406 protein-coding genes, 1 tRNA gene, 1 other RNA gene, 2 pseudogenes and 1 riboswitch (2 of these 411 cut by a window edge) are annotated in these 456,872 nt (G+C 57.9%); of the genes and pseudogenes, 195 read left to right on the top strand and 215 right to left on the bottom strand.

Features of this window, described 5'->3' with window-relative positions; translation table 11 throughout:
- From PMYSY11_RS20930 to PMYSY11_RS20910, 5 genes are all read right to left on the bottom strand, one after another.
- Positions 1–2,023, bottom strand: partial view of a heavy metal translocating P-type ATPase gene (locus tag PMYSY11_RS20930; RefSeq protein WP_079235564.1) — the 5' portion only. Its footprint begins 344 nt before the window's first position; 2,023 of the gene's 2,367 nt are visible here — the first part of the coding sequence; the start codon lies at positions 2,021–2,023; its stop codon lies beyond the left edge, outside the window.
- A 5-nt stretch (positions 2,024–2,028) separates the two neighbouring features.
- Entirely contained in the window at positions 2,029–2,274 is a 246-nt protein-coding gene (locus PMYSY11_RS20925) for a DUF2933 domain-containing protein (protein WP_069899903.1), read from the bottom strand.
- A gap of 93 nt (positions 2,275–2,367) precedes the next feature.
- The gene (locus tag PMYSY11_RS20920; RefSeq protein ID WP_010489142.1) at positions 2,368–2,901 is read right to left on the bottom strand and encodes a cupredoxin domain-containing protein; all 534 of its coding nucleotides are present in this window, start codon (positions 2,899–2,901) and stop codon (positions 2,368–2,370) included.
- Between the two features lie 147 nt (positions 2,902–3,048).
- The gene (locus tag PMYSY11_RS20915; RefSeq protein WP_010489144.1) at positions 3,049–3,606 is read right to left on the bottom strand and encodes a cupredoxin domain-containing protein; all 558 of its coding nucleotides are present in this window, start codon (positions 3,604–3,606) and stop codon (positions 3,049–3,051) included.
- A 163-nt stretch (positions 3,607–3,769) separates the two neighbouring features.
- Complete coding sequence (locus tag PMYSY11_RS20910; protein ID WP_010489146.1) at positions 3,770–4,129, bottom strand: co-regulatory protein PtrA N-terminal domain-containing protein; 360 nt, start codon at positions 4,127–4,129, stop codon at positions 3,770–3,772.
- A gap of 207 nt (positions 4,130–4,336) precedes the next feature.
- Here PMYSY11_RS20910 and PMYSY11_RS20905 point away from each other — a divergent pair, with 207 nt between their 5' ends.
- A complete protein-coding gene (locus PMYSY11_RS20905) occupies positions 4,337–5,020 on the top strand; it encodes a heavy metal response regulator transcription factor (protein ID WP_069899902.1) in 684 nt (227 codons plus the stop codon).
- Positions 5,017–6,396, top strand: coding sequence for a heavy metal sensor histidine kinase (locus PMYSY11_RS20900; protein WP_069899901.1), 1,380 nt, complete (start codon positions 5,017–5,019; stop codon positions 6,394–6,396). The genes PMYSY11_RS20905 and PMYSY11_RS20900 overlap by 4 nt, the downstream gene beginning before the upstream one ends.
- Positions 6,397–6,981: 585 nt before the next feature.
- Here PMYSY11_RS20900 and PMYSY11_RS20895 read toward each other — a convergent pair.
- Positions 6,982–7,215 (bottom strand): helix-turn-helix domain-containing protein, encoded by a 234-nt coding sequence (locus tag PMYSY11_RS20895; RefSeq protein ID WP_029529631.1) that lies wholly within the window; start codon positions 7,213–7,215, stop codon positions 6,982–6,984.
- A gap of 101 nt (positions 7,216–7,316) precedes the next feature.
- Here PMYSY11_RS20895 and PMYSY11_RS20890 point away from each other — a divergent pair, with 101 nt between their 5' ends.
- From PMYSY11_RS20890 to PMYSY11_RS20880, 3 genes are all read left to right on the top strand, one after another.
- Positions 7,317–7,907 (top strand): hypothetical protein, encoded by a 591-nt coding sequence (locus PMYSY11_RS20890; RefSeq protein ID WP_090509922.1) that lies wholly within the window; start codon positions 7,317–7,319, stop codon positions 7,905–7,907.
- Positions 7,904–9,304, top strand: a complete 1,401-nt coding sequence (locus tag PMYSY11_RS20885) for a DEAD/DEAH box helicase (RefSeq protein ID WP_069899900.1) — start codon at positions 7,904–7,906, stop codon at positions 9,302–9,304. The genes PMYSY11_RS20890 and PMYSY11_RS20885 overlap by 4 nt, the downstream gene beginning before the upstream one ends.
- 120 nt (positions 9,305–9,424) lie before the next feature.
- Positions 9,425–9,829, top strand: coding sequence for a DUF6957 family protein (locus PMYSY11_RS20880; protein WP_010489158.1), 405 nt, complete (start codon positions 9,425–9,427; stop codon positions 9,827–9,829).
- A 402-nt stretch (positions 9,830–10,231) separates the two neighbouring features.
- Here the strand turns inward: PMYSY11_RS20880 and PMYSY11_RS20875 are convergent, their stop codons facing one another.
- Positions 10,232–10,963, bottom strand: a complete 732-nt coding sequence (locus PMYSY11_RS20875; RefSeq protein ID WP_010489160.1) for a response regulator transcription factor — start codon at positions 10,961–10,963, stop codon at positions 10,232–10,234.
- 474 nt (positions 10,964–11,437) lie between these two features.
- Here PMYSY11_RS20875 and PMYSY11_RS20870 point away from each other — a divergent pair, with 474 nt between their 5' ends.
- Both PMYSY11_RS20870 and PMYSY11_RS20865 read left to right on the top strand, forming a co-directional pair.
- On the top strand, positions 11,438–11,830 hold the full coding sequence (locus tag PMYSY11_RS20870) for a helicase (protein WP_069899899.1): 393 nt from the start codon (positions 11,438–11,440) through the stop codon (positions 11,828–11,830).
- 51 nt (positions 11,831–11,881) lie between these two features.
- Positions 11,882–12,610 carry a hypothetical protein gene (locus tag PMYSY11_RS20865; protein WP_150547908.1) on the top strand — a complete coding sequence of 243 codons (729 nt, stop codon included), beginning with the start codon at positions 11,882–11,884 and terminating at the stop codon, positions 12,608–12,610.
- A 5-nt stretch (positions 12,611–12,615) separates the two neighbouring features.
- On the opposite strand, the gene PMYSY11_RS20860 is transcribed toward PMYSY11_RS20865, so the two are convergent.
- The 3 genes from PMYSY11_RS20860 to PMYSY11_RS20850 all read right to left on the bottom strand — a co-directional run bounded on the left by PMYSY11_RS20860 (position 12,616) and on the right by PMYSY11_RS20850 (position 17,227).
- Positions 12,616–14,022 carry an HDOD domain-containing protein gene (locus PMYSY11_RS20860; protein ID WP_150547907.1) on the bottom strand — a complete coding sequence of 469 codons (1,407 nt, stop codon included), beginning with the start codon at positions 14,020–14,022 and terminating at the stop codon, positions 12,616–12,618.
- 199 nt (positions 14,023–14,221) lie between these two features.
- Positions 14,222–16,297: an ATP-dependent DNA helicase RecG gene (gene recG, locus PMYSY11_RS20855; RefSeq protein WP_069899896.1), complete on the bottom strand. Its 2,076-nt coding sequence runs from the start codon at positions 16,295–16,297 to the stop codon at positions 14,222–14,224.
- A gap of 3 nt (positions 16,298–16,300) precedes the next feature.
- Positions 16,301–17,227: a hydrogen peroxide-inducible genes activator gene (locus PMYSY11_RS20850; RefSeq protein ID WP_090509935.1), complete on the bottom strand. Its 927-nt coding sequence runs from the start codon at positions 17,225–17,227 to the stop codon at positions 16,301–16,303.
- Between the two features lie 96 nt (positions 17,228–17,323).
- Between PMYSY11_RS20850 and PMYSY11_RS20845 the strand changes: the two genes are divergently transcribed.
- The gene (locus tag PMYSY11_RS20845; RefSeq protein WP_150547906.1) at positions 17,324–18,187 is read left to right on the top strand and encodes an SDR family oxidoreductase; all 864 of its coding nucleotides are present in this window, start codon (positions 17,324–17,326) and stop codon (positions 18,185–18,187) included.
- Positions 18,188–18,230: 43 nt separating this feature from the next.
- Here PMYSY11_RS20845 and PMYSY11_RS20840 read toward each other — a convergent pair whose 3' ends face one another.
- From PMYSY11_RS20840 to PMYSY11_RS20810, 7 genes are all read right to left on the bottom strand, one after another.
- The gene (locus PMYSY11_RS20840) at positions 18,231–18,611 is read right to left on the bottom strand and encodes a RidA family protein (RefSeq protein ID WP_069899893.1); all 381 of its coding nucleotides are present in this window, start codon (positions 18,609–18,611) and stop codon (positions 18,231–18,233) included.
- 100 nt (positions 18,612–18,711) lie between these two features.
- Positions 18,712–20,820: a bifunctional GTP diphosphokinase/guanosine-3',5'-bis pyrophosphate 3'-pyrophosphohydrolase gene (spoT, locus tag PMYSY11_RS20835; protein ID WP_069899892.1), complete on the bottom strand. Its 2,109-nt coding sequence runs from the start codon at positions 20,818–20,820 to the stop codon at positions 18,712–18,714.
- A gap of 60 nt (positions 20,821–20,880) precedes the next feature.
- Positions 20,881–21,144: a DNA-directed RNA polymerase subunit omega gene (gene rpoZ, locus PMYSY11_RS20830; protein WP_069899891.1), complete on the bottom strand. Its 264-nt coding sequence runs from the start codon at positions 21,142–21,144 to the stop codon at positions 20,881–20,883.
- A gap of 116 nt (positions 21,145–21,260) precedes the next feature.
- Positions 21,261–21,881, bottom strand: coding sequence for a guanylate kinase (gene gmk / locus PMYSY11_RS20825; RefSeq protein ID WP_069899890.1), 621 nt, complete (start codon positions 21,879–21,881; stop codon positions 21,261–21,263).
- Positions 21,882–22,064: 183 nt separating this feature from the next.
- Complete coding sequence (locus PMYSY11_RS20820; protein WP_150547905.1) at positions 22,065–23,345, bottom strand: lactonase family protein; 1,281 nt, start codon at positions 23,343–23,345, stop codon at positions 22,065–22,067.
- Between the two features lie 340 nt (positions 23,346–23,685).
- On the bottom strand, positions 23,686–24,303 hold the full coding sequence (locus PMYSY11_RS20815; protein ID WP_090509943.1) for a cytochrome P460 family protein: 618 nt from the start codon (positions 24,301–24,303) through the stop codon (positions 23,686–23,688).
- Positions 24,304–24,791: 488 nt separating this feature from the next.
- Positions 24,792–25,655: a YicC/YloC family endoribonuclease gene (locus PMYSY11_RS20810; RefSeq protein WP_069898530.1), complete on the bottom strand. Its 864-nt coding sequence runs from the start codon at positions 25,653–25,655 to the stop codon at positions 24,792–24,794.
- A gap of 140 nt (positions 25,656–25,795) precedes the next feature.
- Between PMYSY11_RS20810 and rph the strand changes: the two genes are divergently transcribed.
- Both rph and PMYSY11_RS20800 read left to right on the top strand, forming a co-directional pair.
- Entirely contained in the window at positions 25,796–26,518 is a 723-nt protein-coding gene (gene rph, locus PMYSY11_RS20805) for a ribonuclease PH (protein WP_069898529.1), read from the top strand.
- Between the two features lie 24 nt (positions 26,519–26,542).
- On the top strand, positions 26,543–26,917 hold the full coding sequence (locus PMYSY11_RS20800) for a DUF4870 domain-containing protein (protein ID WP_150547904.1): 375 nt from the start codon (positions 26,543–26,545) through the stop codon (positions 26,915–26,917).
- A 44-nt stretch (positions 26,918–26,961) separates the two neighbouring features.
- Here the strand turns inward: PMYSY11_RS20800 and PMYSY11_RS20795 are convergent, their stop codons facing one another.
- Entirely contained in the window at positions 26,962–27,741 is a 780-nt protein-coding gene (locus PMYSY11_RS20795) for an exodeoxyribonuclease III (protein WP_069898527.1), read from the bottom strand.
- Between the two features lie 92 nt (positions 27,742–27,833).
- Between PMYSY11_RS20795 and pyrE the strand changes: the two genes are divergently transcribed.
- Together pyrE and PMYSY11_RS20785 are read left to right on the top strand one after the other, a co-directional pair.
- Positions 27,834–28,475, top strand: coding sequence for an orotate phosphoribosyltransferase (pyrE, locus tag PMYSY11_RS20790; protein ID WP_069898526.1), 642 nt, complete (start codon positions 27,834–27,836; stop codon positions 28,473–28,475).
- Positions 28,476–28,498: 23 nt separating this feature from the next.
- Entirely contained in the window at positions 28,499–29,086 is a 588-nt protein-coding gene (locus PMYSY11_RS20785; protein ID WP_069898525.1) for a DUF4124 domain-containing protein, read from the top strand.
- Between the two features lie 52 nt (positions 29,087–29,138).
- Here PMYSY11_RS20785 and argB read toward each other — a convergent pair whose 3' ends face one another.
- The 4 genes from argB to coaBC form a co-directional block, all read right to left on the bottom strand.
- Entirely contained in the window at positions 29,139–30,035 is an 897-nt protein-coding gene (argB, locus tag PMYSY11_RS20780) for an acetylglutamate kinase (protein ID WP_069898574.1), read from the bottom strand.
- A 26-nt stretch (positions 30,036–30,061) separates the two neighbouring features.
- Positions 30,062–31,456, bottom strand: coding sequence for a phosphomannomutase/phosphoglucomutase (gene algC / locus PMYSY11_RS20775; protein ID WP_197737983.1), 1,395 nt, complete (start codon positions 31,454–31,456; stop codon positions 30,062–30,064).
- 1,185 nt (positions 31,457–32,641) lie between these two features.
- The gene (gene dut / locus PMYSY11_RS20770) at positions 32,642–33,097 is read right to left on the bottom strand and encodes a dUTP diphosphatase (RefSeq protein ID WP_069898523.1); all 456 of its coding nucleotides are present in this window, start codon (positions 33,095–33,097) and stop codon (positions 32,642–32,644) included.
- 43 nt (positions 33,098–33,140) lie between these two features.
- Positions 33,141–34,352, bottom strand: a complete 1,212-nt coding sequence (gene coaBC, locus PMYSY11_RS20765) for a bifunctional phosphopantothenoylcysteine decarboxylase/phosphopantothenate--cysteine ligase CoaBC (protein ID WP_069898522.1) — start codon at positions 34,350–34,352, stop codon at positions 33,141–33,143.
- Between the two features lie 177 nt (positions 34,353–34,529).
- Here coaBC and radC point away from each other — a divergent pair, with 177 nt between their 5' ends.
- Positions 34,530–35,204, top strand: coding sequence for a RadC family protein (radC, locus tag PMYSY11_RS20760; protein ID WP_150547902.1), 675 nt, complete (start codon positions 34,530–34,532; stop codon positions 35,202–35,204).
- A 39-nt stretch (positions 35,205–35,243) separates the two neighbouring features.
- Here radC and PMYSY11_RS20755 read toward each other — a convergent pair whose 3' ends face one another.
- Positions 35,244–36,836: an ABC transporter substrate-binding protein gene (locus tag PMYSY11_RS20755; protein WP_150547901.1), complete on the bottom strand. Its 1,593-nt coding sequence runs from the start codon at positions 36,834–36,836 to the stop codon at positions 35,244–35,246.
- A gap of 388 nt (positions 36,837–37,224) precedes the next feature.
- On the opposite strand from PMYSY11_RS20755, the gene rpmB reads away from it, so the two are divergent.
- Together rpmB and rpmG are read left to right on the top strand one after the other, a co-directional pair.
- Entirely contained in the window at positions 37,225–37,461 is a 237-nt protein-coding gene (gene rpmB / locus PMYSY11_RS20750) for a 50S ribosomal protein L28 (protein WP_010489195.1), read from the top strand.
- An 11-nt stretch (positions 37,462–37,472) separates the two neighbouring features.
- Positions 37,473–37,628 carry a 50S ribosomal protein L33 gene (rpmG, locus tag PMYSY11_RS20745; protein WP_002551515.1) on the top strand — a complete coding sequence of 52 codons (156 nt, stop codon included), beginning with the start codon at positions 37,473–37,475 and terminating at the stop codon, positions 37,626–37,628.
- Between the two features lie 146 nt (positions 37,629–37,774).
- On the opposite strand, the gene PMYSY11_RS20740 is transcribed toward rpmG, so the two are convergent.
- Positions 37,775–38,140, bottom strand: a complete 366-nt coding sequence (locus tag PMYSY11_RS20740; RefSeq protein ID WP_150547900.1) for a cupin domain-containing protein — start codon at positions 38,138–38,140, stop codon at positions 37,775–37,777.
- Between the two features lie 251 nt (positions 38,141–38,391).
- Here PMYSY11_RS20740 and PMYSY11_RS20735 point away from each other — a divergent pair, with 251 nt between their 5' ends.
- Both PMYSY11_RS20735 and PMYSY11_RS20730 read left to right on the top strand, forming a co-directional pair.
- Positions 38,392–39,885: an aldehyde dehydrogenase gene (locus PMYSY11_RS20735; RefSeq protein ID WP_090509960.1), complete on the top strand. Its 1,494-nt coding sequence runs from the start codon at positions 38,392–38,394 to the stop codon at positions 39,883–39,885.
- 161 nt (positions 39,886–40,046) lie between these two features.
- Positions 40,047–41,192, top strand: a complete 1,146-nt coding sequence (locus PMYSY11_RS20730) for an MFS transporter (RefSeq protein WP_090509962.1) — start codon at positions 40,047–40,049, stop codon at positions 41,190–41,192.
- Between the two features lie 5 nt (positions 41,193–41,197).
- Here the strand turns inward: PMYSY11_RS20730 and PMYSY11_RS20725 are convergent, their stop codons facing one another.
- Positions 41,198–42,622 carry an aminotransferase-like domain-containing protein gene (locus PMYSY11_RS20725; RefSeq protein ID WP_150547899.1) on the bottom strand — a complete coding sequence of 475 codons (1,425 nt, stop codon included), beginning with the start codon at positions 42,620–42,622 and terminating at the stop codon, positions 41,198–41,200.
- 185 nt (positions 42,623–42,807) lie between these two features.
- Between PMYSY11_RS20725 and PMYSY11_RS20720 the strand changes: the two genes are divergently transcribed.
- Together PMYSY11_RS20720 and PMYSY11_RS20715 are read left to right on the top strand one after the other, a co-directional pair.
- Positions 42,808–43,047, top strand: a complete 240-nt coding sequence (locus tag PMYSY11_RS20720) for a DUF1127 domain-containing protein (protein ID WP_150547898.1) — start codon at positions 42,808–42,810, stop codon at positions 43,045–43,047.
- A 59-nt stretch (positions 43,048–43,106) separates the two neighbouring features.
- Positions 43,107–43,703, top strand: coding sequence for a DJ-1/PfpI family protein (locus tag PMYSY11_RS20715; RefSeq protein ID WP_150547897.1), 597 nt, complete (start codon positions 43,107–43,109; stop codon positions 43,701–43,703).
- 49 nt (positions 43,704–43,752) lie between these two features.
- Here PMYSY11_RS20715 and PMYSY11_RS20710 read toward each other — a convergent pair whose 3' ends face one another.
- On the bottom strand, positions 43,753–45,066 hold the full coding sequence (locus tag PMYSY11_RS20710) for an NAD(P)/FAD-dependent oxidoreductase (protein WP_150547896.1): 1,314 nt from the start codon (positions 45,064–45,066) through the stop codon (positions 43,753–43,755).
- A gap of 160 nt (positions 45,067–45,226) precedes the next feature.
- Between PMYSY11_RS20710 and PMYSY11_RS20705 the strand changes: the two genes are divergently transcribed.
- Positions 45,227–45,580, top strand: coding sequence for a YkgJ family cysteine cluster protein (locus PMYSY11_RS20705; protein WP_069898512.1), 354 nt, complete (start codon positions 45,227–45,229; stop codon positions 45,578–45,580).
- Between the two features lie 24 nt (positions 45,581–45,604).
- On the opposite strand, the gene PMYSY11_RS20700 is transcribed toward PMYSY11_RS20705, so the two are convergent.
- Entirely contained in the window at positions 45,605–46,474 is an 870-nt protein-coding gene (locus tag PMYSY11_RS20700) for a LysR family transcriptional regulator (protein ID WP_150547895.1), read from the bottom strand.
- A 96-nt stretch (positions 46,475–46,570) separates the two neighbouring features.
- Between PMYSY11_RS20700 and PMYSY11_RS20695 the strand changes: the two genes are divergently transcribed.
- Complete coding sequence (locus tag PMYSY11_RS20695) at positions 46,571–47,071, top strand: lactoylglutathione lyase family protein (protein WP_069898573.1); 501 nt, start codon at positions 46,571–46,573, stop codon at positions 47,069–47,071.
- A gap of 129 nt (positions 47,072–47,200) precedes the next feature.
- Here the strand turns inward: PMYSY11_RS20695 and dadR are convergent, their stop codons facing one another.
- Positions 47,201–47,689 (bottom strand): transcriptional regulator DadR, encoded by a 489-nt coding sequence (dadR, locus tag PMYSY11_RS20690; protein WP_025163949.1) that lies wholly within the window; start codon positions 47,687–47,689, stop codon positions 47,201–47,203.
- A 155-nt stretch (positions 47,690–47,844) separates the two neighbouring features.
- Here dadR and dadA point away from each other — a divergent pair, with 155 nt between their 5' ends.
- The 6 genes from dadA (at position 47,845) to PMYSY11_RS20660 (ending at position 54,219) form a co-directional block, all read left to right on the top strand.
- Complete coding sequence (dadA, locus tag PMYSY11_RS20685) at positions 47,845–49,143, top strand: D-amino acid dehydrogenase (RefSeq protein WP_069898510.1); 1,299 nt, start codon at positions 47,845–47,847, stop codon at positions 49,141–49,143.
- Entirely contained in the window at positions 49,118–49,474 is a 357-nt protein-coding gene (locus tag PMYSY11_RS20680; RefSeq protein ID WP_069898509.1) for a RidA family protein, read from the top strand. Before dadA ends, PMYSY11_RS20680 begins: the two co-directional genes overlap by 26 nt.
- Positions 49,475–49,542: 68 nt before the next feature.
- Positions 49,543–50,616, top strand: a complete 1,074-nt coding sequence (gene alr / locus PMYSY11_RS20675; RefSeq protein WP_150547894.1) for an alanine racemase — start codon at positions 49,543–49,545, stop codon at positions 50,614–50,616.
- Between the two features lie 104 nt (positions 50,617–50,720).
- On the top strand, positions 50,721–51,269 hold the full coding sequence (locus PMYSY11_RS20670; RefSeq protein ID WP_069898507.1) for a cupin domain-containing protein: 549 nt from the start codon (positions 50,721–50,723) through the stop codon (positions 51,267–51,269).
- Between the two features lie 187 nt (positions 51,270–51,456).
- Positions 51,457–51,879: a c-type cytochrome gene (locus tag PMYSY11_RS20665; protein ID WP_069898572.1), complete on the top strand. Its 423-nt coding sequence runs from the start codon at positions 51,457–51,459 to the stop codon at positions 51,877–51,879.
- Between the two features lie 204 nt (positions 51,880–52,083).
- Positions 52,084–54,219 (top strand): acetyl-CoA hydrolase/transferase C-terminal domain-containing protein, encoded by a 2,136-nt coding sequence (locus tag PMYSY11_RS20660; protein ID WP_239655510.1) that lies wholly within the window; start codon positions 52,084–52,086, stop codon positions 54,217–54,219.
- Between the two features lie 46 nt (positions 54,220–54,265).
- Here PMYSY11_RS20660 and PMYSY11_RS20655 read toward each other — a convergent pair whose 3' ends face one another.
- Together PMYSY11_RS20655 and rep are read right to left on the bottom strand one after the other, a co-directional pair.
- On the bottom strand, positions 54,266–54,838 hold the full coding sequence (locus PMYSY11_RS20655) for a xanthine phosphoribosyltransferase (RefSeq protein ID WP_069898505.1): 573 nt from the start codon (positions 54,836–54,838) through the stop codon (positions 54,266–54,268).
- 86 nt (positions 54,839–54,924) lie between these two features.
- The gene (rep, locus tag PMYSY11_RS20650) at positions 54,925–56,934 is read right to left on the bottom strand and encodes a DNA helicase Rep (protein ID WP_069898504.1); all 2,010 of its coding nucleotides are present in this window, start codon (positions 56,932–56,934) and stop codon (positions 54,925–54,927) included.
- A 265-nt stretch (positions 56,935–57,199) separates the two neighbouring features.
- Between rep and PMYSY11_RS20645 the strand changes: the two genes are divergently transcribed.
- Positions 57,200–58,873, top strand: a complete 1,674-nt coding sequence (locus PMYSY11_RS20645) for a putative bifunctional diguanylate cyclase/phosphodiesterase (RefSeq protein ID WP_150547893.1) — start codon at positions 57,200–57,202, stop codon at positions 58,871–58,873.
- Positions 58,874–58,917: 44 nt separating this feature from the next.
- Here PMYSY11_RS20645 and PMYSY11_RS20640 read toward each other — a convergent pair whose 3' ends face one another.
- A complete protein-coding gene (locus tag PMYSY11_RS20640) occupies positions 58,918–60,318 on the bottom strand; it encodes a NorM family multidrug efflux MATE transporter (protein ID WP_150547892.1) in 1,401 nt (466 codons plus the stop codon).
- A gap of 18 nt (positions 60,319–60,336) precedes the next feature.
- Positions 60,337–61,665 (bottom strand): NAD(P)/FAD-dependent oxidoreductase, encoded by a 1,329-nt coding sequence (locus PMYSY11_RS20635; RefSeq protein WP_150547891.1) that lies wholly within the window; start codon positions 61,663–61,665, stop codon positions 60,337–60,339.
- Between the two features lie 100 nt (positions 61,666–61,765).
- Here PMYSY11_RS20635 and PMYSY11_RS20630 point away from each other — a divergent pair, with 100 nt between their 5' ends.
- Complete coding sequence (locus tag PMYSY11_RS20630; RefSeq protein WP_090509986.1) at positions 61,766–62,683, top strand: LysR substrate-binding domain-containing protein; 918 nt, start codon at positions 61,766–61,768, stop codon at positions 62,681–62,683.
- Positions 62,684–63,059: 376 nt separating this feature from the next.
- Positions 63,060–63,860 (top strand): gamma-glutamyl-gamma-aminobutyrate hydrolase family protein, encoded by an 801-nt coding sequence (locus tag PMYSY11_RS20625; protein WP_150547890.1) that lies wholly within the window; start codon positions 63,060–63,062, stop codon positions 63,858–63,860.
- Between the two features lie 130 nt (positions 63,861–63,990).
- Here PMYSY11_RS20625 and PMYSY11_RS20620 read toward each other — a convergent pair whose 3' ends face one another.
- Genes PMYSY11_RS20620 through PMYSY11_RS20610 form a run of 3 tightly spaced genes read right to left on the bottom strand, consistent with a single transcriptional unit; the run spans position 63,991 to position 66,450 of the window.
- Complete coding sequence (locus PMYSY11_RS20620) at positions 63,991–64,578, bottom strand: DUF427 domain-containing protein (protein WP_150547889.1); 588 nt, start codon at positions 64,576–64,578, stop codon at positions 63,991–63,993.
- 51 nt (positions 64,579–64,629) lie between these two features.
- Entirely contained in the window at positions 64,630–66,138 is a 1,509-nt protein-coding gene (locus tag PMYSY11_RS20615) for a YifB family Mg chelatase-like AAA ATPase (protein WP_150547888.1), read from the bottom strand.
- A gap of 39 nt (positions 66,139–66,177) precedes the next feature.
- Positions 66,178–66,450, bottom strand: a complete 273-nt coding sequence (locus PMYSY11_RS20610) for an accessory factor UbiK family protein (RefSeq protein WP_069898497.1) — start codon at positions 66,448–66,450, stop codon at positions 66,178–66,180.
- Between the two features lie 426 nt (positions 66,451–66,876).
- On the opposite strand from PMYSY11_RS20610, the gene glnK reads away from it, so the two are divergent.
- The 4 genes from glnK to sutA all read left to right on the top strand — a co-directional run bounded on the left by glnK (position 66,877) and on the right by sutA (position 70,461).
- Entirely contained in the window at positions 66,877–67,215 is a 339-nt protein-coding gene (glnK, locus tag PMYSY11_RS20605; protein WP_003096476.1) for a P-II family nitrogen regulator, read from the top strand.
- A 36-nt stretch (positions 67,216–67,251) separates the two neighbouring features.
- Entirely contained in the window at positions 67,252–68,565 is a 1,314-nt protein-coding gene (locus tag PMYSY11_RS20600; RefSeq protein WP_069898496.1) for an ammonium transporter, read from the top strand.
- Positions 68,566–68,646: 81 nt separating this feature from the next.
- Positions 68,647–69,897: an ammonium transporter gene (locus PMYSY11_RS20595; protein WP_150547887.1), complete on the top strand. Its 1,251-nt coding sequence runs from the start codon at positions 68,647–68,649 to the stop codon at positions 69,895–69,897.
- Positions 69,898–70,131: 234 nt separating this feature from the next.
- On the top strand, positions 70,132–70,461 hold the full coding sequence (gene sutA / locus PMYSY11_RS20590; protein ID WP_090509995.1) for a transcriptional regulator SutA: 330 nt from the start codon (positions 70,132–70,134) through the stop codon (positions 70,459–70,461).
- Between the two features lie 125 nt (positions 70,462–70,586).
- On the opposite strand, the gene PMYSY11_RS20585 is transcribed toward sutA, so the two are convergent.
- The 6 genes from PMYSY11_RS20585 to lptM are packed head-to-tail and all read right to left on the bottom strand — an operon-like array spanning position 70,587 to position 75,127.
- Entirely contained in the window at positions 70,587–71,282 is a 696-nt protein-coding gene (locus PMYSY11_RS20585) for an HAD family hydrolase (protein ID WP_069898493.1), read from the bottom strand.
- Positions 71,279–72,175, bottom strand: coding sequence for a tyrosine recombinase XerC (gene xerC / locus PMYSY11_RS20580; RefSeq protein WP_150547886.1), 897 nt, complete (start codon positions 72,173–72,175; stop codon positions 71,279–71,281). The genes PMYSY11_RS20585 and xerC overlap by 4 nt, the downstream gene beginning before the upstream one ends.
- Before the next feature lie 38 nt (positions 72,176–72,213).
- A complete protein-coding gene (locus PMYSY11_RS20575; RefSeq protein ID WP_069898491.1) occupies positions 72,214–72,912 on the bottom strand; it encodes a DUF484 family protein in 699 nt (232 codons plus the stop codon).
- The gene (gene dapF / locus PMYSY11_RS20570; protein WP_150547885.1) at positions 72,909–73,739 is read right to left on the bottom strand and encodes a diaminopimelate epimerase; all 831 of its coding nucleotides are present in this window, start codon (positions 73,737–73,739) and stop codon (positions 72,909–72,911) included. The genes PMYSY11_RS20575 and dapF overlap by 4 nt, the downstream gene beginning before the upstream one ends.
- Positions 73,740–73,744: 5 nt before the next feature.
- Positions 73,745–74,992 carry a diaminopimelate decarboxylase gene (gene lysA, locus PMYSY11_RS20565; protein WP_150547884.1) on the bottom strand — a complete coding sequence of 416 codons (1,248 nt, stop codon included), beginning with the start codon at positions 74,990–74,992 and terminating at the stop codon, positions 73,745–73,747.
- A 9-nt stretch (positions 74,993–75,001) separates the two neighbouring features.
- Positions 75,002–75,127: an LPS translocon maturation chaperone LptM gene (lptM, locus tag PMYSY11_RS20560; protein ID WP_075723223.1), complete on the bottom strand. Its 126-nt coding sequence runs from the start codon at positions 75,125–75,127 to the stop codon at positions 75,002–75,004.
- Positions 75,128–75,517: 390 nt separating this feature from the next.
- Between lptM and cyaY the strand changes: the two genes are divergently transcribed.
- Both cyaY and rnk read left to right on the top strand, forming a co-directional pair.
- The gene (gene cyaY, locus PMYSY11_RS20555; protein WP_069898488.1) at positions 75,518–75,850 is read left to right on the top strand and encodes an iron donor protein CyaY; all 333 of its coding nucleotides are present in this window, start codon (positions 75,518–75,520) and stop codon (positions 75,848–75,850) included.
- Between the two features lie 216 nt (positions 75,851–76,066).
- Positions 76,067–76,477, top strand: coding sequence for a nucleoside diphosphate kinase regulator (gene rnk / locus PMYSY11_RS20550; RefSeq protein WP_069898487.1), 411 nt, complete (start codon positions 76,067–76,069; stop codon positions 76,475–76,477).
- 8 nt (positions 76,478–76,485) lie between these two features.
- Here rnk and PMYSY11_RS20545 read toward each other — a convergent pair whose 3' ends face one another.
- From PMYSY11_RS20545 to PMYSY11_RS20530, 4 genes are all read right to left on the bottom strand, one after another.
- Positions 76,486–79,362 carry a class I adenylate cyclase gene (locus PMYSY11_RS20545; protein WP_150547883.1) on the bottom strand — a complete coding sequence of 959 codons (2,877 nt, stop codon included), beginning with the start codon at positions 79,360–79,362 and terminating at the stop codon, positions 76,486–76,488.
- Positions 79,363–79,479: 117 nt separating this feature from the next.
- A complete protein-coding gene (locus PMYSY11_RS20540; RefSeq protein ID WP_069898485.1) occupies positions 79,480–79,725 on the bottom strand; it encodes a TIGR02647 family protein in 246 nt (81 codons plus the stop codon).
- Between the two features lie 188 nt (positions 79,726–79,913).
- Positions 79,914–80,711, bottom strand: coding sequence for a substrate-binding periplasmic protein (locus PMYSY11_RS20535; RefSeq protein WP_150547882.1), 798 nt, complete (start codon positions 80,709–80,711; stop codon positions 79,914–79,916).
- Positions 80,712–80,782: 71 nt separating this feature from the next.
- On the bottom strand, positions 80,783–81,064 hold the full coding sequence (locus PMYSY11_RS20530; protein WP_069898483.1) for a hypothetical protein: 282 nt from the start codon (positions 81,062–81,064) through the stop codon (positions 80,783–80,785).
- Positions 81,065–81,206: 142 nt separating this feature from the next.
- Here PMYSY11_RS20530 and PMYSY11_RS20525 point away from each other — a divergent pair, with 142 nt between their 5' ends.
- Positions 81,207–81,872 carry a glutathione S-transferase family protein gene (locus PMYSY11_RS20525; protein ID WP_150547881.1) on the top strand — a complete coding sequence of 222 codons (666 nt, stop codon included), beginning with the start codon at positions 81,207–81,209 and terminating at the stop codon, positions 81,870–81,872.
- Positions 81,873–81,927: 55 nt separating this feature from the next.
- Here PMYSY11_RS20525 and argH read toward each other — a convergent pair whose 3' ends face one another.
- Positions 81,928–83,322, bottom strand: a complete 1,395-nt coding sequence (argH, locus tag PMYSY11_RS20520) for an argininosuccinate lyase (RefSeq protein WP_090510009.1) — start codon at positions 83,320–83,322, stop codon at positions 81,928–81,930.
- Positions 83,323–83,731: 409 nt separating this feature from the next.
- Between argH and PMYSY11_RS20515 the strand changes: the two genes are divergently transcribed.
- The 9 genes from PMYSY11_RS20515 (at position 83,732) to PMYSY11_RS20475 (ending at position 92,455) form a co-directional block, all read left to right on the top strand.
- The gene (locus PMYSY11_RS20515; protein WP_150547880.1) at positions 83,732–84,808 is read left to right on the top strand and encodes a sensor histidine kinase; all 1,077 of its coding nucleotides are present in this window, start codon (positions 83,732–83,734) and stop codon (positions 84,806–84,808) included.
- A complete protein-coding gene (locus PMYSY11_RS20510) occupies positions 84,805–85,551 on the top strand; it encodes a LytR/AlgR family response regulator transcription factor (protein WP_069898479.1) in 747 nt (248 codons plus the stop codon). Before PMYSY11_RS20515 ends, PMYSY11_RS20510 begins: the two co-directional genes overlap by 4 nt.
- A gap of 118 nt (positions 85,552–85,669) precedes the next feature.
- Positions 85,670–86,608: a hydroxymethylbilane synthase gene (hemC, locus tag PMYSY11_RS20505; RefSeq protein ID WP_150547879.1), complete on the top strand. Its 939-nt coding sequence runs from the start codon at positions 85,670–85,672 to the stop codon at positions 86,606–86,608.
- A complete protein-coding gene (locus PMYSY11_RS20500; RefSeq protein WP_150547878.1) occupies positions 86,605–87,378 on the top strand; it encodes a uroporphyrinogen-III synthase in 774 nt (257 codons plus the stop codon). Before hemC ends, PMYSY11_RS20500 begins: the two co-directional genes overlap by 4 nt.
- A 17-nt stretch (positions 87,379–87,395) precedes the next feature.
- The gene (locus PMYSY11_RS20495; protein ID WP_069898476.1) at positions 87,396–88,538 is read left to right on the top strand and encodes a uroporphyrinogen-III C-methyltransferase; all 1,143 of its coding nucleotides are present in this window, start codon (positions 87,396–87,398) and stop codon (positions 88,536–88,538) included.
- On the top strand, positions 88,535–89,782 hold the full coding sequence (locus PMYSY11_RS20490) for a heme biosynthesis HemY N-terminal domain-containing protein (RefSeq protein WP_150547877.1): 1,248 nt from the start codon (positions 88,535–88,537) through the stop codon (positions 89,780–89,782). The genes PMYSY11_RS20495 and PMYSY11_RS20490 overlap by 4 nt, the downstream gene beginning before the upstream one ends.
- Positions 89,783–89,936: 154 nt before the next feature.
- Positions 89,937–90,428, top strand: coding sequence for a disulfide bond formation protein B (locus PMYSY11_RS20485; protein WP_150547876.1), 492 nt, complete (start codon positions 89,937–89,939; stop codon positions 90,426–90,428).
- Between the two features lie 279 nt (positions 90,429–90,707).
- Positions 90,708–91,181, top strand: coding sequence for an Rsd/AlgQ family anti-sigma factor (locus tag PMYSY11_RS20480; RefSeq protein WP_069898473.1), 474 nt, complete (start codon positions 90,708–90,710; stop codon positions 91,179–91,181).
- A gap of 260 nt (positions 91,182–91,441) precedes the next feature.
- Positions 91,442–92,455, top strand: coding sequence for an AlgP family protein (locus tag PMYSY11_RS20475; RefSeq protein ID WP_172970644.1), 1,014 nt, complete (start codon positions 91,442–91,444; stop codon positions 92,453–92,455).
- Here PMYSY11_RS20475 and PMYSY11_RS20470 read toward each other — a convergent pair.
- Positions 92,450–92,923, bottom strand: coding sequence for a TIGR02444 family protein (locus PMYSY11_RS20470; RefSeq protein ID WP_090510028.1), 474 nt, complete (start codon positions 92,921–92,923; stop codon positions 92,450–92,452). The two genes, PMYSY11_RS20475 and PMYSY11_RS20470, sit on opposite strands and share 6 nt — an antisense overlap.
- A gap of 50 nt (positions 92,924–92,973) precedes the next feature.
- Here PMYSY11_RS20470 and PMYSY11_RS20465 point away from each other — a divergent pair, with 50 nt between their 5' ends.
- From PMYSY11_RS20465 to PMYSY11_RS20455, 3 genes are all read left to right on the top strand, one after another.
- On the top strand, positions 92,974–94,890 hold the full coding sequence (locus PMYSY11_RS20465) for an ATP-binding cassette domain-containing protein (RefSeq protein ID WP_150547875.1): 1,917 nt from the start codon (positions 92,974–92,976) through the stop codon (positions 94,888–94,890).
- 181 nt (positions 94,891–95,071) lie between these two features.
- Entirely contained in the window at positions 95,072–95,830 is a 759-nt protein-coding gene (locus tag PMYSY11_RS20460; protein WP_090510033.1) for a TerC family protein, read from the top strand.
- A 108-nt stretch (positions 95,831–95,938) separates the two neighbouring features.
- On the top strand, positions 95,939–96,553 hold the full coding sequence (locus PMYSY11_RS20455; RefSeq protein ID WP_420830085.1) for a LysE family transporter: 615 nt from the start codon (positions 95,939–95,941) through the stop codon (positions 96,551–96,553).
- Between the two features lie 12 nt (positions 96,554–96,565).
- On the opposite strand, the gene PMYSY11_RS20450 is transcribed toward PMYSY11_RS20455, so the two are convergent.
- A complete protein-coding gene (locus PMYSY11_RS20450) occupies positions 96,566–97,339 on the bottom strand; it encodes an SDR family NAD(P)-dependent oxidoreductase (protein ID WP_150547873.1) in 774 nt (257 codons plus the stop codon).
- A gap of 122 nt (positions 97,340–97,461) precedes the next feature.
- Here PMYSY11_RS20450 and PMYSY11_RS20445 point away from each other — a divergent pair, with 122 nt between their 5' ends.
- Complete coding sequence (locus PMYSY11_RS20445) at positions 97,462–99,360, top strand: FTR1 family protein (RefSeq protein WP_150547872.1); 1,899 nt, start codon at positions 97,462–97,464, stop codon at positions 99,358–99,360.
- An 83-nt stretch (positions 99,361–99,443) separates the two neighbouring features.
- Positions 99,444–99,896 carry a YaiI/YqxD family protein gene (locus PMYSY11_RS20440; RefSeq protein WP_150547871.1) on the top strand — a complete coding sequence of 151 codons (453 nt, stop codon included), beginning with the start codon at positions 99,444–99,446 and terminating at the stop codon, positions 99,894–99,896.
- A gap of 668 nt (positions 99,897–100,564) precedes the next feature.
- On the opposite strand, the gene PMYSY11_RS20435 is transcribed toward PMYSY11_RS20440, so the two are convergent.
- Positions 100,565–101,035 (bottom strand): thioesterase family protein, encoded by a 471-nt coding sequence (locus PMYSY11_RS20435; protein ID WP_069898464.1) that lies wholly within the window; start codon positions 101,033–101,035, stop codon positions 100,565–100,567.
- Between the two features lie 111 nt (positions 101,036–101,146).
- Positions 101,147–101,806 (bottom strand): isoprenoid biosynthesis glyoxalase ElbB, encoded by a 660-nt coding sequence (gene elbB / locus PMYSY11_RS20430; protein ID WP_069898463.1) that lies wholly within the window; start codon positions 101,804–101,806, stop codon positions 101,147–101,149.
- A 239-nt stretch (positions 101,807–102,045) separates the two neighbouring features.
- On the opposite strand from elbB, the gene PMYSY11_RS20425 reads away from it, so the two are divergent.
- The 4 genes from PMYSY11_RS20425 to ppk1 all read left to right on the top strand — a co-directional run bounded on the left by PMYSY11_RS20425 (position 102,046) and on the right by ppk1 (position 107,253).
- Positions 102,046–102,453 (top strand): acyl-CoA thioesterase, encoded by a 408-nt coding sequence (locus PMYSY11_RS20425; protein ID WP_150547870.1) that lies wholly within the window; start codon positions 102,046–102,048, stop codon positions 102,451–102,453.
- A 135-nt stretch (positions 102,454–102,588) separates the two neighbouring features.
- Positions 102,589–103,824 (top strand): sterol desaturase family protein, encoded by a 1,236-nt coding sequence (locus PMYSY11_RS20420; RefSeq protein ID WP_150547869.1) that lies wholly within the window; start codon positions 102,589–102,591, stop codon positions 103,822–103,824.
- 190 nt (positions 103,825–104,014) lie between these two features.
- Entirely contained in the window at positions 104,015–105,028 is a 1,014-nt protein-coding gene (gene hemB / locus PMYSY11_RS20415; RefSeq protein WP_069898460.1) for a porphobilinogen synthase, read from the top strand.
- Positions 105,029–105,045: 17 nt separating this feature from the next.
- The gene (gene ppk1, locus PMYSY11_RS20410) at positions 105,046–107,253 is read left to right on the top strand and encodes a polyphosphate kinase 1 (RefSeq protein WP_069898459.1); all 2,208 of its coding nucleotides are present in this window, start codon (positions 105,046–105,048) and stop codon (positions 107,251–107,253) included.
- Here ppk1 and ppx read toward each other — a convergent pair.
- On the bottom strand, positions 107,240–108,742 hold the full coding sequence (gene ppx, locus PMYSY11_RS20405) for an exopolyphosphatase (RefSeq protein WP_150547868.1): 1,503 nt from the start codon (positions 108,740–108,742) through the stop codon (positions 107,240–107,242). The two genes, ppk1 and ppx, sit on opposite strands and share 14 nt — an antisense overlap.
- A 282-nt stretch (positions 108,743–109,024) precedes the next feature.
- On the opposite strand from ppx, the gene trxA reads away from it, so the two are divergent.
- The 4 genes from trxA to PMYSY11_RS20385 all read left to right on the top strand — a co-directional run bounded on the left by trxA (position 109,025) and on the right by PMYSY11_RS20385 (position 113,644).
- Positions 109,025–109,351, top strand: coding sequence for a thioredoxin TrxA (trxA, locus tag PMYSY11_RS20400; RefSeq protein ID WP_069898457.1), 327 nt, complete (start codon positions 109,025–109,027; stop codon positions 109,349–109,351).
- Between the two features lie 233 nt (positions 109,352–109,584).
- Positions 109,585–110,844 (top strand): transcription termination factor Rho, encoded by a 1,260-nt coding sequence (rho, locus tag PMYSY11_RS20395; RefSeq protein WP_069898456.1) that lies wholly within the window; start codon positions 109,585–109,587, stop codon positions 110,842–110,844.
- A 324-nt stretch (positions 110,845–111,168) separates the two neighbouring features.
- On the top strand, positions 111,169–112,635 hold the full coding sequence (gene ubiD / locus PMYSY11_RS20390) for a 4-hydroxy-3-polyprenylbenzoate decarboxylase (protein ID WP_150547867.1): 1,467 nt from the start codon (positions 111,169–111,171) through the stop codon (positions 112,633–112,635).
- A 40-nt stretch (positions 112,636–112,675) separates the two neighbouring features.
- The gene (locus tag PMYSY11_RS20385) at positions 112,676–113,644 is read left to right on the top strand and encodes a CDP-6-deoxy-delta-3,4-glucoseen reductase (protein ID WP_069898454.1); all 969 of its coding nucleotides are present in this window, start codon (positions 112,676–112,678) and stop codon (positions 113,642–113,644) included.
- A gap of 40 nt (positions 113,645–113,684) precedes the next feature.
- Here PMYSY11_RS20385 and PMYSY11_RS20380 read toward each other — a convergent pair whose 3' ends face one another.
- Entirely contained in the window at positions 113,685–114,662 is a 978-nt protein-coding gene (locus PMYSY11_RS20380; protein WP_150547866.1) for an NADPH:quinone oxidoreductase family protein, read from the bottom strand.
- A 177-nt stretch (positions 114,663–114,839) separates the two neighbouring features.
- Here PMYSY11_RS20380 and PMYSY11_RS20375 point away from each other — a divergent pair, with 177 nt between their 5' ends.
- Positions 114,840–115,253 carry a flagellar basal body-associated protein FliL gene (locus tag PMYSY11_RS20375; protein ID WP_069898449.1) on the top strand — a complete coding sequence of 138 codons (414 nt, stop codon included), beginning with the start codon at positions 114,840–114,842 and terminating at the stop codon, positions 115,251–115,253.
- A gap of 13 nt (positions 115,254–115,266) precedes the next feature.
- On the opposite strand, the gene PMYSY11_RS20370 is transcribed toward PMYSY11_RS20375, so the two are convergent.
- On the bottom strand, positions 115,267–117,108 hold the full coding sequence (locus PMYSY11_RS20370) for a sensor domain-containing diguanylate cyclase (RefSeq protein WP_150547865.1): 1,842 nt from the start codon (positions 117,106–117,108) through the stop codon (positions 115,267–115,269).
- 51 nt (positions 117,109–117,159) lie between these two features.
- The gene (locus tag PMYSY11_RS20365; RefSeq protein ID WP_069898448.1) at positions 117,160–117,609 is read right to left on the bottom strand and encodes an EVE domain-containing protein; all 450 of its coding nucleotides are present in this window, start codon (positions 117,607–117,609) and stop codon (positions 117,160–117,162) included.
- 192 nt (positions 117,610–117,801) lie between these two features.
- On the opposite strand from PMYSY11_RS20365, the gene PMYSY11_RS22005 reads away from it, so the two are divergent.
- Complete coding sequence (locus PMYSY11_RS22005) at positions 117,802–117,930, top strand: hypothetical protein (RefSeq protein ID WP_256547012.1); 129 nt, start codon at positions 117,802–117,804, stop codon at positions 117,928–117,930.
- Between the two features lie 95 nt (positions 117,931–118,025).
- Here the strand turns inward: PMYSY11_RS22005 and PMYSY11_RS20360 are convergent, their stop codons facing one another.
- The 4 genes from PMYSY11_RS20360 to PMYSY11_RS20345 all read right to left on the bottom strand — a co-directional run bounded on the left by PMYSY11_RS20360 (position 118,026) and on the right by PMYSY11_RS20345 (position 119,409).
- Positions 118,026–118,622, bottom strand: coding sequence for a 5-formyltetrahydrofolate cyclo-ligase (locus tag PMYSY11_RS20360; RefSeq protein ID WP_150547864.1), 597 nt, complete (start codon positions 118,620–118,622; stop codon positions 118,026–118,028).
- A 57-nt stretch (positions 118,623–118,679) separates the two neighbouring features.
- A non-coding RNA gene (gene ssrS / locus PMYSY11_RS20355) (6S RNA) lies at positions 118,680–118,858 on the bottom strand.
- A 30-nt stretch (positions 118,859–118,888) separates the two neighbouring features.
- Positions 118,889–119,203 carry a cell division protein ZapA gene (locus tag PMYSY11_RS20350; protein ID WP_069898446.1) on the bottom strand — a complete coding sequence of 105 codons (315 nt, stop codon included), beginning with the start codon at positions 119,201–119,203 and terminating at the stop codon, positions 118,889–118,891.
- A complete protein-coding gene (locus tag PMYSY11_RS20345) occupies positions 119,200–119,409 on the bottom strand; it encodes a TIGR02449 family protein (RefSeq protein WP_069898445.1) in 210 nt (69 codons plus the stop codon). Before PMYSY11_RS20345 ends, PMYSY11_RS20350 begins: the two co-directional genes overlap by 4 nt.
- Positions 119,410–119,673: 264 nt before the next feature.
- Between PMYSY11_RS20345 and PMYSY11_RS20340 the strand changes: the two genes are divergently transcribed.
- The 9 genes from PMYSY11_RS20340 to gcvH all read left to right on the top strand — a co-directional run bounded on the left by PMYSY11_RS20340 (position 119,674) and on the right by gcvH (position 129,303).
- On the top strand, positions 119,674–120,228 hold the full coding sequence (locus PMYSY11_RS20340) for a YecA/YgfB family protein (RefSeq protein WP_150547863.1): 555 nt from the start codon (positions 119,674–119,676) through the stop codon (positions 120,226–120,228).
- Between the two features lie 149 nt (positions 120,229–120,377).
- Positions 120,378–121,712, top strand: a complete 1,335-nt coding sequence (gene pepP / locus PMYSY11_RS20335) for a Xaa-Pro aminopeptidase (protein WP_150547862.1) — start codon at positions 120,378–120,380, stop codon at positions 121,710–121,712.
- Positions 121,713–121,716: 4 nt separating this feature from the next.
- Positions 121,717–122,901, top strand: coding sequence for a 2-octaprenyl-6-methoxyphenyl hydroxylase (gene ubiH, locus PMYSY11_RS20330; protein ID WP_150547861.1), 1,185 nt, complete (start codon positions 121,717–121,719; stop codon positions 122,899–122,901).
- An 11-nt stretch (positions 122,902–122,912) separates the two neighbouring features.
- A complete protein-coding gene (locus PMYSY11_RS20325; protein ID WP_069898441.1) occupies positions 122,913–123,395 on the top strand; it encodes a DUF4442 domain-containing protein in 483 nt (160 codons plus the stop codon).
- Between the two features lie 9 nt (positions 123,396–123,404).
- Positions 123,405–124,637, top strand: coding sequence for a 2-octaprenyl-3-methyl-6-methoxy-1,4-benzoquinol hydroxylase (locus tag PMYSY11_RS20320; protein ID WP_172970643.1), 1,233 nt, complete (start codon positions 123,405–123,407; stop codon positions 124,635–124,637).
- Between the two features lie 124 nt (positions 124,638–124,761).
- Positions 124,762–125,763, top strand: a complete 1,002-nt coding sequence (locus PMYSY11_RS20315) for an extracellular solute-binding protein (protein WP_090510080.1) — start codon at positions 124,762–124,764, stop codon at positions 125,761–125,763.
- Positions 125,764–125,838: 75 nt separating this feature from the next.
- Positions 125,839–127,458 carry an ABC transporter permease gene (locus PMYSY11_RS20310; protein ID WP_150547859.1) on the top strand — a complete coding sequence of 540 codons (1,620 nt, stop codon included), beginning with the start codon at positions 125,839–125,841 and terminating at the stop codon, positions 127,456–127,458.
- Positions 127,459–127,656: 198 nt separating this feature from the next.
- Positions 127,657–128,739 (top strand): glycine cleavage system aminomethyltransferase GcvT, encoded by a 1,083-nt coding sequence (gcvT, locus tag PMYSY11_RS20305; protein WP_150547858.1) that lies wholly within the window; start codon positions 127,657–127,659, stop codon positions 128,737–128,739.
- Between the two features lie 180 nt (positions 128,740–128,919).
- Positions 128,920–129,303: a glycine cleavage system protein GcvH gene (gene gcvH / locus PMYSY11_RS20300; protein ID WP_069898436.1), complete on the top strand. Its 384-nt coding sequence runs from the start codon at positions 128,920–128,922 to the stop codon at positions 129,301–129,303.
- Positions 129,304–129,383: 80 nt separating this feature from the next.
- Here gcvH and PMYSY11_RS20295 read toward each other — a convergent pair whose 3' ends face one another.
- The 4 genes from PMYSY11_RS20295 to PMYSY11_RS20280 form a co-directional block, all read right to left on the bottom strand.
- The gene (locus tag PMYSY11_RS20295; protein WP_090510366.1) at positions 129,384–129,836 is read right to left on the bottom strand and encodes an NfeD family protein; all 453 of its coding nucleotides are present in this window, start codon (positions 129,834–129,836) and stop codon (positions 129,384–129,386) included.
- A gap of 2 nt (positions 129,837–129,838) precedes the next feature.
- Positions 129,839–130,759: an SPFH domain-containing protein gene (locus PMYSY11_RS20290; RefSeq protein WP_150547857.1), complete on the bottom strand. Its 921-nt coding sequence runs from the start codon at positions 130,757–130,759 to the stop codon at positions 129,839–129,841.
- Positions 130,760–130,912: 153 nt separating this feature from the next.
- Positions 130,913–132,697 carry a type IV pilus assembly ATPase TfpB gene (tfpB, locus tag PMYSY11_RS20285; RefSeq protein ID WP_069898434.1) on the bottom strand — a complete coding sequence of 595 codons (1,785 nt, stop codon included), beginning with the start codon at positions 132,695–132,697 and terminating at the stop codon, positions 130,913–130,915.
- A gap of 178 nt (positions 132,698–132,875) precedes the next feature.
- Positions 132,876–134,240, bottom strand: a complete 1,365-nt coding sequence (locus PMYSY11_RS20280) for a CYTH domain-containing protein (RefSeq protein WP_150547856.1) — start codon at positions 134,238–134,240, stop codon at positions 132,876–132,878.
- Positions 134,241–134,351: 111 nt separating this feature from the next.
- On the opposite strand from PMYSY11_RS20280, the gene PMYSY11_RS20275 reads away from it, so the two are divergent.
- The 4 genes from PMYSY11_RS20275 (at position 134,352) to argA (ending at position 139,026) form a co-directional block, all read left to right on the top strand.
- Complete coding sequence (locus tag PMYSY11_RS20275; protein WP_150547855.1) at positions 134,352–135,029, top strand: TIGR00153 family protein; 678 nt, start codon at positions 134,352–134,354, stop codon at positions 135,027–135,029.
- Between the two features lie 36 nt (positions 135,030–135,065).
- Positions 135,066–136,334 (top strand): inorganic phosphate transporter, encoded by a 1,269-nt coding sequence (locus PMYSY11_RS20270; protein WP_090510094.1) that lies wholly within the window; start codon positions 135,066–135,068, stop codon positions 136,332–136,334.
- A 127-nt stretch (positions 136,335–136,461) separates the two neighbouring features.
- Positions 136,462–137,616, top strand: coding sequence for an acetylornithine deacetylase (gene argE / locus PMYSY11_RS20265; protein WP_150547854.1), 1,155 nt, complete (start codon positions 136,462–136,464; stop codon positions 137,614–137,616).
- 111 nt (positions 137,617–137,727) lie between these two features.
- Positions 137,728–139,026 carry an amino-acid N-acetyltransferase gene (argA, locus tag PMYSY11_RS20260; protein WP_069898429.1) on the top strand — a complete coding sequence of 433 codons (1,299 nt, stop codon included), beginning with the start codon at positions 137,728–137,730 and terminating at the stop codon, positions 139,024–139,026.
- A 10-nt stretch (positions 139,027–139,036) separates the two neighbouring features.
- On the opposite strand, the gene trmL is transcribed toward argA, so the two are convergent.
- A complete protein-coding gene (gene trmL, locus PMYSY11_RS20255) occupies positions 139,037–139,519 on the bottom strand; it encodes a tRNA (uridine(34)/cytosine(34)/5-carboxymethylaminomethyluridine(34)-2'-O)-methyltransferase TrmL (RefSeq protein WP_069898428.1) in 483 nt (160 codons plus the stop codon).
- Here trmL and PMYSY11_RS20250 point away from each other — a divergent pair.
- Complete coding sequence (locus PMYSY11_RS20250) at positions 139,518–139,958, top strand: hypothetical protein (protein WP_150547853.1); 441 nt, start codon at positions 139,518–139,520, stop codon at positions 139,956–139,958. The two genes, trmL and PMYSY11_RS20250, sit on opposite strands and share 2 nt — an antisense overlap.
- Before the next feature lie 264 nt (positions 139,959–140,222).
- Here the strand turns inward: PMYSY11_RS20250 and PMYSY11_RS20245 are convergent, their stop codons facing one another.
- From PMYSY11_RS20245 to glnA, 6 genes are all read right to left on the bottom strand, one after another.
- Entirely contained in the window at positions 140,223–140,678 is a 456-nt protein-coding gene (locus PMYSY11_RS20245; RefSeq protein WP_150547852.1) for an SRPBCC family protein, read from the bottom strand.
- A 324-nt stretch (positions 140,679–141,002) separates the two neighbouring features.
- Positions 141,003–142,439, bottom strand: coding sequence for a nitrogen regulation protein NR(I) (ntrC, locus tag PMYSY11_RS20240; protein ID WP_069898425.1), 1,437 nt, complete (start codon positions 142,437–142,439; stop codon positions 141,003–141,005).
- On the bottom strand, positions 142,436–143,521 hold the full coding sequence (gene glnL, locus PMYSY11_RS20235; protein WP_069898424.1) for a nitrogen regulation protein NR(II): 1,086 nt from the start codon (positions 143,519–143,521) through the stop codon (positions 142,436–142,438). The genes ntrC and glnL overlap by 4 nt, the downstream gene beginning before the upstream one ends.
- Before the next feature lie 196 nt (positions 143,522–143,717).
- The gene (locus tag PMYSY11_RS20230) at positions 143,718–144,335 is read right to left on the bottom strand and encodes a DUF4124 domain-containing protein (RefSeq protein WP_069898423.1); all 618 of its coding nucleotides are present in this window, start codon (positions 144,333–144,335) and stop codon (positions 143,718–143,720) included.
- Positions 144,336–144,344: 9 nt separating this feature from the next.
- Complete coding sequence (locus PMYSY11_RS20225) at positions 144,345–144,896, bottom strand: DUF4124 domain-containing protein (RefSeq protein WP_090510103.1); 552 nt, start codon at positions 144,894–144,896, stop codon at positions 144,345–144,347.
- A 199-nt stretch (positions 144,897–145,095) separates the two neighbouring features.
- Complete coding sequence (gene glnA / locus PMYSY11_RS20220) at positions 145,096–146,502, bottom strand: glutamate--ammonia ligase (protein WP_069898421.1); 1,407 nt, start codon at positions 146,500–146,502, stop codon at positions 145,096–145,098.
- A gap of 326 nt (positions 146,503–146,828) precedes the next feature.
- Between glnA and thiI the strand changes: the two genes are divergently transcribed.
- The 3 genes from thiI to cptA all read left to right on the top strand — a co-directional run bounded on the left by thiI (position 146,829) and on the right by cptA (position 152,204).
- Positions 146,829–148,283, top strand: a complete 1,455-nt coding sequence (thiI, locus tag PMYSY11_RS20215) for a tRNA uracil 4-sulfurtransferase ThiI (RefSeq protein WP_090510106.1) — start codon at positions 146,829–146,831, stop codon at positions 148,281–148,283.
- Between the two features lie 162 nt (positions 148,284–148,445).
- Positions 148,446–150,257, top strand: a complete 1,812-nt coding sequence (gene typA, locus PMYSY11_RS20210; RefSeq protein WP_069898419.1) for a translational GTPase TypA — start codon at positions 148,446–148,448, stop codon at positions 150,255–150,257.
- Positions 150,258–150,443: 186 nt separating this feature from the next.
- A complete protein-coding gene (gene cptA / locus PMYSY11_RS20205) occupies positions 150,444–152,204 on the top strand; it encodes a phosphoethanolamine transferase CptA (RefSeq protein ID WP_150547851.1) in 1,761 nt (586 codons plus the stop codon).
- A gap of 67 nt (positions 152,205–152,271) precedes the next feature.
- Here cptA and PMYSY11_RS20200 read toward each other — a convergent pair whose 3' ends face one another.
- On the bottom strand, positions 152,272–152,673 hold the full coding sequence (locus PMYSY11_RS20200; protein WP_069898417.1) for a YkgJ family cysteine cluster protein: 402 nt from the start codon (positions 152,671–152,673) through the stop codon (positions 152,272–152,274).
- Positions 152,674–152,971: 298 nt separating this feature from the next.
- Here PMYSY11_RS20200 and estP point away from each other — a divergent pair, with 298 nt between their 5' ends.
- The 5 genes from estP (at position 152,972) to PMYSY11_RS20175 (ending at position 157,513) form a co-directional block, all read left to right on the top strand.
- Entirely contained in the window at positions 152,972–154,873 is a 1,902-nt protein-coding gene (gene estP / locus PMYSY11_RS20195; RefSeq protein WP_197737962.1) for an esterase EstP, read from the top strand.
- An 80-nt stretch (positions 154,874–154,953) separates the two neighbouring features.
- The gene (locus PMYSY11_RS20190; protein ID WP_069898415.1) at positions 154,954–155,958 is read left to right on the top strand and encodes a class 1 fructose-bisphosphatase; all 1,005 of its coding nucleotides are present in this window, start codon (positions 154,954–154,956) and stop codon (positions 155,956–155,958) included.
- A 3-nt stretch (positions 155,959–155,961) separates the two neighbouring features.
- Positions 155,962–156,570, top strand: coding sequence for a DUF924 family protein (locus PMYSY11_RS20185; protein ID WP_150547850.1), 609 nt, complete (start codon positions 155,962–155,964; stop codon positions 156,568–156,570).
- Positions 156,571–156,684: 114 nt separating this feature from the next.
- A complete protein-coding gene (locus PMYSY11_RS20180) occupies positions 156,685–156,939 on the top strand; it encodes a hypothetical protein (RefSeq protein ID WP_069898413.1) in 255 nt (84 codons plus the stop codon).
- Positions 156,940–156,949: 10 nt separating this feature from the next.
- The gene (locus PMYSY11_RS20175; protein WP_170827719.1) at positions 156,950–157,513 is read left to right on the top strand and encodes a lipocalin family protein; all 564 of its coding nucleotides are present in this window, start codon (positions 156,950–156,952) and stop codon (positions 157,511–157,513) included.
- A 28-nt stretch (positions 157,514–157,541) separates the two neighbouring features.
- On the opposite strand, the gene PMYSY11_RS20170 is transcribed toward PMYSY11_RS20175, so the two are convergent.
- On the bottom strand, positions 157,542–157,976 hold the full coding sequence (locus PMYSY11_RS20170; RefSeq protein ID WP_150547849.1) for a hypothetical protein: 435 nt from the start codon (positions 157,974–157,976) through the stop codon (positions 157,542–157,544).
- A 116-nt stretch (positions 157,977–158,092) separates the two neighbouring features.
- On the opposite strand from PMYSY11_RS20170, the gene pip reads away from it, so the two are divergent.
- Together pip and dtd are read left to right on the top strand one after the other, a co-directional pair.
- A complete protein-coding gene (gene pip / locus PMYSY11_RS20165; RefSeq protein ID WP_150547848.1) occupies positions 158,093–159,064 on the top strand; it encodes a prolyl aminopeptidase in 972 nt (323 codons plus the stop codon).
- Positions 159,061–159,498 carry a D-aminoacyl-tRNA deacylase gene (gene dtd, locus PMYSY11_RS20160; RefSeq protein ID WP_090510118.1) on the top strand — a complete coding sequence of 146 codons (438 nt, stop codon included), beginning with the start codon at positions 159,061–159,063 and terminating at the stop codon, positions 159,496–159,498. Before pip ends, dtd begins: the two co-directional genes overlap by 4 nt.
- Positions 159,499–159,569: 71 nt before the next feature.
- On the opposite strand, the gene PMYSY11_RS20155 is transcribed toward dtd, so the two are convergent.
- Positions 159,570–160,160, bottom strand: coding sequence for a 2-hydroxychromene-2-carboxylate isomerase (locus PMYSY11_RS20155; protein ID WP_150547847.1), 591 nt, complete (start codon positions 160,158–160,160; stop codon positions 159,570–159,572).
- 45 nt (positions 160,161–160,205) lie between these two features.
- Positions 160,206–160,934 (bottom strand): SDR family oxidoreductase, encoded by a 729-nt coding sequence (locus PMYSY11_RS20150; RefSeq protein WP_090510123.1) that lies wholly within the window; start codon positions 160,932–160,934, stop codon positions 160,206–160,208.
- A 100-nt stretch (positions 160,935–161,034) separates the two neighbouring features.
- On the opposite strand from PMYSY11_RS20150, the gene PMYSY11_RS20145 reads away from it, so the two are divergent.
- On the top strand, positions 161,035–161,529 hold the full coding sequence (locus PMYSY11_RS20145; RefSeq protein ID WP_150547846.1) for a winged helix-turn-helix transcriptional regulator: 495 nt from the start codon (positions 161,035–161,037) through the stop codon (positions 161,527–161,529).
- Between the two features lie 6 nt (positions 161,530–161,535).
- Here the strand turns inward: PMYSY11_RS20145 and PMYSY11_RS20140 are convergent, their stop codons facing one another.
- From PMYSY11_RS20140 to ubiE, 9 genes are all read right to left on the bottom strand, one after another.
- Positions 161,536–162,243 carry a 16S rRNA (uracil(1498)-N(3))-methyltransferase gene (locus PMYSY11_RS20140; RefSeq protein ID WP_150547845.1) on the bottom strand — a complete coding sequence of 236 codons (708 nt, stop codon included), beginning with the start codon at positions 162,241–162,243 and terminating at the stop codon, positions 161,536–161,538.
- A complete protein-coding gene (gene tatC, locus PMYSY11_RS20135; RefSeq protein ID WP_069898404.1) occupies positions 162,240–163,076 on the bottom strand; it encodes a twin-arginine translocase subunit TatC in 837 nt (278 codons plus the stop codon). The genes PMYSY11_RS20140 and tatC overlap by 4 nt, the downstream gene beginning before the upstream one ends.
- Positions 163,073–163,462, bottom strand: coding sequence for a Sec-independent protein translocase protein TatB (gene tatB / locus PMYSY11_RS20130; protein ID WP_150547844.1), 390 nt, complete (start codon positions 163,460–163,462; stop codon positions 163,073–163,075). The genes tatC and tatB overlap by 4 nt, the downstream gene beginning before the upstream one ends.
- Before the next feature lie 115 nt (positions 163,463–163,577).
- The gene (gene tatA / locus PMYSY11_RS20125) at positions 163,578–163,811 is read right to left on the bottom strand and encodes a twin-arginine translocase TatA/TatE family subunit (protein ID WP_069898402.1); all 234 of its coding nucleotides are present in this window, start codon (positions 163,809–163,811) and stop codon (positions 163,578–163,580) included.
- Between the two features lie 27 nt (positions 163,812–163,838).
- The gene (locus PMYSY11_RS20120; protein WP_069898401.1) at positions 163,839–164,171 is read right to left on the bottom strand and encodes a phosphoribosyl-ATP diphosphatase; all 333 of its coding nucleotides are present in this window, start codon (positions 164,169–164,171) and stop codon (positions 163,839–163,841) included.
- A complete protein-coding gene (gene hisI / locus PMYSY11_RS20115) occupies positions 164,164–164,565 on the bottom strand; it encodes a phosphoribosyl-AMP cyclohydrolase (RefSeq protein WP_090510135.1) in 402 nt (133 codons plus the stop codon). The genes PMYSY11_RS20120 and hisI overlap by 8 nt, the downstream gene beginning before the upstream one ends.
- Positions 164,566–164,675: 110 nt before the next feature.
- On the bottom strand, positions 164,676–166,265 hold the full coding sequence (gene ubiB, locus PMYSY11_RS20110) for a ubiquinone biosynthesis regulatory protein kinase UbiB (RefSeq protein ID WP_150547843.1): 1,590 nt from the start codon (positions 166,263–166,265) through the stop codon (positions 164,676–164,678).
- Positions 166,262–166,879 carry a ubiquinone biosynthesis accessory factor UbiJ gene (locus PMYSY11_RS20105; RefSeq protein ID WP_150547842.1) on the bottom strand — a complete coding sequence of 206 codons (618 nt, stop codon included), beginning with the start codon at positions 166,877–166,879 and terminating at the stop codon, positions 166,262–166,264. The genes ubiB and PMYSY11_RS20105 overlap by 4 nt, the downstream gene beginning before the upstream one ends.
- The gene (ubiE, locus tag PMYSY11_RS20100; protein ID WP_069898397.1) at positions 166,879–167,649 is read right to left on the bottom strand and encodes a bifunctional demethylmenaquinone methyltransferase/2-methoxy-6-polyprenyl-1,4-benzoquinol methylase UbiE; all 771 of its coding nucleotides are present in this window, start codon (positions 167,647–167,649) and stop codon (positions 166,879–166,881) included. The genes PMYSY11_RS20105 and ubiE overlap by 1 nt, the downstream gene beginning before the upstream one ends.
- A 143-nt stretch (positions 167,650–167,792) precedes the next feature.
- Between ubiE and PMYSY11_RS20095 the strand changes: the two genes are divergently transcribed.
- The 3 genes from PMYSY11_RS20095 to PMYSY11_RS20085 all read left to right on the top strand — a co-directional run bounded on the left by PMYSY11_RS20095 (position 167,793) and on the right by PMYSY11_RS20085 (position 169,428).
- On the top strand, positions 167,793–168,071 hold the full coding sequence (locus PMYSY11_RS20095; RefSeq protein WP_069898396.1) for a polyhydroxyalkanoic acid system family protein: 279 nt from the start codon (positions 167,793–167,795) through the stop codon (positions 168,069–168,071).
- A 117-nt stretch (positions 168,072–168,188) separates the two neighbouring features.
- Positions 168,189–168,623, top strand: coding sequence for a phasin family protein (locus tag PMYSY11_RS20090; RefSeq protein ID WP_069898395.1), 435 nt, complete (start codon positions 168,189–168,191; stop codon positions 168,621–168,623).
- Positions 168,624–168,633: 10 nt separating this feature from the next.
- Positions 168,634–169,428 (top strand): phasin family protein, encoded by a 795-nt coding sequence (locus PMYSY11_RS20085; RefSeq protein ID WP_150547841.1) that lies wholly within the window; start codon positions 168,634–168,636, stop codon positions 169,426–169,428.
- 64 nt (positions 169,429–169,492) lie between these two features.
- Here the strand turns inward: PMYSY11_RS20085 and PMYSY11_RS20080 are convergent, their stop codons facing one another.
- From PMYSY11_RS20080 to PMYSY11_RS20035, 10 genes are all read right to left on the bottom strand, one after another.
- Positions 169,493–170,107 carry a TetR/AcrR family transcriptional regulator gene (locus PMYSY11_RS20080; RefSeq protein WP_069898393.1) on the bottom strand — a complete coding sequence of 205 codons (615 nt, stop codon included), beginning with the start codon at positions 170,105–170,107 and terminating at the stop codon, positions 169,493–169,495.
- A 147-nt stretch (positions 170,108–170,254) separates the two neighbouring features.
- Complete coding sequence (phaC, locus tag PMYSY11_RS20075) at positions 170,255–171,937, bottom strand: class II poly(R)-hydroxyalkanoic acid synthase (RefSeq protein WP_069898392.1); 1,683 nt, start codon at positions 171,935–171,937, stop codon at positions 170,255–170,257.
- Between the two features lie 189 nt (positions 171,938–172,126).
- Complete coding sequence (gene phaZ, locus PMYSY11_RS20070; RefSeq protein WP_069898391.1) at positions 172,127–172,984, bottom strand: poly(3-hydroxyalkanoate) depolymerase; 858 nt, start codon at positions 172,982–172,984, stop codon at positions 172,127–172,129.
- 138 nt (positions 172,985–173,122) lie between these two features.
- Positions 173,123–174,802 carry a class II poly(R)-hydroxyalkanoic acid synthase gene (gene phaC, locus PMYSY11_RS20065; protein WP_150547840.1) on the bottom strand — a complete coding sequence of 560 codons (1,680 nt, stop codon included), beginning with the start codon at positions 174,800–174,802 and terminating at the stop codon, positions 173,123–173,125.
- 341 nt (positions 174,803–175,143) lie between these two features.
- Positions 175,144–175,515, bottom strand: coding sequence for a gamma-butyrobetaine hydroxylase family protein (locus tag PMYSY11_RS20060; protein WP_150547839.1), 372 nt, complete (start codon positions 175,513–175,515; stop codon positions 175,144–175,146).
- 78 nt (positions 175,516–175,593) lie between these two features.
- Positions 175,594–176,931 (bottom strand): ATP-dependent protease ATPase subunit HslU, encoded by a 1,338-nt coding sequence (hslU, locus tag PMYSY11_RS20055; protein WP_069898388.1) that lies wholly within the window; start codon positions 176,929–176,931, stop codon positions 175,594–175,596.
- Between the two features lie 25 nt (positions 176,932–176,956).
- Complete coding sequence (gene hslV, locus PMYSY11_RS20050) at positions 176,957–177,490, bottom strand: ATP-dependent protease subunit HslV (RefSeq protein ID WP_069898387.1); 534 nt, start codon at positions 177,488–177,490, stop codon at positions 176,957–176,959.
- Between the two features lie 214 nt (positions 177,491–177,704).
- Positions 177,705–178,382, bottom strand: a complete 678-nt coding sequence (locus PMYSY11_RS20045; protein ID WP_069898386.1) for an SPOR domain-containing protein — start codon at positions 178,380–178,382, stop codon at positions 177,705–177,707.
- On the bottom strand, positions 178,383–180,122 hold the full coding sequence (argS, locus tag PMYSY11_RS20040) for an arginine--tRNA ligase (RefSeq protein ID WP_069898385.1): 1,740 nt from the start codon (positions 180,120–180,122) through the stop codon (positions 178,383–178,385). It abuts the gene before it with no gap.
- A gap of 147 nt (positions 180,123–180,269) precedes the next feature.
- Positions 180,270–182,489, bottom strand: a complete 2,220-nt coding sequence (locus tag PMYSY11_RS20035; RefSeq protein WP_150547838.1) for a primosomal protein N' — start codon at positions 182,487–182,489, stop codon at positions 180,270–180,272.
- A gap of 165 nt (positions 182,490–182,654) precedes the next feature.
- Here PMYSY11_RS20035 and rpmE point away from each other — a divergent pair, with 165 nt between their 5' ends.
- The 3 genes from rpmE (at position 182,655) to PMYSY11_RS20020 (ending at position 185,190) form a co-directional block, all read left to right on the top strand.
- Positions 182,655–182,870, top strand: a complete 216-nt coding sequence (gene rpmE, locus PMYSY11_RS20030; protein ID WP_069898383.1) for a 50S ribosomal protein L31 — start codon at positions 182,655–182,657, stop codon at positions 182,868–182,870.
- Between the two features lie 77 nt (positions 182,871–182,947).
- Positions 182,948–183,730, top strand: a complete 783-nt coding sequence (locus tag PMYSY11_RS20025) for a thermonuclease family protein (protein ID WP_239655509.1) — start codon at positions 182,948–182,950, stop codon at positions 183,728–183,730.
- Positions 183,731–183,921: 191 nt separating this feature from the next.
- Positions 183,922–185,190: a malic enzyme-like NAD(P)-binding protein gene (locus tag PMYSY11_RS20020; RefSeq protein ID WP_069898381.1), complete on the top strand. Its 1,269-nt coding sequence runs from the start codon at positions 183,922–183,924 to the stop codon at positions 185,188–185,190.
- A gap of 130 nt (positions 185,191–185,320) precedes the next feature.
- On the opposite strand, the gene PMYSY11_RS20015 is transcribed toward PMYSY11_RS20020, so the two are convergent.
- From PMYSY11_RS20015 to PMYSY11_RS19990, 6 genes are all read right to left on the bottom strand, one after another.
- The gene (locus tag PMYSY11_RS20015) at positions 185,321–186,238 is read right to left on the bottom strand and encodes a fimbrial protein (protein ID WP_172970642.1); all 918 of its coding nucleotides are present in this window, start codon (positions 186,236–186,238) and stop codon (positions 185,321–185,323) included.
- A gap of 167 nt (positions 186,239–186,405) precedes the next feature.
- Positions 186,406–187,038, bottom strand: coding sequence for a fimbrial biogenesis chaperone (locus PMYSY11_RS20010; RefSeq protein ID WP_172970641.1), 633 nt, complete (start codon positions 187,036–187,038; stop codon positions 186,406–186,408).
- A 91-nt stretch (positions 187,039–187,129) separates the two neighbouring features.
- On the bottom strand, positions 187,130–187,771 hold the full coding sequence (locus tag PMYSY11_RS20005) for a fimbrial biogenesis chaperone (protein ID WP_069898378.1): 642 nt from the start codon (positions 187,769–187,771) through the stop codon (positions 187,130–187,132).
- 17 nt (positions 187,772–187,788) lie between these two features.
- Positions 187,789–190,242, bottom strand: coding sequence for a fimbria/pilus outer membrane usher protein (locus PMYSY11_RS20000; protein WP_150547834.1), 2,454 nt, complete (start codon positions 190,240–190,242; stop codon positions 187,789–187,791).
- A gap of 94 nt (positions 190,243–190,336) precedes the next feature.
- A complete protein-coding gene (locus PMYSY11_RS19995; RefSeq protein ID WP_150547833.1) occupies positions 190,337–190,912 on the bottom strand; it encodes a fimbrial protein in 576 nt (191 codons plus the stop codon).
- A 524-nt stretch (positions 190,913–191,436) separates the two neighbouring features.
- A complete protein-coding gene (locus PMYSY11_RS19990; RefSeq protein WP_090510174.1) occupies positions 191,437–193,929 on the bottom strand; it encodes a penicillin-binding protein 1A in 2,493 nt (830 codons plus the stop codon).
- 180 nt (positions 193,930–194,109) lie between these two features.
- On the opposite strand from PMYSY11_RS19990, the gene PMYSY11_RS19985 reads away from it, so the two are divergent.
- From PMYSY11_RS19985 to hemE, 11 genes are all read left to right on the top strand, one after another.
- Positions 194,110–195,174 carry a pilus assembly protein PilM gene (locus tag PMYSY11_RS19985; protein ID WP_069898373.1) on the top strand — a complete coding sequence of 355 codons (1,065 nt, stop codon included), beginning with the start codon at positions 194,110–194,112 and terminating at the stop codon, positions 195,172–195,174.
- A complete protein-coding gene (locus PMYSY11_RS19980; protein ID WP_069898372.1) occupies positions 195,174–195,767 on the top strand; it encodes a PilN domain-containing protein in 594 nt (197 codons plus the stop codon). The genes PMYSY11_RS19985 and PMYSY11_RS19980 overlap by 1 nt, the downstream gene beginning before the upstream one ends.
- Positions 195,764–196,387: a type 4a pilus biogenesis protein PilO gene (gene pilO / locus PMYSY11_RS19975; RefSeq protein WP_069898371.1), complete on the top strand. Its 624-nt coding sequence runs from the start codon at positions 195,764–195,766 to the stop codon at positions 196,385–196,387. Before PMYSY11_RS19980 ends, pilO begins: the two co-directional genes overlap by 4 nt.
- Positions 196,384–196,908 (top strand): type 4a pilus biogenesis lipoprotein PilP, encoded by a 525-nt coding sequence (pilP, locus tag PMYSY11_RS19970; RefSeq protein WP_069898370.1) that lies wholly within the window; start codon positions 196,384–196,386, stop codon positions 196,906–196,908. The genes pilO and pilP overlap by 4 nt, the downstream gene beginning before the upstream one ends.
- Positions 196,909–196,962: 54 nt before the next feature.
- Positions 196,963–199,065, top strand: a complete 2,103-nt coding sequence (locus PMYSY11_RS19965; protein WP_069898568.1) for a type IV pilus secretin PilQ — start codon at positions 196,963–196,965, stop codon at positions 199,063–199,065.
- Positions 199,066–199,069: 4 nt separating this feature from the next.
- Positions 199,070–199,588, top strand: coding sequence for a shikimate kinase AroK (gene aroK, locus PMYSY11_RS19960; RefSeq protein ID WP_150547832.1), 519 nt, complete (start codon positions 199,070–199,072; stop codon positions 199,586–199,588).
- 151 nt (positions 199,589–199,739) lie between these two features.
- A complete protein-coding gene (aroB, locus tag PMYSY11_RS19955; protein WP_069898368.1) occupies positions 199,740–200,843 on the top strand; it encodes a 3-dehydroquinate synthase in 1,104 nt (367 codons plus the stop codon).
- Between the two features lie 10 nt (positions 200,844–200,853).
- Positions 200,854–202,401 (top strand): SPOR domain-containing protein, encoded by a 1,548-nt coding sequence (locus PMYSY11_RS19950; protein ID WP_150547831.1) that lies wholly within the window; start codon positions 200,854–200,856, stop codon positions 202,399–202,401.
- 245 nt (positions 202,402–202,646) lie between these two features.
- Positions 202,647–207,095, top strand: a complete 4,449-nt coding sequence (gene gltB, locus PMYSY11_RS19945) for a glutamate synthase large subunit (protein ID WP_090510182.1) — start codon at positions 202,647–202,649, stop codon at positions 207,093–207,095.
- A 103-nt stretch (positions 207,096–207,198) separates the two neighbouring features.
- Positions 207,199–208,617: an FAD-dependent oxidoreductase gene (locus PMYSY11_RS19940; protein WP_069898365.1), complete on the top strand. Its 1,419-nt coding sequence runs from the start codon at positions 207,199–207,201 to the stop codon at positions 208,615–208,617.
- Positions 208,618–208,808: 191 nt separating this feature from the next.
- Positions 208,809–209,876: a uroporphyrinogen decarboxylase gene (hemE, locus tag PMYSY11_RS19935; RefSeq protein WP_069898364.1), complete on the top strand. Its 1,068-nt coding sequence runs from the start codon at positions 208,809–208,811 to the stop codon at positions 209,874–209,876.
- A 63-nt stretch (positions 209,877–209,939) separates the two neighbouring features.
- Here hemE and PMYSY11_RS19930 read toward each other — a convergent pair whose 3' ends face one another.
- The 19 genes from PMYSY11_RS19930 to PMYSY11_RS19840 form a co-directional block, all read right to left on the bottom strand.
- Positions 209,940–211,175: a dienelactone hydrolase family protein gene (locus tag PMYSY11_RS19930; protein ID WP_150547830.1), complete on the bottom strand. Its 1,236-nt coding sequence runs from the start codon at positions 211,173–211,175 to the stop codon at positions 209,940–209,942.
- A 79-nt stretch (positions 211,176–211,254) separates the two neighbouring features.
- Complete coding sequence (locus PMYSY11_RS19925; protein WP_150547829.1) at positions 211,255–212,490, bottom strand: beta-ketoacyl-ACP synthase; 1,236 nt, start codon at positions 212,488–212,490, stop codon at positions 211,255–211,257.
- The gene (gene fabG, locus PMYSY11_RS19920) at positions 212,490–213,218 is read right to left on the bottom strand and encodes a 3-oxoacyl-ACP reductase FabG (RefSeq protein WP_150547828.1); all 729 of its coding nucleotides are present in this window, start codon (positions 213,216–213,218) and stop codon (positions 212,490–212,492) included. The genes PMYSY11_RS19925 and fabG overlap by 1 nt, the downstream gene beginning before the upstream one ends.
- Positions 213,211–213,678: a hotdog family protein gene (locus PMYSY11_RS19915; protein WP_150547827.1), complete on the bottom strand. Its 468-nt coding sequence runs from the start codon at positions 213,676–213,678 to the stop codon at positions 213,211–213,213. The genes fabG and PMYSY11_RS19915 overlap by 8 nt, the downstream gene beginning before the upstream one ends.
- Positions 213,678–214,874: a beta-ketoacyl-[acyl-carrier-protein] synthase family protein gene (locus PMYSY11_RS19910; protein ID WP_150547826.1), complete on the bottom strand. Its 1,197-nt coding sequence runs from the start codon at positions 214,872–214,874 to the stop codon at positions 213,678–213,680. The genes PMYSY11_RS19915 and PMYSY11_RS19910 overlap by 1 nt, the downstream gene beginning before the upstream one ends.
- Positions 214,874–215,374 (bottom strand): hypothetical protein, encoded by a 501-nt coding sequence (locus PMYSY11_RS19905; protein WP_239655508.1) that lies wholly within the window; start codon positions 215,372–215,374, stop codon positions 214,874–214,876. The genes PMYSY11_RS19910 and PMYSY11_RS19905 overlap by 1 nt, the downstream gene beginning before the upstream one ends.
- 76 nt (positions 215,375–215,450) lie before the next feature.
- Complete coding sequence (locus PMYSY11_RS19900; RefSeq protein ID WP_150547825.1) at positions 215,451–216,707, bottom strand: NAD(P)/FAD-dependent oxidoreductase; 1,257 nt, start codon at positions 216,705–216,707, stop codon at positions 215,451–215,453.
- Complete coding sequence (locus PMYSY11_RS19895) at positions 216,694–219,054, bottom strand: MMPL family transporter (protein ID WP_150547824.1); 2,361 nt, start codon at positions 219,052–219,054, stop codon at positions 216,694–216,696. Before PMYSY11_RS19895 ends, PMYSY11_RS19900 begins: the two co-directional genes overlap by 14 nt.
- On the bottom strand, positions 219,044–219,649 hold the full coding sequence (locus PMYSY11_RS19890; protein ID WP_150547823.1) for an outer membrane lipoprotein carrier protein LolA: 606 nt from the start codon (positions 219,647–219,649) through the stop codon (positions 219,044–219,046). The genes PMYSY11_RS19895 and PMYSY11_RS19890 overlap by 11 nt, the downstream gene beginning before the upstream one ends.
- Positions 219,646–220,071 carry an acyl-CoA thioesterase gene (locus tag PMYSY11_RS19885; protein WP_150547822.1) on the bottom strand — a complete coding sequence of 142 codons (426 nt, stop codon included), beginning with the start codon at positions 220,069–220,071 and terminating at the stop codon, positions 219,646–219,648. The genes PMYSY11_RS19890 and PMYSY11_RS19885 overlap by 4 nt, the downstream gene beginning before the upstream one ends.
- Positions 220,061–221,605 carry an HAL/PAL/TAL family ammonia-lyase gene (locus tag PMYSY11_RS19880; RefSeq protein WP_150547821.1) on the bottom strand — a complete coding sequence of 515 codons (1,545 nt, stop codon included), beginning with the start codon at positions 221,603–221,605 and terminating at the stop codon, positions 220,061–220,063. The genes PMYSY11_RS19885 and PMYSY11_RS19880 overlap by 11 nt, the downstream gene beginning before the upstream one ends.
- Positions 221,586–222,527, bottom strand: coding sequence for an LpxL/LpxP family acyltransferase (locus PMYSY11_RS19875; protein ID WP_150547820.1), 942 nt, complete (start codon positions 222,525–222,527; stop codon positions 221,586–221,588). Before PMYSY11_RS19875 ends, PMYSY11_RS19880 begins: the two co-directional genes overlap by 20 nt.
- On the bottom strand, positions 222,524–223,258 hold the full coding sequence (locus tag PMYSY11_RS19870) for a glycosyltransferase family 2 protein (RefSeq protein ID WP_150547819.1): 735 nt from the start codon (positions 223,256–223,258) through the stop codon (positions 222,524–222,526). Before PMYSY11_RS19870 ends, PMYSY11_RS19875 begins: the two co-directional genes overlap by 4 nt.
- On the bottom strand, positions 223,251–224,915 hold the full coding sequence (locus PMYSY11_RS19865) for an ApeI family dehydratase (protein WP_150547818.1): 1,665 nt from the start codon (positions 224,913–224,915) through the stop codon (positions 223,251–223,253). The genes PMYSY11_RS19870 and PMYSY11_RS19865 overlap by 8 nt, the downstream gene beginning before the upstream one ends.
- Entirely contained in the window at positions 224,912–225,457 is a 546-nt protein-coding gene (locus tag PMYSY11_RS19860; RefSeq protein WP_150547817.1) for a COG4648 family protein, read from the bottom strand. The genes PMYSY11_RS19865 and PMYSY11_RS19860 overlap by 4 nt, the downstream gene beginning before the upstream one ends.
- A complete protein-coding gene (locus tag PMYSY11_RS19855; protein WP_069898349.1) occupies positions 225,454–225,711 on the bottom strand; it encodes an acyl carrier protein in 258 nt (85 codons plus the stop codon). Before PMYSY11_RS19855 ends, PMYSY11_RS19860 begins: the two co-directional genes overlap by 4 nt.
- 12 nt (positions 225,712–225,723) lie before the next feature.
- On the bottom strand, positions 225,724–225,984 hold the full coding sequence (locus tag PMYSY11_RS19850) for a phosphopantetheine-binding protein (protein ID WP_069898348.1): 261 nt from the start codon (positions 225,982–225,984) through the stop codon (positions 225,724–225,726).
- A complete protein-coding gene (locus PMYSY11_RS19845; protein WP_150547816.1) occupies positions 225,959–226,774 on the bottom strand; it encodes a lysophospholipid acyltransferase family protein in 816 nt (271 codons plus the stop codon). Before PMYSY11_RS19845 ends, PMYSY11_RS19850 begins: the two co-directional genes overlap by 26 nt.
- Positions 226,747–227,463: a beta-ketoacyl synthase chain length factor gene (locus PMYSY11_RS19840; protein WP_150547815.1), complete on the bottom strand. Its 717-nt coding sequence runs from the start codon at positions 227,461–227,463 to the stop codon at positions 226,747–226,749. The genes PMYSY11_RS19845 and PMYSY11_RS19840 overlap by 28 nt, the downstream gene beginning before the upstream one ends.
- A gap of 279 nt (positions 227,464–227,742) precedes the next feature.
- Between PMYSY11_RS19840 and PMYSY11_RS19835 the strand changes: the two genes are divergently transcribed.
- A complete protein-coding gene (locus tag PMYSY11_RS19835) occupies positions 227,743–228,510 on the top strand; it encodes a ParA family protein (protein ID WP_069898345.1) in 768 nt (255 codons plus the stop codon).
- A gap of 58 nt (positions 228,511–228,568) precedes the next feature.
- On the opposite strand, the gene PMYSY11_RS19830 is transcribed toward PMYSY11_RS19835, so the two are convergent.
- From PMYSY11_RS19830 to PMYSY11_RS19815, 4 genes are all read right to left on the bottom strand, one after another.
- On the bottom strand, positions 228,569–229,366 hold the full coding sequence (locus PMYSY11_RS19830) for a universal stress protein (protein WP_150547814.1): 798 nt from the start codon (positions 229,364–229,366) through the stop codon (positions 228,569–228,571).
- Between the two features lie 85 nt (positions 229,367–229,451).
- Complete coding sequence (locus PMYSY11_RS19825; RefSeq protein ID WP_069898343.1) at positions 229,452–229,895, bottom strand: YiiD C-terminal domain-containing protein; 444 nt, start codon at positions 229,893–229,895, stop codon at positions 229,452–229,454.
- 123 nt (positions 229,896–230,018) lie between these two features.
- Positions 230,019–230,453, bottom strand: coding sequence for a thioredoxin TrxC (trxC, locus tag PMYSY11_RS19820; protein WP_069898342.1), 435 nt, complete (start codon positions 230,451–230,453; stop codon positions 230,019–230,021).
- A 60-nt stretch (positions 230,454–230,513) separates the two neighbouring features.
- Positions 230,514–232,304 (bottom strand): SLC13 family permease, encoded by a 1,791-nt coding sequence (locus PMYSY11_RS19815; protein ID WP_069898341.1) that lies wholly within the window; start codon positions 232,302–232,304, stop codon positions 230,514–230,516.
- 223 nt (positions 232,305–232,527) lie between these two features.
- On the opposite strand from PMYSY11_RS19815, the gene PMYSY11_RS19810 reads away from it, so the two are divergent.
- Positions 232,528–233,226 carry an aspartate/glutamate racemase family protein gene (locus tag PMYSY11_RS19810; protein ID WP_150547813.1) on the top strand — a complete coding sequence of 233 codons (699 nt, stop codon included), beginning with the start codon at positions 232,528–232,530 and terminating at the stop codon, positions 233,224–233,226.
- Between the two features lie 32 nt (positions 233,227–233,258).
- Here the strand turns inward: PMYSY11_RS19810 and selO are convergent, their stop codons facing one another.
- The 6 genes from selO to PMYSY11_RS19780 all read right to left on the bottom strand — a co-directional run bounded on the left by selO (position 233,259) and on the right by PMYSY11_RS19780 (position 244,226).
- On the bottom strand, positions 233,259–234,719 hold the full coding sequence (gene selO, locus PMYSY11_RS19805) for a protein adenylyltransferase SelO (protein ID WP_150547812.1): 1,461 nt from the start codon (positions 234,717–234,719) through the stop codon (positions 233,259–233,261).
- 72 nt (positions 234,720–234,791) lie between these two features.
- On the bottom strand, positions 234,792–238,148 hold the full coding sequence (gene mscK, locus PMYSY11_RS19800; protein ID WP_150547811.1) for a mechanosensitive channel MscK: 3,357 nt from the start codon (positions 238,146–238,148) through the stop codon (positions 234,792–234,794).
- Positions 238,149–238,181: 33 nt separating this feature from the next.
- Entirely contained in the window at positions 238,182–239,927 is a 1,746-nt protein-coding gene (locus tag PMYSY11_RS19795) for a potassium/proton antiporter (RefSeq protein WP_069898337.1), read from the bottom strand.
- Positions 239,928–240,111: 184 nt separating this feature from the next.
- Positions 240,112–241,914 (bottom strand): acyl-CoA dehydrogenase, encoded by a 1,803-nt coding sequence (locus PMYSY11_RS19790; protein WP_150547810.1) that lies wholly within the window; start codon positions 241,912–241,914, stop codon positions 240,112–240,114.
- Positions 241,915–241,995: 81 nt separating this feature from the next.
- Positions 241,996–243,039 carry an NAD(P)H-dependent flavin oxidoreductase gene (locus PMYSY11_RS19785; RefSeq protein ID WP_150547809.1) on the bottom strand — a complete coding sequence of 348 codons (1,044 nt, stop codon included), beginning with the start codon at positions 243,037–243,039 and terminating at the stop codon, positions 241,996–241,998.
- Positions 243,039–244,226, bottom strand: coding sequence for a YbfB/YjiJ family MFS transporter (locus PMYSY11_RS19780; RefSeq protein ID WP_150547808.1), 1,188 nt, complete (start codon positions 244,224–244,226; stop codon positions 243,039–243,041). Before PMYSY11_RS19780 ends, PMYSY11_RS19785 begins: the two co-directional genes overlap by 1 nt.
- Before the next feature lie 192 nt (positions 244,227–244,418).
- On the opposite strand from PMYSY11_RS19780, the gene PMYSY11_RS19775 reads away from it, so the two are divergent.
- Positions 244,419–245,255, top strand: coding sequence for a 23S rRNA (adenine(2030)-N(6))-methyltransferase RlmJ (locus tag PMYSY11_RS19775; protein WP_069898334.1), 837 nt, complete (start codon positions 244,419–244,421; stop codon positions 245,253–245,255).
- 89 nt (positions 245,256–245,344) lie between these two features.
- Here PMYSY11_RS19775 and msrA read toward each other — a convergent pair whose 3' ends face one another.
- The 4 genes from msrA to aceE form a co-directional block, all read right to left on the bottom strand.
- Positions 245,345–245,992 (bottom strand): peptide-methionine (S)-S-oxide reductase MsrA, encoded by a 648-nt coding sequence (gene msrA, locus PMYSY11_RS19770; protein ID WP_150547807.1) that lies wholly within the window; start codon positions 245,990–245,992, stop codon positions 245,345–245,347.
- Positions 245,993–246,114: 122 nt separating this feature from the next.
- Positions 246,115–248,208: a putative bifunctional diguanylate cyclase/phosphodiesterase gene (locus PMYSY11_RS19765; RefSeq protein ID WP_420830066.1), complete on the bottom strand. Its 2,094-nt coding sequence runs from the start codon at positions 248,206–248,208 to the stop codon at positions 246,115–246,117.
- A 413-nt stretch (positions 248,209–248,621) separates the two neighbouring features.
- On the bottom strand, positions 248,622–250,577 hold the full coding sequence (aceF, locus tag PMYSY11_RS19760) for a dihydrolipoyllysine-residue acetyltransferase (protein WP_150547805.1): 1,956 nt from the start codon (positions 250,575–250,577) through the stop codon (positions 248,622–248,624).
- 11 nt (positions 250,578–250,588) lie between these two features.
- The gene (aceE, locus tag PMYSY11_RS19755; protein WP_150547804.1) at positions 250,589–253,234 is read right to left on the bottom strand and encodes a pyruvate dehydrogenase (acetyl-transferring), homodimeric type; all 2,646 of its coding nucleotides are present in this window, start codon (positions 253,232–253,234) and stop codon (positions 250,589–250,591) included.
- A 268-nt stretch (positions 253,235–253,502) separates the two neighbouring features.
- Between aceE and glnE the strand changes: the two genes are divergently transcribed.
- The 12 genes from glnE to PMYSY11_RS19695 all read left to right on the top strand — a co-directional run bounded on the left by glnE (position 253,503) and on the right by PMYSY11_RS19695 (position 268,615).
- Positions 253,503–256,448 (top strand): bifunctional [glutamate--ammonia ligase]-adenylyl-L-tyrosine phosphorylase/[glutamate--ammonia-ligase] adenylyltransferase, encoded by a 2,946-nt coding sequence (gene glnE / locus PMYSY11_RS19750; protein WP_150547803.1) that lies wholly within the window; start codon positions 253,503–253,505, stop codon positions 256,446–256,448.
- Between the two features lie 92 nt (positions 256,449–256,540).
- On the top strand, positions 256,541–257,467 hold the full coding sequence (gene ilvE / locus PMYSY11_RS19745; protein ID WP_069898329.1) for a branched-chain-amino-acid transaminase: 927 nt from the start codon (positions 256,541–256,543) through the stop codon (positions 257,465–257,467).
- Positions 257,468–257,601: 134 nt separating this feature from the next.
- Positions 257,602–258,636, top strand: a complete 1,035-nt coding sequence (waaF, locus tag PMYSY11_RS19740) for a lipopolysaccharide heptosyltransferase II (protein ID WP_069898328.1) — start codon at positions 257,602–257,604, stop codon at positions 258,634–258,636.
- Positions 258,636–259,637, top strand: coding sequence for a lipopolysaccharide heptosyltransferase I (waaC, locus tag PMYSY11_RS19735; protein WP_150547802.1), 1,002 nt, complete (start codon positions 258,636–258,638; stop codon positions 259,635–259,637). The genes waaF and waaC overlap by 1 nt, the downstream gene beginning before the upstream one ends.
- Entirely contained in the window at positions 259,637–260,758 is a 1,122-nt protein-coding gene (locus tag PMYSY11_RS19730; protein WP_150547801.1) for a glycosyltransferase family 4 protein, read from the top strand. The genes waaC and PMYSY11_RS19730 overlap by 1 nt, the downstream gene beginning before the upstream one ends.
- On the top strand, positions 260,755–261,588 hold the full coding sequence (gene rfaP / locus PMYSY11_RS19725) for a lipopolysaccharide core heptose(I) kinase RfaP (RefSeq protein WP_150547800.1): 834 nt from the start codon (positions 260,755–260,757) through the stop codon (positions 261,586–261,588). Before PMYSY11_RS19730 ends, rfaP begins: the two co-directional genes overlap by 4 nt.
- Positions 261,581–262,318, top strand: a complete 738-nt coding sequence (locus PMYSY11_RS19720) for a lipopolysaccharide kinase InaA family protein (RefSeq protein WP_150547799.1) — start codon at positions 261,581–261,583, stop codon at positions 262,316–262,318. The genes rfaP and PMYSY11_RS19720 overlap by 8 nt, the downstream gene beginning before the upstream one ends.
- Positions 262,319–262,403: 85 nt before the next feature.
- Positions 262,404–263,861, top strand: coding sequence for a lipopolysaccharide kinase InaA family protein (locus PMYSY11_RS19715; RefSeq protein WP_150547798.1), 1,458 nt, complete (start codon positions 262,404–262,406; stop codon positions 263,859–263,861).
- Between the two features lie 88 nt (positions 263,862–263,949).
- Positions 263,950–265,704: a carbamoyltransferase family protein gene (locus tag PMYSY11_RS19710; RefSeq protein ID WP_069898563.1), complete on the top strand. Its 1,755-nt coding sequence runs from the start codon at positions 263,950–263,952 to the stop codon at positions 265,702–265,704.
- Positions 265,691–266,608, top strand: a complete 918-nt coding sequence (locus PMYSY11_RS19705) for a glycosyltransferase family 2 protein (protein ID WP_172970639.1) — start codon at positions 265,691–265,693, stop codon at positions 266,606–266,608. The genes PMYSY11_RS19710 and PMYSY11_RS19705 overlap by 14 nt, the downstream gene beginning before the upstream one ends.
- Entirely contained in the window at positions 266,608–267,753 is a 1,146-nt protein-coding gene (locus PMYSY11_RS19700) for a glycosyltransferase (RefSeq protein ID WP_150547796.1), read from the top strand. Before PMYSY11_RS19705 ends, PMYSY11_RS19700 begins: the two co-directional genes overlap by 1 nt.
- Complete coding sequence (locus PMYSY11_RS19695; protein ID WP_150547795.1) at positions 267,746–268,615, top strand: glycosyltransferase; 870 nt, start codon at positions 267,746–267,748, stop codon at positions 268,613–268,615. Before PMYSY11_RS19700 ends, PMYSY11_RS19695 begins: the two co-directional genes overlap by 8 nt.
- Positions 268,616–268,649: 34 nt before the next feature.
- Here the strand turns inward: PMYSY11_RS19695 and PMYSY11_RS19690 are convergent, their stop codons facing one another.
- Entirely contained in the window at positions 268,650–269,315 is a 666-nt protein-coding gene (locus tag PMYSY11_RS19690) for a BUD32 family EKC/KEOPS complex subunit (RefSeq protein WP_150547794.1), read from the bottom strand.
- Positions 269,312–270,442 (bottom strand): O-antigen ligase family protein, encoded by a 1,131-nt coding sequence (locus PMYSY11_RS19685; protein WP_239655507.1) that lies wholly within the window; start codon positions 270,440–270,442, stop codon positions 269,312–269,314. Before PMYSY11_RS19685 ends, PMYSY11_RS19690 begins: the two co-directional genes overlap by 4 nt.
- A 225-nt stretch (positions 270,443–270,667) precedes the next feature.
- Here PMYSY11_RS19685 and msbA point away from each other — a divergent pair, with 225 nt between their 5' ends.
- Positions 270,668–272,464, top strand: coding sequence for a lipid A export permease/ATP-binding protein MsbA (msbA, locus tag PMYSY11_RS19680; RefSeq protein WP_069898319.1), 1,797 nt, complete (start codon positions 270,668–270,670; stop codon positions 272,462–272,464).
- A 136-nt stretch (positions 272,465–272,600) separates the two neighbouring features.
- Positions 272,601–274,022 (top strand): bifunctional D-glycero-beta-D-manno-heptose-7-phosphate kinase/D-glycero-beta-D-manno-heptose 1-phosphate adenylyltransferase HldE, encoded by a 1,422-nt coding sequence (hldE, locus tag PMYSY11_RS19675; RefSeq protein WP_150547792.1) that lies wholly within the window; start codon positions 272,601–272,603, stop codon positions 274,020–274,022.
- Positions 274,023–274,069: 47 nt separating this feature from the next.
- Here the strand turns inward: hldE and PMYSY11_RS19670 are convergent, their stop codons facing one another.
- From PMYSY11_RS19670 to PMYSY11_RS19655, 4 genes are all read right to left on the bottom strand, one after another.
- Positions 274,070–275,026, bottom strand: a complete 957-nt coding sequence (locus tag PMYSY11_RS19670; protein ID WP_069898317.1) for a metal ABC transporter ATPase — start codon at positions 275,024–275,026, stop codon at positions 274,070–274,072.
- Between the two features lie 85 nt (positions 275,027–275,111).
- Complete coding sequence (locus tag PMYSY11_RS19665) at positions 275,112–275,921, bottom strand: aldo/keto reductase (RefSeq protein WP_150547791.1); 810 nt, start codon at positions 275,919–275,921, stop codon at positions 275,112–275,114.
- The gene (locus tag PMYSY11_RS19660) at positions 275,918–277,093 is read right to left on the bottom strand and encodes an NAD(P)/FAD-dependent oxidoreductase (RefSeq protein WP_150547790.1); all 1,176 of its coding nucleotides are present in this window, start codon (positions 277,091–277,093) and stop codon (positions 275,918–275,920) included. The genes PMYSY11_RS19665 and PMYSY11_RS19660 overlap by 4 nt, the downstream gene beginning before the upstream one ends.
- 64 nt (positions 277,094–277,157) lie before the next feature.
- A complete protein-coding gene (locus PMYSY11_RS19655) occupies positions 277,158–277,490 on the bottom strand; it encodes a DMT family transporter (RefSeq protein WP_150547789.1) in 333 nt (110 codons plus the stop codon).
- Between the two features lie 82 nt (positions 277,491–277,572).
- On the opposite strand from PMYSY11_RS19655, the gene PMYSY11_RS19650 reads away from it, so the two are divergent.
- Together PMYSY11_RS19650 and waaA are read left to right on the top strand one after the other, a co-directional pair.
- The gene (locus PMYSY11_RS19650; protein ID WP_069898313.1) at positions 277,573–278,457 is read left to right on the top strand and encodes a LysR family transcriptional regulator; all 885 of its coding nucleotides are present in this window, start codon (positions 277,573–277,575) and stop codon (positions 278,455–278,457) included.
- Between the two features lie 33 nt (positions 278,458–278,490).
- Positions 278,491–279,777, top strand: a complete 1,287-nt coding sequence (gene waaA / locus PMYSY11_RS19645) for a lipid IV(A) 3-deoxy-D-manno-octulosonic acid transferase (protein ID WP_150547788.1) — start codon at positions 278,491–278,493, stop codon at positions 279,775–279,777.
- Between the two features lie 62 nt (positions 279,778–279,839).
- Here waaA and PMYSY11_RS19640 read toward each other — a convergent pair whose 3' ends face one another.
- Positions 279,840–281,291, bottom strand: coding sequence for a TolC family outer membrane protein (locus PMYSY11_RS19640; protein WP_069898311.1), 1,452 nt, complete (start codon positions 281,289–281,291; stop codon positions 279,840–279,842).
- A 207-nt stretch (positions 281,292–281,498) separates the two neighbouring features.
- Positions 281,499–281,606: riboswitch (TPP riboswitch) on the top strand.
- 99 nt (positions 281,607–281,705) lie between these two features.
- On the opposite strand from PMYSY11_RS19640, the gene thiC reads away from it, so the two are divergent.
- Positions 281,706–283,598, top strand: a complete 1,893-nt coding sequence (thiC, locus tag PMYSY11_RS19635) for a phosphomethylpyrimidine synthase ThiC (protein ID WP_069898310.1) — start codon at positions 281,706–281,708, stop codon at positions 283,596–283,598.
- 111 nt (positions 283,599–283,709) lie between these two features.
- Positions 283,710–285,008, top strand: a complete 1,299-nt coding sequence (gene cytX, locus PMYSY11_RS19630) for a putative hydroxymethylpyrimidine transporter CytX (protein ID WP_150547787.1) — start codon at positions 283,710–283,712, stop codon at positions 285,006–285,008.
- On the opposite strand, the gene PMYSY11_RS19625 is transcribed toward cytX, so the two are convergent.
- The gene (locus PMYSY11_RS19625; protein WP_150547786.1) at positions 284,968–285,705 is read right to left on the bottom strand and encodes an RsiV family protein; all 738 of its coding nucleotides are present in this window, start codon (positions 285,703–285,705) and stop codon (positions 284,968–284,970) included. The two genes, cytX and PMYSY11_RS19625, sit on opposite strands and share 41 nt — an antisense overlap.
- Before the next feature lie 278 nt (positions 285,706–285,983).
- On the opposite strand from PMYSY11_RS19625, the gene nudF reads away from it, so the two are divergent.
- From nudF to PMYSY11_RS19580, 9 genes are all read left to right on the top strand, one after another.
- Positions 285,984–286,601, top strand: coding sequence for an ADP-ribose diphosphatase (nudF, locus tag PMYSY11_RS19620; protein WP_069898307.1), 618 nt, complete (start codon positions 285,984–285,986; stop codon positions 286,599–286,601).
- Positions 286,592–287,056, top strand: coding sequence for a DUF1249 domain-containing protein (locus tag PMYSY11_RS19615; protein WP_069898306.1), 465 nt, complete (start codon positions 286,592–286,594; stop codon positions 287,054–287,056). The genes nudF and PMYSY11_RS19615 overlap by 10 nt, the downstream gene beginning before the upstream one ends.
- Before the next feature lie 132 nt (positions 287,057–287,188).
- A complete protein-coding gene (gene cpdA / locus PMYSY11_RS19610) occupies positions 287,189–287,989 on the top strand; it encodes a 3',5'-cyclic-AMP phosphodiesterase (RefSeq protein WP_418889768.1) in 801 nt (266 codons plus the stop codon).
- A 158-nt stretch (positions 287,990–288,147) separates the two neighbouring features.
- A complete protein-coding gene (locus PMYSY11_RS19605; RefSeq protein WP_069898304.1) occupies positions 288,148–288,774 on the top strand; it encodes a YqiA/YcfP family alpha/beta fold hydrolase in 627 nt (208 codons plus the stop codon).
- 80 nt (positions 288,775–288,854) lie between these two features.
- Positions 288,855–290,744 carry a DNA topoisomerase IV subunit B gene (gene parE / locus PMYSY11_RS19600; protein WP_150547784.1) on the top strand — a complete coding sequence of 630 codons (1,890 nt, stop codon included), beginning with the start codon at positions 288,855–288,857 and terminating at the stop codon, positions 290,742–290,744.
- The gene (locus PMYSY11_RS19595) at positions 290,741–291,724 is read left to right on the top strand and encodes an esterase-like activity of phytase family protein (RefSeq protein WP_150547783.1); all 984 of its coding nucleotides are present in this window, start codon (positions 290,741–290,743) and stop codon (positions 291,722–291,724) included. The genes parE and PMYSY11_RS19595 overlap by 4 nt, the downstream gene beginning before the upstream one ends.
- Complete coding sequence (locus PMYSY11_RS19590) at positions 291,721–292,245, top strand: retropepsin-like aspartic protease family protein (RefSeq protein ID WP_069898301.1); 525 nt, start codon at positions 291,721–291,723, stop codon at positions 292,243–292,245. The genes PMYSY11_RS19595 and PMYSY11_RS19590 overlap by 4 nt, the downstream gene beginning before the upstream one ends.
- A 7-nt stretch (positions 292,246–292,252) precedes the next feature.
- Positions 292,253–294,520, top strand: a complete 2,268-nt coding sequence (gene parC, locus PMYSY11_RS19585) for a DNA topoisomerase IV subunit A (protein ID WP_069898300.1) — start codon at positions 292,253–292,255, stop codon at positions 294,518–294,520.
- Positions 294,521–294,785: 265 nt separating this feature from the next.
- On the top strand, positions 294,786–295,493 hold the full coding sequence (locus tag PMYSY11_RS19580) for a PqiC family protein (RefSeq protein ID WP_069898299.1): 708 nt from the start codon (positions 294,786–294,788) through the stop codon (positions 295,491–295,493).
- Positions 295,494–295,555: 62 nt separating this feature from the next.
- On the opposite strand, the gene PMYSY11_RS19575 is transcribed toward PMYSY11_RS19580, so the two are convergent.
- A complete protein-coding gene (locus PMYSY11_RS19575; protein WP_069898298.1) occupies positions 295,556–297,127 on the bottom strand; it encodes a histidine kinase in 1,572 nt (523 codons plus the stop codon).
- 304 nt (positions 297,128–297,431) lie between these two features.
- Between PMYSY11_RS19575 and serB the strand changes: the two genes are divergently transcribed.
- Positions 297,432–298,646 (top strand): phosphoserine phosphatase SerB, encoded by a 1,215-nt coding sequence (gene serB, locus PMYSY11_RS19570; RefSeq protein WP_069898297.1) that lies wholly within the window; start codon positions 297,432–297,434, stop codon positions 298,644–298,646.
- A gap of 79 nt (positions 298,647–298,725) precedes the next feature.
- Here serB and PMYSY11_RS19565 read toward each other — a convergent pair whose 3' ends face one another.
- The 5 genes from PMYSY11_RS19565 to PMYSY11_RS19545 all read right to left on the bottom strand — a co-directional run bounded on the left by PMYSY11_RS19565 (position 298,726) and on the right by PMYSY11_RS19545 (position 306,108).
- Positions 298,726–300,795 carry an EAL domain-containing response regulator gene (locus PMYSY11_RS19565; protein WP_150547782.1) on the bottom strand — a complete coding sequence of 690 codons (2,070 nt, stop codon included), beginning with the start codon at positions 300,793–300,795 and terminating at the stop codon, positions 298,726–298,728.
- A 61-nt stretch (positions 300,796–300,856) separates the two neighbouring features.
- A complete protein-coding gene (locus PMYSY11_RS19560; RefSeq protein ID WP_150549619.1) occupies positions 300,857–302,650 on the bottom strand; it encodes a molecular chaperone in 1,794 nt (597 codons plus the stop codon).
- Between the two features lie 171 nt (positions 302,651–302,821).
- Complete coding sequence (asd, locus tag PMYSY11_RS19555) at positions 302,822–303,673, bottom strand: archaetidylserine decarboxylase (RefSeq protein ID WP_069898295.1); 852 nt, start codon at positions 303,671–303,673, stop codon at positions 302,822–302,824.
- A 62-nt stretch (positions 303,674–303,735) separates the two neighbouring features.
- Positions 303,736–304,551 (bottom strand): rhodanese-like domain-containing protein, encoded by an 816-nt coding sequence (locus PMYSY11_RS19550; RefSeq protein ID WP_150547781.1) that lies wholly within the window; start codon positions 304,549–304,551, stop codon positions 303,736–303,738.
- Between the two features lie 45 nt (positions 304,552–304,596).
- Positions 304,597–306,108, bottom strand: a complete 1,512-nt coding sequence (locus PMYSY11_RS19545) for an HDOD domain-containing protein (protein ID WP_150547780.1) — start codon at positions 306,106–306,108, stop codon at positions 304,597–304,599.
- 270 nt (positions 306,109–306,378) lie between these two features.
- On the opposite strand from PMYSY11_RS19545, the gene motA reads away from it, so the two are divergent.
- Together motA and motB are read left to right on the top strand one after the other, a co-directional pair.
- Positions 306,379–307,230, top strand: coding sequence for a flagellar motor stator protein MotA (gene motA / locus PMYSY11_RS19540; RefSeq protein WP_069898292.1), 852 nt, complete (start codon positions 306,379–306,381; stop codon positions 307,228–307,230).
- A gap of 10 nt (positions 307,231–307,240) precedes the next feature.
- A complete protein-coding gene (gene motB, locus PMYSY11_RS19535; protein WP_150547779.1) occupies positions 307,241–308,254 on the top strand; it encodes a flagellar motor protein MotB in 1,014 nt (337 codons plus the stop codon).
- Positions 308,255–308,283: 29 nt separating this feature from the next.
- On the opposite strand, the gene rsgA is transcribed toward motB, so the two are convergent.
- Entirely contained in the window at positions 308,284–309,315 is a 1,032-nt protein-coding gene (rsgA, locus tag PMYSY11_RS19530; RefSeq protein ID WP_150547778.1) for a small ribosomal subunit biogenesis GTPase RsgA, read from the bottom strand.
- Between the two features lie 115 nt (positions 309,316–309,430).
- Between rsgA and PMYSY11_RS19525 the strand changes: the two genes are divergently transcribed.
- The gene (locus PMYSY11_RS19525) at positions 309,431–310,234 is read left to right on the top strand and encodes a class I SAM-dependent methyltransferase (RefSeq protein ID WP_150547777.1); all 804 of its coding nucleotides are present in this window, start codon (positions 309,431–309,433) and stop codon (positions 310,232–310,234) included.
- A 28-nt stretch (positions 310,235–310,262) separates the two neighbouring features.
- A complete protein-coding gene (gene orn, locus PMYSY11_RS19520) occupies positions 310,263–310,805 on the top strand; it encodes an oligoribonuclease (RefSeq protein WP_069898288.1) in 543 nt (180 codons plus the stop codon).
- Here orn and queG read toward each other — a convergent pair.
- Entirely contained in the window at positions 310,795–311,874 is a 1,080-nt protein-coding gene (queG, locus tag PMYSY11_RS19515) for a tRNA epoxyqueuosine(34) reductase QueG (protein ID WP_069898287.1), read from the bottom strand. The genes orn and queG overlap by 11 nt on opposite strands.
- 198 nt (positions 311,875–312,072) lie before the next feature.
- Between queG and PMYSY11_RS19510 the strand changes: the two genes are divergently transcribed.
- The 14 genes and pseudogenes from PMYSY11_RS19510 to PMYSY11_RS22170 form a co-directional block, all read left to right on the top strand.
- Positions 312,073–313,566, top strand: a complete 1,494-nt coding sequence (locus PMYSY11_RS19510) for an NAD(P)H-hydrate dehydratase (protein ID WP_150547776.1) — start codon at positions 312,073–312,075, stop codon at positions 313,564–313,566.
- Positions 313,559–314,032 (top strand): tRNA (adenosine(37)-N6)-threonylcarbamoyltransferase complex ATPase subunit type 1 TsaE, encoded by a 474-nt coding sequence (tsaE, locus tag PMYSY11_RS19505; protein ID WP_069898285.1) that lies wholly within the window; start codon positions 313,559–313,561, stop codon positions 314,030–314,032. The genes PMYSY11_RS19510 and tsaE overlap by 8 nt, the downstream gene beginning before the upstream one ends.
- A 13-nt stretch (positions 314,033–314,045) precedes the next feature.
- Positions 314,046–315,464: an N-acetylmuramoyl-L-alanine amidase gene (locus PMYSY11_RS19500; protein ID WP_090510379.1), complete on the top strand. Its 1,419-nt coding sequence runs from the start codon at positions 314,046–314,048 to the stop codon at positions 315,462–315,464.
- On the top strand, positions 315,461–317,344 hold the full coding sequence (gene mutL, locus PMYSY11_RS19495) for a DNA mismatch repair endonuclease MutL (protein WP_150547775.1): 1,884 nt from the start codon (positions 315,461–315,463) through the stop codon (positions 317,342–317,344). The genes PMYSY11_RS19500 and mutL overlap by 4 nt, the downstream gene beginning before the upstream one ends.
- A 42-nt stretch (positions 317,345–317,386) precedes the next feature.
- Complete coding sequence (gene miaA, locus PMYSY11_RS19490) at positions 317,387–318,361, top strand: tRNA (adenosine(37)-N6)-dimethylallyltransferase MiaA (protein WP_150547774.1); 975 nt, start codon at positions 317,387–317,389, stop codon at positions 318,359–318,361.
- Between the two features lie 98 nt (positions 318,362–318,459).
- On the top strand, positions 318,460–318,720 hold the full coding sequence (hfq, locus tag PMYSY11_RS19485; protein ID WP_069898282.1) for an RNA chaperone Hfq: 261 nt from the start codon (positions 318,460–318,462) through the stop codon (positions 318,718–318,720).
- A gap of 14 nt (positions 318,721–318,734) precedes the next feature.
- Entirely contained in the window at positions 318,735–320,036 is a 1,302-nt protein-coding gene (gene hflX / locus PMYSY11_RS19480) for a ribosome rescue GTPase HflX (protein ID WP_069898281.1), read from the top strand.
- 97 nt (positions 320,037–320,133) lie between these two features.
- Positions 320,134–321,300: an FtsH protease activity modulator HflK gene (hflK, locus tag PMYSY11_RS19475; RefSeq protein ID WP_069898280.1), complete on the top strand. Its 1,167-nt coding sequence runs from the start codon at positions 320,134–320,136 to the stop codon at positions 321,298–321,300.
- The gene (gene hflC / locus PMYSY11_RS19470; protein ID WP_069898279.1) at positions 321,300–322,169 is read left to right on the top strand and encodes a protease modulator HflC; all 870 of its coding nucleotides are present in this window, start codon (positions 321,300–321,302) and stop codon (positions 322,167–322,169) included. The genes hflK and hflC overlap by 1 nt, the downstream gene beginning before the upstream one ends.
- Before the next feature lie 107 nt (positions 322,170–322,276).
- Positions 322,277–322,462 (top strand): DUF2065 domain-containing protein, encoded by a 186-nt coding sequence (locus PMYSY11_RS19465; protein ID WP_069898278.1) that lies wholly within the window; start codon positions 322,277–322,279, stop codon positions 322,460–322,462.
- 37 nt (positions 322,463–322,499) lie between these two features.
- The gene (locus PMYSY11_RS19460; RefSeq protein ID WP_150547773.1) at positions 322,500–323,687 is read left to right on the top strand and encodes an ATP phosphoribosyltransferase regulatory subunit; all 1,188 of its coding nucleotides are present in this window, start codon (positions 322,500–322,502) and stop codon (positions 323,685–323,687) included.
- A 91-nt stretch (positions 323,688–323,778) separates the two neighbouring features.
- Positions 323,779–325,074: an adenylosuccinate synthase gene (locus PMYSY11_RS19455; RefSeq protein WP_150547772.1), complete on the top strand. Its 1,296-nt coding sequence runs from the start codon at positions 323,779–323,781 to the stop codon at positions 325,072–325,074.
- A 700-nt stretch (positions 325,075–325,774) separates the two neighbouring features.
- Positions 325,775–326,437, top strand: a pseudogene (locus tag PMYSY11_RS22175) (HAMP domain-containing protein); the annotation flags it as partial.
- Between the two features lie 363 nt (positions 326,438–326,800).
- Positions 326,801–327,295, top strand: a pseudogene (locus tag PMYSY11_RS22170) (methyl-accepting chemotaxis protein); the annotation flags it as partial.
- A 172-nt stretch (positions 327,296–327,467) separates the two neighbouring features.
- Here PMYSY11_RS22170 and PMYSY11_RS19445 read toward each other — a convergent pair.
- Positions 327,468–327,554: transfer RNA gene (locus PMYSY11_RS19445), tRNA-Leu, on the bottom strand.
- 207 nt (positions 327,555–327,761) lie between these two features.
- On the opposite strand from PMYSY11_RS19445, the gene rnr reads away from it, so the two are divergent.
- From rnr to PMYSY11_RS19400, 9 genes are all read left to right on the top strand, one after another.
- Positions 327,762–330,311 carry a ribonuclease R gene (gene rnr / locus PMYSY11_RS19440; RefSeq protein WP_069898274.1) on the top strand — a complete coding sequence of 850 codons (2,550 nt, stop codon included), beginning with the start codon at positions 327,762–327,764 and terminating at the stop codon, positions 330,309–330,311.
- Positions 330,308–331,054 (top strand): 23S rRNA (guanosine(2251)-2'-O)-methyltransferase RlmB, encoded by a 747-nt coding sequence (gene rlmB, locus PMYSY11_RS19435; RefSeq protein ID WP_069898273.1) that lies wholly within the window; start codon positions 330,308–330,310, stop codon positions 331,052–331,054. Before rnr ends, rlmB begins: the two co-directional genes overlap by 4 nt.
- Before the next feature lie 335 nt (positions 331,055–331,389).
- Entirely contained in the window at positions 331,390–331,812 is a 423-nt protein-coding gene (gene rpsF / locus PMYSY11_RS19430) for a 30S ribosomal protein S6 (RefSeq protein WP_069898272.1), read from the top strand.
- Positions 331,813–331,840: 28 nt separating this feature from the next.
- The gene (gene rpsR / locus PMYSY11_RS19425; protein ID WP_003246847.1) at positions 331,841–332,071 is read left to right on the top strand and encodes a 30S ribosomal protein S18; all 231 of its coding nucleotides are present in this window, start codon (positions 331,841–331,843) and stop codon (positions 332,069–332,071) included.
- A 35-nt stretch (positions 332,072–332,106) separates the two neighbouring features.
- Entirely contained in the window at positions 332,107–333,000 is an 894-nt protein-coding gene (locus PMYSY11_RS19420) for a YybS family protein (RefSeq protein ID WP_069898271.1), read from the top strand.
- 21 nt (positions 333,001–333,021) lie between these two features.
- The gene (gene rplI, locus PMYSY11_RS19415) at positions 333,022–333,468 is read left to right on the top strand and encodes a 50S ribosomal protein L9 (RefSeq protein ID WP_069898270.1); all 447 of its coding nucleotides are present in this window, start codon (positions 333,022–333,024) and stop codon (positions 333,466–333,468) included.
- Positions 333,469–333,587: 119 nt separating this feature from the next.
- Positions 333,588–334,982: a replicative DNA helicase gene (dnaB, locus tag PMYSY11_RS19410; protein ID WP_069898269.1), complete on the top strand. Its 1,395-nt coding sequence runs from the start codon at positions 333,588–333,590 to the stop codon at positions 334,980–334,982.
- A gap of 98 nt (positions 334,983–335,080) precedes the next feature.
- Positions 335,081–336,163 (top strand): alanine racemase, encoded by a 1,083-nt coding sequence (gene alr, locus PMYSY11_RS19405; RefSeq protein ID WP_150547771.1) that lies wholly within the window; start codon positions 335,081–335,083, stop codon positions 336,161–336,163.
- A gap of 1,343 nt (positions 336,164–337,506) precedes the next feature.
- Positions 337,507–339,798 carry a YgiQ family radical SAM protein gene (locus PMYSY11_RS19400; protein ID WP_069898558.1) on the top strand — a complete coding sequence of 764 codons (2,292 nt, stop codon included), beginning with the start codon at positions 337,507–337,509 and terminating at the stop codon, positions 339,796–339,798.
- A 107-nt stretch (positions 339,799–339,905) separates the two neighbouring features.
- Here PMYSY11_RS19400 and PMYSY11_RS19395 read toward each other — a convergent pair whose 3' ends face one another.
- From PMYSY11_RS19395 to PMYSY11_RS19385, 3 genes are all read right to left on the bottom strand, one after another.
- A complete protein-coding gene (locus PMYSY11_RS19395) occupies positions 339,906–341,171 on the bottom strand; it encodes an Hsp70 family protein (RefSeq protein ID WP_069898268.1) in 1,266 nt (421 codons plus the stop codon).
- Between the two features lie 91 nt (positions 341,172–341,262).
- Positions 341,263–341,706: a YqaA family protein gene (locus PMYSY11_RS19390; protein WP_420830065.1), complete on the bottom strand. Its 444-nt coding sequence runs from the start codon at positions 341,704–341,706 to the stop codon at positions 341,263–341,265.
- A gap of 52 nt (positions 341,707–341,758) precedes the next feature.
- Positions 341,759–342,481, bottom strand: a complete 723-nt coding sequence (locus tag PMYSY11_RS19385) for a VC0807 family protein (RefSeq protein WP_069898266.1) — start codon at positions 342,479–342,481, stop codon at positions 341,759–341,761.
- Between the two features lie 261 nt (positions 342,482–342,742).
- On the opposite strand from PMYSY11_RS19385, the gene PMYSY11_RS19380 reads away from it, so the two are divergent.
- The 3 genes from PMYSY11_RS19380 (at position 342,743) to PMYSY11_RS19370 (ending at position 344,808) form a co-directional block, all read left to right on the top strand.
- Positions 342,743–343,468, top strand: a complete 726-nt coding sequence (locus PMYSY11_RS19380; RefSeq protein ID WP_239655506.1) for a substrate-binding periplasmic protein — start codon at positions 342,743–342,745, stop codon at positions 343,466–343,468.
- A 124-nt stretch (positions 343,469–343,592) separates the two neighbouring features.
- Entirely contained in the window at positions 343,593–344,456 is an 864-nt protein-coding gene (locus tag PMYSY11_RS19375; protein ID WP_069898557.1) for an isocitrate lyase/PEP mutase family protein, read from the top strand.
- A gap of 85 nt (positions 344,457–344,541) precedes the next feature.
- A complete protein-coding gene (locus PMYSY11_RS19370) occupies positions 344,542–344,808 on the top strand; it encodes a DksA/TraR family C4-type zinc finger protein (protein WP_150547770.1) in 267 nt (88 codons plus the stop codon).
- A gap of 133 nt (positions 344,809–344,941) precedes the next feature.
- On the opposite strand, the gene ureC is transcribed toward PMYSY11_RS19370, so the two are convergent.
- From ureC to PMYSY11_RS22165, 23 genes are all read right to left on the bottom strand, one after another.
- On the bottom strand, positions 344,942–346,642 hold the full coding sequence (gene ureC / locus PMYSY11_RS19365) for an urease subunit alpha (protein ID WP_069898263.1): 1,701 nt from the start codon (positions 346,640–346,642) through the stop codon (positions 344,942–344,944).
- An 85-nt stretch (positions 346,643–346,727) separates the two neighbouring features.
- On the bottom strand, positions 346,728–347,033 hold the full coding sequence (locus PMYSY11_RS19360) for an urease subunit beta (protein WP_069898262.1): 306 nt from the start codon (positions 347,031–347,033) through the stop codon (positions 346,728–346,730).
- Between the two features lie 5 nt (positions 347,034–347,038).
- Positions 347,039–347,536, bottom strand: coding sequence for a GNAT family N-acetyltransferase (locus PMYSY11_RS19355; protein ID WP_075723230.1), 498 nt, complete (start codon positions 347,534–347,536; stop codon positions 347,039–347,041).
- A gap of 11 nt (positions 347,537–347,547) precedes the next feature.
- Positions 347,548–347,850: an urease subunit gamma gene (ureA, locus tag PMYSY11_RS19350; RefSeq protein ID WP_069898261.1), complete on the bottom strand. Its 303-nt coding sequence runs from the start codon at positions 347,848–347,850 to the stop codon at positions 347,548–347,550.
- Between the two features lie 48 nt (positions 347,851–347,898).
- Positions 347,899–348,750 (bottom strand): urease accessory protein UreD, encoded by an 852-nt coding sequence (locus PMYSY11_RS19345; RefSeq protein ID WP_150547769.1) that lies wholly within the window; start codon positions 348,748–348,750, stop codon positions 347,899–347,901.
- A 135-nt stretch (positions 348,751–348,885) separates the two neighbouring features.
- The gene (gene urtE, locus PMYSY11_RS19340) at positions 348,886–349,584 is read right to left on the bottom strand and encodes an urea ABC transporter ATP-binding subunit UrtE (RefSeq protein ID WP_150547768.1); all 699 of its coding nucleotides are present in this window, start codon (positions 349,582–349,584) and stop codon (positions 348,886–348,888) included.
- A gap of 37 nt (positions 349,585–349,621) precedes the next feature.
- Positions 349,622–350,473, bottom strand: coding sequence for an urea ABC transporter ATP-binding protein UrtD (urtD, locus tag PMYSY11_RS19335; protein WP_150547767.1), 852 nt, complete (start codon positions 350,471–350,473; stop codon positions 349,622–349,624).
- Positions 350,470–351,561 carry an urea ABC transporter permease subunit UrtC gene (gene urtC / locus PMYSY11_RS19330; protein ID WP_069898257.1) on the bottom strand — a complete coding sequence of 364 codons (1,092 nt, stop codon included), beginning with the start codon at positions 351,559–351,561 and terminating at the stop codon, positions 350,470–350,472. The genes urtD and urtC overlap by 4 nt, the downstream gene beginning before the upstream one ends.
- Positions 351,561–353,135 (bottom strand): urea ABC transporter permease subunit UrtB, encoded by a 1,575-nt coding sequence (gene urtB, locus PMYSY11_RS19325; protein WP_069898256.1) that lies wholly within the window; start codon positions 353,133–353,135, stop codon positions 351,561–351,563. Before urtB ends, urtC begins: the two co-directional genes overlap by 1 nt.
- 146 nt (positions 353,136–353,281) lie before the next feature.
- Positions 353,282–354,550 carry an urea ABC transporter substrate-binding protein gene (urtA, locus tag PMYSY11_RS19320; RefSeq protein WP_069898255.1) on the bottom strand — a complete coding sequence of 423 codons (1,269 nt, stop codon included), beginning with the start codon at positions 354,548–354,550 and terminating at the stop codon, positions 353,282–353,284.
- A gap of 221 nt (positions 354,551–354,771) precedes the next feature.
- Positions 354,772–355,368, bottom strand: a complete 597-nt coding sequence (locus PMYSY11_RS19315) for a MarC family protein (RefSeq protein WP_069898254.1) — start codon at positions 355,366–355,368, stop codon at positions 354,772–354,774.
- 110 nt (positions 355,369–355,478) lie between these two features.
- Complete coding sequence (locus PMYSY11_RS19310) at positions 355,479–358,232, bottom strand: hybrid sensor histidine kinase/response regulator (protein WP_069898253.1); 2,754 nt, start codon at positions 358,230–358,232, stop codon at positions 355,479–355,481.
- Positions 358,233–358,342: 110 nt separating this feature from the next.
- Entirely contained in the window at positions 358,343–359,632 is a 1,290-nt protein-coding gene (gene purD, locus PMYSY11_RS19305; protein WP_069898252.1) for a phosphoribosylamine--glycine ligase, read from the bottom strand.
- A gap of 215 nt (positions 359,633–359,847) precedes the next feature.
- Positions 359,848–361,455, bottom strand: a complete 1,608-nt coding sequence (gene purH, locus PMYSY11_RS19300) for a bifunctional phosphoribosylaminoimidazolecarboxamide formyltransferase/IMP cyclohydrolase (protein ID WP_069898251.1) — start codon at positions 361,453–361,455, stop codon at positions 359,848–359,850.
- Positions 361,456–361,526: 71 nt separating this feature from the next.
- On the bottom strand, positions 361,527–361,847 hold the full coding sequence (fis, locus tag PMYSY11_RS19295) for a DNA-binding transcriptional regulator Fis (RefSeq protein ID WP_069898250.1): 321 nt from the start codon (positions 361,845–361,847) through the stop codon (positions 361,527–361,529).
- Positions 361,844–362,842 (bottom strand): tRNA dihydrouridine synthase DusB, encoded by a 999-nt coding sequence (gene dusB, locus PMYSY11_RS19290; protein WP_069898249.1) that lies wholly within the window; start codon positions 362,840–362,842, stop codon positions 361,844–361,846. The genes fis and dusB overlap by 4 nt, the downstream gene beginning before the upstream one ends.
- A gap of 179 nt (positions 362,843–363,021) precedes the next feature.
- The gene (locus PMYSY11_RS19285; protein ID WP_150547766.1) at positions 363,022–364,296 is read right to left on the bottom strand and encodes a DUF3426 domain-containing protein; all 1,275 of its coding nucleotides are present in this window, start codon (positions 364,294–364,296) and stop codon (positions 363,022–363,024) included.
- Between the two features lie 67 nt (positions 364,297–364,363).
- Entirely contained in the window at positions 364,364–365,242 is an 879-nt protein-coding gene (gene prmA / locus PMYSY11_RS19280; protein ID WP_150547765.1) for a 50S ribosomal protein L11 methyltransferase, read from the bottom strand.
- 152 nt (positions 365,243–365,394) lie between these two features.
- Entirely contained in the window at positions 365,395–366,744 is a 1,350-nt protein-coding gene (accC, locus tag PMYSY11_RS19275) for an acetyl-CoA carboxylase biotin carboxylase subunit (protein WP_069898246.1), read from the bottom strand.
- Positions 366,745–366,761: 17 nt separating this feature from the next.
- Positions 366,762–367,226 (bottom strand): acetyl-CoA carboxylase biotin carboxyl carrier protein, encoded by a 465-nt coding sequence (gene accB / locus PMYSY11_RS19270; protein WP_069898245.1) that lies wholly within the window; start codon positions 367,224–367,226, stop codon positions 366,762–366,764.
- A gap of 21 nt (positions 367,227–367,247) precedes the next feature.
- The gene (gene aroQ, locus PMYSY11_RS19265) at positions 367,248–367,697 is read right to left on the bottom strand and encodes a type II 3-dehydroquinate dehydratase (protein WP_069898244.1); all 450 of its coding nucleotides are present in this window, start codon (positions 367,695–367,697) and stop codon (positions 367,248–367,250) included.
- A 125-nt stretch (positions 367,698–367,822) separates the two neighbouring features.
- Positions 367,823–369,604, bottom strand: a complete 1,782-nt coding sequence (locus PMYSY11_RS19260) for a protein-disulfide reductase DsbD (protein ID WP_150547764.1) — start codon at positions 369,602–369,604, stop codon at positions 367,823–367,825.
- Between the two features lie 223 nt (positions 369,605–369,827).
- Positions 369,828–370,937 (bottom strand): methyl-accepting chemotaxis protein, encoded by a 1,110-nt coding sequence (locus PMYSY11_RS22165; protein ID WP_420830084.1) that lies wholly within the window; start codon positions 370,935–370,937, stop codon positions 369,828–369,830.
- A gap of 1,236 nt (positions 370,938–372,173) precedes the next feature.
- Between PMYSY11_RS22165 and PMYSY11_RS19250 the strand changes: the two genes are divergently transcribed.
- The 7 genes from PMYSY11_RS19250 to PMYSY11_RS19220 all read left to right on the top strand — a co-directional run bounded on the left by PMYSY11_RS19250 (position 372,174) and on the right by PMYSY11_RS19220 (position 378,851).
- A complete protein-coding gene (locus tag PMYSY11_RS19250; protein WP_069898555.1) occupies positions 372,174–373,247 on the top strand; it encodes a DUF2333 family protein in 1,074 nt (357 codons plus the stop codon).
- Positions 373,248–373,250: 3 nt separating this feature from the next.
- Positions 373,251–373,790: an NUDIX hydrolase gene (locus tag PMYSY11_RS19245; protein ID WP_150547762.1), complete on the top strand. Its 540-nt coding sequence runs from the start codon at positions 373,251–373,253 to the stop codon at positions 373,788–373,790.
- Positions 373,791–374,163: 373 nt separating this feature from the next.
- Entirely contained in the window at positions 374,164–374,535 is a 372-nt protein-coding gene (locus PMYSY11_RS19240; protein ID WP_150547761.1) for a translation initiation factor Sui1, read from the top strand.
- A 139-nt stretch (positions 374,536–374,674) separates the two neighbouring features.
- The gene (gene speA / locus PMYSY11_RS19235; RefSeq protein ID WP_069898239.1) at positions 374,675–376,588 is read left to right on the top strand and encodes an arginine decarboxylase; all 1,914 of its coding nucleotides are present in this window, start codon (positions 374,675–374,677) and stop codon (positions 376,586–376,588) included.
- 146 nt (positions 376,589–376,734) lie between these two features.
- Complete coding sequence (locus PMYSY11_RS19230) at positions 376,735–377,214, top strand: hypothetical protein (protein WP_069898238.1); 480 nt, start codon at positions 376,735–376,737, stop codon at positions 377,212–377,214.
- Positions 377,198–378,298 carry a PQQ-dependent sugar dehydrogenase gene (locus tag PMYSY11_RS19225; RefSeq protein WP_172970638.1) on the top strand — a complete coding sequence of 367 codons (1,101 nt, stop codon included), beginning with the start codon at positions 377,198–377,200 and terminating at the stop codon, positions 378,296–378,298. The genes PMYSY11_RS19230 and PMYSY11_RS19225 overlap by 17 nt, the downstream gene beginning before the upstream one ends.
- Before the next feature lie 46 nt (positions 378,299–378,344).
- Positions 378,345–378,851, top strand: a complete 507-nt coding sequence (locus PMYSY11_RS19220; RefSeq protein ID WP_150547760.1) for a M48 family metallopeptidase — start codon at positions 378,345–378,347, stop codon at positions 378,849–378,851.
- A gap of 56 nt (positions 378,852–378,907) precedes the next feature.
- Here the strand turns inward: PMYSY11_RS19220 and PMYSY11_RS19215 are convergent, their stop codons facing one another.
- The 4 genes from PMYSY11_RS19215 to PMYSY11_RS19200 all read right to left on the bottom strand — a co-directional run bounded on the left by PMYSY11_RS19215 (position 378,908) and on the right by PMYSY11_RS19200 (position 381,178).
- Positions 378,908–379,486: a hypothetical protein gene (locus PMYSY11_RS19215; protein ID WP_150547759.1), complete on the bottom strand. Its 579-nt coding sequence runs from the start codon at positions 379,484–379,486 to the stop codon at positions 378,908–378,910.
- Positions 379,483–380,262 carry a DUF2092 domain-containing protein gene (locus PMYSY11_RS19210; protein ID WP_069898234.1) on the bottom strand — a complete coding sequence of 260 codons (780 nt, stop codon included), beginning with the start codon at positions 380,260–380,262 and terminating at the stop codon, positions 379,483–379,485. Before PMYSY11_RS19210 ends, PMYSY11_RS19215 begins: the two co-directional genes overlap by 4 nt.
- A gap of 107 nt (positions 380,263–380,369) precedes the next feature.
- The gene (locus PMYSY11_RS19205) at positions 380,370–380,603 is read right to left on the bottom strand and encodes a DUF2789 domain-containing protein (protein ID WP_069898233.1); all 234 of its coding nucleotides are present in this window, start codon (positions 380,601–380,603) and stop codon (positions 380,370–380,372) included.
- Positions 380,604–380,689: 86 nt separating this feature from the next.
- Entirely contained in the window at positions 380,690–381,178 is a 489-nt protein-coding gene (locus PMYSY11_RS19200; protein ID WP_150547758.1) for a GreA/GreB family elongation factor, read from the bottom strand.
- A 144-nt stretch (positions 381,179–381,322) separates the two neighbouring features.
- On the opposite strand from PMYSY11_RS19200, the gene PMYSY11_RS19195 reads away from it, so the two are divergent.
- On the top strand, positions 381,323–381,553 hold the full coding sequence (locus PMYSY11_RS19195) for a hypothetical protein (RefSeq protein WP_069898231.1): 231 nt from the start codon (positions 381,323–381,325) through the stop codon (positions 381,551–381,553).
- A 10-nt stretch (positions 381,554–381,563) separates the two neighbouring features.
- Here PMYSY11_RS19195 and yccS read toward each other — a convergent pair whose 3' ends face one another.
- Complete coding sequence (yccS, locus tag PMYSY11_RS19190) at positions 381,564–383,753, bottom strand: YccS family putative transporter (RefSeq protein ID WP_069898230.1); 2,190 nt, start codon at positions 383,751–383,753, stop codon at positions 381,564–381,566.
- Between the two features lie 206 nt (positions 383,754–383,959).
- On the opposite strand from yccS, the gene PMYSY11_RS19185 reads away from it, so the two are divergent.
- The 5 genes from PMYSY11_RS19185 (at position 383,960) to PMYSY11_RS19165 (ending at position 387,924) form a co-directional block, all read left to right on the top strand.
- Positions 383,960–384,493 (top strand): TetR/AcrR family transcriptional regulator, encoded by a 534-nt coding sequence (locus PMYSY11_RS19185; RefSeq protein WP_170827714.1) that lies wholly within the window; start codon positions 383,960–383,962, stop codon positions 384,491–384,493.
- Between the two features lie 30 nt (positions 384,494–384,523).
- Complete coding sequence (locus PMYSY11_RS19180) at positions 384,524–385,204, top strand: glutathione S-transferase family protein (RefSeq protein WP_150547757.1); 681 nt, start codon at positions 384,524–384,526, stop codon at positions 385,202–385,204.
- A 17-nt stretch (positions 385,205–385,221) separates the two neighbouring features.
- Complete coding sequence (locus PMYSY11_RS19175) at positions 385,222–385,911, top strand: glutathione S-transferase N-terminal domain-containing protein (protein WP_150547756.1); 690 nt, start codon at positions 385,222–385,224, stop codon at positions 385,909–385,911.
- Between the two features lie 188 nt (positions 385,912–386,099).
- Positions 386,100–387,221 (top strand): alanine dehydrogenase, encoded by a 1,122-nt coding sequence (ald, locus tag PMYSY11_RS19170; protein ID WP_150547755.1) that lies wholly within the window; start codon positions 386,100–386,102, stop codon positions 387,219–387,221.
- Positions 387,222–387,264: 43 nt separating this feature from the next.
- Positions 387,265–387,924 carry a dioxygenase family protein gene (locus tag PMYSY11_RS19165; protein ID WP_150547754.1) on the top strand — a complete coding sequence of 220 codons (660 nt, stop codon included), beginning with the start codon at positions 387,265–387,267 and terminating at the stop codon, positions 387,922–387,924.
- Positions 387,925–387,942: 18 nt separating this feature from the next.
- Here PMYSY11_RS19165 and PMYSY11_RS19160 read toward each other — a convergent pair whose 3' ends face one another.
- From PMYSY11_RS19160 to PMYSY11_RS19120, 9 genes are all read right to left on the bottom strand, one after another.
- Positions 387,943–389,790: an SLC13 family permease gene (locus PMYSY11_RS19160; RefSeq protein WP_150547753.1), complete on the bottom strand. Its 1,848-nt coding sequence runs from the start codon at positions 389,788–389,790 to the stop codon at positions 387,943–387,945.
- A gap of 97 nt (positions 389,791–389,887) precedes the next feature.
- Positions 389,888–391,072, bottom strand: a complete 1,185-nt coding sequence (locus PMYSY11_RS19155; protein ID WP_150547752.1) for a BaiN/RdsA family NAD(P)/FAD-dependent oxidoreductase — start codon at positions 391,070–391,072, stop codon at positions 389,888–389,890.
- Positions 391,073–391,196: 124 nt separating this feature from the next.
- Entirely contained in the window at positions 391,197–391,649 is a 453-nt protein-coding gene (locus PMYSY11_RS19150) for a DUF302 domain-containing protein (protein WP_197737961.1), read from the bottom strand.
- Between the two features lie 111 nt (positions 391,650–391,760).
- Positions 391,761–393,140 (bottom strand): ATP-dependent RNA helicase DbpA, encoded by a 1,380-nt coding sequence (dbpA, locus tag PMYSY11_RS19145; RefSeq protein ID WP_150547751.1) that lies wholly within the window; start codon positions 393,138–393,140, stop codon positions 391,761–391,763.
- Between the two features lie 130 nt (positions 393,141–393,270).
- Positions 393,271–394,680 carry a multidrug transporter subunit MdtD gene (gene mdtD / locus PMYSY11_RS19140; protein ID WP_150547750.1) on the bottom strand — a complete coding sequence of 470 codons (1,410 nt, stop codon included), beginning with the start codon at positions 394,678–394,680 and terminating at the stop codon, positions 393,271–393,273.
- A 245-nt stretch (positions 394,681–394,925) separates the two neighbouring features.
- Positions 394,926–396,608 (bottom strand): choline dehydrogenase, encoded by a 1,683-nt coding sequence (gene betA, locus PMYSY11_RS19135; protein WP_150547749.1) that lies wholly within the window; start codon positions 396,606–396,608, stop codon positions 394,926–394,928.
- Positions 396,609–396,778: 170 nt separating this feature from the next.
- The gene (gene betB / locus PMYSY11_RS19130) at positions 396,779–398,251 is read right to left on the bottom strand and encodes a betaine-aldehyde dehydrogenase (protein ID WP_150547748.1); all 1,473 of its coding nucleotides are present in this window, start codon (positions 398,249–398,251) and stop codon (positions 396,779–396,781) included.
- A 207-nt stretch (positions 398,252–398,458) separates the two neighbouring features.
- The gene (gene betI, locus PMYSY11_RS19125) at positions 398,459–399,061 is read right to left on the bottom strand and encodes a transcriptional regulator BetI (RefSeq protein WP_069898218.1); all 603 of its coding nucleotides are present in this window, start codon (positions 399,059–399,061) and stop codon (positions 398,459–398,461) included.
- A 136-nt stretch (positions 399,062–399,197) separates the two neighbouring features.
- Positions 399,198–399,497: a putative quinol monooxygenase gene (locus PMYSY11_RS19120; protein WP_069898217.1), complete on the bottom strand. Its 300-nt coding sequence runs from the start codon at positions 399,495–399,497 to the stop codon at positions 399,198–399,200.
- A gap of 158 nt (positions 399,498–399,655) precedes the next feature.
- Between PMYSY11_RS19120 and mdaB the strand changes: the two genes are divergently transcribed.
- The gene (mdaB, locus tag PMYSY11_RS19115) at positions 399,656–400,246 is read left to right on the top strand and encodes an NADPH:quinone oxidoreductase MdaB (protein WP_150547747.1); all 591 of its coding nucleotides are present in this window, start codon (positions 399,656–399,658) and stop codon (positions 400,244–400,246) included.
- Positions 400,247–400,302: 56 nt separating this feature from the next.
- Here the strand turns inward: mdaB and adeC are convergent, their stop codons facing one another.
- From adeC to PMYSY11_RS19070, 9 genes are all read right to left on the bottom strand, one after another.
- Entirely contained in the window at positions 400,303–401,739 is a 1,437-nt protein-coding gene (adeC, locus tag PMYSY11_RS19110; protein WP_150547746.1) for an AdeC/AdeK/OprM family multidrug efflux complex outer membrane factor, read from the bottom strand.
- A complete protein-coding gene (locus tag PMYSY11_RS19105; protein WP_090509298.1) occupies positions 401,736–404,870 on the bottom strand; it encodes an efflux RND transporter permease subunit in 3,135 nt (1,044 codons plus the stop codon). The genes adeC and PMYSY11_RS19105 overlap by 4 nt, the downstream gene beginning before the upstream one ends.
- A 12-nt stretch (positions 404,871–404,882) precedes the next feature.
- Positions 404,883–406,061, bottom strand: coding sequence for an efflux RND transporter periplasmic adaptor subunit (locus PMYSY11_RS19100; RefSeq protein WP_150547745.1), 1,179 nt, complete (start codon positions 406,059–406,061; stop codon positions 404,883–404,885).
- Positions 406,062–406,444: 383 nt separating this feature from the next.
- Complete coding sequence (locus PMYSY11_RS19095) at positions 406,445–408,115, bottom strand: arylsulfatase (RefSeq protein ID WP_239655505.1); 1,671 nt, start codon at positions 408,113–408,115, stop codon at positions 406,445–406,447.
- A 128-nt stretch (positions 408,116–408,243) separates the two neighbouring features.
- Complete coding sequence (locus tag PMYSY11_RS19090) at positions 408,244–409,242, bottom strand: HAD family hydrolase (RefSeq protein ID WP_150547744.1); 999 nt, start codon at positions 409,240–409,242, stop codon at positions 408,244–408,246.
- Positions 409,243–409,725: 483 nt separating this feature from the next.
- Entirely contained in the window at positions 409,726–410,589 is an 864-nt protein-coding gene (locus PMYSY11_RS19085) for a glycine betaine ABC transporter substrate-binding protein (RefSeq protein WP_069898211.1), read from the bottom strand.
- A 186-nt stretch (positions 410,590–410,775) separates the two neighbouring features.
- Positions 410,776–411,720 carry a choline ABC transporter substrate-binding protein gene (locus PMYSY11_RS19080; RefSeq protein WP_069898210.1) on the bottom strand — a complete coding sequence of 315 codons (945 nt, stop codon included), beginning with the start codon at positions 411,718–411,720 and terminating at the stop codon, positions 410,776–410,778.
- A gap of 29 nt (positions 411,721–411,749) precedes the next feature.
- Positions 411,750–412,631 carry an ABC transporter permease gene (locus tag PMYSY11_RS19075; protein ID WP_069898209.1) on the bottom strand — a complete coding sequence of 294 codons (882 nt, stop codon included), beginning with the start codon at positions 412,629–412,631 and terminating at the stop codon, positions 411,750–411,752.
- 1 nt (position 412,632) lies between these two features.
- Positions 412,633–413,829, bottom strand: coding sequence for a quaternary amine ABC transporter ATP-binding protein (locus PMYSY11_RS19070; RefSeq protein WP_150547743.1), 1,197 nt, complete (start codon positions 413,827–413,829; stop codon positions 412,633–412,635).
- A gap of 1,048 nt (positions 413,830–414,877) precedes the next feature.
- Between PMYSY11_RS19070 and PMYSY11_RS19065 the strand changes: the two genes are divergently transcribed.
- Positions 414,878–415,564, top strand: a complete 687-nt coding sequence (locus PMYSY11_RS19065; RefSeq protein ID WP_197737960.1) for a hypothetical protein — start codon at positions 414,878–414,880, stop codon at positions 415,562–415,564.
- A 143-nt stretch (positions 415,565–415,707) separates the two neighbouring features.
- Here PMYSY11_RS19065 and PMYSY11_RS19060 read toward each other — a convergent pair whose 3' ends face one another.
- From PMYSY11_RS19060 to PMYSY11_RS19045, 4 genes are all read right to left on the bottom strand, one after another.
- On the bottom strand, positions 415,708–416,565 hold the full coding sequence (locus tag PMYSY11_RS19060) for a glycine betaine ABC transporter substrate-binding protein (RefSeq protein WP_150547742.1): 858 nt from the start codon (positions 416,563–416,565) through the stop codon (positions 415,708–415,710).
- A gap of 157 nt (positions 416,566–416,722) precedes the next feature.
- Positions 416,723–417,667 carry a choline ABC transporter substrate-binding protein gene (locus PMYSY11_RS19055; RefSeq protein WP_150547741.1) on the bottom strand — a complete coding sequence of 315 codons (945 nt, stop codon included), beginning with the start codon at positions 417,665–417,667 and terminating at the stop codon, positions 416,723–416,725.
- Between the two features lie 32 nt (positions 417,668–417,699).
- Positions 417,700–418,584, bottom strand: coding sequence for a choline ABC transporter permease subunit (choW, locus tag PMYSY11_RS19050; RefSeq protein WP_069898204.1), 885 nt, complete (start codon positions 418,582–418,584; stop codon positions 417,700–417,702).
- Between the two features lies 1 nt (position 418,585).
- Complete coding sequence (locus tag PMYSY11_RS19045) at positions 418,586–419,782, bottom strand: quaternary amine ABC transporter ATP-binding protein (protein WP_150547740.1); 1,197 nt, start codon at positions 419,780–419,782, stop codon at positions 418,586–418,588.
- Positions 419,783–420,717: 935 nt separating this feature from the next.
- On the opposite strand from PMYSY11_RS19045, the gene PMYSY11_RS19040 reads away from it, so the two are divergent.
- On the top strand, positions 420,718–422,097 hold the full coding sequence (locus PMYSY11_RS19040) for an L-serine ammonia-lyase (RefSeq protein ID WP_069898552.1): 1,380 nt from the start codon (positions 420,718–420,720) through the stop codon (positions 422,095–422,097).
- A 497-nt stretch (positions 422,098–422,594) separates the two neighbouring features.
- Positions 422,595–423,698, top strand: coding sequence for a choline metabolism transcriptional regulator GbdR (gene gbdR / locus PMYSY11_RS19035; RefSeq protein ID WP_069898202.1), 1,104 nt, complete (start codon positions 422,595–422,597; stop codon positions 423,696–423,698).
- A gap of 73 nt (positions 423,699–423,771) precedes the next feature.
- Here the strand turns inward: gbdR and PMYSY11_RS19030 are convergent, their stop codons facing one another.
- The 8 genes from PMYSY11_RS19030 to PMYSY11_RS18995 form a co-directional block, all read right to left on the bottom strand.
- A complete protein-coding gene (locus tag PMYSY11_RS19030; RefSeq protein WP_069898201.1) occupies positions 423,772–424,023 on the bottom strand; it encodes a hypothetical protein in 252 nt (83 codons plus the stop codon).
- 24 nt (positions 424,024–424,047) lie between these two features.
- Positions 424,048–424,845, bottom strand: coding sequence for an electron transfer flavoprotein subunit beta (etfB, locus tag PMYSY11_RS19025; protein ID WP_150549614.1), 798 nt, complete (start codon positions 424,843–424,845; stop codon positions 424,048–424,050).
- Positions 424,835–426,058: an electron transfer flavoprotein subunit alpha gene (gene etfA / locus PMYSY11_RS19020; RefSeq protein WP_150547739.1), complete on the bottom strand. Its 1,224-nt coding sequence runs from the start codon at positions 426,056–426,058 to the stop codon at positions 424,835–424,837. Before etfA ends, etfB begins: the two co-directional genes overlap by 11 nt.
- Complete coding sequence (gene dgcB / locus PMYSY11_RS19015) at positions 426,055–428,007, bottom strand: dimethylglycine demethylation protein DgcB (RefSeq protein WP_150547738.1); 1,953 nt, start codon at positions 428,005–428,007, stop codon at positions 426,055–426,057. Before dgcB ends, etfA begins: the two co-directional genes overlap by 4 nt.
- A gap of 262 nt (positions 428,008–428,269) precedes the next feature.
- A complete protein-coding gene (gene dgcA / locus PMYSY11_RS19010; RefSeq protein WP_150547737.1) occupies positions 428,270–430,330 on the bottom strand; it encodes a dimethylglycine demethylation protein DgcA in 2,061 nt (686 codons plus the stop codon).
- A 109-nt stretch (positions 430,331–430,439) separates the two neighbouring features.
- Positions 430,440–430,970, bottom strand: coding sequence for a 4-vinyl reductase (locus PMYSY11_RS19005; RefSeq protein WP_069898197.1), 531 nt, complete (start codon positions 430,968–430,970; stop codon positions 430,440–430,442).
- Positions 430,971–431,067: 97 nt separating this feature from the next.
- Positions 431,068–432,048 carry a dipeptidase gene (locus tag PMYSY11_RS19000; RefSeq protein WP_090509334.1) on the bottom strand — a complete coding sequence of 327 codons (981 nt, stop codon included), beginning with the start codon at positions 432,046–432,048 and terminating at the stop codon, positions 431,068–431,070.
- Between the two features lie 216 nt (positions 432,049–432,264).
- Positions 432,265–433,221: a GlxA family transcriptional regulator gene (locus PMYSY11_RS18995; protein WP_150547736.1), complete on the bottom strand. Its 957-nt coding sequence runs from the start codon at positions 433,219–433,221 to the stop codon at positions 432,265–432,267.
- A gap of 266 nt (positions 433,222–433,487) precedes the next feature.
- Here PMYSY11_RS18995 and choX point away from each other — a divergent pair, with 266 nt between their 5' ends.
- The 4 genes from choX (at position 433,488) to PMYSY11_RS18975 (ending at position 436,942) form a co-directional block, all read left to right on the top strand.
- A complete protein-coding gene (gene choX, locus PMYSY11_RS18990; RefSeq protein WP_150547735.1) occupies positions 433,488–434,423 on the top strand; it encodes a choline ABC transporter substrate-binding protein in 936 nt (311 codons plus the stop codon).
- Between the two features lie 73 nt (positions 434,424–434,496).
- Positions 434,497–435,384 (top strand): 3-dehydrocarnitine:acetyl-CoA trimethylamine transferase CdhC, encoded by an 888-nt coding sequence (gene cdhC, locus PMYSY11_RS18985; protein ID WP_090509342.1) that lies wholly within the window; start codon positions 434,497–434,499, stop codon positions 435,382–435,384.
- Positions 435,385–435,427: 43 nt separating this feature from the next.
- Complete coding sequence (locus PMYSY11_RS18980; RefSeq protein ID WP_069898192.1) at positions 435,428–436,405, top strand: L-carnitine dehydrogenase; 978 nt, start codon at positions 435,428–435,430, stop codon at positions 436,403–436,405.
- A gap of 63 nt (positions 436,406–436,468) precedes the next feature.
- Entirely contained in the window at positions 436,469–436,942 is a 474-nt protein-coding gene (locus tag PMYSY11_RS18975) for a thioesterase family protein (protein ID WP_150547734.1), read from the top strand.
- Positions 436,943–437,136: 194 nt separating this feature from the next.
- Here PMYSY11_RS18975 and gbcA read toward each other — a convergent pair whose 3' ends face one another.
- The gene (gbcA, locus tag PMYSY11_RS18970) at positions 437,137–438,429 is read right to left on the bottom strand and encodes a glycine-betaine demethylase subunit GbcA (RefSeq protein WP_150547733.1); all 1,293 of its coding nucleotides are present in this window, start codon (positions 438,427–438,429) and stop codon (positions 437,137–437,139) included.
- 370 nt (positions 438,430–438,799) lie between these two features.
- Between gbcA and gbcB the strand changes: the two genes are divergently transcribed.
- Positions 438,800–439,903 (top strand): glycine-betaine demethylase subunit GbcB, encoded by a 1,104-nt coding sequence (gbcB, locus tag PMYSY11_RS18965; RefSeq protein ID WP_069898189.1) that lies wholly within the window; start codon positions 438,800–438,802, stop codon positions 439,901–439,903.
- Positions 439,904–440,041: 138 nt separating this feature from the next.
- On the opposite strand, the gene nhaC is transcribed toward gbcB, so the two are convergent.
- Both nhaC and PMYSY11_RS18955 read right to left on the bottom strand, forming a co-directional pair.
- The gene (gene nhaC / locus PMYSY11_RS18960) at positions 440,042–441,571 is read right to left on the bottom strand and encodes a Na+/H+ antiporter NhaC (RefSeq protein ID WP_150547732.1); all 1,530 of its coding nucleotides are present in this window, start codon (positions 441,569–441,571) and stop codon (positions 440,042–440,044) included.
- Positions 441,572–442,110: 539 nt separating this feature from the next.
- Complete coding sequence (locus PMYSY11_RS18955) at positions 442,111–442,740, bottom strand: hypothetical protein (protein WP_150547731.1); 630 nt, start codon at positions 442,738–442,740, stop codon at positions 442,111–442,113.
- A 416-nt stretch (positions 442,741–443,156) separates the two neighbouring features.
- Between PMYSY11_RS18955 and PMYSY11_RS18950 the strand changes: the two genes are divergently transcribed.
- Positions 443,157–443,648, top strand: coding sequence for a hypothetical protein (locus tag PMYSY11_RS18950; protein WP_150547730.1), 492 nt, complete (start codon positions 443,157–443,159; stop codon positions 443,646–443,648).
- A gap of 47 nt (positions 443,649–443,695) precedes the next feature.
- Here the strand turns inward: PMYSY11_RS18950 and PMYSY11_RS18945 are convergent, their stop codons facing one another.
- On the bottom strand, positions 443,696–444,478 hold the full coding sequence (locus tag PMYSY11_RS18945) for a 3-hydroxybutyrate dehydrogenase (protein ID WP_090509370.1): 783 nt from the start codon (positions 444,476–444,478) through the stop codon (positions 443,696–443,698).
- An 82-nt stretch (positions 444,479–444,560) separates the two neighbouring features.
- On the bottom strand, positions 444,561–445,604 hold the full coding sequence (locus PMYSY11_RS18940; protein ID WP_150547729.1) for a threonine aldolase family protein: 1,044 nt from the start codon (positions 445,602–445,604) through the stop codon (positions 444,561–444,563).
- A 453-nt stretch (positions 445,605–446,057) separates the two neighbouring features.
- Between PMYSY11_RS18940 and glyA the strand changes: the two genes are divergently transcribed.
- From glyA to fdhA, 7 genes are all read left to right on the top strand, one after another.
- A complete protein-coding gene (gene glyA, locus PMYSY11_RS18935) occupies positions 446,058–447,311 on the top strand; it encodes a serine hydroxymethyltransferase (protein WP_150547728.1) in 1,254 nt (417 codons plus the stop codon).
- A 64-nt stretch (positions 447,312–447,375) separates the two neighbouring features.
- Entirely contained in the window at positions 447,376–448,626 is a 1,251-nt protein-coding gene (locus PMYSY11_RS18930; protein WP_150547727.1) for a sarcosine oxidase subunit beta family protein, read from the top strand.
- A gap of 13 nt (positions 448,627–448,639) precedes the next feature.
- The gene (locus tag PMYSY11_RS18925; protein ID WP_150547726.1) at positions 448,640–448,966 is read left to right on the top strand and encodes a sarcosine oxidase subunit delta; all 327 of its coding nucleotides are present in this window, start codon (positions 448,640–448,642) and stop codon (positions 448,964–448,966) included.
- The gene (locus PMYSY11_RS18920; protein WP_150547725.1) at positions 448,963–451,980 is read left to right on the top strand and encodes a sarcosine oxidase subunit alpha; all 3,018 of its coding nucleotides are present in this window, start codon (positions 448,963–448,965) and stop codon (positions 451,978–451,980) included. Before PMYSY11_RS18925 ends, PMYSY11_RS18920 begins: the two co-directional genes overlap by 4 nt.
- On the top strand, positions 451,973–452,602 hold the full coding sequence (locus tag PMYSY11_RS18915) for a sarcosine oxidase subunit gamma (protein WP_150547724.1): 630 nt from the start codon (positions 451,973–451,975) through the stop codon (positions 452,600–452,602). The genes PMYSY11_RS18920 and PMYSY11_RS18915 overlap by 8 nt, the downstream gene beginning before the upstream one ends.
- Positions 452,603–452,699: 97 nt before the next feature.
- Positions 452,700–453,557, top strand: a complete 858-nt coding sequence (gene purU / locus PMYSY11_RS18910; RefSeq protein ID WP_150547723.1) for a formyltetrahydrofolate deformylase — start codon at positions 452,700–452,702, stop codon at positions 453,555–453,557.
- Positions 453,558–453,820: 263 nt separating this feature from the next.
- Positions 453,821–455,020: a formaldehyde dehydrogenase, glutathione-independent gene (gene fdhA, locus PMYSY11_RS18905; protein WP_069898178.1), complete on the top strand. Its 1,200-nt coding sequence runs from the start codon at positions 453,821–453,823 to the stop codon at positions 455,018–455,020.
- Positions 455,021–455,088: 68 nt separating this feature from the next.
- Here the strand turns inward: fdhA and PMYSY11_RS18900 are convergent, their stop codons facing one another.
- Positions 455,089–455,985, bottom strand: coding sequence for an acyltransferase (locus PMYSY11_RS18900; RefSeq protein WP_150547722.1), 897 nt, complete (start codon positions 455,983–455,985; stop codon positions 455,089–455,091).
- 163 nt (positions 455,986–456,148) lie between these two features.
- On the opposite strand from PMYSY11_RS18900, the gene PMYSY11_RS18895 reads away from it, so the two are divergent.
- On the top strand, positions 456,149–456,872 hold the 5' portion of the coding sequence (locus PMYSY11_RS18895; RefSeq protein ID WP_150547721.1) for a cyclic di-GMP phosphodiesterase. 533 nt of this gene lie beyond the right edge of the window; 724 of the gene's 1,257 nt are visible here — the first part of the coding sequence; the start codon lies at positions 456,149–456,151; its stop codon lies beyond the right edge, outside the window.

Below are 456,872 nucleotides of genomic sequence, written 5' to 3'. Positions count from 1 at the left end.
CGCCAGCCATGGCTACTCGGCGGCCATAGCTCTGCAGATCGGCAACCAACTTTTCCTTGTCCTGAGGTTTAACCTCGCCATGGACTTCTTCGATACCCAACTCCCTGGCAACAGCCCTTGCGGTTGTAAGCCCATCGCCAGTGGCCATGATGACTTTCACATCGAGCTCTTGAAGCCTGGTGACTGCTTGTTTGGAGGTCGGCTTGATCGGATCGGAGACAGCCAGAAGTCCTGCCAGGACACCATCCACCGCTAAGTAGACAATGCTGATGCCCTCCAGGCGGAGCTGCTCTGCACGGTTGCTCAGAGGGGTGGCATCTACTCCGGCGTCTTCCATCAACGCTGTATTACCCAATTGCAGCTGCCGACCTTCTACTTGGCCGCGCACACCGATGCCTGAGCCCGACTCGAAAGAGTCCGGCTTGGCCAACTCAATGCCCTGAGCGCGGGCGTAATCAACGATTGCATGGGCCAGCGGATGCTCACTGCCTTGATCAAGGCTTGCAGCCAATCGCAGCACCTCGTTCGGTTCGAACGGGCCGACACCTTCTGCGCTATGGAATACAGGCCGTCCCTCGGTCAGCGTGCCGGTCTTGTCGACGATCAGCGTATCGATCTTGCACAGGTTCTCTATGGCACTGGCATCGCGGAACAAGACGCCACTGGTGGCAGCCTTGCCGGTCGATACCATCACCGACATGGGGGTCGCCAGGCCCAGTGCACAGGGGCAGGCAATGATCAGTACTGCAACCGCGTTGATCAGGCCGAATACCCAGCCCGACTCCGGACCGAACAAGCCCCAGCCGAAGAACGTGAGGATCGCGGTAGCGATCACGCCAAGCACGAAGTAACCCGCTACCGCATCGGCCATACGCTGCATGGGTGCCTTGGAGCGCTGTGCTCTGGCGACCATTTGCACGATCTGGGACAACATGGTGTCGGCCCCTACCTTTTGCGCCTGCATGACCAGACTACCGTGGGTATTCATGGTTGCGCCGATCAGGGTATCGCCAACGCGCTTGGTCACCGGAAGCGGCTCGCCGGTCAGCATGGCCTCGTCAACGGCGCTTTCGCCTTCGAGAACGCTGCCGTCCACTGGGACTTTCTCGCCGGGGCGTACTCGCAGATGGTCGCCTAGGTGCACATGGGTCAACGGAATATCTTCTTCCTGGCCGTCAGGCTTGATGCGCCGCGCGGTTTTGGGAGCCAGACCCAATAGCGATTTGATAGCGGCTGAGGTTTGTGAGCGAGCCTTGAGTTCGAGCATCTGGCCCAATAATGTCAGGGAAATGATTACTGCCGCAGCTTCGAAGTAGACACCAATGCGCCCGTCTTGGAAGAAGGCTTGAGGGAATAGCTGTGGGGCCAGGGTCGCGGCAACGCTGTAGAGGTAGGCTGCCGAGGTACCCAGGCCAATGAGTGTCCACATATTTGGGCTGCGATGGCGGATCGAGTCGATGCCACGGGCAAAGAATACCCAGCCGCCCCAGAGGGTCACAGGCGTCGCCAAGGCAAGCTCAACCCAGTTCTGTGTTGCACCATGAAACAGCGTTAATGAGTGGCCGGCCATCGCCAAGACTGTCACGATGATCGTGAGAGGGAGCGTCCACCAGAAGCGCCGGGAGAAATCCTTGAGTTCTGAATTCTCCTCTTCCTCTAATTCCGGGATCACTGCCTCCAGGGTCATGCCGCAGATGGGGCAATTGCCAGGTTGTGGCTGACGTATTTCCGGATGCATCGGGCAGGTGTACTCCGCAGACCCAGAGGCTCTATGTGCGGTAAGCGGTGTTTCATGATGTATATGCTCATCATGCTGGGGACGGTTCACGTAGCGGGTAGGGTCTGCGCGAAACTTCTCCTGGCATTTCGCGCTGCAGAAGCGGTATGTCTGACCTTCGTGGCTGTCATTGAATGGGCTGTCTGGTTTGATGGCCATGCCGCACACCGGATCATGCTGACTCCCGTGTTGGTCTTCATGATGCTTGGAGTGCTGATGGTCGAGATGGTCCGGATTGGTGTGCATAAGGTTCACTTCCTGTTGTCATCCTTGGGGGTATCAGCATCACCTCGATGGGAGTGATCACCGTGGTTGTGACCGAATATGTGCATCAGCGGGCACAGCAACAGAATCAAATAAAGCAATACTTGAGGGAGGTGGTCAACGTGCTCGCGGGCCACATAAAACACGCCGATGACTGCCAACATAATTATCGCAATGCCAGTTTTTTCTTTCCAGAAAAACAGTTTTGAGTCTGAGTAGTGGGTGTGGTCCATGGCGCGATCCTCACGAAATTGAATCATAAGTGAGTTGACAGTAGTCGCTATTGCACTCACCTAGATTTATGCACATCAATCCGAACTTAACGCTTAGCGTACGTTCACTTTGCCGACCATCCCCGATTGGTAATGGCCTGGTATGTTGCAAGCGAACTCAAGGCCCGTTGTCTTGGTAAAGGTCCACACCAGTTCTTCAGTGGCGCCCGGCTTGATCAAAACACTGTTTGGATCATCGTGTTTCATATCGACCATCTTCATCCCGCCCATGGCATGACCCATCTTGCTCATATTCTGCGCGCCCGTTGGAGACAGCGTGCCGTTCTGAAACATTGCGGCCATTTCTTTTTGATGTGCGGCATGTGCAGCTGCTATGCCCAAGTTGAACTCATGCAGCAGCGAGCCATCATTTTTGAGTACGAAGCGGATGGTTTCTCCTGCTTTGATATCAATACTCTTCGGCTCGAAAAAGATATCGCCCATCTTGATCTCAATGGTGCGGTCGGCTTTCTTGACGTTTTCTGGTTGGCCAATCTCACTTTTGCTATGGCTCGGGCTGCCCATGACAGCAGAGGCGGAAAAAATTAGGGCTGTGGCGAGAAAAAATGAAGTTAGTTTGGTTTTCATAATGAATCTCTGAAATGGCGTTGTTGGGCACAGTATTGATGCTAACTAGGCAATGCTGTCAGTTGGCTTACGCGAAAACTACATATCTGAAATATGTACTGAAATCGGGTGCAGCGTGGCTTTGGCAGGGAGAACCTGATTTTTCTCTCAGCGCATTGCGAACTTACCGACCATCCTCGCTTGATCCTGTCTAGGCAGGGTGCAGGAGAAGTTGAGATTGGCCGTGTCGTGGAAGGTCCAGACGAATTCCTTGGTAGTGCTAGGCTCAACAAGGATGGCGTTAGGATCATCATGTATTTCTTCTACGACTTCAGGTATACCCGGTGGGTCGGAGTCTTCTAGGCCCGATCTTTCATGCCAGACGATGGACTTTGCTTTGCCTGTTGGCGTCAGCGTGCCGTTTTTGAACAAAGCAGCCATTTCGCGTTGATGTATCAGTTGCGCTATGGCTTTACCGGTATTGAATACATGCATCAGCGCTCCTTTATTCTTCAACACGAAGCGAACAGTTTCGCCAGGCCTTACATTGATAGATTCCTGGCCGTAGCTGATGTCATCCATCTTGATGAAACCGGCGCGCGTAGATGGGGGCGCTTGGGTCTGCTGGACAATGTTGGGTGCACTGCTGGACGTTTGCGCAGAGGCTTGAGCTACAGCTGCGAAGAGAAGTGCTGTGCCCAAGGGTTGTGAAGGTGAACGTTTCATGATGAGACCTCATTGAGGTGGTTAGAAGTCTCATGCTATTCCCAGCATTCTGCCGGGGACTAACCCCCGAAACTACAAAATGGTCAGCTTGAAAAAAATGCGGCACCGTCGAGGTACCGCTAGGCCAAAGGAGCAATCATGAAGGCCTTGAAGATGGGGATTTTTAAGGGTGGCACTCTTTATCAGCCATCATCAGTTTGTGCTCACGGATCATTTGCGTGAGGACGTCATCAACCAGTTTGTCGTGTCGCTCCATCCATGCGAGATGTTCTTCAGTGGTAATACCCGGATCTGGGTGCTGACTGTGTAGCTGACTCATCATGTCGCCTAGCATCCCCATATGCTCTTTCATGTGCACATGGCGCTCACTGGCAGGAGCTTTTTCAGCCTGAATCAGCACCGCTTCGGCTTTGTCTCGCATGTTTTCGATGCGTTCTAGGGTGCGTGCAGCACCTCCTTCGGCCCAAACGGCTGAAGTCAAAAGGAGCGAGCTAACTAGGATTAAAGATTTAAGCAGTTTCATCGAGCAGTCTCCTAAATTGAAGATGGGACTGGCTCCTCTTTACTGTTTGTCATTCGAGGGCCAAGAGCACAACCTAGTACTCATGCCTGCACCCTAGACAAGTCATCCTTGCAGATGCCTGAGGCTAGGATTACATTTTCGTCAGTTTGTGGTTGGATTAAGGTTTTGACTGCACACTCAGGCTATTCAAATTTGGGAACAGCCCGCATGAAACTTTTGGTCGCTGAAGACGAGCCAAAAACAGGCACTTACCTGCAACAGGGCCTCACAGAGGCTGGATTCAATGTCGACCGTGTTATGACGGGAACTGATGCGCTTCAGCATGCACTGAGCGAAGCTTATGACCTGTTAATTCTGGACGTGATGATGCCGGGCCTAGATGGCTGGGAAGTCCTGCGGAAGATTCGTGCTGCAGGCAAGGATGTGCCGGTACTATTTCTGACGGCCCGTGACGGTATTGAAGATCGTGTAAAAGGCTTAGAGCTGGGGGCGGACGACTACCTAGTCAAACCATTCGCCTTCTCTGAGTTGTTAGCTCGCGTCAGGACATTGCTCCGCCGCGGTAATAATTCGCCGACGCAAACCACCATGAATATAGCCGACCTTGAAGTTGATTTGCTTAAGCGGCGTGCCGTGCGCAGTGGCAAGCGAATTGATCTGACCGCGAAGGAGTTCGCGTTGCTTGAACTACTGCTGCGCCGTCGCGGCGAAGTCCTTCCCAAGTCTTTGATAGCTTCTCAGGTATGGGACATGAATTTTGACAGCGACACCAATGTGATCGAGGTGGCTATCCGACGCTTGCGGGCGAAAATTGACGATGATTTTGAATTGAAGCTGATTCATACCTCACGTGGTATGGGTTATATGCTTGATGCGCCGGAGTCTCAATGACGTATCTGTCGCTGACCGCACGCATGAGTTTGATGTTTATGCTTGCGGTTATTGCAGTCCTCACGGTGGCCGGCCTGAGTTTCAATCAGTTCAGTCGGCATCACTTCATGATGCTCGACCAGCAGACGCTGAGCGAGAAGCTCGATTCGACCCAGGAAATCCTTAGCAATACGCGTAGCCATGCAGATATTAAAGAGGTGCTGCCTCAGCTAAAAGCGCTGCTAGGAGCTCACCACGATTTAGCGGCAATCATCCTGGCAAACGACGGTACGGTACTTTTTGCCGAGCCACAGCTGTTCAATGTTCCCGAGAAGTACCGCTTCATCCGTGACCACGGTATGTGGGAGTGGGAGCAAAATGGGCACAAGTACCGAGGTATGACTGCGCCGGTATCAACAGCGGATGAACCCGCGCTTCTAACGGTCTTGCTGATTCTCGATGTGACTAACCATGTGCATTTCTTTGAAACGCTGCAGCGCTGGTTCTGGATTGGCTTGGTCATTAGCGCACTGGTCAGCGCTGTGTTGGGCTGGGTGGTCGCGCGTAGTGGATTGAGACCCCTGCGACACGTGACTCAGGTTGCAACGTCTATGTCGGCACGCTCACTGAAAGAGCGTATTCCATTGGAGCCCGTGCCTCTTGAACTTCAGCAACTGGTGACTTCGTTCAATGCGATGCTTGCCAGGCTCGACGACGCATTTGTTCGGCTCTCAAATTTTTCTGCCGATATCGCTCATGAGTTACGCACACCTCTCAGTAATTTGATGACGCACACCGAGGTGGTACTCACCCAAAAACGCGACCTTGAAGCCTACGAGGAGAACCTCTACTCAAATTTAGATGATCTGAAACGCATGTCGCGCATGATCGATGACATGCTGTTCTTGGCTAAATCGGACAACGGGTTGATTATTCCCGAGCAGACGCGCATAGAGTTCAGCGAGGTGGTCGCCAAGCTGTTTGAGTACTACCACCTGTTAGCAGACGAGCAAGGCATCCAGTTGGTTGTGACCGGCACTGGCAGCGTGCTGGGTGACAAACTGATGCTGGATCGGGCGGTCTCGAACTTGTTGTCCAATGCGCTGCGCTATACACCTGCCGGGAAGTCAATATTGGTAACGATCAAGTCGACCGTAAGTGCTGTGACGCTTACCATCGAGAACCCAGGTGAAACCATCAGGCCGGAGCACCTGGATAAACTTTTTGACCGTTTCTATCGGGTAGACCCAGCACGACGTGAAGGCAACCCAAGCAATGCGGGGCTTGGCTTGGCCATTACTCAATCCATCGTTGAGTCTCACAAAGGAAAGATCTGGTGCACCTCTGGCAATGGCACCACAGCCTTCCACATGGAATTTCCCCAGCAATCATCATAGGGGCGTCATGATCAAAGACGAGTTAAGAGCGAACTTGAGCGATAAGCACAAAGCTTTGTCGCTACCACGGGCGGTGGAGTTGTGTTGCACGCCCCCCCCAGCGCAAGCCTGATCGCCAGCCATGGCGCAAGGGCCATGTCTTCTTGATGAGGCTTTCAGGCCGAAATCTGCAAAATTGAATAGCCGCGCATCACAAAAGCCAGAGGCGTTCAATGACCATTCCCTGGGGTGTTTGCTGGCGTGGATACCCTGGGTATCGCCAGGGCTGGGGATCTTCTTGGGGCATGCTAGCAGCCATGACCTGCACAGCCATATGGCGCACCAAGTGATTATTGGCCTTGGCGACTAAGTGACGATGCGAGGGCCGAGCAGGTGCTTACTGGACCGGCCATCTGCATAAAGGCTGCACATTGCATCAGATTAAAGGCACTGAAGCGCTATTGATATACCTTGGTTCGCTGTCGGAACCCGAATAACCCAGAAACTATGCGGGTGTAAAAATTCATGTGTGAGTGGGCCAGGCCGGCACTCTGGGCCCGAAAAGCAAATCCAAGCAGTCAGTACAAACGCCAGGCGCCACCAGTATCAATCAGGCGATTGCAGCTCGGACACCGGAGGCAAAAGACAGTATGGATCGCAGGCCAGCTCACCAGCGATGCGATACAGCTTCTCGATGGTGATGTTTACTTCGCCACGCTCGATCCGACCCATGTAGCTACGGTCGATACTGCAGGCCAATGCCAGTACATCCTGAGACATGTGGCGAATCTTCCTTTGTGTTCGGATGCGCTCCCCTAACACTTTCGCCAATTTATCCATGATCGCCTCAATTTCTCTGAGGCGGCACTATCGTGGGTTTGCGGACGCACGAGCCACGGACTATAATCCGTATTTTTCGCGTTAACTCTTCTGGTGCCTCAATGAAATCGGCCTCGTTTATCCTCGACAGGCGTCTGTATGAGCTGCTTCAGCAAGAAGGGAGTACAAGTTTCACGACCCGTGAACTGCGTGATGCGTATGCCAAGCGCCTAGATGGTACGACTTTTCGTGTCGCCGATGTACGCCGTTATGTGTATGAGCAAATTCGACGTTTACTGCGTATAGGCTGGCTTGAGCTCGATGAAGAGCGTCGTCCAAGGGGACAGGTCTACCACCTGAAGCCGATTCCGGCACATCTGCAATTGCAGTTGATCGACAAGGGTTTTGAGAACAGCCTAAAAACTGCTTCTGAGCCCGAACCGGAACCTGCAGAGCTTCAAGTTGAGGCTGTCCCGCTTGAGTCGTCAGCCAGCGCGGATCAGCATTTGGAAACGCTCCACAAAGAAATCCGCTTGGACTTTCTGTGCTCGATGGGGGAGGCGGAGCGATTCAAGCTGCTCCTAGAAGATATGCCGCATTTGCGGGACAAGGTTGAGGACGAGTACCTAGAGGCCAGAGATCGCAGTTCACGTCTGCTAGGACATCTTCGCGCTATCGAAAAGACTATCAAGACGCTTGACTCTGCACGATGACCACATCGCTGCGGGGCTGGCAACTCAGCTGCATAGACACGGCGTTGGAACACTTTACCAGCACACCGCACTTCTTCTGCCAGGCGACGCCGGGAGCCGGGAAGACACGCATGGCGGCAGAGCTAGCCAGCAGAATGCTTAAGCAGGACAGAATCGATCTGGTGATGTGCTTCGCGCCATCCTGTCAGGTTGTCGAAGGCTTCCGCTCAACCTTTGCTGACGTACTTGGCAGGCGACTGGATGGCCAAATAGGCGCTGTGGGGACGGCATTCACCTACCAAGCCATGGAGTACCGAGACGAGGGGTTCTGGCAGCTTCTTGATGATTACCGTGTGCTTGTTGTCTTCGATGAAATACACCATTGCGCTGGCCATGATCCGCTTCTCAGTAACGCCTGGGGGCAGCAGATATTACATCGGATACAAGACCGTGCAGCCTTCACCTTGGCTCTCTCCGGTACGCCATGGCGCTCGGATGATCGGGCTATTGTTTTAGCCCGCTACTCGACGCCAGAAGGACACTTGATCTGTGATTACCGATACGGACTGAAAGAGGCCATTGCCGATGCGGTATGCCGTTCTCCTCGTATTGTCTTGCTAGACAATCAGAAGGTAAAGCTGACCGAGGAAATGGGCCCTGAGAGTACAGTCAGAATGTTCCCCAGTATTGCCAAGCTATTGGGGGAGTCACCTGTCACCTATGAAGAACTGCTGCGCCATGATGATGTGATCAACCGGCTACTCGATCTTGGCTGTAGCAAGCTCAATGAGCTTCGCCAAATCAAGCCGGATGCTGCTGGTTTAGTTGTTGCCACTGACATTGAGCACGCCCATCAAATTGCTCAGGCTCTGGAATTGAGGGGTGGGGGGTGCTGCATTGTGACCAACAAAACCCCGGATGCGCAGCAGGTGATCAATGCGTTTCGGCAGAGCTCCTCTCGCTGGATTGTCGCCGTCGGAATGATTAGCGAAGGAACGGACATCCCCCGCCTCCAGGTGTGCTGCTATCTCAGCCGCATCCGCACCGAGTTGCATTACCGGCAAGTGCTTGGACGAGTGCTTCGGCGTACAGGTGAGTCCGATGGTCAAGCTTGGCTGTTTATGTTGGCAGAGCCGACGCTGCAGTGTATGGCTGAGAGAGTTGCGGATGATTTGCCGGAAGACCTGGCGGTGTTGAACGAGGTGCAGATGCCTGCTTCCACTTCAGGCTCAACGCCCAGTTCGATAGAGGCAGCGGACAATATCAATAATCTGGATGACAGTATTGGATATGGCAAAGAGCAACCTATTGAGGCTGCAACTACGAACATAATTTCACTAGAGGACTTTGCAGTCGAACCAGGTTATCAGGTGAGTTTTTCCCAGTATTACAGGCAGCAGCTTTTGGCTTGTTTTTGATGCTGTGACTCCATAGGCAATGTAGTAGCCGTGCGCGGGGTTAATATGGCCGTCCGCGACATTGGCTCGATAAATAGTCGAAGTAAATAGTAATCATGGATAGGGGCAAAAGATAATTAAATGGCAGGCACTAAACTTGAGAAGTTTAATGATTTTTTATTAACTGAAGGCGAGGTAATAGATAGTACCTGTGACGACGAGGCCGCTAGCATCGCGCTGGCTCAAGAGCTGTGCCCTGGGAAGCCATATTGTTCTGTAAGGCAATGGGTTTTAGTTGATCTCGATATTTCAGATGACAAAAAGGCATTGCTTAAAAACCAAGGTCTCCAGCCGATCCTTCTCTATGCTCACTCCGTAGTAACTGATAGTGCTCGTCGATTTGCACCAGGCGACTGGGTTAGGAGTACGCTATTGGTCAATCTAAAAAGTGATTTTCTTTTTGAAACCAAAAATAGTGTCTACATCCTCTTGGGCGCAGGAAGCCGAAAGACAGCAGAGCCAACTGTCGTTACCAGTATATTTTAATCAGCGGCGGTGAGTTTCCAGATGATTAGGATTCAAGAGCGTTCGCGTGTAATCGTGCAAATTTAAGAGTTTCTGGAACAGCTTTCAAGAGATGCTTCTCTACGCGAAGATGTACGGGAAGCGGATACACGCCTTCTCCCGCAATATCCAAGCAGAGGTGAATTTTGAAGGGGCTTGCGGTTAAATATGGGCTCCCTCCGTTTCTCGGCTGACTCAGTTCATTTGGTTTTTTCAGTGCCTCGTGATTGTCGCGTCAGAAAATAACGGCCCTGAGCTGCAGTTCGCCACTTTCTGTGCTATCTGCTACTGAAGCTGCCTGGCAGCTTTAAGAAGTTTAACCAGAAAATATGCCGAATAGAGTGGCGTTTTCATAGGCTGCGGGATGTTTAGTATTTCCGTAGGTTAAGGTTTCTGAATTTGCGATTTCGCTATTACATTAATAGATGCTCTATACCCAACGCCTCGGACAGATTTTATCTTCACATTGGAATTTTCGTCGCGTAGCTTTTGACGTAAGCGAGCTACTAATGACTCTAAAGCGTTATAAGTTTTTGATTCCTGGTTATTATGTGAATAAAGGGCGTCTGCGAAATAAGCTTTGCTTACAACTCGGGGAGAGTTACTGATTAAAATTTGAAGCAAAATCATTTGTTTAGGGGGAAGTTTGAGTTTTTTTAGATTAACTCCTTCTGCCCCTGGCAATGCATAGGTTGCGGAATCTCTAAGCCTTAAATGCTCTCTCCCACCAGAGGCCTTTAGTACGCCATGCACATGCTTGATGAGAACGCACGGCCTGAAAGGCTTGTACAAGTAATCATCTAGCGCTGAGTTGAAATCCTTTACCTGCTTTCGATTGATTCGACTTGTGGCAAGTACTAAACACGGGGTCTTAGAGTTCACAGTAATGCTACGAGCCGAAAGGGGAGATGCTGACTCATAATCCTCCATGTCGTTATCGACAATTATCCCTTCGAAGCAGTGTGTATGCATGATGGCGATAGCCTCTTTACAGTTACCAGCTTCAACCACCGTGTATCCCGATGACTCCAGATGCTTGCGAACACGTGCGCGGAGGGCGGGATGTTCGTGTATGACAAGCAGCTTGGATGGCACCGGTTTTTTAAAACGTATCATTTTCTGGCAGCTCATAGATCGTATGGGGGAGGGTCGCCTAGCGATCGATGTTTCAAAATCACTGCGATCCAGATCACTTCCCCAAAGAATTCAGGGAGTTAATGGCTTTAATTGAAACGAATTGACTAATATCACATAGGAGTTACCTCTAAGTGATTAATTTTAAATGAATAAATAGAAAATTGTGAATTTTGAAACGTTTTTATGATGGTTATTGAAAGACGCTGTTAACTGAGTGCGGCTTCCCGGGGCGTGGCATGTCTCGGGGCAAGAGCCTGTTCACGACTGCGCGCTGCTGGATGCTTTTAGCGTTTAAAGCTGTGCGGTAAAGATACGACGTCAGACTTTAGCGTTGCTGGTTGTGATCAGGCCCTTATTTGCGCGGTTTCGCGGCGCTCGCAACGACCGCTGTAGCTCATTAGGGCAAATCGCTACAATGCACCGCCGATCCATTTTCGCTTCGAGGCTGTGTGCATGAAATTCCGTTTTCTGTTGTGGATGCTTGGTCGTCTGATGGCCAAGGCTAGTCGCGAAAATCCTGCGTTTCAGGAGCAGCTGTTGAACCGCGACATGGTCTTTCAGTTGCATACACTCGACGGCAAAATCGCCCGTCACTTCATCGTCAAAGACCAACGTATTACCAGCAAGCGCGGCCCGGTCAGCGAGCCTGCATTTGCTCTGGGGTTCAAAGACGGTGCCTACGGTTTCGCCACCATGAATGCCAAGAACAAGCAGTTGGCGTTTATGCAGGGCATTCAGAATAAAGACATTCAGATTCAGGGCAATCCGGCGCTGGTCATCTGGTTCCAGGGGCTGACCAAGTACCTTGTACCCAGGAAGCCCAAAAGCGAGAAACGCGCCGCGTGAGTGGCCGCTAAGCTTGATATGAAATTCGCCTCAACTTCAGGGAGATAAACGATGCGACTGCTGCTGGCGCTGCCATTTCTGCTGGGGGTAACCCTGGTTCAAGCCGAACCGGCGAGCCCTCAACACTACGAGCAGGTATTTGGTTTATCCGGTATCAGCCTGTTGTGCGAGCAAGCCGCGCCTTTGATCCAGCGTGGGCAGCCCGAGCAGCCGCAACTCGATCAGCTGTTTGCTGCCAAGCCGCTCTGTGCAGAGCTCGCCGAGAAGATGTCTGGCGAGTTCCAGCAAGCTGAGCTCGAGCGCATAGAGCTGGCCTTGCAGAGCCCGCTGGCGCTGCAGTTCACTCAAGCTGAACGGGCGGTGGGCGAGGGCGGCGGAGAGGCGCTGGAAGCGTATCGTCAGCAGCTCAAGGCGAAGCCGCCGCGCGGTTCACGTGTTGAGTTGGTGCACCGTCTTGATGCGGCGGCGCGTACTTCCGATATGGCCACGTTACTGCGCTATGAAGTCGCCAAGACGCAGGCGCTGATGGCCCTCAAGGCGCAGAGCAAGAACGCCGATGAAGCCCAGCTGGCCGAACAGACTGCCGCGCAAATGCCGGTATTGCGCGAGTCGAGCAGCTCGGCCGTTGAGTCCTTCATGCTGTTCGCGTACCGCCAGCAGCCGAGTGACAAGGTTGCTGAGTATGCCGCGCTTTATGAGCAGCCTGAGTTGAGCCGCCTGTTGCAGCGCAGCATCGAGCTGATGCCGCAACTGTTCGCTGAGCGCCGCGCCAAGCTCTGATCCGGTTAGTGGATGGGCTGAAACTGCAACGCCAGTTCGCGTAGCGTGGCCTCGGCCTCAAGCACTTTGTCTACCGCCTGATTGGCTTTGTCACGGCTCAGTCCCAACCTGTCAAACAGCTCCTGCGGAACTTCGCGGTCGGGACCATGGCCGATGCCGCGATTACGCAGCAGCCCGACTGCAACGTTAATCAGGTTGGCGTATTGCGCGTGCTCGCCTCTGTAGTCGCTGTCGTGTTGAAAACGCAGCGCGTTGGCGAGCTCTTCCGGCATGTCCCAGTAACGCATCAGCCACGCGCTGATCTGCTCCCGGCTGATGCCCAGAAAATGCTGCTCAATATAGCTGTGCGGCACGTGCGGATTGGCCTCGATATGCCGGCAAATCAGCGAGAAGTGTGGCGGGAATACATGCGCCAGCAGCAAATATCCGAAGTTGTGCAAAAGCCCGCCGAGATAGGTCAGGCCCGGCTCCGGGCGCTGCTCACGAGGGATGGCGCGGGTCAGCCCCTCAATGACGGCGGCGGTATAAATGGCTTGCTGCCAATAGGGCGTGGCTTGCTGCGGATGATCTTTGGGCAGGCCCAGTGTTTTGCCTAACGCCAGCCCCAAGGCCAGATTGATGACCAGTTCAAAGCCCAGCACGCGGACAATTGCATCTTCTACCGAGCGAATTTTCCCCGGCGCGGCGTAGTAGGGTGAAGCCGCCCAGCTGACTACCTGCGCCGCCAGCGCGGGATCAGTTTCGACCACGCCGGTAATGTCGTCGATGGTTGCATCCGGCTCGGTGCGCAGCTTGGTGATTTTCCGGGCGGTGGCGGACAGCGGCGGAATTTCGATGGTTTCTTCAAGGCGTTGTTGAATACGGCGCGCGGTGAATGCCTTTACTGCCTGATTGATTTCTGCCGGATCATCGTTGGGGCGATCAAGGTTGATGCGGATTCGCTCCAGCGGCTCGGCAAATCGTGCACAGCTGGCCTTGGTCAGCAGGGTTTTGAAGTCGGCACTGGAGAGTTCGAGCAAAACCCCGGGCTTGCCCGACTCAACCCACACGCTTGGCTCCTGCAGGATCGATTCGTCGTAAGTGCAGGGCGAGTTGGTCAGCGGCGGCAAACCGGGCAGCGTGTTCAGGTTATGCGGGCTGAGCATGCGTGCCAGGCGCTCGGGCTTGAGCACCGTGAGCTTGCGGCCGGTAAGTTCTTCGAGCCGGTTGAGGTCAAGGAGTTGGTCGTGGCGAAACAGCAGCAACATGGCGCCAATGCTGTCTTCCAGCATGATCGCTTGCAGGCGCTGGGCTGCAGGGATACCGGCTTTCTCCGAGTGAGCCTGATAACTGAGGCCGAGCTTGTCGAGCAGTTGTGTGATGATGAGCGGCGCAGTAGCAGAGTCGACAGCTGGATTGAGAGCTTGAGGCATTGTATATCCGGTTCTGGGCGATAACAGATCGAAATAATGGCTGACTAATAGACGATAACAGTCTGACGGTGCACGAGGGTAGCGTCAAAATTCTGATTAATCGATGACAATATCAGCAAATTTTCGCCGACGCTGCCACTGGCTGCCAATTTGTCGACATTCTGCCACATCAGAGTCGGCCATAAGGCCGCTCCAGAACTCAGACTTGACCGTATTGCTGGCCGTGTCGCAGCCAGCGATCCAGCAGCGGGCTGACATGCTGCGGCCACTGCTGCAGCAAGCTCATTGACGCATCCCGAACCGCGGGCAAAAGATCGGCGTCGCGCATCAGGTCGGCCACCTTGAATTGCAGCAGGCCAGTTTGACGGGTGCCGAGCATTTCACCGGGGCCGCGAATTTCCAGGTCTTTCTCGGCAATTAAAAAGCCGTCGCAGGTTTCACGCATGATGCCCAGTCGCTCACGGCCGAGTTGCGACAGCGGCGGGTGATAGAGCAGTACGCAATGGCTGGCAGCGCTGCCGCGCCCGACCCGGCCACGCAGCTGATGCAGTTGCGCCAGCCCTAGTCGCTCGGGATTTTCGATAATCATCAGGCTGGCATTCGGCACGTCCACACCGACTTCGATCACGGTGGTGGCGACCAACAGTTGCAGGGCGCCTTGTTTGAACTGATCCATGATCGCCGCCTTCTCGGCGGGTTTCATGCGGCCGTGAATCAGGCCCACATTGAGCCCGCCCAGCGCGGCAGCCAGGTCTTCAAAGGTGGTTTCGGCGGCCTGACACGTCAGCTCTTCAGACTCTTCAATCAGCGTGCACACCCAATACGCTTGGCGGCCCTCGTTGCAGGCAGTGCGCACGCGCTCGATCACTTCGATGCGGCGGCTGTCGGCAATCAGGACGGTATTGACCGGCGTACGTCCGGGCGGCAATTCGTCGAGAATCGAGGTGTCGAGATCGGCGTAAGCGCTCATGGCCAGCGTGCGCGGAATCGGCGTCGCGGTCATGATCAACTGGTGCGGGCAGAGTCGCGCATCGACCCCTTTTTTGCGCAGAGCCAGACGCTGCTGGACGCCGAAACGGTGTTGCTCGTCGATGATCACCAGCGCCAGTTTGTGGAACTTCACTTCATCCTGAAACAGCGCGTGGGTGCCAACCACCATCGGCGCGCCACTGGCGATTTGTTCGAGCGCTGCTGCGCGCGCCTTGCCCTTGAGCTTGCCCGCCAGCCAGGCAACTTCCAGCCCCAGTGGCTGCAACCATTTGCTGAAGTTGATGAAGTGCTGCTCGGCGAGAATCTCGGTCGGGGCCATCAGCGCCACCTGATACCCGGCTTCCAGCGCTTGCAGGGCAGCAAAGGCGGCGACCACGGTCTTGCCGGAGCCGACGTCACCCTGAACCAGGCGCAGCATGGGTTCATCCTGTGCCAGATCGTAAGCAATCTCGGCGCCCACGCGCTTCTGGGCTCCGGTGGGTTCAAAACCCAGATTGTGCAAAAACTGCGCAGGCAGCTTGCTGGCGACTGGAAGTTGCGGCGCTTGTTGCGCGCGGACACTCTCGCGCAGGCGCTGCAGCGACAGTTGATGGGTAAGCAGTTCTTCAAAAGCCAGGCGGTGTTGCGCCCAGTGTCGGCCCTCGGCAAGTTCTTCAATGTCAGCATCGGCGGGCGGTCGGTGCAGATAGCGAATAGCTTCGGCCAGCGGGCCTAATTGGTATTCCTTGGCCAGCTCTTCCGGCAACCAGTCTGGCAAGCTGTGCGGGCCAAGGCGGGCCAGCGCCAGTTCACTGAGCTGACGCAGGCGCTGTTGGGTCAGGCCTTCGGTGGTCGGGTAGATCGGCGTCAGGGTTTGTTCGACGGCAATTTGCGTCTCGCCGCTGAGCGCGCGGTATTCCGGGTGGTAAATCTCCAGCCCTGATGAGCCGGGGCGGACTTCGCCGTAGCAGCGCAGATGAGTGCCGCGTTTGAGGCCTTCCTTCTGTGCATTACTGAAGTGATAGAAGCGCAGGCTGAGCGTGCCGGTGCCATCGTTGAGGCGCACCAACAGGCTGCGGCGTTTGCCCATGGCAATGTCGGCGCCGGTAACCGTGCCTTCAACCACGGCATCCTGACCGGGGCGCAGCGAGCCGATTGGCACGATGCGCGTGCGATCCTGATAACGCAGCGGCAAGTGAAACAGCACATCCTGAAGGTTTTCCAGACCGACCTTGGTGAGCTTCTCCTGCATGGCCGCGCCAACACCTTTAAGTGCAGTTACGGGAACCGCTGCCAACTCGGTCATTGCTTATACGCTTTGCGGTTGTGCGCGTGAGACCGAGCACAGGCGGATCGAGTCCGCGAGAATTTCAATCGCCTTGGGCCGTGGAAAGCTCGCGCGCCAGGCAATGGCCACGGTACGAAAGGGCACGGGCGCACTCAGCGGACGCACTTCGATAATCCCAGGCGCGTAATGGTGGCTGTCGACAGCCGAGAGCGGCAGGATTGATACGCCCAGACCGGAGGCAACCATGTGGCGAATGGTTTCCAGTGAGCTGGATTCCACGGTGGTGTGCTTGGCGTGATCTTCGCCGCCCTTGCGCAGGGTCGGGCAGGCCTCAAGTACCTGATCGCGGAAGCAGTGGCCTTCGCCCAACAGCAGCAGACTCTTGTCGTTGAGCAGCTTGCTGTCGATCGACTTCAGCTCAGTCCACGGATGGCCGCTCGGCATCAGCGCGTAAAACGGCTCGTCGTAAAGGGCTTTGGTCAGCACGTCGGCTTCCTGAAACGGCAGAGCAATGATCACTGCATCCAGCTCGCCGGTGCGCAGTTTGTCGCGCAGGACGTGAGTAAAGTTTTCTTCGATATACAGCGGCATTTCCGGAGCAACACGGTGCAGCTGCGGAATCAGATGCGGGAACAGGTACGGGCCAACGGTGTAGATTGCGCCGATTTTCAGTGGTGCGGCGAGCTGGTTCTTGCCCGCCTGAGCCAGCTCACGAATACCCTGAGCCTGCTCCAGAACCTTCTGTGCCTGCGTGATGATGCCTTCGCCTACGGGCGTCAAGCGCACGGCGCTTTTGCTGCGCTCGAAAATCAGCACACCGAGTTCATCTTCGAGTTTCTTGACCCCGACCGAAAGCGTCGGCTGACTGACATGGCAACGCTCGGCCGCACGGCCAAAGTGCTGCTCCTGAGCGAGGGTGACGATATAGCGCAGTTCAGTAAGGGTCATAGCGTCCATCCATTAAGTACCGCCCTAGCATAGCCTTTGCAATGCAATGAACCAACCGCGCTAAACTGCTCGCAGGTGAAAATAATGGAGAATCGCATGCCAACAGCTACGCGGGTATTGATTGCAGGGTGTGGTGACGTCGGCACGCGCTTGGGCTTACGGCTGGCTCAGGCGGATTGGCAGGTGTTTGGGTTGCGCCGCAACACTGCGCAATTGCCGCCGCAGATCGAACCGGTGACGGGTGATTTGCAGGCCGATGCCTGCCCGGCGCAATGGCCGGCGGGAGCGCTGGATTATCTGGTTTATTGTGCTGCCGCGACTCAGTCCGATGAGGCTGGATACCGCGCGGCTTATGTCGATGGGCTAAAACGTACGCTGGGCTGGTTGGCAAAGTCCGGCCAGCAACCCAAGCGCGTGCTGTTTGTCTCAAGCAGTGGCGTTTACGGCCAGCAGGAGGGCGAATGGGTGGATGAGACCTCGCCAGTCGGCGCCGGGCGTTTTAGCGGGCGAATCATGCTCGAGGCCGAGCAGGTGGCGTTGTCCGCTGGCCTGCCAGCCACTGTTGTGCGCCTCACCGGAATATACGGGCCGGGGCGCAAATGGCTGATCAATCAGGTGCGTGAAGGGTACCGGGTCGCGGTCGAGCCGCCGCTGTATGGCAATCGCATTCATGTCGATGATGCGAGCGGCTTGCTGGCCTTTTTACTGCAAGCAGATGAACGCGGCGTTGCGCTGGAAGATTGCTACATCGGCGTCGATGATCAGCCTGCGCCCCTGCACGAAGTGGTGGCGTGGTTACGCGAGCAATTAGGCGTGACGCATTGGGCGGGGGATGAGGCGACAGTGCGCCGGGCGGGGAGTAAGCGTTGCAGTAATGCGCGTGCGCGGGCCTTGGGCTGGACGCCGCAGTACCCGAGTTATCGCGAAGGCTATGCCGCTATCCTGCAGGATTTGAGCTGAGCAGCAGAGCAGGGGCGTTTAGCGCGCCCCTGCTCAAAAACGCTTATTCGATGACCAGAATCGCGTCCATTTCTACCTGAGCGCCTTTTGGCAGCGCCGCAACACCAATGGCGGCGCGAGCTGGATATGGCTGCTCAAAGTAACGGCCCATCACTTCGTTGACGGTGGCGAAGTGCGACAGGTCGGTCAGGAAGATGTTGAGTTTGACGATGTCCTTGAACGAGCCGCCAGCAGCTTCTGCAACCGACTTGAGGTTCTCGAATACCTGAACGGTCTGGGCTTCAAAGCCTTCAACCAGTTCCATGGTTTTCGGGTCCAGCGGGATCTGGCCGGACATGTACACAGTGTTGCCAGCCTTGATCGCCTGAGAGTAGGTGCCGATAGCTGCAGGTGCTTTGTCGCTGGTGATAACGCTCTTGCTCATGAGATTCTCCAGTTGAAGGTTGCGCGGGCTTGGCCCACGTGCAGACAATTCGAGTACGGTGGTCAGGCCACCGTACAACAATGTCGATGAATGTGTGTACTCAGGAACGCACCCGGGTGATGCGAATAACGCCCAGCAAGGCGCGCAGCTTCTTGATCACGCGGGCCAGATGCACGCGGTCATGTACGCTGACCACCAACTGCACGACACTCATGCGCCCGTCGCGCTCATCCATGCTGATCTTCTCGATGTTGCCGTCGGCGTCGTTGACACTGCCGGCGAGCAGGGCGATCAGGCCGCGCTGGTGTTCCAGTTCGACGCGCAACTCGACGTTGAATTCGCCGGTGACATCTTTCGCCCAGGATAGCTGGATGCACTTCTCCGGATTGTTGCGCACCTCGCCAATGTTGCGGCAGCTTTCGAGGTGCACGACCATGCCTTTACCCGCAGACAGGTAGCCGACAATCGGGTCGCCTGGAATTGGCGTGCAGCATTTGGCGTAACTAAGAACCAGGCCTTCGGTGCCGCGAATCGCCAGCGGGCCTTCGCTGCTTGGGCGCTCTTCGCCTTCGCTGGCGAGCATACGGCGGCCGACAACATAGGCCATGCGGTTACCCAGGCCGATGTCTTCCAGCACGTCTTCGATGACCTGCTGACGGTATTCGCTGAGTACCAGTTGAATTCGTTCTTGGCTGATCTTCTCGAGGCTGGTGTCGAAGCTGGCCAGCACCTTGTTGAGCAAGCGTTCGCCGAGGTTGATCGACTCTGAGCGACGCTGTTGCTTGAGCGCGTGGCGGATATGCGTACGCGCCTTGCCGGTGACTACAAAGTTCAACCATGCCGGGTTCGGGCGTGCCGCCGGCGCGCTGACGATCTCAACCGTCGAGCCGCTCTCCAGCGCTTGTGACAGCGGTGCAAGGCGACGATTGATCCGGCAGGCAATACAAGTGTTGCCGACATCGGTGTGCACCGCGTAAGCAAAGTCGACTGCCGTTGAGCCTTTTGGCAGCTCCATGATGCGGCCTTTCGGGGTGAAGACGTAGACCTCGTCCGGGAACAGGTCGATCTTCACGCTCTCGATAAATTCCAGCGAGTTGCCCGCGCGTTGCTGCATCTCCAGAACGCCCTTGACCCACTGCCGCGCACGGGCGTGAGTGCCTTTGGGCTGATCTTCTTCGTTGGATTTATAGAGCCAGTGCGCAGCGATGCCGTTGTTGGCCATCTCTTCCATCTCGCGCGTGCGGATCTGGATTTCGATGGGCACGCCATGCATACCGAACAGCGTGGTGTGCAACGACTGATAGCCATTGGCCTTGGGAATTGCGATGTAGTCTTTGAAGCGTCCCGGCAGCGGTTTGTACAGATTGTGCACGGCGCCGAGGATGCGATAGCAGGTGTCTACCTTGTCGACGATGATGCGGAAGGCGTAGACGTCCATGATTTCATTGAACGCCCGGCGCTTGCCGCGCATCTTCTGGTAAATACCGTACAGGTGCTTCTCGCGCCCGCTGACCTCGCCTTGAAGATTTTCGCGTTCAAGGCAATGCACCAGAGACTCTTCAATTTTATTGACGATTTCTTTGCGGTTGCCACGGGCACGGCGCACGGCTGCGCGGATCAGGCCGGCGCGCATCGGGTGCATGGCCTTGAAGCCGAGGTCTTCGAACTCTACGCGCATGCTGTGCATGCCCAAACGGTTGGCGATCGGTGCGTAGATTTCCAGCGTTTCTTTGGCGATGCGACGGCGCTTTTCGCCAGACAGCACTTCCAGCGTGCGCATGTTGTGCAGGCGGTCGGCCAACTTGACCAGAATCACCCGAATGTCACGGGCCATGGCCATCGCCATTTTCTGGAAGTTTTCGGCTTGCGCTTCGGCTTTGGTTTCGAAGTTCATCTGGGTCAGCTTGCTGACGCCATCAACCAGCTCGGCCACGGACTCACCGAACTGCGCGGTGAGTGCTTCTTTGGCGATGCCGGTGTCTTCGATTACGTCATGCAGCATGGCCGCCATCAGGCTTTGATGGTCCATGTGCATGTCAGCAAGAATGCTAGCCACCGCGAGCGGGTGGGTTACATATGCCTCACCACTGCGGCGGCGTTGGCCGTCGTGGGCTTGCTCGGCATAGAAATAGGCTCGGCGGACCAGATTGACCTGGTCATCGCCGAGGTAGGTCGAAAGTCGAGTGGCGAGGGCGTCTATGCTCGGCATAGGTGTTCTCCATGCTGAGCTGAGCGACCATGCGCCTTACGACGTCGACCGGGCATAGGCTTACAGAGGCTCGTTAGCCTCGTCCTCAAATGAGCCAAACAATGGCTCTTCTTCAACGATTTCAGCTTGGGCGATGACGTCGTAGTTCATCAGGCCGGCAGCGATTTCGCGCAGGGCGATAACGGTAGGCTTGTCGTTTTCAACCGGAACCATTGGCTCTTTGCCGCCGGTAGCGAGCTGACGCGAACGCTTGGTCGCAAGCATGACCAGCTCAAAGCGGTTATCAACGTTGTCCAGGCAATCTTCAACGGTAACGCGGGCCATGGTGTTCCTCGTAGCAAATGCAATTAAAGCTGGGCCCGAATGGGCGAGCGGACTGGATAGTCTAAAAAATCACCAGCGTTATGGGAAGCTTTTGTTTTGTCGTGCTGCCGTACGGCTTAAGCCAGAAGCTCGCTCAACAGCCCGGCGTGACGCTGTTGCTGTGCGGTTTGTTGCAGCTGGTTGGCACGGAATACGGCTTTAAGATCGCTCAATGCGTGAGCAAAGTCATCATTGATAATCACATAATCGTACTCGACGTAGTGGCTCATCTCGCTGACGGCCTCGCGCATGCGGCGCTCAATGATCTCGCCGCTGTCCTGGCCACGGTTGGTAAGGCGATGGCGCAATGCTTCCTGAGTCGGCGGCAGGATGAAGATCGAGCGTGACTCCGGCATCAGGCGACGAACCTGTTGCGCGCCTTGCCAGTCGATTTCCAGAATCAGGTCATAGCCCTCGGCCAGCGTGGTTTCGACCCAGGTTTGCGAGGTGCCGTAGAGGTTGTCGAAAACCTGCGCGTGTTCCAGAAACTCGTTCTTGTCGAGCATGGCGTGGAACTGCTCGCGGTTGATGAAGTGGTAGTTCTCACCATCGACTTCGCCCGGACGCATGGCGCGTGTGGTGTGCGAGACAGACACACGAATCATCGCCTCGCTGTCGATCAGCGCCTTGACCAGGCTGGTCTTGCCCGCGCCAGAAGGTGCAGAGATGATGTACAGGGTCCCGGTTGTAAGCGTCATGTGTGTGTCCTGAAAAGCAATAAGCCAAGCGTAGTCGCAACGATTGAGCATTATAAGGCGGTTTGGCGACAAACACGGCTGAAACTTCGCGGGATATCCATCTGCATCGGGTAAATAGTGGGCAGTTGAGCCGCCGCGAGCAGGCTAGTTTCTGCGGGCGGCGGCTTGAAAGCGACTGGCCGATTACAGCGAAATGATGCCGTAAGCGCCAATTTTTGGCAGGCCGCCGTAAGTGCCAACTGGCGTCAATGTGAAGCCATCAGCGCCAACCTTGAATACGGTCACTTCACCTTTGTTGCCGATCAGCTGATTGATGTACTTGCCGTCGGCGCTGAGCGTCAGGTCGCTGAAGAAGTCCATTTCAGCCTCGTTCTTGTAGGCCGTTGCGGTTTTCAGAGCGATGCTGCCATCCGGGTTGATGGTGTAGGCGCTGATGGAGCTGGACAGTGCATTGGCTGCCCACAGCGTTTTGCCGTCTCGCGAAGTCTCAACCCAGCAATTGGCGATCTCGCCACCTTCGACCGCATCGCCGGTCAGGGCGTCCGCTGTTACCAGTTTGATCTGGCCTTTACCGTCCATGGTGTAGGACGAGGACGAGCTGGTTTGCCATGAGTATTTCGGCGACTGCGGGACCTTGCCGGCGTCTTCGCGCAGCATGCCTTTCTTGTCCAGAAAGCGTGCCTCAGAGGCAACAATGATGTCGCCCTTAGCGCCTTTTACAATGTCGAAGCCGACCGGGATTGGCAGGGCACGGCTCGAATCGCCGTTCGGCGCGCTGGCGACGGAAACCGGCTCCTTGGAAAGAGTGCCGTCTGCATTCACGGCAAATACTTTAAATTGCCCGGTCACCAACTCGTTGACCACGACAAACTTGCCGTCAGTCGAGAACACGATTGTGGTTGGGCGAGCGCCCAGATTGCGGGTCGAGTTGGCGATTGGCGTGAGCTTGCCAGCCGCGTCGATGGTGAAGCCGCTGATGTTGCCGCTGAATGGCGGAGCCTTGGCATCGCCGGAACTCGCCACATAAACCAGCTTGCCTTTGGAGGCGATACTGACCGGGTGGATATCGCTGGCTTTGACGGTATTCACCAGTTTCAGCTTGAAGTCGTCGGCGACATTGAACGAACTGATGGTGCCGTCGCCGGAGTTGACGGTGAGCAGGTGCTTTTTGTCTTCGGTGTTATAGACACCGTAAGCGGAAATCAGCGGATCAATGCCGTCAGCCAGTGGGTGAGTCGGGTCATAGCCGCCGTCGAAAATTTCGATATTTCCGGTGCCTTTGCCGCCGGACTTGAACTCGCCCAGCGTGCTCAGGCTGCCATCACTCATTTGCTTGAAGGCGACGATGGTATTGCCTTCGGCTTTATTACTTGAGGCATATACCGCGCCTACCTGCTCGGCCGCCATTGCACTTGCACAGGCGGTGGTCAATGCAATGGCGAGTAAAGTTTTTGCTGTATTCATGATAATTCCCTTTATCGGATTACGAACAAGAAGTCGTGGCGGGCAGTTTCAGCTGCTGCATAATCAATCTGCTAGTCACAGTAGATAAGTCTATGGCACTGCTCTTCGGCTAATTAGCGGCTTGCGCTGAATTTCAATAAAACGCTGTGTGAATAATATTAATATCGCGTTATACAAGGCGGATGTTCAGGCGAAGCAAAGCCTTGGCTAAGTTATTACCAATAGTTCTTGTTTGCATTAAATGATAGAGCTTAAGTTATCGAGTCAATCCGCGCGCATACAAGCCCGCGCGGGTTGACTGGGCATCAGTGATTCCAGCGCGGCTGGACTGCCTGTGCTGTTACTTTGCCGTCAGGTCGGAAAGGGTGCCGCCGGTTGCATCTTTGCCTTTACCTTTACCGGCACGCAGCACTGGGTAGTACTGGGTGAAGACAAAGTCGTCGGCTGCTGATGCGTCGTGGCAGGCATTGCAGGCGGCGGTCGGGAAGGCGGTTGCGGTGTCGGTCAGCGCCTTGTGATCAGGCGTCGAGAAGCTGAAGTAGGCCCAGTTGCCAGGCTCTTTCGGGAACAGCTTCTTGCTCTTGATCGTGGCTTCCAGGCCGATGAAGTCGCCTTCAAAGTAGCCTTTGCCGCTAGGTGCGGCCTTGCTGCCGACGTCGATCAGTTCTTTAACCATGATCGCGCCGTCACGGAAGGTGCCCTTTTCTTTCCATTGATCCCAGCTCTTGCGGTCAATGTAGACGTTGTGGAATTCAGGAAAAGCGGCCTTGCCGTTGTTCATGTCATTCGGGGTAAGTGGGGTGCCCACGAATACCCATTCGCGATAGCCCGTTGGGCGGTCCAGCTTGCCGTCTTTAAATGTATAAAGCTCGCCGCCAACTGCCGCGCCTGCAATAAATATTTGGCCGATTGTCCCGGCGAGGGCTAAGCCCAGCAATGATTTCTTGATTGATTTCATGGCTAACAAGTCCTTGTAAAGTTTTATACACATTGCGTCGTGCAATGCTTGCGGAACATTAGCTCATAATATTGAAGTTGTGTAAGCCCAAGTACGTAGTATCTGACCAAGAACCCATCGCTATATGTGCTGAAACCTGCTGATGCATTAATAACAGGATTAATATGTAGGAATATGCCTACAGATTTTTACCTCCTGTCAGGTAGTGAGCTGAAAAGTTTCAGGTGGGCTGTTGTCAGCAAGTTAGTAGTTGATGCATAGGGATATAAATAAAGTCTACATATCCTAAGTATGGGTTTTATTAATTAGATTTTTGGTGGACATCTACGGCGCGACATCATGCGGGGCACAGGATGAATGGAGGCGTGTAGATACTGGCAGAGGTGTTGGGCGTGAAGCGTTTTGCGAGGTGGGTCAGTCAGGGTATTCATCGCGGCGTGTGCGCAGACGGGTTTCGCGTGTGCTCGACCCGTCTGTTGATCGGGTAATCACTCGATATTTTGTACTTGCTCGCGCATCTGCTCAATCAGCACCTTGAGGTTTACGGCCGCTTGCGTGCTGCGCGTGTCGAAGGCTTTTGAACCAAGGGTGTTGGCTTCGCGGTTGAGTTCCTGCATGAGGAAATCAAGGCGGCGACCGGCTGCGCCTTCGGCATTGAGAACCCGGCGGACTTCAGTCACATGGGTGTTGAGCCGATCCAGCTCTTCGGCGACATCGCTCTTTTGTGCCAGCAGCACCATCTCTTGTTCAAGACGTTGCGGGTCGAGTTCGGCTTGCATCTCGACGCAGCGATCAAGCACCTTCTGGCGTTGCGCCTTGAGCATTTCCGGGACCAGTTCGCGCAATGTCACGACCTGCTCGCTGATGCCGTCGAGGCGTTCGCTGAGCACTTTTGCCAGTTCGGCGCCTTCACGCTTGCGGCCTTCTTTCAGCTCGCGCAGGGCCTTGTTGAATGCGTCCAGCGCGGCTTTGTTCAAGGCTTGTGGATCGCTGGCATCGGCAACCAGTACGCCAGGCCAGGCCAGAACTTCCAGCGGATTGAGCGGCGCAGGTTGTTTGATCAGGCCGGCGATGGTCTCGGCCGCTGCGATCAGTTGCGAGGCGCGCTCGCGGTCGACCTGCAACTCGCCCGCGCTATTGTCTTCGGTATAGCGCAGGGTGCATTCGACCTTGCCGCGCGAGAGGCCTTTACGCAGCGCGTCGCGTACCGAGCCTTCCAGATCGCGGAACGACTCCGGCAGGCGCAAGTGCGGCTCAAGGTAGCGATGATTGACGGAGCGCAGCTCCCAGCTCAGCGTGCCGTTGGCCACAGTCTGCTCGTTACGGGCGAAGGCGGTCATACTGTGGATCATGGAGCTAACCTCGGAGTCTGTCTGATGCATTGAGCGCCGATTGTAGCGCAGTGTGTCGGGCGGCCCAATTGGTCATGTCGCCGTAAGGCTTGGACCTTTATAATGGGCGCCAGAATTCTATACAGAGTGGGTATACCTTGATGAAACGTCCAAGTGGCCGCAGCGCCGACGAGTTGCGCGCAATCCGCATCACCCGTAACTACACCAAGCATGCCGAGGGTTCGGTGCTGGTTGAGTTCGGTGATACCAAGGTGATCTGTACGGTCAGCGTCGAGTCGGGCGTTCCGCGCTTCCTCAAGGGTCAGGGTCAGGGTTGGTTGACTGCTGAATACGGCATGCTGCCGCGTGCAACCGGTGACCGTAACCAGCGTGAAGCCAGCCGTGGCAAGCAGGGCGGTCGCACCTTGGAAATCCAGCGCCTGATCGGCCGTTCGCTGCGCGCTGCGCTCGACATGTCTAAGCTGGGTGAAAACACCCTGTACGTCGATTGCGATGTGATTCAGGCAGACGGCGGCACCCGTACTGCATCTATCACCGGTTCGATGGTGGCCTTGATCGACGCGTTGAAAATCATCAAGAAGCGTGGCGGCCTGAAAGGCGGCGATCCGCTCAAGCAGATGATCGCAGCTGTTTCCGTTGGCATGTACAAGGGCGAGGCGGTACTCGACTTGGATTATCTGGAAGACTCGGCAGCCGAGACTGACCTCAACGTGGTTATGACCAGCGCTGGCGGCTTCATCGAAGTGCAGGGCACCGCCGAAGGCGCGCCTTTCCAGCCGGAAGAGCTGAATGCCATGCTGGCGTTGGCAGGCAAGGGCGTTAATGAGTTGTTTGAGATTCAAAAGGCCGCACTGGCCGATTGAGCCAATGAGTCAGGAGGGCAAGTAATGGATCAACAAGAGCCACAGGTACCCGTACCCGCTCCCAGCCAAGAAGCACGGCAATGGGCAATGTTCTGCCATTTTGCGGCTTTTCTGGGGTTTGTTTTTCCGTTCGGTAATCTGATCGGGCCGCTGATTCTCTGGCAAATCAAGAAGGATGTTGATCCTTTTGTGGATGCGCAGGGTAAAGAGGCGCTTAACTTTCAGATTAGCGTGAGCATTGCCTTCATGATCAGCGTGCTGCTGATGCTGGTGGTGATCGGCTTCATGTTGGCGAGTCTGGTAACTATTGCCGGCATCGTGCTGGCGATCATTGCCGGGATCAAGGCTAACGAGGGCCAAGCCTATCGTTATCCGTTCAGTTGGCGGCTGATCAAGTAGACATAAAAAAACCGGCGCGAGCCGGTTTTTTTATGTCTGGCGGTTTATACGCTGAGAATCCAGTCGTAATCCACCGTCAGTGCAGCGTGCTGCGAGAAGCGTGGCTGACGCGGCAGGCGTGCGGTGCGCACACTGCGGCGCATGCCGGGTGTGAGCAACTGGTAATCGAAGCGATAACCGAGGTTGAGCATTTCTGCCTGTTCGTTATCCGGCCACCAGCTGAACTGGTCGCCTTCACGATTCACTTCACGCAGGGCGTCAACGTAGCCCATGTTGTTCAGCACTTCATCCATCCAGGCCCGCTCTGGCGCCATGAAGCCGGGTGATTGCTGGCAGTCGCGCCAGTTCTTCACATCCAGCTTCTGGTGCGCGACGTACAGCGAGCCGCAATAAATGTACTCGCGGCGCTTGCGGCGCTGCTTGTCCAGATAATGGGTGAAGTCGTCCATGAACTTGAATTTTTGATTCAAGCTCTCATCGCCGTCCTGCCCTGATGGCAGCAACAGAGTGGCGATGCTTACTTTATCGAAATCTGCCTGCAGGTAGCGCCCGTAGCGATCGGCCATTTCAAAGCCGAGGCCGCTGATTACCGCCTTGGGCTGCAAACGCGAATACAGAGCCACGCCACCTTGGCTTGGTACTTCTGCATCGCAGGCATAGAGGAAATAGCCATCCAGTTGGAAGGCTTGGTCGTCCAGCTCAAAGGCGGAGGCACGGGTGTCCTGCAGGCAGATCACGTCGGCATTCTGTGCTTGCAGCCAACTGAGCAAACCGCGCTCGACTGCAGCATGAATACCATTCACGTTTACACTGATGATCCGCATAAATGGCCCCCAAAAACACGTGCGTGTATGATACCCGAGGTCGTGTCTATTAGCTAAATTCCTAGTCAAATCTCTGTTTTTTGGGGCTTTCCATGCAAGCATACCAACGCGAGTTTATTCGTTTTGCCATTCAACGCGGTGTTTTGCGCTTTGGTGAGTTCACTCTCAAGTCGGGGCGCACCAGTCCATACTTCTTCAATGCGGGCCTGTTTGACAGTGGTTCGGCGTTGGCGCAACTGGGGCGATTCTATGCCGCAGCAGTCGCAGATAGCGGTATTTCTTTCGATGTATTGTTTGGACCAGCCTACAAGGGTATTCCGCTCGCGGCTACCACTGCTGTCGCATTGGCTGATCATCATGAGCACGATGTGCCCTGGTGTTTCAACCGCAAGGAAGCCAAGGACCATGGCGAAGGCGGCACGTTGGTTGGAGCGCCGCTGGCCGGCAAAGTTCTGATTATCGATGATGTTATTACCGCGGGAACGGCAATTCGCGAGGTTATGCAGATTATTCAGGCGCAGGGTGCGACGGCTGCTGGCGTTTTAATTGCATTGAATCGTCAAGAGCGTGGTAAAGGCGAGTTGTCAGCCATTCAGGAAGTCGAGAGGGATTTCGGTATTCCGGTTGTCAGCATCGTTTCGCTGGAGCAAGTGCTTGAGTATTTGGCAGAAGATGCTGAGCTTAAACAGCACCTTCCGGCGGTTCAGGCTTATCGCGCTACCTATGGAGTCTGACGTTAATAGATAAGGAAAATACAATGCCCAAGTCGGCCCTAAACCCCTGCTTGTTGCTAATAACACTGCTGCCCACACTGGCCTTTGCCGGTGAGTCTTATCGTTATATCGATAGCAAGGGTGGCGTGGCGATTAGCCGTCAGGGTGTTCCGCCTGACTCGATTGCGCGCGGCTATGAAGTGCTCAACGATCAGGGGCGGGTAATTCGTGTGGTGCCGGCGGCATTGAGCCGCGAAGAAATGCAGCAAAAACTGGATGCGCGCGACAAGGCGGCTGCTGACGCCCAATTGTTGCGCATGTACAGCTCGGTCGAGGACATCGATCGTGCCCGGAAACGGGGCCTGCAAGAGTTGGATGGGGTTATCGGTGTGGCGCGAGGCAATTTGCAGTCAGTACGTTTGCAGCAATCTCAGCTGCAGCAGAAGGCCGCTGAATATGATCGCGCCGCAACTCCGGTTCCGGAGGATGTGGTTAGCCGCATCAACAACCTCAAGGGCGAAGAGCGCCGGCTGCAGGACGATATCAAACGGTATCAGGATACTCGTCTGAAAACCGAGGCCAGCTTTAACAGCGAGCGTGCGCGGTTTGTTGAGCTAACACGCACGCAATAACCATCAATGCATGGCTTCGCGCTTTTGCGCTTGGCCATGCATTGGCTGGTTTTTAGCGGTTACAGATCTGTGTGCCAACGCCGCTGTCGGTGAAGATTTCCAGCAATACGGCGTTAGGTACGCGGCCATCTATGATGTGCGCGCTGGTCACGCCGCCTTGCACCGCTTCCAGCGCGCAGCGGATTTTCGGCAACATGCCGCCGTAAATGGTCCCGTCCGCGATCAGCCGGTCGACCTGCTCGGTGTTCAAACCTGTCAGAACCTGACCTTCTTTGTCCATCAGGCCGGCAATGTTGGTCAGCAGCATGAGCTTTTCAGCTTGCAGCGCTTCTGCAACTTTACCTGCAACCAGATCGGCGTTGATGTTGTAGGACTCGCCATCCGGGCCTACACCAATCGGTGCAATAACCGGGATGAAGTCGCCCTTGACCAGCATGTTAAGCAGTTCGGTGTTGATCCCGGTGACTTCGCCAACATGGCCGATATCAATGATCTCGGGCTGGGTCATTTCAGGTGTCTGACGACTGACTTTGAGCTTCTTGGCGCGGATCAATTCGGCATCTTTACCGGTCAGGCCGATGGCGCTGCCGCCATGACGGTTGATCAGGTTGACGATGTCCTTGTTGACCTGACCACCGAGCACCATCTCTACCACGTCCATGGTTTGTGCGTCGGTAACGCGCATACCATCAACAAAGTGGCTTTCAATCGACAGACGCTTGAGCAGGTCGCCAATTTGCGGCCCGCCGCCGTGCACGACGACCGGGTTAATGCCCACGGCCTTCATCAGCACGATGTCACGGGCAAAGTTGGTCTTCAGCTCGTCACTTTCCATGGCGTTGCCGCCGTATTTGACTACCAACGTCTTGCCGACAAAACGGCGAATATACGGCAGTGCTTCAGAAAGAACCCGGGCTACCTGAATGGCGGCATCACGTTCGAGGGGCATGCTGGACTCCACTACTGAATCGGTCATTAGAACGGTACATCAATGTCGGGTGCGAGGCTGTTCAGCTGGGTGCGGAACACCGTCTTGATGCGCTCCAGCTCCTCCTCGGTCTCGGCTTCAAAGCGCAATACCAGAACCGGAGTGGTGTTGGAGGCGCGAACCAGACCCCAGCCTTTCGGGTAATCGACGCGAACCCCATCGAGCGTGGTGATTTTGGCTTCGCCCCAGCTGCCGTCGTCTTGCAGGCTCTGGATCAGCTGGAACTTGTTGGCGTCGGTAACTTCGATATTGATTTCCGGCGTCGAAATATCGCTCGGGAAGGCGTTGAAGATGCTTTCGGCGTCTTTGTCTTCCTGGCTGAGAATTTCCAGCAGGCGTGCGGCGCTGTAAATGCCGTCATCAAAACCGAACCAGCGTTCCTTGAAGAAAATATGGCCGCTCATTTCACCGGCCAGCAGAGCGCCGGTTTCTTTCATCTTCTTCTTGATCAGCGAGTGGCCGGTCTTCCACATCACCGGACGGCCACCGTAGCCGCTGATTAGCGGGATCAGACGACGCGTGCATTTAACGTCGAAGATGATGTCGGCGCCCGGATTACGCGAAACCACATCCTTGGCGAACAGCATCAGCAGGCGATCCGGGTACACGATCGTGCCTTTATTGGTCACAACACCTACGCGGTCGCCGTCACCGTCAAAGGCCAGGCCGAGGTCGGCGTTGTGCTCTTTCACCGCTGCGATCAGGTCGACCAGATTCTCAGGCTTGCCCGGATCCGGGTGATGGTTCGGGAAGTTGCCATCGACGTCGCAGAACAGTGGGATCACTTCGCAGCCCAGCGCTTCAATCAGCTGTGGTGCGATGACGCCAGCTGCGCCATTACCGCAATCGACTACTACGCGCAGGTTCTTGGCCAGCGCGATGTCGTCACGAATCTCGGCAAAGTAGCCCTCGAGCACATCGACCTGCTCGACGCTGCCGTTGCCGCTGGCCAGATCATTGTTGTCGATGCGGGTTTTCAGGGCCTGAATCTGCTCGTTAGCCAGTGTGTCGCCGGCGACAACGATTTTGAAGCCGTTGTAATCCGGCGGGTTGTGGCTGCCGGTGAGCATGACTGCAGACTTGCCGCTGAGGATGTTGGCCGCGTAATAAACCACCGGCGTTGGCACCATGCCGACATCGCTGACATTGCAGCCACAATCGACCAGGCCTTGAATCAACTGCTCAACCAACTCTGGCCCCGAGAGGCGGCCATCGCGACCTACAGCAACATTGGGCTCGCCTTTTGCGAGGCTTTCGGAACCCACTGCGCGGCCAACCCAGTAAGCGGTTTCTGGCGTTAAGGTACGGCCCACGACGCCGCGAATGTCATACGCGCGGAAAATGTCTGCGGGAAGCTTGGGTGCAGTTATTTCAGTAGTCATTACAGGTGCTTGCTCCAATTCCAGAGGGTCCTGGTCATTGTCGAGAATGTCGATATCGAGGATATCAGTGTCTTGAAACAGGGGTGGCGCAGGCTCGGCTGGCTTGGCTGCCGGTTTGGCCGGCGGCTCGTTGCTGCGGCGCGGCATGCTCGCCAATAATTGGGCGAGGTGGCCGAGTTCTGGCAAGTTGAGGCTAAATGATTTGACGCTCTTACCCACTGAGAGTTCGCCAATCAGCTGGCGAAGCTGATCGACGTCTTCGCTGAGTTGTTGCTTGAGACCGCGCGATGCCAGCTTGAAGCCAAGCAATAATCCGCCCAGCGCAATCAGTGCGGCGAGCCCCAGCAGCGGCCATGAAGGCCACGTGGGTTGCAGTTCAGGGCCAGCGCTGAAGCTTAATTGCCAGTTCTGGTTGCCGCTGCTCAGGGTTTCACTTGCCTGGCCGCCATTACCGCGCTGGCTCAGGGTTTGCGCCGGGGCGCTGGCGAATTTTTGGGTGAGCACGATTTGGCCTATGCCGGCCGGCAATTCGGGTACGCCCGCCATGACGCGCTTAAGGTCGAATGCCAGCAGCAGGGTGCCGAGCACGGGCGAGTTGCTGTCTTTACGCACGGCTGCGGCGCTGTACACCACCCACTGGTCGCCGATCTTATAGGCCTCGACGGCTGCGTCCTTGCCTTTCTCGACACGATTGATCATGTCCAGTGCGGCGTAGTTGAGCGGCGCCCGACGGTCTGCCTGCAGCGCGCCTTTGCCGCGCGCAGTCAGGTGCGCATCGACAATGCCTTGCCAATAGCTGAGCGTTGCCTCGGTGCTCTGGATCTGGCCGGGGTCCTGGCTTTGCAGGGCCGCAACCAGCGCCGGGCTCTGCGCGGCGGTCTGGGTATCGGCTGCCAACTGCTTGAGCGACTGTTGCAGCGCTCCGGCCTGGCTGCTGCTCCAGGCCTGGCTTAGCTGTTGGCGCTGCTGCTGGCCATTGTCGTACAGGCTGTAGGCAACGACTGCTGTCGCCAAGAGCCAACCGCCGATGGCGATAACCAAACCGGGGTTGCTTTGCCTTGAGGTGGCTTCGGCGCCTTTGGCAGGTGAGCTTGGGGCCAAGGGGTCTTGTTGTTGTTTTTTTCCGCTTTTAAATAGCTTCACTCAGTCATTCCCGACAATAGTCCGTTGATGTCTCAAGTGCCCTTAGTGACTGCCAGAGTGCCCGAAACCGCCGGCGCCACGCTGGCTCAGGTCAAATTCCTCGACCAGATCAAAATGCGCCTGGACCACTGGAACCAGAATCAGTTGGGCAATGCGCTCACCAATAGCGACGGTGAATGCGCTCTGGCCGCGGTTCCAGCACGAAACCATCAGCTCGCCCTGATAATCCGAGTCGATCAAGCCGACCAGATTGCCCAGTACGATGCCGTGTTTATGGCCAAGGCCCGAACGCGGCAGAATCATTGCGGCCAAACCCGGGTCGCCGATATAGATCGACAAGCCGGTTGGGATCAGTACGGTTTGCCCCGGCTCGATAACCAGCTCTTCTTTGAGCATAGCGCGCAGGTCCAATCCCGCCGAGCCTGGAGTGGCATAAGCCGGCAGCGGGAATTCAGCGCCTAGGCGCGGGTCGAGAATCTTGGCTTGTAGTGCGTGCATATCAGGCTCTGTAATGTGTTGGCTGTGGCGGATCGCGTTCGGTCTAGCCGCGGTTGTTCAGGCGATCGGCGATGAATTCGACCAGTTGCCGGGCAATCTTGCCCTTGCTGGTTTGGGCGAAACTATTTTTATGCAGCTCGCGGTCAATAATGGTGATGGCATTCTCTTCGCTGTTGAAACCAATAGTAGGATTGGCAACGTCATTGGCGACGATCAGGTCAAGGTTCTTGTCCTTGAGTTTGCGCGAAGCATATTCCAGCAAGTTTTCAGTTTCTGCAGCGAAGCCAACGCTAAACGGGCGATCTTCGCGTGCCGCCAGTGTCGCCAGAATGTCGGGGTTGCGGACCATCTGCAGAAGCAGGCCATCACCGCTGGTGGGGTCTTTCTTCAGTTTGTGCTGCGCGACAACTTCGGGGCGGTAATCGGCAACTGCCGCTGCGGCGATCAACACGTCGCACGGCATCGCAGCCTCGCAGGCAGCCAGCATGTCGCGCGCGCTGACCACATCAATGCGATTGACCCGATCCGGCGTCGGCAGGTGCACCGGGCCGCTGATCAGGGTGACTTTGGCACCGGCTTCGGCCGCCGCCTCGGCCAGGGCAAAACCCATTTTGCCGGAGCTGTGGTTGGTGATGTAGCGCACCGGGTCGATGTTTTCCTGGGTCGGGCCTGCGGTAATCAGCACATGCACGCCAGTGAGCATCGCGTTCTCGAAGCAGTCAGCGGCCAGTTGCGCCAGATCATCGGCCTCCAGCATGCGGCCAAGGCCGACATCACCACAAGCCTGGCTGCCTGAGGCCGGGCCAAACATGCGAATCCCGCGGGCACGCAGCTGCTCGACGTTGCTCTGGGTCGCGGGATCGCGCCACATGGCCTGATTCATGGCCGGCGCCAGTGCGACCGGCGCGTCGGTGGCCAGCACCAAAGTGGTCAGCAGGTCGTTGGCCACGCCTTGGGTCAGGCGCGCCATAAGGTCGGCTGTGGCGGGTGCGATCAGTACCAGATCGGCCCAGCGCGCCAGTTCGATGTGGCCCATTGCCGCTTCTGCAGCGGGGTCCAACAGGTCCATGTGCACCGGGTTGCCGGACAGCGCTTGCAGCGTCAGCGGAGTAATGAACTCGCGGCCGCCGTGGGTCATGACCACGCGTACCTCAGCCCCTTGGTCCTTGAGTCGGCGGACCAGCTCAGCGCTCTTGTAAGCGGCAATGCCGCCGCCTACACCGAGAATGATGCGTTTGCGATAAAGCCGCTGCATAGGCTTGCCTTATATAAGGTGGATGTGCGCCACGGTGTACGCCCCTCCCCAGGTCGGCCACCGCGTAAAAAGATGGGCTACGATATCACAGCGGCCGCATTGCGGCAGCGGCTGCGCAGCAGGAGGCTGCGAGGCGCCTACAGGGTTGTGGGCGCGCGACTCAACAAGGAGGTGTGCATGAGCATTCGCGATTGGCCGGAGGCAGAGCGCCCGCGTGAGAAACTGTTGGCGCAGGGCGCAGCAACCCTGACCGACGCCGAGCTGCTGGCGATATTCCTGCGCACCGGCGTTGCCGGCAAGAGTGCGGTGGATTTGGCGCGGCATTTACTCTGCGAGTTCGGCGGCCTGCGCAGCTTGCTTGAAGCGGACCAGCCAGTATTTTGCCTGCATCTGGGCTTGGGGCCGGCGAAGTTTGCGCAATTGCAGGCTGTGCTTGAAATGGGCCGCCGGCATTTGGCTGAGCAATTGCGCCGCGACTCGGTGCTGGAAAGTCCGCAAGCAGTGCGTAATTACCTCAAGGCGCTGTTGCGCCACGAGCCGCACGAAGTGTTTGGTTGTCTGTTTCTCGATGCCAAGCACCGGGTGCTGGGGTTTGAGGCGCTGTTTCAAGGCTCGATAGATAGTGCCAGCGTCTACCCTCGCCAAGTGGTTAAGCGGGCATTGGCGCACAACGCGGCGGCGCTGATCCTCACCCATAACCACCCATCAGGTGTGGCCGAGCCGAGCCAGGCCGACCGCGTGCTGACGCAACGTCTCAAGGCGGCGCTGGAATTGATCGAGGTGAGGGTGCTTGATCACTTCATCGTCGGCGATGGCGAACCGCTGTCGATGGCTGAGTTCGGCTGGTTGTAAGGTGTCGGGGGCTGGCGTGTGGCCTGCCCCCGGTTGCGCTTACTTCGCAATAGTGACCTTGGCGAAGTCTTGCCGGCCGAACGGGCTGACCTCGTAGCCGCTGACATTGCTGCGAGTCAGGGCGAACGCCGTAGGATGTGCCAGCGGTAACCACAGCGCCTGCTGCTGGATAATCTGTTGCGCCTGCTGGTAGATGTCGCTGCGCTGGGCCTGGGTGGTCGCGGTTTTGCCATCGCTGATCAGTTTGTCCAGCTTGGCGTCGCAATAACGCGCAAAGTTGAGCCCGGATTTAACCGAGGCGCAGGAGAATTGCGGGGTCAGGAAGTTATCCGGATCACCGTTATCACCGGCCCAGCCCATGAACAGCAAGTCATGCTCGCCAGCCTTGGCCCGGCGAATCAGCTCGCCCCATTCGATTACCTTGATCTCGGCCTGAATGCCGATCTTGGCCAGATCCGCCTGCAGCAATTGCGCGCCCAGCTTGGGGTTGGGGTTGAGCAGGCTGCCGGATGGGCGCGTCCAGATTGTGGTTTTCAGCGGTGTTTGCAGGCCCGCGTCAGCCAGCAGTTTGCGCGCCGCTTGCGGGTCATATTTATAGCCCGGCAAGTCCTTTGCGTAGCTCCAGGTGTTTGGCGGGTACGGACCATTGGCGGCCTCGGCGCTGTCTTCAAATACCGCCTTGAGGTAGCTGGTCTTGTCGAATGCCAGGTTGATGGCTTGGCGTACCTCGGGCTTGTCTAGCGGCGGGTGCTCGGTGTTGATACCAACGAAGGCGGTCATGAATGCTGCTGTCTTGACCACGCTGATCGAGCTGTCATCGACCACCGCCTGCACGTCCAGTGGTTTCGGCGACAGGGTGATCTGGCATTCATTGCGCCGCAGTTTCTGCAGGCGCACGTTGGCGTCCGGGGTAATGGCGTAGATCAACTTATCCACAGCGGGTTTGCCGGCGAAGTAAGCAGGGTTGGCGTCGTAGCGCACCACAGCGTCCTTCTGGAAACGCTTGAATATGAACGGCCCGGTGCCGATGGGCTGTTTGTTGAGCGCGTCCGGCGTGCCTGCCTTGAGCAATTGGTCGGCATATTCGGCCGAGTAAATCGACGCGAAGCCCATGCTCAACGTGGCGAGAAAGGTCGCATCCGGATGCGTCAGGTTGAAGCGCACAGTGTGTGCATCGGGCGCTTCGATGCTTTTAACCAGCTGTGGTAATTGCATGGACTGCGCATGCGGGTAGCCGCTCTGGGCCACTTTATGCCACGGGTGATCGTCGTCGAGCATACGCTGGAAGCTGAACAGCACGTCGTCGGCGTTGAGCTTGCGCGTCGGTTTGAAATAGTCGGTGGTGTGAAAGCTCACATCGCTGCGCAGCTTGAAGGTGTAGCTGAGGCCATCGTCAGACACTTGCCAGCTCTCGGCCAGGCTGGGCGTCAGCTTGGCGCTGGTGGCGTTGTAGTCGACCAGTCGATTCATCAGTACGTCGGCCGACGCGTTGGTGGTGGTCAGCGAGTTGTACTGCACCACGTCGAAACCATCCGGGCTGGCTTCCGTGCATACACTCAGGGTCGCTGCATTCACCAGTAGCGGGCTCATGAGTAGAGGTGCGATAATTAGGGGTAGGGCGTTAAGGCGCATAACCAGCTCCTGAGTAATAAGGCGAGCATCCATTGGCGCTGAAAGCAGGCAGTTTGGCCAGCACGCGCACGAGCAAAGTCTTACCCTAGACCATAAGTTGCTCACAGAACAATCAAATCGGGCGACGAGTGGTATTATCGTCCAAGCCCCCACGTAGAGGCCTGATGCGCTAAATCGCGGTTTGCGCGGTGAGTGGCTTTTTGCGTTTAAGGTTGTTGCTCGGGAGTCTTTCTGGTATAAAGCAGCGCTCTTTTCTAGGGGCCCGGTTGTTGCGCTTTCAGGTGTGGCCGGTAAGACCCTCGAGAAACGCGGCGCTTTGCGCCAATGACATTGAATTTAAGCGGCCAACCCATGCCGGGTTGGGCATGTGGTTTTAGAGGGCTGAGGCATGTCGAGAGTCTGTCAAGTTACCGGTAAGGGTCCGGTAACCGGGAACAACGTTTCCCACGCACACAACAAAACCCGTCGTCGTTTCCTGCCAAACCTGCAGCATCACCGCTTCTGGGTTGAGTCTGAGAATCGCTTCGTACGTCTGCGCGTATCTGCCAAAGGCATGCGTTGCATCGACAAGCGTGGCATTGATGTTGTGCTGTCCGAGCTTCGTGCTCGTGGCGAAAAGGTTTAAGGAGCTAAATCATGCGTGAATTGATCCGTTTGGTGTCGAGCGCCGGTACTGGCCACTTCTACACCACCGACAAGAACAAACGCACCACTCCGGACAAAATCGAAATTAAAAAATTCGATCCGGTTGTGCGCAAGCACGTGATCTACAAGGAAGGCAAGATCAAGTAATTGATCAAGCATCCTTGCTGAGAGAGCCCGCTTTTTAGCGGGCTTTTTCTTGCCTGCAATTTAGTGGTTTACCCTTGTGCGCATCATTCAGGCACAAAAAACCCGCCACAAGGACGGGTAAGGGTGTTGCGTGAATCGTGCGAGTATCAGTTTGAGGCTTGCTCGAAGATCACGTAGGCCTTGCGACATGCCTCCAGCACTTCCCAAGTGCCGTTGAAGCCGGCCGGGATGACGAAGCGGTCGCCAGCTCTGACAGTCTTGGCGTTGCCGTCCTGGTCACGCAAAACGGATACACCCTGCAGAATTTCGCAGTATTCAAATTCGGTGTAGCTGACATTCCATTGGCCGACAGCGCCTTCCCAAATGCCGGCATTGAACTGGCCGCACGGGCTGCCGTAATGATTGATAACGCTTTGCGCCGGATCGCCCTTGAGGACTTTCTCGGGGGCTGGGCGGTAGTGCTCGGCTTTGCTTGAGGAGTTGGCGAAGTCGACGATCTGCTGAATGTTCATTTTATTGTCTCTATCAGGCGTTTAATTTGTCAGGCACAAAGGCAGATTTGGCTGAAGATTTGGCGCAGTCTATGTTTAATAAAACGAACATGACAAGCCGCTAAGGGCATAAAGTGTCAAATATATTGAAATTTAGCGTTGCTCTGGTTTAGTGTTGCTCACAGGATTGTGAGGCTCTGCGCCACGACAAAAAATTGCAGGTGTGCGGTGATAAATCCGGCACACTTTCTACAGCCATAGAGGATATTCGCATGACTAGTTTGACTCGCGCCGACTGGGAACAGCGCGCCAAGACGTTGAAAATTGAAACCCGAGCGTTTGTACACGGTGAATACTGCTCGGCTGAGTCGGGCGAGACGTTCGAATGCCTCAGCCCGGTCGACGGTCGCTTGTTGGGCCATGTCGCCAGCTGTGATTTGGCCGATGCCGAGCGCGCTGTGCGTGACGCCCGCGCTACTTTCAACTCGGGTGTCTGGTCGCGCATGGCGCCGGCCAAGCGCAAGCAGATCATGATCCGCTTTGGTGACTTGATCGCTGAGCATGCTGAAGAACTGGCGCTGCTCGAAACCCTCGACATGGGTAAGCCGATCAGCGACTCGCTGAACATCGACATGGCTGCTGCTGCCAACTCCATTCGTTGGAACGGCGAAGCCATCGACAAGGTATACGACGAAGTAGCGGCCACCGAGCACGATCAGCTGGGTCTGGTTACTCGCGAGCCAATCGGTGTGGTTGCCGCGATCGTGCCGTGGAACTTCCCACTGCTGATGAGCTGCTGGAAACTCGGCCCGGCACTGGCCACCGGTAACTCGATCATCCTCAAGCCTTCAGAAAAATCCCCGCTGACCGGCATTCGTGTTGCCCAGTTGGCGATTGAAGCCGGTATCCCAGCTGGCGTATTCAACGTGCTGCCAGGCTTCGGTCACACTGTGGGCAAGGCTCTGGCCCTGCACATGGACGTCGACACGCTGGTATTCACAGGTTCGACCAAGATCGCCAAACAGCTGATGGTTTATGCGGGCGAATCGAACATGAAGCGCGTTTGGCTGGAAGCAGGCGGCAAGAGCCCGAACATCGTTTTCGCTGACGCGCCTGATCTGCAAGCGGCTGCTGCTTCGGCTGCCGGCGCAATTGCGTTCAACCAGGGTGAAGTGTGCACCGCCGGTTCGCGTCTGCTGGTCGAGCGTTCGATCAAAGACAAATTCGTACCGATGGTGGTTGAAGCGATCAAAGGCTGGAAGGCCGGCAACCCGCTCGACCCGGAAACCAATGTGGGCGCACTGGTTGATACCCAGCAGATGAATAACGTACTGCGTTACATCGAAGCGGGTCACAAAGATGGCGCCACGCTGGTTGCGGGTGGCAAGCGTGTGATGGAAGAGACTGGCGGCACTTACGTTGAGCCGACCATTTTCGACGGCGTGAACAACGCCATGACCATCGCTCAGGAAGAGATCTTCGGCCCGGTGCTGTCGGTTATCGCCTTTGATGATGCGGAAGAGGCGATTGCTATCGCTAACGACACCATTTATGGTCTGGCTGCTGCGGTCTGGACCAGCAACCTGTCCAAGGCTCACCAGACTGCCAAAGCGCTGCGCGCCGGTAGCGTCTGGGTTAACCAGTACGATGGCGGCGACATGACCGCACCGTTTGGTGGTTTCAAGCAGTCGGGTAATGGTCGCGACAAGTCGTTGCACGCGTTCGACAAGTACACCGAACTGAAATCGACCTGGATCAAGCTTTGATCCACAGCAGGGCTTAACCGCCTTGTAGCAGTATCAGGTCCGCCCCGCTATCGGGGCCGGCTCTTATGAGCCAAACCTGCGGCCGGGTTTCCCGGGGGATTTATCCCTCTGGAGGCTCGGCCGTTTTGCTTTGTAGGCCTTACAACAGAAGGAATCTGGACATGCGTTGGGGTACCTATTTCGCCGTTTCCATGGCGGTCATCAGTATTGGTCTGGCATTGGGTGTGACCATGCCGCTGGTATCGTTGCGCCTGGAAAGCTGGGGATATGGCTCGTTCGCAATCGGCGTGATGGCCGCAACACCCGCCGTTGGCGTACTGCTTGGCGCCTCGCTGGCCGGCAAACTGGCGGGCCGTTTTGGCACGCGTGCGTTGATGCAGATGTGTCTTTTGGTCGGCGCCGTGTCCGTATCAACGCTGGCATTGGTGCAGAACTATGCGGTGTGGGTGGTGTTGCGCTTGTTGTTGGGCGTGGCACTAACCATGGTGTTCATTCTGGGTGAGAGCTGGATCAATCAGCTGTCGATCGAGAAATGGCGCGGTCGTCTGGTGGCGCTGTACGGCACCGGCTACGCCCTGAGCCAGCTGTGCGGGCCGCTGCTGCTGACGGCGTTGGGCACTGAAGGTGATCATGCGTTCTGGACCGGTACTTGTCTGTTGATTGGCGGCTCGCTGTTGCTGCTTGGCCGCACAGGTGCGCCCAAGGTCGGCGGGCATAGCGTCTCGCTCAAGGGATTGGTGGTGTTCTGCCGCAAGCTCCCGGCCATTGCCTGGGCGGTGGCGTTATTCGCCTCGTTTGAAGCGATGATGCTGACGTTGTTACCCATTTACGGCCTGCGTCAGGGTTTCACACAAGACGTTGCGTTGTTCATGGTCAGCGTTGTGGTTGTCGGGGATGCCGTGCTGCAGCTGCCGATTGGCTGGCTGGCGGATGTGATGTCGCGGCGCAACCTGTTCCGCGGGTGTGGTGTGGTGCTGATGCTGTCGAGCCTGAGTATTCCGCTGGCCTTGCACTCGTCTGTTATCTGGCCTGTTCTGGTGTTGTTCGGCGCCAGTGCCGGTGGCTTGTTTACCTTGTCGCTTATTCAGATTGGCGAGCGTTACCGTGACGATGAGCTAGTGCGCGCCAACGCTCACGTGTCGCAGTTGTGGGGTATCGGTTGTCTGGTCGGGCCACTGGCAACGGGGGCTGCCAGCCAGTGGGTGAGCGGTCACGCATTGCCGTTGCTGATGGCGCTGGGCGCTGCTGGTTTCGTGGTGCTTGCCTGGCGTCGGGATGAACTGCCGCAGACGGTATCAGCCACCTAATCGATTCAGCCGGTTTCGTTGAGCAGTCTGGCGACGGTTTCACCGACAATCCGCACTGCGTTTTCGATTTCGTCAGTGGCTTTGCTGGCGTAATTGATGCGCAGGCAATTGCGGTACTTGCCGGCCGCAGAAAAGATGCTGCCCGGCGCTATCTGGATCTTGTGCTCAAGCAGCGCCTGATTCAGGTACACGCTGTCGAAACCTGTCGGCAGTTCAACCCACAGCATAAAGCTGCCCAGTGGACGACTGACCCGGGTCTCGCTGGGGAAGTAGCGGCTGACCCAGTCGATCATCTGGTCACGGCTTTGCGCATACTGGCTACGCATGCGCCGCAGGTGCGGCTCGTAATGGCCGGCGGCAAGAAACTCGGCCAGCGCCAGTTGCGGCAGTTGGGCGGTGCTGCCGGTGCCCATGTATTTCATGTGCAGCACCTGTTCCTGATAGCGGCCAGGCGCAATCCAACCAACCCGCAGGCCCGGAGCCAGGGTTTTCGAGAATGAGCTGCAGAGCAGCACGCGGCCGTCACGGTCGTAGGATTTGATGGTGCGTGGGCGCGGGTAGCTGAACGCCAGTTCGCCGTATACGTCATCCTCGATAATCGCCACGTCGTAGCGTTGGGCGAGGTCGAGCAGGGCGCGCTTATTCGCATCGGGCATGATGTAGCCCAGCGGGTTATTGCAATTCGGGGTCAGCTGTATGGCCTTGATCGGCCATTGTTCCAGCGCCATCTTCAATGCGTCGAGGTTGATCCCGGTGATGGGGTCGGTCGGCAATTCCAGTGCCTTCATGCCGAAGCCCTTGAGCGCTTGCATGACCCCATGAAAACTCGGTGAGTCGACCGCAACAATATCGCCGGGCTGACAAATGGCGCGGATAGCTGCCGAGAGCGCCTCATGGCAGCCCGTGGTCACAACGATTTCCTCGAAGGGAATCTGGCAGCCGGAGTCGATCATTAACCGCGAGATTTGCTGACGCAGGCTCTGCTCGCCACGGATACAGCCGTAAGTCAGCACGCTGGCGTCTTGGCGCCGGCTCAAGCGCGACAGCGAGCGCAGCAGCGGTTTCAGGGTGGGCGCAGTGATGTCCGGGCGGCCCCGGCCGAGTTGCAACAGGCCGCTATGTTCTGGGCTATGGCTGATTTGATCCAGTACCTGGTCCCATTGTGAGACTTCGACCGGTCGCAGTGCCGGTCGGCCCACTTGGGGCAAGGCAGGGACTTTGCGCTGCGGTGAAACAAAGTAGCCCGATTTGGGTTTGGGTGTTGCCATTCCCTGATCTTCAAGGTGGCGGTAAGCCTGTTGCACGGTGCTCAAGCTGACGCCGTGCTCGATGCTGAGGGCGCGCACGGAAGGCAGGCGATCCCCTGGCCGATACAGACCTTGCTCGATTCTGGAGCTGATCAGCGTTGCGAGGTCGATATAAAGCGTCATGCGCGCGTCTCTCGGTGCTGGCCGTCTGTTCGGCGATGAACCAGTACAGTTGTCGCTGAAAAGTGTGATTCAGACGGCTAATTGGCAAATCTGTATGGATTTAATAATCATTTTTTGAATCTGTCATGCTTTTTCCGCAAAGCCCATGATGATTGCTCGAATGGGCTGATTGCCGGGAGAAGGAGATGAACGGATTAAGTGATGTAAGGCTGTCGTTGGCCGCGCAGGAGTTACAGCACAGTGCTCAGACGACACTGGCTGGCCGTGTTGAATACGGGCCACAGCTGTCGCGCTGGACCCTGATGCTGCGCCGCTTGAGCACACGGCGACAGTTGCTCAAACTGACCGACCAGCAACTACAGGACATCGGCCTGACCCGACAGCAAGCGAATCGCGAGGCGTCGCTGCCGTTCTGGAAGTTATGAAATTTAGTCAGACCGCTGGCGTCTCGGTTACGCTGCCAGCCAACGGATAGGAGTCGATCATGGATATCGCAATTTTAACCTTTGAAGGCTTCAACGAACTCGATTCATTCATCGCCGCCGGTATTCTCAATCGCCTCAAGGGTTCGGGCTGGAATGTGCAGATCACCTCTCCAGCGGCCACGGTGACCTCAATGAATGGCGTGCGCATCGAAGCCCAGCAACCGTTGGAGTTCGCCAATAGCGCTGATGTGGTGCTGTTCGGCAGCGGTATCCTGACGCGCGATATCGCGCAAGACCGCTCGATTCTGGATCGGTTACAACTGGACTCGTCGCGGCAACTGATTGGCGCCCAGTGCTCGGGCACTTTGCTGCTGTCGGTATTGGGATTGCTTGATGGCGTGCCTGCCTGCACCGATTTGCTGAGCAAGCCGTGGGTGGTCGAGTCTGGAGTTGAGGTGTTGCAGCAGGCGTTTTTTGCCAGGGGCAATGTCGCCACGGCAGGCGGCTGCATGGCTTCGCAATATCTGGCGACGTGGGTGATTGCCAAACTGGCGGGTACTGCGGCGGCCGAGACGGCAATTCACTATGTGGCGCCGGTGGGCGAGAAGGAAGCCAGCGTGGCGCATAGCCTTTCGGTGGTCACGCCTTACCTCTGAAACCTTAACCGGCGCATGCAGCAACAACTGCATGCGCCGTTTTGCAAGGTTACAGAACCTCTTTCATGCGGTGCCAGAGCATGCCCATCGCCAGCAGTGGCGAGCGCAGGTATTTACCGCCTGGGAAGGTGATGTGCGGCACTTTGGCGAACAGGTCGAAGCCGTTACTGGCCTGACCGGCAATCGCCTCGCCCAGCAACTTGCCAGCGAGGTGCGTGGCATTCACGCCGTGGCCGGAGTAGGCCTGTGCGTAGAACACATTGTTTTGGCCTTTGAGGCGACCAATTTGCGGCAGGCGGTTTGCACCAATGCCGATCATGCCGCCCCACTGATATTCGACCTTGGTGTCTCTCAGGTGCGGAAACACTTCCAGCATCTTTGGCCGCATATAGCCGGCGATGTCTGCAGGATCGCGACCGGAGTAGTGGCAAGCACCGCCAAACAGCAGGCGGCGATCGGCAGACAAGCGATAGTAATCCAGCGCGACACGCTGATCACACAGGGCCATATTCTGCGGAATAATCGCTTTCGCCTGTTCTTCGCTCAGTGGCTCGGTGGCGATGATGTAGCTACCCGCCGGCAGCACTTTACCGCCGAGATTGGTGTTCAACTCGCCAAGGTAGGCGTTGCAAGCCAGCACCAGATTGTTTGCCAGCACCACGCCACTGGCGGTGTGAACTTTGACCTGTGAGCCGTACTCAATGCGGGTAACTGCGCTGTCTTCGAACAGCTGGACGCCCAGCGACTCGGCTGCAGCGGCCTCGCCAAGGGCCAGATTCAGTGGATGCAAGTGGCCAGAACCCATGTCGATCAGGCCGCCAACATAGCGGTCGGAGCCGACCACTTCACGCATCTGGTTGGGTTGCAGCAGGCGCAATTCGTGCTGGTAGCCGAGGCTTTTCAGCTCTTCGGCGTCTTCGGCAAAGCCTGCGAGGTCGCGAGGTTTATTGGCCAGGTCGCAATAACCCCAGGTCAGATCACAGGCGATGTTGAATTGCTCAACACGCTTGCGCACGATATCCACAGCCTCGATGCCCATGAGCTTGAAGTCGCGAACGCCTTCCTCACCGACGACCGATTTGAACTGGTCAACGTCATGGCCAACGCCACGAATCAACTGTCCGCCGTTGCGACCGCTGGCTCCCCAGCCCATTTTGTGGGCTTCGAGAACCACCACGGACAAGCCTTTCTGGGCCAGCTCGATCGCTGTGTTAAGCCCCGAAAAGCCCCCACCAACAATGCACACATCAGCGCGCAGCTCACCTCCCAATGGTGCGTAGGCCACGCTGCGGTTAGCGCTGGCGGCATAGTAGGAGGCGGCGTGCTGATTGCTGTGAACCGGTTGGTGAACGCGGGCGTTCATGTGTTAAATCCTGTTTATTGTGTTTGGAAAATTTTACGAAGCATAAGCATGGTTGCAGCTGATCGCCAAGCATAAATCCAAAAAAGTGGCTGAGCGTCGCATAAATCTCGTTGCGCTTCGGCACAGGTTAAACTGTGTAAACCTGTTAAGGATGCTGCTTATGAGTTGTACCAGCCGGAAAATTGATTACCTGCGTCGGCAGATTCCCAGCTTTGCCTGTATCCCGGGTTGTCACGATTGTTGCGGGCCGGTCACAGCATCCTCCGAAGAGATGTCGCGGCTGCCGCACAAGAGCGATGCCGAGCATGAGGCGGCGCTGGAAGAGTTGAACTGCGTGCATCTGGGGCCGAACGGTTGTCAGGTGTATGACCAGCGTCCACTGATTTGTCGCCTGTTCGGCACCACGCCTAATCTGCCGTGCCCGCATGGCCGTGGCCCCGAAGTGCCGATTGAGCCGGAGTTTGAGGCGCAGGTGCACAAGTTGATTGCGACTACCCGCCAGGTTTTGGTTTAGCGCTCATGTGCAACTGCCTGCGGCTCACACGAACAAGGGCTGAATCTGCTCGATCACACGTTTAGCCCGTGCAGACAACGGCCATTCAGCGCGGTGTATCAGCCACAAGGTGTCGATTACGCCTCGCTCGCTTTGAATCACCTGCACACGCTCAGACTGGCCGAAGGCGATGCGCGCAAAGCGCGGTATTACCGTGAAGCCCAGACCACGCGCTACTGACTCCAGAATCAACGAGATTTGATTGGTGTAGCCGCGTGTCGGCAGGTTGCGAATACCCGGCGCTCCGGGAAACGTACGGCTTAACAATCTGCTGGCCATTGCTTGTCCGTCGGGGTGATCAATAAAGCCCAGGCGTTCAAGATCCTGCCAGCTGTTCACCGCTGCGGCGCTCGGCGCGACCAGTTCCAGCGGTTCTTCGCAGAAGCGGCTGACCTTGAGCCGTGGGTCGTCCGGTCTCAGGGTCGTCAAACCCAGCTCAAAACGGTTTTCCAGCACGCTGGACAAGACCTCGCTGTCCGGGGCGAAGCGATGACGAATGTTCAGCCCGGGATGAGCCTGCTGTAACTCCAGCAGATGTGGATAAATTGCCAGGCCGATGCTGCCGGGGCTTATCAGGCTGATCTCGCCGTGGTCGCTCTCAGCCTCAGACAAGCGCAACTGCAAGCGCTGATCCGCCGCGCCAACCTCTGCACAGTATTCCAGTAATGCATGGCCCGCCGGGGTCAGTTCCAGTGCGCGCGGACGCCGGATTAACAACTGGCCCAGGCGCTCTTCGAGTTTTTGCACATGTTGGCTGACGGCCGCTTGGGTGAGGTCGAGCCGCTCGGCGGTGCGGGTGAAATTACCTTGCTCCGCTAGAGTTGCAAAAGTGCGCAGCCACTGAGGATTTATCATAACGAATACTTATGCTCTCGATAACAGTTGCCTTATTTTTATTATGGCTATGGCTGCATAGACTGGCTACTCATTAATCAACCCGAGGTAATGACCATGTCCACTGTCTACCCAAGAAGCTTTTCCCATATCGGCTTGTCGGTGACCGACCTCGACGCGGCGGTCAAGTTCTACACCGAGGTCATGGGTTGGTACCTGATCATGCCGCCAACCACCATTGTCGAGGATGACTCGGCCATTGGCGCCATGTGCACCGACGTATTTGGCGAGGGCTGGGGCTCGACGCGTATCGCGCATCTGTCCACGGGCGACCGCATCGGAGTGGAGATCTTCGAATTCTCCAATGCCGAGAAGCCACAGAACAACTTTGAATACTGGAAAACCGGGGTCTTTCACTTCTGCGTACAAGACCCGGATGTAGAAGGTCTGGCGGCCAAAATTGTTGCTGCCGGTGGTAAGCAGCGGATGCCGGTGCGCGAGTACTTCCCGGGCGAGAAGCCATATCGCATGGTCTACATGGAAGATCCGTTCGGCATCATCCTTGAGATCTATAGCCACAGCTATGAACTGACTTACTCCGCAGGCGCTTATCAGTAATGCGCTGAAAGCCTGATTGCAGCGAATGGCCGTGGTCACTGGCCATTCGCTGGGTCGCGTTCTATTGCTCCGGCTGTCACGTCTGGCTGCGGCGGTTGTTGTCAGCCGATGTGACTGATCATGGCGAGCCTATTCCGGAACCGGCAGAGACAGGCTCTCTTTAACCTCTTCCATGACGATATAGCTCTTGGATTCGCGTACGTGGGGCAGCTTGAGCAGGATGTCGCCAAGCAGTTTGCGGTACGAAGCCATTTCGTTGATGCGCGCTTTTACCAGGTAGTCGAAGTCCCCCGAAACCAGGTGACATTCCAACACGTGCGGCAGTTTCAGCACCGCGCGGCGGAACTCTTCGAAGGTGTCGCCTGACTTGTAGTCGAGGCTGATCTCAACAAATACCAGCAGGCTGGCCTTGAGGTTCTGCGGGTTCAGCCGGGCGTGGTAGCCCATGATGATGCCTTCGCGTTCCAGGCGCCGCACCCGCTCGGTACACGGCGTAGTAGACAGCCCCACGCGTTCGCCCAGTTCAGTGAAAGAGATGCGCCCGTCTTCCTGAAGGATTCGCAGGATGTTGCGGTCGATCTTGTCCAGTTCGCGGCGGCTCTGATGTTGGGTGCGCATGGGCGATGCCCCTCCGTAGAAGTGTGTTTTGCCGATAATTCTCGCCAAATATAGCTTTATATATAGTGAATAACACTGCTCATTGCTCAATATACTGCGCGCATCAACGCTCTAAATAAAAAATGCCAGTGCATAGTCGCGGCAAGGAGAAAACGATGCGGGTCTTGGTGCTTGGTAGCGGTGTAATCGGAACGGTCAGTGCTTACTATCTGGCCCGTCAGGGTTTTGAAGTGACAGTGGTTGACCGTCAGCCGGCACCCGCTATGGAGACGAGCTTCGCCAACGCCGGCCAGGTTTCTCCAGGCTATGCATCGCCTTGGGCTGCACCGGGCGTGCCGCTTAAAGCCATCAAATGGTTGCTGCAAAAGCATGCTCCTTTGGCCATCAAGGCCACATCCGACCCGGACCAGTACCTGTGGATGGCGCAAATGCTGCGCAACTGCACCGCCAGCCGTTATGCGGTGAACAAAGAGCGCATGGTGCGCCTCTCCGAATATAGCCGCGACTGCCTCGATGAGCTGCGTGCCGAAACCGGTATCAGCTACGAAGGCCGCAAGTTGGGCACAACTCAGCTGTTCCGCACGCAGGCTCAGGTCGATAATGCTGCCAAGGATATCGCTGTACTAAAGCAGTCGGGCGTGCCTTATGAGCTGCTGGACCGTGCCGGCATTGCCCGGGTTGAGCCGGCACTGGCCAGCGTGACCGACAAGCTGGCTGGCGCACTGCGTTTGCCGAATGACCAGACTGGCGACTGCCAGATGTTCACCCGCAAGCTGGCTGATATGGCCCGCGCCATGGGTGTTGAATTCCGCTTCGGCGAGAACATCGAACGCCTCGATCACGCAGGTGATCGCATCAACGGCGTGTGGATCAACGGCAAGCTGGAAACCGCTGACCGCTATGTATTGGCGCTCGGCAGCTTCAGCCCGCAATTGCTCAAGCCGCTGGGCATTCGTGCACCGGTTTATCCGCTCAAGGGTTATTCGCTGACTGTGCCAATCACCAACGGTGACATGGCGCCGACCTCGACCATCCTTGATGAAACCTACAAGGTTGCAATCACCCGTTTCGACCAGCGCATCCGCGTTGGCGGCATGGCTGAAATTGCCGGTTTCGACATGAGCCTCAATCCGCGTCGCCGCGAGACGCTGGAAATGATCGTTGGCGATCTCTACCCGCAAGGTGGCGATGTCAGCCAGGCCGAATTCTGGACCGGGCTGCGTCCGGCGACCCCGGATGGCACGCCAATCGTTGGTGCAACCCGTTACAGCAACCTGTTCCTGAACACCGGTCACGGTACGCTGGGTTGGACCATGGCCTGTGGTTCCGGGCGCTTCCTGGCCGATCTGATGGCGAAAAAGCGTCCGCAGATCAGCAGTGAAGGTCTGGATATTTCCCGTTACAGCAAGAACAAGGAGAGCTCTGCTCATGGCAGTCCAGCGCCTGCGCACTGAGTCGCGCTACAGCGAAATCGTCATCCATAACGGCACGGTCTATCTGGCCGGCCAATTGGCCGACGACTTCAGCGGCGATATCGTCGCGCAAACCGAACAAACCCTGGCCAACATCGATTTGATGCTGGCTGAGGCGGGCACCGACAAGAGCCAGATCCTCTCGGTGACCATCTACCTGAAAGACATGGAGCGTGATTACGCCGGCCTTAATCAGGTCTGGGATGCCTGGGTCCGCCCTGGCACCGCACCTGCCCGCGCGGCAGTCGAAGCGCGGATGTACAAGCCCGACGTACTGGTCGAAATGACCGTGGTGGCTGCGCTCAATAACTAGTCCCATTGACCCGGCATGTTGTCCCTGCCGGGTTTTTTTATGACTTATCCACAGCAGAAGACAGAATAATGCGTCCAGCCCGTGCCCTTATCGACCTTAATGCGCTGCGTCATAACTACCGTTTGGCCCGCGAAGTATCCGCTGCCAAAGCCCTCGCGGTGATCAAGGCGGATGCGTATGGGCATGGTGCGGTGCGCTGTGCGAAAGCGTTGCAGGATGAGGTCGATGGCTTTGCTGTGGCCTGCATTGAAGAGGCGCTGGAGTTGCGCGAAGCCGGCATTCGCGCGCCGATTCTGCTGTTGGAAGGTTTTTTCGAAGCCGCTGAGCTTGAGCTGATAGAGCAGAAAGACTTCTGGTGCGTTGTGCATTCGCTCTGGCAGCTTGAAGCGCTTGAGCGCGCGCAACTCAATCGCGCGCTTACGGTCTGGCTCAAGCTTGACTCGGGCATGCACCGTGTTGGTTTTCATCCAGACGATTACGTCGCCGCCCATGAGCGTCTGCAGACCAGCAGCAATGTCGGCAAAGTCGTATTGATGAGCCACTTTGCGCGTGCCGATGAACTCGACTGCTCGCGCAGCGAAGAGCAGCTTGAGGCTTTTGAACAGGTGCGCGGCGGCATTGATGCCGAGATCAGCCTGCGCAATTCGCCGTCGGTGCTGGGCTGGCCGCAAGTACCGAGCGACTGGGTGCGCCCCGGCATCATGTTGTACGGCGCTACGCCGTTTGAGCAACCGCAAGCGCTGGCCAGCCAGTTGCAGCCGGTGATGACCCTGGAATCGAAAATTATCAGTGTGCGCGAGCTGCCGGCGGGTGAGCCGGTTGGTTACGCGGGCAGCTTTGTGACCGAGCGACCGACCCGTGTCGGCGTTGTGGCCATGGGTTATGCCGACGGTTATCCACGCCACGCGCCGACCGGCACCCCGGTTGCGGTCGATGGCCAGCTGACGCGGCTGATAGGCCGGGTATCGATGGACATGATCACTGTCGACCTCACCGATCTACCTCAGGCAGGTCTGGGCAGCCGGGTCGAGTTCTGGGGCAAACAGGTGCTCGCCAGCGACGTTGCCAGCCGTGCAGGGACTATTCCTTATCAGATTTTTTGCAATTTACGTCGCGTTCCGCTGCTCTATTCTGAGGACTGAGTAATTTTCTGAGCAGGATATGGGACAAGGCTGTTGTAAATACTGAACGCTGTTGCCATGATACGGACACATTTTCTGTATCAGCCCGAAGGGGGACTCCAGCATTGGACGTCGGTGTACGACTGCAATCCATTCGCAAACTCAAAGGCCTTTCCCAGCGTGAACTCGCTAAACGGGCAGGCGTTACCAACAGCACTATTTCGATGATCGAGAAGAACAGCGTAAGCCCTTCGATTAGCTCATTGAAAAAGGTGTTGGCGGGTATTCCCATGTCACTGGTCGAGTTTTTCTCCCTCGACATGGAACAGGACAGCAGTGCCCAAGTCGTCTACAAAGCCGGAGAGTTGATCGACATCTCCGATGGCGCGGTCACCATGAAGCTCGTCGGCCGGGCGCATCCCAGCCGGGCTATCGCATTTCTCTCTGAAACCTATCCTCCGGGTGCCGACACGGGCGACTCGATGCTTGCGCACGAAGGTGAAGAGGCCGGATTGCTGGTGGAAGGGCGTCTTGAGTTGGTAGTCGGTACCGAGACTTACATTCTGGAGCAGGGCGACAGCTACTACTTTGATAGCAGTAAACCCCACCGTTTCCGTAATCCTTTCGACGTACCGGCAAAGCTGGTGAGTGCGACAACGCCGGCCAACTTTTAATCTGCAAGGCGCTTAGATCGGCCCTTTGGCCGGTATTGGCCACTGACTAAACTTTTAGTTGGTGGCAGTGCCTCGCGCCTGCTGCGGCAATTTAGGTTGTTTCGGCCAGCTGGGCTTGCCGTTATACTTGCATATCGCTCGCGAAACCGTGGCCGCGGGTGAATCTAGCCATGATGAGGTAATGCGTGTGAACCTAATTAAAAAGATGCTAATAGCCCCCGTAACAGTGATGGCGCTTTGGGCCGTTACTGCTCAGGCCACTACCGACGATGCTATTGCCGAGCGCTTGAAGCCGGTAGGTCAGGTCTGTGTGCAGGGTGAAGAGTGTAAAGGCGTAGAGGCTGTCGCTTCTGCTGCTGGCGGTGGTGCTAAAACCCCCGACGACGTGATCGCTGCTCATTGCGGCGCGTGCCACAGCACTGGCGTGTTGGGCGCTCCGAAAATCGGTGATACCGCTGATTGGAAAAAACGTGCTGACGAGCAAGGCGGTCTTGACGGCCTGCTGGCCAAAGCCATCTCCGGTATCAATGCCATGCCGCCAAAAGGCACCTGTGCTGACTGTACCGATGACGAGCTGAAAGCGACCATCCAGAAAATGTCCGGTCTGTAAGACTGCATTTTTAGAAAAAGCCGCCTGCGGGCGGCTTTTTTGTGCCCGCAGAAAACTGGCAGGAACTTGGCGTTGGCATGTGTCTCTATGTTCAGGTGACAGCGGGTGGCGCGCCGCTACGCTTAAACATTTCAGCCAGTGTGCAAACTGCGCAGCAACTTCAGTGACGAAGGCGCAGAGTTCTAACCATGCAAGGAGAGCCTAATGCAGTCGATGTATTCGTTTGACGCCGCAATCGAGCAGGTGCTTGATCGTATCAAGGGGCCGATAAAGCTCGCCCTGCCGCTTGGCCTGGGTAAACCCAATCGCTGGGTTAATGCCTTGTATCAGCGCTGCAAACAACTCCCCGAGCGTCAGCTGAAAATCTATACCGCGTTGTGTCTGGCTCGTCCGCAACCCGAAGCCGGGTTGCAGCAGTTGTTTGTAGAGCCGTTTCTTGAGCGGGTGTTTGCTGACTATCCCGAGCTGGATTTTCTCAGCGACCTTCGCCATGGAACGCTTCCGGCCAATATCAGCGTCGAGCAGTTTTTCATGCAGCCAGGCAGTTTGTTGCATTGCGATGTCGCCCAGCAGAGCTACATCAGCAGCAACTACAGCCATGTGGCGCGCGACCTCAATGATCACGGGGTGAACCTGATCGCCCAGTTGGTGGCCAGCGATCCTCAGCGGCCCGGGCATTTCAGCCTGAGCAGCAACCCCGATATCACCCTCGACCTGATGCCGCTGATGGAGCAGCGCAGAGCACGCGGTGAGCCGATTATCTATCTGGCGCATGTGCATGCAGATCTGCCCTACATGCCAGGTGATGCCGAGGTTGCGCGGGAGGTGTTCGACATCCACTTGCAGGAAGAAGAGCACACCACGCTGTTCTCGACACCCAACATGCCAGTCAGCTTGCAAGACCACTGCATTGGTTTACACGCCAGTACGCTGGTGCGCGATGGCGGAACCTTGCAGATTGGTATCGGTTCGATGGGCGATGCGCTGACTGCTGCGCTGCTGGCGCGCGATGCCAGCAATGCGGCCTACAACGAGGTTTTGCAGGCACTGGCAGTCACCCCTGAGACCTTGGCAGGCAGCGTGGCGATTGGCGGCAGCGGTGGGTTTGAGCAAGGTTTGTACGGCTGCAGTGAGATGTTTGTAAACGGCCTGCTAAAACTGGCGGATGCCGGGATTATTCGCCGTGCGGTGTACCCGGATTTAGTGGTGCAAAAGCTGGCCTCGGCTGATGCGCTCGACGATCAGGGCGCGCCGAAAAGTGTGCAAACCATACTCGACGCCGGGTTCTGCCCAAATCTCACAGCGGATGCTTTGGCACATCTGCAACAGCACGGGTTGCTTGCTGAGGGGATCACGTTACAGGCTGGTGAGTTGCAGTTGCCAGACGGCAACCAGGTGTCTGCCAATCTTGCGGATGCAGCGACCCAGGCCGCGCTGGCGGCGTATTTGCGGCCGGCAACTGCTGGCGTGGTGCTGCACGGTGGGTTCTTCCTGGGGCCGCGCTCCTTTTATGCCCGACTCAATGAGCTGGATATGCAGCAGCGCCAGCGTTTCGCCATGACCGGTATCTGCTTCATCAATGAGCTTTACGGCGAGGAGCAGCTGAAACGCCTGCAACGCCGCGATGCACGCTTTATCAACACGGCGTTCACCATGACGCTGATGGGCGCGGCGGTATCTGATCAGCTCGAAGATGGCCGGGTGCTGAGTGGTGTGGGCGGGCAGTACAACTTTGTCGTGCAGGGCCATGCATTGCACGATGCCCGCTCGATTCTGCTGCTGCGCAGCTGGCGCGAGTCGGCAGGCGAGGTCACATCGAACATTGTCTGGGATTATGGTCATGTCACCATTCCACGGCATTTGCGCGATATGGTCGTCACCGAATATGGCGTGGCGGACCTGCGCGGTAAGAATGATGCCGAGGTGATCGCGGCGCTGCTGGCGATCACTGATTCGCGGTTCCAGCCCGAGCTGATCGAGCAGGCAATAAAAGCCGGCAAACTGGCCAACGACTTCCAGCTTGATGAGTGTTACTGCAACAACACACCCGAGCGCTTGCAGGCAGTGCGCGCCGGTAATGCCGGGCTGTTCGAAGAGTATCCATTGGGCAGCGATTTCACGCCCGACGAGTGCGATTTGCTGCGTGCGCTGAACTGGCTGAAGAGCAAGTTCAAGCTCACCGAAGTCTTTGAGTTGGGCAAGGCCGCGCTCGACGCTCCGGAGCCTGCGGCCTTCATGACGCATTTGCAGCGGATGAATCTGGCGCAGCCGCAAGGCCTGACCGAAGGGCTGTATCAGCGCTTGCTGTTGGCAGGCTTGCAGGCGACCGCAGAGGCTTAGCGGTGTTTTTGAGTAACGGCGTATTCGCCGTTACTCAATGTCTGGCTTACTCGAGGAAGCTGACCGCGCCGTCGGCGAGCGAGCTGATACGCGCCAGTGACTCTACGCGGAAACCCTGAGCGTCCAGTTCGGCGCGACCGGCCTGGAATGACTTCTCGATGACCACACCAATCCCGGCGATGCTGGCGCCTGCCTGCTCGATCACGTCGATCAGGGCTTTGGCGGCGCGGCCATTGGCCAGGAAATCGTCGATTACCAGTACGTGGTCGTCAGCAGTCAGGTGCTTGGCCGAAACGGCAATGGTGCTTTCGGTCTGCTTGGTGAAGGAGTAAACCTTCGAGGTCAGCAGGTCATCCTTGAGTGTCAGCGACTGGTATTTACGCGCGAAAATTACCGGTACACCGAGTTCCAGACCGGCCATGACTGCCGGTGCGATACCGGACGCTTCGATGGTGACGATCTTGGTGATGTTCTGATCGCGGAAGCGCACGGCAAACTCATGGCCGATTTGCTGCATCAGTTTCGGGTCGATCTGATGGTTAAGAAAGGCATCGACCTTAAGTACCTGCTCAGAAAGCACAATGCCTTCTTGGCGAATTTTCTGTTTCAGCGCTTCCACGCAGTTACCCTCGTTTTGGTGTGATTTTCCGTACTGGTGTCGGAATTTATAGCGTTGAATGCAGCCGTTGTGCGGGCATTCAGCGGTTATTTTTTCAGCATTGCCCGCAAGTCTGCCAGTGCGGCATTGCCGCGGGCGGCTTTTACTTCTACGGGCGCATCCTCAAGACCTTCCCATTCGAGGTCTTCAGGCGGCAGTTCGTTAAGGAAACGGCTCGGCGAGCAGTCACTGATTTCACCGTATTGCTTGCGCTTGGCGGCAAAGGTGAAGGCCAGGGTTTCCCGCGCGCGCGTAATGCCCACATACGCCAGACGGCGCTCTTCCTCGATGGTGTCCGCCTCGATGCTGGAGCGGTGCGGGAGGATTTCTTCCTCCATGCCAATAATGAACACATAGGGGAATTCGAGGCCCTTGGAGGCATGCAGGGTCAGCATCTGCACGCCGTCGGCGCCTTCCTCTTCCTCTTGCTGGCGTTCGAGCATGTCGCGCAGAACCAGTTTGCCGATGGCGTCCTCGATGGTCATGTCGCCGTCTTCGTCACGCTCCAGGGTGTTTTTCAGCGCTTCGATCAGGAACCAGACGTTGCCCATGCGGGCATCGGCGACCTTGTCGTTGGAGGCGTTCTGGCGCAGCCAGTTTTCGTAGTCGATATCCATGACCATGCTGCGCAGCGCCGCAATCGGGTCGTTCTGCGCACATTGCTGGCGCACGCCATCCATCCACCGGGCAAAGCGCGCCAGGCGTTCCGTGTAGCGGTTGTCGAGGTGCTCACCCAGGCCAATCTCGCTGGCGGCAGCGTACATGCTGATCTTGCGCTCGGTGGCGTAATTACCCAGCTTCTCCAGTGTGGCCGAGCCGATTTCACGGCGTGGCACGTTAATCACGCGCAAGAAGGCGTTGTCATCGTCCGGGTTTACCAGCAGGCGGAAGTAGGACATCAGGTCTTTTACTTCCTGACGGGCAAAGAAGCTGGTGCCGCCGCTCAGGCGATAAGGAATCTGGTGGTGCTGGAGTTTCAGCTCCATCAGCTTGGCCTGATAGTTACCGCGATAAAGAATGGCGAAGTCGTTGTAGGGGCGGTCTTTGCGCAGGTGCAGGGTGAGGATTTCCATGGCGACCCGTTCGCACTCGGCGTCTTCGTTGCGGCAGCGAATCACCCGGATCTCATCGCCCACGCCCATTTCACTCCACAGCTGCTTCTCGAACGCATGCGGATTGTTGGCAATCAGGGTGTTGGCGCACTTGAGAATGCGGCTGGTGGAGCGGTAGTTCTGCTCCAGCATGACGATTTTCAGTGACGGGTAATCTTCTTTCAGCAACATCAGGTTTTCCGGCCGCGCGCCACGCCAGGCGTAAATCGACTGGTCATCGTCGCCTACCACGGTGAACTGATTGCGCGTGCCCACCAGCAGCTTTACCAGCAGATACTGGCTGGCGTTGGTGTCCTGATATTCGTCGACCAGCAAGTAGCGGATGCGGTTTTGCCACTTCTCGAGAATATCGGCGTGCTCTTGAAACAGCTTCACCGGCATCAGGATCAGGTCGTCAAAGTCCACTGCGTTGTAGGCCTTGAGCGTGCGCTGGTAATGCAGATAAACGATGGCGGCAGTTTGCTCTTTCGGGTTGCGTGCCTCGGCCAGCGCCTGATCAGGCAGGATCAGGTCATTCTTCCACGAGCCGATGTAGTTCTTGATCTCGTCGATGCCGTCGTCGCCCGCGTACTCTTTCTGCATGATGTCGCTGAGCAGCGCTTTGATATCGCCCTCATCGAATATCGAAAAGCCGGGCTTGTAGCCAAGGCGTGCATATTCCTTGCGGATGATATTCATGCCCAGATTGTGGAACGTCGAAACCGTCAGGCCGCGCGCCTCGCCACCTTTCAACAAGGTGCCAACACGCTCTTTCATTTCGCGCGCGGCTTTGTTGGTGAAGGTCATCGCGACAATGTGCTGGGCGCGCACGCCGCAGTTCTGCACCAGATGAGCGATTTTTCGGGTGATCACGCTGGTCTTGCCGGAGCCAGCGCCGGCGAGCACCAAAAGAGGGCCGCCGACGTAATTCACGGCTTCTTTTTGCCGGGGGTTAAGTCGGGACATTGCACTGATCACCAAAGAAGTAGCCGGGCATTTTAACAGGCTGAGCGCGTTGTGCCCTAACCGTCTGGAAGTGTGTCTTGCCGCACACATTGAAAAATCTGCTGACGGGGAGAAACATCTAATCCTTTACCCTTGAGCACTTGTCGAAAAATCAGCTTTAGAGCAGGATGCACTTAAGGACACACGGAGGTGTTTGAAAAGACATCATTTAATGGTGCAGCGAGACGGATCTCCGTCGAAATTTTTGTGGTCTGGGGGAAGTTGCTTGTCCGCGCTCGTCGAACCCTTACGCTTGGTTCTCTTAGCCGATGCTACTGGTTGGCCAGAACTATTACGTAAGCTCCTTGGGGCTGAGGCATGTCCATTCCCGCTGATTACGGCACCTTCCTGGGACGTGGCGCGTAGCCTCTTCCATAATTGCGGCAACGGCCTGTTGCTGACGACCAAAGAATACCAGCCGGCTCCCGGCACCTGCCCGTTACCGGTCATCCTGTTACTCGAAGAAGAGCCCGAAAACGAGCCCGAAGGGGTTAGCGACTGGCTGGTGCGTGAGCGTGTCACTGGCGACGTGTTGCGCCGTTCGCTGCGTTATGTGCGCGAGCAAGGCACGCTGCGGCAGACGCTCAACCGGTTGGCCGAGCAAGATGCCCTCACCGGCATCGCCAATCGGCAGGGCTTCCAGACCTTGCTGGCAGCCAGACTGGCTTCAAACGAAGGCCGTGGTTTGACCATGGGCCATCTTGATCTGGATAACTTTCGCCACGTTAACGATGCGCTGGGTTTTCGCGCCGGTGACCGACTCATCCTACAAGTGGTCGCACGGCTTAGAGCATTACTTCAGGCTGGCGATCAAATTGCCCGCTTGGGCAGTGATGAATTTGCTTTGTTGCTCGACACCCGCCGCGATCCGAAACGAGTCGAACTGGTTGGCGAGCAGATCTGTGAAGCGCTGGCTGAACCCTATTGGGTGGATGGCGAAAGCCTGCTGCTCGGTTGCAGTCTGGGGTTGGCACATGCCAACAGCGTCAGCGCTGCCGACCCGCTGATGTGGCACGCCAATATCGCCATGCAGCAAGCCAAAGGCCAGCAGGGCTGCGCCTACCATGTCTATGACGAGCGCATTACCCGCGATGCGCGTGGCCAGACCGATCTCGAAGGCGAACTGCGCCGTGCTCTGCGCCGTGATGAACTGGTGCTGCATTATCAGCCACGGCTGTGCCTCAAGGCTGGCCGGGTCGTCGGGCTGGAGGCGCTGGTGCGCTGGCAACATCCTGAGCGTGGCTTGTTGCCGCCGAGCGAGTTTGTGCCTCTGGCAGAGGAGAGCGGGCTGATTGTGCCGCTCGGCTATTGGGTTATCTCGCGTGCGCTGCGCGATATGCAGTGGTTGCTCGGCCGTGGCCTGCCGCCGCTGCACATGGCGATTAACCTGTCGTTCCGCCAGTTTCAGGACAGCCAGCTATTGCCGACCCTGAGTCGTCTGATTGCAGAGCGCGGCGTCGATGCGCGCTGGCTGGAATTTGAATTGACCGAGACGGCGATTATGCGCCGCAGCGATCAGGTGCAGCAGACCATGCTCGCGCTGGGTGAGCTGGGCGTGCGCTTCTCGCTGGATGACTTCGGCACCGGTTTCTCATCGTTCGTGCACCTCAACAACCTGCCGATCACGCTGCTCAAAATCGACAAGAGCTTTGTCGGCGGCATGACCGAGCGCACTGAAAACCGCCAACTGGTGCGCGCCATGATCAACCTGGCGCATAACCTCAATTTGGAAGTGGTCGCCGAAGGTGTGGAAGACACCGAACAGATGATGCTGCTGCGTCAATTCGGCTGCGATCAGGCGCAAGGTTATCTGATCAGCAAGGGCCTGCCGCTCAACGAGCTGGTGCGTTTTCTGATGCAGGCTCCCCGCCATGCGCAATTGGGCATGGCGCATAACTAGCTCCACGCCCGTTTAGCCCCCGGCATTCTCGCTACGCGCGTCAGCTACGCGCGTTCGCCCGCAGACTCCGCTAGCGCTATTCCTGCTTCCTCGGCACGCAGCAGGCGCGCGGTTTTCCATTCAAAGCCCAGGCTCAGGCCTACAGCCGCACACGCCAATCCCCCGGCCAATCCCCACCACACGCCTGCAGCGCCCCAGCCCAGCGGGAAGGCCAGCGACCAGGCCAGCGGTGCGCCGATCAGCCAATAGCACAGCAGGCCGACATAAAAGGTGGTCTTGGCATCTTTGAGGCCCCGAATCGCGCCCATGGCGATGGTTTGGATGCCATCGAACAACTCAAACAGGGCGGCAATCGCCAGCAGGCTGACAGCCATTGCGACGACATCGCTGAATTGCGGATCTTGCGGGTCGAGGAACAGGCCGACAACAAAGTGCGGCGCCAGCCAGAACAACGCGGCAAAGCCGAGCATGCAGCCTGCACCGAGCAGCAGTCCGAGCCTGCCCGCGCGTCTGGCCTCGAGCAAATTGTTGGCGCCGTAGTGGCGGCCAATCCGAAAGGTGACTGCGTAGGAAATGCCCACCGGCACCATGAAGGCGACGTACACCGACTGGATAGCGATTTGGTGCGCGGCTATCTGTGTGCTGCCCATCGCGCCCATGCACAGCGCAGCAAAGGCAAATAACCCGGATTCCACCGCATAGGTGCCGCCGATCGGCAAGCCCAGACGCACCAGTTCACGCAGCTCTTCAAGCTGTGGGCGGAGCAGGCCGCGTTGCAGCGGATAGGCGTTGTAGGCGCTGTGATGCATGACATGCCAGAGCAGCAGCAAGGCCATTACGCTCATCACTATCGCAGTCACCAAGCCAATGCCAGCGAGGCCCATGGGCGGCAGGCCGAACCAGCCTTTAATCAGCGCATAGTTGAGCACGAAGTTGGCCACGGCGCCGCCAATGCTGATCGCCACAACCGGGCCGGGCCGGTCGATGGCGCTGGTAAAGCCGCGCAGCGCCATGAATGTCATGTAGCCAGGCAGGGCAAACACCAGCGTGCTCAGAAACGGCGCTGCCATAGCCACGTTGGCCGGTGTCTGGCCGAGTTTCAGCAGCAGCGGCTCCAGGTTCCAGAGCAGCAGACCCGCACCGAGTGCGAGCATCCAGCCCATCCACAGGCCGTTTTGGGTGATGCGGGTAACGCCGGCGGCATCATTGGCGCCATGCTTGATCGCCACCAGATTACCGACAGCGGCAATGGTGCCCACGCAAAAAATCGACACGAACGAGTAGGTCGCGGCCCCCAAGCCGCCGCCTGCCAGTTCGTCCGGGCCGAGCATGGCCATCATCACGGTGTCGGTAAACACCATGAGCACGTGCGCCAGTTGCGCAACGATCAATGGCCCGGCGAGGCGCAGGATGGCGACAAATTCACGTTTGTTAGAATGCAGCATGGCCTGCGGATATCCTGCTTAAAACAGCGAATAAGGTTTGCCCGCGGTGCCGTCGGCAAAGCGCGAGCAGCCGAAGGCCTTGAGGTCAAAACCGGGTTGGCCGCTGGTGGCCCACTGGCTCATCAACTTGCCGACAATCGGTCCCATCGCAAAGCCGTGGCCGCAGAAGCCGGTCGCGATCAGCAAGCCCGGCACTTGCGACGGAGCATCCAGCACCGGGATGCCATCGGGCAGTACGTCGATGAATCCGGCCCAGCTTTCGATCACCCGAACACCGCGCAATTGCGGGAAGGCGCGGCCCAGTGCTGCCTGCGCACGCTTGATGCGTTCGGCTTGCGGCAGGGCATGCGGGTCGCGCTCGGCAATGGCCGGATCATTGCCGCTGAAGCGCTGGCGCAGGTCGTGTAAAAACGCGCCATTGAGACGGAATCGGAAACTGTGGTGATGCTCGGGCAACAGCGGCAAATACCAGGATGCACCACGTAAGAAGCTCAGGCTGAGGTCGATGTCGGCCTGCGCCTCGTCGGCCAGATTGATGCTGCCATCGGCGCGCTGGCGCATGCCGATGCCATGCCCAATGAAACTGCAGGCACCAATATCCGCGCCCGGACTGGTGCGCGAGACGGTGCTGCGAATGGCCTGCTGCGGAATCTCCAGCCCTAGCGGCTTGAGCAGGCGCCAACTGCTGGCGCCCGCGGCGATCAGCACACGCTTGGTTTTGACATAGCCGCGCTCGGTTTGTACGCCGCAAATGGCTCCGGCTGCGCGGTCGATGGCCGTGACGCCACAGCCTTCGGCGAAATGCACGCCGGCTTCGAAGCCGCGCAGGGCAAAGCCGGGCGTGACGCGACGAGGCTCGGCCTGACCATCGCTTGCGGTGAACAGTCCGCCTTTAGCCGGATCGGCCAAACCGGGGATCTTTTCCGCCACTTCGTTACGGCTGAGCACGCGGGTGTCGAGCCCGAACTGTTGCGCCACGCCCAGCCATTCCTGATATTCACTCAGATGCTGTTCGGTTTCGGCCAGATACAAACACCCGCCCTGACGCCACTCCAAGGGCAACTGCAGCTCATGCTCAAGGTTTTGCCAGAGAGGCATGGCCGCCATCATCAAGGGTACTTCGGCGGGGTCGCGGGCCTGCTGGCGAACAAAGCCCCACGCGCGGGTGGACTGTTGGCTGGCAAGGCCGGCCTTGTCGCAAACCAGTACCGATAATCCCTGCTTGCTCAGATAGTAAGCTGTCGCGCAGCCCATGATGCCTGAGCCGGCGATCACCATATCGACTTCGCGTGGCAGTTCGTTCGCCGTGGCAAGTGAGGGGTGAAGTGGATAGCAACCGGGGCTCATGGCAATCTCGCAAACAGGTATTGAGTTATGCAGTATGGGAAACTGAGCCGGTAAACGGCAAAGGGATAATAGGTATATCTAGCATGAGTTTTAGTCATCTATGAATCGTAAGCTCCCGCCCCTGTATGCACTTCGCGCTTTCGAGGCGGCGGCGCGGCATGCTTCATTCACCCGGGCTGCCGAAGAACTGCTGATTACGCAGAGCGCAGTCAGTCGGCATATCCGCACGCTGGAGACGCATTTCGATTGCCGTCTGTTTGAGCGCAATGGGCGCAACCTGCGCCTGACCGAGCAAGGCCGGTTGCTGGTGCCGGGCCTGCGTGATGGTTTCGATGCCTTGGAGCGGGCGTGCATGCCGTTGCATATCGACGATTCGGTTATCCGCATGAAAGCCCCGTCGACGTTGACCATGCGCTGGCTGCTCTCGCGCTTGTCGCGGTTTCGGCAGATTAATAAAGAGGCCGAAATACAGCTCACCAGCGCGTGGATGGATGTCGACCAGGTGGACTTCCAACGCGAGCCCTTCGATTGCGCCGTGTTGCTGGGGCGCGGCAACTTCCCGGCGGAGTGGGAGTGTCGGTTGCTGTTTGCCGAGTGGCTGACCCCGGTCTGTGCGCCTGAGCTGGCGCGGGACGGCGAGTGGGATGTGCAACGCCTGCAAGGCGCAGAGCTGCTTCACCCGACACCCGACCGGCGCGACTGGCGTCAGTGGTTGCAGGCCATGCAATTGCTCGATCAGGTGCCGCTGAAGGGTGGTCAGGTATTCGACACCTTGGAGTTGGGTATCGTCGCGGCAGCACGCGGCTATGGCGTGTCGATTGGCGATCTGGTGATGGTGGCGGAGGATGTTGCCGAAGGGCGCCTCGGCCTGCCGTGGTCGACTGCGGTTGCCAGCGGCAGCTGTTACTACTTGGTATGGCCCAAAGCGCGGCGCAATCAGCAGCGTTATCACCGGCTCAGCGAGTTTCTCGAGAATGAGGTGCAGGCGATGACCCTGCCGCAGGTGCGCTATCTATAGTCTGGCCCAAGTCTGAGCGTGCGTCGGTTTATCGTAAAAAATAATGGACTCGCCGTCAGTCTGGCTGCGGGTTTGCTGGGTTTAATCGGCCGTTATACGGTGCGTGCGGGCAACATGACGGCAGAAGATTTTTCAGCATTTTAGCGGGAAGTGTTTGACATATTTTACGGTTCGGGCAATCTGTGTGGGCGGTTCTGTTCGTCAGGCAGCCGTCGCGGAAGGTTCGGTTACCTTCCACTCCCTGCGTCAAGGCGTGCTCCCTCTGCGGGTTGCAAACCACGCTGCCAGACAAACGATCCGTGCCAAACAGGATGCGCTGCGAGTCTCTCGCCCTTCCTGCACAGCAACGGCAGGCCGACCTGCCTCAAGGTGACGTATGTCCAAAAACGACAGTGCTACTACTTCTAACTCTAAACGCAAACCCGTTGTACTGATGTCCATGGGGGTCCACGAACGCAAGGGCCACCTGTATCAAGTAATGACCCACAAATACATCACACCAGTTGTCGACTTCGCTGGTTGTGTACCGCTGCTCGCACCGACGTGCTGCGGTCCTGACGACATTGAGCAATATCTGGATATGGTCGATGGCGTTTACCTGACAGGCGCCGGTTCGAATATCGAGCCTTCGCTGTACGGTCAGGAAAACATGACGCCTGAGAAAGGCCAGGACATTGATCGCGACATGTTCGACATGCCGCTGATCCGTGCTGCCATCAAGCGCGGCCTGCCGATTTTCGCCATCTGCCGTGGCATGCAAGAAATCAACGTTGCACTGGGCGGCGATATCTACCAGAAGCTCTACGCCGAACCTGGCTTCAATGACCACCGTGAAAACCCCAATGACCCGGTTGATGTGCAGTATGCGCAGAGCCACAACGTGCGCCTGAAAGAAGGCTCATGGTTGGCCAAGCTGCTGGCAACTGAGGAAATTGGTGTTAACTCGCTGCATGGTCAGGGCATCAAAACCCTCGCTAAAGGCCTGGAGCCGCTGGCGTTTGCAGAAGATGGGCTGGTTGAAGCGTTCCATGCGCCGAGCCTGTCGAACTTCCTGTTCGCGGTGCAATGGCACCCGGAATGGCAAGCTGCGCAGAACCCGGACTCGGTAAAAATGTTCGAAGCGTTCGGCGAAGCCTGCCGTCAGCGCCAGAGCAAGCAAGTATCCAGCGCGGCTTAATACCCGCGTTTGCTGAAGAAGCCCGGTTATGCCGGGCTTCTTTTTGCCTGTAATTTATTCTGAGAGCTTGGCATGCCAACGTCCGCAGAGGCTAATCGTTGGCCTTGCACCGATTTGGTGCGTTCTGGCTTTACCAGCCTTCCGAGCCGGGTTCGCCTTTGAATGGGCCGACAATCGCGTCGGTTACCCAGCCGCCGTAATAGTTGCCGGGCTGCGGTCTGGCCAGTTCCTGATTAACCCAGCACTCACTCATCTGGGCCGGATGGAAGGCAATGTAGCCGCTGATTACGGCAAACTCGCCCCACGCCTGTGGATAAGTCCATGCAGCATCTGCGGCGGTGTGGTCATTCACATTGACGTTGAAATAGGCGCTGGTGCCTTTCCATTCGCACAAGGTTTGCCGGTCGCTGGGCTCAAGGCATTCCATGTTTATGTCGGATTGCGGGATGTAATACACCGGTGCGCCGGATGTCTCGATCACCCGATAGGCGTTCTGGCTGGATGCCAGAGTAAGGCCGTGAAAAACCACGGTAATCGTGGCGCTCACGGGTTCGACCCTGGGTGGCCGCGGGTAATCCCAGACCGACTCTTGCCCCGGCCCCGCAAGCACAATGTGCTCTGGGCGCAGGCGCTCTACAGTGCGCCATTTGAGCACTTCGGCGTGCAATTCTGGCGGTACGTCCGTGAGGTCGCTTGGAGTGTTATCTACAGTGCTCATGACAAGTTCTCCGCAGGCAATAGGCATTCAGCCGATGCGTGTGTGTTGTAATCAACCTTGTGGGTGATCGCGGTACTGCAGCGCTTCTGCAAGCTGTTGGCGATTGATGTCCGGTGCGGACTCCAGGTCTGCCAGCGTACGTGCAACCTTCAGTACGCGATGAGCGGCGCGCAGCGACAAGGCCAAACGCTCGCAGGCGTTTTCCAGCCAGGTCTGATCCGCTGTGCTCAATGCGCAGTGTTGGCGTAAACCGGCAAGGTCGAGAAAAGCATTGGCGCAGCCCTGACGCTGCAATTGTAGCTGGCGTGCTCTGGCCACCTGAAGGGCGCAGGTGGCAGTGTCGGGGCCGTTATGACTGTGGCTGTCGGTTGCGACATGCAGCGCCGTCGCTTCGCGGGCGACGGTTATGTGCAAGTCGATGCGGTCGAGCAGCGGCCCGGATAACTTGCTGCGGTAGCGCTGGATCTGTTCCTGGCTGCAACGGCAGCGTCCGCTGGGGTCGCCGAGAAAGCCACACGGGCAGGGGTTCATCGCGGCCACCAACTGAAAACGCGCCGGAAAACGTACTTTATCGCGGGCTCTGGCGATGACGATCTGACCGCTTTCCAGCGGCTCTCTCAAGACCTCAAGCACCTTGCGGTCAAACTCGGGCAACTCATCAAGAAACAGCACACCTTGATGGGCCAGCGTTATTTCGCCTGGCTGCGGACGACTGCCGCCGCCGACCAGTGCGGGCGCCGAGGCGCTGTGATGAGGGTTGCGAAAGGGTCGCTGCGGCCACGCTTCGAGCGGGTTATGGCTGGCGACTGACTGGATAGCTGCAACTTCCAGCGCTTCCTGCTCATCCAGCGGCGGCAGCAGGCCGGGAAGGCGGCTGGCCAGCAGGGTTTTGCCAGTGCCGGGCGGACCGCTGAGCAGTAAGTTGTGCGATCCGGCGGCGGCCACCAGCAGGGCGCGTTTGGCGGCTGTCTGGCCCTGTACTTCGGCAAGGTCAGGATAGGGACGCGTCTGGCGTAGCAAACCCTGAGACACAAACGGCTCGATAGGCGATGAACCATTAAAGTGCGCGGCCAACTCCAGCAGGTGGTCGGCGGCTATCACGATCAGTCCCGTGGCCAGGCTGGCTTCTTCGGCATTAGCTTTCGGCACCACTAAGGTGCGTGCGCAACTTCGCGCTGCCAGTGCGGCGGGCAACACACCCTGAACCGGGCGGATTGCCCCGGATAATGCCAGCTCGCCCAGGCATTCGACCTGCGCCAGCGCTTCTGGCGGTATCTGCGAGCTGGCCGCCAGAATCCCCAGGGCGATGGCCAGATCGAAGCGTCCGCCATCTTTGGGCAGGTCGGCGGGAGCCAGATTGAGGGTGATGCGCCGGGAGGGAAAGTCGAATTCGCAGTTGAGAATGGCGCTGCGCACGCGGTCTTTGCTTTCCTTGACCGCTGTTTCCGGCAGGCCGACCAACGCCAGAGAAGGAAGGCCGTTGGCCAAATGCGCCTCGACGGTAACCGGCGGCGCTTCCACGCCAACTTGGGCGCGACTGTGGACGATGGCCAGGGACATTGATCACTCCTTGATCAGCTGTCGCCCCGCGAGTGAGGTTTACTCGGCGGGTGGTGGTGGCGTCTGTTCGGCGTCTGCTTCCATGGCCGCGACCTTGGCTTCAAGGGCTTCAAGGCGGGCGCGGGTGCGGGCCAGCACAACCATCTGGCTGTCGAATTCTTCGCGGCTGACCAGGTCGAGTTTGCTGAATGCACTTTGCAGCATCATCTTGAACTGCTGTTCGAATTCGTTACGTGGCAAGGGTGTATCACCACTGAACAGGCGGGATGCGTGGGTGCTGAGAGCATCAAGCAGGGCTTTTGGCGGCAACATAGGTGTTTATCCAGATACGTTTGGCGCCAGTGTATCACGCGTTTTCTGCCGCAGAAGGCAGCGCTCCGGCGCGCCCGATTATCGAGCGTAGCGGCTTGGCGCTGTGCACCGATGTTGTGCGTATACCGTTGGTCAAACCCGTCTGAAAACCAGTGTTTTAGGGCTAACTGCATGAAAAATTGAGCTTTTCACGACTTTGGCAAGGAATCTGCTTAGTCCTTGATGACGGATGCACCGATGCAGTTCCGGTGCGTCAGGCGAAGCGGGGAAGTGTTTCGCTGGTAGCGGTTGGTTGAGAACAGGTTGTCCTGCAGCTATTTCGGCTTTCAAGGCAACCGGTGCATTACAAAAGCCAGACACTGCGCTTAGACTTGAGCCGGGTTCGAAATTCCTGGGGCAAGTCCACCTTACACGGGAGAGAGTTACATGAAGCTAGTCACTGCCATCATCAAGCCGTTCAAGCTGGACGACGTCCGCGAATCACTGTCGGAGATCGGCGTGCAGGGCATCACTGTCACTGAAGTCAAAGGCTTCGGTCGTCAGAAAGGCCATACCGAACTGTACCGCGGCGCCGAATACGTGGTCGATTTCCTACCAAAAGTAAAAATCGACGTAGCCATCGCTGACGATCAACTCGATCGCGTCATCGAGGCCATTACCAAAGCAGCCAACACCGGCAAGATCGGTGACGGCAAAATTTTCGTAGTTAACCTGGAACAGGCGATCCGCATCCGTACCGGCGAAACCGATACAGACGCGATTTAAGCCCCGAACCGAACCCCACGCCCCAGGAGTTAAACCATGACTCTGCGTAAATTCGCAGGGCTAGGAGCCCTTTTGTCTCTCGTTCCGGGAATTGCCCTGGCCGATGAGGCAAGTCTGAACGGCGGTGATACAGCTTGGATGCTGGTAGCAACCGTTCTTGTATTGTTCATGACCATCCCTGGTCTGGCACTGTTTTACGCCGGTATGGTGCGTTCCAAGAACGTCCTGTCGGTGCTCATGCAGTGTTTTGCAATCTGCGCTCTTATTAGCGTCCTGTGGGTTGTCTACGGCTATAGCATGGCTTTTGACACCACGGGCATGGAGCAGGGCGTCGTCAACTTCAACTCGTTTGTGGGCGGCCTTTCCAAAGCCTTCCTCAGCGGTTTGACGGTCGACAGCCTGGTCGCCAGCGTTCCGGAAAGCGTGTTCATTACCTTCCAGATGACCTTCGCCATCATCACCCCGGCCCTCATCGTCGGCGCTTTCGCCGAACGCATGAAGTTCTCGGCGATGCTGGTGTTCATGGCGATCTGGTTCACCATCGTCTATCTGCCGATCGCTCACATGGTCTGGAGTGGTGACGGTGGCCTGATGTGGGATTGGGGCGTTCTCGACTTCGCGGGCGGTACGGTCGTGCACATCAACGCGGGTATCGCAGGTTTGGTTGCGTGTCTGGTGCTGGGCAAGCGTAAAGGCTTCCCAACTACTGCCATGCCGCCACATAACCTGGGCTACACCCTGATTGGTGCGAGCATGCTCTGGGTCGGCTGGTTCGGTTTTAACGCGGGTTCCGCTGTTGCAGCTAACGGTACTGCGGGCATGGCCATGCTGGTCACGCAGATTGCCACAGCTGCTGCGGCACTGAGCTGGATGTTCATCGAGTGGATCACTCACCGTAAGCCAAGCGTTCTGGGTATTGCTTCGGGTGCTGTTGCAGGCCTGGTAGCCATTACTCCGGCGTCGGGCACTGCAGGGCCGATGGGGGCTTTGGTGATCGGTTTTGCTGCGGGGACTATCTGCTTCTTCTGCGCCACATCACTCAAACGCAAGCTGGGTTATGACGACTCGCTGGATGTGTTTGGTGTGCACGCAGTGGGCGGCATCGTCGGGGCAATCCTCACGGGGGCATTTGCAGCGCCTTCGCTGGGCGGTTTCGGCACAGTCGAAGACATTCCTGCTCAGCTTTGGGTGCAGTTCGAGGGCGTGGCATTCACCGTTATCTACACCGCCGTGGTGACCTTCGTCATCCTCAAGGTGCTGGACATGGTGATGGGTCTGCGCGTCAGCGAGGAAGAAGAGACCATCGGTCTCGATCTCGCCCTGCACAACGAGCGCGGTTACAACCTTTAAACACTGAGGGCGCCCGGAGCCAACCCGGGCGCTTCAAGCGAATAGCGCTAACAATAAAAGCGCATCGGAGCGAGGTGGCACATGGACAACACAGCATTGACTGCATTGACGTATGGCTTTGATACATTCTACTTCTTGATTTGCGGCGCACTGGTTATGTGGATGGCAGCGGGTTTTGCCATGCTCGAATCCGGCCTGGTACGCGCCAAGAACACCACTGAAATCCTCACCAAAAACATCGCGCTTTATGCGGTAGCGAGTGTGATGTATCTGGTGATTGGTTATCACATCATGTATTCGAGCCCTGAAGGCGGCATTCTGCCAAGCCTGGGTTTCCTGATTGGTGATGAGCACACCGTCGAAGCCGTTCTGGCGGGTGGCGATGATGCCCCTTACTACTCGCTGCGTTCCGACTTCTTCTTCCAGGTTGTGTTTGCTGCAACCTGCATGTCGATCGTTTCGGGTGCAGTTGCCGAGCGTATGAAGCTCTGGGCATTCCTGACCTTCGCGGTGGTGATGACTGGTTTCATCTACCCGGTTCAGGGTTTCTGGAAATGGGGCGCAGGCTTCCTTAACAGCGCTGGTTTCCTCGACTTCGCAGGTTCGGGTGTTGTGCACATGGCGGGCGCTGCTGCTGCTCTGGCCGGTGTACTGCTGCTGGGCGCACGTAAAGGCAAATACGGCCCTAACGGCCAGGTCAATGCGATTCCGGGCTGCAACCTGCCGATGGCGACACTGGGCGCATTCATCCTGTGGATGGGCTGGTTCGGCTTCAACGGTGGCTCACAGCTGAAAATGAGCACCATCGAAGACGCTAACGCAGTGGCTCAGGTGTTCGTTAACACCAACATGGCGGCTGCTGGCGGCCTGATCGTGGCGCTGATCGTCGCGCGCATTCTGTTCGGCAAGGCCGACCTGACCATGGCACTCAACGGTGCACTGGCTGGCCTGGTGGCAATCACTGCTGAGCCGCTGACCCCGTCTGCCCTGCAAGCCACTCTGATTGGTGGTGTGGGCGGCATTCTGGTGGTGTTCTCGATTCTTGCTCTGGACAAGCTCAAGCTCGATGACCCGGTGGGTGCGATCTCGGTACACGGTGTTTGCGGTATCTGGGGCCTGTTGGCAGTTTGCCTGACCAACCCGGACGCAACCATTGGCGCTCAGCTGCTGGGTATCGCTTCGATCTTCGCCTGGGTGTTTGTAGCCAGCCTCGTGGTGTGGTCGATCATCAAAGCGGTGATTGGTCTGCGCGTCAGCGAAGAAGAAGAGTACGAAGGTGTCGACATTGCAGAATGCGGCATGGAAGCTTATCCGGAGTTCACCAAGTCCTGATTAGCCAAAAGTTTTAACGAGGGCGCCTCTGGCGCCCTTTGTTTTTTCTGCGGGCACGCTAGAATGCGCGCCGTAGATCCGGGATTGCCATGCAGCCGGATCTGCGTCCGAGCTGACGTCGAAGACTTTGTGCGTCTATGTCATGCAAGGGCATCTGAATTTTTACTGGCGGTGCTTTTAAAACGGCTGCGCTGGGCTATAACTATTCTGCTTTCGCAAGTCATGAGGTTGAACATGAGCGACGAAGATCTGGAACAAGACGATATGGACAGCGTTGAAGAGGACGATAGCGAGGAGCTGGCAACAGCCGACGATATCGATTCTTCTGACGATGATGATGACGGTGAAGTCGTAACCACCAGCAAGAGCAAGACCAAAGCCAAGGCTGCTGTGGATCCGGATGACCTGCCAAGCGTAGAAGCGAAGCAGAAAGAACGTGATGCACTGGCGCAGGCAATGGAAGAGTTTCTGGCGCGTGGTGGCAAGGTGCAGGAAGTCGAACCCAACGTGGTTTCCGATCCGCCCAAAAAGCCCGACAGCAAGTACGGCAGCCGTCCTATCTGATCAGATCCGGGTTGCTGAAAAGTACCCGCCCGCAAGCGACGTCCGCGGACTTTTCAGCAGTGCCCGGCATAGTGCCGCGCCACGCTCAGGTGCTTTTGCCTGCAGAGCAGTGTCGCGGCCTTATGCTATTCCCAGCTATCCAATAGCGCTGGCAGCTCTGCCAGACTATGCACTTCACCGTCTGCGGCTGTTTCGCCCTCCCAGATTCGCCCTTGCGGGTTGAACCAGATCGCCCGCAGGCCAGCGGCCTTGGCGCCGCCGATATCATCGCTTTGATGATCGCCGATATGCACCGCATGCTCAGGCGCAACTCCGGCCAGGCGTAACGCCTCTTCAAACGGCTTGGGGTCGGGTTTGCCCACGCCAAGATCTTCCGCGCACAGGGCAAACTGGAAATAGTCGGCCAGCCCCAGCCGGCGCACATCCGCGTTGCCGTTGGTGATCACGCCGAGCTTGTAACGACTCGCCAGCGCTTCCAGCGTTGGATGCACCTCGGCGAACAACTCGACCTGATGACGCGCCGCCAGAAACACCTGAAAACCGGTTTCAGCCAGGGCCTTAGCCTCGCTTGCAGGGTAGCCAGCACCGCACAGCGCATTCAGCAGAATTCGCCGACGCAGCTCGCTGAGCCGATGCTTCAGGCCAGGCTCTGCTTCCAGCAGGCGATTGCGGATGGCCCACAAGTGCTCGACCGGCACCGCGCCAAGTTTCGGCGCATACATCACCAGCCAGTTACGCAGCGCCGTTTCGGCGTCCTGCATCACCGGAGTAACGTCCCACAGCGTGTCGTCGAGGTCGAAGGTGATTAGCTTGATGGTCATTCAGAGGTGCCTTTACGTTTTGCTCGCGGATGGGCTTGGTCGTAGACCGTGGCCAAATGCTGAAAGTCGAGATGGGTGTAGATCTGGGTCGTGGCGATATCAGCATGGCCCAGTAACTCCTGAACCGCGCGCAGATCTTGCGACGACTCGAGAATATGACTGGCAAAGGAGTGACGCAGCATATGCGGATGAACATGCTGGCCCAGCTCGCGCACGCCGGCTTCACGGACCCGCAATTGCACCGCGCGTGCGCCAATGCGTTTGCCTTTCTGGCTGACAAACACTGCGCCGTCCGCAGGATTGCTCAGTACGCGCACGGCCAGCCAGTTTTCCAGCGCTTTGCGGGCCATGCGCCCAACCGGCAGTTCACGGGTTTTGTTGCCTTTACCAATCACGCGCACCAGACCGGCTGGCAGATCGAGGCCGTCGAGATTAAGGCTGACCAACTCGGAGAGGCGCAAACCAGATGAATAGAACAGCTCAAGCATGGCCTGGTCGCGCAGGGCGATGAAGTCGTCCTCCACAGCGCCGTCGAGCAATTGCGAGGTGCGATCGGCGTCCAGCGTCTTCGGCAGCCGGCGTTCGCCCTTGGGCGGCATCAGGCCGTTAGCCGGGTCGTGCTGGCAGTAACCCAGACGATTGAGGTATTTGTACAAACCGCGTGTGGCCGAGAGCAGGCGCGCAAGACTGCGGCCCGATTGACCTTGTCTGTGCAGATGGGCGATCAGGCGCCGCAGGCGGGCAATGTCGAGGCCGTTCCAGTCGCTGATCGCTTCGCGCTCGGCAAACTCACGCAGCTTGATCAGGTCGCGGCGGTAACCATCCAGCGTGTGGCTGGAAACCTGGCGCTCACTGCGCAAGTGCTCAAGGTAGGCGTCCAGCTGGGTTTGCATGATGGCTCCCGGAGGGCGTCGATTGCTGGCGTGGCCTCTTAACGCACGGAGCGCAGCGGCGTGGCCAGGCGCGGTAAAACCCGTGCCAGCACCTCGGCGATATAACTCAGAAACAGCGTGCCGACCGAACTCTTGTAGTGCTGTGGATCAGCGCTGCCAATTGCCAAGACGCCATGCTGGCCCTGATGGGAAATGGTCGCGACGGCGGCAGAGCCGACATCGGTCGCAGCGGTTTTACCAAACAGAAATGCCAGCTCGTGTTCGCGCAGGGCGCCAGAGATGGTTTTGCCGCTGGTCATCAGGCCGCCAATGGCTTGCTGGGCTTCGCTGATAGCCATCGAACGCCCGACCGGCAGGGTTGTTTCGCTGAACAGGATAAGGCTGACGAAGGGCACCTGAAACTCGTTGCGCAGGCTGTCTTCAACCGCGATGACCACTTCCTCAAGGCTGGCAGCATCGAGAATATCGAGGGTCAGGCGACGGGTTTTCTCGAACAGACGATCATTGTCGCGCGCCACGTCCATCAGCTGAGACAGGCGATGACGCATCTCGATGTTGCGCTCGCGGAGCAGTTTCACCTGCCGTTCAACCAGTGAAATAGTGTCGCCGCGCTGGTGCGGAATGCGCAGCTCGGGGATCAGCTCATCGTGGTCGATGAAGAACTCCGGGTGCAGGCGCAGGTAAGCGGCTACTGTTTCCGAGTCGAGTGGCTTGGGTGAATCCTGCTGGTCTGTCATAAGCGAACCTGTCCTTCGTAGACGCGTACAGCCGGGCCGGTCATCATGACCGATTGGCCGGGGCCTGCCCATTCGATTGTGAGTTTGCCGCCTGGCAATTCCAGTTGCACGGGTGAGTCCATCCAGCCCTGACTGATCGCCGCGACTGCTGCCGCGCACGCGCCAGTGCCGCACGCCTGGGTTTCCCCGGCGCCACGTTCCCACACGCGCAACTTGCCAAACTGGCGGTCAATCACCTGCAAAAAGCCGACATTGACTCGCTGCGGGAAGCGCGGGTGATGTTCAATTTTCGGGCCGAGGCTGTGCACCGGCGCGTTGCCGACGTTATCCACGCGCAACACCGCATGCGGATTGCCCATCGACACGGCCGCCAACTCGACGTTCTGCTCGTCAACCTGCACCTGATAACTCAGCGCCTGCGCCTCGGCCTGGAACGGGATCTGCTCCGGGATCAGGCGCGGCGGGCCCATGTCGACCGTGATCTGGCCGTCATTGCGCACGTTAAGCTCGATGATGCCGCCTTTGGTTTCAACCCGGATGGTGCGCTTGGTGGTCAGGCGCTTGTCCAGTACAAAGCGGGCGAAACAGCGCGCACCGTTGCCGCACTGTTCGACTTCAGTGCCGTCGGAGTTGAAAATCCGGTAGCGGAAGTCGACATCGGGGTTGCTCGGCGGCTCCACGATCAACAGCTGATCGAAGCCGACGCCCGTGTAGCGGTCGCCCCACTGCTTGGCATTCTTGGGTTGGATATGCGCGTGTTGGCTGACCAGGTCGAGGACCATGAAGTCATTGCCCAGCCCGTGCATTTTGGTAAAGCGCAGAAGCATCGCGGTTACTCCGGCAGCCGGCTTTCGCCCGCATAGAGTTCGCTGTAAGTCTCGCGGCTGCGTACTTCCGTGGCGCGATTGTGGTCCACCATCACTTCGGCCGCACGGCCGCGCGTGTTGTAGTTGGAACTCATCACAAAACCGTAGGCACCGGCCGAGCAAACAGCCAGCAGATCACCTTCGGCCAACGCCAGCTCGCGGTCTTTGGCGAGGAAGTCGCCAGTCTCGCAAATCGGCCCGACAATGTCGTACTGCTGGGCTGCCGCGTCACGTGGCTTGATGGCTTTCACATCCATCCAGGCCTGATACAGCGCCGGACGAATCAGGTCGTTCATGGCCGCATCGACGATGGCGAAATTCTTGTGTTCGGTGTGCTTGAGGTATTCAACCTGCGTCAGCAGAACACCGGCGTTAGCGACAATGGAGCGACCCGGCTCGAACACCAGTGCCACGTCACGGCCTGCCAGACGCTCGCGTACCGCTTTGATGTAGTCACCGGCGAGTGGCGGCTCTTCATCGCGGTACTGCACGCCCAAACCGCCACCCAGATCCAGATGCTTGATCTGGATGCCGTTCTCGGCAAGGCGGTCGACCAGAACCAACAGGCGGTCCAGCGCATCGAGGAACGGCGGCAGCGTGGTCAGCTGCGAGCCGATGTGGCAATCGACGCCGATAATCTGCAGGTTCGAAAGCTCGGCTGCACGGGCATAAACCGCTTCGGCTTCGCTGATGGCGATACCAAACTTGTTCTCTTTGAGACCGGTCGAAATATACGGGTGAGTGCCCGCGTCGACGTCCGGGTTGACCCGCAGCGAAACCGGAGCCTTGACCTTCATCTCGGCCGCTACTTCCTGTAGGCGCTCAAGCTCGTCGCGTGATTCGACGTTGAAGCAATGCACGCCAACACTCAGCGCACGGCGCATGTCGTCGCGGGTTTTACCCACACCGGAAAACACGATCTTGTCCGGCGTGCCGCCAGCGGCCAGTACACGCTCAAGCTCACCGCGCGAGACAATATCGAAACCCGAACCGAGGCGCGCCAGAACATTCAGCACCGCGAGGTTGGAGTTGGCCTTGACCGCAAAACACACCAGATGCGGCATGCCCTGCAACGCGTCGGCGTAGGCGTTGTATTGCGCTTCAATGTGCGCACGCGAGTAAACATACGTCGGCGTACCAAAGCGTTCGGCAATGGCGGACAACGCCACGCCTTCCGCGAACAGTTCACCGTCGCGGTAGTTGAAAACGTTCATATTCCGTCCCTATTCGGTCTGCGCTGCGTCGGCTTGGCTGTCATCCGGCAAATACAGGGGGCCTTTCTGGCCACAGCCTGAGAGCAGGGAAGTGACGGCGACGAGCGCGATAAAGGCGGTAAGCAGTCGCTTCATGGGGAAATCCTTGTAATAAATCACTATTGCGCCCGAGTATACCGACCCCCTGCCAGCTTGCCTATGCGCTGGGGTTTCCGTCTGGCGGGGCTTTGCTGCACGGGTAAATGCTTGGGCCATAGGCGCCGGTGAGCTGGGCGGGCGAGTCACCGTAACCTGTATGGGGCTGTTTAGCTGTGATGGTTTTTTGCACAATAGGCGCAGCCCGCCCGGGCTTTGGCGTCTGAAATGCGCTTTTGCGGCTGGGTGGCGGGATCATCAGGCACAATAAAGCGTGCGCCAAGGGTGCCGCGCAAGCCTTGCTCGGCTATGCTGCGAGCCAATTCAGGTGGTGCTGGCCAATTGTCAGCGTGGCAAATTATCGTTTTTGTAGAACAGAGGTAGTGCGCAATGAGTTTGACCGAAGCCCGCTTTCACGATTTGGTGGATGCCGCACAGCAAGCGGTAGAAGACATTTTCGATGACAGCGATCTGGATATAGATCTGGAAAATTCGGCGGGCGTACTCACTGTACGTTTCGAGAACGGCACACAATTGATCCTCAGCCGTCAGGAAGCGATCCGCCAGTTGTGGGTTGCTGCGCGTTCGGGTGGTTTCCACTTCGATTACGATCAGGACTCCGACCGCTGGATCTGCGACAGCAGCGATGAGCTGTTGGGCGAAATGCTGGTGCGCATTACTCAGGAGCAATCCGGCGCCGATCTGGAGTTCGATGAACTCTGATTCTCCAGCAGGCCTGTTCGTGGCTGCGGCCTAACCTGCGATAGCCTGGGGCAATTATGCCCGATAAGGCAGCGGCATCATGACCGCACGGTCTTGTTTATTTAAATGGCTGTGATACGGTCAGGCTGCGTGTTTATCAAACCCCGTCTCTGAGGCGGGGTTTTGCTTTTTTCAGGATTAAATTTTCGCAAGTCAATCAGGAGAGCTGCCTTCATCATGAGTAACACCACACCGTCGATCACGATTACCCGCCTCGACATGCAGCGCCTTGAGCGACTGCTCGACAGCCTTGAAGATTTTGGTCCGGGCGCAGAAGCCCTGCAGGATGAACTGGACCGCGCCGAAGTCGTGGGTCCGGATGAAGTGCCAGCGGGTGTGGTCACCATGAACTCGCGCGTGCATTGCCGCGAAGAAGTCAGCGGCAAGGACTATCACCTCACGCTGGTTTATCCACAGGATGCGGGCGGCGAAGGCAAGGTTTCTATTCTTGCTCCGGTGGGCAGCGCCTTGCTGGGCCTCACTGTGGGCCAGCAGATTGACTGGACTTCGCCGACAGGCAAAGTGCTCAAACTGACCCTGCTCGAAGTGGAATATCAGCCAGAAGCAGCGGGCGATATCGGCGTCTGAGTCCTTCGCTAACGGGGCTGGGTGTTGAGCTTGGGGCTGCTTAGCGCCTTGTTCAGCGCCAATTCCAGTGTGGTCTTGTAACGCAGCGCCTGCACCGTCTGCATCGGTTTTTGCTGGTCTACAGCCGTGTAGTCGATATCGCTGATGTAGCACGGATAGTTTTCGTCAGCTTTGCGTTGCGCGAGTATCTCGCGGGCCACGGCGACGAATAGTCCTTCGGCATATTCCAGCGCCGAGAATTCGCGGTGATTGCAATACAGCGTCACCTGCAAACGCTTGCCAGCGCCTGGCTCGATAATCGCCTGAATATCGTAAAACGGATCGCTCACCGTCGAGCGTTGCAGCTCGATGCGCTGAACGCCTGTGACCATGCCATTGCTGTTGCAGAGCAATTGGTAATACACCACCTCAAGTTCATCCGGCGACGTTGACGGGTCGAGCTGGCCGCGCGCGCTGCGCCGGAACAGCAGCGATTGCAGCAGACGATCCAGCGGGATCAACATGTGTTGCTCGCTTTGCAGCGGGCAGCGTTGGCGCCACAAGGCATTGTGCTCGTCGAGCACGCTGATCTCGGCTTCCTGAGTTTGCGCAAACAGGCGGTAGAACACCTGAATACAATCAGTGCGGGCACTGCCGAGAATCAGTCTGAGATCGTCGCGGGGCAGGGCATTGCTGTCCAGCCGCAAATCGACGAATTGGCTTTGCGGCTGGCCAAGATAATCCACCAGTGCCGCGCGGTTTTTCAGCGCTATATGGCGCACTTGCCTGGGGACCAACTCCAGTACGTGATACTGATGCTGGATCTGCAACAGAAAGCGACTCGGCCTTGCCGCGCGATAGTGTTTCTGGCTTTCGATGAACAGGCTTTCAACGCGTTTGGTAATGGTGTTGGCACGGTTGCGGCAGAAGCATTTCACGCTCAGCGCAGGCAGCTCTGCATTCACCGGCAGCGTATCCAGGTGATCGCGCAAACAGTCGAGCAGTGCATTGGGCCCCTGATAATGTTTGACCTGCACCTCGTTCCAGCTGTTGAGCGTGACGCGGTCTATGCACTGCACCAGATTGTCCTGCGCGCCCGAGTAATTCAGTGCATCGGTCTGGTCGGTGGCTAGATGGACATTCAATTGGCTGTGCTGTTTCAGCGGGTCGATGCCGACATTCACCAGTAATAAAACTGAGCGCGGGATGCTGCTGCGCAGGAGTTCGGCTTCCGTGGCGGTGGCCAGCGGCAGTTTGATGGTCTGTTGCAGGCTGTCGAGCAGATTGGCCAGCTCGAACTCGCTCAGGTCGCTGCTGCCCGGATGCAGCGACAAGTGCGTGCCGCTGTCGATCACCCCGTTACGATGGCACCAGGTAAGTAGCGCGATCAGGTTGCTGGTGCGTTTTAACGGCGCAAAATTGCTGATCTCGCTGGTCACCAGATTGCCGCTGTAAAGTGCCCATTGCGTGGGCTCTGCAGTGTCTGGCTGGGTATGCTGAACCAGCGTCAGTGCATCCTCGCCCAAGTCGGGTGCTATCCCCGGATTGAAGAATTCGATCTTGCCCGGACGCCGTTCAAAGGCGGCATACAAACGCCTGCCGAGTAGCGCCAAGTCGCGCTTGCTGGTCGAGGTGCTGATTTTCAGGTCGGCGGCGAATTTCTGCAGGAAGCGATAGCTGTAGGTCAGCTCGTTGATCAGCATGCGGCGCTCGTTACTGACCTGACGAAGTTTCCACTGGCTGCGGCTGTCGAGCAGGCGCAACTGGCGCTCATCCCACTGCCATTCCCGGCACAGCTTTTCGAGAAGCACGCGTTGCCAGCTTTTCTGGCGGTTGCGCGGCGGCCGGCTGAGCATGCGATTAACTTTTAGGTACAGGCAGCGGCGCACCATCTCCAGCCGTTCGCTGCTCTGGCTGGTGCTCAAATATTCTTCCAGCCGGCGATACACCACCAGATATGGATCGAGTTCATTGAGGTCGAGTTGGTTGGCGTACACCGCGCGCTTGAAGCGCAAGGCCAGGCACTCGACCTGCGGGTGCTCGCTGGCGTAGACCTCGGTGAGCAGCAGTTTTAACGCGGACTTGTAAGGCGACTCGATACCCTTGAACAACTGCCACATGCCGGCACCGACGAACTCATTCGGCGGGATGTGCGCCAGATGGCCAAAGTCGATGACCTCATCAGCGGCAACGAAGCGCTTGCTCAGCAGTTGATGGGTGTAGTCGTCATAACGGTGCTCTTCAAACGCTGGCACCAGCCACCAAAGCGGTGTGCGGCCGGCGAGCCAGATTGCCGTGCGATAAAACTCGTCGAGCAGCAGGTAATGCTGGGTCGTGCCACAGTCATCCGAGGTCAGGCGGGCATCGCGCTCGGCTTGCCGGAAACGCTGCGGGTCGACCAGAAACACATGCAGTTGCGCGCCCATGCTGATCGCCCACTGTTCGAGCAGCCGGGCTTTATTGCGCAGCTCTGCCAGCCCTTGTTCATCAATGTCCGGGGCATGGCACAGCCATACATCCATGTCGCTCTGTTCCGCTTGCGCCAGCGTGCCGAGACTGCCCATCAAAAACAGCCCGTGCAGCGCTCTGGGCGCCATTCTTGGCAGCGGTTTGTAGGTGAACGAGCGTGTTAAGCGCTGCGCCTCGGCCAGTGCCTCGTTGTCTGGCTGATAGGCGCTGAGCCCGGCAGGCGTTAGTCCGCTTACATAACCGGGCAGCAAAGGATGGTTTACATCAAACAGCAGCGGCAGCAGCTTTATCACGGCCCGCTGCCTTGCCGAGAGTGGTTGCAGGGCGCGCAGCAGGCGACCTTGATTAATGCTCATGAATCGCGCGCGCAACTGGCTCAGGACTTTACGGTCGATACCGTCGTCTAGGTCTGGGCGGAGTTCTTGGTTGCGCGTCATGTTCAGGCTCGACTGCAGATGCCTGTAAGGCTCTTCGGGCGGAATAGGTCTAGACGCTATATCGCCCAGCCGCCGGATTTCTTAAGGCAATCGGCGGTTGGGCTTAGGGAGGGCGGGTTAAGCGGTTTCTTTGCTGGTAAGAATAATCAACAGGGCTTGCGCGTGTTCGGCGGCATCATGGCCCAGGCCGGTCAGGTAACCGCCATCTTCGCGGCTGATCATGCCTTTTTCGTGCAGTCTTTTTGCCGCCGCCACTGCGGTGGGCGCTGCGGTTTGGTGAACCTTGATGCCTTCCTGCGTGCTGTCCATGTTGAAGAGCGACAGAATTTCCAGCTCGGCAATTAACTCAGGGGTATAGGCCATAGGTACTCCACTTGTTGTAGTCACCGCCACTCGGGCGGCGTTCGGGATGTATATGGGTACAGACGCGGTGACGGCGCCGTACGAAACCTAGTGCTGCGGCATTGCTTGTGTGAGGAATCATTAAACAGGCGGTTTGACGTTAGCACGAACTTACAGCTTTGCTCCATGCGCTAATGGTCAGTCTTCATTCAGCGCGCATCGGGCTTGCCGTGTTTCCCTGTAGTGTAGTTAGACGCGGGTTGGTCTGCTGACTGAGTGTGTTGCCAATGATCAAGAATTTGCAGATAACGGCCGTCTGCACGAATGGCGCGCATGCCCCGATCAAACTGCTGGATGAGTGTGGGCGAGTGCGGATTAACCCGCGAAAAGCTCAGGTAGAGCTTGGGCCTTGCGACAATGAGCAGCGGTTTGAATTCGTCGGTCAGGTCGTTGTACTCACGGAACAGACTGTGCGCAACGGTGCGAAACGCCACCACGAAGTCGACGCGGTTATGTTCAACCATACGAAAGCCATGCAAGTCGCGTCGCACAAAGACTCGCTTGAAGCGGGTGTCGCTGTCGAACCCGGTGCCGTACTCGTAGCCGCTGGTGACGGCTATCGAGTGGCCGGCCAGCTGCGTCGGGGTAATCGAGGCGAGCGGGTAATCCTTGCGTGCCCACAGCACAATGTCATCGCTGAACAAGGGCTCTTCAGGCAGCAGATATTGGGCGCGGGTACTGGCAGTGGGCGTGGTGTTGAAACAGCCGGCCAGCACACCCTTGAGGCTAAGCTGCATGCAACGCGTGTAGGGGTAGGATTGCAATTCGATCTGCGCGCCGCCGGCGGCAAAGGCGGCGCGGACAATATCAACCGACATGCCCTGAATATGCTCATTGCGTAGCGCGCTGAACGGATACCAGTCGTCTTCGGCGCCGATTCTGATGCGCTCATCGGCGGCCACGTAACTCCCTGAACTCAACAGCAGCAATGCGCTCAGCAAGCTCATACCCAGAAATGAGGTTATTGAGGTGCTTTGCCTATCACGGCTGCGGCCGCCGACATGATTCAGGGGTTTTATCAATTGCTCTCATCGTCCTCCGGCAACTGCGGCAGGGCACGCAAAAGCTGCTCGTAACGTGCGCTGTCAAAGGGGCGATCTTCAGCAAACATGCGGTTGACTTCATTGGCCAGAACCATGGCCATCATCTCCACGCTGTCTGCACGCTCATAACCTACCAGCGTCAGTTTATTCAGAGTGGCCTGAGCGGCTGCTGGTTCCCCGGCCTCCAGTTGATTTTCGATGGCTTCGATCAGTTTGTCAGCGGCAAACGATTCATCATCATTGTCTATTTCGCTCATGGTAGTGCTCGCAATTTAAAGAGTTAATCAAGTTTGCCAGTGTGCGCTTTGCTGCGCTATTCATCCTGTCTATCCGCGTGCAGTCTGGCGTGCTTTAGGTGCTATAAGTATTGACCCGCAGTCATCTTCTGGAGCGCCCGAAATGTTCAAACTGCACGGTTTTGCCGTTAGCAATTACTACAACATGGTCAAGCTCGCCCTGCTGGAAAAGGGCATGGAGTTCGAGGAAGTTCTGGCATTTGCCGAAAAGACGCCTGAGTTCTATGCCAAAAGCCCACGCGGCAAAGTGCCGGTGCTTGAGGTCGAACAGGGTTTTATCAGCGAAACCAGCGCCATTCTTGAACATCTGGAGGCTTGCGGCAGTGGCAAAGCGCTCTTGCCAGCCGAGCCTTTTGCGCGCGCTCAAGTCCGCGCTCTGATGCGCGAAATTGAACTGTATATCGAGCTGCCTGCCCGCATGTGTTATCCCGAAGCCTTCTTTGGTATGCAGGTGCCGGATGCAATCAAGGAGCGGACCAAGGCCGAGTTGCTGGATGGCTTTGCCGCGCTCAAGCGCCATGGGCGTTTTAGCCCGTATGTGGCGGGTGATACGTTTACCTTGGCGGATATCTACTTTTTGTACAGCGTGGATTTAGCCTGTGCGGTGGGGAAAACCGTGTTCGGTCTTGATCTGCTGGCAGGCTTCCCGCAGGCGGCGCAGCTGCTCGCGAAGCTCAACGGCAATGCCAATGTGCAGGCAATTGCGGCCGCTAAAGAGGCGCAGATGCCAGAGTTTCTGGCGATGATCAAGGCGCGGGCGCAGGGCTAGTACAAATCAAGGGTCAGATCAGGCCCGCCGCGAGCCTGATCTGACATCCCGCCAGTCAGCGGCTGGCCAGCAACTGTTCGCCGCGCTTAACGGCTGCGCGAACTTGCGCAGGTGCGGTGCCGCCGATGTGGTCACGCGCTTGCACCGAACCTTCCAGCGTCAGAACGGCAAATACATCCTGCTCGATCTGGTCGCTGAACTGGCGAAGCTCTTCAAGGCTCATCTCGGCCAGGTCTTTGCCAGTGTCTACGCCGTACTTCACGGCGTGGCCGACAATTTCGTGGCAGTCGCGGAAAGGCAGGCCTTTGCGCACCAGATAATCAGCCAAATCCGTTGCGGTCGAGAAACCGCGCAATGCCGCTTCACGCATGATCGCGTGCTTGGGCTTGATGGCTGGGATCATGTCGGCGAAGGCGCGCAGGCTGTCACGCAGCGTATCGGCGGCATCGAACAGCGGCTCTTTGTCTTCCTGATTGTCCTTGTTGTAGGCCAGCGGTTGGCCTTTCATCAGGGTCAGCAGGCCGGTAAGGGCACCAAATACCCGGCCGGTCTTGCCGCGTACCAGCTCCGGTACATCCGGGTTTTTCTTCTGCGGCATGATCGAGCTGCCGGTGCAGAAACGGTCTGGCAGTTCGATGAACTGGAACTGCGCGCTGGTCCACAACACCAGCTCTTCGGAGAAGCGCGAGAGGTGCATCATCGCTACGCTGGCCGCCGCGCAAAATTCGATGGCGAAGTCGCGGTCGGAAACGCCGTCCAGTGAGTTGCCGCTGATGGCTTCAAAGCCTAGCAGCTCAGCCGTGATTTCGCGTTGAATCGGGTAGGTGGTGCCGGCCAGTGCCGCTGAGCCCAACGGCATGCGGTTGGTGCGCTTGCGGCAGTCGACCAGACGCTCGTAGTCACGCGAGAGCATCTCGAACCACGCCAGCAGATGATGACCAAAGGTCACAGGCTGCGCGGTCTGCAAGTGGGTGAAACCGGGCATGATGGTTTCGGCTTCACGCTCGGCTTGTTCCAGCAGGCCTTTTTGCAGGCGGGTGATTTCAGCCAGGATCAGGTCAATTTCGTCGCGCAACCACAGGCGGATATCGGTAGCCACCTGATCGTTACGGCTGCGGCCGGTGTGCAGTTTTTTGCCGGTGATGCCAATCAGGTCGGTCAGGCGCGCTTCAATGTTCATGTGAACGTCTTCGCGCTCAATGCTCCACTCGAACTGGCCCGCTTCGATCTCGGCCTGAACCTTGTGCAGGCCGTCGATGATGGTGTCGCGCTCGTCTTCTGTCAGGACCGACGCTTTGCAGAGCATGGTCGCATGGGCAATAGAGCCCATGATGTCATGGCGGTAAAGGCGTTTGTCGAACTCAACGGATGCTGTAAAACGGGCGACGAAGGCGTCGACTGGCTCGCTGAAGCGGCCGCCCCAGGATTGATTGGTCTTTTCAGTACTCATGGGATTCGCTCGGCTGGTGCGCTGTTCCATGCAAGTGGTATGGCAAGGTGCGGAAAAAGCCTCGTACAACCTGCCAAGCACTGCATGAGCTAAAAGTTCGTCGATAATAACAGGGTCGCAGCTAAATTCGTTTGTCAGGATGCGTTAACGGTCATTTGCCGGGTGCACCTCGGAATGCACTGTGGTTCACACTTTGCAGCGCCAGTGCTTTTTTACAGGAGCCTTTGCGCAGGTAAAGCGCGACGATAGCGCCTGCACAAAATAGCCCCAAAGTTGTGTTCACAAACACGCCCCGTGGCATTTTTGATGGTGCAGTTTCTGGTGCTGGGAACACTTGCCTGGCGCTTTGCTTTGTTCAGCAAGAATGGTCTTGCACGCTGCGTATGCAGCTCACGCGGAATCCGGGTTGATGCTTAATAAGAAAACCAACAATCACGTGGCGGCAGTCGACGAATTTTTTGTGCCCGAGCTGTGCAAGCCGGAAGCCTTGCTGAGCATGGTTTTACTCGCCGAATTACTGGTTTTTGTACTGGTATTGGCAGAGCCGATGGTGCCGGTGTTCAACTGGGTCAGGCTGGCGCTTGCCTCATTATTTGTGCAATGGATTTTGCTGTTGTCGGCAGCCCTGCTTTGTCAGCTACGCCCGGTAATGGCGCGCATGCCGACACCTTTGGCCGCATTCATGTGCTGTTCCATCGTGGTCGGGCTGACGCTGATTTGCACCGCCGTCGCCGATTATTTTTCCCTTGGCGGCCAGCTGGCACGCCAGGGTGAAGTGAATTTATACCTGCGACATGCGCTGATCAGCCTGATCATGTCCGCACTACTGCTACGCTATTTTTATCTGCAGAGTCAGTGGCGTAAGCAGGAGCAGGCCGAGTTGCGTGCGCGCATCGAGTCCTTGCAAGCGCGGATACGTCCGCATTTTCTGTTTAACAGTCTTAACAGTATTGCCAGCCTGGTGGTGGTCGATCCCTACAAGGCCGAGCAAGCGGTACTGGATCTGTCGGATTTGTTTCGAGCCAGTCTGGCCAAGCCCGGCAGCCTGGTTTCGTGGAGTGAAGAGCTGGAGTTGGCGAAACGATATTTGTCGATCGAACACTATCGGCTTGGCGAGCGTCTACAGTTGCAATGGGAAGTTGCTGATGTACCGGATGATTTGCCGATTCCTCAACTGACACTACAACCATTACTGGAGAATGCATTGATCTATGGCATCCAGCCGCGCATAGAAGGTGGCAAGGTTTGTATCGACGCCAGCTATAGTGAAGGCGTGTTTCAGTTGATCGTGAGCAATCCGTATGACGCGGGTGCCGAAACGGCGCCCTCCAATGGAACGCATCAGGCATTGGATAACATTGATGCACGTCTTACGGCACTTTTTGGACCTCGGGCCAGTCTCAGCGTGGAGCGCCGTGACGGTCGACACTACACCCGTCTACGCTATCCTTGTGCGAGACTCACGCAGGAAGCCAGAGCACTATGAATGTCCTGATCGTCGATGACGAACCCTTAGCGCGTGAACGCCTTAGCCGAATGGTGGGCGAACTTGATGGTTACCGTGTTCTTGAGCCGGCTGCGAGCAACGGCGAAGAAGCACTGAGCCTGATCGACAGTTTGAAACCGGATGTGGTCCTGCTCGACATCCGTATGCCGGGCCTCGATGGCCTGCAAGTGGCGGCCAAGCTTTGCGAACGCGATGCCCCGCCAGCGGTTATCTTTTGTACAGCGCATGATGAATTTGCCCTTGAGGCATTCCAGGTCAGCGCTGTGGGGTATTTGGTGAAACCGGTGCGCCCGGAGCATCTGGTTGAGGCGCTGAAAAAGGCTGAACGGCCCAACCGTGTGCAACTGGCGGCCTTGACTCGTCCGGCAGCCGTTTCCGGTGGCGAACCCCGCACCCATATCAGTGCCCGTACCCGCAAAGGCATCGAGCTGATTCCGCTGGATCAAGTGGTCTATTTCATTGCCGACCACAAATACGTGACCCTGCGTCATGAGCAAGGCGAAGTCCTGCTTGATGAGCCGCTGAAAGCGCTTGAGGACGAATTCGGCGACAGGTTTGTGCGAATTCACCGTAACGCCTTGGTCGCCCGTGATCGTATCGAGCGCCTGCAACGCACACCTCTCGGCCATTTCCAGTTGTACCTGAAAGGCTTGAATGGCGATGCGCTGGTTGTCAGCCGGCGTCACGTGGCGGGCGTTCGCAAACTTATGAGCGCTCTGTAGCCTCCGGTATTGGTTGCGGCTGGTTGTCGCGACCCATGCTGCGATGCGTCGCAGCGGGAGGTCGCCACTGGCATAGCCTGTTATTATCTGGGGCAGTTCGTTTTCTGGAAATGCCTCAATGCCTCGCGAAATTCGTATTGCTACCCGTAAAAGTGCTTTGGCCTTGTGGCAGGCAGAGCATGTAAAAGCTCGGCTTGAACAAGCGCATCCGGGGCTGATTGTTACCCTGGTGCCGATGGTCAGCCGTGGCGACAAGCTGCTGGATGCGCCGCTGGCGAAAATCGGCGGCAAGGGCCTGTTCGTCAAAGAGCTTGAAACCGCCATGCTCGAAGATCAGGCCGATATCGCTGTCCACTCAATGAAAGACGTGCCGATGGACTTCCCGCAAGGCCTGGGTCTGTATTGCATCTGCGAGCGTGAAGACCCGCGCGATGCATTCGTCTCCAACACCTATTCCAGTCTTGATGCATTGCCTGCTGGCAGCGTCGTTGGCACGTCCAGCTTGCGCCGTCAGGCCCAGTTGCTGGCGCGTCGTCCAGACCTGAAAATCCAGTTCCTGCGCGGCAACGTCAACACGCGTCTGGCCAAGCTTGATGCCGGCGAATATGACGCCATCATTCTTGCGGCCGCCGGTTTGATCCGCCTCGGTTTCGAGTCGCGGATCACTGCAAGCATCAGTGTCGACGACAGCTTGCCAGCGGGCGGGCAGGGCGCTGTGGGGATCGAGTGCCGTACTGCAGACACCGAAATCCATGCCTTGCTGGCGCCTTTGCACCACGCCGAAACCGCCATGCGTGTGACCGCCGAGCGTGCGCTGAACAAGCACCTCAATGGTGGCTGCCAGGTCCCTATAGCCTGCTACGCACTGCTTGAAGGTGATCAGTTGTGGTTGCGCGGCCTGGTCGGCCAGCCCGATGGCAGCCAACTGCTCAGCGCGCAGCAGCGGATGCCGGCAACTGCCGCCGAACAGCTGGGCGTCGCTGTGGCCGAAGACCTGCTACAGCAAGGCGCCGCGGCAATTTTGCAGGCGGTTTACGGCGAGGCCGCAAGCGAGTGAGTGAATGGCGCCTGTTGCTGACGCGCCCGGCAGAGGAGTCTGCGGCGCTGGCACAGGTGTTGGCCGAGCGTGGAATCTTCAGCAGCAGTTTGCCGCTGCTGAAGATCGAAGCGCTGGCGCCGGGCGACGAGCAGCGCGCGGTGATTGAGCAAATAGGCACTTACAGAGCGGTTATCGTGGTCAGCAAACCTGCTGCGCGGCTGGGCCTGAGCCTGCTCGATCAATACAGCGTAAAGCATCAAGCCACTCAGCCGTGGTTTAGCGTTGGCGCTGCAACCGGACAAATCATTGCCGACGCGGGCCTGCAGGTGCATTACCCCGCTAGCGGTGATGACAGCGAAGCGCTACTGGGCATGGCGCAACTGCAACAAGCCATTGCGCATGTGCAAAACCCGCGGGTGTTGATTATGCGCGGCGAAGACGGACGTGAATTACTCGCCGATCGTTTGCGCAGTCAGGGCGTAGTGGTTGATTATCTAGCGCTGTATCGGCGTACCCTGCCGCAATACGCACCTGCGGCGTTGCCGGAGTTAGTCAGCCGTGAACGTTTGAACGCTCTGGTGATCAGTAGTGGGCAGGGGCTGAGCAACCTGTTGTTACTGGCTGGCGAGCGCTGGAAAGCGTTAAGCAAGCTACCCTTGTTTGTACCAAGCCCCAGAGTTGCCGAAATGGCCAGCGCTGCTGGCGCTGAGACTGTTGTGGATTGCCGTGGTGCGAATGCCGCGGCGTTGTTGGCAGCGTTGCAGGAAACCTCTGCACCGGCCCCCTAAAAACAAAGGATGGATACGTGAGCGAAGCGATTACCCCAAAAGAGCCAGAGCAATCGACTCCGGTTAACCCGACGCCACCGAGCCCGCCCAAGGACAAACAGCCTTCAAAAGGTAACGGTTTAGCGATCATTGCGCTTTTGCTCGGCGCTGCAGGCGTCGCTGTTGGCGGTTGGGGCGTCTGGCAGGTGCGTGATCTCGAAACGCGCGGCCAGCAGCAGTTGAGCCAATTGCAGCGTACCGAAGCGCAAGCCGATGCGGTCGCCGAGCGCGCTAAAGGGCTCGATGCGCGGCTGGAACAGTTGCCATCGCCCGAAAAGCTAGAAGCCAATCGCCAACTGGTTGTGCAGTTGCAAGCCGATCAGCAACTGCTCAACAAGCGCCTTGAAACCGTTCTCGGCGCCAGTCGTCAGGAGTGGCGTCTGGCCGAGGCCGAGCATTTGTTGCGTCTTGCCAGTTTGCGCTTGTCGGCACTGCAAGACATCAACAGTGCGACTGCGCTGGTTGAAGCTGCCGATGAAATTCTTCGCGGTCAGGATGATCCGGCCGCCTATGCTGCCCGTCAGCAATTAGCCAAGAGCTTGGAAGCCCTGCACACAACTGCTAATCCGGACCGTACCGGGCTGTTTTTGCAGATCGGTGCGCTGCGTGATCAGGCTGTACAGTTGACTGCACTCAATCCGGTCTTCAATGGCGGTGACGGCGTGCTGCACGACGTTGCGCAGGCCAACTACGAAGCTGGCTGGTGGGCCGAGTGGCTGGATAAGCTATCGCAATACGTGCGCCTCGATTTCGATGCCGACCAGAATGTTCGTCCGCTGCTCGCCGGGCAAAGCCTGGTTCAGGTGCGTCTGGCCCTGAGCCTGGCGCTGGAACAAGCGCAATGGGCCGCTTTGCACGGGCAGACGCCGGTCTACAAACAAGCCATGCGTCAGGCTGCTGAGGTGCTTGATGCCAACTTCAATCAGGACAACCCGAGCAGCCGTGCATTGCGTAACCGCATCGTCGAACTGTTCGACAAGCCGATTGAGGTGGATGCACCGGATCTGAGCGAGTCGTTGACTGCGGTGGATGCTTATATCGAACTCAAGCAATCCGCTCGTGAGCGCCTCAAAGACGCAGCGCCCGCTGACGAAGCCGAAGCGGGGGATGCCAGCCAATGAAGCGGTTTTATCTGCTGGTTCTGCTGATGCTCGTGGCGGGCGGTCTGGCCTTGCTCGGGCTGGCCATCGCTGAACACAAAGGTTATGTGCTGTTCGCCTATCAGGGCTTCCGTTACGAGTCGAGCCTGTGGGTATTTTTGGCTCTGATGGTCGCCATTTTGTTGGTGGTGTATCTGGTGCGCCAAGTCCTGCGCCTGGTGTTTGTATCGGGCGAGTGGGTTAATCCATGGTCTCGTCGTCACCGCAGCCGTCGGGTCAAGCTGGCGACCGAACAAGGGTTTGTGGATTTGGTCGAGGGCCGCTGGGAGCACGCATTGCGTCATTTGCGCCGCGCTGGCGATCATTCACCATTGCCGCTGATGTATTACCTGGGCGCTGCGCGAGCAGCCCACCAACTGGAAAAATACAGCGAAAGCGAAGCCTTGCTGGAAAAGGCAGTACAGCGCCAGCCACAAGCTGAGTTGGCTGTTGCCTTGACCGACGCCGAGTTTCAGATCGAGCGCGGTGAAACTCAGGCCGCGCTGGAAACCTTGCAGGTGATGCACGAGCGTTACCCGGACAATCAGCAGGTGCTGTTCAAACTTCAGGAAATCTATGTTGAGCGCAAGGAGTGGTCCGCTTTGCTGGGCTTGCTGCCTAAGCTGCGCAAAGACAAGGTGCTGACTGACGCGCAACTCGAAGTGATCGAGGCGCAGGCTTGGGCGGGGCGTCTGGCCGATGCCGGACACACCGATGAGCAGTCGGCAGATTCAGCGAACTCGACCCTGACCAACGCCTGGCAGCAGCTTTCCGCAAACCAGCGCCAAGAGCCGCAATTGCTTGCCGTTTATGCGGATCAATTGCGTGCGCTGGGCAATGACGATGGCGCGGAAGAGTTGCTGCGCAGTGCCTTGCAGCGCAAATACGACAGCCGTCTGGTGCGCTTGTACGGACTGTTGCGCAGTTCCAACCCAACTCGCCAGTTGCAGGCGGCCGAAGGTTGGTTGAAGGCGCACTCCGATGATGCCGGCTTGCTTCTGACCCTGGGTCGTTTGTGCCTGCACAACAAATTGTGGGGCAAGGCCCGCGATTATTTAGAAAGCAGCATGCGCCTGCAGCGTCATCCTGAAACCTGTGCCGAGCTGGCCAGGCTGCTTGCCCAGTTAGGCGAAGTGGAGCGCAGTAATCAATTGTTCCAGGAAGGCTTGGGCCTGCTTGATCAACGCTTGATTGGTTTGCCGAGAGCCGCCTCACTCAGCCGCTGACCGGGCTGCTGCTTCACGGCAGGTCGATAAATCTGATCCGGACGTATGGTCGGATTAGCAGGATGGGAACCGCTCTATATGGGCGGTTTTCACTTGTATGCACTAAGCGCTTTACTCTACCGTAGCTGTCTTTATTCAATCAGCTGGAGCTGTCATGTCGTTGGCCAGACCCCGTTCATTATTCGCCCTTGCGTTCCTGGGCTGCGTTGCCTTGATGGGTGGCGCACTTTATCTGGAACATATCGTTGGTCTTGAGCCATGCCCGCTGTGTGTGTTGCAACGCATATTCGTGATCGCTTTTGCCGTGGTCTGCCTGATCGGTGCCATCCACGGTCCTGGTCGCATCGGTACGCGCGTCTACTCGGTATTTGCATTGCTGTTTGCAGCTGGCGGCGCCGCCACGGCCGCACGGCAAATCTGGTTGCAAACGGTGCCGGCAGATCAACTGCCTGCGTGCCTGCCGAGCCTTGAATACATGATGGACGCGCTGCCGTTTCAGGAAATCATCCGGGTGGTTCTGCACGGTTCTGCAGATTGCGCCGAGGTGAACTGGACGCTTTTCGGCATGAGCATTCCCGAGTGGAGCTTGTTGGCTTTTGTCGGCATGATCGGTTTCGCCCTGTTGCAACTGCTGCGCAGCGACTGACATCACTCGCTGCGCGTCAATTTGTTGCTTGGGCTGTGCCGCCAATGAGCGTATTGTTGTTGGCTAGATGCCGCGAATGACGCGGCATTGCGATTAAAACGTACGTATTAAATTTGTCGCTCATGTAGCTTGATGGGGCGAATTTGCCAGCATACTCTGGCCATCAAGCAGTAAAGTGTGTTGGGCGTATTTGCCTGATCAGGCGATTGTTGGGCCGTCAAATAAAACGTATCGGATCGGGCGTAAAATAGAAAAACCGATAAGGGAAGTGAGGCCATCATGCTCGAGAGTTGTCAGAACGCGCAGGAACGTTGGGGTGGTGTAAACCTGTTAATCGATCGTTGGTTACAGGAACGCCAGGAGCTGATCAGTAGCTATGATGCTGTGCACGCTGCGCCTCAGGCTTCCGCCGCCGCAACGCAGGCACTGCAACGGTTTTGTGAAGTTCTGGTCGATTATGTATCGGCAGGACATTTCGAGGTCTATGAGCAGTTGACCAACGAGGCCAAGGCTTTCGATGATCAACGCGGCTTGGAATTGGCCAAGAAAATCTACCCGCGTATTGATGCAATCACTGAGGTCGCGCTGTCATTCAACGACCGTTGCGATAACGGCGACTGCCGCGATAATGCATCCCAGGCACATGAACTCAAGCAACTGGGGCAATTGCTCCATGAACGCTTTGACCTTGAAGACTGCTTGATCGAAGTGCTGCATAACGCCCATCAACATCAGGCCAGCGCCACCGTATAAGTTGTCGCAAAACCCTGTGAGTCGAGCTGATGAGTTTGCAGTTGGCACTGAACAAGGCCCGCTGCAAACGCGCCTATGACGCCTGCCTTGAAGCGTTAATTATTGCTCTGATTAACGTCCTGAAAACTTCTCGTTGTCCTGAATTTTTTCGATGATCTGCTGATGCCCTTCAGCAGATTTTGTTGCTATGTGCGTGAGTAACTAGCGACCACTCGGTCAGGCGTCTAGTATGGCTGCATATATCCCCGCCAGGAGGCGTTATGTCAGCTAAACAGAAAGCGAATAAGAAAGCAGTTCGTACCCCTTTGCATCTCCTTCAACAGCTTTCCGGCAGCCTGCTTGATCACCTTGAAGATGCGTGCAGCAAGGCGTTGGTTGATGCTGAAGAACTGCTGGCCAAGCTGGAAACCCAGCGCGGCAAAGCGCAGGAAAAACTGCACAAGTCTCGCGGTAAACTGCAAGACGCCGCCGAGGCGGGTAAGGCCAAGTCACAGGCCAAGGCGCGCAAGACAGTCAATGAGCTTGAAGATCTGCTCGACGCACTGAAAGAGCGTCAAACGCAAACGCGTGAATACATCGCACAGCTCAAGCGCGATGCTCAGCAGAGCTTGCGACTGGCCCAAGGTGTTGCTCGTGTTAAGGAAGCAGCCAACAAGGCTCTGGTCAGCCGTGAGGCTAAACCTGCAACTGTGAAGCCAGCGCCAAAACCCGCTGCTCGCACTGTTGCAAAAACAGCGGCCAAACCTGCAGCGAAAACAGCTGCCAAGCCCGCTGCTAAAACTGCGGCAAAACCCGCTGCAAGAGCTACTGCCAAGCCCGCAGCAAAAACTGCTGCTGCGACTTCCGCTAAACCTGCGGCAAAACCCGCAGCAAGGGCAGCAGCGAAGCCTGCCGCGAAACCTGCACCAAGAGCAGCGGCAAAACCCGCCGCTAAGCCCGCCACCAGAACAGCAGCTAAACCTGCGCCAAAGGCGGCAGCAAAGCCTGCGGCTAAACCCGCTGCCAAAGCGCCTGCAAAAGCTGCGGCTAAACCCGCTGCCAAAGCGCCTGCAAAAGCTGCGGCTAAACCTGCAGCAAAACCAGCCGCTAAGCCTGCAGTAAGGGCTGCCCGCAAACCAGCGGCCAAGCCGGCAGCTAAACCAGCTGCTAAAACCGCGGCCAAGCCAGCAGCCAAGCCAGCTGCTCAACCCGCTGCGGCTACTCCGGCGGCTCCAACTGCACCTGCATCGACTGCCAGCGTCACCACACCGGTAACGCCATCTTCAGAGTCATAATCGGGCAAGTGCCGTGGCCGAGTCGCACAGTAAGTTTTGTGCGGCCCGGCCACTGTCGGCCAGCGGCGCGCTCAGCGAAGTCAGCCATAAGCCGACACTCGGTTGGTCGCTGCGCGGCCATTGGGTTGCAAGCCCGGCCAGACGTTCGAGCTGAATGCGCTCGGCTTGCAACTCAAGCTGTTTAACCTGCTCACGCAATGCCTTCAGTTGCGGGTCGTCAAAGGCTCTTGCTCGCCAGTCCTGGCGCACTCCACGCAGACACCTGACTACCTGCTCTTGCCATGGCTGACTCATCGCCCGCAGTTGCGCGGCGCGTTCAGCACTGCACTCAACGCCGTTGACCCCGAGCCAAGCACCGCAGAGCAGCAGACACACGTCGGCGCCATGCTCTTGCAGCTCCAGGCAGGCGGTTTCCACGCCGGGTTGGCTGTAGAGTTGTTCGGCGAAATGCCACAGATCAGAGGACATGCTGCTTCCTGAGTGATTAGTCGGCGACTCTGGTAGAATCCGCCGCCATTATGATCCGACTTCAAAACCTCACTTTACAACGTGGCCCTCAGCGTCTGCTAGAAGATGCCGAGATGACCCTGCACGCCGGCCATAAAGCGGGCCTCATCGGTGCGAACGGCGCGGGTAAGTCCACGCTTTTCGCCTTGCTGCTGGGCGAGCTGACACCGGATTCCGGTGATTGCCTGCTTCCGGCAGACTGGCGTATTGCCCACATGCGCCAGGAAATCGATGCCCTTGAGCGTCAGGCAGTTGAGTATGTGCTCGACGGCGATACTCATCTGCGTCGGGTTCAGGCCGAGCTGGCACGTGCTGAGGCAGCAGAAGACGGCGCGGCAGTTGCCCGTCTGCACGTTGAACTCGATAGCCTTGACGGCTACACCGCCGATGCCCGTGCGCGCAAATTGCTGGCTGGTCTGGGATTTGAGAATGCGCAGATGGACCGTCTGGTCAGCGATTTCTCCGGTGGCTGGCGTATGCGCCTGAATCTGGCGCAGGCGCTGATGTGCCCGTCCGATTTGTTGCTGCTCGATGAGCCGACCAACCACTTGGATCTCGACGCCATTCTGTGGCTCGAAGGCTGGCTGAAAAGCTACGCGGGCACATTACTGCTGATCTCTCACGATCGCGATTTCCTCGATGCCGTAGTCGATCACGTCGCCCATCTCGACCAGCAAAAGCTGACGCTGTATCGCGGTGGCTATTCGGCGTTCGAGCGCACCCGTGCTGAGCGTCTGGCGCAGCAGCAGCAGGCGTACGAGAAGCAGCAAGCGCAACGCGCGCACATGGAAAAGTACATCGCCCGATTCAAGGCGCAGGCCACCAAGGCTCGTCAGGCCCAGAGCCGGATCAAGGCACTTGAGCGCCTGGAAGAGTTGGCGCCGGCGCACGTTGATTCACCGTTCGATTTCAGCTTTCGTGAAGCACACAAGATTTCCAGCCCGTTGCTGGACCTCTCGGAAGGGCGTCTTGGCTATGGCGAGACGGTAATCCTTGAAAACGTGAAGCTGAATCTGGCGCCGGGTGCGCGGATTGGATTGCTTGGGCCTAACGGCGCGGGTAAATCGACGCTGATCAAGAACCTGTCGAACGAGCTGAGTCCGATTTCAGGCCGCTTGCAGCGTGGCGAGAATCTGGTGGTCGGCTACTTTGCCCAGCATCAACTCGACTCACTGGACGACAAAGCCAGCCCGCTTCTGCATTTTCAGCGGCTGGCGCCCACCGAGCGTGAGCAAACCCTGCGCGACTTCCTCGGCGGTTTTGATTTCCGTGGCCCGCGCTGCGATGAGCCTGTGGTTAATTTCTCGGGTGGCGAGAAGGCGCGTCTGGCCTTGGCTTTGATCGCATGGGGCCGGCCAAACCTGCTGTTGCTCGATGAGCCAACCAACCACCTCGATCTGGAAATGCGCTTGGCATTGACCATGGCGCTGCAAGAGTTCGAAGGCGCCGTGGTGGTGGTTTCTCACGACCGGCACTTGCTGAAGAGCACTACCGACGAGTTCCTGCTGGTCGCAGACGGTCGGGTTCAACCGTTTGACGGAGACCTTGAAGACTACTCGCGCTGGCTGATCGATTTCCGCTCTCGGCAGGCAGTGAGCAATCAGGTGGTGGCGGAAGGCGCAGCCGATCGTACCGACAAGCGTGCACAGCGTCAGGCTGCGGCAGCGTTGCGCCAGCAATTGGCGCCGCATAAGCGTCAGGCCGAGAAGCTGGAGAAAGAGCTTGGCCAGTTGCACGAGAAGTTGGCCGCGGTTGAAACCAAGCTCGGCGACAGTGACCTCTACGACGCTTCGCGCAAGAATGAATTGCGTGATTTGCTGGCGGAGCAGGGCACGTTGAAAAGCCGCGAAGCAGCGCTGGAAGAACAGTGGATGGAAGCACTGGAAATTCTTGAAGAGTTGCAACGCCAGTTGGAAGAAGCCAGCTAGCATTAAGCTGTTCCATGTCGGCGCCAGCCGTTGGCTGCGCTGACATAGATTGATGCAAATTTGTTGTTTTAGCCTGCCTCTGCCCACTTGGCGGCGTCATGCGCCAGGTGCTTAATAGCGGGCGCAAAAATGCCGCTGTCGTGGCAACCTCTCACGCTTCTCTCTAGAGATAAACCTGATTATGGAATGGCTGGCTAACCCGGAAATTTGGGTTGCGTTTCTGACCCTGACCGCCCTGGAAATTGTTCTCGGCATCGACAATATTATCTTCATCTCGATTCTGGTCAGCCGTCTGCCCAAGGAGCAACAGCCGCGCGCGCGCTTCTTCGGTCTGGCCTTGGCCATGGTCACGCGAATTCTACTCTTGCTCTCGATCAGTTGGGTGATGCGCCTGACTACCGACCTGTTCGTGGCGTTTGGGCACGGTATTTCGGGGCGCGACCTGATCTTGTTCTTCGGTGGTCTGTTCCTGTTGTTCAAGAGCACCATGGAGATCTATCACAGCCTTGAGGGTGCTGAAGAGCAACAGGCGAGCGGCGGCAAAGCTTATGGCTTCATGGGCATCATCGTGCAGATCGCGATCATCGACATCGTGTTCTCGCTCGACTCGGTCATTACCGCAGTCGGCCTGGTTGATAACGTACCGGTCATGGTCGCGGCGATTATCATCTCGGTTGTGGTGATGATGCTCTCGGCCAGCACCATCAGTAATTTCATCGACAAGCACCCGTCGCTGAAAATGCTCGCGCTGTCCTTCCTCATCGTCGTCGGCACCATGCTGGTGGCTGAGGCCTTTGAAGTGCACGTGCCGAAAGGTTATGTGTATTTCGCCATGGCTTTCTCGCTGGCGGTCGAGGCGATCAACATTCGTCTGCGTGGCGCCATGGCCCGCAAGCAAGGGCAGGAGCCTGTGCGCTTGCGTAAAGACACGCCGGAATGATCGCCAGCGTGGGGTTGTTTGATGCATGATAAAGAGGCGGGTTTTTCCCGCCTCTTTCTATTGGGCTGATTCGATCTTGAGGTGATTGCTGTGGCGCTTGAAACCTGGATGGCGTTTTTCGTGGCGTGCTGGATTATCAGCCTGTCGCCGGGTGCGGGCGCTATCGCGTCAATGTCATCTGGCCTGCAGTACGGTTTCTTGCGTGGTTACTGGACGGCACTGGGCCTGCAGGTCGGCCTGATTCTGCAAATCACGATTGTTGCCGCCGGTGTTGGCGCAATCCTCGCGACCTCGGCAGTGGCCTTCAGCCTGATCAAGTGGTTCGGTGTGGTCTATCTGGTTTATCTGGCCTATCGCCAGTGGCGTGCGCTGCCGAGCGACTTGTCTGCTGAGTCTTCCGAGCGGCCAACCGGGCGACCACTGAGTCTGGTTCTGCGCGGTTTTCTGGTCAATTTCAGCAACCCCAAAGCCATTGTGTTCATGCTCGCGGTATTGCCGCAGTTCCTCAATCCACATGAGCCGCTGCTAAGCCAATACCTGATCATGGGCGTGACCATGATCAGCGTGGACCTTATTGTCATGGCGGGCTACACCGGCCTGGCATCCAAGGTGCTGCGTATGCTCCGCAGCCCGCGCCAGCAGCGTGTGATGAATCGTACCTTCGCGGTGTTGTTTGTCGGCGCTGCGAGCCTGCTGGCAACTGTCAGCCGCGCCTCGGCTTAAGCAGCAGCCGCTTTACCACTCAATTGGCTGGCCGTCCCACGCCCAGAAACTGCCGGTTTGTTCCGGGTCGTGGCGGTCAATCTGCGCCAGCAGTTGGTTGGCTGCATAGGTGCAGCTGAACAGTTTTTCGCTTGGCACATTGGCCTGAAACGGTTTTGAAAGCTCAGTGTCGGTGGTCCCCGGATGCAGCAGCAATACGCAGCTTTGCGGGTTGAGCCGACGCAGTTCGATACTGGCGGTGTGCATCAACTGATTGAGTGCCGCCTTGCTGGCGCGATAACTGTACCAGCCGCCCAGATGGTTATCGCCAATCGAGCCAACCCGTGCTGAAAGTGCCGCAACCGTGCAGGCGTGGCGGCCACGCAACAAGGGCAACAAATGCTTGAGAAGCAGAACCGGGCCAAATGCATTGGTCTGGAAGGCTGCGTGCAAACTCTGCTGATCAAGTTGCGCCAGGCCTTTTTCCGCACGTGCGCCATCCTGATGCAGCACGGCTGCGGTACTGATCAGCACATGCAGCCGACTTATCTGTCCCTGTAGTTGGCTGGCGAAGCGCCCGATAGAGGCTTCATCGGACACATCCACATTGGCGCGTTCAAGGCGCCCGGGATAACGCTTTTGCAGCGCATCGAGTTCAGGCGACTCGCACGCCGAGCGGGCAATAGCCCAGATACAGCCGGTGTGTGGACTGGCCAATAGTTGCTCGGTCATTGCCAGACCAATGCCACGGCTGGCACCGCAGATCACAATATTTGCAGCTTCTTGCAAGCGGCTGGACAGCGTCATAACGGGTCTCCGGAGGCTTTGCGACAAATCGACACTGACGATCAGACATTTGGGGCTTGAGGAAAATCGTTAGGGAGGCAACAATGTAATGCCACCCATTCGTATTTGGGATTGAATCCTATATGTTTCTTCCACGCCGTCTCATTTGCTGGCTGCTACTCCCACTGACTCTGCTCTGCAGCCTTGCTGCAATGGCCGAGGCCGGTGATGGCGCTGCCCAAGCGCTGCATATGCTCGGATACCTCGGTGCGGATTACCCCGCAACCGTCGCTGATGGCAAGATTATTGATGCCAGCGAGTATCAGGAACAACTCGAATTTCTCACCGTGCTGCAAGGTTTGATTGTGGCATTACCGGCCCAGGAAGGTCGTGATGAGCTGGTGTCGGGCGTTGCCAGCCTGCGCAAGAACATCGAACAGCGCGAAGACGGTGGCAAGGTCGCCATTCAGGCGCGGCAGTTGGCAGCAAACTTGGTCAGCACCTATCAGGTGAGTCAGGCGCCGGCGATCACGCCTGATCCTACTCGCGGCGAGCCATTGTTTGCTCAGCACTGTGCGGTTTGTCATGGCCAGACCGGTGCTGGCGATGGCCCCGCAGGTATTGGCCTTGAGCCGCCTCCGGCGAACCTGCGTGATGCTGCGCGGATAGACCGCCTGAGCCTTTACGATATCTATAACACCATTGGTCTGGGCATTGAAGGCACCGACATGGCGGCGTTCGCCGACCAGCTCGATGATCGTCAGCGCTGGGATCTGGCCAGTTATATTGCCGGCTTTACTGCCGAGCCAGTGGCTGAGGGCAAATCCTTCGGGATTGCCAGCCTGGCGGCGCAAACGCCCGCCGAAGTGGCGACGGCGCAAGGGCCTGAGGCCGCTGCGTTGTTCCGTGCCCAGCGCGCCCAGCCACCGGTTGAACAACGTGGCCCTGCGCAACTGATCGATCACACTCGCCAGACGTTGGAGCATAGCCTCAAGGCCTACACCGAGGGCGATTCAGAGCAAGCCTATGACTTGTCTGTCGGTGCGTATCTGGAAGGCTTTGAGCTGGTCGAGAGTGCACTGAACAACATCGACTCTGATCAGCGCAAGATCACCGAGAAAGCACTGATGGCTTATCGTCAGGCGTTGCAGGATGGTCTGTCTGTGCCGGTCGCAGCGCAGCGTCTGGAGCAGGCCAAGGTTGAGCTGGCGAAGTCTTCCGACTTGCTCGGCGGCGATGCCATGTCCGCCTCGCTGACATTCATTTCAAGCTTGCTGATCCTGCTCCGTGAAGGCCTTGAGGCCATTCTGGTACTGGCGGCGATTCTGGCATTCCTGCGCAATACCGGGCAGGAAAAAGCCGTACGCAGCGTGCATGTTGGTTGGGGCTTGGCGATTGCCGCAGGCTTTGCGACATGGGCTCTGGCGGCCTACCTGATTGATGTCAGCGGTGCGCAACGCGAATTGCTCGAAGGCGCTACCGCCTTGTTTGCCAGCGTCATGGTGTTGTGGTTGGGCGTGTGGATGCACGACCGCCGTCATGCCGCCGCGTGGCAGAGTTACATCAAGAGCAGCCTGGTGAGTGGCGGCGGTCGTTTCGGCTTTGCCCTGCTGGCCTTCTTCTCGGTGTACCGCGAACTCTTTGAAGTCATCCTGTTTTACGAAACACTCTGGCTGCAGGCCGGGCCTGAAGGCCACAGCATGGTAATCTTCGGCGCTTGTGCGGCGTTGGTTATATTGATTGGCCTGGCGTGGGTGATTCTGCGTGGGTCGCGCAAACTGCCGCTGGCTACCTTCTTCAGCCTCAACGCAATTCTGCTCTGCATGCTGTCGGTGGTATTTGCCGGTCACGGTATTGCAGCCCTGCAAGAAGCTGGCGTTATTGGCACACGTCCGGTCAACTTCTTCGAGTTTGACTGGATGGGTATTCACCCAGATGCCTACAGCCTGGGCGCTCAAGCTGTGGCGCTGACGGCAATCGTGGTGCTGTATGGCCGTAGCTGGCTGACCGAACGCCGGCGCGCGGAAGTTGCTCAGCCCTAAGTTGTAACGATCCGAGAAAACCCGGCTTGCCACAAGGCTCGCCGGGTTTTTTAATGCCACACATAAATACGGGGGATTGGTTAATGCGCGTTTGGATAGATGCTGATGCTTGCCCGCGAGCTGCGCGCGATCAGGTGGTCAAGTTTGCCCTCAAGCGTGGCTTTGAGGTGGTGTTGGTCGCCGGGCAGGCTCAGCCACGGCCTAACTTCGCGTGCGTGAAGCTGATCGTGGTGCCAAGCGGTCCCGACGCGGCCGATGATTATCTGGTCGAGCATGCAGTGCCTGGCGAATTAGTTATTTGCAGCGATGTGCCGCTGGCTGACCGGCTGGTGAAAAAGGGCGTGGCGGCGCTCGATCCGCGCGGCAAAGAGTTCGACGAGCGCAACATGGGCGAACGTCTGGCGGTGCGTAACCTGTTCACCGACCTGCGCGAGCAAGGCCAGATGGGCGGCGGACAGAGCGCATACGGCGAAAAGGACCGCCAGCAGTTCGCCAATTCATTAGACCGAATCCTGACCCGCCTAACCCGCGTCTAGGAGGATGGATAGCCCCAACGGGGCAATCCGTCATGGCGACGCAAACGTCGCCGCCTGACGGCCTATGTGTTTCGCGATTCAATACGGCGATCAAACGCCAGACCGGGTACATCCAACAGGCGGCCATGACGGATTAACCTGCGGTTTATCCATCCTCCACCCTCGGCACACCACCGGGGATGGATCGCCCAACGGGCTATCCGTCATGGCGACGGACACGTTGCCGCCTTCCGGCCTGTGCGTTTTCGCGATTCGATTCGGTGATCAAACGCCGAGCCGGGTACATCAATCAGATCGCCATGACGGATTAACCTGCGGTTTATCCATCCTCCGCCTCGGCACACCACGGAGGATGGATCGCCCCAAAGGGGCAATCCGTCATGGCGACGTTTACGTCGCCGTCTGACGGCCTACGCGTTTTCGCCATTCAATTCGGCGATCAAACGCCAGACCGGATACATCCATCAGATCGCCATGACGGATTAACCTGCGGTTTATCCATCCTCCGCCTCGGCACCACGGAGGATGGATAGCCCCAACGGGGCAATCCGTCATGGCGACGGATACGTCGCCGCCTGACGGCCCAGGCGTTTTCGCGATTCGATTCGGCAATCAAATGTCAAACCATGAGCATCCATAAGGCCGCAATGGCAATAAATTTGCGGTGTTCAACCACACAAATAAGTGCCGGTGCCAACCGCGATCAATTCGCCGTCGTCGTTATGCAATTCGCTGCGCACCACGGCGACCTTGTTCCCTGAACGCAACAACACCGCGCTGGCGGTGAAGCGTTTGCCGCGGCCGGGGCGCAGGAAGTCGACGCGCAGGTCGATGGTGCCCAACTTGGACAGGCGCGCCATGCGTTCACTGCCGGATAGGTGTTGGTGGCGTTCGAATGCGCCGATCAACGCCATAGCGCCGCCAGCTACGTCGAGCACCGAGGAGATGACGCCGCCGTGGAGAATGCCCTGAATGAAGTTGCCAATTAGCTCATCCTTCATGGCAAAACTCATAAGCACCAACTCGGGCGAGAGTTGATCGATCTCGATGCCAATCACATTGTTGAACGGGATGCGCTGAAAGAAGCTGCTGACCGCCTGTTTCAGTTCGTCGGTCAATTCGAAGGGCTGCTGGTTCATGGGTGGCTCGCGTTAACGGAATGGGTCAACGCTGCCGGACAAAACCTGCCGTGACCAGAGGCACGGCAGGTGTACGGTGATTATTGGCGCAAACGGCCTATGAGCCCCGTTTTAGTGCTGAGCCAGTTCGAGCACACGGTCGACCAGCTTGTAGATGCCTGACGCCGCCTGACTGATGGATTGCGCGAGCATGTAGGCCGGCGTCGTGACCAGCTTGTGTTGGCTGTCTTCGACAATTTCGCTGACTTCACACTCCTGATGCACTGCGCCCATTTTAGTCAGCGCTGCCGCGGTTTCTTCATCTTTGCCGATGGTGCAGGTAATGCCCTGGCCGAATATCTTGGCGGCCATGGCGGGAGCGATGCACATCAGGCCGACTGGTTTCTGCGCGCTGACAAACCCTTGCGCGGCTTTCAACACGTCGGGCTGAACGGTGCAATTGGCGCCGGCGATGGCGAAGTCCGAGAGGTTTTTGGCCGCGCCAAAACCGCCGGGAATAATCAGCGCATCGTAGTCCGCCGCGTGCAGTTCACGCACATCTTTGATTTCACCACGGGCAATGCGCGCCGACTCGACCAGCACATTCCGGGTCTCGCCGGTTTCGTCGCCACTGAAGTGATCGACCACGTGCATTTGTTCGATATCCGGGGCGAAGCACTGCACCAATGCGCCGCGCTGATCCAGGCGCAGCAGGGTGATGACGCTCTCGTGGATTTCGGCGCCATCGTAGACGCCACAACCAGACAAAATCACCGCAACTTTTTTATTCATCAAAGGCTCCTGGGCAAAACATTGGGCCGGGTTGCGCAAGGCAATTGCGGCAGATTATCGGTAAACAATGGAGTGTATTTTTACCGGCCAAGTTCAACGCGCGCCATCAGCGTCGTGCTGTATTTGTTCGCGTGGTCACTCTTCGGTATTTCAAATCTGTGTTCGACCTGCGTAGTCTGCCTGCGCAGGCTTAAATTCGGCTTAATTGAACACTTAAATCCAGCATAGCGAAGACTCAGATGTCAGATAGGAAATTACTTTACCGCGCCGTAATCCCCGTACGCTGGGGCGATATGGACAGTTACGGGCATGTGAATAACAGCATTTACATGCAATACATCGAAGAGGCGCGGGTGGCGTGGTTCGAGGAAGTCGGGGTGGTGATGAATAACGTCCCCAAAGGCCCTGTGGTGCTGCAGATCCAGCACACATTCCTGAAGCCGGTGGTACACCCTGCAACAGCCTGTGTTGAACTTTTTGCTGGCGCTTTGGGGCGCAGCAGCATGGTGCTGGAGCATCGGCTGACCACGCTTGAGCAGCCCGACATTGTGTATGGCGAAGGAAATTGCAAAATCGTCTGGATCGATCATCAGGCGGGGCATTCGGTGCCGTTGCCGGAGTTCCTGCGCAACGCATTCGCGGACTGAATCGGCCACATTATTGGCAAATGCGGCTTGAATGCCTGCAAGTTTGGCGGGATATGTCGCGGTAATCAGTTGTGGGTTGGGCTAGGATTGACTGCATAAGTTGCCTGCCAATAACTACAAAATGATGGCCGTGACATGAACTACATTCTCTTTGCCGTGCCGGTATTTTTTGCCCTGATTGCGCTTGAACTGCTGGCTGACCGCTGGCGTGGCGTGCGCACCTACGGTTTCTCCGATGCGCTGAACAGCCTCAGTGCTGGCGTGCTCTCGACCAGCTTGGGGCTGGTGACAGGCGTTGTCGGGCTGCTCACGTATAGCCTGGCCTGGGAGCATCTTGGGCTGTTTGAGTTCGACCCTGAGCAGTTCTGGGTCTGGCTGTTTGCGCTGGTCTTCTACGACTTTTGCTATTACTGGCATCACCGCCTTGGACATGAGCGCAATGTGCTCTGGGCGGCGCATTCGGTGCATCACCAGAGTGAAGAATACAATCTGACGACTGCGCTGCGACAAACCAGCAGCGGTTTTCTCTGCGGTTGGGTGTTTTATTTGCCAATGGCGATTGTCGGCGTACCGCCGTTGGTGTTCCTGACGGTGGCCGCGATTGATCTGCTCTATCAGTTCTGGGTTCACACCCGCCATATCGCCAAGCTTGGCTGGTTTGAGTGGGTGTTCGTCAGCCCGTCCAATCATCGTGTGCATCATGCGCAGAACCGGGTCTACATGGACCGCAATTACGGCGGCGTGTTGATTATCTGGGACCGGCTGTTTGGAACCTTTCAGGAAGAACTCGACGATGAGCCCGTGGTTTTCGGGGTGACAGTGCCCTTGGCCAGTTGGAATCCGCTGTGGGCGAACCTGCAGGTGTATGCCTCGCTTTGGCACGACGCCCGACACACGGCGTCGCTGAAGGATAAATTACGCATCTGGTTTATGCGCACCGGCTGGCGACCTGCTGATGTGGCGGCGCGTTTTCCGCAGAGCAAGCCTGATCTGGCCAACTTCGTGAAATTCGATGTGCCGCTGACCACGGCCAGCAAAGCCTACGCCGTGCTGCAATTGGGCGTGGCTCTGGCGGCGGGCAGTTATCTCATGGCGGTTAGCACGTCGGTCAGCCTGCAGGCATTGTTGCTGGGTTGCATGTGGATAGCGCTGAGCCTGTTTTGCCTCGGCATGTGGCTGGAGAATCGCGCGGGTTTCCGGCGGTTGGAATGGCTGCGACTCGCCAGTAACTGGCCGCTGCTGTGGTTGGCCGGGCTTAGCGGGTTACTGGCACTTTCTCCAAGCGCCTGGTTGGTTTTGGGCGTTTACACGCTGATAAATGCTGCGCTGCTGTGGGGTTTTCAGCGACGCTCGGCGTATGCACCAGTCTGACATTCAACTGCACGCGCCTGGTTGAGATGCAGGCTCGACTAAAGCGCAACCAAGCAGCCACAATACGACTCTGAATTTAAGCCTGAGCTGCGACGCGCAGTCGCAGCTGTCATTGTGCTGTCATCATTTGGTCATAATGACGCTTTATAACTGCCGCACTCGCCCGTCCGCGCGGGCCCAGGAGTCTGTCGTGAGTTTTACCCCTGCCAATCGCTTGTTCCCCGCCACTCGTTTGCGTCGTAATCGTCGTGATGACTTTTCCCGCCGTCTGGTGCGTGAAAATCGTTTGAGCGTTGATGATCTGATTTTGCCGGTGTTCGTGCTGGACGGTGAAAACCGTCGCGAGGCCATTCCATCAATGCCGGGTGTCGAGCGCTTGTCGATTGATCTGTTGCTGAGCGAAGCCGAGAAGTGGGTTGAGCTGGGCATTCCTGCGCTGGCTTTATTCCCGGTAACGCCGCTCGAAAAGAAGTCGCTCGACGGCAGTGAAGCGTGGAACCCGGAAGGCATCGCCCAGCGCGCCATTCGTGCGTTGCGTGCACGTTTCCCCGAGTTGGGCGTGATCAGTGATGTAGCGCTCGATCCGTTCACCACGCACGGTCAGGACGGCATTCTGGATGAAGATGGCTACGTGCAGAACGACATCACGGTCGATGCGCTGGTCAAGCAGGCGCTGTCGCACGCCGAGGCCGGTGCGCAGGTTGTGGCGCCGTCCGACATGATGGATGGCCGCATTCAGGCAATCCGCGAGGCACTGGAGTTGGCCGATCACACCAATGTGCGGATCATGGCCTACTCGGCCAAATACGCCAGCGCCTATTACGGCCCGTTCCGTGATGCCGTGGGCTCGGCTGCGAATCTGGGCAAGAGCAACAAGAACACCTATCAGATGGACCCGGCCAATACCGATGAGGCGCTGCACGAAGTGGCTGCCGATTTGGCCGAAGGGGCTGATATGGTGATGGTTAAGCCGGGCATGCCGTATCTCGACATCCTCTGGCGCGTCAAACAGGAATTTCGTGTTCCGACCTTTGTCTATCAGGTGTCGGGCGAGTACGCCATGCACATGGCCGCCATCCAGAATGGCTGGTTGAGCGACGCAGTGATCCTTGAATCACTGACTGCCTTCAAGCGCGCGGGCGCAGACGGCATTCTCACTTATTTCGCCGTTCGCGCGGCAGAACAGTTGAAGCAGGGACAGTAGTCCCACAAGGACAAACCATGAATATCGAAGGACTCAGCAGCAACGAAGTGGTTGAGCTGCCAGAAGCGCAAGTGGTCACTGCCGAGGTGCCCGCCGAGACCCCAGCGGTGGTCGAGTCAACGCCGCCTGCGCCGCCACTGGTGGTGCCGAGCCTGGATGACAGCAGCCTGTACATTCATCGTGAATTGTCGCAGTTGCAGTTCAACATCCGCGTGCTTGAGCAGGCGCTGGATGAGTCCTATCCGTTGCTGGAGCGGCTGAAGTTTCTGCTGATCTTCTCCAGCAATCTGGATGAGTTCTTCGAAATTCGTGTGGCTGGCCTCAAGAAGCAAATCAACTTTGCCCGCGAACAGGCGGGCGCTGATGGTTTGCAGCCGCATCAGGCGCTGGCGCGCATTTCCGAGCTGGTTCACGAGCAGGTTGATCGTCAGTACGCGATTCTTAACGAAAATTTGCTGCCGGCGCTGGAGAAGCACAACGTGCGCTTCATTCGCCGGCGTCAGTGGACGGTCAAGCTCAAGGCCTGGGTGCGGCGTTATTTCCGCGACGAGATCGCACCGATCATCACGCCGATCGGCCTCGACCCGACTCACCCGTTCCCGCTGCTGGTGAATAAGAGCCTGAACTTTATCGTTGAGCTTGAAGGTGTCGATGCCTTTGGTCGTGACTCCGGTCTGGCGATTATTCCGGCGCCGCGTCTACTTCCGCGCATTATCAAGGTGCCGGAAGAAGTCAGCGGGCCAGGCGACAATTACGTGTTCCTGTCGTCAATGATTCACGCCCATGCGGATGACTTGTTCCACGGCATGAAGGTGAAAGGTTGCTACCAGTTCCGCCTCACGCGTAACGCCGACTTGTCGGTTGATACCGAAGACGTCGAAGATCTGGCCCGCGCGCTGCGTGGCGAGCTGTTCTCGCGGCGCTACGGCGATGCGGTGCGTCTGGAGGTGGTAGACAGCTGCCCGAAACACCTGAGCGATTATCTGCTCAAGCAGTTCGGGCTGGCGGAAAGCGAGCTGTATCAGGTCGGTGGGCCGGTCAACCTGACGCGGCTATTCAGCGTTACCGGGCTCGATAGCCACCCTGAATTGCAGTACCAGCCGTTTACGCCGTTGATCCCGAAACTGCTGCAAAACAGCGATAACATTTTCAATGTGGTGAGCAAGCAGGACATCCTGCTGCTGCACCCGTTTGAGTCGTTTACACCGGTCGTTGATCTGCTTCGTCAGGCAGCAAAAGACCCGCATGTGCTGGCGATCAAGCAGACGCTTTATCGCTCCGGGGCCAACTCGGAAATCGTTGATGCGCTGGTTGAAGCGGCGCGTAACGGCAAGGAAGTAACGGCCGTAATCGAGTTGCGTGCGCGCTTCGATGAAGAGTCCAACCTGCAACTGGCTAGCCGTTTGCAGGCGGCGGGTGCGGTGGTGATTTACGGTGTGGTCGGGCTCAAGACTCACGCCAAAATGATGCTGATCCTGCGCCGTGAGCAGGGCGACATTGTGCGTTATGCGCACATGGGTACGGGCAACTATCACGCCGGTAATGCGCGTCTGTACACCGACTACAGTCTGCTCACCGCGGACGTGGCGCTGTGCGAAGACGTCTCCAAGCTGTTCAGCCAGTTGATCGGCATGGGCAAGACCCTGCGCATGAAAAAGCTGCTGCATGCGCCGTTCACGCTGAAGAAAACCCTGCTCGACATGATCCTCCATGAAACCCAGCTGGCACTTGATGGCCAACCGGCGCACATCATGGCCAAATTCAACTCGCTGACCGATCCGAAGATCATTCGCGCGCTGTACAAAGCCAGCCAGTCCGGGGTCAAAATTGAGTTGGTGGTGCGCGGTATGTGCTGCCTGCGTCCGGGGATTCCGGGGGTTTCGCACAACATTCAGGTGCGCTCGATTATCGGTCGCTTCCTTGAGCACACGCGGGTGTTCTACTTCCTTAACGGCGGCGATGAGAAGGTTTATCTGTCCAGCGCCGACTGGATGGAGCGCAACCTCGACAAGCGTATCGAGACCTGTTTCCCGGTCGAAGGTAAAAAGCTGATCATGCGCGTGAAGAAAGAGCTTGAAACCTATCTGGCCGACAACACCCACAGCTGGCTGTTGCAGCCCGATGGTCGCTACATCCGTAACAGCCCCACCGGAAACCAAAACGCCCGCAGTGCGCAGGCGTTGTTACTGGAAAAACTGACTGTGCCGGTGGTTAGTGCACGCTGAGTTCGATGCCGACGCGCTTGAGCCATTCCGCTTCCTGAGTGAAATCCGCCTGGGTTAGCGGGTTGGCCTCAAGCCAGCCTTCTGGGAAGTGATATTCCAGTTTGTGCTCGTTGGCTTTGAGTACGACCTTGGGCATTTCCTGTGTGCTGCGGATGTGATGGAACAGAATCGCAAAGCGCAGCAGCACACACAGCCGAACCAGCTTGATTCCCTCTTTGCCAAATTCAGCGAGCTTGTCTTTGGGGATATTGCGACGGTGGCCGCGCACCAGTAACGCCAGCATTTGCTGGTCGAGGCGCGAAAAGCCGGCAAGGTCCGAATGCTCGACCAGATAGGCACCATGCTTGTGATATTGGTAGTGGGCAATGTCGAGCCCAAGCTCATGCACGCGTGCGCCCCAGATCAGCCGTTCACGGTACCAGTCATCATCCAGCTGCCAGCTTTCGGCCACTTGCTCAAAGGCTTCCAGCGCTTTGGCCTCGACGCGGGCGGCTTGCTCAAGGTCGACGTGATAACGCTCCATCAGCGCGCTCAGGGTGCGTTCGCGTACGTCTTCATGTTGATGACGACCGAGCAGGTCATACAGCACGCCCTCGCGCAGCGCGCCTTCGGAATGCGACATGGTTTCGATGTCACAGGCATCGAATATGGCTTCGAGAATTGCTAACCCGGCGGGAAAGATGCCGCGACGGTCTGTCTTGATGCCGTCGAGGTCGAGCTTTTCGGCATCACCGATTTTGAACACCTTGCGTTTGAGCCACGCCAGGCCTTCTTTGTTGACCTCGCCGATGCCCAGTCCCGCGCCTTTGATTGTTAAGCCAATGGCCTTGATGGTGCCCGATGCGCCCACCGCTTCTTCCCAGCCGATGCGCTGCAGCGCGTGCTCGATGCCCATGAGTTCGAGGCGTGCAGCAGTGTACGCCTGCGCATATCGCGCGGGAGTAATCTTGCCGTCTTTGAAGAAGCGCTGAGTGTAACTGACGCAGCCCATCTGCAGGCTTTCGCGCAGCAGCGGCTCAAAACGCTGACCAATAATGAACTCGGTGCTGCCGCCGCCAATGTCGGCAACCAGTCGCTTGCCCGGTGTGTCGGCAATTGAGTGCGATACACCCAGGTAGATGAGACGTGCTTCTTCGCGACCGGAAATGACTTCGACCGGATGGCCCAGAATCTCTTCGGCGCGGCTGATGAATTCGGCGCGATTGCGCGCTTCGCGCAGTGCGTTGGTGCCGACAATCCGTACAGCGCCTTCGGGCAAACTGGCGGTAAGTTGGGCAAACCGGCGCAGGCAATCGAGGCCGCGTTGCATGGCTTCTTCGCTGAGCAAGCGCTCTTCATTGATGCCGGCAGCGAGTTGGACCTTGTCGCCGAGGCGCTCAAGTATGCGTATTTCGCCGTGATCAGCCTTTGCCATGACCATGTGAAAGCTGTTTGAACCGAGGTCGATGGCGGCAATCAGGGGGAAATTGTCAGCAGATTTTTGCGGCATGGATTAAAGGTCTCAAAGCAGAACAGGGTCATCGTGCCACGATAGCCACCGCGCGCCAACGCATACTGATGTCGCAGTGACAGCAAACAAACGGCCAGTTTGATCGAATTTGTGCTTGTATTAGCCTCTACCACTGTAATACGTGGCGTGTGACAGTATGGCTAAAAAATGAAGTTTTTAAGACCGCCGATAGAGAAGCACAATCGAGCTTTCCTTCCTGTGTCATAAAACCCGAGTTATGATGTCAGCCAATTTTGTAGCTTGCGATTACGGAGATTATCCATGAGTGAATTTATCACCAACGTCAGCGATGCCAGCTTTGACCAAGAAGTTATTCAGGCAGAAGGCGCGGTATTGGTCGATTACTGGGCTGAGTGGTGCGGCCCGTGCAAGATGATTGCACCGGTTCTGGACGAAATTGCACAGACCTACCAAGGCAAGCTGAAAGTTTGCAAACTGAACATCGACGAAAACCAGGACACCCCGCCGAAGTATGGCGTTCGTGGTATCCCAACGCTGATGCTGTTCAAGAACGGCAACGTTGAGGCGACCAAAGTCGGCGCACTGTCGAAGTCGCAACTGGCTGCATTCCTCGATAGCAATATCTGAGAAATTGCCCACAAAAGCCCCGTAAAAAACGGGGCTTTTTTATATTTACAGGCTAGACGCCCGCGCAGCTGGGTGTTAAATTCGGTCTCGCTGTATTTCCTATACAGCCCCCTGCATTGCCGTCGCCGACTCAATTTCATTACGAATTACTCGCGATCCAGTCGCCTTCTGTGCGGCGCGGCCTCCCAAGCTAATAGCTTATTTTCCCTCCTCATAATGATTACGTCATTCCTATGAATCTGACTGAACTCAAGCAAAAGCCGATCACTGAACTGCTGGAAATGGCCGAACAGATGGGCATCGATAACATGGCCCGTTCGCGCAAGCAGGACGTGATCTTTTCGTTGCTCAAACGACATTCCAAGGGTGGAGAAGAGATCTCCGGTGATGGCGTGCTGGAGATCCTCCAGGACGGTTTCGGCTTTCTCCGCTCGGCGGATGCCTCTTATCTCGCAGGCCCAGACGACATTTACGTTTCGCCTAGCCAGATCCGCCGCTTCAACCTGCGTACCGGTGACACCATCGTCGGTAAGATCCGACCGCCAAAAGAGGGTGAGCGTTATTTCGCCCTGCTCAAGGTCGACACGATCAACTACGATCGTCCGGAAAACGCCAAGAACAAGATTCTGTTCGAAAACCTTACGCCACTGTTCCCGACCAAGCGTCTGGTCATGGAAGCGGGTAACGGTTCGACAGAAGACCTCACCGGTCGCGTTATCGACCTGTGCGCACCGATTGGGAAAGGTCAGCGTGGTCTGATTGTTGCTCCGCCAAAAGCGGGCAAGACCATCATGCTGCAGAACATTGCCAGCAACATCACGCGTAACAACCCCGAGTGCCACCTCATCGTTCTGTTGATCGACGAGCGCCCGGAAGAAGTAACCGAAATGCAGCGCACTGTGCGCGGCGAAGTGGTTGCTTCGACCTTCGACGAGCCGCCAACCCGCCACGTGCAGGTTGCTGAAATGGTTATCGAGAAGGCCAAGCGTCTGGTTGAGCACAAGAAAGATGTGGTCATCCTGCTCGACTCGATCACGCGTCTGGCGCGTGCCTACAACACCGTGATCCCAAGCTCCGGCAAGGTACTCACCGGTGGTGTTGATGCCCACGCACTGGAGAAGCCGAAGCGTTTCTTCGGCGCTGCACGTAACATCGAAGAAGGCGGTTCGCTGACTATCCTCGCCACCGCGCTGGTTGAAACCGGCTCGAAGATGGATGAAGTGATTTACGAAGAGTTCAAAGGTACCGGTAACATGGAACTGCCTTTGGATCGTCGCATCGCTGAAAAGCGCGTATTCCCTGCGATCAACATCAACCGCTCCGGCACCCGCCGCGAAGAGTTGCTGACCGCCGAAGACGAGCTGCAGCGTATGTGGATTCTGCGTAAGTTGCTGCACCCGATGGACGAGATTGCGGCCATCGAGTTCTTGATCGACAAGCTCAAAGCGACCAAGACCAACGACGAATTCTTTATGTCCATGAAGCGTAAGTGATTGGCTTACGGCCGTGTGTGCGGCGGTGATGCGGCGTTAGAAATCGCCTCGGGCGTGCTCATGTACTGGCGTACACTGCGCGGCCTCGGCAATTTCTGCCTTGCCTGACCTTTGCACACGCGGCCTCGTCCGACGGCGCGGTCTGTGATGACGGATCGCGTAGAGTCAGGAAGATTGGATGTGATGTTTGTTGTGCATGAAGCCGGGTAATCAGTACTGATCCCGGCTTTTGTGTTTTTGTGGATTGGCTTTTGCTCTTCTGCATATCCGACTGGGGCGCTAAACTTTGCGCTTCGATAGCTCTGCCTGACACGAGGCTCCTGCATGCAGTATCGCGACTTGCGCGACTTTATCAGCGGCTTGGAAAAGCGCGGCGAACTCAAGCGTATCCAGACCCCGGTTTCTCCGGTTCTGGAAATGACCGAAATCTGTGACCGTACTCTGCGTAAGGCAGGGCCTGCGCTGCTGTTCGAGAATCCGACCGGCTTCGATATGCCAGTGCTCGGCAACCTGTTTGGCACGCCCAAGCGGGTGGCGTTGGGCATGGGCGCAGAAGAGGTCAGCGAGCTGCGTGAAATTGGCAAGCTGTTGGCGTTTCTCAAGGAACCTGAGCCGCCAAAGGGCTTGAAAGATGCCTGGTCGAAGCTGCCGATCTTCAAGAAAGTCCTGGATATGGCGCCCAAGGTGCTCAAGGACGCACCGTGCCAGGAAGTGATTGAGGAGGGCGACGATGTCGACCTGTCCAAGCTGCCGGTGCAGACCTGTTGGCCGGGTGATGTGGCGCCACTGATTACCTGGGGCCTGACCATTACCAAGGGGCCGAATAAAGAACGGCAGAATCTGGGAATTTATCGTCAGCAGGTGATCGGCCGTAACAAGGTCATCATGCGCTGGCTCAGCCACCGTGGCGGCGCGCTGGATTTCCGCGAGTGGTGTGACAAGTATCCGGGTCGCCCGTATCCGGTTGCCGTTGCCCTGGGTGCAGACCCTGCAACCATTCTCGGCGCGGTGACGCCGGTGCCGGACAGCCTTTCCGAGTACGCGTTTGCTGGCCTGTTGCGCGGCAACAAGACCGAGTTGGTCAAAGCGCGCGGCAGTGATCTGCAAGTGCCGGCCAGTACCGAAATCGTTCTGGAAGGGGTGATTCATCCAGGCGAAATGGCCGATGAAGGGCCGTACGGCGATCACACCGGCTACTACAACGAAGTCGACAGTTTTCCGGTGTTCACGGTCGAGCGCATCACGCGTCGGCAGAAGCCTATTTATCACAGCACTTACACCGGACGGCCACCTGATGAGCCGGCAATTCTCGGTGTGGCCTTGAACGAAGTATTTGTACCGCTGCTGCAAAAGCAGTTTCCGGAGATCACCGACTTCTACCTGCCGCCAGAGGGTTGCTCGTATCGCATGGCGGTGGTGACCATGAAGAAGCAGTATCCGGGGCACGCCAAGCGCGTAATGCTCGGCGTGTGGTCGTTTTTGCGTCAGTTCATGTACACCAAGTTTGTTATCGTCACCGACGACGACATCAACGCGCGCGACTGGAACGATGTGATGTGGGCAATCACCACGCGCATGGACCCCAAGCGCGACACGGTAATGATTGATAACACACCCATCGACTACCTCGACTTTGCCTCGCCGATCTCGGGCCTTGGCTCGAAGATGGGTCTCGATGCCACCCACAAATGGCCGGGCGAAACTACGCGCGAGTGGGGCCGGGTTATCGTCAAGGATGATGCGGTGACGCGTCGTGTTGACGAGATGTGGGCCGAGTTGGGTATCGACTGATGACGGCTGTTAAGGGCATGAAAACGACTTGGGAGGTCATGTGAAGGTAACGCTGCAGCCGTGCGGAGCAGTGCTCGACGTACATCCGGATGAACCGATCCTGAGCGCCACCCGGCGCTTGGGGTTTGAATGCCCGTCGAGTTGCCGCAACGGTAATTGCCACATCTGTGCGGCGTTACTGGTTGAAGGGCGCGTGGAACAAGAAGGCCAGGCGATTGATCACGGTGAACTGTTCACCTGTCTGGCCAAACCGCTGACCGACTGTGTGCTGCATTGGGATGGCGTATTGATGCCCGGCGAGCTGCCGGTGCGCGAGATGTCGTGTCAGGTGGTTGCCTGTAACAGTCTGGGTGGCGATGTTTTCCATCTGCAGCTGCGCGCACCCGCTGGCAAGTTGCCGCGTTATCACGCCGGTCAATATTTGATGCTGCGCCGTGAAGACGGTGAGTTTGCCGCGTTCTCTCTGGCCTCTGCACCGCACAACGGTCGCGAGATGGACCTGCATATTCTGGCCCGCGACGAATCCACCCGCAGCCTGCTGGCGTACTTTCAGGCAGAAGGCTTTGTGCGGGTGAAAATGCCCTTTGGCGACACCCATTTGGCCGAGTTGCCTGATGGGCCGCTGGTATTAATCGCCGCTGGTACCGGCATGGCGCAAATGCGCAGCCTGATCGAGCACTGCCGGGCGAGTGGTTTTGCGCATCCGGTGCATCTGTACTGGGGCGCGCGTAATCCGGAAGATTTTTACGCGCTGGATGTCTGGGACAGCTGGCAGCAACTGGATAATCTGACTCTGCATCAGGTAGTCAGCGACCAATGCGGTTGGAAAGGGCGTTGCGGTCTTCTGCACGAAGCGGTCAGCGAGGACTTTCCGGACCTGAGCAATGTGCATGTTTATGCCAGCGGCTCACCGGCAATGATCTACGGCACGCTCGATGCGCTGGTCGAGGCCGGGATGGACGCTCACCAGATGCGCGCCGACGTATTCGCTTACGCACCGCGCAACTGAGGTTGCAGGCCGTTCGGCCTGCAATTGAATGTGCGGGTTATTATTTGACCTGCACCACGACTTTACCCACAGCCTGACGCTGGCCCAGCCGGTTGATGGCGTCGCCGGCTTTATCCAGTGGATAACTTTCCGAGACCAGTGGTTTGAGTTTGCCTTCTGCGTGCCACGCAAACAGTTGCTGGAAGTTCGCCGCGTTGTCTTGTGGTTGGCGTTGAGCGAATGAGCCCCAGAACACGCCAATCACGGCCGCGCCTTTGAGCAGCATGAGGTTGACCGGCAGTTCGGGGATGCGCCCGCTGGCAAAGCCGACCACCAGCAATCTACCGTTCCAGGCAATGCTGCGGGCGGCCAGATCGAACAAATCACCGCCAACCGGATCGTAAATTACATCCGCACCCAGGCCTCCAGTCAGGCGTTTTACTTCTTCCTTGAGGTTGGTCTCGGTGTAGTTGATCAGCTCGTCGGCGCCGGCGGCCTTGGCCACTTCCAGCTTCTCGGCACTGCTGGCAGCGGCGATTACCTTGGCGCCCATGGCCTTGCCGATTTCCACTGCCGCCAGACCCACGCCGCCCGATGCGCCGAGGACCAGCAAGGTTTCACCCGCCTGCAAGTTGGCGCGTTGCTTGAGTGCGTGCATTGAGGTGCCGTAAGTCATGCCGAAGGCTGCGGCACTGGCGAAGTCCATGCTTTTGGGGATTTGCATGACGTTGTAGCCAGGCACTGCAACCTGCTCGGCAAAGCTGCCCCAGCCGGTTAACGCCATTACCCGGTCACCGACTTTCAAGTGGCTGATCTTCTCGCCGACAGCACTGATAATCCCGGCTGCTTCGCCGCCCGGTGAAAATGGGAAAGGGGGCTTGAACTGGTACTTACCTTCGATGATCAAGGTGTCGGGAAAGTTAACCCCGGCGGCATGCACATCGAGGACGATCTCGTTCTTTTTCGCCTCGGGGCTGGCGATATCTTCCAGAACCAAGGTCTCGGCCGGGCCGAAGGCTTTGCACAGCAGGGCTTTCATCAGCAGTATTCCTTTTGGTGTTATGTCGCCCAGTCTAAAAGTCCTGAGGGGCGGGTCAACAAGCATGCTTGCGCCTGATACATGCGTATAAGCATTAGGCTTGGGGGATTGCCCGAGTCTATATATGCTAGTGCCCAGCAAGGCCATGCGGGCGCTGCTGGATCATGGGGGTTTTTGATGTTCAAAGCATTGTTGTTAGCCATGCTGGCAGCGCTGGTGTCGGTTCAGGCGATTGCCCAGGAGTCTGCCGAAGGCGAAGAGGGCAAGCCGACTGTGGCTTATGTGAGCTTGGTGCCTGCGCTTGTGGGTAATTTTGGCAGTGGCCCGAAACTCAAGTTTTACAAGGCAGATGTGTCGTTGCGGGTAACGGGCGCGGAAGCTCAGGCTAAGGTCGAGCACCACGAGCCGCTGATCCGCAATCAGTTGGTCATGCTGTTTTCCCAGCAAACCGAAGAAGGGTTAAGCGCGCCGGACGCCAAAGAGGCGTTGCGTCAGGAAGCCTTGAAGCAGGTACAGCAAGTGCTGGCGACTGAAGAAGGCGAGCCGCTGGTGGAAGACCTGTTGTTCAATAACCTGATACTGCAGCGCTAAGAGCACCACGGATTCAGGGTTGGCGCCACACGCACGTCTGGTTGCGGCCCTGATGCTTGGCTTGATACAGCGCCTTGTCGCTGCGCGCGATCAGATCATCCGGTAACTCGGTCTCGTTGGCCTGAACGCAGGCAATGCCAATGCTGACTGTCAGGCGCTCAAGCGGGCTGCCCGGATGCTCGAGTTGCAATTCTGCGAGTTTGTCGTGAATTCTTTCTGCCAGATGCCTGCCGCCTTCTGCCGGGGTGTTTGGCAGGATGATCGCAAACTCTTCGCCGCCATAACGGCAGGCGGTATCGCCTTCACGTTGCAGGCAACCCTTGAGCAGTTCTGCAATTCGGCGCAGGGCATCGTCGCCGGCCAAATGACCGAGTTGGTCGTTGTAGGCTTTGAAGTAGTCGATGTCGATCATCATCAGCGTCAGCGGTAAATGCTCGCGGCGTAGGCGCCGCCACTCGCCGCCCAACTGATTATCGAAATAGCGGCGGTTGAAGAGGCCAGTCAGGCCATCTAGTTGGCTGAGCGTTTGCAGCTGTTGCTCAAGCTTGAGGCGCTCGCTGTTGTCGCGAGAAACCCCGATCAGGTATTCATGGCCGCTGACATTGACCAGCTGTGCGCTGATCTCGGCGGCCTGAAAGCTACCATCGAAGCGGCGCATGTACTGTTGAAAAATACTTGAGTGCTCGCTGGTCTGGGCCTTGCGGACATTGGCGATCCACTGCGCATAGTCGCGAATAACCTGTTCGGGTTTGTCCTTGAACAGCTTGATGAAACCCTGCTCGCTGTAGCCGAGGGCGCTGTAGGTGGCGGGGTTCATGTACAGAATGTCGCGATTTTGCGGGTCGATAATAAACAGCCCGTCTTTGCTCGAGCCCGTCAGGTCCAGCACCAATTGCAGGCGTTCACTGCTGCTGCGCAGTACCTGCTCGACTTGTTCGCGTCGTGTGACCTCGGCGTTTAGGCGCTTGTTACCGGCTTTTAACTCACGCGCCCGGCGTCTATTACTAAGCGCCAGGCTCAGCGCGGCGGTGAACAGGGTGCTGATGGTCAGGCCTGCGACCAGCACGAAGGTCGGCAGGTTGCTGGAGAGTGTGGCAACCCACTGCGCACTGGGTCGCAGGCGAAGCGAGTAGTTTTGGTTGTTGATCAGGTGCAGGGGGATCTTCTGTTGCAGGCTGGCGACCGTAATGCCCTGCTCGCGGCTGTAGATGGGTTTGTCGAATTCTTCCAGATAGACGCTGAATTTATTCTTATCGATGTTCTTGAGCAGGTTATCCATCAGGTTTTCAACCCGGAATACGGCCTGCAAGAAACCGTCGAAGACCGGCTTTTGCTGCTCGTCCATGATCTGCAACGGGGTGTAAAGAACAAAGCCGCGGCCACCCTGAACCAATGCGAAGCTGTTGGAAAAGCGCGCCTTGCCAGTGCTTTTGGCTAACATTGCCAGCGGGTAGTTGGGATGATCAGGCGTCAGCACAAAGTTTATGGCGGCCTCGTTGCCGGCCAGCGGCAAGATCCAGCGCATGTGCAAGTCGGGGCCCAGCCATTGAATGGCTTGGTAGCCCTGGAAATTGTCGAGTGAAAACTGGTTGTCGAGCCGCCATTGTTGCTCGGGCAGGCGGCCAAGCTGGTTCCACAGGTTCGCTACCCTGAGCAGTCCTTGAGATTGATCGTGCAGGCCGTGTTCAAGCTGGCTGGCCAGATTAGTTGCCTCATAACGGACAACTTCGCGGATATGCTCCTGTTCGCTGGTCTGCATTTGGCGCCATAGCTTAACGCTGGCTATGCCCAACCCCAGAAACAGGGCTGCAATAGCAATGCGTGCTGGCCACGAGTGCCGATAATGCTGCGCCATAAAGTCCATCCGCTAAAACAGTCTGTGTAATAGCATATTGCCGCTATTGGCTCAACGCATTGTCAGTACGGCCAGCCACTGTTCTTCGCTAACGGGCATAACAGACAGACGACTGCCCTTTTTTACCAGTGCCAGTTCCTCGAGTGCGCTCTGAGTTTTCAAGCGCGACAATGCGATGACTCTGCTGAATACCTCGACGCACTGCACATCGACAGCGCTCCAGGGATTATTCTCCGCGGTCGCTTTGGGGTCGTAATAATGGCTTTCAGGATCGAGCGCAGTCGGGTCTGGATAAGCTTCGCGGCTTATCCGGCCGATTCCGGCGATACCCGGTTCCGGGCAGCTTGAATGATAAAAAAAGAACAGTTCGTCTGTTTGCATTTTGCGCAGGAAATTTCGTGCCTGATAATTGCGAACACCATCCCAGCGCGCTTCGCCGAGGCGCTGTAATGCAGACACTGAAAGCTCATCTGGCTCAGATTTCATTAGCCAATTGGGCATGAACTTTGCTCCGTTAATCAGGTCATTGACTCAGTAGGCCAGTCATCGGCCCGGGTTATGTGTGCAGTTCTAAATGCTGTTATGGCTTTGGCATGGAATGCCGACTGGTACCAGCAGTAATACTGTTAACCGATAACAATAATTGTCGCACGGTCCAACGTGCGCAGTATGCCTCGAAGGGGGAGGCATTCAATGAAACGTAAACCAGATATGTTGTGGGTTTTGGTCGTTCTTTTTACTTTGGGAATCGTCACCACCGGATACACGCAAAGCCTTTGGGACAAACAAAACGAAACTGTTTCTGTGAGTCGCACTGAATAAGCGCTAATCCGCGGACCAAGAAATTCACGCCGCAAGGAATGCGGCCTCGCAAGCAGTGGGTCAGGGAACTTGCGCCCTGGCTCCGGCGCTAAATGTCAGAACCAGCCCTTATTTGTCACCGTCGCATTCAGCGGCACGTCCCAGCTCGCCAACGCCAGTTGGTCGACTTGCTGGCAGGCGTGGGCGAGCCCTAGCAGCATGGGTTTGTTCGCGCTCTTGCGGCGCGCCTTGTAGGCCAGGCTGCGGTCGTAAAAGCCGCCACCCATGCCCAGCCTGCCGCCCTGATCATCGAAACCCACCAACGGCATCAACACCAGATCCAGCGCCCAGACCTTGCGCTGCAGGTGCAGGTTGCGGCGTGGTTCGAGTATGCGAAAGCGATTGGGTGTTAGTGCTTCGCCACGGCGTATGCGCTGGAACACCATTTTGGTGCGTGGCCATGCACTCAGAACTGGCAGATAGGTTGCCTTACCCTGACGCTGCGCCGCGCGCAGCAGCAGTTGCGGGTCTATTTCACCGTCGTTGGGTAAGTACAGGGCTATGTGTCGGGCGCGACGCCAGGCTGGGTTTTGCGCTAGCTGGCGGTAGAGGCCAAGGCTGGCCTGCCGTTGGGCGTGGCGGCCAAGTGCTCGTCGGGCTTGACGAAGCTGGCGACGCAGTTGCTGGCGGGAGAGGTTGTTCGATTCAAGCATGTTGATGCCTGGGCGCTGCTGCTGCGCAGTCAATCGAGGCAGCAGCAGAGAAAATTAGGACCCCCCGACGTGCCGCTGTCGGTGTAGCCCTTGAACCCGAAAGTTCAAGGTGGAGGTTGAAGGAGGCGTTAAGGCTTTCCGTCAGGCGGACATGCACACCGGCCCCGGCTTGCAACCCCCGGGGTTGTGCGTATCGGCTCAGGGACATGACCAACTGGCGCACACTTCAGGGAGCGGGGCCAGTATACCCGAATCAAATCAGTTTTTCAGGCCCCGCGATGTTCTTCGTCGGCAGCCAGCGCCTGATCGACCCGCTCTAGCAGCGTGCGCACGTGCTCTTTGGTCGAGCTCGATTGGTAGTCGAGGTTCTGCTGTTTGTGCAGCAATTCGTGGGTGATGTTGAGCGCAGCCATCACGGCGATGCGGTCGGCACCAATGACTTTGCCGCTGCTGCGGATCTCGCGCATCTTGCCGTCCAGATAGCGCGCGGCGCCTTCCAGATTGGCCCGTTCGTCGGCTGGGCAGGCGATGCAATATTCTTTATCGAGAATTTGTACGTTAACCGTATTTGATTGACTCATGTGTCTTGCTCCAAGGCTCTCAAGCGCGAAATCATGGATTCGACCTTGTGTCGGGCCAATTCGTTCTTTTCAATTAGATGAGCGCGTTCTTCACGCCACGCTTGCTCATGCGCCAGGAGCTGTCGGTTTTGCACTTTGAGCTGTTCAACCCGCTGGATCAGTAGCTCCAGCTTGGATGTCAGGGCTTGCAGGTTTGGATCTTCCATGTGGGCTCGCAAAGGCAAGTATTGACCGGACTATATAGGTCTGACTGGGCAAGCGGTCAAACCTCTACAACCAATTTTAGGCATGTAGCGCTGTGCATGTCGGCGTGCGTGGCAAAAATGTGCAGCGGTTTTGTTCAATTGTGCGCCTTGGCGGTTAAACCAGACACAGACCGATGGCCGCACCCGATAGTCTTCGCGCGCTTGCCGGTGCTAGGATACGGGACCTCCATTCTAGTGATTGCGCCGTCTGGCGCCTAGTTATCTATGCCAACTTCTAGTTCTCCGTACACCGCATTCGCCGCTTTGCTGACCAGCAACGGTTTTTCTGTCTCTCCCGCTGAGCTGCAAGGGCTGCTGCTGGGCCGTAGCTGTGCAGGCGCAGGCTTTGCCACAGACCCATGGCTGGTCGATGCTGCCGAGCTGCTCGGCGCGGCTCCTGAAGGTACTGTGCGCCAGGCACTGCTGGGTTTGCAGGAAATGGTCAAAACTGAGTTGACCGGCAGTGACGTCACTTTGGTGCTGCTGTTGCCGTCCGATGAGGCGCCGCTGAGCGAGCGTGCCGTGGCCTTGGGCCAGTGGTGTCAGGGTTTCCTTGGCGGCTTCGGGCTGACCGCTGGCGATGCGGCGCTGAGCGCCGAGGCCATGGAAGTTCTGCAAGACCTGTCGGCCATCGCTCAGGTGCAGAATGCGCTTGAAGAGTCCGAAGACGGCGAAAACGACTATATGGAAGTAATGGAATACCTGCGGGTTGCTCCATTGCTGCTGTTCAGCGAGTGCGCCAAGCCGGTTGCGCCGGTCGAAAAGCCGTCGCTGCACTGAAACGGCGGCGAGCATGGCCAAGCCTGACTTGGCCGTGTCTGGTTGAGGCTTGACGGGATGATGTTGGCGCAGCGGTTTTATCCACAGGCCATGCGCCCAACCTGCCGGGCCCCGTGCTACTTCTACTAACTTAATGGACCTGCTTGCCCATGACTCGAATCCCCAAGTCGGAATTTGCCCGTCGACGCAAAGCGTTGATGGATCAGATGGAACCCAACAGCATCGCAATTCTGCCTGCTGCGCCGGTTTACATCCGTAACCGTGACGTTGAGCATATCTACCGTCAGGACAGCGACTTTCAGTACTTGTCAGGATTCCCCGAGCCGGAAGCCGTAATTGCCCTGATTCCGGGCCGCGAGCATGGCGAATATGTCTTGTTCTGCCGCGAACGTGATCCCGAGCGTGAGCTGTGGGATGGCCTGCGTGCCGGGCAGGATGGTGCAATCAGCCAATACGGCGCTGATGACGCGTTTCCGATTGGCGATATCGACGACATTCTGCCGGGGCTGATCGAAGGCCGTGAGCGTGTGTACTACGCCATGGGCACCAATCAGGAATTCGATCGTCACCTGATGGAGTGGATCAATGTGATCCGCTCCAAAGCGCGTCAGGGGGCTCAGCCACCGAATGAGTTTGTCGCCCTCGACCATTTGCTGCATGACATGCGCCTTTACAAGAGCAGCAACGAGGTCAAGGTGATGCGTGAGGCCGCGGCTATCTCTTCGCGTGCACACGTTCGCGCCATGCAGGCGAGTCGCGCTGGCCTGTTCGAGTTTCACCTCGAAGCCGAACTGGACTATGAGTTCCGCAAGGGCGGGGCGAAGATGCCGGCCTACGGTTCCATCGTCGCGGCGGGCAAGAATGCCTGCATTCTGCATTACCACGAAAACGATGCGGCCCTTAAAGACGGTGATCTGGTACTGATTGATGCCGGTTGCGAAATCGACTGCTACGCCAGCGATATCACCCGAACGTTCCCAGTCAGCGGCACGTTTTCGCCCGAGCAAAAGGCTATTTACGAGTTGGTGCTGGCCTCGCAGGAAGCCGCCTTCCTTGAAATTGGCCCCGACAAGCACTGGAACCAGGCGCATGAAGCCACCGTGCAGGTGATTACTGCGGGTTTGGTCGAGCTGGGTATCCTTCAGGGTGACGTCGACGAATTGATCGCGACCGAAGCCTATAAGCCGTTTTACATGCACCGTGCCGGCCACTGGCTGGGGCTGGATGTACATGATGTTGGCGACTACAAAGTCGGCGGTGAATGGCGCGTGCTTGAGGTCGGCATGGCAATGACCGTTGAGCCGGGTATCTACATTGGGCTGGATAACCAGAACGTGGCCAAAAAGTGGCGCGGCATTGGTGTGCGCATTGAAGACGATGTGGTGGTGACGCGTGACGGGTGCGAAATCCTCACCAAGGATTGCCCGAAAACCGTCGCCGAGATCGAAGCGCTGATGGCGGCGGCTCGCGCCGAGGTGGCTTAACCTTATGTCACGGGTCGATATCGCAATCGTTGGCGGCGGTCTGGTTGGCGCCAGCTTGGCTCTGGCTCTGCAGGCCGAGGCCAGGGTGCGCGGCTGGACGATCTGCCTGATCGAGCCGTTTACCCCGGGTAGCGGTTATCAACCGAGTTATGACGCCCGCTCCACGGCGCTTTCCTACGGCACGCAGCAGATCTACCTGCGCCTCGGTTTGTGGCAGCAGATCAGCAAGCGTGCCGAGCCGATTAAACACATTCACGTCTCCGATCAGGGCCGTTTTGCAGCGGCGCGCCTGAGTGCTCAGGAAGAGGGCGTGCCGGCGCTTGGTTATGTGGTCGAAAACGCCTGGCTCGGCGAATGCCTGTGGCAGGCGATGGATCAGCAAGTGGTGACATGGCGCAGTCCGGCACAGGTCACGCGCATGCAAACGCTGGCCGATGGCTACCAACTGACACTGGACGACGGTTCAACCCTTGAGTGTGATCTAGCGGTATTGGCTGACGGCGGTCGTTCCGGTTTGCGTGAGCAGTTGGGCGTGACGGTGAAAACCACGCCTTATGGCCAGACCGCGCTGATTGCCAACATCAGCCCGCGCGAATCGCATTGCGGACAGGCGTTCGAGCGCTTCACCGAAGAAGGCCCGATGGCCATGCTGCCGCTCGCCGACAAGCGTTGCGCGCTGGTCTGGACCCGCTCTGCTGCCGATGCCGAGCGCTTGCTTGACGCATCGGACGCCGCGTTTCTCAGCGAATTGCAGCTTGCCTTTGGCTATCGGCTGGGCGCGCTGGAGAAGGTCGGCGAACGTCATCTTTACCCGTTGTCGCTGGTTGAGGCGCAGGAACAGGTTCGCGCAAATCTGGTGGTGCTGGGCAATGCCGCGCACAGCCTGCATCCGATTGCGGGGCAGGGCTATAACCTGTCGCTGCGCGATACCATGGCGCTGGCCGATACGCTCATCGCAAGCACGGAACCACTGGGCGCGCTGGCAACCTTGCAGGCTTATTTGCGCAAGCAACGGCTTGATCAGCAACTGACCGTGGGCTTTTCTGATCAGGTCACGCGGCTGTTCAGCAACAGCCAGCCCTTGCAAGCCACAGGTCGCAACCTCGGGTTGCTAGGACTGGATTTATTGCCGCCGGCCAAGCGTTGGTTTGCCCGCCAGGCTATGGGCATCGGCACGCGTGGCGACTAGTGAGTGAACGAATGAGCAGCAAGAAAATGGCCCGTAAGGCGCGCTTACTGCGCTGGGCGATGAATTTTTATCCGCCGTATCTGGGCGCTGGCGTGCGCGTGCGGCACATCAGCGACAACTTCCAACAGGCCCGCGTGAAGATGGGCCTTGGCTGGTATAACCGCAATTATGTCGGTACCCAGTTTGGCGGCAGCCTGTATTCGATGACCGACCCGTTCTTCATGTTGCTGGTAATGGAGAACTTGGGCCGCGATTACATTGTCTGGGACAAGGCCGCCAATATTGATTTCATCGCACCGGGCAAAGGCCCGGTGTATGCCGATTTCAGCATTGATAACCACCTGCTTGACGATATTCGTGCGCGCACCGCTGATGGCAGTAAATACCTGCCGCAGTTGCAGGTCGAGGTGCGCGATGCTCAGGGCACGCTGGTCGCCCGCGTTCACAAGACACTCTACGTGCGGCTCAAGCAGCGCGTTCAGCAAGCGGCTTAAGGAATACACATGCAAGCTGATCTGATTATCGTCGGCGCCGGAATGGTAGGCAGTGCATTGGCATTGGCGCTGCGAGACAGTGGTCTGGAAATTCTTCTGGTCGATGGGGGAGACCTCAGCGTCAAACCTTTCGCGCCCGACAGCGCCTTTGAGCCGCGGGTGAGCGCGTTGTCTGTGGCCAGTCAGCGGATTCTTGAACGCCTTGATGTATGGCCCGCAATTGCTGCACGGCGCAGCAGTGCCTACCGCGATATGCAGGTCTGGGATGGTTCCGGTACCGGCAATATTCATTTCAGTGCGGCCAGCGTGCATGCCGAAACGCTGGGGCATATTGTCGAAAATCGGGTGGTGCAGGATGCGCTGCTTGAAGGATTGCTTGAGAGCAATATTGGTCTGCTCGCTAACTCGCGACTGGCGCAAATGCGCCGCTCGGGTGACGACTGGCTGCTGACACTTGAAGACGGCCGCGAATTGCGGGCTCCGCTGTTGATCGCTGCCGATGGCGCCAACTCGACGGTGCGTCGCTTTGCCGGTTGTGCAACGCGTGAGTGGGATTACCTGCATCACGCTATCGTCACCAGCGTGCGCTGTTCCCAGCCGCATCAGGCGACGGCATGGCAGCGTTTTACCGATGACGGTCCGCTGGCTTTTCTGCCCCTGCATGCACCGGCTGACTCGCCGATGGCGGGGGAAAACTGGTGTTCGATTGTCTGGTCAACCACGCCGGTTGAAGCCGAGCGGTTGATGGCGCTCGATGATGCCCAGTTCTGTGTCGAGTTGGGCAAGGCCTTCGAGCATCGCCTTGGCACGGTAGAGCATGCCGATCGGCGCATGTGTATCCCGCTGCGCCAGCGCCACGCCAAACGCTATATCGAGCCCGGTCTGGCGCTGGTCGGCGATGCCGCGCACAGCATTCATCCGCTGGCGGGTCAGGGCGTCAATCTGGGTTTTCTCGATGCAGCGGTATTGGCGCAAGTGCTGTTGCGCGCTCATGAGCGCGGCGAGTCGCTGGCCGATGAGCGTGTATTAAGCCGCTACGAGCGTCGGCGCATGCCGCACAATCTGGCCATGATGGCGGCGATGGAAGGCTTTCAGCGCTTGTTTCAGGCCGACCCGTTGCCCGTGCGCTGGTTGCGCAACAGCGGTTTGAAGTGGGTCGATGATTTGCCTGAAGCCAAGGCATTGTTCGTCCGTCAGGCGTTGGGTCTGGTCGGGGATTTGCCCGATTTAGCGCGGCCCTGAGCGTCGCTGACAGGAAGTAATCCGCTGTTACACTTGCCAAATGTGGGTTTGTTGAGAATCTAGATGCAAGTAACTATCATTTGTGCCTGGCTTTATCACGACCTTAATAAAGAGGCAGGATTTCATGCAGCTTAACAAGCAACTGTTCGCCGCACTTTCACTCACAGCCTTTGCCGGAGCCGCCCAGGCAGCCGATGAGGTCGTGGTCTACTCCGCGCGTATCGACGAGCTGATTAAGCCTGTTTTTGATGCCTACACCGCCAAGACCGGTGTGCCAGTCAAGTTCATCACCGACAAAGAAGCGCCACTGTTGGCGCGCCTCCAGGCCGAGGGCGAGAATACTCCCGCCGACATGTTGATCACTGTCGACGCCGGTAACCTCTGGCAGGCCGAGCAGCAGGGCGTTCTGAAGCCACTGAAGTCATCCGTAATCGATGCCAACATCCCGGCTCAGTATCGCTCCAGCACAGGTAGCTGGACCGGTCTTTCACTGCGCGCGCGGACTATCTTCTACTCGACCGAGCGGGTTGATCCTAAAGAGTTGTCGACCTACGAAGCTCTGGCCGACAAGAACTGGGAAGGCCGTCTGTGCCTGCGTACCAGCAAGAAGGTTTATAACCAGTCGCTGACAGCCACGCTGATCGAGACTCACGGCGCGGAAAAAACCGAAGAAATCATCAAGGGTTGGGTCAACAATCTGGCCACCGACGTATTTGCCGATGACACGGCTTTGCTGCAGGCCATCGACGCCGGGCAGTGTGATGTCGGCATCACCAACACCTATTACTACGGCCGTCTGCACAAAGACAACCCGAACTTCAAGGTCAAGCCGTTCTGGCCAAATCAGGCTGATCGCGGCGTTCACGTTAACCTTGCCGGCGCTGGCGTAACGCTTAACGCACCGCATCCTGAAGCTGCACAGAAGCTGCTGGAGTGGATGACTGGTGAAGAAGCGCAGGGCCTGTTCGCCGGCCTCAATCAGGAATATCCGGCCAACCCGAAGATTGAACCGTCTGCTGAAGTTCAGGCATGGGGCACCTTCAAGGCTGACTCGATTCCAGTTGAAGTAGCGGGCAAGCGCCAGGCTGAAGCAATCATGTTGATGGATCGCGCTGGCTGGAACTAAAACGCAGCGCTTAACGGTTATACTCGACGCCCCGACTTTGTTCGGGGTTTCGTGTTTTTGTTCTGAGGATATTGCGTGTCTCATCCTGCCCAGCGTCGCTGGTATCCGCTGGCCTTTGCCGTTGCAGCATTGGTACTTCTGCCGTTAAGCGTAATGCTGTTGAGTTGGGGCGAGATTGACCGCGAGATCTGGTCGCACCTGTGGCAAACCAAAATGCCCCGGCTGATCGGCAACACCATCACCTTGGTGTTGGGAGTGGGTGTTGGCGTGACCCTGATCGGCGTGAGCCTGGCCTGGCTTACGAGCCTGTGCGAGTTCCCCGGACGGCGCTGGCTGGACTGGGCGCTGATGCTGCCATTCGCCATTCCTGCCTATGTGCTGGCCTTTGTTTTCGTCGGCTTGCTGGATTTTTCCGGGCCGCTGCAAACCCTGCTGCGCGAATGGTTTGGCAGTGGCCTGAGAATGCCCCGGGTGCGCTCAACCGGCGGCGTGATTATCGTGCTGGTGCTGGTGTTCTATCCCTACGTTTATCTTCTCGCGCGCAATGCGTTTCTGGCCCAGGGCAAGGGCTTGATGGAAGCCGCGCGGGTGCTTGGACAAAGTCCCTGGCAAGCGTTCTGGCGAGTGGCTTTGCCAATGGCGCGTCCTGCCATCGGCGCGGGGCTGGCGCTGGCCATCATGGAGACGCTGGCGGACTTTGGCGCGGTGTCGGTGTTCAACTTCGATACGTTCACCACGGCCATTTACAAGACTTGGTATGGCTTCTACAGCCTGACCAGCGCCACCCAGCTGGCCAGCGTGCTGCTGTTAGCGGTGATGCTGGTGCTGTATGGCGAGCGGCGTGCCCGTGGAGCGGTCCGCCCGAGCAATGAACGGCAGCGGGGCACTGCGCTGTATCACCTTAAGGGCGGCAAAGCATTCGCTGCCAGCGCCTGGTGTGGCCTGGTCTTTACCTGCGCGTTTGTTGTGCCGATGTTGCAGTTGCTAAGTTGGTTCTGGCAGCGCGGACGCTTCGATCTCGACGAGCGTTACACCGCGCTGATCCTGCATACCCTGTACCTTGGCTCGATAGCGGCTGTGCTCACCGTGTGTGTTGCCCTGATGCTGGCCTTTGCCCGGCGCATGACGCCCACGCGACTGATGAATTCGACCGTCGGTTTGGCCAATCTCGGCTATGCATTGCCGGGTTCAATGCTGGCGGTGGCGATCATGCTGGCGTTCAGTTATCTGGATCGTGAAATGGTGATCCCGCTGTCCAACTGGCTGGGCGGCTCCGGCAAGCCTATTCTGCTTGGCAGCCTTGGCGCCTTGCTGCTGGCGTATCTGATTCGCTTCATGGCTGTGGCATACGGCCCGTTGGAGAACAGCCTGGCACGGATTCGCCCTTCACTCCCGGAAGCCTCGCGCAGCCTCGGTGTCGGCGGCGTTGGGCTGTTTTTTCGGGTGTACCTGCCCCTGCTGGTGCCCGGTGCACTGTCGGCCGCCTTGCTGGTATTTGTCGATGTGCTCAAGGAAATGCCAGCTACGCTGCTGATGCGCCCGTTTGGCTGGGACACGCTCTCAGTCAGGGTCTTCGAAATGACCAGCGAGGGCGAGTGGGCACGGGCTGCATTGCCGGCGCTGACACTGGTGCTGGTCGGCCTGCTACCGGTGGTCGGTTTAATCCGTAAATCGGCGCGACGATACGGCCAATAGACTCAGCTTAGAGTGAACGATTGTGCATCTCCACAAAGGTCGAGATGACCCGCCTCGACCTTGCGGCTACAATGCGCGCCATTCGCTGTGGCCTGCCATTTTCATCCGGCCGTTGAAGCGTGCCGTGCAGCCTTATTTTTAGCTGCATAAGCCTTCAGTACTTAGCCACAGCTTTGCCAAGCCCGGAAGGAGACACCCATGGGACAGCGCACAGTTTTGTACGATTTGCATTTGGCACTGGGTGCCAAGATGGTTGATTTCGGCGGTTGGGACATGCCGTTACACTATGGCTCGCAAGTTGATGAGCACCATGAAGTGCGACGCGATTGTGGTGTGTTTGATGTATCGCACATGACCATCATCGACATCGCCGGCGAGCAGGCCGAAGCGTTTTTGCGCTATGTGCTGGCCAATGATGTCGCCCGGCTTGAAGGTGTCGGCAAGGCCCTCTACAGCGCCATGCTCAACGATCAGGGCGGCATCCTTGATGACCTGATCGTCTACCGCACCGCGAGCGGTTACCGGCTGGTGGTGAACGCTTCTACCGGGGTCAAGGATCTCGCGTGGTTGCGTGAACATGGCAGCCGCTTTGCGGTTGAAATCACGCCCCGCTACGACCTGGCCATGTTGGCTATTCAAGGCCCGCAAGCGCGCGCCCGCTGTTCAGAGTTGGTGAATCAGGCGCGTGCGGCAATCATTCTCGCGCTCAAGCCTTACAGCTTCGTGAGTGAAGGCGAGTGGTTTATTGCCCGTACCGGCTACACCGGTGAAGACGGCCTTGAGGTGATTCTGCCGGCAGAGCAGGCGGTGCCTTTACTCAACGACCTGATCGGCGCCGGTATCGCGGTCATCGGGCTTGGCGCGCGGGACACCTTGCGCCTGGAAGCCGGGATGAACCTGTACGGTCAGGACATGGATGACAGCGTCTCGCCGCTTGAAGCCAACATGGCCTGGACCATTGCCTGGGAGCCGGAGGAGCGCGACTTTATCGGCCGCACGGCCTTGCAGCAGCAACGTACCCAGGGCCTCGACAGCAAACTGGTCGGTCTGGTGCTGGAGGAACGCGGCGTACTGCGGGCGCATCAGGTGGTGAGAGTGGCCGAGGTCGGTGAAGGCGAAATTACCAGTGGCAGCTTCTCGCCAACGTTGGGCAAGTCGATTGCACTGGCGCGAGTACCGCTGGCCACCAGTGAGCGCGCAGAAGTTGAAATTCGCGGCAAATGGTATCCGGTTCGCGTTGTAGCGCCGAAGTTCGTCCGAAATGGCAAACCGCTGATTTAACCGTTATACCTTGTGTAAGCTCAGCCTCAGGTAACACGTGGTCGAGCAATTTTTGGCATGCCAGGGAGCTGGCGCGGCCTGACTGTGGTAGCGTTTCAAGCAATCTTCTTTCGGTATGGCCAAGGCCTGCTAAATTTTCCAGACGGCCCGGTCGCCGTCACGTCTTACGAGGAACGACACATGAGCAACATTCCCGCCGATCTGCGTTACGCCGCCAGCCATGAATGGGCTCGCCTTGAAGCTGATGGCAGCGTCACTGTAGGTATTTCTGATCATGCTCAGGAAGCTTTGGGCGATGTGGTATTCATCGAGCTGCCAGAAGTGGGTAAGGCACTGTCTGCTGGTCAGGAAGCGGGTGTGGTTGAGTCGGTAAAAGCCGCCTCGGACATCTACGCACCGGTTGGCGGCGAAGTGATCGCCATCAACGAAGCGCTGGCAGACAGCCCGGAAAGCGTTAACAGCGATCCATACGGCAGCTGGTTCTTCAAGCTCAAGCCGGCGGACGCCAGCGAGCTGGACAAGTTGATGGACGCCGCCGCGTACGAAACCGCTGCGCAAGAGTAATCGTTAAAAATAAAACCCCGGCACTTTGCGGTGCCGGGGTTTTATTTTGTCTGCAGCAAACAGCGTGACAGCTTGTGCGTTCAGGCCTGCGCGGCTTCAACCCGCAATATCACGCCGTCCTGCCCGATCACTCTGACCTTGCTGCCGCTGGGCATGTCGGGGCCGCTGACCAGCCACATCGAACCGCCTGCCTTGATCTTGCCGCGCCCGCTGCTGATGGGCTCGAACAACTCAAACTCCTTACCCAACAATTCACTGCCGCGCATATTCAAGCCGGGCTGATCCGACGGTTTGGCAGCGGTGCGCTGGCGCTTCCACCAAAGCACAGCGCTCAGGATCGACAACACGGCAAACAGAATAAACTGCAGAGCCCACGGGGTTTGCGGCAGGAGAAAGGTGATCAGGCCAACGCCTGCGGCGGCGATTCCGACCCAGAGCAGGTAACCGCCGGCGCCGAAAACTTCAAAAATCAGCAGTACCGTGCCCAGCGCAAGCCAATCCCAAAACGTTAACTGGTGTAAAAAACTCAACATCATTAAGCCTGCTTGTCGCCGAAGGTTGCTTTGACAATTTCGCCGATTCCGCCCACCGAGCCGATGATCTGGCTGGCTTCCAATGGCATCAGAATTACCTTGCTGTTGTCGGCGCTGGCCAGTTGGCCGAGTGCGTCGACATACTTCTGTGCGACAAAATAGTTAATCGCCTGGACGTTACCGCTGGCGATGGCTTCCGAGACCAGACGGGTTGCTTCGGCTTCGGCGGCGGCTGCACGCTCACGCGCTTCTGCTTGCAGAAAAGCGGCCTGACGTTCGCCTTCAGCTTCGAGGATTTGCCCCTGTTTCTTGCCTTCAGCGGTGAGAATAGCGGCTGATCGCGAACCTTCGGCTTCCAGAATCTGCGCACGCTTGAGGCGCTCGGCTTTCATCTGGCTGGCCATCGCGTTAACCAGATCGGCGGGTGGAGTAATGTCCTTGATTTCGATGCGGGTGATCTTGATTCCCCACGGCGCGGTTGCTTCATCCACGGTACGCAGCAGGCGCTCGTTGATTGCATCGCGTTGGCTGAGCATGGCATCGAGTTCGAGCGAGCCGAGCACGGTGCGGATATTGGTCATCACTAAATTGCGGATAGCATGCTCAAGGTTGTTCACCTCGTAGGCCGCTTGCGCCGCATTGATCACCTGTGAAAAGCACACGGCGTCGATCTGCACGATGGCGTTGTCGGCGCTGATGACTTCTTGCGGCGGGATATCCAGCACGGTTTCCATCACGCTGAGCTTGTGGCCGATACGGTCGACCAGCGGCACGATGATATTGAGGCCCGGTTTCAGCGTGTTGGTGTAGCGGCCGAAACGCTCAACCGTCCATTGCGAGCCTTGTGGCACCACCTTGAAGCCCATAAACAGAATGGCGACCGCGAGGACGACAAACAGAATGATGACACTGCCGATTTCCATGTGGATGTTCCTTGTTGATCAGTGCTGACGGGGCGCATCTAAACACAGCTGGAATAAAGCGGGCGTTAGCAACCTCGCGATTTCTCTCATGCGCGGCGGCAGATTGCTACTAAGTGCGCATTTGTGCCAAAAATTGCGCACTCACCACCTCAGTTATTTGTGCTCGCTCTGTGGCGTGACCCTTAAAACCTCGGTAATGGTTGTCAGTCCTGCGGCAACCTTTTGCGCACCGGATAAGCGTAGGCTGCGCATCCCTTCCTTGAACGCCTGACGGCGCAGGGCAACCAGATCGGTGTCTGCCGACAACATGGACTTGATGCCGTCGTTGAGCAACATGATTTCATACACCCCGGCGCGGCCTCGGTAACCCGTGTCGCGGCACTCAAGACAGCCAACGGCAGTGTGCGCACCAGTTGGTAGCGGCGCGCTCCACGGTTTGGTCAGGTTCTGCCAGTCTTCTTCGGCGAGTTCGACCGGCGCCTTGCAGTGCGGGCAAAGCGTACGCACCAGACGCTGAGCCATTACCCCGAGCAGTGTGGCCCGGAGCAGGTAATGCGGTACGCCCAGTTCGAGCAGGCGGGTGATGGCGCTTGGCGCATCGTTGGTGTGAAGCGTCGAGAGTACGAGGTGGCCTGTGAGCGCCGCCTGGATTGCCATTTCGGCGGTTTCCAGATCGCGAATCTCGCCGACCATGATGATGTCCGGATCCTGACGCATCAGGGCGCGCACGCCGCTGGCAAAGTTGAGGTCGATATTGTGCTGCACCTGCATCTGGTTGAAGCTCGTCTCGATCATTTCGATCGGGTCTTCAATGGTGCAGACGTTGACCTCTTCGGTCGCCAGTTGCTTGAGCGTGGTGTACAGGGTGGTGGTCTTGCCGGAACCCGTGGGGCCAGTCACCAGAATGATGCCGTTAGGCTGGCTGGTCATGCTCTCCCAGCGGCGCAGGTCGTCTTGCGAGAAGCCCAGTTGATCGAAGCTTTTAAGCAGCACCTCTGGGTCAAAAATACGCATGACCATTTTCTCGCCGAACGCGGTCGGCAAGGTTGAAAGGCGCAGTTCGACTTCGCCGCCTTCTGGGGTTTTGGTCTTGACCCGGCCATCTTGCGGGCGGCGTTTCTCGGCGACGTTCATCCGTCCCAGGCTCTTCAGGCGGCTGACCACGGCCATGGTGACCTGCGGCGGGAACTGGTAAACGGTGTGCAGCACGCCATCGATACGAAAACGCACGCTGCCGCGTTCACGACGCGGTTCGATGTGGATATCACTGGCGCGCTGCTGGAAGGCGTACTGAAACAGCCAGTCAACAATATTGACGATATGCGCGTCGTTGGCGTCCGGCTCCTGATCCTGATTGCCCAGATTGAGCAACTGCTCGAAGTTGCCCATGCCGCTGACTTTCATGTCTTGAGCGGTGGCGCCAGTGACTGACTTGGCCAGGCGATAAAACTCGACGGTGTAGCGCTGAATATCGCTCGGGTTGGCGACAACGCGCTTGATCGGCCGTTTGAGTACGTGGGTCAGGTTGGCTTCCCAACTGCTTACCAGCGGTTGCGCGCTGGCAATTGTGACCAGATCGGAGGTGGCCGATACCGCGAGAATCTTGTGCCGTTGGGCAAACGCGTAAGACATCAACGGCGTTACCGAAGCAACATCGATCTTCAGCGGATCGATGCGCAAGTAAGGTTGGTTGACGTGCTCGGCCAGCCAGACAGTGAGGGTTTCCAGGTCGAGCATCTTGCCGGGATGTTTGCCATCGGCAACTTGCTGGGCGGCCAGAAACTCCAGCGGATGCTGGTGGTTGTGGGTGGCGCTGCGGCGTATGGCCAGGCACTTTTCGGCGTCGTCCTGATCGATTCGACCCTGGCTGACCAGGTCGCGCAAAAGGTCGCCGAGGTCCAGTACCCGATCCTGGGTGGGGGTGGATAATGCCGACATGGGACTCCCTGCAGAAATTACGATGGCTCAAAGCGTGAGGCCAAGTATGCAGATTGTCTGCCTGCCCGGTCTAATTTTGTAGATTAGTCGAGCTATGTGCAGCTAACACAGCGGTTTTACTCGCAGCCGCGGGGGCTGCGGTAAAGGCCGCCGGCAGAAAACCGGCGGCGGGCAGGGGTTATTTAACCAGTTGGCGCCATGGCTTCAGGCTATTGAGTGCGATCGCCTGCGTTTGACGATCAGTCAGAACTTCCTCGCTGATCGGGCTGGCGGCCAGTGCATAAAACTTGATCAGCTCACCGTACAGGCGGTCGACTTCGGCTACGTCGAGCACCCCTCGCGCCAGTTTCAGCCAAGCCAGCAAACGCTCGATACGCGGCATTTGCTCGGCCAGATCTTCCGGCTGCTGCTGGTAGCGCTTGAGTTGCAGGGCCTGGCCTTCTTCGGCAAGCAGGGTTGGCAGCCAGTTGCCCAGAGGCGCTGCGCCCTGACGATTACCCCGGTTGTTGCGTGTGGCCGTCCAGCTGCGAGCCAGTAACCAACGGGACAGGTTCAGCGAAAACAGGCCCCAGCGGGTTTGCTTAAGCTCTTCTGCGAACATTTCAGGGGCCGCTTTACGCACCGCTTCATCGTCCTGACCGGCCTGCAGGCGTGGGCGCCAGTCATTGAGCATGGCATCGAGCAGTTGGCGCAGTTCGCTGCTGCTGGCGCGCGGAGCCGCTTGGCCAAGGCTGCCGAGCAGAGCGCGCAAGTAAACCAGTTGTTCAAACCAGTCATTGAGCAAACGCCAGTGACCGTTGAAACGGTATTGCTCAGCCAAGCGCTGGCTGCTGCCCAGCAGGTGCCAGGCCAGTGCAGTGAAGGCATCGTCGAGGCTTTGCTCGGCGTTCAGTTCCGGCGCCGGCAGGCTCAGGGAATAGCTGTCGGCATCAAACAGGCGATAACCGCGCTCGGCTTTGCTGATATCGCACGGCATCAAAGGCAGGTCGGCTGCCAGTTCGGCGGCGAGTTCCAGCAGCGCTTCGGGTTCACCCTGGCGCAACTCAAGCTCCAGCTCGCAGATTTCTTCCTGCTGCTTGCCGGCAATCACTTTACCGAGGTCGAGTGCGGCCTCGATAACCACTTTGCTCTTACCACGGCCCCAGGCGATATCGGCGCGTTGGCGGGTGAAGTCGGTGGTGAAGATCGGCTTGAGCTGCTTTTTGTCGAGCTCGGCCAAGGCTTGCGGCCAGCAGGTGTCATCGAGTTTCTTGAGGTCGAGTTTGGCTTTATCCAGATGCCAGTCCCACTCATTACGCTCGGATAAACCCGCTACACTTTGACCTCGGGTTTTAAGCGTCTGAATGAAAGCATCGCCATCACGGCGTAAACGCAAAGCGACTTTCGCCTGAGCCAGGTCACGATCAGGCGTGTCGAAGTACTGGTTTAATAGCTCGCGAGGCTCCCAACCGCTCTTGTTGCGCTTTTTCAGCAACGGATGATCTTGCAGAGCAATAAGGGTTTCGCGGCTAACCCGCAGCTTGATTTCAGTTTCTTTGACCATGATGGTGTTTTTTTGCGCCTACTATGAATTTGTGACAGGCCGATGACCGTGCTGGCGAGCTGCCGGACTGATCCGTATACTTGCCGCCTTCTTAAATCAGGGGTCCACCCTATGCCAATCAATCCGTTTGTAAGCCTGTTCGGTCGTTCACCCATCGGACCGATGCAGCAACACATCGCCAAAGCCCACGAGTGCGCGGCGAACCTTGTGCCCTTCTTTGAAGCCGTTATGGCAGAAGACTGGGCCAAAGTTGAACAGGTACAACAGGACATGGCTCGGCTCGAAAATGAAGCCGACAAACTCAAGAAAAGCGTGCGTCTGCACCTTCCAAAGAATTTGTTTTTGCCAGTGCCCCGTTCGGACTTGCTTGAACTGCTCAGTGTACAGGACAAAATCGCCAACCGTGCCAAGGACATTGCCGGCCTGATGCTCGGCCGCAGCATGACCATCCCGGCGTCCCTGCAGCCTGAGATGCTTGCCTTCGTGCGCCGCTGTGTTGAAGCCAGCGCGCAAGCCCTGAAAGCCATGAAAGAACTCGACTCGCTGCTCGAAGCCGGCTTTGGCGGCCGCGAAGCTATGCTGGTTGAGTCCATGGTCATGGAGCTTGAAGAAATTGAGCGTGACACCGACGTGATGCAGATTTCGATCCGTCGTGCGCTGTTTAAACTGGAAAAGGACCTTCCTGCAGTCGACGTGATGTTCCTCTACAAGGTCATCGAGTGGCTGGGTGATGTAGCTGACCGCGCAGAGCGTGTCGGTAACCGACTGGAGCAGCTGCTGGCGCGCTAAGCGCCAGTGTTCTTTCTGGATTAACGGAATTATTTTATGTCTCTGATTGCGGATTACGGCATCGTACTCCTGGTTCTTGCCTGTATTTTCGGCTTCTTCATGGCCTGGGGCGTCGGCGCGAACGACGTTGCCAACGCGATGGGTACCTCCGTTGGCTCGAGGGCTCTGACCATCAAGCAGGCGATTTTCATCGCCATGATCTTTGAGTTCACCGGCGCCTATCTGGCCGGTGGTCAGGTCACAGAAACCATCAAAAGCGGCATTGTCGACGCGTCGATGATCAGTCCCGGGCTGATGGTGCTGGGCATGATGTCGGCGCTGCTTGCGGCGGGCACCTGGCTGCTGATTGCATCGACCAAGGGCTGGCCGGTTTCGACCACTCACTCGATTGTGGGTGCGGTCATCGGTTTCGCCGCGGTGGGTGTGTCCTTTGATGCCGTGCACTGGTCCGGTGTTGGCCCGATTGTCGCCAGCTGGGTGGTTTCGCCGGTGCTGTCCGGACTGGTCGCGTTCGGTGTGTTCATGAGCGTGCAGAAGTTGATCATCGACACCGATAATCCTTTTGCCAACGCCAAGCGCTTCGTGCCGCTGTACATGTTTGCCACCGGCTTCATGGTGTCGATCATGACCATGACCAAAGGCCTCAAGCACATCGGTCTGGACCTCTCGGCGTTTCAGGGTTTCCTGGTTTCGCTGGGCGTGGGCACTGGTGTCATGGTGCTGGGCATCATTTTGCTCAGCCGTATCAAGATCGACGTTGAAGCGGACAAGTCGTTCCACTTCGCCAGCGTGGAAAAAGTTTTTGCCGTGCTGATGATCTTCACCGCCTGCTCCATGGCGTTCGCCCACGGTTCCAACGACGTTGCCAACGCCGTCGGCCCGCTGGCGGCCATCGTTGGGGTAATCAATTCCGGTGGCGAAATGGTCGGCGCCAAAGCCGCTCTGCCAAGCTGGGTATTGCTCCTGGGTGCGGTCGGTATCGTTATCGGTCTGGCCACTTACGGCTACAAGGTAATCGCCACCATCGGTAAGGAAATCACTGAACTGACGCCGAGCCGTGGCTTCGCTGCCGAGCTGGCAACGGCGACCACCGTTGTGGGCGCCTCGGCTATCGGCTTGCCAGTATCGACAACTCACACGCTGGTGGGCGCCGTTCTTGGCGTTGGCATCGCGCGCGGTATCGGTGCGCTGAACCTGGGCGTGATCGGCAAAATCTTCATGTCCTGGCTGATTACTTTGCCTGTGGGCGCAGCACTGTCGATTTTCTTCTTCTTCATCTTGCGCGCTATTTTCGGCTCGGTTTGATGTTGCCAACGACAGCCGCGCAATGCGGCTGTCGTTAATCCCACGGTTCCATCTTCTCCCGCATTGCCTCTATGATGGGGCCAATGGCCTGCGATAGTTTTCCAGGCCGCCTGCGTGGAGACTGCTGATGCCACTGCCATCTTTCAAAGATCAATTTGCTGCGCTGATTGCTGCGCCTTCGGTGAGCTGTACCCAGGCTAACTGGGACCAGAGCAACCGGCCGGTGATCGAGCTGTTGTCTGCGTGGCTGGAAGATCTCGGCTTTAGCTGCGATGTGCAGGAAGTCTCTGCCGGCAAATTCAATCTGCTCGCCAGCTATGGTTCCGGCCCTGGCGGTTTAGTGCTGGCCGGGCATACCGATACTGTGCCGTTCGATGCCGAGTTGTGGCAGACCGACCCGCTCAAATTGACCGAGGCGGATGGCCGCTGGATCGGCTTGGGCAGTTGCGACATGAAGGGGTTCTTTGCCTTGATCATCGAGGCGGTGAAACCTTTGCTTGAGCAGCGCTTCTGCCAGCCATTGCTGATTCTGGCAACGTGCGATGAGGAAAGCTCGATGGCCGGTGCGCGCGCATTGGCCGAGGCGGGCAGGCCGCTGGGGCGGGCGGCGGTGATTGGTGAACCGACCAGCCTCAAGCCCATTCGCATGCACAAAGGCATCATGATGGAGCGCATCGACATTCTCGGGCGCAGTGGCCATTCGTCTGACCCGTCGCTCGGTCACAGTGCGCTGGAAGCCATGCAGGCGGTCATGGGTGAATTGCAGCAACTGCGCAAGCAGTGGCAAAGCGAGTTCAACAACGCCCAGTTCACTGTGCCGCAACCGACGCTGAATTTGGGCTGTATTCATGGTGGCGACAACCCCAATCGCATCTGCGGGCAATGCTCGCTGGAGTTCGACTTGCGCCCTTTACCGGGCATGCAACCCGAGGCACTGCGCGCGGCGATTCGCCAGAAGCTGCAGCCGCTGGCCGAGCTGCATCAGGTCAAAATCGACTATGCGCCGCTGTTCCCGAGTGTGCCGCCGTTCGCGCAGGATGCCGACTGCGAGCTGGTTCGCGTTGCCGAACGGCTCACCGGCCACACTGCAGCAGCAGTAGCCTTTGGCACCGAAGCACCTTATCTTCAGCAGCTTGGCTGTGAGACGCTGGTGCTCGGCCCCGGCAATATCGACTGCGCTCACCAACCCGGCGAGTACCTTGATATGTCACGTTTGCAGCCGACAGTGCGTCTGTTGGGTGAGCTGATACAACACTATTGCCTGACCCCGATTAAACCCTGAATGTGAGGAGCGCCCCGTTGATGCAGTTGCGACGATAACCGGTCGGTACGTTTTGCTGGAGTGAATGAGCCTGCAAAGGCTCCTTAATTTTCATGTTTCACAGGCACTTACATGCACGATTACGTCAACTGGCTGCGCCACGCTTCGCCCTACATCAACGCCCACCGTGACTGCACCTTTGTGGTGATGTTGCCCGGTGAGGGCGTTGCTCATCCCAACTTTGGTAATATCGTCCACGACCTGGTGCTGTTGCACAGCCTGGGTGTGCGACTGGTGCTGGTGCACGGCTCGCGCTCACAAATCGAGGCGCGTCTGAATGCGCGTGGCATCACGCCACATTTTCACCGCGACATGCGGGTTACAGACGGGCCAACCCTTGAGTGCGTAATCGACGCTGTTGGCCAACTGCGTATCGCCATTGAGGCGCGTCTGTCGATGGACATGGCCGCCTCGCCCATGCAGGGCGCCCGCTTGCGGGTTGCCAGCGGTAATTTCGTCACCGCGCGGCCTATTGGTGTGGTCGATGGCGTGGATTATCACCATACCGGCGAAGTGCGTCGGGTCGACCGCAAGGGCATTGGCCGTCTGCTGGATGAGCGCAGTATCGTGCTGCTGTCATCGCTCGGCTATTCGCCCACCGGAGAGATTTTCAATCTGGCCTGTGAAGACGTTGCCACCCGCGCTGCAATTGATCTGGGCGCCGACAAGCTGCTGCTGTTCGGGGCAGACTGCGGTCTGCTGGATGAAAATGGCGCGCTGATTCGCGAGTTGCGTCCCCAGCAGGTGCCGCAACACATGCAGCGTCTGGCTGGCAACTATCAGGCAGAGCTGCTCGAGGCGGCTGCACAGGCGTGCAAGGCTGGAGTGCGGCGCACGCATATCGTCAGCTACGCCGAAGACGGTGCGCTGCTCAACGAGCTGTTCACCCGCACCGGTAACGGTACGTTGGTGGCGCAGGAGCAATTCGAGTCTCTGCGCGAGGCGACCATTGATGATGTGGGCGGCTTGATCGAGCTGATCAGCCCGCTGGAAGATCAGGGCATTCTGGTACGCCGTTCGCGCGAGGTGCTGGAGCGCGAGATCGAGCAGTTCAGCATTGTCGAACGCGAAGGGCTGATTATTGCCTGCGCCGCGCTTTATCCAATTGCAGACTCGGACTTTGCTGAGCTGGCGTGCCTGGCGGTCAATCCAGCCTATCGCCACGGCGGTCGTGGCGATGAGCTGTTGGCACGGATCGAGTCGCGGGCCAGAGCGTTGGGCATGAAGACCCTGTTCGTGCTGACCACGCGCACCGCGCACTGGTTTCGTGAGCGTGGTTTTGTGCCCAGCAGCGTCGAGCGCCTGCCTGCTGCCCGCGCATCGCTGTACAACTTCCAGCGCAACTCCAAGGTCTTCGAGAAGGCGCTGTAAGCAGCGAACGTTATTCCGCGGGAGCGGGTTGCTCGGGCATGCTGAAGTTGTTCTGGCGCCAGGCCTCGTAAACCGCAACCGCGACGGTGTTCGACAGGTTCAGGCTTCGACAACCATCGCGCATCGGCAAGCGCACGCATTGCTCAACGGGCAGTGCGTCGCGCACATCCTGCGGCAGGCCACGGCTTTCCGGGCCAAACAAAAAGGCGTCACCGGGCTTGTAGGCCACTTCGTGAAAGGCCTGCGTGCCTTTGGTGGTGAAGGCAAACACACGTGGATTGCCCAGCGCCTGCAAGCAGCTGTCGAGGTCCGGATAGCGCTTCAGCGTGGCGTATTCGTGATAGTCCAGTCCGGCACGGCGCAGGCGTTTGTCGTCGAGCTCGAAGCCCAGCGGTTCAATCAAGTGCAAGTGGCTGCCGCTATTGGCGCAGAGCCTGATAATGTTGCCGGTATTGGGCGGGATTTCTGGTTGAAAAAGGATAACGTGAAACATGCGCGGCTCCGAGCGTGAAGGCGGGCAGTATTCTACCTCTGATAAGCCTCCAAGGCCGCGTCCGTGGTTAAGGGTTATTGCATCTCTGGCGATATTCGGCTTTTTAATCGGCCTGATGTTCGGAGATTTGCTGCGCCCCGATGCTGTCCGGCTGGAGCAGGTCGAGGTGGTCGATAACGGATTGTATCTGTGGTTCAACGAAGCGCCTCAGGTCAGCGAAAGCCTTCTTGATGGCGCTTACATGCTTGAGTTCGAGAGCCTTGGGCGTGAACAGCAGGGCGAGCTGTTGTTAGCGGGCAAGCCTGCCAATTGGCGGCTCAAGCGTCAGCAACGGCGTTTGCAACTGAGGGTTCTTGCGGCGCGAGGGTTGCTCGGTGACTGGCGTCTTGAGCAACTTGAGAAGCGTTGGAGGCTGAGTGTCAGCCTCCGGGAGGAATAAAAGAGGGGATTCCCCGGCCTGCCTGTACCAAGGTCCCCGAAACTGGGAATGCTTTACTTAATGCAGATACGATGCCAACTTTTGAATTTAAATAAATATCCATATAAATCAGTGACTTGCTGAATATTTGCGGCGACGCTGGATGATTTGCAGGGTTTTTTAAGTGAACCGCACGGGTGCACTGCACCGCGATAAAGCGCCGAAACTGGGCGTTGAAATAAAAAACGGGCTTCATGCCCGTTTTTTGTCGATGCGCAAATTGGATTACTGGTCTGCAATATCCGGCTCTACCAAGTGGGCCAGCTGCACAAGTGATTCCTGCCAGCCCAGATAGCACATCGCTTCTGGAATAACGGCGGGAATGCCAGCTTGAACAATGCTCAGCTCGGTGCCACAGACCACGCTTTTCAGGTCGATCGTGACACGCATCTCACCTACCAGATTGGGGTCGTCAAAGCGGTCGGTGTGGCAGATGCGCTGATTGGCGATCAGCTCAATGTATTCAACGCTGAACGCGTGGCTGCTGCCGGTGCTGAAATTGGTGAAAGACATGCGGTAACCCCCTCCGACGCGCACATCAATCTCTTCGATGGCGCCGGTAAAGCCAAAGGGCGGCAACCAGCGTTCCAGTGCGCTTTTATCAGTGAAGGCTTTGTAAACACGTTCGGCAGGCGCCCGCAGTACGCGGTGCAGTCGAACCGTACCTGTGGCATTAGGCATGGCGCGCTCCTGATTAGAATCAACCTATGACTGCGCTCAATAGCTGAGCCATGGCGCAGGCTATGAGCGAATGGAGTCTTCAATATAGGCTGAAATAATCAGTCGGGAGAAAGCCCCTCAACCGCCCGGCGCTTTCCCTGAATAAGGAGGCTGCGGGCGATTTGCTGTCGGTGCAGGCAAGTGAGTGTTGAATGCCAGCGAGTGGGTCAGGTGAAGAGGGTGGCTTCTTTGCCCACATGAAATTACTGCGATGAAACCAAAGCGCCCCCGATGCCTGATGCATTGGGGGCGCTTTTATTAACACTTAAGGCGTGTGGGGCTGACTCAGTTGTCGTCGTCGCTGTCGTCGTCGCCGCCGTCGATGTTCATGCCCAACTCTTTGATCTTGCGCGTCAGGGTGTTGCGACCCCAGCCGAGCAGCACTGCGGCGTCACGACGTCGGCCAGCGGTATGCTTGAGCGCCGTCTCGATCATGATGCGTTCAAAGGCCGGTACGGCGCTGTCGAGCAGGTTTGAGTTGCCGCGTGCCAGCGCTTGATCAGCCCACTGGCGCAAGGCTTGTTCCCAATTGCTGACCGGTGCGCTCTCTTGCGGCTGGGCGAGCAGCTCAGGCGGCAGGTCGCCAACATGCACTTCACGGCCTGACGCCATGACGGTGATCCAGCGGCAGGTGTTTTCCAGCTGGCGCACGTTACCTGGCCACGGCAAATGCTGCAGGTAGTCTTCGGTTTCGCGTTTCAGCAGTTTCGGCTCAACCGCCAGCTCAAGCGCGGCGCGGCTGAGGAAATGCCGTGCGAGTGTCGGGATGTCTTCGCGGCGGTCCGACAGGCGTGGAATATGAATGCGGATTACGTTGAGGCGGTGGAACAAGTCTTCACGGAACTTGCCATCGTTGACCAGCGTTTCGAGGTTCTGGTGAGTCGCCGCAATGATGCGCACATCAACCTTGACCGGGACATGGCCGCCGACCCGATAAAATTCGCCGTCGGCCAGTACGCGCAGCAAGCGGGTTTGGGTGTCGGCCGGCATATCGCCGATTTCATCGAGGAACAGCGTGCCGCCGTCGGCTTGCTCGAAGCGGCCGCGACGCAGGTTGGCCGCGCCGGTGAATGCGCCTTTTTCGTGGCCGAACAGCTCGGATTCCATCAAGTCCTTGGGAATCGCAGCCATGTTCAGCGCAATGAATGGTGATGCCGAGCGTGGGCTGTGCCGATGCAGGGCGTGGGCGACCAGTTCTTTACCGGTGCCCGACTCGCCATTGATCAGCACGGTGATGTTGGAGTGCGAAAGACGGCCGATGGCGCGGAATACTTCCTGCATCGCCGGCGCTTCGCCGATGATTTCCGGCGTTTGTGCAGCCACTGCCGGAACGTTGAGGTTCTGCTGTTCCTGCGCGTGCTGAATCGCCCGCTTGACCAGCGAAACTGCCTCGTCAACGTCGAACGGCTTGGGCAGGTATTCGAATGCGCCGCCCTGATAAGAGGCCACAGCGCTGTCGAGATCCGAATGCGCAGTCATGATGATGACTGGCAGGCGCGGATGCATTTCGCGGATTTTAGCCAGCAACTCCAGGCCGCTCGCGCCCGGCATGCGGATGTCCGAGATGATCACATCGGGCTGTTGGCGCGTTAGCCGACTGATCAAGCCGTCTGCACTTTCGAAACTCTGAGTAGTCATGCCCTCTTGTTGCAGGGCTTTTTCCAACACCCAGCGGATGGAACGGTCGTCGTCGACGATCCATACGGTTTCACTGTGACTCATGACGGAGTTACTCCTTGTTCCAGCGGCAAAAAGATTGAGAACACGGTGTGGCCGGGATGGCTTTCACACTCAATCAAACCCTGATGCTGACTGATGATGTTCTGAGTAATGGCCAGGCCCAGACCGGTGCCATCGGCACGTCCGCTGACCATGGGGTAGAAGATGGTTTCTTGCAGCTCGGACGGAATTCCCGGTCCGTTGTCGATGATCTCGATTTTAGTCACCAGGCGATGACGAACATGCGCGATGGTGAACTGGCGCAATGCGCGGGTGCGCAGGGTGATCCGGCCGAGGCGAATATCGCTGAGCGGTGCCAGCGCCTGCATGGCGTTGCGCACAATATTGAGCACGGCCTGAATCATTTGTTCGCGGTCGATCAGTACATCCGGGATGCTCGGATCGTAGTCGCGTACCAAGGTGATGCCGCCTTGCGATTCGGCCTCGACCAAATTGCTCACACGCTCCAGCACTTCGTGAATGTTGGTCATGGCCAGCAGCGGCAGCTTGTTTGAGCCAAGCATGCGGTCGACCAGATTACGCAGCCGGTCGGCTTCCTCGATGATTACGTTGGTGTAATCCTTGAGGCTCTCTTCCGGCAGTTCACGCGCCAGCAGTTGCGCCGCGCCGCGAATGCCGCCGAGTGGGTTCTTGATCTCGTGGGCCAGCCCGCGCACCAACATCTTGGTGGTTTCCTGCTTGGACAACTGCGCTTCTTCTTTGGTGATGCGCAACAAGCGGTCACGCGGCAGCACTTCCAGCAGCAGCAGGGTTTCGCCTTTATTGAATAACGGCGTTACGGCGTAGTCGACGGTCAATGTTTGCCCGGACGCCGAGGTCAGTGTCGCTTCGCGCTTGTTGAACGGGTGCGCTTCTTCAACCGCCTGGCGCAGGGAAATCAGCGCCTCTTGCGATTCGGTGAACAGTTCGCTGATGAATTGGCCGTGGCTGCGTTGCCCACTGACAGCCAGCAGCATCTCTGCCGCCGGATTCATGTACTCAAGGCGCAGGTCGGCATTGAGTAGCAAGGTGGCGGTGGTCAGATTGTCGAGCAACAGGCGGTGCAGTGCGTCATTAATGATCATAGGCTTGGGCATTCCGGCAGTTGTCTAGAAAATGCAAGAAGCAAACCAAAGCCCCGAAAAGTCGCAATAAACAGCGTTATTTCGGCGCTTAGCGAATGGTTTAGTGCAAATAGCGGGTTTTGCTGCGACCCAAAATGGGGAGAGTATAGGATTCGACGTGCAGCGGCGCACCGAGATGGTGCGACGCGTTGTCAGGTCAGATAAACGGGACGAAAGGGATGTCCGGCTCTTCGGGTTTTTCGTCGATCGGGCATTCCGGACGAACGCCGTATTCAGGCAGTTGGCAGGGCTTGGCCATGCGTCGCTGAGCCAACGAGGTGCGCAAGATATGCACCGGCTGGTTGGGGGTGCGCTCGACGGTACGGTCCTGCTCATCAATTATTTCAACTGATAACTGGTGCGTACCTCGGTCGAGATTCTCCAGCGGGAATACCGGGCTGGTGCCGGCTTCGCCTGTCACGTTGCCATCCAGCAACAGGCGATAGCGATGGCCTTGTTGCAGGGTCGGCTCGCTGGTGGCGCTGACAATCAGGTCACCGTTATTGCTGCGTATGGTGGCGTCCGGCTGCGGCACCAGAATGCGCAGCAATTGATAGTGAACTTGCGGCTCTGCGGGCTTCTCAACCTTGGTGACCGGCGCTCTGGTTTGCCCGGGCACTGGCATGGTGTTGGTGGTAGGCAGCTCAACGCGTTTGGCGTTGCCTGCCCTGGGTTTGTCGGTGAAGACCCGATTCCCTTCGGCATCAATGTAGGTGTAGACCTGCGCCGCTGCGGAAAAGCTCAACAGCATCAGGCAAAGCATAATGAGGCGCATGATTAAGGGTTATGGGCTCTTGCGTGGAGTGGGTTTGTTAAGTGCCGGGCTGTTGGTGCTCACCCGTTGCACGGTAATCGTAACGCTGTCGCTCTGTTGTACCGGGCCATTTGAACCAACGACCCGAACGGCTAACGTGTGCTCGCCACGGTCAGCATTGGTTACTTGCAGCATCGGTACGCTGCTGGTTTGTCCGTATGGCTGGCCGTCGAGGATCAACTGAAAGCGATGCGCCGGGCTCAGGCGCGGATCAATCTGTACGCCCACGCTGAATGTGCCGTTGTTGGCGCGCAGGGCTTCATCGTCCGGCAGATTGGTCAGTTGCAGGGTGCGGTAAGGCGCCACCTGTTCTTCTGAATCAGACTGGTTGATGGGTGGCGGCATACTGGGCTGCTGAATCTCGACCGTATTGGTCGGTTCAACTTCAACAGTCTCAACCTTGGTGCCGTCAGGCGGCTGATTGGTATACGCGGTATTACCATTGGCGTCAGTGTATTTATAGATTTGAGCGCTAACGGGCAGTGCGATTACCAGCAGTGCGCAAGTGAGCATGCGGCGCATGGTGAGTCTCCCAATTATTGACCCTTGTAGATTTGCACCGCCAGACGCTACTGGCAAGCGACTTGGCTGCGAGCTGCGTCACTGCTGCGCAATTTTGGCCTCTGTCGGGCTAACTCATCGTAAGCGGGTGTTTCCGTTTAAAAGACTCCTAACGCAATGAGGCCACCCGAAGGTGGCCTCATTTTGCAGCTCGCAGGTTTTAGACGCTGTAGTACAGGTCGTATTCCAGCGGGTGTACGAAGGTGCGTACTTTGATTTCTTCTTCGTGCTTGAGCTCAAGGTAAGCATCGATGAAGTCGTCGCTGAATACGCCGCCTTTGGTCAGGAACGCACGACCTTTGTCCAGCTCTTCCAGGGCTTCTTTCAGGCTGCCGCAAACCTGTGGGATTAACTTGCCTTCTTCTGGTGGCAGGTCGTACAGGTTCTTGTCAGCTGCATCGCCAGGGTGGATCTTGTTCTGGATACCATCGATACCGGCCATCAGCAGTGCTGCGAAAGCCAGGTATGGGTTGGCAGCCGGATCCGGGAAGCGAGCTTCGATACGACGAGCTTTAGGGCTCGAAACGTAAGGAATACGGATGGAAGCCGAACGGTTACGTGCCGAGTAGGCCAGCATAACAGGTGCTTCGAAACCTGGGACCAGACGCTTGTACGAGTTGGTCGACGGGTTGGTGAAGCCGTTCAGTGCTTTACCGTGCTTGATGATACCGCCGATGAAGTACAGAGCGGTGTCAGACAGGCCGGCATAGCCTTCGCCGGAGAAGGTGTTCTTGCCGTCTTTGGAGATCGACATGTGAACGTGCATACCCGAGCCGTTGTCGCCGTACAGTGGCTTAGGCATGAAGGTAGCAGTTTTGCCGTAGGCATCAGCTACGTTGTGTACGCAGTACTTCAGGGTCTGAACTTCGTCAGCCTTGGCTACCAGCGTGTTGAACTTAACGCCGATTTCGTTCTGGCCGGCAGTCGCCACTTCGTGGTGGTGAACTTCGATGACCAGGCCCATATCTTCCATGGCATTACACATGGCAGTACGGATTTCGTGGTCGTGGTCGCACGGCGGAACTGGGAAATAACCACCTTTAACAGCAGGACGGTGGCCTTTGTTGCCACCTTCGATGTCTGCGTCAGTGTTCCAGGAACCCTGCTCAGAGAAAATTTTGAACATCGAGCCGGAGATGTCCGACTTGAACTTCACTTCGTCGAAGATGAAGAACTCAGGCTCCGGGCCTACGAATACGGTGTCACCGATACCGGTCGACTTGAGGAACTCTTCAGCGCGCTTGGCGATCGAGCGAGGGTCGCGATCGTAGCCTTGCATGGTGCTTGGTTCGATGATGTCGCAAACCAGAATCAGGGTTGGCTCTTCGGTGAACGGGTCGAGCACAGCAGTGTCGTCAACCGGCATCAGGATCATGTCGGAGGCTTCGATGCCTTTCCAGCCGTGGATGGAGGAGCCGTCGAACATTTTGCCGTGTTCGAAGAATTCGTCGTCCAGTGCGTCGCGAGCCGGCATGGTTACGTGGTGCTGCTTACCCTTGGTGTCAGTGAAGCGCAGGTCTACCCACTTCACGTCGTGTTCTTTAATAAGTTGAATCGACTTCGACATGCTGTCCTCCAGGTGGATAAGGCTCTTTCTGTTGAGCCCTCAAAGTTCAGTAAAGCCTGCGGATACTCCGCCAGGACTCTCTGCCTCACAAGGGAGCAAATTGCATGCCAGTGCACTGTGATGGGTAAAAAGCCAGAAATACTGGCGTATCGGCGTGTTTGCGGTCAGTTTTAGAAAATGCATGCACCAATCTGGCTCTTTATGAAACTGCGACGCACCAATATAGAGCGCTGAAAATGCGCTGTAAGTTTTTTGATCAAACCTTGAGCAATTTCCGGTATAATCCGCGCCCCTGTTTTTTCGCGAGCTTGGCGCGCGTTGCTTCCATGAAACTGATCGTAAAAGTTTTCCCAGAAATCACCATCAAGAGCCGGCCAGTTCGCAAGAACTTCATCCGGCAATTGGCGAAGAACATCCGTTCGGTGCTCCGCGATCTCGATCCGCAGCTGCTGGTTACGGGTGTGTGGGACAACCTGGAAGTCGAAACCAAGATTACCGATGAAAAGATCCTGCGCGAGATGACTGAGCGTCTCAGTTGCACGCCAGGCATCGTTCACTTCCTCGAAGTTAACGAATATCCGCTGGGTGATTTTGATGATGTGCTGGAAAAATGCAAAAAGCATTTCGCCCATCAGCTGCCCGGCAAGATTTTTTCTGTGCGCTGTAAGCGTGCAGGCAAGCATGATTTCAGCTCGATGGACATCGAACGCTATGTTGGCAGCCAGTTGCGCCAGCAGTGCGGTGCGGCCGGGATTTCGCTGAAAGAGCCTGAAGTTGTGGTGCGCATGGAAATTCGCGATCAGCGTCTTTTCGTTATCCACAATCAACACGAAAGCATTGGCGGCTACCCGCTGGGCTCGGTTGAGCAGACCCTGGTCTTGATGTCCGGTGGTTTCGATTCGACCGTTGCGGCGTACCAGATGATGCGCCGTGGCATGGTCACGCATTTCTGCTTCTTCAATCTGGGCGGTCGTGCCCACGAATTGGGCGTGATGGAAGTTGCGCACTATTTATGGAAGAAGTTCGGCAGCTCCCAGCGCGTTCTGTTTGTCAGCGTGCCGTTTGAGGAAGTGCTCGGCGAGATTCTGCAGAAGGTTGATAACAGCCAGATGGGCGTTGTGCTCAAGCGCATGATGCTGCGCGCCTCGGCGCAGGTTGCAGACCGTCTGAATATTGATGCGCTGGTGACCGGCGAAGCCATTTCGCAGGTGTCGAGCCAGACACTGCCGAACCTTTCGGTGATCGATTCGGTGACCGACAAGCTGGTACTGCGTCCGCTGATTGCCAGCCACAAGCAAGACATTATTGATACCGCGACAAAAATCGGCACCGCCGAATTTGCCCGCCATATGCCTGAGTACTGCGGCGTAATCTCGGTGAATCCGACTACGCGCGCCAAGCGCGACCGGATAATTTATGAAGAACAGCAGTTCGACATGGCGATTCTTGAGCGTGCGCTTGAGCGCGCCACTCAGCTGCCGATCGACAAAGTCATCGACGAGTTGGGCAAGGATATTGCTGTGGAAGAGGTCGGCGAAGTGCTGGCCGGCCAGGTAGTCATTGATATCCGTCATCCGGATAGTGCCGAGGACGAGCCGCTTGAGCTGCCCGGTATCGAAGTGCAGACGCTGCCGTTCTATGCCCTGAACAGCCGCTTCAAGGAGCTGGACGCCAATCGCCAATATCTCCTTTATTGCGATAAAGGCGTCATGAGCCGTTTGCATGCTCACCACTTGTTAAACGAGGGGCATGCCAATGTGCGCGTTTATCGTCCGACATAGAACGCCCGGGTTGAATGGCGGAAGCATCCGCCATCGCCCTCCCGACATGAAGACGGCGTAAAACAGCGCCTGTGCACTTACGCCGTCTAGCAGAATTTATATTTAGTTAATACTCGCCGCCTAAACTATGCGGCAACCGAATCCTCTGATTGAGATACACAAGTGATCGATAATCTACGTAACATCGCCATCATCGCCCACGTTGACCACGGTAAAACTACCCTGGTAGACAAACTCCTGCGCCAGTCCGGCACGCTTGATCGTAAAGAGCTTGAAAACGAGCGCGTGATGGACAGCAACGACCAGGAAAAAGAACGTGGTATTACCATTCTGGCGAAAAACACCGCGCTGAAATGGCACGACTACGACATCAACATCGTAGACACCCCGGGGCACGCCGACTTCGGTGGTGAAGTAGAGCGTGTAATGAGCATGGTTGACTCCGTGCTGCTGGTGGTTGACGCCCAAGACGGCCCGATGCCACAGACTCGCTTCGTAACGCAGAAAGCGTTCAAAGCCGGCCTGCGCCCAATCGTTGTAATCAACAAGATCGACCGTCCGGGCGCGCGTCCTGACTGGGTTGTTGACCAGATTTTCGACCTGTTCGACAACCTCGGTGCAACCGAAGAGCAGCTCGACTTCCCAATCGTTTATTGCAGCGCCCTGAACGGTATTGCAGGTCTTGAGCACGACAACCTGCAAGACAACATGGACCCGCTGTTCCAGGCGATCATCGACCACGTACCGGCTCCGGCTGTAGACGTTGATGGCCCGTTCCAGATGCAGATCTCGCAGCTGGACTACAACAGCTTCCTCGGTGTTATCGGTATCGGCCGTATCGCCCGCGGTAAGGTCAAGACCAACACTCCGGTTACCGCTATCGGTACCGACGGCAAGAAGCGCAACGGCCGTATCCTCAAGATCATGGGCCACTCGGGCCTGCAGCGCGTTGAAGTCGGCGAAGCTCAAGCCGGTGACATCGTTTGCGTCAGCGGCATGGACGAACTGTTCATCTCCGACACTCTGTGCGATCCGCTGACCGTTGAGGCGCTGGAGCCACTGACCGTTGACGAGCCAACCGTGAGCATGACCTTCCAGGTTAACGACTCGCCGTTCTGCGGTAAGGAAGGCAAGTTCGTCACCAGCCGTAACATCAAAGAGCGTCTGGACAAAGAACTGCTGTACAACGTGGCACTGCGCGTTGAAGAAGGCGACAGCGCTGACAAGTTCAAGGTCTCTGGCCGTGGCGAACTGCACCTCTCGGTACTGATCGAAACCATGCGTCGCGAAGGCTTCGAACTGGCTGTAGGTCGTCCTGAAGTAATCATCCGCATGGTTGACGGCGTTAAGCACGAACCATTCGAAAACGTCACCATCGACCTGGAAGAGCAGCATCAGGGCCCGATGATGGAACAGATGGGTAACCGTAAAGGCGACCTGACCAACATGGTTCCGGATGGCAAAGGCCGTGTACGTCTTGAGTACACCATTCCTGCGCGTGGCCTGATCGGCTTCCGTAACCAGTTCCTGACCCTGACTTCGGGTTCGGGCATCCTGACCAGCATCTTCAGCCACTATGGCCCGATGAAGTCGGGTGACATGGGCGGCCGCGTTCAGGGCGTTCTGGTTTCGAGCGCTACCGGTAAGGCACTGACTTACTCGCTGGAAACCCTGCAGGCGCGCGGCAAGCTGTTCCTCGGCCACGGCGATGACGTGTACGAAGGCATGCTGGTTGGTATCAACAGCCGTGACAACGACCTGGTTGTTAACCCAACCAAGGGTAAGAAGCTCGACAACATGCGTGCTTCCGGTAAAGACGAAACCATCGCACTGGTTCCGCCAATCCGTTACACCCTCGAACAGGCTCTGGAATTCATCGAAGACGACGAACTGGCTGAAATCACGCCTAAGTCGATCCGTCTGCGCAAGAAGTTCCTGCTTGAGACTGACCGTAAGCGTGCCAGCAAGAACTAAGTTCTAGCCAAGCGCTAAAAACCCCGCCAGTTCCGCTGGCGGGGTTTTTTATGGGTGGCAGAAATTATCTTGGATCTGAGGACATTTTTTTCACAGTCCGATTGCTAGCATCCGAGACCTTGATAACGCATTGCTCTGTGCCACTGCATGCGAGCTGTGAGCGATCGACTGGTTTAGGAGTTATTAATGCAATCATCTAACGCCAAGGAAAGGCAGGGTTGGGACTGGGCGGGGCTCGCCTGGTTATTCCTGTTCTTCTGGTATTTTTCGGGTGTTACCCAGGTTCTGATTCAACTGACCGGGACTAACGGTTTCACCAGTTTTCGTCAGGCATTCCTGGTCAGTGGCCTCTGGCTGATCCCGGTTTTACTGTTTCCCTCCAAGACTAAAAGCATTGCCGGTGGCATCGGTATCGTCCTCTGGCTGACCTCTTTGATTGGTCTGGGCTACTTCTGCATCTACGGCCAGCAGTTCTCACAAAGCGTCATCTTCATCATGTTCGAGTCGAACATGGCTGAGAGCACCGAGTATTTCGGGCAGTACTTTGTCTGGTGGATGGTGCCCGTCTACCTGATTTACACGCTCGGTGCGTGGTTGATCTGGCGCAAAGTGCGCCCGTTGCATTCGGGTAAGTCGCAGTCGTATGCGCTGGCCGTCATCTTGGTGCTTTCGCTGATTGGCTATCCAGCGGTGCGCGAGTACCAGAAAAGCGGCCCGACGCAGGCCGCCATCGACAAATTTGAAGGGCGCTTCGAGCCCGCCGTGCCCTGGCAGTTGGTGGTGGGCTACAACAAGTACCGCAAGCAACTGGAAAACATGAACACCTTGCTTGAGGGCAATGCCAAGCTTGCGCCGCTGACCAATATGGTCGAGGCGCGTGCGGATCAGCCGTCAACGCTGGTGCTGGTGATTGGCGAATCGACTAACCGTCAACGCATGAGCCTGTATGGCTACAACCGCGAAACCACGCCGGAACTGGACAAGTTGCGCGATCAGTTGCAGGTGTTCGATAACGTGGTTACGCCACGGCCCTACACCATCGAAGCCCTGCAACAGGTGCTGACCTTTGCTGATGAGAACAATCCCGATGGTTACCTGAGCACGCCTTCGATCATCAACATGATGGAGCAGGCGGGTTACAAGACCTTCTGGATCACTAACCAGCAGACCATGACCAAGCGCAACACCATGCTCACCACGTTCTCCAAGCAGACCGACGAGCAGGTTTATCTGAACAACAACCTCAATCAGAATGCGCGCCAGTACGACGGCGATGTGCTCAAACCGTTCAACAAGGCACTGGCCGACAAGGCCCCGCGTAAACTGATTGTGGTGCACTTGCTCGGTACGCACATGCGCTACAAGTACCGCTACCCCGAAGAGTTTGAGAAATTCACGGATAACAGCGGTGTGCCGAAATGGGTCACCGAAGATCAGATGCCAACCTACAACAGCTACGACAACGCGGTGCTGTACAACGACTTTGTGGTCTCTAGCCTGATCAAGCAATTCTCGGCCAGTCAGCCAGACGGTTTCCTGCTGTATCTGTCTGATCACGGCGAGGCGGTGTTCGACTCGGCCGATGGCGGTGTGATTGGGCGCAACGAAGGCAAGCCGACAGCGCCGATGTACACCATTCCGTTCATTGTCTGGGCTTCGGACAAGTGGAAACAGCACAGCTCGTTCGACTTCAAGTCGATGCTCAGTCGCCCCTACAGCAGCGCTAACCTGATCCATACATGGGCAGATCTGGCGGGCTTGAGCTTCGCTGAGTTGGACAAGAGCAAGAGCCTGATCAGCGATCAGTTCACCGTGCGGCCGCAGATTATCGGCGACCCGAGTCAGCCTAAGTCGTTAATCGACTTCAGCATGATCAAGACCCGTAAGAACCATCCGGCGCCGGATGAACAGGTGAGCAACCAGCCGCTGATAAAAAGCGGAACTTGATCCGCTGCTACAGGTTTGCACCCGCCCATAAAAAATCCCGCCGATGCGGGATTTTTTATGCCTGCTGTCAGCGAACAGCTTTGGGGATGTACGCGCAGTAACCGGGGCGCGGGCCAATCTTCGGGTGATTGCGGCAGGTTTCCGGGCGCTTGTCGTAAATGGTGCACAGGCGCGTTTTGCGATCGAGATACAGGCAGTCGTTGTTCGACATGCGCGTCAGGGTAAAGATGCCCGACTTCTGGTTATAACGCTCGACGATGCCTTCTTTCTGCAAACGCTTGGCGACATTCTTCGGCGGGTCGCCACGCTCGAACTCATCGACCACGCCCATGCGAATCAAGTCGCTGATGCGCACCTCAACAGGCAGCGTGCAGCAGCTGGAGTTGCAGCTGTGACACATGTCGCTGGTGTATTTGGCCCACGTGTCGAGGCGGTCAATTTCTGCGGCGGCGATCAGGTTGTTTTTCATCGGTCTGCTAAGCGTAGGAGGGAGTTGCGGCGGGTGATGATAGCGGCGTCTGCTTATTTGTGAAGCGTCTTCTGCTCGCCGGTGGTTAATCCAGCAGTTAAATCAGGCTGATGGGCTTTGCTGGCAGGGCGAATTGGCGCGGATCACTCGTTGAAATCAGCGGGCGACGCTGAGCCCAGTGACTAGCTCACCGGCCTTGGTGAGCAAAAAGTGTGACGCAAATCTAATGCAATATTTGCAAAACTGACTAGATTTGATCAGTTGGTCATGCCTATAACAATAAAATAAGGAATACCCTTTGAAACGCATCCTGACTCCGCTTGCTGTGGCGTGCTTGCTCGCCGGTTATTCAACGTCCAGCCATGCTGGCCCCTTCTCAAGCTTGGTGGTATTTGGCGACAGCCTCAGTGATGCCGGCCAGTTTGCTGATCCGGGCGGCCCCGCTGGCGCCACCAACCGCTTCACCAACCGTGTCGGCCCGACCTATCAAGATGGCAGTGGTGAAATCTACGGATCAACCTCGCCAATGTTGTTGGGCGAACAGCTTGGTTTAGGTGCGCAAACGCCATCGACCTCGCAAGTATTTGCCGATCAAGGTTTGGCTGACGGTAATAACTGGGCTGTGGGCGGTTACCGCACCGATCACATTTATAACTCAATCACCCAGGCTGGTGGCTCGGTAGCCGGCACCCGCACCCGTGATGGTTATCTGGTTGATTTAGCGAATCGCGGTCTGAGCCTTGATCCGAATGCGTTGTTCTACGTTAACGGCGGCGGTAACGATTTCCTGCAGGGCACGATTTTTGTCTCCGGGCCAGCGGCTGCGGCCACCCAGCTGGCAGATAGTGTGCGCGCGCTGCAAGGCGCTGGCGCTCGATACATCATGGTCTCGTTGTTGCCAAACGTGGGCACAACACCGGCTATTTCGGGTACGCCTTTGGCGCCAACCGTTAGCGCGATTAGTCAGGGCTTTAATACTGAGCTGGTCCGTCAGCTCGCGCAGATTGATGCGCAAATCATTCCGTTGAACGTGCCGGCACTGTTCACTGAAGTGCTGCAAGATGCGGGCTCTTATGGTTTTGATACCACGCAAAATCTAACCGGCAGCTGTTTTGCTGATTGTGCAAACATCAATGCCACGTGGGGCATCAACAGCGCCACGCCAGACCCCAGCAAACTGCTCTACAACGACGGTGTTCACCCAACCACGGCGGTTCAGCAGATAGTTGCTGACTACGCCTATTCGCTGCTCGCCGCGCCCTGGGAAGTCAGCCTGTTGCCAGAAATGGCGCACGGCACCTTGCGTGCGCATCAAGATCAGCTGCGTAATCAATATGTCGCTGATTGGGAGGCGTGGCAGCCGGTCGGTCAGTGGCGCGCCATTGTGGCCGGTGGCGGACAGCGGTTGGACTTTGACAGCCAGGCGGCATCGCCAAGTGGTGACGGCGATGGCTACAGCTTGAACGTTGGCGGCAGCTACCGGCTTGATGACAGCTGGCGGGTTGGCCTGTTGATGGGCCTTTATGAGCAAAATCTGGAAGTGGGCAGCGCCGACTCTGATTACGACATGCGCAGTTATTTGGGCAGCGTGTTTGCGCAGTACCAGCATAACCGCTGGTGGGCTGACGCCTCGCTCAGCGCGGGCTATCTGGATTATCACGACCTCAAGCGCAAAATCGACTTGGGCCGTGTTGAACGCGTTGAAAAAGGCGACACCGAAGGCTCCTTGTGGGGGCTCTCTGCACGTGCCGGTTACGACATTGCCCAGCCGGGCAGCAATTGGCACCTGAGCCCATTTATCAGCGCCGACTATGCCAAGGTTGAGGTCGACGGCTACGCTGAGTCCGGTAACCGTTCAACGGCGTTGACCTTTGACGATCAGGCCCGTACCTCCAAGCGCTTGGGCATTGGTCTGCAAGGGCGTTGGGCGGTGACGCAAGCCACCCAGCTATTCGCTGAGATTGCCCACGAAACTGAGTACGATGACGACAGCACGGACGTGCGTACCTCGCTCAACAGCTTGCCGGGCATCGACTACGAACTGGCGGGCTACATCCCCGACGATAACCTCGATCGCGCCAGTCTCGGTTTCAGCCAGCAACTGACGAGCGACCTGGCATTGCGTGGCGTATACAGCCTGAGCAAGAGCGACGACAACAAGCAGCAAGGTGTTGCGCTGTCACTCGCCTGGGACTGGTAAGTACCGATGGGCGGCAGCAGGAGACGCTGGCGCCCATAAACGGTTAAACTGCATGCGATTTCCTATCCCTGGAGCCTCACATGTCACGCGTTACCCTGAGCCGCTATCTGATCGAGCAAACCCGCAGCCACAATACTCCGGCTGATCTTCGCTTCTTGATTGAAGTTGTTGCACGGGCCTGCAAGGCGATCAGCCATCAAGTGTCGAAAGGTGCACTGGGCGGCGTGCTCGGCAGCATGGGTACCGAAAACGTGCAGGGTGAGGTACAGAAAAAGCTCGACGTGATCTCCAACGAAATCCTTCTCGAAGCCAACGAGTGGGGCGGTCACCTGGCCGGCATGGCTTCCGAGGAGATGGACAACGCTTATCAGATCCCAGGCCGTTACCCGAAGGGTGCTTACCTGCTGGTATTCGATCCGCTGGACGGCTCGTCGAACATCGACGTCAACGTCTCGGTCGGTACCATTTTCTCGGTACTGCGTTGCCCTGATCGCAAAGGCGACAAGGGTGATCTGGGCGAAGAAGCGTTCCTCCAGCCTGGCTCTCAACAAGTATGCGCTGGCTATGCCATTTATGGCCCGCAAACCATGTTGCTGCTGACCATGGGCAATGGCGTTAAAGGCTTCACCCTGGACCGTGAACTGGGCAGCTTCGTGCTCACCCACGACGACATCAAGGTGCCTGAGGCCACTCAGGAATTCGCCATCAACATGTCCAACCAGCGTCATTGGGAAGAGCCGGTCAAGCGTTACGTCGGCGAGTTGCTGGCTGGCGCCGAAGGCCCGCTGAAGAAGAACTTCAACATGCGTTGGATCGCCGCCATGGTTGCCGACGTTCACCGTATTCTTACCCGCGGCGGCCTGTTCATGTACCCGCGCGATAACCGCGACGACAAGCCGGGCAAGCTGCGCCTGATGTACGAGGCCAACCCGATGGCCTTCATCATCGAGCAGGCGGGCGGTGTTGCCACCGACGGCAACCAGCGGATTCTCGATATCCAGCCGACCTCGTTGCACCAGCGTGTGCCGGTGTTCCTCGGCTCTAAAGAAGAAGTCGAGCGCGTCACCGCTTACCACCAGGAGTAATGCATGACAGCGCCTTGGCAACCCTTGCACAAGTGGTGGTTCGGCGCTGATGTGCAGGCAGCCGCACATGAAATTGCGGCTGCGCGCGGCAAACTCTGGTTTGGCAAAAACGTCATGCAGGACAACGAGGCGCGTGAGCTGTTTGCGCCTCTGGTGCGTGATGCTCTGGCCGGGCAGTTGAATGACTGGCTGACTGATCCGCGAGGCTTGTTGGCAGTTGTGCTGTTGCTCGACCAGCTGCCTCGCATGATCTATCGCAATAACCCCAAATCGTTTGCAGGTGACTCGCAAGCTCAGGCAATGGTGCGCGATGGCATCGAGGCCGGGCTGGATCAGCAGTTGCAGCCGATTGAGCGGGTATTTATCTATCTGGTTCTCGAACATGCTGAAGACCCCGGCCAGCAGCGTCGTGCGGTCGCCCAGTTTCGGCGCTTGCTTGATGAGGCCGGCCCGGCAGACCAGCAGGTCTTTGCTGATTATCTTGATTACGCCGAGCGCCATCAGCGCGTGATCGAGCGCTTTAACCGCTTCCCCCACCGCAATACCGTGTTGGGTCGTCGTTCCAGTGGCGAAGAAGTGGCTTTCCTCAAGGAACCCGGCTCGCGGTTCTGACGTCCAATTGAGCAGATTGCCAAGTGCTGTGCCAGACTTGTGCATCAATCCAACCGCAGCGCGATTGAACCAGCGCATGCGGTATTTGTATGTCATATAACAAGGGAGTTGATCATGCCGCTGCGTAACTTAGCGCTGTTGGGCAGTTGTCTGTTGATTGTCGCGTGCAGCAAGGTCAATCAAGAAAACTACGCCAAGCTTGAATCCGGAATGACCAAGCCTGAGGTCGAAAAGCTGTTGGGCGCACCGGATGACTGTGCCGGTGCAATGGGCATGTCGAGCTGCACCTGGGGCGATAGCAAACATTTCATCAGCGTGCAGTATGCAGGTGACAAGGTGATTATGTTTTCCGGTGAAGGCCTGAAGTGAGGAGCTTAAATTGATGCGTTTTCTATTGGTATTGCTGGCCCCGCTGGTGCTGGCCGCGTGTGCGAATTCGGGTACTGGTTCGGTGCCGCCGAAAACAGTCGACAAGGTTAATCTGGAGCGTTATCAGGGCACTTGGTACGAGCTGGCGCGCTTGCCGATGTTCTTCCAGCGCAACTGCGCGCAGTCCGAAGCGCATTACGATCTGCGCGATGACGGCACGGTGGGCGTGCTCAATCGTTGCCGCAGCGCCGAGGGCGGCTGGCAAGAAGCCCAAGGCACCGCTGTTCCCCAGGTTCAGGGCAAGACCGACAAACTGTGGGTGAGCTTCGACAACTGGTTCAGCACGCTGCTGCCGGGCGTTAGCAAGGGCGAGTACTGGGTGTTGTATCTCGACGATGACTACACCACCGCAGTCGTCGGCAGCCCGGATTACGAGTACCTCTGGATTCTGTCACGCACCCCCGAAGTTACCGAGTCGGTGCGCGACAATCTGGTCGACGTTGCCCACGGCCGTGGCTATGACACCAGCAAGCTGATCTGGCGCACGCCGGACTCGAAAATGCCGGCCGAGTAAGCTGTTGCAGGGCGCGCGTGAGTCAGGCTTATTGCCAGTTCAGGCGTGCCAGCAACCATTGATCATCGACGCGCCACCACTCAAGTTCTACGCTGTAGTGGCGGGCGCTGTCGGGAATCAGCCCTTCGGCACCGGTTAGCGCGATTTGTGCCTGAGTGCGACCAATATTCTGATACACCGGATCGATCTGGCTCTGCTTGCTCAGCGCGAGTACCCGGACATTCTTGTGGCGCAGAAACAGCAACGTCATGGTGCGCTTGGCCCAGTCGCGGTCATACATCTGTTGCGCACTGAAGTCGTCGTGCAGTTGCTCCATCACGGCGCTGTTGCGCTTGTTCTCAAGGCTCTCCTGCAGGCGCTCAACCGCCGCTTCCAGTTCACTTTGCGGGGTTGTATCTGCCGAGCAACCGAGCAGTTGAGTCAGCAACAGAATAAATGCCAGACCAAACGTTTTAACTGCCATACATAGATGCCTTTTCATGGTTATGATGCCCGACGGAGTGTCGCACGCAATCAGTCAGCACTGGCGTCATGAGGGTGAAGACTTTGCGTCACGAAAGCGAAAGTCAGGAGTATGTCATGCAGACGCTGTACCCGGAGATCAAGCCTTACGCACGCCATGAGCTGTCCGTCGAGGCGCCGCATGTGCTTTATGTCGATGAAAGCGGCTCGCCCGACGGCCTGCCGGTGGTCTTTGTTCACGGCGGCCCAGGCGCTGGTTGTGATGCGCTGAGCCGGCGCTTCTTCGACCCTAATCTCTATCGCATTATCACGTTTGATCAGCGCGGCTGTGGCCGTTCGACGCCGCATGCAAGCCTCGAAAACAACACCACCTGGGATCTGGTGGCTGACATGGAGATAATCCGTGAGCACCTGAATATCGATAAATGGGTGCTGTTTGGTGGTTCCTGGGGTTCAACCTTGTCGCTGGCCTACGCGCAAACCCACCCCGACCGCGTTAGCGCCCTGATTCTGCGTGGCATCTTCCTGTGCCGTCAGCAGGAATTGCAGTGGTTCTATCAGGAAGGTGCGAGCCGCATGTTCCCGGATTTCTGGCAGGACTATGTCGCGCCAATCCCTGTAGATGAGCGTGGTGATATGATTCAGGCCTTCTACAAACGCCTCACTGGCCCTGATCAGATCGCCCAGATGCACGCCGCCAAAGCCTGGTCGACGTGGGAAGGGCGTACTGCCACCCTGCGCCCCAATCCGCAGGTGGTGGAGCGTTTCAGCGAGGCGCACCGTGCGCTGTCGATTGCGCGCATCGAGTGCCATTACTTCGTCAACAACGCCTTTCTTGAGCCGAATCAGCTGCTCAATAACATGCCAAACATCGCCCACTTGCCGGGCATAATCGTGCACGGTCGGTACGATGTGATCTGCCCGCTTGAGAACGCCTGGGAGCTGCATCAGGCCTGGCCGAATAGCGAGTTGCAGATTATCCGCGATGCCGGGCACGCGGCCTCGGAAGTCGGCACCACCGATGCGCTGGTGCGAGCGGCCGATCAAATCGCCCATCGTCTACTCAACCTGGCACCGGATGAAGCATGAAGGCACTGATTCAACGTGTTAGCAGCGCGCGGGTCGAGGTGGCTGCAACCTGCGTGGGCGCTATCGAGCAAGGCTTGCTGGTGCTGGTTGGCGTCGAGCCGCAGGATGATCAGGCGAGCGCCAGCAAGATGCTCCACAAGCTGCTCAACTACCGGGTATTCAGTGATGCCGATGGCAAGATGAATCTGTCGCTGAGCGATGTGCAGGGCGGGTTGTTGCTGGTTTCGCAGTTCACGCTGGCGGCCAATACCAAAAGCGGTCTGCGTCCGAGCTTTTCCAGTGCCGCGCCGCCACAACAAGGTGCTCAGGTATTCGATGAACTGGTCGCGATGGCGCGCAGCAAGCACGCGCAAGTGGCGACCGGCGAGTTTGGTGCCGACATGCAAGTGCATCTGGTCAATGACGGGCCGGTAACCTTCCTGCTGGAAACCTGATACGTACTTTTTTGCAATCACATAAACGCCTGCGAAGCCCCTTTAAAACTGGCTTCGCAGGCGTTTTGCGTTCAACCGTTTGCCAGTGCTTCGCGAACGAAATCGAGGCGGTCCTGGCCAAAGAACAGCTGCTCACCGACAAACATCGTCGGAGCACCAAATGCGCCGCGTTTGATGGCGTCTTCGGTAATGGTCTTGAGACGTTCCTTGACCGCCTCATCGCTGACCATCGCCAAGAAGGCTTGCGGATCGAAGCCGTTATTGGCGAGGACTTCGCCGAGTACCTGCGGGTCGCCGAGGTTCTGTTTGTCGACCCACATGGCGCGAAACACGCATTCGACGTAACGCGCGAAATGTTCGGTGCCCAAATAGCCTGCCGCGCCGCGCATCAGGGTAATCGTGTTGATCGGGAAGTGCGGGTTGAAATTCATCTCGACCTGATAGCGCTTAGCGAAGCGGGCCAAGTCCTGAAACATGTAGCGGCCCTTGCTGGGGATCATCGCCGGAGACTGATTGCCAGTGGCCTTGAATACCGCACCCAGCAGCATCGGCTGCCAGATGATTTCAGCGCCTGCCTGCTGGGTTATTGCAGGTAGTTGAGTCCAGGCCAGATAACTTGCCGGGCTGCCAAAGTCGAAAAAGAACTCTACGGTTTTACTCATAATGATGTGCTCAAGTCAGCGATTTATTGTTGTGTGCCCGTGCGCTCAGAAGGTTTCCTGCCAGGGGCGCAGATCCATCTCATGAACCCAGCAATCTCGCGGCTGGATGTGAATATTCCAGTAGGTGTCGGCGATGTGATCGGGGTTGAGAATGCCATCCTGATCCTTCTTCGCGTACATCTCGGGAAAGGTTTCGCGGATAAACGCGGTGTCGATGGCGCCATCAATAATCGGGTGCGCAACATGAATGCCCTTGGGGCCTAGTTCACGGGCCATGCTCTGGGCCAGTGCGCGCAAAGCAAACTTGGCACCGGCGAAAGCACAGAAACCGTTGCCGCCGCGCAGTGATGCCGTGGCGCCGGTAAAAATGATGGTGCCTTGGTTACGTGGCAGCATCACTCGCGCCGCTTCCCGACCGGTGAGAAAACCTGACAGCGCAGCCATCTCCCAGACCTTGCGGTACACGCGCTCGGTGGTTTCGGTAATCGAGAACCGCACATTGGCGCCAATGTTGAACACGACAACTTCCAGCGGGCCGACCTCACGCTCAATGGTCTCGACCATTTCGACCACCTGGCTCTCGATACGGGCGTCACAACCAAAGGCTCTGGCCTGACCTCCGGCGCTGGTGATGTCGTCCACCAGCGGCTGCAATTTCTCGGCATTACGCCGCGCCACACACGCCACATAGCCTTCGCGGGCAAACCGTTTGGCAATTGCCGAGCCGGTTGCATCGCCCGCGCCCACCACCAGAATCGCTTTTTGTTGGTTCATTTTTGCCTCGATGGGTTCTGTTTTGGAACTTATAAGATAGTCAGTTCCATTTTAGAACTTGTCAAGCTACTCTAACACCGTACTCGACGGAGGCTGATTAATGCGCTGGGAACAACTGGACCAACAACCGTGCTCGCTGGCGCGCACGCTCTCGGTGGTGGGCGATCGCTGGACGCTGCTGGTGCTACGCGAATGCTTTCTAGGCGTGCGGCGTTTCGATGAGTTTGAAAGTCGCCTCGGTGTTACCCGCCATGTGCTGGCTGACCGCCTGAAAAAACTGGTGGAGGCCGAGGTTCTGGTCAAACAGGCTTACCAGCAGCGGCCTGTGCGCGAGGAATACCGGCTGACGCCAAAAGGACGGGATCTGTATCCGGCGGTGCTGGCGCTGGTCAATTGGGGAGACCGCCACATGAGCGGCGCAGAAGGCCCGCCTATTCGACATATCCACAAGCCCTGTGGCCAGCACATGCATGGCGTACTCGTGTGCTCCGAGTGCGCCGAGCCGTTGCAAGCCGGTGAGGTGATGCTGGAAGAGGGCGAGGCGTTTCGCGGGCAGCTATTACCCGCGCACTGGCATCAGCAGGGCGAGCGCTAACAGAACCTAGAACAGGCGCGCGAGCAGGGCGGTAACGGCCGTCTCGACGCGCAGGATGCGTTGTCCGAGTTGCACCGGCGTCATCCCCGCGCCTTGCAGCAAATCGATCTCATAAGGGATCCAGCCGCCTTCCGGACCTATCGCCAGGGTAACTGCCTGATTCACTGCGCGTGGGCACTCCGGGTATTCGCCGGGGTGTCCGACCAGCGCCAGACTGCCTGCGGCTAGTTGCGGCAGGCGATCTTCGACAAAGGGCTTGAAGCGTTTCTCGATGATGACCTCGGGCAGCACAGTATCGCGTGCCTGCTCCAGGCCCAGAATCAGTTGCTCACGAATGGCTTCGGGGTGCAGAAACGGCGTTTGCCAGAAGCTCTTCTCGACCCGATAGCTGTTAAGCAAAACTAGGCGCGGTACGCCCATGCTGCTGACGGTTTGCAGCACACGGCGCAGCATTTTCGGCCTGGGCATGGCGAGCAGCAGCGTCAAAGGCAATTTGGCGGGAGGTGGCTGGTTGAGTTCGATCTGGATTTCGGCCTGATCGCTGCCCAGCTGCAAGATCTTGCCTGTGCCCATCAGGCCATCGAGGCGGCCCACACGCAGGGTGTCGCCGGTTTCGGCGCGGTGCACTTCATGCAAATGCTGCAACCGCCGGCCGCGCAACAGGGCGCGGTCGGTGGTGATGAAATCAGCATCTTCGAGGAGCAGTAAATTCACGGTTGCGCAGCAGGCGGCTGGTCGTCGTGGCCTGTCTCGGCATCGCGGGTTGGCGTGCTGGCTGGCGCATCTTCAGGCATTTCGTCTTCTTCGCTGTATTCGCTGCGGCGTTTCACCAGCGCGCCAAACAGCAAGCCGGTCTCGAACAGCATCCACATCGGCACGGCGAGCAAGGTTTGCGAGAAGATATCCGGCGGGGTCAACACCATGCCGATGGCAAAGCAGCCAACGATCACGTAGGGGCGGCTCTTGCGCAGGGTTTCGACTTCGATGATGCCGACCCAGATCAGCAGGAAGGTTGCGACCGGAATCTCGAAGGCCACGCCGAAGGCAAAGAACAGCGTGAGCACGAAGTCGAGATACTGACCGATGTCGGTCATCATCTCGACGCCTTCCGGGGTTACGCTGGCAAAGAAGCCGAACATGATCGGGAACACGACGAAGTAGGCGAATGCCATGCCGCCGTAGAACAGGAAAATGCTGGAGATCAGCAGCGGTACGGCAATGCGCTTCTCGTGCTTGTACAGGCCGGGCGCGATGAAACCCCAGATCTGCTGCAGGATGATCGGCATCGACAGGAACAGGGCGACCATCAAGGTCAGCTTGAACGGCGTCAGGAACGGCGATGCCACGCCGGTCGCGATCATGGTGGCGCCTGCGGGCAGGTATGCACGCAGTGGCGCGGCGACGAGCGCGTAGATGTCTTGAGAGAAGTAGAACAGTCCGGCAAACAGCAGCAGTACTGCAACAACGCTACGCAGCACCCGTGTGCGCAACTCAGTCAGGTGCGAGATCAGGGGCATTTCCTGATCGCTTTGGCTATCTCGGCTCATGGTTGTGAGGCTTTATCCTGGCTGGCGTCTGGAGTAGGAGAGGGCGGTGTTTGCGGCTTGGCAACCTCGGCAGCCGGCGTGCTGGTTGCCGGCTTGGGTTCTGCGGGCGTTGGCTCGGTGTTGGCGCTAAACGGGGCGGTGATCTCTTGTTTCATCGCCTTCATTTCGCGCTCAAGGTCGAGAATCTGCTCGTTGTGCAGTTGCCGGCGAATTTCGTCGGCGCCAATTTCGCGCTCAACTTCAGCCTTCATGGTGTTGAAACTGCGTTTGATACGGCCAATCCATAGCCCGGCAGTGCGCACCGCTCCCGGCAACCTTTCGGGGCCAAGAACCAATAATGCGACCAAGCCAACCAATAGCAGCTCGGAAAAACCTACATCGAACATGAGGACGTGCTCTCAGGGTGCCAGGATAAAACCACTGCGCCTGCAAGCAGCCAAATGTCCGCTCAATCGGGCGTTTGGCTGCTTGCAGGCATTGTTCACAACAAATCAGCGCTGCTTAGTCTTTCTTGGCAGGCTCTTCGACTTTGTGCGCCTGGGCATCAATGGTCTGCCCTTGCTTCTCTTCAACGGAAGGCTTTTCGGCCTCGTCGGTATTCATCGATTTACGAAAGCCTTTGATCGCATCACCGATGTCCGAGCCCATGCCTTTGAGGCGTTTGGTACCGAACAGCATGACCACGATCAGCAGGATGATCAGGAGTTGCCAGATGCTAATGCCACCGAAACCCATGCGAATTACTCCGTTGTTATCATTAGATTAGGATTGTGGACGTGCGGCTTTTTCCGCATGCCCAGAAAGTCCAAAACGTCTGTCCAGCTCATCAAGCACAGCTTGCGGATGTTGCCCCAGCGAGGCCAGCATCACCATGCTGTGAAACCACAAGTCAGCAGTTTCGTAGATCACGTCACTGCAATCACCACTGTTTGCCGCGTCTTTAGCCGCAATAATGGTTTCAATCGATTCTTCGCCAAGCTTCTCAAGAATCTTGTTCAGGCCCTTGGCGTACAAACTCGCCACGTAGGAGGAGTCTGCAGCGGCGCCTTTGCGTGATTCGAGCACTTCGGCCAGTCGGTTGAGCGTATCAGTCATGGCCGTTTCCCTTCTGGTAAATACTCTGCGGGTCTTTGATCACCGCATCAACGGTTTTCCAGCCGCCATTTTCAAAAACCCGATAAAAGCAGCTTTCACGACCCGTATGGCAAGCAATGCCGCCGAGCTGTTCAACCTTGAGGATAATCACGTCAGCGTCGCAATCGAGGCGCAGTTCATGCAGTTTCTGCACGTGGCCGGATTCTTCACCCTTGCGCCACAGCTTGGCGCGCGAGCGAGACCAGTAAATCGCCCGCTGCTCGCTGGCTGTAAGGGCCAGCGCTTCACGGTTCATCCAGGCCATCATCAGCACACGGCCAGTGAGGTGATCCTGAGCGATTGCCGGTACTAGGCCGTCACTGTCCCACTTGATTTCATCGAGCCAATCGTTCATCACATCGTCCGCCCATGCGGGCTTTTCAAATAGGTTTGTCGGGGCTACTCGGCGGCATTCGCCGAGCAACCTCTACACAGGTCTAGTGTGCCAGCACCGCTGCGGCCTGGCTATCGGCGCAGCACCAGGAATATTCCGCCGGCGAGCATGGCCCAGCTTGGCCAGACCTGCAGGCTCAGGCTCAGACCCTGAGTCACCGCGCCAGCAATCAACGCCGCGCCGAGCAGGCGTGATGCCCAGCCGTAGCGGCTTGGCGGCGTGACAGGTGCCGCGACTTGTTGCTGGTTCAGTCGGTCTAATGTGTCGCGCGCCATTTGCGACAGGTGCGGCACTTGTTCCGCCTGCAACTGCAGATTACGCAGAACATTGCGCGGGCTTACCCGTTCACGCATCCAGCGCTCCAGAAACGGTTGCGCGGTGCTCCACAGGTCGAGGTCGGGGTAGAGCTGGCGCCCCAGCCCTTCGATATTCAGCAGGGTTTTCTGCAGCAGCACCAGTTGCGGTTGCACTTCCATGTTGAAGCGTCGCGCGGTCTGGAACAGACGCATCAGCAGTTGGCCGAAGGAAATATCCTTGAGCGGTTTTTCGAAGATAGGCTCGCACACCGTGCGGATGGCGGCTTCAAAATCATTGACCTTGGTGGTCGCAGGAATCCAGCCAGAGTCGATGTGCAGTTGCGCCACGCGGCGGTAGTCACGTTTGAAGAAGGCAATCAGGTTGCGCGCCAGATAGTCCTGATCTTCAGGGGTGAGGCTGCCGATGATGCCGCAGTCGATGGCGATGTATTGCGGGTTCCACGGCTGGCGATTGCTGACAAAGATATTGCCGGGGTGCATGTCGGCGTGGAAGAAGCTGTCGCGGAAAACCTGAGTGAAGAAAATCTCGACGCCGCGTTCGGCCAGCAGTTTCATGTCGGTGCGCTGATCGGCCAGGGTGTCCAGATCGGTAACCGGCACGCCGTAGATCCGCTCCATGACCAGCACTTGCGGGCGGCAATAGTCCCAGTAAACCTGCGGCACATAGAGCAGCGGCGAATCCTCGAAGTTGCGGCGCAGCTGGCTGGCATTCGCCGCCTCGCGGAGCAGGTCGAGTTCGTCGTAGATGGTCTTCTCGTAGTCGCTGACCACTTCGACCGGGCGCAGCAGACGGGCATCTGCCGAAGCCTTTTCGGCTAATTTGGCGAGCAGAAACAGCCAGGCGATGTCCTGGCGAATCACCGGTTTGAGGCCGGGGCGAATCACCTTGATCACCACTTCTTCGCCGCTCTTGAGCTGCGCCGCGTGCACCTGCGCAATCGAGGCCGAGGCCAGTGGTTGAGCATCGAAGCGGGCGAACATGTCACTGACTTTCGCGCCCAGTTGCGCCTCGATCAGCGCCTTGGATTGCACCGGATCGAAGGGCGGTACCTGATCCTGCAGCCTGGCCAGCTCGTCGGCGATATCAGGCGGCATCAGGTCGCGACGGGTCGAGAGCAGTTGGCCAAACTTGATAAAGATCGGCCCGAGGTCTTCCAGCGCCAGACGCAAGCGCTCGCCGCGGGAAAGGTTCAGCGTTTTGCGCGGCAGCCAGCGCCAGGGCAACAGGTAGCTCAGTGCACGCACCCAAAACGGGATTGGCAGGGCAAGTAGCAGGTCATCCAGTTGGTAGCGGATGATGACCCGCTGGATACGCAGTAAACGACGGGCGGCAAGCAGCTTCATGCTTTCGGCTTTTTCAGGTTGGCGAGGCGCTCAACGCGGGCGTCGAGGCGATCCAGGGCGATTTTTAGCGAGTCGAGTTCGGCAAAGCGTGCTTGCGCTTCCCGCTCGCCGACCAGACTGCGCGACTCTTCACTGAGGTAGTCGGTGAGGTTCAGACGCAAGCTGTTGAGGGTTTGGCTGGTCCAGTTATAGCGGCTGCGCAAATGGCTGCTGAGCAACTGGCTGGCCACCGGGCCAAGCCAGCGCGACAGCTCGTATTCCCAGTCGAGCTGCAAGTCCTGAAGGATTGCGGCGAGATCGAGCAGGGCGGCGCTGTCGCCTTCGAGGCTGACGTCCTGGCTGTGCAATATGGCGGTCTTGTCTGCGCTCAGGCCCAGTTGCAGCAGTTTGCTGGCACTGGCGCGCAAGCGGCACGCTACATCGCCTTCCCACTGAGAGGCGAGGCGAATGCCCTGGCCGTCGGCAAGGATGAACAATTGCACAGCCGGGTTCTGGCATTCGACCGCAATCACCCGGCCATTCAGGCGCGCCAGTCGTGGCAGCGCTGTGCTGTCCATGACCAGTACGCGATTAAGGCCCAGTTCGATGCTGGCCAGAATGCCGCTGAGCATCATCAGGGTTTGATACCGCGATGCAGGGCGACAATGCCGCCCGTCATGTTGTGGTAAGTGGTGCGCTCGAAACCAGCGTCGATCATCATGCCCTTGAGGGTTTCCTGATCGGGGTGCATACGAATCGACTCAGCCAGATAACGATAGCTGTCGGCGTCGTTGGTGATCAGCTTGCCAATCAGGGGCATCACGCGGAACGAGTAGCTGTCGTAAGCCTTGGAGAGCATGTCGCTGGACGGTTTGGAAAATTCCAGTACCAGCAGGCGGCCGCCCGGCTTGAGTACGCGCAGCATTGAGCGCAGGGCGTCTTCTTTATGGGTGACGTTGCGCAGGCCGAAGGCGATGGTGACGCAGTCGAAATGGTTGTCGGGGAAGGGCAGTTTTTCGGCGTCGGCCTGAACGAACTGCACATTGCCTGAGACACCTTTGTCGAGCAGGCGGTCGCGGCCGACCTTGAGCATCGACTCGTTGATGTCGGCCAGCACCACTTCACCGGTGGGGCCAACCAAGCGCGCAAACTGGCGCGCCAGATCGCCCGTGCCGCCGGCAATATCCAGAACCCGGTTGCCGGTACGTACGCCAGACAGTTCGATGGTGAAACGCTTCCACAGGCGGTGCATGCCGCCAGAGAGCAAGTCGTTCATGACATCGTACTTGGCAGCTACAGAGTGGAACACCTCGGCGACTTTCTGCGCCTTTTGGCTTTCGGGAACATCCTTGAAGCCAAAGTGTGTGGTGGGTTCGCTGTCGTTGCTCTTGCGCGGGTCGTTCATATCGCGGCACCTGAATCAAAGTGGCCGCTATTCTAAACCTGCGACTGGCCTTATGTCTTGGCATGCGCTACAGGTGGTGTGAGCGAAATCGCCACAGGGGCTGATATAGTCACGTCTATCAAGTTGCTGTCTGGAGTGGATACATGGCCAAGATTGTTGTTGAACGTACGCATTCACTGGGTCGCGATGCCGCTCGCGAGAAGGCGGAGTACCTTGCCGAGCGCCTCGCCGAACGGTATGACGTGCGCTACCGCTGGAATGGCGACACGCTGGAGTTCAAGCGCAGCGGGGCCGACGGCAGCATTGATGTCGGTGATAACAATGTGCTGGTGAAGCTCAATCTGGGGCTGCTCCTCTCTGCACTGAGCCCGACCATCAAGCGTGAAATCGAAACGGTGCTGGATAAACACCTGCAAGCCTGACAGCGTGTTGCGGCTATTTTTGATCCTAGTATGTGGTTTCTAATTTTTCTCGGTACCTTGCTCTCAAGCCTGCGAAGTGTGGGCGTTTCCTCTTAATAATGATGAGTGAGGTGCACCATGTCCAAAGTGATCGCAAAGAAGAAGGTAGAGGCTGCTGTTGAAGACAAATCCAGCACCCTGGGCGACGTTAAGGTTTACGCGCGCAAAATTTGGCTGGCTGGTCTTGGCGCATACGCCAAGGCGGGTCAGGAAAGCGGTGAATATTTCAAAGAGCTGATCAAGGCCGGCGAAGGCGTTGAGAAGACCGGCAAGAAGCTGGTTGATGACCAGCTGGAAGCTGCCAACACTCAGATTGTTCAAGTTAAAAGCAGTGTTGTTGGTGTGAAGAGCAAGGTCGAAGTTCAACTCGACAAAATTGAGCACGCATTCGATTCGCGCGTTGCTGCTGCTCTTAACCGTATCGGCATCCCATCCAAGCAAGACGTTGAAGTTCTGTCTGCTAAGCTGGATGAGCTGAACGCATTGCTCGATCACGTCGCGCGTACCAAGTAAGGAGAGCACCATGGCTGTTAAGAAAAAAACAGAAAAAGTAGAAAAGCAGACGACCTCTTGGGTCGGTGGTATTGAAAAGTACTCCCGTCAAATCTGGCTGGCCGGTTTGGGCGCTTATTCAAAAGTCAGCAAGGACGGCAACAAGCTGTTCGACTCGCTGGTTAAAGATGGCGAGAAAGCTGAGAAGCAAGCCAAGACCGAAGTCGACAAGCAGGTTGGCGCGGTTAAATCCAGCGTTGATACTCGCGTGGGTTCAGCCAAGTCCAGAGTTGATGGCGTTAAAGATAAGGCCATCGGCAAGTGGGGCGAGTTGGAAGAGGCTTTTGACAAGCGTCTGAACAACGCGATCTCGCGCTTGGGTGTGCCTAGCCGCAATGAAGTCAAAGCACTCAACACTAAAATTGAAAGCCTGACTGCACAAATCGAAAAGCTGACTGGTGTATCGGTCAAGACGGTTGCCAAGAAGCCGGTTGCAAAAACTGCAGCTAAGCCTGCGGCCAAACCCGTTGCTAAAGCGGCCGCTAAACCCGCCGCCAAGAAGCCGGTAGCCAAAGCTGCTGCTAAACCTGCAGCTGCCAAGCCCGCTGCCAAAGCGGCCGCAAAACCAGCGGCTAAAGCCGCTGCAAAACCGGCTGCCAAGCCCGCCGCGCGTAAACCTGCGGCGCGCAAGCCAGCGGCAGCCAAACCCGCCGTCAAGCCGGCGGCTCCGGTAGCGACTCCAGCTGCGCCAGCGGCTACCGCAACGCCCTCTGCAGCTCCGGCAGCAACGCCAGCTGCAACTGCTACACCTTCCGCACAGTCGTAAGACGCGCTGATGTGAAAACGCCCGGCCAAGTGCCGGGCGTTTTTATGGGTGTTGCGGCTTGCGCTCAGGTTTCCAGGTAACGCTGCGCCAAGTGCTCTGCGGCAAAACGCGACTCGCTGTCCAGATGCGGCGCGACCAGCATCATGACCTGATAAACCACTACCCGGCTTTCCCCTTCCTTGCCGATGATGCGCTGATAGTCCAGCGAGAACAGCAGGGTCATGGTGATCTGCTCAACCAGTTGCCCCAGGGTTTGGGTGTCGCCCAACAGGGCATTGTCTTCACTCAGGCGGGCCAGCAACGACGCCAGCGTGCGTTTGAGTGAGTTGAGCCAGAGGCGCATGCCGTGGGCTATTTTCGGCAACCGTCCGGTCAGATTCGAAAGGTCCTGAAACAGGAATCGGTACTGGGCCATGCGCTCGACAATCAGGTGCAAAAACAACCAGTAGTCTTCAACCTCCAGCTCCACGTTTTCTGGCGGGTCGAGCAGCGGTGCGAGTTCGGCCTGGAAACGTTCGAACAGGCCGGTAATGAGCGGCTCTTTACCGTGAAAGTGGTAATAGAGATTGCCGGGAGAGATTTCCAGTTCGTTGGCGATCTCAAGTGTCGAGACGTTAGGCTCGCCCTCTTCATTGAATAAATGCAGGGCGCATTCAAGGATGCGGTCGCGGGTTTTCATGCACAGCTCTGAGTTGGCCAGCTAAGCCCTGAAGATAACCGTCAGCAGGGCGTTCGACTAGCGCTTGGGTGGCAGTATTTAGTTGGCTCAGTCAAAAGAACGGGCAGGATGGCCTGCCCGCTGGTAACGCTCTTATCAAATAGCCGTTTAGCGCACGTGAACGTAAGTGCCAGGCGCGGCTTCCAGCGCTGGATGGCGTTGATTGCCGATGGCCACAATGGTTTCACGCTGCTCGCCGGAGCGCTCCTGTATCCACTCCAGCCACACCGGCCACCAACTGCCCGGCGTTTGCTTGGCATCGTAAAACCAAGCGCGAGGATCTGAAGTCATTTTCGGGTTGTCGTAGTAGTTGGATTTGCTGTTGCCGGGTGGGTTGAGAATGCTCTGGATATGGCCGCTGTTGGACAGCACGAAGCGCCGGTTACCGCCGAGCAGCAAGGCCGAGCGATAAACCGCATCCCACGGGGTGATGTGATCGTTGATGCCGGCCACGCTGAAACTGTCGATATTGACCTTCTGCAGGTCTATCGGCGTGCCGCAGATCTCCAGCCCAGCGCTGCGCGCGAGCGGGTTATGTTTGAAAAAGTCGATCAGGTCGCCATGCAGCGCAGCGGGCAGACGCGTGTTGTCGTTGTTCCAGTAGAGAATGTCGAACGAGGGAGGCTGTTTGCCCAACAGGTAATTGTTGACCCAGTAGTTCCAGATCAGGTCATTGGGGCGCATCCAGGCGAACACCTTGGCCATGTCGCGACCCTCAAGAACACCCTGCTGGTAGGAGCGGCGCTTAGCCGTTTCGAGGGTTTTCTCATCGGCGAAGAGCATGGCCGGGCTGTCGATCTGGCTGTCCAGCAAGCTCACCAGATAGGTACTGCTGGCCACTTTTTTCAGCTGGCGCTTGGCTTGCAGATGGCCGAGCAGGGCAGCAATGGTCAGCCCGCCAGCGCAGGCGCCCATCAGGTTGACGTCTTTACTGCCGGTGATATCGCGGCAGGCATCAATGGCTTCTTCAAGCGCTTCTACATAACTCGACAGGCCCCACTCGCGATGTTGTGGTGACGGGTTACGCCAGCTGACCACGAATGTCTGCAGGTTATTTTTCAGGGCGTATTGGATCAGGCTTTTTTCAGGCGAGAGATCGAAAATATAAAACTTGTTGATCTGCGGTGGCACGATCAGCAGGGGTTTGAGGTACTGCTTCTCGCTCATCGGCCTGTACTGAATGAGTTCGATCAACTCATTGCGAAACACCACTGAGCCCACTGTTGTGGCCACATTGCGACCGACTTCGAAGGCGTGTTTGCTGACTTGGCTGGGCAGGCCGTTGTTGTTCATCAGGTCATCGTATAGATGATTGAGGCCTTTGAAGACGCTGCTGCCGCCGCTGTTGAACAGCTCTTTGACGGCCAGTGGATTTAGCAGTGAGTTGGATGGCGACAGCGCGTCGCTGATTATTGAAAGCACGAACTTGGAGCGCGCCCGGTCATCGGCCGATAAATCGCTTTCCTCGACCCACTTGTTCAGTTGCGCCTGCCAGGCCAGATACGCCTGCAAACTCCGGCGATAGAATGGATTCAGCTGCCAGGTCGGATCACTGAAGCGGCTGTCCTGCGGGTTGACCTTGTGCGGCGCGTCGCCCATCAACACCCGGCCAAGTTGACTGCCAAACGCCGCTAAATGCTTGGCACTGTGCATCGGTTGTTTGAGCCCTTGCAGGGCAAGGGTGCGCAGCGTGGAGGCGAAGTCACGACCGCGCAGGCCCGCGATCGCTGTTTGTGCATTCATGTGCTTGGCGGGTGGTGAAAAGCTCCCGCTATTAGTCTTGTTTTGCATCAGGCAGCACTCCATTACTAGAACATTGAGCCCAAGGTTCAGGATTGGTCAGCAAGGCTTATACCAATGCATGCAAAAGGTGCATGCCAGAGCGGGGGAGCCTGCTTTGAAGAAGCAGGGCATGGGCGCAAATGACTCAAATATAGACAGCAAGCACTACAATTGTGCGACAGCAAAGCGACCACGCGCTCAATGAGCGCGTGTCACTGCTGGTTCAGGGTGCATGATTGCGCGCTGCTTCTCGACCGCCAGAAACTTCATGATGATGGGCGCTACAGCTTCTGCCCGGGTCACCAGAAACAGGTGGCCGTCGTCGATGACATGCAGCTCGGAGTTGGGGATGCGCCACGCCAGCATGCGCATGTTGATGAGGGGAATAATCGGGTCGTCATCACCCGCCAGCACCAAGGTTGGTTGGCGGATCTTGTGCAGCCAGTGGATGCTGGTCCAGCCTAGTCCTGCAAACAGCTGCCAGTAATAACCGACTTTGCCAGAGGAGCGGACTTTACTGGCGTGCGCCATTGCCAGATCCGGGTCGCGACGAAATGCACCGCCATAAATGTGCGGTGCAATGCGCACGCCGTAGGAAGGCTGAACATAGCGCCGTGGGCTGGCCATGCGCATGAGCACCTTGGGCTTGCCCGGTATCATCACAGCGCCTGCCGAAGTGGCAGCCAGCACCAGTTTTTTGCAGCGCTCGGGGTAATCGTGAGCAAACTGCTGCGCCAGTGCCCCGCCCCAGGAAACCCCAATCGCGTTGACTTGCCCGTAGTCCAGGTAGTCGAGCATGCGTGCCGCCAGTTTGGCTAATCCGGGAAAGCGAAAAGGTGTACTGGGCGTAGATGAACCACCCACGCCAGGTACATCGAATGCGATCACTTCAAGTTCCGGATCGAGCGCGCGAACAAACGGCATAACCAACTCGAGGTTGGCGCCGATGCCGTTGAAGATAAGCAGCGGCGCAATAGCGCTGTCGCCCGGACGCACAGCGGTGCGGATGGTTTGACCATCGATGTCGATGGTGCGGAAAACGAATGGACGCGACATACACTAATCCCTATCAGTTAATACGCTGGGCCTGACCAGTACCGGTGATTCCCAGCAAGCCGGATTCGCGCGCCGGCCAAGCCGGTTTTGCGAGCGGCACATCCTGTGCCGCGGGCATCATTGCGTAATACGCAAAATTTAACGTTCGTGAACGTAAGTCCCCGGTGCAGCTACAGCGGCGGGGTGTTTCTTATTGCCCAGTGACGTCGGAGCTTTGTTCAATTTGCCTGAGCGCTCGGCAAGCCAAGCCTGCCAGTGTAGCCACCACGAGTCGGTGTGTTTGGTTGCGCCGTCCTGCCAGTCTTTCGGATCTTTAGGCATTTCGGAGTTGGTCATGTAACGCGACTTGGGGTTGCCAGGCGGATTCAAAATACTTTGAATGTGGCCGCTGTTGGACAACACGAATTCACACTTGCCGCCGAATAACAGGGCCGATTTGTAACATGAAGTCCAAGGCGTAATGTGGTCTGTGGTGCCTGCCACGCAAAAGAAATCACAGGTGACTTGCTTGAGGTCGATTGGCGTTCCACAGACTTCGAGCGCATTGGCCCGCGTGAGCGGGTTGGTCTGAAACATGTCGATGAACTCACCGTGCAATGCAGCAGGTAGGCGGGTGGTGTCATTGTTCCAGTAAAGAATATCGAAAACCGGTGGCTCGTTGCCCAGCAGGTAATTGTTGACCCAGTAATTCCAGATCAGGTCATTAGGCCGCATCCAGGCAAATACCTTGGCCAGATCACTGCCTTCCAGCACGCCAGCCTGATACGAGCGGCGCTTGGCGGCTTCCAGGGTGAACTCATCGGCGAACAGTGCCACCTGAGTATCAAGGTGAGTGTCGAGCACACTGACCAGCAAAGTCAGGGCATGAACCTTGGGGTCTTTCAGGGCTGCGTAATGGCCTAGCAAGGACGCGGTCGTTAGGCCGCCAGAGCAGGCGCCAAGCATGTTGATGTCTTTGCTGCCGGTAATCGAGGTGATGACGTCGATGGCTTCTTTGAGGGCTTCGATATAGGTTGAAAGCCCCCATTCGCGCTGCGCCTTGGTCGGGTTGCGCCAGCTCACAACAAAGGTTTGTACGTGGTTGCGCAACAGGAAGCGCGACAGGCTTTTCTCGGGCGTCAGGTCGAATACGTAGTACTTGTTGATTTGCGGCGGCACCACCAGCAAAGGACGCTCGTGTACTTGTTCGGTCACTGGGTTGTATTGGATCAGTTCAAGCTGATCGTTACGGAACACCACAGCGCCAGGCGTAGTTGCCAGGTTCTGGCCGACCTCGAATGCATCCTTATTGACCTGGCTGGGCAGACCGCCGTTATTCACCAGATCTTTGGCGAGATGGGAAAGGCCGTCGAGCAGGCTCTTGCCGCCGGTTTCGAAAAAGCGTTTTACCGCTGCGGGGTTGGCCATGGTGTTGCTTGGCGCCATGGCTTCGGTCATCAGGTTGATAACAAAGTGGCCGCGGCTGACGTCCTGTGGGGCCAGTGCGCTTTCTTCGATCCAGTCATGCAGCTCTTTGCGCCACGCCAGATAAGTTTGCAGATAACGACGGTAAAGCGGGTTTTGGCTCCAGGCCGGATCAGCAAAACGGCGATCGCCATCTTCAGGCGTCAGCTCGGAGCGCCCGAGCATTACGTTCTTTAATTCAATGCCGAAATGGGCAACATGCTTGGCGCTGTGAAAGGGTTGCCGAAGTGCTTGTGAAAGCACCATGCGAGCGGATGTCAGCAGGTCTTTGCCTCGAATTCCAACTACCGGGTTGAGGCCCAGTGTGTTGTCTGAAGCTTGGCGCTTCAAGTCGTCGTTATTTTTATCTGTCATCGTTGACGCTCCACTGTCCTGGGTTTAAACCCACTTAATACCAGGTGGATCACTGCAGTGCCGGGCAGCTGCCGAACCTTTACCGCTGGGTAACCTGGGATAGATAAACAAAATTGTCTGTACAGCGCACATTTGTATGCAGGGAACTTACCAACCTCATTGGTTACCCGAGTTTTTCTAATAGCGCAAGCCAAGACAGCGCTTTTATAGCGCTGAAGTATGCGTGCAAGAATTAGAAAATGCGCTCTAACTGTGCGTGGCCGTCATGGTAATCACAATGTGCGCAATTGTGGGCCAGCATCATGAGCTAAGTCGCCGCAGAGGCCGACCGAGAGTACGGTTCAGGACATCAGACGTACGATTGACTCATTGGGGTCGCGGGATTTACCGGCTGCGCGCAATTCGGCGAGGTAGTCGTCCCAAAGTTCGGTTTGGCGGGTTGCGAGTTGGTAGAGGTAATCCCAGCTGAACAGGCCGCTGTCGTGCCCATCATCGAAGCACAGTTTTAGGGCATAGTTGCCGGCAGGCTCGATGCGGCTGATGCCGACGTTCAGCTTGCCCGTTTGCAGGACTGGATTGCCGTGGCCTTGCACCTCGGCAGAAGGGGAATGCACGCGCAGAAACTCGGCGCTCAGGGTGTAGCTCTGGTCGCCATATTTGAGCGTCAACGTTCTGGATGCTTTGTGCAGTTCGATGGCGCTGGGGATTCGCATGGCGTGGCTCTCAACAGTATTCACAGGGCAACCGGGAGCTGCGAAGGTGCAGTTCCCGGCCTGTGTATGCAGCTTAGATTAAAGAATGTAACGCGACAGGTCTTCGTCTTCGGACAACTCACCGAGATGCTCGTTGACGTAGTCGGCACCGATCTGGATCGGCTGCTCGCTGTGTTGCGCGGCCAGATCGCCAGCGCTGAACGAGACTTCTTCCAACAGGCGCTCAAGCAAGGTGTGCAGACGACGCGCACCAATGTTCTCAGTCTTCTCGTTAACCTGCCAGGCGATTTCGGCAAGGCGCTTGATGCCGTCCTCGGCAAACTGAATTTTCAGCCCTTCGGTTTGCAGCAGCGCGCTGTATTGCTCGGTCAGGGACGCATGCGGCTCGGTGAGAATGCGCTCGAAGTCCTGCGGCGACAGGGCTTTGAGTTCCACCCGGATTGGCAGGCGACCTTGCAGTTCAGGCACCAGATCACTTGGCTTGCTCAGGTGGAACGCACCGGAGGCGATGAACAGGATGTGGTCAGTCTTGACCATGCCCAGCTTGGTATTCACCGTGCAGCCTTCGATCAGCGGCAGCAGGTCGCGCTGTACACCTTCACGCGATACATCGGCGCCGCCGGTGTTGCCACGCTTAGCGACCTTGTCGATTTCATCGATAAAGACGATACCGTTCTGCTCGACAGCTTCCAGCGCACGCGCTTTGAGCTCTTCCTCATTAACCAGGCGCGCGGCTTCTTCGTCGCGAACCAGTTTCAGTGCTTCGCCAACCTTGAGCTTGCGGCTCTTGGTCTTGCCTTTGCCCATGTTGGAGAACAGGTTCTGCAACTGGCTGGTCATCTCTTCCATGCCGGGCGGCGTCATGATTTCGATGCCGGCCGGGCTCTCGGAGACTTCAATTTCGATCTCTTTGTCGTCCAGTTGGCCTTCGCGCAAACGCTTGCGGAACAGCTGACGGGTGTTCGAGTCGTTGCTCTGCGCCTGCTCTTCGCTGAAGCTGCGTGCAGGTGGCAGCAAGGCATCGAGAATGCGCTCTTCGGCGGCATCTTCGGCGCGATGACGAACCTTGATGATTTCCTGCTCGCGAAGCATTTTTACCGAGGCATCGGCGAGGTCGCGGATGATCGATTCGACATCGCGGCCGACATAGCCAACTTCGGTGAACTTGGTCGCCTCGACCTTGATGAACGGCGCGTTAGCCAGTTTGGCCAGACGTCGGGCGATCTCGGTCTTGCCGACACCGGTTGGGCCGATCATCAGAATATTTTTCGGTGTGACCTCTGCACGCAAATCCAGCGGCAGCTGCATGCGCCGCCAGCGATTGCGCAGGGCAATAGCCACTGCACGCTTAGCGTCATCCTGGCCAATGATGTGGCGGTTGAGTTCGTGAACGATTTCGCGGGGTGTCATCGACATAACTGGGGCTCCGGGCTGGACGAGGTTACACCTCCGAGTCCAGCTCCTCGATTGTCAGGTTTTGGTTGGTGAACACACAGATTGAACCGGCAATGTTTAAGGCGCTCTCCGCAATCTCGCGGGCGGACATTTGCTCGGTATGTTGCAGCATGGCCAAGGCTGCGGCTTGGGCGAAACCACCGCCGGAACCCATTGCAATCAGGCCGTGTTCAGGGTCTACAACATCACCGTTGCCGGTGATGATCAGAGATGCATCCTTGTTGGCCACAGCCAGCATGGCCTCGAGACGGCTTAGCGAGCGATCGGTGCGCCAGTCTTTTGCCAGCTCAACAGCGGCGCGAACCAGATGGCCCTGATGCTTTTCCAGTTTCCCTTCAAAGCGCTCAAACAGGGTAAAGGCATCCGCCGTGGCGCCCGCAAAGCCTGCGAGTACTTGGCCGTGATAAAGACGGCGGACTTTCTTTGCGTTGCCTTTCATAACGGTATTGCCAAGAGATACCTGGCCGTCGCCGCCCATGACGACTTTGCCGTTGCGGCGAACTGAAACGATGGTGGTCAAGGGAGAGTCTCCACGCAGCGGGGCGAAAATGCCCAATAGGAACCAAATGGGGGGCCATAAGGCAATTTTCAACGGCTGAGCAAGGATTCTTCACTAAAGCTGTTGCTAAGTGCCTTGGTGACTGGGTTGCGCGGGAGGATTTTGCGGGGATTTTTTGGGTAGAAACAGAGGGTTTAATGGCCAACACCTGAGTGATGGCCATTAAATTGAACGCTTAGTTGCCTTGGCGTTGTTGCAGCAGCAAGTTGTTGAAGCCATTTTTGGACAGCGTGGCTTGTGACTTGTTGAGGTCTTCGCGAGTGGCGAACGGGCCAACCAGTACGCGATACCAAGTCTCGTCACGGACTTTGCCGGATTCAACATTCACATTCTGACCAAGCATGATGATTTGCGCGCGCACGCTGTCGGCATCGTCCTTGCGGCGGAACGAGCCCGCTTGCAGGAAGTACTTGGTGGTCACCGGAGCCTTGGCGATAACGGGTGGAGGCGGCGGCACTTCACCTGCCAGCGCGGCTTCAGCGCGTGCGGCGTCGATCTTGGCGGCTTCCTCCGGGGTTACCGGCTTTTGCTCAGGCGTTGGCGGCGTCTTTTCCACAGCCTCAGGCGGCACGATGACTTCAGAGCCTGGCAACAGGGTGTAGAAGTCATACTTCGGCTTTTCCGGGCCTGGGTCAGGCTTGGTTTCCTTGGCTTTATTCTGGCTGTGCTGAGCCTTTTGCTCGGCGGCGCGCTTTATCGCATCGTCACCGGGCTTGAGATTCATCAGCAGCATCACGAAAACCCCGATGGCCAAACCGCACGCCAGCCAGATCCAGCCCGGCATTGGTTTTTTCGCAGGCGCCCGGTTGCGGCTCGCGCCACGCTTGGGTGCTGGTTTTTTACGTGCAGCCACTTACATACGCTCCAGAGTTTCCAGGCCCAGCAGTTCAAGGCCCTGCTTCAACGTGCGACCGGTCAGTGCCGCGAGGCGCAGACGGCTTTGCTGGGTAGCAGGGTCTTCGGCCGCGATAATTGGGCAGTGTTCGTAGAAGCTCGAGAACAGCCCGGCCAGATCGTAGAGGTAAGCACACAGCAAGTGCGGCGTACCTTTGTCGGCAACGCTGTTGAGGACTTCACCGAACTGCGCCAGCTTACCCGCCAGTTCGATTTCATGTGCGGCCTCAAGCTGCAATTTGCCGTCTACCTCGTCGAAGCTTTTCCCCAGTTTGCGGAAAATGCTGGCAACGCGCGTGTAGGCGTACAGCAGATATGGTGCGGTGTTGCCCTCAAAGCTGAGCATCAGCTCGAAGTTGAAGCTGTAATCGCTGGTGCGGTGCTTGGACAGGTCGGCGTATTTCACTGCGCCAATGCCCACGGCGCTGGCGATTTCGCGCAGTTGTTCTTCTGCCAGATCCGGGTTCTTGCCCTTGACCAGATTGTAGGCGCGCTCTTCGGCCTCATCGAGCAGGTCGATGAGTTTCACTGTGCCGCCATCGCGGGTTTTGAACGGACGGCCATCAGCGCCGTTCATGGTGCCGAAGCCCATGTGTTCAAGCTGCATGTCTTGTGCAACAAAGCCTGCGCGGCGAGCCACTTCAAAGGCCATCTGGAAGTGCAGGGCCTGACGCTGGTCGACAAAGTACAGGGCGCGGTCAGCTTTCAGGGTGTTGCTGCGATAGCGCATGGCGGCAAGGTCGGTGGTCGCGTACAGGTATCCGCCGCCAGCTTTCTGCACAATTACCGGCAGTGGATTGCCGTCTGCGTTCTTGAACTCGTCGAGGAACACGCACTTGGCGCCGTCGCTTTCGCTCAGCAGCCCTTTGGCTTGCAGGTCGCTGACCACGTTTGCCAGATCGTCGTTATAGGCGCTTTCACCTTTGACGTCTGCCGGGGTCAATTTGACGTTGAGGCGGTCGTAGGCCTTCTGGCAATGCGACAGCGAAATCTCGTTGAAGCGGTGCCACAAGCGCATGCACTCAGGCTTGTTCGCCTGAAGCTCCACCACCAGTGCGCGAGCACGATCGGCAAACTCAGGTGATTCGTCAAAACGTTTCTTGGCGGCGCGATAGAAACCTTCCAAGTCCGCCAGTTCGCTCTCAGCGGCCGCAGGATTCTCTTCCATGAAGGCCAGCAGCATACCGAACTGCGTGCCCCAGTCGCCTACGTGGTTCTGGCGGATAACTTCGTCGCCCAGGAACTCAAGGACACGGCCAACCGCGTCGCCGATGATGGTCGAGCGCAGGTGGCCGACGTGCATTTCCTTGGCGAGGTTGGGTGATGAGAGGTCAATCACCACGCGCTGGGCAGGGCCGGCTTTACGCACGCCAAGCTGGGCATCTTCAAGCAAAGCGTCAACGCGCCCGGCCAGAGCTTCGATGTTCTGATAAAAATTGAGGAAACCCGGGCCTGCGATTTCGACCTTGCTGATTTGCGGGTCGGCAGGCATTGCAGCAATCAGCTTCTCCGCCAGATCACGCGGCTTCATGCCGGCAGGCTTGGCCAACATCATGGCGATGTTGCTGGCGAAGTCGCCGTGGGTTTTGTCCTTGGTATTCTCGACCTGAATGGTCGGGCTCAGACCCTCAGGCAACACGCCTTCGGCGGTCAGGCGGGTCAGGGCTTGCTGGATCAGGTTGCGAATGCTGTCTTTCATGGTCTGCTCAGTCGGCCGTGGCGTGTTGAAAACTCTGCATTATCGGCGGCTTGGGCCTGCGGCTTCAAGCTTCAACCTATCAATGGCAGGTAAACAGGCAATTATCGGGTATTTTTGCGGGTTTGGCGTAGAGAAAAGCGGCGCGGCTCAAAACAGGTCAATCGGGTCGACATCCAGCGACCAGCGCACTGCACGGCCGCTGGGCATCTGTTCCATTGCGGCGAGCCATGCATGTAAAAGGCGGTGCAAGGGCGCACGTGCGGCAGATTGAATCAGCAACTGCGCCCGATAACGTCCGGCGCGGCGCTCCATTGGGGCGGGCACCGGCCCCAGTAATTCGATGCCCTCAAGTTGCAATTCGCCAAGGAGCATTTCGGCTTCAGCGCAGGCTTCGTCGAGAAATCCTTCGGCCTGGCCCGGTTTGTGGGCTTCTGCACGCAGCAGGGCTAAATGACAGAACGGCGGCAAACCGGCGTCGCGGCGCTCGGTCAGGGCCTGTTCGGCAAAGGCGAAGTAGCCTTGCTCGGTAAGCTGGACCAGCAACGGATGATCGGCCAGATGGCTCTGGATAATCACCTTGCCAGCTTCTTCGGCTCGCCCGGCGCGGCCGGCAACTTGAACGATGAGTTGCGCCATGCGTTCGCTGGCGCGGAAGTCAGCAGAGAAGAGGCCGCCGTCGGCATCAAGAATGGCCACCAGCGTTACGCGCGGGAAGTGGTGCCCTTTGGCCAGCATTTGTGTGCCGACCAGAATACAAGGCTCACCGCGCTCGATGGTGGTCAACAGGTTGTTCATGGCGTCCTTGCGCGAGGTGCTGTCGCGGTCGACGCGCAGGACCGGTACATCCGGAAACAGGGTGGCCAGCCGTTCTTCCGCACGCTCAGTGCCAGCACCCACCGGACGCAAGTCCACGCGCTGGCATTTGGGGCAGTTGCGCGGCTGGCGCTCGGCATGCCCACAGTGGTGGCAGCGCAGTTCGTTGGAGCGCTGGTGCACCGTCATGCGGGCGTCGCAGCGCGGACATTCCGACAACCAGCCGCAATCGTGACACAACAAGGTCGGGGCAAAGCCGCGCCGGTTGAGGAACACCAGCACCTGTTGGCCTGCAGCCAGCGTTTGGCTAATCGCTTGCTGCATGGGGCCCGAGATACCGGAGTCCAGCGGCAGGCTTTTTACATCCAGACGCAGGAAGCGCGGAGGCAATGCTCCGCCCGCACGCTTGTTGAGCTTGAGCAACTGATAACGCCCGCTGGTGGCGTTGTGCAAAGTCTCCAGTGACGGCGTGGCCGAGCCGAGCACTATCGGCACGTTTTCCTGATGCGCGCGAACCAGCGCCAGATCCCTGGCGTGATAGCGCAAACCTTCCTGCTGTTTATAGGAGGCGTCATGTTCTTCGTCGATGATGATCAACCCCGGACTTTTCATCGGGGTGAACAGCGCCGAGCGGGTGCCGATAATAATGTCGGCATCGCCGTCGCGGGCTGCGAGCCACGCATCGAGCCGGTCGCGGTCATTCACTGCGGAGTGCAGCAGGGCGATTCTGGCGTTGAAGCGGCGCTCGAAGCGCGCGAGTGTTTGCGGGCCGAGGTTGATTTCCGGGATGAGTACCAGCGCTTGCTTGCCCGCCTGCAGTGTCTGATGAATGAGTTGCAGGTAAACCTCGGTTTTACCGCTGCCCGTCACACCTGCCAGCAAATACGCGCCATAACGACCAAAACCTTCTTGCACAGCTGCCGAGGCGGTGAGTTGCTCCTCGTTGAGCGGCAGCTCGGGTTGTGCCAGCCAATTACTGTGGCGGGCACTTGGTGCATGCTGGCGGGTTTCAACCACCACCAGACCTTTGTCTTTGAGTTGTTCGAGGCTGTCTTTACTCAGTTGCAGTTGGCTGAGTAGCGAATGGGCAACCCCATGCGGATGCTGGGCGATGGTTTTCAGCGCCTGACGTTGGCGCGGTGCGCGATTAAGGCGCGGGTCTTCAAGGTCGGCGCCCGGCGCGATTGACCAGAAGCGCTCCTGGCGCGCGATCGCAGGCTCGCCCTGGCGCAGCAGTGTCGGCAATGCCCAACTGAAGGTGTCGCCAATACTGTGCTGGTAGTATTGCGCGGTCCACATGCAAAGCCGGAAAAAGGCCGGCGGCATGGGCGCTGTTTCATCCAGTATCTCAAGGGCTGGCTTGAGCTTGTCGGCTGGCACATCGCTGTGTGCGCTGACCTCGATCAAAACGCCAATCATTTCGCGGCGGCCGAAGGGCACACGCACTCGCATGCCTGGCTGCAGGGTATCGACAGACACGCCAGCAGGCGCCAGATAATCGAACAGGCGGCGTAGCGGCGAGGGCAGGGCGAGGCGCAGAATGGCGTTGGACACGCGGTGACTCCGCAAACAAAGGTCAGGATATTAGCATGGCTGCAGGCGACGGCTGGCAGTCACGTGATCTTGCATCAGCGCTTGAGTCTGTTATCATCCGCGGCCTATTTCTGTGCGGTATCTGACATAGGGTCAGGTGGCGGCACATATATTGAGGTATACCCCATGAAAGCTGATATCCATCCAGAATACGTCGCTATCGAAGCTACTTGCAGCTGCGGTAACGTGATCGAAACTCGTTCGACTCTGGCTAAGCCATTGAGCCTGGACGTTTGCTCTGAGTGCCACCCGTTCTACACCGGTAAGCAGAAAGTCCTCGACGCTGGCGGCCGTATCGACCGCTTCAAGCAGCGTTTCGGTGTGTTCGGCGCTACCAAGTAAGCAGCCAAACAGCCAGGAGCGACCTTATGGTCTGCTTCTTGTGTGTGAAAAAAGCGTCCCTTGTGGGCGCTTTTTTTATGCCTGCGTTTTTTGCAGCGCAGGTGCAGGCGCAAATACAGCCTCAGGCGTTTTGTTCGGCCAGCGAGCAACTGACTTACGTTTCGGTCAAGCGGGTGGTCGATGGCGATACCTTGCGCCTGGTTGATGGTCGCAGTGTTCGCCTGATCGGCATCAACACCCCTGAGCTTGGCCACAAAGGCCAAACCGCTGAGCCATTCGCCGTCGCGGCGCAGCGCCGCCTTCAGGATCTTCTGGATGCCAGTGATGGGCAAGTCGGCCTGCAATATGGTGCGCAGCGCCATGACCGCTACGGGCGCACGCTGGCCCATGTGTTTGACGGCGCCGGGCGCAATATCGAGGCGCAGTTGCTCGCAAGCGGGCTCGGTTACCAGATAGCTATTGCGCCCAATCTGGCGCTGCTGGATTGTCAGCTGGCCGCCCAGCAGTTCGCCCGTGAGCAGGGCGCGGGTGTTTGGCGCCAGCCGGTGCTGCAGGCTCCCGAAGAGTTGACTCGTGGTGGCTTCAGGCAAATCAAGGCGCGGGTGCGCAAGGTGCAGGTTAATGCGCAAGGTGCCTGGCTTGAGTTGGGGGCTGCGGTGATTCGCATTGACGGGCAGGCGCTGAAATCGTTCAAGCGCGGGTCGCTGGAAGATTATGTGGGACGGGAGGTCATTGCGCGCGGCTGGGTGGTCGACAGGGCTTCGCGCGGTCGAAATAAGGTCGGGCGAGCGCGCTGGATGCTGATTCTGACCCATCCGACCATGATCGAAACGCTGTCATCAGTTAAAACCACTTTGTAATAGAAAAAAGGCCCGTTGGCACTGGTGCGCATTTCCTTAGCTAGGTAATAATCGAGGGGTCCTAATCACCGGGCAAGGATAGCCGGGTAAGCCTGGGTATGCCGACTGACTGATCAGTCTTGTAAAAGTGTATACAACTTGCGTATCCTCGGCCGCCTGCCTGTTCAACAGCCTAAAGCGGAAATTCCAATATGTCTGATCTAAAAACCGCCGCTCTCGAGTACCACGCTCAGCCCCGCCCGGGTAAGTTGAGTGTAGAGCTGACCAAGCCGACTGCCACGGCACGCGACCTTTCGTTGGCTTACAGCCCAGGCGTTGCTGCTCCTGTGCGTGAGATTGCGCGTGATCCCGAGCTGGCTTACCAATACACCGGTAAGGGCAATCTGGTCGCTGTAATTTCCGACGGTACTGCCATTCTCGGTCTGGGTAACCTCGGTCCACTCGCTTCCAAGCCCGTAATGGAAGGTAAAGGCGTTCTGTTCAAGCGCTTCGCCGGTATTGACGTATTCGATATCGAAGTGGACTCGGAAAGCCCGCAGGCATTCATCGACACGGTAAAACGTATTTCGATCACCTTCGGCGGCATCAACCTCGAAGACATCAAGGCGCCTGAGTGCTTTGAGATCGAGCGTGCGCTGATCGAGCAGTGCGACATTCCGGTTTTCCACGATGACCAGCACGGTACTGCAATCGTAACCGCTGCCGGTATGCTCAACGCATTGGAAATCGCTGGCAAAACCATCGAGCAAGCGAAGATCGTGTGCCTGGGTGCAGGCGCTGCGGCAATCTCGTGCATGAAGTTGTTGGTCAGCATGGGCGCCAAGGTCGAGAACATCTACATGATCGACCGTAAAGGTGTGATTCATGCAGGCCGTGACGACCTCAATCAGTACAAGGCTGTGTTCGCCACCGAAACGCCGAAGCGTACATTGTCAGACGCGCTGGATGGTGCTGACGTATTCGTCGGTCTGTCGGGTCCTGATCTGCTCAGCCCTGAAGACCTGCTGCGCATGGGCCCTTCGCCTATCGTGTTTGCATGCTCGAACCCAGATCCGGAAATCAAGCCTGAGCTGGCGCATGCCACCCGTGATGACGTGATCATGGCAACCGGTCGTTCCGATTACCCGAACCAGGTCAATAACGTTCTCGGCTTCCCATTCATCTTCCGTGGTGCATTGGACGTTCGCGCAACCCGCATCAACGAAGAGATGAAAATCGCGGCGGCCAACGCGCTGCGTGAACTGGCCAAGCTGCCAGTGCCTAAGGAAGTCTGTGAGGCTTACGGCGGTATCGAGTTGTCATTCGGTCGTGAATACATCATTCCGAAGCCGATGGATGCACGTCTGATTACGCTGATCTCCGACGCAGTCGCCAAAGCTGCCATCGAGAGCGGTGTGGCCACACTGCCGTATCCGAAGCACTACCCGCTGCAGTCTGTGGACGATGTGTTCAAAGGCTGAAAGTGAGTTGATGCGAGTGACCTGATAGATTCGGGTGACTCAACAAAAAGCCCCCTGACGGTTCGCCTTCAGGGGGCTTTTTGCATCTTGCGAAGAAGTCTTCTGCGGCATGTCGAGAGGCGCTTCGGTGTTACTTGATGTCCAGCTGGATCACGGCCGTAGCGGTAAATTCGCCGGGCGTTGGCAGGGTCGCTGAAGGATTGCTTGGGTGGGCTTTGAGGTGCAGGGTGGAGGTTTTCATATCACTGTCGACCACGACTTCACCGGCCTTCTGGTTCGGTGGCAGAACCGTGCCGTCTTCATCGGTGATGATGACCGAGAGATCGGTGCGCCCTTGTACTTTAATCCCCTGGCCCGGCGCGTCCTGATCGGCGTTCAGCTGGAGCGAGAGAATCTCTGAGCTGAAGTCACAATCGAAAGCCAAGTCTACGGGCTTGGGTGTGAAGTTGTTCGGTGGGTTGGGGTAGGTAACGCCGTTAAACTGCGAGGATTGCAAGGTTCCGAAGGGCACAGTCAATACCGAACCCGCACGCAACGCGCAATTTGCCGGCACTTCCACGTCAATTTTCAAGTTCACGATAGCGGAGACCGGGTCACTGGTATTGATATAGTTTGGCCGCCGGTAGTGCCAGACCCGAGCTACCGTGCCATTGAAAGCCAAGGTGCCGACTACGCGCTTTTCAAGCTTGACCGATACCTTGCCCCTGGTAGCTGTGGCGGCAGAGCCTGAGGTATTGCAATCCGCCGAAACATTGTTGGTAACGCCGGTGAAAGGCACGCTGTGATAGTTGTTCTGAATGCTGCCGCCACTTGAGTTGAAGACGTAAATCTCTACTGCCGTGGAGAACGATGGATTGACCTTCAACCATTTAAGATTGTCGGCTGCGTAATTAGAGAATGGCGATTGCGAGCTGAAATAATGCAGAACGCTTGCGTTGGTATTGCTACAGGTACAGGTAAAGTTGCGTCTGCCGCTGCTGTTTTGCTCTGAACGATAGATAACAATATTGCCGGCTTCGTTCTCAGAAGAGTTGAAGGCATCAGTCACGTTGTACTGTATCTGCGAGGCGCCATTGTCCGGAACGCAGAGGCGGTCTGATGCGGCGTAAGCAGTACTGCTGAAGAGCAAACTAAACAGGCCATAAAACACCGGGCTGATAAACGCAGACTTTGCAGGGCTGTACAATTCCATTTTTTTCATCATGTCCTCAGTGACTATTCAGCCTTGATTAGTGTTGTTCTAAGCCCACCACGATCACTGAGGTAGCTAATATTTATCTCGTCTGCGTGGTTGCTTACGCTGTCTATCTCAACCGTACTAAATGGTTTGAACAGTCCCATCTCATCGTTGTGATAAACCTTTTTGCCAATCTCGAATTGGGTTAGCGCAAAGTAGTAAGGCGTTGGGTTTTTGAGCTCAAGCCCCGTGCTGGTGTACTTGGCCACCAGCTGATTTTCTGCGCCGCGCCTTCCCTCGCTAATTGACTCAGGCCGGACGAACACCTTGATCTTGTAGCGCAGGGCAATCTGCATCAAGCTCTCGCTCTTAGCGGCCTCGGCTTTCGGCGGTATTTCCTGCACATACAGGTAATACAGTTGTTCTTGTTTGCTCTCTTTGGCGAAACTCACCAATCTCAGGGGCTGCTTGCTATCTTCTGCAATCATCGAAAAAGACGGGCTGACCTGAACATTGCGCCCTGGCTCATTACCTTCAGGGTCCGTCACCCAGGCCTGCATCGCGTAGGGCGCTTGGGTGTCGTTGCCGATATCGAATGCGCTGGAACTGCCTGCCACGACAATGACCCGGGTGCGATCAATGAATAACCCGGCGTGCGCTAATTGGCTCATGAGCAGTGTCATGCTCATAGCGATGACGCTGAATGTTCTGAGCATCATCAGGCCCGGCCAGCCGCAGAACTGATCAAGTTAGGCATGTCGATCATTTGACTAAGATCAGCGATTTTCTGACGTCGCCAAAGTCACTCAGATACATGATGTCTATCGACGAGGCCTTCTGCTTTATCTGTGGCAATACCGTGGTCTGGAATGGCGCAAAGACAGCTGTTTCCGGGGTTTTAATGCCTTTCTTGTTGACCATGATTTGCGGAATCGAGAAATAGTAAGGGGTGGTGTTGACCAGCTTGAGGCCCTCACGGGTTTGTGTCGCGGTAACCTTGGCTTCGGCGTTTTTACGGTCGCCTGCGATTTGAGCGGGACGAATCAACACCTTGATCCGGGTACGGATGGCCATGGACAGTTTGTTTTTGTCCGCCGCGCTATCGCTGGGAGGTAACTCCTGCACGTTCAGGTAATACAGTTGTTCGCGGTCTGAGGGCGGGGAGAACGTCATCAGGCGCAATACAACTTTGCCGCCAGGCGCAACTTTTTGAATTTGCGGACTGACCACAACCAAGCTGCCGGCGTCGTTGCCGTCTTCATTCTCAAGCCACGCCTGCAGGCCGTACCAAAGCTCGCTGTTATTTGTAACTTGCACTGAGCTTGAAGAGCCTTCCGGCACGATTACCCGCGTACGATTAAGCGAAAAGGCTGCATTGGCCATTGTCGAGCACAACAGCGTCATGACGCATGCGCAGAGGCTTAACCTTTTTGCGATGTGGCTTTTGCGCTGGGTGCAGTTGGCTTGCCGTTGAGTTGACATTGCAGTGTTCCTAAATCGATATAGTCTTCATCAAGTTGCGACTTGATAGCTGTTGGATCCACGGCATAGTTGCAGCCGCCTACCGCTTTCAGTGTGGAAGGCCCGAGTTCAGAGCCATCGCCAAGCTTCACGCGGATAAACAGGCGCCCGTTGTTGCCGGTAAAGTAGTGCTCGCCGCTGTCGCTCTGGATTTCGGTACCGAAGCCGAGTAACTCGCCGTTCTGGTCTTTGAGCACGGCGTTGAAGTACTTAACCGCCTTGGTCTTGAACTGCACCAGAGTCACTGCGCCGGAGCGTGGCCGTACATTGACCACGGTGTCATCTGCGACCACGTTGTTGCTCAGCGATGACACATTCAAACGAACTTCTTGCGGATCGTACTGATCGTTCAGCGGTATCAGCGCGTAACCGTTATCCTGAGTTTCGGTGCCGTTTACGCTGGCGTTTTCGACGCCATCCACTTGGGCAACGGCGAAGGTTTTCGATTGGCGGCTTGTAGCAAGGACTGCACCTTGGGCAAACATCACGCTGCCGCTGACCGAGGCGCTGGCGGAACGGTTATCCGGGCTGGTGCTGCCGTAGAGTTGGCCACTAATGCGATCGCCGGAGTGATTGACGCCGCCTGATAGGGTTTCGCCATTGCCGGAGCTGTCGTGGGTTACGCCGACGTTGTAGCTGTTGTCGCCTGAGTAGCCATTCAAGCCGACCTCCGTTGTTTCACTGTTGCCAGAGTCGTTGTCCAGATTGGTATATCGACTGTAAACACTCGAGGAATAATCATTGCCGATCGGGATGTCCAAACTTAGGGTCAGGCTGTTGTCGGCTTCACCGGTTTCCTCGTCATAAGAACGTGAGAGTGAAAGGGTATAGCTAAGCCATCGTGTATAACCGCCATAACTGAACGAGTAGGTACTTTGCGACGGGTTCTCGCCCCAGTACTGTTCCTTCAGATAATTAAGTGAAAGCTGGTTGTCCATGAGCGGGTCGCGCCCGGTAATACTGGCGGTATAGCGGCTGCGCAAGGAGCCGATAAAATTATTCTCGCTGTACTTGTCATCCATCGCGTCATTGAATTCAAAGTAGTCTTCAGTGGCGTAGCGATAGCCCGCAATTTGAATATCAATGCCATTGTTGAGGTACTTCGAGTAATTGATGTTGTAGCTCTGCCCGACATCGGTTTCGCCGTCATGCCGGTAGCGTGAGTTGCTCATCGCAACGCCGACAGCGCCCAGATTTTGCATCGGAAAGGCAGCGCCGAACGTTACGTTCTGGTAACTCTCAGCGATGATGCTGTTGATCGACGGTGTGACGAGGTCGGTACCGAAGGAGTATTCACCGCTGACAAAATTGTCGCCGTAGTCATGGTCGCTGAAACGGTAGCGGCCGGCGCTCACTTCGTAGTCAATACTGCCCGGTGTGAGCAGGCCCGGAAGCACTGAGTTATCGTAGTAAAAAGTGCGTTCCTGGCCGTTGGCCTCTTTCACCACTACGCGCAGCGTCTGGTTGGACAAGCCCACCACTTCGTCGAGCACAAAATTACCGGCGGCTACGGCCTTGGTGAAGAGCAGGCGCGAATCCTGATACACCTCAACGGTTGCGTTGGTGGCGGCGAAACCCTGAATGTTTGGGGTGTACATCTGGTCGCGGAGGCTGGTCAGGTCTGTCACATAACCGATCTGCGCGCCTGCAAAGCTGAAGTTTTCACCGTAGCGGGTATTGGTGTAGGTCTCGCCTACAGTGACTTCACTTTTAAGCTTGGGAAAGAGTCGGGTGACACTGATGTTGTCTATTTCGAGGCTTTCATCAGTCAAGTCTGTACTGGACGCATCCAGATTGAATATGTTGTCCCGAAAGTTCGAGCGCAAGTGGCCATTAAACGGCATGGATTCGTCGGACTCATTAGTGTCGTCGTTCTTGAAGTAGTTGCCGCCCAGGTTGTAGTCGAAAGTCGTGCTGTTGATTGAGGGTGACAGTTCCATGCCCGCATAACGATCAACTCCCCGGCCCATGAGTTCATCGCTGTACCAGAGTTCAAGCGTTCCGTTTTCCGGGTTTTCGGTAAAGCTGTAATCGTGCGAGCTTGGGTCCAGGCTCGCAGCGGTTCTGAGTTCACGCGCTGCTTTTGCATTGAGGCTAGGCGCTATTTTTTGTAGAAATGACTCATCAAAAACCAGGCGACCTGCTTTGCGGGTGAAGTAGTAATTACCCTGCGTGCGACCATTCAAGCTGACCGTATAAATGACTTTATCGTTGATGCCTTTATTAAGTGCATCGTCAACAGTGTTTTGATTGAACTTGCCTTGAATGAAGTCTGTGTTGAAATTGCTAGCGGCCAGTACTCCGTCACTTATGAATAGCAGTCCAAATAGACTTATTTTTAGGTAGGAATACATAAAACCTCAAGCATGCACTTAGAGCAGGTTTGTTGAGTTATTTTTTTAATGAAATATACGGCGCAGAACTGCGCCGTATAAAAGCACGGTTTACTTAGTTGTAAGCAACGGTGTAGTTGACTGAGCCACCAATGATGCCGCCCTCGATGAATTCGCTGAGCGCATAAGGACGAGCCTTGAACTTGATCGCACCAGTTGCTGCATCAACGTTAGGGTCGCTAGCCAGAGTCAGGGCTGAACCTGGCTGGTTAACGATGGATGAATCGTCTTCCATGGTGAAGGTAACACCCACTTTGGTGGATGCTGTTTCAGGCGAGGTTACAACGTCAGTGTTAGAGCTGGCTGTTGTAGCGGTGTCAATTTTGATAAAGGCTGTGGTCAGGCCCGATGGGTCCACGTCACAGGTTGCCACGTCTGGCTGCAGCTGGATTTTGACTGCGTTACCGAAGCCGCCTACCGCCGACACGTCGGTAATTGTCCATACGCCGAGGTCAACAACGCCGCCTGGCTGTACAACGCCACTCACGACAACGTTCATGTCGCATGAGGCTGCTGCGATAGCGCCGGTGAATTTGATTTGGCCAGTGTTATTCGGCGTGGTCACAGCGTGGGCAGCGCCCATGGTGGTCATTGCTGCTATTACAGCGCCGGTCAGGATTGCTTTTTTCATAAAAACCTCAAGTAAATAATTAACAAGTTTCAACGTGTTAGGCGTCTACTTCTAATGCGCTTAGGCTATTAACGCTCAAGGCAACATTAACAGTGAGGTTTAAATTGATAATTAGGCCGATTCCGTGGCGCTTGTAGTATGCGTGGGATTTGGAGTGAGAATTTTCCTGCGACCGCTAAAAGCAGAACTTAAGTGGTGGTTCGGCTTTGCATTTATAAAACTTATGCGAGAAATATTGTTTTTATAATGTTTCATATATTTGCAAATAAATTGCAACCTGCAAATTGCTGGTCTGAATGGGTTGCAGGTTTTCTGGCTGTCGAGTTGTGGTTTTGTTTCAGGCGTGTTGAGCCAGTCCAGAGTGCTCAGGATAAAAAGCGCGCACTTGAACTGATGCGCAACCGTGGGGAGTCGTTGAGGAGCAATGATTTTCAGGTGAGGAGTAGGGGCGCTAAGTGCCGTTGATTCTGTGCAATGCTGATACCGCCGCCATGAGCATTGCACTCATGGCGGCGGCATTGGCTTCAGAACAAGTCGATTGGTGCGGACTCGTCTGCCGGCAACGGGCTGCCCGGGATCCCGAGATTCGGGTCAAGCTCGCCCATGGTAGGCGGCGTGTCTTCACTCTTGAACAGTTCAAAGTAGGCGCCAGGCGTACCCGGCGCTGCTGCGCGCCCGCTTACCGGGTCTACACGTAGGGTAAGAATGCCGCTTGGCTCGGGCAGTACATGGCTTGGTTTGTCTTTTAGTGCAGCGCCCATGAAGCTCATCCAGATCGGCAATGACACTGTGCCACCGTATTCGCGGCGACCGAGGGTTTCAGGCTGATCAAAGCCAGACCAGACAGTGGTGACATAGTCGGCGTTGTAGCCTGAGAACCAGCTGTCTTTCGACTCGTTGGTAGTGCCGGTCTTGCCTGCCAAGTCATCACGACCCAGCGCCAGAGCGCGACGGCCGGTGCCGCGTTTGATTACGTCCTGTAGCAGGCTGGTCATGATATAGGCGGTGCGCTCATCAATAATCTGCTCTGCAATCGCGGGTTCTTCGACAGGCAATTCGTCGTCTGCCTCTGGCTGCGAGTCTGTCGAGCTGGAAATCGTCTGGATGCTCGGCGCCGCGATTGCATTGGCGATATCGGCAGACTTGAGCTCGTCCGGATCAAGGCTGGAGTCAGCCTTCTGTTCAGCGGTTGGCACACGAGGCGGATTGGCAATGAATACGGCCTTGCCGGTGCGGTCTTCGATGCGCTGGATCAGGTATGGCTCAGTTTTATAGCCGCCGTTGGCGAATACCGACCATCCGCCAGCGATCTGCATCGGGGTCAGGTCAGCCGTGCCGAGTGCCAGTGAAAGGTTGCGCGGCAAATCTTCGAGTGGCAGACCAAAGCGGCTTGCGTAGTCGCGGGCATACTGCACGCCAATGGCCTGGAGCAAGCGAATCGAGACGAGGTTGCGTGACTTATAAAGTGCTTCACGCATGCGTATGGGGCCAAGGAATGTGTTGTTGTCATTCTTTGGGCGCCACGGTTGATCGCTGCCGGTATCGGTAAACACAATCGGCGCGTCATTAATCAGCGTGGCGGCGGTGTAGCCCTTGTCCAGTGCGGCGCTGTAAATGAATGGCTTGAAGCTCGAGCCTGGCTGGCGCTTGGCCTGAATTGCACGGTTGTAGTTGCTTTGCTCAAACGAGAAACCGCCAACCAGTGCCTGAATGGCGCCGGTATTTGGGGCTAAGGACACCAGTGCACTTTGTGCCAGAGGCAATTGTACAAAGTTAAGGCTGCCATCTTCCTTGCGCTCGACGCGAATCAGGTCGCCGACTTTGGCGACGTCGGCAGGTTTTTGCGGGTTGCGGCCCATGCTGTTGGTATTAATGAAAGGGCGCGCCCATTTCATGCTGTCCCAAGCGACCGCTTCCTCTTTGCCTTCGCGCGTCAGCACCATCAGGCCGCTGGGCACAACCTGAGTGACGATGGCAGGCTCAAGGCCGCCGAGAACGGTTTGCTTGGCAAGCTCTGATTGCCAGCCTTGCAGGTCGAGATTGGCGAATTGCTTTTCCGGGCCGCGGTAGCCATGACGCTGGTCATAAGCGATCAGGCCTTCATGAACGGCCTTGTTGGCGATCAGCTGCAAGTCACTGGGAATGGTGGTGGTGACATTGAAGCCTTCGGTGTAGGCATCGCTGCCATAACGGCCAACCATTTCAGCCCGCGCCATTTCAGCTACGTAAGGCGCGTTCAGCTCAGGTGACTGCACATGGTAAGTGGCGTCGATCGGCTCGGCGACTGCTTCGTCGTAGCGCGCCTGATCAATTTTACCCAGGTGCAGCATGCGGCCCAGAATCCAGTTGCGGCGTTCTTTGGCGCGAGTCGGGTTTACCAGTGGGTTGAAGCGTGAAGGTGCTTTCGGCAGGCCGGCAATCATGGCCATTTGGGCGAGGGTCAGGTCCTTCATGGACTTGCCGTAATAAACCTGCGCCGCTGCCTCGATCCCGTAGGAGCGCTGGCCCAGATAAATTTTATTGACGTAAAGCTCTAGAATCTCATCTTTACTCAGTTCACGTTCTATCTGTAAAGCCAGCAAAATCTCGTTGATTTTCCTGGAGAAGCTACGCTCACTGGTAAGGAAGTAGTTTTTCGCGACCTGCATGGTGATGGTGGAGCCACCAGTCTGGATTTGACCACTTTTCAAAATTTGCGTGGCAGCGCGCATCAAGCTGCTGGGGTCGACGCCATAATGGTGCTCAAAGTTATCGTCTTCTGCCGATAACAAGGCATTGATGAAGTCAGTCGGGATTTCAGCGAAGGTGATAGGCGAACGACGCATCTCGCCAAACTCGGCAATTAGCTTGCCGTCGCTGCTGAAAATCCGCAGAGGAATTTGCAGTTGAATGCTGCGTAGCGAGTCAACTGAAGGAAGGCTCGGGCTTAGATAGAGGAACGCACCGCTCAAACTGAGTACCAGTCCACAGGAAATGGCAACGCATGACCAGCAAAAGAATTTCAGCAAGCGCATCAAAATGTTTAGATTTCCAGATAAAAGAATGAGTTAAGAAATAGATTGGGGCGTAACGAAAAACTGATCACATTATAAGGGTTTTTTTTGCCGAGGAGCTATTTGCTCTTATGTCAAGACTGTTATTTAATGTGGAAAAACATAATTACTCCGTAAGTAGCGGATGCCAATAGGAAAACGGTCGTGCTAGGGCTCTTCAATAAGAAAGCGAATACGCTTCTGGGGATTGATATCAGCTCAACCTCAGTCAAGCTCCTCGAATTGAGTCGCTCAGGAAGCCGCTACAAAGTAGAGGCTTATGCTGTAGAGCCGCTCCCACCAAATGCTGTGGTTGAGAAAAACATCGCCGAGCTCGAGGGGGTCGGTCAGGCCATATCCAGAGTATTGGTAAAAGCAAAAACCAATCTAAAGACTGCTGCGGTTGCAGTCGCTGGGTCTGCAGTTATTACCAAGACTATCGAGATGGAAGCCGGTCTGACTGATGACGATCTTGAGAACCAGTTAAAGATTGAAGCCGATCAGTACATTCCCTATCCGCTCGAAGAAGTCTCGATTGATTTCGAAGTGCAGGGCGTCTCGCCGCGAAATGCTGAGCGAGTTGAAGTTCTGCTGGCGGCTTGTCGTAAAGAGAACGTCGAAGTTCGTGAGGCTGCACTGGCACTTGCCGGCTTGACCGCCAAGGTCGTCGACGTGGAAGCGTACGCGCTGGAGCGTTCGTTCGATCTGTTGGCGCAGCAATTGGGCAGTGGCGACAACGATCAAACGGTCGCAATCGTTGATATCGGCGCGACCATGACCACGCTCAGCGTTCTGCATAAAGGCCGCACGATCTACACCCGTGAGCAGCTCTTTGGCGGCAAGCAGCTGACTGAAGAAATTCAGCGTCGCTATGGCTTGTCTGTTGAGGAAGCTGGACGTGCGAAGAAGCAAGGCGGTCTTCCGGATGACTATGACAGCGAGGTTTTGCAGCCGTTCAAAGAGGCGGTTGTGCAACAAGTCTCGCGTTCGTTGCAGTTCTTCTTTGCTGCCGGACAATTCAACGATGTCGATTACATCTTGCTGGCGGGTGGCACCTCGTCCATTCCTGATCTTGATCGCTTGATTCAGCAGCGCCTTGGCACTCAAACCCAGGTGGCGAATCCATTCGCCGACATGGCGTTGAGCAGCAAGGTCAATGCGGGCGCTCTGGCCAGTGATGCTCCGGCATTGATGATTGCCTGTGGTCTGGCAATGAGGAGTTTCGATTAATGGCGCGGATTAACCTTCTACCTTGGCGCGAGCAGCTCCGAGAAGAGCGCAAGCAGCGGTTCCTGGTTACGTTAGCCGGTGTATTTGCTGTTGCCGCAGGCGCGGTATTTTTGGGCGGGCAATTTCTGGACAGTGCAATCGAGCGACAGAATGCGCGTAACGATTTTGTCCGTAAGGAAATCGCCGTCCTTGATACCCGGATCAAAGAAATCAGCGAGCTGAAAAAGCGTCGCCAACAACTGCTGGAACGGATGAAGATCATTCAGGACCTGCAGGGCAATCGCCCGATTATCGGTCGTGTGTTCGATCAGTTGGTCAGAACCCTGCCTGATGGCGTGTATTTCACTGGCGTCAAAATGACCGGCAAGAACATTGCGGTCGTCGGCGCTGCAGAGTCGAACAACCGCATTTCCAACTTGATGCGCAACATGGATGCATCGGATTGGCTGACCGCACCCAACCTCACCGAGGTTAAAGCGGCTGGTCCGAATCCGCAGGCTGAAGTATCGCCAGAGCTGGATCAGGCCAACGTATTCCAGTTGACCGTGCAACAGACCCAGCCAGCCCTTGCCGGCGAGGAGGCGAAGCCATGAACCTGAATGATTCGCTCGACAGCCTACGCAAGATAGATGTCAACGATCTTGACCTGAATAACCTCGGCTCATGGCCTGGCCCGGTCAAGTTTATTGCCAGCCTGCTGCTTGCCATTGTGGTGCTGGGTTTGGGTTACAACTTTCACCTGAAAGACATGCAGGCTGATCTGGAACGGCGCCAGATGGAAGAAGAGACGCTTAAGCAGCAGTTCTCTGCCAAGGCGTTCCAAGCTGCCAACCTTGAGGCCTACAAGGCTCAGATGGCCGAGATGGAAACATCGTTTGGTGCCCTGCTGCGGCAGTTGCCAAGTGATACCGAAGTCCCGGGCTTGCTTGAAGACATCACCCGCACCGGTCTGGGAAGTGGTCTTGAGTTTGAAGAAATCAAGCTCCTGCCAGAGGTAGCCCAACAGTTTTACATCGAGCTGCCGATTCAGATCCGTGTCGTCGGTTCTTATCACGACCTGGCCACGTTCGTCAGTGGTGTGGCCAGCTTGCCGCGAATCGTGACGCTGCATGACTTTGATGTGGTGCCGGCCGAGAAAACCGGTACCAGCAAATTGCGCATGTCTATTTTGGCGAAGACCTACCGTTATAACGATAAGGGGCTTGAGAAATGAAGTACTCAAAGCTCGTGATGCTAGTGGCGTTTGTGGGGCTTAGTGGTTGCGGTTCGAGCAGTGATTTCTCCGACCTGCAATCGTATATGGATGAGGTGCGCGCCAAGCCGAAGGGCACAATTGAGCCGCTGCCGATCTTCCAGCCTTATGAAAGTTTTACCTATAAAGCTGCAGGCCTGAGAAGCCCGTTCCAGCCGCCGGTGAAAATCGAGCTGGTCAATCGGGCGAAAGGATCGAAGCTGATCAAACCTGATGAAACGCGGGTTAAGCAGTTTCTGGAAGGCTTCAATATTGAAGTGTTTGAAATGGTCGGCACGCTTTCGAACAGCCGGGGAATGTTCGCGTTGGTCAGCGGCGCTGGCGGTGTGCACCGGGTGCGTGTCGGGGATTACCTGGGACGTAACTACGGGCGAATTGTCGCGATTGATAACTCCAAAGTGGATGTGATTGAAATCGTTCCAGATGGTGAAGGTGGCTGGCTAGAACGACCGCGTAGCCTCTCCCTAAAGGAGCGCTCTTAAATGAGCGGAGTGAAGATGAAAAAAAATAACCGGTCTGCCAAACGGAATCTGCGAATGAATAAGCCACTAACCCGTCTAGGCGTGTCTCTGCTCGCCGCACTGGTATCGCCAGTGCTGCTCGCAGCAGACCTCCAGAATCTCGATGTTGCATCGCTTCCGGGCGGTCGTGTTGAACTCAAGCTGCAGTTTGACGAACCTGTTGCCGCTCCGCGTGGCTACACCATCGAACAGCCTGCGCGTATCGCGCTCGACTTGCCGGGTGTTTCCAACAAGCTCGGCAGCAAGAATCGTGAGCTGGGTGTGGGTAATGCGCGCAGCGTGACCGTGGTTGAGGCCAATGACCGCACGCGCATGATCATCAACCTGACCAACTTGGCGCCTTACAGCACCCGTGTTGAAGGCAACAACATGTATGTGTTGATTGGTGAGGGTGCCGGCACTGCGGCAGCGCCAGTTGCCCGCGCGGCTGCAACCCCTGCTGCGCCGGTTGTGACCTCGCAGCCGCGGGTCTCGGCTCCGAAGGTGTACGGTGCGGCGACTCGCTCGATCCGCAATATCGATTTCCAGCGTGGCGATCAGGGTGAAGGCAACGTAGTCATCACCTTGTCCGACCCGTCTGTGAGCCCGGATATTCAGGAGCAGGGCGGCAAGATTCGCCTGAACTTCGCCAAGACTCAGTTGGCTGAATCCTTGCGCGTGCGTCTCGACGTTAAAGACTTCGCCACCCCGGTGCAGTTCGTTAACTCGAGCGGCAGCGGTGATTCCACGACCGTGGTCATTGAGCCGACCGGTTTTTACGATTACCTCGCCTACCAGACGGATAATAAGCTGACCATCAGCGTTAAGCCGTTGACTCAGGCTGATCAGGAAAAGCGCAAAGAAGATCGTTTCGCTTACAGCGGCGAGAAGCTTTCGCTTAACTTCCAGGATATCGACGTGCGTTCGGTGCTGCAGCTGATTGCGGACTTCACCGACCTCAACTTGGTTGCCAGCGACACGGTTGCCGGCAACATCACCCTGCGCTTGCAGAATGTGCCCTGGGATCAGGCGCTGGATCTGGTGCTGAAAACCAAAGGTCTGGACAAGCGTAAAGTCGGTAACGTACTGCTGGTTGCGCCAGCCGATGAAATTGCGGCGCGCGAGCGTCAGGAATTGGAGTCGCAGAAGCAAATCGCCGAACTGGCGCCGCTGCGTCGCGAGCTGATTCAGGTCAACTACGCCAAAGCTTCAGACATGGCCAAGCTGTTCCAGTCGGTCACCAGCGCCGATGGCTCTGTTGATGAGCGTGGCTCGATCACTGTCGATGACCGTACCAACAGCATCATCGCTTACCAGACTCAAACGCGTCTGGACGAACTGCGCCGTATCGTGACTCAGCTCGACGTGGCCGTGCGTCAGGTAATGATCGAGGCGCGGATCGTAGAGGCGAGCGTCGATTACGACAAGTCGCTGGGCGTACGTTGGGGCGGTGCCAAGGTTATTGGCGGCGGTAAATGGAACATTTACGGTAACGACGACCAAGGCGATGAGGCGGGTAATACCGGTGATGACGTGGGTCTGAACGTACCGTTCGTGGATCTGGGCGTTGCCAACCGTACAGCGGGTCTGGGTATCGGCTTCATCACTGACAACACCATTCTGGACCTTGAGCTGACCGCCATGGAGAAGACCGGTAACGGTGAAGTGGTTTCTCAGCCCAAGGTTGTGACCTCGGATAAAGAAACGGCGCGCATCCTCAAGGGTTCGGAGATTCCGTATCAGGAAGCCAGCTCCAGCGGTGCAACCACTACTCAGTTCGTGGAAGCTGCTCTGTCGCTTGAAGTGACGCCGCAAATCACCCCGGACAACCGCATCATCATGGAAGTTAAAGTGAACAAGGACGAGGCCGACTTTGCCAACCAGGTAAACGGCACGCCGACGATTCGCAAGAACGAAGTGGTTGCCAAGGTACTGGTGTCGGATGGCGAAACCATCGTGATCGGTGGTGTGTTCTCCAACACTCAACGTAAGGCTGTCGAGAAAGTGCCATTTCTCGGTGATGTGCCTTATGTCGGCCGTTTGTTCCGTCGGGATATCGTGCAGGACTCGAAGTCTGAGTTGCTGATTTTCCTGACCCCACGCATCATGAACACTCAAGCAGTTGCGGTGGGCCGTTGAGTAAGTGCGAAATCTGATACTTGTTGGCCCGATGGGAGCTGGTAAAAGCACCATCGGGCGTTTGCTGGCTAAAGAGTTACGACTGCCCTTTAAAGACTCCGACAAGGAGATCGAGCAACGTACCGGTGCCAATATTCCCTGGATCTTTGATGTTGAAGGTGAGCAGGGTTTCCGCGAGCGCGAATCGGCAGTCATTGCCGATTTGTGCGTTGAGGATGGCTTGGTGCTTGCCACCGGGGGCGGGGCGGTGATGCGTGATGAGAACCGCAAGGCGCTCTATAACGGCGGCCGTGTGGTTTATCTGCATGCCTCGGTTGAGCAGCAAATTGCGCGAACTGCGCGTGATCGTAACCGTCCGCTGTTGCGTACGCCGGATCCTGGCAAAGTATTGCGCGATTTACTCGCCCTGCGCGACCCGCTGTACCGTGAAATTGCCGATGTGATCATCGAAACTGACGAACGTCCGCCGCGCCTGGTGGTGCAGGAGATTCTTGAGCGCCTCGAGGCTTTATCGCCGCGTTAAGCGCCAGTCAGTTGATCGCAGCACCCCGAACTGCTGTTTTTAGCAAAAAAGCCCTGCTCAATTCGCCTGCATCGTGAGAAAACATGCGCGCTAAATTGAACAGGGCATTTTTGTGGCAGTACACTAGGGGCCTTTTCCATCCGGGGGCTTTATGCAAACACTTCAGGTCGATCTCGGTGAGCGTACTTATCCGATTTATATAGGTTCAGGCCTGATGGCGCGGGCAGATTTGCTCGCAGCGCATATTGTCGGACGGCAAGTCGCCATCGTTACCAACGAGACAGTCGCGCCGCTTTATCTGCAGGCGCTCAAGCAGTCTCTGGCCGGCTACTCGGTCACCGAAGTAATCCTGCCGGACGGCGAAGCTTTTAAAAACTGGGAAACCCTGCAGCTAATCTTTGATGGCCTGCTCGGTGCCCGACATGACCGCCGCACCACCGTCATTGCCTTGGGCGGCGGTGTTATTGGCGACATGGCGGGCTTTGCGGCTGCCTGTTACCAGCGCGGGGTCAATTTCATTCAGGTGCCAACCACCTTGCTGTCGCAGGTTGATTCGTCGGTTGGTGGCAAGACCGGCATCAATCATCCGCTGGGCAAGAACATGGTTGGGGCCTTTTATCAGCCTCAGGCCGTTCTGATCGATACCCAGAGCCTGACAACGCTACCCGCGCGTGAACTGTCCGCCGGTCTGGCTGAAGTCATCAAGTATGGCCTGATCTGCGATGAGCCATTTTTGACCTGGCTCGAAGAAAACATGCAGGCCTTGTTAAGCCTTGATCAGCAGGCGCTGACCACTGCAATTGAGCGCTCTTGCGCGGCCAAGGCGCGTATAGTGGCGGCTGATGAACGTGAGAACGGCGTGCGTGCAACGCTTAACCTCGGCCACACATTTGGCCATGCCATCGAGACCGAGCAGGGCTATGGCGTTTGGCTGCATGGTGAGGCGGTTGCTGCCGGTACGGCGATGGCGTTGGAAATGTCCCATCGCCTCGGTTGGATTACAGAAGCTGAGCGAAATCGTGGGATTCGTCTGCTTATCGCTGCGAATTTGCCAGTTGTTCCACCAAAAGACATGACGCCCGAGCACTTTTTGCAGCATATGGCTGTCGATAAGAAGGTGCTCGATGGCCAGTTACGTTTGGTTTTATTGCGTGATCTTGGGGATGCGCTGGTCACGAGTGAATTTGCGCATGAAATTTTGCATGCCACGCTTGGCGCGGACTACGTTGCGCTAGTCAATCAGCTTGAGAATTAATGAGAACACCATGACCAGTCTGCATGCCGACGAGGGCTTCCTCGATCACTACCATTTCAGTCACGACCCGTTTGCGGCTCGCGTACCGGGTTTCAAATTTTTCCCGGCGCAGCGCAAGCCTGTCTTGGGCCAACTGCACCATCTCGCGCGCTACAGCCAGCTGTTATTGGTTGTAAGCGGGCCGGAAGGCAGCGGCAAAACCCTGCTGCGTCAGGCACTCGTTGCCAGCACCAACAAGCAGTCGGTGCTCAGCGTTGTGGTGAGCGCGCAAGACAAGGCTGAAAAAGCCAGCGTCATGCAGCAGGTTGCTCAGGGGCTGCAAATCCAGCAAAGCGATCTTGACGGCATTCTCGCGCAAGTCGGCCAACTGGGTGTCGCTGGTCAGGAAGTCTATATTCTGGTCGATGATGCGCAGCGCCTCGGTGAAGCCGATCTCGCCAGCTTGTTGACGATGGCGGCGGGCAACAGTGACGGCCGTCCGCACGTGTTCCTGTTTGCTGAAGCGGATGTCATGCCGCGTCTGGAGCGTCTCGCCGATGGTGAGGAGTGCTACCACGTTATCGAGTTGCAGCCGTACGAAGAAGAAGAGGTGCATGAGTACCTGACTCAGCGGGTTGAAGGCGCCGGGCGTGATCTCGACGTGTTCACCGAAGCGCAGCTGGCCACTATCTACGAGCAGTCTCAAGGCTGGCCGGGGTTGGTCAATCAGGTCGCCAAGGATGTGCTGATCGAAGCACAGTTGGCGCACAAAAAAGCAGCCAAAGTCTCTTCAGCAGGTTTCAAATTGCCTAAAAAACATATGTTGGCCCTCGGCGTCGTCGCAGTAGGTGTACTTGCTGCCTGGATGTTGCAGGATCGTTCTCCGGCTGAAGCGCCAGTAGCCACTGAGGTCGAAATTCCTTTGGGGCAGGCCGCCAAGCCTGAGGTTGCGCAAGGCGATGCCGCTGGCGGTGCACCGGCGATCGAATTCGCAGGCTCCGGTCAGGCCATGCCTTCGCCATTGGCAGGTGATGCGCAGCCGGTCATTCGTGAGCCGCTGGCTTCTGCCGCGGGCAGCAGCGATGCCGAAGACGGTGATATGGCCAAAGAGGAGCCACAAGGCAACCTGCTGGTCGATACCCGTGTGCCGACTCCGGTTGAAGCGCCGGCCCCTGCGCCAACTCCGACTCCGGCACCTGCTCCGGCTCCGGCAAAACCAGCGGCCCCGGCGCCTGCACCAGTCGCCAAAACCCCGGCAGCGCCAGCCGCCGCTCCGGCAGCAGCCCCGGCAGCCAGCGGTTGGTATGCGGCGCAGTCCGGTGCGCGCTATACCTTGCAAGTGCTGGGCACCAGTGTTGAAAGTAATGCTCAGGCCATGGTTAATCAGTACGGCTCCGAGTATCACTACTTCAAGAAGCTGCACGATGGTAAGCCGCTGTATGTGGTGACTTATGGCAGCTTTGCGACACACGAAGCGGCCAAGGCGGCGTTGAGTGGCCTGCCAGCCAAGATCCAGGCAGGAAAGCCGTGGCCGCGGACGATGGCGAGCATCAAGTTCGAGATCTCCAAGGCACGCTAATCGCCGGGCGTGAGTCGCGCGAACAAAAGTGACTGGCGGGTCTTTAACACGGCCCGCTAGTCTAATCGTTCGTTTTCGCGACATAAATTTGCATGCCCTCGTCACTAAAATTTGTGACGACCTAGGTGGATATGTACAATAACCTCCCTTTTGCCTGCCCATAGCAGGGGTTTGACCCTGTGTGTATGGTAAGTTATTGAATTAAAAGAAATTGCCTTGAGATAGGCAGCCTGGTGAGAGTCCCTATGAAAGCAGGTTTGTACCGTCCTGATGAGTTCAAGGATAACTGCGGCTTCGGCCTGATCGCCCATATGGAAGGCGAGGCTAGCCATCACCTGTTGCAGACAGCCATTGAAGCGCTTACCTGCATGACCCACCGCGGTGGGATCAATGCCGACGGTAAGACCGGTGACGGTTGCGGCCTGTTGATGCAGAAGCCTGATACCTTCTTGCGCGCTATCGCCCAAGAGCAATTCGCTGTCGAGCTGCCCAAGCAATATGCTGTCGGCATGGTGTTCCTCAACCAGGATCCCGTGAAGGCACAGGCTGCTCGCGACAACATGAATCACGAGATCGAAGCAGCTGGCCTGCAGGTGATCGGCTGGCGCGTTGTGCCAATCGATACCAGCGTATTGGGCAAGCTGGCGCTTGAACGTTTGCCGCAGATTGAGCAGGTGTTCATCGGCGGTGGCGAACTCAGCGATCAGGATTTCGCCATCAAGCTGTTTTGCGCCCGCCGCCGTTCCTCGGTGAGCAACGCCGCAGACACCGAACACTACATTTGCAGCTTCTCGCACAAGACCATTATTTATAAAGGTCTGATGATGCCGGCTGACTTGCAGCAGTTTTATCCGGACCTCGGCGACGAGCGTCTGCAGACTGCTATCTGTGTGTTCCACCAGCGCTTCTCGACCAACACCCTGCCGAAGTGGCCGCTGGCTCAGCCATTCCGCTTCCTCGCGCACAACGGTGAAATCAACACCATCACCGGTAACCGTAACTGGGCGCAGGCGCGTCGCACCAAGTTTGCCAACGGCCTGATTCCTAATCTGGACGAGCTAGGCCCGCTGGTTAACCGCGTGGGTTCCGACTCTTCCAGCATGGACAACATGCTCGAGCTGATGGTCACCGGTGGTATCGACCTGTTCCGTGGTGTGCGGATGATCATTCCGCCAGCGTGGCAGAACGTCGAAACCATGGATGCCGATCTACGCGCATTCTACGAATACAACTCCATGCACATGGAGCCTTGGGATGGTCCGGCCGGTGTGGTTCTCACCGATGGCCGTTACGCGGTGTGCCTGCTCGACCGTAATGGTCTGCGCCCGGCGCGTTGGGTCACCACCAAGAATGGTTACATCACCCTGGCGTCGGAAATCGGCGTTTGGGACTACCAGCCAGAAGACGTTGTTGCCAAAGGCCGCGTTGGGCCAGGTCAGGTTCTGGCAGTCGATACCGAAACCGGTCAGGTGCTCAACGCCGAAGACATCGACAACCGTCTGAAGTCGCGTCACCCCTATAAGCAGTGGCTGCGCAAGAGCGGCAAGCGCATCCGTGCCACCATGGATGACCACGATCACGGTTCTGACTTCTATGACGCTGCGCGTCTGAAGCAGTTCATGAAGATGTATCAGGTCACCTTTGAAGAGCGCGATCAGGTTCTGCGTCCGCTCGGCGAGCAGGGTCAGGAAGCGGTCGGCTCGATGGGCGACGACACGCCGATGGCCGTGCTATCGCAGCGCGTGCGTTCGCCGTATGACTACTTCCGTCAGCAGTTCGCGCAGGTGACCAACCCGCCGATCGACCCGCTGCGCGAAGCGATCGTCATGTCGCTGGAAATCTGCCTGGGCGCTGAGCGTAATATTTTCGAAGAGTCGCCGGAGCACGCCACTCGCGTAATCCTCAGCTCGCCGGTGATCTCGCCGGCCAAGTGGCGCGCCCTGATGAACCTGGACACCCCCGGGTTCGAGCGCTTCCACATCGATATGAACTACGACGAAAGCGTCGGCCTCGAAGCTGCTGTGCGCAACATGGCCGATCAGGCTGAAGAAGCTGTGCGCGGCGGCAAAGTATTGTTGGTGCTGAGCGACCGTAATATCGAGCCGGGCAAATTGCCGGCGCACGCCTCGCTAGTTGTGGGCGCCGTGCACCACCGCCTGACCGAGAAAGGCCTGCGTTGCGACTGCAACATTCTGGTCGAAACCGCCACCGCGCGTGACCCGCATCACTACGCTGTGTTGCTGGGCTTCGGCGCCTCTGCGGTTTATCCGTTCTTGGCCTACGAAGTGCTGGGCGACCTGATTCGCACCGGCGAGGTTCTGGGCGATCTTTATGAGGTGTTCAAACACTACCGTAAAGGCATCTCCAAAGGCCTGTTGAAGATCCTTTCGAAGATGGGTATTTCGACCGTTGCCTCGTACCGCGGTGCGCAGTTGTTTGAAGCTGTCGGCCTGTCTGACGAAGTGGTCGATGTCAGCTTCCGTGGCGTTGCCAGCCGGATTCAGGGCGCGCGTTTCGTCGATATCGAAGCCGAGCAGAAGTTGCTGGCTGCCGAGGCCTGGAACAACCGCAAGCCGATCCAGCAGGGCGGTTTGCTGAAGTTTGTTTACGGCGGCGAATACCACGCCTACAACCCGGACGTGGTCAACACGTTGCAGGTTGCCGTGCAGCAAGGCAGCTACGAGAAGTACAAGGAATACAGCGCACTGGTCGACACGCGTCCAGTGGCGATGATCCGCGATCTGCTCAAGCTCAAGCTGGCCGACAAGCCGCTGAGCATGGATCAGATTGAACCGCTGGAATCGATCTTCAAGCGCTTCGACTCGGCGGGTATCTCGCTGGGTGCCTTGTCGCCAGAAGCTCACGAAGCCATTGCCGAAGCGATGAACCGTTTGGGTTCGCGCTCCAACTCCGGTGAAGGTGGTGAAGATCCGGCGCGTTACGGCACCATCCGCAGCTCGAAAATCAAGCAGGTTGCGACGGGTCGTTTCGGTGTTACGCCGGAGTATCTGGTCAACGCCGAAGTGCTGCAGATCAAGGTTGCCCAAGGCGCCAAGCCGGGTGAAGGCGGCCAGTTGCCGGGCGGTAAGGTCAACGGCCTGATCGCGCGTCTGCGTTACGCCGTGCCTGGCGTTACCTTGATTTCGCCGCCGCCGCACCATGACATCTACTCGATTGAAGACCTGGCGCAGCTGATTTATGACCTCAAGCAGGTCAACCCGACTGCACTGGTTTCGGTGAAGCTGGTTGCCGAGGCAGGCGTGGGTACGATCGCCGCCGGTGTGGCCAAGGCCTACGCCGACCTGATCACCATCTCCGGCTACGATGGCGGCACCGGTGCATCACCGCTGACCTCGATCAAGTACGCGGGCGCTCCGTGGGAACTGGGCCTGGCGGAAACCCACCAGACCCTGCGCGGCAACGACCTGCGCGGCAAGGTCCGGGTGCAGACCGATGGTGGCCTGAAAACCGGTCTTGATGTGGTCAAGGCAGCAATCCTCGGTGCTGAAAGCTTCGGCTTCGGTACGGCGCCAATGATCGCGCTGGGCTGTAAGTACCTGCGTATTTGCCACCTGAACAACTGCGCGACCGGTGTTGCCACCCAGAACGACAAGCTGCGCAAGGATCACTTCATCGGCACCGTTGAAATGGTCATGAACTTCTTCACCTACGTGGCAGAAGAGACGCGCGAGTGGCTGGCCAAGCTGGGCGTACCAAGCCTTGAAGCACTGATCGGGCGTACTGACTTGCTCGAAATGCTGCCGGGCGAGACCGCCAAGCAAGGCAACCTCGATCTGGCTCCGCTGCTTGGCAGTGACCACATTCCGGCCGACAAGCCGCAGTTCTGTCTGGTTGATCGCAACCCGCCATTCGACGAAGGCCTGTTGGCCGAGAAGATGGTCGAGATGGCCAAGCCAGCGATTGCTGGTGCAACGGGTGCAGAGTTCGACATGGACATCTGCAACTGCGACCGTTCGATTGGTGCGCGTGTCTCCGGCGAAATCGCCCGCACGCATGGCAATCAGGGCATGGCCAAGGCGCCGATCACGTTCCGCTTCAAAGGCACTGCCGGTCAGAGCTTTGGTGTGTGGAACGCCGGTGGCCTGAACCTGTATCTGCAAGGTGATGCCAACGACTACGTCGGCAAAGGCATGACCGGTGGCAAGCTGGTCATCACGCCGCCAGAAGGCAGCCCGTTCGCCACCCAAGACAGCGCCATCATCGGCAACACCTGTCTGTACGGTGCAACCGGCGGTAAGTTGTTTGCAGCAGGTACCGCCGGCGAGCGTTTTGCCGTGCGTAACTCTGGCGCGCACACCGTTGTTGAAGGCACGGGCGACCATTGCTGTGAATACATGACAGGCGGCTTTGTCTGCGTACTGGGTAAAACCGGCTACAACTTCGGTTCGGGCATGACCGGCGGTTTCGCCTACGTGCTGGACCTGGACAACAGCTTCTATGACCGGGTTAACCACGAACTGGTAGAAATCCAGCGCATCAACAGTGAAGCGATGGAAGCCTACCGCAGCCACCTGCAAGGTGTGCTGAGCGAGTACGTCAAAGAGACTTCCAGCGCCTGGGGTAACAACCTGCTGGAAAACCTGGATGACTACGTGCGCAAGTTCTGGCTGGTCAAGCCTAAGGCGGCAAGCCTCAAGTCGTTGCTCACCAGCACGCTGGCCAACCCGCAATAAAACAGCTTCAGGCGACAATCCCCGTGCGCGGGGATTGCACGCTACCCGTGATTGTCTTGCTGCGTGATGCCCTGAGTGCGCGTAGCTGTTGAGAGGTTTTGAAATGACTGAACGTCTGAATAACGACTTCCAGTTCATCGAAGTCGGGCGTAAAGACCCGAAGAAGAAGCTGTTGCGTCAACGTAAAAAAGAGTTCGTCGAAATCTACGACAACTTCAAGCCTGCGGTCGCGGCCGATCAGGCGCACCGTTGCCTGGGTTGCGGTAACCCGTATTGCGAATGGAAATGCCCGGTCCATAACTTCATCCCAAACTGGTTGAAGCTGGTCTCCGAAGGCAACATTCTGGCGGCTGCCGAACTGTCGCACCAAACCAACACGCTGCCGGAAGTGTGCGGCCGCGTTTGCCCGCAAGACCGTCTGTGTGAAGGGGCCTGTACCCTTAACGATGGCTTCGGCGCGGTAACCATCGGTTCGGTCGAGAAGTACATCACCGACACCGCCTTCGCCATGGGCTGGCGTCCGGACATGTCCAACGTCGTGCCGACCGGCAAGCGTGTTGCCGTTATCGGTGCAGGCCCGGCGGGTCTGGGTTGTGCCGACGTACTGGTGCGCAATGGCGTGACCCCGGTGGTGTTCGACAAGAACCCGGAAATCGGCGGTCTGCTGACCTTCGGTATCCCCGAGTTCAAGCTGGAAAAGACCGTGCTGAGCAATCGCCGCGAAGTCTTCACCGGCATGGGTATCGAGTTCCGTCTGAATACCGAAATCGGTAAAGACATCAGCATGGAGCAGCTGCTCGCCGAATACGACGCCGTGTTCATGGGCATGGGCACCTACACCTACATGAAGGGCGGTTTCCCCGGCGAAGACTTGCCTGGCGTGTATGACGCGCTGGATTTCCTCATCGCCAACGTCAATCGCAACCTGGGTTTCGAGAAGGCGCCAGAAGACTTCATCGACATGAAGGGCAAGCGCGTTGTTGTGCTCGGTGGTGGTGACACCGCCATGGACTGTAACCGTACCTCGATTCGTCAGGGCGCCAAGTCGGTGACCTGTGCGTATCGCCGCGACGAGGCCAACATGCCCGGCTCGCGTAAAGAAGTGAAGAACGCCAAGGAAGAGGGTGTGAAGTTCCTCTTCAACCGTCAGCCGATCGCAATTGTCGGCGAAGACAAGGTCGAAGGCGTCAAGGTTGTCGAGACGCGTCTCGGCGAGCCTGATGCACGCGGTCGTCGCAGCCCTGAGCCGATCCCGGGCTCCGAGGAAATCATTCCCGCAGAAGCGGTACTGATCGCCTTCGGTTTCCGTCCAAGCCCGGCGCCTTGGTTTGAACAGTTTGAAATCCAGACTGACAGCCAGGGCCGTGTGATCGCACCGGAGCAGAGCACGTTCAAACACCAGACCAGCAACCCGAAAATCTTCGCCGGTGGCGACATGGTGCGCGGTTCTGATCTGGTTGTGACGGCGATCTTCGAAGGCCGCAATGCCGCCGAAGGTATCCTCGACTACCTCGGCGTCTGAGCCCGCGCGACAATTTGTAACGCGGCAAATCGTCACGATAGACAAAAGGCACGGCACTCGCCGTGCCTTTTGTATTGGGGTCTGCGAAAATGCGCGCAGATCTTTCTCGTGCCGGCGACTGCAAGGATGCAGTGAGTGTGACGCCGCAGGATGCGAAGCCGAAACCCAATGACTGATAGAGAACTGTGCACATGACTGCCTTGAAGAATGACCGCTTCCTCCGCGCCCTGCTTAAGCAGCCTGTAGACGTGACGCCGGTATGGATGATGCGTCAGGCCGGTCGCTATTTGCCGGAGTACCGCGCGAGCCGCGCCAAGGCAGGCGACTTCATGAGCCTGATGATGAACCCGGAGTTCGCCTGCGAGGTAACCTTGCAGCCGCTGGACCGTTATCCACAGCTGGACGCGGCCATTCTGTTCTCCGACATTCTGACCATCCCGCACGCGATGGGTCAGGGCTTGTACTTTGAAACGGGCGAAGGTCCGCGCTTCAAGAAAGTCATCAGCACCACCGCCGATGTTGAAGCCCTGCAAGTGACAGATCCGGAGAAAGACCTCGGCTATGTAATGGACGCAGTGCGCACCATTCGCCGCGAGTTGAATGGCCGTGTGCCGCTGATTGGTTTCTCGGGCAGCCCCTGGACGCTGGCGACTTACATGGTTGAAGGCGGCTCATCGAAAGATTTTCGCAAGATCAAGGCGATGCTTTACGACAACCCGGAAGCCATGCACGGCCTGCTCGACAAGCTGGCGCAGTCGGTTACCGCCTACCTCAATGGGCAGATTCTGGCAGGCGCACAAGCTGTGCAGATCTTCGATACCTGGGGCGGTAACCTGTCGTCCGCGGCGTATCAGGAGTTCTCGCTGGCGTACATGCAGAAGATCGTCAACGGCCTGATCCGTGAGCATGAAGGCCGTAAGATTCCGGTGATTCTGTTCACCAAAAACGGTGGCCTGTGGCTGGAGTCGATCGCCGCAACCGGCGCTGACGCACTGGGCCTGGACTGGAGCTGCGACATTGGCGAGGCGCGCAAGCGTGTCGGCGCTCAGGTTGCACTGCAAGGCAACATGGACCCAACCGTGCTGTACGCCAAGCCAGAAGCCATTCGCAAGGAAGTTGCACGCATTCTGGCGAGCTACGGCAACGGCAGCGGCCACGTGTTCAACCTTGGCCACGGCATCACCCCGGAAGTCGATCCAGCCCACGCTGGCGCATTCCTGGAAGCCGTACACGAGTTGTCTGCGCAGTATCACCAGTAAACAAAAATGCGCGATGCGGTTCTACAACCGCATCGCGCATTAGCGTTGTACATCTTTCAGGCGTTACTTGCCTTCGCTCAGAGGCCAGTTGGCCATCAGCGTATTCGATGGCAGCTGCTCATCAAGCAACTTCTTCGCTGACGCCGCGCCAGCCACTGGCAAGCCGCTCGGATCGAGCAGACCAATCTGTACCAGTACGCTGGCCTGATCCCAGTAGATGTGCTCATGGCACAGCTTATCGCCACGGAACTTGATCACACCCAACATCGGAATCTCAACGTATTTGCCGGTCGGCGCAACGTTGGGCAGCATCCAGTCGATGGCTGTGGTGTGGGTGAAGCACATGATGAATTCATCCACAATCTGCAGCGCGCCCACGGTGCGCGAGATTGGAATCAGCTTCATGTCGGGCGGATTGCCGTGGACGAAGTGGTTCTGGTAGAAGCGGCTCAAGTCCTTCTGCCCAACACCGCCGGTCATGGTCGGGATGTGGTTTACATAGGGTTCAGCAACCATTGTCGCCATGGTCGCGGGAACGTCGCGATTGCCGAACTCATGCAGAATGTGTTCTTCCCACAGGGCGGACAGGTCGAAGTTAGGGCCGATCTCACGCTTGAGTGCGGCAATGCTGCGCTCGTGAGCCATCTGCGCCGATGGCTTGTCGTAATGCATACCACCTGCCCGGGCAAAAGCATGGTCGACGCCTGGATAAGTGTAGATTTCAACCTTGTTGTTGCTGGCCAGGCGCTCGCTGATCTGCGCGCGTGCGGCGGCGTCGCAGTAGCCGTCATTCTCGGCGAAGTGCAGCACCAGTCGGCCCTTGAGTTGGTCCGCTTCATCCAGCATGTGCTCGATGCCCATGCCGTAATAGCCAACGGCGCACGCGACAGATGTGCGCGTGGCGGTCAGCCAGGCGAGCTTGCCGCCCAAACAGAAGCCGACATAGCCCAAGCCTGAGTCCTCAACTTCAGGCATTGCCTTGAGTGCGCCGAGGCTGGCGTCGATGTCTTCGATGGCTTTATCAATATCCAGACGCTGGAACAGATCGATGGCTACTTTGAAGTCGTCTTCGCTATAGCCCAGCTCGATGTTCGGCTGCAGCCGCCAGAACAGGTCGGGCACCAAGGCCACATAGCCTTCTTCGGCGTAGAAGTCGGCGACGGCGCGCATGTTGGAATTGACCCCGAAAATTTCCTGGCCAATTACCACACCCGGTCCTTTGCCGCTGGCTGGAAGAGCCAGATAGCCGCCGAAAGTGGCGGTGCCGTCAGTGGCTTTTATCTCGATCATCTTGCCCATGTCACGTGCTCCACGTTTTTGAGTGAATATTGCTGGGTATTGTTTTAATGCTGTCTGAGTTCGTCGCGTGCCGAAACCCTCAGCACCAGCGCTTGAAAATAAGCGAGGTGTTGACGCCGCCGAAGGCAAAGTTGTTATTCATCACGTAGTCGTTGTGCATCGTCCGGAACTCATCGCGCAGATAATCAAGCGGGCCGCAGCGAGTGTCTACTTGAGCAAGGTTGAGGGTGTGCACGTATTGGTTGCTGTTGAGCATCTCGATACAGAACCATGACTCAAGCGCGCCGCAGGCACCGAGGGTGTGACCGAGAAAGCTCTTTTGCGATGAGATCGGCATGTTCTCGCCAAACAGGCTGCTGGTGGCGAGCGTCTCGGCAATGTCGCCTTGTTCGGTGGCGGTGCCGTGGCCGTTGACGTAACCGATTGCCTGCGGTTCCAGCCCGGCATCCTGCAAGGCCAATTCCATCGCCCCGCGCATGGTCGCCTGCTCGGGCTTGGTGATATGCATGCCGTCAGCATTGCTGCCAAAGCCGACGATTTCAGCATGAATTTTCGCGCCACGGGCCAGCGCATGTTCAAGCTCTTCGAGCACCAACATGCCAGCCCCTTCACCGATCACCAGCCCGTCGCGGCTATTGTCGTAAGGGCGTGGCGCGCTCTGCGGCGTATCGTTCTGCAAGCTGGTGGCGTAGAGCGCATCGAAGACCATTGCCTCGGTTGGACAGAGCTCTTCTGCGCCCCCGGCCAGCATCATTGGCAGGCGGCCAAACTTGATCGCTTCATAGGCATAGCCAATGCCCTGGCTGCCGCTGGTGCAAGCACTTGAAGTGGGAATCAGGCGACCCTTGAGGCCAAAGAAAATACTGATATTGGCCGCCGTGGTGTGCGGCATCATGCGGATGTAGGAGTTGGCGTTGAGGCCGTCCGCCACCGAATTAAGCAGCATATTGCCGAACGCCTTGATCTCATCGGTGCTGCCCGTTGAAGAGCCGCACGCCACGCCCATGCGCCCATCCTGAATGGACGGATCACCAAGTAGCTGCGCATGTTCCAGCGCCCGCTCAGCGGCGTACACCGCCAACTTGGAAACCCGGCCCATGCTGCGCAGTTGCTTGCGGGTCCAGTGTTTGGGCGTGCTGAAATTATCGATGGGGCCGCCGAGACGGGTATTCAATTCGCTGTAGCGATCCCACTCATCCATACGCCGGATGCCGCTGCGATTGGCGCGGAAGTTGGCTTCGATAGTGGCCCAGTTATCACCCAGCGAACTGACGCCAGCCATGCCGGTGACCACGACGCGTTTACACCCTGGCATCAGCACAGACCTCCATTGACTGCGAGAACTTGGCGGGTGATATAGCCCGCCTCCTCAGACATTAAAAAGTTAACGGCGCCCGCGACTTCTTCCGGGGTGCCGAGACGTTGCGCCGGGATCATTTTGAGCAGGTCATCAACCGGCACATGGTCATCGAGCATGTCGGTATCGATCAGTCCGGGGGCGACGCAATTGACTGTGATCTTGCGCTTGCCGAGTTCAATCGCCAGGGCTTTTGCCGCGCCAATTACCCCGGCTTTCGAGGCGCTGTAATTGACCTGGCCGCGATTGCCGATAAGCCCGGAAACCGAGGTGATGCAGACGATCCGCCCGGCTTTGCGGCGGCGAATCATGGGCATGGTCAGCGGGTGTAGGACGTTATAGAAACCGTCGAGATTGGTGCGCAGCACCTGATCCCAGTCGTCCTCGCTGAGCGCCGGAAAGGCGCCGTCGCGGGTCAGGCCGGCGTTGCACACAACACCGTAATAGGCGCCGTGAGTTTCGATGTCCGCCTCGAGTTGTTCGCGGCAGGCCGTGCGGTCTGCCACATCGAACTGGAGAATACGCGCGGTTTGGCCAAGCGCGACGATTTCGGCTTGCACCTGTTCGGCGTCTTCACGGCGGCTGCGGCAATGCAGCACCAGATCATGCCCGCTACGTGCCAGGCGCAACGCGATGGCGCGGCCAATTCCGCGGCTGGAGCCGGTTACCAAGATAGGGTCAGACATGTTTTTTGGCCTCGCCGGATTCTGCTAAGTATTGGCTTGCATTGGGTGGCTGAAATACGTTCAGGCGGGCGCTGGCGAGGATTTTTGGGCCGGTCATTACGCACTCGAAGACCGCCATGCCATTGTCGTCCTGCAGCGAGCGCAGCGCTTTGATGGTTAAGGCTGTGCCCGCTGCAAAAGCCTCGACATTGCAGGTGTACTTGCGTGTACCCAGCAAAAATCCCAGCGCCACCGGCTCATTTGCGGTGCGCGCATGGCAGCCGGCAAAGGCGGCGATGGTTTGCGCCATGAGTTCGACACCCACCCAGGCGGGCATGCTGCCGTCGGCCTGACTGAACAGGCCACCGGCTTTAACCAGAACACGGGTTTCGATGTCATCGACGCCAAAGCGGTTAACCTCGTCAATCAACAGCATGTCGCCCGAGTGGGGAACGAGGTCCGCCACAGAAAACAGACTCATCAAACAACTCCCAGAATCAGGCTGACGTTACTGCCGCCAAAGGCGAATGAGTTGCTCATTGCAACACGCGCGGGTGTAGTGAATGCATAACCCGGGCTGGCGAATTGCAGGCGCGGTAACTGCGGGTCGAACTGGCCATCCCAGATATGCGGCGGCACCAATTGCTGACGATTGTGTTCGCTAAGCGTCAGCCAGCAGAACGCCGCCTCCAACGCCCCGGCCGCGCCAAGCGTATGGCCGCTGAGGGGTTTGGTCGATGAGCTGCAGACTCCGTCGGGGAAAACCGCCTGTACGGCGAGGGATTCCATTGCATCGTTGTGCTGCGTCGCAGTGCCATGCAGGTTGAGGTAGTCGATATCACTCGCTGCAAGACCGGCGGCCTGCAACGCTTTGTGCATGGCCTGCTGGGCGCCCAGTCCGTTGGGTTCGGGCGCCGAAATGTGGTGCGCGTCGGAGCAGGCGCCGCCGCCGAGCAAGGCAATGGATCGCGATGATGGATCATTGGCCTGGCGCGTCATTATGAACAACGCAGCACCTTCGCCAATATTGATGCCCTGGCGATTTTTTGAAAACGGGTTGCAGCGCTCAGCGGTGACCGCTTCCAGTGCGCTGAAGCCATTCAGGGTCAGACCGCACAAGCTGTCTGCACCGCCACACAGCACGACATCGCAAACCCCCTGGCTGAGCAGACGGTGAGCGCTGAGCAACGCCCGGGCGCTCGAGGTGCACGCAGTGGAGATGCTATACACCGGGCCGCTCAAGCCCAGCCATTCACTCAGGAACGCGGCTGGCGCTGCAATTTCCTGTTGCGCGTAGTTGTAATCCGCGGGTAACGCGCCCGCTGCCTCGAAAGCCGCAATGCCTTGCGAGGCTTCATCAATTCCCGAGGTGCTGGTGCCGATGACAACGGCCACGCGGTGGCTGCCAAAGCGTTCAATTGCCAGGCGAATTTGCGGCTCGATCTGCAATGCGGCGGCCAGCAGCAATTGGTTATTGCGGCTCGCGCAGTGTTGCATGCCGGCCGGCATCGGCGGCAGCGTAGCGTCTACCGCGCCGATAGTCAGCGCTTGGCCAGTGACCCAACCACTGTGCTTGCGCATACCCGAGGTGTCGCCCTTGAACAGCGCCGCTGCAACCGTTTCGCAGCTTGTGCCGAGTGAGCAGATCACCCCCAAGGCGTTTAAGTAACTGGGCATCAAGGATTCTCGTTATCGGCTAGTGGGCTGAACTGATATCGCACGTGTTCGCCTTTCTCCAGAGTGAAATGTGATTCGTCGCTGTAACTCACCCGCCAATCAGGGCGCAGCGTGCGTTGCATGGAGCTGCTGGTCCAGCTGTCTGCGGGGTAATTATCCCTCAGGCCAGGCACTGTGCTGAGTGAAAATAACAGGGCTGAAAATAATTCACGGGTTTCATCATTGGGCGGCAACAGGCCTTCGTCGTGCCACTGGCCAGCGCTCAGTTGCTGGCGCGCCAGTGGTGTGCCGATAAGGTCGAACAGCGACCAGCGCGACCCTTGTGCTTGCGGCTGAATGACCAGTAGCCAGTCCTCAGTCGTATCGTTTGTCTGGCGTTGTATATGCATCGACACTGGCAGCGATACATGCAGCTGTGGATCGCCTTGCGGCAATGGCGTGCGGGCGGCGCAAGCGCTCAGCACAAGGCACAGGCTGATGCAGAGAATGCGCACAATCACGATGGCACCCGCGAGACGTGGCTTTGCAGAAACCAGAAACCGAAGTGGGTTTCTTCAACGTAAGCGGCTGGGTTCATCACAATCCTTGCTGCTTCGGCGCACACAATTGCGCCAGCACATTGAGCCGGCGCTTGGGGTCGCTTACGTAGGGGTTGGATTCATCCCATGCATAACCTGCAAGGATCGAGCTGATCATGCGGCGGATTTGCGGTGCGGCATTTTCAAAGAAGATTACGTCCTGCAATGAGCCGTCGTACCAGCCCTCCACGTAAGCGCGGAAGGTATCCACGCCTTTCTTTAACGGCTCGGCAAATTCGCGCTGCCAGTCGACCTGCTCACCAGTCAACTGACGATGCAGCACCGCCGCTGCCATGCTGGCCGAGCGCATGGCAATGGTCACGCCCGAGGAAAATACCGGGTCCAGGAACTCGGCCGCATTGCCCAGCAATGCGAAGCCCTGGCCATGCATACGCTTAACATTGGCCGAATAGCCGCCCAGTGTGCTCACCGGTGTGTCCCACACGGCATTGGCCAGAATCGCGTTGAGTGAGGGCGCTTGTCTGATCAATTCGCGCAGGTTGGCCTCTGGGTTGTCGCCGAGGCTTGCATAGTGCGAAGCGTCCGCCACCACGCCGACAGAGGTGCGACCGTTGCTGAAGGGAATGGTCCAATACCAGACATCACGCAACTCGGGATGAGTGCTGATAAGAATTCGCTCACGGTTGAAGGCCGGGCTGTCGATGTGGTCTTCAATGTGGGTGAACAGGGCCTTGCGCACAGGGAAGTTCGACGGTTGTTCGAGGTCCAGCAAGCGCGGCAGCACGCGGCCATAGCCACTGGCGTCGAGCACAAATTCACAGTCGATCAGGTATTGCTGCGCATCCGTCAGGCGCTTGACCCGCAGTTGCGGCGTGGCCCCGGAGAAATCGGCGGCAACCACCTCTTCTTCATAGCGAATCTCAACACCTTGGCGCTGCGCCTCATCCGCCAGGATTTTATCGAATCGACTGCGCTCGACCTGAAAGGTTGAGCCTTTACCGACCGTGTATCCGTCGCGAAAGTCGATGTCGGCAGAGCGCTCGCCGCAGGCAAATGCAGCGCCATGTTTGACCTGAAATCCGGCTGACTCGATAGCCTCAAGCATGCCGGCTTCCTCAATAAAGTCGAGGCAGTGCGCGAGCAGGCTTTCGCCAATGGAGAAGCGCGGGAAGCGCTGGCGCTCAAGCACCAGTACATCGTGGCCGTTGCGTTTGAGCAGGGCGCTGGCGATGGCGCCGGCAGGGCCTGCTCCAATGACGACGACCGTACGCTTGAGTGTTTCAACTGGCTGCATGTTGCGTCCTTGCCTGATTGATATCGGCTGATTGAGACGGGGCAGAAGGCTGGCCCGGGGTCGCCCATGGCGAGTAGATAAAACTGAACAGCAGGCCCAGGCTCACGGTCAGGCCAAAGTTGGCAATCGCCGGCGTACTGCTGAACAGCAGCAGGCCAAACGACAACCAACTGGTCAATGCTGAAAGCAGTGTACCGATCAGGCTCACCGCTTCGCCTCCCACAGATTCGCGCATCAGAATGGCGTAGTCGATACCAATGGCTGTGATCAGCAGCAGGCCGAAAACGCTGAACAATGTCAGTGGTTGGCCCAGCCAGCCCAAGCAGGCGAGGGCGGTGATTGCCGCGAGCAGTGGCAGGCTGACGACGCGCAATGCGCCACGCAGGCCAAATGGAATGCACAGCAACACGACAATGGCGGCGCAGGAAATCAGCTTGAGTGTGGCGGCGCTGATTTGCGTCTCGGTAAATAACGCGTTGAGTTCGCCCAGCCGGTCAACCAGCTCGACACCTTCAAGCCCGGTCGCTGCATCCTCAAGCAAGGCTGTGGCTGTTTGCCCGTCGAGGCTGACCAGTCCGCTCACGCCGTTGGCGCATTTGCCCATCCACAATGGACGCCATGGCTCTGCCAGTGTTTGTTTAAGAATCTCATCGAGACTCGGGCGTGGCTGGTGCAGCAAGTCTTCGACTTCGGCATTGAGCGCGGCCTCGGCAATACCCGCATCAAGCAATGGTTGCCAGTGTTGGGGCAGAGCCTGCAAGGCTTTGTGCAAATTATCGAGCTGCTCGTCAGGCAATATCAGTTGGTTGAGCGAGCGATAGCCGCGCAGTTGATTGTTGCTGACGAGTGCATCGAGGCGCTCGCTCAAGGCCGCTTGACGCGCGAGTAGTTGTTGCTCGTCTGCCGCCCGCACCAGATAAAACTGGCTGGTGGGCTGTTGCCCGGTGAGTTCGGCAATCCGTTGCGCTTGCGCCGCCAGTTCGGGCTCCTTGCCCAGCCACTGGCGTAAATCATTCTGGGTGTGCAGTTGCGCGATGCCGCCCAGGCAAAACAACGGCACGCCGATAATCATTGGCCAACGAGCTTTGTTAATACACCACAAGCGCGCCGCCAGCAGGCCGTTGGCGAGACTGAGTAAACTCCGCCCAGGCTGCAGTTGCATGCCCTTGAAGCAGGCGGGAAGCATGCAGATTGCGCACAGATAGGCGCCGATCAAACCGGCGGCCGAGAACACTGCGATCTGGGTTAATGCCTGAAAGGGTGTGAAGGCCAGCGCGACGTAACCCAGCAGATTGGTCGCAAGGCTCAGGGTCAGACCGGGCAGGGTTGCACGCATCGCGCTCCAGCTCTGCCATTGCTGCTGCGCCCAGCATTTGCTCAGGTAGTGCTGCGGGTAATCAATTGCCACGCCGATCAGGCTCGCGCCAAGAATCAGGGTGAGCGCATTGATCTGGCCGAACCACAGCACGCAGGCGCTGGTGCCCGCCAATAGCGCCACCGCAACGGGCAGCAAACTCAACAGCACACGGGGGCGCCGGTAGGCGAACAGCAGCAGCGCAATTAAACCGACAATGGCCGCGCCGCCGAGCAGGCTGATCTCTTGTGTGGCTTGGGCCTGGCCGGCGTTGGCATAAAGTACACCGCCGCTGGCGAGCAGTTGGCCGCCAGCGGCTTGTGCCTGCTCACGGGCATTGGCGACATCTGCTGCGACCTTAGCGGGGGCCTGCAGATCAAACGCATCGCCGTGGCTCTGCGCGCGTACCAGTACCCATGTCATGGCGTTTTCGTTGATCAGCAGCGCGCCGCTGCCAAGGTCGACCTGGACATTACTGTGCGGGTTGAGCGTGGTTTGCGCCTTGGCTGTCAGGCCCAGCCAGTCTTGTTCAAGGGGCACCAGACTGAAACCTGCAAAGGTATCGAACAACTCGCCAGAGCGCCGTTGGACAAACTCATCGGGCTGATTGATCAGCAGCGACTTTTCTGCCGCCGGCAGCAATGCCAGGCGCTGCGCCAGCAGTTGTTGGCGCAGGTCTGACAAGTCATTGCGCACGCTCCATTGAACGGCGGAAAAATGCTGGCTCTTGCGCAGTTGTCCGGCAATGGCTTGCGTCAGTTGAATGGCTTCGCGCCGTTCACGGTGGCCGACCAGCAGTAGCAGCTCGCGGTTGAGTGGCTCTTGTATGCGCTGTTCCGCCGCGCGGATTTCGCCATCAATCTGATTGCCGGGCAGCAACGCCAACAAGCTGGCGGCCACAGGCGGGCCACTGCGCCATTGCCATGCTGCAAGGCACAACAACGCCAAGAGGCCTATGCCGAACAGGCGTGGCAGTGCGCGCTCAGTCTGCAAAGGCGTCTCGCTCGTCTGCGGTTAGGGCATCGCTGGCCTGGCTGTCCGGGAGTTTTAACAACGTGCGATCGCCCTGTGTTTCAAACAGCTCGATACGCTGCACAAGCGTCGCACCCTGAATCTCGATGTGGCTGAATATCTGCTGGAGCAGCAGCGCTCGCGGCGTCAGGGTTAGCGTCCAATTATCGCTTGTGCCTGTTAACTGCAAGGTGAAATCGGCTTCAAGCCCTGTCCGGTCACCGCGCAGCAGCGCCAGAAATAGCCGGCTTTGTTGCGCGGCGGCATTGTTGCCGGGCTGCACTTGCCAGCCATTGGCTGTGCGCTTGGCGATGCCGTCTGCGTTGATCCGGTAGTCCTGCGCAATGGGGGTTTTCAGTTGCCACAGCAGCCCGGTATCGGCGGCCAATACAAACAGGCCGCGGCTGGTGAGGGGCCGGGCCATGGCGCGCAAATGTTTTTCCTGAACGAACGGGCCGCGCACAACCGGGTGTTTGCCGAGTTGTCGGCTCAGATCATTGAGGTCAAATGCCTGCGCCAGCGGAGCCAGTAACAGGCAGCCAAGTACGCAGGCTACGCGCAAGCAGAAGCGGCTCATGGCAGCGCGGCCTCAACGGCGTTCACAAACACCCGTGGTGAGGCCATCTGCATTTCGCGGCTGGCGATTTCAACTGCCACTTGCACGCTGCTGGCGCGCGTCATGCGCTCGCCGGTTGCAAAGTCGCTGATCAGGTAGTGGATTTTCAGGCGGTTTTCCCACTCGACCAGATCGGCGCGCACGATCAGCTTTTGGCCAAACGTCGCGCCACAAATATAGCGCAGCTGCAGATCAATCACTGGCCAGGCATAACCGGCGTCGCGCATTTGCGTGTAGTTATGACCAATTTTATCGAGCAGGGCGCAGCGCGCCATTTCGAGGTATTTCACGTAGTGGCCGTGCCAGACGACCTCCATCATGTCGATATCGAAGAAGGGGACAACGACTTCGCAATCAACCTGCAACACGCCACTACTGCGCATAAAGCCTCCAATGCTGATCGCGGATGCGGTTCAGGCACAAGCGCAGCTCGCCTTCGAGGGCGCGGTCTTCGATCACCGGCGCAAAATCGGCCGCCAGTTGTTCCCGCATGTTCAGCAGTGGCTCGGGCAGTGGCCGCGAGTTGTCGCGCATTCTCAACCAGACTCCTTGATTGGCCGCCAGCAAGGTGGCGGCGGCAACCTGTTCGGTCAATTCGAGGCTGCGCAGGGCATCACGCGCGGCGATGGTGCCCATGCTGACCTTGTCCTGATTATGGCATTCGGTCGAGCGCGAAAAGACGCTGGCGGGCAGGGTGTTTTTCAGGGCTTCGGCGGTCCAGGCACTGGCACCGATCTGCACGGCCTTGAAGCCGTGATTGATCATCGCCGTGGCGGCGGGAGCGCCGGACAAGTTGCTTGGCAGGCCGTGGTTGTAACGGGTATCTACCAATAATGCGAGCTGACGGTCGAGCAGGTCGGCGACGTTTCCCACCAGGTTCTTCAGGCTGTCCATCGCAAAGGCGATATGGCCGCCGTAGAAGTGACCGCCGTGCATCACGCGTTCGGTTTCGGCGTCGATCAGGGGATTGTCGTTGGCGCTGTTCAGTTCGGTTTCGATGAATTGGCGCAGCAGGCCCAGGCTGTCGGCAAGCACGCCCAAAACATGGGGCGCGCAACGCAGCGAGTAGCGGTCTTGCAGGCGATGCAACGCAGGGGTTGGGCCGGTAATGGCGAGGTCTTCGCGCAGCCATGCCGCCACCTGCATTTGCCCCGGATGGGGTTTTGCCGCAAACAGGCGTTGATCAAAGTGCTCCGGGTTGCCTTCCAGCGCAACCACGTTCAGCGCGGTGATGCGCGTTGCCAGTTGCAGCAAATAGTCGGCCCGCGAGTAGGCCAGACACGCCAGCGCGGTCATCACGGCGGTACCGTTCATTAATGCCAGCGCCTCTTTCGGGCGCAATGTCAGCGGCGTCCAGCCGAGCATTTGGTGCACTTCGAGGGCGCTGTATTGGCGGCCTTTGCAGAGCACTTCGCGTTCGCCACTGAGGGTCGCAGCAACGTAAGACAACGGCGTCAGATCACCGCTGGCGCCGACCGAACCTTCTTCGGGAATCAGCGGCAGGATGTCGTGTTCGAGAAAAGCCTGAAGACGTTCAAGCAGCTCGACGCGCACCCCGGAAACACCGAAGCACAGTGATTGCAGGCGAGCCGCCAGCACTGCGCGCGTTGCCTCAGGGTCGAGCAACTTGCCCAGGCCGCAGCCGTGAAATGTGTACAGGTGGCGCGGCAGGGCTTCGACTTGATCCAGCGGCACGGCGACCACGCAGGAGTCGCCATAGCCTGTGGTAACGCCGTAGATCACGCCTTCTTTATCCAGCAGGGTGTCGAGAAAACGTGCGCCCTTGGCGATTTTTTCGCGGTACTCGGCGTCCATTTGCAGGTGAGCGCTGGCGCGTTGCTTTGCCAGCGCGACAATGTTCTCGATCGAGAGGTGAGTCTCGCCAAAAATCACCGGTTCAGGCTGATGTGTCGTCATCTGAATTCCAAAACGGATAAAAGTTGAACCACTGTTGTGGTGCGTCCAGGCAGCGTTCAGCCAGTCGATCAGCGAAGCGTTGGGTCCACTCGCGGATGACCGCATCGCGGTTGCTGCGCTTCCATTGCACTCGCGTGGCAAAAGGCTCGAGCAAGATTTGATAACGACCGGCGATTTTCACGCAGCTGAGCAAATTCACCGGGCAATCGAGGAGTCCGGCCAGCAGCCAGGGACCTTGCGGAAAAGCGGCCGGTTTGCTGAGGAAGTCGACCGTGACTTGGCGCCCGCCATGCAGCGGAATACGATCACCGGCGATCGCCAGCCATTCGCCGCGCTCAATTCGTTCCGAGAGTTGCAGCATGGTCGCCGGATTCAACTCGCTGACCTGAATCAGGCGCATGTTGCGGGCACCGGCTTCCCCGAGCAGCTGGTTGAATTGTTCGGCGTGTTTGGTGTGTACCAGAACATTCATGGTCACCTTGTCGCCTAATTCAGCCAGCGCGCGACACACTTCAAGGTTGCCCAAATGCGCGCCCACCAGCATTTGCCCGCGTGGCGCGTGCATCTGCCCGCGCAGGTTGTGCGGGTCGATCAGATCAATATCGCGGGCGCTGAGTTTGCCGCGCCAGATATCCAGTTTGTCGAGTAGTGCATCGGCAAATGCCATGAACTGGGCAAACACCGAGCGCAGGCTGGGCGGCGGGGTTTTACCGCTCCAGTTCATCAGGTTGAGCTGATATTGGCGAATGCTGCGTCTGGCCTTGGCACCGAATATGAAGAAATACAGCACGATCAAATACAGCAGCGGGCTGATCAATCGGCGGCCGAGGGTGCGCGTGGCCACGACCGTGAACTTCATCATCCACAGGCTGCCGCGTTCCTGTTGGGCGGCCCAGTGCTGGTCGTTATCTGGTCGGCTCATCGTCGGCCCCGGCTGCAGATAATTTTCGGCGCTCGCAGCAACATACCGAAGAACAGCTTGGCGTGCATTTTCGAGATCAGCAGGTTGTCGTGAACCAGACGAAAATGCGAGAGGCCGTCCAGCGGGTAATGCACCTGCGTCGGCAGCCACTCCATGGGCTGGTTCTGCCATGCCATGCGCACCAGAATTTCCGGATCGAAATCCATGCGCCTGCCCAGCTTGACCCGGTTGATTAAACTGACCGTGCTCGCCAGCGGATACACCCGGAAGCCGCACATGGAGTCGCGTATCTGCAGTGACAGGCTGTTGATCCAGACCCACACGTGAGTCAGGTAGCGTGCATAAAGACGGCCCCTGGGCACGCTGGCGTCGTATTCGGGATACCCGCAGATAACAGCGAGCGGGTGCTCGCGCGAGCGCTGCAGAAACGCCGCGATGTCATTGAGGTTATGTTGGCCGTCGGCGTCTACTTGCAAGGCATGGGTGAATCCCAGCAGTTGCGCTTCGCGCAGGCCCGCCATCACGGCGCCTCCCTTTCCCTGATTGTGCAGCAGGTGCACGGCGTAGCAATCGGGCTGGCTGGCGAGCGTTTCAATCACCGCTGTACAGGCCGGGCTTGAGGCGTCATTGACCAGAATGCAGGGCAATTTTGCTATGCGTAAGGCCTCGACCACATGCACCAGCGCATGTTCGTGGTTGTATACCGGGATGACTGCGCAGGGCTTATGCATGCTGGGCCAGAAGAATGCGTCCGGATGAACACGGGGCATTGCTGTTAGTGAAAGAGAAATACAATTTACTGCGGTTTGCATCGAAACGCAGTGACAGTTGTACGCGGTCTCCTGGACGCATTAACTGCTGGAATTTAAGCACTTCCATGCCGGTAAACCGAGGCGGTAGATCCGCAATCAACTGCCGGGCCAGATGTAGTGCCCAGTCTATCTGCACGACGCCTGGCACTACTGGCGCCCGGCTGAAGTGGCCACTGAAGTGCGCGAGATCAACCGGAACCTGAAGCTTTATCAGCAGCCCGTCAGTTGTTTGTTCAATGCTGTCCGGTATTACCTGAGTCGGCCTTGGCGCCGCGAGCAACTGCTCAATGCGGCTTTGCGCCAGCTTTCCCTGACTGTTGTACGGCAACTCGGTGTAAAGCCGCCATTGGCGAGGCAGGGCAATGGGCTCCACATGGCTCGACAGATGAGTGCGCAACGCCTGAGTGGTGGCTCGTCTGCCCTGATTGCGCAGGGCATGCAAGCCGGCAGGGCTTAGCGCAATGAGCGCGCCGACAACGGCACGGCCCAACTGGCGCACGCCCACCCGGGCATCTGTTACCCACGGATGCTGAATCAGGGTATTTTCCAGCATGGGCAGCGAGATGCGTTTTTCTTCGAGTTTGATGATGCGATCGAGGCGTGCACCGAGCAGAAACCGGCCATCGGCTTCAATCTGCACGGCATCAGCGGTTTCTTCACGGTGTCCGGCTGGCAAGTACGGCGAGGTCAGGCTGAGCGCCCCTTGCGGGTTGCAGCTAACGGCTACTCCGGCGAACGGTTGCCAGTGCTGGCCACCCTGCCGCCAGCCAATTCCGCCGGTCTCGGAGCTGCCATAAATTTCGGTTGGGAACTGCTGCAGGCGCGCTTGCAGATAAGCAGCCGCCTCTTCGGGGAGTGCGCCACCGGATGAAAAAATCTTGCGTATGCGGCTCAGCGCTGACCAGTCCAGATTATCGCTGGTGCGCTTGAGCAGCGCGGGGCTGGCCACCCAAATGAATGCGGAGTGAGGCAGGCTGGCGCGCTGCATGTCTTCACTGAATGGCAGCGTCTGGCGAAGAAATACGCGCCCTGCGCACAGCGGCCAAAGCACGCGGAACAGCAAGCCGTAAATGTGCTGCGCCGAGACGCTGGAGATAACGGCGGCGCTGCCAATTTCCGAGCCCCAGAGTTGTTCGAGTGCAGCGACTTCGTTGGCCAATTGCGTAAGCGTTTTGTCGATCAGCTTGGGTTCACCGCTGGAGCCCGAAGTGCACAGCGTCAGCAGGCAGGCATCTGTGGCGAGGGGGCTGGCTTGCGCGGGTGTACAGCCTTGAGTTTCTGGCAGGGCATCCAGCCAGAGGTCTGTCTGGCTTGCGAGTCGGGCGCGGGTCTGGGGTTGCGCATCAGCGGGGAGCAGCACTGTGACAGACGCTTGCCAGGCGGCAAACAGTGCAATCGCCAGTTCGGCTGCATCGTCCAGATGAAGCGCTACGCGTTGAATCTTGTGAGCTGCAAAGTAGCCTGCCAGCTGTAACGCCTGCTGGCAGAACTGCTGGTGATTGAGTGCAGGTTCAAGGGTAATGCTGCGCTGAGCATCCGGCTCGAGGAGCAATGCCTCAAGGGCAATCCATTTCATGCAATTCTTCTTACGCGTTGGCGAACAAGCCATTCAACAGCGAACAGCAGGCCCATCAATAAATAGGCAATAAAGCCGTTGTACAGCGTCCACCAAGCCAGTGGCGCCCATAATGTCAGCGCTGCCGCGATTAGCGCGTTGCAGCAAAAGAACCCAGCCCAGACCTGTGTTACCACTCGCGTGTAGCGCACGGCCTCAGCCGGCAGTTCGGGTTCGCGCAGGCGTGCGAGCCGCTCTATCAGCGGCGGGCCGTAGCGCAGGCTGAGCAGGAATACGCACAACAAGATGCTGTTCAGTAACACCGGATACCAGCGCAGTAATGCCGGCTCACCGGCAATGCCAAGCACACCGCAGAACAGCAACGCGGCCAGCGCCATCCAGCGCCCGCCGGGCCGTTGCTGTGCTGTCAGCAGGCGGGCGATCCACAGTGCGCCGAGCAGCAAGGCAAAAACTCTGGGCGACAGGTGCTCGATCCCGAAGTACACCGCAAATGGATACGCCAGTCCTGCCGCTACCAGAACGAGGCCTAACAATCGGCTCATGCGCGCTCTGGGTTAACCAGTTTGTACACGGCTTCGACCACGTCACTGACTGTGCGTACCGACTTGAATTCGTCGGCGGCGATTTTCTTGCCGGTTTTACGCTTGATGTGATCAATCAGGTCGACCGCGTCGATGCTGTCGATTTCAAGGTCCTGATACAGGTTGGCCTCTGGGCTGATGTCGGCGGCGTCGAGCTCAAACAACTCGACAAGGGAGTCGCGCAGGGTGCTAAAAATTTCATCACGATTTTGCATGTTTTAGCGCTCTCAAACGGCCTGGCGTGCAGATACAAAAGCCGCCAGGTTGGCCACATTGGCGAAGTGTTGGCGCGTGTCCTTGTCCTCTGCATCGATCTTGATGCCAAAGCGTTTCTGGATCGCCAGCCCCAGTTCGAGGGCATCCACTGAGTCGAGGCCCAAGCCATCACCAAACAGCGGCTGGTCGGTCGCGATGTCTTCAGCCGACATGTCTTCGAGCCCCAGCGAGTCGATAATCAGGTTTTTAATTTCGTGTTGTAATTCGCTCATCTGTTGCGAGCTCCTTTATGAAGTATTGATGTAGGTAATCATTGAGCTTGCGCGAGGCTATCGGCGCCGGCGCAGCGGCCTTGAATTGTTGCGGGTCGATGTCTGCACCCACACGGAGTTGGATGTGCACGCGCCGGGCGGGAATGCTGTACCACGGTTCGGCTTTGGTCAGGGTGGTCGGTGTTACGTGAATGGTCACCGGCGTCACGCAGTGAGCGCCGCGGATGGCGATGGCCGCAGCACCACGGTGGAATTCCGGCGGCTTGCCGGGTGTGGTGCGGGTGCCCTCGGGGAAGATGATCAGGCATTGCCCGCCTTGCAGGGCCGCTGCCGCTTCATCGAGCATTTCCACGCTGCCGCTGTTGCTGATGTACTGCGCCGCACGGATCGGGCTGCGCATACAGGGGTTGTTCCACAGGCTTTGTTTGACCACGCAATTGCTGTTGCGAATCAGCGAGATCAACACGACTACATCAATCAGCGAGGGGTGATTGGCGATGATCAGCTGGCCCGGCTTTCCCAAGTGTTCGGCCCCTTCGACCGAATAGGTCAGAACCCCCAGGCGGTACATGATCTGCACGAAGGCGGAGAAGCTTTTATTGATGACTCGTCGGGCTCTCGTACGACGACTGACGGCGTCGCCCGGCAGCAAATTCAGGATTGGGAACACCACCACGCTCAAGATCATGCCGCCCAAACCAAAGATCAAAAAGCTCAGCGCTGTGGCAACCAGTCGCCATGCATAGGGTGGGCTGTAAGCGCTCACTTTTGCTTGCGTGACCACATCCATTGGCGGCGGCTCCAGTAATGGGTGATGTCCTGCTGGTCGTTGTTAAGCGCCCGGAGCAAACTCAGAGGGTGCGGCCATTCGCTGCGCGGGCCGCTGCCGGTTTGCAGGTCCAGCTGCCAATCGTCGCCTGGCGTGAGTAACAGCCCCACAGCGTAGGCGAACGGTACGTCGTCAATGAACGATGTATACAGCGCCGGCGGTGCTTCTTCTGCAATGACCACCAGCACCGCGGGTGCACCTTCATGGAGCAATAGACAAGCTTCTTGCACCGCATGTTCCAAGCCGTCACCGGCGGCGGCCAGGGCGGACATCTCACTGGTGTCGGCGCGCAATATCGACCACTGGCCGACAATTGCGTTATGCACGGAGAGGCTGAACTGGGTGGGAGAGAGCGGCTCGCCGCGTGCCAGGTCGTGAAGAATCGCCAGTGTGCGCGGGGTTTCGCCGTGGCGGGAGGCAAATATGAGCGGCAGCCTGGGGTGTGATTCAGCTAACGGCCAGGCAACATTGAACACCATTCGCGCCAGCCGGCTTAAGCGCCTGCGCTGCATGGGCGCGAGAAAACTAACGTCGGGTTGCTGCTGCTCATCCGCCACGCGCACGGGCGCCTGACACCAGTCACGCCACTGTTGCGAGCTTTCCAGACTGGGGGCCCAGGCTAGCCATTGTTGTATTTTGAAGTGCATCACGGAGGGAATTCCTCGCCCCTGCGGGCGTCCTTGTCAGCTGCGGCAGTCCTGTTCATCGGCCAAATTGCATGCGTTTAAGCCAATTCTCAGTAAGGATGTGAGAGTTGGGCTGTCGAAATTTACCTGGCAAAGTGCTGGCATTATCTCGATGGCCGGGGGGTTGCGCAAACTTTGGCGCCAGTTTTTGCCTAACGGTCGGGCTCAATTGCTGAGGAACCTCGCCGTTGTCATGTAATGTGCATAGAATCGATGTCAATTCAGGGATTAGGAGCGAATCAGATGCGGCGTGTAGTTTTTAATCAGAAAGGGGGTGTGGGCAAGTCGAGTATTGCCTGCAATCTTGCGGCAGTCAGCGCCTCACAGGGCTATCGTACGCTGCTGATTGACCTCGATGCGCAGGCCAACTCCACGCATTATCTGACCGGGCTTACGGGGGAAGAAATTCCGGTAGGCATCGCTGATTTCTTCAAACAGACGCTGTCCAGCGGGCCTTTCAATAAAAAGGGCAAGGTCGATATCTACGAGACCCCGTTTGATAACCTGCATGTGGTGACGGCGACGGCCGAGTTGGCTGACTTACAGCCCAAGCTTGAGGCCAAGCACAAGATCAACAAGCTGCGAAAGTTGCTCGATGATCTTTCGGAAGATTACGACCGCATCTATCTGGACACGCCACCGGCACTCAATTTTTATACCGTTTCTGCGTTGATAGCGGCTGATCGCGTGCTTATCCCGTTCGATTGCGACAGTTTCTCGCGCAATGCGCTGTACGGTTTGTTGGCTGAGATTGAAGAATTGAAGGAAGACCACAACGAAGGCCTGGAAGTTGAGGGCATCGTGGTCAACCAATTCCAGCCGCGCGCCACGCTGCCGCAGCAGTTACTGGATGAGTTGGTGGAAGAGGGCTTGCCGGTGTTGCCGGTGAACCTGATGAGTTCGGTGAAAATGCGCGAGTCGCATCAGGCCTGCACGCCGCTGATTTACCTTGAGCCGCGACACAAGCTGACCCTGCAGTTTGTCGAGTTGCACGACCTGCTGCAGCAGTAGCGGTAAACGCGTAGTTGTTTGAGCCTGATGATTCAGGCTCAGGCAAGATCACAGCGGTTTAGCGCACCACGAAAATGTCACACGGCGCCTTGTGCAGAAAGTGTTGCGCAAGGCTGCCGAGCAACGCTTGGGACAATGCGCTGCGGCCGTGACTGCCCAGCACCAGCAGTTCGCCGCGCCGGCTTTTCAGCTCTTCCTGCAAACCACGCAAAATCCCGCCTTGCTGCACGCTGTGAGTGAGCTTCGGGCCCTCTGCTGGCAGTTTCTCCTGCTCATCTTTGAGCAGTTGTTCGATCAACATGCACTGCATGCGGAACTCTGTCTCGTCCTTTTTCGCGCTGCTTTTCTCCGGGCAATAGACATGCAGTGCATGCAGCTCGGCGGTGGGCGGGAGCAGGCAATAGGCCTTTTCCAGCGCGCAGCAGGAGCACACCGAGAAGTCGAGCGCGGAGAGCGCGCGTTTGTACGGGCTGAATTCATCGCGCGCGACAACCAGCATCGGCACCGTACTTCTGCGCGCGATGCGGTCGAGGCTGGTGCCGTTGAAGAAGTCGTGGCGATTATGGTGGGCGCCCAACACCAGCAGGTCGCAGTCCAAGTCGATAATTTGCTGCAGCACCACTTCAGACGGCTTGCCGCCCATAATCACCCGGGCCGTGGAGTCCGGCGCATACTCAGCAATACTCATGTTCAGGCTCTTTTTGGCCTGGGTATGCTGCTGTTGGCTTTGGCTGGGGTTGAGTACGTGCAATACCGTTAATTTGGCATTGTGCTGCGCTGCCAGCTGGTTGGCGCGCTGCAACGCTAGATTCGCGGTTTCACGTAAGTCGTGGGCGATAAGGATGTGCGTGGTCATCAGTAAAAATCTCCTGCCGAGACAAGTCGGCAAATTTATTATGCTCCATGGCTTAGCCGCTAATAGACCCAAATCGGGTCTGGCATTAATAAGCCCTTAACTGATACTGACCGTGGCTCACTGCCACAATCTCCCCCGTTTCGTCGGTTAGCTCAAGCGCCAGCTCATACTCGGCCTTGCCTTCGCGTTCGGCTTGGTCCTGCAGCGCCACTATCTGCTCTTGGCTGAGCGTTGCCTCAACGAAAATATCGCTGCTGGCAGGGCGCCTGAATCGCAGGTTCATCTCTTTGATGATCGGGAAGAAGCGTTTTACATCGAAACTGGTGACGAACAATGCGCCGCCAGGGATCTCTGCCAATGTAAATAAAGCGCCTGCATACATGCTGCCAATATGGTTGGTGTTGCCCGCCAGGGGCATGCGTAAGCGCACAAAGCCCGGTTGCAGCGCTTCGGCTTTAAGGCCGCTGCGTTTTACGAAGGCTATTTGTTCTTCGGTCAGCTGGCGGGCGATTGCCTCGGGCATTGGCATATGTGCAGCCTCTTTATTTATTGTTATCGAATGCGGGCAGGGCGCTGAATAAGCGTTAACCCTGAGAATTGCAGATAACTGTATACGAGGTATTTGGCAACGGCTAACCGCTTTACGCCGGCTTCAAATATTCTGCTGTTTCAGCCAGTCGAGTAACTGCGTCATGTTCATGGCACCGCTGATTCTCGCCAGCTCACTGCCCTGACGGTAAAGAATCAGGCTGGGGATCGAGCGGATGCCAAGTTGGCCGGCGAGTTGCTGATTGGCTTCACTGTCGAGTTTGGCCAAGCGCGCGCGGCCACTCAGTTGCGCGGCAGCCTGGGTAAAAGTTGGCGCAAAGGCCTGGCACGGACCGCACCAGCTTGCCCAGACATCGACCAGTAAAGGCAGGTCGCCCTTAATCTGGGCCGCAAAGTTACTGGCGTTCAGTTCAAACGGGGTGTTGAGCAGTACGCTATTTTTGCAGCGCCCGCAGCGCGGCGCATCACTCAGCCGGTCGGCCGGAATACGGTTGAGACCATTGCAGCTGGGGCAGGGGATTAGTAACGGTTGTGTCATCTTCGGCTCCACAAGAATTACCTGCAATGTGCAGGCATCGTGCGCCGATATCAAGGGCTGCTACAGCGGCGTGAGTGGCCAGAATAGCGGGATGACAATCGTCGCGACGACCCAAAGCAGTAGATTAAGCGGAATGCCGACCCTCATGAAATCGGTAAACTTATAACCGCCCGCGTTATATACAAAGGTATTGGTCTGATAGCCGATGGGCGTGGCGAAGCTGGCGCTGGCGGCAAACATCACAGCGACCACAAACGGGCGCGGGTCGACGCCCAGATGCTGCGCCAGCCCGATGGCGATTGGGGTGACCAATACCGCAACCGCGTTGTTGGACAAAAGCTCGGTGAGTATCGATGTAAACAGGTAGATGAACGACAGCATCAACAGCGGCCCGGCCCACGGCAGCCAGCCCATGACGTTCTCGACCAGTATCTTCACCAGCCCGACTTTGTCCATGGCAATGCTGATTGCCAGCATGCCGAAGATCAGGCTGAGAATTTTCCAGTCGACGGCCTTGTAAGCATCCTCGACATCAAGGCAGCGAGTTGCCAGTACCGCGACCGCGCCAATGATGGCCAGGCCTTCAATCGGCATCACGCCGAAGGCGGCGAGCAGCATCACGGCCAATGTTGCGACGATTGCTATCGGCGCTTTATCACGGCGGAAGGCGCGTTCTTGCACGGCGTGCAGGCTGATCAGTTCACCGTTGTCGGCAAAGCGTTTGATCTGCGCGGGCGTGCCTTCTACCAGCATTACATCGCCAAACTGCAACTCGAAGTCATCGAGGTTGCCTTGCACATTTTCGTCCTGACGGTGCACGGCGAGCACGGCGATACCGTAGCGGGCGGTGAGGTCGAGGTCGCGCATCGGGCGATGGCTGTAGCGAGAGTTACGGCCCACGATGGCCTCGGCCAGAATGACATCATGGCTGCTGATGGTCTCGAATGCGTCGCTGCGATTGAACGTCAGGTGGCCGCTTTCGCGCAGCTCGACCACGTTCTTGACCTGACCGTGCAGCACCAGCCGGTCGCCCATTTCCAGCACGGTGTCGTGACCCGGCTCGGTTATTTCCAGCGCTTCACGGAACAGCTTGAGCACTTGCAGGCCGCTGCCGCCATTGAGGTTGGCTTCGCTGAGGGTCTTGCCGATAACCGGCGACTCGTGCGGCACCAGCAATTCGGTCATGAAGGTGCGGTCGAGATCAGGGCGCAGTTGGCGTGAGAGAGTGTCGCGATCTGGCAACAGGTGGCGGCCAACCAATAACAGGTAAGCCATGCCCGCAGTCGCCAGAATCAGGCCGGCTCCGGTGATCTCGAAAATCCCGAAGGGCGCAAGTCCGGCCTTGCGTGCCACGCCGTCGACCAGAATGTTGGTCGAGGTGCCAATCATCGTCAGCGTGCCGCCCAGAATTGTCGCGTAAGACAACGGGATAAGCAGCTTGGACGGCATGGTGCCAGCGCGACGGGCGAGGGAAATGGCCACCGGGGTGAGAATCGCCACCACCGGGGTGTTATTCAGGCAGGCGGAAATAACCAGTGCGGTCAGGGTCAAGCCGGTGAGCACACGTATCGGGCTGGTGCCGACCAGATTGCCCAGCCAGTTGCCCAGCGCATCAACGCAACCGGTGCGCTCCAGTGCTGCCGAGAGCACGAACATGCAGGCGATGGTGACTGGGGCGGAGTTGGACAGCACGCTGAGCACTTCAGCGGGCGTCAGCAGTTGGGTGATGAGCAGGGCTGCCACTGCGATTGCAGCGACGATATCCGGGCTCCACTTCTCACGAACAAAGGCGAACAACACCCAGACCAGCAGTGCGCCGACAAACAGCAACGGCAATGAAACCCCGAGCATTGATGTCCCAACCTTGAACCGTGGAAGTGGTGAGCTGGCGATGAGAGCCGGCACAAGGTCGCCAAGATAGTGGGCTTTGCTTAGATAGTCTAAGAATGTTTGGGCAGGTTTATATGCGATTTTGGATTAACCAAAACTGCTGTACTTTGGATATATGTGGCAACTGTCACTAGGCCCATTTATGCCTGGGTGTTAGTTTCAGTTTTTACCCGGAGGTGATGCGATGCAGCAACTAGGCGTAATCGGTGGCATGAGCTGGGAGTCCACGGCAAGCTATTACCGGCTGCTGAATCAGGGCGTTCGCGAGCGCGCCGGCGGTTTGCATTCAGCGCCGTTGCTTATGCATTCACTGGATTTCGCTCAGGTCGCGGCGTTGCAAAGCAGTGGCGACTGGAAGGCCGCGGGGGCGTTGTTGGCCGACAGTGCGCAGCGCCTGGAGCAGGCCGGCGCGACAGGTTTGTTGCTGGCCACCAACACCATGCACAAAGTAGCGCCTGTCATCGAGGCGGCCGTGTCGATCCCGCTTTTGCACATCGGCGATGCGGTGGGCCTTGCTTTACAGAATGCCGGTATCAAGCGGGCTGCCTTGCTGGGCACGCGCTTCACCATGCTGGAAGATTTCTACCGGTTGCGGCTGGCTGAACGTTTCGACATTGATGTGCGGATACCCAGCGAAGAGCAGATTGGCGAGATTGATCGGGTGATTTTTGCCGAGCTGTGTCGTGGTGTATTCACCGACGAGTCCCGCGCTTTTTACCTCGCGTGTCTTGAAGACATGCGGGCGCAGGGCTGCGAAGTGGGGATTCTGGGCTGCACCGAGATCGGCCTGCTGCTTGAGGGTGTCGAGGCTCCGCTGCCGTTGTACGACAGCACCGAGTTGCATGTGCAGATGGGCCTGGACTGGATGCTGGCCGGCGACTGAATAAAGCCCCCGGCAGCGTTTTCAGGCCAATGTCAGGATGAGCAACTGATCTCGAGGTGTTTGCCCCAGTCCGGCGGACGCTGGGCATAGCGCTCTTTGTCTGGCTGCTCATCGAATGGCTTGCTGAGCACCTCATGCAGTTCGCGCACAGGTGCGTAATCGCCCGCCTCAGCAGCCTCGATAGCCTCTTGCGCCAAATAGTTGCGCAGAATGTATTTGGGATTGGCAGCGTGCATCCGCGTGCGGCGTTGCTCTTGCGAGTCGCCCTCAAGCTGGCTTCTTGCAATGTAGTCGGCTGACCAGGCATCGAAGCCGGCAAGGTCGGTGAAGTCTTCACGCAAGCGTGCGCAGGCAGCCTCTGCCGTGCTGTCTCCGAGTTCGCGGAAAAACCGGGTGTAGTCAATCGCGCTGCTTTGCATCAGTTGCAGCAGGGTGCGGATGCGATCGCCATCGTTTTCATCGGCCGTGAGCAGGCCCAGGCGTTTGCGCATCAGATCCAGATAGTGGGCCTCGTACAGCGGCAGGAACAGCTCCAGGCTTTCACGCAGCTGATCGACGCTGACCAGCGGTGTCAGCGCCTGTCCCAGCGCCGCGAGATTCCATTGGGCGATTGGCACCTGATTGCTGAAGCTATAACGGCCGGTGTCATCCGAGTGGTTGCAGATGTGCCGGGCGTCGAAATCATCGAGGAAGGCGTAAGGGCCGTAATCGAAAGTGATGCCGAGAATAGACATGTTGTCGGTGTTCATCACACCGTGGCAAAAGCCGTAAGCCTGCCAGTGGGCGATCATTTCGGCGTTGCGTTCGATGATGGTCTTGAACATTGCCAGATATGGCTCGGGCTCGCTTCGGCACTCGCTGTAATGCGCGTCGAGTACGTGATCGACAAGTTGTTTCAGCAGCTCGTGCTGCTTGGTGTAATAGAAATACTCGAAGCTGCCAAAGCGCACATGGCTGCGGGCCAGGCGCAATAGCATGGCGGCATTTTCACGCTTCTCGCGCCACACCGGCGTGCTCGAACTGGTCACGCACAGCGCCCGCGATGTGGCGATGCCCAGCGCATGCAGGTGCTCGCTGGCGAGAAATTCGCGGATTGAACTGCGCAACACCGCGCGGCCATCAGCCATGCGCGAATACGGCGTCGGGCCTGCGCCTTTCAGGTGCAGATCCCAATGTTCGCCGCTGTCATTGAGCACTTCACCGAGTAACAGGCCCCGACCGTCGCCAAGGCGCGGCGTGTAGCCGCCGAACTGGTGGCCGGAGTAAACCATCGCCCGCGGCTCGGCTTCACTCCACAGCTTGTGGCCCGCGAATATCTCAGTGAACAGCGGGTTATCCAGCTCCTTGGGGTCAAGGTCGAGCAGCGTAGCAGCGCCCAAACTGGCGACTACCAGCTTGGGGTCACTGATCGGCTCGGGATTGACCTCGGTCGAAAAGCTATCGCCTAGGCGGGCAAAGCGATTATCGAATGTCAGGTCGGTGAGTAACTTCAAAACCACACTCCAGCAAAACGGTGGCCGTCGGCAAGAAGGCCGACGGCGTTAACACCGACAATAACGCCATGCTCAGTTCGGGTCGACCGCTGGCGGCTGCTTGTTCAGATCATCGGGCTGTTTTTGCTCCGGCTCGTCACTGATGAAGCTGGTCTTACCGGTTTTCAAATTGAGTTCGAGGCCTTTCAAGCTCTTCACTGAAACATCGAGCTGATTGAATGCCATCTCGACATTGTTCTCGCGGAAGCTCATGGCGATTTTGGTTAACAACTCGTCGGTGGCGGCGTTGCGATCAGCCAGTTCGCGCACATGCACGCGCAGCTCGTAATTGAAGGTGCTGGCGCCAATGCTGAGGAAGAACAGCACCGGTTCCGGGTCGCGCAGAACCCGCGGATTATCCATGGCCGCCTGCATCATCAGCTTGCGTGCCAACTCAAGATCCGCCTCATACGCCAGGCCAATCGTGATGATCACGCGGGTGATCGTGTCATTCAGCGACCAGTTGATCAGTTGGTCGGTGACGAAGGTTTTATTCGGCACGATGATTTCTTTGCGATCAAAGTCGGTAATCGTGGTGGCGCGAATGCGGATACGGCTTACCGTGCCGGACAGGTTGCCGATGGTCACTACGTCGCCAATTCGCACCGGACGCTCGAACAGGATGATCAGACCGGAAATGAAGTTGGCAAAAATTTCCTGCAAGCCGAAACCCAAGCCGACTGACAGAGCTGCTACCAGCCACTGCAGTTTGTCCCAGCTCAAGCCCAGGGTTGAGAGGGTGATAACCGAGCCGAGGCCGACAATGACGTAAGAGAGCAAGGTTGTGGTGGCATACGCGCTGCCTTGCGCAAGTTTCATCCGCGACAACACCAGCACTTCCAGCAGGCCCGGCAAGTTGCGGCCCAGCGCGATGGTAATACCGATTATCAGCAGCGAGCTGAGTACGTCACTGAGGCTGATCGGTACAACGCTGGCCGTGGCGCCCGAGCCCGTGCTGTATTCGTAGAGCGTGACGTTATCCAGGTAGGAGAACACTGAAATCAAATCGGCCCAGACCAGATACAACCCAACCACGAAGGTACCCACCAGCGCGAGTCGAATCAGGCGTAGCGATTGCTGGTTGATCTGGTCGATGTCGAGCGTGGGCTCCTCTACAACAACGTCAGAGCCGTCGGAGTCTTCCTGCGCCTGGCGTTTGCTCAGCGCGCGTTGATAAGCAAGGCGCCGGGCCGCAACTGCCAGACCACGGATCAGCGTGGCTTCGATGATGACCCAGAATATCAGCAGGTAAATGGTGTAGATGAGTCGGTCAGTCAGCCTCAGCGCGGTGTAGTAATAGCCAAATCCAACGGCGATGATCAGCGCCAGTGGCAGCAGACTGAACAAGCAGCCGATCAGGGTGCGGAAGGTCGATGAGTTTTCGCGGGCTGGCCCGCTGATCAGCAGTTTGTACAGCAGCCACGCCATAAGGGCGTAGCAGGAAATAACCACGCCGATGCCAATAACGTCATTGGCTAACTCAGCCGGTTGGCGTTCGGCCACGGTAACCACTGCCACCAGCGCAATGACCACAAGGCCGAGGTAGCGAATTTGCCGGTGCAGGAACGCGACATTGGGCTTGCCCCAACGGAAATGCAGTTCTGCAACGCCGCCCGGCGAGAGAATCCGGTAGCAGGTATAAAACACTAACCACGCGAATGCCATGCCGTAGAGCGCCGAACCCAGGTTGGCGTTCTGTCCGCGTGCATCCATTTGCAGGGCAAAGCCGCAGAGCCCGAAGAACAAGGCACCCGGCAAAGCCAGCAGGACATTCAGCAGCAACGCCATTGGCGTGTGCAATTGACCGTCACGCTTGTAGTGGCCAATGTCGTGGTGCAGCTCCTTGAGCTTCTTGTAGATAATCCCCCGGCGCCAGAGCAGGAAGCTGATCAGCAGCAACAAGGGCAGGAACAGCAGCGGTCGCTCGACCAGCCCTGCGCCCAGCTCTTGAGAGCTCGAGCGCCAGGGCAGTTCGGATAACTGGCGCTGGAGGCGCGCAGGCATTTCCTCGAACCAGGAGATATCAAGTGGTTTGTTGCTGGGGATCCAGAACAATTGCTCGTCGAGTGTCTCACGCAAGGTTGTAACGCTGGTTTGCAGTTGCTTCTGGTTCAACTGCAAGGTAATCGACTCGTTGAGGACTGCGTTCAGTTCACGATTGAGTCGGTCCAGCAGGTCACGACGGGTCTGGATCAGTGACGTCAGCGATGTTTTGACTTCGGGCGTGACTTCTTCGGCAGGCTGCTTGGCGAGTTTATCTTCAACGTAAGTGTCGGGGTTGCTGATCTGCTCGCGGGCTTGGTTGAGTTCGAATTGGTAGAGGCGAATATCGGCAATGTCGTCACTCAGGCCGGCGTCGATCTCGAGCGAGGGCAGGGCTTTTTTCTGCTGGTACAGAACTTTCGACAGCAACAGGCTGCCTTGCAAAACGTTGATCTGTTCGTCCAGCGCCTGATCAATCTGATTAAGCGAGTCGAGCTTCTGCTTGGTTTGCAGGTTCTTCTGGGTAAGCTGATTGAGCCGGTCAGTCGCACGCAGCAGGTAATCTGAATATTTCAGATTCAAGCTGCTCTCAAGGCTGAGCAGTTTGTCTGAACCGGCTTTCTCGGCCTCCAGCGACTGCTCGCTAACGGTTTGTTGCGACTGTTCGCGGCGTTTGTCATTGATCAGCGTTTGCAGGTCTATCAGCTCTTGCTCAAGGCGCTTGATGCGCACTTCGAGCAGGTCGCGCTGGCTGCTGCCGAGGTCCTGCAGCAGGCTGTTGCCGCTCAACTCCTGGCGGCGCAACTCGGTTTGCGCATTGAGCTGATCGACTTCAGCATTGAGCTGGTCGCGCATTTCGCTGCTGAGGGCTTTGCCATCCATCTTGCCGGCTTTGAGGATGCCGGCAATTTCGCGGGCGCGAACCTGATTGCTGCTGATTTCGGCCTGTGCACGTTCCGGGCGGGTTTGTGCGGTAATGATCAGACTATTGGCTTCAATAATGTCTTTCTGCCATTGAGCCAACTGATTACTGCGCTCGTTGATCAGTTGCTCAAGGTCGGACACTTTGCTGTTGGCGTAGCGTTCCTGAACTGGCGTCGGCGTGCTGCCTTTCAAACGAGCCAGCTCACGTTGGGCCTCGCCAATCAGGCGTGGCGCTTCATCGAGCCGGGCCTTGAGGTCGTCGAGTTTCTTGACGCTGTCTTTTTGCGAATTGAGCAGGCTCAGGGTTTTTTCCAGAACCTGTTTCAGCTCGGCCGCATCCGCTTCCGGCAGATTACGCTCGCTGATGGTTTCCAGGCTCCGCTGGACATCCTCGCTTTTAGGCGTTTGCGCCGCGTGGGCCATGGGCATGGCCACGCTAAGGCCAAGAAGAATAGATAAAGCAACGCTACGAATTGATGGCATGGGCGCTATCTGGCGACTCTGAGTGATAAACAGTTAGAGAAACAAACCCGGGCTGGGGCGGCTACCTTCCGGAAATTTGACCCCGACCTTGCGAATTTTATTGCCTTCCATGGTGGCGACCGTCCAGGTCAAACCTTGCCATTCGACCTGATCGCCTACGACAGGTTCACCGCCGATTTCCTGCGCGATAAAGCGGCCCAGCTGCTGGTTGCTGTCGGCTTCACTGACCTTCAAACCGTACAGCGCGGCCACGGCGGAAAGTTCGGCATCGCCTTCAAGTACGAAGTCACCAAAGAAGCGTAGATCCTGTCCGCGCTTCGGTGCCTGACTAAACAGTTTTCCCAGCGCCGGCAGATCATGTTCGTGACCGATGACGCAAAGCATGTCGCCAGCCTCGAGCCGGGTACTGCCTGACGGGTGGAGCAATTGCTGATTGCGGAACAAGGCGCCAATGCGCGTTCCCTGCGGCATTTTCAGCTCGCGCAGCGCCGCGCCGATGCACCATTTTTCGGCGCCCAGACGATAGATGAACAATTCCCACTGGCTCGTCGGGTGCACCTCAAGGCCGGTGCGCGATACCGGTGCCGGCTCTGGCGGTACAGTCACGCGCAGCAACTTGGCGGCCAGCGGCAAACTGCTGCCTTGCAGAAGCAGCGAGACCAGAACAATAAAGAAGGCCACGTTGAAGAACAGTTGCGCATTTGGCAGCCCGGCCATGAGCGGGAACACCGCGAGAATAATCGGCACGGCGCCGCGCAAACCGACCCAGGCGATAAACACCCGCTCGCGGTCGTGGAACGCGCGAAATGGCATCAGGCCGAGGAAGATCGACAGCGGCCGCGCAAACAGAATCATCCACAGCGCCAAACCGAGTGCAGGCAGCGCAATGGCCAGCAGCTCATGCGGTGTAATCAGCAAGCCAAGTACCAGGAACATGCCAATCTGAGCCAGCCAGGTCAGGCCGTCGAGCATGTGCAGAATGCCGTGGCGCGAGCGAATCGGCTGATTGCCCAGCAGCAGACCGCACAGGTAAATCGCCAGAATGCCACTGCCGCCGAATGCCGTGGTAATGGCAAAGATCATCAGGCCGCCACTGACTACCAGCAAAGGGTAGAGCCCGTTGGCCAGCGCCATGCGATTGACCAGATTGAGCAGCAGCCAGCCGCCGCCCAGACCCAATATGCCGCCCAGACCGAATTGCAAGACCAACTGCATCAGCAAGTCCCAGCTAAAGCCGGTCTGGCCGCTTGATAGCATGCTGATCAAAGTGACAGTGAGGAACACCGCCATCGGGTCGTTGCTGCCGGATTCGATTTCGAGGGTGGCGCTGACACGTTCGTTGAGGCCGCTGCCACCGAGCAGGCTGAATACGGCGGCGGCGTCTGTTGAGCCGACGATAGCGCCGATCAACAGGCCTTCCATCAGGCTCAGATCAAACAGCCACGCGGCGGCGACGCCGGTGAGCCCGGCTGTGACCATTACCCCGACAGTTGCCAGTGATAACGAAGGCCAGAGCGCTACGCGGAAACTCGACACGCGGGTGCGCATACCACCATCGAGCAAGATGATCGCCAGTGCCAGGTTGCCTACCAGATAGGCCAGCGGGTAATTGTTGAAGACGATGCCGCCCGGACCGTCGACGCCGGCGAGCATGCCGACCGCGAGAAAGATAACCAGGATCGGGATGCCGAAGCGCGAGCCGAAGGCGCTGACCAGAATGCTCAACGCAACCAGCAATGCACCAATCATGAACAGGCTGTTGATGGTGCTGGCATCCAAGGGCACGTACTCCATATGCAGAGGAAGGTCGCGCCATGAAACTATGCATTGCGCGTGCCACTGATTCTAACCTGTGGCCCCGCAATTGGGTTAGCAATTGGCGTAAACAATTGCCTGAAAACTGTACCTAATGCTTGCGATGCGCCGGTTGCGAGTGACAACCGGCGCACCACGTCCGGCTGTTTCAGAACCAGTTGTCCTGCATGTTCAGGCAGGTGTCGTCACGCGCTTCCAACAGGTCTAGGTCGTGCTGGCAGGCTGGCACTTCCCATGTCAGGAAGTAGCGCGCAGCCTGTAGCTTGCCCTGATAGAAGTCGGTGTCGGCAGGGTTGCCGTGCGCCAGACCTTGCTCAGCGCGAATTGCCTGTTCCAGCCAGCGCCAGCCAATCACGCAGTGGCCGAACACCTTGAGGTACAAGGCCGAGTTCGCCAGCCCCTGATTAACCTTGCCGCTCATCAAATCACCCAGCAACGCCAGGGTGACTGCCGACAGGCGTGCCAGTAACTGCTCAAGTGGTTGGCGCATTGCGTCAAGCGAGGTGAAGCCTTTGGCTTGCTCACAGCATTGTTGGATCAGCTTGACCAACTGCTTGAGCGCCGCCCCGTTGTTCATCGAGATTTTGCGCCCCAGCAAGTCGAGCGACTGGATGCCGTGAGTGCCTTCGTGAATCGGGTTCAGGCGATTGTCGCGGTAATACTGCTCCACGGGATACTCGCGGGTATAACCGTGGCCGCCGAGAATCTGAATCGCCAGTTCGTTCGCCTTGAGGCAGAACTCCGAAGGCCAGGATTTGACGATTGGGGTCAGCAGGTCGAGCAGTTCCAGCGCGCTGCTGCGGGCCTCTGCGGTTTCAAGCGTCTGCGTGTCGTCAAACAATCTGGCTGCGTACAGGCCCAGATCAAAAGCGCCTTCGACATAAGCTTTCTGGGTCAGCAACATGCGTCGCACGTCGGCGTGCTCGATGATCGCAACCTGGCTGCTGGTCGGGTCTTTGCCGTCTGGCAGTCGGCCTTGCGGACGCTGACGGGCGTAGTCGAGTGAATACAGGTAACCGGCATAGCCGAGCATGACCGCGCCCATGCCAACGCCGATCCGCGCCTCGTTCATCATCTGGAACATGTAGGCAAGGCCATGATGAGGTTTACCTACCAAGTAGCCCACACATTCGCCGTTATCGCCGAAGTTCAACGCTGTTGAGGTAGTTCCGCGCCAGCCCATCTTGTGAAACAGGCCTGCCAGCAGAACGTCATTGCGCTTACCAAGCGAGCCGTCATCGTTGACTAGAAACTTGGGCACGATAAACAGCGAGATGCCTTTTACGCCAGGCGGTGCATCCGGCAGTTTTGCCAGCACCATGTGCACAATGTTGTCTGACAGCGGATGGTCGCCGCCGGAGATGAATATCTTATTGCCCTTGAGCCGGTAAGTGCCATCTGCTGCTGGTTCGGCCCGCGTGCGGATATCCGACAGCGATGAGCCCGCGTGTGGCTCGGTGAGCGCCATAGTGCCGAAAAAGCGCCCGTCGATCATCGGTTGCAGGTAGCGCTGCTTTTGGTCTTCGTTGCCGAACGCCTCGATCAGATTGGCCGCGCCCATCGTCAGCATGGCGTACGACGAGGTCGCAATGTTGGCCGACTGGAAGTGGGCGAAGCAGGCCTGAGACAGCAAATTGGGCAACTGCATGCCGCCGACGTCGAATTCGCGGGTGGCATTCAGAAAACCAGCCTCAAGGAACGCATCGACCGCCGGCTTCACTTCCGGGATTAGCGTCGCCGCGCCATCAACGTATTCGGGCTCGTTTTCATCGTTCTTGCGGTTGTGCGGTGCGAACAGGTTTTCGGCGATGCTGCGCGCCGTATCGATTGCCGCGTTGAACGTTTCGCGGCTGTGCTCGGCAAAGCGCTCGCGCTGGGTAAGGGCCTCGGCATCCAGCACTTCATAGAGCTCGAAAGCGAGGTTGCGGGCGTTAAGCAGCGTCTCGGACATGGTGGGGCCTCCTGTTAATGAGGCCGAGTCTAGGCAGGCGCATCCGCTCTGCCCAGCATTATCAATTGGCGTGATAAAGCTTCACATGCTTAATCCTGCAGCCAAAGCCGCAGTGATCTGCGCGGCGGGCACGGCCTTGCAACCCATCAGGTTTTGCCCGGCCCAGAGCGGTGAGCAGTCGCTACGCCCGAGCTTCTCGGCTGCGCTGCGCAGCGGCGCAATGGCGGCGCTGGCCAGCGGAAATTCAGGTGCCTGGTCAGGCTGCGCGCCTACTGTGCGAATGAGTTGATTGACGATTCCGCGTGCCGGGCGACCGCTGAACAGGGTGGTTAGTGTTGTTTTAGCGCTGTCGGGGCTTTGCAGGGCAGCGCGATGTACGTTGCTGATGGTTGCCTCGGGCGTGAGCAGGTAGGCGCTGCCAACCTGAACGCCTGCGGCGCCCAGTTGCATCGCCGCGCTTACGCCGGCGGCATCGCTGATTCCGCCGGCAGCGATCACCGGAATGCTGACGGCGGCAACAATCTGCGGAACCATTGCCAGCGTGCTGAGTTGGGTGCTGAGGTCCATGTCGAGGAAGATTCCGCGATGTCCGCCAGCCTCGAGGCCCTGAGCAATAATCGCATCCACGCCTCGTGCTTCAAGCCAACGCGCTTCGGCAACTGTCGTGGCGCAACCGAGAATTTTGGCGCCGCTGCTTTTTACCCGTGCCAGCAACTCAGGAGCCGGCAGGCCAAAGTGAAAGCTGACCACGGCAGGGCGCAACTCATCCAGCACATCGGCCATTTCGCTGCTGAAGGGCAGGCGGCTGGCGCCGGCAGGAATGTTTTCAGGATCGATTGCGTACTCGGTGAAAAATGGTTGGAGCAGCTCGCGCCATTGTTGTTCGCGAACCGGGTCGGCGGCCGGCATTTGATGGCAGAAGAAGTTGACGTTGCAGGGCGCGTCTGTGAGCGCCTGCAGGGCTGTTAGTTCGCGACGCAAGGCATTTGCGTCGAGCATGCCGGCAGGCAAGGAGCCGAGTGCGCCGCTTTGGCATACAGCTGCCGCCAGACGATGGTCTTGGGCGCCCGCCATCGGCGCCTGGATAATCGGCAGTTTTACCCCAAGCAGTTCGGTCAGGCTCATCAGGTTGCATCCTTTGTACGCGGAATCATTAACGTCCAGCATAACCCCCAAAGCAGCGCACCGGCACCAATGCCGAAGCACTGAGTGAGCGTGGCGCCGCTCTCCAGCGCCTGCGCGCAAATCCACGGCCCCAGTAGTTGGCTGGCGCCATACAGGGCAATCAGTGCTGCGGAAAGGCGCGGGCCCTGATGCGGGTGCAGGGTGCGGGCCAGACGCTGAGTCAGGAAAACCGTGCCGATAAAGCTGCCGCCCACCAGCACGCCACACATCACGATACCGAATGCGCCCGGCCATATCATCGGTGCAGCGGCGCCCAATGCCTGCGCTGCGTAATTGCACACCAGCGCGCGGCGATCACCTAAGCGAGCGCCGAGGCTATTCCACAAGGCTATCGAAACCAGGCTGGCTGTTGCGGTCCAGACCCAGGCGCCACTCAGCAATGGGTCGTTGGCGGGCAGTTGCTCGCGGGCAAGTGACGGCAAGAACGTCATCGGCAGGATGTAGCCCAGCCCGGCCCCGGTATACGCCAGAAACAGTGGAATACTGGCGCGGTCGAACAGCGATGTACGGCTCTGTGTATGAGTGTTTGCTTGCGGCTGGATCGTCAGGCGCCTGAGCAGCACGATGCTCAGAATTGCCAGCGGAATACTCAGCAACGCCATCGGCCACCATCGCGCCGCACCGCTGAGCCATTGTGCGGGCCAGGAAACGGTAGCGCTGGACAGTAACAAGCCGCCGCCGAGGCCCAGATAGATCAGGCCGCTCAGCCTCGTGCGCTGGTGCTGGGCCAGCCATTCAAGTACCAATGCAGGTGCTTGCACAAACACCACGCCATTACTGATGCCGTTGGCGAGGCGCAGCCAGAGCAGGCTTTGGTAAGAATCAGCACCTACCTGCGCAAAAGTTACCAAGGTGTTCACGATTAGCGCCAATGGCAGGGCGATACGCATTCGCTGCGGCGCATGCAGAATCAGTGCGAGCAGGGCGCCAAGCAGATAGCCAATGTAATTTGAGGTCGCCACCCGCGCGCCTTGTTCCAGCGTCAGCAGGCCATCGCTTACCAGGTAGGGAAGCAGCGGTGTGTAGGCAAAACGGCCGAGGCCGTGAACCACCATCAGTGCACTGGCACCCGCCAGCAGGGCAACGAAAATTGAGTGTTTGGGCAGTGTGTCAGGCAGTGTTCTCATCGCAGGTCCGTCTTTTGGCGGGCTAAACCATAACGGCAGTTGTGCGGGTGATGCCAATTTTTCCGCAGTTTTACGACTTAAGTCGCGGGCTCTTGATGTTGTCCAGACGCTGCGCTCATCGGTTTTGCAGCCAAACAGGCAAGGCGAAAACTCAGCAAACGGTTAAACTATCGGGCTTCAAGGAGCCTTTTCATGAATTACCGTCACGCCTTCCATGCCGGCAACCACGCCGATGTTCTCAAGCACCTGGTGCTCAGCCGTCTGTTGCTGTTGCTGTCTCGCAAGGAGGCGCCTTACGCCTACCTCGACACCCATGCTGGTCTTGGCTTGTACGATTTGACGGCCGATCAGGCTACCCGCACCGGTGAATGGCGTGACGGCATTGGCCGGCTCTGGGAGGCGGATGATCTGCCGGCGGCGTTCAATGAGTACTTCGGTGTGCTGCGGGCGATGAACCCGGACGGTCAGTTGCGTTACTACCCGGGCTCGCCCGAGTTGGCCCGCCAGTTGAGTCGTGAGCAGGATCGCCTGCAATTCAACGAAAAACACCCTGAAGACGGTCGCTTGCTGAAAGAGAACATGGCGCATGACCGGCGCACAGCCGTGCATCTTGGGGAGGGCTGGTATGTGCCGCGCGCGCTGTTGCCTACTCAGGAAAAACGCATGGTGATGCTGATCGATCCGCCGTTTGAGCAGGCCGATGAGTTGGAGCGCTGTGTTGAGTCCTTGAATGATGCGATTGGTCGTATGCGTCAGGCTATCGTCGCCATCTGGTATCCGATCAAGGATGAGCGCCAGTTACGCCGCTTCTACAACGACTTGAGCAAGAGCAACGCGCCGAAGTTGCTGCGCGCAGAGTTGTTCGTGCATCCGGGCGATGACGCTCAGCGCCTTAACGGCTCTGGTCTGGTCATCAGTAACCCGCCTTGGGGGCTGGAAGACGAGCTGCGCCAAATTCTGCCCTGGCTTGCCAAACGACTGGCTCAAAGTGAAAGCAGCTGGCGTCTGGACTGGCTGATCGCCGAGTAATCTCGGCACGCTCAGCTCAAGCCTTTGTGCAGGTCTTGAGCTGAGTGCGCTGTAGCAGGTACGCGCCCGAAGCGGGCGCGCGCTATCAGTTACGCTGGCAGGCAGACACCGGTGCCGCCAATCCCGCAGTAGCCTCCCGGGTTCTTCGCCAGATACTGCTGATGGTAGATCTCGGCGTAATAGAACGTCGGCGCCATAGCGATCTCGGTGGTGATTTGCCCGGCATCGGCCTTGTCGAGTTCTGCCTGGTAAACCTGCTTGCTGGTTTCGGCCTGTTCCAGTTGTTCCTCATTGAAGCAATACAGGGCTGAGCGGTATTGGCTGCCCTGATCATTACCCTGACGCATGCCTTGCGTTGGGTTATGCGACTCCCAGAACACTTTCAACAGCGCCGGGTAGCTGGTTAGTTTCGGGTCGAAAACCACCAGCACAACTTCCGCGTGCGCGGTGAGGCCCGAGCAGGTTTCTTCATACGTCGGGTTCGGCGTATGGCCGCCCGCGTAACCCACTGCGGTGGTGTAAACGCCAGGTTGTTGCCAGAAGCGCCGTTCGGCTCCCCAGAAGCAACCGAGGCCGAAAATGGCCATTTGCATGCCAGCCGGGAAGGGCGCCTGCAACGGGTTGCCATTGACATAGTGGGCGTCGGGCACTGCTAGCGGGGTATCGCGCCCCGGCAATGCTTGTTCGGCCGTAGGCAGCTCAAGTTTGTGAGCCAGAATTTGCGAGCGCAGAACCATGTGCCATCCCTCAATCTATGTGTCTGTCTGCAAGTAGACCACTGCATTGGCGTGGCGTTACATGCGGATTATTCATCGACCAGTGTACTGCAGGTTTGGCGGCGTCTGCACGGTTGTCTTGTCTAGCGTTTGGGCGTCGTAGTGTAGTGCTGTAAGTGGGTGATAAGTGTGCTGCCGGATATGGGCGGGTCAAACAAGTAGCCCTGGCCAATGTCGCAGCGCTGGTCACGGAGAAACTTCAATTGCGCCTGAGTCTCGATGCCTTCGGCAACGACTGTAAGTTTGAGCTTGTGGGCCATGGCGATGACGGCTGAAGTGATTTCGCGGTCGTCTTTGCTCTGCGGAATATCCTTGATGAAGCTGCGGTCGATCTTGATCACATCAATCGGGAATTTCTTCAGGTAGCTGAGCGATGAGTAGCCGGTGCCAAAGTCATCCATGGCCAGCGTGATTCCCAGTTGTTTGAGCTGGGCCAACTGCGTGTGGGTGCTGTGGGTGGCTTCCAGCAGCAGGTTCTCGGTGAGTTCTATTTCCAGCAATTTCGCCGGCATTTGTTCTTGCATGAGAATCGACTTCAAGCAGTCGACCAGATCCGGATCAGCAAACTGGCGCGGCGACATGTTTATCGCAATCGGCAAATCGGCGAATCCGGCATCGCGCAGCTGCGCACTCATTTTGCAGGCCTGACGCGCGACCCATTTGCCGATGGACACGATCATTCCTGTCTCTTCGGCGACGCCAATAAACTGATCGGGATTGATCAGGCCTTTCTGCGGGTGATACCAACGTAACAGCGCTTCCAGACCCACCAAACGGCCGCGTTTCAGGCAAAACTTGGGCTGGTAGAAAACCTTTAGCGCATCCTGGCCCAGTGCGAGGCGCAGGTTGTTTTCGACGAACTGCTTGTAGTCTGCCGCGGTATGCAGCTCGGGGGTGAAGGTTTGGAGCTGATTTTTGCCATTGGCCTTGGCTTTATGCAGCGCCAGCCCGGCATGTCGCATCAGTGCCTGCGGCTTGGTTTGGGTGCCGGTATCTATGGCCAGACCAATGGATGCAGTCACGCCTATCTGCTGGTTGTCCAGCGTCAGCGGCATCTCCAGCGTGTGCAGTATCTGCAAGCCAATCGCCTGACACTGGCGGGTACTGAAACCGTCGAGCAGGATGGCAAATTCATTGCTGGCGATGCGCGCCATCACGCAGTTGCCAGTGACGCTGCTGCGCAACCGTTCGGCCAGGCTGGCCAATAATTGATCGCCCGCGTCATTGCCCATGCTGTCATTGATGCGCTTGAAGTTATCGATATCCACCAGCAGCAGGCCAAGTACAGTTCTGCCGCTGTTTGCGCAATGCTGCTCCAGCTCGCGGAAAAAGCCGTAGCGATTATCCAGCCCGGTAAGCGGGTCGGTGAACGCCAGCTTGTCCATGTTTTCCTGTTCGTTGTGGTGCTCACCCACGTCTTCATAGGTGCCTACATAGTAGGTGAAGCGACCACAGGCGCTGATACGTCTGGAAACCGACAGGAGACACCTGAGCGGCAGCTGATCTTTACGCCGGCAATTGAACTCCACCTGCCAGTTATTGCGGGCGTTGAAATGCGCCTCGATATCCAGTGCCTGGCTCTCTGCGTCTGCGGCAATCAGCTGGCGAATGGGTTGCCCGTGCATTTCGGCCGCCGTGTACGCGGTCATGCGGGTGAAATCGGGATTCACGTATTCGATGTGCGCGTTTTTGTTGAAGATCACCACGGCGCGTGGGCTTCGCTCAACATCCCGAAACTGGACTGGCCAACTGCCAAGCTCGGGCGTCAGGGGCAGGTCGATCAACAGGTAACCGCGTAAAACCGGTTGCCCGTCCTGCACGATCAGCTCTCCCCGCTCCTTGAGATGCAGTTGGCCATTGGCGGTATTCACGGTGTAGCTCACCAGATAAAGCGACTGTTGCTGCAACTGTTCCTGAATCACCTTATGCAGATGCTCGCGCGTATCCGAGTCCATCAGGCTGGCGAACGCCGTGGGCGGTTGTTGCTGATTGGCGTCTGTGCAGAGTTGCGCGGCCGATAGCCCCAGCTTGTTTTTGCAGGCGTTATCAATGCTGAGCATCGGCCAGGTTTTCAGGTTCCGCCGTTCAAAGCTGATGATATCCAGCCCCGGTGATACTTCAGGCGGCGCAGCTTTCACTGTAGGCGGATCTAATAGCGATCTTGGGACATTTCTCATGCTGGCTTCACGTTCCATATGCTGGCCAAACAAATTGGCTTCCCACGTCACTGTGGGGCAGAAGGTCTCAACAATAGTGCAGTTGTCAGAGGTGGCGCATGGCGGAATATGTTTAGCCGAATGTTTCCTCTGCAAGACCCTTTCCCAGTCATCCACGGGCTAGAGCCCTTGCGGTGCTCTGTAAAAAATCACGCTGTTGGCGTGGTCGTGTCTGTCTGGTCTTGATTTCAAGTATCTCGCACATCGTATCCGGCGTGGTTGACCGCCATCACGCCAAGCAAAACGGCAAAACTCAACTGTTCAGAGTGTGCGGCGCTCGACGCCATAATTGATAAATAGCCCATAAAAAACCCCGCCAATAGGCGGGGCTGAGGAACGAGCGTGGCATGCTCGATAGGTACAACAGGGTAGCGTTACAGCAACATGGTGCGGATATCCGCCAGCACATCGCCGAGGCGCTTGGTGAAACGGGCTGCAGCAGCGCCATTGATCACGCGGTGATCGTAGGACAGAGACAGCGGAAGCATCAGTTTTGGCTGGAAAGCTTTGCCATCCCAGACCGGCTGCATGGTGGCTTTGCTGACACCCAGAATCGCAACTTCAGGGGCGTTGACGATCGGTGTGAAACCGGTGCCGCCAATGTGACCGAGGCTGGAAATGGTGAAGCAGGCGCCTTGCATGGCATCCGGCGACAGTTTCTTGTTGCGGGCCTTGTCAGCAAGGTCTGCTGCTTCGGCTGCAAGCTGCAACAGGCTCTTCTGATCAACATCACGGATAACCGGTACCAGCAGGCCGTCCGGGGTGTCTACAGCGAAGCCGATGTGCACGTACTTCTTGCGGATGAACGCTTTGCCGCTAGGCGCGAGCGAGCTGCAGAAGTCCGGCATTTCCTTAAGCATGTAAGCACAAGCCTTGAGCAGCAGTGGCAACACGGTCAGCTTGACGCCGGCCTTTTCCGCGACCGCTTTCTGCGCAACGCGGAAGGCTTCCAGCTCGGTGATATCTGCCGAGTCGAACTGGGTGACGTGAGGCACGTTCAGCCAGCTGCGATGCAAGTTGGCAGCGCCAATTTGCATCAGGCGCGTCATCGGAACTTCTTCGATTTCACCAAACTTGCTGAAGTCGATTGCCGGAACCGCTGGGATACCAGCGCCGCCAGTAGCCGCTGCCGCCGCAGGCGCCTGTTTGGCCTTGTTCATCATCGACTTGACGTAAACCTGCACGTCTTCTTTGAGAATACGACCTTTAGGGCCCGTGCCAGGCACATCACCAAGCTCAACGCCAAACTCGCGAGCGAGCTGACGCACTGCCGGGCCTGCGTGCACTTTCGCGCCTTTGGCTGCCGGTGAAACAGCCGGTGCTGGTGCTGATGCCGCAGGCGCTTGAGCTGGAGCCTTCGCCGGGGATTTTTCAGGCGCGGCAGCAGGCGCTTGCTCAGCAGCAGGTGCGCTTTCAGCAGAGCCCGCTACTTTCAGCTTGAGAATCAGGTCGCCGGTGCCGGCCTCGTCGTCGAGTTTGACCTCAACGCTTTCCACCACACCTGCAGACGGCGATGGCACTTCAAAGCTGGCTTTGTCCGACTCGAGGGTGATCAGCGACTGATCAACTTCGATGGTGTCGCCGGCCTTGACGAAGATCTCGATGATCTTGCCTTTGGCATCTGAACCGGTGTCCGGGATGCGAACTTCTTCAACCGAAGAACCCGCAGCCTTGGCCGGAGCAGCTGCTTTTTCAGGCGCGGCGGCGGGTGCTTTGGCAGGCTCACTGGCGGCGGCCGCAGCCGGTGCAGCGCTGCCTGCCACTTTCAGTTTGAGGATCAGGTCGCCGGTGCCGGCTTCGTCGTCAAGTTTGACCTCAACGCTCTCAACCACGCCCGCAGACGGGGACGGCACTTCAAAGCTGGCTTTGTCCGATTCGAGGGTGATCAACGATTGATCAACTTCGATGGTGTCGCCGGCCTTGACGAAGATCTCGATGATCTTGCCCTTGGCATCTGAACCGGTGTCCGGAATGCGCACTTCTTCAACGCTGGAGCCAGCCGCTGCCGGAGCAGGTGCCTCAGCCTTGGTCTCTGCTTTAGCCTCTTCCTGCGCAGGTGCGGCAGGCTCGGCTTCTTTGGCAGGTGCTTCGCTGGCGCCTTCTACTTCGAGCTCAAGCAGTTCGTCACCTTCTTTCAGGGTGTCGCCCAGCTTGACCTTGATGCTTTTGATAACCCCGGCTTTAGGCGCCGGGATTTCCATGCTGGCTTTATCAGACTCAAGGGTCAGAAGGCTCTGGTCGGCTTCAATGCGGTCGCCGACCTTGACGAACAACTCGATAACTTCACCCTCACCGCTGCCGATGTCGGGTACGCGAATCAATTCACTCATCGTTTCGCTCCTTAGCAGTCCAGTGGGTTGATTTTTTCAGGGTTGATGCCGAACTTGGCAATGGCTTCAGCCACTACTTTAGGTTCGATATCACCGCGGTCTGCCAAGGCTTCAAGAGCTGCCAGCACGACCCAGTTACGGTCGACTTCGAAGAAGTGGCGCAGCTTCTTGCGGCTGTCACTGCGGCCGAAACCGTCGGTGCCGAGCACTTTGTACTCTTTGCTTGGGACCCACTGGCGGATCTGGTCAGCAAACAACTTCATGTAGTCGGTGCTGGCGATAACCGGGCCTTTACGGCCAGTCAGGCACTGCTCGACATATGACTGCTCTGGCTTCTGCTCCGGGTGCAGGCGATTGCGACGCTCCACAGCCAGGCCATCGCGGCGCAGTTCGTTGAAGCTTGTCACGCTCCAGACATCAGATGCCACGTTGAACTCATCGCGGAGGATTTTCGCCGCTTCGCGAACTTCACGCAGGATCGTGCCGGAACCCAGAAGCTGGACGTGATGCGCGGCTTCTTTGCTGTCTTCTTCGAGCAGGTACATGCCCTTGATGATGCCTTCTTCGGCACCTTCAGGCATGGCTGGCTGCTGGTAGGCTTCGTTCATCACGGTGATGTAATAGAAGATGTTCTGCTGCTCTTCCATCATCTGGCGCGTGCCTTCACGGATGATCACCGCCAGCTCGTAGCCGTAGGTTGGATCGAACGTGCGGCAGTTCGGAATGGTCGCCGCCATGATGTGGCTGTGACCGTCTTCGTGCTGCAGACCTTCACCGTTGAGCGTGGTGCGACCAGCAGTACCGCCGATCAGGAAGCCACGGGTGCGGCTGTCGCCAGCGGCCCAGGCCAGGTCGCCAATACGCTGGAAACCGAACATCGAGTAGAAGATGTAGAACGGCAGCATCGGCTGGTTGTGGCAGCTGTAGCTGGTGCCCGCGGCGATGAACGAGGACATCGCGCCGGCTTCGTTGATGCCTTCCTCGAGAATCTGGCCTTTCTTGTCTTCGCGGTAGAACATCACCTGATCTTTATCGACCGGCTCGTACAACTGGCCTACAGACGAGTAGATACCAAGCTGACGGAACATGCCTTCCATACCGAAGGTACGGGCTTCGTCCGGGATGATCGGGACGATGCGCTGGCCGAGTTCTTTGTCCTTGACCAGTTGCGCGAGAATCCGCACGAAAGCCATGGTGGTCGAAATTTCACGGTCGCCCGAACCATCCAAAATTGCTTTCAGAGTGTCGAGTGGCGGCGTTGGAATGCTGAAGCTGTTGGCGCGGCGCTGCGGCACGAAACCGCCCAGTGCTTCGCGGCGCTTGGACAGGTATTTGGCCTCGGCGCTGCCTTCTTCCGGCTTGAAGAACGGCAGGTTTTCCAGTTGATCGTCATTGACCGGGATGTCGAAGCGATCGCGGAATTTGCGCAGGCTGTCGACGTCCACCTTCTTGGTGTTGTGCGCGGTGTTTTTGGCTTCGCCAGCACCGGTACCGTAACCTTTGATGGTCTTGGCCAGAACGACGGTTGGCTGACCTTTGTGGTTGACCGCATCGTGGTAAGCCGCATAGACCTTGTACGGGTCGTGGCCGCCACGGTTGAGCTTCCAGATTTCGTCATCGGAAAGGTCGGCAACCATCGCCTTGAGTTCTGGCGAGTTGAAGAAGTGTTCGCGAACGAAGGCGCCGTCTTTGGCCTTGTAGTTCTGGTATTCACCGTCGATCACTTCATCCATACGGCGCTGCAGGAGGCCGTCGGTGTCTTTTGCCAGCAGTGGGTCCCAGAAGCGGCCCCATACAACCTTGTTGACGTTCCACTGTGCACCGCGGAATACGCCTTCGAGTTCCTGAATGATCTTGCCGTTGCCGCGAACCGGGCCGTCGAGGCGCTGCAGGTTGCAGTTGATAACGAAGATCAGGTTGTCGAGCTTCTCGCGGCCAGCCAGCGAAATGGCGCCGAGCGATTCCGGCTCATCACATTCGCCGTCGCCCAGGAAGCACCAAACCTTCTGCTTGCCAGCAGGGATGTAACCACGGTCTTCCAGGTACTTCATGAAGCGCGCCTGGTAGATCGCCTGAATCGGGCCAAGGCCCATCGACACGGTCGGGAACTGCCAGAAGTCAGGCATCAACCAAGGGTGTGGATAAGATGACAGGCCGTTGCCGTCGACTTCCTGACGGAAGTTGATCATCTGCTCTTCGCTGATCCGGCCTTCCATGAAGGCACGGGCATAAATGCCTGGCGCAACATGGCCCTGGAAGTAGATAAGGTCGCCGCCGTGTTCATCAGTCGGCGCCTGGAAGAAGTAGTTGAAACCGATGTCATACAGCGTCGCACTGGAGGCGAAGCTGGAAATGTGGCCACCTAGATCGGGGTCGGTCAGGTTGGTGCGCATCACCATTGCCATTGCGTTCCAGCGAACCAACGAGCGAATGCGGCGTTCCATGAACAGGTCGCCAGGCATGCGTGCTTCGTGGGTTACCGGGATTGTGTTGCGGTAAGGCGTGGTGATCGCGTAAGGCAGCTGTGCACCGCTGCGCGTTGCCAGTTCACCCAGACGGGTCATCAGGTAATGTGCGCGGTCTTCACCCTCTTGGTCGAGGACTGACTCAAGGGCGTCCAGCCATTCCTGGGTTTCGACGGGATCGAGGTCTTGCATGGCTTGCTCCAGGGCTCAAAGGCTTCCAGAATCGGATGCCAGGATGCGTGGCCGGCTTCGTGAGTGGGCCACATCAATTCTTGGGTGTACCGGGGGTAGGACCGGCGCTGTGTAGTTTTACTACATATTTGCGCGAATTTCAGCCCTTTGCTTACAAACTTTAGTAGCAAAACTACAATTTAATTACTGCGTTCTGAGCGTAAGCCCCTGTTTGCAAGGGGTTCAGTGATAAATACTGGCGCTCACAACTCGACAAAAAGGATAGACCATGAGCTTGCCCGTGCTGGTCTCTTTACCTGTTTCTTTGCAATCGGTTGCCCTTGCGGCCGAACAATCCATGCGTACAGCCGTGGCCGAGTTGGGTGATAGCGCCCTGGCGCAATTTGCTGCCTGGCCCGCTGAGCGCCTGGAAGCGCTGCGCCGCGTGATGGCGGCCAGTGATTTTGTTTTGCAACAAAGCCTGCGTGATCCACACATGCTCCTGCAACTGGCCGATGACGGTGAACTTGAACGGCGCAAGGCTGGCGGTGAAATGCGCCAGCAGTTGCAGGACTGGCTGGCCGATTGCGCCAGTGAAGACGATTTGGGCAGCCGCTTGCGGCGCTTCCGTGCCCGCCAGCAGGTGCGGATTATCTGGCGCGACATCAGCCGCCAGGCCGACCTCAAGGAAACCTGCGCCGATCTTTCAGATATGGCGGACGCCTGTATTGATCTGGCCTATCAGTGGCTCTATGTCGGGCATTGCGAGCAATTCGGCACGCCAATCGGGCGGCGTACCGGGCAAGCGCAGCACATGGTCATTCTCGGCATGGGCAAGCTGGGCGCGCACGAACTGAATTTGTCTTCCGATATCGATCTGATCTTCGGTTATCCCGAGGGCGGTGAAACGGAAGGCGTGAAGCGCTCGCTGGATAATCAGGAGTTCTTTATCCGGCTCGGCCAGCGACTGATCAAGGCGCTGGATGCGATTACGGTTGATGGTTTTGTGTTCCGTACTGACATGCGCTTGCGCCCCTACGGCTCGTCGGGCGCGCTGGTGCTGAGCTTCAATGCGCTGGAACAGTATTATCAGGATCAGGGGCGTGACTGGGAGCGTTACGCCATGATCAAAGCGCGCGTGGTGGGCGGTGATCTGGCCGCTGGCGCGCAACTGCTGGAAATGTTGCGGCCTTTCGTCTATCGCCGCTATCTGGACTTCTCGGCGATTGAAGCGCTGCGCAGCATGAAGCAGCTGATTCAGCAGGAAGTGCGGCGCAAAGGCATGGCGGCCAATATCAAGCTCGGCTCTGGCGGCATTCGCGAGGTCGAATTTATCGCTCAGGCCTTCCAGCTGATTCACGGTGGCCGCGATCTCAGCTTGCAGCAACGACCGCTGCTCAAGGTGCTGGCAACATTGGAAGGGCAGGGCTACTTGCCGGCAGCGGTCACCGATGAACTGCGTCAGGGTTATGAGTTCTTGCGCTACACCGAGCACGCCTTGCAGGCCATTGATGACCGGCAAACGCAGATGCTGCCGGATAATGACCGCGATCGTGCGCGGGTTGCATTAATAGTCGGCTTTGATAGCTGGCAGGCATTTCATGATTGCCTGATGCACTGGCGTGGGCGGATCGACTGGCATTTCCGTCAGGTTATTGCCGACCCCGATGAAGACGAAAGTATCGATGCCGATGAGGTTGTTGGCGGTGACTGGATTCCGCTCTGGGAAGATTCGCAGGATGAGGAGTCCGCTTGCCGACAGCTGACTGAGGCAGGCTTTGCCGATGCGCAGTCGGCGTGGCAGCGCTTGATTGGTCTGCGCAGCAGTAATCAGGTGCGCGCCATGCAGCGTCTGGGGCGTGAGCGGCTCGATGCCTTCATCCCGCGCCTGCTGGCCCAGACTGCAGAGCATGACAATCCGGATTTAGTATTTGAGCGGGTCATGCCTTTAATCGAGGCCGTCGCCCGGCGTTCGGCGTATCTGGTGTTGCTCACCGAAAACCCCGGTGCCTTGCAGCGCCTGCTCACGCTTTGTGCTGGCAGCCCGTGGATTGCCGAACAGATCACCCGGTTCCCGTTGCTGCTCGATGAGTTGCTCAACGAAGGGCGCTTGTTCAGCCCGCCGCAGGCGCCTGAACTGGTTGCCGAGTTGCGCGAACGGCTGATGCGAATTCCCGAAGATGATCTTGAGCAGCAGATGGAGGCGTTGCGCCACTTCAAGTTGGCGCATCGGTTGCGTGTAGCCGCTTCGGAGATTGCCGGAACGCTGCCACTGATGAAGGTCAGTGATTATCTGACCTGGCTGGCCGAAGCCATTCTTGAGGAAGTGCTGGCGCTGGCCTGGCGCCATACCCAGCAAAAATACGGCACGCCTAAACGTATCGACGGCACGTATTGTGATCCCGGTTTCATAATTGTCGGCTACGGCAAGGTTGGCGGTATCGAGCTTGGCCACGGCTCGGATCTGGATCTGGTGTTTATCCACGATGGCGACCCACAAGCTGAAACCGATGGGCCCAAGTCGATCGACAGCGCGCAGTTTTTCACCCGCCTTGGCCAGCGGATTATTCACTTGCTAACCACGCAAACCAACTCTGGCCAACTCTATGAAGTGGATATGCGTCTGCGGCCTTCCGGAGCCTCTGGCCTGCTGGTCAGCTCGCTTGGGGCCTTTCAGCGGTATCAGGAAAACGAGGCCTGGACCTGGGAGCATCAGGCGCTGGTGCGTGCCCGGGTACTGGTGGGCTGTGAAGATGTGGCGGCGAAATTCGAGACTGTGCGCGGCGCTGTTTTGGGCCGTGAACGCGACTTGGCGCAATTGCGCACCGAGGTCAGTGAGATGCGCGCGAAGATGCGCGACAATCTGGGGACGCGCGCCACCCAGGCCGGTATGGCTGATAATGCCTTTGACGCCGCGCAAGCCTTCGACCTCAAGCAGGATGCGGGAGGTATCGTCGATATTGAATTTATGGTGCAATACGCGGCCTTGGCGTGGTCGCACGAGCACCCGTCATTGCTCGAGTTCACTGACAATATCCGCATATTGGAGGGGCTTGAGCAAATAGGCGTGCTGGCAAGTGAATATGTCGGCCTGTTGCAAGAGGCCTACAAGACCTATCGCTCAGCGGCTCACCGGCAAGCGCTGCAGAAGCAGCCGGGAGTAGTCAGTGGCGATCAGTTTCATGAGCAACGGCGCAGCGTGATGCGTATCTGGCAGACGCTGGGTCTGAGCTGAGCCTGAATGAATGTTGGCCTGTCGGGTGGTTTGCGCCACCGGGCAGGTGAGTACGAACAGTCTGTACCAATCGAATTGAGGAGCTTGCAACTATGTCGATGTCCGACCGTGATGGTGTGATCTGGTATGACGGCGAACTGGTGCCGTGGCGTGACGCGAAAACCCATGTACTGACCCACACCCTGCATTACGGCATGGGCGTGTTTGAAGGTGTGCGCGCCTACGATACCCCTCAGGGCACGGCGATTTTCCGCTTGCAGGCTCACACTGATCGTCTGTTCGATTCTGCGCACATCATGAACATGAAGATGCCGTTCAGCAAAGAAGAGATCAACGAAGCTACGCGCGCAGCCGTGCGCGAAAACAACCTGAAAAGCGCCTACATCCGTCCGATGGTGTTTTACGGGTCTGAAGGCATGGGTCTGCGCGCCAGCGGCCTCAAGGTTCAGGTGATTGTTGCCGCCTGGGACTGGGGCGCCTACATGGGCGACGAAGCCCTGCAGGTCGGCATTAAAGTGCGTACCAGCTCGTTCACCCGTCACCACGTGAACATCTCGATGACGCGCGCCAAGGCCAACGGTAACTACATCAACTCGATGCTAGCCCTGCAGGAAGCGATCTCCGGTGGTGCCGACGAAGCCATGCTGCTCGACACCGAAGGCTATGTGGCCGAAGGTTCGGGCGAGAACATCTTTTTGGTCAAGGATGGCGTGGTTTACACCCCGGAAGTCACTTCGTGCCTCAACGGGATCACCCGCAATACCATCCTCACGCTGGCTGAAGAACAGGGCCTGAAGGTAATCGAGAAACGCATCACCCGTGATGAGGTGTATATCGCCGATGAAGCGTTCTTTACCGGTACAGCTGCAGAAGTAACGCCAATCCGCGAAGTGGATGGTCGTCAGATCGGTGCGGGCCGCCGTGGTCCGGTTACTGAAAAACTGCAAACCGCCTACTTTGATCTGGTGACCGGCAAAACAGCCGCGCACGCAGACTGGCGCACGCTGGTAAGCAAGTGATTCGCTGATTAACAGCTAATCAGGCGGGCGGTTTCACTCGGCCCGCCCTCGCGCGTCGCTGTTTTGGCAGCGATTCGCTGATGAATTAGAGTGATAGGGAGGCGTGAGCCTCCCTGATCGTTTCTGGAATAAGCATGAAAATACTGATCGTAGGTCCAAGCTGGGTGGGCGACATGGTGATGGCGCAGACACTTTTTCAGTGTCTCAAGCAGCGTTATCCCGAGTCCGAAATCGATGTTTTGGCGCCTGACTGGAGTCGGCCGATTCTTGAGCGCATGCCCGAAGTGCGCAAGGCGCTCAGCTTTCCGCTGGGGCATGGCGTGCTGGAGCTTAAAACCCGGCGCAAAATCGGCAAGTCACTGGCCGGTCAGTATGACCAGGCAATTTTGTTGCCCAACTCGCTGAAGTCGGCACTGGTGCCGTTCTTTGCCGGTATTCCAGTGCGCACGGGCTGGAAGGGCGAGATGCGCTACGGCCTGCTCAACGACGTGCGGATTCTCGATAAAGAACGCTACCCGTTGATGATCGAGCGCTTTATGGCGCTGGCCTATGAGCCAGGCGCTGAACTGGTCAAGCCGTATCCGCAGCCATTGCTGCAAATCGATCCTGCCAGCCGCGAGAGTGCGCTTGGCAAGTTCGGCCTGATGCTCGACCGGCCGGTGCTGGCCCTGTGTCCAGGCGCCGAGTTTGGCGAAGCCAAGCGCTGGCCGAGTGAGCACTACGCCAAGGTCGCCGAATTGAAAATCCGCGCTGGCTGGCAAGTCTGGCTGTTCGGCTCGAAGAATGATCATGCCGTTGGCGAAGAAATTCGTGCGCGGCTGATTCCGGGCCTGCGCGAAGAGGCGATGAACCTTGCCGGCGAAACCAGCCTGGCCGAGGCAATAGATTTGATGTCATGCGCCGCTGCTGTGGTGTCGAACGACTCCGGCCTGATGCATGTGGCCGCGGCATTGAACCGGCCGCTGGTTGCTGTTTATGGCTCAACTTCGCCGCAGTTCACCCCGCCATTGGCGGATCAGGTCGAGGTTGTCCGCTTGGGTATTGAATGCAGTCCATGCTTCGACCGTACCTGTCGTTTTGGTCACTACAATTGCTTGCGTGAGCTCAAGCCGCGTCCGGTGGTTGAGGCACTTGAGCGCCTGGTGGCTGATCCGGTCGAGGTTCAATAGTGCGGGTTCTGTTAATTAAAACGTCATCGCTTGGCGATGTTATCCACACCCTGCCTGCGCTCACTGACGCGGCGCGGGCTATTCCCGGTATTCAGTTTGACTGGGTGGTGGAAGAGGGCTTTGCCGAGATTCCTGCGTGGCATCCGGCTGTTGCGCAGGTGATTCCGGTGGCAATCCGACGCTGGCGCAAGAACCTGATGCAAACCCTCAGGAACGGAGAATGGAGCCGATTCAAGGCGCGCCTGCGTGAGGCGCCCTACGATCTGGTGATTGATGCGCAGGGCTTGCTGAAAAGTGCGCTGCTGACACGCTACGTCAAAGCACCTGTGGCGGGGCTGGACCGTAACTCTGCGCGTGAGCCGATTGCCTGCCGCTTTTACGACAAGCTCTATGCGGTGCCCCGTGAGCAGCATGCGCTGGAGCGTGTTCGCCAATTGTTTGCCCAGGCGCTGGGTTATCAGTTGCCTGACGGGCTGGGTGATTACGGCCTTGATCGTCAGAAGATGGCCGGTGTGGTCGAGCAGCCTTATTTGCTGTTCCTGCACGGCACCACGTGGGCCAGCAAACACTGGCCGGAGGCCTACTGGCGGCAACTGGCCGAGCAAATGAGTGCCAAGGGTTTTGCCATCCGCCTGCCTTGGGGTAACGAGGTGGAGAAAGCCCGCGCCGAGCGTATCGCTGTCGGTTTGGAAAACGCGGCGGTATTGCCCAAGCTGAATCTGGCCGGTGTGGCGCGGGTCATTGCCGGCGCCAAGGCCTGTGTCGCAGTGGACACCGGGCTCGGCCATCTGGCCGCCGCGCTCGATGTGCCGAGTATTTCTTTGTACGGCCCCACGCTGCCTGGGCGCGTTGGCGCTTATGGTCGCTCGCAGGTGCATCTGTGTGCCAGCGGCCCGAATGCAGGCAAAGGTGATCGTAACCAGCCGTGTTTCGATGATCTCAAGCCGCCGCAGGTTGTCGCTGCGCTGGAGCAATTACTGTCACAGCAGGAGCCGGTCTGATGCAGTTGGCGTTCATCCTCTACAAATACTTTCCGTTCGGCGGATTGCAGCGCGATTTCATGCGCATTGCCCTTGAATGCCAGCAACGCGGGCACAATATTCGGGTGTATACACCGATCTGGGAAGGCGAAATACCCGCCGGTTTTGAAGTGGTCGTGGTGCCTGTCAGGGCGCTGTTCAATCACAAGCGCAACGAGAAGCTCACCGCCTGGGTCAAGGCCGATCTGGTCAAGCGTCCGGTTGATCGTGTAGTTGGCTTCAACAAGATGCCCGGGCTGGATGTCTATTACGCCGCCGACGGCTGCTTTGAAGACAAGGCGCAAAACTTGCGCAACTCGATTTACCGCAAGTGGGGCCGCTACAAACACTTTGCCGATTACGAGCGCGCTGTTTTTGCGCCCGAGTCGAAGACCGAGATTCTGATGATATCCGAGGTTCAGCAGCCGCTATTCGTCAAGCACTACGGGACGCCGGCTGAGCGTTTCCATCTGCTGCCGCCGGGGATTACCGCCGACAGACGTGCGCCGGCCAATGCTGGTGAAATTCGTCGGCAATTCAGGCAGGAGTTCAAACTGGCGGATGATGACCTGCTGCTGGTGCAGATTGGCTCGGGCTTCAAGACCAAGGGGCTGGACCGCAGCCTCAAGGCGTTAGCTGGATTGCCGCGCGAATTGCGCAAGCGCACCCGGCTGATTGTTATTGGGCAGGATGACCCTAAACCGTTCCTGCTACAGATCAAGGCGTTGGGTCTGTCCGATCAGGTGCAGATACTCAAGGGTCGCAGCGATATTCCGCGCTTCCTGCTGGGCGCTGACTTATTGATTCATCCGGCATACAACGAGAATACCGGCACGGTGTTGCTTGAGGCCGTGGTGGCCGGCTTGCCGGTGTTGGTTACCGATGTGTGTGGCTACGCCCATTACATCGCCGAAGCCGATGCCGGGCGCGTTGTGCCCAGCCCATTCAAGCAGGACACGCTGAATAAAATGCTCGCTGAAATGCTCGCCGATGCCCCGCAGCGTACGTTGTGGCAGCGCAATGGCCTAGCTTTTGCGGACTCCGCCGACCTTTACAGCATGCCGCAATATGCTGCCGATGTGATTCTTGCGGAGCGTTCATGAAGTTAATGCTTAACGAGCCATTCAAAAGCCTGTGGGCCAGCAAAGATCCGTTTGTTGAGGTCGAGCAGTTGCAAGGCCAGGTTTACCGTGAGCTGGAAGGGCGCCGCACGCTGCGCACAGAAGTCGCGGGGCGGGGCTATTTCGTCAAGATTCACCGTGGCATAGGCTGGGGTGAAATCTTCAAGAACTTATCCACCGCCAAGCTGCCGGTGCTTGGCGCTCGTCAGGAGTGGCAGGCGATCTCGCGTTTGCAGCAAGTCGGCGTGCCGACCATGACCGCTGTGGCGTTTGGCGAGCGCGGTAATAATCCGGCAGCGCAGCATTCATTCATCATCACCGAAGAACTGGCGCCGACCGAGAGTCTGGAAGATTACAGCCTCGATTGGCCGCAAAACCCGCCCGAGGTAAAACTCAAGCGCGCACTGATCGAGCGAGTGGGGCAGATGCTTGGCGAAATGCACCGCGCCGGGGTTAACCACCGTGACTGTTACATTTGCCACTTTTTGCTGCACACCGACAAGGCCGTTCGCTTTGATGATTTCAGGCTCTCGGTGATCGATTTACACCGGGCTCAGGTACGCAGCGCCACCCCAGTGCGCTGGCGCAATAAGGATTTGGCTGGATTGTATTTCTCTGCATTGAATATCGGCCTGACCGAGCGCGACAAATTACGTTTTCTCAAAGCCTACTTTCGCAGCGCTTCTGCTGCGCCTTCGTTGCGTCAGATTCTGCGCGATGAAGCGCCGCTACTGGCGTGGTTGCAGCGCAAGGCTGACAAGCTGATGCAGCGTTACGCACGCAAATACGCGCCGGGGGCTGGCAATGAGTGAGTGGCGTCTGAGTGAAGGCGCAACACCTGCTGAAGTTCAGGCATTTGCGAGTTTAGAAGCGGTATTTGCAACTCAGGGCCGCGAAATTACCCGTGACCCGCTCTCCGAGGTGATTCTTTGCGAACTGGACGGCCAGCGATATTACATCAAGCGTTATCTCGGCGCGGGTAAAGGCCTGCGCCGGTTTATCGGGCGTCCGCGGGTTAAGGCTGAGTGGCAAAACCTCAAGCACTTCATCAAGTGGGGGGTGCCGACTGCGCCCGTCGTCGGCTTTGGCCTGGAGCGCAAAGGCTGGGCGTTTAGCCGTGGTGCGTTGATTACCCGCGAGTTGCCAGCCACCGAGGACATGGCCCAGCTGGCGCAGCGCAATGCCCCGTGCTTGCGTGATGGTGCGTGGGTTGCAACCGTCAGCGCTCAACTGGCAGACGCCACGCGTACGCTGCATGAGCACAACTTCGCTCATAATGATTTAAAATGGCGTAATTTGCTGGTAAATGATGCGAAAGAACTGTTTCTCATCGACTGTCCTGCTGGTAGCTTTTGGTGGGGGCCTTTTCTGCGCTACCGGATCATCAAGGATCTGGCGTGCCTTGATAAGGTTGCCAAGTATCACCTCACCCGTACCCAGCGCCTGCGTTTTTATTTGCAGTACTGCGGGCACGACAAGTTAGACGCACGGGACAAGAAGTACCTGTGGCGCATCATCAATTTTTTCGAGGGCCGCGAGTGATTGATCTTGGTTTGCCATGCTCGCCAACAACGCCTAAACATCTGTTCTGTGGCGGACAACAGTGTGTAGCACGGGTTAGCAACGTATGAAGCTGACTGATCTGCAGCATGCCGGCCGCACGCTTGAGTTGCCGCTGCAAGTGCAGGGCGCCACCGCGCAGCCCTTACAGCTGCTGAGCACCCTGCGCGTATTGCCCAACAAGCGTTACGTTGGCAAAGCCAGTTGGGCCGGGCGTGAAGTGCTTGCCAAGTTACTGGTCGGCTCCAGCGCCGAGCGCAACTATCAGCAAGAGCTGGCGGGTGCGCAGTTGCTCGCAGCGCAAGGCATGCAAACCCCGCAGTTGCTCGAACATGGCTTTCGTCCGGGCGAAGGCGGCTGGCTGCTGTTTGAGTTTCTCGACAATGCACAAAACCTCGGCGATGAGTGGCAGGCGCTTAGCGCGCAGCCATTGCTCAGTGACGCCCAGCAAACGCTGCTGGGCGAGGCTTTGGAGGTGATCGCACGCCTGCATCTAAAGGGCCTTTGGCAGGACGATTTGCATCTCGACAACTTGATGCGCCGCGAAGGCCAGTTGTATCTGATTGATGGCGGCGGTGTGCGCGCAGAGCAGTCGGGTCAGGCTCTGCCCCGCGACAAGGTGCTGAGCAATCTCGGGGTGTTTTTCGCCCAGTTGCCTGCGGCGATTGATGACTCGATTGAAGAGTTGCTGGTGCATTATCTGCTGGTCAATGGCGAGCATGCATTGCCGCTGGAGGCGCTACTCAAAGAGGTTGCCAGGGTTCGTCGCTGGCGTTTGCGCGACTACTTGAAGAAAATCGGTCGAGACTGCACGTTGTTTTGTACGCGCAGTAGCGCCGCCATTTTGCAGGTGGTTCGCCGCGAAGAGGTCGAAAATCTTGCGCCAGTACTGAGCCGCCTCGACAGCGCGATAGCAGAAGGCCAGGCACTTAAACTCGGCGGTTCCTCAACCGTTGCGCAAATTGAGCTTGCCGGACGGTCGCTGGTTATAAAGCGTTACAACATCAAAGGTTTCTTCCACTGGCTCAAGCGTTTCTGGCGTCCAAGCCGCGCCTGGCATAGCTGGCAGGAGGGAAACCGCCTCGATTTCCTCGGCATCGGTACGCCGCGCCCACTGGCGATTGTCGAGCGCAGGACGCTCTGGTTGCGCCGTGGCGCTTATCTGGTTACCGAGCATTGCTCAGGTGAGGATATAATCAGCCGATTCAGGCCTTATGCCGAAGCGACTGGCTCAGCGGCCAGGCCATCTGATGCCGAGTTGGCTGCGCTGGATCAACTGTTTAGTGCAATGTTGCGCGAACGTATTAGTCACGGAGATCTCAAAGGGACTAACGTGCTTTGGCAAGATGGCCGCTGGTTGTTGATTGATCTGGACGCCATGCAGCAGCACAGCAGCGCCCACAGTTTTTCCGGCGCTTACAGCCGTGACAGGGCCAGATTTCTGCGTAACTGGCCGCAGCAAAGTGAGTTGTATCAACTGCTCGACCAACGTATACCCAAGACCTCTGAGCTGCCCGAGCATTGATGCCGGCAGCGATTGCTCCCGATTGGAGCTGGGTCATTAAATAACCGCTGAGCGTTGAGTACTCAGCAGCTTTAAAGAGGTTTTCCCTGTGGCACTGACGATTCTTGGACTTTCTGGCGCGCTTAGCCACGATCCATCGGCAGCACTTTATATCGATGGCAAGCTGGTGGCGGCCGCTGAAGAAGAGCGCTTTGTACGCGACAAGCATGCTAAGAACCGCATGCCCTACGAGTCGGCCAAGTTCTGTTTGGAGCAGGCGGGTATCAAGCCGGCGGACGTCGATGTGGTGGCCATTCCGTTTGCCCCGATCAGCCTGTTCGACAAAGCCCGTTGGCACTACGCCAAGCGTTACTGGTACGCGCCGGATCGCGCACTCGATGCGATTCTTACTGGCAACCGTCGCTACAAACGCTACCGCACCAAGATCAAATGGTGTCTGGAACAGCTCGGCTTTGACCTGAAGAAGGTCAAGATCGAAGCCGTTGAACACCACCTGGCACATGCTTCCAGTGCCTACCACTGCTCGGGCTTCACCGAGAAGACGGCGATCCTTGGAATCGACGGCAAGGGCGAGTACGCCACTACATTCTTCGGCTACGGCGAGAATGGCAAGATCCACAAGATCAAAGAATTCTACGACCCGGATTCGCTCGGCGGCCTTTACGGCGCGATGACCGAGTTCCTCGGTTTCGAGATGCTCGACGGCGAATTCAAGGTCATGGGCATGGCGCCATACGGCGATGCGTCCAAGTACGACCTGTCGCGTTTGGCTTCCTTTGAAAATGGCGAGTTGGTGATCAACACCGAGTACGCCAACGTAATCGGCCTGCGCCGTTACAAAGAGAATGGCAAGGGCTTCTACTTCTCGAAGAAGCTGATCGACTGGCTCGGGCCAAAGCGTGAAGGCGATATCGCCGACGATCCGTACATCCATTACGCAGCAAGCATTCAGGCACTGTTTGAAAAACTTGCCCTGCAGATGATGGATTACTACCTCGGTGACATCATCAAGGAAACCGGCAAGATCGCCTATGCCGGCGGCAGCGCGCTCAACGTCAAGCTCAACCAGAAGATCATCGCCCGTCCGGAAGTCAAAGAACTGTTTGTTCAGCCTGCTTCCGGCGACGCCGGGACCTCTGTTGGCGCCGCCGCGTACGTGTCGAACAAGCTCGGGGTTCCGGTCGAGAAGATGGAACACGTCTACCTCGGCCCGTCGTACTCCAACGAAGATGTGATTGCAGCGTGCGCCAAGCACCCGAGCAAGCCGACCTTCAAGCAAATCGAAAACATGCCGCAGCGCATCGCCAAGATCATGGTCGATGGCAATCCCGTTGCCTGGTTCCAGGGGCGCATGGAGTTTGGTCCTCGCGCCTTGGGCGGTCGCTCAATCGTCGGTTGCCCAAGCATTCCCGGCGTTGCCAACCGGATTAACGAGCAGATCAAGTTCCGCGAGCGCTGGCGCCCATTCTGCCCGTCGATGCTCGACACGGTCGGCACACAAATGCTCAAGGTTGATCACCCGTCACCGTTTATGACCTTCACCTTTGAGGTGAATGACGAGTGGAAAACCCGCGTCTCTGAAGTGGTTCACGAAGACGGCACTTCGCGTGCGCAGGTACTCAAGCGTGAGTACAACCCGCGTTACTACGACATGATGAAAGAGCTGGAAAACCTCACCGGCAATGGCGTATCGCTGAACACCTCGCTTAACCGCCGGGGTGAAGCAATGATCTGCTCGCCGACTGATGCGCTGAACATGTTCTACGGCTCTGACCTGCAGTACCTCATCATGGAAGATATCCTGGTGGTTAAGGAAGGTATGGATTGGTATGACGGTGTCTGAACCGCTTTTCAGTGTGGTCATCCCCGCCTATAACTATGCAGAAAAAATAGCGCGGGCAGTGGAATCGGTAGTGGCTCAGCTGGATCAAGCCTCTGCCGATTTACTGGTGGTCGATGATGGCTCCACTGATCAGACCTTAGAGGTGCTTGAGCAGCTACAAGCCAAGCACAATGGGCGTTTTCGTGTCATCAGCAAGGCCAATGGCGGTTCCGCTTCAGCGCGTAACCGCGGCATCGAGGAAACCTCAGGCCAGTACCTGATCTTCCTTGATGCTGATGATGAGATGGCGCCAGGCGCACTTGCAGTGCTGGCCCAGCATATCGAAGGATATCCGGCGACCCGAATGGTCGCAGGTGCTTATTGGTCAGTATTCGACAGTGGCAAACAGCGGCTGCGTCCGGCGTCGAGCTTCCCGGGCGGTGCACGTGAGCGGGTGCAGGCGTATCTGCTGAAAAAGACCGTGGTGCTGAGCAATGGCGCGTGTGCAATGCACCGTGAGATTTTTGCCCACGGCGTCTATCCCGAGAATTTTCGCAGCGCCGAAGACATCCCCGTCTTTGCTCAGGCGCTGGCGCGTTTTTCCTGTACTACAGTCGAGCAACCGCTGGTGCTTATTCACAAGCACGCGGGAAGCCTGCGGCATAATCTGGAGTTCGCCCGTGAGTCTGGCTTGGCGCTGGTTGATGAGGTGTTTTCAGAGCAGCGTATGCCAGCTGAACTGCAGGACCTTAAGCGCAGTTTTGTCGCGCAGCGCTGCGCTTCATTGTTTCGTACGTTTTACAGCGCTGGCGAGCGAGATACGGCGCTTGAGTTCTACAAAGATGCATTGCGCGCCGACTGGCGCCTGATTGCCAATTGGTCATATACCCGCAAGGCGATCAAGCTCTTGCTGAGAGGGCGTTAATGTCACGTAAGCTCAAGGTTCTGCAGCTTCAGGGGCGCTACAACGTCAATGCATCGGACCTTGCAGAACAGATCATCAAGGGCTTGCCTGCGGATCGCTTTGAGGTCGTTACAGCTTTTTTACGTGGCGCGCCTGGAGAAGGTGAACCGCATAGCGTGGCTTCGCGCTCAGTGTATTTTGATTTTCCGCAGTCGCAGCTCAAGGGGCTGCGACTTAAGGCAATGCATCGGCTTTATCAGTTCTGCCGTGAAGAAGGGTTTGATGTGGTGATTGCTCATCGCTTCAAGTCCATGAACATGCTGATGCTACTTAATCGTTGGCTGAAAATACCGCTGTGCATCGGCGTGCAGCACGGTATTGGTGATTTTGACCGGGCTTACCGGCGCTTTGAGTCACGTCTGCTGCTCACTGACAACTGGCGGGTCGTCGGCGTTTCACGCGCTGTGCATGAGTACTTGCTGGGGTGTGGCGGAGGGTTCACGCCGCGTAATAGTTTGAAGATTAATAACGCAATCGATATTCAGCGCGCGGAGCGCCTGCTGTTGTCTCGCGAGCAGGCGCGTGAAGCGCTGGCTCTGGAAACTGGGGCTTTCGTGTTCGGCACGATTGGTCGACTGGTTCCCGTGAAAGGCCAGATCTATATGGTCGAAGCCTTTGCCACCCTCAAGGATCGTTACCCTAACGCTCAACTGGCGATTATCGGTGAAGGACGTTCACGCGCGGATCTGCAAGCCGCCATCAATCGGTTGCAACTGGCCGGACGTGTGCACCTGTTGGGCGCCCGTAATGATGCGTTGCAGTATGTGCGGGCTTTCGACGTGTTTGTCATGCCGTCGCTTTCGGAAGGCCTGCCGCTGGCGATGCTGGAGGCGATGGCCGGGCATTTGACAGTAATCGGCTCGGACATCGACAGCCTCAAACCACTCCTTGAAGACAGTGGCGGCTATATTTTCCCGGTGAAGAATGTCACGGCGCTGGCTGAGCAAATGGTCAGGGTTCTTGAGCTTAGCGCTGAAGAGCTTACGGCCAAGGGAAACACTGCTTACGAGTACCTGTGCCGCGCTCATTCGATTGACGATTATCGGCAGAATTATCGGCAACTGATCGAGCAGGCGTTGAATCCGGAGCCTGCAAATCATGGATAAGAACGCTGAATCCCCTCTGGTTACGGTGATCATCGCCTCTTATAACCATGGCCAGTACATTGAAGAAAGCATTCTCAGCGTTCTCAATCAAACTTACACGAATATCGAGTTGTTGGTGATTGATGATGGCTCTAGCGATGACAGCGTAGAGCGCATCACTGCATTGCAAAATCAGCACGGCTTTTACTTCAAGGTGCAGAAAAACCAGGGGCTTTCGAGCACGTTGAATGACGCGATTGCGATGTCCAAAGGCAGTCTCATCGCGCCGTTTGGTTCGGACGATGTCATGGTTGCCGAGCGCATTGCACTGCAAGTGGCGCACATGGCGCACGCTCCGGAGGTCGGTATTTGCGCCGGCAATATCGAAAAGATCGATGCACAGAGCAAGGTTAAGGATCGTCAGCGTCTGCGCCCGGCACGGCGGCTGAATTTTGATGATGTGTTTCTGCAGACCAAGCCCGGAGCACCTGCACCGACGCTATTGTTCCGGCGCGAGGCGCTCGAAAAGGTTGGCGGCTTTGACCCTAAAATCCGCCTTGAGGACTTGTATATCGCGTTGAAGATAACCCGGGCGGGTTATTTCATTGATGTGCTGGAGCCGGTTCTCGCCAAGTACCGGACACACGACACCAACACCTACAAAAACCTGCGTTTCATGATCGACAGCGTACTGACGACTTACGCGCTGTTCAGCGATCACCCGCAGTATCCTGAAGTGTGTAATCGCTTCATTAATTCGATGTTGTTGAAGTGCGCGCGTACCGATAAACCGCTCGCTCGCGAGCTATTCAAGCGCTTGCCGGTAAGCGCCTGGAACAGCAAGACGCTTCGGGCAGCAGGACGTTACCTGCTACCGGCGTAGGCAGTCTCAAGCTGCTGACAGATTTTGTTGGCGGCTACGTGGCTGCTTGCTTGCGGCTGGTAAACGCGTGGTTTAGCCGGGCAGCGGCTTTGTTGCCGGCGGATTGGGCGTAGCCCTGCACCAGCGAGTCGAGATGTTCGTCGGCCAGCCAGGTCGTGTCTTCCTTGTACCGCACCATATGCTGGACATTTCGCGTGCGCTGCCAGAATGAGAGCGGGCGCGAGAATATCTTCATATCGGACACATCAATCAGGGCAAATTGCTGGTCGGGCATGATCAGTACGTTGCCCAGATGTAGCGAGCGGAAGTAAACCCCGGACTCATGCAACTGGCCGAGGAAGTTGCCGAACCGAAACAGCTCGTTTGGCAACTGCTCCTGGGTCAAAGTGCGCCAGTAACTGCGCAGGGTTTCGCCAGCGACTGGTTCGTACTGCAAACCGTTGAGTTGCAACTCGGGCACAACAATCAAATCGAGCGTGATGGGTGCTGGGATACCCAGTGCTATCAGGCGTGCGGCATTGCGTGCAAAGCGCACTGACGGCGGTGCCCACAACGAAGACGACAAAAGACGCTTGCGACGAAAGAGCTTAAGGAAGCTGCCATCGGCAAGCCGGGCAACTTTAAGACCGTAGCCGTCTTCCTCGATAGTCTGTGAGCCTTCTAGTTTGGCTTGCAGCTGTGCTTGGGTCAGGGTCGTCATGTGTCGTTCTGCACGCGTTGGCGAATGGACAGGGCGGCAAACAGCGCGAGTGGAATCCAGATCAGGTACCAGTTCTCGTTGGGACGCGAGATAAACGAACTGCCTTCGGTTAATCCTGCGAATACCCCGTAACACACCAGTGCAGACGCCAGTTGAATCGCTGCGTCGTGGCGAAGCTGCAGGGTTTTGCGCAATAGGGCGAAGTACATCGCCGCCCAGATTATCAGCCCGATAAGCCCCAGATGTAGCAGTACGGCAAGTTCAACGTTGTGCGGGTCTTCCAGTTGTTGCATGCCGGGAATCGTGAATATGAACTCGCTCTGATAACCGTAGCCAAACCAGAGTTTTTCCTGTGCCTGCTCTAGGGCCTGTTGCCAGATATGTGGCCGGTAAGACAAACCGCGCTCCATCAGGATATCGGGCGCAACAAAGTACAGCGCAACACCCGCCAAACAAACAGAGGCAAACACGTACAGGCCTTTTTTGCCGGTAATCATCATCAGCCAAAGCGCTACTGCAAAAATTGCCAGCAGTGGCGTTCGTGAGCCGGTCTCAAGCACAGCTGCCAGCAACGGCAGAGCGAGCAGAATTGCGATCCAGCTATTACGGCCCTGAGACGTTGCCCATGTCGCGAGCCAGTAGGCGCAGAAGAAACCGAATACGTGCGAAGAAAGCAGTGGGTTGCGCAGTGTCCCAGTGCCTACTAGGCGTGCATCCGCAGTGGCGTTAGGCAGAAATTGGATGAGGTTGTAAACCGCGCCCAACGACATGACCACAGCGCTGACGCGCAGGGTTGTCAGCAAGAGTTTTACATCCCGACAGGCAATGATCGCGCAGCCGGCAAACAGCATGAATATATACAGTGGCCGCTTGGTCAGGCTTGCAGGGCTGTGCTCTTGCGACCAGTCAAGGCTCAGAATCATCAGTGCGGCCAGCAGCAAAAAGAACACTATGATCGGCTCGCGTAACAGCGTCTTGAACAAACTCGGCTTAACTATCAGTCCCAGCAACGCCGGAAATGCAAAGAAGCCATAGTAAAGCTTGGTATGGGTACTGAGTTCCGGCAGCCAGATCATCCCGGTCAGCAGCAAAAAATAGCCAAGGGGCAGCCAGTACTGGGCGATCAACGTATATAGCCTAGTTTGAGTTGCTGCCAGGAGCGTTGGGGAAGATTGCATTGTCTGGAAGGGGTTGTTAGAAAGGGGCGTAGCATAATTGATCTGTCCGCAAGATGAAGCTTTTGTCGGCTTAGTTTGCAGTTTGTGCTGCAATTTCGTTGCTTGCAGCATGCTTGGCTCTAGTCTTTGAGGCCCTGTGATATACTTTTTTACCCTACCGGCGCGTCGAGCCCTATGAGCGATAAAACCCCTGTCTCTACCAGTCTAAAAATTTATTTCCGCCTGCTCAGCTACGTAAAACCTTACGTCGGCTACTTTGGGTTGAGTATCGTCGGCTACGTGATTTTTGCTTCGACGCAGCCGATGCTCGCTGGAATTCTCAAGTACTTCGTTGATGGCTTGTCCAATCCGCAAGCGGTGCTTTTCCCGACAGTCCCTTACCTGCAAGACCTCGAACTGCTGCAGGCGGTGCCGCTGCTAATCGTCTTGATTGCAGCCTGGCAGGGTCTTGGCTCGTTTCTGGGTAACTATTATCTGGCCAAGGTGTCGTTGAGCCTGGTGCACGATTTGCGCACGGCGTTATTCGACAGCTTGTTGAATCTGCCCAATCGTTACTTCGACAGTCACAACTCGGGTCATCTGATCTCACGCATCACCTTCAACGTGACCATGGTCACAGGGGCTGCCACTGATGCGATCAAGGTGGTTATCCGCGAAGGGTTGACGGTGGTCTTCCTGTTTATCTACCTGTTGTGGATGAACTGGCAGTTGACCATGGTCATGCTGGCGATCCTGCCGGTTATTGCGCTGATGGTTGGCAGTGCCAGCAAAAAATTCCGCAAACAGAGCAAGAAAATCCAGGTGGCGATGGGGGACGTGACACACGTGGCCTCGGAAACCATTCAGGGCTATCGCGTAGTGCGCAGCTTTGGCGGCGAGACTTATGAGTCTGAGCGTTTCGAGACTGCGAGCCGTGACAACACCTTCAAGCAGTTGAAAATGACCAAGACTGGCGCGGTTTACACCCCGATGCTGCAGTTGGTCATCTATGTTGCGATGGCTGTTCTGATGTTCCTGGTCTTGTATCTTCGCGGCGATGCGACTGCCGGTGATCTGGTGGCTTACATCACGGCTGCGGGTCTGCTGCCCAAGCCGATTCGCCAGTTGTCTGAGGTGAGCGCCACCATCCAGAAAGGCCTGGCAGCGGCGGACAGCATCTTTGAGCAGCTTGATGAGTCGCCGGAAGTCGACAGCGGTTCAGTCGAGGTCGAAAAGGCAACCGGTCGTCTGGAGGTCAAAGGCCTCAGCTTCCAGTATCCAGGTACCGAGAAGGCCGTGCTTCACGACATTAATTTTGTCGCGGAACCCGGCCAGATGATTGCTCTGGTAGGACGCTCCGGCAGCGGCAAGTCGACACTGGCTAACCTGATTCCGCGCTTCTATCACCATGAAACCGGGCAGATCCTGCTTGATGGCGTCGATATCGAAGAGTACACCCTGCGTAACCTGCGTCGGCATATCGCGCTGGTGACCCAGCAGGTGACGCTGTTCAACGATTCCGTTGCCAACAACATTGCCTACGGTGATCTTGCCGGTGCGCCGCGTGAAGACATCGAGCGTGCGGTAGAGGCAGCGTATGCCAAAGAGTTTATCGATAAGCTGCCGGAAGGCCTCGACACAGAAGTGGGCGAGAACGGCGTATTGCTCTCTGGCGGTCAGCGCCAGCGTTTGGCGATTGCCCGTGCGCTGTTGAAGGACGCGCCGATTCTGGTGCTCGACGAAGCGACTTCGGCGCTGGATACCGAATCTGAGCGGCATATTCAGGCCGCGCTGGATTCAGTTATGAAAGGCCGGACGACGCTGGTGATCGCTCACCGTTTGTCGACTATCGAGAAGGCCGATCAGATTCTGGTGATGGAGCAGGGGCAGATTGTCGAGCGCGGCACTCATGCCGAGCTGCTGGCGATGAATGGCTATTACGCCCGCCTGCATGCGCTGGGACTGGATGAGCCCGAGTCTGAAAACGTCTGACACCACAACGGCAAGCTGCGTGCGTCCTGCCATTTGGCGCAGCTTGTCGGCTGATCCCGATCACCAGGTTTGTACTGGTCTGTGCTGATTCGCCTGATAAACTAAGAAACCGCTACTTAAAGGCTTCGGAGTTCACATGAAGTTGTCCATGCCCCGTTTTGATCAAGCCCCGGTTCTGGTGGTCGGCGATGTCATGCTCGACCGCTACTGGCATGGCGGTACTTCACGTATCTCGCCAGAGGCGCCGGTTCCGGTGGTCAAGGTTGAGCAGATCGAAGACCGTCCCGGTGGCGCTGCCAACGTTGCGTTGAATATTGCGGCGCTGGGCGCACCGGCAATTCTGGTCGGTGTTACCGGTGAGGATGAAGCCGCTGAAAGCCTCACCGACAGTCTTGAGGCGATTGGCGTCAGAACCCACTTCCAGCGTATCGAAGACCAGCCCACCATCGTCAAGCTGCGGGTCATGAGCCGTCATCAGCAGTTGCTGCGCATGGACTTCGAAGAACCCTTCAATACCGACACCGATGCGTTGGCTAAAATGGTCGATTCCCTGCTCGACGGGGTTAAAGTGCTGGTGCTGTCGGATTACGGCAAGGGCGCACTGAAAAATCATCAGGCGCTGGTGCAGTTGGCGCGCAAACGCAATATTCCGGTGCTGGCCGACCCCAAGGGTAAAGATTTCTCCATCTACCGTGGCGCGAGCCTGATCACCCCGAACCTCAGCGAGTTCGAGGCGATAGTCGGTCGCTGTGAAGATGAAGCGCAGTTGGTCAGCAAGGGTGCCGCTCTGATGCGTGAACTGGAGTTGGGCGCGCTTCTGGTGACCCGTGGTGAACACGGCATGACGTTGCTGCGTCCAAGCCATGCACCGCTGCATCTGCCTGCGCGGGCGCGTGAAGTGTTTGATGTGACTGGCGCTGGCGATACGGTTATTTCCACGCTGGCAGCGGCGTTGGCGGCCGACGAAGAGTTGCCGCAAGCCGTTGCCCTGGCCAATCTGGCTGCCGGTATCGTGGTTGGCAAGCTGGGTACGGCGGCGATCAGTGCGCCGGAGTTGCGTCGTGCTGTGCAGCGGGAACAAGGTTCTGAGCGCGGCGTGTTGAGCCTCGATCAGTTGCTGATCGCGATTGAGGATGCGCGCGCGCATGGCGAGAAGATCGTCTTCACCAATGGCTGTTTCGACATTCTGCATGCAGGCCACGTGACTTACCTTGAGCAGGCGCGTGCGCAAGGTGATCGTTTGGTGCTGGCAGTTAACGATGATGGCTCTGTCAGTCGCCTGAAAGGGCCGGGCCGACCTATCAACTCGGTCGATCGGCGTATGGCTGTTTTGGCGGGCCTGGGCGCAGTTGATTGGGTGGTGAGCTTCAGCGAGGACACGCCCGAGCGTCTGCTCAAGCAAGTGCAGCCTGATGTGCTGGTCAAGGGCGGTGACTACTCGATCGATCAGGTCGTTGGGGCGGACATCGTAAATGCCTACGGCGGCGAAGTGCGGGTACTGAGCCTGGTTGAGAACAGCTCGACCACTGCCATCGTCGAGAAAATCCGCAACCGTTAAATGCTGTGCCGGTAACCCGCTAGGTTGCGGATTACCGGCTACAGGCTCTAGCCCTGACGTGCTTGCGGTTGCTTGAAGTCAGCGGCTCCTGCCGGTTTGGGCTTTGCTGGACTCTTGGCAGTTGGCGCCTTGAGTTGTTGCGATTTTGCCCAGTCCTTCCAGCGGATTCGTTCATCGCGAACCACCCAGCCGTCCTGAGCGGCAAAGCTCTCTGCCAGCCAGACGCCGCGGGTACTCGCCGGGCTTAGCTCACCCTTTTTCAAGGTCAGCAATTCGGCGGTGGGTTTGCCATCTTCCAATGCGATCAGATACAGGTCGGGCTTGCTACGGTCCAGACGTGCGACCAGGGTGCCATCTTCAAGGCATTCATCGGCATGGAACAGGCTCAGCTGTTTGACTTCCTTGGGCAGTTCCATGCGCATGTCGTACACCAGTTGCAGCGAGGCCGTTGGCAAGTGCACATACGCGCGCGGGCGCTCCAATAGCGTCAGGTTGCTGCAACGCACCGGGCGAGCTGCCCCCGATAGCGATCCGAGACGGAAATTAACCGCTTCACGGTAGTGCAGCACGCCTTGATACGGCGTCGGCAGCCAAGTCTCGCCAAAGCGTCCGGCCAGCCAGCCTTCAGGCGTTTCCATCAGGCACTCTTCTGCGACTTCCTGAATGGCGGTGAGCAGCGGCAAGTTGAGTTCGTGGGCTGGCACGTAGCCGGAAATCAGTTTTAGCACGACATCGCCGCGGTCGGCTCGGCGCTGGCGTACTAACACCCAGTAATCACGCCCTTGCCAGTTCAGCGTCAAGCGTACAGAGACCCCGAGATTCGCCAGTTCCACGGCAAAGCGCTGGTTGTCTTCGATTTCAATGGTGGTGCGCCGCTCGAGCATTTCCCTGAAGTTAAGCGGGCGGCCCAGGCTCGAATAAGCCAGCCCGTCCGGGTCGGCCTCAACAAACAGTGGCAATGTTTTAAAGGCGTTAGGATCTTTGCGAATTAACGTACGCGACATTTGCGCTCCTTTAGGCTTCTGCTCTGTTGTTTTCGGCGCCCGTGAGTGCGTGCGCCGGTATTCAGTCAGCTCCGAGGGCTGTGTCTCAGCGTAAAGCCTGAATCACCTCGGCGGCCATTGCGACATTCGAAGATAGATGTTTTGCGTTGATGGTGCCAATGATTGCGCTGCTAACCGCCGGATGGGCAAATATCAGTTCGAAGCTGGCGCGTATCGGGTCAGCACCAGGAGCGAGGCAGGCGTGCCCGCTGGCGAGGGCTTTCTTGATAAGGATTGCCTTGCCGTGCTCGGCCGCATAATCCAGCACCGGCAATTCGGCCTGCTCATTAAGGTTGTAAGTAACCATTGCGCAGTCGCCTTGCTCCAGCGCCAGCAGCCCACCCGCCACGGTTTTTCCTGACAGGCCGAAACCGCGAATCTTGCCTTCCTGTTTCAGTGCCAGCAGGGTTTGGTAGATCCCGCTGTTTTGCAGAATATCGACGTCGTTGCCGTCTGAATGCACCAACAACATGTCGATGTAGTCCGTCTCCAGCCGTTGCAGGCTGCGCTCGACGGAGTAGCGCGTGTGGGCCGGGCTGAAATCGAAAGAGGAGAGGCCGTTGTCGAACTCTTCGCCAACCTTGCTGACGATGACCCAGTCCTGACGTTGCCCGCGCAGCAGCGGGCCGAGTCGGGTTTCGCTATTGCCATAAGCGGGCGCGGTGTCGAGCAGGTTGATGCCAAGATCGCGCGCCTGGGCGAGTAACTGGCGCACGCTGGCGTCGTCGGGAATGGTGAAGCCATTCGGGTATTTGACGCCCTGATCGCGGCCAATCTTGACGGTGCCGAGGCCTAGCGGAGAAACCTGCAAGCCGCTATTGCCCAATGGCCGGTGCAGGTGATGCAGGCTGCTCATGCGAACATGTGCTCCCAGATTGGCTGGGCGACTTCAGGCTGCTTGAGTTCAGGTAATGCTGGATGCTCGGCTGGGACGATGGCATCGCGTTTCAGGCTCGCCATTACCCGATCAGCAAAGTCTGGTGCCAGCGCCAGCTTGGTCGGCCAGCCGACGATCAGTGCTCCTTCATCAGCGAGAAATGCATTGTCTGGCCGCATCAGGCTGGATTGCGCCGGTTCGGCGCGATCAACCCGGAACGTCGCCCATTTGGCGGTGCTCAGGTCGATCCATGGCAACAGCGAGGCCATTTCAGTTTGCGCCGCTTGAATCTGCTCATCTGGCGAGCGCGCCACGCCACTGGCTTCGGCGATGTCGCCGCCCATGTACCACACCCATTCGCCGTCTGAGCAAGGATGAGTGGTTACGGTGACGCGTGGCTTGGGACCGCCACCCAGGCAATGGGCATACAAGGGCTTTAGCGATGGCCCTTTGGCCAGCACCATGTGCAGTGGGCGTAATTGTTGCTCAGGCTTGTTCAGGCCGAGCGCAGTCAGCAGTTCGGCTGTGCCGCTGCCGGCGCTGAGCACGATACGCTGGGCGCGAATTTCCCGGCCGTCTACGCGCAGGCCCACCAGTTGCTGGTTTTCATGCAGCGGTTCAATCACCTTACAGGCCAGCAGGCTATTGGCGCTGAGTTCGGCGAGCCGGGTAATCAGGCTTGGCACATCCAGCACCAACTCGGCCAGGCGATAAACCTTGCCCTTGAACTTGCGGTCTTGCAGGGCCGGTGGCAACTGATCCCCTTTGACCTGATCAACCCGGCCGCGCACGGCTTTGCTGGCAAAGAAGCTGGTGAGATTGCCGGCAAGGCTGCCTGGCGACCATAAATAATGCGCATCGGAAAGCAGGCGTACACCGCTCAGGTCGATTTCGCCGTTGCCGGCGATCGCTTCGCGCCAACGCCGTGGCATATCGGCGATGGCTTCGGAGGCGCCAGTCAGTGCTCCGTGCAGCGCGTACTTCGCGCCGCCGTGGATGATGCCTTGCGAAGCTACACTCTGGCCGCCACCCAGTGTGGCGTTTTCCAGTAGCAGCGTGGCATAGCCTTCACGGCGCAACCGCGCATTGAGCCATAGGCCTGCGATACCGCCACCAACGATTAGCACGTCGGTACTCAGAGCTTGGGACATGTGAACGCCTCAACAGTCAAACAGGCTCCCAGTATAGCGCGGGCGAAGGTTACAACTCTTGATCTCAGTGCCCGACTGACCGAGAAAACATTTGAATAACCACAACCCCCGCAATAATCAGCGCCATGCCCGCGATTGCAGCTAAATCCAGCGTCTGCTGGTAAAGCACGGCGGCAGCAATACTCACCAGCACAATGCCCAGACCGGCCCACACGGCATAGGCAACGCCCACCGGAATGGTTTTGACCACCAGGCTGAGCATCCAGAACGAAATCGCGTAGCCAACGACCACCAGCAGCAACGGCAATGGCTTGCTGAAGCCGTTGAGCGCTTTCATCGAGGTCGTCGCAATCACTTCAGCGGTTATGGCAATCGCCAGATACAAGTAACCGGACATAATCAGTCTCCTTTTCGATTGAGCGATTCTAGTCATTTACATGATGGGATAAAGTGATTGCCTATCTGCTATGGAGATGGGTATGCAGTGGAATCTTGAACAGTTGCGTCTGTTTGTTGGGGTTGCCGAGGGCCGGTCGTTTTCGGCTGTGGCGCGGCAGATGAATCGCGTGCAGTCGGCGGTGAGTTCGGCGATTGCCATGCTGGAAGCCGATCTGGGTGTAACCCTGTTCGAGCGCAGCAGTGGTCGCCAGCCAGTGTTAACCGCCGCAGGCAGTGCGTTGTTGGCCGAAGCGCGGGATGTCTTGCACCAATGCCAGCGCCTTGAAGGGCGAGCGCTGGGCCTGAGCCGGGGCGAGGAGGCGTGCTTGCGCCTGGCACAGGATGAGGCCATGCCGTATCAGCCGGTGCTCGACAGTTTGGAGTCACTGTCTCAGGCGTTTCCGCTGCTGGAGGTGCAACTGGCAAGCGGCGCTCAAGGTGAAGTTGCCAATAAGCTGCTGGAGCGCCGGGCCGATCTGGGCTTGTTGTTCAACCACGAGAAGATGCCCGATGCGCTTGAGCGCCAGCGTTTGGGCACGATCGAGATGGTCACGGTATGCGCAGCCAATCACCCTCTGGCTCAAGCGACGCACATTGGCCGGCGTGAGTTGGCGCGTCACCGCCAGCTTCTCATGGCGCCACAAGAGGGTCAGTATCCGGGCGGTGAACAGCTCAGCCCCTCTGTCTGGCGGGCTGATAGTTTTTACGCCATGGCCGAATTGGTGATGCGCAATCTGGGCTGGGCCTGGTTGCCGCGCCACGTTGCAAGCTACCCGACGTATCTCAGTCAATTGGTTGAATTGCCCTGCGACTGGACGCCGCCGCCTTTGGTGGTGGAACTGGTCAGGCGTCGGGATGAAGCGCTGGGCCCGGCTGCGCAGTGGCTGGGTAAAAGTTTTGCCGAGCATCTGCGGGCAATCGGCTGATGGAAATTGTTCGCTCTGCTAAGCTGCGCGCCCATGAATCGATCAATTTATAGTCTGTTGTTTTACCTCGGTTTACCGCTGATTGCTGTGCGTCTGGCCTGGCGTGCATGGCGTGCCCCGGCGTACGCCAAACGCATCGCTGAGCGGTTTGCTTTTGGCCTGCCGCCGCTGCAGCCAGGCGGCATTTGGGTGCATGCGGTGTCGGTGGGTGAAAGCATTGCCGCGGCGCCGATGATTCGCCAATTGCTGGAACGTTATCCACAGCTGCCGCTCACCATTACCTGCATGACGCCGACCGGTTCCGAGCGTATTCAGGCCATGTTTTCTGGTGCCGAGTATCAGGGCCGTGTGCAGCATTGCTACATGCCTTATGACTTGCCGTGGGCGGCCGCGCGTTTTCTTAAACGACTGCAGCCCAAGCTGGCGGTGATCATGGAAACAGAGCTGTGGCCTAATCATATTCATCAATGTGCGCGCCGCGGTATTCCGGTGGCGCTGGCCAATGCGCGGCTTTCCGAGCGTTCGGCGCGTGGTTATGCGCGCTTCGCCAAACTGACAGCGCCGATGCTCGCCGAGTTGGATCTGATTGCGGTGCAAACGCAGACCGAAGCGCAGCGCTTCCGTGATCTGGGCGCTCGCGCCGAGTGTGTGGATGTCACCGGTTCAATCAAGTTTGATCTGCGTATCGACCCGGCGCTGTTGGCCCGGGCGGCTGAGTTACGCGCGCAGTGGGCGGCTCAGGATCGGCCGATATGGATTGCAGCGAGTACTCACGAAGGTGAGGATGAACAGGTACTGCTGGCGCATCGTCAGGTGCTTGAAGGTGATCCGCGAGCGCTGTTGATTCTGGTGCCGCGTCATCCCGAACGTTTCAACTCGGTGTTCGAGCTGTGCCGACGAGAAGGTTTCAACACTCAGCGGCGTTCAACCGCCGCCGCTGTGACTGCCGAGCATCAGGTGTTACTGGGCGACACCATGGGCGAGTTGCTGTTTTTGTACGCACTGGCCGACCTGGCCTTTGTCGGCGGCAGCTTGATTGCCAGCGGTGGGCACAATCCGCTTGAACCTGCTGCGCTGGGCAAGCCGATTCTGATGGGCCCGCATGTGTTCAACTTTCTCGAAATTACCGCGTTGCTGCGCAGTGCCGGCGCTTTGCTTGATGTCGACAGTGGCGAGCAACTGGCGGTCCAACTCAAGCAGTTATGGCAGCAGCCGCAGCAGGCTGAGGCAATGCACAGCGCCGGTCTGGCGGTGATGCAGGCCAATCAGGGCGCGCTGCAGCGCTTGCTTGACGGCTTGGATGCCTTATTCAAACGCTGATCAAAATAGCCGCCCATAAAAAACCCGACAGCAGTCGGGTTTTTTGTTTAAACCAGCAGTAATCAGTACTGCGGATTGCCGTGCATTTGCGCCTCGGCGGCTTTGGCCAGATCTGGCGGCAGGAAGTCTTTATCCGGGTTGTAGTCGGGCTTGAGGTAAGCACCCAGCGCTTCCAGGTCGCCCGGACTGAGGGTGCCGGCGGCCTGCTTGAGGCGCAGGTTGTTGAGGATGTAGTCGTAACGGGCATCGTTGTAGTTACGTACCGAGCTGTACAGCTGACGCTGGGCGTCGAGTACGTCAACGATGTTGCGCGTGCCCACCTGATAACCGATTTGAGTCGCCTCAAGTGCGCTCTGGTTGGAGATGATCGACTGCTTACGCGCCTGTACAGTTTCTACGTCGGTGTTCACGGCGCGGTGGAAGTTGCGTGTGTCCTGAACGATCTTGCGACGCAGGCTTTCGCGCAGTTGCTCGGTCTGGTCAAGGCGCTGATAGGCTTCGCGCACTTGCGAGCTGGTCAGGCCGCCGCTGTAGATCGGGATATTCAACTGCAGGCCGAGAGTGGTTTGCGAAACATCGCTGCCGTACGGCTGAGCGCCTGTCGGAATACCGGTGTTGGTAAAGCCAAGGCTGTCGTTGTCGCCTTGCTCGTAGCTGGCCACTGCATCGAGTGTCGGCGCGTGACCGGCCTTGCGCTGGCGCAGGGTTTCGTTGGCAGCGTCCACGGCAAAGTTGCTGGCTTGCAGATTGAGGTTCTGCGCGGCAGCCGTATCGACCCAGGCCTTGGCATCATTTGGCGTCGGGGCCAGGATTGGCAGCGTGTGCTTGATGCCTTCGATCGAGGTGTAGTCGCGGTTGGTCAGGGTCATCAAGGCTTGAAAAGCATCATCAACCTGGCGCTGCGCAATAATCCGGTTGGCGCGTGCGGTGTCGTAACCGGCTTGCGCTTCGAGTACGTCGGTTTTGTCTGACAAGCCAACTTCAAAGCGCTCATTGGACTGATCGAGTTGGCGCTTGAACGCCGCTTCTTCGGCCTTGGTTGATGCCAGTGTGTCCTGCGCACGCAGCACGGCGAAGTAAGTCTCGGCGCTCGACAGAATCAGGTTCTGTTCGGTTGCGGACAAATCCAGTGCAGCCTGCTCGCTGGTCGCTTCGGCAGCTTGCAGTTGATACCAGCGATCCGCACGGAACAGCGGCTGGCTCAGGTTGGCCTGATAGCTGGTGCCGCTGCGCGACAGCGTGGTTGAAGGCTGGTCGAGCGAGGTCCGGGTATTACCCACGGTTGCGCCACCCGTCAGGTTTGGCAGTAAGCCCGCCCGCGCCTGAGGAACAACTTCGCGGCGCGCCTGATAGTCAGCGCGCGCAGCTGCCAGATCAGCGTTGTTGTTGGCTGCTTCGTTATAGACCGATACCAGGTCCGTTTTAGTTGTCAGCGGGACATGGGCTTGTTCTGCCCAAGCCGAGCCTACCGAAGCAGAGGCAACAGCGAGTGCCAAGGTGAGTCTGCGCAGCATTGGTTTTTCCTAGGTTCGATGTTAGTCAGCAAGGCTAAGGTTAGCTGCCATAAGGGTCAAGATGAGGCCCTGCCGCAGAGAGTGTAGTTTGCAACAAGCTATGTTGCTTCACAGCAACAATCAATGAAAACTCGGCCGGTGAGTCACTTTACGACGAATTGGCCTCAAGGGGCTTGGTTTTCACCTGCACAGTTGTTTAGACTGAGCGCGTTCTTGTCGGGGTGCCCTAATTGAGGGGCTGAGATTGGCATATTGCCGGATCCCGTTGAACCTGATCAGGTTAAGGCCTGCGTAGGGAACAAGATGTCCTCATCACCTGCCATGATGAGTCTCTCGGCACTCAATCCGTGCCCCCCGCGCCACCCGTCTCTGTTCAAGTTCGCTCCGACATACTACTCAGGAGAGTGTTAGTCGATGAGCGTACAACAACAAAATAGCCTGCAGAACCTCAGCGAATCAGCCAAGGTCGATCAACAGTCGATTCAGCCCTTCCCGCGGTCGCGAAAAGTCTACGTGGAAGGTTCGCGCCCGGACATCCGTGTGCCCATGCGCGAAATCAGCCTGGACATAACCCCGACCGAGTTCGGCGGTGAAATCAACGCGCCGGTGCTGGTCTACGATACGTCGGGTCCGTATACCGATCCTGCCGTGCAGATTGATGTGCGCAAAGGCCTGGCTGATGTGCGCTCTGCCTGGATTGCCGAGCGTAATGACACCGAATTGCTTGAGGGCCTCAGCTCGCGCTTCGGTCAGGAACGCCTTGCCGACCCTGAATTGACCAAGATGCGCTTCGCTCATGTGCGCAATCCGCGTCGTGCCAAGCCTGGCCATAACGTCAGCCAGATGCACTACGCGCGCAAAGGCATCATCACGCCTGAGATGGAATACATCGCCATCCGCGAAAACCTCAAACTGCAGGAAGCGCGTGCCGCCGGCCTGCTTGATGCGCAGCACGCTGGGCAGAGCTTTGGCGCGGCGATTCCCAAGCAGATCACCGCCGAATTCGTTCGTGAAGAAGTTGCGCGTGGCCGGGCAATTATCCCCGCCAACATCAACCACACCGAGCTTGAGCCGATGATTATCGGCCGCAACTTTCTGGTAAAGATCAACGGCAACATCGGCAACTCGGCGCTGGGCTCCTCGATTGAAGAGGAGGTGGCCAAGCTGACCTGGGGTATCCGTTGGGGCTCCGATACGGTCATGGATCTCTCGACCGGCAAGCACATCCACGAAACCCGCGAGTGGATCATCCGTAACTCGCCAGTACCGATTGGCACGGTGCCGATTTATCAGGCGCTGGAAAAGGTAAACGGCGTGGCCGAAGACCTGACCTGGGAATTGTTCCGCGATACGCTCATCGAGCAAGCCGAGCAGGGCGTCGACTACTTCACCATTCACGCTGGTGTGCTGCTGCGTTACGTGCCGCTGACAGCCAAGCGTGTGACCGGCATTGTTTCCCGCGGCGGCTCGATCATGGCCAAGTGGTGCCTGGCGCACCATAAAGAGAACTTCCTCTACACCCATTTCGACGAAATCTGCGAAATCATGAAGGCCTACGACGTCAGCTTCTCGCTGGGTGACGGCCTGCGTCCGGGCTCGATTGCCGACGCTAACGATGCGGCGCAATTCGGCGAACTGGAAACCCTCGGCGAGCTGACCAAGATCGCCTGGAAACATGATGTGCAGTGCATGATCGAAGGCCCCGGCCACGTGCCGATGCACATGATTAAAGAGAACATGGACAAGCAGTTGGAGTGCTGTGACGAGGCGCCGTTCTATACCCTCGGCCCGCTAACCACCGATATTGCACCTGGCTATGACCACATTACCTCGGGTATCGGTGCGGCAATGATCGGCTGGTTCGGCTGCGCGATGCTGTGCTACGTGACACCCAAAGAGCACCTCGGCTTGCCGAACAAGGATGACGTCAAGACCGGCATCATCACCTACAAGATTGCCGCACATGCCGCTGACTTGGCGAAAGGCCATCCCGGCGCGCAGATTCGCGACAACGCCCTGTCGAAAGCGCGTTTCGAATTCCGCTGGGAAGATCAGTTCAACCTCGGGCTGGATCCGGACACGGCGCGCAGCTATCACGATGAGACGCTGCCGAAGGACTCCGCCAAGGTCGCGCATTTCTGCTCGATGTGCGGGCCGAAGTTCTGTTCGATGAAAATCACCCAGGAAGTTCGCGACTACGCCAAGGTCAACGGCTTGTCTGATGAAAGTAAGGCAGTCGAGGCCGGCTTCAAGGAGCAATCGGCGAGGTTCAAGGATGAAGGCTCGGTGATCTACCGTCAGGTCTGATCCCAATAAAAGGTGCGCCGGCGTGATGGTCGCGCACCTGTTTCGTGGTTTTACAGCGCCGGGGTTACTGACTCCGGCTTTTGCTTATCTGTTGATCGAGATGCCTTGCGCATGAAAACTCCCAATACTTATTCACCTCATCTGGCGGTTCCGGCCGGGCAGCGCGTATTCGGCGGCCGTGACCTGTTCTCGCTGTGGTTCTCTCTGGGCATCGGCCTGATGGTTTTGCAGCTTGGCGCTTTGCTCGCGCCGGGGCTGGGCATGAGCGGTGCGATGCTGGCCATTGCTTGCGGCACCGCGGTCGGCGTGCTGCTGCTCGGCGCGGTTGCGGTCATCGGCAGCGATACCGGGCTGGCGTCGATGGCAGCGCTCAAACTGTCGCTGGGCAGCAAGGGTGCAGTGCTGCCCGCGCTGCTCAATTTGCTGCAACTGGTTGGTTGGGGCGCATTCGAGATTATCGTCATGCGTGACGCTGCCAGCCTGCTGGCGGGCCGCGCATTCGGTGAGAACAGCCTGCTCACCGAGCCGATGCTCTGGACCCTGCTGTTTGGTGCGCTGGCAACACTGTTGGCAGTGAGTGGCCCGCTGACGTTCGTGCGGCGGATTCTGCGCAAGTGGGGCATCTGGTTGTTGCTCGGGGCGTGCGTCTGGTTGACCTGGAACCTGTTCGACAAGGCCGACATGGCCGCGCTTTGGGCGCGCACCGGTGATGGTTCGATGCCGTTTGCGCTGGGCTTTGACATTGCTATCGCCATGCCGTTGTCGTGGTTGCCGCTGATCGCCGATTACTCGCGCTTCGGCAAGAGTGCGCGCAGTGTATTTGGCGGCACAGCCTGCGGATTCTTCCTGGGCAACTTCTGGCTGATGAGTCTCGGCGTTGCTTATACGCTGGCGTTCGCGGCAGATGCCGAGGTCAACACCTTGTTGCTGGCATTGGCGGGCGCGGGGCTGGGGATACCGTTACTGCTGATCCTGCTCGACGAGTCCGAGAATGCCTTTGCCGATATTCACTCGGCGGCGGTTTCCAGCGGGATTCTGCTGGCGGTCAAGATCGAGTACCTGGCGCTGGCAATTGGCGCGCTGTGCACCTTGATCGCGCTGTTTGCGCCGTTGGCTGAATACCAGAATTTTCTGCTGCTGATCGGCTCGGTGTTCGCGCCGTTGTTTGGCGTGGTGCTGGTCGACCACTTTATTCTGCGTCGTCGGCAGGTTCCGCAGGGAACATTGCCAGCATTGCGCTGGGATACCGTGGCAGCCTGGGGCTGTGGTGCGGTGATTTATCACCTGCTGAGCAATTTCTGGCCTGACGTGGGCGCAACCCTGCCGGCGCTGTTAGCGGCGGCGGGGCTGCAGTTCGTGCTGGGGAAACTCAGCTCTCAGGCAAAAACTCTGGTTTCAGTATCCCCTTGAGCTGAGCGTACGGAATGGTCAGCGACGGATGGCCATTCGAGTACGGGCCGAGGGTCAGTACATCGTATTTGAGCAGCAACTGGTCGCGCGTCAACGCAATGTTTTGCGTTTCGCGGAACGGCCAGTCCTTCACAAAACTTGGGTCTTTATCCAGCTGATTCTTCGCCAGCCAGCGCTTATGGGCTTGCTCGACTTGAGCCCAGAATGCCCCGGACCGGCTCGGCAGCAGAATATCGTTGAGGGTCAGCACCTTCCCGGTGTCGCGGTCGTAGTTGATGAAACCGCGACCGGGCATGCCGTGATTGCCTCCCGTGTCGATGTAGCTGGAGAACTCAATCACCGCAACATCGTCATGTTGATCAATTAGCTTGGCCTGCAGATAGGTTTTCCAACCTGGCTCGGCGTTTTGCAGGAAGTCCTTTTCAAACGACTGCAGCGAGGTGGGCTGCGGCGCGTCCGGTGAGTTTTGGGTCATGCTGAGCAGGCGCTTTTCAACCAGTTCATCCAGTTGAGGATTGTTGGCGAACTTCAGCGTGTCGATGTTCACCAGCGGGCAAGATTCACCCGCGCAGCCTGGCAGACGGTGCTCCCACGCCACGCGTTTAGGCTGCAGGGGTTCTTGTTGCGGCAGCAGGCTTTGGCAGCCACCGAGGATCAGGCCGAAACCTGCTATTGCGAGTAATTTGGTCAGGGACATTGAATTCTTCGTTGGCTGAATGAAGAGAATGCAGAGTTTACAAGGGTGTTGGAAGGTTTGGGCAAGGGCGCAAAGGGCTTCACATGATCCACAGGTTATCTGCTGATGGTGCGTTTTGACTGCACAAGCGTGCACGAGTTCGCAGCACATTACCTGATCTGGCCCATTGCCCGCCAACGGCTTGTGGCTTGCACCGGCGTACCACGTAAATTGGCTGCATAGCTGGGCGCGCAGAGTTAGGATGCGCGAAAGCAGCTAATGAATGAGATGAGACAACCATGAGTGAACTGTTCAAAGCCGATGCGGACTCGCTGGAAATACTGCAGCGTGAAACCTGTTTCAAGGGCTTCTACCGGCTCGACCGGCTGCGCCTGCGCCATCGCCAGTTCAGCGGCGCGATGGGGCCTGAGATCAGTCGCGAGCTGTTTGTTCGCCACGATGCGGTCTGCGTGCTGCCCTACGACGCGCAACGCGACGAAGTAGTGCTGATCGAGCAGTTTCGCGTTGGCGCGGCCGATAAAAGCGCCAGCCCGTGGTTACTTGAACTTGTGGCCGGTTTGATAGACAAAGACGAGCAGCCTGAAGAGGTGGCACGCCGTGAGGCGGTAGAGGAAGCCGCGCTTGAGCTTGGGGCGCTGTGGCCCATCACTCAGTACTATCCTTCACCCGGTGGGTCGGACGAACGTGTCCATCTGTTTATCGGCCGTTGCGACAGTTCCAACGCTGGTGGAGTGCACGGTCTTGCTGAAGAGGGTGAAGATATCAAGGTGCATGTGTGGGCATTCGAGGATGCCTTGCAGGCCGTTAAAAATGGCATTATCGACAATGCAGCGAGCATTATTGCGCTGCAATGGCTGGCGCTTAACCGCGCCGAAGTGAGGGGGATGTGGGTTTAAATTTGCTACGTGAGCGCTACCGGGTAGACCTGCTGGAACTGCAGGCCACCTGTGAGGCGAATTATGCTCGGCTGATGCGCTTGCTCCCGGCAATGCGCCAGGAGGAGGGCGTGCGCCGGATTGCTATCACCAGCGAGCAACACTCCATGGGCATGCTGGCGCTCAATGTGCTGGAAAACTGCCCTTACACCTCCACCATCGAAGTGAGTCAGGAACATAATCTGTCGTGGATGCCGGTGCCAACCCTGGAGGTTCGGGTGTATCACGATGCGCGCATGGCCGAAGTCATCAGTGCGCAGAGCGCCCGGCGCTTCCGCAGTATTTACCCGTATCCCAATGCGGCGATGCACCAACCGGACGAGAAAACCCAGCTCAACGTGTTTTTGGGTGAGTGGCTCAGCCATTGCCTGGAGTGCGGGCATGAGCCGGAGCCGGTTTTAGTGGGCTCGCGCTAGGCAGACCGGCCTACATTCAGAGCAGTCTGAAATTCTGTGATACAGGCCCGCTTAGCGGGTTTACGGCCATCTAAGCTAGCCTCCATACTTTAGCTATTCCGCTCAAGGAGATGGCTTTTGCCGAGCGCGCCGATGTCCAAAACCGATTCTTCCGTACTCATCGTGCAACTTTCAGACAGTCATCTTCTTGAGGAAGAGGGCGGCAGATTGTTGGGCATGGATACTTACGACAGTTTGCAGCAAGTGGTCGACCGGGTTCTGCAAGAGCAGCCGGTGGTCGATCTTGTGCTGGCCACGGGCGATCTCTCACAGGATGGCAGCGAAGCCTCGTATCAGCGCTTCCGTGAGGTCAGCTCGGCAATTGATGCGCCCGCGCGTTGGCTGCCAGGCAATCATGATGAAGTGCCGGCGATGCAGGCCGCCTGCGTTGCGACTCATCTGCTTGACCCGGTTGTGGATGTCGGCAACTGGCGGGTCATTGTGCTCGACTCCTCAATCCCAGGCGCTGTGCCTGGCTATTTGGGTGACCGACAACTGGCGCTGCTGGAGCGTGCCTTGAGCGAGGCGCCTGATCGCCATCACCTGATTACCCTGCATCATCACCCTGTGAGCATTGGTTGCCGCTGGATGGAGCCGATTGGCTTGCGCAATCCGGGCGCGCTGTTTGCTGTGCTGGATCGCTTTCCACAGGCGCGCGCCGTACTTTGGGGGCATGTGCATCAGGAGTTCGACCAGATGCGCGGTAACCTGCGCCTGCTGGCGTCGCCGTCCACCTGTGTGCAGTTCATGCCGGGCAGCGAAGACTTTCAGGTCGACACAACCGAGCCGGGGTATCGCTGGTTACGCTTGTACGACGACGGCCGCTTGGAAACTGGCGTGTCACGGGTGGCCGGGATCGATTACGTGGTCGACTACAGCGTGAAGGGCTATTAACCGCCAGCCGTCGTGCAGGCAGTCGCTGCCTGTACGTCGGGTTCTGTTTCTCAGGGTTGGCGGTGCATCAGGCTTACGCTTTGCAACTTCTTGGGCTAGAGCCTGACCCTGTAAAGCTGCTACCGTTTGGCCTTATTAATCAATTCACTCGAAAATCCATGCCTGCCAGTCACCCCAGCATCCTCTACTTACACGGTCTGAACAGCTCGCCAGCCTCGCATAAAGCCAGCCAGTTGCAGCGGGCCATGCAGCACATGGGGCTGGCCGAACAGCTGGCGATACCGGCTCTGCATCATCATCCGCGTGTGGCAATCGCGCAGATAGAGACGCTGATCGAAACCCTCGGGCGACCTGTGCTGGTCGGTAGCTCGCTGGGCGGCTACTATGCGACCCACTTGGCTGAGCGGCATGGGCTTAAAGCGCTGCTGATCAATCCTGCCGTGAGTCCGCATTTACGCTTTGATGGTTATTTAGGCCCGCAGACCAACTTTTACAGCAATGAAACCTGGGATCTGACCGCCGATCACGTGAGTGCGCTGGCTGAGCTTGATGTGCCGCCGCCGACGGATGGAAGCCGTTATCAGGTCTGGTTGCAAACGGCTGATGAAACCCTTGATTATCGCGACGCAGGCGTATTTTATCGCCAGTGTGCCTTGCGTATTCAGGCTGGCGGCGATCACGGCTTTCAGGGATTTGCTGAGCGCCTGCCAATGCTCTTTGCTTTTGCGGGGATCGCGCCACAATACTGGCGTGATACCGATTTTTGCGCGCTGGATGTGCAGTGATTGGCCAGTTGATGGCCGAACCCTGCACCTCGCGTTCTGTTTAGAAGTACCTCGATTAACTGAAGAAGATTAAGAGACCTATGGCCAGTTATAACGCAGACGCCATCGAAGTCCTTTCCGGTCTTGATCCGGTTCGTAAACGTCCCGGCATGTACACCGACACCAGTCGGCCCAATCACCTGGCTCAGGAAGTCATCGACAACAGTGTCGACGAAGCACTGGCCGGTCATGCCCGTTCGATCCAGGTCATCCTGCATCAGGACAACTCGCTCGAAGTCAGCGATGACGGGCGCGGTATGCCGGTCGATATGCACCCTGAAGAAGGCATCAGCGGCGTCGAGCTGATTTTCACCAAGCTGCACGCCGGCGGTAAGTTCTCCAACAAGAACTACCAGTTCTCAGGCGGTTTGCACGGTGTGGGCATCTCGGTGGTCAACGCGCTCTCGACCCACGTTGAAGTGCGGGTCAAGCGTGACGGCAGCGAATACCAGATGACCTTTGCCGATGGCTTCAAATCCAGCGACTTGCAAGTGGTGGGTACGGTTGGCAAGCGCAACACGGGCACCAGCGTGCACTTCTGGCCGGATGGCAAATATTTTGATTCGCCGAAGTTCTCGATCAGCCGCCTCAAGCACGTGCTCAAGGCCAAGGCAGTACTCTGCCCGGGTCTGGCCGTCAGCTTTGAAGACAAAGCCAGCGGCGAGCGGGTTGAATGGCTTTATGAGGACGGCCTGCGCTCCTATCTGGTCGATGCCGTCAGCGAGTTCCAGCGTCTGCCGGATATACCTTTCTGCGGCAGTCTGAGCGGCAATAAAGAGGCCGTAGACTGGGCGCTGCTGTGGTTGCCGGAAGGCGGCGACAGCGTTCAGGAAAGTTACGTTAACCTGATCCCGACTGCGCAAGGCGGCACGCACGTCAACGGGTTGCGTCAGGGCCTGCTCGATGCCCTGCGCGAGTTCTGCGAATTCCGCAACCTGATCCCGCGTGGCGTCAAGCTGGCGCCGGAAGATGTCTGGGAACGTATTGCCTTCGTCCTCTCGATGAAAATGCAGGACGCCCAGTTCTCCGGGCAGACCAAAGAGCGCCTGTCGTCGCGAGAAGCCTCGGCGTTTGTCTCGGGCGTGGTCAAAGATGCGTTCAGCCTGTGGCTCAATGCCAACCCCGAGTTGGGCCAGCAGTTGGCTGAACTGGCTATCAGCAATGCCAGCCGTCGCCTCAAGGCCGCGAAAAAAGTCGAGCGCAAGCGCATCACCCAAGGCCCGGCGCTGCCCGGTAAATTGGCCGATTGCGCCGGGCAGGACCCGAAGCGTTCTGAGCTGTTTCTGGTAGAGGGTGATTCCGCTGGCGGTTCGGCCAAGCAGGCGCGCGATAAAGAGTTTCAGGCGATCATGCCGTTGCGCGGCAAGATTCTTAACACCTGGGAAGTCGATGGCAGCGTGGTGTTGGGCTCGCAAGAAGTTCACGATATTGCCGTCGCGATTGGTATCGATCCAGGTTCCGCTGATCTGACGCAACTGCGCTACGGCAAAATCTGCATCCTTGCCGACGCCGACTCCGATGGTCTGCACATTGCCACTCTGCTGTGCGCGTTGTTTGTTCGGCACTTCCGTCCGCTGGTCGACGCCGGGCACATTTTTGTGGCCATGCCACCGTTGTATCGCATAGACCAAGGCAAAGAGATTTTCTACGCGCTGGATGATGCCGAGCGCGACGGTATTCTTGATCGACTGGTCGCCGAGAAGCGTCGCGGCAAACCGCAGGTTACGCGATTCAAGGGTCTGGGCGAGATGAATCCGCCGCAACTGCGTGAAACCACCATGGATCCGAACACCCGTCGTCTGGTTCAGCTCACGCTGGAAGACTTCGCCGGTACGGAAGAGATCATGGATATGCTGCTGGCCAAAAAACGTGCGTCTGATCGCAAGTCGTGGCTGGAGTCGAAAGGAAATCTGGCTGAGGTTCTGCTTTGAGGCAGTTGTTATTTACCCTGACCCTGTTTATCTCGGCGCCGCTGTTTGCGGCCACCGAGGCCCCCGAAGAACTCAAACTGCTCAGTGAAAACCCAGTCGCCGGCATGGAGCAGGGCAACCTGTCCGGGCTGGCGTGGTGCGGTGATGCCTTGTGGGCGGTTTCCGACCGTGAAGACGGGCGCGTTTATCGGCTCAACACCGATGTGAGCCCGTGGCAAGCCGAGGCTGAGACATTTGTTGCGCCGCCGCTGCCGGACAACATGCGGCCTTGGGGCATGAAAATGCGCGGCTGGATCACCGGCCTTATCCGCGGTGGCGATCTGGACTTCGAAGGCATTTCCTGTGATTCCGCTGGCAACCGTTATCTGCTCAGCGAGGCGCATGCCGGCGTGCTGAAAATGCCGCCAGCGGGGGAGCCGGAGTGGTTGACCCTGCCGAAAACCTTTATGCGACAGGCGCGTGCCAGTGGCTTGCTGCTGCACTTCAACGCCATGCTTGAAGGGATTGCGATTGATCCGGCAGGCGAGCGCATGTGGTTGGCTGCCGAGCGAGAGCGCCGGGGTTTGCTGGCGTTGTATGGCAAGTCCAACAACTGGCGCTGTCAGGGCCCTTGCGTGCTGCAAAGCGAGAGTGGGGTTGTGGTTGCGCCCAAACTTGGCGCGGGGCCAGTGCCCAAGGATTATTCCGATCTGAGCTTTTATCAGGAAAAACTCTTCACTCTGGAGCGTCAGGCGCATCAGATCTGCCGCCGTGAACTTGAAACTGGCGCAGTCGAGCGCTGTTGGTCCTTTGCCGAAGCTGCGCTGACCGACGCCCGCCGCTACGACAGTAAATACGGCATGGCCGAGGCGCTGTGGATTGATCCCGAAGGTGCCTGGCTTGGTCTGGATACCGGTGCTCACACGCGCGCCGATGGCGAAGACCGGTCAATCGTCTGGCGTTTTGCCGCGCCAAAAGGTGGCTGGGAGCAAGCGGAGTGACTGAGCAGACGCCGGGCAAACGCGCGGGGCGGGTGATGTGGGTGCTGGCGTGGGGCGCAGGCATTTTGCTGGCGACACGCTTTTTCGGCGACTGGGAAACGGCTCAGTACAACCCCAATCAGGCGCCGGTGTCGGTTCAGGGCAACGACTATATTGAAGTCCGCTTGGTCAGCTCCCGTGATGGGCATTACGTCTCGGCGGGGCAGATAAACGGCAATGATGTGACCTTTTTGCTCGATACCGGCGCCACGCAGGTGGCGGTGCCGAGTGCAGTGGCTGAACAGCTTGGCCTGCAAGCGGGCGCGCCGATTGTGATCCGCACCGCAAATGGCCGGGCTACCGCCCACAAAACCCGGCTCGACCGGCTTAAACTGGGCGCAATTGAACTGCGCGACGTGCCGGCGTTAATTGCGCCTGGCATGCATGGCGATGAGGTGCTGCTCGGTATGAGCGCCCTCAAACAACTCGAATTTACCCAGCGCGACGGCACCTTGATGCTGCGCCAATCAACTTTGCAATGAGGCCCGCATGAGCGATTTACTCGACTTGAGCCTGGATGGCGTAGAACGCCGTTCGTTGGCCGACTTTACCGAGCAGGCTTACCTCAACTACTCGATGTACGTGATCATGGATCGCGCGCTGCCGCATATCGGTGATGGTTTGAAGCCGGTGCAGCGGCGCATCATCTACGCGATGAGCGAACTGGGCCTGGATGCTGATTCCAAGCACAAGAAATCGGCGCGTACCGTCGGTGATGTGCTGGGTAAGTTCCACCCGCACGGCGACTCTGCCTGCTACGAGGCGATGGTGCTGATGGCGCAGCCGTTCAGCTACCGCTACACGCTGGTCGACGGCCAGGGTAACTGGGGTGCACCGGATGATCCGAAGTCATTCGCGGCCATGCGTTACACCGAGGCGCGGTTGTCCCGCTACTCCGAGGTATTGCTGACAGAGTTGGGCCAGGGCACGGTTGACTGGGTGCCGAATTTCGACGGCACACTCAACGAGCCGGCGACTTTGCCGGCACGTTTGCCGAACTTGCTCCTGAATGGCACCACCGGCATTGCCGTGGGCATGGCCACCGATGTGCCGCCGCATAACTTGCGTGAAGTCGCGGCGGCCTGTGTGCGCCTGCTCGATGAGCCAAACGCCACGGTCGAGCAGCTCTGCGAGCATGTTCAAGGGCCGGATTATCCGACCGAAGCTGAAATCATCACGCCGCGCAGCGAGCTGCTCAAGGTTTACGAGACAGGCAAAGGCTCGGTGCGCATGCGTGCGGTGTATCGCATCGAAGATGGCGATATCGTCGTCACCTCCCTGCCGCATCAGGTCTCGGGTTCCAAGGTGCTTGAGCAGATTGCCGCGCAGATGCAGGCCAAGAAGTTGCCGATGGTGGCGGACCTGCGTGACGAGTCCGACCACGAAAACCCGTGCCGCATCGTGATTATCCCGCGCTCTAACCGCGTCGATTGCGAAGAGCTGATGCAGCACCTGTTCGCCACCACCGAGCTGGAGTCCAGCTACCGGGTCAACACCAACGTGATTGGCCTGGATGGCAAGCCGCAGGTGAAAAACCTGCGCGAGATGCTCCGCGAATGGCTGGCTTACCGGACCAACACTGTGCGCCGCCGTTTGCAGTTCCGCCTCGACAAGGTCGAGAAGCGCCTGCACCTGTTGGAAGGTTTGTTGATCGCCTTCCTCAACTTGGATGAAGTGATTCACATCATCCGCACCGAAGACCAGCCCAAGCAGGTTTTGATCGAGCGCTTTGCGCTGACCGACGTGCAGGCCGATTACATCCTCGATACGCGCTTGCGTCAGTTGGCGCGCCTCGAAGAAATGAAAATCCGTGGCGAGCAGGATGAGCTGGCCAAGGAGCGCGACAAGTTGCTCAAGCTGTTGGGCAGCGAAGCCAAGCTGAAGAAGCTGGTGCGTGATGAAATCATCAAGGATGCCGAAACCTATGGCGACGACCGCCGCTCGCCAATCGTCGCGCGCAGCGAAGCGCGGGCGTTGTCCGAGACTGAGTTGTTGCCGACCGAGCCTGTCACCGTGGTGGTGTCTGAAAAAGGCTGGGTGCGCTGTGCCAAAGGCCATGACATCGACGCCACCGGCCTCTCTTATAAAGCCGGCGACGGATTCAAAGTTGCAGCGCCGGGGCGCTCTAACCAGTACGCGGTGTTCATCGACTCGACAGGGCGCAGCTACTCGCTGCCTGCCCACTCGTTGCCATCTGCCCGCGGCCAGGGTGAGCCGCTTACCGGCCGCCTGACACCGCCGCCTGGCGCCGTGTTCGAAGCGGTAATGATGCCCGAAGACGACGCGCTCTACGTGATCGCCTCGGATGCCGGCTACGGATTTGTGGTTAAAGGTGAAGACCTGCAAGCCAAGAACAAGGCGGGCAAGGCGCTGCTGAGTCTGCCTGCCGGTGCCAAGGTTGTTGCGCCCAAGCCGCTGACCAGCCGCGAAGAGGACTGGCTGGCTGCCGTCACGACCGAAGGCCGTCTGTTGCTGTTCAAAGTGGCGGATCTGCCGCAGTTGGGCAAAGGCAAGGGCAACAAGATTATTGGCATTCCTGGTGACCGGGTTGCCAGCCGTGAAGAGTACCTGACCGATCTGGCTGTGTTGCCGGTGGGTGCAACTCTGGTGCTGCAAGCGGGTAAGCGCACCTTGTCGCTGAAAGCCGATGATCTTGAGCACTATAAAGGTGAGCGTGGGCGTCGCGGGAACAAGCTTCCGCGCGGATTCCAGCGTGTTGATGGGTTGCTGGTCGAGCGGATTACACCGGCTGGATAACAGCTTGTATGAGTACAAGGCTGGAGTCATGGCGCGCTTTAGCGGATGATATGCGCCTTCGGCTAGCGCCGAGGGCATCATCCGTGCATGACTCAGCGGTAATGACGACCTTTTGACTCTTCATCTGCGGGCGTAAATCCACCGATTATGGCGGTTTATATGCAGTATTTCGTCGAAGTTCGGATAACTGCTTAATTGCCGTCGATGCTCCGCTAGCCAATCGATTATTTGGATGCCGGTACAGTTTGCCGGCTGGATGAGAGTGATGAGCCTAGTGCGCCTCCCTTTAGTATTACTTTTGACAGGCCTGGTTAGTCTTGTGGGTTGTGTGAGTCAGCAACCGGTGCCTTTGTATCAGTTGGACAGCGGCAAAATCAGTGTGCCAGCAGACAAGGACGGCATTGCTGTTCTTCTGGGCCCGGTGTCGATTGCAGATTACTTGCAGCGTGAAACCCTTTTGCAGCGTCAGGCTGACGGTAGCTTGATCGCGGCCAGCGGTGTGCGTTGGGCAGGCAGCCTGGCTGCCGAGCTGGATCAGCAACTGCTGCGTCAATTGGCTTCACGCCTCGACAGCCAGCGTTTGGTGTTGTCGCCAGCGGAGCCGGGTTTCACCCCGCAAGTACAAGTTCTGCTGACCATCGCCCGGCTCGACTCAGGCCCGCAGCAGCCTGCCGTGCTGGATGCGCAGTGGCGCCTGATGAGCAAGGATGGCCAGTTGATTGATGGCCGTATGGTGCACATCGAAGAGGCGCATGAGGGCAGCATTGCTGATCAGGTTCGGGCGCAAAGCCTGGCGGTGCAGCAACTGGTTGGGCAGTTGGCCGATGCGATCAAGACCAACAACTCAACGCCTGTAGCGGTGACGCCGCCAGCGGCCAAAAAGCCTGCGCCAACCCCGGCGGCGAAAGAGCCACCGCCGAAGATACCGATGGCCCAGCCGATCCGCATAGATTCCGAGGTTTATCGCTTCTGATAGCGTTGCCCGGATAAAACAAAACCCGCGATTGCGGGTTTTGTTTTATCTGGCGTCTGGCATCACTGGGTTTCGTGCATCCGGCCCAGTTGGCGTTCCAGCAGCGACGGGTAAGGCTCCAGCAGACGCTCAACGCAACTGGCACCCTCGGGGCTGGCAATCGCACGAATGCGCGCACGCTGGCGTACCAGCGGGTCTTCAGCAATGCTGCGCTCAACCAGCAGCAGATTGCGGCTGTGTTGCGACAGCGCGAGTGCATCTTGCGCGTGTTCATTGAGCAGCAATTCACCCTGGCTCAGGCCGGTAAGGTTTTTGCCCTGAGTCATGCCGAGCTGCAATTGCAGAGTTATACCACTGTCGGCGACTTCTATCTGCAGGGCGTGGCCCAGCGCGCGCATCAGCTCACCGCAGCAAATGGCATGGGTCAGGTAATCGTCGTCACCTTCCTGACAATGGAACAGCATCAGGCTGCTGCCGTCGCTCAGGGTATACAGTTCGCCTTCATACAAGGCCGACGCCTGATCAAGGCAGCCGCGATAGCGCTTGAGCAACTCCAGCAAGCGGCTGCGGGGCAGGCGCTTTAGCTGATCCTGCGCGCCGAGCTGAATCGCCAGCACCGCGCTTGGCAGCGTGGATTTAACCGGCGCTGGCGCCACTGGCGTGTGCTGGGCAACGGGCTCTGGTTCGGGCTGCAAGCCGTCGAAGGCATCGTCGTCATCGCCATCGTCGAGGGCGGTGAATACTGGCGCCCGGCGCACGGCAGGCCGTGGCTGCGACGGTGTCCGGTCCGCAGGGGCGTCGTCAATATCGAACTCATCGCGATCGGCGCTGAGGTCGGGAACATGGAACGATTGCGCGGCAGCCTCAGGCTCATCAAGGAAGCTGTCGTCGATGTCATCCAGCGCAGGCTCTGGCTCTTCGACCGGCTCAGGCTCCGGTTTTTCAGGGACCAGACGCGCTTGCAGCTGACGGGCGAGATCGCCGACTTCATCATTACGGCCCGCGCCTGGCGCGTGATCATCCGGGTCGCGCAGCCAGATGCGCAACTGCATCAGCGGCGTGGAAATGTGCCGGCCCAAGCGCAGACTCAAGGCCAGGGTCAGGGCCAGCAGGATAAGGCTGAGAATGCCCATGCTCTGCAGACTGATCGTCATCGGTTGCTGGAACTGCTGCATATCGAGGCTGATGCGCAACTGCCCGGCAATCACATCCTGAAAGGTGATCGCGGTCGAGTAGAGGCCGTCGGTTTCGCCGAGAATGCTTTGGCTCGGGCGCGTGCCGGCTTCGGCGAGAATACGGTTATCGACGCTGTAAATGGCGGCATGCGCAACCAGCGGGTTTTTCACCAGATTATTCAGCAGCACGTTAAGGCTGAGAATGTCGTTGGAAACCAGCAGCTCGGTCGCCGAAGCGGATGTCTGGATAATCAGGCTGGTGCCCAGCGCGTCAGCTTGTTGCTGCATGGCTTGCTTGAACTGCATGCCAATCACCCACGCATAGATCGCCAGCGCCATAACGACGAGCAGCAAGCTATGGCTGGCGATACGCAGCGGCAACGGCACGCGACGCTGGCGCAGGGCCTGAAACAGCAATACGAAGAAGTTATCGGATTTCACGGGGGCGGGCCGGTTCACAGAGCTCGGCTCTTGTCGACTATAGATGCCGCGCAGTATAGCGATGAGCAGGCATGTGGCAAAGCACCCAGAATGGCCGGAAAGTCAGGAAAATGGGTAGAATGTGTGCCTCTGCCCAGCCTGACTGGGGATTACCGTTACTGAAAAATTCTTAACTGCCAGCAAACGGTGAGATTTAACGGGTGTTTTACCCGCAGATTCACAGCTAATAGGTGCTTGCGCGCCACTATTAGCTCTATTTACTGAGTCGGACAGCAGCACTTATCCACTCACTTTCACCACTAACCTGCCTGGAGAGTGCGCTTTGCGCGAAATCGTCCTGATCAACATTACCGGCGAAGATCGTCCGGGGCTGACGGCCGCCATTACCGGGGTTTTGGCGCAAGGCGGCGTTAATATTCTGGATATCGGCCAAGCGGTTATCCATGACACTTTGTCTTTCGGCATTCTGGTTGAAATTCCCGATACCGAGCGCGCCTCATCGGTGCTCAAGGATGTGCTGTTCTGCGGCTATGAGCTCGACCAGCAGGTGCGGTTCACCCCGGTCTCCGAGGCGGATTATCAGCAGTGGGTCGGCGCGCAGGGTAAACCGCGGCATATCGTGACCCTGCTGACGCGCAAGGTCACGGCTGAGCAATTGCAGCGCGTCAGTGCGATTACGGCCAAGTACGGCCTGAACATTGATCACATTGACCGTCTGTCCGGGCGCATGCCGCTCGACATGCCGGATGAGCAGGGCAAAGGCTGCATCGAGTTTTCGGTACGTGGCGAGCCGGCAGACCCAGCCGCGTTGCGTGTTGAGTTCCTTGGTGTGGCGCAAGAGCTCAATGTGGATATCGCCTTCCAGCAAGACTCGCTGTTCCGGCGCAATCGTCGCCTTGCCGTGTTCGACATGGACTCGACCCTGATAGAGGCTGAAGTGATCGACGAATTGGCCAAGGCCGCGGGCGTGGGCGATCAGGTGGCTGAAATCACCGAGCGGGCGATGCGTGGCGAGCTGGATTTTGCCGCGAGCTTCAAGGAGCGTCTGGCGCTGCTCAAAGGCTTGTCCGAAGATGTGCTGAGCGATATCGGTGCCTCGCTGCGCCTGACCGAAGGCGCTGAAACGCTGTTCAGCGAATTGCGTCGCCTGGGTTACAAAACGGCGATTCTGTCAGGCGGTTTCACCTACTTCGCGAAACAGCTGCAAGCCAAGCTGGGTATCGATTACGTGTTTGCCAACGAGCTGGAAATTGTCGATGGCAAAGTCACCGGCGTGGCGGTCGAGCCGATTGTCGATGCGCAGCGTAAAGCTGATCTGCTGCGCCAGCTGGCGGCTCAGGAAGGTTTGCGTCTGGAGCAGACCATTGCCGTGGGCGATGGCGCGAATGATTTGCCAATGCTGGCCATTGCCGGTTTGGGCGTAGCCTTCCGGGCCAAGCCACTGGTCAAACAGTCCGCCAAGCAAGCCATCTCGACGCTGGGTCTGGACGGCATTCTCTACCTGCTCGGATATCGCGACCGCGACGGGCTGGATTGAGCTGTTTGCAGGCACGTAAAAAAACCGCTTGATAGCGGTTTTTTTACGTGTGCAGTTTGTTGACTCTGGCGCGTTGCGGCTACATATCCTCGGCGGAGAAGTCGTAGTCCATCGTCGGGCTAGGCGACTGAACATAATGGCCCTGGATGTAATTGACCCCGGCCTGCCACAGTGTCGAGAGCATTCCGGCTGTTTCCACGCAGGGCACGATGGTCAGTTTGGCCTGAGCATGCAGGCTGTCGAGCATTTCCTTCAGAGTTTCCTGATTCTGCGGGTTACTCAGGTCTTGTGAGTAGGAACTGTCGAGTTTGACGAAGTCGACATGCAGGTGCTTCAGCGCATTGAATGGGTTGAGCGCGCAGCCAAACTGGCTCAAGGCAACTTTGCTGTGCAGCTCATTCAGGCCTTGGGTCAATACCTTGGCCTGCTTGAGGTAGGTGATTGCGTCGGGCTCTTTGAACTGGAAAGTCAGCGCATCTGAAGGCAGGCGCGCTGCCTTGAAGGCCACGCTCAACCACGGCAGCAGCGTCTGATCCTGCAAGCTGGCGCTTGTCAGGTGGATGAACAGGCGCGTGTCATGGCCTTTGCTGCGATGCTCGGTAAGGTATTTGACCGCATTGAGAATGACCCAGCGATCCAGCTTGGCGCCGAGCCCTGCGGTATTGGCTGCCTCAAGGAAGGCCTCCGGGAGCAGTTCTTCACCTTGTGGGCTGAGCAGTCGCAGGAGCACTTCGTATTGCTCGGAAGTGTCGCCACGCATGCTGATGATCGGTTGGTACAGCAAGCGGAAACCATTGTTGTCGAGCGCTTGTTGAACCATTGCCACCATGTTGCCGCGGTTGGCTGCGGCGGCGAGTTCATCTGCCGGATCGAATATTTTCAGGGCATTGCCATCGCTAAGCTCTTCGGCGCAATGGTGCGCTCGGTCAACGACTTCCAATACGTTGGCGGTTTTTTCACTGAGGCCGGCGGCGCCGATGCTCAGAGTGGTTTGCACCGACACACCACTGACATCAAACAGGTGCGCATCCACTTTCTTGACCAGGCTGGCCAGCGAAGGGCCGGCTTCTTCCGGTGTCTGGCCGGGATGCAACACGGCAAAAGCGTCATCGCTGACGCGCGCCAGATGTACGTCTTCTGCAAAGTGCGAGCGCAGCAGGTTGGCCAGATCGGCCAGTAGCATATCGATTTCGGCGAGGCCGATCCTGCCGAGCAGATTGGAGTAATGATCGACCCGGATATACGCCAGAGAAGCGGGCTGCCCCGTGCTGATTGCTCGGCTGGCGGCGCTTTCGAGCAGCTCAAGGAAGTAGGTTCGGTTGTACAGCCCAGTGACCAGATCCTGGCTGCTGATTTCACGGAGCTTTTCTTCCAGCTCGGCGTTATTCGATTCCTTGCGGATTACCACCTGCGTGCAGGGCTCGCTGTCGTAGGTGGCCGGCACGAGGCTCATGCGTGCTTTGAATTGCTTGTTGTGCGCGGTAACGCCGGTACAAGTCAGTTCGGATTCGCCGTCGGCGTTCTGGTAGTTCTTGAGGAATTCTTTGAAGCCTGTCTGATCTTCACTGGCGATCAGGTCGATCATAGGCATGCCTTCGAGTTCGTCGGCATCTTCGTACTCGAACAGCTCAAGGTAGGCACGGTTGGCATAAATATGCATGCCGTCGTGCACATAAGTGATGGCATCGACCGAGCTTTCGAGTAGCGACTGGCAGCGTTTTTCGGCTTCACGCAGGGCTATTTCGGCGCTGCGACGCGCACGTCGTTCCTCAAGATTGCTCAGCTCGCGTTTTGCGACCAGCACCAAACGTTCGTCGTCACCTTGCGGCACGGCATCCTGCGCGCCCATATTCAGGGCTTCGGTCAGGCTGTCGGACTCATTATCGGCGAGCAACTGAATGATCGGGATGTCCTTGGCCAGCCGCCGAATAACACTGATCGCCTCGGTTGGCGCAAGCGCCTGGCTTTGCGGTGCGCAAATGAGCAAGTCCCAGCTTTGCTGGAGCGTCTCTGTGAGGTCGTCGCTTGAGGTCAGGCGGTGGACGCGGGTTGCGCTTCCGGAATTTCGGAAAAGACTAACGAGGCGTTCGGCCTCGTTTTGCGAGTCTTCGAGAATAAGTAGCCGTATAGTTTTTTTTTCGATGGCCATTATGGGGTCGAGGCTACGCCGATAGAGGGTGAAAAGACGTCAAAATTGATGATTTGGCAATCTACAGCGACTTCCAAAGTGAGTCAAAGTCTTCCTCGGTACTCAGCTTGTGGGTTGTCCCAGCTGTGACGGGCTTCCCTTGCTCAGGCGGTGGCTGGTCCATTTGACGGTACTCGAACTGGCTGAAACTGCCGGTGCTGGTCTTACGTCGGAGCAGGACCGCACGGTGTTCGAGGCCATTGATGTTGAGCTTCACTTTGCTGCCTTCCTGAAACGGCAGGCGCGGTGTCAGCAGACTTGCGGGCCGCGATATGGCACTCATTTCCGGGAGTACCAGTGCGCGCAGGTATTCACTGTTCTGCTCGCTGGTGCGCACCAGTTGCAAGCCGCAGGCTTGTGCGCTGGGCGCGATAAGCTCGATGCCCATTTGTGTACCGCCTGCGCGTGCCTGACGAATCCAGCGCACCACTGCGATGCTCCAGCCAAGCTCGGGTAGATCGCGTACACCGACCAACTCGCCCGCCTGAAGTTGGCTTGGCACCTCGCCGGGCCAGGTCAGGCAGTAGCCGCCGGGGCTGTGGTTGATAATCGCCAGCGGGTAGCTTGGATAAGTCTCACCGCTGGCTTCATCATCTTCGAGCATCGACGATGGCTCTTTGTAATAGCCAATTTCGTCGTACTGCAAGCCGTTCTCCCAATCGGGACTTTTGTCGACGTCATAAGCTTGCGACCAGCTGTCTTTCGACAGGCTTGAGGTATTGAATACAGCTTCACGAGTGACGGCTTTAGCTTTCAGGCACTGGCTGAACGAGCGCTCGCCACTGAGAAAGAAGTGCACGGCGCTCATGCCCAGGCACACGGTTAATTTGCCCTGACCTGTGAGCCGGTTGAATGTGCGCTCGGATAAATCACCCCACGCGGCGCTTAAATGGTGCAGGGTTTCGAGGCTCATGCCGGCTGGAATATTCAGCCGTGAGACTTTGCGCTGCTCGGGTTCGAGTAGCAGGTATTCCTTGAGCATGTCTACCAGCGCGTGGGTATCAAGGCCCAGTGTGTGTTGCAGCGCCTGATCGGTGAGCAGCGAGGTATAGCGGGGCGGGCTGTCATGGTCGACCGCCACAGTGAACAGGCTGGTTGGCGTTGCCTTGTCCTTTAAATGTGCCAGATGACTCCAGCTTTCCAGCGCCTGCGCGACATGAGCAATGCTGCTCTGGCGCAACTGGTTGCAGCGGGCGCAGCCGATCAGTAAAGCCACCAGATAGCTTTGTTCACTGCTGCTGCTCTGATTGGTGTTGAGTTTGTCTGGCACCGGCGTGCTATGCAGGCGCTTTGAGCGGGCAATTTGATAGAGCAAATGCAGCTCCAGCCAAACTCTTTCAGGCACCGGGCAGTAGAGTTGCGTGGCGCGAACCAGAGGCGCGCAAAGGCTGCTGATGGCGCGCTGCAAAGCGACCGTGAAGGTCGTTGCCAGCTCCTTGCTTGGCTGCTTGCAGATATCGACAACAATCAGTTTGTAGCCCATTGCCAGATGATTTTGCAGGGCCTGGCACAGGTTGGCGACTTTGCGCGGACGCTCTTCGAGCACAATCGCCTTGTTCAGAAAGTGACGCTGCAGATGCTCGCAGACGAAGTACACCTCCGGGCGAATCAGCTCCAGCAGTTGCAGGCGATTGTCGGGTGGGGTTTGCAGCTGATTGAGCTCAGCCAACGCTTGATAAAGTTGACGCGCCGTCTCGCCAATATTGGCCTTTGGCAGCCCGGCTATCCAGCGCTTGACCTCGCGTGGGGAGGCCTCGCTGAACGTCAGGCTGGCTTTGCTGGGAACCGGAACTCGCAGCAGTAAGTAGGGGCTCATTTTATCGGTCAAGCAGGTGCTCCAACATCAGTTGGTGTATTGAGTCGTCCAGATCATCCGTGAGCTGTGGCCGGACCTTGTATTACTTAGAGCATAGATCAGGCAGGAAAATTCCTACAGAACCTAAATCAATCATAAGCGATCCGGGCCGATTTCAACCTTTTACCTGAATTACCTAGCCAGAAGTTGGCCCATGCGCACTTCGCTCCCCGCGTTGAGCTGCTGATCCCATTCAACAACTTGCGGGCCAAATAGCACTACGGCGGTCGAACCGAGCTTGAATCGACCCATCTCTGCGCCTGTTGCCAGGCTTACGGGCGCGCGAGCGGCCTCGTCGTAATCGAAGGTTTTCAGCTCACGCTTCGGCGGGGTCACCAGACCGGCCCAAACGGTTTCAACCGAGGCCACGATCATTGCGCCGACCAGCACCACAGCCATTGGGCCACGTTCGGTATCGAACAGGCAGACCACGCGCTCATTACGGGCAAACAGTTCCGGCACGTTTTCAGCCGTGGTCTGGTTCACCGAGAACAGGCGACCTGGCACATAAACCATCTTGGTCAGGGTGCCAGCCAGCGGCATGTGTACGCGGTGATAGTCCTTGGGCGACAGGTAGACAGTGGCAAAGTCGCCGCCCATGAATGGCTTGGCTATTTCAGTGTCGCCGCCCAGCAGCTCGGTCACGCTGAAGCTGTGGCCTTTGGCCTGAAAAATGCGGCCGTGTTCGATTTTGCCCAGTTGGCTGATTGCACCGTCGGCCGGGCAAAGCACCGCGTTCGGCGTGGCGTCGAGAGGGCGGGCATCGGCTTTCAGGGCGCGGGTGAAGAATGCGTTGAAATGTTCGAAGGCGGTTGGGTCTTCAATCTGCGCTTCGCTCATGTCGACGTTGTACTGTTTGATGAACCAGCCGATCAGTCGATTTTTAAACCAGGCTGTCTTGCACTCAGCGGCAAAACCGATCAGGCGCGAGAGCAGGTGGTGCGGCAGCAAGTACTGGCTGATGATGAACAAGCGTTGTTTCATGGGATTCCCTTGAAGGCTATCGAGGTCCGCCAATGCGGGCCGTATTAAATGGCAATGCGTGATTACTGCTCGACGGGGGTGTCAGGGTGGTTGCCCCATTCACCCCAGGAGCCGGCGTAGGCTTTTACGTTCGGGTAACCCAGTGCTTTGGCGACCAGATAGGTAAAGCCCGAACGGTGATGCGTCTGGCAGTGGGTGATGATCTCTTTGTCGGGCGTGATACCCAGTTGCTCAAGGATTGCCTGCATGTCTGTACGGATACGCAGTGCCCGGTCTTTATCCATGCCCGCTGTCCACTCGAAATTCACCGCGCCGGGGATGTGTCCGCCTTTGGCGGCAAGTACTTTTTCGCCGGAAAACTCGGTAGGTCCACGCGCATCCCAGATCGCCAGGTCGGCGGCGCCCAGTCGGCTCTGCACATATTCACGCGTGGCCGTCGGGCCGTCGTTCAGCGTCAGGCTGACGGGCTCGCTGTGAGCGGCTGGTGTTTCGTCGCTCAGTGGCAGTTGTTCGGCCTGCCAGGCCAGCAGACCACCGTTGAGGTAGTGATACTGGTTATGGCCGATAACATCAAGTAACCAGATGAAGCGTCCGGCCCAGCCGCCGCCTTCATCGTCATAAACCACATACACCGCGTTCGGGTGATGCCCCAGCTCGCTGAACAGTTGCTCGAGTTGCGCCTTGTCGGGCATCAGTCCGGGCGCGGGTGGCTGGCCTAGCTGGGTGCGCTTGGGGTCGACAAAATGCGCGCCAGAAATGTGCCCGGCTGCGTAGCGTGCGCTGCTGGTCAGATCAACCAGGATCAACTCGGGCGCATTCAGGCATTGCGCCAATTGGGTGGGTTCTATAACCAGCGGCAACTCAGCAAAGGCGGACATGCTAGGCCTCACATGGGATTAAAAACCCCAATTGTAACGGAAACCCTAGCCTGCGCGGTTAGCAAAGCTTGTCAGTGCACGATCAATGCATTGAGCGGTTTTGCCAAATATTTTCAGTTGAGTCTCGCTGAGCGGTTGCCCGTTGATGTCAGCCACCAGCAACATCACCACCCGGCCCTCGTTTGCGACTGAACGCAATAGCAGGTTCTCGCCGGCGAACAATGCTTTCAGCGGTCCGGGTAGCAACGCCGAAAATTGCGCGATATTGGCGGGCGTCAAGTGCAGTTGGCCGGGCTTGGCCAGCAAGCTGCGCAGCACCTGGCTTTGCAGAGGCAGCAGCGTTATGTCGGCGGCTTCTGCGGGCAAGCCTGCCAGCTCTTGTACCTTCAAGGCACTTTGCTTTTGATCGATACGCAGCAGTAACAGGCGCTGTATACCCGCGGCTTGCAATGCCTGAATCGCGCATGAACTGAGCTGCATGGTGTTGCTGAAGGCGCTCGGGCTTTGCAGCAATTGCGCGCATAACAGGCGCCATTGCTGTGCATCGGTTTTGGCGGGGGCGCTGGCCACATTCGGCCGTAAATGGACGGCGTCCCACGGCCACAGTAGCGCCTGCGCCGGATGCCAGAGCTGTTCGGTATCGCAACGTCTGGCACTTACTGCGGCTTGCTGGTGGATTTGCTGTTGCAACTCGCCAATCGATGCCTGCAAATAAAGTCCGGTTAATTGTTGCCAGCGCAGGCTGTGCGATCCGCTCCAGCAGTGGTGCGCGGACAGGGCGATGGCATTGGCAAGCAGAACGCTGTTGGCCGGATGCGTCAGCCAGCGGCTCAGGTTGTTGTCCTGATCCAGGCATTGTTGTTGCTGCAACGGGTGTTCGTTGTCCCGGGCAATGTGCAGCGCCCGCACCAGCAGACGTCGGTCGGTGAGCAGCAGGCGATAGGCCTGGATTATCCATTCGGGCAAGCGCCAATGCTCGGCCAGTGCCAGGCACAGGCTAGGCAGGGAGACGCCAAGGAGTTGCTTCTCGACCTTGCACGCTTGCTCGCCATTGAGCAGAACGCGTTGTTCCCACTCATCAAAGAACTCGGGGTGGGCGGCAACCAGCGGCCACAACGGTGCCAGGAACAGAATGCTGCCCCAGTTTATTTCCTGCCAAAGCCGCGCCAGTCGCCCGGCGAACAAGCCGTTCGCCTGTTGCGCCGCGTGCTGGCTGATCAACAGGATTTGCCGCAGTTGCCGCGGGATCTGCTCGATGGGCAGAGTTGGCTGACGACTGATCAGCTGTGCGCTGCGCTCCAGGCCCAGTCGGCTCAGTGCGGTTTCCAGATGCGCGCAAGGCTCGCCCAGGGCGGAGGCGCTGCGATTGGCCTCGCGCATGATGCACAGTGCCAGCGTTGGCGTGCGCTGCATGATCTCGCCAATGTCGCGCAGCGAGCGGCGGCTGTCGCCGAGTGCACGCGTTACTTGCTGCAACGCTTGCGGTGTGACCGGCAGTGGTTGTTTGTCGAGAAGCTCAAGCCACTGCGCGCGCGTTTTTGGGCTGGGTAAGGGCATCACTTCAACCAGACTGATTTAAGAGGGTGGAGCGTCAACGGGTGCTGTTGGCTTGCACCGGCGCTCTGATAAAAATAGTTAGAACGCTTCGCACCAGCCTGTAAACTGCGCCACGTTGTGGTTAGCTCTTTGTCGGCCCCGCCAGTCGGTTCTTGAGTCGCGCTGGTTTTGCGCCGAAATAAATTCTGCCTACAGTCTCGCGCAAATCTTCCGATACAGAGAAGGATTGTTTAAAAGAATCCTTATTTCAGGTCTTCAAGTTTTAAAATTATGGCAAAAATAATCGGCATAATTGTGGTGTTTGCCAGCGTGCTTGGGGGCTTTATGCTCTCTGGCGGCCATATCATGGCGCTGGTTCACCCCTTTGAAGTATTGATCATTGGCGGTGCGGCGCTGGGTGCTTTTTTACAGGCCAACCCCGGCAGCACGTTCATGCAGGTCTTCAAGAAATCCTTGAAGATGTTCAGCTCGCGCTACAAGCACAGCTATTACCTTGATGTGCTGCGCCTGCTCTACGAGATTCTCAACAAGAGCCGCCGCGAAGGCATGATGGCCATTGAGGCCGATGTTGAGGACCCGGCAGCGAGTCCGATTTTCAGCAAATACCCGGCGGTTCTGAAAGATGAGCGCATGTGCGCGTTTATCTGCGATTACCTGCGCATCATGTCATCTGGCAACATGGCGCCGCATGAGCTCGAAAACCTCTTCGACATGGAAATTACCAGTCTCAAGGTTGAGCTTGACCATCCTTCGCACGCGGTTGCACGAATTGCCGACGGCCTGCCTGCGATGGGTATTGTGGCGGCGGTGCTGGGTATCGTCATCACCATGTCGGTGCTGGCCGAGGCGGATAACGCCGAGATCGGTGAGAAGGTCGGTACGGCGTTGGCCGGTACCTTTATGGGTATTCTCGCTTCGTACGGTTTTTTCGGCCCGTTGGCCAGCTCGCTTGAGCACGACTCGTTGGAAGAACTGAACGTTTACGAAGCCATCAAGGCCGGGCTGGTTGCGTCTGCCTCGGGCATGCCGCCGTCGCTGGCTGTCGAGTTTGCCCGTAAAGTTCTGTATCCCGCTCACCGCCCAAGCTTTACCGAGCTTGAGCAGGCGATGCGTGGAAACTAAAGGCTGAATCATGGAAAACACTCAGCCGATTATCGTCAAACGCGTCAAGAAAATTGCCGGTGGCGGCCACGGCGGTGCCTGGAAAATCGCCTTCGCCGACTTTGCAATCGCGATGATGGCGTTTTTCATGGTGATGTGGCTGATGTCCTCGGCAACGCCGGAGCAGAAGAAGCTTATCTCCGGTTACTTTCAGGACCCAGTGGGCTTTTCTGAAAGTGCCAGCCCGTATGTGATTGATCTGGGTGGCTCGCCAACGCCAGCGCCGGATCGCACGCTCAACCCAGAGCCGAGTGTTACGCCCGAGTCCACCAGCGTCGATATCAGCGAAGAGCGGGCGCAGTCGATCGCCGAGGAGATGGAGCGCGAGCGCCTCGAGTTGTTGCTCAAGGAATTGCAGACCAAGGTTGATGAAGACCCGCAGCTGAGGAACTTCAAGGATCAGATTCTCTTCGAGATCACTCAGGATGGTTTGCGGATCCAGATTACCGATGCGGAAAACCGGCCGATGTTTGATCTGGGCAGCGCGCGTATCCAGCCGTATTTTGAAGATATCTTGCTGGCCCTCACCGACACGATCAATTCGGTGCCCAACAAGATCAGCATCAGCGGCCACACCGATGCCAAACCCTTTGCTGGCAATGCCGGGTTTGGTAACTGGGAGTTGTCGGCCAATCGGGCGAATGCGGCGCGGCGGGTGCTGGTCGAGGGCGGTTATGACGAGGACAAGATTGCCCGTGTTGTCGGCTACGCCTCATCGGCCCTGTTTGATCGCGCCGATCCCTTAAGCCCGATTAATCGGCGTATCGATATCATCGTGCTGACCAAAAAGGCCCAGCGTGACATCGAAGGCGACTCGGCCGCTCCGGACGCGCAAGCGCCTGAGTCGAGCACCGCGCCGCAGAGTGATGCCGCTGCTCCCGCTTCAGGTGTTGCGGGTGAGCCGGCGCCGCCCGAGCAGCTCAAGCAGCGGCTGAATATCTTCGAGGATGGGGTTTTGCAGTTCGATCAGGTCAAGCCGGAGTAAGCGGGCCGCCCGACTGTACGGCCCGAAACTCAATATTCGTCTTGCGGCAGGCTGGCCAGAATGTGCCGGTAACTGGCCATTCGCTGCGGCTGAATGCGCCCGTCTTGCAGTGCGTTGAGTAGCGCGCAACCCGGCTCACGGTCGTGTTTGCAGTCGCGGAAGCGGCAGTGGCCGAGCAGCTCCTGAAACTCGATAAAGCCCGCCTCGACATCTTCACGGCTGACGTGCACCAGGCCAAATTCACGGATGCCGGGTGAGTCGATCAACTCGCCGCCACCGGGGAAGTGGAACAGGCGCGCGGTTGTGGTGGTGTGCGTGCCTTTGCCGGTTAGCTCCGAGAGCGGGCCGACACGGGTTTCGATACCGGGCAGCAGGCTGTTGACCAGTGAAGACTTGCCGACGCCAGACTGGCCGACGAACACGCTGACGTGACCATCAAGCTGCTTTTTGAGCTGCTCCATGCCGTCGCCTTCGTGGGCCGACACTTCGAGTACCGGATAACCCAGCTGCCGATACACCGCCAGCAGCGCATTCAATGCGACGCTGTTTTGCTCGTCGATCAAATCAGCCTTGTTCAGCAGCAACAGCGGGTGGATGCCGGCATGTTCTGCCGCAACCAGATAACGGTCGATCAGGTTGGCGTGCGGCTCGGGCAGCGGCGCAAACACAATCACGATCAGATCGACGTTGGCGGCTACCGGCTTGAGTTGGCCGCGGGTGTCGGGACGGCAAAGCTCGGTACTGCGCGGCAGTTGCGCCACGATAACCCCGATGCCCTGATTGCCCGGACGCCAGACAACCTGGTCGCCGGTAACCAGTGCGGGCAAATTGGCGCGCAAGTGGCAGCGGAACACTTGGCCGGCGAGTTCGCCTTCGAGCGCCTCGACTTCAACCTGCACCCCGAAGTGGGCGATAACCAGCCCGGTTTGCTCCGGGCCAAGGTCGCCCCCTTCAAGGGTTTCCAGCGCTTGAGATTCGCGCTTGGCGGCACGCGCTGCGCGCTCACCCTGAATTTTTTCGATCCGCCAGTTTTGCCGGCGATTGAGTTGGCGTTTGGCCATGAGTATTCCGAGGTTGAAAAGCAATAAATTCCGTTCGCGAGTCTAGCATGCGCAGCGCCAGGACTTACGCTGAAGCGCTACACTGGTGCCGCGATTATTCAGAGGCAGTTCATTGATGGGCTACGTACAGGCATTGCAGTCACGGTTTGCACGCGCGCCCTGGTTGGGCGCGCTGCTTGCGCAAGTGGCGGCGTTATTGCTGATTGGATTGCTGCTGATGCTATTGGCCCAACTCAGCCCGTGGCGGCCCAGCTTGCTGTTGGCTGCAGGCATGCAGGGCGTGCTCGCCGCCGGATTAAGTCGCTGGTTTGGTCTGGGCGTATGGTGGCAAGTGTTGGGCTTGTTGTTTGTGCCTGCGGTGTTATTGGCTAATCAGGCGCAACTGCCTGCCTGGGTGTTTGCCGTGGGTTTTGTGCTGGTGCTGTTGCTCAACTGGAACAGCGCCACCGAGCGCGTGCCTTTGTACCTGACCGGCAAGCAAACCCGCGAGCAGTTGGCGACGCTGCTTGAGCGACGCAGTGGCGAGCTGCGGTTTGTTGACTTGGGCTGCGGCCCTGCCGGTACTTTGCTGGCGCTGGCCAAAGCTTTTCCGCGTGGCCAGTTTGTCGGGGTTGAAACCGCGCCATTGAGTTTTGCCATCGCCTGGCTGCGTTGCATGTTGCAGCCCAATTGCACGATTCGTTACCAGAGCTTGTGGCGCACCGATCTGGCTGAATTCAACGTGGTCTACTGTTTTCTCTCGCCCGTGCCGATGCCTGCGCTGTGGCTCAAGGCCAAGGCGCAAATGCCGCCAGGCGCCTGGCTGATCAGCAACACCTTTGCGGTGCCGGACGTCGAGGCTGATGAGTGCATCGAAATGGCTGACTGGCGTCAATCAAATCTGTTGCTGTGGCACATGCAGGCAGACGATATCCGCTAAACTGGCGGTTCTAGCCGAGGAGCGGACCATGCAAAATTCGCAAAACCTGATTTGGATCGATCTTGAAATGACCGGTCTCGATCCAGAAAAAGATGTGATCATCGAGATGGCCACAATCGTCACCGACAGCGATCTCAATGTATTGGCCGAAGGGCCGGTGATCGCCGTGCATCAGTCCGATGAATTGCTGGCGGGCATGGATGAGTGGAATACCCGTACGCACGGCCAGAGCGGCCTGACCCAGCGCGTACGTGAAAGCAAGATCAGCCCGGCCGAAGCCGAGGCCCAAACCATCGCGTTCCTGCAAGAGTGGGTACCGCAGGGCAAGTCACCGATTTGTGGCAACAGCATTGGTCAGGATCGGCGCTTCCTGTATCGCTACATGCCGGCGCTGGAGAATTACTTTCACTACCGCTATCTGGACGTCTCGACCCTGAAGATTCTGGCCGAGCGCTGGGCGCCGCAACTCAAGGAAGGCTTCCAGAAGAAAGGCAGCCATCTGGCGCTGGACGATATCCGCGAGTCGATTGCTGAACTCAAGTACTACCGCGAAACCTTCCTCAAGGTGTGATCGCGGCGCGCTGGTGATGTTGCTCCAGCGCCCATTCGACATGCTCACGCACCAGTTCAGACGGGTGCTCGCGGCGCGCTTTCAACGCCTCCAGTACGGGGATGGTTGAGGGCGCATTGCCCAGCCCGACGGCCAGATTGCGCAACCAGTTGAGATAACCGGTGCGGCGCAGCGGCGAACCTTCGGTGCGGCTCAAGAACTCATCCTCAGTCCACATAAACAACCCGGCCAGTTCGGCGTTGTCGAGGTCGTGACGCGGCTTGAAATCGCCTTTGTCAGTGGCTTTGGCGAAGCGGTTCCACGGGCAGACCATCTGGCAATCATCGCAGCCAAACACCCGGTTGCCGATTGGTGCCCGCAGTTCTACTGGGATCGCGCCCTTGAGCTCGATGGTCAGGTAAGAAATGCACTTGCGCGCATCCAGCACATACGGATCGACAAAGGCGGCTGTCGGGCATATGTCCAGGCACGCGGTGCAGCGCCCGCAATGTTCGCTGGCGTGCGGTGGATCAATCGGCAATTCGAAGTCGATGAACAGCTCGCCGAGAAAGAAGTAGCTGCCGGCTTTGCGGTTGAGCACCAAGGTGTTCTTGCCGATCCAGCCGAGCCCGGCGTTCTCGGCAATGGCCTTTTCCAGCACCGGCGCGCTGTCGACAAAGGCGCGAAAACCGAACGGGCCAATCTCCTTCTGAATGCGCTCTGCCAGTTGCTGCAGGCGTTTGCGAATCAGCTTGTGATAGTCGCGGCCCAGCGCATAGCGCGATACATAGGCTTTTTCAGGGTTGGCCAGTTGCTCGGCCATGCGCGTATCACCCGGCAGGTAATCCATGCGCAGCGTAATCACCCGCAACGTGCCCGGCACCAGTTGCTCGGGGTGCGAACGCTTGCTGCCGTGAGCGGCCATATAGTCCATTTCGCCCTGATACCCGGCGTCCAGCCAGCGTTGCAAGTGCGCCTCATGCTCGCCGAGGTCGACGCTGGCGATGCCAACTTGTTGGAAGCCCAGTTCGCGGCCCCAATCCTTTATCGATTGAGCCAGCGTAACGGGGTCGAGCGCGGACGAATTCATGCGGAGCAACGGGCCTGGACGAGAGTCGCTACAATTTTGCCAGACAAACACACATCACAACCGCACAAAAACGCCTTGGTGCGACATCCGGGCTGATAAAATCTGCCGATAATCAGCCTGTGCATCAGTAAACTGGGTGCCTGCGCTAAGGCTTTTACCGTGCCCAGGCGGTATTGGTATCGAGGGAGGGCTACTGACATGACGCGCGATTGCGAGAATCTGCCACTGGCTCTCTACAGCGCACAGCAAGTGCGTGAGTTGGACGCCAAGTTAATTGCCGCCGGAACCCCGGGGTTTGAATTGATGAGTCGCGCGGCGCATGCGATCTGGCGAGTGCTGCGCCGACGCTGGCCAGATGCCGGCGCGATCACCGTCTTGGCCGGTCACGGTAACAATGGTGGCGACGGTTACCTGATCGCGGCGTTGGCGTTGCGCAGTGGCTGGCAGGTGTCGGTGTTGGCGGTGGGCGATGCCAGCCAATTGCAGGGCGATGCCGCACTGGCGCGCGATGAAGCGGTTGCGGCTGGCGTTCGCATTGAGCCGTGGTCGGCGCAATCGGCGCTACGTGGCGTCGTGGTCGATGCCATGCTCGGCACCGGCTTGCGTGACAACGTGCGTGCGCCTTATGCCGACGCAATCGTGCAGATCAATCAAGCCCAGTTGCCGGTTTTGGCGGTGGATCTGCCCTCCGGCGTGAGCGCAGACACCGGGCAGGTTCTGGGCTGTGCGGTGCGCGCAGATGTCAGCGTGACGCTGATCGGCCTCAAGCTGGGCTTGCTCACCGGCGCGGCGCTGGATTATGTGGGTGAGTTGTTGTTCGATGACTTGCAGGCCGATGAACGCATTGTGGCGGCGCATCCGGCGCGAGCGCAGCGGCTGGCAGCGAACAACGTGCCGCTGTTGGGCGCGCGGCCGAAGAATGTGCATAAAGGTCAGTTGGGCCATGTGCTGGTGCTAGGCGGTGATCGCGGCTTTGCCGGCGCCGCATTACTGGCCGCGCAGTCGGCTCTGCGCTCGGGTGCTGGGCTGGTTTCGCTGGCAACCCGTAGCGAGCATGTCGCGCCAGCTCAGGCGCGGATTCCAGAGGTGATGACGCTGGGCGTAGCATCCGCCAATCAATTGATGGCGATGGTCAAGCAAGCCCGCGTGATGGTCGTTGGGCCAGGCTTGGGGCAAAGCGCCTGGAGTCGCAGCATGCTCTCGCTTGCCGCGAGTGGCCCGGATGCTCAGGTTTGGGATGCAGATGCACTAAATATGCTCGCAACAGGCAGCGTCAAACTGCCTGCCGGGGCGATAATAACCCCGCATCCGGGTGAGGCCGCACGCCTGTTGGGTATCAGTATCGGCGAGGTTCAGGCGGATCGCGCGGCGGCCACGCTGGCTTTGGCCAAGCGCTTTGCTTGTGTCTGTGTGCTCAAGGGCGCCGGAACGCTGATCGGTGCGGCGGATGGTCGCTTGCGGGTGTGTGATCGCGGTCATCCGGTGATGGCAGGTGCAGGCCTTGGTGATGTGCTTGCCGGTTTGACGGGGGCATTGCTCGCGCAGGGGCTGGCGCCTTTTGAGGCGGCGGGTCTGGCGGTGTGGTTGCATGCGTGTGCGGGTGAGATGTTGGCTGTAGAGGGGCGCGGTCTGGCTGCCAGTGATTTGTGCGCAGCCATTCGTCAGTTAATGCAGGAGCTTTCAGGTGTCTGATTTTGAGTTGTTTGCCGCCGATGAAGAGGCAATGCTGGCGCTGGGTGCGCGCATTGCCGAAGTCACTCAGGGTGTCGGCATCATTTATTTACACGGTGATCTCGGGGCGGGCAAAACCACCTTGTCACGCGGGATAATCCGCGGCTTTGGCCACACCGGAGCGGTGAAGAGCCCGACCTTCACGTTGGTCGAACCTTATGTAATTGGTAAGTTGCAGGCCTATCACTTTGATTTGTATAGGTTGGTCGATCCAGAAGAGCTAGAGTATTTAGGTATCCGCGATTACTTCGCTGGCGATGCTTTATGCCTGGTTGAGTGGCCGCAAAGAGGCGCCGGCGTTTTGCCAAAGGCCGACATGGACATTACCATTACACCCCAAGGTGCAGGGCGTCTCTTACAAATGCACGCGAAAAGTGCACGTGGCAAATCCTGGTGTGCCGCATTGGCCATCGGAGTGAAATCATAAAATGGGGTTGGCTATGCGCATAGGCGCGCGTTTTATTGCAGTTGGGGTGGTGTTGGCGGTTATGGCCGCTGAGGCTTTTGCCGCTTCGGATGTACGCAGCGTGCGGTTGTGGCGAGCCCCCGACAACACCCGTCTGGTGTTCGACCTGTCTGGCCCGGTGAAGCACAGTGTCTTCACCCTGACGGCGCCCAATCGCATTGTTATCGACATCAATGGCGCCAAGTTGGCCACTAACTTCAAATCGCTTGCACTTAAAGGCACGCCGATTACCTCGGTGCGCTCTGCCCAGCGCTCGGCCGATGACTTGCGCGTGGTGATTGACCTTTCAACTGTCGTGACCCCGAAGAGCTTCACGCTGGCGCCTAACCAGCAATATGGTGATCGTCTGGTTGTCGACCTGTTCGATCAGGGCGCCGATACGCCTTCTGCATTGCCTTCGACTCAGGTTGCGAGCACGCCGACTGTTCCTGTCACCCCAACCCAGGCGCCGCCCAAGATCGTGCCCGCGCCGAGTGGTAAGCGCGACATCGTGATCGCGATTGATGCGGGCCACGGCGGTGAAGACCCGGGCGCGCTGTCGCCGGTTAAAGGCAAGGTCGAGAAGCAAGTTACGCTTATGATCGCCAAGGAATTGCAGCGCCAGATCAATGCGGAAAAAGGTTTTCGTGGCGAGCTGGTGCGTACCGGTGACTACTTCATTCCGCTGCGCCGGCGTACTGAAATTGCCCGCAAGAAGGGCGCCGACCTGTTCGTCTCGATCCATGCCGACGCGGCCCCGCGCCGCTCTGCGTTTGGCGCCTCGGTGTATGCGCTGTCTGATCGCGGCGCCACCTCGGAAACCGCCCGCTGGTTGGCCGATGCCGAGAACCAGTCCGACCTGATCGGTGGTGCCGGCAACGTCAGCCTGGATGACAAGGACCGCATGCTTGCAGGCGTATTGCTTGACTTGTCGATGACGGCGTCGCTTTCGTCGAGCCTGAACGTCGGCCAGAAAGTCCTCAGCAACATCGGCCAGATCACCCCGCTGCACAAGCGTCGGGTCGAGCAGGCCGGCTTCATGGTGTTGAAGTCGCCGGATATTCCGTCGATTCTGGTCGAGACCGGGTTTATCTCTAACCCGAATGAGGCCAACAAGCTGTTCTCATCCAAGCATCAGCAATCGCTGGCACGCTCGATTACTTCGGGTGTGAAGCAGTTCTTCCAGCAAAACCCGCCACCCGGCAGTTACATTGCCTGGCAGCGTGACAATGGCAAGATTGCGCCAAGCGCGCGCGAACATCGGGTGAGTTCCGGCGAGAGCCTGGCGATGATTGCCGAGCGCTACCAGATCAGCCTGGCGGCTTTGAAGAGTGCCAACTCCCTGAGCTCGAATGTGATCAAGGTCGGTCAGACCCTGCACATCCCGGCGACTTCGTTGGCGTCACAGCCATGAGTGACGCTGCACGCATCCAGCTGCTAAGCCCGCGGCTGGCGAACCAGATTGCCGCCGGTGAAGTGGTTGAACGTCCGGCTTCGGTGATCAAGGAACTGCTCGAAAACAGCCTCGACTCGGGTGCCAAACGCATTGATGTCGATGTGGAGCAGGGCGGCGTCAAGCTGCTGCGGGTGCGTGATGATGGCAGCGGAATTGCCGAAGACGACCTGCCGCTGGCGCTGGCGCGTCACGCCACCAGCAAGATCCGCGAGCTCGAAGACCTTGAACAAGTCATGAGTCTGGGCTTTCGCGGTGAAGCGCTGGCCTCTATCAGCTCCGTGTCGCGCCTGACCATGACATCGCGAACCGCCGAGGCCGAGCAGGCCTGGCAGGTTGAAACCGAAGGCCGCGACATGCAACCGCGTGTGCAGCCTGCCGCGCATCCGGTTGGCACCTCGGTTGAGGTGCGCGACCTATTCTTCAACACCCCCGCGCGGCGCAAGTTTCTGCGCACTGAAAAAACCGAATTCGATCATCTGCAAGAAGTCATCAAGCGCCTGGCATTGGCTCGTTTTGATGTCGCATTTCATTTGCGTCACAACGGTAAAACCGTGCTTTCGCTGCATGAAGCCAATGATCAAGTCAGCCGTGGGCGGCGCGTGGCGTCAGTCTGTGGGCCGGCCTTCCTTGAACAGGCGCTGCCGATTGAGATTGAACGCAATGGCCTGCATTTGTGGGGCTGGGTGGGCTTGCCGACCTTCTCGCGCAGTCAGGCTGACCTGCAATACTTCTACGTGAACGGCCGTACCGTGCGCGACAAGCTGGTGGCGCACGCGGTGCGTCAGGCTTACCGCGATGTGCTGTTCAACGGCCGTCACCCGACATTTGTGTTGTTCCTTGAAGTCGATCCGGCTGTGGTTGACGTCAACGTGCACCCGACCAAGCACGAAGTGCGCTTCCGTGACGGGCGCATGGTTCACGATTTCCTCTACGGCACGTTGCACCGCGCGCTCGGCGAAGTTCGCCCCGAAGACCAACTCGCAGCGCCCGCTGCGGTCGAGCAGATGGTGCGCCCGACTGGTGCGGCCGCCGGCGAATTTGGCCCGCAAGGTGAAATCGGCCTGGCCGCGACCACGCTTGAAACACAACCGGCAACCAATGTCTGGCGCTCGCCGGGTGCTGGCTATCAGCAATATTCGGGTGGCTCGCCTGCCGCGGCCGTTCCGGCTGCAGAGGCGCAGAGTGCCTATCGCGAGTTTTTCGCGCCGATGCCGTCATCCCCGGCCATGGGTTTGCCTGCCGAGCAGGGCGACGTGCCGCCGTTGGGGTATGCCATTGCGCAGCTCAAAGGCGTGTATATCCTCGCTGAAAACGTGCAGGGCATGGTGTTGGTGGATATGCATGCGGCGCATGAACGCATCACCTATGAGCGGCTGAAAGTCGCGATGGCCAGCGAAGGGCTACGCGGGCAGCCGTTGCTGGTGCCGGAATCGATTGCCCTGAGCCAGCGCGAAGCCGACTGCGCAGAAGAGCATGCCGACTGGTTCCAGCGGCTGGGTTTCGAGTTGCAGCGTCTGGGCCCGGAAACACTGGCTATCCGTCAGATTCCGGCCTTGCTCAAGCAGGCTGAAGCCACACGGCTGGTGCATGATGTACTGGCGGACTTGCTCGAATACGGCACCAGTGACCGGATTCAGGCGCACCTCAACGAGTTGCTCGGCACCATGGCGTGTCACGGCTCGGTTCGCGCCAACCGCCGCCTCACGTTGCCGGAAATGAACGCCTTGCTGCGTGACATGGAACATACTGAGCGCAGCGGTCAATGCAACCATGGTCGCCCTACATGGACGCAGCTGGCCATGGATGATTTGGATAAGCTGTTCCTGCGCGGTCGTTGATCGCGCCCGGCACCTCGCCGACTTTTAAGAGACCTTATAAACATGTCTGAGCGCTTGCCGCCGGCAATTTTCCTGATGGGCCCGACAGCTGCCGGTAAAACCGACCTGGCGCTGGAGCTTGCCCGCGTATTGCCGTGTGACTTGATCAGTGTCGACTCGGCGCTGATCTATCGCGACATGGACATAGGCACCGCCAAGCCGGACAAAGCCACGCTGGCCGAGTTTCCGCACCGGCTGATTGATATCCGTGATCCGGCAGAGAGCTACTCGGCGGCCGAGTTTCGCAGCGATGCGCTGGCCGAAATGGCCGAAATCACCGCGCGTGGACGGATTCCGTTGCTGGTCGGCGGAACAATGCTTTATTACAAGGCATTGCGTGAAGGGCTGGCCGACATGCCGGCCGCTGATGCCGAGGTTCGCGCCGCGCTTGAGCAACAGGCTCAGGAGCAAGGGCTGGAGTCGCTGCATGCCGAGCTGCAGGCAGTTGATCCCGAGTCCGCTGCGCGGATTCACCCGAATGACCCGCAGCGCTTGATTCGGGCGCTGGAGGTGTATCGGGTGAGCGGTCTCAGCATGACCGAACATCGGCAACGCCAGGCGCAACATAATATTGATTCGAGCACGACCGCAGGCCACGGTTTCCCCTATACTGTGGCCAATATTGCCATTGCGCCAGCTGAGCGAAGTGTGTTGCACGCCCGTATCGAGCAACGATTTGTGCAGATGCTGGAACAGGGGCTGATTGATGAGGTCGAACGGCTGCATCAGAGAAGTGACCTGCACGCCGGTTTACCGTCTATACGTGCAGTGGGGTATCGCCAGGTTTGGGAATACCTTGATGGCACTGCTACAAAAGAAGAAATGCAGAAACGCGGGATTGTTGCGACTCGCCAGTTGGCCAAGCGACAGTTCACCTGGCTGAGAAGCTGGGAGAATCTGCACTGGCTCGACAGTTTATCTTGCGACAATCTGTCACGTGCCTTGAAATATCTGGCTTCGGTCTCCATATTGAAATGAGATCCTGCCGATAGCCGTCTATCCTTGGGGGTATGGCGACTCCAGCTATTTATTGCTTACTTAAATTATTTGAAATTATCCCAAAAGGAGTGCGGCACATGTCAAAAGGGCATTCGCTACAAGACCCTTACCTGAACACCCTGCGTAAGGAACGCGTACCCGTTTCCATTTACCTGGTAAACGGCATCAAACTTCAGGGACAGATCGAATCTTTCGACCAGTTCGTGATTTTGCTGAAAAACACTGTCAGCCAGATGGTCTACAAGCACGCAATTTCGACTGTTGTGCCAAGCCGTCCTGTTCGTCTGCCAACTGCTAGCGAAACCGAAGCAGCTGAAGCAGAGCCTGGCAACGCCTGATATAGGGGGCTGTATTGTTCTTCGAGCGTCATGAAGGTGGTGAGCGGGCAATCCTTGTGCATCTGGATAGCCAAGACTCAGAGGCGCGTGAAGATCCGCAGGAGTTTCAGGAGCTCGCGATGTCAGCGGGCGCTGATGCGGTGGCCTTCCTCAGTGTGCCAAGCGGTCGGCTGACCGCAAAATACTTGATTGGTAGCGGTAAAGTTGAAGAGTTGCGTGACCAGGTCAAAGCCCATGAGGCCGACCTGGTTATCTTCAATCACATTCTTACGCCCAGTCAGGAGCGTAACCTTGAGCGTGTTTTTGAGTGTCGGGTGCTGGATCGTACCGGCCTGATTCTCGATATCTTCGCGCAGCGCGCGCGCACCCACGAAGGCAAGTTGCAGGTTGAGCTGGCACAGCTCGATCATATGAGCACGCGTCTGGTTCGTGGCTGGACTCACCTTGAGCGGCAGAAAGGCGGTATTGGTCTGCGCGGCCCGGGTGAAACCCAGCTGGAAACAGACCGCCGCCTGCTGCGCGTTCGTATTCGCCAGATCAAGCAAAAACTTACCAAAGTGCGCAGCCAGCGAGATCAGGCGCGGCGCGGGCGTAAGCGTGCCGATATTCCTTCGGTTTCACTGGTGGGTTATACCAACGCTGGCAAATCGACCCTGTTCAATGCGCTGACCGAATCTGAGGTCTACGCTGCAGACCAGTTGTTTGCAACACTCGACCCAACGCTGCGGCGCCTCGATCTTGAAGATCTGGGGCCGATCGTGTTGGCCGATACCGTGGGTTTTATTCGTCATTTGCCGCACAAGTTGGTCGAGGCATTTCGCGCTACTCTGGAAGAATCGAGCAATTCCGATTTGCTTCTGCATGTAATCGACTCTCACGAGCCGGAACGCATGGCGCAGGTTGAGCAGGTAATGCACGTGCTGGGCGAAATTGGCGCGCAGGAATTGCCGATACTCGAGGTCTACAACAAGCTCGATTTGCTCGAAGGTGTAGAGCCGCAGATTCAGCGTGGCGAAGACGGTAAACCCCAGCGGGTCTGGTTGTCGGCGCGTGATGGCCGCGGTTTGCCGCTGCTGAAACAGGCCATTGCCGAGCTGCTGGGTGACGATTTATTTGTCGGAACCTTGCAACTACCGTTCAAATTGGCCAGTTTACGTGCCCAGTTCTTTGCTTTGGGGGTTGTACAGAGTGAAGCGCATGCGGAAGATGGCAGCAGTTTGTTGGCTGTTCGCGTACCGCGTACAGAGCTGAATCGATTAGTAAGTCGGGCGGGTTTGCAACCTGTCGAATTTATTGAGCAACACACTTTGCAATAAAGCCCGTGTTACTAAATATGCCGATTAGGGCGGGCATTCGATAGCATTGGCAGGCGCGCCGCTTGGCGCGTATTCGCTTTATCAGATGGAGAGCGCTATGGCTTGGAATGAGCCGGGTGGCAACGGGAATAATCAGGACCCATGGGGTGGTCGTCGTAACAACGGCGGCGATCGTAAAGGGCCGCCAGATCTCGACGAAGCCTTCCGCAAGCTGCAAGAGAGCCTTAACGGGCTTTTTGGCGGCAATAAGAATCGTGGCAATGACAATGACAGCGGCGGCAGTAAAGGCGGTGGCGGCTTCGGCTTGCTGCTGGGCGGCCTGGCTGTGCTTGCAGCCATTTGGTTGTACAGCGCGATCTATGTTGTCGACGAACAAGAACAGGCAGTGGTACTGCGTTTCGGTAAGTATTACGAAACCGTAGGGCCGGGCCTGAATATCTATTTCCCGCCGATTGATCGCAAGTTTCAGGAAAACGTCACCCGTGAGCGTGCTTACAGCAAGCAGGGTCAGATGTTGACTGAGGACGAGAACATCATCGAAGTGCCGCTCACCGTGCAGTACAAAATCAGCAACCTGCAGGATTTTGTGTTGAACGTTGATCAGCCGGAAATCAGCTTGCAGCACGCAACTGACAGTGCGGTTCGCCACGTAGTGGGTTCGACCGAGATGGATCAGGTGCTGACCGAAGGTCGTGAGCTGATGGCCAGCGAAGTCAAGGAGCGCCTGCAGCGTTTCCTCGATACCTACAAGACCGGTATCGTCGTGACGACTGTCAACTTGCAGAGCGCCGCAGCGCCGCGTGAGGTTCAGGAAGCATTCGATGACGTGATTCGTGCGCGTGAAGACGAGCAGCGCGAAAAGAACAAGGCTGAGACCTATGCCAACGGCGTCGTGCCGGAAGCGCGTGGTCAGGCTCAGCGTCTGATCGAAGATGCCAGCGGTTACCGTGACGAAGTGGTTTCCCGCGCTCAGGGTGAGGCGGATCGTTTCACTGCGTTGGTAGCGGAATATCGCAAGGCGCCGGAAGTGACGCGTGAGCGTCTGTATCTGGACACCATGCAGGAAGTCATGAGCAACACCAGCAAAGTCATGGTCACCGGTGACAAGGGCCAGAACAATCTGCTCTATCTGCCGTTGGACAAAATGATTGATGGTCGCAGTGGTGCGGCTGCCAGTTCAATTTCCGGCAGCAGCAACGATGCAAGCACAAGCTCGGTAAGGCCGCCACAGATGCCTGAAGTGCGCACTAGGGAGAGCCGCTGATGAGTAATAAATCACTGGTTGGCCTGATTGTGGCTGTGGTTCTGGCACTGGTTGCCTGGAACAGCTTCTACATCGTCGCCCAAACCGAGCGCGCAGTGCTCCTGCAATTCGGTCGTATCGTTGAGCCAGACGTTAAGCCTGGCCTGCATGTGAAGATTCCTTACGTTAACCAGGTGCGTATTTTTGATGCGCGTCTGATGACTCTGGATTCCTCCAGCTCGCGTTTCCTGACCCTGGAAAAGAAAGCGCTGATGGTTGATGCGTACGCCAAGTGGCGTGTGCTGGATGCCGAGCGTTTCTATACCGCGACCTCTGGCGTCAAGCAGATCGCCGATGAGCGTCTGTCGCGTCGTCTTGAAGCATCGCTGCGTGACCAGTTCGGTAAGCGCACGCTGCACGAGTCGGTGTCGGGTGAGCGTGACGCACTGATGGCTGACGTAACGGCATCGCTGAACAGAGCGGCGCAGAAAGAGTTGGGCATCGAAGTGGTTGACGTGCGGGTTAAAGGTATCGACCTGCCGAAAGAAGTTAACCGTAGCGTGTTCGACCGGATGGGTTCCGAGCGTGAGCGTGAAGCCCGTGAGCACCGCGCTAAAGGTAAGGAATTGGCCGAAGGTATTCGTGCCGACGCCGATCGTCAGAAGCGCGTACTGCTGGCAGAAGCCTATCGTCAAGCTGAAGAGCTGCGCGGTGAAGGTGACGCCCAGGCTGCTGCGATTTACGCCAAGGCCTACGGTCAGGACCAGGAGTTCTATTCGTTCTATCGCAGCCTTCGCGCCTACCGCGAAAGCTTTGCTGATAAGCGCGATGTGATGGTGCTTGATCCAAGCAGCGACTTCTTCCGTTATCTGGAAAAGTCCAAGCCGTAAGACTGATCCCCGGAGCATGCAATGCGTGCTTCGGGGTGACCGTTGTTGAAAACGTGGTATGATGCAGCAGCCGGGAAAATCCCGGCTTTTTTGCGTCTGTGGGAATCATGTGGCAGGAAATAGGCATAGCGTTGTGTTTTGTGCTGGTGCTAGAAGGCATCCTGCCCTTCCTCTATCCGCGCGGTTGGCGTGGTGCAGCTGTGCAATTGACTCAGCTGTCGGATCGCAATCTACGTCTCATGGGGCTGGCCAGCATGCTGCTGGGAACAGCGCTCCTTTATCTGCTTCACTAAAGGCTTGTGCCGCCCGGTTCAAGAGGGGAATGGCGAAATGGCGACGGTAGACCGCTGGCTCCTGCCAGATGGCATTGAAGAAGTACTGCCTCCAGAAGCTGCGCGCATCGAAGTGGCGCGGCGTCAGGTGCTGGATCTGTTTCAGCGCTGGGGTTATGAATTCGTAGTAACGCCGCATATCGAGTATCTGGAATCGCTGTTGACCGGCGCTGGCCAGGATCTCGACCTGCGCACGTTTAAAGTGGTCGATCCGCTTTCGGGTCGGCAAATGGGCTTCCGTGCCGATATCACCCCGCAGGTTGCGCGCATTGATGCGCATACCTTGCGCCGTGAAGGGCCGAGCCGCCTGTGCTACGCCGGTAGCGTGCTGCATGCACAACCGCGTGCGCTGACCACCTCGCGCAGCCCGATCCAGTTGGGCGCAGAGTTGTATGGCGATGCCAGCCCGGCCAGTGATGTCGAGGTCATCAGCTTGCTGGTGAACACCCTTGAGCTGGCTGCAGTGCCGGACGTGCATATGGACCTCGGCCATGTCGGTATCTACCGCGGCCTGGCCCGTGCTGCCAAGTTGTCGGGCGCAGTCGAGCAGCAGCTGTTCGATGCTTTGCAGCGCAAGGCAATGGACGAGATTGCTGCGCTGACCGAAGGCTTGCCGGCTCAGCTGAGTAAGATGCTGCGCTCGCTGGCTGAATTGTGCGGTGGCCGTGAAGTGCTGGACTTGGCTCAGGCCTGTCTGGTCGAGGCGCCGGATGATGTGCATGCAGCGCTCGACGAACTGCTGGCGATTGCTGATGCGCTCAGCCTGCGCTATCCGGAATTACCGCTGTACTTTGATCTGGGCGAGCTGCGCGGCTATCACTACCACACCGGTGTAGTGTTCGCCGCGTTTGTGCCGGGCGAAGGTTCGGCCATTGCTCAGGGCGGTCGTTACGATGACATCGGCGCCGACTTCGGTCGCGCCCGCCCGGCGACTGGCTTCTCGACTGACCTGAAAACACTGGTCACTTTGGGTCAGATGCAGCTTGATGAAGTGGAGCCCGGTATCTGGGCTCCGGATAACCATGATGTTTACCTGTGGCAAGCCGTGCAAAAGCTTCGTCAGCAGGGTGCGCGCGTGATTCAGGCGCTGCCCGAGCAGACAATGGCGGATGCACTGGAAGCTGGCTGTGGCAGTCAGCTGCAATTGCTTGATGGACGATGGCAGGTAGTACCGCTGGCGTCATAACCGGCCATACTGATGTGCTGTTCGATCGGCCATCACGATTTGTTATGCCGGATGACTCCGGTAACCAGCTTGCGCTAAGAGGACAAGTGTTATGGGTAAGAATGTCGTAGTCCTGGGCACCCAATGGGGTGATGAGGGCAAGGGTAAGATTGTTGACCTGCTGACTGAGCAGGCTGCTGCTGTTGTGCGCTACCAGGGTGGCCACAACGCGGGCCACACGCTGGTCATCGACGGCGAGAAAACCGTCCTGCACCTGATCCCGTCGGGCATCCTGCGTGATGGCGTGCAGTGCCTCATCGGTAACGGTGTGGTGGTTGCGCCCGACGCGCTGCTGCGCGAAATCAACAAGCTCGAAGAGAAAGGCGTACCGGTGCGTGAGCGCCTGCGCATCAGCCCTTCGTGCCCGCTGATCCTGTCTTATCACGTAGCGCTGGATCAGGCGCGTGAGAAGGCTCGTGGCGACGCCAAGATCGGCACTACCGGTCGCGGCATTGGCCCGGCTTACGAAGACAAAGTGGCCCGTCGCGGCCTGCGCATCGGTGACCTGTTTCACCGTGAGCGTTTTGCCTCCAAGCTCGGCGAGCTGCTCGATTACCACAACTTTGTACTGCAGAATTACTACAAAGAGCCGGCCATCGACTTCCAGAAAACACTCGACGAGTGCATGGAATACGCTGAGCTGCTGAAGCCGATGATGGCTGATGTCACAGCTGTGCTGCATGAAATGCGCCGTGACTCGAAAGACATCATGTTTGAAGGCGCTCAGGGCTCTCTGCTGGATATCGACCACGGTACTTATCCGTACGTGACCAGCTCCAACACCACTGCTGGCGGCATCGCCACCGGTTCTGGTTTTGGCCCGATGTACCTCGACTACATTCTGGGTATCACCAAGGCTTACACCACGCGCGTGGGTTCGGGTCCTTTCCCGACTGAGCTGTTCGATGAGACCGGTGCATTCCTCGCCAAGCGTGGCCACGAGTTTGGTGCGACCACCGGCCGTGCCCGTCGTTGCGGCTGGTTCGATGCCGTGATCCTGCGTCGCGCTATCGAAATCAACAGCATCTCCGGCCTGTGCCTGACCAAGCTGGACGTTCTTGACGGCCTGGAAAACATCAACATCTGCGTCGGCTACAAAGACCAGAATGGTGACGTGCTGGTTGACGCGCCAACTGACGCCGACAGCTACATCGGTCTGCAGCCAGTGTACGAAACCGTGCCGGGCTGGAGCGAGTCGACAGTGGGTGCCAAGTCTCTGGACGAGCTGCCAGCCAATGCACGTGCTTACATCAAGCGTGTTGAAGAGCTGGTGGGTGCGCCGATTGATATCGTATCGACCGGCCCTGACCGCAACGAGACCATCGTTCTGCGTCACCCGTTCGCCTGATAGCCAGGTAGCTGCACCACGAAGGGTCGCCAATGGCGGCCCTTTGTTGTTTCTGAAGCACCATTCCCTCCACCATTCCCGGAGGATGGATGGCGGCGCCCGCCGCGATCCGTCAAGGCAATCCCCATATTCACATCACCCGCGCCACTATCCGTCATAGGACTGCATAGCATTCCCCGGGACTACGTCTCATCTGCAAAATAAACCTTGGTACGGAGCTTGCCTGCCCTCAATAAATCCCTGAAGTCGCCGTTACAGTCGATACGGTTTATGAGGAGCTGCCCCCGTGTTTGCCATTTCTTCGTTGTTGCGCAGTCGTTTGCTGCGCCCGGTGTTTATTGCGCTGATTCTGGCGTTGTTGGTGCAAGTGTTGGTGGCGGTGCTGTTGACCAGTGCAACGGTGACTTCGCTGGTGGATGAGCTGGCTCAGCGCCTGGGTGCGGACAGCCAGCAGCTGTCTACCGAGCTGCAAGAGGCGGGGCGCGAGGTGACTGGCGGCCTTGAGGGCTTGTCGGCGCGCACGCAGGAGAAACTTGCGCAAGGCCTCTCGCAGAAGCTAAGTGGCGAGCAGGAGCAGCTGCGCGGTGTTCTTGAGCGTAACTTGCAGCAGTCGGCCAATGATCTGGCGCAACTGCTGGCGGCGGTATCGCCAAAAGCTATCTGGGATAACGATGTGCCGGCGCTGACCGAGTTGGTGCGCATGGCGCAGCGCAATCCGAGCGTGTTGTTCGTGGTGTATCTGGATGCGCAGGGCGAGCGCCTGACTCGTCACGTCAATCGCGCCGATCCGCGCATCAAGGCGCTGATTGCCAAAGGCGAGGGGCGTGGCGCGTTGGATAAGCTGATCAATGCGGCCAGTGATGATCCTGGCGTGTATCGCGTCGAGGCGTCTATCAGTCCGATGGGCAGCGAGATCGGCAAGGTCATTCTCGGGGTATCCACAGCCGGTGTTAGTGATGAGCTGGCGGCGCTGGATCAGCGCTTTGATGACCTGATCGACAGCAGTGGCAAGTTGGTTTCCGAGGGATTGAGCGGTGCGGCCAGCGATAGCAGTGCAGCGTTGTCGGCGCGCTTGAGCAGTGCCCAGCAAGCGGCCAAGAATATGTCGGATAACAGCCGTCAGGCAGTCGAATCCGCCGCGGCCGGCTTGCGCTGGAATATCACGGTCGGTCTGGCGCTGGTCGGGCTGGGTGTATTGCTGTTGTTGGCGGTGGTGTTGGGTCGGCGTGTTGTCAGCAAATTGCATACGCTGATCGCGGCGCTGGACGACTGGGCGGCCGGCGAGGGCGATTTGACACGTCGGGTGCGGATCAAGGGCGACGACGAAATCGTTGATATGGCGGCTGCGGTTAACCGCTTTGTCGCCAAGTTGCAGCCAATCGTGCGCGAGGCGGGTGAAGTTGCCGTGCGCACCGGTCAGGAAATTCAAGGCTTGGCGCAGCACAGTGCGGCGGCCGAGTCGGCGGCAGGTCGCCAGCGCGATGAGGTCGCGGGCAGCCTGGCGGCCTTGCAGCAGATGGCGGTGGAGGCGCAGCACGAAAGCCATTCCATGCAGGAAGCGCAGCAGCGTGTCACCTCTATTCGTCAGGCGACCGAGGATAACGCCGCCTTGGCGCGTGACGTGGGTAACTCAATTGCCGAGCTGGTCGAGAGCGTCGGCACGGGTTCGGCGGTAATCGAGAAGCTGGCAAAACAGAGCGAGCAAATCGAAGAGGTGCTGACCGTTATTCACGGCATCGCCGAACAAACCAATCTACTGGCGCTGAATGCTGCAATTGAGGCAGCGCGTGCGGGCGAGACGGGTCGCGGTTTTGCCGTGGTTGCTGATGAGGTGCGGGCGCTGGCCAGCAAGACCCAGCAGTCCACCGGCAGTATTCAGGCGCACATTACGGCGTTGCAGCAAGGTGCACGGGAGGCCGTCAGTGCGATTGGTCAGGCTGGCCGGCATGCCGAGCAAGGGCTTTCAGCCTTGCGCGAAAGCGATCGCTTGCAGCAGGCGGTTCGTGATGCAGTCGAGCAGGTGCATGAGGTAATCAACGCTGCTGCCGTGGCTGCTGAACAACAAGCGCAAGGTGCAAATGCTGTGCGGGGGCGGGTGGAGGTGATTCACACCGAAGCGCGTCGCGCCGAAGAAGTGGTGGCGGCGACAGCGACCAGTGGCCGTGTGCTTGATGGGCTGGCGGCGCAATTGCGTGCAAGCTTGGGGCAGTTCCGGGTCTGAAAAGAATCGGCAACAGGCGTTAGGCTATAGTTGCCGCAGGTGTTCTCAAGGCTGGAAATTTCCTTTCCGGCTTTGAGCGCCTAGACTTGAGAGCGTGAGTGAGCGGATCGGTGCAGGGAATGCCAAATTGCAGGCAATAAAAAACCGAGCGCTTGGCTCGGTTTTTTTGAATTGGTGCCCAGGAGAAGACTCGAACTTCCACGACCGTAAGGTCACCAGCACCTGAAGCTGGCGTGTCTACCAATTTCACCACCTGGGCATTGATTGCAATGATCGCTCATTTACTATCAACTACAACTACGTTTGCCGTCGTTGTGGCGCGCATAATACGGATCAGGTTTTTACTTGTAAAGCCCTAGAGTAAATTTTTTTTATTGAGCACATCGCGGCTGACCTAGACCCCGTTTTCGCGCTTCAATAGGCACATGGCAAACCGAATTTATATAGAAAAGGTGAAACCCCTCTAATGGCCGATTGGCAATCCCTCGATCCCGAGGCCGCTCGTGAAGCGGAAAAATATGAAAACCCTATCCCAAGTCGGGAGTTGATTCTTTCGCATCTCGCCGAACGTGGCTCGCCTGCGAACCGTGAACAACTGCTCGAAGAGTTCGGGCTGACAACAGATGAGCAGGTAGAAGCCCTGCGTCGCCGGCTGCGCGCTATGGAGCGTGACGGTCAGCTTATTTACACCCGCCGTGGTACGTACGCGCCGGTCGACAAGCTGGATCTGGTATTGGGCCGGATCAGTGGCCACCGTGACGGCTTTGGTTTTCTGGTGCCGGATGACGGCAGCGACGACCTGTTCCTGAGCCCGGCGCAAATGCGCCTGGTGTTCGATGGTGACCGTGCGCTGGCTCGCGTTGCGGGTCTCGACCGTCGTGGGCGTCGCGAAGGCGCCGTGGTCGAAGTGATCTCGCGTGGCCATGAAACCATCGTCGGTCGCTATTACGAAGAGAGCGGCATTGGCTTCGTTATTCCGGATAACCCGAAAATCCAGCAGGAAGTGTTGGTCACTCAGGGCCGCAATGGCGGCGCCAAGCAAGGGCAGTTCGTGCAGGTAACGATCACCCATTGGCCGACTCAGCGCTTCCAGCCGCAAGGTGATGTCACCGAAGTGGTGGGCAATTACATGGCGCCGGGCATGGAAATCGATGTGGCCTTGCGCACCTACGACATTCCGCACGTGTGGCCGGATGCCGTGATCAAGGAAGCCCACAAGCTCAAGCCGGAAGTCGAAGAGAAAGACAAAGAGAAGCGTGTTGATCTGCGCCATCTGCCATTCGTCACGATTGACGGTGAAGATGCCCGCGACTTCGACGACGCTGTGTATTGCGAGAAGAGTGGCGGCAGCTGGCGCTTGTTCTCCGGTGGCTGGAAGCTTTATGTGGCCATCGCCGACGTTTCACATTACGTAAAAGTCGGTTCGGCGTTGGACGCTGAAGCGCAGGTGCGTGGCAACTCGGTGTATTTCCCGGAGCGGGTTATCCCGATGCTGCCGGAAGAGTTGTCCAACGGCCTGTGCTCGCTGAATCCGCATGTCGACCGTTTGGCGATGGTTTGTGAGATGACCATCTCGAAAACCGGCCAGATGACCGATTATCAGTTCTATGAGGCCGTGATTCACTCGCATGCCCGCCTGACCTACAACAAGGTCAGCGCCATGCTTGAGCAGCCGAAGAGCACTGAAGGCAAACAGCTGCGCAGCGAGTACAAAGAAGTGCTGCCCGATCTCAAGCAGCTCTATTCGTTGTATCAAGTGCTGTTGTCGGCGCGTCACGAGCGTGGTGCGATTGATTTTGAAACCCAGGAAACCCGGATTATCTTCGGTTCGGGGCGCAAAATTGCCGAAATCCTGCCGACCCAGCGCAACGATGCTCACAAGCTGATTGAGGAGTGCATGCTGGCGGCCAACGTGGCGACGGCTGCGTTCATGCAGAAGCATGAAATTCCTGCACTGTATCGGGTGCACGATGGCCCGCCGCCAGAGCGGCTGGAAAAGCTCAAGGCATTTCTGGGTGAGCTTGGCTTGTCATTGCAGCGCGGCAAATCCAAGGATGGCCCGTCGCCGAAGGACTATCAGGCGTTGCTTGAAACCATCAAGGATCGTCCGGATTACCACCTGATCCAGACCGTGATGCTGCGTTCGCTGAGCCAGGCGGTGTACAGCGCCGATAATCAGGGCCACTTCGGTCTCAATTACGATGCTTACGCGCACTTTACCTCGCCGATTCGTCGCTACCCGGATCTGTTGATTCACCGCGCGATTCGCAGCGTTATCCGTTCGCGTATCGACACGCCGCACGTCAAGCGTGCCGGTGCGACGAGCATGCCTAAAGCGCGGATTTATCCGTACGACGAGGCCATGCTTGAAGAGCTGGGCGAGCAGTGCTCGATGTCCGAGCGCCGCGCCGATGAAGCAACGCGTGATGTGGTCAACTGGCTCAAGTGCGAGTTCATGAAAGACCGCGTCGGCGAGGTATTCCCGGGCGTGATTACGGCGGTCACAGGCTTTGGTCTGTTCGTCGAGCTGACCGATATCTTCGTCGAAGGTCTGGTGCACGTTACGGCGTTGCCGGGCGATTACTATCACTTCGATCCGGTTCATCACCGTTTGGCCGGCGAGCGTAGCGGACGTAACTTCCGTCTGGGCGATACGGTTGAAGTGCGCGTCATGCGCGTTGATCTCGATGAGCGCAAAATCGACTTCGAAATGTCCGAAGGCGCTGCCAATGCGGCAGTCGGCCGTAAGCGTGGCGATGACGGTCGTGCGCCGCGCAGCTCACGCGGTGATCGCGCCAAGCCGGGTAACACCGATGTGCAAAAGAGCCGCGATGTGAAGAAGGCATTGCTGGCCGAGTCGAAATCTAAGTCGGGCAAGAGCCGTAGCGGCAGCAAAGCCGCGCCGGCCAAGTCCGACAGCAAGGCGGCGAAGCCTAGCAAGCACCGCAAGGGGCCGCCAAAGGCCGGTGCGGAAGGCAAGTCTGGCGCGCCGCGTAAACGTAAGGCGAAGTCATGAGTCAACTGGAAAAAATCTACGGCGTGCATGCCGTGGAAGCGTTGTTGCGTCACCATCCCAAGCGCGTCAAGCACGTGTGGCTGGCGGATGGGCGCAGTGATCCGCGCGTGCAAACATTGGTCGAACTGGCCACGCAATCGCGCGTGACCATCGGCCAGTGTGAGCGCCGCGAGATGGATTCCTGGGTCGAGGGCGTGCATCAGGGCGTCGTTGCCGAAGTCAGCCCGAGTCAAGTCTGGGGCGAGGCGATGCTTGAGGAGTTGCTCGATCGTTGCGAAGGCCCGCCGTTGTTGCTGGTGCTTGATGGCGTAACCGACCCGCACAACCTTGGCGCTTGCTTGCGCACCGCCGATGCGGCCGGCGCGCTGGCTGTAATCGTCACCAAGGACAAATCGGCAACGCTAACGCCGGTGGTGCGTAAAGTGGCCTGCGGCGCCGCTGAAGTCGTGCCGCTGGTGGCTGTTACCAACTTGGCGCGCAGTCTGGAGAAGCTCCAGCAGCGTGGTCTGTGGGTGGTCGGTACGGCAGGTGAAGCCGAGGTCGAGGTTTATGATCAGGACATGACCGGCCCAACTGTGCTGATCATGGGCGCAGAAGGCAAAGGCATGCGCCGCCTGACGCGTGAACACTGCGATTATCTGGTCAAGCTGCCGATGGCAGGCAGCGTCAGCAGCCTGAACGTTTCGGTCGCCACTGGGGTGTGTCTCTTCGAGGCATTGCGTCAGCGCCGCAAGCCCAAGTAAGCCTCTCGTCTGCAACTGTGCCAGAGATGGCGCAGTTGCAGCGTTGCTTTTAGGGTTCATTCACAGCCTGTGGGCAGCCTTGAACTTTACGTATCCGCCGCCTGCAGCGGCTTGTAAGGATTGGGCGTTATCTTTGGTTGCGCTGGCAGTCTGTTGCCTGATTGTTCAAATATTCACCAATTAATCTTGCGTGGAGCAGGGGGCTTCTCTAGAATGTCGGCCCTTGCTGTTGCGGCAGGCGCTTGCGCGCGCCGTTAACTGGCAAGACAAACAAGTGATATTCACTCCTTGCCTGACCGCGTTTGGCGGCAGGCTACAACCCGTAAGGAGCATTTATGCGTCATTACGAAATCATCTTTCTGGTTCACCCGGACCAGAGCGAGCAAGTCGGCGGCATGGTTGAGCGTTACACCAAGCTGATCGAAGAAGACGGCGGCAAAATCCACCGTCTGGAAGATTGGGGCCGTCGTCAGCTGGCTTACGCCATCAACAACGTCCACAAAGCACACTACGTGATGCTGAACGTTGAGTGCACTGGCAAAGCTTTGGCTGAGCTGGAAGACAACTTCCGCTACAACGATGCTGTGATCCGTAACCTTGTCATCCGTCGCGACGAAGCTGTTGTTGAGCAGTCCGAGATGCTGAAGGCCGAAGAAAACCGCAGTGAGCGCCGTGAGCGTCGTGACCGTCCTGAGCATTCTGACAGCAATGACAGCAATGACAGCGACAACAACGACAGCGACAACGCTGACGAGTAATCCACGGATCTATTGAGGAGCCTATCAAATGGCACGTTTCTTCCGTCGTCGTAAATTCTGCCGTTTCACCGCTGAAGACGTGAAAGAGATCGATTTCAAAGATCTCAACACGCTGAAAGCTTACATCTCGGAAACCGGCAAAATCGTTCCTAGCCGTATCACCGGTACTAAGGCTCGTTATCAGCGTCAGCTGGCTACCGCTATCAAGCGCGCCCGCTTCCTGGCCCTGCTGCCCTACACCGACAGCCACGGCCGCTAAGACCGGATGTTCGACAAGTAGTAAGGGATATACGCATGCGTGCCATCGCTGAATTCATTATGCGCGGCCGTGTGCAGGCCACTCTGGTAGTGGTCATTTCGGCGGCATTGCCGCTGTTGTTCTGGTTAAGTGCTGCTGCAGGTTGCCTGGTGCTCCTGCGGCGCGGTTTGAGGGATGCGTTAAGCATTCTGATCTGGGCTTTATTACCGGCCATTGGCTGGTGGTATTTTGGTGAGCCGCGCACCCTTTTGGTGTTGTTCGGTGCATTAGGGCTGGCGTTGTTGTTGCGCGCCAGCGAGTCCTGGAACCGTGTGCTGCTTTGCAGCGTGGCATTGGGCCTGGTGTATGGGTTGGTTCTGGGTGCGCAGTTTCGCGAACCCATCGATGCAATGGCGGGTGAGATCCAAAAGCTCATGCCGCAAATGCTAGATGGGGTCTACCAGCAAATGTCGGTAGACGAGCAAGCTCGCCTGGGTAGCCTGATTGCACCGGTCCTGACCGGATTGATAGCAGCCTTGTTGCAGATAGTCAGCCTGTTAAGCCTGGTTCTTGGGCGTTATTGGCAGGCGTTGCTGTACAACCCGGGTGGTTTTGGGCGCGAGTTTCGCGCACTGAGATTGCCGCCGCCGTTGGCGATGTTGCTACTGGTAGGCATGCTGGTCGGTCCTAATCTGGGCCTGCAACTGGCAATGCTGACACCGTTGTGTAGCGTACCGTTGGCGTTTGCGGGCATCGCCCTGATTCATGGGCTGGTGGCGCAAGGGCGGCTGGCGAAGTTCTGGCTGGTTGGGCTGTACATCACGCTGTTGCTGTTTATGCAGCTGACTTATCCGTTACTCGTGGTCTTGGCCATAGTCGATAGTCTGTTTGATTTTCGTGGTCGTTACGTGCGTAAAAACGGCACTGGCCCCACGAACGGTGAAGGTTAAAAGTTAAGAGGTAAGACCCAAATGGAAGTCATCCTTCTGGAAAAAATCGCCAACCTGGGCAACCTGGGCGACAAAGTGAATGTTAAGGCTGGTTACGGCCGTAACTTCCTGCTGCCGAAAGGCAAAGCAACTGCTGCTACCGCTGCTAACGTTGCTGCTTTTGAAGCACGCCGCGCCGAGCTGGAAAAGCTGGCTGCTGAGAAGAAAGCTTCGGCTGAAGCTCGCGCTGCTCAACTGGGCGAACTGGAAGTCACCATCACCGCTACTGCGGGTGACGAAGGCAAGCTGTTCGGTTCGATCGGTACTCACGACATCGCTGACGCACTGACCGCCTCTGGCGTTGAAGTAGCTAAAGCTGAAGTTCGTCTGCCGAACGGCACTATTCGTCAAGTTGGCGAATACGACGTTGCTGTGCACCTGCACACTGACGTTGAAGCGACTGTTAAGCTGATTGTTGTTGCTGCGTAAGCAGTATGCGACATAGCGGTCTTGCACTTCGGTGCAGGTCTGCTGACAATTAGGCACGTCATTGCGCAAGCGATGTCGTGCCTTTTGTTTTTTATTGCCACTCATTTTTCTCAGAGCTTATGAACGAGATCAGCATTCCCGAGCAATACGACCTGCAAACCTCTGCCCTCAAGGTGCCGCCGCACTCAATCGAGGCTGAGCAGGCTGTGCTTGGCGGCCTGATGCTCGACAATAACGCCTGGGAGCGGGTGCTTGATCAGGTGTCTGATGGCGACTTTTATCGCCACGATCACCGGTTGATCTTCCGTGCAATCTACAAGCTGGCCGAGCGCAATCAGCCGTTTGACGTGGTCACCTTGTCCGAGCAGCTGGATAAAGAAGGCCAGCTCTCGCAAACCGGCGGTTTGGCGTATCTGGGCGAGCTGGCGAAAAACACCCCGTCGGTTGCCAACATCAAGGCCTACGCGCAGATCATTCGTGAGCGCGCCACCTTGCGTCAGTTGATCGGTATTAGCGGCGAGATCGCCGACAGCGCCTACTCACCGGAAGGTCGCACTGGCGAGGAAATCCTCGATGAAGCCGAGCGGCTGATTTTCCAGATTGCCGAGGCACGGCCGAAGACCGGCGGGCCGATGGCGATCAACGATATTCTGGTCAAGGCTATCGACCGCATCGACACCCTGTTCAACAGCGGTGACGACATTACCGGCCTGTCCACCGGCTTTACTGATCTGGATGCACAGACCAGCGGCTTGCAGCCAGCGGATCTGGTGATCGTTGCCGGTCGTCCGTCGATGGGTAAGACCACCTTCGCCATGAACCTCGTCGAGAACGCCGTGTTGCGCAGCGACAAGGCGATCATCGTTTACTCGCTGGAGATGCCATCCGACTCGATCGTTATGCGTATGCTCGCATCGCTGGGACGCATCGATCAGACCAAGGTGCGTGCCGGGCGTCTCGATGATGACGATTGGCCGCGCCTGACCTCGGCGGTCAACCTGCTCAACGACCGCAAACTGTTCATCGACGATACCGCCGGTATTTCACCGTCTGAAATGCGCGCGCGCACGCGGCGTCTGGCGCGTGAGCATGGCGAGATCGGCATGATCATGGTCGACTACCTGCAGCTCATGCAGATCCCCGGCTCCAGCAGCGAAAGCCGGGTGAATGAGATTTCTGAAATCTCCCGCTCGCTAAAAGCCCTGGCCAAAGAATTCAACTGCCCGGTGATTGCTCTCTCGCAGCTGAACCGTGGCCTTGAACAGCGCCCCAACAAACGCCCGATCAACTCTGACTTGCGTGAATCGGGTGCGATCGAGCAGGACGCCGACATCATCATGTTCGTCTACCGCGATGAGGTTTATCACCCCGAAACCGAGTACAAGGGTGTGGCGGAAATCATCATCGGTAAGCAGCGTAACGGTCCAATCGGCACCACGCGCCTGGCGTTCCTCGGCAAATACTCGCGCTTCGAGAACCTTGCGCCGGGCAGCTACCAGTTCGATGACGACTAAGGCGTAGCGGCTCTCAGCGGTTTAAATGCCGCAGCATGATTAAAACAGGCGTTCAGTGGTTAAACTGAGCGCCTGTTTTGTTTGAGGATGCCGTATTCATGCGCCCGCTCGTCGCCACCATCAATCTGTCTGCCATCCGCCACAACTATGCCGTTGCCAAGCGCTGTGCGCCGGGCCGCGAAGCATTCGCCGTGGTCAAAGCCAATGCTTACGGGCATGGCGTGCGCGAAGTGGTGACTGCTCTGCATGACGAGGCCGATGGTTTTGCCGTGGCCTGTCTTGAGGAGGCCTGTGAGGTTCGGGCGCTGCATGCAAACGCCCGGGTGTTGCTGCTTGAGGGCTGTTTTGAGGCTATCGAGTTGCAGTTGGCGGCGCAGTTGCGCCTCGATGTCGTGGTGCAAAGCCAGCGTCAGGTTGATCAGCTATTGGCGTTGGAGATCGAGCAGCCGCTGAATGTGTGGATGAAGCTCGACAGCGGCATGCACCGGCTGGGCTTTGATGATCATCTGCTGCGCGAAAACTATGCCCGACTGAGAGGCGCGAAACAGGTCGGCGAACTGAATCTGATGAGCCATTTTGCCTGTGCAGATGAGCGCGGGCATACGCTGACTGAAGATCAGCTCGAACGTTTTCTTGAGGTGCTGGATCTGGATTTTGATCAGCGCTCACTGGCTAACTCGGCGGCAATTCTGACCATCCCGGCGGCGCATATGGATTGGTTGCGGCCGGGAATTATGTTGTATGGCGCCACGCCGTTTGCTGATCTCGGCGCGGCTGAGCTGGGCCTTAAACCGGCGATGCAACTGGATGCCGAGTTGATTGCCATTCGTACCGTCGAGGTGGGTGAGACCGTGGGGTACGGCGCTGGCTGGGAGGCGCTGCGGGTGAGTCGGATTGGTACGGTGAGTTGCGGTTATGCGGATGGTTATCCGCGTCATGCGCCGGCCGGTACGCCGTTGGTTATTCGCGCGCAGCGTGTGCCGTTGGTGGGGCGTGTGTCGATGGACATGCTTACGGTTGATCTGACTGATTTGCCGCAAGCCGAGGTCGGCGATGCGGTGCAGCTTTGGGGCGAGCAGTTGCCCGTTGATGAGGTCGCCAGTGCGGCGGGGACGATTGGTTATGAGTTGTTGACCAAGGTGACCGCGCGGGTGCCGCGGCGGTATGTGCAGGAGGAGTGAGGTTGGGGTAAGGCACGGAGTCTAATCTCCGTGATTTGCTGTTTATCAGCAAATCCATCCCCCGCGAACCGTGTGGCCTGGAGGTTGGAATCCGCATCGCGGCTTCCGACATGGCGGGTGGCTTGCTGTGCGCGATCTGCTTGTAATCGTTGCCGGTTTTTGGGTATCCGGTTATGCGTTCCACCCGACGTAATGCTATGACGGATTACGCCGCGTTGCGGCTAATCCATCCTCCGCGAACCGTGTGGCCTGGAGGTTGGAATCCGCAACGCGGCTTCCGACATGGCGGATGGCCTGCTGTGCGCGGTCTGCTCTTGATTGGCTTTTGGTTTTTGGTTTTTGAACGCTGGCGCTAAGCCTGAATTTGTATTGTTCTTGCGCCACCTTTTCGCCCTTACGGCGAGTCACTTTTCACAATCGATTGAAAAGTAACCAAAAGATCTTGCCCCTCCATTGGGCCTCGCTGTACTCGGCTTCCCGCATTCCATCGTTGCTCCGTGGGCACGCCGCGATGGGCCGTCCTTGGCCCAACGCAACTCTCGCCGCATCCATGCGGCTCAACCCACTACGCAACGATTGCATTTGGCCGGCTGGAAAGGGGCGTTTTGCGGTGTCTGGGCTTGATGTGGTCGGTTGAGGGTTTTTTGCGGATATTTCGGGTGTTGGTTATGCATTCCACCGACGTAATGCCATGACGGATTACGCCGCGTGGCGGCTAATCCATCCTCCGTATTCCGCGCGGCCTGGAGGTTGGAATCCGCATCGCGGCTTCCGACATGGCGGGTGGCCTGCTATGCGCGGTCTGCTTGTGATCGTTGGCGGGTTATCTTGGGTGTCCGGTTATGCATACCCCCGACGCAATGTCATGACGGATTACGCCGCGTGGCGGCTAATCCATCCTCCGTAATTCGTGTGGCCTGGAGGTTGGAATCCGCAACGCGGCTTCCGACATGGCGGATGGCCTGCTGTGTGCGGTCTGCTTTGATCGTTGGCGGGCTTTTGGGGCGTCCGGTTATGCATTCCACCGATGCAATTTCATGACGGATTACGCCGCATTGCGGCTAATCCATCCTCCGTGAACCGTGCGGCCCGGAGGTTGGAATCCGCATCGCGGCTTCCGACATGGTGATAATGGGGCAAGGCCGGCGTGTGTTGTCGGGGCGACTACTCTGAGCTGGGCGCGGTGCTAGCGTTGGTTGAATGAACGCGCAGCCGACACCGGTAAATTTAACCAATACCCGGCAACCTGCCCATGCGGCAGATAAACCCAGCGGGGAGGTCGGAATTGGTTAAAATTTGTGCTATTCTCCGCGCCCGTTAAAATCCTTCACCCGGTCATTGTCATGCACGCAGCCAAGCCGTTATTCGATTATCCAAAATACTGGGCCGAGTGCTTCGGTCCAGCGCCTTTCTTGCCGATGAGCCGGGAAGAGATGGATCAGCTTGGCTGGGATTCGTGTGACATCATCATCGTGACCGGTGATGCGTATGTTGACCATCCGTCGTTTGGCATGGCCATCATCGGCCGTCTGCTGGAAGCGCAGGGTTTCCGTGTCGGCATCATTGCGCAGCCGGACTGGAAATCGAAAGATGATTTCATGAAGCTCGGCGAGCCCAACCTGTTCTTCGGGGTGGCTGCTGGCAACATGGACTCGATGATCAACCGCTACACCGCCGACAAGAAAATCCGTTCTGACGACGCCTACACGCCAGGCGGTTTGGCCGGGAAGCGTCCGGATCGGGCCAGCCTGGTGTATAGCCAGCGCTGTAAAGAAGCCTACAAGCATGTGCCGATTGTGCTGGGTGGTATCGAAGCCTCGCTGCGCCGTATTGCGCATTACGATTACTGGCAGGACAAGGTGCGTCATTCGATTCTGATCGATGCCTGTGCTGACATCCTGTTGTACGGCAACGCCGAGCGCGCCATCGTTGAAGTGGCCCAGCGTTTGGCCTTCGGTCATAAAATCGAAGACATCACCGATATTCGCGGCACCGCGTTCATTCGCCGTGACACGCCGAAAGAGTGGATGGAGATCGACTCTACACGTATTGATCGTCCCGGTAAGGTCGACAAGATCATCAACCCGTACGTGAACACTCAGGACACTCAGGCCTGCGCGATCGAGCAAGAAAAAGGCCCGGTTGAAGACCCGAACGAAGCCAAGGTCGTGCAACTGCTGCCGCACCCGCGTCTGGAGCGTGATAAGACGGTTATCCGCCTGCCATCGTTCGAGAAAGTCCGTTCCGATGCCGTGCTCTATGCGCACGCCAACCGCGTGTTGCACCTTGAGACCAACCCCGGCAACGCCCGTGCGCTCGTGCAAAAACACGGTGAGGTCGATGTGTGGTTCAACCCGCCACCGATCCCGATGACCACCGAAGAGATGGATTATGTGTTCGGCATGCCTTATGCGCGCATCCCGCACCCGGCGTATGGCAAAGAGAAAATCCCGGCCTACGACATGATCCGTTTCTCGGTGAATATCATGCGCGGCTGCTTCGGTGGCTGTACGTTCTGCTCGATCACCGAGCACGAAGGGCGGATTATCCAGAACCGTTCGCATGAGTCGATTCTCAACGAGATCGAAGAAATTCGCGACAAGGTTCCCGGCTTTACCGGCGTTATTTCCGACTTGGGTGGCCCGACCGCGAACATGTATCGCATCGCCTGCAAGAGCCCGGAAATTGAAGCCGCATGCCGCAAGCCATCCTGTGTATTCCCGGGGATTTGCGAGAACCTGAATACCGATCACTCGTCCTTGATTCAGCTGTATCGCTCGGCGCGTGATTTGCCGGGCGTGAAGAAGATTCTGATTGCCTCGGGCTTGCGCTACGACCTCGCGGTCGAGTCGCCAGAGTACGTTAAAGAGTTGGTGACCCATCACGTTGGCGGCTACCTGAAGATTGCCCCGGAACATACCGAGGAAGGCCCGCTCAACAAGATGATGAAGCCGGGCATTGGCAGCTATGACAAGTTCAAGCGCATGTTCGAGAAGTACTCGAAAGAGGCCGGCAAAGAGCAGTACCTGATTCCTTACTTCATCGCCGCTCACCCGGGCACTACCGATGAAGACATGATGAATCTGGCGCTGTGGCTGAAGAGTAACGACTTCCGTGCGGATCAGGTGCAGGCGTTCTATCCGTCGCCAATGGCCACCGCCACCGCGATGTACTACTCAGGCAAGAACCCGCTGCGCAAGGTGACGTACAAGAGTGACGGGGTGAACATCGTCAAGAGCGAAACCCAGCGCCGTCTGCACAAGGCATTCCTGCGTTATCACGACCCGCGTGGCTGGCCGATGTTGCGTGAAGCACTTGAGCGCATGGGCCGCAGCGACCTGATTGGTAACGGCAAGCATCAGCTGATTCCGGCGCATCAGCCTGCCACCGACAGCTACCAGAGCGCACGTCGCAAGAACTCGACGCCAGCCGGTAGCAAGAAGGTCGGCAAGGCCATGCTCACCCAGCACACCGGCTTGCCGCCGCGCGCCAGTGATGGCGGTAATCCGTGGGACAAGCGTGAGCAGGCCAAAGCAGCCGCGTTCGCCAAGAATCAGGAAGCGGCGCGTGAGCGTGCCAATGCCAAGAAGGGCAAAGGCAAGAAGCCTTCCAAACCGGCTGCCGTGCCGCGCTAAATGATGCTGCGGGTGACGGCGCTGCTTGTGCAGCCCGCGCCCAAAGCTCCTGCCTTGGACGCGGACGAGATGCCGCGCCAAGCCTGCATCTCATCCAGCCTGTTTACTCAGCCGTAGCGCTTCTGCGCCTCAATCGCCAGACCATTGCCAATACTGCCGAAGTTGTTGCCTTCGACATGACGGGCATTCGGCAGCATGGCGGCCACGCTTTGGCGCAGCGCCGGGATGCTGCTTGAACCGCCGGTGAAGAACACCGTATTGACCTGATCGACGCTGACATTGGCGCGGGTCATCAATTCGGTAACGCTGGCGCGAATCTTCTCCAGCAGCGAATCAATCGAGCTGTCGAACAACTCGCGAGTCAGTTCAGCGACCAGGCCCGGCTCGATGCGCTTGAGGTCGATTTCGCGCTTATCGGTTTCAGTCAGCTCGATTTTGCTGTCTTCCACCTGCATCGCCAGCCAGTGGCCAGCGCGCTGGTCAATCAACTTGAACAGGCGGTCGATGCCAGTCGGGTCGACGATGTCGTAGCGCATGTTCTGCAATGCCAACTGCGATTTCTGCGCGTACACCGCGTTAATGGTGTGCCAGGTTGCGAGATTAAGGTGCGAGCTGGTGGGCATCAGCGCCGAGCTTTTCATCCGGCTGCCGTAACCGAACAGTGGCATCACCCCTTGCAGGCTGAGTTGCTTGTCGAAGTCGGTACCGCCGATGTGCACGCCGCCAGTGGCCAGAATATCGTCCTGGCGCTCTGCAACTGCGCGTCGCTCGGGTGATAGACGCACCAGTGAGAAGTCCGAAGTACCGCCGCCGATATCGACGATCAGTACCAGCTCTTCGCCGGTGATGGTGCTTTCGTAGTCGAAGGCCGCGGCAATCGGCTCGAACTGGAACGACACATCCTTGAAACCGAGCTTGTGGGCAACGCTGACCAGAGTGTTTTGCGCTTCCATATCGGCGACCGGGTCGTCATCGACAAAGAACACCGGGCGGCCCAGTACAACCTCTTCAAAGCTGCGTTCTGCCACGGCTTCGGCGCGGCTTTTCAGCTCGCCGATAAAGAAGCCCAGCAAGTCCTTGAAGGGCAGCGCACTGCCGAGAACGGTGGTTTCGCTTTTCAGCAGTTTCGAGCCCAGCAGGCTTTTCAGGGAGCGCATCAGGCGTCCCTCGTAACCTTCGAGGTATTCGTGCAGGGCCAGACGGCCGTATACCGGGCGGCGTTCTTCGAAGTTGAAGAAAATTACCGAGGGCAGGGTGATCTTGCCGTCTTCGAGCTCGATCAAGGCCTGCGTGTCGGGGCGTTGCCAGCCGACGGTGGAGTTTGAGGTACCAAAATCTATGCCGACGGCGCGGGCGGGAGTAGTAAATGACATGCGGCGCGCTGTTCCAAAAAAACGGCCGCGCATTCTAAGCGAGCTGGCCGCGCATTGCTGCCCCCACTGGTAAGTTTGTCGGGGATTTTATTCAGGGCTGGGTTATGCCAAGGGTTATGGCGGCGAGAATCGCATAACGGGACGTTTTGGCCAGCGTGACGATCAGCATGAAGCGCCACAACGGCTCGCGCATAACGCCGGCGATGAGGGTCAGCGGATCACCGATTACCGGCATCCAGCTGAGCAGCAGGCTCCAGTGGCCGTAACGCTGATATTGCGTTTGCGCGCGTTGTAATTGCTGTGCGGAGACCGGAAACCAGTGACGATCTCTGAAACGCTCGACGGCGCGTCCCAGCAGCCAGTTCACCAGCGAGCCCAACACATTGCCGCAACTGGCGATAAAAACCAGCCACCAAAGGCTGTAGTCGCCACTGAGCAGCAGCGCGACCAGCACCGCCTCTGACTGCAGGGGCAGCAGCGTGGCGGCGCCGAAGGCCGAGAGGAACAGGCCGAGGTAGACCGAGATTGTCAGCAAGGCGTTAAGGTCTGCTGGCGCCCAGGCATAAGGGCGTCAGCCAGCCGGCAGGTCAGTCGTCTTGACCGGTGTTGTGCATGATCTCTTCGAGCTTGAGCCCGGTGAGGCCATGAATGGTTTTCCACAGGTAGTAGAAAATGGCCATCATCATGATCATCGACGGGATGGCGATCATCGGGTAGCTGAGCAAGGTCAGGCGGCCCAGCTCTTCGTTAAAGGCCTCGGAGCCCCCAGGACTTGTGACGATCCACTTGGCCAGCACGTAGTTCATTACCGAGGAGAAAAAGAACGTGCCGCTCAGCCAGTAAGTGGCTTTGAGCAGGCGTTGCTCGAATTGCTCGGTGTTGCCGCCTTGTTCGAGCCGTTCCTGGATCTTGTCGACATTGAGCACCGCTTTGTTGAACAGCATGGTGCGGATCAATGGGTAACGGGTGCGGGTCGAGATAATCACGGCGATGCCGATAAGCCCCGGAACGGCAGCTTCCTTGATGGCCAGCCACTGGTTGTCGAGTTTCAGCAGGCCGATGCCGCCGGTAAGCAATACGCTTACCAGACCCAGCAGCGCGATAAAGTTGAACTTACGGTATTTGATCAGCTCGAAAGCGCCCCAGCCCAGCGGGAATGCCAGTGCGAGGATCAGTGCGCCATCAGCGCCAAGACGCGTTTCGCCGCTGAGTTTCATCAGAATGAGCGAGGGGATAACAATGCTCACCAGCATATCGATCAGCGGGCGAGGCTTGTGCGTTTCTGTCGGCGTATGCGTTATGTCTGTCATGTCTATCAAATAGCAGAGTTGAGGTGCGATCATCGCCTGCTTGAGGCTTGACGGCTAGTCCGATTGTCGGTTGTAGCTTGAAGATTTTGTCAAAAATTACTGCCAGCTGAATTATCGGTAACCAAAAGGCGTAGATGGCGGGTGCGTTTCAGTGAGTTATGATCGTGTATCTGCGCATCATGGTGGCACATTGTTAGTACCAAGAATTGGCGACAGGGGTAAGGCTGAGTGGGGTGTTTTGCAAAGCAACTGAGTTGTGCCGTGTTGTTGAGTTTGCTCGGGGTTCAAGCCTCGGCGGCTATGCGTTTCTACACTGAAGAGGCCGCGCCGTTGGCTTTTATGCAAGACGGCGAAATGCGCGGCATGTCGGCGGAGCTGGTCAACGCGCTTATCGCCCGTACCGGCGAGCCTTCAACTGTCGAAATAGTGCCTTGGACACGTGGCTATTATCTGGCTCAGCGTGAGCCGGACACGGCGCTGTTTTCCACCGTGCGCACACCCGAGCGCGAAGCCAGCTTCCAGTGGGTTGGGCCGATTCTGGTGGGCAGCAGCCGTTTTTACTCGCTCAAAAGTAACCCCATTGAGGTCAACAGCCTGCAAGATGCAGCGGCCAGCGGCCCCTTGGCTCTACCGAAAAAATGGTACAGCTACGAAAGTTTGCAACATATGGGGTTATCCAACCTCTATGGTGTCGACAGCGCGAAGATCATGGTCAGAATGCTCAAGCGCGGAAGGGTTAACCTGATAGCCACTCAGGACCTGACGCTGGAGCAGGAGCTTGCCACTGGCGGGCTGGTACCGGCTGACGTTCGTGCTCATATGAGCTTCATGAAGTCGGCTTACTATATCGCCTTTTCACCGGCGACCAGCCCGGCCAAGGTTGCCCTTTGGCAAAGCGCGCTTGACGACATGCGCGCAGATGGCAGCTACGAAAAGATTGTTCACAAGTGGCTGCCCCACGTAGACGTTAACACCAGCGCCGAGTGACAGACGGCACCCGGCGGGCTGTCACCCGATCTTTGCAGCGTGCGTCCTACACCCAATATTCGCTAGGCCAGCCCGACTTTTGCGGCTGGCCTGATTAACTTTTTGGAGCCGTCATATGCCCATTATTCAACGCGCCTCGCATCACCAGTTGCGCAGTGCTTTCCAGCAGCTGCTTGCGTCCAGCGAGTGTTACCACACGGCGTCGGTGTTTGATCCGATGTCGGCGCGCATTGCTGCCGATCTGGGTTTTGAGGTGGGTATTCTGGGTGGCTCGGTCGCCTCGTTGCAGGTTTTGGCCGCACCGGATTTTGCCCTGATCACCCTCAGCGAGTTTGTCGAACAGGCCACGCGCATTGGCCGGGTCAGCCGCCTGCCGGTGATTGCTGACGCGGACCACGGTTACGGCAACGCCCTGAACGTAATGCGCACGGTGGTTGAGCTTGAGCGCGCAGGCGTCGCGGCGCTGACCATTGAAGACACCCTGCTGCCAGCTCAGTTCGGGCGCAAATCAACCGACCTGATCAGCGTCGAAGAAGGCGTCGGCAAGATCCGCGCTGCGCTTGAAGCGCGGGTTGATCCGGACCTCGCCATCATCGCCCGAACGCATGCAGGCGTACTGGATATCGATGAAGTCATCCGCCGTACTCAGGCTTATCAGGCCGCTGGCGCCGACGGCATTTGCATCGTCGGCATTGAAGACTTCGAGCATCTGGAGCAGGTCTCGGCGGCGCTTTCCGTGCCGCTGATGCTGGTCACTTACGGCAACCCCAAGCTGCGCGACAACGCGCGTCTGGCCAGCCTGGGTGTGCGTATCGTGGTTAACGGCCACGCGGCCTACTTTGCGGCGATCAAGGCGACTTACGATTGCCTGCGTGAGCAGCGTGAAGCGCTGGGCAGTGACCTCAGCGCCTCGCAACTGGCGCACAAGTACACCATGCCCGAAGAGTATGTGGCATGGGCCGAAGAGTTCATGGACGTTAAAGAGTAGAGCGCCCCACGCACGGCAGATCTTGAATTTTTTGCGCTGAGCGCGCATATCTATCCCGTGTTGGTAAACAACTCAGGAGTCGATCATGGCCGGTGGTTGGGCAAGTGATGGTGCGGTACAAGAGCAAATCGACAGCAGCATCGACGATGCGATTCAGCGTGCCCGCAGCCAGTTGCACACAGGGCAGAGCCTGACGCATTGCGAGCAGTGTGATGCGCCCATCCCGCAAGCGCGGCGCGAAGCCGTCCGCGGGGTGCGCTTGTGCATAATCTGTCAGGCCGAAGACGATAAAGCCAATGCCGCAGGTGCCGGTTACAACCGGCGCGCGAGTAAAGACAGCCAGTTGCGCTGACGCATGGCTGGCGCCGATTCGCTGCATGCTTGAATCCAAACGCAGAATATCAGCCGGCTGAGCAGCCTGCTCAACGCAAACAGGGCCCATGTCGGGCCCTGTTTGCGTTTACAACTGATACCGAGCTGAGCGGTCAGAACAGGAAGTAGCGCTGCGCCATTGGCAGCACTTCTGCCGGTTCACACCAGAGCAGTTGACCGTCTGCCTTGACCTGATAATTCTGCGCATCGACTTCGATGTTGGGCAGGTAATCGTTGTGGATAAGGTCGGTCTTCTTCACATCGCGGCAACCTTTGACCACGCCAATCTGCTTCTTCAAACCCAGTTGCTCGGGCACGCCAGCATCCTTGGCCGCCTGACTGATAAAGGTCAGGCTGGTGGCGTGGCGCGAGCCGCCGTAGCTGGCGAACATCGGACGATAGTGCACCGGCTGCGGTGTCGGGATCGACGCGTTGGCATCTCCCATCAGGCTGGCCGCAATGGCTCCGCCCTTGAGAATCAGAGTCGGTTTGACGCCGAAGAACGCCGGACGCCAGAGCACCAGATCTGCCCACTTACCGACTTCGATTGAGCCCACTTCATGGCTGATGCCATGGGTAATCGCCGGGTTGATGGTGTACTTGGCGATGTAGCGTTTGATGCGAAAGTTATCGTTGCCTTCACCATCGCCCGGCAATGCACCGCGCTGTTGCTTCATCTTGTCGGCGGTTTGCCATGTGCGGGTAATCACCTCGCCGACGCGGCCCATGGCCTGACTGTCGGAGCTGATCATCGAGAAGGCGCCGAGGTCATGCAAAATATCCTCGGCGGCGATGGTTTCGCGGCGAATACGGCTCTCGGCGAAAGCCACATCTTCGGCAATACTCGGGTCGAGGTGGTGGCAAACCATGAGCATGTCGAGGTGCTCATCAATGGTGTTCTTGGTGAACGGCCGGGTCGGGTTGGTCGAGCTTGGCAGTACGTTCGTAAAGCCACACGCCTTGATGATGTCCGGCGCATGGCCGCCACCGGCACCTTCGGTGTGATAGGTGTGAATGGTGCGGCCCTTGAATGCGCCCAGGGTGGTTTCAACAAAACCCGACTCGTTGAGTGTGTCGGTGTGAATCGCCACCTGTACGTCGTACTCGTCGGCCACGCTCAGGCAGTTGTCGATGGCGGCTGGTGTCGTGCCCCAGTCTTCGTGCAACTTGAGGCCGATAGCGCCGGCTTTGACCTGCTCTATCAGCGGCTCCGGCAAACTGGCGTTGCCCTTGCCGGTAAAGCCAATATTCATCGCGAAAGAGTCGGCCGCTTGCAGCATGCGCGCCATGTGCCACGGGCCGGAAGTGCAAGTCGTGGCGTTGGTGCCGGTTGCAGGGCCGGTGCCGCCACCGATCATGGTGGTCACGCCGCTCATCAATGCTTCTTCGATCTGCTGCGGGCAAATGAAGTGAATATGCGAGTCGATCCCGCCAGCGGTGAGGATCATGCCTTCACCGGCGATAACTTCGGTGCCTGCGCCAACTGCGATGGTGACATCGGGCTGGATGTCGGCGTTGCCGCCTTTGCCGATTGCCGCAATGCGTCCGTCCTTGAGGCCCACGTCGGCTTTGACGATGCCCCAGTGATCGATGATCAGCGCGTTGGTGATCAGCGTATCGACCACATCTTTGGCGCACAACTGGCCTTGGCCCATGCCGTCACGGATGACTTTGCCGCCGCCGAACTTGACCTCTTCGCCGTAGGTGGTGAAGTCTTTCTCGACCTCGACCCAAAGCTCGGTATCGGCCAGGCGAACCTTGTCGCCAACGGTTGGGCCGAACATGTCAGCGTAGGCTTGTCTGCTGATTTTCATGGTGTGCTAATCCTGTTTCAGGCTGCCTCGGCGTTACGTGCCCGAGGTCGAAATATCGATTTCACAAAGCGTTTGCAGCCACCCGTTAAAGGTCGCCCATGATCCGTCCGGCAAAGCCGAACACGCGGCGATGGCCGGCCAGATCAACCAGCTCGACTTCACGTGACTGACCCGGCTCGAAACGCACGGCGGTGCCGGCCGGAATATTCAGACGCATGCCACGGCTTGCCGGGCGGTCGAAGGTCAGCGCATCGTTGGTTTCGAAAAAGTGAAAGTGGGAGCCGACTTGAATCGGCCGGTCACCGCTGTTTGCAACCGTCATGCTGAGGGTGCGGCGGCCGGCGTTGAGTTCGATCTCGCCGTCCTTGATTTGGTATTCACCGGGGATCATTGCGCTCACTCCAGAATCAATTGCAAAAAGGTCAGGTCCAGCCAGCGGTCGAACTTGCGCCCGACTTGCGGCATGACCCCGGTCACTTCAAAGCCGAGGCGCTTGTGCAGGCGGATCGAGGCGCGGTTTTCACTCTCGACCGCCGCCACCATCACATGCAGTTTGTCGGCGCGCGCGCGCTCGATAAGCGCTTCCATCAACTGGGCCCCGATGCCAAGACCGCGCTGGTCGCCACAGACATACACCGAGTGCTCGACGGTATGGCGAAAACCTTCAATGCTGCGCCATGTTCCGTAGGTGGCATAGCCGACCAGACGGCCATTGGCATCATGGGCAACCAGAACCGGAAAGCCTGCGCGCTGGCGATCATTGAGCCAGGCCAGACGATTGTCGAGGTCGACTTCTGTCTCGTTCCAGATCGCCGTGGTGTTGCGCACTGCATCGTTGTAAATCGCCAGAATGTGCGGGGCGTCGGCCTCGCTGGCATCGTTGATCAATATCATCAAGGCACCTTTCAAACGATGGGTTGATGCACGGTGACAAGCTTCGTGCCATCCGGGAACGTGGCTTCGACCTGAATTTCCGGGATCATTTCGGGGATGCCTGGCATCACTTGATCACGGCTCAGCAGAGTGGTGCCGTAATGCATCAGATCGGCCACGGTCTGACCGTCGCGGGCACCTTCCAGCAGCGCGGCAGAAATATACGCCATCGCTTCCGGGTAATTGAGTTTCACCCCGCGAGCCAAACGGCGTTCGGCTACCAGTCCGGCAGTGAATATCAGTAATTTGTCTTTTTCGCGTGGACTTAAATCCATCTCGGCTTCTCCAGCTCGGATACTTCAAAATGCTGTGGGATAAACAATTCAGGTGTTCCAGATACGCGGCGGCACGGCTTCGCGGCCCAGCGCGGCAGGGCGCAGCAAGCGCCACAATTCAATCAGCCAGGCGCGTGCGTGCAAGGCTTCACTCGCCAGACAACGGGCCACCAGCATGCCCGGCAGCTGGCTGAGATCGCCACGCACCTGGCCGCTGGTAACGCCCAGCTGCTCGCGGCAATGCTCGAGTAATTGCGGGTCAATCTCGGCGCTGACCAGCAGCGTCGCAAACACCGGCTTACCGTCTAAACCAATAGGTGAGTCGAGCAGGCCATCATTACCGCAAATGCGTTGGCGCTCGTGCCAGATTAGTTCGCCATCACGGCGAATATCCAGCGCCGACTGGAAATGGCCGCGATCGAAACGCTCGCCACTGGCAGGGCGGCCGAGGGCGATGATGTCCCAGTAAAACAGCCGCGCATCACCTTCAAGCTCAATCGAGGTGCTTAGTTCGGCCTGCGCTGCCGAGTAGACGATGGTTTCCTGCGGCAGCCATTCCAGCGTCGCGCCCGCTTCAACGCGTAAATTCAGCTGCTGAAAAGCCGGGCCGGCGGCGCGATACCACTTGGCCGCGCCGGGGCTGGTCAGTTGCGCCCAGGCGCCGGTTGCAACATTGGCGCTGATGTCCAGCCGGTCGCCACCGGCAATACCGCCTGGCGGGTGGACAATGATGTGCTGACACACCTCGGGGCCTTCCGCGTACAGATGCTTCTGCACCCGCAGCGGACCTTTATGACGGCGCATAACCGGGCGTGTGGTGTCGCCATTTCGGGCGTAGCCCAACTCCAGCTCGGCGTGCCAGCTGGGTGTGAACAGGGCAGGGGTAATCGGTGCGTTCATGCGTTGGTTCGTTTTGTCTGTGGCAGAGCGTAGGTGGCAAGTTGCGGCATTAACACCGCGCTACTCAGGTAACGCGGCGCAGCGCCGAATGCGGTTGTGCAACGCTTGATGGCATTGTGCACATTACCGGCTGGATCAGATTGCAACCAGCCCCCTGACGCCATCGGCTTCCATTTGCTCACCGCGGCCTTGCTGGATGATCTCGCCACGCGACATCACCAGATACTGATCGGCGAGTTCGGCGGCGAAGTCATAGAACTGCTCGACCAACAAGATCGCCATGTCGCCTCGTGCCGCGAGTTTCTTGATCACCACGCCGATTTCCTTGATCACCGAGGGCTGAATGCCTTCGGTAGGCTCATCCAGAATCAACAGCCGTGGTTGGCTGGCCAGTGCGCGGCCAATCGCCAATTGTTGCTGCTGGCCGCCGGACAAATCACCGCCACGGCGGTGCTTCATCTCTTGCAGCACCGGGAACAACTCGTAGATGAACGCGGGCACTTCTTTGGCCTGGCTGGCCGGGAAGCGCGACAGCCCCATCAACAGGTTTTCTTCAACCGTGAGCCTGCCGAATATTTCCCTCCCCTGCGGTACATAGGCGATGCCGGCGTGCACGCGCTGGTGCGGCTTGAAGCCGGTAATGGTCTGGTTTTCCCATTTCACTGCGCCTTCCTTCGCGGGGATCAGGCCCATCAGGCATTTCAACAGCGTGGTTTTCCCCACGCCATTGCGCCCCAGCAAGCAGGTGACTTCGCCGACCCTGGCCTCGAAAGACAGGCCGCGCAGGATATGGCTTCCGCCGTAATATTGATGCAGTTGTTCAACGTGCAGCATATTGGTATTCCTTGTTGGTGCGCTGAGAGCGGGGCTGTCAGCGACCGAGATAAACTTCGATCACGCGTTCGTCGGCCTGCACTTCATTGAGTGAGCCTTCGGCCAGCACGCTGCCCTGATGGAGTACGGTGACGTGGTCGGCAATCGAGCCGACAAAGCCCATGTCGTGCTCGACCACCATCAGCGAATGCTTGCGTGCGAGTGACTTGAACAACTGCGCGGTGAACTCGGTTTCGGCGTCGGTCATGCCCGCTACCGGCTCGTCGAGCAGCAACAGTTGCGGGTCTTGCATGAGCAACATGCCGATCTCGAGAAACTGCTTCTGGCCGTGCGAGAGCAAACCGGCGGGGCGTTGCCGTGCGGTGTCCAGACGAATGGTGGTCAGCACTTCGTCGATGCGGTCGCGCTGCTCGCCGGTCATCTTGGCGCGCAAGCTGGCCCACACCGACTTGTTGGTCTTTTGCGCCAGTTCGAGGTTCTCGAACACGCTCAACGCCTCGAATACGGTGGGTTTCTGAAACTTGCGGCCGATGCCTGACTGGGCGATTTGCACTTCGCTCATGTGCGTCAGGTCGAGGGTTTCACCGAAGTAGGCCATGCCGCTGTCGGGTCGGGTCTTGCCGGTAATCACATCCATCATGGTGGTTTTGCCGGCACCGTTGGGGCCGATGATGCAGCGCAATTCGCCCACGCCGATGTACAGGTTGAGATCGGTCAGGGCTTTGAAACCGTCAAAGCTGACGTTGATGCCTTCCAGCGTGAGAATGGTGCCGTGGCGAACATTCAGGCCTTTTTCGGCACGCAGGCCAGCACCGATTGCATCGCGAGCAGCGCCTGCCGGGTCAAAGGCCGGTTCCAGCATGGCTTCCGGGATTGGAACGGCTCTCATGATTTTTCACCTCGCTTGAGCAGGCCCACCACGCCTTTGGGCAGATACAGGGTGACCAGAATAAACAGTGCGCCCAGCGCAAACAGCCAGTATTCGGGGAACGCGACGGTGAACCAGCTCTTCATGCCGTTGACCATGCCAGCGCCGAGAATCGGCCCGATAAGCGTGCCGCGACCGCCGAGTGCGACCCACACGGCAGCCTCGATCGAGTTGGTGGGCGACATTTCGCTGGGGTTGATGATGCCGACCTGCGGCACATACAGCGCACCGGCCAAACCGCAGAGCACGGCAGACAAGACCCAGATAAACAACTTGTAGCCGCGTGGGTCGTAGCCGCAGAACATCAGGCGGTTCTCCGCGTCACGCAGCGCCGTGAGTACCCGGCCGAACTTGCTGCGCGCCAGTTTCCAGCCCAGCAGCAGGCTGCCGACCAGTAGCGCTACAGTCGCCAGAAACAGTGCCGCCCGCGTGGCGGGAGCGGTGATGTCGAAGCCGAGAATGCGCTTGAAGTCGGTGAAGCCATTGTTGCCGCCAAAGCCGGTTTCGTTGCGAAAGAACAGCAACATGCCGGCAAACGTCAGCGCCTGAGTCATGATCGAGAAGTACACGCCCTTGATCCGCGAGCGGAAGGCAAAGAAGCCAAACACCAGCGCGAGCAAACCGGGCGCCAATACCACCAGACACATAGCCCAAAGGAAGTTGCTGGTGCCGTACCAATACCAGGGCAGCTCATTCCAGGCCAGAAAGCTCATGAACGCGGGCAGGCCATCGCCAGCCGTTTCGCGCATCAGGTACATGCCCATGGCATAGCCGCCGAGGGCGAAGAACAGGCCGTGGCCGAGCGAGAGCAGGCCGGCGTAACCCCAGACCAGATCCAGCGCCAACGCGACCACGGCGTAGCAGAGAATCTTGCCGACCAGCGTCAGGGTGTAAGCGCTCAGGTGCAGGCTGTTGTCTGCCGGCAGCATGTGCAGCAATGGCATGGCGATCAGTATCAGCAGAATCAGGCCGCCAAGCGCTATTGAAACGCGCGGGCCGAGTCTGGCGCTGGTGCGCGCCAGTACGGTTTGATTTAGAGGCATAGTCATTAGTCGATCACCCGTCCTTTGAGTGCAAACAAGCCTTGCGGGCGTTTCTGAATGAACAGAATGATCAGCGCCAGAATCAGGATCTTGCCGAGCACCGCACCAATCTGCGGTTCGAGAATTTTGTTGGCGATGCCCAGCCCGAAGGCCGCCATGACGCTACCGGCCAACTGGCCGACGCCACCGAGTACGACCACCAGGAACGAGTCGATGATGTAGCTCTGGCCAAGGTCGGGGCCGACGTTGCCGATCTGGCTCAGGGCCACGCCGCCCAAGCCTGCGATGCCTGAACCGAGGCCAAAGGCGAGCATGTCGATACGCCCGGTCGGGACGCCGCAGCAGGCCGCCATGTTGCGGTTCTGGGTGACGGCACGGACGTTCAGGCCCAGCCGCGTTTTGTTCAGCAGTAGCCAGGTCAGCACGACCACGAACAGGGCGAAGGCGATGATGACGATGCGGTTGTATGGCAGCACCAGATTAGGCAGCAACTGGATGCCGCCGGAGAGCCAGTAAGGGTTGGCGACTTCGACGTTTTGCGCGCCGAAGATCACCCGCACCAGTTGAATCAGCATCAGGCTGATGCCCCAGGTGGCCAGCAGTGTTTCCAGCGGGCGGCCATAGAGGTGGCGAATCACCGTGCGTTCCAGCGCCATGCCAATAGCGGCGGTTACGCAGAACGCGACGGGCAGGGCGATCAGCGGATACAGGGCAATCGCCTCGGGCGCATAGCGCTGGAACATGACCTGAACCATGTACGTCGAATAGGCGCCGAGCATCAGCATTTCGCCGTGCGCCATGTTGATCACGCCAAGCAGGCCAAAGGTAATTGCCAGGCCCAGCGCGGCAAGTAGCAGAATCGAGCCGAGGCTCATGCCGCTGAAAGCCTGGCCGAGTAACTCGCCTATCAGCAGCCGACGCTTAACCTGCGCCAGGCTGGTTTCGGCAGCGGTGCGCACGGCAGCGTCAGTTTCTACGCCTTCTTCGAGCAGTCGTTCGAGACGCACACGGGCCAGCGGCTGGCCGGTTTCACCGAGCAGGCGCACTGCGGCCAGCCGCACCGCCGGATCAGTGTCGACCAGTTGCAGGCTGGCCAGCGCGAGGGCCAGCGCTTCGTGAACATCATCGTCGCTTTCATTGCTCAGGCGTTCATTGAGCAGCGGTAACTGCGCAGGCTTGGCGCTTTTCTGAAGCAGCGTGGCACCTTGCAGACGCACCGCCGGATCGCTCGAAAGCAACTGGTGGCTGGCAACGGTGGTGGCAATCAGGCCGCGCAGGCGATTGTTCAGGCGCAACTTGCGCAGTTTGCCTACGGGAAGCGTTTCACCTTCAGCGCTCTGGTAACCGCTGTCGGTCTTGTAAAACGGGGTTTTGTTGCTGTCGGCTGCGACGCGACCTTCTTGCAGGGCATCGAGCAATGGCAAGCGAGCTGGATCGGGCTCGGCAGCCCAAGCCTGGAGCAATTTCGCTTGCTTTGAAGAATTGGCGGCGCTGAAATCTGCCGCGTCACCTGCATGGCTGGTGCTCCAGACGAGACACAGCAGCAGGGCGAATGAAAGCCGGTAGAGGGCAGTGATCATGATGGTGAGATTCCCTTTGAAAACTCCGGCAACTCTCTTGTCGGAGCTTTCCGGTGAGCTTGCAGCCGGATGTGGTCCGACGCTCAGCAACCAATAGCGATGCCAGCGAGACAGCCGTGTGGCTGCCCGGCTGGCAGTCCATGCGTTTAGTTGGACTTCACTGCGTAATCCGGCTTCTTGTCGTTACCCTCGATGTAAGGGCTCCAAGGCTGGGCGCGGATCGGGCTGTCGGTTTCCCAGACCACATCAAACTGACCGTCTTCCTGAATTTCACCGATCATGACCGGCTTGTGCAGGTGATGGTTGGTCTTGTCCATGGTCAGGGTGAAACCGGACGGCGCGCTAAAGGTTTGGCCGGCCATGGCTTCACGCACTTTATCGACATCGGTGGTGCCGGCTTTGGTCACAGCTTGCGCCCACATGTTGATACCGACGTAGGTGGCTTCCATCGGGTCGTTGGTCACGGCTTTGTCGGCGCCAGGCAGGTTCTTGGCCTTGGCGTAGGCTTTCCACTTGTTGACGAACTCGGTGTTGACCGGGTTTTCAACCGACTCGAAGTAGTTCCAGGCGGCCAACTGGCCAACCAGTGGCTTGGTGTCGATGCCGCGCAATTCCTCTTCGCCCACCGAGAAGGCTACAACCGGAACGTCGGTGGCTTCGATGCCCTGATTCGCCAGCTCTTTGTAAAACGGTACGTTGGAGTCGCCGTTCACGGTCGAGATCACTGCGGTTTTGCCGCCTGCCGAGAACTTCTTGATGTTGGCAACGATGGTTTGGTAATCGCTGTGACCAAACGGGGTGTAAACCTCTTCGATGTCCTTGTCGGCGACACCTTTGCTGTGCAGGAATGCCCGCAGGATCTTGTTGGTGGTGCGCGGATAGACGTAATCGGTGCCGAGCAGGAAGAAGCGCTTGGCTGCGCCGCCGTCTTCGCTCATCAGGTATTCAACCGCCGGGATGGCTTGCTGGTTTGGCGCCGCGCCGGTGTAGAACACGTTGGGCGACAGCTCTTCGCCTTCATACTGAACCGGGTAGAACAACAGGCCATTGAGTTCTTCGTAAACCGGCAGTACCGATTTACGCGATACCGACGTCCAGCAACCGAAGGTTACGGCCACTTTGTCCTGGCTGAGCAACTGACGGCCTTTTTCGGCGAACAGTGGCCAGTTCGAAGCCGGGTCAACTACAACCGGTTCCAATTGCTTGCCGAGAACACCGCCTTTGGCGTTGATCTCGTCGATGGTCATCAGCGCCATGTCTTTCAATGAGGTTTCAGAGATAGCCATGGTGCCGGACAGCGAGTGGAGAATACCGACCTTGATGGTGTCGGCGGCATGCGCGCTGAATGGGAACAAACCGGTCAGCAGCAGGGCGCTGGCGGCTAGGGTCGATTTCAGGAGAGGACGGCGTTTCATTATTATGGCTCCATGCGCAACGGTTGGATTAGACCGGGTTGAAATACCGGGGCTTTAAAAGCCGGGGTCCAATAACCATTGGCAGCATCCGTGCCAATTAGCGCAAGTGCCTGTTTTTCTTGAGAATGTGGTCAGATTTTGGGCGTTAGCGAAACGCCCTGTGCGCTGTGCTGGTGCAGTGAGTTTGCTCTATCTGCACTTTGCGGGTGCGATGCCCTGTATCAGGGCACCAGGTAGTTTTTGATGCCCGTAAAGATGATTTGCGCTGCCAGAGCGCAGACGAACAGGCCCATCAGACGGCTGACAATTTGCAGCCCTTGCTCACCCAGCAAACGCTCGAACTGATTGGATAAATACAGCACCAAGCCAACGGTGAGGCAGGCGAGGGCGATGGCAAATACGGTGACCAGTTTGTCACTCCACAGCGGCTGGCCTGCACCCATCAGCAGCATTGCACCAATGGTGCCCGGGCCGACGGTGAGCGGAATCGTCAGCGGCACAATGGCCACATCCTGCTGCACGTTGTCTGGCTGCATGGCCGTTTTGCCCTGAGCCATGCCCAGCGCAGAGATGAACAAGACGCTGCCGGCACCGATGCGGAAGGCGTCGATGGTGATGCCGAACACGCTGAAAATGTATTTGCCGAACAGGTACAGCAATACGCTGGCAATGAATGCGCCGGTGGCAACTTTCCAGGCCAGCCGCTTGCGCTCTTTAAGCGTGTACCCCCGGCTCATGCCGATAAAACAGGACAGCACAAAGAATGGGCCGTAGAGCACCAACAGTTTCAAATACACACTGAACAACTCAGATGCCATGTCGCGACTCGTTTACGTCAAAAGGTTTGATAGCAAGGCTAGCACCGCCAGCGCCAATGCTCACTGGCAGTCACAGATGATTGCGGGTTGAGCGTTAGCCGGCTTGCGGGTTAGTGATTCTCAGTGGTCTGGCGATGGTTAACCCAGTAGCCGACCAGCTCGCGCAGCTGCGATAACTCGACCGGTTTGGCCATGTGACCATCCATTCCCGAGTGAAGTGCCCGCTCTTTGTGCTCGGTGAGAATATGCGCGGTCAGGGCCACCACCGGCGTGTGTGGATGATTACCGGCACGCTCCCATTCGCGCAGTTGTCGGGTTGCACTGAAACCGTCGAGCACCGGCATTTCGCAATCCATCAGCACCAGATCGTAGTGCTGTGCTTGCATGGCCTCAAGTGCTTCCAAACCATTGCTGGCGGTGTCGGGCTGGACGTTGAGCTTGCCCAACATGCCGCGGATGACTTTGGTGGAGATGCTGTTGTCTTCGGCGACCAGCACGCGAAAATCACTTGGCACCTCTTGCGGGCCAGGCGCTGTCGCTGCCGGTATCGCGCGGGCGACACCGCTCTGGCGTTGGGCGAGCTCATCCGCCAGCGTGGCTTTGAGGGTGTAACCGGCAACCGGCTTGGCGAGAATTCGCTTGATACCGGCATTGCGCGCAATCACCTTGCTCGGCGCGTTGCTGATACCCGTGAGCATGATCAACAGAATATCGTTGCTCAGGCTCGGGTCTTCCTTGATCCGCGTGGCCAGTTGCAGGCCGGTCATGCCTGGCATTTCCTGATCGAGCAGGACCACGTCGAAATATTCGCGCAGGTGCGATTTGGTGCGCAACAGCGCCAGCGCTTCTTTGGCCGACGGCACCGCACTGACATACATGCCCCAGGCGCTGCATTGCTGCAGGAGCACTTTGCGGCAGGTGTTATTGTCATCCACCACCAGCAGGCGCACGCCCTGCAGCGTGTTGTCGAGGTCCGTGGCGGGCTGCTCGATGCGGTCCGGGTCGAGGGGCAGGGTCAGCCACAGGGTCGAGCCTTGCCCGCTGCTGCTCTGAATACCAAACTCGCCGTCCATCAGGCGTACCAATTGGCGCGCAATAATCAGCCCGAGGCGTCCGCCAAGGCGGCTGGCTGTGAGGAAGTCGCGGCTGTGCAATTCGGCGTGCAGCAGTGCTTCACGCTCTTCTTCCTCAAGCGGCCGGCCACTGTCCTGTACAGCAATGCGCAAGCGCGGTTTGAGCAAGTTGTTATCCAGCGCTACCACGAGCAGGATTTCACCTTCCTCGGTCTGCTTGAAAGCGTTGTCGAGCAGGCTCGATACGGTCTGGCGTAAACGTGTCGGGTCACCGCTGACAATGCGTGGCACTTGCGGCTGGATGAAGCTGATCAGCTCAATCTGCTGCTGCTCGGCGCGTGCGCGGAAAATCGTCAGGCAGTCTTCGACCAGCGCGTTGATATCGAACTGCACGTCATCAAGTTCAATCTGGCCGGACTCGAGCTTGGAGATGTCGAGAATTTCGTTAATCAGGGTCAGCAGCTCGTTGCCTGAGCTGTGAATGGTCTGCACGTAATCGCGTTGTTTGGTCGAAAGTGGCGTGCCCAGCAGCAGCTCGGTCATGCCCAATACGCCGTTCATGGGCGTGCGGATTTCGTGGCTGATCTTGGCTAAAAAGTCGCCTTTGGCCTTGAGTTCGGCGGAGCTTGCTGCCAGTGCCCGGCTGATGCTGAATTGTTCCTGGGTTATCCGTCGCTCGCGGGCGCTCAGGGCAATGCTGAGAATGAACGCGCAGATCACGCAGGCAATCAGCAAGATGTACGCCATCCAGTCCGGGCGAACCGCCCACACGCCATACAGCACCGGCAGGGCGAAAATCAGACACAGGCAAAACAGCATCAGCGCGATGCTGAAGGGACGAGCCGGGGTATAGCCCTGATGCCAGAAGAACAGGCCAACCGCCAGAATGCTCAGCGAAGCGGCGCCGGTGAGCAGATAGGTCAGCTGGTTGTAGGGCATCTGCGCGACAAAAAACAGCGCGCCGCAGAGCAGCAGCAAAACCAGCATCTCCCAGCGCAACAGTTTGCTTACCTTGGTCGCGGAATGGGCAGGGCGAAAGAAGCTGATGGTGAAGCCGAGCATGCAGGCAATCGCCGCAATGATCGCGGCACTGGCGATATCCGCTTGCATCCCCTGAAACGGTCCGAGAATGGGCGTGGTAATCCCCAGCAAGCTGGTGCTCATGATGATCAGACAGAGCTGACAACCGGCCAGCCAGAGGCAACTGACGCTGCGCGAATAGGCATAGCGGATGATGTTGTATAGCCCCAGCATCAGCATGCAGCCTATTAGCAGGCCTATCAGCAATGGTTGCGAGAACTCGGTGGCGGCTTGCTCCGAACTCTTGAGACGGATGACCGGGCGCAGGGCATCTTCGGACTCGAGGCGCAGGTAGATATCCACTGCACTGTCCGAATGCGGTACGGGCAGCAGAAAGTCGATGCTCTGCAGCGGTCGTGTAGACAACGGCAGTTTGTTGCCCGTGCGCACATGCGACAGTAGCTCAGGGCCGCTGAAGACGTAAAAGTCGAGGTACGATAAGTAAGGCGAGAAAATCTTCAGCAGGCGCGTGTCAGACTTGGCCGGCAGCTGGTAATGCAGCCAGGAAACGTCAGCACCGCCCTTGATATAGAGCCTGTTGAGGTCGACCGGGTGAAACTGCGCGCTATATTGCGGGGTACGGATTTCGTCGAGTGTCAGTGCCGCGCTGGGATCTTCGAGCATCGACCAGCCCACCGCCGAGGCAGCCTGCGGCAAAGCCGACAGGAAAAGGCTGATGAGTAGTCCGATGGCAATCCAGGGCCGACACACTATGGAATCCCTTCATACGGTCAATTGTACAATTATAGCTAAGCAAATTCGGCTCGGGACTGACTAAAACGGACAATGTCTATTCAGCTCAGCCCCGGCGCAAATCCAGCTTAGTTGTCGCCTTGCTCGCGGGCAATTGCACGGTAACCGATATCGCTGCGGTAGAAGCAGCCGTTCCAGTCAACCTTGCGGGCCAGCGCATAAGCGTTTTGCTGAGCATCCAGAACGGTGTCGCCCATCGCGGTTGCGCACAGTACGCGACCACCGGATGTCACAACCTTGCCGTCTTTGAGCGTGGTGCCGGCGTGGAAAACCTTGCCTGGCGCCTGGCTCGCGGCATCAAGGCCGTTGATTTCATCACCCTTGGCGTAATCCGCCGGATAACCGCCGGCTGCCATGACAACGCCCAGGCTCGGGCGCGGGTCCCATTGTGCTTCGACAATGTTCAGCGCTTGCGCTTGAGCCGCTTCGAGCAGCAACAGCAGGCTTGATTGCAGGCGGACCATGATCGGTTGAGTTTCCGGATCACCAAAACGGCAATTGAACTCGATGACTTTCGGTGCGCCGGATTTGTCGATCATCAGGCCGGCATACAGGAAACCGGTGTAGACATTGCCTTCTTCAGCCATGCCGTTAACGGTCGGCCAGATGACCTCGTCCATCACGCGCTGGTGCACGGCGTCGGTCACAACCGGAGCAGGCGAGTAAGCGCCCATGCCGCCCGTATTCGGGCCAGTGTCCTTGTCGCCAACACGCTTGTGGTCCTGGCTGGTGGCCATCGGCAATACGTTTTTGCCGTCGACCATGACGATGAAGCTGGCTTCTTCGCCATCGAGGAATTCCTCGATAACCACGCGCGAACCGGCGTCACCGAAAGCGTTGCCCGCGAGCATGTCGCGCACGGCATCTTCAGCTTCAGCCAGAGTCATGGCGACGATAACGCCTTTGCCTGCCGCCAGGCCGTCGGCCTTGATGACGATTGGCGCGCCTTTTTCGCGCAGGTAGGCCAGTGCCGGCTCAACCTCGGTGAAGTTCTGGTAGTCCGCCGTCGGGATCTTGTGACGGGCCAGGAAATCCTTGGTGAAGGCTTTCGAACCTTCAAGCTGAGCAGCGCCCGCGGTCGGGCCGAAGCAGTGCAGGCCGCGCTTGTTGAACAGGTCAACCACGCCCGCCACCAGCGGCGCTTCCGGGCCAACGATGGTCATCTGCACGTTCTTCTCGGCGAAGTCGGCCAGTTGCTCCAGCGCCAATACATCAATCGCCACGTTCTCGCACTTGGCTTCGGTCGCGGTACCGGCGTTGCCCGGCGCGACGAAAACTTTTTCTACGCGCGCGTCTTGCGCCACTTTCCAAGCCAGCGCGTGTTCACGACCGCCGCTGCCGATAATCAATACGTTCATGTCAGTCTCCTCAAGGAGGCGGGCCTTTGGCCCGAATGGCGGATAAACAAAGCGTTATCCGCACAATATTTTTTCAATACCAAACACATCAAGGTTGCGATCAAGCGAGTGGCTGCAAGGCGCGGGCTGTTTCGAGAAGCGCAGTTGCCGAGTGGCAATGAGCATTATCGAAACTGTCCGCAACGCCGCAGACGCTCACTTCAGCGCGACCGGCCTCAGTGCCGGAAATGGCGCATGCCGGTAAAGACCATGGCAATGCCGGCTTCGTCAGCTGCAGCAATCACTTCGTTGTCGCGCATCGAGCCGCCTGGCTGGATGACCGCAGTAATCCCTGCCTTGGCTGCGTTGTCGATGCCATCGCGGAACGGGAAGAACGCGTCGCTGGCCATCACGGCGCCCGGCACTGGCAAGCCAGCGTGCTCGGCTTTGATACCGGCAATGCGGGCGGAGTTGACGCGGCTCATCTGGCCTGCGCCAACACCTACGGTCTGACGGTTCTTGGCGTAGACAATGGCGTTGGACTTAACGAACTTGGCGACTTTCCAGGCGAAGATCAGGTCGTGAATTTCTTGCTCGCTCGGCGCACGCTGGGTGACGATTTTCAGGTCGTCGGCGGTGATCATGCCGATGTCGCGGCTCTGTACCAGCAGGCCGCCGTTAACGCGCTTGAAGTCCCAGCCGGCAGCACGCTCGGCTGGCCATTCGCCGCACTCGAGCAGACGCACGTTGGCTTTTGCAGCCACTACTTCACGGGCTGCAGCGCTGATGCGCGGGGCGATGATGACTTCTACAAACTGGCGATCAACGATGGCTTGGGCCGTTTCGCCGTCCAGTTCACGGTTGAAGGCGATGATGCCGCCAAAGGCCGATTCGGTGTCGGTGGCGTAGGCCAGATCGTAGGCCTTGCGGATGCCGCCTTCGTCTTCCGGTACCACGGCAACGCCGCATGGGTTGGCGTGCTTGACGATGACGCAGGCCGGTTTGACGAAGCTTTTCACACACTCAAGTGCAGCGTCGGTGTCGGCCACGTTGTTGTAAGACAGTTCTTTGCCCTGCAACTGCACGGCGCTGGCGATGCTGGCTTCGCCCTTCTTGGCTTCAACGTAGAACGCCGCTTTCTGGTGCGGGTTCTCGCCGTAGCGCATTTCCTGCGTCTTGATGAACTGGCTGTTGAAGGTGCGCGGGAAGTCGCCGCGGGCTTCGGTGCTGAGGGTTTCAGCGGCCTGGTCAATGGTGCCCAGATAGTTGGCGATCATGCCGTCGTAGGCAGCGGTGTGCTCGAATGCCTTAAGGGCCAGGTCGAAGCGCTGGGCGTAGCTCAGGCCGCCGGCTTTGAGGTTTTCGACGACGCTGGCGTAGTCGCTGGTGTTGACCACAATCGCCACGTCTTTGTGGTTCTTGGCGGCACTGCGAACCATGGTCGGGCCGCCGATATCGATGTTCTCGATGGCGTCTGCAAGGTCGCAGTTCGGCTTGGCGACGGTGGCTTCAAACGGATACAGGTTGACCGCAACCAGATCGATCGGCTTGATGCCGTGCTCGTCCATGACCGCGCCGTCGATGGCGCGACGGCCCAGAATGCCACCGTGAATCTTCGGGTGCAGGGTCTTGACGCGGCCGTCCATCATTTCCGGGAAGCCGGTGTAATCAGCAACTTCAACTGCTGCGATGCCGTTGTCCTTGAGCAGCTTGTAGGTGCCGCCCGTGGAGAGGATTTCCACGTTGAGGGCAACAAGCTCGCGGGCAAATTCAAGAATGCCGGTCTTGTCGGAAACGCTGATCAAGGCGCGGCGTACTGGAAGGCGGGTGGTCTGGTCGGTCATTTCAGAGTCCATCAGAGCAGGGAAAAAACAAAAAGGCGACTGTTTAGGTCGCCCTTTTTGAGAAGAGGGGGTTACAACAAATCGTACTGCTTGAGCTTCTTGCGCAGCGTGCCACGGTTCAGGCCAAGCAGCTCGGAGGCTTTGGTCTGGTTACCTTTGACGTAGTTCATCACGGTCTCCAGCAACGGGGCTTCCACCTCGGTGAGTACCAGGTTGTAGACATCGGTGACATCGGCGCCCTCAAGGTGGGCGAAATAATTGTGCAGGGCTTTTTCGACACTGCCGCGCAGGGTTTGCCCTTCTTCGCTCGGCGTGTTGAGGTGCTGCTTCAAACTGGTGCTGTCACTCACGGGTGTAATTCCACTTCCTAAAGTCTCGGTCAACATCGTCATGCAGCCACCCCATCTCCATCGTTATAACGTTCGCGGAAAAATTCGCGAATGCTGGCGCACTGTGCGTCCGTACAATCCAGACGATTAAACTGGGCACGAAACTCCTTGGCCCGTGGCAAGGTTGCCATGTACCACCCGACATGCTTACGGGCAATACGCGCACCCATCACTTCACCGTAAAAGGCATGAAGTGCTGCCAGGTGCTCCAGCAAAATACTTTCAACTTCCATCAAGCTTGGCGCGGCGAGCTTTTCACCGGTGCGCAAGTAGTGCTCGATTTCACGGAAGATCCAAGGGCGACCTTGTGCCGCCCGGCCTATCAGTAATCCATCAACGCCTGTGGCTGCGAATACCTCGGCGGCCTTCTCTGGCGAAGTAATATCGCCATTGGCCAGCACCGGAATCGACACTGCTTGTTTGATCGCAGCGATCGTTTCGTACTCGGCATCGCCGGTGTACAAGTCCGCACGTGTGCGCCCATGTACGGCGAGTGCAACAATTCCGGATTGCTCCGCAATCTTTGCCACTGTTACGCCATTCTTGTTCTGTCTGTCCCAGCCAGTGCGAATCTTCAGGGTGACCGGTACATCGACCGCGTCCACTACCGCCTGCAATATCTCACTGACCAGTGCTTCATCTTTCAGTAACGCCGAGCCTGCGGCCTTGTTACAGACCTTCTTGGCCGGGCAGCCCATATTAATATCGATGATCTGGGCGCCCAATTCGACGTTGCGCTTAGCCGCTTCAGCCATCATCTGCGCATCGCCTCCGGCTATCTGCACGGAGCGCGGTTCGGGATCACCTTGGTGAATCAAGCGTAGGCTTGATTTGCGGGTATTCCACAACCGCACATCGCTCGTGACCATTTCGGATACCACCATACCGGCACCCATGCGCTGGCAGAGTTGGCGAAATGGCCTGTCGGTGACTCCGGCCATAGGCGCGAGGATCAGCCGGTTAGGCAATGTGTATGGGCCGATGCGTAGCGTCGACATAGGGCTTCCCTGCTCAAGAGACAAGCTGTTGAGACCAATAGGAGACTGCGAAAAAGGGTGGGAATCATACCCGCTCTGGATGACCGGATAAAGGCTGTTTTGAACAAAATCTGAACAGTGGTGTTCTTATTCCCGTGGGTTTGGTTGTGCCCGACGATTCTCTGTCGGGCACCAGGCAACTACTCCGGCGAGTGAAAACTCAGGCTGTAGTTGACGGCCTTGGTCCCGGGATCAAGGATGTCCAGGGCAATATGGATGGGGATTTGCGAAGGCATTTCAGTTTGCCCGGCAAGCTCTCCGGCCAGGTATTCACTGGGCTTGAAACGACGGCTGGCGAGTAATTTGCCGTTGATGTCGGCAAAGCGCATCTCCAGCAGGGGGAAGGGCTGGCTGAACGGCGCACGGTTGTAAATGATCGCATCGACCACCAACGCGCCGCTGAAATCCGGGTGGCTGCGCACCACCAGATTGCTGCTTTTGATTTGGCTGATATCAACCTTGCTCGGCAGAGTGCAGCCGACGATCGGGCATGCCTGTTCGAACCAGGGACGATAACGGTCCTGTCTGGCCAGTTCCTCAAAGTGATAAGCCACATACTGGCCCGCCAGCGCGAGTGCGGCTATCAGTGCCAGCAACGTCCAGAGCACGCGCATGCCGCCGCCCTTTTTGACGGGCTCATAGTCGAGGCTGAGTGGCTCGTCATCCAACTCGACCAGGCGCTTGTCATCCAGTTGCGGGTTTAGCTTGCCGCCTTTATGGGTGGCGCTGAAACCTTGCAGCAGCTGGCCGTCATCGTTGTCGTCGTGGCGACTGGCATTGATCCCGAAGTCTTCTTCTGGCTCTTCTTCGGGTTCCGCCTTGGTGTCGTATAACGCCTCGTCGGCGGTGAGTCTGGGCTCTTTACGCTCGATCAGGGTCAGTGGCTGAATCGGGCCTTGTGGGCGGCGCAGCTCTTTGTCGTCATCGCTCGCACGCGCCTGTTGCGCGGCACGCTCGCTTGCAGCCTGTTCGGCCTTGAGTAATTCCTCTGCCCAGCTTTCATCGGCTTTTTCGTATTCGCTGGGTTCTATCTCGGGGAGTAGCACCTGTGCGGCCGGTTGCTTGCTGGCGGCACTTTCCTCGCTTTGTTGTTGCTCCAGACGCGCCAGTTCCTGGTCCAGGTCCAGGTGATCGAGATCCAGGTCGAGGTCGTCATGAATCCACAGGGTGTCATCGTTTGGACGCGTTACTGGCGAGCTCGGCTCAGCCGCAGGTTCGGGCTCAGGCTTCAGCACAGGCGTCGGTTGCACCGGCTCGGGAGTGTAGAGGCCTTGTTCCTGAAGCTGCTGGGCGGCGTTGAATACCTGCAGGCAAGAGCCGCAACGCACGGCGCCGCGCGCAGCACGAAGCTGAGGCGCGGTAACCTTGAAGCGGGTACTGCAGTGCGGGCACTGGGTGACGAAACTTTCGGTCATGCGACTGTCCGGTGAATCGAAGCAATTAGTCTAACGCAAGAAACCTGCGTCCTGCAGGTCTCCATAATTAGCGGCGAACGCCGCTGATGCGCACCCAGCCGTCGAGCGTCGCGGTTGGGTCCAGGTCAAAATTATCAGCGTAAGCGGCGCGAACATCTTCAGCCTGTTCGGCGAGAATACCGGACAGCGCCAGACGGCCGCCGGGCTTGACCAGGCTGGTGATTTGCGGCGCCAGTGCAACCAGCGGGCCGGCCAGAATGTTGGCGACTACAACGTCTGCCTGTACTTGTGGCAGATCTGCCGGCAAGTAGACCGGGAAGCGTTGCGGGTCGATGCCGTTGCGACCGGCGTTGTCGCGTGACGCTTCGAGCGCTTGCGGGTCGATGTCGGTGCCCACGGCGTTAGGGGCGCCAAGCAGGAGAGCGGCGATCGCCAGAATGCCCGAGCCGCAACCGAAGTCGAGTACCGAGCAGTTTTCCAATGGCTGGCCATCGAGCCATTGCAAGCACAGATCGGTCGTCGGGTGGGTGCCGGTGCCAAATGCCAGACCCGGATCGAGTAACAGGTTGACGGCGTCCGGCTCGGGAGCGGCGTGCCAGCTCGGCACAATCCACAGACGCTTGCCGAAGCGCATCGGCTGGAAGTTCTCCATCCAGCTGCGTTCCCAATCCTGATCTTCAATGCGCTCGATATGGTGCTCGGGCAATTCGGCGCCGGTGAGCAATTGCAGGTGAGGCATCAGCGCAGTTGCGTCGGTATCGGCTTCGAACAAGGCGAGCAGATGAGTGTGCGACCACAGCGGCGTGGTGTTCAGCTCCGGCTCGAAGATTGGCTGGTCTTCGGCATCCATGAACGTCACCGAAACCGCGCCGATCTCAAGCAAGGCATCCTCATAGGTCTCGGCCTGTTCCGGAGTAATGGCGAGACGGACTTGTAACCAGGGCATGGGATACCTCGAAAGCGAAGGGCGGTTAGGCGTGAATAGCCGGCAAGCTTACTTGAGCGGCGTTGCGGCTGCCAGCGTTGGCCAGTTTGGCCGATGCCAGAAACAACAAGGGCCACCAAAATGGTAGCCCTTGTTGACGTGCAGGCACTGTATTAGTGCTTATCCATACCCAGTTTCTTTTCCAGATAATGGATATTGATACCACCTTTGCAGAAGCCCTTGTCACGGACCAGCATGCGGTGCAGCGGAACGTTGGTCTTGATGCCGTCAACCACGATCTCGTCCAGCGCGTTGCGCATGCGCGCCAGTGCTTCGTCGCGGGTTTCGCCGTAGGTGATCAGCTTGCCGATCAACGAATCATAGTGCGGTGGCACGGTGTAGCCGCTGTACAGGTGCGAGTCGACGCGAACGCCGAAACCGCCTGGTGCGTGGAAAGTTTTCACTTTGCCCGGGCATGGCATGAAGTTGTCTGGATCTTCAGCGTTGATCCGGCATTCGAGGGCGTGCCCGCGGATAACCACATCTTCCTGTTTGATCGACAGCTTGTTGCCAGCGGCGATGCTGAGCATTTCCTTGACGATATCGACGCCGGTCACCATTTCAGTTACCGGGTGCTCTACCTGTACGCGGGTGTTCATCTCGATGAAATAGAAGCTGTCATTTTCATAGAGGAACTCGAACGTACCGGCACCGCGGTAGCCGATCTCGATGCAGGCATCGACGCAGCGCTTGAGAACTTCAGCGCGGGCCTTTTCGTTGAGGTACGGCGCTGGCGCTTCTTCCAGAACTTTCTGGTGGCGGCGTTGCAGCGAGCAATCACGGTCACCGAGGTGAATCGCGTTGCCCTGGCCGTCCGACAGCACCTGAACTTCAACGTGGCGCGGGTTGCCGAGGAATTTTTCGAGGTAAACCATCGAGTTGCCGAACACTGAACCCGCTTCGCTGCGAGTCAGGCGGGCCGACTTGATCAGGTCTTCTTCGTCATAAACCACGCGCATGCCGCGACCACCGCCGCCGCCAGCGGCTTTGATGATCACCGGATAGCCCACTTCGCGGGCAATCGCCAATGCGGTTTCTTCGTCTTCCGGCAATGGGCCGTCGGAGCCTGGAACCACTGGCACGCCAGCTTTGATCATGGCTTCCTTGGCAGAAACCTTGTCGCCCATCAGGCGGATGGTTTCGGCGCGCGGGCCGATGAAGGCGAAGCCTGAGTTTTCCACTTGTTCAGCAAAGTCGGCGTTTTCCGCAAGGAAACCGTAACCCGGGTGAATGGCGGTGGCGCCGGTTACTTCAGCTGCGCTGATGATCGCCGGAATGTTCAGGTATGACTGGGTACCGGCGGCAGGGCCGATACATACGGATTCGTCCGCCAGGCCCAGGTGCATCAATTCGCGGTCTGCCGTGGAGTGCACGGCGACGGTCTTGATGCCCAGTTCCTTGCAGGCACGCAACACGCGAAGAGCGATTTCGCCGCGGTTGGCGATCAGAACTTTTTCCAACATCGCTGGCTCCCCGTTGATCAAACGATGGTGAACAGGGGCTGGTCGTATTCAACCGGCTGGCCGTTCTCTCCAAGAATGGATTCAATCACACCGCTGGTTTCAGCTTCGATGTGGTTCATCATTTTCATCGCTTCAACGATGCACAGAATGTCGCCTTTCTTCACGGTCTGGCCAACTTCAACGAAGTTGCCGGAAGTCGGCGAAGAAGCGCGGTAGAAGGTACCGACCATCGGCGAGCGAACAACGGTGCCGTTCAGCTTCGGTGCAGCAGGCGCTGCGTCGGCTGCAGGTGCGGCAGCAGGAGCAGCAGCGGCAGGTGCTGGAGCCGGTGCAGGCGCTTGAGCGTACATCGGCTGAGCATAAGCAGGTTGTTTGCTGCTGCGGCTGATGCGAACCGATTCTTCGCCTTCACGAATTTCCAGCTCGTCGATGCCAGACTCTTCCAGCAGCTCGATCAGTTTTTTGACTTTACGGATATCCATAGCTTTCAACTCCCAGTTGGGTCAGGGTCGTTCAAGTTCAAGTTGTTCAAGTGCCGCCTCCAGGGCCAGTCGGTAACCACTGGCGCCAAGGCCGCAGATCACACCTACCGCAACATCGGAAAAGTAGGAGTGATGGCGAAAAGGTTCACGTTTGTGCACGTTAGATAAATGCACTTCGATGAATGGGATGCTCACCGCCAGCAATGCGTCACGTATAGCGACGCTTGTATGTGTAAAAGCGGCGGGATTTATCAGGATAAAGTCGACACCTTCGCCCTTTGCGGCGTGAATACGCTCGATCAGCTCGTATTCTGCATTGCTTTGCAGATACATCAGATGATGGCCGGCATCACGCGCGCGGCGCTCCAGATCGAGGTTGATCTGCTCAAGCGTGGTAGCGCCATAGACGCCAGGCTCGCGTGTGCCCAGCAAATTCAGGTTAGGTCCGTTGAGGACCAGAAGGGTGGCCATGAAAAATGTGGTCCTTGTTTTTATTGCGACGGTGCGACTATGCCGGAGTCAACGCGTGACTGTCCAGTTCTCTGCAATAGCCGACACGATGACGGCTATTTGCGGCAATTATATGACTATAAGCACTAAAATCGTTCCCGCGCCTGAGTCAGACGGGCGGCAAAGGTTTCAGCATCGATCTCGCCAACTACGCGCAAATCTCTGATTTCAGCGCCCTGTTTGTCGAAGAGCAGGATGGCCGGAGGGCCGAACAGTTTGTAGCTGTCGAGCAGTGCGCGCTGCGCCGGATTGCTGTCGGTCATGTCGAAGCGCACCAGTTGGTAATCTTTCAGCTGAGCACCCACCGTTGGATCGGTAAGCACTTCGCGCTCGATTACTTTGCAACTGATGCACCAGTCGGCATACCAGTCGAGCATCAACGGCTGGCCGTTCTGCTTGGCGTTGGCCAGCGCTGCGGTCAATTCGGCGCCAGTGGTAATGGTCTGCCAGCCGCTGTGTTGGCTCGCGGCCGTCGCCGCGACGCCTTGTGCCTGCATTCTGCCTAATGGGCGCATGGGGTCGGTCTGGCCTTGAAAAGCGCCGGTCCAGGCGGCGAATGCGTAAACCAGCAATGCCAAGCCGAGCAGTTGGGCAAGCTTCTGGCGGCTGGTCTTGGGGCCAAACTCAAGCGCGCCGAGAAACAGGGCGCAACCAGCGGCGAGTAAGCCCCACAGGGCCAGGGTCAGTGATTCCGGAAGAATACGGTCAAGCAGCCACAGCGATACGGCCAGCAGCATGACGCCGAACAGGTTGCGCACAGCATTCATCCAGGCGCCGGTCTTGGGCAGCAAAGCGCCGCCACCTGCACCGATAAGCACAAGTGGTGCGCCCATGCCCAAACCGAGGGCGAACAACTGCAGGCCGCCGCCCAGCGCATCGCCAGTGCTGCTTATATACAGCAGCAGGCCGGTAAGCGGAGCGGTGACGCAGGGTGAGACTATAAGGCTGGAAAGCACGCCCAGCGTCGCCGCGCCGGCAATCGAGCCACCTTGGGTCTGTGCAGCTTTGCGGTCGAGTCGCTCACTGATAAAACGCGGCAGGCGCAGTTCAAACAAGCCGAACATGGCCAACGCAAACAGGCTGAAGAACAGCGCAAACGGGATCAATACCCAGGGCGATTGCAGCATGGCTTGCAAGTTGAGGCTGGCGCCGAACAGGCCCATCAGCGCGCCGAGTGCGGCGTAGCAAGCAGCCATCGGTAATACGTAGGCGAGCGACAATACCAGGCCGCGACGATTGCTCGGGCGACCGCGCAGCACTACGCCGGACAGAATCGGCAGCATTGGCAGCACGCACGGGGTGAAGGTCAGCCCCAGGCCTGCGAGGAAGAACAGCGCCAGATCGCTCCAGCTCCAGTTGGCTTCGCTGCTGCCGTTGCTTGCAGAAGCTGCACCGGCTGGCTTGCCCTGGCCGATATTCAGTTGCTCGGTTTCCGGCGGGTAGCAAAGGCCTTTGTCAGCGCAGCCTTGGTAGGTGACGTTGAGCGTAAATGGGCGGTTTTGCGGGTTATTTACCGGGATTTCGACATCGAGAGTGCCGTGGTAAACCTCGACCTCGCCAAAATACTCATCGGTTTTCTGCTCGCCTGCCGGCAGTTTGGCCTCGCCCAGGCCGATATCCGCGGGTTCACTGCTGAACTTGAAGCGGTGTTTGTAGAGGTAGTAGCCATCGGTGGCGACGAATTGCAGCTTGATCGAGTCGGCGCTGCTGCTGATCAGATTGAGCTGAAAGGCTTGGTGAACCGGCAGAAATTCGGCACTGTTATTCAGCGCGCCGCCAAGAAGGTTACCGCTGGGGCGATTATCCAGCAGGCCGGCATTGACCGGCAGAATGACGAGTAGCAAAAGCAAGCTGAGTATACGGCGCATTGGGGTCTCGAGATGCAGGAGTCCCCGCATGATAGCGGAGCATCTATGGCTGGAGCACAGTTAAGGCTGTAAGCGGTTTTTTCACAGCGATGAATGGACCGCCAGCAAACGCCAAAATACAGCCTTGGACGCGCTTGGCAAAGTGTCCACGCCCGCCCTGTATAAGCCCGGTCGAGCGCTTATGACCGCACGGCCTGGCCTTAGTTGCATCGCAAGGCCCGTGCTAGAGCCGGAACGCCTTCACTGCGGTGCTCAATTCGCCGCCGAGTTGCAGCAATTGCTCGCCTTGTTGGCGACCTTCGCCAATGCGTGACAGATTGTTGCCGCCCAGCTGATGGATGCGCTCGCTGTGGTCGCGAATCTCGCTAACCGCGTCACTCTGATGCGCGGTTGCCTCGGCAATGCGTCCGGCAATCGCGGCAATGGTGCTGATCGCGCTGACCATCTGCTGCAACGCGCCATCGGCGGCGGCCGCCTGATCAGCCGTGGTTTGCGCGTGCTCGACCTGCCGGCGCATGGCCGTTACCGAATCCTGCGCGGCTTGCTGCAAACGGCTGATCAGCGCCTGAATTTCTGTCGTGGCGCCACTGGTGCGCTGCGACAATGAGCGCACTTCTTCGGCGACAACCGCAAAACCGCGCCCGGACTCGCCGGCGCGTGCAGCTTCGATCGCGGCGTTCAAGGCCAGCAGGTTGGTTTGTTCGGCGATGCTGTGGATAACCGTCAGCACGTTGCCGATGGCTGCGGTTTCCGTGCCCAGTTGTTCAATCGCCTGAGCGTTTTCTTGTACTTCACTGACCAACGCATGCAGGCCGTTCAGGCTCTGGCCGATAACCTGTTGCCCCTGTTCCAGTGCCTGATCGGCGCCACGGCTGGCGTCTGCCGCCTGGCTGGCCTCGCTGGCCACCTGCTGGATGCTCGACTCAAGCTCGCCGAGTGAGTCGCGGATCTGCGCAGTGTCACCAGCCTGACGCTCCACCCCTGAATGCAGGTTGCCGCTGAGATTGGCCAGCGTCTGGCTGGCGCCCGACACTTGGTCCGCGTGCTGGCGAATGGTGTCGACCAGATTCACCAGATAACTGCGCAAATGATTGAGCGAGCTTTCGATGTCTTTGAGTTCGCGGGTGCGGGTCGCCAACTTCACCGGTTTGGCAAAGTCGCCGCTGGCCCAGACTGAAAGGGCTGGCACCAATTGATTGAGTACGCGGGTCAGGCGGCGCTGCAGGGTGTCGCTAATCAGGGCAATCAATACGATCAGGGCGATTACCGCGCCCTGAACCAAGCGGATTTCGGCCTGCAGCTTGCCGTGCTCGGCGCGCACGATCGGTTCCATCTCAGCCAGTGCCTGCTGCACGTTGGCAATCTGTTCAGCTGTGGCCTGGCTTAGCTGATTGCGCTGCTCGATCAGGCCCAGCGTGCGCTGTAACTCAGCGGGGTAGCGGCCAATCAAGCTGGCCAGCGTGCGCTTGAGGGCGACGCCCTGATCTTCTGCGGTTGTGCTGCTTTGCTCGGTATCCAGACCCAGCAACGCCGAAAAGTCATCTTCGGCGCTTTGGGCTGATGATTCGACACCGAGCAGTTGCAGGCCCTGCAGTTGTTCGACCTGTTGATTGATTGCGCTCACTTCGCGGCTGACATCGTCGGCCAGCGCCGCTTTGCCGCTACTCACCAGCTTGTTGCGGGCGTGGGTCAGGCGCGCCAGATGCTCGGCAATTGCAAACAGGGGCGGGCGATAGGCATTGGCCTGGCTGCTCTGCGATTGATCGGCGTACTGCCAAAGTTGCTGCACCGTACTGTTCAACTCGCGCTCAGATTGCGCCAACAACCCTTGCGGATCGCCGGCCAGTTTGCCGGCTGCGAGCAATTTTCCAGCGGTAAAGCCGCGCAGTTGCTTAAGCCTTGGGCGCAAGTCTGCGGTGAGGCCAGCAGGCAGTTCCGCCAGCTCTGCATCAAGCTGATCAATTGCCTGCAATGCGCTGTTGTTGCGCAAGGCGTCGCCGCTGTCGAGGTAGGTGTTGATGTTGCGTACCACGTCTTGTTGCAGTTGCTGCGACAAGCTCATGTAGCTTTCCATCAATTGGTAGGGGCGTTCGAGCGCCCGCTGTGACCACCATAGCGTGGCGACCAGGATCAGGCAGGCGCTGATTAACAGCAGGGTGTTGAGATTGGTAAGCGATTTCTGGCGCATGAGATTCAACCGACTGCAGAACGGTTATGGCAGTTTGATACTGCCGCTAAGCACCTGAAGTTATTACTTTTTTATGACAGTAGAGTGACTGCGGGCGCGCTCAGCAAGGTCGGGGCTACGCTGGGTATTCTGGCTGCCTGGCTTCGCTGTCCTGCGCAATCCAGGTTGCGTCGCTAGAATGAAAGCGACGCCGGCCTATTCACGCGACATAAGGGCTAATTGCGCCGCAGTTTTTTGCCTGCACGCCCATTCTTAAGGGCTTTAGTTTGCCCCGCAGGCTGCGCTTTGCTGCGCCTATCCCTTATAGTGGATAAATATTACGCAACCCTTGCACGGGGTTGTGGTCGAACAACCCAGATGCTGTGGAAGAAGGACATTGCCATGCTTGATTGGAAAAATCGCGCTTCTGGCGTGCGTGACAACGCCGACGAGTCCGTCGGCAGTACGCGTAATCGTAAAATCGCCGGAGGCTGGTTCACCCGTGTTATCGGTGGGCTGCTCGCACTCTATTTATTGGTAACCGTTATTGTCGGTTGGTACTGGAGCCAGGAGCCGGAAACGTTCCCGGTGCAGCAGCGCGCTCAGGCAGCGGCTGAAAGCGCCCAGCGTAAAGTCGTCAATGGTTACACCACGGTGGAAACCCTTAAACAGGTTGCTGGCACGCTGCTCAGCAAGCCGGGCGGCTACCTTTCCAACGACTTGGCACCGCCGGGCCTGTGGCTCGATAACATGCCGAGTTGGGAATACGGTGTGTTGATTCAGGTGCGCGATCTGTCGCGTGCGCTGCGTAAGGATTTCGCCCGTTCCCAGTCGCAGTCGACCGAAGATGTCGACTTGACCAAGGCCGAACCGCGTTTCAACTTCGACAACAAGAGCTGGGCTTTGCCCGCTTCCGAGTCTGAGTATCAGGAAGGCATCAAGGCGCTGGATCGCTACCTTGCACGTCTGTCTGGTCAGAAGCAGCCTGCTGCGCAGTTCTATGCGCGCGCCGACAACCTGAACAACTGGCTGGGTGATGCAGCAACGCGTCTGGGTTCGTTGTCACAGCGTTTGTCTGCAAGCATCGGGCGGGTTCAGATCAATACCAATATGGTCAAGGATCCGGCGCTGGTTGCCTCCGGCATCAAGCCGACTGTTGAGGGCACTTACGAGACGCCGTGGATGCAGATCGACAACGTGTTCTATGAAGCACGCGGTCAGGCGTGGGCGCTTTCGCACATTCTGCGGGCGATTGAAGTCGACTTCGCCGATGTGCTGGAGAAGAAGAACGCCACGGTTAGCGTGCGCCAGATCATTCGTGAGCTGGAAGCGGCGCAAGAGCCAATGTGGAGCCCGATGATTCTCAACGGCAGCGGTTATGGTCTGCTGGCTAACCACTCGCTGGTCATGGCCAACTACATTTCGCGCGCCAGTGCCGGGATCATCGATCTGCGCCAACTGCTGTCGTCGGGCTGATAGATGCCAGTATCGAACCTTGAGGCTGCGCACCGTGCAGCCTCTGATGCCGAGCTGATTGCATGGGTGGATGAGCAGGATCAGCTACTCGGCAGTTTGCCCCGCGCGCAATTGCGCGAGCGCCAGCTGATCGGTCGCGGCACCTTTATTCTGCTGTTCAACTCGGCCGGCCAGCTTTGCGTGCACCGGCGCACCTTGAGCAAGGCGCTGTATCCCGGCTTCTGGGATGTGGCGGCCGGCGGTATGGTGCAGGCGCACGAAAGTTACGCCGAGTCGGCTGCGCGTGAGCTTGAAGAGGAACTGGGCATTTCAGGTGTCGAGTTGCGCGAACATCAGCGCTTCTACTTTGATCAGCGCGACAACCGCCTGTGGTGTGCTGTGTTTTCCGCCGTGTCCGATGCGCCGTTGGTTCTGCAGCCGGAAGAGGTTCTGGAAGCCTGTTTCATGAGCCCCGAACAGGCTCTGCGGGAAGCAACCATGCGCGACTATTGCCCAGACTCATTGCAAGCGCTGCGCAATTATCTGGCATCCCAATCACTGTGACCTTTGCTCTGCTGCGCGCGACTCATAAGCGCAGCACCTGTGCAAATTACGCTTTTGTGCAGGATCTGCGCACACGCTGTCCATGATGTTGCACGATGGGCGCAAACAGTCGCGAATTTGCTGATTAATGGCGCATATTTGTGCTTAGCAGTCGGTTTATTTGTCGTTACACTGCGCGCCCTTGTACAGATCGTCGAAAAGCTTTTGGCTTTTCAACGGCCTGTCAGCCCAGATCATTTGGTTTGGGTGCGCTGCCCCTGCCTGAGTGGGGCTTCGCGGCTGATACCTATCAGCCAGTCGCTTTCAAACGTGACGTTGCGTTCAGTTGATCGAACCAGCAATACGTTTCTGACCTGCCCCAAGAGGAAAACCGGTGGTCAAGAAAGCTTCGTCATTCGCCGCCCTGAGCGGCCTGGTGTATTCCACCGATACAGGCCGGCATTGTCCGGACTGTAGTCAGCCGGTGGACGCCTGCATCTGCAAGAAAACGCAAATTCCAGAAGGCGACGGCATTGCCCGTGTGCGCCGTGAAACCAAGGGTCGTGGCGGTAAAACCGTTACCACGATCAGCGGTGTGCCTTTGGCTGAAGAGCCATTGAAAGACCTCGCCAGCGCGTTGAAGAAACGCTGTGGCTGCGGTGGCTCGTTAAAGGATGGCGTGATCGAGATTCAGGGCGACCACGTCCAGCTGCTGCTTGATGAATTGCTCAAGCGCGGCTTCAAAGCCAAGAAATCCGGCGGCTGAGTCCGGTACTCGCCGTTAATGCCTCTAAACTTTCCCGGTAGTTCGGGTATCAACTACCGGGTAATCGTCATTTCCTGACTTTAATCTGTATAGGCGCTGGCACAGCCAACGCTATTTATCGCAAGCAAGGGAGACATCAATGTCTGCACGACGCACACGTAAAGATGACGGCAGCCAATGGACAGTTGCGGACAGCCGCAGCGTTTACGGTATTCGCCATTGGGGCGCGGGTTATTTCGCGATCAATGACAGCGGCCGCGTTGAAGTGCGTCCGAATGGCCCGGATAGCACGCCGATTGATCTGTTCGAGGAGGTCGAGGAGCTGCGCAAGACCGGCCTGAGCCTGCCGTTGCTGGTGCGTTTCCCGGATATTCTGCAAGACCGCGTGCGCCAACTGACCGGCGCATTCGATGCGAACATTGAGCGCCTCGAATATCAGAGCAAGTACATGGCGCTGTACCCGATCAAGGTCAACCAGCAGGAGGCGGTCGTCGAGAACATAATCGCCACCAAGGATGTGTCGATTGGTCTGGAGGCCGGTTCCAAGCCCGAGCTGATGGCGGTGTTGGCGCTGGCGCCGAAGGGCGGCACGATTGTCTGCAACGGCTACAAAGACCGCGAATTCATCAAGTTGGCCCTGATGGGGCAAAAGCTTGGGCATAACGTTTTCATCGTTATCGAGAAGGAATCCGAAGTACAGTTGGTGATTGATGAGGCGGCCGAACTCAAGGTGGCGCCACAGATCGGCCTGCGTGTGCGTTTGTCTTCTTTGGCGTCGTCGAAGTGGGCAGATACGGGCGGCGAGAAATCCAAGTTTGGTTTGTCGGCAGCGCAACTGCTTTCGGTGGTTGAGCGTTTCCGCGAAGCCAAGCTGGATCAGGGCATCCGCTTGCTGCACTTTCACATGGGTTCGCAAATCGCCAACCTGGCGGACTATCAGCATGGCTTCAAGGAAGCGATTCGCTACTACGGCGAGCTGCGCGGCCTTGGCCTGCCGGTCGACCATATCGACGTTGGCGGTGGTCTGGGCGTCGATTACGACGGTACACACTCGCGTAACGCCAGTTCGATCAACTACGACATGGACGATTACGCCGGTGTTGTTGTCGGCATGCTCAAAGAGTTCTGCGATGCGCAGGAACTGCCGCACCCGAACATTTTCTCCGAAAGTGGCCGCTCGCTGACTGCACACCACGCCATGCTGGTGGTTCAGGTGACCGACGTTGAGAAGCACAACGACGAAATCCCGAAGATCGAAGATCGCGAGAGCCTGCCGGAAACTGTCGGTTATCTCGCCGACTTGCTGGCGCCTACCGATTACGAGATGGCCACCGAAACCTACTGGCGCGCGACGCACTACATGAGTGATGTCGCCAGCCAATATGCCGAAGGCAAGATCGGTCTGGTTGAAAAAGCCCTGGCTGAGCAGTGCTACTTTGCCGTGTGCCGTCGCCTGTACAACTCGATGAAGGCGCGCCAGCGTTCCCATCGTCAGGTGCTCGACGAGCTCAACGACAAGCTGGCCGACAAGTACATCTGCAACTTCTCGGTTTTCCAGAGCCTGCCGGACACCTGGGCAATTGGCCAGGTATTGCCGATTCTGCCGCTCAATCGTCTTGATGAAGAGCCGCTGCGCCGTGCTGTGCTGCAAGACCTGACCTGCGATTCCGATGGCAAGATTCGCCAGTACGTTGATGAGCAGAGCATTGAAAGCAGCTTGCCGGTTCACGAAGTGCGCGAAGGCGAGGATTACTTGCTGGGAATATTCCTGGTTGGCGCGTATCAGGAGATTCTCGGCGACATGCACAACCTGTTCGGTGATACCGATTCGGTGAATATCTACCAGAATCAGGACGGCAGCGTGTATCACGCTGGTATCGAGACCCATGACACCATCGAAGACATGCTGCGTTACGTGCACTTGTCGCCGGAGGAGTTGATGACTCACTACCGCGATAAAGTCGCCAGCGCCAAGATCAGCGCACGTGAGCGCACCCAGTTCCTCGACGCGCTGCGTCTGGGCCTGACACGCTCGTCCTACCTCTCGTCCTGAGTCCCCGGTGCCGTCTGTTTAGGGCAATCCGGCAGGCGGCGCACCGGCCCTGAAATATTGGGTAAAACTCCCCCTCGAAAGCCCTGCCCCTCAGCGGCGGGGCCTGGTTCATAATTGAGCGTATTACCCCAAGGGATACGCTCAAGATGTCTGGACTTTCGCGCACCCTCTGGTCGTTCGTGATAGCGGTGGTGCTGGTCGCGTTGATCGGCGCTGTGCTGCAAACTCAATACAACCTGGCCATGCTCGAGGCGCTTGGAGCGCCCGTACCGCTGGAAGTTCGCCTGCAAACTACCGGGCTTGACCTGCTTGGTTTTGCGCCGGTCTTTGCCATTCTGGTGACCTTTGGTTTTGCTCTGGCATTGCCGTTGGCCACGCTGGTGAGCAAGTTTCTGCCAGCCTTGCACTGGCTTGTTTTTGCCCTGGCAGGCGCTTTGGCAATCTTTACCGCCCTTTGTGCCGTCAATGCGGCGTTGCCCATGCCTACGTTTATTGGTGCCAATCGCAGCCTGGATGGCACCTTGGGTTTAATGTTGTGCGGTGCGCTCGGAGGTTTGTTGTATGACAAACTTCGCTGTGCGCCAGTCCATGCGAGCCAAGGAATTACTCATGAAAAATCTGCGTAGCGGCCTTTTGCTGGCGACGGTTTTGCTCAGCAGCTCGCTGCAGGCAATGGACTACAAAGTCAGTACCTACACCGAAGGGCTGGATCATCCGTGGTCGATGGCGTTCTTGCCTGATGGCAGGATGCTGGTTACCGAGCGCGTAGGCCGGTTGCGTATCATTGAGGCCGACGGCTCGTTGCGCGAGGCGCCGGTAGGCGGGGTGCCCGAGGCATTCGTCAGCTCCCAGGCCGGTTTGATGGAAGTCGCGCTGGACCCGGACTTTGCCAGTAATCAGCAGATTTACCTGAGTTACGCCTATGGCGATCGAGGTGCCAATAACACCCGCCTGGCACGTGCGCGTCTGGTTGATGGCGCGCTGCAAGATCTGACGGTGATTTTCTCGGCGCTGCCAGCCAAGGCCGGGACGTCGCATTACGGCGGGCGTATCGCGTTTCTGCCGGACAAGACCCTGTTGCTGACGTTGGGCGATGGTTTTGACTACCGCGAAGAGGCGCAAAACGCCGCCAATCACCTCGGCAAAATTGTGCGACTCAATCGCGACGGTAGTGTTCCGGTGAATAACCCGGTAATCAATCAGCCAGATGCCGCGCCCGAGATCTACAGCCTTGGCCACCGCAACGTGCAGGGCATTGTCTATGACTCACAGTTGAACCGGCTGTACAGCACCGAGCATGGCCCCAAGGGTGGCGATGAACTGAACATGCTCGAGCCGGGCAAGAATTACGGTTGGCCATTGGCCACGTTTGGCGTTGATTACAACGGCGCGCAAATCTCGCCCTACACCGAGTTGCCTGGCTATGAACCGCCTTTGTTGCACTGGACGCCATCAGTCGCGCCCTCAAGCCTGACGGTTTACAACGGTTCGAAGTTTGAGCAATGGCGCGGTGATCTGTTTGTCTCGACGCTGGCCGAGCGCAGTGTGCGGCGAATCCGCATGAAGGGTTCGATGCTGGCGGGTGAAGAGGTGCTGTTCGAGGAGTTGGACGAGCGTATTCGCGACGTGCGCGGCGGGCCGGATGGTGCGCTGTATTTGCTGACGGACAGCAGTGACGGGCGCGTGCTCAAAGTCCTGCCGGCCGAATAAGCGCCTGCGCGTGGCATAATGGCCGCTTCACGTTCTGGCCAATTGCATGAAACCGCTCAAGTACCTTCAGGGTTATCCCGCACACTTGCACGATCAGGTTAACCGCCTGATCGCCGAAGATCGTTTGGGCGCGTATCTGAGCCAGCGCTATCCGGGCAAGCACGGGATTCAGAGCGACAAGGCGCTGTATGCCTTTACCGTGGATCTCAAGCAGGCGCATCTGCGCAATGCCCCGGTAATCGACAAAGTCCTCTACGACAACCGTCTCGATCTCACCCATCGGGCGCTGGGTTTGCACACCACTGTTTCACGGGTGCAGGGCGGTAAGCTCAAGGCGAAAAAAGAGATCCGTGTGGCCTCTTTGTTCAAGGATGCTGCGCCGGAGTTTTTGCAGATGATCGTGGTGCACGAGCTGGCCCACTTCAAGGAAACCGACCACAACAAGGCGTTCTACAAACTCTGCGAGCACATGCTGCCAGGCTATCAACAGGTCGAATTTGATCTGCGCCTGTACCTCACTTGGCAGGAGCTTGAGCGCCAGTCACAAGGCTGAGCCTGCTCTGAAATACAGCCTGCGGCCAAACCTCAGAGACAGGCAGCGCTAGCACGCTAGGGGTTATTCACCACCACATACACCACGTTGTCGCCTTGCCATTGCGGCTGGTAGTACTGGTTGTTGCAGTAGTAATACTCGGTGCCGTTGCGATAAACCTGCGAGCAATCCGGTGGAATGCTGTTCACGATCGAGCCGATGGCCAGCACCGTGCCGGTGACAATCGCCGCCGTTGCGATCGGGTGATAGTCGATATCCCAGTCATTATGGTGATGGTGGTGATCATCATGGTGATCGTAATGGTCGTCGTGGTGGTCGTTATTCCAGTTGTTGTGGCCACCGTTGATATTGACGTTGTTATTGCTGATGTTGATGTTCTTGTCCGGCTTGCTGTTGATCAAGGGGCTTGAGTGTTTAGGGTTGCTTGGGCGTTGAACGTTAGGCCGCTGCCTTTGCACATTTGGCCGGCTCGCAGAACGTGCCTGATGCACTGAGCTATGCGCCCGTGCGCCACCTCCGCCGCCACCGCCATGCCCGGCCAGTCGACCGGCTTCGGCAACAATCGGCGCTGCCGCGACAGCCACTGCCAGCGCCAGACTGGCGCAGTAGGCGTTAAACGGGATTTTCGCAATCATGGCTGTTCCTCCTGGCTGGCAGGCAGGTTGTTTGCGGTGAACGGAATCCGCGTGGCGTCTTTGCCGGGAACAAACTTGAAGTGATCGGCTTTAAAGCCCGGGCTGGTGTTCCACTTCAGGACGGCTTGATATTGCGGGTCGCCAAGGGTGTAGCGCGTGGTGATGACTATCTTGCAGGGCAATGCTTCCTTGCCCTGACTGACCCAGAGTTGCCAGTCGACATCGGGTTCGCGAAATGCCAGGTGATCACAGGTTTTGCCGTCGAGCTGCGAGGTGCCTATCAGGCGGCCACGCTTGACGCCATCAAGCAGGCTGTCTTGCAAACTCTGGCTGAGAAAGTCCATGAGCGGTACTTCGACATCATGGTTGATCAACGCATCCACCAGGCCACCGAGTGAGTCTGGCGCTTGGGTTTGCGCATAGTAATCTTGCGCAACGTTCATCAGAGTCAGGGTCTTGCCGTCGTACACATAGCGCTTGGGTACGCTGCCGCCGACTTCTGCGAACAGGTGGTTGGGTGGCTCGACATCCAGTCGTGAATTGGCGTTGTGCTGCAACTTGTAGCCATAGTTGAGCACTTCATCCTGACTCGACTGTACGGTGACCGAGTACTGCTTGAGCCCTTTCAGCGTTGCGCTCATTCGATCGTATACAGCTTTGGCCTCCGGGGTTACCGCAGGCCCTTCAGCGTCGGCGTCTTCGGCTGCATGAACCAGCGAGACAAAGGCAGGTAGCGCCAGAAACAGGCAGATGCCTGTCCGTAGAGGGTGTTTCATAGCAGCTCCAACTGTGGCGATGGGTAATCGCTAACAGCTTAGACCAGGAGTGCAGGCAGCGTGATGGCACTGTGTTGCAACCAGCAGAAACACCGACTGGCGCGCAATCAGCTGCGCAACATCAAGTTCAGTTGGTCAACCACTTCGGCCCAGTCGGCGTCTTCGCGGATTTCCTCGCGTAAAAATGCAGCTTGGGAGGCGCTCCAGAAACTGGCATCGGCCAGTTCTGTGTCGTCTGCCAGCGGGGCGTGCGCTTTAACAAAAGCATCAATGCTGGCGGGGTCATCATCGAGGCCCAGTTGTTTGAACAGGGAGGAGAGATCGTGGGTGGGCGCGTCCATGAGAGATTCCTTTGCGGTGTGGGTAATACCTATATTGGTGTTATCACCCTAGCGCAAGTTCCCTGATAAAGTGGCAAGCCCCCGATTTATTGCACCCACAGCAGCTCGAACTGCTGCAGCTTGCCGCCAAGATTGATGGTGATCTCAGTGCCCGGCACTTTGCCCAGCGTGGCCTTGGCCAGCGGCGCATTGGCGCTGATGACCTGCACGCTGTGGCCTTCATGGTGCAACTTCATGCTGGCGCCATCGGGGCCGATGAACAGCAGCGTGTGTACGTCATCCATGTTGGCAAGGCACACTATTGAGCCAAGCTCGACGCCGCGTTTATCGCTGAAATCGCGGGGTTTCAGTTGGCGCCAGGTGAGAATGTTCTGGCGTATTTCGGCCACCCGTCGTGCTTGCCCACTGGCCAGATACGCTGCCTCCAGGCCGAGGGTGTCGTACTTGTTTTCGGCTTTGTTTTCTTCGTGCGTGGCGGTTTCGTGCGCGGTCACGGCGGCCTGTTCGGCGCGTTGCAGTTCAGCGCCGAGGTGGCTGATTACCAGGTCTTGCAGAGTGTTCTTGTTGAAAGTCATGATTTCGTATCGACTGGGCAGGCGCGCAGGTTAACTGAAAGTGTGGCGGATCGCTGCGCTGTGGGTCTGCGCTTTGTACCAAGGTCTAGTTTGCCTGATTGGCCAGGCATCGCATGCTGGCAGAAAACAACAATGAGGGTTCCCATGTCATTTCTTCGCGCCATTGGATTCATGTTTCTGTGTGTGGTGGTGCCGGTTGGTGCTTTGCTGGCAAGCAATCCCGATGCGTTTGCGCAGTGGATCGGCAGCACATTGGGTATCGAATTTACACGCGGCAACCTGGCTGTGGCTTTTTTGCTGCTCACCGGCATCTGCCTGAAAATCGACCTGACCATTCGCCGCCGGCACCAACTGCCTGCTGCAGAAAAGGCCTGAGCCCAGCGGCTCAGGTTTCCGCAGTTTGATTCTTGGGGGGCTTGAGCAAATGCGCGGCCAGGGTGCGCAACGGCCCGAGCTGACGGCAGATCAAGGCCAGTTGGGTTTGCACCAGACGCTGTTGGTCATCGAGGTCTTCGCTAACCTGCTCAAGGCTTTGCGCCAATTGCTCCTCGCTATCGCTGTGGATCGGCACGCGGGTCTTGGCGCGCAAGTGACCGGCAATCTCCTCAAGCGAATCGGCAATGCTTGAGGCGTCATCAAGCAGGTGAGTCTGTTCGGGTGCCAGTAATGATTCGCCACGATGCGCGCCGAGCCCGGAGAGATAGCTGAGCAGGGTGTGCGACAGCACCAGAAAGCGAAAGCCGATGTCGGCATCCTTACGAAAATGCCCCGGCTCCATCAGCATATTGGCCAGCGTTGTGGACAGCGCCGCATCCGCGTTGTGCGCATTGCGCCGGGCCAGCCGGTAATTCAGGTCGTCGCGTTTGCCCTGTGCGTACTGGGTAATAATCTGGCGCAAGTACACGCTGTTGCAGGTCAGCGTATTGGCCACCACGCTGCTCAAGCGTCTGCCTTGCCAGTCGGGCAGAATCAGCATCACCGCAAGGCCGGCAATCAAACCGCCGATCAGTGTGTCCACCAACCGTGGAACGAACAGCCCATAGCTGTCGCCGGTCTGGTTGAAGCAGAACAGCACCAGTAATGTAATCGCCGCTGTGGCCATCGTGTAGCGCGTGCTTCGTGTGGCGAAGAAGGCCACACCGGCGACCACTGCAAACAGGGCCTGTACTTCCTGCGAAGGGAACAGGTCGAACAGCGCCCAGCCAATGACCAGGCCCAACACGGTGCCCCACACACGCTGCACCAGCTTGCGCCGGGTTGCTCCGTAGTTGGGTTGGCAGACGAACAGCGTGGTCAGAAGAATCCAGTAACCCTTGGTCGGGTGAATCCATTGCAGAATGCCGTAACCCACCGCCAGCGCGATGGACAAGCGCAGTGCATGGCGGAACAGCAGGGCGGTCGGGGTGAGTTGCTGGCGCAGTCGCTCCCAGACATCCTTGAACGATTGCGGCTCGCGGTCGAACAGGCTGCTGTCCTGCTCCTCGGCCAGTGCGTCGGGATTGCTGGCGTTGCTCAGCAGTTGGTCCAGCGTGCCGAGGTTGCCGGTGAGTGCCTTCAGTGAGCGCAGCAGGTGCCGCCACTGCGGGTTGTTCTGCTGGCGCAGGTAATCGAGCGATTGATGCAGGTCTTCCAGCGCCTCGGAACACAAGGCGCGAAACTCGTATGGCTGGCGCAGCTCAATGGCCTGAGCCAAGCGCTGGCAGGCTTCGCCATGCAAACGCAGCAGGCGCTGACAGCGGAACAGTACGTCGCTGTGAAAAAACGCCTCGGCCAGTTGGGTGTACGGGTAGTGCGATGAGCTGGCGCGCTCGTGAATATCCTGCGCCAGGAAATACAGCTTCAGGTAGCGGCTGACTTTAACGCCGGGGCGACCGCTGCCAACGCGGTGCAGGATTATTTCCTTGGTCGCATTCAGTGCGGCGACAACCTTGCCGTTCTGCTTGGCCAGTGCCAGCCTGCGTTCTTCGACATCGAGCTGGCGTAATGGCTCGAACAGCGCGGCCTTGAGCTTGAGGTACTGGCCCAGCTCGCGGAACAACCGGGCAAGGCTCTGCTGCACGGGCTGATTGGCAAACAGGGCATGCCAGAGAACCGAGAGCAAGCCGTACCACGCGGCGGCGGCCACCAGAATCAGTGGCTGCAAGCTGAAGTGATCAGACACGCCGCGCTGCTCGACGCTGATCATGCTGTAAACCGAGAGAATCAACGTGGCCTGGCCCAGCGTTGCATAGCGCTCGCCCAGAGCGCCGAGCATGGTCAGGCAGAAGGCGGAAACCGCCAGCGCGCTGACAAATAACCAAGGGTAGGGAAATAGTAGTTCTATCGCGTAGGCCGCGGCCGTGAAGCAGGCGAGGGTGACCAGCAGCGCCCGCAGGCGGCCACTCCAGCTGTCATCGGTTTCTGCCAGCGCACTGGCGATCACCCCGAGAAAAACCGGGATCAGCGCCTCCATCCAGCCCTGACTCCAGCAAAGGATCAAGCCGCCGGCGAGGGCAATGAACACCCGCAAGCTGTAGCCAAATTTTTCCAGTGCCCAGAGGCGGCGAAGCGAATGACGAAGTGAGGTGCTGGGCATCGACTGGCCTTGCAGACATGAGTCGTTAAAGATTAGCGGATCAGCTAGGCGTGGTGCTACGACCTGTTGCCGGTGATTGAAAACAATTGTTTGAGGGTGCGCTGTTTGTTCGGGGGTTGCAATTTGGAACCGCTCGGTTCATAAATAGATCCATGAACCGTGGACGCCCCAAATCATTTTGCCCCGAGCAAGCCCTTGAGAGTGCCATGCAGGTCTTTTGGCAGCGTGGCTATGAAGCCACTTCCCTGCAAGACCTGCTTAGCGCGACCGGCTTGTCGAAAAGCAGTCTCTATCAAACCTACCCCAGCAAACTGGCCTGGTTTGAGGCTGCGTTCAGCCATTACTGCGGCCAACGCCAGCAAATGTTGCTGACGTTGCTGGAGGAGGCGGATTCGCCACTTGAGTACATCCGTAATCGTCTGCTCGGTGTGCTTGATGACGAAGGCCTTGATGGCGTCCCGCGTGGCTGCATGCTGGTTAATGTGGCCAATGAATTCTCGCTCAGCGAGCCACAGGTCTTGAGCCAGGTGCAAGCGGCCACCGAAGGCTTTTGTCAGGTATTCAGTGCTGCACTGGAGCGCGCTCAAGCCGCTGGCGAGTTGGCTCCGGGCGCCGACACCCGCGCCCTTGGGCGCTATTTGCAATGCGTGATGAGCGGTTTACGTACCCAGGTCAAGTCAGGGTTACCGGCCGCGAGCATCGAGTCCACCGTCGCAACGGTCATGAGCACCTTGCGCTAACAACACCTTGAACCATTACAGGGAACGATGATGATTGAGTTATTTGAACTACGCGGTGCCAACCCCGAGCATTTGTTTTCACCGTACTGCTGGCGAGTGAGATTGGCGCTGGCGCACAAGGACCTGCCTTTCACCAGCCAGCCGCTGCGCTTCACCGATAAACAGCCGATTGAGTTTTCCGGTCAGAAAGCGGTGCCGGTTATCCGTGACGGCGAAACCGCTGTGAACGACAGCATGGCAATTTTCAGCTACCTCGATGCGCAGTATCCGCAAAAGCCGCTGCTCGGTGATGCTGTTTCAGCCAACCGCGCACGTCTTCTGGAGCGCCTGATTTTCGGCGCACTGCGCATGCCGTTGCTGAAGATTCTGGTGCCGCGCGTATTCGCCTGCATCGACGAAGCCGACAAGGAATATTTCCGCACCAGCCGTGAAAAGGCCCTGGGCACTACATTGGAAGATTTTGCCGACCGCGAAGCTGGAATTGCCGCATTCGGCAAAGCCGCTGCACCGCTTGAAGGGTGGCTTAAAGACCAGCCGTATCTGGATGGGGAAGCGCCTGCGGGCACTGATTACCTGATTGCCGGCCTGTTCCTCTGGGCCTGGTGTTTGGGCGAGCAGCCGTGGGAGTCGGGCTCGGCTGTGGATGCCTGGTTCCAGCGCATCCTCAAGGATTACGAAGCTCAACATGGCCCGGTTGTCCGCGCCGCCTGATACAACGGAGCCCTGCGATGATCGACCTTTATTACTGGACGACGCCAAACGGCCACAAGGTGAGTATTTTCCTTGAGGAGGCAGGGCTCGACTATCGGGTATGCCCGATTCACATCGGCAAGGGCGAGCAGTTTGCGCCTGAGTTCTTGAAGATTGCCCCGAACAACCGCATCCCGGCGATTGTCGACCACCAGCCCGCTGATGGCGGCGAGCCGCTTGCGCTGTTCGAGTCGGGCGCGATCCTTGAGTACCTTGCCGATAAGTCGGGGCAGTTTCTGCCAACGGCTGTTCGTGCGCGGATGCAGGTGTTGCAATGGCTGCATTGGCAAATGGGCGGTTTAGGCCCCATGGCCGGACAGAATCACCATTTCAATCGCTATGCGCCCGAGCCTGTGCCGTATGCCATTGAGCGCTACGTGAAGGAAACGGCGCGTTTATACGGCGTGCTGGATCGCCAGTTGGATGGCCGCGAGTATGTTGCCGGTGATTATTCAGTCGCCGACATGGCTATCTACCCGTGGGCGCGAGTCTGGGAAGGGCAGAAGCAGCGCATTGAAGACTTTCCGAATATGGCGCTTTGGCTTGAACGCATGGCCGCACGCCCTGCGGTTCAACGCGCTTACGCGATGGCGCTGGAAGTTAATCCGGATGCGCAGGCGCTGCTCACACCCGAGGCGCGCAAGTTACTGTTCGGGCAAGGCAGCTAAGCCCTACGCGATACGATCAAGGCGTCGAGACACAGTGCTCGGCGCCTTTTTTGTTTCTGGATTGGCGAAAACTCGTTCGATTCAGGTGATATCCCTGAAAAAGTTCGACTATTCAGGTTGGTATAGGCAGCGGGTTTTCTAGACTGAATGGATGGCAACCCGTTCTCCCTGACTGCCTGGAGGTGGCTATGCGCATCGGCGTACCCAAAGAAATAAAAAACCATGAATACCGTGTCGGCCTCACGCCGCATTCGGTAGCCGAACTCACTGCATTGGGCCATGAGGTTTTTATCGAAACCCGCGCTGGTGCCGAAATAGGCTTCAGCGATGAGGATTACATTGCGGCAGGCGCGCAAATATCCAGCAGCGCTCAGGCTGTATTCGAATCGGCCTCTCTGGTGGTTAAGGTCAAGGAACCGTTGGCCGCTGAGCGCGCCATGTTACGGCCTGATCACACCCTGTTTACCTACCTGCATCTGGCACCGGACCGGGCGCAAACCGATGACCTGATCGCCAGCGGCGCTACCTGCATTGCTTACGAAACGGTCACAGACAATCACGGACGGTTGCCCTTGCTGGCGCCGATGTCTGAGGTTGCCGGGCGCATGTCGATTCAGGCCGGTGCCAGTTGTCTGGAGAAAGCTAAAGGCGGGCGCGGCGTGTTGCTCGGTGGCGTGCCAGGCGTCGCGCCGGGCAAGGTGGTGATATTGGGCGGTGGAGTGGTGGGCAGTCATGCACTGGCGATGGCCGTCGGTCTCGGCGCTGATGTCACGGTGCTGGATAAGAGCGTCGACGCACTGCGCCGGCTGGATTCACTGTATGGCAATCGCATCACCACGCTCTACTCAACGCGCAGCGTGGTGCGCCAGCAAGTATTGGCAGCCGATCTGGTAATTGGCGGTGTGCTGATTCCTGGCGCCGCGGCGCCAAAACTGGTGACGGCGGAGATGGTCAGCAGCATGTTGCCAGGTTCGGTGTTGGTGGATGTGGCGATTGATCAGGGCGGCTGTGCCGAAACCTCCAAGGCCACCACCCACGACAAACCGACTTACGTGGTCGATGAGGTTGTGCACTATTGCGTCGCCAACATGCCAGGCGCTGTGGCGCGGACCTCAACGCTGGCGTTGAATAATGCAACGCTGCCATTTGTCATTGCTCTGGCCGAGAAGGGCACCCGCTCAGCGCTGGAGAGCGACGCCCATCTGTGCAACGGCCTGAACGTGGCCCGGGGCGTCATCACCTGCGACAGCGTTGCGCAGGCGCATGGCCTTGCTTATAAGTCGGCAACCAGTGTGCTGGAGCATCTTTGATCTGTGGCTAAACTGAAGGTACGTCTTGCTCAGGGAGCTTTGTATGCTGTGCCTCGGTCGCCAGCGCTTATGGGTTACTGCCATCGCCAGCAGCTGCTTGCTGCTGGCGCCTGCCGCTTGGGCGGTCAGCGCGCCAACGCCCGCGCAGGCAGCCGTGGCGTTCTATCCGGTGCAGTTACCCGAAGACCGCGACAATGATCTCACCCAGGTGCGCATGCACACCCAAGCGGCCAGCGGTGTTGTGGTCGAGCTATTCGGGCAGATTGTCGATGCGCAAGGCGAGCCAGTTGCGGGCGCTCAGGTCGAAATCTGGCAGGCCGATGCCGGCGGCCATTACTTCAATGAGCATCATGGCCGTGATGAAAATTTTCAGGGCTACGGGCAGGCCACTACCGACAGCAACGGCCAATACAGTTTTGTCACCGTGCGCCCCGGTGCTGTCGGCACGCGTGCGCCGCACATTAATATCGCCGTGAGTGTGGCCGGCAAGCCACGTTTCGTGACGCAATGCTATATCCGCGGTGAACGGCACAATGCCCGCGACCCGCAACTCAATGCACTGAGCAATCCTGCCCGGCGTGAACAATTGATCGTGCCTTTCGTGCCGGTTGCGGGCGCCAAAGTTGAGAAACAAGTCGCCAGGTTCGATATCGTGCTTGGCCTCAATGCGCCGCCAACCGCGCTGGCTGCGCATCTATCCTAGCCCAGACGTTACGCCGGCTTACAGCGGCCAAACCCACAGCAGCATGGGTATGCTGATCAGCGCCACGAGTATCTCCATTGGCAAACCCAGCCGCCAGTAATCGCCAAAGCGAAAGCCGCCGGGGCTGAGAATCAGCGTGTTGTTCTGGTGGCCAATCGGCGTCAGGAACGAGCATGACGCGCCAATCGCCACCGCCATCAGCATCGAGTCCGGACTAACCCCCAGCTGATTGGCCGCACTCAGGGCAATCTGGCACATCACCGCCGCAGTAGCCGCGTTGTTCATGAAATCCGAGAGCGTCATGCTGATCACCAGAATCAGTGCCAGCACCGCAATCGGTTGGCCCCGGGCGACCGTTTCCATCAACTCTCTGGCGATCAGGTCGGCCGCACCCGTTTCGGACATGGCGCCTGCGACCGGAATCATCGCGCCCAGCAACACAATCACTGGCCAGTCGATTGAGGTGTACAGCGAGCGTAGCGGGATGACCCGCATTACCATGTAGATCAGCACGCCAAGCGCGAATGCCACAGCCGCGGAGAGCAGGCCGAATGCCGCCGCAATAATCGACAACAGCATGACGCAGAGCGCCAGCGTGGCCTTGCCGGGGTCGGGGATGCTGATTGAGCGGTCGGCCAGCGGCACGCAGGAGTATTCACTGGCGAACTCGGCGGCGTCCTCCGCCAGGCCTTGAATCAACAGCACGTCACCACTTTGAATCAGGGTTGAACGCAAACGTTTGACCGAGCGATGGCTTTCTCTGGATATCGCCAGCAGGTTGAGTGAGTGACGGCTGCGCAGGTGAATGCTTTGTGCCGAGCGGCCGATCAGGGTTGAGTCGGGGCGAACCAGCATTTCGAGCATGCTGCTCTCATCGCCGTTGCTGTCTTTCTTCTCGCTTTCGTCTTTCTCGGTTTTTTTCGGCTCGGTCTTATTGGCTTTCTCGTCTTCTTCAGCCTTGGCCTTTGCCTCGGCTTCGATCTTGGCTTCCAGCCCCAAGCCGAGATTGCTCAGCACCGAGCCAAGGGCCTCGGGATCTGCCTCGATTACCAGAACGTCATCGGCTTGCAGGATGCGCCGGGGGTTGGGCGCGGACAGGCGCAAGGCGTTGCGCACCATGGCGACCACCTGTGCATCGGCTTCCTCAAGCAACTGTTCTATTTCGCGCAGGGTTTTGCCATCGGCTTTGCCGCCTTCCTTGACCCGCGCTTCGGTGAGGTAGGTGCCGGTGTCGAAACTGGCGGCATTGCCGACCTGGCGTTTCGGCACCAGTCGCCAGCCGATCAGGGCGATGAACAGCACGCCGCTGAGCGCCACGGTGACCCCAACCGGGCTGAAATCAAACATGGCAAAGTGGCCGGCATCGGTCTTGGCCCGAAAGCTTGAAACAATCAGGTTGGGCGGCGTACCGATCAGCGTGGTCATGCCGCCGAGAATGGTACCGAAGGCCAGCGGCATGAGGATGCGTCCGGGCGGCAGGTCTTGCTTCTTGGCGATTTGCAGCGCAATGGGCATGAGTAACGCCAGCGCACCGACGTTGTTCATGAACGCCGAGAGCAGCGCACCAAGCGCCGTGAGTGAGGCGATAGCCATTACCGGACCGAGATTTTTCGGCAGCACGCGCTGCGCCAGAGCATCAATGGCGCCGGTTGTTTGCAGGCCGTAGCTGAGCACCAACACGCAGGCTACGGTAATCACGGCGGGATGGCCAAAGCCTGCGAACGCATCCTGTTCAGGGACCAGGCCGGTGATTACGCAGGCGAGCAAGGAGGCGAGTGCGACAATGTCATGTCGCCAGCGGCCCCATATAAACAATCCGATTGTGGCCGCCAATATGGCGAAAATCAGGCCTTGGTCTTGGGTCATTCAGGTTGCTTTCCTTGTCTGAGGAAACATCATTGATGCAAACACAGTAGTCCTACTGCTTAAGTAACCTAAATGTGCGAGTTGGTTCCGAGACGCCTCACGCGTATTGCGCAGCGGCGTATCCGGAAGCCCAGGCCCATTGGAAATTGAACCCGCCAAGATGGCCGGTAACATCCAGCACTTCACCGATGAAATACAAACCCGGAGACTTCAGCGACTCCATTGTTTTTGACGAGACTTCGTGGCTATCAACCCCACCCAGCGTCACTTCGGCGGTGCGATAGCCTTCCGTGCCTGCTGGCACCAATTGCCAGTCCGAGAACTTGCTGGCGATCTGTTTCAGCTCGGCAGGCGTGTACTGCTTCATGGGTTTGTTGTTGAACCAGTTGTCTGCCAGCAGGGTGACCATCTTCTTGGTCAGCAATTCGCTGAGCAGGGTTTTCAATTCGCTGTTGGGGCGTTCCTGCTGCTGGGTGGCCAGCCATTCGGGCAGGTCAATGTGCGGCAGCAGGTCGATGTGTACGGTATCGCCCGGCTGCCAGAACGATGAAATCTGCAAAATCGCCGGGCCACTCAGGCCGCGGTGAGTAAACAGGATGTTCTCGCGGAACGTGGTGCCGTTGCAGCTCACCAGACAATCTTCGACCGAGGTGCCGGATAACTCCGTGCACAGGGTTTTCAGCTGCGGGTCGGTAATCGTGAACGGCACCAGACCGGCGCGGGTCGGCAGTATGCTGTGGCCGAACTGGCGAGCCACCTGATAACCAAAGCCGGTGGCGCCCAGTGTTGGAATCGACAGGCCGCCCGTGGCAATCACCAGCGACTCGCAACTGACTTTGCCAGCGCTGGTGAGCAATGTGTAGCCCGCGTCGGTTTTGTCGATTTGTTCGACCGAGGTTTCCAGACGCAGGTCCACGCCAGCTTCATCGCACTCGGCGAGGAGCATGGCGAGAATGTCACTCGACTTGTTGTCGCAGAACAGCTGGCCGAGTTTTTTCTCGTGATATGGCACGCCGTGCTTGCCGACCAAACCAATGAAATCCCACTGGGTATAACGCGCCAGTGCAGATTTGCAGAAGTGCGGATTGGTGGAGAGAAAGTTCTCCGGCTCACAATACATGTTGGTGAAGTTGCAGCGACCGCCGCCGGACATGAGGATTTTCTTGCCGGCCTTGTTGGCGTGATCCAGCAGCAGCACGCTGCGGCCACGGCCAGCGGCTGTCAGGGCGCACATTAAACCGGCAGCACCGGCACCGATGATCACGACATTTGCAGCGAGCACAGCATTTCCCTCAACACGACGCAGCGCCGAATCGCCGGCGCACAAGCGCGCAGTTTACCCGAAGGTTAGGTAATCCTCTGCAAAACTGCTGCGCGCTGTGTGTGCGCAGTCGCGATTGCGATTATCAGGATGCAGTGGCTTCAGCGGCGATGCCCTGCAGGGCTTTCTCCAGTTTGGGAATCACGGCGCAATCGCCCGCATCATGGCGCTTGCCGATATAGGCCGGGTCGTTGTAACCCACCCAAACCTGTTTTGCCTCATCCTCCCAGACCAGCATTTTCAGCGGCAGATCGATCCCGCTGGTTTGCGCACACTGCATCAGCGGCGTACCGCCCTTGGGGTTGCCGAATATCAGCAGGCGGGTTGGCCGTAAGGTTTGCCCGATGCTTTTTGCGCCGGCGCTGTGGTCGATATTGGCGAACACTTTCAGCTCGCGCTTGGCGAGTGATTGCTCGATGCGTTGCAGGGTCTCGTCGACACTGTGCGGGCTTTTCAGGGCCGTCAGGCCGTCTGCGGCGTAGCTCACGGAGGCGAGCGCCAACAGAGCAACAGTTGAGAGGGATTTAATCAGATTCACGTTTGGCTCCTAAGGTTATTTTGGCAAAACCGTTAGCTTAGTAGAGCCGTAACGCGGCCGATTGTTTCAGCGCATAGGCTGGATGAAACAATCGGCCGGCGCGGTCAGCTCTTACAGGGCGCGAACGCGCAACGTGCGGCCTTTGATCTTGCCGCTGTTGAGGCGGCTGAGCGCTTGCTTGGCAGCGCTGCGCTCGACCGCGACATAGGCCTGGAAGTCGAAGATCGCAATCTTGCCGACGGCCGAGCCGGGAATTCCGGCATCGCCAGTCAGGGCACCGAGAATGTCACCGGGGCGCAGTTTGTCTTTACGCCCGGCGCCAATGCACAGGGTGATCATCGGCGGCTGCAGCGGCTCGCCTGCCATCGGCTTGAGGCTGCTCAGCGGATGCCAGGTCAGCGCACCTTGCTGGAGCTTTTCCACCGCCTGAGCGCGATGCGCTTCCGGCGGCGCTACCAGGCTGACGGCAACCCCTTTGGCGCCCGCACGACCGGTACGGCCTACGCGGTGAATGTGGGTTTCCGAGTCACGCGCCAGCTCGACGTTGATCACCATGTCGAGTGCGTCGATATCCAGACCTCGCGCCGCCACATCGGTGGCCACCAGAACCGACAGGCTGCGGTTGGCAAACATCGCCAGAATCTGGTCGCGGTCTTTCTGTTCAAGGTCGCCGTTCAGCGCGCCGGCAGAAATGCCGTTGGCGGTCAGGTGCTCGACCACTTCCTGACACTGCTGCTTGGTGAAGCAGAACGCCACCGCCGACTCCGGGCGAGCGCTGGCAAGCACTTTGACCACGGCGTCCATGCGCTCTTCCGGGGAGATCTCGTAGAAGCGCTGCTCGATTTGCGTGTCGTCGTGCATGGCTTCGGCTTTAACTCGCTGCGGGTCGCGCATGAACGATGCCGAGAGCTGCTTGATGCTGCTCGGGTAGGTGGCTGAAAACAGCAAGGTCTGACGGCGGTCCGGGGTGTGGCTGATGATCTCGGCGATGCTGTCGTAGAAACCCATGTCGAGCATACGGTCAGCTTCGTCGAGTACCAGAGTATTCAGACCGTCGAGTTTCAGCGTGCCTTTGGCCAGATGCTGCTGGATGCGCCCCGGCGTGCCGACGATAATCTGCGCGCCGTGCTCCAGCGAGCCGATCTGCGGGCCAAAGGGCACGCCGCCGCACAGGGTCAGCACCTTGATGTTGTCGGCACTGCGCGCCAGCCGGCGGATTTCCTTGGCAACCTGATCGGCCAATTCGCGGGTCGGGCACATGACCAGCGCCTGACAGCCGAAAAAGCGCGGGTTGAGCGGTTTGAGCAGGCCAATACCAAAGGCGGCCGTTTTACCACTGCCGGTCTTGGCCTGAGCGATCAGGTCCATACCCTTGAGGATCACCGGCAGGCTTTGCGCCTGAATCGGGGTCATTTCGGCGTAGCCGAGGGATTCAAGGTTGGCCAGCATGGCATCAGACAGCGGCAGTGAAGAAAAAGCGGTGTTAGTCACGGTAAAGACCTGCAGAACGGAATGGCGCGCAGTGTAGCAGGTGGCGCGGCGTAACTTGCGCCAACCTGTGGGGTAATGGGCGCCTTTGATCGCTAAAAGTGGCCGTAATCCGACAGCGTCTCGCCGCTGCTCAGTCGTCTACGTCCGGTATGTCCTTCTTGCGGTGACGACTGCCGCGCCGTGGCAATTGCAGAAACAGCGCCGCGGCGAGCATCGACAAACCGCCGATACACAGATATGTGGCGTGGAAAGCTCTGAGTACGCCGTCTGCGCTGTCCTCATTGTCCAGCGTGAAACCGCCCAGCAATGCGGCCGCCGCCGCCACCCCGAAGCTCATCGACAATTGCGCCACCACCGAGAGCAGACCGTTGCCGCTGCTGGCGTCGGCGTCGGGAAGATCAATCAGGGTCACGGCATTCATCGCGGTGAATTGCAGCGAGTTCACTGCGCCAATCAGAAACAGTTGCACCAGAAGCTGAATCCGCGAGCTGTCGTTATCAATCAACGCCATGCTGGCGATCAGCAAACCCAGCAGCAGGGTGTTGGTGGTGAGTACGCGGCGATAACCGAGGCGGTTGATCAGTGGATTGGCCAGCGGTTTGACCAGCATCGCCGCCAATGCCAGCGGGATCATGCTCATGCCGGCCTGCGCCGGTGAGTAACCCATGGCCACCTGCAGCAGCAATGGCGTGAGAAACGGCAACGCGCCGCTGCCCAAACGGGCAAACAGATTGCCGAGAATGCCCACGGCAAACGAGCGGGTGTTGAACAGGCGCGGGTGGAACAAGGCGTTCTCGGTATGCCCGGCGCGTAACCAATACACGGCCAGACACGCGATGCCGCCGAGCAGCAGCATCAACACGCGAACGTGTGGCAGGTGCATCTCACCGAGGCCTTCGAGGGCAATGCTGATCAGCAACATGGCCGCGCCAAACAGGCAAAAGCCCGGCAGGTCGAAACGGGTGCGCTCGGCGCCGCGCAGATCCGGCATGACCTTCCACGCCGCCCAGCAACCCAATATGCCGACCGGGATGTTGATGAGAAATATCCAGTGCCAGCTGGTGTATTCAACCAGCCAGCCGCCCAGTGTCGGGCCAATCAGTGGGCCGAGCAGCGCCGGCACGGTAATGAAACTCATGATCCGCACCAGCTCTGTGCGCGGGTAGGCACGCAACACGACCAAGCGCCCAACGGGCATCATCAAGGCGCCGCCAATGCCCTGAATCACCCGCGCGCCGACCAGCATATTCAGTGATGGCGAGAGCGCGCAGAGCAGGGAGCCGAGGGTGAACAGCAGGATTGCACCGAAGAAGATGCGCCGTGTGCCGAAGCGGTCGGCGATCCATCCCGAAGCCGGAATCAGTACCGCCACAGTGAGCATGTAGGCAATCACCACCGATTGCATGCGCAGCGGATTCTCTTGTAGATCCGCCGCCATGCTTGGCAGTGCAGTATTCAGAATCGTACCGTCGAGGGTTTGCATGAAGAATGCAATCGCGACGATCCAGGGCAGCATCTTGGCGGTGCGGGCATCAAGCATGATGGAGTCGATTACTGACGAGGGCGTGCCAGCAACTTTAATCCATCATGGCGTTTTTTGCCTGCGACTGGCCCTATAAAACTGCGTGCCAGAGCCCGTTACGCGCCATTGTTGGCAACCGGGTGTGGCATCAAAGGTGGCTTGGTTTGACGGTGTGTATGGGCAAACCAGGCTGCGGATTCCACCTGTTAATGGGCGTGGAATCCGCAGCTTTGGCGGGCGAACAATGCGTTTGGCCAGGCCGACTAGCGCATTGACGGGCCGCGTACGGCGGCGCCGTTGGCCACGTAATAGGGCGCGGTGCTGCGCGGCAGGGGCGCACGGCCACGGATCTTGTCGGCGATTTTCTCGGCGATCATGATCGTTGGCGCGTTGAGGTTGCCGGTGGTAATCAGCGGCATGATCGAGGCATCGACCACGCGCAAACCGTCCAGACCATGCACGCGGCCTTCGCCGTCGACCACGGCCATATCGTCTGTGCCCATCTTGCAGGTGCATGAAGGGTGAAATGCGGTTTCGGCATGCTGACGGACAAATTCGTCCAGTTCAGCGTCGCTGTTCACGTTCACGCCAGGGCTCAGCTCGCGGCCGCGATACGGGTCGAGCGCCACTTGCGACATGATCTCGCGGGTGATGCGGATACCGTCGCGAAACTCCTGCCAATCCTGCTCGTGCGACATGTAATTGAAGAGAATGCTCGGGTGCTGGCGCGGGTCTTTCGACTTGGCCCGCACGCGACCACGGCTTGGCGAGCGCATGGAGCCGACGTGCGCCTGAAAACCGTGCTCCTTGACCGCATTGCTGCCGTTGTAATTAATCGCCACCGGCAAGAAGTGGTACTGAATATTCGGCCACTCAAACTCGGGACGCGAGCGAATGAAACCGCCGGCCTCGAACTGATTGCTGGCGCCGACGCCTTTGCCGAGGAACATCCACTCGGCGCCGATCTTCGGCTGGTTCCACCATTGCAGCGCCGGATACAGCGACACCGGCTGCTTGCAGGCGTATTGCAGGTACATCTCAAGGTGGTCCTGCAGGTTTTCACCCACACCCGGCAGGTCGTGCACCAACTCGACATCAAGCTCGCGAATCAACTCGGCCGCGCCCACACCGGAACGCTGAAGAATTTGCGGTGAAGCAATCGCGCCACTGCACAGCAGCACTTCGCGCCGCGCATGCACAGTGGTGGGCTCATTGCTGTCGCCTTGCAGATACGCCACACCGACCGCGCGTTTAGCGTTGAATAAAATCCGGTCGGTAAGGGCATGCGTGACGATGGTCAGATTGCTGCGCCCGCGTGCTTGATCGAGATAACCGCGTGCGGTGCTGGCGCGCCGGCCTTTCGGCGTTACGGTGCGGTCCATCGGACCAAAGCCTTCCTGCTGATAACCGTTGAGGTCATCGGTGCGCGGATATCCGGCTTGCATGCCGGCCTCGATCATCGCGTGAAACAGCGGGTTATTGCCGGCCTTGGGCGTGGTTACGCTGACCGGGCCATCGCCGCCGTGGTAATTGTTGGCGCCGATGTCGCGGGTTTCAGCCTTGCGAAAATACGGCAGGCAATCCAGATAACTCCAGTCCTCAAGGCCTGGCGCTTTGGCCCAGCCGTCGTAGTCCATGGCGTTGCCACGGATGTAGCACATGCCATTGATCAGCGACGAGCCGCCGAGGCCTTTGCCGCGCCCGCATTCCATGCGGCGGTTATTCATGTACGGTTCCGGGTCGGTCTCGTAAGCCCAGTTGTAGCGACGGCCTTGTAGTGGATACGCCAGCGCGGCGGGCATTTGGGTGCGGAAATCGAAGCGATAATCCGGGCCACCGGCTTCGAGCAGCAGCACGTTAACGTCGCTGTCTTCGGTCAGGCGGGTGGCGAGCACGTTACCGGCAGAACCGGCACCGATGATGATGTAGTCGTATTTCTCAATCATGTTTTGACCTGCTTTGGCCCAACTCACAGCCGGGCTCTGGCGATATCAATTCGGCTGCGTCTTGCGTCGCACGCAGCTACTGGCGATAAATCCAAAGGCAGCCTGCTGGGCCATAAACGTCAGTGCGCGAGTGGCCCGGCAGGTTCGGATGCAGCCCTTGGCGCAGCGATCTAGAACACTGAGGCGTAGTCGCCCAACTCAACCTGTACCGATTTGATTCGAGTGTAATGAGCCAGCGTGCTCAAGCCGTTCTCACGGCCGACGCCGGACTGCTTGTAGCCGCCAACCGGCATCTCTGCGGCGGACTCGCCCCAGGTATTGATCCAGCAGATACCGGCTTCCAGTTGATGAATAACCCGGTGCGCACGGTTCAGATCGCTCGTTACCACGCCTGCTGCCAAACCGTAGTGGGTGGCATTAGCGCGGCGGATTACTTCTTCTTCCGTGTCATAAACCAGAATGCTCATGACCGGGCCGAAGATCTCATCCTGAGTGATGGTCATGTCGTCGCTGCAATCAGTGAACACGGTCGGGGCGACGTAGGCACCGTTGGCAAATTCAGCTTCGGTTATACGCCCACCGCCGCACAGCAAACGCGCGCCTTGCTCGCGGCCCAGCTCGATGTAGCCGAGTACGCGTTGCATGTGGGCGAAGCTGACCAGCGGGCCGAAGTTGGTGTTCTCATCTTCCGGGCTGCCGATGCGAATGCGCTGCACGCGCTCGCTGATCAGCGCCTCGAAACGGCCCTGCAATTCACGCGGGATGAACACGCGGGTGCCGTTGGTGCAGACCTGACCGGAGCTGTAAAAGTTGGCCATCATGGCGATGTCGGCCGCGCGTTCGAGGTCGGCATCGGCAAAGATAATCAGCGGCGACTTGCCGCCCAACTCCATGGTCACCTCTTTCATGGAGGAGCTGGACGCGCTGGCCATCACTTTCTTGCCGGTGGCCGTGCCGCCGGTGAAGGAAACCTTTTCAATGCCCGGGTGCTCGGTGAGCAACTGGCCAACCTCGGCGCCTGTGCCGGTTACCACGTTGAACACGCCAGCGGGTACACCGGCTTCGGTGTAGATTTCAGCCAGTTTAAGCGCGGTTAGCGAGGTCACTTCGCTGGGCTTGAAGATCATCGCGTTACCGGCAGCCAGCGCCGGTGCGGATTTCCACAGGGCAATCTGGATCGGGTAGTTCCACGCGCCAATACCGGCAACAACCCCGAGCGGCTCGCGGCGGGTGTAAACGAATGAAGTGTCGCGCAGCGGAATCTGCTCGCCTTCAATCGCCGGGATCAGGCCGGCGTAATATTCGAGTACATCGGCACCGGTGACGATATCGACGTAAAGGGTTTCTGAAAGCGGCTTGCCGGTGTCGAGGGTTTCCAGCGCTGCCAGCTCATCGTTGCGTTCACGCAGAATATCCACAGCGCGGCGCAAAATGCGCGAACGCTGCATGGCGGTCATCGTCGCCCAGACTTTTTGCCCGGCCTTGGCCGACTCAACGGCGCGCTCGACATCGGCGCTGTTGGCGCATTGCACGTTCGCCAGAACCTCTCCGTTTGCCGGGTTGATGCTCTCGAAAGTAGCGCCGCTGCTGGCTGCGACATATTCGCCGCCTATGTAGAGTTGCTGTTCTTCGAATCGGGCCATGGAGTTGTCCTCTTGTCGCGGTGGCGGGGGCTTAATGGGGGTTTAGCTAAGCCGCTGGTGCCGGAAAGGTCCACCCAGACTACGGGATTTATATTGAACGATCAATCAATAAAAAGACCCGGACATGCCTAATCCCGCCACGAAGCCAGTGGGAATGGGGGCTTGAGGAATTTGCTTACGTTGGTCAGAAAAGCCGTTTGCGACGGGTTAAACCTTGGCCGGCTCGATAAAACCGATTTGTGTGTCGAGGTAGTCGTAGGCGATTTTCAGGGCTAGTTTGATGTCGAACCGGGCACCAGACAATGCACCGCGCAGCCACAGGCCATCAATCAAGGCAGCCATGCCACGCGCCGCGACGCGGGCACGATCTTGCGGCAGCACGCGACGGAACTGGCCGCAGAGATTGGAGTAGAGGCGCCGGTCATTGACCCGCTGCAAGCGCTGCAATGAGGGTTGGTGCATGCTGAATGCCCAGAACGCCAGCCAGGTTTTCATGGCCGGGCCGTTCACCTGCGTCTCATCAAAGTTACCGTCGATGATGGCGCGCAAATGAGCGCGCGGGCTGCTGTCCTTGAGCGCAGCGCGGCGCTCGCGAACGCCATCGCTCAGGGCCAGCATCAGGTGACGCATGGTGGCTTCGAGCAGGCCATTCTTGTCCTGAAAGTAGTGGCTGATAATGCCGTTGGAAACACCGGCTAACCTGGCGATATAGGCAATACTGGCATCGCTCATGCCGACTTGATCAACCGCCTTGAGCGTGGCGTTGATCAATTGTGAGCGGCGTATTGGCTGCATTCCAACCTTGGGCATTATCACTCCGGATGTATTGAGCAGGGCGGCGGGTAAGGCTCAAAGTCTAGGCCGATTATTGTTGAACGATCAATCAATATTATCCGCCGGGTGAGCAAAATCCCCGACTCCCAGCGCTACGCAAGCGCCCTGAACATCAACTGTGCGGGCTTTTGACGACCGCATCGAACTGGTGGATCTCAAAGTCGCGCAGCAGGTATTCCATGCGATTTTCATGAAATGCCTGCATGTGCGCCAAGGCCTTGTGCACCTCAAGATCGGCCTCCGATCGCCAGATTTCGAAGAAGGTGAAAATGCTCGGGTCGGCTTGATCGCGGAGCATGTGATATTCGATGCAGCCCGGCTCTTCGCGGCTGGGTTGAACGAAGGCGCCAAACAGCTCGGCGAAGTCGTCGGCGCGTTCAGGGCGGGTATAGGCAGTGGCGGTAAAGATCATGTCGAGCCTCGGGTTGGTTAGCGGGGAGGCAACGATAAGGCAATAGTTTGGCGCTAATTCATGATTTTTAAGCAAATATCATTTGCCCGTCATGGGCTGTTTCGAGCGTGTTGCGGGCGATAGGCTGCGCACCATTGAAAATTCAAGGATGCACAGCCATGAAAAAAATACTCCTGCTCGACGGCGGCAAGCAGTTCGCCCACTCCGATGGTCGTTATAACGCCACGCTGCATGAGACCGCCTTGCAAGTGCTCGACCATGCCGGTTTCGATGTGAAAACCACGCGTATAGACGATGGCTACGATGTTCAGGCGGAAGTTGAGAAATTTCTCTGGGCCGACGTCATCGTCTACCAAATGCCGGGCTGGTGGATGGGCGCACCCTGGACCGTGAAAAAGTACGTCGATGAAGTGTTCACCGCAGGCCACGGCAGCCTCTACGCCAATGACGGCCGCACGCGCTCCGACAGCTCGCAGAAGTACGGCAGCGGTGGTCTGTTGCAAGGCAAGCAATACATGTTGTCGCTGACCTGGAATGCCCCGACGCAGGCATTCGATGACCCGTCGGACTTCTTTGCCGGTGCCGGGGTGGACGCGGTGTACTTGCCGTTTCACAAGGCCAACGAGTTTCTCGGCATGAGTGCACTGCCGACATTCATCTGCAACGATGTGATGAAAGTGCCCGCCATCGAAGCTGATTGCGCGCGCTACACCCAGCACCTGCTGGACGTTTTTGCGCTAAACGCATAAGCCGTGGTTAAAACAAAAAAACGCAGCCTCGGCTGCGTTTTTTGTTTGCGCGGGTATCAGTCGCCCGGCCTTGAGCCGTCCGCCTGTTCGCTGCCCGGTTGCCAGCCACCGCCGAGCGCCTTGTACAGATTGACCTCGCTCGAAAGCTGCGCGAGCCGGTCGTTGATCAGGTCTTGTCGCACCTGAAACAACTGTCGCTGAGCGTCAAGCAGGACCAGATAGCTGTCTACGCCGCCGCGATAACGCCGCTCGGCCAAGGTGTAATATTGCTCAGTGGTGCTCAGCAATTGCTGCTGGGCATCAAGTTGTTCGCGGTAGGTCTGGCGCGCGGTGAGGCCATCCGAGACTTCCTGAAAGGCCTGCTGAATGGCCTTTTCGTACTGCGCAATTTGGCTGTTCTTCTCGATCTCCGCGACATCCAGCGACGCCTGCAAGCGCCCGGCGGTGAAGATCGGCAGATTGATTTCAGGTTGGAACAACCAGGTGCCGGTGCCGCTCTGGAGCAAATCGGACAACGACGAACTCATGCTGCCGGCATTGGCGGTCAGGCTGATGCTCGGGAAGAATGCGGCCCGTGCCGCGCCGATGTTGGCATTGGCGGCCTTTAGCTGGTGCTCGGTCTGGAGAATATCCGGACGTCGTTGCAGCAATTGCGAGGGCAGCCCGGCAGGCACTTCGGTGAGCAGGGTGTCGGTGAGCGGCAAGCTGGCTGGCAAGTCTTGCGGGATCGGGCCGCCGAGTAACACCGCGAGGGCGTTTTGATCCTGCGCCACTAAACGCCGATATTGCGCGCGCGCAACCTTGGCGCCGTCGAGCGCTGTCTTCGCCTGGCTCAAGTCGATTGCCGAGGCCGCACCGGCGTCAACACTGCGTTTGGTCAGGTCATAGCTGCGCTGGTAGGCGGTCAGCGTCTGCTCGGTCAGATCAAGCTGGAGGCGGTCGGCCTCAAGCGTGAACCAGGCGTTGGCGACACTGGCGATCAGGCTGATACGTACACCTTGTTGCGCCTCGATAGTCGCAAAGTACTGCTCCAGCGCGGCCTGATTGAGGCTGCGCAGGCGACCGAAGAAGTCCAGTTCCCATGCACTCACACCCAGCGTGGCGCTGTACTGGCTGCTGATCGAACTCTCGCCCGACTGATTGATTCCGTCCGGCAAACGCTGGCGCGTACCTGAGCCGTTGGCGTCGAGCTGCGGATACAGCTGCGAGCGCTGAATCCGGTACTGCGCCTGATAAGACTCGACATTAAGCGCTGCCACGCGCAGGTCGCGGTTATTGTTCAACGCGTTATCTATCAGTTTGACCAGCGCCGGGTCTTTGAAAAATCCGCGCCAGTCGCCCAATTCCGCCGCCTGCGTCGATGTGCCTGACGGATAGCTGTCTGCCGCTGGCCAAGCGTTATCTACCGGCGCAGCTGGCTGGTTGTATTCAGGGTTCATCGAGCAACCGCTGATCAACGCCAGTGTCAGCACGCTCAAGGCAAACTTGTTCATGGCTGCACCTCGGTTTGCACAGGCGCGGGTTTTTCTTTCGGTTTGAACCACGAGCTGATCAACACGAAGAACAACGGCACCCAGAAAATCGCCAGCACGGTTGCGCTGAGCATCCCGCCAATAACCCCGGTACCGATGGCATGCTGACTGCCAGCGCCCGCGCCGGAAGAGATGGCCAAAGGCACCACGCCGAGAATGAAGGCCAGCGAGGTCATGATGATCGGGCGTAAACGCATCCGGCAGGCTTCAAGTGCAGAGTCGACCAGGCTTTTGCCGCTGTCGTGCAGTTCCTTGGCGAACTCGATAATCAGAATCGCGTTCTTGGCTGCCAGGCCAATTGTGGTGAGCAGGCCCACCTGGAAGAACACATCGTTGGACAGCCCGCGCATGCTGGTGGCCAGCAGTGCGCCGACAATCCCCAGTGGCACCACCAGCAACACCGCCAGCGGAATCGTCCAGCTCTCGTAGAGCGCCGCAAGACAGAGGAACACGAAGATCATCGACAAGGCGTACAGTGCGGGCGCTTGCGAGCCCGACAAGCGTTCCTCGAAGGAGATGCCGGTCCATGAATAGCCGACGCCTTTGGGCAGTTCTGCGGCCATTTCTTCCATTGCCTGCATCGCATCGCCGGTGCTGTAGCCCTCGGCGGGTGAGCCGAGAATTTCCATCGCCGAGACCCCGTTGTAGCGTTGCAGTTTCGGTGAGCCGGAAATCCACGTACCGCCGGCGAATGCGCTGAACGGTACCATCTTGCCTTCGCTGTTGCGCACGTACCATTTGTTCAGGTCTTCGGGGGCCATCCGCGCCGCGGCTTCGCCTTGCAGGTAGACCTTTTTCACCCGGCCTTTGTCGATAAAGTCGTTCACGTAGCTGGAGCCCCAGGCAATCGACAACGTGTCGTTGATGTCACTCAGGCTCAGGCCCAATGCACGGGCGCGCTCGTCGTCGATGAGCAATTGATATTGCGGCTCATCGCGCAGGCCGTTGGCCCGCACACCGCTCAGCTTGGGGTTTTCCCGGGCCATTTTGAGTAATTGGTCGCGGGCCTCGTTCATCACTTCATGGCCGACACCTGCGCGGTCTTGCAGGTACATATCAAAACCACTGGCGTTGCCCAGCTCGCGGATCGCGGGCGGTGCAAAGGCGAAAACCATCGCATCGGTGATCGTGTGGAAGCGCTGCTGCGCACGGTCAACCAGGCTGAATACGCTGTTCACCTCGCCCGGCCGTTCATCCCAAGGCTTCAGGGTGACAAACGCCATGCCCGAGCTTTGCCCGCGACCGGCGAAGTTGAAGCCGGTAACGCTGAACACCGACTCGACAATATCGCCTTCCTCATCAAGCAGGTAATCACGCACCTGATCGACAATTTCCTTGGTGCGCGCGGTACTTGAACCGGACGGTGTTTGCACTTGCGCGTAGAACGAACCCTGATCTTCTTCTGGCAGGAACGCGGTCGGGATGCGGCTGAACATCCAGGCCATGATGCACAGGATCAGGCCGTACAGAATCAGGTACGGCAGCTTGTGCTTGAGGATTCCGCCCACGCTGCGCTCATAGCCGCTTACGCCGCGCTCGAAGGTGCGGTTGAACCAGCCAAAGAAACCGCGCTTGGTATGAACCTCGCCGTTTATCGGCTTGAGCATTGTGGCGCACAGCGCTGGCGTGAAGATCAGCGCCACCAGCACCGAAAGGGTCATGGCGGCGACAATGGTGATCGAGAACTGGCGGTAGATAACCCCGGTGGAGCCGCCGAAGAATGCCATTGGCAAGAACACCGCCGACAACACCAGCGCAATGCCGACCAGAGCGCCCTGAATCTGCCCCATCGACTTGCGCGTGGCTTCGAGCGGCGAGAGCTTGTCTTCTGCCATTACCCGCTCGACGTTTTCCACCACCACGATGGCATCGTCCACCAGCAAGCCAATCGCCAGCACCATGCCGAACATGGTCAGGGTATTGATGCTGAAACCGAATGCATCGAGCACCGCAAACGTGCCCAGCAGCACCACCGGCACCGCCAGCGTCGGGATTAATGTGGCGCGGAAGTTCTGCAGGAACAGGTACATCACGCAGAACACCAACACGATGGCTTCCATGAGGGTGTAAATCACTTCCTCGATGGAGCCGGCAATCACCGGCGTGGTGTCGTTGGGGTAAACGATTTCCAGACCTTCGGGGAAGAACGGTTCAAGGTCTTTGAGGGTGCTGCGAATAGCGGCCGAGGTTTCCAGCGCGTTGGCACCCGTCGCCAGTTTGATCGCCATACCCGCAGCCTGCTTGCCGTTGTATTCGGCCGAGGTGCTGTAGTTTTCGCCGCCAAGCTCAACCTTGGCGACATCGCCGAGGCGAACCTGCGAGCCGTCCGTGTTGACCTTGATCAGAATGTTTTCGAATTGCTCGGGCGTTTGCAGGCGCGTCTTGCCGATGATGGTGGCGTTCAGTTGCTGGCCGGCCTGCGCCGGTAACTGGCCCAGCTGGCCCGATGAAACCTGAACGTTCTGCGCCTGAATCGCGGTTTTGACGTCGACTGGCGTCAGTTGGTAATTGTTCAGGCTTTCCGGATTGAGCCAGATCCGCATGGCGTACTGCGCACCGAAGATCTGGAAGTCGCCCACGCCCTTGGCGCGCAGCAGCGGGTCCTGAATATTGGTGACGATATAGTCGGCCAGATCGTTGCGATCCATGCTGCCGTCTTTCGAGACCACACCCACAATCATCAGGAAGTTACGCACCGCCTTGGTCACCCGAATGCCTTGCTGCTGCACTTCTTGCGGCAGCAGCGGGGTGGCCAGTTGCAGCTTGTTTTGCACTTGCACCTGCGCGGTGTCGGCATCGGTGCCCTGATCGAATGTCGCGGTAATGCTCATGCTGCCATCGGAGTTACTCTCCGATGAGATATAGCGCAGATTATCGAGCCCGTTGAGTTGCTGCTCGATCACCTGCACCACCGTATCCTGCACGGTTTGCGCCGATGCGCCGGGGTAGTTGACGCTGATGCCAATGGCTGGCGCGGCAATGTTCGGGTACTGGTTGATCGGCAGATTGAGGATGGCCAGGCTGCCGACCAGCATGATCATCAGCGCGATTACCCAGGCAAAGATTGGCCTGTCGATGAAAAAACGAGACATACGTGCCGCTCCTTATTGAGGGTCAGCGGCAGCTGCCGGCAGGGATGCAGGTTCGGCCTCAGATTCGGCCTCGGGAGTCGTTTCCTGACTTTCTTTGACGTTCTGCGCGGGAACCGGATTGACCGTGTCGCCAGGGCGGATGTACTGCAAACCCTCGGTGATCAGACGGTCGCCATCCTTGAGGCCGGCACTTACCAGCCACTTGTTGCCGGAGGTACTGTGCGTGGTGATGGAGCGGCGCACGACCTTGTTGTCGGCATCGACCAGCATTGCCACCGGCTCGCCCTTGTTGTCCCGTGTGATGCCCTGTTGCGGCGCCAGAATGGCTTGCTTGCGCACACCACTGATCAGGCGCGTGTGCACGAACATACCGGGCAGAAGCAGGCGGTCCGGATTGGGGAAGATGGCCCGCAAGGTCACGGAACCGGTGGTTTCATCCACCGAGACCTCGGCGAATTGCAACGTGCCCGGATGCTCGTAAACACTGCCGTCTGGCAACAGCAGTTCAGCTTGCGCCTGATTCTTGCCGGCTTTTTCCAGCTCGCCGTTGGCCAGCGCCGTGCGCAGCGCCAGTTGGTCTTTAATTGACTGAGTGACGTCGACGTAGATCGGGTCGAGTTGCTGGATTGTCGCCAGGCTGTTGCTCTGGCCGTTGGTGACCAGTGCGCCTTCGGTGATTGCCGAGCGCCCTATGCGCCCGCTGATAGGCGCCGATATCTTGCTGTAACGCAGGTTGATCCGGGCCTGTTCGGCTGCCGCTTCTGCTTCAAGGCTGGCGGCGCGGGCCTCTTCGTAATCCTGACGGCTCACCGCCTGGCTTTCGACCAGCAACTGGTAGCGTTTGGCCTTGGCCTGGCTAGACACCAGCGTGGCTTGTGCACTTTTCAGGGCGGCCTGATAAGTGGCCGGGTCGATCTGGTAAAGCACCTGGCCGGCCTTTACGTCACGGCCTTCTTCGAACAGGCGCTTTTGGATAATGCCATCGACTTGCGGGCGAACTTCAGCGCTGCGCATGGCGGCGGTGCGCCCCGGCAGTTCTACTTTCTGCTCGAAAGGTTGCGCCTTGAGGGTGACGATGCCGACTTGCTGGGCGCCTTTTTGCGCCGGTTCGCTGGCATCTTCGCAGCCGCCAAGCGTCACGCCGAGCGCAATCAGAGTGAACAGGAAAAGGGGTCTGAAGTTGCGCTGCATGAACTGCTCTCCGTTGCATGGGTTCGGCAAGCCCGGTGCAGGGTCTGACGCAGTCACGAACTCCAACGTAGCGAAAGGCAAGTGTTAACGGCTCTCAACGGGCGAGGGCAAGCGTCATGATCTCGCGATCAATGCTTTCGTGGTTGGCGCAATGGGTTCAGATGCTCCGGGGCGGCAAATTCGCCAGCCAAAATAGTGTCTTCAAATAGTGCTGGGCGATTATTCTGGCCATATTGTTGACTACGTCAACCATGTTTACAGATTACTGACTTTTTCAGGCCTTGTTCATGTGGAACCAAGGGCCCTGCATGCCCTATGTGTGCTGTGTTCAGGCATAAAAAATGCCGCCCAATCGGCGGCATTTTTATTGTTTCAAAGGTGTATCAGTTGCTGCTACCACGAATGTTTTGCATTTTTTGCATGGCACCATCAATGGCTTTCTTCATGCTGAGCGTGTCAGCACCCTGGCTCGGCGGGTAGTCCGATAGGCTCTTCAGGTGCGCCGCCATGAAAGGCACCGCAGCTGTAGGCGCCCAGAGCTTCTGGGCAACGAATTTACGCCCGGCGTAGCCAAACTCCTCGGAATCCGGCGTGACCTTTTCCATCGGGTCCATCAGCAGGTTCACAATATACGGCACGCTCGGGTATGACTTCTCGTCGAACCAGTTGCCGTTATGCTTGACCCCGATGTGCATCTTCCAGGCATCTACGCGAACGGCCATCAAATCGGTTTCGTCGTAGTAGAAGATCTCACGGCGTGCCGACTTGTCAGATTTACCTGTCCAGTAGTCGAGGTTGTTGTAGCCATCGAGATGCACCTTGTAGTTGGTGCCGTTCATTTTGTAGCCGCTGAGCAGGTCATCTTTCAGCTTCGGCAAGCCTGCTGCTGCAGCCAGTGAAACGAACAGGTCTTCATGGCTCTGGATACCGTTGCCTTCACGCCCTGCTGGGATATGCCCCGGCCATTTGATCAGCGCTGGAACCCGTACACCGCCTTCCCATGTTGTGCCTTTCTCGCCACGGAACGGGGCGTAGCCACCATCTGGGTAATACATGAACTCATTACCGTTATCGGTGCTGTAGACCACGATGGTGTTGTCTTCAATGCCCAGGTCTTTGATCTTTTGCAGGATCATGCCGACCTGATCGTCGTGCTCAAGCATTCTGGCGCGAACCAGATCTTCTTCGGCGCGGCCTTCATCCACCGCTCTCTGGATAAATTCCTTTCGCGGGTGCGACCAGATGTGGATTGCAGTGGAGTTGAACCAGAGGAAGAACGGCTTATCGCCTTTGCCAACCTTGTCCATGTACTTGAGCGTTGCGTCGGTCACTTCCTGGTCGATGGTCTCCATCCGCTTACGGGTCAGAGGACCGGTGTCTTCGATTTTCTGTTTGCCGACGCGGCCGAATTTAGGGTCTTCGGTTGGGTCATCGGTGTCAGTTGCCCAAGTGTGTAGAACACCGCGAGGGCCGTATTTCTTCAGGTAGTCAGGGTTTTTCTGGCCCGGGTAATCGAGCTGCTCCGGTTCTTCCTCAGCATTGAGGTGATAAAGGTTGCCAAACCATTCATCGAAGCCGTGCACCGTCGGCAGGAACTCGTTGCGGTCGCCCAAGTGGTTCTTGCCGAACTGAGCGGTGGCATAACCCTGGGATTTCATGACCTCGGCCAGGGTCGGGTCGCTGGCCTGAATGCCGCGCTTGGAGCCCGGAATGCCAATGGTTGTCATACCAGTGCGCACGGGCATTTGCCCGGTGATAAACGCGGCGCGGCCAGCGGTGCAACTCGGTTGCCCGTAATGGTCGGTGAAAATCATGCCGTTCTTGGCAATCGAGTCGATGTTCGGGGTGTGGCCCATCATACCGTGGGTGTAGGCACCCACGTTCCACATGCCAATGTCGTCACCCCAGATGACCACGATGTTGGGCTTTTTCTGGGAGCTGTCGGAAGCGGGTTGATCGGCTGCCATCGAAGGCGCAACCATGCCCAGCCATGCCGAACCCAGCAACATCATCGACAAGGCGAACCTGCCGAGTTGCGGTTTTTTAATACTCATTACCCAAACTCCCTCATGACCTAAGTCGAATACTTGCTGCAATTTCAGCAGGTTGAATCTAGTAAACATTGGGGCCATTGCAAGGCGCTGCCAGAGATTTACACGGGCTCTGGCACCGGGGCTGCGGATTACTTGTCGAATGGATAAATGCGTTTCCATTCGGTGGCCATGTCGACCACTGTCCAGTCGTGCGCCTTGGCTTCATCCAGCGCCTTGTTCAGCTTGCCAATCTTGCTGTCGCGGTCGTATGCCCACTCGCGCTCAGCGTCGGTGTGGTGCACCAAACCTGCAAAGCGCTTGCCGGTGCCAGCGGCTGTCCACTGCAACATTTGCAGGTCGCCGTCGGAGTTGCCGAACGCCATAATCGGACGGCGACCAATAATCGACTGGATGCTCACCGGCTTGCCCGGGCCATCGTCATTGTGTAGCAGCTTGGGCTGACGCAGGATCGACAGTTGGCCATCCTGGTCCTGAAACTCGGTGGCGAATGTGGTGCCGATAACCTGCTCAGGCGGAATGCCGTAAACCTCTTCGGCGAAGGCGCGCATGAACTCCACCTCGCCACCGGAAACGATGTAGGTTTTGAAGCCGTTGTCACGCAGGTACGCAAGCAGTTCCAGCATCGGCTGGTAGACCATCTCGCTGTAGGGTTTGCCGGACTTTGGATGCTTGGCACTTGCCAGCCAGCGTTTTGCATTCTTATCAAAGTCCTCTGTGTTGATGCCGGTGTGGGTCGTTACCAGAATTTCCTTGAGGCTATCCATGCCGCCAGCGGCCAGTGTTTTCTGGTCATCTTCCAGCACTGCCTTGAACGGCTGTTGTTGCTTCCACTCAGGGTGCTCTGGCGCCATGCGTTTTACTTCGGCAAGTGCGAATAGCAGTTGGAAGTACATCGGCTGTTCGCTCCACAGTGTGCCGTCGTTATCGAACACGGCAATGCGTTCGGCTGGCGGTACAAAGTCCTTGCTGCCATCTTCCGTCACCGCCTGCACAAAGGTTTCTATAGCTTTGCGAGAAGGGCCCTCATTCCAGGATGGCAGCGGCTCGGCCGCCTGAGCCAGTAGCGGCAGTACCAACAGCAAAGACACGACAAAGCGAAGCTGAAACATAGAGGCGAAACGATTCATATAGGCGATCCTGATGTAACCGATTTTGGTGATCACTGACCTGCGAAGCGCAGCCTCAGCCGAGATTCGATCAGTAGTTTTCAAGCGCGAATGAGCAAGCGACTGATGCCTGTTTTTACAGGTCATTTTGCAACAACATTAGTAGCTGCTCCGCGAATAGCAAGCCGATTTGCTGGGTTATCAGCCTCAATTAGCTATCCGCTAAAGGCCTGATGCGGCAGAGAAATGTTGTCGCCAACCGAACTCATGGCGTGAGGTGCCGGCCTGTATTGCAACACGCAGTGAGGCAGGCCTTGCGCGGGGCACTATACGTCAGCGGGGTTGTGCGTAATTTCCGAACAGGTGCGCCATTTAACTTTCTCCAGACAGCACAACGCCCCTCATCAAGGGGCGTTGTGCAAGGCATTGCCTGAGTTGCTTGCGGCAAAATTCTCTGGCGGATTACAGCTGCAAATCAGCCATTGAATGGCGCCGCATGCGCACTCACTTCAACCATTCGGCAACACGCTCCGGATTGGCTTCAACCCAGGCTTTAGCCGCCTCGGCAGGCTTGGCGCCGTCACGGATGGCGAGCATCACGCTGCCGACTTCTTCGCCGCTCCAGGAGATGTTCTTGAGGAACGCCGCGGCGTCAGGTGCTTTGCTGGCCAGCTTGGGGTTGGCAACAGTGTCGACATGCTCGGCATCGCCGAAGACGTTCTTCGGGTCTTCGAGGAAGCGCAGTTTCCACTTGGCGAACATCCAGTGCGGAATCCAGCCGGTGACCACGATAGGCTTCTGCGCCTTTTCAGCGCGGGCCAGGGCGATTGCCATACCTGGGCCTGAGCTTGGCAGCAGGTTGAGGTCGAGGTTGTACTCCTTAATTGCATCTTCGGTGCGACGCATTACGCCAGCGCCTGCGTCGATGCCGGTGATGTTGCCGTTGATTTCTTCGCTGTGAGCGTTGAGGTCTTCAATGCTTTTGGCCGCGAAGTATTCCGGCACGATCAGGCCAATCTTGGCGCCTTCATAGTTGGTGCCGAGCACTTCAACCTTGTCCTTGAAGCGCTTGTAGTACTCGCCGTGAGTGACTGGCAGCCAGGCTGAAAGGGTCACGTCGAGGTCGCCACGGGCCACGCCCTGCCACATGATCGCAGGCTCAACCGCCTTGAGTGTAACGTCGTAGCCGAGCTTGCTGCGCAGTACCTCTGCGGCCACGTTGCTCACGGCGATGCTGTCATCCCAGCCGTTTACGTAGCCGATGTTCAGCTCCGGCTTCTCGTCGGCGGCGAAGGCTGTTGCACTGAGGCCGATGGCCAGTGCTGCTACGCCCAGACCCTGCATGCAAAGTTGTTTAAGTTTACCCATGGAATATGCTCCGTCAGTGTGAGTGGCAGTGTGTTGTGGGTGTTCGATGTGAATTGTTTGCAGGCCGGTTGAAGGCTCAACGGCGGCAAAAAGAATGGCCATACAGGCAGGCAAACCCGGCGGGTTTGCGAACACGTCGGGCGCTGACGATGGTTGCATCGAAAGCGCCCGAGTGATGAAGCAGGCTTACAGGCCTACGTATTTCTTCACGGCAGCGGCGCCGTCTTTGCCGTCAAATGTGGTGACGCCCGCGAGCCACTTGTCGAGGGCTTCCGGGTTGGCCTTGATCCACTCTTTGGCGACTTTCTTCGGGTCCTGCTTGTCGAGCACTTTTTCCATCAGCTGGCTTTCGATCTCGACCGAGAACTGCAGATTGTTGAGCAGCTTGCCAACGTTCGGGCAGCGGGCTTCATAGTCAGGCGCTACCACGGTGTAGACCTTGGCTGCGCCGAAGTCCGGACCGAATACGTCATCACCGCCTTCCAGATAGGTGAGGTCATATTGGGTGTTCATCGGGTGCGGTGCCCAGCCCAGGAAAACCACTGGCTGCTTTTTCTTCACGGCGCGTTGCACCTGAACCAGCATGCCCGCTTCGCTGGACTCGACCATGCGGAAGTCGCCCAGACCGTATTGGTCGTTCTTGATCATTTTCTCGATCAACAGGTTGCCGTCGTTGCCCGGCTCAATACCGTAGATCTTGCCGTTGAGCTGATCCTTGAACTTGGCGATGTCCTGAAAGCTTTTCAGGCCCGCTTCGGCAGCATAAGTCGGCACGGCGAGGGTGTACTTGGCGCCTTCAAGGTTGGCCTTGGGCAGTACTTTAACGCCGTCATCCTTGAGGAACGGTTCGATTACCGCGTCCATCGAGGGCGCCCAGTAGCCAAGGAACACATCAATCTGTCCCTTCTTCACGCCGGTGAAAGCGATTGGCACCGAAGCCATTACTTTACGGGTCTTGTAGCCAAGGCCTTCGCTCAGGGTCATGGCGACGCCGGTGGTGGCCGAGATGTCAGCCCAGCCGATTTCCGCGAAGCTGACTTTCTCGCAGCTCTGCGGCTCGGCGGCCATTGCATTCTGGGCGAGGGCGCCGCTCATAAGAGCGACGGCGGCGAGTGTTTTAAATTTTTTCATGGGGTGCTCCATCGTATTGGTCGGGCAATTTATTGGCGTTGTAGTTTTGCGCTTACCCAATTGAACAGGCGGCCGCGATTGGCGGTTTGTGGCGTACCAAAGCTTTCGGTGATGCGGTCGAGAATGATCGCCAGCAGCACAACGGCCATGCCGCTTTCAAAGCCAAGGCCGATATCCAGACGCTGAATACTGGCGAGAACGTCGTTACCCAAGCCACCGGCGCCGACCATCGAGGCGATAATCACCATCGACAGAGCCATCATGATAGTTTGGTTTACACCGGCCATGATCGAAGGCATGGCATTCGGCAGCTGCACCTTGAACAGTAACTGGCGGCCGTTACAGCCGAACGACTGCCCAGCTTCGACAATTTCTTTATTGACCTGACGAATACCCAGGCTGGTGAGACGCACGGCAGGCGGCATGGCGAAGATCACCGTGGCGATAATGCCCGGTACACGGCCAAGGCCGAACAGCATGGCGGCAGGGATCAGATAGACGAACGCCGGCATGGTCTGCATGAAGTCGAGGATCGGTCGGATAACCATCGCCACGCGCTCGCTGCGCGCCGCCCAGATACCCAGTGGAATACCCAGAATCAGGCTGATCAGCGTGGCTGAGAAGGTTAGCCCGAGAGTGACCACGGTCTGCTCCCAGAAGCCGGTCAGCACGATAAGTACAAACGCCACCGCCGTGAAAATTGCGAAACGCAGACCAATGCGCCACAGGCCCAACGCGACAAAAATGCTGATCAGCAGCCACGCAGGCGGGAACATCAGAATGGCTTCAATGCCTTCGGAAAAGCTGCTCACTACATGGCCGATGCTGTCGAACGCACCGCTGTAGTTGTCCAGCAAATGCTGAACCGAATCGTTTACCCAGCTACCCAGGTCGAGTTTTTTATCGCTCATGTCATTCTCCTTGCAGGCGGCTCAGCAGGCTGCCCTTGCTGATTGCACCGGAGTAATGGCCGTCTTCATCGACAACCGGCACGGGTCCATCGCTATCGACCAGACGCTCGATAACCTGCTCCAGTGGCAAGTCGGCCTGCAGCGGCTCGATTTGCATGAGCAGATCGTTTTCGAGGCGTTGTTGCTGGTTTTGGTCATCCAGCAAAGCGATGGTTTCCAGGCTGATCGAACCTTGGAAGTTGTTCTCTTGGTCAACGATAAACGCGTAATGCTGGTCTTGCGCTTGCAGCTCTTCGCTGACCATCTGCGCGTTCGGCGCTTCGCCGTTATGCACGAACAGTGGCACGTTATCAGCCATCAGTTGACCGGCGGTGAGATAGCGGCTGGTGTCGACCGTATCGAAGAAGTTACGCACATATTCGTTGGCCGGGTTGTCGACCAACTCTTGTGGCGTGCCGACCTGAACCAGCTTGCCGCCTTCCATGATGCCGATGCGGTTACCGATACGCATGGCCTCTTCGATGTCGTGCGAGACGAAGATGATGGTGCGGCGGTGAGTCTTTTGCAGCTCAAGCAGTACGTCTTGCATCTCGCGGCGCTTGAGCGGGTCGAGGGCCGAGAAGGCTTCGTCCATGATGATCATCGACGGATTGACTGTTAATGCACGCGCCAAGCCGACACGTTGTTGCATACCACCGGAAAGCTCGTGCGGATGCTTGTTGGCAAAGGTTGCCAGGCCCACTTGCTCAAGCACTTCCATGGCGCGCTCTTCGCGCTCCTTGCGGCCCACACCGGCGACTTCGAGGCCAAAGGCGGCGTTGTCGAGGACGGTACGCGAAGGCATCAAAGCAAAGGACTGAAAGACCATGCTCATGTCGCGACGGCGCAGCTCGATAAGATCGGCCTTGGGCAGTTTTGCGACGTTCTGACCGTCGATGAAAACATCGCCGGCAGAGGGTTCAACAAGGCGGTTGATCAGGCGGATCAAGGTTGATTTGCCCGACCCTGAAAGGCCCATGAGGACAAATATCTCGCCTTCCTCAACGCTGAACGACACATCGCTCACACCAATGACTGATTCTTTTTCAGCAAGAATCTTGTCTTTGCTCCAGCCTTGCTTGAGCAGTTCGATTGCTTCTTGTTCATTCTGGCCAAAAACCTTGTAGAGATTTTTGACTACGATTTTTCCAGACTGCATGGGAGGTTCCCCTTCAGTAGACATCCAAATCAGTTATCGCTGCCCGCACTACACCGAGGCGTCTGCGAGCGATGCCGACTGTTAGTGTCTGTTGGGTTAACTGTATTCATGGGATTGCGACGCGTTTTGCAGTGCCGGGATACCAGTCGCTGCAGCCACGCCATCAGAACTGCGCCATGCTCCCTGTCGGGGTATGGGCGTTGTGAAAACATGTAGTTGCAGCATTCGTATCTCGTGTCTTTGCAAACCGCTATGCAAACCCTATGGCAGTATTATCAAGCTCAATCCATCGGTGAATGTGCACCCCATCCTGGGGTTCATACCTTCAAAATTTCGTCCCATTTACATTCCGAACGGGAGTTCGGTGGGACGGTCAGCGCTCGCTGATTTTCGATTTGGGCGTTTTTACACCCAAAGTCTGGCTGTATAAAAAATGACCAGATCGAAAACGGCTGACTCGACTAAATTGTCTGCAAATTGCTGCGTTTTCCCGCATGCAAATCCGACGTGTTGGGCCCTGACAAAATGTCTGCCGGGTAGAACCTTAACAGACTTTTTGCGCTCGGGTCTAAGGCTGTAAGCCGCGCCGGCTGTGGATTTCAGCCTGTGCTAACGGCTAAGGCTAGGTCTCATGGGGGCTGCGGCGGAATCGAAAAAAATTGAATTTTTTTCGATTCGAAGGGTATTCGACAGCACTTTTCAGGGTTTTTTATTGAATGACCGAACAAAAAACATAGCTGCTGGTTAGGCCAACTGAAGGTAAAAAATCCGATGACTTTTTCGGATAGATCGCTGTAGCCATTTCTATCTGTTTGGTTGTTTTTTGAACAGCTAAAAGGCGTCGTTTGAGCTCGATTTCAGCATGCATGGTTTACTCAATGCTCAAGTTCGTTGCGAATCATCGCCTACAGTGAGTAAGTGCTAGTTTATTCATGCGCGCTGTTACTGCACCTCAGAAGATCAACCCGTACAAGGCCAGTTACTTATGCTCTGTGATTTTTTCCGTAGTCGCGCAATCCCAGCGGCCGCTCTTTTGCTGAGTAGCTCTGTGTGCTGGGCTAACTCGCAAAACAGCAAGGAGGTGCAGAGCCAGAAGCTGGCGGAAGACCCGACCAAGGTTGTTACTCAAATAGGCTTTGGTTACACCGACGAGCTGAAGATTTCCGGTTCGCTGAGTCTCGATCCGGTGAAGAAGATCAATGCAAGCGTCAATCACGATGCCAGTGAGTGGCGTTTGGGTGGCTCATGGTTATTCGATCTCGGCATCCTCAATTTCAGCTTCAGCAAAAAAGAGTTCGACACCGGCAACGATCAGACCAGCTACAGCGTGGGCACCTTTATCCCGTTGAGCGCGTTCGGTATTGAACCGTATGGCTGGCAGATTTTCCCGATGGCCGGCGTCTCCTACAACGAAGGCAATACGGTTTGCGAAGTGAGCAGCGGCCAGTGCGGCACTGTCGACCCGTTTGGTCAGGACTTCGTGACGCTGGCGACCACCAGTACCGGCGCCTATCTCGGGGCGTTTTCGATCAAGCCGCTCAGCGATAAATGGACCCTTCTGGCGTTTGCCGTCGGCTCGGTAGGTACCGACAGCTACTCGGGTCACTTCCTGGGCGCTGGTGTGGGTTACCGCTTCACTCAACAACAATCGGTGAGTACCTACGCTTACACGCAGGACAACACCTACGGCACGGACTCACAGCTTGGCCTCGCTTATCGCTATCAATTTGAATAGCGCCGCGCCAACTGCGAGCGAAACCTGAAAACAACAACGCCCCTCGATGCAGGGGCGTTGTTGTTTAAACGGCATAACCAGCGCTGAGTCGCGTTAGCGCAGAGTTCTCGATACGCCTGCTAAAACTCAGGCTCCAGTCGTGCTTACTTGAGCCACTCGGCCACGCGCTCCGGGTTGGCCTTGATCCAGTCTTTGGCAGCTTCGGCAGGCTCAGCGCCTTCGCGAATTGCCAGCATCACCGAGCCGACTTCTTCACCGCTCCAGGAAATCTTCTTGAGGAAGGCGGCCGCATCCGGAGCTTTGGTTGCCAGCGCCGGGTTGGCGACGGTGTCTACGTGCTCGTCATCACCAAAGACCTTTTTCGGGTCTTCGAGAAAGCGCAGCTTCCACTTGGCGAACATCCAGTGCGGAATCCAGCCGGTGACCACAATCGCGCTCTGGTCTTTCTCTGCCCGCGCCAGCGCAGTTGCCATACCCGGACCTGAGCTTGGCATCAGTTTTACGTCGAGGTTGTATTGCTTAATGGCATCTTCAGTGCGGCGCATCACCCCGGCTCCGGCATCAATACCGGTAATTTTGCCGTCGATGTCCTTGCTGTACTTGTTCAGGTCTTCAATGCTTTTCGCCGCAAAGTAGTCCGGCACGATCAGGCCGATCTTGGCGCCTGCGTAGTTGGTGCCGAGCACCTCAACTTTGTTTTCAAACTTCTTGAAGTACTCGCCGTGAGTGGTCGGAAGCCAGGCGGAGAGGGTTACGTCGAGGTCGCCACGGGCAACGCCCTGCCACATGATGGCGGGCTCTACCGCTTGCAGTTTGACGCTGTAACCGAGCTTGCTCTCCAGCACCTGAGCCGCCACGTTACTGACCGCGACGCTGTCGTCCCAGCCGTTAACGAAGCCGATTTTAAGCTCGGGCTTGTCTGCCGCCATTGCCGTGGTCATGCCAAGGGCCAGTGCCGCAGCGCTCAGGCCTTGAAGATAAAACGATTTGAGTTTACCCATAGGATCTTGCTCCATCTGTGAGAGTGGCAGTTGTTATAGGTTGTTCGGCTCGTTCTGGTTGCGTGCCTCGTTGCTGCTTAGTGCAATTGGCACCGACGATGCCCGGGTTGCGGGTGATGCGCAGGCGTCACCCTCGGTAGTCATTGATCGCGCGTGGTTACATGCCGATGAATTTCTTCACCGCTGCAGCGCCATCCTGACCGTCGAATGTGCTGACCCCGGCCAGCCATTTATCAAGAGCTTCCGGATTGGCCTTGATCCACTCCTTGGCCACTTCGGTCGGGTTCTGTTTATCGAGAACTTTCTCCATCAGCTGGCTTTCGATCTCGACCGAGAACTGCAGATTGTTGAGCAGCTTGCCCACGTTGGGGCAGCGCGCTTCGTAGTCGGGTGAGACCACGGTGTAGACCTTGGCCGCACCGTAATCCGGGCCAAACACATCGTCACCGCCGGCCAGGTAAGTCAGGTCAAACTGGGTGTTCATCGGGTGCGGAGCCCAACCCAGAAAAACCACCGGTTTATTCTGCTTAACTGCGCGTTGTACCTGAACCAGCATGCCGGCTTCGCTGGACTCGACCATGCGGAAATCACCCAGGCCGAATTGGTCGCCCTTGATCATCTTCTCGATCAGCAGGTTGCCGTCATTGCCCGGTTCGATGCCGTAGATCTTGCCGTCGAGTTGATCCTTGAACTTGGCGATGTCCTGAAAGCTTTTCAGGCCCGCATCGGCGGCATAGGTCGGCACGGCGAGGGTGTACTTGGCGCCTTCAAGATTGGCCTTGGGTAGTACTTTTACCCCGTCGTCCTTGAGGAACGGTTCGATCACCGCGTCCATCGACGGCGCCCAGTAGCCAAGGAATACGTCGATTTGTTTTTTCTTCACGCCGGTGAAGGCGATAGGCACCGAGGCGAGGATCTTGCGCGGCTGATAGCCGAGGCCTTCGGTGAGGGCCATGGCGACGCCGGTTGTGGCTGAAATATCTGCCCAGCCGATTTCGGCGAATTTGACCTGTTTGCAACTGGCCGGCTCGGCCGCCCAGACACTTGGCGTCAGCGCGCATGCAAGCAGGCCGATAGCTGCGAGTTTGTTGATTGTATTCATCTGCAGTTCCCTGGTTTCAGTTCAAAATAGGCTTATTGGCTTTGTAGTTTTGCGCTCAGCCAACTGACCAGACTGCTGCGATTGGTCGCTTGGCGCGGGGTGCCGAAACTCTCAGTAATGCGGTCGAGAATGATCGCCAGCAACACCACCGCCATGCCGCTCTCGAAACCAAGGCCGATGTCGAGGCGCTGAATACTGGCGAGAACGTCATTACCCAGGCCGCCGGCGCCGACCATCGAGGCAATAATCACCATCGACAGGGCCATCATGATGGTCTGGTTAACCCCGGCCATGATCGACGGCATGGCATTTGGCAGTTGCACTTTGAACAACAGTTGGCGGTTGTTGCAGCCGAACGATTGCCCGGCTTCGACGATCTCTTTGTTGACCTGACGAATGCCCAGACTGGTGAGGCGTACGGCTGGCGGCATGGCAAAAATAACCGTGGCGATGATGCCGGGCACGCGGCCAAGGCCGAACAGCATGGCGGCGGGGATCAGGTATACGAACGCCGGCATGGTTTGCATGAAGTCGAGAATGGGTCGGATGATCATCGCCACACGCTCGCTTTTAGCCGCCCAGATGCCCAGCGGCACGCCAAGGATCAAACTGATTAAAGTGGCCGAGAAGGTCAGCCCGAGGGTGACCACGGTTTGTTCCCAGAAGCCGGTCATCACGATCAGGGCAAATGAGATGGCGGTGAACACAGCAAAGCGCACGCCGATACGCCAGATGCCCAGCGCCACGAAAATCGCAATCAAGAGCCATGCGGGCGGGAACATCAACACCGCCTCAATGCCTTCCGAGAAGCCGCTGACCACTTGGCCAATGCTGTCGAAGGCGCCGCTGTAGTTGTCCAAAAGGTGCTGGACTACGTCATTTACCCAGCTGCCGAGATCAAGTTTTTTATCGCTCATGTCAGTCTCCCTGCATGCGGGTCAGAAGGCGGCCTTTGCTGATTGCTCCGCAATAGAAGCCCCCTTCGTCCATCACCGGAATCGGCCCTTCGTTATCCACCAGGCGCTCAATCACCTCGCTCAGCGGCAGGTCTTCGGGGATGCAGTCGATGTGTTTGAGCACCTTGGCATCAAGGCTGTGGGGTTGGCCGTCTTCGACCAGCAGGGCAATTTTTTCCAGGCTGATCGAGCCTTTGAACTTGTTGAACTCGTCAACGATGAAGGCGTAATGCTTGTCCATGTCCTGCAACTGCTGGCAGACCATGAGCGCATCCGGTGCCTGACCGTTGTGTACGAACAGCGGCACGCTGTCGGCCTTGAGCTGGCCGGCGGTGAGGTAGCGATTGGTGTCTACGGTGTCGAAGAAGTTACGCACGTAATCGTTGGCGGGGTTGTCGACCAGCTCTTGCGGCGTACCGACCTGAATCAGCTTGCCGCCTTCCATGATGCCGATGCGATTACCGATGCGCATGGCCTCTTCAATATCGTGGGAAACAAAGATGATGGTGCGCCGGTGGGTCTTTTGCAGTTCGAGCAGAACGTCCTGCATTTCCCGGCGCTTGAGAGGGTCGAGGGCTGAAAACGCCTCGTCCATGATGATCATTGACGGGTTGACCGCCAGAGCGCGGGCCAGGCCAACGCGTTGTTGCATACCGCCAGAAAGCTCATGAGGATGTTTCTGCGCGAAGGTGTCGAGGCCAACTTGTTTGAGCACGGTCATCGCGCGTTCTTCGCGCTCTTTGCGGCCAACCCCGGCGACCTCCAGGCCGAAGGCGGCGTTGTCGAGAACGGTGCGTGAAGGCATTAACGCGAAAGATTGGAAGACCATGCTCATGTCGCGGCGGCGTAACTCGATCAACTGCGCCTTGGGTAGCTTTGCGACGTTCTGACCATCAATGAAAACATCGCCGCTGCTGGGCTCGACCAGGCGATTAATCAGGCGGATAAGCGTTGACTTCCCCGAGCCGGAAAGCCCCATCAAAACAAAAATCTCGCCCTCTTCAACACTGAATGAAACATCGCTTACACCAATTACAGAGCCCTTTTCAGCCAGTATCTTGTCTTTGCTCCAGCCTTCTTTTAGCAGGTCGATCGCTTCTTGTTCGTTTTGGCCAAAAACCTTGTAGAGGTTCTTGACCACAATTTTTCCAGACTGCATGGGAGTGTTCCCCTTCATAAGACAATCAGATCAGTTACGCGGAACACTGCTTCAGCCCGGAAGGGTTACAGAGTGATGCCGACTGTTCGTGCCTGTTTGGGTTTACGTGGTTGCGGAATCTGGTCTGCATGGGGCCGCTTGGCGCTGGATGCCTCGAATCCCACCCACGCATCGCCCGTGCTGCAACAGCGCTGGGCGAGTACGAGGTCGTGAGCGAATCAACCGTTTATGCCGTGCAGCAATATGCGTGGCAAATCCTCTGGCAGTGTTGTGAAACCCAGTCCCTTGGGCGAACACATCTCAAACCGAGATGCGCGTACATCCGAATTTTCTTGTTGGGCAGGCTCATTCAAGTGACACCTGCGCGTATTTTTTTCGGTCCGGGATTGATGAGTCCCAGTCTGTTGCTTAACCGCTGGCAACAGCGACGAAATCGGCTGACTCAACGATATAGCCTTCCGGTTGGCGCAATTGTCGGTTTACGACTCTGACGTGTTATGGGGCGACATGCTGCCGCGCATTTTTTGCGCAATAACCGCACTGATTGGCCTCGGCAAACGCTGCAGGCCCCTGAAATCGGGCCTTGAGCAATGCCAGTGGAAATTGCAGGCGAGAGAAGGGTGCTTGTCGGGTGTTACAGGCGCGCTGTAACTCGCTGTTTTTGAGTGGATTTTCAGTGATTTCTGGCGATTCTGGACTGTGTTTTTGCAAAGCCCCGCGCCTTTAAAACCCGCACAATCGCGCACTTTGTATGGTGTTGCACCGTGCAACACAGGGCGTTTTCGCTGGGTTTATCGCCCCTTGGGGCTGGGCTGCGCGCTGCAAGTTTTATCGGCGTGACGGCTTTAAGCACGAGCAAGTCGGTGTCAGACGTCAGGCCCTGAATGAAATATTGATGATGGCCAGCACACAACGCGCCCATTGAGGAATCCGTCATGGCTATCAGCGTATTTGACCTGTTTAAGATCGGCATCGGCCCCTCCAGCTCCCACACTGTCGGCCCTATGCGTGCTGCCGCGCTGTTTGTGGGGGCTCTTCGCGAGCGCCGCATGCTTGAGCGAGTGGTACGGGTGGAGGTGCGCTTGTATGGTTCCTTGTCGGCAACCGGCATTGGTCATGGCAGCGATAATGCAGTCGTCATGGGCTTGATGGGCGAGTGGCCCGATACGATTGATCCTTTGCAGGTGTTGCCGCGCATCGAGACGCTCAAGCAAAGCCGGAAATTGGCCTTGGGCGCGGGGCCGGAGATTGCTTTTGACTGGCAGCGCGACTTGCTGCTGCTCGATGAAAATCTGCCTTATCACCCCAACGCGCTCACGCTCACAGCTTTTGCCAGCGATGAGTATGAACTCCTGAGCAACACCTATTATTCGGTCGGCGGCGGCTTTGTGGTCGATGCCGAGCAAGCGGCCAGCGGCGTGCTGGATCAGGACGTAACTGAGCTTCCCTATGATTTTTCCAGCGCGGCAGAGTTGCTCGACTTGTGTCAGCGCCACAACCTGCGGGTGAGTGAGCTGATGCTGGCCAATGAAAAGGCCTGGCGCAGTGAAGCTGAAATCCGCAGTTCGCTGCTGACGTTGTGGCAGGCCATGCGCGATTGCGTCGAACAAGGCCTGCGCCATGAAGGGATTTTGCCGGGCGGCCTGAATGTTCAGCGCCGCGCCGCCAAGCTTCACCGCAGCCTGCTTGAGCTGGGCAAACCCAACGTAATCGGCTCGACGCTCTCGGCCATGGAGTGGGTCAACTTGTTCGCTTTGGCCGTTAATGAGGAAAACGCCGCGGGCGGTCGCATGGTGACGGCGCCCACCAACGGCGCAGCCGGGATTATCCCGGCGGTGCTGCATTACTACATGCGCTTCAATCCGGATGCCTGCGAAGACGATGTGATCAATTACCTGCTCAGCGCCGCGGCGATTGGCATCCTCTGCAAAAAGAACGCGTCGATCTCAGGGGCAGAGGTTGGTTGTCAGGGCGAGGTGGGTTCGGCCTGCGCAATGGCGGCGGCCGGGCTTGCGGAAATCCTTGGGGCAACTCCCGAACAGTTGGAGAACGCGGCTGAAATTGGCCTGGAACATAATCTCGGGCTTACCTGTGATCCTGTCGGCGGGCTGGTGCAGGTGCCGTGCATTGAGCGCAACGCGATTGCTGCGGTGAAGGCCATTAATGCCGCGCAAATGGCCTTGCGTGGCGATGGCAAACACTTCATTTCCCTGGACCGGGTGATTCGCACCATGCGCGACACCGGCGCCGACATGCATGACAAATACAAGGAAACCTCACGCGGCGGGCTGGCGGTCAGCGCAATCGAATGCTGAGTCAGCAAGGGCGTGCCTGATTTGGGTGCAGCGCTTTGCAGTTGCCACCTGCTGGCGCGCGATCGCTTTAATAAACGGCTGTTTGTTACTGGTGCGGAACGGATTTGAGAACCGGTGACAAACAGCTGTTTTAATCCTGCTACCAATCATCACAAACCCCGTGGCTCAAGGGTTTTCCGGTCGTTTTCCGATCGGTCATGTCGTGAACAGAATCGCCGCTTGTCGGGCCTTGCGGGGCGGACTATTTTTTTTTGAACGGCCAATCAAATTAGGCATGACCTTTGCTCTTTTGATCGGTGTTCGGTCCGGTCATTCAAATGCCCGACCATCACAATAAAACGGGTCACGATGTGCTGCATGCGGTGCAACTGTCAGGCTGAAAATAGAGACTGAAACTATTTCCGCCGACCTTTGATATTCGCACCCAGTTGCGTCGGACGAATCCAAGAAAAGCCGCTGAACGGCTTAATGACGTGCTTGCGTGAGGGTTCCATCAAATGTCGCAGTCTACTCAAGAGGCTCAGCCTCTAAATCGCGTACCTCAGACTATCGGCTTTCTGCTGCTCGACAACTTCACCCTGATTTCCCTCGCGTCAGCGATTGAGCCATTGCGCATGGCCAACCAGCTTTCCGGTAAAGAATTGTATCGCTGGTTCACACTGACCCAGGCCGGCGGCGCGGTATCGGCCAGTGACGGGTTGACGATTACCCCCGATGCCTCCCTCGCCAACGCGCCCAAGCTAGACGCGGTGATTGTGTGTGGCGGCGTGGATATTCAGCACAGCGTGACCCGCGAGCACTTGCAATGGCTGCAAATGATGGCGCGCCAGGGCCGTCGCATGGGCGCCGTGTGTACCGGCAGTTGGGCGTTGGCCAAAGCGGGTTTGCTCGATGGTTTCGATTGCAGCGTGCACTGGGAATGCCTGGCCTCGATGCAGGAAGCCTTCCCGCGTGTGGCGATGAGCACGCGGCTGTTTTCCATCGACCGCAATCGCAATACTTCATCGGGTGGTACCGCGCCGATGGATATGATGCTGCACCAGATTGGTCGCGAGCATGGCCGTGAGTTGCCCGCGGCAATCAGCGAGATGTTTATTTACGAGCGCATCCGCAACGAGCAGGATCACCAGCGCGTGCCGCTCAAGCACATGCTTGGCACCAATCAGCCAAAGTTGCAGGAAATTGTGGCGCTGATGGAAGCCAACCTTGAAGAGCCAATCGATCTCGATCAAATGGCCTGCTACGTTGATGTGTCACGCCGTCAGCTTGAGCGCCTGTTTCAGAAATACCTGAACTGCTCGCCTTCACGTTATTACCTCAAGCTGCGGCTGATTCGCGCACGGCAATTGCTTAAGCAAACGTCGATGTCGGTGATTGAAGTCGCATCGGTTTGCGGCTTTGTGTCTACACCGCATTTCTCCAAGTGCTACCGCGAGTATTTTGGCATTCCGCCGCGTGATGAGCGCGCCACAAACAGCCTGACGAACATCGTCTCGCTGGTGCCGGTCACCGAAGAGTTGCAGCATGAATCTGTTTCAACCGCGTTGGCCGCGCTAAACCGCGCTCAGAGCGAGTCCACCTTCGCCAGTGTTCGGCTGTAACCGGCTGGCCGTAGTTAATTGCGCCAGCGCTGTGACGATTCGGCTGGCGCGTTAACTTGCGAGGGTTGGCGGATTATTTCGGCGCGGGAACCAGCGCCGGTAACAATGTGCGCGAAATCGCTTCACGCACAGCCGGCAGCAAAGTGGCATTGCCGCCCAGCATCTCTTCCACCATGCGCCGTAGCGCCAGCGCGCGATCAGCACTCAAGCCCCGCACTGCCTGTTCGCATGCCTGTTCGGCGCTCGCCCCAACCGGGATGGACAGGCCAATGGCGACGAGGCGTTCGCGCAGGTCTTCCTGATCGATCAAATCGGCGTGCATCATGGTAAATCTCCTTATTAATGGTGCTTAGCGCAGCACACCTTCATCGACTAACAATTTGAAGATAGCCTCGGCTCCCGCCTCTGGCGAGTCGCCTTTAATAATTTGGCCACCACCGCCCGAGGCTTTTGCGGTCGCCGCTTTCATGCGTTCAGCGCCCGTCTTGGCAGTGATTATTTTCAGGCGTTTTGGCCGGGGTCTGGCGGGTTGCAGTGGCGACTCGCTGAGCAACGCGTCGGGATTTGCCTCTGCCGCATGGCTGAGCAATTCGCCGCGCCGCGCCGGGCCAAAGGCACTTTGCCGGGCGACGGGAGCGGCGTTGTCGAGGCTGGCGATAAACGGCAGGCGCACCTTTAAACGTCGGCGTTGGCCGCGCGGCAGGGCTTGAAGCACTTGGGCGATACCATTTTCTATGTGCTCGACTTCGGCCAGCCCGACCACCATTGGCCAGCCCAGTTGCTCAGCCAGCAGGAACGGCAGCATGCCCGAACCTTCGCCAGTTTCAGCCTGGCTGCCGGTTAAAATTAGTTGTGCGTCGCTGTCTTGCAAATAGTCATGCAGAGCGCTGATGACATCGGCTTGCGCCGGTTGCTCGATCACGTGCAACTGCTGCAGGCCCATGCCCAGATAACTGCGTAAGGCTGGTTGTTGCGGGTCGCCTGCGTGCAGCACTTCAAGTTGCTGACCAGCGAGCCGCAAGCCCAACTCGATAGCGCGTGCGTCTTGTTCGGCGCGGCGCGCGCGGCCCGAGCTTGGGTGCGCGCCCACGGATACCAGCGCCACAACATTCAGCGCTGGCGTGGCTTGAGCGGTGTTATGCAGCATCACGAATACCTCCGTGGCGGTGCGCGTTGATGCGCGCAATCAAGGCGCCGAGTATGGCCGCCGAGTCGCCGATCACGCTCAGGTCGGCGCGCTTAACCATGTCGCAATTGGCGTCCTTGTTCACGGCCACCACTTTGTCGCAGGCACCGATGCCCTGTAGGTGTTGCACCGCGCCCGAGATACCCACCGCCAGATACACCCGTGCGGTGACCCACGTGCCGGTGGCGCCAACCTGACGATTGCGCGGCATGAAACCATCGTCCACCGCCACGCGTGATGCGCCCTCGGTTGCGCCCAAAATTTCGGCGGCCTGATGGAACTGCGTCCAGTCGCTGACGCCGTTACCACCGGACAAGATGAACTCGGCCTCGGCCATCGGAATCAACGCCGGGTCTACGGCTACCGCGCCGCAATCCTCGATTCGAGGCAAGCCGTGGGCAAGGTTTTCCGGCGTTGCCATTGCCAGGCACTCATGGCGTGTTTCACTGACCGGGCTGGCGCACTCGGCAGCGGCCAGAATCAGCCGTGGCAATGCCCGCTGCGAGTCTTCCCGGCCAGCGCCCGCGCGGCCAATGCACTGGCCATCGGCAACTTGCCAGACGCGGGTAGCCGGACGCTCGGATAGTTTTGCGGCCAGCCGGCGGCCCAGCTCACCGCCGCCGTTGCGGCTGTCCGGCAGTAACCAGTGACGTGGCTTGAGTTGTGCTTCGACGGCGCTCAAGGCCAACACGCGCAGTTCAGGCGAATAGCCGGCCAGCGTGTCATCGGTGAAGTGCATCAGGCGATCAACACCGGCTGTGTCGAAGGCCTGCTCTTTATGTTCGGCAAAAATAATCGCCAGCACAGCGCCGTTGTTGCCTGCCAATGAACGGGCGAGCCCGAGCAGGTCTTTATCGTGGCTACTCAAGCGCCCGCCGACCATGTCCGGCACCACGCAGATATGAAACGCCGGTTGCTCGACCCGATGCAGCGGCAGTTGCACGGCGGCTGGTGCTGCGCTGCGTTTGCCTGCGCTGGCACTCTGCGCGCCCGAACGGTCGATCCGCTTGATGCCTTCAGGGCCGATAAAACCCACGGCGTGCGGATTCTTGCGAACAATCCCAGCGGCGCTCATCCAGCGCTCTGGTTTTTTTTGCAAGGTGGCGTGCAGCGGGTGCAGGCGGTTACGCGCGATCCATTCTGCGTGTGGGTCGCGGCGAATAATCTCACTCATGCCGAAGTCTCCGCAGGCTGGCGTTTCACGGACGGTTTGGGCGCTGCCTCGATCAGCACTTCAGCGACCAGTTCAGCAATGTCTTTAACCTGAGGGCGCGGCTCGACCACGCCTTCGAGCATCAGCGTGCACTGCGGGCAACCCACGGCAACAATCTCGGCAGCGGTCTCCTTGATGTCGACCATGCGCATGTCCGGTATCCGCTGCTTGCCCGGAATATCAGTGATCGGCGCACCACCGCCCCCTCCGCAGCAGCGTGAACGAAAGCCCGAGCGCTGCATTTCCCTGACCTCGATACCGATGGCATTGAGAACATTGCGCGGCGCTTCGTACTCGCCGTTGTAGCGGCCCAGATAACAAGGGTCGTGATAGGTCACGGCGGCGTTCTGATGCTGGCCAAGGTTGAGATCGCCGGCATTGATCAGTTGCTCGATGTAAGTGCTGTGATGCAAAACCCGGTAGTGGCCGCCCAGCACGCCGTACTCGTTTTTAAGCACGTGGAAACTGTGCGGGTCAGCCGTGACGATGGTCTTGAAGGTGTATTGGGCGAGGGTGGCGATATTGCGTTTGGCCAGTTGCTGGAAGGTCGCTTCATCCCCCAGCCGGCGCGCCACATCACCGCTGTCACGCTCCTCCAGACCGAGCACGGCGAAGTCGACCGCAGCGGCTTTGAGCACTTTGACCAGTGCGCGCAAGGTGCGCTGGTTGCGCATGTCGAACGCGCCATCACCGACCCAGAACAACACATCGCACTGACGTTTATCGGCCAGCACAGACAAGTCGAGATCGGCTGCCCAGTTGAGTCGGCCGCCCGGTGCAAAACCGCCGGGATTGTCGGTGGCAATCAGATTGTCCAGAACCTCGGCGCCCTTGTTCGGCGTTGCACCTTTTTCCAGCGTGAGGTGGCGGCGCATATCGACGATGGCATCGACGTGCTCGATCATCATCGGGCACTCTTCAACGCAAGCGCGGCAAGTGGTGCAAGACCAGAGCGTTTCGGCATCAACCAGGGCTTTGCCGTCCAGCGCCACAATGGGCAGATGCGGGCCGCCGCTGTGCTCGCCGATGTTCTTGCCGGGGTAGGGTGAGCCGGCAAACTTGGCATCGCTGCCACCCACCAGGCCCACGACCATGTCTTGAATCAGCTTCTTTGGATTCAGCGGCTGCCCCGCTGCAAAGGCCGGACATGCCGCTTCGCATTTGCCGCATTGCACACAGGCGTCGAAACCGAGCAATTGGTTCCAGGTAAAATCGGTCGGTTTTTCCACCCCGAGTGGCGCCAGTGGGTCGTCCAGATCCAGCGCTTTCAACCCTGTCGACCGGCCGCCGCCAAAGCGCTCGGCGCGGCGGTGCCAGGCCAGATGCAGAGCGCCGGCAAAAGCATGCTTCATCGGCCCGCCCCAGGTCATGCCGAAGAACAACTCACTCACGCCCCAGGCAATGGCGACCAGCAGGATTGCAGCCAGAAGCCAGCCGCCAAAACCCGCTGGCAAAATACCGGCGACCGGCAACGTGGCGATAAACAGACTGGCCGAGAACATCAGCAAGCTTTTCGGCAAGCGCATCCACGGCCCTTTCGACAAGCGAGCAGGCGGATCAAGCCGCCGCTTGGCCACGAACAGCGCCCCGACAAACATCAGTGCAGTTGCCGCTAACAACACATAACCAAGAACCGCGCTGTGCAAGCCAAAGCCATGCACCAGAATCGCCAGCACCGCAGCCAGCACGAAACCCCCGGCAGTCGCGACGTGGGTATTGGCGATGTATTTATCGCGCGCGACCACATGGTGAAGATCAACCATGTAACGACGCGGAATAGCCAGCAAACCACCAAACCACTCCACCTCAGCAGGCTTGCCGCGCCGCCACATGGCGAACCGCTTGAACGCACCAACCACCGCCAGCGCCAGTGCGGCAAATAGCAGAATTGGCAGAAGAGTATTCAACATCATCGGGTCTCCCTAGCGGGACCGCATCACCGAAAGACGAGCCACACAGTGACTAGCCAGCTTGTTTAACATCGAGCGTTTGCCACACCACACCCGCTCTTGCTTTTCACCCAAAGCTCTTAGTTTTCGCCTTCGCCCTCGCTCTCAAAAATCCAAGGCCCACCCGATCGAGTCACTGAGTGCGCTGAGCAAGGCACTTACCGCAGCCAATAGTCGACTATGGGCAAGGGAAGTAACGCCGCACAGCACACTCAGAGGCCGATCAGAAGTCCTTACACAATCTTAGGGCGTCGTAGATGGCAGCATGGGTATTGCGCTGGGCTACGCAGTCGCCGATGCGAAACAGCAAATAGCCTTCGCCCGGCTCGCTCAAACACGGCTGTGGCTGAATCGCGAACAACGCCTCGACATCGATCTGACCCTTGTTACGCGAAGCTTCCTTGAGTGCGTAATACAGGCTCTCGTCCGGGCGCACGCCGTTCTCGACTACGACCTGATCGACCACGCGCTCTTCCTTGGCTCCGGTGTATTCGTTCTCCAGCAGGGCGATGAGTTTGTCGCCTTCGCGGTAGACCTTTTCCAGCATCAGGTCGCCGGTCATGACCACTTCCTTGGGGTACATGCTGCGGTAGTAAGTCGGGAACGAGGTGCCGCCGATGGCCACGCCGGGCTTGATGTCGTCGGTGACGATTTCGACCTGCGAACCTTTGTCTGCAAGAAAGTCGGCAACCGACATGCCGGTGAATTCGCAAATGGTGTCGTACACCAGCACGTTTTTACCGGGCGCGACTTTACCGTCGAGCACATCCCAGCTGCTCACAACTAGGCCTTCTTCAGCGCCCCAATGCGGGTTCTGCTCAAGGTTCGGGTGGCCGCCGTTAGCCAGCACGATGATGTCGGGGCGCAGGTCGAGCAGGGTCGCCGAATCGGCGCCAGTAGCCAGTCGCACATCGACGTTCAGGCGCGCGAGTTCCAGTTGATACCAGCGGGTAATGCCGGCGATCTGGTCGCGTTGCGGGGCTTTTGATGCCGTGGTGATCTGCCCGCCAAGCTGGTCTTTCTTCTCGAACAGCGTTACCTCGTGGCCGCGTTCTGCTGCCACGCGAGCCGCTTCCATACCGGCTGGGCCACCGCCGACGATGACTACTTTGCGCTTAACGCCGGTGGTTTTCTCGATGATGTGCGGCACGCCCATGTATTCACGCGAGGTGGCGGCGTTCTGAATGCACAGCACGTCGAGGCCCTGATATTGGCGGTCGATGCAGTAGTTGGCGCCCACGCACTGTTTAATCTGGTCGACCTGACCCATTTTGATCTTGGCAATCAGGTGCGGGTCGGCGATGTGCGCACGGGTCATGCCGACCATGTCGACATAACCGCCTTCAAGAATTCGCGTCGCCTGATTCGGGTCCTTGATGTTCTGGGCATGCAGAACCGGAACCTTGACGACTTCCTTGATGCCCGCCGCCAGATGCAGAAACGGCTCGGGCGGATAGCTCATGTTCGGGATCACGTTGGCCAGGGTGTTGTGGGTGTCGCAACCCGAGCCCACCACGCCGATAAAATCGAGCATGTCGGTGTCATCGTAGTATTTGGCGATCTGTTTCATGTCTTCATGGCTGAGGCCATCGGGGTGAAACTCATCGCCGCAGATGCGCATGCCCACACAGAAGTCCGGGCCTACCTCGGCGCGCACCGCCTTGAGCACTTCGAGGCCAAAACGCATGCGCTTTTCAAAGCTGCCGCCCCATTCGTCTTCACGCTTGTTGACGCGTGGCGACCAGAACTGGTCGATCATGTGCTGGTGCACGGCCGACAGTTCGATACCGTCCAGCCCGCCAGCCTTGGCACGCCGCGCTGCCTGCGCGTAGTTGTCGATGACCCGCCAGATTTCTTCCGGCTCAATGGTTTTGCAAGTTGCGCGGTGCACCGGTTCGCGAATGCCGGACGGCGACATCAGGGTCGGCCAGTGGTAACCATCCCAGCGCGAACGACGGCCCATGTGGGTAATCTGGATCATGATCTTGGCGCCGTGCTTGTGCATTGCGTCGGCGAGATTCTGAAAGTGCGGAATAATCCGGTCAGTGGCCAGATTGACTGAACTCCACCACTGCTGGGGGCTGTCGATGGCAACCACAGACGAGCCGCCGCAAATCGCCAGACCAATCCCGCCCTTGGCTTTCTCTTCGTAGTATTTGACGTAGCGCTCGGTGGTCATGCCGCCGTCGGTGGCATAAACCTCAGCGTGTGCAGTGCTGAGCACGCGATTGCGTATGGTCAGCTTGCCAATCTGAATGGGCTGAAACATTGCTTCAAACGCCATCTGGTACTCCTTAATACGCAAACAAAGCAGCTGCACTTGATCTGGCGCGGGCTCAAGAGCTTGAGATCACCGGGCCGGATCTTCGCTTACGGCGCTGTAAACGCTTCAATCAAATAGGGTTAACGATGAACAGGCCGTGCTGATGGCCTTCTTCGGAGGCGCTGAATTCCTGCTCGGCCACGGTGCGAATCGAACTGCCGGAGGCTTCCAGAATCTGGTCCATGGCGCCGGCAAACCAGCCGGTAAACATGTAATCGACCTTGCGCCCGCACTTGCCATACACGTAGACAAAAGCCGAGTGCTCAAGGCGTACCTCGGCGGTGCCTTTGGCCAGATCAATATGCTCAATCTTGAACAGCCCCCAGCCGCGCTGAGACAAACGCTTCATGTAGTGCTCGAAAACTGCCACGCCTTGTAAACCATGCAGCGCTGCTTCTTTTTCACACCAGTGCCAGGCGGATTTGTAGCCGGCTTTGTAGAGGATTTCTGCATAGGCTTCGGCGCCCAAAACCTCTTCGATACCCATGTGATTGTTGACGAAAAAGTGCCGTGGCACATACAGCATCGGTAGGGCGTCGGTGGTCCAGACGCCGGTTTCGTCGTCGACCTGAATAGGCATTTCGGGTGCGTGTGTGGCCATGTTTAAACTCCAGAAAAAGGTGACTCAAGCATGTAGTCGGTGCTGGCGCAGCCGGTTCGCTCCGGCGCGCCGTGAAGCTGTTTACAGGCTGGGCTGGTTATTTCTCGTTCCAGACATCGGCCAGTACCCGCACCCAGTTCTCGCCCATGACTTTGCGCACCACACGCTCGGGCATGCCGCGCTTGAGCAGGGTTTCGGTCAGGTTGGGGAATTCACCGACGGTGCGGATGCCCAGCGGGTTAACGATCTTGCCGAAGCTGGTCAGGCGGCGGGCGTAACCTTTGTCGTGGGTCAGCCACTCAAAAAAGTCCTGACCGTGGCCCTGAGTGAAGTCAGTGCCGATGCCTATGGCGTCTTCGCCCACCAGATTCATCACGTATTCGATGGCTTCGGCGTAATCGTCGATGGTCGAGTCGATGCCTTTGGCGAGGAAGGGCGCAAACATAGTGACGCCGACAAAGCCGCCCTTATCGGCAATGAACTTGAGTTCTTCGTCAGACTTGTTGCGCGGGTGTTCTTTAAGGCCAGACGGCAGGCAGTGTGAATAGCAGACCGGTTTTTTCGATTCGAGGATGACTTCCTCGCTGGTCTTCGAGCCCACGTGTGAAAGGTCACACATGATCCCGACGCGGTTCATCTCGGCAACAATTTCGCGACCAAATCCGGAGAGCCCGCCGTCACGCTCGTAGCAGCCGGTGCCGACCAGATTCTGGGTGTTGTAGCACATCTGCACGATGCCGACGCCGAGCTGCTTGAACACATCGACATAGCCGATCTGGTCTTCAAAAGCGTGGGCATTCTGAAAACCAAACAGGATGCCGGTTTTGCCCTGAGCCTTGGCGGCATGGATGTCGGCTGTGCTGCGAACCTGAATAACAAGGTCGCTGTTGTCGCGAATCAGTTGCTGGCTGGAAACAATATTGTTCACCGTGGCCTGAAACCCTTCCCACACCGACACGGTGCAGTTGGCGGCGGTGAGGCCGCCTTTGCGCATGTCTGCAAACAGTTCACGGTTCCATTTACCGATGATAAGCCCGTCAATAACGATGCTGTCGGCGTGTAGTTCGGCTGGGCTCATCAGGCTGTCCCCTCAGGTTCTTGCGCCAGGTCTGGTGACGACGCTTTGAGGTGAGCATATCCCCGAGGGGTAAAGTGACCCGATGCAAAAACGACTGAGGGATTGCCGAAAGCGTCAATCGGCGGAAGCAATTCGCCTCTCCGGCGCGATTAACGCTCAGGCGCGGGTGAGCGTTCAGCTTTGTGCGAGGGCAACAGGCGAGGCGGGTGTTGTGGCTTAAACGGTAGAGCTGCGACCATTCTCGTGACGGTCATGGCTGGGGCTTCTGCCGAAGCGCTTGCGATAACGCCGTGAGAAGTAGCTGGAGGACTCAAAGCCGCAGGCCAGCGAAATCTCCAGCACATTCATGTCGCTCTGGCGCAACAGTTGGCGGGCTTTATCCAGACGCAGATTGAGGTAGAAGTTTGCCGGTGTGTCATTAAGGTGCTGGCGAAACAAACGCTCCAGTTGGCGCGGGGTGACATCAACAGCTTCGGCCAGTTGGGTCGGCGTCAGCAGGTTTTCGCAGCGACGCTCCATCTCGGCAATCACATGGCTGAGCTTCTTGTTGTGCACGCCATAACGATTGGTGATCTGCATTCTCTGATGGTCCTGACGCGAGCGAATCCGCCCCAGCACAAATTGCTCGGACACCTGCACGGCCATGGCTTCGCCCTGATCACGGGCGATTAGCGTGAGCATCATGTCGATGGTCGAGGTGCCGCCCGCTGTGGTGATGCGCTGCCCGTCGATCTCGAACAATTCCTGGGTGACCTGCAAAGCAGGAAAGCGCTCCTGAAATGCATTGATCGCTTCCCAGTGCAAGGTGATGCGCTGCTTATCGATGAGCCTGGCCTCGGCCAGCACAAAACTGCCGGTGTCGATGCCGCCGATAATCGCGCCCTGTTGCGCAAACCGTTGCAGCCAGTTGGCCAGTCGCGAACTGAACGCCGCCAGCGGTTCAAAGCCGCTGACCACAAAGATTGTGTGCGGCTGATCCTGATCTTCAAGGCCGCCCTCGACGTTAAGCGACATGCCATTGCTGGCTTCTACCGGCCCGCCATCAACGCTGAGCAGACGCCAGCGATAAAGATCGGCGTTAAAACGGTTGGCAACGCGCAGCGGCTCGGTGGCGGACATCAGCCCCATCATCGAGAAACCAGGCAGCAGGAGGAACCAGAAGGTTGTCGGCATGCAGTTGAGAGACCTTGGCCGGTGAATGTGAAGCGGTTATTACGCTGATTATGGCGAGTTTATGCAGGCGAGTCGCTATCGTTCGATAAGTAGTCGGTAAAAGCCGCTTTATCAACGGATGCTCTCGGTATTGTGGCTGCATCGGGCGATACCAAGCCCGGACACGGAAGAGCCGTCTGGCTTTTACAAAACAAAACGTGGCTAACATCAACCCTGTCCGAGGGGCTGATGCCGCGATATAAACCGTACCGCGAGGGAGCAAAACAATGAATCGTCTCAAACTAATCGCCGCAGGCTGTGTGCTCGCCCTGAGTAGTTCGTCGTTGTTGGCCGCAGAGCAGGCAAGCTGCAAGAACGTTCGGGTTGGCCTGGTCGGCTGGACGGATGTTGTTGCCACCACCGCAGTCGCGTCCACCCTGCTTGAGGGCCTTGGCTATGAAACCAAGCAGACTCAAGCCTCGCAGCAAATCATTTTTGCCGGTATCCAGAAGGACCAGATTGATGTGTTCCTCGGTTACTGGAAGCCGATCATGGATGACAACATCAAGCCGTTCCTCGACAAGAAGGCGGTCAAGGTCATGCCTGAGCCATCGCTCAACGATGCCGTTGCAGTGCTGGCCGTGCCAACGTACACCGCCGACAAAGGCCTGAAAACACTGGCCGATATTGCCAAGTTCAAAGATCAGCTGGACGGCAAGATCTATGGCATCGACGCCGGTTCGGGCGCCAATATCGCGATCAAGAAAATGATCGACAGCAATCAGTTCGGTCTGGGTGACTTCAAACTGGTCGAGTCCAGTGAAGCCGGCATGCTCGCCGCCGTTAACCGGGCGACGCGAAGCGACAAGCCCGTGGTGTTCTTTGGCTGGAAACCGCACCCGATGAACCTGCAGTTTCCGATCACCTACCTGACCGGCACCGAGGATGTATTCGGCCCGAATGACGGTGCAGCCACTGTCAGCACCGTAACCGCACCGGACTACGCCGAGCGCTGCCCGAATGCCAATTTGCTGCTGAGCAACCTGCGCTTCACCAGTGAGCAGGAAAGCCAGTTGATGCAGCCGATCATGGACCGCAAAAAGCCGGAAGACGTTGCCCGCGAGTGGATCAAGGCCAACCCGGAAATTGTCTCTGGCTGGCTGCAAGGTGTGACCACCTTCGACGGCAAACCTGCCGACAGCGCGATCGCCGCGCTCAAGTAATCCCCGCATAAATACCCATGCGCAGCCATTGCTGCGCACGGGTTTCTGTTGCCTTGAACAAAGGAGAAGACCAATGAATTATGAAGTTGTCGTGACCTGCGCTGTTACCGGTGCTGGCGATACAGTGGGCAAGCATCCGGCAATTCCGGTGACCCCTAAGCAAATTGCCGATGCCGCCATCGAAGCTGCAAAAGCTGGCGCCACCGTTGCTCACTGCCACGTGCGCGACCCGCAAACCGGCAAGCCGAGCCGTGATGTGGCGCTGTACCGCGAAGTGGTCGAGCGCATTCGCGAAAGCGACACTGACGTGATCATCAACCTCACCGCTGGCATGGGCGGCGATCTCGAAATCGGCCCCGGCGAAACGCCGCTGGAATTCGGTGCCGGCACTGATCTGGTCGGGCCAATGGAGCGTCTCAAGCACATTGAAGAACTGCGTCCGGAAATCTGCACCCTCGATTGCGGCACCCTGAATTTTGGCGATGGCGACTACATCTATGTCTCCACCCCGGCGCAACTGCGCGCTGGCGCCAAGCGCATCACCGAGCTAGGCGTTAAAGCCGAGCTGGAAATCTTCGACACCGGCCACCTGTGGTTTGCCAAGCAAATGCTCAAGGAAGGCCTGCTGGAAGATCCGCTGTTCCAACTTTGCCTGGGTATTCCGTGGGGCGCTCCGGCAGACACCGTGAGTATGAAAGCCATGGTCGATAACCTGCCAGCCGGTGCCACATGGGCAGGCTTTGGTATCGGGCGCACACAAATGCCAATGGCGGCTCAGGCCATGCTGTTGGGCGGCCATGTGCGCGTGGGGCTGGAAGACAATATCTGGCTGGATCGCGGCGTACATGCCACTAACGGGCAACTTGTCGAGCGCGTTATCGAGATCATCCAACGTCTGGGTGGCCGTGCGCTGACACCGGCTGAAGGCCGCGAAAAAATGAAGCTCAAGCGTCTGGGCTAAGTACCGCTTGATTGAGCGTACCCACTATCGAGCAGGAGTCAGCATGAGCAATCAAACTACCTTTGTGACACAGATTAAAACCTTCGGCGCTATCTGTACCGGCGTAATCGGCAGTGGCTGGGTCGCCCGCGCCCTGGCCCATGGCCTGGATGTTGTCGCCTGGGACCCGGCGCCGAACGCCGAACAGCAACTGCGCGAGCGTATCGCCAATGCCTGGCCGGCACTGCAAGCGCAGGGTTTGGCGGAAGGTGCCAGCCAGGATCGCCTGCGCTTCGCCGACAGCGTTGAAGCGTGCGCGCGTGAAGCAGACTTCATTCAGGAAAGTGCGCCGGAAGTATTGGCCCTGAAATTGGATCTGCATGCACGTATCAGCGCCGCAGCCCGCGCCGATGTGCTGATTGGTTCGAGCACATCCGGTTTGCTGCCCAGCGAGTTTTACGCAACCTCCGCCAACCCTCAGCGCTGCGTGGTGGGGCATCCGTTCAATCCGGTGTACCTGTTGCCGCTGGTTGAGGTTGTGGGCGGTAAAGACACCGCGCCAGAAGCCATTGAAGCAGCGATGAGCGTGTACACCGCGTTGGGCATGCGGCCCTTGCATGTGCGCAAGGAAGTGCCGGGGTTTGTCGCCGACCGTCTGCTTGAGGCGCTGTGGCGTGAAGCCCTGCATCTGGTCAATGATGGCGTGGCGACTACCGGCGAGATTGATGATGCAATCCGTTTCGGTGCGGGCCTGCGCTGGTCGTTCATGGGCACCTTCCTGACCTACACGCTGGCGGGCGGCAATGCCGGTATGCGTCACTTCATGCAGCAATTTGGCCCGGCACTGCAATTGCCGTGGACCTACCTGAAAGCGCCTGAGTTGACCGAAAGCCTGATCGACAGCGTGGTCGAAGGCACCGCTGAACAGCAGGGCCAGCGCAGCATTGCCGAGCTGGAACGCTACCGCGATGATTGCCTGATTGCCGTGCAGGAAGCGATTAAACAGACCAAGGCCAAACACGGCTTCGACGCTGCCGAGTGATCGACGCTTACCCAGCCCGCCGGCTTTTTGCCGGTCGGGTTGTGCTTGATTCAGGAGAATTGCATGACGCGACTCACCACCTACCAGACGGCCGTGCTGCCCGAATGGGTTGATTACAATCAGCATCTGCGCGATGCGTTTTATCTGCTGGTTTTCAGCTATGCCACCGATTCGCTGATGGATCATCTGGGGCTGGATGAGGCAGGGCGCACGCGCACCGGGCATACCCTGTATACCCTCGAATGCCACCTCAACTACCTCAACGAGGTGCGTTTGGGCGCGGAAGTCGAGGTGCACACGCAACTGCTCGCGCACGATAAGAAGCGCCTGCACGTGCATCACTCTTTGCACTTGGTTGGCGTGGAAGCCGCCTTGGCCGAGAGCGAGCAGATGCTGATGAATATCGACGTCGAAAGCGGGCGTTCGGCAATTCTCGATGCGCAAGTTAACGCACGGGTAGAGGTGTTGTCTGCCGCTCACGCTGGCTTGTCGATGCCGGTTTATGTCGGGCGGGTAATCGGTTTGCCAAAGCGTTAGGCAACCGCGAGCGGTTCGAGCCGCACAAATGGCAAAAGGGCGAGCAATCTGTCGATTGTTCGCCCTTTTGCGTTATGCAGTTGAGTCTGGTCTGTTTGGGTTTCTCTGCTGTTCTGGCGGTGCCGGTTTTATCGCCAACAGGCTGTATCCCAGCAGCGCCAACAGCAAAGCAAAACCCAGACTCATGACGCGCGTTACTCCGACACGACTTGGCGCAACTGGGTCAGCGGCTGCGCATTCAGGTTGTTGAGCATGCGCTCGCTGTACCAGTCGACAAAGTTGACCACGCCGAACTCGTAAGTCTGCGAGTAAGGCCCTGGCTGGTAGGCGGTGGAGTTGATGCCGCGCTGATTTTCCTCGGCCAGACGACGATCCTGATCGTTGGTTGCATCCCACACCTGACGCAGGCGGGCGACGTCGTAATCAACCCCTTCAACGGCGTCCTTGTGCACCAGCCATTTGGTGGTGACCATGGTTTCTTGCGCGCTGATCGGCCACACGGTGAACACGATAAGGTGGTCGCCCATGCAGTGGTTCCATGAGTGCGGCAGGTGCAAAATACGCATCGAACCCAGCTCCGGGTTCTTGATGCGGCCCATCAACTTTTGGCAGCCGCGCTTGCCGTCCATGGTCATCGACTCGGTGCCCTTGAGCAGCGGCATACGCACGATGCGATTGCGCAGGCCAAAGCTGGCGTGGGCATAAGGAATGTTCTCGGCTTGCCATTTAGCAGCGGAGTCGGCGACATGATCCTTGAAGTTCTGATCGGCGCGCGGGTCGGTCACGTCGTCCCACTCAAGCAGTGACTTCAACAACTCCGGGTGCGAGCCGCTGCAGTGGTAGCACTCGCGGTTGTTCTCGAGTACCAGTTTCCAGTTAGCTTTTTCCATCAAGGTGGTTTGCACCGCCACCTTGGTGTTTTCCATGTCGTAAGGCTCCATGTAATGCGCCAGCGTGCTGAGGAAGTCATCTACCGCAGGCGGGTTCTCAGCCAGCGAGATGAAGATATAGCCGCCAGCTGTTTTGCAGTGAACCGGTTTCAGTCCGTACTGGTTCAGGTCAAAGTCTGCACCCATTTCCGTGCCGGCAAACAGCAGGCGACCGTCGAGTTCATACGTCCACTGGTGATAGTGGCAAACCAGTTTGGCGACCTTGCCTTTTTCGCTGGTGCACAGCCGCGAGCCACGGTGGCGGCAGACGTTGTGAAAAGCATGCACTACGCCTTCGGCGCCGCGAATCACAATGATCGGGTTGTTGCCGATTTGCAGCGTCAGGTAATTACCCTTGGCCGGTATTTCGCAGGTCATTCCGGCGATCAGCCACTCCTTGTGGAAGATCTCCTGCATGTCGATCTGGAACAGGCGCTCGTCGTTATAAAACGGCTGCGGCAATGAAAAGGTCCGCTCACGGCTGTGAAGCATATCTACCGTTGCCTTGCGCGCTGGCTCGAGTGGATCGCCGAGGCTCAGAGTCGAAGTGACGTCCATCAGTAACTCCTCAATGGCGATAGTGGGTTTATCGCCGTAAAAGTGGCATTTAGGTGCAGCTGCAAGGTGATTGCGCCGTGCTTTTTCACCGACCGACTGGCGCTGGTTCCATTCATGCGGGCGTGTTCGAGTCTCGACTCAGGGCACACCAATTGATGATTCGGCTAGGGTCGAGTTTGGCTGCGCGCGCGGCTTGATCCTTATCCATGGGCGACACGCCTGAATCAGTTTCCGACCAGCAATAGCCCGTGTTAGCGGGCGGGTCGCGATAAGCATGTAAATGTCGCTAACAGATATATGAGTCGTGCTGGCGTTAAGCACAATCGCTGCATATTCAGGCCGATGTCCGGCCGCGCGCGGAGGCACGTGCATGACCACTAACGACTTTCTAAACCCGGTAACCACCCAGACCTGGAGCAATGGCCGCCATCTGGTGCGTTGCGTCAAGGTCATTCAGGAAACCTGGGATGTCCGCACCTTCTGTTTCATGGCCGACCAGCCCGTGCTGTTCTTCTTCAAACCGGGCCAGTTCGTCACGCTGGAGCTTGAAATCGAGGGCGTGCCGATCATGCGCTCCTACACCATCTCCAGCGCGCCGTCGGTGCCGTACAGCTTTTCGATCACCATTAAACGGGTGCCTGGCGGCAAGGTTTCAAACTGGCTGCACGATAATCTGCATGAAGGCCAGGATCTGGCCGTGCATGGTCCTGTGGGTAACTTCAATGCGATTGATTTCCCCGCAGAAAAAGTGCTGTTTCTCAGCGGCGGTGTGGGCATAACGCCGGTCATGTCGATGGCGCGCTGGTATTACGACACCAACGCCAATGTGGACATGGTGTTTGTGCACAGTGCGCGTTCGCCGAAAGACATCATCTTTCATCGCGAGCTTGAGCACATGGCGGCGCGCATCAACAACTTCAGCCTGCACGTCATTTGCGAAAAGCATGGCTTGGGCGAGGCGTGGGCGGGGTATCGGGGCTATCTCAATCAGCCGATGCTGGAGTTGATCGCCCCGGATTATCTCGACCGTGAAATCTTCTGCTGCGGGCCAACGCCCTACATGGCGGCGGTCAAACGCCTGCTGCAAGCCAACAATTACGACATGCAGCGCTATCACGAAGAAGCATTCGGGCCGACTCCGCCCGAGGTACGCGCTGAAGTTAAGGAGCTGGCAGCAGAAGCGGCGGAGGCGGCGGAAGTACCGGCGACCGATCTGCGTCAGGTCGAATTCGTGCTTACCGGCAAAAGCATTCGGGTTGGCCCGAGCGAAACCGTGCACTCGGCCGCCGCGCAATTGGGCCTGCACATTCCCAAGGCCTGCGGCATGGGCATTTGCGGAACCTGCAAGGTGCTGAAAACCTCGGGCGAGGTCAGCATGGAGCACAACGGCGGCATCACCGATGAAGACGTGGCCGAGGGCTACATCCTGTCATGCTGCAGCGTGCCGCAAGGCGATGTGGCGATAGAGTTTTAACCGATAGAAAAGGGCGCATGGAGATGCGCCCTTTTTAGTTGTTGCCGCCTGATGCTCACGTTGCAGGCGTTGTCGCCAGAGCGTTCAGACTCACACTCCAGCGACTCGCAAGGCTGACTTCACATTGCCGCCAGTCCCTCAAACCTCAGGCTGCGCGACCTTGACACTTCTGACGCCAACCTCTGCCTGATCGCGCAATTGTTGCAGCGATGTCACCGCGTAATCCTGAGCCACCCAGTCGGCACGCTCAGCGTCGCTGGCTGGCACAATGAAGCGCCCAAGCAAGGTGTACAGCAGTCCCAGTAACGGCGACAACCAGCAAGCAAAGGCCAGTGGAATGTACAGTAGGCTTTCCCAACTGCCATCGCCGACTACCAAACCAAGCGAGCTGATGACCACAGCGCCACCCGCATTCCAGGGAATCAGTGGCGAGATCAATGTGCCGCCTTCCTCAAGAGAGCGCGACAGGTTAAGCGTGGAATAGCCTTCGCCCCGAAAGATTGGCGCATACATACGCCCCGGCAGCGCGATAGAAAGATACGGATCGCCCGCAATCACATTGGTCATCGCCGCTGTAGAGCTGGCCGCCAGTTGCAGGCCAAAAATCCCGCGCACTTTAAGCAGCACCGCCGCGCACAGCGACTCAAGACAACCGATCACCTCAAGCAGGCCGCCAAACGCCAGCGCGATCATGACCAGCAGAATTACCCACGACATCGACATGATGCCGCCACGGTTGAGCAGCGTGTCAATCTCGCTCACACCCGTGCTCAGCGAATAGCCGCTTTGCATGTAGCCGAACAACGCCTTCAAGGCTTCGCCCTGCACCCCAAACGCCACCACCGCACCGGCGACCACACCAACAAACAACGCTGGCAATGCCGGCATGCGGGCCATTGCCAAACCCATCACCAACAGCGGCGGCAACAGCACCCAAATACTGAACTCAAAATTGCTCGCCAGCCCTTCGGTGATCGTTTGGATGCGCTCAAGATCGAGTGCCTGGCCTGCTGCCAGCGAGTTGCCAGCTACCAGATAAATCACCAGCGCAATCAGCATCGCCGGAATCGTGGTCGGCATCATGTTGCGGATATGCGCAAACAGATTCACTCCGGTTACTGCGGGCGCCAGATTGGTGGTGTCTGAGAGCGGCGAGACTTTGTCACCAAAAAAAGCTCCGGAAACCACCGCGCCGGCTGTCCACCAAGGCGGGATGCCGAAGCCTGCACCGATCCCCATCAATGCGAGGCCGACAGTGCCGACGGTGCCCCAGCTGGTGCCGAGGGTCACGGAAACCACCGCACACATCAGCATGGCTGCGGCGAGAAAGTATTCCGGCGAGATCAGCTTGAGCCCGTAGTAAATGATCATCGGCACACTGCCGGATGCGATCCACGTGCCCACCGTCATGCCGACAAGAATAAGGATGGCAATCGACGGTAGCCCAACGCGCACGATGCGCATCATGCCATCTTCCATCGCAGCCCAGCGGTAGCCCAACTTCCAGCCGATAACAGCCGTGATCGCAACACCACAAACCAGCGGTACATGCGGGGTGAACTCACCGAATATAAACAACTGCAACGCCAAAACCGCCAGCGTAGCCACAATCGGTATGCACGCCATCAACAGTGACGGTCGCTGAGGGGGGATCGAAGCTCTTGTCATTATATTTCTCCACCGGTTATTAGTACTTGTTATGCCCTCACGCTATGTCGATATCCGGATTGGGGAATGGTTGTCCACGCCATTTCACCGCCTAAACACGACGCCAATGTGTTGTTTTTCAATGAATTGCGGTTTGGGTATGTCGGTGTTTGGGGGGGCGTGTCGATGGAGTCGTCGAGGCTGGGTGGATTTAGATGGGTAGAGCGTAGTTGGCGAGCGGACGGAGTGGGCAGGGTGCGTTGCTTGAGTATTTTTAGGTTTGTTGTATTGCAGAATTACATGTTTGTATCGTTGGGAGGGATTATATGAAGGCAGTTGCAGAGATCAATCAACTGCCTGTTCTGAAGGTTGATGTGTGTAAGCCTGCGGTCCTCGTTTCTGCCGTGGCCCCTTTCTTTCACGACCTTTAGATTGATGACGTGCCGGTTAAGTCATGGAAGAAATATGAGTCAGTAAACTTGCACTCTTGAGTGTGGATTTTGTTTTCCGACTAGCGCTCAATACTTCGAGCAAGTTGCTCCAAAGGTAAGTATTCAGAGTTATTGTGCGGGTTCAATAAACAGGTGTGTTGCGTATGAGTTGTATACGGCTCTTGGACGCTCGCCATACGAGCCAGGATCATAGGTGTAGACCCATGAAGGAAGTTTTTCAGCCAAATCTTGTGGGCTGCCGGTAGCTATCGGATTGCCCAGAAATAGCGGTCCATATACCTGCTCATTGACATTCATAAATGACGGTGCGGGCTGCAAATCTGGAGTGTACCCAGCAGTCATCTGATAGAGCTGTTTGTACACGCTAAAGCCAACGTCTCCATAAGGCAGGCCGATGGCATTTGGGGCCCAGTTTAATCGCTTTAGCCGCTCAATCTCTTTCTTCTCGGACAATTCGAAAACCGCATCTCTGACTGTCTGTTCAGCCAAGATCGCTGCCTCTTCTCCATTTGGCGCCATGCTGGAAGGCACCCAGGCGACCACCTGAACCATTTTGGATGAGCTCGGATTTGCCAGCCCGCCTACCAAAATCATTGCGGGATCCTCAGCAAACACTCCAGCTACGACTCCATCGAAATTAATTGATGAGCCACCACTTTGCTTAAGTAACTCTGTGTACTCCTTACGGGATAGGTCATAAGCTGGAACACCCATCTCATCAGCAATCTGGAGAGCCATGGACGGCTCACTTGTCCTTGGCATGAGGCCGCATCCCGTGTTGAGCATGACTATCAGGATAAGTGGAAGGTGGAGAAATTTCATAGTGGGGATATTTCGGTAGTGGCTTTTTGATATTATTGTAATATTGACGCCATATTATCAACGCTTTCTGTCCGCGTTCTTCCAAGCAGCAAGGACTCCTTCTAGTCGCAGTCTGAATGATTTGGGGCATCGTCTGCCGGGCGGCTATCACCTCAATCGGTTGCTGCTCAGGTGTTTTGACGCTCTACGAATTCAGTTTCTATTTGGGGGAAACTGTACTGGTTAGTAAGAATGTTGGCGCTTTGAAGTCAATGAGAGTCGATTTATTCGAACGGCCATGATCTTCCTAGATCCGACCTTATTTATTCTCACTAAAAAGGAACAAAAAAACTATGAAACTGCTTTTACCAATGCTTGTTCTGGTTGCTACCCCTCAATTCTGCCTCGCTGAGAACGAGGTGTCTAAGGGAGCTAAGGACGCTGGTGTTCTGACCTGCCACAACATTGCTAAGAGCATGGCTGATTTCGTATTGAAGGGGGCCCCGCACAGTTCTCACAACATTTGGAGCACGGACGCTCCAAATAAGCGTATGTACGAATCCTTTACTATCAAGTCCTATTCCGACAACAACTCTCAAATTGTCTTTACTGCAGCACCAAACCTTGTTGGAACTTGCGATATTTCTAGCGTCGAGACTCTTGTTGTGTCTGGGTCGTGCTTGACCATCAGAGATAAGGTTTTTAAAGATTGGGCTTACAAGGGAGAAGCCCAAGGAACTGCTGTTTTGGTTAATGATGGTGGTGGGTTATATGCCTATCTGACCCCGCAGCTAAGTAACAGCGTCTGCTTGGTAACTAAGCGAGAGGTAGTCTTTGGCTCGTAACCTATCACTCGAACAAATGGACTAAGTAAGGTTACTAACGCTCCCCCTTACTCCATCCCCCAACCATGACTCACCATCAACGATTGCCCGGTGAGCGCATTGCTTGGGAAGGCGGCGAACATTAGTGCGACGCGGGCTACGTCTTCGGTGCTGGTGAATTCGCCGTCTACGGTGTCTTTGAGCATGACCTTCTGGATGACGTCTTCTTCGCTGATGCCCAGTTCTTTGGCTTGCTCGGGAATCTGTTTGTCGACCAGTGGCGTGCGGACGAAGCCGGGGCAGATTACGTTGGCGTGAATGCCAGCGGAGCCGCCTTCTTTGGCGACTGTTTTGGCAAGGCCGAGTAAGCCATGTTTGGCGGTGACGTAAGGCGCTTTGAGCTTTGAGGCTTCTTTGGAGTGCACCGAGCCCATGTAGATAATGCTGCCGCCACGGCCCTGTGCGTACATGTGCTTGAGGCACGCTTTGGTGGTTAAAAAGGCACCGTCCAGGTGGATGGCGAGCATCTTTTTCCAGTCGGCGTAACTCAGGTCTTGTACCGGCTGAATGATCTGTATCCCCGCATTGCTGACCAGAATATCAATGCCGCCGAAGGCTTTAACCGCCGCCTCGACGCCAGCGTTTACCTGATCTTCGTCGGTCACGTCGACTTCAATCGCCAACGCCTGCGCGCCGCTGGCTGTGATTTGCGCGGCGGCTTGTTGGGCGGCTTGCAGATTAAGGTCGGCGATGACCACGCTGGCGCCTTCGACGGCAAACAGTTCAGCGATTTGTTTGCCGATGCCGCTGGCGGCGCCGGTGATAAATGCAACTTTGCCGGATAACTGCACGGTGTGCCTCCTGCTTCATTGGCGCGAGAGGCCGCTAGCGTGGGCAGCAGCGGCCTGAGTGGGTTGGCAAACAGACGAGGGTTTAAGCGCTCGCAACTACCGCGCGAATATCGCTGGCCAGTTCGCGTACGCGCAGCTCTTCAATGTCCCATGAGCACATGAAGCGTGCGCCGCCTGCACCAATAAAGGTGTAGAAGCGCCAGCCTTTGTCGCGCAAGGTTTGCAGTGCCGGCTCGGGCATCTGCAAGAACACGCCGTTGGCTTGCACGGGAAACATCAGGCTGACGCCCGGCACATCGCTGACCAGTTCGGCCAGCAGGCGTGCGCAACGGTTGGCGTGTTGTGCGTAGTGCAGCCACGCGCCGTCTTGCAGGATGCCGACCCAGGGCGCCGATAAGTAGCGCATCTTCGATGCCAATTGGCCGGCTTGTTTGCAGCGGTAGTCGAAATCTTCGGCCAGGTCTTTGTTGAAGAACAGGATGGCTTCACCCACGGCCATTCCGTTTTTGGTGCCGCCAAAGCACAGCACATCGACGCCGGCTTTCCACGTCAGTTCAGCCGGTGTGCAGCCGAGAAACGCGCAGGCATTGGAGAAGCGCGCGCCGTCCATGTGCAAGTTAAGCCCCAGATCGCGGCAGGTTTCGCTGATCGCGCGCACTTCATTCGGGGTGTAAACGGTGCCGACTTCGGTGGCTTGAGTCAGCGTAACAACGCGCGGCTTGGGGTAGTGAATATCCTGACGCTTGAGCGCCACTTCGCGGATCGACTCGGGCGTCATCTTGCCGTTTTCGCTGCTGGCCACCAGCAGTTTCGAGCCGTTGGAGAAGAACTCCGGCGCGCCACACTCGTCGGTCTCAACGTGGGCCGTCTCCGAGCAGATCACGCTGTGGTAACTCTGGCAAAGCGCGGCCAGTGCTAATGAGTTGGCCGCGGTGCCGTTAAAGGCAAAAAACACTTCGCAGTCGGTTTCGAACAATTTGCGGAAGTGGTCGGAGGCGAGCGCCGTCCAGTGGTCGTCGCCGTAAGCGCGCTCGTGGCCGTGGTTGGCCTCGGCCATTGCTGCCCATGCTTCAGGGCAGATGCCGGAATAGTTGTCGCTGGCGAACTGTTGCGTTTTATCGGTCATGCGGGGGTCCTTCAAGCCGTTGCCTATGCGCCCCTCGTGAGGGCCGGCGGGTGCGCTGATTTTACGCGAGGTTGGCGCCCGCAGAACATGTTTGATTGCCCTGTTGGCGATGAATGACTGTTGAGTCAGATTTTAACGGATTCCCTGAGTACCTGCGTTACCGCCAGATATCGCAATGGTTGATGGCTTTTGCAGTGCTGACAGCCGAGCAGGATTTTGCTGAGTGGCTTTGCAAAACAACGCCGTCTGTACAGCGCGTTGGTGTTTTCAGACATGCGGCGCAGCCGCCACCTCAGCAGACGCGCCACTTAGGCTGATTTACGACATGAGCATGTCGTAAACGAAGTTACCCATGACGTACATAGGCATCTCGCGGGCAGAGCCGAGTCATACCATCGCTGCAAACGGCAACACGCCGCATCTAACAATAGGCTGCACCGCAGGAGATCAGTGATGTTCAGCAAAAATGACCAGATACAGGGTTACGACGACGAGTTGCTCAGTGCAATGAATCAAGAAGAGCAGCGTCAGGAGCATCATATCGAGCTGATCGCCTCGGAGAACTACACCAGCAAGCGGGTGATGGAAGCTCAAGGCAGCGGGCTTACTAACAAGTACGCGGAAGGCTATCCGGGCAAGCGCTATTACGGCGGTTGTGAGCACGTCGACAAGGTTGAACAATTGGCGATTGATCGCGCCAAGCAGCTGTTCGGCGCCGACTACGCCAACGTGCAGCCACACTCGGGCTCGTCTGCCAACTCGGCGGTGTATCTGGCGCTGCTGCAAGCGGGCGACACCATTTTGGGCATGAGCCTGGCGCACGGTGGTCACCTGACTCACGGCGCCAAAGTTAGCTCATCCGGCAAGCTGTACAACGCGGTGCAATACGGCATTGATACCAGCACCGGCCTGATTGATTACGACGAAGTAGAGCGGCTGGCGCTGGAGCACAAGCCAAAGATGATTGTGGCGGGCTTCTCGGCTTACTCGAAAACCCTCGACTTCCCGCGTTTCCGCGCAATTGCCGACAAGGTTGGTGCTTACCTGTTTGTCGACATGGCGCACGTGGCGGGTCTGGTGGCGGCGGGGCTGTACCCGAATCCGCTTCCATACGCCGATGTGGTCACCACCACGACGCATAAAACCCTGCGCGGTCCTCGCGGCGGTTTGATTCTGGCCAAGGCCAACGAAGAGATTGAGAAAAAGCTCAACTCGGCAGTCTTCCCCGGCGCTCAGGGCGGGCCGTTGATGCACGTGATTGCCGGTAAGGCGGTGTGCTTTAAAGAGGCGCTGGAGCCGGGCTTTGTTGAGTATCAGCAGCAGGTGATCAAAAACGCTCAGGCGATGGCCAAGGTGTTTATTGATAACGGTTTTGATGTGGTGTCCGGCGGCACCGACAACCACCTGTTTTTGCTCAGCCTGATCAAGCAAGGCATTACCGGCAAAGATGCTGATGCGGCGCTGGGCCGTGCGGGTATCACGGTTAACAAGAATGCGGTGCCGAACGATCCGCAATCGCCGTTTGTGACCTCTGGCCTGCGCATTGGTACGCCAGCGGTGACCACGCGCGGCTTCAAAGAACCTCAGTGCATTGAGTTGGCGGGCTGGATTTGTGAGTTGTTACAGAACCTCGGCGATGCCGATGTTGAAGCGCAAATCGCGGGACTGGCTGCTGGGCTGTGCGCGGATTACCCCGTTTACCGCTGATGGTTGGAGGCGGCCGCTGAGTCGGCCGCCGGAATCGTCTCGGCTGCAAATTTAGGAGCATCACATGCAACGATATTCTGGCTTTGGCCTGTTCAAACATGCCTTCAGTCATCATGAGAACTGGCAGCGCATGTGGCGCAACCCGCCCCCTAAGCCGGTCTACGACGTGATCATCGTCGGCGGCGGTGGTCATGGTTTGGCAACCGCTTACTACCTCGCCAAAGTGTTTGGCGTAAAGAACGTCGCAGTGGTTGAGAAGGGCTGGTTAGGCGGCGGTAATACGGCGCGTAATACCACGATTGTGCGTTCCAACTACCTGTGGGACGAGTCGGCGCAGCTCTATGAGCATGCGATGAAACTGTGGGAAGGGCTCTCGCAAGACCTTAACTACAACGTGATGTTTTCGCAGCGTGGCGTTTATAACCTGTGCCATACGCTGCAAGACATGCGCGACTCTGAGCGTCGTGTCAGTGCCAACCGCCTCAATGGCGTGGATGGCGAATTGCTCGATGCGCGTCAGGTCGCTGAAGAGATTCCGTATCTGGATTGCAGCAAAAACACCCGCTATCCGATCATGGGCTCGACTGTGCAGCGCCGTGGCGGTGTGGCGCGTCACGACGCCGTGGCCTGGGGCTATGCGCGCGCGGCGGATGCTTTGGGCGTGGACTTGTTGCAGCAGACCGAAGTGACTGGTTTCCGTAAGGAAAACGGCGTGGTGATTGGCGTTGAAACCAATCGCGGCTTTATCGGTGGCAAGCGTGTCGGCGTGGTTACTGCGGGTAACTCCGGGCACATGGCCAAGCTGGCGGGCTTCCGTTTGCCGCTGGAATCACACCCGCTGCAGGCATTGGTGTCTGAGCCGATTAAACCGGTGATCGACAGCGTAATCATGTCCAACGCCGTGCACGGTTACATCAGCCAGTCGGACAAAGGAGATTTGGTAATTGGCGCCGGTATCGACGGCTGGAACGGCTACGGTCAACGTGGCTCGTATCCGACGATCGAGCACACGCTGCAAGCCATCGTCGAGATGTTCCCGGTGCTGTCACGCGTGCGCATGAACCGTCAGTGGGGCGGCATTGTGGATACCAGCCCGGACGCCTGCCCGATTATCTCGAAAACCCCAGTCCCAAATCTGTTCTTCAACTGTGGTTGGGGCACGGGTGGTTTCAAGGCCACGCCGGGTTCGGGCCACGTGTTTGCCGCCAGTTTGGCCAAAGGTGAAATGCACCCGCTGGCAAAACCGTTTGCGATGGATCGTTTCCATACCGGCGCACTGATCGACGAGCACGGCGCTGCTGCCGTGGCTCACTAAGAGGGCTCAGACCATGCTTAATATTTATTGCCCTCACTGCGGTGAAACGCGCTCTGAAGAAGAGTTTCACGCACACGGCCAGGCGCATATTGTGCGGCCGGAAAATCCAGCGGAGTGCAGCGATGAAGAGTGGGGCGACTACATCTTCTTCCGCGATAACCCACGCGGCATTCACCACGAATTGTGGGTGCACTCAGGCGGTTGTCGTAAGTTTTTCAACGCCACGCGACACACCGTGACGTACGAGATTTATGAAACTTACAAGATCGGTGAGAAGCCCAGCGTTACCGAGGCCAGCGTTGCTGCCGCTAAAGCGAGCGCTCAAGGAGTCACGGCATGAGCCAAGTTAATCGTCTAACCAATGGCGGCCGGATTGACCGCAGCCAGCCCTTGAATTTCAGCTTCAATGGCCAGTCGTATCAAGGCTTCGCCGGTGACTCACTGGCCGCTGCGTTACTGGCCAATGGCGTGGATATTGTCGGGCGTAGTTTCAAGTACTCCCGTCCGCGCGGGATTGTCGCGGCGGGGAGCGAAGAGCCAAACGCCATCCTGCAAATCGGTTCGACCGAAGAAGCGCAAATCCCTAACGTGCGGGCGACTCAGCAAGCGCTTTACTCCGGTTTGGTGGCGACCAGCACCAACGGCTGGCCGAGTGTTAATACCGACATGATGGGGATTCTCGGTAAGGTCGGCGGCAAGATGATGCCCCCCGGTTTTTACTACAAAACCTTCATGTATCCGCAGAACCTGTGGCTGACGTACGAAAAGTACATCCGTAAAGCCGCAGGGCTGGGCCGTGCGCCGACAGAAGTTGACCCCGACAGTTACGACTACCTCAATCAGCATTGTGATGTGTTGGTGGTAGGCGCGGGGCCTGCGGGTTTGGCCGCTGCACTGGCGGCAGGTCGCAGTGGCGCGCGGGTGATTCTGGCGGACGAGCAGGAAGAGTTTGGCGGCAGCTTGCTCGACACGCGTGAACTGCTGGACGGCAAGCCTGCAGCCGAGTGGGCAGCCGAGGCGCTGGCTGAGCTGCAAGGCATGCCAGAAGTCACCTTGTTGCTGCGCGCGACAGTGAATGGCTATCACGACCATAACTTCTTGACGATTCATCAGCGCATGACCGATCACATCGGTGAAGTCGCGCCGATGGGCATGGTGCGTCAGCGCATGCACCGGGTACGTGCCAAGCGTGTGGTGCTGGCGACCGGTGCGCATGAGCGCCCGCTGGTTTACGCCAACAACGATGTGCCTGGCAATATGCTCGCGGGCGCTGTGTCGACCTATGTGCGCCGTTACGCGGTGCTGCCCGGTCGCAAGCTGGTGCTTTCAACCAACAACGATTACGCCTACCGCGTGGTGCTGGACTGGCTCGACGCTGGCCAGCAAGTGGTTGCCGTGGCAGATGCGCGGACTAACCCGCGTGGCACCTGGGTTGAGCAGGCGCGCGCACGCGGTGTGCGGATTTTAACTGGCAGCGCCGTGGTTGAAGCGCGCGGCAGCAAGCGTGTTGATGCGGCGCGGATCTGTGCGATCGATGTGGCCAAGCATAAAGTCACCAGCCCGGGTGAAGTTCTTGATTGCGATTTGATCGTTAGCTCCGGGGGCTACAGCCCAGTGGTTCATCTGGCATCGCATCTGGGTGGGCGACCAACATGGCAGGCCGACTTGCTGGCATTTGTGCCGGGCGAAGGCTTGCAAAAGCGTGTGTGCGCCGGGGCGGTGAAAGGCGTTTTTGCATTGGGCGACACGCTGGCAGATGGTTTTGAAGCGGGTGTGATGGCCGCTGCCGAAGTCGGCTTTGACGCCGCTGTTGGCACGCTGCCAAGCGTTGAGCAACTCAACGAGGAAGCGACGGTTGCGCTGTTCCAAGTACCGCACGATAAATCGACCGCGCGCGCCCCTAAGCAGTTTGTCGACTTCCAGAATGACGTCACTGCAGCCGGTATCGAGCTGGCAACCCGTGAAGGCTTTGAGTCGGTTGAGCACGTTAAGCGCTACACCGCGCTCGGCTTTGGAACCGATCAGGGCAAGCTCGGCAATATCAATGGCCTGGCGATTGCTGCACGCTCACTGGGCATCAGCATCGAGCAAATGGGCACCACCATGTTCCGGCCTAACTACACGCCGGTGACATTCGGCGCGGTTGCTGGCCGCCATTGCGGTGCGTTGTTTGAGCCAAAGCGTTACACCGCGATGCATGCGTGGCACGTTGCCAACGGCGCTGAGTTTGAAGATGTCGGCCAGTGGAAGCGGCCGTGGTACTTCCCGAAAAATGGTGAAGACCTGCACGCGGCTGTCGCACGTGAGTGCCTGGCTGTGCGCAATGCTGTGGGCATTCTTGACGCCTCGACGCTGGGCAAGATTGATATTCAGGGCCCTGATGCCCGTGAGTTTCTCAATCGTGTGTACACCAACGCGTGGACCAAACTGGATGTCGGCAAAGCCCGTTACGGTTTGATGTGCAAAGAAGACGGCATGGTCTTCGACGACGGTGTAACGGCGTGTCTGGCGGACAACCACTTTCTGATGACCACCACCACCGGTGGCGCGGCGCGGGTTCTCGACTGGCTGGAGCTTTATCACCAGACCGAATGGCCGGATCTGAAAGTGTATTTCACCTCGGTGACCGATCACTGGGCGACGATGACGCTGTCCGGCCCGAACAGCCGCAAGCTGCTGGCGGAAGTCACGGATATCGACCTCGATAAAGACGCGTTCCCGTTTATGGCGTGGAAAGAAGGCGAAGTCGGTGGTGTACCGGCGCGGGTTTTCCGGATCTCCTTCACTGGCGAGTTGAGCTACGAGGTCAACGTGCAGGCGGATTACGCCATGGGCGTTTGGCAGAAGATTATCGAAGCAGGCAAGAAGCACGGTCTTACGCCTTACGGCACTGAAACCATGCACGTTTTGCGGGCCGAGAAAGGCTTCATCATTGTCGGCCAGGATACCGATGGTTCGGTCACGCCGGACGACCTCAACATGAGCTGGTGTGTGGGCCGCAACAAGCCGTTTTCATGGATCGGTTTGCGCGGTATGAATCGCCAGGATTGCGTGCGCGAGCAGCGTAAACAATTGGTGGGGTTGAAGCCGGTTAATCCTCAGCAGCTATTGCCGGAAGGTGCGCAACTGGTCTTTGACCCGAAACAGGCGATACCCATGACCATGGTCGGCCACGTCACTTCCAGCTACATGAGTGCTGCGTTGGGCTACTCGTTTGCAATGGCGATGGTTAAAGGCGGTTTGCAACGCATCGGCGAGCGGGTGTTTGCGCCCCTGGTCGATGGCAGCGTGATTGAAGCCGAAATTGTCAGCTCCGTATTTTATGACCCGAAAGGGGAACGCCAGAATGTCTAACGTCAATGTCTACCAACAGCGCCCGGCAGATGCCAAGGCAGAGTCGCCGCTGTTTCACGCCAGCCTGCATGAGTTGGTCGGCAAAGGGCCGACCGATGCAGGTGTAACGCTGACTGAGAAAAAACTGCTGGGCCATCTCACCCTGCGTGGTGATGGTAAAGATCCGGCTTTTGCCGAGGCCGTGCACAGTGCTCTGGGCTTGGAGTTGCCGGGTGCGCTGAGCGTGGTCAGCCACGGCGGGGCGTCTTTGCAATGGCTGTCTCCAGATGAGTGGCTGCTGATTGTGCCGAGCGGTGAAGAGTTCGCCGCCGAGCGGAAACTGCGTGAGGCGTTGGCGGGGCAACACATCTCGATCATCAATGTCAGCGGCGGCCAAACCTTGCTGGAGCTTCGCGGCAAGAACGTGCGCGAGGTGTTGATGAAGTCGACTTCGTACGACGTCCATCCGAGTAACTTCCCCGTGGGTAAAGCCGTGGCTACGCACTTCGCCAAAGCGCAGTTGGTGATTCGTCACAGCGCTGAAGATACCTGGGAGTTGGTCATTCGCCGCAGCTTCTCTGACTACTTCTGGCTTTGGCTGCAAGATGCCAGCGCTGAGTACGGTCTGAGTATCGTCGAATAATCAGTTGTATTGATGCTGTGAGTAATACGCCCTTGCAGGGCCGCCCTAACCGGGTGTGTGCCTTGCAGGGAGTGCTGTTTAGCGCAGGGAGAGTGTAATGAGCCGAACCCCGGATACATGGATTTTGACAGCGCAGTGCCCGAGTGTGCTCGGCACGGTGGACGCGCTGACACGGTTCTTGTTTGAGCAAGGTTGTTATGTCACCGAACACCATTCGTTCGATGACCGGTTGTCTTCGCGGTTTTTTATTCGCATTGAGTTTCGCCAGCCCGATGGTTTTGACGAGCAGGCGTTTCGTGCTGATTTGGCGCAACGCAGTGCCGCCTTCCAGATGCAAACCGAGCTGACTCCGCCCGCGTATCGGGCCAAGGTTGTGCTGATGGTGTCCAAATCGGATCACTGCCTGAATGACTTGCTCTATCGTCAGCGCATTGGCCATTTGTCGATGGAGGTGGTGGCGGTGATTTCCAATCACCCTGATTTGGAACCGCTGGCACGCTGGCATGAGATTCCGTATTACCACTTCCCGCTGGACCCCAACGATAAACCTGCGCAAGAGCGCAAAGTGCTGGAGGTTATCGAGCAAACCGGTGCTGAGTTGGTGGTGCTTGCGCGCTATATGCAGGTGCTGTCGCCGGAGTTATGCCGCAAGCTCGATGGCTGGGCGATCAATATTCATCACTCGCTGCTGCCCGGCTTCAAGGGCGCCAAGCCTTATCATCAGGCGTATCAGAAGGGGGTGAAGTTGGTCGGTGCGACCGCGCATTACATCAACAACGACCTCGACGAAGGCCCGATCATTGCGCAAGGCGTTGAGACCGTTGATCACGCGCATTATCCCGAAGATCTGGTTGCCAAAGGCCGTGATATTGAATGCCTGACGTTGGCCAAGGCGATTGGTTATCACCTTGAGCGGCGCGTCTTTCTTAATCAAAACCGCACAGTCGTGCTTTAACGCGGCTGGCACTGTATGGCCCTGCATAAGCAGGTTTCACACTGCCCAGAGGTTCATGTGATGGCACGCTGCGTCGTTACCTGACCTCTTTGTGAATGCTTCATCACCTTAATGGAGCCTCTGAAAAGCCAGCGACAGGCGCCAAGCCCTTAGATGCGCAATCTCTGGCCGGTAGTTTTTTAGACGTTCCGTAAATGCTCCAGTGCAAGGCTGCGTGGCCGCCGGCTGCGCCTTTGTTCCGACAACAACAAGGAGAGCGAGCGATGTCTGATAATCGTGGTGTGGTGTATCTCGGTGCTGGCAAGGTCGAGGTGCAGAATATCGATTACCCGAAAATGCAGGACCCGCGCGGCAAGAAGATTGAGCACGGGGTCATCCTCAAAGTGGTATCCACCAACATTTGCGGCTCCGACCAGCACATGGTGCGCGGCCGCACTACGGCGCAGGTCGGTCTGGTGTTGGGCCACGAGATTACCGGTGAGGTGATCGAGAAAGGGCGCGATGTTGAGCATTTGAAAATTGGCGATCTGGTGTCTGTGCCGTTCAACGTCGCGTGTGGCCGTTGCCGCAGCTGTAAAGAGCAACACACCGGTGTTTGTTTAACGGTGAATCCGGCGCGTGCGGGTGGCGCATACGGCTATGTCGACATGGGCGACTGGACCGGTGGTCAGGCGAATTACGTGCTGGTGCCTTACGCCGACTTCAACTTGTTGAAGCTGCCGGATCGCGACAAGGCGATGGAGAAAATCCGCGACCTGACCTGCCTTTCGGACATTCTGCCGACGGGCTATCACGGTGCTGTTACCGCAGGCGTTGGCCCCGGCAGTACGGTCTATGTTGCCGGTGCGGGGCCGGTGGGCCTGGCGGCTGCGGCGTCTGCGCGTTTGCTGGGTGCTGCGGTGGTGATTGTTGGTGACGTTAATCCGGTGCGGTTGGCCCACGCCAAGGCGCAGGGTTTCGAGATTGCCGACTTGTCCAAAGACACGCCGCTGCACGAGCAAATTGCCGACCTGCTCGGTGAGCCGGAAGTGGATTGCGCCGTCGATGCGGTTGGCTTTGAGGCGCGTGGTCACGGCCATGCCGGTGCACAGCAGGAAGCACCGGCAACGGTACTCAACTCGCTGATGGGGGTTGTTCGGGTTGCCGGTAAAATTGGTATTCCCGGCCTGTACGTCACCGAAGATCCGGGTGCGGTGGACGCTGCGGCCAAAATTGGCAGCCTGAGCATTCGTTTCGGTCTGGGCTGGGCCAAGTCGCACAGCTTCCACACCGGGCAAACGCCGGTGATGAAGTACAACCGCCAACTGATGCAGGCGATCATGTGGGACCGCATCAACATCGCCGAAGTTGTGGGCGTGCAGGTCATCAGCCTGGATCAGGCGCCACAGGGTTATGGCGAATTCGATGCCGGTGTGCCGAAGAAATTCGTGATTGATCCGCATCGCATGTTCAGCGCTGGCTGATTCAACCCGTAAGCGAACGTAGCTTTTGCAAAGCTCACCCGTGCACACTGCGTGTGAGCTTTGCTTTTTTAGCGCGGTTGCAGCTCCCCACGAATCGCGTAAATGCGCGCATCCTTATCGCGCCACAGTTGTGACACCCACTCCTGCATCCATTGGCGAAATTGCTCGTCGTTCTGGTAGTCGCCCTGCCACAAGGCCGGATCCAGTGGATAAGTCTGAATATCGACAATCACCCGTGGCACCTGACCGCTGATCAACGCCCAGAAGCCCGGCACTTTATCGCCCGGATAAACCACGGTCACATCCAGCACCGCATCCAGTTGCTCACCTAACGCGGCGAGCACAAAGGCCATGCCCCCGGCTTTGGGCTTGAGCAGGTATTTGTAGGGCGATTGCTGCTGAATTTGTTTGGCGCGGGTGCAGCGGGTGCCTTCAAGGTAATTGACGATGGTCACCGGCAGGTCTTTGAACTTCTCGCAGGCACGGCGGGTAATCGCCAGATCTTCGCCTTTACGCTCCGGGTGTTTCTCCAGATAGGCCTTGGAGTAACGCCGCATGAACGGATAGTCGAGCGCCCAGAAGGCCAGCCCGAGAAAGGGAATCCAGATGAGTTGCTGCTTGAGGAAGAACTTGAAGTAGGGCGTCTTGCGGTTGAACGCCTGAATCAACGCCGGAATATCAACCCACGACTGATGGTTGCTGATGACCAGATACGAGGTGGTTTTGCGCAGCTCAACCGGGCAGCGGATATCCCATTGGGTCGGCAGAATGCAGGCGAATATGATTTTGTTGATCTCGGCCCATGTTTCTGCAACCCACATCACACCGCGCGAGCATGCAGCTTTCAGCGCTGTGCCGGGCAAGAGAAACTTGCCCATGGCGATCAGCAGCAACGGGCCAATCAGAATCAAGGTGTTCAGCAGTAACAGCAGGGTGACGGTCAGGCCGGTCAGTAGTCGGCGCATGATGGCTCCTCAAGTGCGGGACCTGTGCATATTAAGCAGACGATTGGCTTCGTCCAAGTTATGCTGAACTATCGGTTAATTGTCGGACGAGCCGTTGGGCATTGCTCCGCTTCTGTCTGTATAAAGTGGTCTACAAAAAACGCTGTTTCGAGAACAGGCAATTATGTTGAAGCGCATATCGGTAGCGGACGTGCGTGTCGGTATGTACATCCAGGCCTTCTGTGGCAGTTGGGTTGACCATCCGTTCTGGAAGAAAAGTTTCTTACTGGAATCCGACAAGGATCTGCAACGTATCTACGCCAGTAAAGTTGAGGAATTGCTGATTGATATCAGCAAGGGGCTCGACTGTGCCGCTGCACCTGTCGAAACGCCGCTGCAACAACCCGAACCCGTTGCACTGGCGCCTGTGGCCAAGGCCGAGGATGAAGCAGCACCGGCTACGCAAGACAACGAAGACTACAGCCCGGCGCCGTTCTCCGACGAGATCAGGCGTGCCGCCCTGATCTGTGAGCGCTCCAAACAGGCGGTTATCGACATGTTCGCCGATGTGCGGATGGGCCGCGCCCTGCAAGCGGAGCAAGCCGATAACCTGGTCAAGGAAATTACCGCCTCGGTAATTCGCCACCCCGGCGCCATTATCAGTTTGGCGCGGCTGAAAAATGCTGACGAATACACCTACATGCACTCCGTTGCCGTGTGTGCGCTGATGGTCGCGTTGGCGCGTCAGCTGAATTTTGAGCTGGATCAGATTCGCGAAGCCGGGCTTGCCGGATTGCTTCACGACATCGGCAAGATGGCGGTCGCGCAAAACGTCCTCAACAAGCCGGGAAAACTCTCCGATGAAGAGTTTGAGGCCGTTAAAGCGCACCCGATACTGGGCGGCCAGA

It is taken from the genome of Pseudomonas marincola, assembly GCF_900682675.2.
Classification (GTDB): Bacteria; Pseudomonadota; Gammaproteobacteria; order Pseudomonadales; family Pseudomonadaceae; genus Aquipseudomonas; species Aquipseudomonas marincola.
The sequence above is the reverse complement of the archived record's forward strand: the minus strand, read 5'-3'. Positions and strand labels throughout refer to the sequence as shown.

Excerpts from the sequence above, each read along its gene's own strand:
- PMYSY11_RS20925 (WP_069899903.1), bottom strand. The coding sequence starts at position 2,274 with ATGGACCACACCCACTACTCAGACTCAAAACTGTTTTTCTGGAAAGAA.
- PMYSY11_RS20920 (WP_010489142.1), bottom strand. The coding sequence starts at position 2,901 with ATGAAAACCAAACTAACTTCATTTTTTCTCGCCACAGCCCTAATTTTT.
- PMYSY11_RS20915 (WP_010489144.1), bottom strand. The coding sequence starts at position 3,606 with ATGAAACGTTCACCTTCACAACCCTTGGGCACAGCACTTCTCTTCGCA.
- PMYSY11_RS20910 (WP_010489146.1), bottom strand. The coding sequence starts at position 4,129 with ATGAAACTGCTTAAATCTTTAATCCTAGTTAGCTCGCTCCTTTTGACT.
- PMYSY11_RS20905 (WP_069899902.1), top strand. The coding sequence starts at position 4,337 with ATGAAACTTTTGGTCGCTGAAGACGAGCCAAAAACAGGCACTTACCTG.
- PMYSY11_RS20900 (WP_069899901.1), top strand. The coding sequence starts at position 5,017 with ATGACGTATCTGTCGCTGACCGCACGCATGAGTTTGATGTTTATGCTT.
- PMYSY11_RS20895 (WP_029529631.1), bottom strand. The coding sequence starts at position 7,215 with ATGGATAAATTGGCGAAAGTGTTAGGGGAGCGCATCCGAACACAAAGG.
- PMYSY11_RS20890 (WP_090509922.1), top strand. The coding sequence starts at position 7,317 with ATGAAATCGGCCTCGTTTATCCTCGACAGGCGTCTGTATGAGCTGCTT.
- PMYSY11_RS20885 (WP_069899900.1), top strand. The coding sequence starts at position 7,904 with ATGACCACATCGCTGCGGGGCTGGCAACTCAGCTGCATAGACACGGCG.
- PMYSY11_RS20880 (WP_010489158.1), top strand. The coding sequence starts at position 9,425 with ATGGCAGGCACTAAACTTGAGAAGTTTAATGATTTTTTATTAACTGAA.
- PMYSY11_RS20875 (WP_010489160.1), bottom strand. The coding sequence starts at position 10,963 with ATGATACGTTTTAAAAAACCGGTGCCATCCAAGCTGCTTGTCATACAC.
- PMYSY11_RS20870 (WP_069899899.1), top strand. The coding sequence starts at position 11,438 with ATGAAATTCCGTTTTCTGTTGTGGATGCTTGGTCGTCTGATGGCCAAG.
- PMYSY11_RS20865 (WP_150547908.1), top strand. The coding sequence starts at position 11,882 with ATGCGACTGCTGCTGGCGCTGCCATTTCTGCTGGGGGTAACCCTGGTT.
- PMYSY11_RS20860 (WP_150547907.1), bottom strand. The coding sequence starts at position 14,022 with ATGCCTCAAGCTCTCAATCCAGCTGTCGACTCTGCTACTGCGCCGCTC.
- recG (WP_069899896.1), bottom strand. The coding sequence starts at position 16,297 with ATGACCGAGTTGGCAGCGGTTCCCGTAACTGCACTTAAAGGTGTTGGC.
- PMYSY11_RS20850 (WP_090509935.1), bottom strand. The coding sequence starts at position 17,227 with ATGACCCTTACTGAACTGCGCTATATCGTCACCCTCGCTCAGGAGCAG.
- PMYSY11_RS20845 (WP_150547906.1), top strand. The coding sequence starts at position 17,324 with ATGCCAACAGCTACGCGGGTATTGATTGCAGGGTGTGGTGACGTCGGC.
- PMYSY11_RS20840 (WP_069899893.1), bottom strand. The coding sequence starts at position 18,611 with ATGAGCAAGAGCGTTATCACCAGCGACAAAGCACCTGCAGCTATCGGC.
- spoT (WP_069899892.1), bottom strand. The coding sequence starts at position 20,820 with ATGCCGAGCATAGACGCCCTCGCCACTCGACTTTCGACCTACCTCGGC.
- rpoZ (WP_069899891.1), bottom strand. The coding sequence starts at position 21,144 with ATGGCCCGCGTTACCGTTGAAGATTGCCTGGACAACGTTGATAACCGC.
- gmk (WP_069899890.1), bottom strand. The coding sequence starts at position 21,881 with ATGACGCTTACAACCGGGACCCTGTACATCATCTCTGCACCTTCTGGC.
- PMYSY11_RS20820 (WP_150547905.1), bottom strand. The coding sequence starts at position 23,345 with ATGAATACAGCAAAAACTTTACTCGCCATTGCATTGACCACCGCCTGT.
- PMYSY11_RS20815 (WP_090509943.1), bottom strand. The coding sequence starts at position 24,303 with ATGAAATCAATCAAGAAATCATTGCTGGGCTTAGCCCTCGCCGGGACA.
- PMYSY11_RS20810 (WP_069898530.1), bottom strand. The coding sequence starts at position 25,655 with ATGATCCACAGTATGACCGCCTTCGCCCGTAACGAGCAGACTGTGGCC.
- rph (WP_069898529.1), top strand. The coding sequence starts at position 25,796 with ATGAAACGTCCAAGTGGCCGCAGCGCCGACGAGTTGCGCGCAATCCGC.
- PMYSY11_RS20800 (WP_150547904.1), top strand. The coding sequence starts at position 26,543 with ATGGATCAACAAGAGCCACAGGTACCCGTACCCGCTCCCAGCCAAGAA.
- PMYSY11_RS20795 (WP_069898527.1), bottom strand. The coding sequence starts at position 27,741 with ATGCGGATCATCAGTGTAAACGTGAATGGTATTCATGCTGCAGTCGAG.
- pyrE (WP_069898526.1), top strand. The coding sequence starts at position 27,834 with ATGCAAGCATACCAACGCGAGTTTATTCGTTTTGCCATTCAACGCGGT.
- PMYSY11_RS20785 (WP_069898525.1), top strand. The coding sequence starts at position 28,499 with ATGCCCAAGTCGGCCCTAAACCCCTGCTTGTTGCTAATAACACTGCTG.
- argB (WP_069898574.1), bottom strand. The coding sequence starts at position 30,035 with ATGCCCCTCGAACGTGATGCCGCCATTCAGGTAGCCCGGGTTCTTTCT.
- algC (WP_197737983.1), bottom strand. The coding sequence starts at position 31,456 with ATGACTACTGAAATAACTGCACCCAAGCTTCCCGCAGACATTTTCCGC.
- dut (WP_069898523.1), bottom strand. The coding sequence starts at position 33,097 with ATGCACGCACTACAAGCCAAGATTCTCGACCCGCGCCTAGGCGCTGAA.
- coaBC (WP_069898522.1), bottom strand. The coding sequence starts at position 34,352 with ATGCAGCGGCTTTATCGCAAACGCATCATTCTCGGTGTAGGCGGCGGC.
- radC (WP_150547902.1), top strand. The coding sequence starts at position 34,530 with ATGAGCATTCGCGATTGGCCGGAGGCAGAGCGCCCGCGTGAGAAACTG.
- PMYSY11_RS20755 (WP_150547901.1), bottom strand. The coding sequence starts at position 36,836 with ATGCGCCTTAACGCCCTACCCCTAATTATCGCACCTCTACTCATGAGC.
- rpmB (WP_010489195.1), top strand. The coding sequence starts at position 37,225 with ATGTCGAGAGTCTGTCAAGTTACCGGTAAGGGTCCGGTAACCGGGAAC.
- rpmG (WP_002551515.1), top strand. The coding sequence starts at position 37,473 with ATGCGTGAATTGATCCGTTTGGTGTCGAGCGCCGGTACTGGCCACTTC.
- PMYSY11_RS20740 (WP_150547900.1), bottom strand. The coding sequence starts at position 38,140 with ATGAACATTCAGCAGATCGTCGACTTCGCCAACTCCTCAAGCAAAGCC.
- PMYSY11_RS20735 (WP_090509960.1), top strand. The coding sequence starts at position 38,392 with ATGACTAGTTTGACTCGCGCCGACTGGGAACAGCGCGCCAAGACGTTG.
- PMYSY11_RS20730 (WP_090509962.1), top strand. The coding sequence starts at position 40,047 with ATGCGTTGGGGTACCTATTTCGCCGTTTCCATGGCGGTCATCAGTATT.
- PMYSY11_RS20725 (WP_150547899.1), bottom strand. The coding sequence starts at position 42,622 with ATGACGCTTTATATCGACCTCGCAACGCTGATCAGCTCCAGAATCGAG.
- PMYSY11_RS20720 (WP_150547898.1), top strand. The coding sequence starts at position 42,808 with ATGAACGGATTAAGTGATGTAAGGCTGTCGTTGGCCGCGCAGGAGTTA.
- PMYSY11_RS20715 (WP_150547897.1), top strand. The coding sequence starts at position 43,107 with ATGGATATCGCAATTTTAACCTTTGAAGGCTTCAACGAACTCGATTCA.
- PMYSY11_RS20710 (WP_150547896.1), bottom strand. The coding sequence starts at position 45,066 with ATGAACGCCCGCGTTCACCAACCGGTTCACAGCAATCAGCACGCCGCC.
- PMYSY11_RS20705 (WP_069898512.1), top strand. The coding sequence starts at position 45,227 with ATGAGTTGTACCAGCCGGAAAATTGATTACCTGCGTCGGCAGATTCCC.
- PMYSY11_RS20700 (WP_150547895.1), bottom strand. The coding sequence starts at position 46,474 with ATGATAAATCCTCAGTGGCTGCGCACTTTTGCAACTCTAGCGGAGCAA.
- PMYSY11_RS20695 (WP_069898573.1), top strand. The coding sequence starts at position 46,571 with ATGTCCACTGTCTACCCAAGAAGCTTTTCCCATATCGGCTTGTCGGTG.
- dadR (WP_025163949.1), bottom strand. The coding sequence starts at position 47,689 with ATGCGCACCCAACATCAGAGCCGCCGCGAACTGGACAAGATCGACCGC.
- dadA (WP_069898510.1), top strand. The coding sequence starts at position 47,845 with ATGCGGGTCTTGGTGCTTGGTAGCGGTGTAATCGGAACGGTCAGTGCT.
- PMYSY11_RS20680 (WP_069898509.1), top strand. The coding sequence starts at position 49,118 with ATGGCAGTCCAGCGCCTGCGCACTGAGTCGCGCTACAGCGAAATCGTC.
- alr (WP_150547894.1), top strand. The coding sequence starts at position 49,543 with ATGCGTCCAGCCCGTGCCCTTATCGACCTTAATGCGCTGCGTCATAAC.
- PMYSY11_RS20660 (WP_239655510.1), top strand. The coding sequence starts at position 52,084 with ATGCAGTCGATGTATTCGTTTGACGCCGCAATCGAGCAGGTGCTTGAT.
- rep (WP_069898504.1), bottom strand. The coding sequence starts at position 56,934 with ATGTCCCGACTTAACCCCCGGCAAAAAGAAGCCGTGAATTACGTCGGC.
- PMYSY11_RS20640 (WP_150547892.1), bottom strand. The coding sequence starts at position 60,318 with ATGCTGCATTCTAACAAACGTGAATTTGTCGCCATCCTGCGCCTCGCC.
- PMYSY11_RS20635 (WP_150547891.1), bottom strand. The coding sequence starts at position 61,665 with ATGAGCCCCGGTTGCTATCCACTTCACCCCTCACTTGCCACGGCGAAC.
- PMYSY11_RS20630 (WP_090509986.1), top strand. The coding sequence starts at position 61,766 with ATGAATCGTAAGCTCCCGCCCCTGTATGCACTTCGCGCTTTCGAGGCG.
- PMYSY11_RS20625 (WP_150547890.1), top strand. The coding sequence starts at position 63,060 with ATGTCCAAAAACGACAGTGCTACTACTTCTAACTCTAAACGCAAACCC.
- PMYSY11_RS20620 (WP_150547889.1), bottom strand. The coding sequence starts at position 64,578 with ATGAGCACTGTAGATAACACTCCAAGCGACCTCACGGACGTACCGCCA.
- PMYSY11_RS20615 (WP_150547888.1), bottom strand. The coding sequence starts at position 66,138 with ATGTCCCTGGCCATCGTCCACAGTCGCGCCCAAGTTGGCGTGGAAGCG.
- PMYSY11_RS20610 (WP_069898497.1), bottom strand. The coding sequence starts at position 66,450 with ATGTTGCCGCCAAAAGCCCTGCTTGATGCTCTCAGCACCCACGCATCC.
- glnK (WP_003096476.1), top strand. The coding sequence starts at position 66,877 with ATGAAGCTAGTCACTGCCATCATCAAGCCGTTCAAGCTGGACGACGTC.
- PMYSY11_RS20600 (WP_069898496.1), top strand. The coding sequence starts at position 67,252 with ATGACTCTGCGTAAATTCGCAGGGCTAGGAGCCCTTTTGTCTCTCGTT.
- PMYSY11_RS20595 (WP_150547887.1), top strand. The coding sequence starts at position 68,647 with ATGGACAACACAGCATTGACTGCATTGACGTATGGCTTTGATACATTC.
- sutA (WP_090509995.1), top strand. The coding sequence starts at position 70,132 with ATGAGCGACGAAGATCTGGAACAAGACGATATGGACAGCGTTGAAGAG.
- PMYSY11_RS20585 (WP_069898493.1), bottom strand. The coding sequence starts at position 71,282 with ATGACCATCAAGCTAATCACCTTCGACCTCGACGACACGCTGTGGGAC.
- xerC (WP_150547886.1), bottom strand. The coding sequence starts at position 72,175 with ATGCAAACCCAGCTGGACGCCTACCTTGAGCACTTGCGCAGTGAGCGC.
- PMYSY11_RS20575 (WP_069898491.1), bottom strand. The coding sequence starts at position 72,912 with ATGACAGACCAGCAGGATTCACCCAAGCCACTCGACTCGGAAACAGTA.
- dapF (WP_150547885.1), bottom strand. The coding sequence starts at position 73,739 with ATGCTTCTGCGCTTTACCAAAATGCACGGGCTGGGCAATGACTTCATG.
- lysA (WP_150547884.1), bottom strand. The coding sequence starts at position 74,992 with ATGAACGTTTTCAACTACCGCGACGGTGAACTGTTCGCGGAAGGCGTG.
- lptM (WP_075723223.1), bottom strand. The coding sequence starts at position 75,127 with ATGAAGCGACTGCTTACCGCCTTTATCGCGCTCGTCGCCGTCACTTCC.
- cyaY (WP_069898488.1), top strand. The coding sequence starts at position 75,518 with ATGAGTTTGACCGAAGCCCGCTTTCACGATTTGGTGGATGCCGCACAG.
- rnk (WP_069898487.1), top strand. The coding sequence starts at position 76,067 with ATGAGTAACACCACACCGTCGATCACGATTACCCGCCTCGACATGCAG.
- PMYSY11_RS20545 (WP_150547883.1), bottom strand. The coding sequence starts at position 79,362 with ATGACGCGCAACCAAGAACTCCGCCCAGACCTAGACGACGGTATCGAC.
- PMYSY11_RS20540 (WP_069898485.1), bottom strand. The coding sequence starts at position 79,725 with ATGGCCTATACCCCTGAGTTAATTGCCGAGCTGGAAATTCTGTCGCTC.
- PMYSY11_RS20535 (WP_150547882.1), bottom strand. The coding sequence starts at position 80,711 with ATGAGCTTGCTGAGCGCATTGCTGCTGTTGAGTTCAGGGAGTTACGTG.
- PMYSY11_RS20530 (WP_069898483.1), bottom strand. The coding sequence starts at position 81,064 with ATGAGCGAAATAGACAATGATGATGAATCGTTTGCCGCTGACAAACTG.
- PMYSY11_RS20525 (WP_150547881.1), top strand. The coding sequence starts at position 81,207 with ATGTTCAAACTGCACGGTTTTGCCGTTAGCAATTACTACAACATGGTC.
- argH (WP_090510009.1), bottom strand. The coding sequence starts at position 83,322 with ATGAGTACTGAAAAGACCAATCAATCCTGGGGCGGCCGCTTCAGCGAG.
- PMYSY11_RS20515 (WP_150547880.1), top strand. The coding sequence starts at position 83,732 with ATGCTTAATAAGAAAACCAACAATCACGTGGCGGCAGTCGACGAATTT.
- PMYSY11_RS20510 (WP_069898479.1), top strand. The coding sequence starts at position 84,805 with ATGAATGTCCTGATCGTCGATGACGAACCCTTAGCGCGTGAACGCCTT.
- hemC (WP_150547879.1), top strand. The coding sequence starts at position 85,670 with ATGCCTCGCGAAATTCGTATTGCTACCCGTAAAAGTGCTTTGGCCTTG.
- PMYSY11_RS20490 (WP_150547877.1), top strand. The coding sequence starts at position 88,535 with ATGAAGCGGTTTTATCTGCTGGTTCTGCTGATGCTCGTGGCGGGCGGT.
- PMYSY11_RS20485 (WP_150547876.1), top strand. The coding sequence starts at position 89,937 with ATGTCGTTGGCCAGACCCCGTTCATTATTCGCCCTTGCGTTCCTGGGC.
- PMYSY11_RS20480 (WP_069898473.1), top strand. The coding sequence starts at position 90,708 with ATGCTCGAGAGTTGTCAGAACGCGCAGGAACGTTGGGGTGGTGTAAAC.
- PMYSY11_RS20475 (WP_172970644.1), top strand. The coding sequence starts at position 91,442 with ATGTCAGCTAAACAGAAAGCGAATAAGAAAGCAGTTCGTACCCCTTTG.
- PMYSY11_RS20470 (WP_090510028.1), bottom strand. The coding sequence starts at position 92,923 with ATGTCCTCTGATCTGTGGCATTTCGCCGAACAACTCTACAGCCAACCC.
- PMYSY11_RS20465 (WP_150547875.1), top strand. The coding sequence starts at position 92,974 with ATGATCCGACTTCAAAACCTCACTTTACAACGTGGCCCTCAGCGTCTG.
- PMYSY11_RS20460 (WP_090510033.1), top strand. The coding sequence starts at position 95,072 with ATGGAATGGCTGGCTAACCCGGAAATTTGGGTTGCGTTTCTGACCCTG.
- PMYSY11_RS20455 (WP_420830085.1), top strand. The coding sequence starts at position 95,939 with ATGGCGTTTTTCGTGGCGTGCTGGATTATCAGCCTGTCGCCGGGTGCG.
- PMYSY11_RS20450 (WP_150547873.1), bottom strand. The coding sequence starts at position 97,339 with ATGACGCTGTCCAGCCGCTTGCAAGAAGCTGCAAATATTGTGATCTGC.
- PMYSY11_RS20445 (WP_150547872.1), top strand. The coding sequence starts at position 97,462 with ATGTTTCTTCCACGCCGTCTCATTTGCTGGCTGCTACTCCCACTGACT.
- PMYSY11_RS20440 (WP_150547871.1), top strand. The coding sequence starts at position 99,444 with ATGCGCGTTTGGATAGATGCTGATGCTTGCCCGCGAGCTGCGCGCGAT.
- PMYSY11_RS20435 (WP_069898464.1), bottom strand. The coding sequence starts at position 101,035 with ATGAACCAGCAGCCCTTCGAATTGACCGACGAACTGAAACAGGCGGTC.
- elbB (WP_069898463.1), bottom strand. The coding sequence starts at position 101,806 with ATGAATAAAAAAGTTGCGGTGATTTTGTCTGGTTGTGGCGTCTACGAT.
- PMYSY11_RS20425 (WP_150547870.1), top strand. The coding sequence starts at position 102,046 with ATGTCAGATAGGAAATTACTTTACCGCGCCGTAATCCCCGTACGCTGG.
- PMYSY11_RS20420 (WP_150547869.1), top strand. The coding sequence starts at position 102,589 with ATGAACTACATTCTCTTTGCCGTGCCGGTATTTTTTGCCCTGATTGCG.
- ppk1 (WP_069898459.1), top strand. The coding sequence starts at position 105,046 with ATGAATATCGAAGGACTCAGCAGCAACGAAGTGGTTGAGCTGCCAGAA.
- ppx (WP_150547868.1), bottom strand. The coding sequence starts at position 108,742 with ATGCCGCAAAAATCTGCTGACAATTTCCCCCTGATTGCCGCCATCGAC.
- trxA (WP_069898457.1), top strand. The coding sequence starts at position 109,025 with ATGAGTGAATTTATCACCAACGTCAGCGATGCCAGCTTTGACCAAGAA.
- rho (WP_069898456.1), top strand. The coding sequence starts at position 109,585 with ATGAATCTGACTGAACTCAAGCAAAAGCCGATCACTGAACTGCTGGAA.
- ubiD (WP_150547867.1), top strand. The coding sequence starts at position 111,169 with ATGCAGTATCGCGACTTGCGCGACTTTATCAGCGGCTTGGAAAAGCGC.
- PMYSY11_RS20380 (WP_150547866.1), bottom strand. The coding sequence starts at position 114,662 with ATGAAAGCCCTGCTGTGCAAAGCCTTCGGCCCGGCCGAGACCTTGGTT.
- PMYSY11_RS20375 (WP_069898449.1), top strand. The coding sequence starts at position 114,840 with ATGTTCAAAGCATTGTTGTTAGCCATGCTGGCAGCGCTGGTGTCGGTT.
- PMYSY11_RS20370 (WP_150547865.1), bottom strand. The coding sequence starts at position 117,108 with ATGGCGCAGCATTATCGGCACTCGTGGCCAGCACGCATTGCTATTGCA.
- PMYSY11_RS20365 (WP_069898448.1), bottom strand. The coding sequence starts at position 117,609 with ATGCCCAATTGGCTAATGAAATCTGAGCCAGATGAGCTTTCAGTGTCT.
- PMYSY11_RS22005 (WP_256547012.1), top strand. The coding sequence starts at position 117,802 with ATGAAACGTAAACCAGATATGTTGTGGGTTTTGGTCGTTCTTTTTACT.
- PMYSY11_RS20360 (WP_150547864.1), bottom strand. The coding sequence starts at position 118,622 with ATGCTTGAATCGAACAACCTCTCCCGCCAGCAACTGCGTCGCCAGCTT.
- PMYSY11_RS20350 (WP_069898446.1), bottom strand. The coding sequence starts at position 119,203 with ATGAGTCAATCAAATACGGTTAACGTACAAATTCTCGATAAAGAATAT.
- PMYSY11_RS20345 (WP_069898445.1), bottom strand. The coding sequence starts at position 119,409 with ATGGAAGATCCAAACCTGCAAGCCCTGACATCCAAGCTGGAGCTACTG.
- PMYSY11_RS20340 (WP_150547863.1), top strand. The coding sequence starts at position 119,674 with ATGCCAACTTCTAGTTCTCCGTACACCGCATTCGCCGCTTTGCTGACC.
- pepP (WP_150547862.1), top strand. The coding sequence starts at position 120,378 with ATGACTCGAATCCCCAAGTCGGAATTTGCCCGTCGACGCAAAGCGTTG.
- ubiH (WP_150547861.1), top strand. The coding sequence starts at position 121,717 with ATGTCACGGGTCGATATCGCAATCGTTGGCGGCGGTCTGGTTGGCGCC.
- PMYSY11_RS20325 (WP_069898441.1), top strand. The coding sequence starts at position 122,913 with ATGAGCAGCAAGAAAATGGCCCGTAAGGCGCGCTTACTGCGCTGGGCG.
- PMYSY11_RS20320 (WP_172970643.1), top strand. The coding sequence starts at position 123,405 with ATGCAAGCTGATCTGATTATCGTCGGCGCCGGAATGGTAGGCAGTGCA.
- PMYSY11_RS20315 (WP_090510080.1), top strand. The coding sequence starts at position 124,762 with ATGCAGCTTAACAAGCAACTGTTCGCCGCACTTTCACTCACAGCCTTT.
- gcvT (WP_150547858.1), top strand. The coding sequence starts at position 127,657 with ATGGGACAGCGCACAGTTTTGTACGATTTGCATTTGGCACTGGGTGCC.
- gcvH (WP_069898436.1), top strand. The coding sequence starts at position 128,920 with ATGAGCAACATTCCCGCCGATCTGCGTTACGCCGCCAGCCATGAATGG.
- PMYSY11_RS20295 (WP_090510366.1), bottom strand. The coding sequence starts at position 129,836 with ATGTTGAGTTTTTTACACCAGTTAACGTTTTGGGATTGGCTTGCGCTG.
- PMYSY11_RS20290 (WP_150547857.1), bottom strand. The coding sequence starts at position 130,759 with ATGGAAATCGGCAGTGTCATCATTCTGTTTGTCGTCCTCGCGGTCGCC.
- tfpB (WP_069898434.1), bottom strand. The coding sequence starts at position 132,697 with ATGTCGGCATTATCCACCCCCACCCAGGATCGGGTACTGGACCTCGGC.
- PMYSY11_RS20280 (WP_150547856.1), bottom strand. The coding sequence starts at position 134,240 with ATGGTCAAAGAAACTGAAATCAAGCTGCGGGTTAGCCGCGAAACCCTT.
- PMYSY11_RS20275 (WP_150547855.1), top strand. The coding sequence starts at position 134,352 with ATGCCAATCAATCCGTTTGTAAGCCTGTTCGGTCGTTCACCCATCGGA.
- PMYSY11_RS20270 (WP_090510094.1), top strand. The coding sequence starts at position 135,066 with ATGTCTCTGATTGCGGATTACGGCATCGTACTCCTGGTTCTTGCCTGT.
- argE (WP_150547854.1), top strand. The coding sequence starts at position 136,462 with ATGCCACTGCCATCTTTCAAAGATCAATTTGCTGCGCTGATTGCTGCG.
- argA (WP_069898429.1), top strand. The coding sequence starts at position 137,728 with ATGCACGATTACGTCAACTGGCTGCGCCACGCTTCGCCCTACATCAAC.
- PMYSY11_RS20250 (WP_150547853.1), top strand. The coding sequence starts at position 139,518 with ATGCGCGGCTCCGAGCGTGAAGGCGGGCAGTATTCTACCTCTGATAAG.
- trmL (WP_069898428.1), bottom strand. The coding sequence starts at position 139,519 with ATGTTTCACGTTATCCTTTTTCAACCAGAAATCCCGCCCAATACCGGC.
- PMYSY11_RS20245 (WP_150547852.1), bottom strand. The coding sequence starts at position 140,678 with ATGCCTAATGCCACAGGTACGGTTCGACTGCACCGCGTACTGCGGGCG.
- ntrC (WP_069898425.1), bottom strand. The coding sequence starts at position 142,439 with ATGAGTCACAGTGAAACCGTATGGATCGTCGACGACGACCGTTCCATC.
- glnL (WP_069898424.1), bottom strand. The coding sequence starts at position 143,521 with ATGATCATTAATGACGCACTGCACCGCCTGTTGCTCGACAATCTGACC.
- PMYSY11_RS20230 (WP_069898423.1), bottom strand. The coding sequence starts at position 144,335 with ATGCGCCTCATTATGCTTTGCCTGATGCTGTTGAGCTTTTCCGCAGCG.
- PMYSY11_RS20225 (WP_090510103.1), bottom strand. The coding sequence starts at position 144,896 with ATGCGCCGCATGCTCACTTGCGCACTGCTGGTAATCGCACTGCCCGTT.
- glnA (WP_069898421.1), bottom strand. The coding sequence starts at position 146,502 with ATGTCGAAGTCGATTCAACTTATTAAAGAACACGACGTGAAGTGGGTA.
- thiI (WP_090510106.1), top strand. The coding sequence starts at position 146,829 with ATGAAACTGATCGTAAAAGTTTTCCCAGAAATCACCATCAAGAGCCGG.
- cptA (WP_150547851.1), top strand. The coding sequence starts at position 150,444 with ATGCAATCATCTAACGCCAAGGAAAGGCAGGGTTGGGACTGGGCGGGG.
- PMYSY11_RS20200 (WP_069898417.1), bottom strand. The coding sequence starts at position 152,673 with ATGAAAAACAACCTGATCGCCGCCGCAGAAATTGACCGCCTCGACACG.
- PMYSY11_RS20190 (WP_069898415.1), top strand. The coding sequence starts at position 154,954 with ATGTCACGCGTTACCCTGAGCCGCTATCTGATCGAGCAAACCCGCAGC.
- PMYSY11_RS20185 (WP_150547850.1), top strand. The coding sequence starts at position 155,962 with ATGACAGCGCCTTGGCAACCCTTGCACAAGTGGTGGTTCGGCGCTGAT.
- PMYSY11_RS20180 (WP_069898413.1), top strand. The coding sequence starts at position 156,685 with ATGCCGCTGCGTAACTTAGCGCTGTTGGGCAGTTGTCTGTTGATTGTC.
- PMYSY11_RS20170 (WP_150547849.1), bottom strand. The coding sequence starts at position 157,976 with ATGGCAGTTAAAACGTTTGGTCTGGCATTTATTCTGTTGCTGACTCAA.
- pip (WP_150547848.1), top strand. The coding sequence starts at position 158,093 with ATGCAGACGCTGTACCCGGAGATCAAGCCTTACGCACGCCATGAGCTG.
- dtd (WP_090510118.1), top strand. The coding sequence starts at position 159,061 with ATGAAGGCACTGATTCAACGTGTTAGCAGCGCGCGGGTCGAGGTGGCT.
- PMYSY11_RS20155 (WP_150547847.1), bottom strand. The coding sequence starts at position 160,160 with ATGAGTAAAACCGTAGAGTTCTTTTTCGACTTTGGCAGCCCGGCAAGT.
- PMYSY11_RS20150 (WP_090510123.1), bottom strand. The coding sequence starts at position 160,934 with ATGAACCAACAAAAAGCGATTCTGGTGGTGGGCGCGGGCGATGCAACC.
- PMYSY11_RS20145 (WP_150547846.1), top strand. The coding sequence starts at position 161,035 with ATGCGCTGGGAACAACTGGACCAACAACCGTGCTCGCTGGCGCGCACG.
- tatC (WP_069898404.1), bottom strand. The coding sequence starts at position 163,076 with ATGAGCCGAGATAGCCAAAGCGATCAGGAAATGCCCCTGATCTCGCAC.
- tatB (WP_150547844.1), bottom strand. The coding sequence starts at position 163,462 with ATGTTCGATGTAGGTTTTTCCGAGCTGCTATTGGTTGGCTTGGTCGCA.
- tatA (WP_069898402.1), bottom strand. The coding sequence starts at position 163,811 with ATGGGTTTCGGTGGCATTAGCATCTGGCAACTCCTGATCATCCTGCTG.
- PMYSY11_RS20120 (WP_069898401.1), bottom strand. The coding sequence starts at position 164,171 with ATGACTGATACGCTCAACCGACTGGCCGAAGTGCTCGAATCACGCAAA.
- hisI (WP_090510135.1), bottom strand. The coding sequence starts at position 164,565 with ATGAACGATTGGCTCGATGAAATCAAGTGGGACAGTGACGGCCTAGTA.
- ubiB (WP_150547843.1), bottom strand. The coding sequence starts at position 166,265 with ATGAAGCTGCTTGCCGCCCGTCGTTTACTGCGTATCCAGCGGGTCATC.
- PMYSY11_RS20105 (WP_150547842.1), bottom strand. The coding sequence starts at position 166,879 with ATGATGCTCAGCGGCATTCTGGCCAGCATCGAACTGGGCCTTAATCGC.
- ubiE (WP_069898397.1), bottom strand. The coding sequence starts at position 167,649 with ATGAACGACCCGCGCAAGAGCAACGACAGCGAACCCACCACACACTTT.
- PMYSY11_RS20095 (WP_069898396.1), top strand. The coding sequence starts at position 167,793 with ATGGCCAAGATTGTTGTTGAACGTACGCATTCACTGGGTCGCGATGCC.
- PMYSY11_RS20090 (WP_069898395.1), top strand. The coding sequence starts at position 168,189 with ATGTCCAAAGTGATCGCAAAGAAGAAGGTAGAGGCTGCTGTTGAAGAC.
- PMYSY11_RS20085 (WP_150547841.1), top strand. The coding sequence starts at position 168,634 with ATGGCTGTTAAGAAAAAAACAGAAAAAGTAGAAAAGCAGACGACCTCT.
- PMYSY11_RS20080 (WP_069898393.1), bottom strand. The coding sequence starts at position 170,107 with ATGAAAACCCGCGACCGCATCCTTGAATGCGCCCTGCATTTATTCAAT.
- phaC (WP_069898392.1), bottom strand. The coding sequence starts at position 171,937 with ATGCAAAACAAGACTAATAGCGGGAGCTTTTCACCACCCGCCAAGCAC.
- phaZ (WP_069898391.1), bottom strand. The coding sequence starts at position 172,984 with ATGTCGCGTCCATTCGTTTTCCGCACCATCGACATCGATGGTCAAACC.
- phaC (WP_150547840.1), bottom strand. The coding sequence starts at position 174,802 with ATGACAGATAAAAATAACGACGACTTGAAGCGCCAAGCTTCAGACAAC.
- PMYSY11_RS20060 (WP_150547839.1), bottom strand. The coding sequence starts at position 175,515 with ATGCGAATCCCCAGCGCCATCGAACTGCACAAAGCATCCAGAACGTTG.
- hslU (WP_069898388.1), bottom strand. The coding sequence starts at position 176,931 with ATGTCGATGACACCCCGCGAAATCGTTCACGAACTCAACCGCCACATC.
- argS (WP_069898385.1), bottom strand. The coding sequence starts at position 180,122 with ATGAAAGACAGCATTCGCAACCTGATCCAGCAAGCCCTGACCCGCCTG.
- rpmE (WP_069898383.1), top strand. The coding sequence starts at position 182,655 with ATGAAAGCTGATATCCATCCAGAATACGTCGCTATCGAAGCTACTTGC.
- PMYSY11_RS20025 (WP_239655509.1), top strand. The coding sequence starts at position 182,948 with ATGCCTGCGTTTTTTGCAGCGCAGGTGCAGGCGCAAATACAGCCTCAG.
- PMYSY11_RS20020 (WP_069898381.1), top strand. The coding sequence starts at position 183,922 with ATGTCTGATCTAAAAACCGCCGCTCTCGAGTACCACGCTCAGCCCCGC.
- PMYSY11_RS20010 (WP_172970641.1), bottom strand. The coding sequence starts at position 187,038 with ATGAGCCAATTAGCGCACGCCGGGTTATTCATTGATCGCACCCGGGTC.
- PMYSY11_RS20005 (WP_069898378.1), bottom strand. The coding sequence starts at position 187,771 with ATGACGCTGTTGTGCTCGACAATGGCCAATGCAGCCTTTTCGCTTAAT.
- PMYSY11_RS20000 (WP_150547834.1), bottom strand. The coding sequence starts at position 190,242 with ATGTATTCCTACCTAAAAATAAGTCTATTTGGACTGCTATTCATAAGT.
- PMYSY11_RS19995 (WP_150547833.1), bottom strand. The coding sequence starts at position 190,912 with ATGAAAAAAGCAATCCTGACCGGCGCTGTAATAGCAGCAATGACCACC.
- PMYSY11_RS19980 (WP_069898372.1), top strand. The coding sequence starts at position 195,174 with ATGGCGCGGATTAACCTTCTACCTTGGCGCGAGCAGCTCCGAGAAGAG.
- pilO (WP_069898371.1), top strand. The coding sequence starts at position 195,764 with ATGAACCTGAATGATTCGCTCGACAGCCTACGCAAGATAGATGTCAAC.
- pilP (WP_069898370.1), top strand. The coding sequence starts at position 196,384 with ATGAAGTACTCAAAGCTCGTGATGCTAGTGGCGTTTGTGGGGCTTAGT.
- PMYSY11_RS19965 (WP_069898568.1), top strand. The coding sequence starts at position 196,963 with ATGAATAAGCCACTAACCCGTCTAGGCGTGTCTCTGCTCGCCGCACTG.
- aroB (WP_069898368.1), top strand. The coding sequence starts at position 199,740 with ATGCAAACACTTCAGGTCGATCTCGGTGAGCGTACTTATCCGATTTAT.
- PMYSY11_RS19950 (WP_150547831.1), top strand. The coding sequence starts at position 200,854 with ATGACCAGTCTGCATGCCGACGAGGGCTTCCTCGATCACTACCATTTC.
- gltB (WP_090510182.1), top strand. The coding sequence starts at position 202,647 with ATGAAAGCAGGTTTGTACCGTCCTGATGAGTTCAAGGATAACTGCGGC.
- PMYSY11_RS19940 (WP_069898365.1), top strand. The coding sequence starts at position 207,199 with ATGACTGAACGTCTGAATAACGACTTCCAGTTCATCGAAGTCGGGCGT.
- hemE (WP_069898364.1), top strand. The coding sequence starts at position 208,809 with ATGACTGCCTTGAAGAATGACCGCTTCCTCCGCGCCCTGCTTAAGCAG.
- PMYSY11_RS19930 (WP_150547830.1), bottom strand. The coding sequence starts at position 211,175 with ATGGGCAAGATGATCGAGATAAAAGCCACTGACGGCACCGCCACTTTC.
- PMYSY11_RS19925 (WP_150547829.1), bottom strand. The coding sequence starts at position 212,490 with ATGCCAGGGTGTAAACGCGTCGTGGTCACCGGCATGGCTGGCGTCAGT.
- fabG (WP_150547828.1), bottom strand. The coding sequence starts at position 213,218 with ATGTCTGACCCTATCTTGGTAACCGGCTCCAGCCGCGGAATTGGCCGC.
- PMYSY11_RS19915 (WP_150547827.1), bottom strand. The coding sequence starts at position 213,678 with ATGAGTCTGTTTTCTGTGGCGGACCTCGTTCCCCACTCGGGCGACATG.
- PMYSY11_RS19910 (WP_150547826.1), bottom strand. The coding sequence starts at position 214,874 with ATGCCCAGTTACTTAAACGCCTTGGGGGTGATCTGCTCACTCGGCACA.
- PMYSY11_RS19900 (WP_150547825.1), bottom strand. The coding sequence starts at position 216,707 with ATGCAGCCAGTTGAAACACTCAAGCGTACGGTCGTCGTCATTGGAGCA.
- PMYSY11_RS19890 (WP_150547823.1), bottom strand. The coding sequence starts at position 219,649 with ATGAGCCGCTTCTGCTTGCGCGTAGCCTGCGTACTTGGCTGCCTGTTA.
- PMYSY11_RS19885 (WP_150547822.1), bottom strand. The coding sequence starts at position 220,071 with ATGCGCAGTAGTGGCGTGTTGCAGGTTGATTGCGAAGTCGTTGTCCCC.
- PMYSY11_RS19880 (WP_150547821.1), bottom strand. The coding sequence starts at position 221,605 with ATGACGACACATCAGCCTGAACCGGTGATTTTTGGCGAGACTCACCTC.
- PMYSY11_RS19875 (WP_150547820.1), bottom strand. The coding sequence starts at position 222,527 with ATGAGCCGACCAGATAACGACCAGCACTGGGCCGCCCAACAGGAACGC.
- PMYSY11_RS19870 (WP_150547819.1), bottom strand. The coding sequence starts at position 223,258 with ATGCATAAGCCCTGCGCAGTCATCCCGGTATACAACCACGAACATGCG.
- PMYSY11_RS19865 (WP_150547818.1), bottom strand. The coding sequence starts at position 224,915 with ATGAAATGGATTGCCCTTGAGGCATTGCTCCTCGAGCCGGATGCTCAG.
- PMYSY11_RS19860 (WP_150547817.1), bottom strand. The coding sequence starts at position 225,457 with ATGAGCCGATTGTTAGGCCTCGTTCTGGTAGCGGCAGGACTGGCGTAT.
- PMYSY11_RS19855 (WP_069898349.1), bottom strand. The coding sequence starts at position 225,711 with ATGCAAAATCGTGATGAAATTTTTAGCACCCTGCGCGACTCCCTTGTC.
- PMYSY11_RS19850 (WP_069898348.1), bottom strand. The coding sequence starts at position 225,984 with ATGAGCGAATTACAACACGAAATTAAAAACCTGATTATCGACTCGCTG.
- PMYSY11_RS19845 (WP_150547816.1), bottom strand. The coding sequence starts at position 226,774 with ATGGATGTGGTCACGCAAGCAAAAGTGAGCGCTTACAGCCCACCCTAT.
- PMYSY11_RS19835 (WP_069898345.1), top strand. The coding sequence starts at position 227,743 with ATGCGGCGTGTAGTTTTTAATCAGAAAGGGGGTGTGGGCAAGTCGAGT.
- PMYSY11_RS19830 (WP_150547814.1), bottom strand. The coding sequence starts at position 229,366 with ATGACCACGCACATCCTTATCGCCCACGACTTACGTGAAACCGCGAAT.
- PMYSY11_RS19825 (WP_069898343.1), bottom strand. The coding sequence starts at position 229,895 with ATGCCAATGCCCGAGGCAATCGCCCGCCAGCTGACCGAAGAACAAATA.
- trxC (WP_069898342.1), bottom strand. The coding sequence starts at position 230,453 with ATGACACAACCGTTACTAATCCCCTGCCCCAGCTGCAATGGTCTCAAC.
- PMYSY11_RS19815 (WP_069898341.1), bottom strand. The coding sequence starts at position 232,304 with ATGCTCGGGGTTTCATTGCCGTTGCTGTTTGTCGGCGCACTGCTGGTC.
- PMYSY11_RS19810 (WP_150547813.1), top strand. The coding sequence starts at position 232,528 with ATGCAGCAACTAGGCGTAATCGGTGGCATGAGCTGGGAGTCCACGGCA.
- mscK (WP_150547811.1), bottom strand. The coding sequence starts at position 238,148 with ATGCCATCAATTCGTAGCGTTGCTTTATCTATTCTTCTTGGCCTTAGC.
- PMYSY11_RS19790 (WP_150547810.1), bottom strand. The coding sequence starts at position 241,914 with ATGTCCGAGACGCTGCTTAACGCCCGCAACCTCGCTTTCGAGCTCTAT.
- PMYSY11_RS19785 (WP_150547809.1), bottom strand. The coding sequence starts at position 243,039 with ATGAGCCTGACCGAACTGCTTGGGGTAAAACTGCCGATTATCCAGGCG.
- PMYSY11_RS19780 (WP_150547808.1), bottom strand. The coding sequence starts at position 244,226 with ATGAGAACACTGCCTGACACACTGCCCAAACACTCAATTTTCGTTGCC.
- PMYSY11_RS19775 (WP_069898334.1), top strand. The coding sequence starts at position 244,419 with ATGAATTACCGTCACGCCTTCCATGCCGGCAACCACGCCGATGTTCTC.
- msrA (WP_150547807.1), bottom strand. The coding sequence starts at position 245,992 with ATGGTTCTGCGCTCGCAAATTCTGGCTCACAAACTTGAGCTGCCTACG.
- PMYSY11_RS19765 (WP_420830066.1), bottom strand. The coding sequence starts at position 248,208 with ATGAGAAATGTCCCAAGATCGCTATTAGATCCGCCTACAGTGAAAGCT.
- aceF (WP_150547805.1), bottom strand. The coding sequence starts at position 250,577 with ATGAGTGAATTGATTCGCGTACCCGACATCGGCAGCGGTGAGGGTGAA.
- aceE (WP_150547804.1), bottom strand. The coding sequence starts at position 253,234 with ATGCAAGACCTCGATCCCGTCGAAACCCAGGAATGGCTGGACGCCCTT.
- glnE (WP_150547803.1), top strand. The coding sequence starts at position 253,503 with ATGAGCTTGCCCGTGCTGGTCTCTTTACCTGTTTCTTTGCAATCGGTT.
- ilvE (WP_069898329.1), top strand. The coding sequence starts at position 256,541 with ATGTCGATGTCCGACCGTGATGGTGTGATCTGGTATGACGGCGAACTG.
- waaF (WP_069898328.1), top strand. The coding sequence starts at position 257,602 with ATGAAAATACTGATCGTAGGTCCAAGCTGGGTGGGCGACATGGTGATG.
- PMYSY11_RS19730 (WP_150547801.1), top strand. The coding sequence starts at position 259,637 with ATGCAGTTGGCGTTCATCCTCTACAAATACTTTCCGTTCGGCGGATTG.
- rfaP (WP_150547800.1), top strand. The coding sequence starts at position 260,755 with ATGAAGTTAATGCTTAACGAGCCATTCAAAAGCCTGTGGGCCAGCAAA.
- PMYSY11_RS19720 (WP_150547799.1), top strand. The coding sequence starts at position 261,581 with ATGAGTGAGTGGCGTCTGAGTGAAGGCGCAACACCTGCTGAAGTTCAG.
- PMYSY11_RS19715 (WP_150547798.1), top strand. The coding sequence starts at position 262,404 with ATGAAGCTGACTGATCTGCAGCATGCCGGCCGCACGCTTGAGTTGCCG.
- PMYSY11_RS19705 (WP_172970639.1), top strand. The coding sequence starts at position 265,691 with ATGACGGTGTCTGAACCGCTTTTCAGTGTGGTCATCCCCGCCTATAAC.
- PMYSY11_RS19700 (WP_150547796.1), top strand. The coding sequence starts at position 266,608 with ATGTCACGTAAGCTCAAGGTTCTGCAGCTTCAGGGGCGCTACAACGTC.
- PMYSY11_RS19695 (WP_150547795.1), top strand. The coding sequence starts at position 267,746 with ATGGATAAGAACGCTGAATCCCCTCTGGTTACGGTGATCATCGCCTCT.
- PMYSY11_RS19690 (WP_150547794.1), bottom strand. The coding sequence starts at position 269,315 with ATGACGACCCTGACCCAAGCACAGCTGCAAGCCAAACTAGAAGGCTCA.
- msbA (WP_069898319.1), top strand. The coding sequence starts at position 270,668 with ATGAGCGATAAAACCCCTGTCTCTACCAGTCTAAAAATTTATTTCCGC.
- hldE (WP_150547792.1), top strand. The coding sequence starts at position 272,601 with ATGAAGTTGTCCATGCCCCGTTTTGATCAAGCCCCGGTTCTGGTGGTC.
- PMYSY11_RS19670 (WP_069898317.1), bottom strand. The coding sequence starts at position 275,026 with ATGTCGCGTACGTTAATTCGCAAAGATCCTAACGCCTTTAAAACATTG.
- PMYSY11_RS19665 (WP_150547791.1), bottom strand. The coding sequence starts at position 275,921 with ATGAGCAGCCTGCATCACCTGCACCGGCCATTGGGCAATAGCGGCTTG.
- PMYSY11_RS19660 (WP_150547790.1), bottom strand. The coding sequence starts at position 277,093 with ATGTCCCAAGCTCTGAGTACCGACGTGCTAATCGTTGGTGGCGGTATC.
- PMYSY11_RS19655 (WP_150547789.1), bottom strand. The coding sequence starts at position 277,490 with ATGTCCGGTTACTTGTATCTGGCGATTGCCATAACCGCTGAAGTGATT.
- PMYSY11_RS19650 (WP_069898313.1), top strand. The coding sequence starts at position 277,573 with ATGCAGTGGAATCTTGAACAGTTGCGTCTGTTTGTTGGGGTTGCCGAG.
- waaA (WP_150547788.1), top strand. The coding sequence starts at position 278,491 with ATGAATCGATCAATTTATAGTCTGTTGTTTTACCTCGGTTTACCGCTG.
- PMYSY11_RS19640 (WP_069898311.1), bottom strand. The coding sequence starts at position 281,291 with ATGCTGCGCAGACTCACCTTGGCACTCGCTGTTGCCTCTGCTTCGGTA.
- thiC (WP_069898310.1), top strand. The coding sequence starts at position 281,706 with ATGAGCGTACAACAACAAAATAGCCTGCAGAACCTCAGCGAATCAGCC.
- cytX (WP_150547787.1), top strand. The coding sequence starts at position 283,710 with ATGAAAACTCCCAATACTTATTCACCTCATCTGGCGGTTCCGGCCGGG.
- PMYSY11_RS19625 (WP_150547786.1), bottom strand. The coding sequence starts at position 285,705 with ATGTCCCTGACCAAATTACTCGCAATAGCAGGTTTCGGCCTGATCCTC.
- nudF (WP_069898307.1), top strand. The coding sequence starts at position 285,984 with ATGAGTGAACTGTTCAAAGCCGATGCGGACTCGCTGGAAATACTGCAG.
- cpdA (WP_418889768.1), top strand. The coding sequence starts at position 287,189 with ATGTCCAAAACCGATTCTTCCGTACTCATCGTGCAACTTTCAGACAGT.
- PMYSY11_RS19605 (WP_069898304.1), top strand. The coding sequence starts at position 288,148 with ATGCCTGCCAGTCACCCCAGCATCCTCTACTTACACGGTCTGAACAGC.
- parE (WP_150547784.1), top strand. The coding sequence starts at position 288,855 with ATGGCCAGTTATAACGCAGACGCCATCGAAGTCCTTTCCGGTCTTGAT.
- parC (WP_069898300.1), top strand. The coding sequence starts at position 292,253 with ATGAGCGATTTACTCGACTTGAGCCTGGATGGCGTAGAACGCCGTTCG.
- PMYSY11_RS19580 (WP_069898299.1), top strand. The coding sequence starts at position 294,786 with ATGAGCCTAGTGCGCCTCCCTTTAGTATTACTTTTGACAGGCCTGGTT.
- PMYSY11_RS19565 (WP_150547782.1), bottom strand. The coding sequence starts at position 300,795 with ATGGCCATCGAAAAAAAAACTATACGGCTACTTATTCTCGAAGACTCG.
- PMYSY11_RS19560 (WP_150549619.1), bottom strand. The coding sequence starts at position 302,650 with ATGAGCCCCTACTTACTGCTGCGAGTTCCGGTTCCCAGCAAAGCCAGC.
- asd (WP_069898295.1), bottom strand. The coding sequence starts at position 303,673 with ATGAAACAACGCTTGTTCATCATCAGCCAGTACTTGCTGCCGCACCAC.
- PMYSY11_RS19550 (WP_150547781.1), bottom strand. The coding sequence starts at position 304,551 with ATGTCCGCCTTTGCTGAGTTGCCGCTGGTTATAGAACCCACCCAATTG.
- PMYSY11_RS19545 (WP_150547780.1), bottom strand. The coding sequence starts at position 306,108 with ATGCCCTTACCCAGCCCAAAAACGCGCGCGCAGTGGCTTGAGCTTCTC.
- motA (WP_069898292.1), top strand. The coding sequence starts at position 306,379 with ATGGCAAAAATAATCGGCATAATTGTGGTGTTTGCCAGCGTGCTTGGG.
- motB (WP_150547779.1), top strand. The coding sequence starts at position 307,241 with ATGGAAAACACTCAGCCGATTATCGTCAAACGCGTCAAGAAAATTGCC.
- rsgA (WP_150547778.1), bottom strand. The coding sequence starts at position 309,315 with ATGGCCAAACGCCAACTCAATCGCCGGCAAAACTGGCGGATCGAAAAA.
- PMYSY11_RS19525 (WP_150547777.1), top strand. The coding sequence starts at position 309,431 with ATGGGCTACGTACAGGCATTGCAGTCACGGTTTGCACGCGCGCCCTGG.
- orn (WP_069898288.1), top strand. The coding sequence starts at position 310,263 with ATGCAAAATTCGCAAAACCTGATTTGGATCGATCTTGAAATGACCGGT.
- queG (WP_069898287.1), bottom strand. The coding sequence starts at position 311,874 with ATGAATTCGTCCGCGCTCGACCCCGTTACGCTGGCTCAATCGATAAAG.
- PMYSY11_RS19510 (WP_150547776.1), top strand. The coding sequence starts at position 312,073 with ATGACGCGCGATTGCGAGAATCTGCCACTGGCTCTCTACAGCGCACAG.
- PMYSY11_RS19500 (WP_090510379.1), top strand. The coding sequence starts at position 314,046 with ATGCGCATAGGCGCGCGTTTTATTGCAGTTGGGGTGGTGTTGGCGGTT.
- mutL (WP_150547775.1), top strand. The coding sequence starts at position 315,461 with ATGAGTGACGCTGCACGCATCCAGCTGCTAAGCCCGCGGCTGGCGAAC.
- miaA (WP_150547774.1), top strand. The coding sequence starts at position 317,387 with ATGTCTGAGCGCTTGCCGCCGGCAATTTTCCTGATGGGCCCGACAGCT.
- hfq (WP_069898282.1), top strand. The coding sequence starts at position 318,460 with ATGTCAAAAGGGCATTCGCTACAAGACCCTTACCTGAACACCCTGCGT.
- hflK (WP_069898280.1), top strand. The coding sequence starts at position 320,134 with ATGGCTTGGAATGAGCCGGGTGGCAACGGGAATAATCAGGACCCATGG.
- hflC (WP_069898279.1), top strand. The coding sequence starts at position 321,300 with ATGAGTAATAAATCACTGGTTGGCCTGATTGTGGCTGTGGTTCTGGCA.
- PMYSY11_RS19465 (WP_069898278.1), top strand. The coding sequence starts at position 322,277 with ATGTGGCAGGAAATAGGCATAGCGTTGTGTTTTGTGCTGGTGCTAGAA.
- PMYSY11_RS19460 (WP_150547773.1), top strand. The coding sequence starts at position 322,500 with ATGGCGACGGTAGACCGCTGGCTCCTGCCAGATGGCATTGAAGAAGTA.
- PMYSY11_RS19455 (WP_150547772.1), top strand. The coding sequence starts at position 323,779 with ATGGGTAAGAATGTCGTAGTCCTGGGCACCCAATGGGGTGATGAGGGC.
- rnr (WP_069898274.1), top strand. The coding sequence starts at position 327,762 with ATGGCCGATTGGCAATCCCTCGATCCCGAGGCCGCTCGTGAAGCGGAA.
- rlmB (WP_069898273.1), top strand. The coding sequence starts at position 330,308 with ATGAGTCAACTGGAAAAAATCTACGGCGTGCATGCCGTGGAAGCGTTG.
- rpsF (WP_069898272.1), top strand. The coding sequence starts at position 331,390 with ATGCGTCATTACGAAATCATCTTTCTGGTTCACCCGGACCAGAGCGAG.
- rpsR (WP_003246847.1), top strand. The coding sequence starts at position 331,841 with ATGGCACGTTTCTTCCGTCGTCGTAAATTCTGCCGTTTCACCGCTGAA.
- PMYSY11_RS19420 (WP_069898271.1), top strand. The coding sequence starts at position 332,107 with ATGCGTGCCATCGCTGAATTCATTATGCGCGGCCGTGTGCAGGCCACT.
- rplI (WP_069898270.1), top strand. The coding sequence starts at position 333,022 with ATGGAAGTCATCCTTCTGGAAAAAATCGCCAACCTGGGCAACCTGGGC.
- dnaB (WP_069898269.1), top strand. The coding sequence starts at position 333,588 with ATGAACGAGATCAGCATTCCCGAGCAATACGACCTGCAAACCTCTGCC.
- alr (WP_150547771.1), top strand. The coding sequence starts at position 335,081 with ATGCGCCCGCTCGTCGCCACCATCAATCTGTCTGCCATCCGCCACAAC.
- PMYSY11_RS19400 (WP_069898558.1), top strand. The coding sequence starts at position 337,507 with ATGCACGCAGCCAAGCCGTTATTCGATTATCCAAAATACTGGGCCGAG.
- PMYSY11_RS19395 (WP_069898268.1), bottom strand. The coding sequence starts at position 341,171 with ATGTCATTTACTACTCCCGCCCGCGCCGTCGGCATAGATTTTGGTACC.
- PMYSY11_RS19385 (WP_069898266.1), bottom strand. The coding sequence starts at position 342,481 with ATGACAGACATAACGCATACGCCGACAGAAACGCACAAGCCTCGCCCG.
- PMYSY11_RS19370 (WP_150547770.1), top strand. The coding sequence starts at position 344,542 with ATGGCCGGTGGTTGGGCAAGTGATGGTGCGGTACAAGAGCAAATCGAC.
- ureC (WP_069898263.1), bottom strand. The coding sequence starts at position 346,642 with ATGAAAATCAGCAGACAAGCCTACGCTGACATGTTCGGCCCAACCGTT.
- PMYSY11_RS19360 (WP_069898262.1), bottom strand. The coding sequence starts at position 347,033 with ATGATCCCCGGTGAATACCAAATCAAGGACGGCGAGATCGAACTCAAC.
- PMYSY11_RS19355 (WP_075723230.1), bottom strand. The coding sequence starts at position 347,536 with ATGATATTGATCAACGATGCCAGCGAGGCCGACGCCCCGCACATTCTG.
- ureA (WP_069898261.1), bottom strand. The coding sequence starts at position 347,850 with ATGGATTTAAGTCCACGCGAAAAAGACAAATTACTGATATTCACTGCC.
- PMYSY11_RS19345 (WP_150547769.1), bottom strand. The coding sequence starts at position 348,750 with ATGAACGCACCGATTACCCCTGCCCTGTTCACACCCAGCTGGCACGCC.
- urtE (WP_150547768.1), bottom strand. The coding sequence starts at position 349,584 with ATGCTGCACGTTGAACAACTGCATCAATATTACGGCGGAAGCCATATC.
- urtD (WP_150547767.1), bottom strand. The coding sequence starts at position 350,473 with ATGAGAGCCGTTCCAATCCCGGAAGCCATGCTGGAACCGGCCTTTGAC.
- urtC (WP_069898257.1), bottom strand. The coding sequence starts at position 351,561 with ATGACTATGCCTCTAAATCAAACCGTACTGGCGCGCACCAGCGCCAGA.
- urtB (WP_069898256.1), bottom strand. The coding sequence starts at position 353,135 with ATGATCACTGCCCTCTACCGGCTTTCATTCGCCCTGCTGCTGTGTCTC.
- urtA (WP_069898255.1), bottom strand. The coding sequence starts at position 354,550 with ATGAAACGCCGTCCTCTCCTGAAATCGACCCTAGCCGCCAGCGCCCTG.
- PMYSY11_RS19315 (WP_069898254.1), bottom strand. The coding sequence starts at position 355,368 with ATGGCATCTGAGTTGTTCAGTGTGTATTTGAAACTGTTGGTGCTCTAC.
- purD (WP_069898252.1), bottom strand. The coding sequence starts at position 359,632 with ATGAACGTATTGATTATCGGCAGCGGCGGTCGTGAACACGCGCTGGCT.
- purH (WP_069898251.1), bottom strand. The coding sequence starts at position 361,455 with ATGACCGACCAGACCACCCGCCTTCCAGTACGCCGCGCCTTGATCAGC.
- fis (WP_069898250.1), bottom strand. The coding sequence starts at position 361,847 with ATGACGATGTTGACCGAGACTTTAGGAAGTGGAATTACACCCGTGAGT.
- dusB (WP_069898249.1), bottom strand. The coding sequence starts at position 362,842 with ATGTCGACGCTACGCATCGGCCCATACACATTGCCTAACCGGCTGATC.
- PMYSY11_RS19285 (WP_150547766.1), bottom strand. The coding sequence starts at position 364,296 with ATGACCGAAAGTTTCGTCACCCAGTGCCCGCACTGCAGTACCCGCTTC.
- prmA (WP_150547765.1), bottom strand. The coding sequence starts at position 365,242 with ATGCCCTGGTTACAAGTCCGTCTCGCCATTACTCCGGAACAGGCCGAG.
- accC (WP_069898246.1), bottom strand. The coding sequence starts at position 366,744 with ATGTTGGAAAAAGTTCTGATCGCCAACCGCGGCGAAATCGCTCTTCGC.
- accB (WP_069898245.1), bottom strand. The coding sequence starts at position 367,226 with ATGGATATCCGTAAAGTCAAAAAACTGATCGAGCTGCTGGAAGAGTCT.
- aroQ (WP_069898244.1), bottom strand. The coding sequence starts at position 367,697 with ATGGCCACCCTTCTGGTCCTCAACGGACCTAACCTGAATTTGCTGGGC.
- PMYSY11_RS19260 (WP_150547764.1), bottom strand. The coding sequence starts at position 369,604 with ATGCGCCGTATACTCAGCTTGCTTTTGCTACTCGTCATTCTGCCGGTC.
- PMYSY11_RS22165 (WP_420830084.1), bottom strand. The coding sequence starts at position 370,937 with ATGGAACCGATCGTGCGCGCCGAGCACGGCAAGCTGCAGGCCGAAATC.
- PMYSY11_RS19250 (WP_069898555.1), top strand. The coding sequence starts at position 372,174 with ATGCTTGATTGGAAAAATCGCGCTTCTGGCGTGCGTGACAACGCCGAC.
- PMYSY11_RS19245 (WP_150547762.1), top strand. The coding sequence starts at position 373,251 with ATGCCAGTATCGAACCTTGAGGCTGCGCACCGTGCAGCCTCTGATGCC.
- speA (WP_069898239.1), top strand. The coding sequence starts at position 374,675 with ATGTCTGCACGACGCACACGTAAAGATGACGGCAGCCAATGGACAGTT.
- PMYSY11_RS19230 (WP_069898238.1), top strand. The coding sequence starts at position 376,735 with ATGTCTGGACTTTCGCGCACCCTCTGGTCGTTCGTGATAGCGGTGGTG.
- PMYSY11_RS19225 (WP_172970638.1), top strand. The coding sequence starts at position 377,198 with ATGAAAAATCTGCGTAGCGGCCTTTTGCTGGCGACGGTTTTGCTCAGC.
- PMYSY11_RS19220 (WP_150547760.1), top strand. The coding sequence starts at position 378,345 with ATGAAACCGCTCAAGTACCTTCAGGGTTATCCCGCACACTTGCACGAT.
- PMYSY11_RS19215 (WP_150547759.1), bottom strand. The coding sequence starts at position 379,486 with ATGATTGCGAAAATCCCGTTTAACGCCTACTGCGCCAGTCTGGCGCTG.
- PMYSY11_RS19210 (WP_069898234.1), bottom strand. The coding sequence starts at position 380,262 with ATGAAACACCCTCTACGGACAGGCATCTGCCTGTTTCTGGCGCTACCT.
- PMYSY11_RS19205 (WP_069898233.1), bottom strand. The coding sequence starts at position 380,603 with ATGGACGCGCCCACCCACGATCTCTCCTCCCTGTTCAAACAACTGGGC.
- PMYSY11_RS19200 (WP_150547758.1), bottom strand. The coding sequence starts at position 381,178 with ATGACTTTCAACAAGAACACTCTGCAAGACCTGGTAATCAGCCACCTC.
- PMYSY11_RS19195 (WP_069898231.1), top strand. The coding sequence starts at position 381,323 with ATGTCATTTCTTCGCGCCATTGGATTCATGTTTCTGTGTGTGGTGGTG.
- yccS (WP_069898230.1), bottom strand. The coding sequence starts at position 383,753 with ATGCCCAGCACCTCACTTCGTCATTCGCTTCGCCGCCTCTGGGCACTG.
- PMYSY11_RS19185 (WP_170827714.1), top strand. The coding sequence starts at position 383,960 with ATGCAGGTCTTTTGGCAGCGTGGCTATGAAGCCACTTCCCTGCAAGAC.
- PMYSY11_RS19180 (WP_150547757.1), top strand. The coding sequence starts at position 384,524 with ATGATTGAGTTATTTGAACTACGCGGTGCCAACCCCGAGCATTTGTTT.
- PMYSY11_RS19175 (WP_150547756.1), top strand. The coding sequence starts at position 385,222 with ATGATCGACCTTTATTACTGGACGACGCCAAACGGCCACAAGGTGAGT.
- ald (WP_150547755.1), top strand. The coding sequence starts at position 386,100 with ATGCGCATCGGCGTACCCAAAGAAATAAAAAACCATGAATACCGTGTC.
- PMYSY11_RS19165 (WP_150547754.1), top strand. The coding sequence starts at position 387,265 with ATGCTGTGCCTCGGTCGCCAGCGCTTATGGGTTACTGCCATCGCCAGC.
- PMYSY11_RS19160 (WP_150547753.1), bottom strand. The coding sequence starts at position 389,790 with ATGACCCAAGACCAAGGCCTGATTTTCGCCATATTGGCGGCCACAATC.
- mdtD (WP_150547750.1), bottom strand. The coding sequence starts at position 394,680 with ATGCTTGATGCCCGCACCGCCAAGATGCTGCCCTGGATCGTCGCGATT.
- betA (WP_150547749.1), bottom strand. The coding sequence starts at position 396,608 with ATGATTGAGAAATACGACTACATCATCATCGGTGCCGGTTCTGCCGGT.
- betB (WP_150547748.1), bottom strand. The coding sequence starts at position 398,251 with ATGGCCCGATTCGAAGAACAGCAACTCTACATAGGCGGCGAATATGTC.
- betI (WP_069898218.1), bottom strand. The coding sequence starts at position 399,061 with ATGCCCAAGGTTGGAATGCAGCCAATACGCCGCTCACAATTGATCAAC.
- PMYSY11_RS19120 (WP_069898217.1), bottom strand. The coding sequence starts at position 399,497 with ATGATCTTTACCGCCACTGCCTATACCCGCCCTGAACGCGCCGACGAC.
- mdaB (WP_150547747.1), top strand. The coding sequence starts at position 399,656 with ATGAAAAAAATACTCCTGCTCGACGGCGGCAAGCAGTTCGCCCACTCC.
- adeC (WP_150547746.1), bottom strand. The coding sequence starts at position 401,739 with ATGAACAAGTTTGCCTTGAGCGTGCTGACACTGGCGTTGATCAGCGGT.
- PMYSY11_RS19105 (WP_090509298.1), bottom strand. The coding sequence starts at position 404,870 with ATGTCTCGTTTTTTCATCGACAGGCCAATCTTTGCCTGGGTAATCGCG.
- PMYSY11_RS19100 (WP_150547745.1), bottom strand. The coding sequence starts at position 406,061 with ATGCAGCGCAACTTCAGACCCCTTTTCCTGTTCACTCTGATTGCGCTC.
- PMYSY11_RS19095 (WP_239655505.1), bottom strand. The coding sequence starts at position 408,115 with ATGAGTATTAAAAAACCGCAACTCGGCAGGTTCGCCTTGTCGATGATG.
- PMYSY11_RS19090 (WP_150547744.1), bottom strand. The coding sequence starts at position 409,242 with ATGAATCGTTTCGCCTCTATGTTTCAGCTTCGCTTTGTCGTGTCTTTG.
- PMYSY11_RS19085 (WP_069898211.1), bottom strand. The coding sequence starts at position 410,589 with ATGGGTAAACTTAAACAACTTTGCATGCAGGGTCTGGGCGTAGCAGCA.
- PMYSY11_RS19080 (WP_069898210.1), bottom strand. The coding sequence starts at position 411,720 with ATGAAAAAATTTAAAACACTCGCCGCCGTCGCTCTTATGAGCGGCGCC.
- PMYSY11_RS19075 (WP_069898209.1), bottom strand. The coding sequence starts at position 412,631 with ATGAGCGATAAAAAACTCGACCTGGGTAGCTGGGTAAACGATTCGGTT.
- PMYSY11_RS19070 (WP_150547743.1), bottom strand. The coding sequence starts at position 413,829 with ATGCAGTCTGGAAAAATCGTAGTCAAAAATCTCTACAAGGTTTTTGGC.
- PMYSY11_RS19060 (WP_150547742.1), bottom strand. The coding sequence starts at position 416,565 with ATGGGTAAACTCAAATCGTTTTATCTTCAAGGCCTGAGCGCTGCGGCA.
- PMYSY11_RS19055 (WP_150547741.1), bottom strand. The coding sequence starts at position 417,667 with ATGAATACAATCAACAAACTCGCAGCTATCGGCCTGCTTGCATGCGCG.
- choW (WP_069898204.1), bottom strand. The coding sequence starts at position 418,584 with ATGAGCGATAAAAAACTTGATCTCGGCAGCTGGGTAAATGACGTAGTC.
- PMYSY11_RS19045 (WP_150547740.1), bottom strand. The coding sequence starts at position 419,782 with ATGCAGTCTGGAAAAATTGTGGTCAAGAACCTCTACAAGGTTTTTGGC.
- PMYSY11_RS19040 (WP_069898552.1), top strand. The coding sequence starts at position 420,718 with ATGGCTATCAGCGTATTTGACCTGTTTAAGATCGGCATCGGCCCCTCC.
- gbdR (WP_069898202.1), top strand. The coding sequence starts at position 422,595 with ATGTCGCAGTCTACTCAAGAGGCTCAGCCTCTAAATCGCGTACCTCAG.
- PMYSY11_RS19030 (WP_069898201.1), bottom strand. The coding sequence starts at position 424,023 with ATGATGCACGCCGATTTGATCGATCAGGAAGACCTGCGCGAACGCCTC.
- etfB (WP_150549614.1), bottom strand. The coding sequence starts at position 424,845 with ATGCTGCATAACACCGCTCAAGCCACGCCAGCGCTGAATGTTGTGGCG.
- etfA (WP_150547739.1), bottom strand. The coding sequence starts at position 426,058 with ATGAGTGAGATTATTCGCCGCGACCCACACGCAGAATGGATCGCGCGT.
- dgcB (WP_150547738.1), bottom strand. The coding sequence starts at position 428,007 with ATGTTGAATACTCTTCTGCCAATTCTGCTATTTGCCGCACTGGCGCTG.
- dgcA (WP_150547737.1), bottom strand. The coding sequence starts at position 430,330 with ATGGCGTTTGAAGCAATGTTTCAGCCCATTCAGATTGGCAAGCTGACC.
- PMYSY11_RS19005 (WP_069898197.1), bottom strand. The coding sequence starts at position 430,970 with ATGGCCACACACGCACCCGAAATGCCTATTCAGGTCGACGACGAAACC.
- PMYSY11_RS19000 (WP_090509334.1), bottom strand. The coding sequence starts at position 432,048 with ATGAGCCCAGCCGAACTACACGCCGACAGCATCGTTATTGACGGGCTT.
- PMYSY11_RS18995 (WP_150547736.1), bottom strand. The coding sequence starts at position 433,221 with ATGCCGACAACCTTCTGGTTCCTCCTGCTGCCTGGTTTCTCGATGATG.
- choX (WP_150547735.1), top strand. The coding sequence starts at position 433,488 with ATGAATCGTCTCAAACTAATCGCCGCAGGCTGTGTGCTCGCCCTGAGT.
- cdhC (WP_090509342.1), top strand. The coding sequence starts at position 434,497 with ATGAATTATGAAGTTGTCGTGACCTGCGCTGTTACCGGTGCTGGCGAT.
- PMYSY11_RS18980 (WP_069898192.1), top strand. The coding sequence starts at position 435,428 with ATGAGCAATCAAACTACCTTTGTGACACAGATTAAAACCTTCGGCGCT.
- PMYSY11_RS18975 (WP_150547734.1), top strand. The coding sequence starts at position 436,469 with ATGACGCGACTCACCACCTACCAGACGGCCGTGCTGCCCGAATGGGTT.
- gbcA (WP_150547733.1), bottom strand. The coding sequence starts at position 438,429 with ATGGACGTCACTTCGACTCTGAGCCTCGGCGATCCACTCGAGCCAGCG.
- gbcB (WP_069898189.1), top strand. The coding sequence starts at position 438,800 with ATGACCACTAACGACTTTCTAAACCCGGTAACCACCCAGACCTGGAGC.
- nhaC (WP_150547732.1), bottom strand. The coding sequence starts at position 441,571 with ATGACAAGAGCTTCGATCCCCCCTCAGCGACCGTCACTGTTGATGGCG.
- PMYSY11_RS18955 (WP_150547731.1), bottom strand. The coding sequence starts at position 442,740 with ATGGCTCTCCAGATTGCTGATGAGATGGGTGTTCCAGCTTATGACCTA.
- PMYSY11_RS18950 (WP_150547730.1), top strand. The coding sequence starts at position 443,157 with ATGAAACTGCTTTTACCAATGCTTGTTCTGGTTGCTACCCCTCAATTC.
- PMYSY11_RS18940 (WP_150547729.1), bottom strand. The coding sequence starts at position 445,604 with ATGACCGATAAAACGCAACAGTTCGCCAGCGACAACTATTCCGGCATC.
- glyA (WP_150547728.1), top strand. The coding sequence starts at position 446,058 with ATGTTCAGCAAAAATGACCAGATACAGGGTTACGACGACGAGTTGCTC.
- PMYSY11_RS18930 (WP_150547727.1), top strand. The coding sequence starts at position 447,376 with ATGCAACGATATTCTGGCTTTGGCCTGTTCAAACATGCCTTCAGTCAT.
- PMYSY11_RS18925 (WP_150547726.1), top strand. The coding sequence starts at position 448,640 with ATGCTTAATATTTATTGCCCTCACTGCGGTGAAACGCGCTCTGAAGAA.
- PMYSY11_RS18920 (WP_150547725.1), top strand. The coding sequence starts at position 448,963 with ATGAGCCAAGTTAATCGTCTAACCAATGGCGGCCGGATTGACCGCAGC.
- PMYSY11_RS18915 (WP_150547724.1), top strand. The coding sequence starts at position 451,973 with ATGTCTAACGTCAATGTCTACCAACAGCGCCCGGCAGATGCCAAGGCA.
- purU (WP_150547723.1), top strand. The coding sequence starts at position 452,700 with ATGAGCCGAACCCCGGATACATGGATTTTGACAGCGCAGTGCCCGAGT.
- fdhA (WP_069898178.1), top strand. The coding sequence starts at position 453,821 with ATGTCTGATAATCGTGGTGTGGTGTATCTCGGTGCTGGCAAGGTCGAG.
- PMYSY11_RS18900 (WP_150547722.1), bottom strand. The coding sequence starts at position 455,985 with ATGCGCCGACTACTGACCGGCCTGACCGTCACCCTGCTGTTACTGCTG.